Annotated in this window: 389 protein-coding genes, 1 tRNA gene, 3 pseudogenes and 2 riboswitches (1 of these 395 cut by a window edge); of the genes and pseudogenes, 178 read left to right on the top strand and 215 right to left on the bottom strand. The window is 66.6% G+C overall.

Annotated features, from left to right (window positions below; translation table 11 throughout):
• Positions 1-386: 386 nt before the first annotated feature.
• From gshB to KW830_RS10835, 7 genes are all read right to left on the bottom strand, one after another.
• On the bottom strand, positions 387-1,340 hold the full coding sequence (gene gshB, locus KW830_RS10805; RefSeq protein ID WP_218333179.1) for a glutathione synthase: 954 nt from the start codon (positions 1,338-1,340) through the stop codon (positions 387-389).
• A gap of 51 nt (positions 1,341-1,391) precedes the next feature.
• A complete protein-coding gene (locus tag KW830_RS10810) occupies positions 1,392-2,570 on the bottom strand; it encodes a benzoate/H(+) symporter BenE family transporter (protein WP_218333180.1) in 1,179 nt (392 codons plus the stop codon).
• Positions 2,571-2,712: 142 nt separating this feature from the next.
• Positions 2,713-4,590 carry a potassium transporter Kup gene (locus tag KW830_RS10815; protein WP_066537867.1) on the bottom strand — a complete coding sequence of 626 codons (1,878 nt, stop codon included), beginning with the start codon at positions 4,588-4,590 and terminating at the stop codon, positions 2,713-2,715.
• 132 nt (positions 4,591-4,722) lie between these two features.
• Complete coding sequence (gshA, locus tag KW830_RS10820; RefSeq protein ID WP_066537869.1) at positions 4,723-6,024, bottom strand: glutamate--cysteine ligase; 1,302 nt, start codon at positions 6,022-6,024, stop codon at positions 4,723-4,725.
• A 93-nt stretch (positions 6,025-6,117) separates the two neighbouring features.
• On the bottom strand, positions 6,118-7,584 hold the full coding sequence (locus tag KW830_RS10825; RefSeq protein WP_066537870.1) for a TrkH family potassium uptake protein: 1,467 nt from the start codon (positions 7,582-7,584) through the stop codon (positions 6,118-6,120).
• A 16-nt stretch (positions 7,585-7,600) separates the two neighbouring features.
• A complete protein-coding gene (gene trkA / locus KW830_RS10830; protein ID WP_066537871.1) occupies positions 7,601-9,067 on the bottom strand; it encodes a Trk system potassium transporter TrkA in 1,467 nt (488 codons plus the stop codon).
• Positions 9,068-9,126: 59 nt separating this feature from the next.
• The gene (locus tag KW830_RS10835; RefSeq protein ID WP_218333181.1) at positions 9,127-10,407 is read right to left on the bottom strand and encodes a glutamate-5-semialdehyde dehydrogenase; all 1,281 of its coding nucleotides are present in this window, start codon (positions 10,405-10,407) and stop codon (positions 9,127-9,129) included.
• A gap of 115 nt (positions 10,408-10,522) precedes the next feature.
• Between KW830_RS10835 and KW830_RS10840 the strand changes: the two genes are divergently transcribed.
• The gene (locus tag KW830_RS10840; RefSeq protein WP_066537876.1) at positions 10,523-10,828 is read left to right on the top strand and encodes a hypothetical protein; all 306 of its coding nucleotides are present in this window, start codon (positions 10,523-10,525) and stop codon (positions 10,826-10,828) included.
• Between the two features lie 75 nt (positions 10,829-10,903).
• Here the strand turns inward: KW830_RS10840 and holA are convergent, their stop codons facing one another.
• From holA to leuS, 3 genes are read right to left on the bottom strand one after another with little or no spacing between them, the layout of a single operon-like run.
• Complete coding sequence (holA, locus tag KW830_RS10845; RefSeq protein WP_218333182.1) at positions 10,904-11,971, bottom strand: DNA polymerase III subunit delta; 1,068 nt, start codon at positions 11,969-11,971, stop codon at positions 10,904-10,906.
• A gap of 10 nt (positions 11,972-11,981) precedes the next feature.
• Positions 11,982-12,494, bottom strand: a complete 513-nt coding sequence (gene lptE, locus KW830_RS10850) for an LPS assembly lipoprotein LptE (protein WP_066537881.1) — start codon at positions 12,492-12,494, stop codon at positions 11,982-11,984.
• Between the two features lie 27 nt (positions 12,495-12,521).
• Complete coding sequence (leuS, locus tag KW830_RS10855; RefSeq protein WP_218333183.1) at positions 12,522-15,230, bottom strand: leucine--tRNA ligase; 2,709 nt, start codon at positions 15,228-15,230, stop codon at positions 12,522-12,524.
• A 191-nt stretch (positions 15,231-15,421) separates the two neighbouring features.
• Between leuS and KW830_RS10860 the strand changes: the two genes are divergently transcribed.
• Positions 15,422-16,675: a mechanosensitive ion channel family protein gene (locus KW830_RS10860; protein ID WP_370626116.1), complete on the top strand. Its 1,254-nt coding sequence runs from the start codon at positions 15,422-15,424 to the stop codon at positions 16,673-16,675.
• A gap of 39 nt (positions 16,676-16,714) precedes the next feature.
• Here the strand turns inward: KW830_RS10860 and KW830_RS10865 are convergent, their stop codons facing one another.
• From KW830_RS10865 to KW830_RS10880, 4 genes are all read right to left on the bottom strand, one after another.
• Entirely contained in the window at positions 16,715-17,149 is a 435-nt protein-coding gene (locus KW830_RS10865; RefSeq protein ID WP_218333184.1) for a biopolymer transporter ExbD, read from the bottom strand.
• 125 nt (positions 17,150-17,274) lie between these two features.
• Positions 17,275-17,928, bottom strand: a complete 654-nt coding sequence (locus tag KW830_RS10870; protein WP_218333185.1) for a MotA/TolQ/ExbB proton channel family protein — start codon at positions 17,926-17,928, stop codon at positions 17,275-17,277.
• Between the two features lie 38 nt (positions 17,929-17,966).
• Positions 17,967-18,791, bottom strand: coding sequence for a 4-hydroxy-tetrahydrodipicolinate reductase (dapB, locus tag KW830_RS10875; RefSeq protein WP_066537900.1), 825 nt, complete (start codon positions 18,789-18,791; stop codon positions 17,967-17,969).
• A gap of 146 nt (positions 18,792-18,937) precedes the next feature.
• A complete protein-coding gene (locus tag KW830_RS10880; RefSeq protein ID WP_218333186.1) occupies positions 18,938-19,495 on the bottom strand; it encodes an outer membrane protein assembly factor BamE in 558 nt (185 codons plus the stop codon).
• Positions 19,496-19,645: 150 nt separating this feature from the next.
• On the opposite strand from KW830_RS10880, the gene fur reads away from it, so the two are divergent.
• The gene (gene fur / locus KW830_RS10885) at positions 19,646-20,074 is read left to right on the top strand and encodes a ferric iron uptake transcriptional regulator (RefSeq protein ID WP_066537912.1); all 429 of its coding nucleotides are present in this window, start codon (positions 19,646-19,648) and stop codon (positions 20,072-20,074) included.
• 98 nt (positions 20,075-20,172) lie between these two features.
• Here fur and hprK read toward each other — a convergent pair whose 3' ends face one another.
• From hprK to hpf, 3 genes are all read right to left on the bottom strand, one after another.
• Complete coding sequence (gene hprK / locus KW830_RS10890; RefSeq protein WP_066537922.1) at positions 20,173-21,126, bottom strand: HPr(Ser) kinase/phosphatase; 954 nt, start codon at positions 21,124-21,126, stop codon at positions 20,173-20,175.
• A 4-nt stretch (positions 21,127-21,130) separates the two neighbouring features.
• On the bottom strand, positions 21,131-21,607 hold the full coding sequence (locus KW830_RS10895; protein WP_066537931.1) for a PTS sugar transporter subunit IIA: 477 nt from the start codon (positions 21,605-21,607) through the stop codon (positions 21,131-21,133).
• A gap of 102 nt (positions 21,608-21,709) precedes the next feature.
• Positions 21,710-22,057 carry a ribosome hibernation-promoting factor, HPF/YfiA family gene (gene hpf, locus KW830_RS10900; RefSeq protein ID WP_218333187.1) on the bottom strand — a complete coding sequence of 116 codons (348 nt, stop codon included), beginning with the start codon at positions 22,055-22,057 and terminating at the stop codon, positions 21,710-21,712.
• Positions 22,058-22,458: 401 nt separating this feature from the next.
• On the opposite strand from hpf, the gene KW830_RS10905 reads away from it, so the two are divergent.
• The 5 genes from KW830_RS10905 to KW830_RS10925 all read left to right on the top strand — a co-directional run bounded on the left by KW830_RS10905 (position 22,459) and on the right by KW830_RS10925 (position 26,535).
• Positions 22,459-23,382, top strand: coding sequence for a phosphoribosylaminoimidazolesuccinocarboxamide synthase (locus KW830_RS10905; RefSeq protein ID WP_218333188.1), 924 nt, complete (start codon positions 22,459-22,461; stop codon positions 23,380-23,382).
• 273 nt (positions 23,383-23,655) lie between these two features.
• Entirely contained in the window at positions 23,656-24,237 is a 582-nt protein-coding gene (locus tag KW830_RS10910) for a DJ-1/PfpI family protein (protein ID WP_218333189.1), read from the top strand.
• 163 nt (positions 24,238-24,400) lie between these two features.
• Positions 24,401-24,763: a ribbon-helix-helix domain-containing protein gene (locus KW830_RS10915; RefSeq protein ID WP_218333190.1), complete on the top strand. Its 363-nt coding sequence runs from the start codon at positions 24,401-24,403 to the stop codon at positions 24,761-24,763.
• Between the two features lie 245 nt (positions 24,764-25,008).
• Positions 25,009-25,494, top strand: coding sequence for a hypothetical protein (locus KW830_RS10920; RefSeq protein WP_218333191.1), 486 nt, complete (start codon positions 25,009-25,011; stop codon positions 25,492-25,494).
• Between the two features lie 15 nt (positions 25,495-25,509).
• Positions 25,510-26,535, top strand: coding sequence for a tripartite tricarboxylate transporter substrate binding protein (locus KW830_RS10925; protein ID WP_218333192.1), 1,026 nt, complete (start codon positions 25,510-25,512; stop codon positions 26,533-26,535).
• Between the two features lie 76 nt (positions 26,536-26,611).
• On the opposite strand, the gene trxA is transcribed toward KW830_RS10925, so the two are convergent.
• Complete coding sequence (trxA, locus tag KW830_RS10930) at positions 26,612-27,568, bottom strand: thioredoxin (RefSeq protein WP_066537950.1); 957 nt, start codon at positions 27,566-27,568, stop codon at positions 26,612-26,614.
• Between the two features lie 481 nt (positions 27,569-28,049).
• Between trxA and purE the strand changes: the two genes are divergently transcribed.
• Genes purE through KW830_RS10945 form a run of 3 tightly spaced genes read left to right on the top strand, consistent with a single transcriptional unit; the run spans position 28,050 to position 30,721 of the window.
• Positions 28,050-28,544: a 5-(carboxyamino)imidazole ribonucleotide mutase gene (purE, locus tag KW830_RS10935; protein ID WP_066537955.1), complete on the top strand. Its 495-nt coding sequence runs from the start codon at positions 28,050-28,052 to the stop codon at positions 28,542-28,544.
• Positions 28,541-29,713, top strand: coding sequence for a 5-(carboxyamino)imidazole ribonucleotide synthase (locus tag KW830_RS10940; RefSeq protein ID WP_218333193.1), 1,173 nt, complete (start codon positions 28,541-28,543; stop codon positions 29,711-29,713). Before purE ends, KW830_RS10940 begins: the two co-directional genes overlap by 4 nt.
• Before the next feature lie 9 nt (positions 29,714-29,722).
• Entirely contained in the window at positions 29,723-30,721 is a 999-nt protein-coding gene (locus KW830_RS10945) for an L-threonylcarbamoyladenylate synthase (RefSeq protein ID WP_218333194.1), read from the top strand.
• Positions 30,722-30,785: 64 nt separating this feature from the next.
• Here KW830_RS10945 and dacB read toward each other — a convergent pair whose 3' ends face one another.
• Positions 30,786-32,300, bottom strand: coding sequence for a D-alanyl-D-alanine carboxypeptidase/D-alanyl-D-alanine-endopeptidase (dacB, locus tag KW830_RS10950; RefSeq protein WP_370626117.1), 1,515 nt, complete (start codon positions 32,298-32,300; stop codon positions 30,786-30,788).
• Positions 32,301-32,469: 169 nt separating this feature from the next.
• On the opposite strand from dacB, the gene tsaB reads away from it, so the two are divergent.
• The 4 genes from tsaB (at position 32,470) to corA (ending at position 35,676) form a co-directional block, all read left to right on the top strand.
• Positions 32,470-33,174: a tRNA (adenosine(37)-N6)-threonylcarbamoyltransferase complex dimerization subunit type 1 TsaB gene (gene tsaB / locus KW830_RS10955; RefSeq protein ID WP_218333195.1), complete on the top strand. Its 705-nt coding sequence runs from the start codon at positions 32,470-32,472 to the stop codon at positions 33,172-33,174.
• Positions 33,171-33,650 carry a ribosomal protein S18-alanine N-acetyltransferase gene (gene rimI / locus KW830_RS10960; protein WP_218333196.1) on the top strand — a complete coding sequence of 160 codons (480 nt, stop codon included), beginning with the start codon at positions 33,171-33,173 and terminating at the stop codon, positions 33,648-33,650. The genes tsaB and rimI overlap by 4 nt, the downstream gene beginning before the upstream one ends.
• Positions 33,634-34,491, top strand: a complete 858-nt coding sequence (locus KW830_RS10965; protein WP_218333197.1) for a uracil-DNA glycosylase family protein — start codon at positions 33,634-33,636, stop codon at positions 34,489-34,491. The genes rimI and KW830_RS10965 overlap by 17 nt, the downstream gene beginning before the upstream one ends.
• 198 nt (positions 34,492-34,689) lie before the next feature.
• Positions 34,690-35,676, top strand: coding sequence for a magnesium/cobalt transporter CorA (corA, locus tag KW830_RS10970; RefSeq protein ID WP_066537970.1), 987 nt, complete (start codon positions 34,690-34,692; stop codon positions 35,674-35,676).
• A gap of 140 nt (positions 35,677-35,816) precedes the next feature.
• Here the strand turns inward: corA and KW830_RS10975 are convergent, their stop codons facing one another.
• From KW830_RS10975 to KW830_RS11015, 9 genes are all read right to left on the bottom strand, one after another.
• Positions 35,817-36,566 (bottom strand): 5'-methylthioadenosine/adenosylhomocysteine nucleosidase, encoded by a 750-nt coding sequence (locus KW830_RS10975; RefSeq protein ID WP_218333198.1) that lies wholly within the window; start codon positions 36,564-36,566, stop codon positions 35,817-35,819.
• Between the two features lie 149 nt (positions 36,567-36,715).
• The gene (locus KW830_RS10980; RefSeq protein ID WP_218333199.1) at positions 36,716-37,522 is read right to left on the bottom strand and encodes an aspartate dehydrogenase; all 807 of its coding nucleotides are present in this window, start codon (positions 37,520-37,522) and stop codon (positions 36,716-36,718) included.
• Between the two features lie 169 nt (positions 37,523-37,691).
• Positions 37,692-39,395 carry a long-chain-fatty-acid--CoA ligase gene (locus KW830_RS10985; RefSeq protein WP_066538383.1) on the bottom strand — a complete coding sequence of 568 codons (1,704 nt, stop codon included), beginning with the start codon at positions 39,393-39,395 and terminating at the stop codon, positions 37,692-37,694.
• Positions 39,396-39,626: 231 nt separating this feature from the next.
• Positions 39,627-40,691, bottom strand: coding sequence for a class II fructose-bisphosphate aldolase (gene fba / locus KW830_RS10990; protein WP_218333200.1), 1,065 nt, complete (start codon positions 40,689-40,691; stop codon positions 39,627-39,629).
• Between the two features lie 208 nt (positions 40,692-40,899).
• On the bottom strand, positions 40,900-42,336 hold the full coding sequence (pyk, locus tag KW830_RS10995) for a pyruvate kinase (RefSeq protein WP_218333465.1): 1,437 nt from the start codon (positions 42,334-42,336) through the stop codon (positions 40,900-40,902).
• Between the two features lie 68 nt (positions 42,337-42,404).
• Positions 42,405-43,187 carry a type II CAAX prenyl endopeptidase Rce1 family protein gene (locus KW830_RS11000; protein ID WP_218333201.1) on the bottom strand — a complete coding sequence of 261 codons (783 nt, stop codon included), beginning with the start codon at positions 43,185-43,187 and terminating at the stop codon, positions 42,405-42,407.
• Positions 43,188-43,234: 47 nt separating this feature from the next.
• Entirely contained in the window at positions 43,235-44,617 is a 1,383-nt protein-coding gene (locus tag KW830_RS11005; RefSeq protein ID WP_218333202.1) for an aminopeptidase P N-terminal domain-containing protein, read from the bottom strand.
• A 162-nt stretch (positions 44,618-44,779) separates the two neighbouring features.
• Positions 44,780-45,526: a sulfite exporter TauE/SafE family protein gene (locus KW830_RS11010; RefSeq protein ID WP_066537994.1), complete on the bottom strand. Its 747-nt coding sequence runs from the start codon at positions 45,524-45,526 to the stop codon at positions 44,780-44,782.
• A 142-nt stretch (positions 45,527-45,668) separates the two neighbouring features.
• Complete coding sequence (locus tag KW830_RS11015; protein WP_066537999.1) at positions 45,669-46,463, bottom strand: nucleotidyltransferase family protein; 795 nt, start codon at positions 46,461-46,463, stop codon at positions 45,669-45,671.
• Between the two features lie 210 nt (positions 46,464-46,673).
• On the opposite strand from KW830_RS11015, the gene tkt reads away from it, so the two are divergent.
• Together tkt and gap are read left to right on the top strand one after the other, a co-directional pair.
• On the top strand, positions 46,674-48,719 hold the full coding sequence (tkt, locus tag KW830_RS11020) for a transketolase (RefSeq protein WP_066538001.1): 2,046 nt from the start codon (positions 46,674-46,676) through the stop codon (positions 48,717-48,719).
• Between the two features lie 96 nt (positions 48,720-48,815).
• Entirely contained in the window at positions 48,816-49,814 is a 999-nt protein-coding gene (gene gap / locus KW830_RS11025) for a type I glyceraldehyde-3-phosphate dehydrogenase (protein WP_066538004.1), read from the top strand.
• A 136-nt stretch (positions 49,815-49,950) separates the two neighbouring features.
• Here gap and KW830_RS11030 read toward each other — a convergent pair whose 3' ends face one another.
• Positions 49,951-50,916: a tripartite tricarboxylate transporter substrate-binding protein gene (locus tag KW830_RS11030; RefSeq protein ID WP_255578314.1), complete on the bottom strand. Its 966-nt coding sequence runs from the start codon at positions 50,914-50,916 to the stop codon at positions 49,951-49,953.
• Positions 50,917-51,162: 246 nt separating this feature from the next.
• Here KW830_RS11030 and KW830_RS11035 point away from each other — a divergent pair, with 246 nt between their 5' ends.
• A complete protein-coding gene (locus KW830_RS11035) occupies positions 51,163-51,522 on the top strand; it encodes a tRNA-binding protein (RefSeq protein ID WP_066538386.1) in 360 nt (119 codons plus the stop codon).
• A gap of 21 nt (positions 51,523-51,543) precedes the next feature.
• Here KW830_RS11035 and KW830_RS11040 read toward each other — a convergent pair whose 3' ends face one another.
• On the bottom strand, positions 51,544-52,467 hold the full coding sequence (locus KW830_RS11040; protein WP_218333204.1) for a LysR family transcriptional regulator: 924 nt from the start codon (positions 52,465-52,467) through the stop codon (positions 51,544-51,546).
• Positions 52,468-52,690: 223 nt separating this feature from the next.
• Between KW830_RS11040 and dkgB the strand changes: the two genes are divergently transcribed.
• Positions 52,691-53,527: a 2,5-didehydrogluconate reductase DkgB gene (gene dkgB, locus KW830_RS11045; RefSeq protein WP_218333205.1), complete on the top strand. Its 837-nt coding sequence runs from the start codon at positions 52,691-52,693 to the stop codon at positions 53,525-53,527.
• A 123-nt stretch (positions 53,528-53,650) separates the two neighbouring features.
• Here dkgB and KW830_RS11050 read toward each other — a convergent pair whose 3' ends face one another.
• Positions 53,651-53,926 carry a hypothetical protein gene (locus KW830_RS11050; protein ID WP_218333206.1) on the bottom strand — a complete coding sequence of 92 codons (276 nt, stop codon included), beginning with the start codon at positions 53,924-53,926 and terminating at the stop codon, positions 53,651-53,653.
• Between the two features lie 273 nt (positions 53,927-54,199).
• Positions 54,200-54,562 (bottom strand): HPF/RaiA family ribosome-associated protein, encoded by a 363-nt coding sequence (locus tag KW830_RS11055; protein ID WP_218333207.1) that lies wholly within the window; start codon positions 54,560-54,562, stop codon positions 54,200-54,202.
• A 413-nt stretch (positions 54,563-54,975) separates the two neighbouring features.
• Here KW830_RS11055 and KW830_RS11060 point away from each other — a divergent pair, with 413 nt between their 5' ends.
• Positions 54,976-55,848 carry a gamma-glutamyl-gamma-aminobutyrate hydrolase family protein gene (locus KW830_RS11060; protein ID WP_066538019.1) on the top strand — a complete coding sequence of 291 codons (873 nt, stop codon included), beginning with the start codon at positions 54,976-54,978 and terminating at the stop codon, positions 55,846-55,848.
• Positions 55,849-55,937: 89 nt separating this feature from the next.
• Here the strand turns inward: KW830_RS11060 and KW830_RS11065 are convergent, their stop codons facing one another.
• From KW830_RS11065 to KW830_RS11095, 7 genes are all read right to left on the bottom strand, one after another.
• Positions 55,938-57,200 (bottom strand): PepSY domain-containing protein, encoded by a 1,263-nt coding sequence (locus KW830_RS11065; RefSeq protein ID WP_218333208.1) that lies wholly within the window; start codon positions 57,198-57,200, stop codon positions 55,938-55,940.
• A 12-nt stretch (positions 57,201-57,212) separates the two neighbouring features.
• Positions 57,213-59,441 (bottom strand): TonB-dependent siderophore receptor, encoded by a 2,229-nt coding sequence (locus KW830_RS11070; protein WP_218333209.1) that lies wholly within the window; start codon positions 59,439-59,441, stop codon positions 57,213-57,215.
• Positions 59,442-59,732: 291 nt separating this feature from the next.
• Positions 59,733-60,218 (bottom strand): peptidylprolyl isomerase, encoded by a 486-nt coding sequence (locus KW830_RS11075; RefSeq protein WP_066538025.1) that lies wholly within the window; start codon positions 60,216-60,218, stop codon positions 59,733-59,735.
• 100 nt (positions 60,219-60,318) lie between these two features.
• Positions 60,319-62,517, bottom strand: coding sequence for a methyl-accepting chemotaxis protein (locus tag KW830_RS11080; RefSeq protein WP_218333210.1), 2,199 nt, complete (start codon positions 62,515-62,517; stop codon positions 60,319-60,321).
• 265 nt (positions 62,518-62,782) lie between these two features.
• Positions 62,783-63,829: a pirin family protein gene (locus tag KW830_RS11085; protein ID WP_066538032.1), complete on the bottom strand. Its 1,047-nt coding sequence runs from the start codon at positions 63,827-63,829 to the stop codon at positions 62,783-62,785.
• 178 nt (positions 63,830-64,007) lie between these two features.
• The gene (locus KW830_RS11090; RefSeq protein WP_066538033.1) at positions 64,008-64,709 is read right to left on the bottom strand and encodes a glutathione S-transferase N-terminal domain-containing protein; all 702 of its coding nucleotides are present in this window, start codon (positions 64,707-64,709) and stop codon (positions 64,008-64,010) included.
• Between the two features lie 171 nt (positions 64,710-64,880).
• Positions 64,881-65,441, bottom strand: a complete 561-nt coding sequence (locus KW830_RS11095; RefSeq protein WP_066538039.1) for a hypothetical protein — start codon at positions 65,439-65,441, stop codon at positions 64,881-64,883.
• Positions 65,442-65,722: 281 nt separating this feature from the next.
• Between KW830_RS11095 and KW830_RS11100 the strand changes: the two genes are divergently transcribed.
• The gene (locus KW830_RS11100; RefSeq protein WP_218333211.1) at positions 65,723-68,290 is read left to right on the top strand and encodes a penicillin-binding protein 1A; all 2,568 of its coding nucleotides are present in this window, start codon (positions 65,723-65,725) and stop codon (positions 68,288-68,290) included.
• 326 nt (positions 68,291-68,616) lie between these two features.
• On the opposite strand, the gene KW830_RS11105 is transcribed toward KW830_RS11100, so the two are convergent.
• The 3 genes from KW830_RS11105 to KW830_RS11115 form a co-directional block, all read right to left on the bottom strand.
• Positions 68,617-69,438: a glucose 1-dehydrogenase gene (locus KW830_RS11105; protein ID WP_218333212.1), complete on the bottom strand. Its 822-nt coding sequence runs from the start codon at positions 69,436-69,438 to the stop codon at positions 68,617-68,619.
• Positions 69,439-69,651: 213 nt separating this feature from the next.
• Positions 69,652-70,449, bottom strand: a complete 798-nt coding sequence (locus KW830_RS11110; RefSeq protein WP_218333213.1) for a tyrosine-protein phosphatase — start codon at positions 70,447-70,449, stop codon at positions 69,652-69,654.
• A gap of 146 nt (positions 70,450-70,595) precedes the next feature.
• Complete coding sequence (locus tag KW830_RS11115) at positions 70,596-73,508, bottom strand: DNA topoisomerase III (protein WP_218333214.1); 2,913 nt, start codon at positions 73,506-73,508, stop codon at positions 70,596-70,598.
• 121 nt (positions 73,509-73,629) lie between these two features.
• On the opposite strand from KW830_RS11115, the gene KW830_RS11120 reads away from it, so the two are divergent.
• The 3 genes from KW830_RS11120 to KW830_RS11130 all read left to right on the top strand — a co-directional run bounded on the left by KW830_RS11120 (position 73,630) and on the right by KW830_RS11130 (position 75,746).
• On the top strand, positions 73,630-74,133 hold the full coding sequence (locus KW830_RS11120; RefSeq protein ID WP_218333215.1) for an SET domain-containing protein: 504 nt from the start codon (positions 73,630-73,632) through the stop codon (positions 74,131-74,133).
• 70 nt (positions 74,134-74,203) lie between these two features.
• Complete coding sequence (locus KW830_RS11125) at positions 74,204-75,019, top strand: biotin--[acetyl-CoA-carboxylase] ligase (protein ID WP_218333216.1); 816 nt, start codon at positions 74,204-74,206, stop codon at positions 75,017-75,019.
• 13 nt (positions 75,020-75,032) lie between these two features.
• Entirely contained in the window at positions 75,033-75,746 is a 714-nt protein-coding gene (locus KW830_RS11130; protein ID WP_218333217.1) for an SPOR domain-containing protein, read from the top strand.
• Positions 75,747-75,874: 128 nt separating this feature from the next.
• Here the strand turns inward: KW830_RS11130 and KW830_RS11135 are convergent, their stop codons facing one another.
• Positions 75,875-76,849 carry a tripartite tricarboxylate transporter substrate binding protein BugE gene (locus KW830_RS11135; RefSeq protein ID WP_066538068.1) on the bottom strand — a complete coding sequence of 325 codons (975 nt, stop codon included), beginning with the start codon at positions 76,847-76,849 and terminating at the stop codon, positions 75,875-75,877.
• A gap of 105 nt (positions 76,850-76,954) precedes the next feature.
• On the opposite strand from KW830_RS11135, the gene KW830_RS11140 reads away from it, so the two are divergent.
• Positions 76,955-77,929 (top strand): LysR substrate-binding domain-containing protein, encoded by a 975-nt coding sequence (locus tag KW830_RS11140; protein ID WP_279999628.1) that lies wholly within the window; start codon positions 76,955-76,957, stop codon positions 77,927-77,929.
• A 58-nt stretch (positions 77,930-77,987) separates the two neighbouring features.
• Here the strand turns inward: KW830_RS11140 and KW830_RS11145 are convergent, their stop codons facing one another.
• From KW830_RS11145 to KW830_RS11155, 3 genes are all read right to left on the bottom strand, one after another.
• Positions 77,988-79,439, bottom strand: a complete 1,452-nt coding sequence (locus KW830_RS11145) for a sensor histidine kinase (protein WP_218333218.1) — start codon at positions 79,437-79,439, stop codon at positions 77,988-77,990.
• Between the two features lie 103 nt (positions 79,440-79,542).
• Positions 79,543-80,217 carry a response regulator transcription factor gene (locus KW830_RS11150; RefSeq protein ID WP_066538078.1) on the bottom strand — a complete coding sequence of 225 codons (675 nt, stop codon included), beginning with the start codon at positions 80,215-80,217 and terminating at the stop codon, positions 79,543-79,545.
• A gap of 292 nt (positions 80,218-80,509) precedes the next feature.
• On the bottom strand, positions 80,510-81,013 hold the full coding sequence (locus KW830_RS11155; protein ID WP_066538081.1) for a MarR family winged helix-turn-helix transcriptional regulator: 504 nt from the start codon (positions 81,011-81,013) through the stop codon (positions 80,510-80,512).
• A 148-nt stretch (positions 81,014-81,161) separates the two neighbouring features.
• Between KW830_RS11155 and recA the strand changes: the two genes are divergently transcribed.
• Both recA and recX read left to right on the top strand, forming a co-directional pair.
• Positions 81,162-82,280, top strand: a complete 1,119-nt coding sequence (gene recA, locus KW830_RS11160) for a recombinase RecA (protein WP_192334444.1) — start codon at positions 81,162-81,164, stop codon at positions 82,278-82,280.
• Between the two features lie 185 nt (positions 82,281-82,465).
• Positions 82,466-82,927 (top strand): recombination regulator RecX, encoded by a 462-nt coding sequence (recX, locus tag KW830_RS11165; protein WP_218333219.1) that lies wholly within the window; start codon positions 82,466-82,468, stop codon positions 82,925-82,927.
• A 36-nt stretch (positions 82,928-82,963) separates the two neighbouring features.
• Here recX and KW830_RS11170 read toward each other — a convergent pair whose 3' ends face one another.
• From KW830_RS11170 to argC, 4 genes are all read right to left on the bottom strand, one after another.
• The gene (locus tag KW830_RS11170) at positions 82,964-84,190 is read right to left on the bottom strand and encodes a DUF4010 domain-containing protein (RefSeq protein WP_218333220.1); all 1,227 of its coding nucleotides are present in this window, start codon (positions 84,188-84,190) and stop codon (positions 82,964-82,966) included.
• 66 nt (positions 84,191-84,256) lie between these two features.
• The gene (gene yddG, locus KW830_RS11175) at positions 84,257-85,195 is read right to left on the bottom strand and encodes an aromatic amino acid DMT transporter YddG (protein WP_218333221.1); all 939 of its coding nucleotides are present in this window, start codon (positions 85,193-85,195) and stop codon (positions 84,257-84,259) included.
• Between the two features lie 216 nt (positions 85,196-85,411).
• Positions 85,412-86,854 (bottom strand): D-serine/D-alanine/glycine transporter, encoded by a 1,443-nt coding sequence (gene cycA, locus KW830_RS11180; protein ID WP_218333222.1) that lies wholly within the window; start codon positions 86,852-86,854, stop codon positions 85,412-85,414.
• A 253-nt stretch (positions 86,855-87,107) separates the two neighbouring features.
• Entirely contained in the window at positions 87,108-88,040 is a 933-nt protein-coding gene (gene argC / locus KW830_RS11185; RefSeq protein WP_192334457.1) for an N-acetyl-gamma-glutamyl-phosphate reductase, read from the bottom strand.
• Between the two features lie 305 nt (positions 88,041-88,345).
• Here argC and sucC point away from each other — a divergent pair, with 305 nt between their 5' ends.
• From sucC to KW830_RS11205, 4 genes are all read left to right on the top strand, one after another.
• Positions 88,346-89,506 (top strand): ADP-forming succinate--CoA ligase subunit beta, encoded by a 1,161-nt coding sequence (gene sucC / locus KW830_RS11190; RefSeq protein WP_192334460.1) that lies wholly within the window; start codon positions 88,346-88,348, stop codon positions 89,504-89,506.
• Between the two features lie 21 nt (positions 89,507-89,527).
• Positions 89,528-90,421, top strand: a complete 894-nt coding sequence (gene sucD, locus KW830_RS11195; RefSeq protein ID WP_066538099.1) for a succinate--CoA ligase subunit alpha — start codon at positions 89,528-89,530, stop codon at positions 90,419-90,421.
• Positions 90,422-90,575: 154 nt separating this feature from the next.
• Positions 90,576-91,259 (top strand): TerC family protein, encoded by a 684-nt coding sequence (locus KW830_RS11200; protein ID WP_218333223.1) that lies wholly within the window; start codon positions 90,576-90,578, stop codon positions 91,257-91,259.
• Between the two features lie 240 nt (positions 91,260-91,499).
• On the top strand, positions 91,500-92,201 hold the full coding sequence (locus KW830_RS11205; protein WP_218333224.1) for a TerC family protein: 702 nt from the start codon (positions 91,500-91,502) through the stop codon (positions 92,199-92,201).
• A 12-nt stretch (positions 92,202-92,213) separates the two neighbouring features.
• On the opposite strand, the gene moaC is transcribed toward KW830_RS11205, so the two are convergent.
• On the bottom strand, positions 92,214-92,684 hold the full coding sequence (gene moaC / locus KW830_RS11210; RefSeq protein WP_066538104.1) for a cyclic pyranopterin monophosphate synthase MoaC: 471 nt from the start codon (positions 92,682-92,684) through the stop codon (positions 92,214-92,216).
• A 282-nt stretch (positions 92,685-92,966) separates the two neighbouring features.
• Between moaC and KW830_RS11215 the strand changes: the two genes are divergently transcribed.
• A complete protein-coding gene (locus tag KW830_RS11215; protein ID WP_370626118.1) occupies positions 92,967-94,538 on the top strand; it encodes a M48 family metalloprotease in 1,572 nt (523 codons plus the stop codon).
• Here the strand turns inward: KW830_RS11215 and KW830_RS11220 are convergent.
• The 3 genes from KW830_RS11220 to KW830_RS11230 all read right to left on the bottom strand — a co-directional run bounded on the left by KW830_RS11220 (position 94,512) and on the right by KW830_RS11230 (position 96,418).
• Complete coding sequence (locus KW830_RS11220; protein WP_218333225.1) at positions 94,512-94,859, bottom strand: phage holin family protein; 348 nt, start codon at positions 94,857-94,859, stop codon at positions 94,512-94,514. The two genes, KW830_RS11215 and KW830_RS11220, sit on opposite strands and share 27 nt — an antisense overlap.
• A 150-nt stretch (positions 94,860-95,009) precedes the next feature.
• The gene (locus KW830_RS11225) at positions 95,010-95,492 is read right to left on the bottom strand and encodes a hypothetical protein (protein ID WP_218333226.1); all 483 of its coding nucleotides are present in this window, start codon (positions 95,490-95,492) and stop codon (positions 95,010-95,012) included.
• A gap of 161 nt (positions 95,493-95,653) precedes the next feature.
• The gene (locus KW830_RS11230; RefSeq protein WP_066538106.1) at positions 95,654-96,418 is read right to left on the bottom strand and encodes a TerC family protein; all 765 of its coding nucleotides are present in this window, start codon (positions 96,416-96,418) and stop codon (positions 95,654-95,656) included.
• Positions 96,419-96,845: 427 nt separating this feature from the next.
• Between KW830_RS11230 and KW830_RS11235 the strand changes: the two genes are divergently transcribed.
• Positions 96,846-97,247: a DUF3717 domain-containing protein gene (locus tag KW830_RS11235; RefSeq protein ID WP_218333467.1), complete on the top strand. Its 402-nt coding sequence runs from the start codon at positions 96,846-96,848 to the stop codon at positions 97,245-97,247.
• 115 nt (positions 97,248-97,362) lie between these two features.
• Here KW830_RS11235 and KW830_RS11240 read toward each other — a convergent pair whose 3' ends face one another.
• The 5 genes from KW830_RS11240 to def form a co-directional block, all read right to left on the bottom strand.
• On the bottom strand, positions 97,363-97,704 hold the full coding sequence (locus tag KW830_RS11240) for an AzlD domain-containing protein (RefSeq protein ID WP_066538108.1): 342 nt from the start codon (positions 97,702-97,704) through the stop codon (positions 97,363-97,365).
• Positions 97,701-98,591 (bottom strand): AzlC family ABC transporter permease, encoded by an 891-nt coding sequence (locus KW830_RS11245; protein ID WP_218333227.1) that lies wholly within the window; start codon positions 98,589-98,591, stop codon positions 97,701-97,703. Before KW830_RS11245 ends, KW830_RS11240 begins: the two co-directional genes overlap by 4 nt.
• On the bottom strand, positions 98,588-99,565 hold the full coding sequence (fmt, locus tag KW830_RS11250) for a methionyl-tRNA formyltransferase (RefSeq protein WP_218333228.1): 978 nt from the start codon (positions 99,563-99,565) through the stop codon (positions 98,588-98,590). Before fmt ends, KW830_RS11245 begins: the two co-directional genes overlap by 4 nt.
• A gap of 78 nt (positions 99,566-99,643) precedes the next feature.
• Positions 99,644-100,162, bottom strand: coding sequence for an outer membrane protein assembly factor BamE (locus tag KW830_RS11255; RefSeq protein WP_172591884.1), 519 nt, complete (start codon positions 100,160-100,162; stop codon positions 99,644-99,646).
• Positions 100,159-100,671, bottom strand: coding sequence for a peptide deformylase (gene def, locus KW830_RS11260; RefSeq protein WP_066538116.1), 513 nt, complete (start codon positions 100,669-100,671; stop codon positions 100,159-100,161). Before def ends, KW830_RS11255 begins: the two co-directional genes overlap by 4 nt.
• A 226-nt stretch (positions 100,672-100,897) precedes the next feature.
• Between def and dprA the strand changes: the two genes are divergently transcribed.
• On the top strand, positions 100,898-102,133 hold the full coding sequence (gene dprA / locus KW830_RS11265; protein WP_218333468.1) for a DNA-processing protein DprA: 1,236 nt from the start codon (positions 100,898-100,900) through the stop codon (positions 102,131-102,133).
• Between the two features lie 136 nt (positions 102,134-102,269).
• Here the strand turns inward: dprA and secF are convergent, their stop codons facing one another.
• From secF to KW830_RS11285, 4 genes are all read right to left on the bottom strand, one after another.
• On the bottom strand, positions 102,270-103,223 hold the full coding sequence (gene secF / locus KW830_RS11270; protein WP_066538119.1) for a protein translocase subunit SecF: 954 nt from the start codon (positions 103,221-103,223) through the stop codon (positions 102,270-102,272).
• 11 nt (positions 103,224-103,234) lie between these two features.
• Complete coding sequence (secD, locus tag KW830_RS11275; protein WP_218333229.1) at positions 103,235-105,136, bottom strand: protein translocase subunit SecD; 1,902 nt, start codon at positions 105,134-105,136, stop codon at positions 103,235-103,237.
• 77 nt (positions 105,137-105,213) lie between these two features.
• On the bottom strand, positions 105,214-105,555 hold the full coding sequence (gene yajC, locus KW830_RS11280) for a preprotein translocase subunit YajC (protein ID WP_066538126.1): 342 nt from the start codon (positions 105,553-105,555) through the stop codon (positions 105,214-105,216).
• Positions 105,556-105,854: 299 nt separating this feature from the next.
• Entirely contained in the window at positions 105,855-109,454 is a 3,600-nt protein-coding gene (locus KW830_RS11285) for an indolepyruvate ferredoxin oxidoreductase family protein (protein ID WP_218333230.1), read from the bottom strand.
• Positions 109,455-109,746: 292 nt separating this feature from the next.
• Between KW830_RS11285 and KW830_RS11290 the strand changes: the two genes are divergently transcribed.
• Positions 109,747-110,241, top strand: a complete 495-nt coding sequence (locus KW830_RS11290; protein ID WP_066538402.1) for an Lrp/AsnC family transcriptional regulator — start codon at positions 109,747-109,749, stop codon at positions 110,239-110,241.
• A 125-nt stretch (positions 110,242-110,366) separates the two neighbouring features.
• Positions 110,367-112,085: an MFS transporter gene (locus KW830_RS11295; RefSeq protein WP_218333231.1), complete on the top strand. Its 1,719-nt coding sequence runs from the start codon at positions 110,367-110,369 to the stop codon at positions 112,083-112,085.
• A gap of 188 nt (positions 112,086-112,273) precedes the next feature.
• On the opposite strand, the gene KW830_RS11300 is transcribed toward KW830_RS11295, so the two are convergent.
• Complete coding sequence (locus tag KW830_RS11300; RefSeq protein ID WP_066538135.1) at positions 112,274-113,446, bottom strand: murein transglycosylase A; 1,173 nt, start codon at positions 113,444-113,446, stop codon at positions 112,274-112,276.
• Between KW830_RS11300 and KW830_RS21330 the strand changes: the two genes are divergently transcribed.
• Together KW830_RS21330 and KW830_RS11305 are read left to right on the top strand one after the other, a co-directional pair.
• A complete protein-coding gene (locus tag KW830_RS21330) occupies positions 113,445-113,570 on the top strand; it encodes a hypothetical protein (protein WP_255503409.1) in 126 nt (41 codons plus the stop codon). The two genes, KW830_RS11300 and KW830_RS21330, sit on opposite strands and share 2 nt — an antisense overlap.
• A gap of 325 nt (positions 113,571-113,895) precedes the next feature.
• Positions 113,896-114,552 (top strand): OmpA family protein, encoded by a 657-nt coding sequence (locus KW830_RS11305; protein WP_066538137.1) that lies wholly within the window; start codon positions 113,896-113,898, stop codon positions 114,550-114,552.
• A 101-nt stretch (positions 114,553-114,653) separates the two neighbouring features.
• Here the strand turns inward: KW830_RS11305 and KW830_RS11310 are convergent, their stop codons facing one another.
• From KW830_RS11310 to KW830_RS11325, 4 genes are all read right to left on the bottom strand, one after another.
• The gene (locus KW830_RS11310; protein ID WP_066538139.1) at positions 114,654-115,298 is read right to left on the bottom strand and encodes a response regulator transcription factor; all 645 of its coding nucleotides are present in this window, start codon (positions 115,296-115,298) and stop codon (positions 114,654-114,656) included.
• A 25-nt stretch (positions 115,299-115,323) separates the two neighbouring features.
• A complete protein-coding gene (locus KW830_RS11315) occupies positions 115,324-117,279 on the bottom strand; it encodes a nitrogen regulation protein NR(II) (RefSeq protein WP_218333469.1) in 1,956 nt (651 codons plus the stop codon).
• Positions 117,280-117,368: 89 nt separating this feature from the next.
• Entirely contained in the window at positions 117,369-118,187 is an 819-nt protein-coding gene (locus tag KW830_RS11320; protein WP_218333232.1) for a carbon-nitrogen hydrolase family protein, read from the bottom strand.
• Positions 118,184-122,287, bottom strand: coding sequence for a YhdP family protein (locus tag KW830_RS11325; protein ID WP_218333233.1), 4,104 nt, complete (start codon positions 122,285-122,287; stop codon positions 118,184-118,186). The genes KW830_RS11320 and KW830_RS11325 overlap by 4 nt, the downstream gene beginning before the upstream one ends.
• A gap of 106 nt (positions 122,288-122,393) precedes the next feature.
• On the opposite strand from KW830_RS11325, the gene glnE reads away from it, so the two are divergent.
• Together glnE and KW830_RS11335 are read left to right on the top strand one after the other, a co-directional pair.
• Positions 122,394-125,150 (top strand): bifunctional [glutamate--ammonia ligase]-adenylyl-L-tyrosine phosphorylase/[glutamate--ammonia-ligase] adenylyltransferase, encoded by a 2,757-nt coding sequence (glnE, locus tag KW830_RS11330; RefSeq protein ID WP_218333234.1) that lies wholly within the window; start codon positions 122,394-122,396, stop codon positions 125,148-125,150.
• Between the two features lie 86 nt (positions 125,151-125,236).
• Positions 125,237-126,445 carry an HD-GYP domain-containing protein gene (locus KW830_RS11335; protein WP_066538150.1) on the top strand — a complete coding sequence of 403 codons (1,209 nt, stop codon included), beginning with the start codon at positions 125,237-125,239 and terminating at the stop codon, positions 126,443-126,445.
• 286 nt (positions 126,446-126,731) lie between these two features.
• Here the strand turns inward: KW830_RS11335 and KW830_RS11340 are convergent, their stop codons facing one another.
• A complete protein-coding gene (locus KW830_RS11340) occupies positions 126,732-127,352 on the bottom strand; it encodes a glutathione S-transferase N-terminal domain-containing protein (RefSeq protein WP_066538408.1) in 621 nt (206 codons plus the stop codon).
• A 150-nt stretch (positions 127,353-127,502) separates the two neighbouring features.
• On the opposite strand from KW830_RS11340, the gene purB reads away from it, so the two are divergent.
• Positions 127,503-128,882 carry an adenylosuccinate lyase gene (gene purB, locus KW830_RS11345; protein ID WP_066538153.1) on the top strand — a complete coding sequence of 460 codons (1,380 nt, stop codon included), beginning with the start codon at positions 127,503-127,505 and terminating at the stop codon, positions 128,880-128,882.
• Positions 128,883-129,030: 148 nt separating this feature from the next.
• Positions 129,031-129,591, top strand: a complete 561-nt coding sequence (locus KW830_RS11350; RefSeq protein WP_066538155.1) for a YaeQ family protein — start codon at positions 129,031-129,033, stop codon at positions 129,589-129,591.
• A 29-nt stretch (positions 129,592-129,620) separates the two neighbouring features.
• Here the strand turns inward: KW830_RS11350 and KW830_RS11355 are convergent, their stop codons facing one another.
• Both KW830_RS11355 and KW830_RS11360 read right to left on the bottom strand, forming a co-directional pair.
• Complete coding sequence (locus tag KW830_RS11355) at positions 129,621-130,298, bottom strand: N-acetyltransferase (RefSeq protein ID WP_370510825.1); 678 nt, start codon at positions 130,296-130,298, stop codon at positions 129,621-129,623.
• A 104-nt stretch (positions 130,299-130,402) separates the two neighbouring features.
• The gene (locus KW830_RS11360) at positions 130,403-130,660 is read right to left on the bottom strand and encodes a hypothetical protein (RefSeq protein WP_066538156.1); all 258 of its coding nucleotides are present in this window, start codon (positions 130,658-130,660) and stop codon (positions 130,403-130,405) included.
• Between the two features lie 273 nt (positions 130,661-130,933).
• Here KW830_RS11360 and KW830_RS11365 point away from each other — a divergent pair, with 273 nt between their 5' ends.
• Complete coding sequence (locus KW830_RS11365; RefSeq protein ID WP_218333235.1) at positions 130,934-132,127, top strand: phosphoglycerate kinase; 1,194 nt, start codon at positions 130,934-130,936, stop codon at positions 132,125-132,127.
• Between the two features lie 124 nt (positions 132,128-132,251).
• Here KW830_RS11365 and KW830_RS11370 read toward each other — a convergent pair whose 3' ends face one another.
• From KW830_RS11370 to KW830_RS11380, 3 genes are all read right to left on the bottom strand, one after another.
• Positions 132,252-132,845: an exopolysaccharide biosynthesis protein gene (locus tag KW830_RS11370; protein WP_218333236.1), complete on the bottom strand. Its 594-nt coding sequence runs from the start codon at positions 132,843-132,845 to the stop codon at positions 132,252-132,254.
• 239 nt (positions 132,846-133,084) lie between these two features.
• On the bottom strand, positions 133,085-133,501 hold the full coding sequence (locus KW830_RS11375; RefSeq protein ID WP_218333237.1) for an RcnB family protein: 417 nt from the start codon (positions 133,499-133,501) through the stop codon (positions 133,085-133,087).
• 128 nt (positions 133,502-133,629) lie between these two features.
• Positions 133,630-134,511 carry a DMT family transporter gene (locus KW830_RS11380; protein ID WP_066538164.1) on the bottom strand — a complete coding sequence of 294 codons (882 nt, stop codon included), beginning with the start codon at positions 134,509-134,511 and terminating at the stop codon, positions 133,630-133,632.
• A gap of 93 nt (positions 134,512-134,604) precedes the next feature.
• Between KW830_RS11380 and pyrF the strand changes: the two genes are divergently transcribed.
• The 3 genes from pyrF (at position 134,605) to KW830_RS11395 (ending at position 137,456) form a co-directional block, all read left to right on the top strand.
• Complete coding sequence (gene pyrF / locus KW830_RS11385) at positions 134,605-135,432, top strand: orotidine-5'-phosphate decarboxylase (RefSeq protein WP_192334466.1); 828 nt, start codon at positions 134,605-134,607, stop codon at positions 135,430-135,432.
• Positions 135,433-135,458: 26 nt separating this feature from the next.
• A complete protein-coding gene (locus KW830_RS11390) occupies positions 135,459-136,352 on the top strand; it encodes a LysR substrate-binding domain-containing protein (RefSeq protein WP_066538170.1) in 894 nt (297 codons plus the stop codon).
• A 132-nt stretch (positions 136,353-136,484) separates the two neighbouring features.
• Positions 136,485-137,456: a tripartite tricarboxylate transporter substrate binding protein gene (locus tag KW830_RS11395; RefSeq protein WP_192334469.1), complete on the top strand. Its 972-nt coding sequence runs from the start codon at positions 136,485-136,487 to the stop codon at positions 137,454-137,456.
• 154 nt (positions 137,457-137,610) lie between these two features.
• Here the strand turns inward: KW830_RS11395 and KW830_RS11400 are convergent, their stop codons facing one another.
• Positions 137,611-138,759, bottom strand: coding sequence for an FAD-binding oxidoreductase (locus KW830_RS11400; RefSeq protein WP_218333238.1), 1,149 nt, complete (start codon positions 138,757-138,759; stop codon positions 137,611-137,613).
• Positions 138,760-139,097: 338 nt separating this feature from the next.
• Here KW830_RS11400 and KW830_RS11405 point away from each other — a divergent pair, with 338 nt between their 5' ends.
• Positions 139,098-141,116 (top strand): methyl-accepting chemotaxis protein, encoded by a 2,019-nt coding sequence (locus tag KW830_RS11405; protein WP_255578323.1) that lies wholly within the window; start codon positions 139,098-139,100, stop codon positions 141,114-141,116.
• A gap of 117 nt (positions 141,117-141,233) precedes the next feature.
• On the opposite strand, the gene uvrA is transcribed toward KW830_RS11405, so the two are convergent.
• Entirely contained in the window at positions 141,234-144,242 is a 3,009-nt protein-coding gene (gene uvrA, locus KW830_RS11410) for an excinuclease ABC subunit UvrA (RefSeq protein WP_370626131.1), read from the bottom strand.
• Positions 144,243-144,496: 254 nt separating this feature from the next.
• Between uvrA and KW830_RS11415 the strand changes: the two genes are divergently transcribed.
• The 5 genes from KW830_RS11415 to KW830_RS11435 all read left to right on the top strand — a co-directional run bounded on the left by KW830_RS11415 (position 144,497) and on the right by KW830_RS11435 (position 150,790).
• A complete protein-coding gene (locus KW830_RS11415) occupies positions 144,497-145,675 on the top strand; it encodes an MFS transporter (protein WP_218333473.1) in 1,179 nt (392 codons plus the stop codon).
• Positions 145,676-145,975: 300 nt separating this feature from the next.
• Positions 145,976-146,539, top strand: a complete 564-nt coding sequence (ssb, locus tag KW830_RS11420; RefSeq protein WP_066538180.1) for a single-stranded DNA-binding protein — start codon at positions 145,976-145,978, stop codon at positions 146,537-146,539.
• A gap of 130 nt (positions 146,540-146,669) precedes the next feature.
• Complete coding sequence (locus KW830_RS11425) at positions 146,670-148,031, top strand: diguanylate cyclase (RefSeq protein ID WP_218333239.1); 1,362 nt, start codon at positions 146,670-146,672, stop codon at positions 148,029-148,031.
• Between the two features lie 108 nt (positions 148,032-148,139).
• The gene (locus KW830_RS11430) at positions 148,140-148,832 is read left to right on the top strand and encodes a response regulator (protein WP_370626120.1); all 693 of its coding nucleotides are present in this window, start codon (positions 148,140-148,142) and stop codon (positions 148,830-148,832) included.
• A 131-nt stretch (positions 148,833-148,963) separates the two neighbouring features.
• Positions 148,964-150,790 (top strand): ATP-binding protein, encoded by a 1,827-nt coding sequence (locus KW830_RS11435; RefSeq protein WP_279998855.1) that lies wholly within the window; start codon positions 148,964-148,966, stop codon positions 150,788-150,790.
• Here KW830_RS11435 and mnmA read toward each other — a convergent pair.
• Entirely contained in the window at positions 150,765-151,883 is a 1,119-nt protein-coding gene (gene mnmA, locus KW830_RS11440) for a tRNA 2-thiouridine(34) synthase MnmA (protein ID WP_218333241.1), read from the bottom strand. The genes KW830_RS11435 and mnmA overlap by 26 nt on opposite strands.
• A gap of 63 nt (positions 151,884-151,946) precedes the next feature.
• On the opposite strand from mnmA, the gene KW830_RS11445 reads away from it, so the two are divergent.
• From KW830_RS11445 to KW830_RS11465, 5 genes are all read left to right on the top strand, one after another.
• Positions 151,947-152,885 (top strand): LysR substrate-binding domain-containing protein, encoded by a 939-nt coding sequence (locus KW830_RS11445; RefSeq protein WP_066538196.1) that lies wholly within the window; start codon positions 151,947-151,949, stop codon positions 152,883-152,885.
• Between the two features lie 276 nt (positions 152,886-153,161).
• Complete coding sequence (locus tag KW830_RS11450) at positions 153,162-154,547, top strand: GntP family permease (RefSeq protein ID WP_218333242.1); 1,386 nt, start codon at positions 153,162-153,164, stop codon at positions 154,545-154,547.
• Between the two features lie 232 nt (positions 154,548-154,779).
• Positions 154,780-156,219 carry an FAD-dependent tricarballylate dehydrogenase TcuA gene (tcuA, locus tag KW830_RS11455; protein ID WP_218333243.1) on the top strand — a complete coding sequence of 480 codons (1,440 nt, stop codon included), beginning with the start codon at positions 154,780-154,782 and terminating at the stop codon, positions 156,217-156,219.
• Between the two features lie 9 nt (positions 156,220-156,228).
• Positions 156,229-157,425, top strand: a complete 1,197-nt coding sequence (gene tcuB / locus KW830_RS11460; RefSeq protein ID WP_066538416.1) for a tricarballylate utilization 4Fe-4S protein TcuB — start codon at positions 156,229-156,231, stop codon at positions 157,423-157,425.
• Between the two features lie 80 nt (positions 157,426-157,505).
• Positions 157,506-158,486: a tripartite tricarboxylate transporter substrate binding protein gene (locus KW830_RS11465; RefSeq protein ID WP_066538208.1), complete on the top strand. Its 981-nt coding sequence runs from the start codon at positions 157,506-157,508 to the stop codon at positions 158,484-158,486.
• A gap of 211 nt (positions 158,487-158,697) precedes the next feature.
• Here KW830_RS11465 and KW830_RS11470 read toward each other — a convergent pair whose 3' ends face one another.
• From KW830_RS11470 to KW830_RS11485, 4 genes are all read right to left on the bottom strand, one after another.
• On the bottom strand, positions 158,698-159,219 hold the full coding sequence (locus tag KW830_RS11470) for an NUDIX hydrolase (protein WP_066538211.1): 522 nt from the start codon (positions 159,217-159,219) through the stop codon (positions 158,698-158,700).
• Positions 159,220-159,310: 91 nt separating this feature from the next.
• Positions 159,311-159,853 carry a GNAT family N-acetyltransferase gene (locus KW830_RS11475; RefSeq protein WP_218333244.1) on the bottom strand — a complete coding sequence of 181 codons (543 nt, stop codon included), beginning with the start codon at positions 159,851-159,853 and terminating at the stop codon, positions 159,311-159,313.
• Positions 159,854-159,942: 89 nt separating this feature from the next.
• Positions 159,943-160,965, bottom strand: a complete 1,023-nt coding sequence (locus tag KW830_RS11480) for a two-component system response regulator (protein ID WP_066538217.1) — start codon at positions 160,963-160,965, stop codon at positions 159,943-159,945.
• The gene (locus tag KW830_RS11485; protein WP_279998853.1) at positions 160,950-164,642 is read right to left on the bottom strand and encodes a PAS domain S-box protein; all 3,693 of its coding nucleotides are present in this window, start codon (positions 164,640-164,642) and stop codon (positions 160,950-160,952) included. Before KW830_RS11485 ends, KW830_RS11480 begins: the two co-directional genes overlap by 16 nt.
• A gap of 302 nt (positions 164,643-164,944) precedes the next feature.
• Here KW830_RS11485 and KW830_RS21335 point away from each other — a divergent pair.
• Together KW830_RS21335 and KW830_RS11490 are read left to right on the top strand one after the other, a co-directional pair.
• Positions 164,945-165,154, top strand: a pseudogene (locus tag KW830_RS21335) (DUF2061 domain-containing protein); the annotation flags it as partial.
• Positions 165,155-165,229: 75 nt separating this feature from the next.
• Positions 165,230-165,367: pseudogene (locus KW830_RS11490) on the top strand (DUF2061 domain-containing protein); the annotation flags it as partial.
• Positions 165,368-165,547: 180 nt separating this feature from the next.
• Here KW830_RS11490 and KW830_RS11495 read toward each other — a convergent pair.
• Complete coding sequence (locus tag KW830_RS11495; RefSeq protein ID WP_218333245.1) at positions 165,548-165,844, bottom strand: flagellar basal body protein; 297 nt, start codon at positions 165,842-165,844, stop codon at positions 165,548-165,550.
• 627 nt (positions 165,845-166,471) lie between these two features.
• Positions 166,472-167,407: a LysR family transcriptional regulator gene (locus tag KW830_RS11500; RefSeq protein ID WP_066538223.1), complete on the bottom strand. Its 936-nt coding sequence runs from the start codon at positions 167,405-167,407 to the stop codon at positions 166,472-166,474.
• Between the two features lie 251 nt (positions 167,408-167,658).
• On the opposite strand from KW830_RS11500, the gene KW830_RS11505 reads away from it, so the two are divergent.
• From KW830_RS11505 to KW830_RS11525, 5 genes are all read left to right on the top strand, one after another.
• Positions 167,659-168,294: a LysE family translocator gene (locus KW830_RS11505; protein WP_218333247.1), complete on the top strand. Its 636-nt coding sequence runs from the start codon at positions 167,659-167,661 to the stop codon at positions 168,292-168,294.
• 158 nt (positions 168,295-168,452) lie between these two features.
• Positions 168,453-169,811: an aspartate aminotransferase family protein gene (locus tag KW830_RS11510; protein ID WP_218333248.1), complete on the top strand. Its 1,359-nt coding sequence runs from the start codon at positions 168,453-168,455 to the stop codon at positions 169,809-169,811.
• Positions 169,812-169,947: 136 nt separating this feature from the next.
• Positions 169,948-171,465 (top strand): CoA-acylating methylmalonate-semialdehyde dehydrogenase, encoded by a 1,518-nt coding sequence (locus KW830_RS11515; RefSeq protein WP_218333249.1) that lies wholly within the window; start codon positions 169,948-169,950, stop codon positions 171,463-171,465.
• 167 nt (positions 171,466-171,632) lie between these two features.
• Positions 171,633-172,424 (top strand): IclR family transcriptional regulator, encoded by a 792-nt coding sequence (locus tag KW830_RS11520; RefSeq protein ID WP_218333477.1) that lies wholly within the window; start codon positions 171,633-171,635, stop codon positions 172,422-172,424.
• A 145-nt stretch (positions 172,425-172,569) separates the two neighbouring features.
• Entirely contained in the window at positions 172,570-173,529 is a 960-nt protein-coding gene (locus KW830_RS11525) for a tripartite tricarboxylate transporter substrate binding protein (protein WP_218333478.1), read from the top strand.
• A gap of 18 nt (positions 173,530-173,547) precedes the next feature.
• Here KW830_RS11525 and KW830_RS11530 read toward each other — a convergent pair whose 3' ends face one another.
• Both KW830_RS11530 and KW830_RS11535 read right to left on the bottom strand, forming a co-directional pair.
• Positions 173,548-174,231: an aspartate/glutamate racemase family protein gene (locus KW830_RS11530; protein ID WP_218333250.1), complete on the bottom strand. Its 684-nt coding sequence runs from the start codon at positions 174,229-174,231 to the stop codon at positions 173,548-173,550.
• Positions 174,232-174,308: 77 nt separating this feature from the next.
• Complete coding sequence (locus KW830_RS11535; protein ID WP_218333251.1) at positions 174,309-175,565, bottom strand: Zn-dependent hydrolase; 1,257 nt, start codon at positions 175,563-175,565, stop codon at positions 174,309-174,311.
• Positions 175,566-175,718: 153 nt separating this feature from the next.
• Between KW830_RS11535 and KW830_RS11540 the strand changes: the two genes are divergently transcribed.
• The 6 genes from KW830_RS11540 (at position 175,719) to KW830_RS11565 (ending at position 182,840) form a co-directional block, all read left to right on the top strand.
• Positions 175,719-177,398 carry an ABC transporter substrate-binding protein gene (locus KW830_RS11540; RefSeq protein ID WP_218333252.1) on the top strand — a complete coding sequence of 560 codons (1,680 nt, stop codon included), beginning with the start codon at positions 175,719-175,721 and terminating at the stop codon, positions 177,396-177,398.
• Positions 177,399-177,559: 161 nt separating this feature from the next.
• Positions 177,560-178,510 (top strand): ABC transporter permease, encoded by a 951-nt coding sequence (locus tag KW830_RS11545; protein WP_218333253.1) that lies wholly within the window; start codon positions 177,560-177,562, stop codon positions 178,508-178,510.
• Between the two features lie 24 nt (positions 178,511-178,534).
• Positions 178,535-179,437 carry an ABC transporter permease gene (locus KW830_RS11550; protein ID WP_066538253.1) on the top strand — a complete coding sequence of 301 codons (903 nt, stop codon included), beginning with the start codon at positions 178,535-178,537 and terminating at the stop codon, positions 179,435-179,437.
• A gap of 3 nt (positions 179,438-179,440) precedes the next feature.
• Positions 179,441-180,478, top strand: a complete 1,038-nt coding sequence (locus tag KW830_RS11555; protein WP_066538257.1) for an ABC transporter ATP-binding protein — start codon at positions 179,441-179,443, stop codon at positions 180,476-180,478.
• Between the two features lie 14 nt (positions 180,479-180,492).
• Positions 180,493-181,518: an ABC transporter ATP-binding protein gene (locus KW830_RS11560; RefSeq protein ID WP_218333254.1), complete on the top strand. Its 1,026-nt coding sequence runs from the start codon at positions 180,493-180,495 to the stop codon at positions 181,516-181,518.
• 140 nt (positions 181,519-181,658) lie between these two features.
• The gene (locus tag KW830_RS11565) at positions 181,659-182,840 is read left to right on the top strand and encodes an amidase (protein ID WP_218333255.1); all 1,182 of its coding nucleotides are present in this window, start codon (positions 181,659-181,661) and stop codon (positions 182,838-182,840) included.
• 189 nt (positions 182,841-183,029) lie between these two features.
• On the opposite strand, the gene KW830_RS11570 is transcribed toward KW830_RS11565, so the two are convergent.
• The 3 genes from KW830_RS11570 to KW830_RS11580 form a co-directional block, all read right to left on the bottom strand.
• A complete protein-coding gene (locus tag KW830_RS11570) occupies positions 183,030-183,590 on the bottom strand; it encodes an ureidoglycolate lyase (RefSeq protein ID WP_218333256.1) in 561 nt (186 codons plus the stop codon).
• Between the two features lie 220 nt (positions 183,591-183,810).
• Positions 183,811-184,191, bottom strand: coding sequence for a hypothetical protein (locus KW830_RS11575; protein WP_218333257.1), 381 nt, complete (start codon positions 184,189-184,191; stop codon positions 183,811-183,813).
• A 274-nt stretch (positions 184,192-184,465) separates the two neighbouring features.
• On the bottom strand, positions 184,466-185,470 hold the full coding sequence (locus KW830_RS11580) for a tripartite tricarboxylate transporter substrate binding protein (RefSeq protein ID WP_218333258.1): 1,005 nt from the start codon (positions 185,468-185,470) through the stop codon (positions 184,466-184,468).
• Between the two features lie 303 nt (positions 185,471-185,773).
• Between KW830_RS11580 and KW830_RS11585 the strand changes: the two genes are divergently transcribed.
• The 3 genes from KW830_RS11585 (at position 185,774) to KW830_RS11595 (ending at position 189,218) form a co-directional block, all read left to right on the top strand.
• Positions 185,774-188,086 (top strand): NADP-dependent malic enzyme, encoded by a 2,313-nt coding sequence (locus KW830_RS11585; RefSeq protein WP_192334540.1) that lies wholly within the window; start codon positions 185,774-185,776, stop codon positions 188,084-188,086.
• Positions 188,087-188,247: 161 nt separating this feature from the next.
• A complete protein-coding gene (locus KW830_RS11590) occupies positions 188,248-188,658 on the top strand; it encodes a ribonuclease domain-containing protein (protein WP_218333259.1) in 411 nt (136 codons plus the stop codon).
• 131 nt (positions 188,659-188,789) lie between these two features.
• Positions 188,790-189,218 carry a barstar family protein gene (locus KW830_RS11595; RefSeq protein ID WP_066538426.1) on the top strand — a complete coding sequence of 143 codons (429 nt, stop codon included), beginning with the start codon at positions 188,790-188,792 and terminating at the stop codon, positions 189,216-189,218.
• Between the two features lie 117 nt (positions 189,219-189,335).
• Here the strand turns inward: KW830_RS11595 and rsmA are convergent, their stop codons facing one another.
• The 3 genes from rsmA to KW830_RS11610 all read right to left on the bottom strand — a co-directional run bounded on the left by rsmA (position 189,336) and on the right by KW830_RS11610 (position 194,068).
• Entirely contained in the window at positions 189,336-190,097 is a 762-nt protein-coding gene (rsmA, locus tag KW830_RS11600; protein ID WP_218333260.1) for a 16S rRNA (adenine(1518)-N(6)/adenine(1519)-N(6))-dimethyltransferase RsmA, read from the bottom strand.
• Positions 190,098-190,229: 132 nt separating this feature from the next.
• The gene (locus KW830_RS11605) at positions 190,230-191,633 is read right to left on the bottom strand and encodes a peptidylprolyl isomerase (RefSeq protein WP_218333261.1); all 1,404 of its coding nucleotides are present in this window, start codon (positions 191,631-191,633) and stop codon (positions 190,230-190,232) included.
• 17 nt (positions 191,634-191,650) lie between these two features.
• A complete protein-coding gene (locus tag KW830_RS11610; RefSeq protein ID WP_098066313.1) occupies positions 191,651-194,068 on the bottom strand; it encodes an LPS-assembly protein LptD in 2,418 nt (805 codons plus the stop codon).
• Positions 194,069-194,140: 72 nt separating this feature from the next.
• Here KW830_RS11610 and KW830_RS11615 point away from each other — a divergent pair, with 72 nt between their 5' ends.
• From KW830_RS11615 to KW830_RS11630, 4 genes are all read left to right on the top strand, one after another.
• Complete coding sequence (locus KW830_RS11615; RefSeq protein ID WP_218333262.1) at positions 194,141-195,238, top strand: aminoglycoside phosphotransferase family protein; 1,098 nt, start codon at positions 194,141-194,143, stop codon at positions 195,236-195,238.
• A gap of 112 nt (positions 195,239-195,350) precedes the next feature.
• Positions 195,351-196,082 (top strand): 16S rRNA (uracil(1498)-N(3))-methyltransferase, encoded by a 732-nt coding sequence (locus tag KW830_RS11620; RefSeq protein WP_066538294.1) that lies wholly within the window; start codon positions 195,351-195,353, stop codon positions 196,080-196,082.
• 151 nt (positions 196,083-196,233) lie between these two features.
• Complete coding sequence (locus KW830_RS11625) at positions 196,234-197,460, top strand: GGDEF domain-containing protein (RefSeq protein WP_272970280.1); 1,227 nt, start codon at positions 196,234-196,236, stop codon at positions 197,458-197,460.
• Between the two features lie 142 nt (positions 197,461-197,602).
• Positions 197,603-197,980 carry a RidA family protein gene (locus tag KW830_RS11630; RefSeq protein WP_066538300.1) on the top strand — a complete coding sequence of 126 codons (378 nt, stop codon included), beginning with the start codon at positions 197,603-197,605 and terminating at the stop codon, positions 197,978-197,980.
• Positions 197,981-197,986: 6 nt separating this feature from the next.
• Here the strand turns inward: KW830_RS11630 and KW830_RS11635 are convergent, their stop codons facing one another.
• From KW830_RS11635 to KW830_RS11670, 8 genes are all read right to left on the bottom strand, one after another.
• A complete protein-coding gene (locus KW830_RS11635; protein ID WP_218333263.1) occupies positions 197,987-198,841 on the bottom strand; it encodes an alpha/beta hydrolase in 855 nt (284 codons plus the stop codon).
• Positions 198,842-198,955: 114 nt separating this feature from the next.
• Positions 198,956-200,455 carry a M20 family metallopeptidase gene (locus KW830_RS11640; RefSeq protein WP_218333264.1) on the bottom strand — a complete coding sequence of 500 codons (1,500 nt, stop codon included), beginning with the start codon at positions 200,453-200,455 and terminating at the stop codon, positions 198,956-198,958.
• A gap of 122 nt (positions 200,456-200,577) precedes the next feature.
• Positions 200,578-202,581, bottom strand: a complete 2,004-nt coding sequence (locus KW830_RS11645) for a Cache 3/Cache 2 fusion domain-containing protein (RefSeq protein ID WP_218333265.1) — start codon at positions 202,579-202,581, stop codon at positions 200,578-200,580.
• Positions 202,582-202,805: 224 nt separating this feature from the next.
• Entirely contained in the window at positions 202,806-203,978 is a 1,173-nt protein-coding gene (locus KW830_RS11650) for a glycerophosphodiester phosphodiesterase (RefSeq protein WP_218333266.1), read from the bottom strand.
• A gap of 122 nt (positions 203,979-204,100) precedes the next feature.
• Positions 204,101-204,931, bottom strand: a complete 831-nt coding sequence (gene otnI / locus KW830_RS11655) for a 2-oxo-tetronate isomerase (RefSeq protein ID WP_218333267.1) — start codon at positions 204,929-204,931, stop codon at positions 204,101-204,103.
• Between the two features lie 84 nt (positions 204,932-205,015).
• Positions 205,016-205,600 (bottom strand): methionine biosynthesis protein MetW, encoded by a 585-nt coding sequence (gene metW, locus KW830_RS11660; protein WP_066538321.1) that lies wholly within the window; start codon positions 205,598-205,600, stop codon positions 205,016-205,018.
• Positions 205,597-206,727 (bottom strand): homoserine O-acetyltransferase, encoded by a 1,131-nt coding sequence (locus tag KW830_RS11665; protein WP_218333268.1) that lies wholly within the window; start codon positions 206,725-206,727, stop codon positions 205,597-205,599. Before KW830_RS11665 ends, metW begins: the two co-directional genes overlap by 4 nt.
• Positions 206,728-206,842: 115 nt before the next feature.
• A complete protein-coding gene (locus tag KW830_RS11670) occupies positions 206,843-207,424 on the bottom strand; it encodes a TMEM165/GDT1 family protein (RefSeq protein WP_066538324.1) in 582 nt (193 codons plus the stop codon).
• Positions 207,425-207,527: 103 nt separating this feature from the next.
• Positions 207,528-207,634: riboswitch (yybP-ykoY riboswitch) on the bottom strand.
• Between the two features lie 238 nt (positions 207,635-207,872).
• Between KW830_RS11670 and KW830_RS11675 the strand changes: the two genes are divergently transcribed.
• Positions 207,873-208,208, top strand: a complete 336-nt coding sequence (locus KW830_RS11675) for an RNA-binding protein (RefSeq protein WP_066538329.1) — start codon at positions 207,873-207,875, stop codon at positions 208,206-208,208.
• A gap of 233 nt (positions 208,209-208,441) precedes the next feature.
• Complete coding sequence (locus KW830_RS11680; protein WP_218333269.1) at positions 208,442-208,921, top strand: RNA-binding protein; 480 nt, start codon at positions 208,442-208,444, stop codon at positions 208,919-208,921.
• A 114-nt stretch (positions 208,922-209,035) separates the two neighbouring features.
• On the opposite strand, the gene lptC is transcribed toward KW830_RS11680, so the two are convergent.
• The 4 genes from lptC to KW830_RS11700 are packed head-to-tail and all read right to left on the bottom strand — an operon-like array spanning position 209,036 to position 213,715.
• Complete coding sequence (gene lptC / locus KW830_RS11685; protein WP_066538337.1) at positions 209,036-209,632, bottom strand: LPS export ABC transporter periplasmic protein LptC; 597 nt, start codon at positions 209,630-209,632, stop codon at positions 209,036-209,038.
• Entirely contained in the window at positions 209,629-210,177 is a 549-nt protein-coding gene (locus tag KW830_RS11690) for an HAD family hydrolase (RefSeq protein ID WP_066538345.1), read from the bottom strand. The genes lptC and KW830_RS11690 overlap by 4 nt, the downstream gene beginning before the upstream one ends.
• Entirely contained in the window at positions 210,177-211,184 is a 1,008-nt protein-coding gene (locus KW830_RS11695) for an SIS domain-containing protein (protein ID WP_066538347.1), read from the bottom strand. The genes KW830_RS11690 and KW830_RS11695 overlap by 1 nt, the downstream gene beginning before the upstream one ends.
• Before the next feature lie 59 nt (positions 211,185-211,243).
• Positions 211,244-213,715, bottom strand: a complete 2,472-nt coding sequence (locus tag KW830_RS11700) for an EAL domain-containing protein (protein ID WP_083520471.1) — start codon at positions 213,713-213,715, stop codon at positions 211,244-211,246.
• Positions 213,716-213,930: 215 nt separating this feature from the next.
• Here KW830_RS11700 and KW830_RS11705 point away from each other — a divergent pair, with 215 nt between their 5' ends.
• From KW830_RS11705 to KW830_RS11715, 3 genes are all read left to right on the top strand, one after another.
• Positions 213,931-214,488, top strand: coding sequence for an adenine phosphoribosyltransferase (locus tag KW830_RS11705; RefSeq protein ID WP_066538348.1), 558 nt, complete (start codon positions 213,931-213,933; stop codon positions 214,486-214,488).
• 69 nt (positions 214,489-214,557) lie between these two features.
• Complete coding sequence (locus tag KW830_RS11710) at positions 214,558-215,646, top strand: DUF4105 domain-containing protein (protein WP_255578330.1); 1,089 nt, start codon at positions 214,558-214,560, stop codon at positions 215,644-215,646.
• A 128-nt stretch (positions 215,647-215,774) separates the two neighbouring features.
• Complete coding sequence (locus tag KW830_RS11715; protein WP_272971165.1) at positions 215,775-217,718, top strand: triacylglycerol lipase; 1,944 nt, start codon at positions 215,775-215,777, stop codon at positions 217,716-217,718.
• Positions 217,719-217,840: 122 nt separating this feature from the next.
• On the opposite strand, the gene KW830_RS11720 is transcribed toward KW830_RS11715, so the two are convergent.
• From KW830_RS11720 to rpmH, 7 genes are all read right to left on the bottom strand, one after another.
• The gene (locus KW830_RS11720) at positions 217,841-219,439 is read right to left on the bottom strand and encodes a gamma-glutamyltransferase family protein (RefSeq protein WP_218333270.1); all 1,599 of its coding nucleotides are present in this window, start codon (positions 219,437-219,439) and stop codon (positions 217,841-217,843) included.
• 44 nt (positions 219,440-219,483) lie between these two features.
• Positions 219,484-220,500: a tripartite tricarboxylate transporter substrate binding protein gene (locus KW830_RS11725; protein WP_218333271.1), complete on the bottom strand. Its 1,017-nt coding sequence runs from the start codon at positions 220,498-220,500 to the stop codon at positions 219,484-219,486.
• A 316-nt stretch (positions 220,501-220,816) separates the two neighbouring features.
• Positions 220,817-222,259 carry a tRNA uridine-5-carboxymethylaminomethyl(34) synthesis GTPase MnmE gene (gene mnmE / locus KW830_RS11730; protein ID WP_218333272.1) on the bottom strand — a complete coding sequence of 481 codons (1,443 nt, stop codon included), beginning with the start codon at positions 222,257-222,259 and terminating at the stop codon, positions 220,817-220,819.
• A 148-nt stretch (positions 222,260-222,407) separates the two neighbouring features.
• Positions 222,408-224,120 carry a membrane protein insertase YidC gene (gene yidC, locus KW830_RS11735; RefSeq protein WP_218333273.1) on the bottom strand — a complete coding sequence of 571 codons (1,713 nt, stop codon included), beginning with the start codon at positions 224,118-224,120 and terminating at the stop codon, positions 222,408-222,410.
• Entirely contained in the window at positions 224,117-224,389 is a 273-nt protein-coding gene (gene yidD / locus KW830_RS11740) for a membrane protein insertion efficiency factor YidD (RefSeq protein WP_083520472.1), read from the bottom strand. Before yidD ends, yidC begins: the two co-directional genes overlap by 4 nt.
• 1 nt (position 224,390) lies before the next feature.
• On the bottom strand, positions 224,391-224,909 hold the full coding sequence (locus KW830_RS11745) for a ribonuclease P protein component (protein ID WP_218333481.1): 519 nt from the start codon (positions 224,907-224,909) through the stop codon (positions 224,391-224,393).
• A 58-nt stretch (positions 224,910-224,967) separates the two neighbouring features.
• Entirely contained in the window at positions 224,968-225,102 is a 135-nt protein-coding gene (gene rpmH / locus KW830_RS11750; protein WP_012207856.1) for a 50S ribosomal protein L34, read from the bottom strand.
• A 380-nt stretch (positions 225,103-225,482) separates the two neighbouring features.
• Here rpmH and dnaA point away from each other — a divergent pair, with 380 nt between their 5' ends.
• The 3 genes from dnaA (at position 225,483) to gyrB (ending at position 230,881) form a co-directional block, all read left to right on the top strand.
• Positions 225,483-226,892, top strand: coding sequence for a chromosomal replication initiator protein DnaA (gene dnaA / locus KW830_RS11755; RefSeq protein ID WP_218333274.1), 1,410 nt, complete (start codon positions 225,483-225,485; stop codon positions 226,890-226,892).
• Positions 226,893-227,029: 137 nt separating this feature from the next.
• Positions 227,030-228,151 (top strand): DNA polymerase III subunit beta, encoded by a 1,122-nt coding sequence (gene dnaN, locus KW830_RS11760; RefSeq protein ID WP_066538367.1) that lies wholly within the window; start codon positions 227,030-227,032, stop codon positions 228,149-228,151.
• 150 nt (positions 228,152-228,301) lie between these two features.
• On the top strand, positions 228,302-230,881 hold the full coding sequence (gene gyrB / locus KW830_RS11765; protein WP_218333275.1) for a DNA topoisomerase (ATP-hydrolyzing) subunit B: 2,580 nt from the start codon (positions 228,302-228,304) through the stop codon (positions 230,879-230,881).
• Between the two features lie 234 nt (positions 230,882-231,115).
• On the opposite strand, the gene KW830_RS11770 is transcribed toward gyrB, so the two are convergent.
• Positions 231,116-242,239, bottom strand: coding sequence for a retention module-containing protein (locus KW830_RS11770; protein WP_218333276.1), 11,124 nt, complete (start codon positions 242,237-242,239; stop codon positions 231,116-231,118).
• A gap of 596 nt (positions 242,240-242,835) precedes the next feature.
• Here KW830_RS11770 and KW830_RS11775 point away from each other — a divergent pair.
• Positions 242,836-243,240 carry a YkgJ family cysteine cluster protein gene (locus KW830_RS11775; RefSeq protein WP_066538451.1) on the top strand — a complete coding sequence of 135 codons (405 nt, stop codon included), beginning with the start codon at positions 242,836-242,838 and terminating at the stop codon, positions 243,238-243,240.
• A gap of 66 nt (positions 243,241-243,306) precedes the next feature.
• On the top strand, positions 243,307-243,720 hold the full coding sequence (locus KW830_RS11780) for an NUDIX domain-containing protein (RefSeq protein ID WP_218333277.1): 414 nt from the start codon (positions 243,307-243,309) through the stop codon (positions 243,718-243,720).
• 97 nt (positions 243,721-243,817) lie between these two features.
• Here KW830_RS11780 and KW830_RS11785 read toward each other — a convergent pair whose 3' ends face one another.
• The 3 genes from KW830_RS11785 to KW830_RS11795 all read right to left on the bottom strand — a co-directional run bounded on the left by KW830_RS11785 (position 243,818) and on the right by KW830_RS11795 (position 247,407).
• The gene (locus KW830_RS11785; RefSeq protein WP_218333278.1) at positions 243,818-245,134 is read right to left on the bottom strand and encodes a hemolysin family protein; all 1,317 of its coding nucleotides are present in this window, start codon (positions 245,132-245,134) and stop codon (positions 243,818-243,820) included.
• Between the two features lie 56 nt (positions 245,135-245,190).
• Positions 245,191-246,039, bottom strand: a complete 849-nt coding sequence (locus KW830_RS11790; protein ID WP_218333279.1) for an undecaprenyl-diphosphate phosphatase — start codon at positions 246,037-246,039, stop codon at positions 245,191-245,193.
• A gap of 99 nt (positions 246,040-246,138) precedes the next feature.
• Positions 246,139-247,407 carry a diguanylate cyclase gene (locus KW830_RS11795; protein WP_218333280.1) on the bottom strand — a complete coding sequence of 423 codons (1,269 nt, stop codon included), beginning with the start codon at positions 247,405-247,407 and terminating at the stop codon, positions 246,139-246,141.
• A gap of 337 nt (positions 247,408-247,744) precedes the next feature.
• Between KW830_RS11795 and KW830_RS11800 the strand changes: the two genes are divergently transcribed.
• From KW830_RS11800 to KW830_RS11810, 3 genes are all read left to right on the top strand, one after another.
• A complete protein-coding gene (locus KW830_RS11800; RefSeq protein ID WP_066538470.1) occupies positions 247,745-248,326 on the top strand; it encodes a carboxymuconolactone decarboxylase family protein in 582 nt (193 codons plus the stop codon).
• An 898-nt stretch (positions 248,327-249,224) separates the two neighbouring features.
• A complete protein-coding gene (gene dinG, locus KW830_RS11805; RefSeq protein ID WP_218333281.1) occupies positions 249,225-251,402 on the top strand; it encodes an ATP-dependent DNA helicase DinG in 2,178 nt (725 codons plus the stop codon).
• A gap of 414 nt (positions 251,403-251,816) precedes the next feature.
• Positions 251,817-252,005: a hypothetical protein gene (locus tag KW830_RS11810; protein ID WP_218333282.1), complete on the top strand. Its 189-nt coding sequence runs from the start codon at positions 251,817-251,819 to the stop codon at positions 252,003-252,005.
• A 1,168-nt stretch (positions 252,006-253,173) separates the two neighbouring features.
• On the opposite strand, the gene KW830_RS11815 is transcribed toward KW830_RS11810, so the two are convergent.
• Entirely contained in the window at positions 253,174-253,770 is a 597-nt protein-coding gene (locus tag KW830_RS11815) for a Spy/CpxP family protein refolding chaperone (protein ID WP_218333283.1), read from the bottom strand.
• A 288-nt stretch (positions 253,771-254,058) separates the two neighbouring features.
• Here KW830_RS11815 and KW830_RS11820 point away from each other — a divergent pair, with 288 nt between their 5' ends.
• Entirely contained in the window at positions 254,059-255,105 is a 1,047-nt protein-coding gene (locus KW830_RS11820) for a recombination-associated protein RdgC (RefSeq protein WP_066538478.1), read from the top strand.
• Positions 255,106-255,133: 28 nt separating this feature from the next.
• On the opposite strand, the gene KW830_RS11825 is transcribed toward KW830_RS11820, so the two are convergent.
• The 5 genes from KW830_RS11825 to KW830_RS11845 form a co-directional block, all read right to left on the bottom strand.
• A complete protein-coding gene (locus tag KW830_RS11825) occupies positions 255,134-256,366 on the bottom strand; it encodes a diguanylate cyclase (RefSeq protein WP_218333284.1) in 1,233 nt (410 codons plus the stop codon).
• Between the two features lie 124 nt (positions 256,367-256,490).
• Positions 256,491-257,510, bottom strand: a complete 1,020-nt coding sequence (locus KW830_RS11830) for a sensor domain-containing diguanylate cyclase (protein WP_066538486.1) — start codon at positions 257,508-257,510, stop codon at positions 256,491-256,493.
• Between the two features lie 196 nt (positions 257,511-257,706).
• Positions 257,707-258,897: an acetyl-CoA C-acyltransferase family protein gene (locus KW830_RS11835; RefSeq protein ID WP_218333285.1), complete on the bottom strand. Its 1,191-nt coding sequence runs from the start codon at positions 258,895-258,897 to the stop codon at positions 257,707-257,709.
• Between the two features lie 155 nt (positions 258,898-259,052).
• Positions 259,053-259,523 (bottom strand): Cu(I)-responsive transcriptional regulator, encoded by a 471-nt coding sequence (cueR, locus tag KW830_RS11840; protein ID WP_066538492.1) that lies wholly within the window; start codon positions 259,521-259,523, stop codon positions 259,053-259,055.
• Positions 259,486-259,683, bottom strand: a complete 198-nt coding sequence (locus tag KW830_RS11845) for a heavy-metal-associated domain-containing protein (RefSeq protein ID WP_066538495.1) — start codon at positions 259,681-259,683, stop codon at positions 259,486-259,488. Before KW830_RS11845 ends, cueR begins: the two co-directional genes overlap by 38 nt.
• 386 nt (positions 259,684-260,069) lie before the next feature.
• Between KW830_RS11845 and KW830_RS11850 the strand changes: the two genes are divergently transcribed.
• Positions 260,070-261,776 carry a methyl-accepting chemotaxis protein gene (locus KW830_RS11850; RefSeq protein WP_218333286.1) on the top strand — a complete coding sequence of 569 codons (1,707 nt, stop codon included), beginning with the start codon at positions 260,070-260,072 and terminating at the stop codon, positions 261,774-261,776.
• A gap of 102 nt (positions 261,777-261,878) precedes the next feature.
• On the opposite strand, the gene gstA is transcribed toward KW830_RS11850, so the two are convergent.
• Positions 261,879-262,487 carry a glutathione transferase GstA gene (gstA, locus tag KW830_RS11855; RefSeq protein WP_066538889.1) on the bottom strand — a complete coding sequence of 203 codons (609 nt, stop codon included), beginning with the start codon at positions 262,485-262,487 and terminating at the stop codon, positions 261,879-261,881.
• Between the two features lie 387 nt (positions 262,488-262,874).
• On the opposite strand from gstA, the gene mnmG reads away from it, so the two are divergent.
• The 6 genes from mnmG to KW830_RS11885 all read left to right on the top strand — a co-directional run bounded on the left by mnmG (position 262,875) and on the right by KW830_RS11885 (position 268,543).
• Positions 262,875-264,848, top strand: a complete 1,974-nt coding sequence (gene mnmG, locus KW830_RS11860) for a tRNA uridine-5-carboxymethylaminomethyl(34) synthesis enzyme MnmG (protein ID WP_218333287.1) — start codon at positions 262,875-262,877, stop codon at positions 264,846-264,848.
• Positions 264,845-265,507 carry a 16S rRNA (guanine(527)-N(7))-methyltransferase RsmG gene (gene rsmG / locus KW830_RS11865; RefSeq protein WP_218333288.1) on the top strand — a complete coding sequence of 221 codons (663 nt, stop codon included), beginning with the start codon at positions 264,845-264,847 and terminating at the stop codon, positions 265,505-265,507. The genes mnmG and rsmG overlap by 4 nt, the downstream gene beginning before the upstream one ends.
• An 87-nt stretch (positions 265,508-265,594) precedes the next feature.
• On the top strand, positions 265,595-266,209 hold the full coding sequence (locus tag KW830_RS11870) for a LysE family transporter (protein WP_218333289.1): 615 nt from the start codon (positions 265,595-265,597) through the stop codon (positions 266,207-266,209).
• An 11-nt stretch (positions 266,210-266,220) separates the two neighbouring features.
• Positions 266,221-266,997 (top strand): ParA family protein, encoded by a 777-nt coding sequence (locus tag KW830_RS11875; RefSeq protein WP_066538506.1) that lies wholly within the window; start codon positions 266,221-266,223, stop codon positions 266,995-266,997.
• A gap of 49 nt (positions 266,998-267,046) precedes the next feature.
• Positions 267,047-267,616, top strand: coding sequence for an alpha/beta hydrolase (locus tag KW830_RS11880; RefSeq protein ID WP_218333290.1), 570 nt, complete (start codon positions 267,047-267,049; stop codon positions 267,614-267,616).
• Between the two features lie 3 nt (positions 267,617-267,619).
• Positions 267,620-268,543: a ParB/RepB/Spo0J family partition protein gene (locus tag KW830_RS11885; RefSeq protein WP_066538511.1), complete on the top strand. Its 924-nt coding sequence runs from the start codon at positions 267,620-267,622 to the stop codon at positions 268,541-268,543.
• Positions 268,544-268,624: 81 nt separating this feature from the next.
• Here KW830_RS11885 and KW830_RS11890 read toward each other — a convergent pair whose 3' ends face one another.
• Complete coding sequence (locus tag KW830_RS11890) at positions 268,625-269,455, bottom strand: hypothetical protein (protein ID WP_066538514.1); 831 nt, start codon at positions 269,453-269,455, stop codon at positions 268,625-268,627.
• Positions 269,456-269,518: 63 nt separating this feature from the next.
• The gene (locus KW830_RS11895; RefSeq protein ID WP_066538517.1) at positions 269,519-270,118 is read right to left on the bottom strand and encodes a tetratricopeptide repeat protein; all 600 of its coding nucleotides are present in this window, start codon (positions 270,116-270,118) and stop codon (positions 269,519-269,521) included.
• 286 nt (positions 270,119-270,404) lie between these two features.
• Here KW830_RS11895 and KW830_RS11900 point away from each other — a divergent pair.
• Positions 270,405-271,154: pseudogene (locus KW830_RS11900) on the top strand (class I SAM-dependent methyltransferase); the annotation flags it as partial.
• Between the two features lie 189 nt (positions 271,155-271,343).
• On the opposite strand, the gene KW830_RS11905 reads toward KW830_RS11900, so the two are convergent.
• A complete protein-coding gene (locus KW830_RS11905) occupies positions 271,344-272,237 on the bottom strand; it encodes a helix-turn-helix domain-containing protein (protein ID WP_218333291.1) in 894 nt (297 codons plus the stop codon).
• A gap of 65 nt (positions 272,238-272,302) precedes the next feature.
• Between KW830_RS11905 and KW830_RS11910 the strand changes: the two genes are divergently transcribed.
• On the top strand, positions 272,303-273,592 hold the full coding sequence (locus KW830_RS11910; protein ID WP_218333292.1) for an MFS transporter: 1,290 nt from the start codon (positions 272,303-272,305) through the stop codon (positions 273,590-273,592).
• Between the two features lie 95 nt (positions 273,593-273,687).
• Here KW830_RS11910 and KW830_RS11915 read toward each other — a convergent pair whose 3' ends face one another.
• Positions 273,688-274,704: a tripartite tricarboxylate transporter substrate binding protein gene (locus tag KW830_RS11915; RefSeq protein WP_218333293.1), complete on the bottom strand. Its 1,017-nt coding sequence runs from the start codon at positions 274,702-274,704 to the stop codon at positions 273,688-273,690.
• Positions 274,705-274,770: 66 nt separating this feature from the next.
• Positions 274,771-275,979, bottom strand: coding sequence for a CaiB/BaiF CoA-transferase family protein (locus KW830_RS11920; RefSeq protein WP_218333294.1), 1,209 nt, complete (start codon positions 275,977-275,979; stop codon positions 274,771-274,773).
• Between the two features lie 122 nt (positions 275,980-276,101).
• On the opposite strand from KW830_RS11920, the gene KW830_RS11925 reads away from it, so the two are divergent.
• Together KW830_RS11925 and KW830_RS11930 are read left to right on the top strand one after the other, a co-directional pair.
• Positions 276,102-277,001 carry a LysR family transcriptional regulator gene (locus tag KW830_RS11925; RefSeq protein WP_218333295.1) on the top strand — a complete coding sequence of 300 codons (900 nt, stop codon included), beginning with the start codon at positions 276,102-276,104 and terminating at the stop codon, positions 276,999-277,001.
• A gap of 114 nt (positions 277,002-277,115) precedes the next feature.
• The gene (locus tag KW830_RS11930) at positions 277,116-277,898 is read left to right on the top strand and encodes a class II aldolase/adducin family protein (RefSeq protein ID WP_066538533.1); all 783 of its coding nucleotides are present in this window, start codon (positions 277,116-277,118) and stop codon (positions 277,896-277,898) included.
• Positions 277,899-278,017: 119 nt separating this feature from the next.
• Here the strand turns inward: KW830_RS11930 and KW830_RS11935 are convergent, their stop codons facing one another.
• Positions 278,018-279,430: an FAD-binding oxidoreductase gene (locus KW830_RS11935; RefSeq protein WP_218333296.1), complete on the bottom strand. Its 1,413-nt coding sequence runs from the start codon at positions 279,428-279,430 to the stop codon at positions 278,018-278,020.
• Between the two features lie 160 nt (positions 279,431-279,590).
• Positions 279,591-279,962: a hypothetical protein gene (locus KW830_RS11940; protein ID WP_066538539.1), complete on the bottom strand. Its 372-nt coding sequence runs from the start codon at positions 279,960-279,962 to the stop codon at positions 279,591-279,593.
• Between the two features lie 165 nt (positions 279,963-280,127).
• Here KW830_RS11940 and KW830_RS11945 point away from each other — a divergent pair, with 165 nt between their 5' ends.
• Both KW830_RS11945 and KW830_RS11950 read left to right on the top strand, forming a co-directional pair.
• Positions 280,128-280,697 carry a cob(I)yrinic acid a,c-diamide adenosyltransferase gene (locus tag KW830_RS11945; protein WP_066538893.1) on the top strand — a complete coding sequence of 190 codons (570 nt, stop codon included), beginning with the start codon at positions 280,128-280,130 and terminating at the stop codon, positions 280,695-280,697.
• 138 nt (positions 280,698-280,835) lie between these two features.
• On the top strand, positions 280,836-281,741 hold the full coding sequence (locus KW830_RS11950; protein WP_192334590.1) for a LysR substrate-binding domain-containing protein: 906 nt from the start codon (positions 280,836-280,838) through the stop codon (positions 281,739-281,741).
• A 38-nt stretch (positions 281,742-281,779) separates the two neighbouring features.
• On the opposite strand, the gene KW830_RS11955 is transcribed toward KW830_RS11950, so the two are convergent.
• The gene (locus KW830_RS11955) at positions 281,780-283,000 is read right to left on the bottom strand and encodes a D-amino acid dehydrogenase (RefSeq protein WP_218333482.1); all 1,221 of its coding nucleotides are present in this window, start codon (positions 282,998-283,000) and stop codon (positions 281,780-281,782) included.
• A gap of 289 nt (positions 283,001-283,289) precedes the next feature.
• Here KW830_RS11955 and KW830_RS11960 point away from each other — a divergent pair, with 289 nt between their 5' ends.
• Positions 283,290-284,171: an amino acid ABC transporter substrate-binding protein gene (locus tag KW830_RS11960; protein ID WP_218333297.1), complete on the top strand. Its 882-nt coding sequence runs from the start codon at positions 283,290-283,292 to the stop codon at positions 284,169-284,171.
• A 17-nt stretch (positions 284,172-284,188) separates the two neighbouring features.
• Positions 284,189-284,929, top strand: a complete 741-nt coding sequence (locus KW830_RS11965) for an aspartate/glutamate racemase family protein (protein WP_218333298.1) — start codon at positions 284,189-284,191, stop codon at positions 284,927-284,929.
• An 80-nt stretch (positions 284,930-285,009) separates the two neighbouring features.
• Here the strand turns inward: KW830_RS11965 and KW830_RS11970 are convergent, their stop codons facing one another.
• The 9 genes from KW830_RS11970 to ubiM all read right to left on the bottom strand — a co-directional run bounded on the left by KW830_RS11970 (position 285,010) and on the right by ubiM (position 298,181).
• Positions 285,010-285,435: a hotdog fold thioesterase gene (locus KW830_RS11970; RefSeq protein ID WP_218333299.1), complete on the bottom strand. Its 426-nt coding sequence runs from the start codon at positions 285,433-285,435 to the stop codon at positions 285,010-285,012.
• A gap of 97 nt (positions 285,436-285,532) precedes the next feature.
• The gene (locus tag KW830_RS11975; RefSeq protein WP_218333300.1) at positions 285,533-286,912 is read right to left on the bottom strand and encodes a HAMP domain-containing sensor histidine kinase; all 1,380 of its coding nucleotides are present in this window, start codon (positions 286,910-286,912) and stop codon (positions 285,533-285,535) included.
• Entirely contained in the window at positions 286,909-287,601 is a 693-nt protein-coding gene (locus tag KW830_RS11980; RefSeq protein WP_192334593.1) for a response regulator transcription factor, read from the bottom strand. The genes KW830_RS11975 and KW830_RS11980 overlap by 4 nt, the downstream gene beginning before the upstream one ends.
• An 86-nt stretch (positions 287,602-287,687) precedes the next feature.
• A complete protein-coding gene (locus KW830_RS11985) occupies positions 287,688-288,998 on the bottom strand; it encodes a TolC family protein (RefSeq protein WP_218333301.1) in 1,311 nt (436 codons plus the stop codon).
• On the bottom strand, positions 288,985-292,089 hold the full coding sequence (locus KW830_RS11990) for an efflux RND transporter permease subunit (RefSeq protein ID WP_218333302.1): 3,105 nt from the start codon (positions 292,087-292,089) through the stop codon (positions 288,985-288,987). The genes KW830_RS11985 and KW830_RS11990 overlap by 14 nt, the downstream gene beginning before the upstream one ends.
• A gap of 18 nt (positions 292,090-292,107) precedes the next feature.
• A complete protein-coding gene (locus KW830_RS11995) occupies positions 292,108-293,229 on the bottom strand; it encodes an efflux RND transporter periplasmic adaptor subunit (protein WP_218333303.1) in 1,122 nt (373 codons plus the stop codon).
• A gap of 228 nt (positions 293,230-293,457) precedes the next feature.
• Positions 293,458-294,972, bottom strand: coding sequence for an acetyl-CoA hydrolase/transferase family protein (locus KW830_RS12000; protein WP_218333304.1), 1,515 nt, complete (start codon positions 294,970-294,972; stop codon positions 293,458-293,460).
• A 322-nt stretch (positions 294,973-295,294) separates the two neighbouring features.
• The gene (locus KW830_RS12005) at positions 295,295-296,587 is read right to left on the bottom strand and encodes a solute carrier family 23 protein (protein WP_066538573.1); all 1,293 of its coding nucleotides are present in this window, start codon (positions 296,585-296,587) and stop codon (positions 295,295-295,297) included.
• 313 nt (positions 296,588-296,900) lie between these two features.
• On the bottom strand, positions 296,901-298,181 hold the full coding sequence (gene ubiM / locus KW830_RS12010) for a 5-demethoxyubiquinol-8 5-hydroxylase UbiM (RefSeq protein ID WP_218333305.1): 1,281 nt from the start codon (positions 298,179-298,181) through the stop codon (positions 296,901-296,903).
• 200 nt (positions 298,182-298,381) lie between these two features.
• Between ubiM and KW830_RS12015 the strand changes: the two genes are divergently transcribed.
• From KW830_RS12015 to minE, 4 genes are all read left to right on the top strand, one after another.
• Entirely contained in the window at positions 298,382-300,472 is a 2,091-nt protein-coding gene (locus KW830_RS12015; protein ID WP_218333306.1) for an acetoacetate--CoA ligase, read from the top strand.
• A gap of 174 nt (positions 300,473-300,646) precedes the next feature.
• A complete protein-coding gene (minC, locus tag KW830_RS12020; RefSeq protein ID WP_066538578.1) occupies positions 300,647-301,387 on the top strand; it encodes a septum site-determining protein MinC in 741 nt (246 codons plus the stop codon).
• Between the two features lie 74 nt (positions 301,388-301,461).
• On the top strand, positions 301,462-302,274 hold the full coding sequence (minD, locus tag KW830_RS12025) for a septum site-determining protein MinD (RefSeq protein WP_218333307.1): 813 nt from the start codon (positions 301,462-301,464) through the stop codon (positions 302,272-302,274).
• 6 nt (positions 302,275-302,280) lie between these two features.
• Positions 302,281-302,544, top strand: a complete 264-nt coding sequence (minE, locus tag KW830_RS12030; protein ID WP_066538587.1) for a cell division topological specificity factor MinE — start codon at positions 302,281-302,283, stop codon at positions 302,542-302,544.
• A 120-nt stretch (positions 302,545-302,664) separates the two neighbouring features.
• Here the strand turns inward: minE and KW830_RS12035 are convergent, their stop codons facing one another.
• The 3 genes from KW830_RS12035 to KW830_RS12045 form a co-directional block, all read right to left on the bottom strand.
• Positions 302,665-303,180 (bottom strand): flavin reductase family protein, encoded by a 516-nt coding sequence (locus tag KW830_RS12035; protein WP_370510822.1) that lies wholly within the window; start codon positions 303,178-303,180, stop codon positions 302,665-302,667.
• Between the two features lie 125 nt (positions 303,181-303,305).
• The gene (locus KW830_RS12040) at positions 303,306-303,863 is read right to left on the bottom strand and encodes a flavodoxin family protein (RefSeq protein WP_218333308.1); all 558 of its coding nucleotides are present in this window, start codon (positions 303,861-303,863) and stop codon (positions 303,306-303,308) included.
• Between the two features lie 155 nt (positions 303,864-304,018).
• Positions 304,019-305,359, bottom strand: coding sequence for a D-amino acid dehydrogenase (locus tag KW830_RS12045; protein WP_066538590.1), 1,341 nt, complete (start codon positions 305,357-305,359; stop codon positions 304,019-304,021).
• 96 nt (positions 305,360-305,455) lie between these two features.
• Here KW830_RS12045 and KW830_RS12050 point away from each other — a divergent pair, with 96 nt between their 5' ends.
• Together KW830_RS12050 and KW830_RS12055 are read left to right on the top strand one after the other, a co-directional pair.
• The gene (locus KW830_RS12050; RefSeq protein WP_066538592.1) at positions 305,456-306,379 is read left to right on the top strand and encodes a LysR family transcriptional regulator ArgP; all 924 of its coding nucleotides are present in this window, start codon (positions 305,456-305,458) and stop codon (positions 306,377-306,379) included.
• Positions 306,380-306,451: 72 nt separating this feature from the next.
• Positions 306,452-307,135, top strand: a complete 684-nt coding sequence (locus KW830_RS12055) for a TetR/AcrR family transcriptional regulator (protein ID WP_172591881.1) — start codon at positions 306,452-306,454, stop codon at positions 307,133-307,135.
• A 130-nt stretch (positions 307,136-307,265) separates the two neighbouring features.
• Here KW830_RS12055 and KW830_RS12060 read toward each other — a convergent pair whose 3' ends face one another.
• The 3 genes from KW830_RS12060 to KW830_RS12070 form a co-directional block, all read right to left on the bottom strand.
• Positions 307,266-307,688 carry a universal stress protein gene (locus KW830_RS12060; protein WP_218333309.1) on the bottom strand — a complete coding sequence of 141 codons (423 nt, stop codon included), beginning with the start codon at positions 307,686-307,688 and terminating at the stop codon, positions 307,266-307,268.
• A 107-nt stretch (positions 307,689-307,795) separates the two neighbouring features.
• Positions 307,796-308,650, bottom strand: coding sequence for a metallophosphoesterase (locus tag KW830_RS12065; RefSeq protein ID WP_218333310.1), 855 nt, complete (start codon positions 308,648-308,650; stop codon positions 307,796-307,798).
• A gap of 45 nt (positions 308,651-308,695) precedes the next feature.
• A complete protein-coding gene (locus tag KW830_RS12070) occupies positions 308,696-309,664 on the bottom strand; it encodes a LysR family transcriptional regulator (protein ID WP_066538601.1) in 969 nt (322 codons plus the stop codon).
• Positions 309,665-309,793: 129 nt separating this feature from the next.
• On the opposite strand from KW830_RS12070, the gene KW830_RS12075 reads away from it, so the two are divergent.
• Complete coding sequence (locus KW830_RS12075) at positions 309,794-310,207, top strand: hypothetical protein (protein ID WP_066538602.1); 414 nt, start codon at positions 309,794-309,796, stop codon at positions 310,205-310,207.
• A gap of 197 nt (positions 310,208-310,404) precedes the next feature.
• Here the strand turns inward: KW830_RS12075 and KW830_RS12080 are convergent, their stop codons facing one another.
• The 8 genes from KW830_RS12080 to recQ form a co-directional block, all read right to left on the bottom strand.
• A complete protein-coding gene (locus KW830_RS12080; protein ID WP_066538603.1) occupies positions 310,405-312,273 on the bottom strand; it encodes a phosphoenolpyruvate carboxykinase (GTP) in 1,869 nt (622 codons plus the stop codon).
• Between the two features lie 286 nt (positions 312,274-312,559).
• The gene (locus KW830_RS12085) at positions 312,560-312,712 is read right to left on the bottom strand and encodes a hypothetical protein (protein ID WP_172591880.1); all 153 of its coding nucleotides are present in this window, start codon (positions 312,710-312,712) and stop codon (positions 312,560-312,562) included.
• A 208-nt stretch (positions 312,713-312,920) separates the two neighbouring features.
• Positions 312,921-314,120 carry a threonine ammonia-lyase gene (locus KW830_RS12090; protein WP_218333311.1) on the bottom strand — a complete coding sequence of 400 codons (1,200 nt, stop codon included), beginning with the start codon at positions 314,118-314,120 and terminating at the stop codon, positions 312,921-312,923.
• Positions 314,121-314,312: 192 nt separating this feature from the next.
• Positions 314,313-316,772 carry a TonB-dependent siderophore receptor gene (locus tag KW830_RS12095; protein ID WP_218333312.1) on the bottom strand — a complete coding sequence of 820 codons (2,460 nt, stop codon included), beginning with the start codon at positions 316,770-316,772 and terminating at the stop codon, positions 314,313-314,315.
• Between the two features lie 183 nt (positions 316,773-316,955).
• Entirely contained in the window at positions 316,956-317,984 is a 1,029-nt protein-coding gene (locus KW830_RS12100; protein ID WP_218333313.1) for a FecR domain-containing protein, read from the bottom strand.
• A gap of 1 nt (position 317,985) precedes the next feature.
• Complete coding sequence (locus KW830_RS12105) at positions 317,986-318,501, bottom strand: sigma-70 family RNA polymerase sigma factor (protein WP_066538609.1); 516 nt, start codon at positions 318,499-318,501, stop codon at positions 317,986-317,988.
• A gap of 166 nt (positions 318,502-318,667) precedes the next feature.
• Positions 318,668-320,332 (bottom strand): acyl-CoA dehydrogenase family protein, encoded by a 1,665-nt coding sequence (locus tag KW830_RS12110; protein ID WP_218333314.1) that lies wholly within the window; start codon positions 320,330-320,332, stop codon positions 318,668-318,670.
• A 117-nt stretch (positions 320,333-320,449) separates the two neighbouring features.
• Positions 320,450-322,318 carry a DNA helicase RecQ gene (recQ, locus tag KW830_RS12115; RefSeq protein WP_066538612.1) on the bottom strand — a complete coding sequence of 623 codons (1,869 nt, stop codon included), beginning with the start codon at positions 322,316-322,318 and terminating at the stop codon, positions 320,450-320,452.
• A 286-nt stretch (positions 322,319-322,604) separates the two neighbouring features.
• Here recQ and KW830_RS12120 point away from each other — a divergent pair, with 286 nt between their 5' ends.
• From KW830_RS12120 to KW830_RS12160, 9 genes are all read left to right on the top strand, one after another.
• Positions 322,605-323,165 carry an acyloxyacyl hydrolase gene (locus KW830_RS12120; protein WP_192334596.1) on the top strand — a complete coding sequence of 187 codons (561 nt, stop codon included), beginning with the start codon at positions 322,605-322,607 and terminating at the stop codon, positions 323,163-323,165.
• Between the two features lie 148 nt (positions 323,166-323,313).
• Positions 323,314-324,711: an FAD-binding oxidoreductase gene (locus tag KW830_RS12125; RefSeq protein ID WP_083520486.1), complete on the top strand. Its 1,398-nt coding sequence runs from the start codon at positions 323,314-323,316 to the stop codon at positions 324,709-324,711.
• A 41-nt stretch (positions 324,712-324,752) separates the two neighbouring features.
• Positions 324,753-325,568: an N-formylglutamate deformylase gene (gene hutG / locus KW830_RS12130; RefSeq protein ID WP_218333315.1), complete on the top strand. Its 816-nt coding sequence runs from the start codon at positions 324,753-324,755 to the stop codon at positions 325,566-325,568.
• Positions 325,569-325,615: 47 nt separating this feature from the next.
• A complete protein-coding gene (locus KW830_RS12135; RefSeq protein ID WP_218333316.1) occupies positions 325,616-326,737 on the top strand; it encodes a histidinol-phosphate transaminase in 1,122 nt (373 codons plus the stop codon).
• Positions 326,738-326,754: 17 nt separating this feature from the next.
• Positions 326,755-327,423 carry a DNA oxidative demethylase AlkB gene (alkB, locus tag KW830_RS12140; protein ID WP_066538625.1) on the top strand — a complete coding sequence of 223 codons (669 nt, stop codon included), beginning with the start codon at positions 326,755-326,757 and terminating at the stop codon, positions 327,421-327,423.
• A gap of 83 nt (positions 327,424-327,506) precedes the next feature.
• Positions 327,507-328,571 carry a homocysteine S-methyltransferase family protein gene (locus KW830_RS12145; protein WP_066538626.1) on the top strand — a complete coding sequence of 355 codons (1,065 nt, stop codon included), beginning with the start codon at positions 327,507-327,509 and terminating at the stop codon, positions 328,569-328,571.
• 149 nt (positions 328,572-328,720) lie between these two features.
• Complete coding sequence (locus tag KW830_RS12150) at positions 328,721-329,944, top strand: hypothetical protein (protein ID WP_066538627.1); 1,224 nt, start codon at positions 328,721-328,723, stop codon at positions 329,942-329,944.
• A 271-nt stretch (positions 329,945-330,215) separates the two neighbouring features.
• The gene (locus KW830_RS12155) at positions 330,216-332,513 is read left to right on the top strand and encodes a nitric-oxide reductase large subunit (RefSeq protein WP_218333317.1); all 2,298 of its coding nucleotides are present in this window, start codon (positions 330,216-330,218) and stop codon (positions 332,511-332,513) included.
• Positions 332,513-332,941 (top strand): hemerythrin domain-containing protein, encoded by a 429-nt coding sequence (locus tag KW830_RS12160; protein ID WP_218333318.1) that lies wholly within the window; start codon positions 332,513-332,515, stop codon positions 332,939-332,941. The genes KW830_RS12155 and KW830_RS12160 overlap by 1 nt, the downstream gene beginning before the upstream one ends.
• 68 nt (positions 332,942-333,009) lie before the next feature.
• Here the strand turns inward: KW830_RS12160 and KW830_RS12165 are convergent, their stop codons facing one another.
• Positions 333,010-333,939 carry a LysR substrate-binding domain-containing protein gene (locus KW830_RS12165; protein ID WP_218333319.1) on the bottom strand — a complete coding sequence of 310 codons (930 nt, stop codon included), beginning with the start codon at positions 333,937-333,939 and terminating at the stop codon, positions 333,010-333,012.
• Between the two features lie 147 nt (positions 333,940-334,086).
• Here KW830_RS12165 and KW830_RS12170 point away from each other — a divergent pair, with 147 nt between their 5' ends.
• The 7 genes from KW830_RS12170 to KW830_RS12200 all read left to right on the top strand — a co-directional run bounded on the left by KW830_RS12170 (position 334,087) and on the right by KW830_RS12200 (position 341,311).
• Positions 334,087-334,977, top strand: coding sequence for a MaoC family dehydratase N-terminal domain-containing protein (locus tag KW830_RS12170; protein WP_218333320.1), 891 nt, complete (start codon positions 334,087-334,089; stop codon positions 334,975-334,977).
• 84 nt (positions 334,978-335,061) lie between these two features.
• Positions 335,062-336,228, top strand: coding sequence for an acyl-CoA dehydrogenase family protein (locus KW830_RS12175; RefSeq protein ID WP_218333321.1), 1,167 nt, complete (start codon positions 335,062-335,064; stop codon positions 336,226-336,228).
• A 19-nt stretch (positions 336,229-336,247) separates the two neighbouring features.
• Positions 336,248-337,444, top strand: coding sequence for a CaiB/BaiF CoA-transferase family protein (locus KW830_RS12180; RefSeq protein WP_218333322.1), 1,197 nt, complete (start codon positions 336,248-336,250; stop codon positions 337,442-337,444).
• 54 nt (positions 337,445-337,498) lie between these two features.
• Entirely contained in the window at positions 337,499-338,863 is a 1,365-nt protein-coding gene (locus KW830_RS12185; protein ID WP_218333323.1) for an MmgE/PrpD family protein, read from the top strand.
• A 106-nt stretch (positions 338,864-338,969) separates the two neighbouring features.
• Complete coding sequence (locus KW830_RS12190; protein WP_066538649.1) at positions 338,970-339,971, top strand: tripartite tricarboxylate transporter substrate binding protein BugD; 1,002 nt, start codon at positions 338,970-338,972, stop codon at positions 339,969-339,971.
• A gap of 66 nt (positions 339,972-340,037) precedes the next feature.
• Entirely contained in the window at positions 340,038-340,415 is a 378-nt protein-coding gene (locus KW830_RS12195; RefSeq protein WP_066538653.1) for a VOC family protein, read from the top strand.
• A 29-nt stretch (positions 340,416-340,444) separates the two neighbouring features.
• On the top strand, positions 340,445-341,311 hold the full coding sequence (locus KW830_RS12200; RefSeq protein ID WP_218333324.1) for a CoA ester lyase: 867 nt from the start codon (positions 340,445-340,447) through the stop codon (positions 341,309-341,311).
• 70 nt (positions 341,312-341,381) lie between these two features.
• On the opposite strand, the gene KW830_RS12205 is transcribed toward KW830_RS12200, so the two are convergent.
• A complete protein-coding gene (locus tag KW830_RS12205) occupies positions 341,382-342,689 on the bottom strand; it encodes a Glu/Leu/Phe/Val dehydrogenase (RefSeq protein ID WP_066538656.1) in 1,308 nt (435 codons plus the stop codon).
• Positions 342,690-343,028: 339 nt separating this feature from the next.
• Here KW830_RS12205 and KW830_RS12210 point away from each other — a divergent pair, with 339 nt between their 5' ends.
• On the top strand, positions 343,029-343,958 hold the full coding sequence (locus tag KW830_RS12210; RefSeq protein WP_083520498.1) for a fumarylacetoacetate hydrolase family protein: 930 nt from the start codon (positions 343,029-343,031) through the stop codon (positions 343,956-343,958).
• A 42-nt stretch (positions 343,959-344,000) separates the two neighbouring features.
• On the opposite strand, the gene KW830_RS12215 is transcribed toward KW830_RS12210, so the two are convergent.
• The 3 genes from KW830_RS12215 to KW830_RS12225 all read right to left on the bottom strand — a co-directional run bounded on the left by KW830_RS12215 (position 344,001) and on the right by KW830_RS12225 (position 347,037).
• Positions 344,001-344,975 carry a tripartite tricarboxylate transporter substrate binding protein gene (locus KW830_RS12215; protein ID WP_218333325.1) on the bottom strand — a complete coding sequence of 325 codons (975 nt, stop codon included), beginning with the start codon at positions 344,973-344,975 and terminating at the stop codon, positions 344,001-344,003.
• A gap of 103 nt (positions 344,976-345,078) precedes the next feature.
• Complete coding sequence (locus tag KW830_RS12220) at positions 345,079-345,981, bottom strand: PPK2 family polyphosphate kinase (RefSeq protein ID WP_218333326.1); 903 nt, start codon at positions 345,979-345,981, stop codon at positions 345,079-345,081.
• A 138-nt stretch (positions 345,982-346,119) separates the two neighbouring features.
• Complete coding sequence (locus KW830_RS12225; RefSeq protein ID WP_218333327.1) at positions 346,120-347,037, bottom strand: LysR family transcriptional regulator; 918 nt, start codon at positions 347,035-347,037, stop codon at positions 346,120-346,122.
• Between the two features lie 94 nt (positions 347,038-347,131).
• On the opposite strand from KW830_RS12225, the gene KW830_RS12230 reads away from it, so the two are divergent.
• The 3 genes from KW830_RS12230 to metH all read left to right on the top strand — a co-directional run bounded on the left by KW830_RS12230 (position 347,132) and on the right by metH (position 351,576).
• Entirely contained in the window at positions 347,132-347,653 is a 522-nt protein-coding gene (locus KW830_RS12230) for a PACE efflux transporter (protein WP_066538661.1), read from the top strand.
• Between the two features lie 221 nt (positions 347,654-347,874).
• Positions 347,875-348,642, top strand: a complete 768-nt coding sequence (locus tag KW830_RS12235) for a VIT family protein (protein ID WP_280047107.1) — start codon at positions 347,875-347,877, stop codon at positions 348,640-348,642.
• A 44-nt stretch (positions 348,643-348,686) separates the two neighbouring features.
• A riboswitch (S-adenosyl-L-homocysteine riboswitch) is annotated at positions 348,687-348,790 on the top strand.
• 35 nt (positions 348,791-348,825) lie between these two features.
• Positions 348,826-351,576, top strand: coding sequence for a methionine synthase (gene metH / locus KW830_RS12240; RefSeq protein ID WP_083520488.1), 2,751 nt, complete (start codon positions 348,826-348,828; stop codon positions 351,574-351,576).
• A gap of 85 nt (positions 351,577-351,661) precedes the next feature.
• On the opposite strand, the gene KW830_RS12245 is transcribed toward metH, so the two are convergent.
• The 6 genes from KW830_RS12245 to KW830_RS12270 all read right to left on the bottom strand — a co-directional run bounded on the left by KW830_RS12245 (position 351,662) and on the right by KW830_RS12270 (position 356,456).
• Positions 351,662-351,862, bottom strand: coding sequence for a hypothetical protein (locus KW830_RS12245; protein WP_066538664.1), 201 nt, complete (start codon positions 351,860-351,862; stop codon positions 351,662-351,664).
• Positions 351,863-352,033: 171 nt separating this feature from the next.
• Positions 352,034-352,417: a hypothetical protein gene (locus KW830_RS12250; RefSeq protein ID WP_066538665.1), complete on the bottom strand. Its 384-nt coding sequence runs from the start codon at positions 352,415-352,417 to the stop codon at positions 352,034-352,036.
• Positions 352,418-352,765: 348 nt separating this feature from the next.
• Entirely contained in the window at positions 352,766-353,449 is a 684-nt protein-coding gene (locus KW830_RS12255; protein ID WP_066538666.1) for an ankyrin repeat domain-containing protein, read from the bottom strand.
• Between the two features lie 89 nt (positions 353,450-353,538).
• Entirely contained in the window at positions 353,539-354,297 is a 759-nt protein-coding gene (locus tag KW830_RS12260; RefSeq protein ID WP_066538668.1) for an SDR family NAD(P)-dependent oxidoreductase, read from the bottom strand.
• Between the two features lie 83 nt (positions 354,298-354,380).
• A complete protein-coding gene (locus KW830_RS12265; protein WP_218333328.1) occupies positions 354,381-355,349 on the bottom strand; it encodes a tripartite tricarboxylate transporter substrate binding protein in 969 nt (322 codons plus the stop codon).
• Between the two features lie 189 nt (positions 355,350-355,538).
• Complete coding sequence (locus KW830_RS12270; RefSeq protein ID WP_218333329.1) at positions 355,539-356,456, bottom strand: LysR family transcriptional regulator; 918 nt, start codon at positions 356,454-356,456, stop codon at positions 355,539-355,541.
• Positions 356,457-356,533: 77 nt separating this feature from the next.
• On the opposite strand from KW830_RS12270, the gene KW830_RS12275 reads away from it, so the two are divergent.
• Together KW830_RS12275 and KW830_RS12280 are read left to right on the top strand one after the other, a co-directional pair.
• Positions 356,534-357,007, top strand: coding sequence for a CidA/LrgA family protein (locus KW830_RS12275; protein WP_218333330.1), 474 nt, complete (start codon positions 356,534-356,536; stop codon positions 357,005-357,007).
• Between the two features lie 2 nt (positions 357,008-357,009).
• Entirely contained in the window at positions 357,010-357,705 is a 696-nt protein-coding gene (locus KW830_RS12280) for an LrgB family protein (RefSeq protein WP_218333331.1), read from the top strand.
• Positions 357,706-357,883: 178 nt separating this feature from the next.
• On the opposite strand, the gene KW830_RS12285 is transcribed toward KW830_RS12280, so the two are convergent.
• On the bottom strand, positions 357,884-359,452 hold the full coding sequence (locus tag KW830_RS12285) for an acetyl-CoA hydrolase/transferase family protein (RefSeq protein WP_218333332.1): 1,569 nt from the start codon (positions 359,450-359,452) through the stop codon (positions 357,884-357,886).
• Between the two features lie 386 nt (positions 359,453-359,838).
• On the opposite strand from KW830_RS12285, the gene KW830_RS12290 reads away from it, so the two are divergent.
• From KW830_RS12290 to KW830_RS12315, 6 genes are all read left to right on the top strand, one after another.
• Positions 359,839-360,852 (top strand): YihY/virulence factor BrkB family protein, encoded by a 1,014-nt coding sequence (locus tag KW830_RS12290; protein ID WP_083520499.1) that lies wholly within the window; start codon positions 359,839-359,841, stop codon positions 360,850-360,852.
• 480 nt (positions 360,853-361,332) lie between these two features.
• Positions 361,333-362,196: a branched-chain amino acid ABC transporter permease gene (locus tag KW830_RS12295; RefSeq protein ID WP_066538678.1), complete on the top strand. Its 864-nt coding sequence runs from the start codon at positions 361,333-361,335 to the stop codon at positions 362,194-362,196.
• A gap of 2 nt (positions 362,197-362,198) precedes the next feature.
• A complete protein-coding gene (locus tag KW830_RS12300; RefSeq protein ID WP_192334608.1) occupies positions 362,199-363,173 on the top strand; it encodes a branched-chain amino acid ABC transporter permease in 975 nt (324 codons plus the stop codon).
• Positions 363,160-363,924: an ABC transporter ATP-binding protein gene (locus tag KW830_RS12305; RefSeq protein WP_066538681.1), complete on the top strand. Its 765-nt coding sequence runs from the start codon at positions 363,160-363,162 to the stop codon at positions 363,922-363,924. The genes KW830_RS12300 and KW830_RS12305 overlap by 14 nt, the downstream gene beginning before the upstream one ends.
• Entirely contained in the window at positions 363,911-364,618 is a 708-nt protein-coding gene (locus KW830_RS12310) for an ABC transporter ATP-binding protein (protein ID WP_066538682.1), read from the top strand. Before KW830_RS12305 ends, KW830_RS12310 begins: the two co-directional genes overlap by 14 nt.
• 100 nt (positions 364,619-364,718) lie before the next feature.
• Entirely contained in the window at positions 364,719-365,885 is a 1,167-nt protein-coding gene (locus KW830_RS12315) for an ABC transporter substrate-binding protein (protein WP_192334611.1), read from the top strand.
• A 245-nt stretch (positions 365,886-366,130) separates the two neighbouring features.
• Here KW830_RS12315 and KW830_RS12320 read toward each other — a convergent pair whose 3' ends face one another.
• From KW830_RS12320 to badH, 7 genes are all read right to left on the bottom strand, one after another.
• Complete coding sequence (locus KW830_RS12320; protein ID WP_066538686.1) at positions 366,131-366,904, bottom strand: SDR family oxidoreductase; 774 nt, start codon at positions 366,902-366,904, stop codon at positions 366,131-366,133.
• 142 nt (positions 366,905-367,046) lie between these two features.
• The gene (locus tag KW830_RS12325; protein ID WP_066538691.1) at positions 367,047-367,850 is read right to left on the bottom strand and encodes an IclR family transcriptional regulator; all 804 of its coding nucleotides are present in this window, start codon (positions 367,848-367,850) and stop codon (positions 367,047-367,049) included.
• A 79-nt stretch (positions 367,851-367,929) separates the two neighbouring features.
• The gene (locus KW830_RS12330) at positions 367,930-368,946 is read right to left on the bottom strand and encodes a tripartite tricarboxylate transporter substrate binding protein (RefSeq protein ID WP_218333333.1); all 1,017 of its coding nucleotides are present in this window, start codon (positions 368,944-368,946) and stop codon (positions 367,930-367,932) included.
• A gap of 116 nt (positions 368,947-369,062) precedes the next feature.
• Positions 369,063-370,715, bottom strand: a complete 1,653-nt coding sequence (gene aliA, locus KW830_RS12335) for a cyclohexanecarboxylate-CoA ligase (protein ID WP_218333334.1) — start codon at positions 370,713-370,715, stop codon at positions 369,063-369,065.
• Between the two features lie 84 nt (positions 370,716-370,799).
• Positions 370,800-371,951: a cyclohexanecarboxyl-CoA dehydrogenase gene (gene aliB, locus KW830_RS12340; protein WP_218333335.1), complete on the bottom strand. Its 1,152-nt coding sequence runs from the start codon at positions 371,949-371,951 to the stop codon at positions 370,800-370,802.
• Positions 371,952-371,972: 21 nt separating this feature from the next.
• A complete protein-coding gene (gene badI, locus KW830_RS12345) occupies positions 371,973-372,755 on the bottom strand; it encodes a 2-ketocyclohexanecarboxyl-CoA hydrolase (protein WP_066538694.1) in 783 nt (260 codons plus the stop codon).
• Positions 372,756-372,771: 16 nt separating this feature from the next.
• Positions 372,772-373,539 carry a 2-hydroxycyclohexanecarboxyl-CoA dehydrogenase gene (gene badH, locus KW830_RS12350; RefSeq protein ID WP_218333336.1) on the bottom strand — a complete coding sequence of 256 codons (768 nt, stop codon included), beginning with the start codon at positions 373,537-373,539 and terminating at the stop codon, positions 372,772-372,774.
• 163 nt (positions 373,540-373,702) lie between these two features.
• Between badH and KW830_RS12355 the strand changes: the two genes are divergently transcribed.
• On the top strand, positions 373,703-374,191 hold the full coding sequence (locus KW830_RS12355; protein WP_218333483.1) for a MarR family winged helix-turn-helix transcriptional regulator: 489 nt from the start codon (positions 373,703-373,705) through the stop codon (positions 374,189-374,191).
• A gap of 69 nt (positions 374,192-374,260) precedes the next feature.
• Here the strand turns inward: KW830_RS12355 and KW830_RS12360 are convergent, their stop codons facing one another.
• A complete protein-coding gene (locus KW830_RS12360; protein ID WP_066538910.1) occupies positions 374,261-375,034 on the bottom strand; it encodes a ferredoxin--NADP reductase in 774 nt (257 codons plus the stop codon).
• A gap of 266 nt (positions 375,035-375,300) precedes the next feature.
• Here KW830_RS12360 and KW830_RS12365 point away from each other — a divergent pair, with 266 nt between their 5' ends.
• The 4 genes from KW830_RS12365 to KW830_RS12380 all read left to right on the top strand — a co-directional run bounded on the left by KW830_RS12365 (position 375,301) and on the right by KW830_RS12380 (position 380,049).
• The gene (locus tag KW830_RS12365; RefSeq protein WP_192334655.1) at positions 375,301-376,494 is read left to right on the top strand and encodes an ABC transporter substrate-binding protein; all 1,194 of its coding nucleotides are present in this window, start codon (positions 375,301-375,303) and stop codon (positions 376,492-376,494) included.
• Positions 376,495-376,601: 107 nt separating this feature from the next.
• Positions 376,602-378,509, top strand: coding sequence for an ABC transporter permease (locus KW830_RS12370; protein WP_218333337.1), 1,908 nt, complete (start codon positions 376,602-376,604; stop codon positions 378,507-378,509).
• The gene (locus KW830_RS12375; protein ID WP_218333338.1) at positions 378,506-379,267 is read left to right on the top strand and encodes an ABC transporter ATP-binding protein; all 762 of its coding nucleotides are present in this window, start codon (positions 378,506-378,508) and stop codon (positions 379,265-379,267) included. Before KW830_RS12370 ends, KW830_RS12375 begins: the two co-directional genes overlap by 4 nt.
• A gap of 5 nt (positions 379,268-379,272) precedes the next feature.
• Positions 379,273-380,049, top strand: a complete 777-nt coding sequence (locus tag KW830_RS12380; RefSeq protein WP_218333484.1) for an ABC transporter ATP-binding protein — start codon at positions 379,273-379,275, stop codon at positions 380,047-380,049.
• On the opposite strand, the gene KW830_RS12385 is transcribed toward KW830_RS12380, so the two are convergent.
• Positions 380,046-380,984 carry a LysR family transcriptional regulator gene (locus KW830_RS12385; protein ID WP_218333339.1) on the bottom strand — a complete coding sequence of 313 codons (939 nt, stop codon included), beginning with the start codon at positions 380,982-380,984 and terminating at the stop codon, positions 380,046-380,048. The two genes, KW830_RS12380 and KW830_RS12385, sit on opposite strands and share 4 nt — an antisense overlap.
• Positions 380,985-381,087: 103 nt before the next feature.
• Here KW830_RS12385 and KW830_RS12390 point away from each other — a divergent pair, with 103 nt between their 5' ends.
• Complete coding sequence (locus KW830_RS12390) at positions 381,088-381,873, top strand: SDR family NAD(P)-dependent oxidoreductase (RefSeq protein WP_218333340.1); 786 nt, start codon at positions 381,088-381,090, stop codon at positions 381,871-381,873.
• A 46-nt stretch (positions 381,874-381,919) separates the two neighbouring features.
• On the opposite strand, the gene KW830_RS12395 is transcribed toward KW830_RS12390, so the two are convergent.
• The 4 genes from KW830_RS12395 to KW830_RS12410 form a co-directional block, all read right to left on the bottom strand.
• On the bottom strand, positions 381,920-382,552 hold the full coding sequence (locus tag KW830_RS12395; protein WP_370626124.1) for a YiiX/YebB-like N1pC/P60 family cysteine hydrolase: 633 nt from the start codon (positions 382,550-382,552) through the stop codon (positions 381,920-381,922).
• Entirely contained in the window at positions 382,549-382,932 is a 384-nt protein-coding gene (locus KW830_RS12400) for a DUF4878 domain-containing protein (RefSeq protein WP_227657845.1), read from the bottom strand. Before KW830_RS12400 ends, KW830_RS12395 begins: the two co-directional genes overlap by 4 nt.
• Before the next feature lie 228 nt (positions 382,933-383,160).
• Entirely contained in the window at positions 383,161-384,231 is a 1,071-nt protein-coding gene (locus KW830_RS12405) for a nitronate monooxygenase family protein (RefSeq protein ID WP_255578342.1), read from the bottom strand.
• A 36-nt stretch (positions 384,232-384,267) separates the two neighbouring features.
• The gene (locus KW830_RS12410; protein ID WP_218333341.1) at positions 384,268-385,458 is read right to left on the bottom strand and encodes a YbfB/YjiJ family MFS transporter; all 1,191 of its coding nucleotides are present in this window, start codon (positions 385,456-385,458) and stop codon (positions 384,268-384,270) included.
• A gap of 135 nt (positions 385,459-385,593) precedes the next feature.
• Here KW830_RS12410 and KW830_RS12415 point away from each other — a divergent pair, with 135 nt between their 5' ends.
• Positions 385,594-386,529: a LysR family transcriptional regulator gene (locus tag KW830_RS12415; RefSeq protein WP_218333342.1), complete on the top strand. Its 936-nt coding sequence runs from the start codon at positions 385,594-385,596 to the stop codon at positions 386,527-386,529.
• Positions 386,530-386,682: 153 nt separating this feature from the next.
• Here KW830_RS12415 and KW830_RS12420 read toward each other — a convergent pair whose 3' ends face one another.
• Positions 386,683-388,215: a YifB family Mg chelatase-like AAA ATPase gene (locus tag KW830_RS12420; RefSeq protein WP_218333343.1), complete on the bottom strand. Its 1,533-nt coding sequence runs from the start codon at positions 388,213-388,215 to the stop codon at positions 386,683-386,685.
• A gap of 267 nt (positions 388,216-388,482) precedes the next feature.
• On the opposite strand from KW830_RS12420, the gene KW830_RS12425 reads away from it, so the two are divergent.
• From KW830_RS12425 to KW830_RS12445, 5 genes are all read left to right on the top strand, one after another.
• Complete coding sequence (locus KW830_RS12425; RefSeq protein WP_066538759.1) at positions 388,483-388,821, top strand: P-II family nitrogen regulator; 339 nt, start codon at positions 388,483-388,485, stop codon at positions 388,819-388,821.
• Positions 388,822-388,847: 26 nt separating this feature from the next.
• Positions 388,848-390,212 (top strand): ammonium transporter, encoded by a 1,365-nt coding sequence (locus KW830_RS12430; RefSeq protein WP_218333344.1) that lies wholly within the window; start codon positions 388,848-388,850, stop codon positions 390,210-390,212.
• A 374-nt stretch (positions 390,213-390,586) separates the two neighbouring features.
• Complete coding sequence (gene glcE / locus KW830_RS12435) at positions 390,587-391,714, top strand: glycolate oxidase subunit GlcE (protein ID WP_218333345.1); 1,128 nt, start codon at positions 390,587-390,589, stop codon at positions 391,712-391,714.
• Between the two features lie 34 nt (positions 391,715-391,748).
• Positions 391,749-392,996, top strand: a complete 1,248-nt coding sequence (gene glcF / locus KW830_RS12440; protein ID WP_218333346.1) for a glycolate oxidase subunit GlcF — start codon at positions 391,749-391,751, stop codon at positions 392,994-392,996.
• Positions 392,997-393,147: 151 nt separating this feature from the next.
• Entirely contained in the window at positions 393,148-393,915 is a 768-nt protein-coding gene (locus tag KW830_RS12445; RefSeq protein ID WP_218333347.1) for a ProQ/FINO family protein, read from the top strand.
• Positions 393,916-394,011: 96 nt separating this feature from the next.
• Here the strand turns inward: KW830_RS12445 and KW830_RS12450 are convergent, their stop codons facing one another.
• The 3 genes from KW830_RS12450 to lplT all read right to left on the bottom strand — a co-directional run bounded on the left by KW830_RS12450 (position 394,012) and on the right by lplT (position 396,810).
• On the bottom strand, positions 394,012-394,512 hold the full coding sequence (locus KW830_RS12450) for a glutathione peroxidase (RefSeq protein WP_066538769.1): 501 nt from the start codon (positions 394,510-394,512) through the stop codon (positions 394,012-394,014).
• Positions 394,513-394,559: 47 nt separating this feature from the next.
• Positions 394,560-395,447 carry a DMT family transporter gene (locus KW830_RS12455; protein WP_066538771.1) on the bottom strand — a complete coding sequence of 296 codons (888 nt, stop codon included), beginning with the start codon at positions 395,445-395,447 and terminating at the stop codon, positions 394,560-394,562.
• Between the two features lie 70 nt (positions 395,448-395,517).
• A complete protein-coding gene (lplT, locus tag KW830_RS12460; RefSeq protein ID WP_218333348.1) occupies positions 395,518-396,810 on the bottom strand; it encodes a lysophospholipid transporter LplT in 1,293 nt (430 codons plus the stop codon).
• Between the two features lie 140 nt (positions 396,811-396,950).
• Between lplT and alr the strand changes: the two genes are divergently transcribed.
• The gene (gene alr, locus KW830_RS12465; RefSeq protein WP_218333349.1) at positions 396,951-398,054 is read left to right on the top strand and encodes an alanine racemase; all 1,104 of its coding nucleotides are present in this window, start codon (positions 396,951-396,953) and stop codon (positions 398,052-398,054) included.
• A 66-nt stretch (positions 398,055-398,120) separates the two neighbouring features.
• Here alr and KW830_RS12470 read toward each other — a convergent pair whose 3' ends face one another.
• Positions 398,121-398,630, bottom strand: a complete 510-nt coding sequence (locus KW830_RS12470) for a MarR family winged helix-turn-helix transcriptional regulator (protein WP_066538776.1) — start codon at positions 398,628-398,630, stop codon at positions 398,121-398,123.
• 105 nt (positions 398,631-398,735) lie between these two features.
• Here KW830_RS12470 and KW830_RS12475 point away from each other — a divergent pair, with 105 nt between their 5' ends.
• Positions 398,736-399,548 (top strand): siderophore-interacting protein, encoded by an 813-nt coding sequence (locus KW830_RS12475; RefSeq protein ID WP_218333350.1) that lies wholly within the window; start codon positions 398,736-398,738, stop codon positions 399,546-399,548.
• 25 nt (positions 399,549-399,573) lie between these two features.
• Here KW830_RS12475 and KW830_RS12480 read toward each other — a convergent pair whose 3' ends face one another.
• Entirely contained in the window at positions 399,574-400,197 is a 624-nt protein-coding gene (locus KW830_RS12480) for a glutathione S-transferase family protein (RefSeq protein WP_218333351.1), read from the bottom strand.
• A gap of 151 nt (positions 400,198-400,348) precedes the next feature.
• On the opposite strand from KW830_RS12480, the gene radA reads away from it, so the two are divergent.
• The 8 genes from radA (at position 400,349) to KW830_RS12520 (ending at position 407,354) form a co-directional block, all read left to right on the top strand.
• A complete protein-coding gene (gene radA, locus KW830_RS12485) occupies positions 400,349-401,734 on the top strand; it encodes a DNA repair protein RadA (protein WP_066538779.1) in 1,386 nt (461 codons plus the stop codon).
• Positions 401,735-401,922: 188 nt separating this feature from the next.
• Positions 401,923-402,375, top strand: coding sequence for a glycerate kinase (locus KW830_RS12490; RefSeq protein ID WP_218333352.1), 453 nt, complete (start codon positions 401,923-401,925; stop codon positions 402,373-402,375).
• Between the two features lie 177 nt (positions 402,376-402,552).
• The gene (locus KW830_RS12495; RefSeq protein WP_066538784.1) at positions 402,553-403,491 is read left to right on the top strand and encodes a branched-chain amino acid transaminase; all 939 of its coding nucleotides are present in this window, start codon (positions 402,553-402,555) and stop codon (positions 403,489-403,491) included.
• Positions 403,492-403,522: 31 nt separating this feature from the next.
• A complete protein-coding gene (locus KW830_RS12500; RefSeq protein ID WP_066538786.1) occupies positions 403,523-403,732 on the top strand; it encodes a zinc-finger domain-containing protein in 210 nt (69 codons plus the stop codon).
• Positions 403,722-404,630, top strand: a complete 909-nt coding sequence (locus tag KW830_RS12505) for a glycosyltransferase family 2 protein (RefSeq protein ID WP_370626125.1) — start codon at positions 403,722-403,724, stop codon at positions 404,628-404,630. Before KW830_RS12500 ends, KW830_RS12505 begins: the two co-directional genes overlap by 11 nt.
• A 15-nt stretch (positions 404,631-404,645) precedes the next feature.
• Positions 404,646-405,419, top strand: coding sequence for a glycosyltransferase family 2 protein (locus KW830_RS12510; protein ID WP_255578344.1), 774 nt, complete (start codon positions 404,646-404,648; stop codon positions 405,417-405,419).
• A 136-nt stretch (positions 405,420-405,555) separates the two neighbouring features.
• Entirely contained in the window at positions 405,556-406,713 is a 1,158-nt protein-coding gene (locus tag KW830_RS12515) for an O-antigen ligase (RefSeq protein WP_193761056.1), read from the top strand.
• Positions 406,710-407,354: a YrbL family protein gene (locus KW830_RS12520; RefSeq protein ID WP_066538793.1), complete on the top strand. Its 645-nt coding sequence runs from the start codon at positions 406,710-406,712 to the stop codon at positions 407,352-407,354. Before KW830_RS12515 ends, KW830_RS12520 begins: the two co-directional genes overlap by 4 nt.
• 47 nt (positions 407,355-407,401) lie before the next feature.
• Here the strand turns inward: KW830_RS12520 and KW830_RS12525 are convergent, their stop codons facing one another.
• From KW830_RS12525 to KW830_RS12535, 3 genes are all read right to left on the bottom strand, one after another.
• Positions 407,402-408,649, bottom strand: a complete 1,248-nt coding sequence (locus KW830_RS12525) for an ATP-binding protein (protein WP_066538795.1) — start codon at positions 408,647-408,649, stop codon at positions 407,402-407,404.
• A gap of 13 nt (positions 408,650-408,662) precedes the next feature.
• Complete coding sequence (locus KW830_RS12530; protein WP_218333354.1) at positions 408,663-409,391, bottom strand: response regulator; 729 nt, start codon at positions 409,389-409,391, stop codon at positions 408,663-408,665.
• Positions 409,392-409,626: 235 nt separating this feature from the next.
• Positions 409,627-410,997 (bottom strand): MFS transporter, encoded by a 1,371-nt coding sequence (locus KW830_RS12535; RefSeq protein WP_066538798.1) that lies wholly within the window; start codon positions 410,995-410,997, stop codon positions 409,627-409,629.
• A gap of 107 nt (positions 410,998-411,104) precedes the next feature.
• Here KW830_RS12535 and KW830_RS12540 point away from each other — a divergent pair, with 107 nt between their 5' ends.
• The 3 genes from KW830_RS12540 (at position 411,105) to KW830_RS12550 (ending at position 413,918) form a co-directional block, all read left to right on the top strand.
• The gene (locus KW830_RS12540; protein WP_218333355.1) at positions 411,105-411,848 is read left to right on the top strand and encodes an AraC family transcriptional regulator; all 744 of its coding nucleotides are present in this window, start codon (positions 411,105-411,107) and stop codon (positions 411,846-411,848) included.
• 153 nt (positions 411,849-412,001) lie between these two features.
• A complete protein-coding gene (locus tag KW830_RS12545; protein WP_218333356.1) occupies positions 412,002-412,946 on the top strand; it encodes a DMT family transporter in 945 nt (314 codons plus the stop codon).
• A gap of 108 nt (positions 412,947-413,054) precedes the next feature.
• On the top strand, positions 413,055-413,918 hold the full coding sequence (locus KW830_RS12550) for a M48 family metallopeptidase (protein ID WP_218333488.1): 864 nt from the start codon (positions 413,055-413,057) through the stop codon (positions 413,916-413,918).
• A 125-nt stretch (positions 413,919-414,043) separates the two neighbouring features.
• Here KW830_RS12550 and KW830_RS12555 read toward each other — a convergent pair whose 3' ends face one another.
• The 6 genes from KW830_RS12555 to KW830_RS12580 form a co-directional block, all read right to left on the bottom strand.
• Positions 414,044-414,997, bottom strand: a complete 954-nt coding sequence (locus KW830_RS12555; protein WP_066538802.1) for an L-lactate dehydrogenase — start codon at positions 414,995-414,997, stop codon at positions 414,044-414,046.
• On the bottom strand, positions 414,998-416,506 hold the full coding sequence (locus tag KW830_RS12560; RefSeq protein WP_066538804.1) for a DASS family sodium-coupled anion symporter: 1,509 nt from the start codon (positions 416,504-416,506) through the stop codon (positions 414,998-415,000).
• A gap of 343 nt (positions 416,507-416,849) precedes the next feature.
• The gene (locus tag KW830_RS12565) at positions 416,850-417,083 is read right to left on the bottom strand and encodes a hypothetical protein (RefSeq protein WP_218333357.1); all 234 of its coding nucleotides are present in this window, start codon (positions 417,081-417,083) and stop codon (positions 416,850-416,852) included.
• The gene (locus tag KW830_RS12570) at positions 417,083-417,721 is read right to left on the bottom strand and encodes an MBL fold metallo-hydrolase (RefSeq protein ID WP_066538808.1); all 639 of its coding nucleotides are present in this window, start codon (positions 417,719-417,721) and stop codon (positions 417,083-417,085) included. The genes KW830_RS12565 and KW830_RS12570 overlap by 1 nt, the downstream gene beginning before the upstream one ends.
• 307 nt (positions 417,722-418,028) lie before the next feature.
• Complete coding sequence (gene azu, locus KW830_RS12575) at positions 418,029-418,481, bottom strand: azurin (protein ID WP_066538922.1); 453 nt, start codon at positions 418,479-418,481, stop codon at positions 418,029-418,031.
• Between the two features lie 403 nt (positions 418,482-418,884).
• Positions 418,885-419,703: an exodeoxyribonuclease III gene (locus KW830_RS12580; RefSeq protein ID WP_066538814.1), complete on the bottom strand. Its 819-nt coding sequence runs from the start codon at positions 419,701-419,703 to the stop codon at positions 418,885-418,887.
• Here KW830_RS12580 and pyrE point away from each other — a divergent pair.
• A complete protein-coding gene (pyrE, locus tag KW830_RS12585) occupies positions 419,702-420,406 on the top strand; it encodes an orotate phosphoribosyltransferase (protein ID WP_066538817.1) in 705 nt (234 codons plus the stop codon). The two genes, KW830_RS12580 and pyrE, sit on opposite strands and share 2 nt — an antisense overlap.
• Positions 420,407-420,544: 138 nt before the next feature.
• Here pyrE and KW830_RS12590 read toward each other — a convergent pair whose 3' ends face one another.
• From KW830_RS12590 to KW830_RS12600, 3 genes are all read right to left on the bottom strand, one after another.
• Positions 420,545-420,922: a hypothetical protein gene (locus KW830_RS12590; protein WP_218333358.1), complete on the bottom strand. Its 378-nt coding sequence runs from the start codon at positions 420,920-420,922 to the stop codon at positions 420,545-420,547.
• Positions 420,923-421,151: 229 nt separating this feature from the next.
• Positions 421,152-422,099 carry an exopolyphosphatase gene (locus KW830_RS12595; protein ID WP_066538819.1) on the bottom strand — a complete coding sequence of 316 codons (948 nt, stop codon included), beginning with the start codon at positions 422,097-422,099 and terminating at the stop codon, positions 421,152-421,154.
• Positions 422,100-422,365: 266 nt separating this feature from the next.
• Entirely contained in the window at positions 422,366-422,596 is a 231-nt protein-coding gene (locus tag KW830_RS12600) for a hypothetical protein (RefSeq protein WP_066538924.1), read from the bottom strand.
• A gap of 522 nt (positions 422,597-423,118) precedes the next feature.
• On the opposite strand from KW830_RS12600, the gene KW830_RS12605 reads away from it, so the two are divergent.
• A complete protein-coding gene (locus KW830_RS12605; RefSeq protein ID WP_218333359.1) occupies positions 423,119-424,507 on the top strand; it encodes an APC family permease in 1,389 nt (462 codons plus the stop codon).
• Between the two features lie 148 nt (positions 424,508-424,655).
• Here the strand turns inward: KW830_RS12605 and KW830_RS12610 are convergent, their stop codons facing one another.
• The 3 genes from KW830_RS12610 to KW830_RS12620 all read right to left on the bottom strand — a co-directional run bounded on the left by KW830_RS12610 (position 424,656) and on the right by KW830_RS12620 (position 426,872).
• Complete coding sequence (locus KW830_RS12610; RefSeq protein WP_218333360.1) at positions 424,656-425,108, bottom strand: IrmA family protein; 453 nt, start codon at positions 425,106-425,108, stop codon at positions 424,656-424,658.
• Positions 425,109-425,127: 19 nt separating this feature from the next.
• A complete protein-coding gene (locus KW830_RS12615; protein WP_192334639.1) occupies positions 425,128-425,691 on the bottom strand; it encodes a nitroreductase family protein in 564 nt (187 codons plus the stop codon).
• Between the two features lie 218 nt (positions 425,692-425,909).
• On the bottom strand, positions 425,910-426,872 hold the full coding sequence (locus tag KW830_RS12620) for a hypothetical protein (protein ID WP_255578347.1): 963 nt from the start codon (positions 426,870-426,872) through the stop codon (positions 425,910-425,912).
• 276 nt (positions 426,873-427,148) lie between these two features.
• Between KW830_RS12620 and serA the strand changes: the two genes are divergently transcribed.
• A complete protein-coding gene (gene serA / locus KW830_RS12625; RefSeq protein WP_066538825.1) occupies positions 427,149-428,378 on the top strand; it encodes a phosphoglycerate dehydrogenase in 1,230 nt (409 codons plus the stop codon).
• Positions 428,379-428,556: 178 nt separating this feature from the next.
• Here serA and KW830_RS12630 read toward each other — a convergent pair.
• From KW830_RS12630 to gatC, 9 genes are all read right to left on the bottom strand, one after another.
• Positions 428,557-428,631: transfer RNA gene (locus KW830_RS12630), tRNA-Thr, on the bottom strand.
• 121 nt (positions 428,632-428,752) lie between these two features.
• Entirely contained in the window at positions 428,753-430,183 is a 1,431-nt protein-coding gene (locus KW830_RS12635; protein WP_083520495.1) for a sulfatase-like hydrolase/transferase, read from the bottom strand.
• A gap of 167 nt (positions 430,184-430,350) precedes the next feature.
• Entirely contained in the window at positions 430,351-431,616 is a 1,266-nt protein-coding gene (locus KW830_RS12640; RefSeq protein ID WP_066538827.1) for a serine hydrolase, read from the bottom strand.
• Between the two features lie 101 nt (positions 431,617-431,717).
• Complete coding sequence (locus KW830_RS12645; protein ID WP_218333362.1) at positions 431,718-433,259, bottom strand: sulfatase-like hydrolase/transferase; 1,542 nt, start codon at positions 433,257-433,259, stop codon at positions 431,718-431,720.
• A 152-nt stretch (positions 433,260-433,411) separates the two neighbouring features.
• A complete protein-coding gene (locus tag KW830_RS12650) occupies positions 433,412-434,227 on the bottom strand; it encodes a DUF817 domain-containing protein (RefSeq protein WP_066538926.1) in 816 nt (271 codons plus the stop codon).
• Positions 434,228-434,584: 357 nt separating this feature from the next.
• Positions 434,585-435,448, bottom strand: coding sequence for a pyridoxal kinase PdxY (gene pdxY / locus KW830_RS12655; protein ID WP_066538831.1), 864 nt, complete (start codon positions 435,446-435,448; stop codon positions 434,585-434,587).
• 259 nt (positions 435,449-435,707) lie between these two features.
• Entirely contained in the window at positions 435,708-437,165 is a 1,458-nt protein-coding gene (gene gatB / locus KW830_RS12660; protein ID WP_218333363.1) for an Asp-tRNA(Asn)/Glu-tRNA(Gln) amidotransferase subunit GatB, read from the bottom strand.
• 25 nt (positions 437,166-437,190) lie between these two features.
• The gene (gatA, locus tag KW830_RS12665) at positions 437,191-438,681 is read right to left on the bottom strand and encodes an Asp-tRNA(Asn)/Glu-tRNA(Gln) amidotransferase subunit GatA (protein ID WP_218333364.1); all 1,491 of its coding nucleotides are present in this window, start codon (positions 438,679-438,681) and stop codon (positions 437,191-437,193) included.
• 20 nt (positions 438,682-438,701) lie between these two features.
• Positions 438,702-439,001 (bottom strand): Asp-tRNA(Asn)/Glu-tRNA(Gln) amidotransferase subunit GatC, encoded by a 300-nt coding sequence (gene gatC / locus KW830_RS12670; protein WP_066538837.1) that lies wholly within the window; start codon positions 438,999-439,001, stop codon positions 438,702-438,704.
• Between the two features lie 216 nt (positions 439,002-439,217).
• Here gatC and KW830_RS12675 point away from each other — a divergent pair, with 216 nt between their 5' ends.
• The 4 genes from KW830_RS12675 to mrdA all read left to right on the top strand — a co-directional run bounded on the left by KW830_RS12675 (position 439,218) and on the right by mrdA (position 443,995).
• A complete protein-coding gene (locus KW830_RS12675; protein ID WP_066538840.1) occupies positions 439,218-440,261 on the top strand; it encodes a rod shape-determining protein in 1,044 nt (347 codons plus the stop codon).
• 137 nt (positions 440,262-440,398) lie between these two features.
• Entirely contained in the window at positions 440,399-441,373 is a 975-nt protein-coding gene (gene mreC, locus KW830_RS12680; RefSeq protein ID WP_083520497.1) for a rod shape-determining protein MreC, read from the top strand.
• Positions 441,370-441,888 carry a rod shape-determining protein MreD gene (gene mreD / locus KW830_RS12685; protein ID WP_218333365.1) on the top strand — a complete coding sequence of 173 codons (519 nt, stop codon included), beginning with the start codon at positions 441,370-441,372 and terminating at the stop codon, positions 441,886-441,888. The genes mreC and mreD overlap by 4 nt, the downstream gene beginning before the upstream one ends.
• Positions 441,889-441,946: 58 nt before the next feature.
• Positions 441,947-443,995 carry a penicillin-binding protein 2 gene (gene mrdA, locus KW830_RS12690; RefSeq protein ID WP_218333366.1) on the top strand — a complete coding sequence of 683 codons (2,049 nt, stop codon included), beginning with the start codon at positions 441,947-441,949 and terminating at the stop codon, positions 443,993-443,995.
• A gap of 103 nt (positions 443,996-444,098) precedes the next feature.
• Here mrdA and KW830_RS12695 read toward each other — a convergent pair whose 3' ends face one another.
• The 7 genes from KW830_RS12695 to KW830_RS12725 all read right to left on the bottom strand — a co-directional run bounded on the left by KW830_RS12695 (position 444,099) and on the right by KW830_RS12725 (position 452,031).
• Positions 444,099-445,022, bottom strand: coding sequence for a DMT family transporter (locus KW830_RS12695; protein WP_218333367.1), 924 nt, complete (start codon positions 445,020-445,022; stop codon positions 444,099-444,101).
• Positions 445,023-445,178: 156 nt separating this feature from the next.
• On the bottom strand, positions 445,179-445,931 hold the full coding sequence (locus tag KW830_RS12700) for an amino acid ABC transporter ATP-binding protein (protein WP_218333368.1): 753 nt from the start codon (positions 445,929-445,931) through the stop codon (positions 445,179-445,181).
• Positions 445,928-446,710, bottom strand: a complete 783-nt coding sequence (locus KW830_RS12705) for an amino acid ABC transporter permease (RefSeq protein ID WP_066538845.1) — start codon at positions 446,708-446,710, stop codon at positions 445,928-445,930. The genes KW830_RS12700 and KW830_RS12705 overlap by 4 nt, the downstream gene beginning before the upstream one ends.
• A 57-nt stretch (positions 446,711-446,767) precedes the next feature.
• Positions 446,768-447,529, bottom strand: coding sequence for an ABC transporter substrate-binding protein (locus KW830_RS12710; protein ID WP_066538847.1), 762 nt, complete (start codon positions 447,527-447,529; stop codon positions 446,768-446,770).
• Between the two features lie 347 nt (positions 447,530-447,876).
• Complete coding sequence (locus tag KW830_RS12715; protein WP_066538849.1) at positions 447,877-448,647, bottom strand: ABC transporter substrate-binding protein; 771 nt, start codon at positions 448,645-448,647, stop codon at positions 447,877-447,879.
• A 298-nt stretch (positions 448,648-448,945) separates the two neighbouring features.
• Positions 448,946-449,707: a TSUP family transporter gene (locus KW830_RS12720; protein WP_066538851.1), complete on the bottom strand. Its 762-nt coding sequence runs from the start codon at positions 449,705-449,707 to the stop codon at positions 448,946-448,948.
• Positions 449,708-450,294: 587 nt separating this feature from the next.
• Complete coding sequence (locus KW830_RS12725) at positions 450,295-452,031, bottom strand: GMC family oxidoreductase (RefSeq protein ID WP_218333369.1); 1,737 nt, start codon at positions 452,029-452,031, stop codon at positions 450,295-450,297.
• A 293-nt stretch (positions 452,032-452,324) separates the two neighbouring features.
• On the opposite strand from KW830_RS12725, the gene KW830_RS12730 reads away from it, so the two are divergent.
• From KW830_RS12730 to KW830_RS12750, 5 genes are all read left to right on the top strand, one after another.
• Entirely contained in the window at positions 452,325-453,452 is a 1,128-nt protein-coding gene (locus KW830_RS12730; RefSeq protein ID WP_218333370.1) for an ABC transporter permease, read from the top strand.
• Positions 453,449-454,300 carry an ABC transporter ATP-binding protein gene (locus KW830_RS12735; protein WP_370626133.1) on the top strand — a complete coding sequence of 284 codons (852 nt, stop codon included), beginning with the start codon at positions 453,449-453,451 and terminating at the stop codon, positions 454,298-454,300. The genes KW830_RS12730 and KW830_RS12735 overlap by 4 nt, the downstream gene beginning before the upstream one ends.
• Positions 454,300-455,283: an MlaD family protein gene (locus KW830_RS12740; protein ID WP_066538928.1), complete on the top strand. Its 984-nt coding sequence runs from the start codon at positions 454,300-454,302 to the stop codon at positions 455,281-455,283. The genes KW830_RS12735 and KW830_RS12740 overlap by 1 nt, the downstream gene beginning before the upstream one ends.
• A 16-nt stretch (positions 455,284-455,299) precedes the next feature.
• The gene (locus KW830_RS12745; protein WP_127446176.1) at positions 455,300-455,947 is read left to right on the top strand and encodes an ABC-type transport auxiliary lipoprotein family protein; all 648 of its coding nucleotides are present in this window, start codon (positions 455,300-455,302) and stop codon (positions 455,945-455,947) included.
• Between the two features lie 154 nt (positions 455,948-456,101).
• The gene (locus KW830_RS12750; protein WP_218333372.1) at positions 456,102-456,626 is read left to right on the top strand and encodes a hemerythrin domain-containing protein; all 525 of its coding nucleotides are present in this window, start codon (positions 456,102-456,104) and stop codon (positions 456,624-456,626) included.
• A 121-nt stretch (positions 456,627-456,747) separates the two neighbouring features.
• Here the strand turns inward: KW830_RS12750 and KW830_RS12755 are convergent, their stop codons facing one another.
• A protein-coding gene (locus tag KW830_RS12755; protein WP_218333373.1) for a MarC family protein crosses the window boundary here: on the bottom strand, positions 456,748-456,877 show its 3' portion. The gene runs 509 nt beyond the window's last position; the window shows 130 of its 639 coding nt (coding positions 510-639); its start codon lies beyond the right edge, outside the window; the stop codon is at positions 456,748-456,750.

A 456,877-nucleotide genomic window follows, 5' to 3' on the forward strand; every position in this document is an offset into this window, starting at 1 on the left:
AAAGATTTCTCTTTCCTCATTACTGTTTTTGTGAGCGTTTGTTTAGTTCCGAAGAACATTTGGCAATCGCCTTCAAACGCCCACGCTTATCGGCTGTACATTTTTAATGATGCGATTCAAACCAGAATTTCTGTTTTGAATTCAGTCCGCTGTGATCAGCGAAGCCTTGTATTGTAGCACAACTTTCATCGTGCAGATCAAAGAATTTTTTGATCTTCCTGACCGCCGGAGCCGGTAGCTCTCAGCAGCGAAGCCTTGCATTGTACACCGAAATTTGAAGCTTTCCGGCGTCTCGCTGAAGACTCCACTTAGCAGCACTGCAAGGCAGTGCTGCTAAGCAAGGGAGCGAACTGTAGCAGGCTTTGATTGCCCTGCTGGCAAAAGGCTCAGCTTTTTTGCGCAATGGCCGCTTCCAGCGCATCCACAAAGAGCGCAGCGACATCACAGCCCATCTGGTCGGCGATCTCCTGGAAGCAGGTGGGGCTGGTGACATTGATCTCGGTGACACTGTCGCCGATCACGTCGACGCCCACCAGCAGCAGGCCCCGTTCCACCAGCACCGGCCCCAGGATGTCGGCGATCTGGCGGTCCCGTGCGGTCAGCGGACGGGCCACGCCCTTGCCGCCAGCCGCCAGGTTGCCACGCACCTCGTTGCCCTGGGGAATGCGGGCCAGGCAGTACGGCACCGGCTTGCCACCGATGATCAGCACCCGCTTGTCCCCATCGGCAATGGCGGGCAGGAAGCGCTGCACCATCACGCTGGTAGCGCCCTGGTGGTTCAGCGTCTCGATGATGCTGCCCAGGTTCATGCCGTCCTTACCGACACGGAAGATGCCCATGCCACCCATGCCATCCAGCGGCTTCAGGATGATGTCGCCATGCTCGGCATGGAAGGCGCGGATCTGGGCCGGATCGCGGGTCACCAGCGTGGGGCCCAGCAGCTGCGGGAACTCCATGATGGAGAGCTTTTCCGGGTGGTCCCGCAGTGCGGAGGGCTTGTTGAAGACCTTGGCGCCTTCCCGCTCGGCCTGGCTGAGCATGTGGGTGGCGTAGAAGAACTCACTGTCGAAGGGCGGATCCTTGCGCATCACAATGCCGTCAAAGTCGGCCAGCACCACCACGGACTCCTGCTCCACGGTGAACCAGCCGGGCTTTTCGCCGGTCAGGCGGATCTGGCGCACCATGGCCTGCACTTTGCCGCCGGTTTGCCAGGAGACATGCTGTGGCTCGCAGGCATAAATCACATGGCCGCGGGACTGGGCCTCACGCATCATGACGAAGGTGGAATCCTTCTTGATGTTGAAGGATTTCAGCGGATCGGCGATGAACAGCAGTTTCATGGGTATGCGGGCCTGGCCGGCCCGTGGTCAGCGATGAAAAAAGCAGCAGCCTCAGCTGCCACGACGCCCATACTTTTGCACAAACAGCGCCACCACGCCGGCAGCCACCCCCCAAAACGCCGAGCCCACTCCGGCTATCACCACGCCGCTGAGGGTGACGAGAAAGGTGATCAGTGCCGCTTCACGGTGGGTTTCGTCCCGCAGCGCACCGGCCAGCCCGCCGCCGATGCTGCCCAGCAGCGCCAGCCCGGCGATGGCCAGCACCAGCTCCTGCGGGAAGGCGATCAGCAGACCGGTGACCACGGCACCAAAGATGCCGATGACCATGTACATGGCGCCGCAGGCCACGGCCGCGGTGTAGCGCTTGTCCTTGTCTTCGTGCGCCTCCGGCCCCATGCAGATGGCCGCGGTGATGGCCGAGAAATTCAGCGCATAGCCACCGAACGGCGCCAGCAGCAGGCTGGCGATGCCGGTCATGCTGACCAGGCGCGAGACCGGCAGCTCATAGCCTGTGGCACGGATCACCGCCACGCCCGGCATGTTCTGCGAGGCCATGGTGACGACAAACAGCGGCAGCGCCAGGCTGACAAAGGCCTGCCAGGTGAATTGCGGTGCGGTGAACACCGGCAGCGCCAGCTCCCACTGCACACGGGACCATTCCATCTTGCCGCTGGCAGCCGCCCAGGCCACGCCCACCAGCAGTGTCAGCACTACGGCATAACGGGGCAGCAGGCGCCGCCCCAGCAGATAGGCTGCCAACATGGCCAGCACCATGCCCAGGGCGGTTTGTGCAGCACCAAAGGCCTGCAGGCCGAACCGGGCCAGCACCCCCGCCAGCAGGGCGGAGGCAATTTCCATGGGAATGCGGTCCATCAGCTTTTCGAACCAGCCGGTCACGCCGCACAGGGTGATCAGCGCGGCGCACACCAGGAATGCACCCACGGCCTCGGGCATGGTGAAGCTGCCGGCCATGCCCGCCGAGGCCAGCACCGCTGCTCCCGGCGTGGACCAGGCCACCATCACCGGCTTGCGCAGCCACAGCGAAGGCACTAGGCAGCACAGACCCACGCCCAGGCCCAGTGCCCACATCCACGAGGTGATTTGCGCCGGTGTGGCGCCAAAGGCCTGGGCCGCCTGGAACACCAGCGCCACAGAGCTGGTGAAGCCCACCAGCACGGCCACGAAACCTGCCGTGAAGGCAGACAAGCTCAGATCACGAAAGAAGCGCATGGCCGCAGATTCTGGCACCCGCCGGGACGCCAGGCTGACACCTGTGCGGCCGGCGATCACCGATTCATCAAAATCCATAGCTGCTCATGCGCTTGCAGATTGCATGGGCAGCGAACCGACCTGTGACAGCTTTTTTTCGGCCTCAGATGTGGACCTTGGTCCCCAGCTCCACCACCGCATTGGCCGGCAGGTGGAAGAAGCCCGCTACGCCACTGGCCCCGGCGTGCATCTGGGCGAACAGCTTCTCGCGCCACAGCGCCATGCGCCCCCCCATGCGGGGCACCACCACTTCCCGCGACAGGAAATAGCTGGTGCGCATGGGATCCAGCTTCCAGCCCGGCAGCTCGGCCGAGCGCAGCGCCTCGGGCACATTGGGGTCGTTCTTGAAACCGAAGTGCAGCACCACCTGCCAGCAGCCGGCGCCCAGCGCCTGCACCTGGGCACGCTGCTCCAGGCCGATCCACGGCACCTCGTGGTGGCGCAGCACCACAAACAGGTTTTGCGTGTGCAGCACCTTGTTGTGCTTCAGGTTGTGCAGCAGCGCCGGGGGTACCAGCCCTTCCTCGCTGGTGATGAAAACGGCCGTGCCATCCACCCGCTGCAACGGGTTGCCTTGCTGCAGACTCTCCAGAAAGCTTCCCAGGTCCACGGCTTCCGCGCGGTGCTGTTCGGACAGCAGGGTGCGGCCCAGGCGCCAGGTGCGCATCAGCAGGAAGACGCAGCCGGCGATCAGCAGCGGGAACCAGCCGCCGGCCGCCAGTTTGAGCGCATTGGAAGCGAAGAACAGCACATCCACCACAAAGAAGCAGCTGGTCGCCGCGACACACAGCCACAGCGGGTAGCGCCACAGGTAGCGGATGACGAAGAAGGTCAGCGTGGTGGTGATCAGCATGTCCAGCGTCACGGCCAGGCCATAGGCGGCGGCCAGGTTGTCGCTGGAGCGGAACATGATCACGGCCATAGCGATGGCAATGAACAGCGACCAGTTCACGAACGGCATGTAGATCTGGCCAGTGTCCTTGGTGCTGGTGTGCAGCACCGTCATGCGCGGCAGGTAGCCCAGCTGCATCACCTGCTTGGTGATGCTGAAGGCGCCGGAGATCAGCGCCTGCGAGGCGATCACCGTGGCCAGGGTGGCCAGCACCACCAGCGGCAGGGTGGCCCAGGACGGCGCCATCAGGAAGAAAGGGTTGCGCACGGCTTCCGGCTGGTCCAGCAGCAGCGCGCCCTGGCCCAGGTAGTTCAGCGTCAGCGCCGGCATCACCACCGAGAACCAGGCCAGCCGGATCGGTTTCTTGCCGAAGTGGCCCAGGTCGGCATACAGCGCCTCGGCCCCGGTCACGCACAGCACCACGGCCCCCAGCAGGATGAAGGCCGTGCCCGGCTGCGCCCGCACAAACTGCAGCGCATGCGTGGGCCACAGGGCACTCAGAATTTCGGGGTGGTGCACGATCTGGCCCAGGCCCAGCGCCGCCAGCACGCCAAACCACAGCAGCGTGATGGGGCCGAACCAGCGGCCGATGCTGGCCGTGCCTCGCTTTTGCAGCGTGAACAGCACCAGCAGCACCGCCAGTGTCAGCGGAATCACCACCGGGTGCAGACCGGGCGCCACCACCTCCAGGCCTTCCACGGCCGACAGCACCGAGATTGCGGGGGTGATCACCCCGTCGCCATAGAACAGGCTGGCGCCAAACAGGCCCACGGCCATCAGCACCGCATGCAGCCGCGGCTTGTCCTGCACCGCCTCGGACGCCAGGGCCAGCATGGCCACCAGACCGCCTTCGCCGCGGTTGTCGGCGCGCAGCACCAGCACCACGTACTTGAGGGAGACGATGACGGTCAGGGTCCAGAACAGCAGCGACAGCACGCCGTAGACATTGGCCGGGGTGTAGGCCACATGGCCGCTGCGGAAGACTTCTTTGACGGCATACAGCACGCTGGTGCCGATGTCGCCATAAACCACCCCAATGGCCCCCAGCGTCAGCGCGGCCAATGAAGATCGGGATGAGGTGTGCTGCATCCAATGCAAACCGGGCCCCACGGGCCCGGTCCTATCTGTGGAAATGCCGCCATTGTGCGCGAGGTGCTGGCAGTCTGCCAGCCACCCCATGGCGCCGTTCGATCAGCGAACAACGCCAACGCTCCCCGACGGTCAGTCGTAGATTTCGGCGTCCGGGTTGGTGGCTTCCAGCTCGTAGCTGGCAGCCAGCATGGCCAGGCGGGCGATCACGCCGTACATGTAGAAGCGGTTGGGCGCGCTGGCGCCGGCGCGGGCACCGATCTGCGGCAGCTGGGTGCTCTGCGGCGGGAAAGCCAGCGGCACAAAGCCCGAACCGGGGGCATTCAGGTTCTCGTCGATGCCGCGCTCCGGGTGCATGCGGTAGAAGCCGCCCACCACGTAGCGGTCCATCATGTAGACCACGGGCTCGGCCACGGCATTGTTCATGCGCTCGTAGGTCAGCACGCCTTCCTGCACCAGCACATCGTGCACCGGCTGGCCGTCCTTGATGACGCCCATCTTGTTGCGGGTGCGCTTGTCCTTCAGGGCTTCCAGCTCCTTGGCGTCGCGCACGGTCATCACGCCCATGCCGTAGGTGCCGTTGTCGGCCTTGACCACGACGAACGGCTTTTCCTTGATCCCGTACTCCTTGTACTTGCGGCGCACCTTGGTGATGGTGGCATCCACCTGCACCGCCAGCTGGTCCAGGCCTGTGCCCTCGACAAAGTCGATGTTCTCGCATTTGCTGAACACCGGATTGATCAGCCAGGGGTCGATCCCCAGCAGCTTGCCGAAGCGCTTGGAGACTTCTTCGTAGCTCTGGAAATGGCGGCTCTTGCGGCGCACGCTCCAGCCCGCATGCAGCGGCGGCAGCAGGAACTGCTCGTACAGCTCTTCCAGAATGCCTGGGGCGCCGGCCGACAGGTCGTTGTTCAGCAAGATGGTGCAGGGGTCGAAATTCTTCAGCCCCAGGCGGCGCTTGGTGCGCAGCGCCGGCTCCAGCGTGATGGTGTCGCCATGCGGCAGCTTGATTTCGGTGAGCTTCTTGATGTCGGGACTGACCGAGCCGATGCGCACATTCAGACCCGCCATGCGGAAAATGCGTTGCAACTGCAGAATGTTGCTCAGATACGACGGATTCTTCTGCTGATTTTCCGGAATGATCAACAGATTGCGCGCTTCCGGACAGATTTTCTCGATCGCGGCCATCGCTGCCTGCACGGCCAAGGGCAGCATTTCGTCGGTCAGATTGTTCCAGCCACCGGGGAACAGGTTGGTGTCCACCGGCGCCAGCTTGAAGCCCGCATTGCGGATGTCCACCGAGCAATAGAACGGCGGCGTGTGCTCCATCCACTCGAGGCGGAACCAGCGCTCGATGGCTGGCATGGAGTCGATGATGCGCTGCTCGAGCTCGTTGATCGGGCCGGTCAAAGCTGTGATGAGATGTGGAACCATGAAACCCTCAAGAGACGGTAGTGACCCAGATTTTAGGGACTTGCGAAACGAATAGGGGTAAACCCTCAACCTTTGCCACAACCAAGTACGTACTCACCTTCTCCAGAAAGAAGGTGTTAGCAGCGCCAGAAAACTCAGTATTTCCAGCCGCCCCAGCAGCATGCCCAGGGTACAGACCCAGACCTGGAAGTCATTGAGCACCGCATAGGTGGACGAGGGCCCAATGCTACCGAGTCCCGGGCCCGTGCAGTGCACACTGGCGACCACGGCAGAGAATGCGGTGATTGGATCCAGATCGCTGAGCATCAGCAGCATGCTCAGCACAATGATGGTGCCGCCATACACCAGCATAAAGGCCAGCACCGAAAAAATCATGCGGTGGTCCACCACGCTGCGCCCCAGCAACACCGGCTGGACGGCACGCGGGTGCACCAGGCGCGTCAGCTCCAGCCGCGCCTGCTTCACCAGGATCAGCATGCGCACCATCTTGATGCCGCCGCCGGTCGACCCGGCGCTGGTGGCCACGCCGGACAGGAAGAGCATGAACACCGGCGCGAACACCGGCCAGGTCAGGTAGTCGGCCGTGGCAAAGCCGGTGGTGGTGGCCACCGATATCGTGTTGAACACCCCGTAGCGCAATGCATCCACCGGGCCATACACGCCCTTGACCCACAGCAGCAGCGCCACCAGCAGGCCGCTGCCCAGCAGCACGCCGAGGGTGGCACGCATTTCCGGGTCCTGCCAAAAGCCGCGCCAGTGCCCTTTGCGCAGGGCCACGAAGTACAGCGCGAAATTGCAGCTGGCCATCAGCATGAACACCAGCGTGATGCCTTCGATCACCGGCGAGTTGTAAAAACCCAGGCTCGCATCGTGCGAGGACAGCCCGCCCAGGCTGACCGTGGTGAACATGTGCATCACCGCATCCAGCGGTGTCATGCCCGCCAGCCAGAACGCCAACGCGCAGCTGATAGAGAACACGGCATACACGCCCCACAGCCCTTTGGCCGTCCCTGTGATGCGCGGCGTGAGCTTGGTGTCCTTGACCGGGCCCGCGGCCTCGGCACGGAACAGCTGGCTCCCCCCCACGCCGAGCAGCGGCAAGATGGCCACGGCCAGAATCAGAATCCCCATGCCGCCCAGCCATTGCAGAAACGTGCGCCAGATGTTCAGGGACACGGGCAGCGCATCCAGCCCGGACAGGACGGTGGCACCCGACGTGGTCAACCCGGATACGGCCTCGAAATAGGCATGGGTGAAGGACAGCGACCGCCCCAGCTCCGCATAGGCCAGCTGCAGCGGCACGCTGGCGCACAGTGGTAGAAAGACCCAGACCAAAGTCACCAGAATCACGCCATGGCGCGGCTGCAGCTCTCTGCGGTAACGCTCCATGCAGGCCCACAGCAGGGCGCCTGCCAGCACCGTGCCGCCCAGCGACCACAGCCAGACCAGCCACATGCCATCGCGCAGAAACCAGGACACTGCCAGCGGCAGCCCCATGGACAGGCCGAACATCACCATCAAAGCGCCCAGCAGGCGCAGAACGGGTAACAGGTCACGCATGGCGGCCTCGGTCCGATCAGAAGAAGGTGGCGCTCACGCGGAACAACTTCTCCACGTCTTGCACCAGGCGCTTGTTGGGCAGGAAGAAGACCACGTGGTCATTGCTCTCGATCACCGTGTGGCTGCGCGGAATGATGACCTGGGGCTCGCCTGCCACGGTCTCGGACGGGTCCGCGGCATGTTCGCCCTGCTCCGGCAGGCCGCGCACGATCAGGCCGATGTGCACCTCCGGCGGCAGCTTCAGCTCCTCCACCCGGCGGCCCACCACGCGCGAGCTCTTGCGGTCACCGCGGGCCACAATCTCCAGCGCCTCGGCCACCCCCCGGCGCAGGCTGTGCACGGCCTGCACATCGCCCCGGCGCACGTGGGCCAGCAGCTCGCCCAGCATGGCCTGTGCGGGGGACAGTGCAATATCGATCTGCGTGCCGTGCATCAGATCCGCATAGGTGCGGCGGTTGATCAGCGCCAGCACCCGCGTGGCCCCCAGCCGCTTGGCCAGCAGACAGGCCATGATGTTGTTTTCATCGTCGTTGGTCAGCGCCAGGAACAGGTCCACATCTTCGATGCTTTCATCGTCGAGCAGATCCTCGTCGGTGGCATCCCCCTGCAGCACCAGCACGTCCTCGGGCAGCGATGCGGCCAGCTCCATGCAGCGCTGGGGGTTCATTTCAAGGATCTTGATGTGAAAGCGTCCTGGCTCCTGGGCCAGCTGCGCCGCCAGCCGCTGGCTCACGCGCCCGCCGCCGGCCATCATGATGCGCCGCACCGGCCGCGCCGGCTGGCCGGCGGGGCGGTGCATGGCCGCCAGGATTTCCGGCAGGTTTTCCCTGGCAGACAGTATGAAGACTTCATCACCCGGCTCGATCAGCGTGCTGCCATCGCAGCGCACAAAGCGATCGGGTTCGTCGGCAAAGCGCCGGTAGATGGCCACGATGCGCAGCCCCATTTCGGGGTTGTGCAGCCGCAGCTCACCAATACGCAGACCCACGGCCGCAGCCCCCATGCGGGCCCGCACCGATGCCAGACAGGCACGGCCGCCGGCAAATTCGCGCACCTGCAGCGCCTCCGGGTATTCGGTGAGCTTGCCGATGTAGCGGGTCAGCGAGGCTTCGGGGCAGATGATGGCGTCCGCGCCCAGGCCATCCTTGCCTAGCACCACATCGTCGGCGCCAAAGCTGGACGAGCGCACCCGCGCAATGCGCGTGGGGATGTTGAACAGCAACTGCCCCAGCTTGCAGCACACCAGATTGGTCTCATCCAGCGCGGCGCAGGCAATCAGGAGGTCGGTGTCGGCCGCACCGGCCTCGGCCAGCACCTGCGGGTCGATCCCGCTGCCCACCACGCCGCGCAGGTCGAACCGACCTTCCAGATCGCGCAGCCGCGTGGCATCCGTGTCGATCACGGTGATGTCGTTGCGCTCCGAGACCAGGCTTTCGGCCACGCTGTACCCCACGCGGCCGGCTCCCAGGATGATGATTTTCATGCTGCGCTGTTGATGGTTGTGACGGTGTGTGCCAGGCCGCCCCGGCACGGGAGGCGACTTTAGCCGCGCACCTGGCCTTCGCCCAGCACGATGTATTTGAGCGAGGTCAGGCCTTCGATGCCCACCGGCCCACGCGCATGGAACTTGTCGGTGCTGATGCCGATTTCGGCACCCAGCCCGTACTCGAACCCGTCGGCAAAGCGCGTGCTGGCATTGACCATCACGCTGGCGGAATCCACCTCGCGCAGGAACTGCTGGGCGTGCATATGGTCCCGCGTCAGAATGGCTTCGGTGTGACCGCTGGAGTAGCGGTTGATGTGGGCAATGGCCTCGTCCACACCGGCCACCACCTTCACGCTGATGATGGGAGCCAGGTATTCCTCGCTCCAGTCCTGCTCGGTCGCCGCCACCAGCTTGGCGCCGGGCACCTGCTGCAAAATGGCCAGCGCTTCGGCATCGCCGCGCATCTCCACCCCCTTGGCCGCGTAGATGGCGCCGATCTGCGGCAGAAAGTCCGCCGCCACGCCACGCGCCACCACCAGGCTTTCGCTGGCGTTGCAGGGGCTGTACTTCTGGGTCTTGGCATTGTCGGCCACGGTCACGGCCATGGCGATGTCGCAAGGGTCGTCCACGTAGGTGTGGCAATTGCCGTCCAGGTGCTTGATGACCGGCACCTTGGCCTCGCGGCTGATGCGCTCGATCAGGCTCTTGCCGCCGCGCGGGATGATCACGTCCACATACGCGGGCATGGCGATCAGATGGCCCACGGCCTCCCGGTCGGTGGTCTGCACCAGTTGCACGGCGTTTTCCGGCAGGCCGGCTTCGAGCAGGGCCTGGGCCACCAGCCGGGCCAAAGCCTTGTTGGATTCGATCGCTTCCGAGCCGCCCCGCAAGATGCAGGCATTGCCGCTCTTGATCGACAGGCTGGCCGCTTCAATGGTCACGTTCGGGCGGCTTTCGTAGATCATGCCGAACACGCCGATGGGCACGCGCATCTGGCCCACCCGGATGCCGCTGGGCATCTGCTTCATGCCGAGGATCTCGCCAATCACATCCGGCATGGCTGCCAGCTGTTCGCAGCCCTGGGCGCAGGTCTCCAGCACCTTGGGGGTCAGGCGCAGGCGGTCCACCATCGGGGCCGACAGGCCGTTGGCCACAGCACGCTCCAGGTCCTTGGCGTTGTCGACCTGCAGCGGCTCCACCTGCTCCCGCAGCAGACGGGCCAGGGCCAGCAAGGCCTTGTTTTTCACAGCAGCGTTCGCCCGTGCCATCTGGGCGGAAGCCACTTTTGCTTGCAGACCCAGGGTCTGCATGGTTTCGGCAATATTCAGCGCGTTCATGCCCCGATTCTCGCCGAGTTGCCCGCCCAGGGGGTGGAATGCACGGCCATGCCCTGGGGGCGCAGTGCAGGACCTACACTGCTGCGACCATTGACCCCGCCTTGCGGCGCCTGCCATGCACTCTGCTCCCCCCGACACCCTTCTGGCTGCCCAGCAACTGGCGCAGCTACGCACCGGCTTTGCCCAGCTGGCGCAGCAACAGCTGTCCGCCGCGGCACTGGGTGCCCAGGCCCGAGCCAGCGGTGCCCTGCTGACCACCCTGCCCCCGCGCTATGCCGAGGTACTGCTGAACCTGCTGGACCGGCTGGAGGCCAGCGCACTGTTTTCCGAGGAAAGCTGCTCCTTCAGCCAGAAAGATCTGTTCGACACACTGGAACAATGGGCCGACAAGGCCCAGGCACGGCTGGCAGCGGGGACCTGAGCCAGCGCCTGCAGCTTCTGCTCCGAAAACCTGGACCCTGGCCGCCGCCTTACGCGCACCGGAGGCAGCGCGCCGTCAACGGGCCGCCGAGCGCTGTCCTTGCGCGGTCTGCACCAGGTCCATCGCCAGCCTGCGCAGCGCCTGCCAGCCATCCTGCGGCCAACCGGGTGCCGGCAGGCCTTTGATGATGCCGTCCACCACATGGGCGGAATGCAGCAGCCGGGCAGCGGCAGCATCGCTCAGGCGCGGCAGGATGCGCTCGAACAGGCGCTCCTTCACGCCCCAGATGCGCTGCGCCCGCAGTGCCATTGGCAGCGGCTGGCCGTTTGCCATGGCATCGCGCACGCGCTTGAGGGCCCGGATATCTTCGGCCAGCGTCCAGTGCACCAGCACCTCGGCCGCGCCTTCGGCCTGCAGACCGTCGAGCATGCGCACCACGCGCGCCAGCTGTCCGGAGAGCACCGCCTCGGACAGCTTGAAGACGTCGTAACGCGCCACATTCAGCACCGCCTGTTCGACCTGGGCCAGGCTCAGCTCCCCCTGGGGGTAGAGCAGACCCAGCTTCTGGATCTCCTGGTGGGCCGCCAGCAGATTGCCTTCCACCCGGTCGGCAAAGAACTGCAGCGTGCGCTGCCCTTCCTCGCCCGACACCACGCGCTGACCCTGCTGGGCCAGGCGCTGGGCAATCCACGGCGGCAGCGTGCCCCGTTCGATGGTGTCGATCTGCACCGTCACCCCATGGGCTTCCAGCGCGGCGAACCAGGCACCGCTCTTGGTCTGCTTGTCCAGGCGCGGCAGGGTGACGATGGTCAGGGTGTTGTCGTCCTGCGCCGCCTGGGCAGCCAGTTGCTGGATGGCAGCGCTGCCGTCCTTGCCCGGTTTGCCGGACGGGATGCGGATTTCCACCATCTGCTTGTCGGCAAACAGGCTCAGCGAACCGCCTGCCGCCAGGACCGCACTCCAGTCGAAATGCGCACCCGCCACGGTGTAGACGCTGCGTTCGGTGTGCCCCTGCGCGCGCGCCGCCGCCCGAATCGCATCGGCCGCCTCCTGCTGCTGCAGCGGCTCGTCCCCATGCAGGGTATAGAGCGGACGCAGCCCTTTTTGCAGGTGCGCCCCCAGCTGGTTGAACGCCAGTTGCATGGACCGCCGATCAGGATGCGGCCGTCGGCTGGGCCGAGGACAGACGCCGCATCACCTGCTGCACCAGGTCAGACTGCATGGTTTTGTACAGCACGGCGGCTTCTTGCTCCTTGGCCAGCGCCAGGTTTTCGTCGTAGCTCAGGTCGCGCTCCAGCTCCAGCTCGGTGGGTGGAATCCACTCCACACCATCTGCGCCGGTCAGGCTGAACGTCATGCGGTAGCGCAGCGTCAGCTCGCGCACCTGGCCGGCCGCGTTCTTGCTGATGATGATGCGGTCATTGCGCTCGCCCAGCAGCTTCCAGACCACCTGGGCCTCGTCCGGGCGCCGCGGTGCCCGCAGCACCTTGAGCTTGTCTCCGGCCGTGGCCAGGTTGCGTTCCAGCTCGCGTGCAAATGCGGAACGGCCGTCCGCCTGCAGATAGATGGAGGTGAATTGGAATTCCGGCACCCCGCGCAGGCGGAAGCCGCAGGCCGACACCAGCGGTGCCAGTGCCATCAGGGAAAGCAGCGTGCGCTTGCGCATGGGGGCTCCTTCTCGCTTTGTATCGCGTCAGACGACGACGTTGACCAGACGGCCCGGCACCACGATCACCTTCTTGGGTGTCGCACCCAGGATGAATTTCTGTGCCTCCTCGTTGGCCAGGGCCACCGCTTCGATCTGCGCCTTGTCGGCTGCCGCCGGCACCAGGATGGAGCCGCGCAGCTTGCCGTTGACCTGCAGCATCAGCTCCAGCTCATCCTGCACCAGGGCCGATGCATCCACCTGGGGCCAGGCGGCATCCAGCAGATCGCCCTGCTTGTTGGCGTAGCCCAGCTCGCTCCACATCACATGGGTCAGGTGCGGAGTGGCGGGGTAGAGCACGCGCAGCAGGATGCCAAAGCTTTCAATCACGGCGATCTGGCCGTCGGCCGTGTCCGTGGCCTTGAAGCTTTCCAGCGCGTTGATCATCTTCATCGCGCCCGACACCACGGTGTTGTACTGCATGCGGCTGTAGTCGTATTCCACCTGCTTGAGCACGGTGTGGATCTCCAGGCGCAGGGCCTTGGCATCCTTGCCGAACTGCACCTGCGACAGATCCGTCAGGCCGCTGGTGGCCTCCTGCGCGGCCGCGTAGTCCAGCTCGAGCAGCTTGTGGCCGAAGTTGTAGACGCGGCGCAGGAAGCGGTAGCTGCCTTCCACACCGGCATCGTTCCACTCCAGCGTCAGCTCGGGCGGGGCCGTGAACATGGTGTACAGGCGGGCCGTGTCGGCGCCGTACTTCTCGATCAGCTCCTGCGGATCGATACCGTTGTTCTTGGACTTGGACATGGTGCCCACGCCCTCGTAGTCGATGGCCGTACCCACAGGCAGCATGCCGTCGGCACTGTCCACCGCGTTCTTGAGCTTGGCGCCGATGACCTTGCCGCCTTCGTCCAGCACATGCTCCACATCCTTGGGCCAGAAGTATTCCTTGGCGCCCTTGGCGGTGCGGCGGCTGTAGATGTGGTTGAGCACCATGCCTTGCGTGAGCAGCTTGGTGAAGGGCTCGTCGATCTTGAGCAGGCCCAGATCGCGCATGACCTTGGTCCAGAAGCGTGCGTACAGCAAGTGCAGGATGGCGTGCTCCACGCCACCGATGTACTGGTCCATGGGCATCCAGTAGTCGGCGCCGCCGGCCACCATCTGCTCGCTGTTCTTCGCGTCGCAATAGCGCATGAAGTACCACGAACTGTCCACAAAGGTGTCCATGGTGTCGGTTTCGCGGCGGGCAGGCTTGCCGCAGCAGGGGCAGACCACACCGGCGTGGAAGGCTTCGCTCTTGACCAGCGGGTTGCCGGAACCGTCGGGCACCAGATCCTGCGGCAGCACCACAGGCAGGTCTTTTTCCGGCACCGGCTGGGCACCGCAGTCTTCGCAGTGGATGATGGGGATGGGGGTGCCCCAGTAACGCTGGCGGCTGATACCCCAGTCGCGCAGACGCCAGGTGGTCTTGAGCTCGCCCAGGCCCTTGTCGGCCAGCACCTTGGCCACGGCCTGCACGCCGTCCTGGTAGTTCAGACCATCGAACGCGCCGGAATGGATGAGTACGCCGCGTTCCTTGTCGCCGTACCAGTCGTGCCAGGTCTTGCTGTCGTACGCATCCTGGCCCGCCACGGTCACCACCTGCTGGATGGGCAGGTTGTACTTGTTGGCAAAGGCGAAATCCCGCTCGTCATGGGCAGGCACGCCCATCACGGCACCATCGCCATAGCTCATCAGCACATAGTTGCCGATCCACACCTCGACTTGCGCGCCAGTGATGGGGTGGGTGACGAACAGGCCGGTGGGCTTGCCTTCCTTTTCCTTGACGGCCAGTTCCGCCTCGGTCGTGCCGCCCTTCTTGCATTCTTCAATGAAGGCAGCCAGTTCGGGCTTGGACGCCGCGGCATGCTGGGCCAGCGGGTGTTCGGGCGCCACCGCGCAGAAGGTCACGCCCATGACGGTGTCGGCACGGGTGGTGAAGACGAACATCTTGCCGTCCTGGATCAGCTGGCCGTCCGCGCCCTGGATGGTGTGGGTGAACGCAAAGCGCACACCGGCCGACTTGCCGATCCAGTTTTCCTGCATCAGGCGCACCTTGTCGGGCCATCCGGTCAGGGTGGCCTTGTCGTTGCCCATCTGCACATGGTCCAGCAGCTCTTGCGCGTAGTTGGTGATGGCCAGGTAGTAGCCCGGGATCTCGCGCTTTTCCACCAGCGCGCCGGTGCGCCAGCCGCGGCCGTCGATCACCTGCTCATTGGCCAGCACGGTCTGGTCCACCGGGTCCCAGTTCACGGTCTGGGTCTTGCGGTAGGCCACGCCCTTTTCCAGCATCTTCAGGAACAACCACTGGTTCCACTTGTAGTAGTCGGGGTCGCAGGTGGCGATCTCGCGGCTCCAGTCGATGGCCAGCCCCATGGCCTGCATCTGCTTTTTCATGTACGCGATGTTCTCGTACGTCCACTTGGCAGGCGGCACCTTGTTCTTCAGCGCAGCGTTCTCGGCAGGCAGACCGAATGCATCCCAGCCCATGGGCATCAAGACGTTGTAGCCCTTCATGCGCAGCTGGCGCGAGAGCATGTCGTTGATGGTGTAGTTGCGCACGTGGCCCATGTGCAGCTTGCCGCTGGGGTAGGGCAGCATGGAGCAGGCGTAGTACTTGGGCTTGCTGTCGTCTTCGGTGACGCGGTAGGCGTCCTGTGCGGTCCAATGGGCGTGCGCGGCGCGCTCCACCTCGATGTGGTTGTATTTGTCTTGCATGGAACTGGGGGTTGGTGCTGCAGTCACAATACTGCCTTCGCCCGGATTTTAGGCTGTGGGCGCATCCCCCTTGCTGCACTGGGCGACAGGCCCTGCCGCCGGCACTGCCCGGCACCGCGCCCCTCCCCCCGTTTTTGACCCTGCAGGCCCCGCCGTCACCGGCCCCGGGCCGATTCTGGCTTTTCGTGACCTTGACCGATTTTTCCTTCTACACCGAGCTCGCACCGCGCTACCAGGCCGCCGTGGGCCTGTGCCTGCTGGCCGTGCTGGCCTTCGCCCTGCGCCTGGTGATCCAGGGCGTGCTGCTGCATTTTGTGCGCCTATGGCGCAAGACCCTGCCCGCCACCAGCTGGACCCAGATCCTGCTGCACGACCATGTGCTGGTCCGGCTGGCCAAGATCGTCCCGTCGGTGGTGATCCAGATCGGCATCGACGCCGTGGCGCAGTTGCCCGCTCCGCTCAGCCAGACCATCGGCAACTTCGCCACCGCCTTCACGGTCTACCACCTGGTGCGTGCCGTGGCGGAGCTGCTCAACGAGATCAATGCCGCCCACGACCGGCATGACGGCCCCAAGGCCACGCACACCCATTCCATCAAAAGCTATGTGCAGCTGGGCAAGCTGGTGGCCTACATCCTCGGCGCGCTGCTGATTGCGGCCGCCATCCTGAACCGCTCGCCGCTGCTGCTGCTGTCCGGCCTGGGCGCCATGTCGGCCGTGTTGATGCTGGTGTTCAAGGACACCATCATGTCCTTTGTGGCGGGCGTGCAGATCGGCACCAACGACATGCTGCGCGTGGGCGACTGGATCGAAATGCCCCAGGTGGGGGCCGACGGCTTCGTGGTGGACATTGCACTGAACACCGTCAAGGTGCAGAACTTCGACAAGACCATCACCACCATCCCCACCTGGAAACTGATGAGCGACAGCTTCAAGAACTGGCGCGGCATGGCCAATTCGGGGGCGCGCCGCATCATGCGCGCCCTGCCCCTTGACGCCAGCACCGTGCACCTGCTGACCCCGTCGGAGCGCAGCCAGCTGGAGCACATCCCGCTGCTGCAGGACTACTGGCATGCCGAACGCGGCCTGTTGCCCATTCCCAGCGGCATGGAGACCAGCCTGCCGCTGGCCCCGGTGCCCCCCGACCAGGTGACCAATCTGGCTGCCTTCAAAGCCTATGCCTATGCCTACTTGGTGGCCCATCCCGGCATTGCCAAAGGCCCGGGCATGTTCCTGCTGGCCCGCACGCTGGAGCCGACCCCTACCGGCCTGCCGCTGCAGCTGTACTGCTACACCGCCACCACCGTGTGGCTGGAGTACGAAACCATCCAGGGCGCCATCTTCGACCACCTGATCGGCATGCTGCCGCAGTTCGGCCTGCAGCTGTACCAGCGCTCTTCGGACTTCGGCAGCCGCCAGCTGGCCAGTGCGCTCAACGCGCACTGAGCGGAGCCAGAGCACCGCGCACGCTGCGTTCCGGGCGGTCTACGGCGCCGCAGCCGGTACCGGTTGCGCCACAAAGCCGATGCGGCCCAGCCCTGCCGCGTGGGCCCAGCCCATGACCTGCACCACACGGCCATAGGGCACGGCGGTGTCGGCTTTGAGCTGCAGCTCGGCCTGCGGGTCCTGCGCGGCCAGTGCCGCCAGCCGCTGGCGCACCGCCGCTTCGTCCACCGCCTCGGTGCCGATATGCAGCGCGCCCTGCGCGTCCAGCTCCAGCGCCAGCGACGGGGTCTGCGCCGGTGGCGCGGCCTTCACCCCCTCGGCCTGGGGCAGTTGCACCCGCAGCGTGGCCGCCAGAATGGGGGCAGCCAGAATGAAGATCACCACCAGCACCAGCATCACATCCACCAGCGGCGTGACATTGATGCCGGCCACCGGCTGCGCCTGGGTCCGGGAAACAAAGCGTCCGAATGCCATGGCCGCCCTTCAGTGCGCCCAGGGACGCAGCCCGTAGGCCCGCGCCACCCCTGCCGTCATGCCGGTGCCTGCATCAGGCGCTGCACCAGCCGAGGGAAGGCGCCTCAGGCCGTTCACAAAAGCGCTCATCGCCGGCCCGCAAAATGCGCATGCAAATCGTGTGCAAAGCCGTCCAGTGCTTCGTCCAGCAGGGCGATGCTGCGGCCAAACAGGTTGTAGGCCAGCGCGGCAGGGATGGCCACCGCCAGACCGGCAGCGGTCATCACCAGGGCCTCGCCCACCGGCCCGGCCAGCTGGTCCAGCGACACCTGCTGCACGCCGGTCAGCGCCGCCAGCGCATGGTGAATGCCCCAGACCGTGCCCAACAGGCCCACAAAGGGCGCCAGCGCGCTGATGGAAGCCAGCATGGTCTGGCCCCATTGCAGACGCGCGCCCACCTGCTGCAACGCGACACGCAGATGGCGCATCAGCCGGTCCCCCTGCGCGGACTGGCCCGCCAGGGTAGCCTCTGCCGATGCTTCGGTCCGTGCCGTCTGCACCGCCTGCACCAGGGGCAGCAGCCAGGGTCCCTGCTTTTCCAGCAGCCCCCGGGCAAAGGGCAGATCGGCAGCCTGCCAGAACGCATCCATGGCCTGCGGTGCCTGGCGACGGCGGCGCACCAGCCCCACCAGCTGCACCAGAATCACCACCCAGCTGGCCACGGACATGGCCAGCAGCAGCACCGCCGTGCCCCGGGTGACCGCGTCACCTTGCGCCAGCCATTGCCAACGTGCGTCCATAAGCAGCTCCTGGAAGAGTGAAGGTGGGGCCTGGGTGCTCAGCGCAGGCTGAGCACGTCGAACATGTCGAACTGGCCGCTGGTCTTGCCGGCCAGAAAACGTGCTGCACGCAGGCTGCCCTGGGCATAGCCGGCGCGGCTACTGGACTTGTGCGAGATTTCCACGCGCTCGCCCGTGCCGGCAAACAGCACGGTATGGTCACCCACGATGTCGCCACCGCGCACGGTGGCAAAGCCGATGGTGTCGGGCTTGCGCTCGCCGGTGTGGCCAAAGCGCTCGTACACGGCGCGGTCGGCCAGCTGGGTACCCTGGGCTTCGGCAATCACCTCGCCCATTTTCAGCGCCGTACCGGAGGGTGCATCCACCTTGTGCTTGTGGTGGGCTTCGATGATTTCGATGTCATAGCCACCTTCCTGCAGCGCCTTGGCCGCCATTTCGAGCAGCTTGAACGTGACATTGACGCCCACGCTCATGTTCGGCGACAGGATGACCGCCGTCTTCTGGGCATGGACGGCGATTTCGGCCTTCTGCGCATCGCTGAAGCCGGTGGTGCCGATCACCAGCTTCACCCCCAGCTCGGCCGCCACGGCCAGGTGGGCCAGCGTGCCTTCGGGGCGGGTGAAGTCGATCAGCACATCGGCCTTGGCCAGAGCGGTGCGCACATCGCTCTCGATCAGCACGCCAGTGGCCTTGCCCAGGAAGGCGGCGGCGTCCTGGCCCAGGCCGGGGCTGCCGGGCTGGTCGAGTGCGGCGGCCAGCTGGCAGTCACCGCTGGCCAGCACGGCCTCGATCAGCATATGGCCCATGCGGCCGGATGCGCCGGCAATGGCCACGCGCAGCGAAGAAGGGGAAGAAGCGGTCATGGTGAAACAGCGGGATTCAGGGCGGGGCCGCGTACGGCCGGGGGTTCCTATGGCAAAAGGGCCGCTGGTGCGCATGGCTGCGCGGCGACCCTTTTCAATTCATGGCACGGCAGTGCCGGCGTGAGCCGGTGGCCGCCCCGTGGGCATCAGCGGGCCGGCGCATCCAGGCGCGGGTAGGCCGTGGTGCTGGCGGGCGTTGCCGGCGCAGCATCGGCCACCGCGGTGTCGGCCGTCTTCTTGACCGGGTAGCGGGCCAGCTGGGCCTCGGTGGCTTCGAGCTGGGGCACCTTGATGTTGCTCATCTTCTTGCCCAGCGAGGCCACGAATTCGTCTTCGGAGGGCATCTCATCGCCTTCGGCGCGGTCAAACTGGTCACCGTTGAAGAACACGGTCAGCTTGCGCGTCTGGGGATCGACCTTGGCGCGCTTGAGCGTGAACACGTATTCCCAGCGGTCGGCGTGGAACACGCTGGTCACCAGCGGCGTACCCAGGATTTCCCGCACCTGCTGGCGGCTCATGCCGGGCTGCAGGGCAGCGACCTGCTCCTTGGAAACGAAGTTGCCCTGCACCACGTCCACCTTGTAGGGGGTGATGACGCTGGCAACACTGCGCGAGGCACTGTCGAAGCTGCCGCAAGCGGCAAGCAGTCCGCCCAGCGACAGGGTCATGAGCACAGAAACACAACGGCGGGCTTTGGCATGCATGGGTAATGGCTACGGGATATGATCCGAACCATTGTAGCGGCAGGTTCCGGGAGGAGCCCCAGGTGCACCGCCACCCCGCTGCAAGGGCCATTCCTGCCGCCGCTGGCGCACCGTCCGTCCACGGTCGCCAGGCCAACCAGAGACCCAGACATGAAAAACATCGACGAGCTCAAAAGCACGGGCCTGAAAGCCACCCTGCCCCGCCTGAAGATTCTGGAGATCTTCCAAACCGGCAAGCAGCGCCACATGACGGCCGAAGACGTGTTCCGCGTGCTGCTGGACGAACGTTCGGACATCGGTCTGGCCACGGTCTACCGCGTGCTGACCCAGTTCGAACAGGCCGGCATCCTGCTGCGCAGCAACTTCGAAAGCGGCAAGGCCGTCTACGAGCTGAACGAGGGCCAGCACCACGACCACTTTGTCTGCACCAGCTGCGGCAAGGTCGAAGAGTTCTATGACCCCGAAATCGAAAAGCGCCAGCAGCTGATCGCCAACCAGATGGGCTGGTCCATCCAGGACCACTCCATGTCGCTGTACGGCCAGTGCGCCGACTGCTCCAAGAAAGGTGCACAGCGCTGAGGTCTGACGCGATCTTTACCTGCTGATGCAAAAAGGCGCTCCACGGAGCGCCTTTTTTTATGTCCCAGAGCTGAGACACCCTGCGGATCTGGCCCGGCTTACTCGATGCCGCGCTCCATGGCACGGCGGTGGCGGTCCACGAACTCCTGGTAGGTGTCAATGCCCCGCAGCTGCAGGATGGTGTTGCGCACGGCGGCTTCCACCAGCACGGCGATATTGCGACCGGCCACCACCTGGATGATCACCTTGAGCACCGGCACGCCCAGCACATCCTGTGTCAGCGGCTCCTGGGGCAGGCGCTCGTAGTCGCGCTCCATGGTTTCCTTGCGCACCAGGTGCACGATCAGCTTGAGGCGCATCTTGCGCCGCACCGCCGTCTCGCCAAAGATGGCACGGATGTCCAGCAGGCCGATGCCGCGCACTTCCAGCAGGTTCTGCAGCAGATCGGGGCACTTGCCTTCGATCGTGGTCTGGTTGATGCGAAACAGGTCCACCGCATCGTCGGCCACCAGCCCGTTGCCACGGGTGACCAGTTCCAGTCCCAGCTCGCTCTTGCCCAGGCCGGATTCGCCGGTGATCAGCACGCCCATGCCCAGAATGTCCATGAACACGCCGTGCATGGTGGTGCGGTCGGCAAAGTGCTTGGACAGGTAAGCGCGCAGCACGTCGATCACAAAGGCCGCAGCCTCGTGCGTGGCGAACATGGGGATCTGCGCGCGCTCGCACATCGAGATCAGCGCCTGCGGGGCCTGCTGGCCATCGGCCAGCACCAGCACCGGCGGCTCCAGCGTGACGATGCGCGACACCCGCCGAGCACAGTCCTCGGGCGTGGCATTGGTCAGGTAGGCGACTTCGCGCTCACCGATCACCTGCACCCGGTAGGGATGGATGTAATTCAGGTAGCCAACCAGATCGGCGCCGGAGCGGGCCGAGCGCACGGCCATTTCATCGAAACGGCGCTCGGAAGCTCCCAGGCCTGCCAGCCATTCCCAGCGCAGGCTTTCGCGGAAAGCCTCGAACAGGCGGTCGGCGTTGACGGCAGTGGGCTTCACAGGCTCAGGCGGCGGGGGAAGAGGCGGCCGACTTCCAGTCGGCAATCAGGCCGTACAGCTCTGCGGCGTCGGTGCAGGCCACCAGGCGCTGGCGCAGGGCCGAATCGCTGAGCAGCTCGGCGATCTCGGACAGGATTTCCAGATGCTGCTGCGTGGCCGCTTCCGGCACCAGCAGGAAGATCAGCAGGCTGACAGGTTGCTCGTCGGGCGCATCGAAACCGATGGCGCGCGCCATCTGGAACACGGCCGCCATCGGCGACTTCAGACCCTTGATGCGGCCATGGGGAATGGCCACGCCATGGCCCAGACCGGTAGAGCCCAGGCGCTCGCGGGCGAACAGGCTGTCGGTGATGAGCGCGCGGGACAGACCGTGCAGGCTTTCAAACAAAAGCCCTGCTTCTTCGAAAGCGCGCTTCTTGCTGGTGGCGTCCACGCTCACAAGGACTTGTGCGGACGGCAGGATGGAGGCTAGACGGTTCATGTAGGAAGAATTATGCACCGGGTGGCCCGATCACGGCACATGCCCCCCAGTCGCGCAAAAAGAGCCGCGCGGGGCGGCTCCTCTGTGGTGAAAAGGTCGGTGTCAGGCTGTTGCAAGCGCACTGAGGTCACGTTTCGCCGCTTCCCCTCGCCGCTCCTGCAGGCGGGTCTTGTGTTTGACGACCTTGCGGTCCAGCTTGTCGATCAGCTCATCCACGGCCGCATACAGGTCGAAGTGGGAACTGCCGGCATACAGATCATTGCCTTTGACGCGCACATTGCATACGGCGCGCTGGCGCTTGTCCTTTTCGCTCTCGTTGTGTACCGAAAGCAAGACCTTCACGTCGATCACTTGGTCAAAGTGGCGCAGCACGCGCTGCAGTTTTTCCATGACGTAATTGCGCAGTGCGGGGGTGACATCCAGATGGTGCCCGCTGATGGTCAGGTTCATAAACCAGCCTCCTGTGGTCTCAAAGTCCAGATTGCCTTCCGACAGGCTGAAGAACCTGCCGGAGGCGTTCGGCGGTGAATGCGCATTCGTCTCGCTTGGAGCCCACTGTGCGCGATCTGCACCGGGAAATCAACGGCATACCGCCACATCCCGCTGGGGAATGGGGGTGGTGCTGACCGACCGCCGGAATGGGCGCACAATAAGTCGTTTTGATGAAAATCCCGACAGACGGCAGCACGCGCTGCTGTCCACCGACCCTGCCCAGGAAGGCATCCGACACGCCCGGTGTGGATGTGGTCTTCCACCCGGCACAGCCCGGCGTCGGCACGTAGAATTCCGCCCTGGCACCGCCTTGCTCCCAGGGCAGCGTCCCGAGCCCGCCCCTATTCCCAGTGACCCCCATGACCACCCAGTCCAGCCCTTCCGCCCTGCACACCTCCAATATCCGCTCGCTGCCCCTGCTGGCACGCGGCAAGGTCCGTGACAACTATGCCGTGGGCGATGACCGCATCCTGATGGTGGCTTCCGACCGTCTGTCGGCTTTCGACGTGATCATGGGCGAACCCATCCCCGGCAAGGGCGTGCTGCTGACGCAGATGGCGCTGTACTGGTTCGACAAGCTGGGCCATATCTGCCCCAACCACCTGACCGGCGACCGTCCCGAATCCGTGGTCACCGCCGATGAAGTCAAGCAGGTCGAGGGCCGCTCCATGCTGGTCAAGCGCCTCAAGCCCGTGCTGATCGAAGCCGTGGTGCGTGGCTACCTGGCCGGCAGCGGCTGGAAAGAGTATCAAGAGTCGCAATCGGTCTGCGGCGTGAAGCTGCCCGCCGGTCTGGTCAACTCGGCCAAGCTGCCCGAACCCATCTACACCCCCGCCGCCAAGGCCGAAATGGGTGACCACGACGAAAACATCACCTACGAGCGCACCGTCGAGATGGTGGGCGAGCCGCTGGCAGCGCAAATCCGCGATACCGCCATCCGCATCTACAAGGAAGCGGCCGAGATCGCCCTGACCAAGGGCATGATCATTGCCGACACCAAGTTCGAATTCGGCCTGACCGAAGACGGCACCCTGGTGCTGATGGACGAGGTGCTGACCCCCGACAGCTCGCGCTACTGGCCCGTGGAAGGCTATGCCGACGCCCTGGCGGCCGGCGCCAACCCCCCCAGCTACGACAAGCAGTTCGTGCGCGACTGGCTGGAACAGGCCCAGGTCAACGGCAAGCCCTGGGACAAGACCGCTCCCGCACCCCGCTTGCCCCAGGATGTGATCGCCAAGACCGCCGCCAAATACCATGAAGCGCTGGAACGCCTGACGGCCTGATCGCTGTGCCTGCGGCGCCCCCCCGGTGCGCGCAGTCCCTCCTCACAGAACGCCTGGAGTGCGTCTGCGTGCAGTGTCAGAGATCGCCCTCTCTGAACGCCTGCCCCGGATGCGCCAGGCGTTTTGCTTGCGGCAGCGGCCTGGAAAGCCCCGCCTCCAGGCACAGCCCACCCTGCCACGTAGTAAGCGGTTAACACCCGCCACCCGGCCCGTCTGCCTACCATGGACGCCGCCCCCACAGCAGGGGCGCACCACCACACACAGGAGACAGACATGGCAGGCAAGAAGATTCTGATGATTTGCGGCGACTACTGCGAGGACTACGAAACCATGGTCCCCTTCCAGACGCTGCAGGCGGTGGGCCACACCGTGCATGCCGTCTGCCCCGACAAAAAGGCCGGCGACCACATCAAGACCGCCATCCACGACTTCGAAGGGGCCCAGACCTACAGCGAAAAGCCCGGTCACAACTTCACCCTGAACGCCAGCTTCGCCGAGGTGAAAGCCGAGCAGTACGACGCCCTGGTCATCCCCGGGGGCCGCGGTCCCGAATACCTGCGCAACCACCCTGACGTGCTGGCCGCCGTGCGCCACTTCTTTGATGCCGGCAAGCCCGTAGCCGCCGTCTGCCATGGTGCCCAGCTGCTGGCCGGCGCGGGCGTGCTCAAGGGCCGCACCTGTTCGGCTTACCCGGCCTGCAGGGCCGAGGTGGAACTGGCCGGTGGCCGCTACGCCGACATCGCGGTGGACCAGGCCCATACCGAAGGCAATCTGGTCAGCGCCCCCGCCTGGCCAGCCCATCCCGCGTGGATGGCGCAGTTCCTGGCGCTGCTGGGCACCCGCATCAGCCACTGAGGCGATTTCCGGGCCGGTTGCCCCTCACCGCTCCAGCGCGGCCGGCGCCGGGGCGCCGCCGTGTCGCTCCGGCCCCCAGCCCTCCTCCCCGCAACCCCGGATGGACGCCTGCCCTGTCGCCACCTAGGATGGCCCGGCCACCTGCATTTCCGGGAACCTTGCCATGTGCCAAGTCTTTGTCAGCGCCGACCCGCAGCTCTATGCCCACCGCGCCCGCTCCATCCGGTTGCATGGTGTGGCCACCAGCATCCGGCTGGAGAACCTGTTCTGGCAGGTACTGGACGACATTGCCACGCGCGACGGCTTCACCGTTCCCCAGCTGTGCACCAGGCTGTACGACGAACTGGTTGCCGAGCGCGGGACGGTGGACAACTTCACCTCGTTTCTGCGCGTGTGCTGCACCCGCTACCTGGCGCTGCAGCTGTCCGGCGAGATTCCGCAGGATGTGCACATCCCCATCCGCTCGCTGACCGTGGGTCCCAGCGGCCTGGAACGCCATCCGGGCCCCACCGTGCTGCACCACTGAGCGCGTCCCCCTTCCGCTGCGGCGCGGCATGGGGCCGTTGGTGCACACGCGGTCTGGCGTTGGCGACGCGTACGGACACTGCCAGCCCTTCTGCGCCCGCCCCCGCCATCCGGCACGGTGGGCACCGCATGGCCCAGGCTAAAACAGATGTTTTACTCATTAACAAAATAGAAAACATTATTTTTAGAAATATCAAATGATTTCTACAGTGGCGTCCATTGACATTCCAAGCCGAAAGACGCCCCATGACTGCCCGCGAAGCCCCGCTGTTCACCCCCGACACCCTGCCCCTGCTGCTGGCCGGCCAAGGCATTGACGCCCCCGCGGCCCAGGCCGCCGTGCAAGCCGGTCTGCAGGTGCTGCAGGACTTCATGCGCACTTTCAACGCCCGCGATGCCCTGGCCTGGGCCCAGGTGATGAACTACCCCCATGTGCGCCTGGCGGGCGACCAGGTCATCGTCTGGCACAACGCCGCCGACTACGCTGCCGCCAACGACCTGACACCGCTGGCCGACACCGGCTGGGCCTACAGCCGCTGGGACTTCATCCGTCCCGTGCAGGCCGATGCCACCAAGGTGCACTTTGCGCTGCAATTCACCCGCTATGACGCCCAGGACCGTGCCCAGCAATCGTTCCAAGCCCTGTACGTCGTCACCTTGCAGGATGGCCACTGGGGCGTGCAGTCGCGCTCCAGCTATGCCGGCGTGCTGACACCCGGCGCAGCCTTCTGAAAAAAGGAGCACGCCATGCCCATTTCCACTGCCGTGTCCCGCCGCAGCTGGCTGCACAGCGCCCTGGCCGCCACCACCGCCTTCACCACGGCCGGCCTGGGCCTGCCGCTGCCGGCCCAGGCCGCCCAGGCCAAGGCCGCTGCGGCCTACCCGGTCCGCCCCGTCAAGGTGGTAGTGCCCTATCCGGCCGGCGGCGTGATCGATGTCACGGCCCGCGCCGTCACCGACGCCCTGGCCCAGCGCTGGGGCCAGCCCGTGATCGTGGAAAACCGCCCCGGTGCCAACGGCAACCTGGGCGCCCAGGCGGTGCACCAGGCAGCCGCCGATGGCTACACCCTGCTGATCGGCTCCACCTTCACCGTCATCAACCCGCTGACGGACAAGACCACCCGCTACCGCACCAGCGACTTTGTGCCCGTGGCCAGCATCGGCAGCACGCCCAATGTCTGGGTCGTGCCCGCCAGCGCGCCCTGGCGCACGCTGCAGGACTTCATCACCCAGGCCCGCCAGCAGCCCGGGGCCTTCAATGTGGCCAACCCGGGCCAGGGCAGCTCCAACCACCTGGGGCTGGAGCGTCTGGCCGCCAGCGCCGGCATCCAGATCACCCAGGTCAACTACCAGGGCCAGCCCCCCTTCATCACCGACCTGGCCAATGGCCAGATCCACATCGCCCCGCTGACCGCCACCCTGGCACTGCCCCATATCCAGAGCGGCAAGCTGCGCGCCCTGGCCGTGAGTGCCCCCACCCGCCTGCCGGCGCTGGCCCAGGTGCCCACGCTGGCCGAACTGGGCCTGGGGGACGCCACCGTGGTGCCGTGGAGCGGCTTCATGGCCCCGGCCGGCACGCCAGCGGCACTGGTCGCCCAGCTGCAGGCGGCGATTGCCGAAGTGCAGGCCCAGCCCGCCGTGCTGCAGCGTTACGCCACCTTGCAGGCCCAGGCACCCGAGCGCCCGCAGGACTTTGCCCAGCTGGTCCAGCGCGAGCAGCAGCGCTGGACCGCGCTGCTGGGTGCAGCGGTCAAGACCGCCAGCGCCCCGTGATCGTGGCGCGGGCCGCGTACCCAACAAAAAGGCCACCCGAAGGTGGCCTTTTGCACAGGGCCAGGGCCCACAAACGTCAGTTCAGCGCCATGCTCAGACGGCGGCGGTAGCTGTTGACCAGGGCCGTGGCCTCGTCCTGCTCCGCGCCGCCCTTGCCCACCAGCTCGATGCCGCCGGCGGTCTTGCCGGGCACGGCGTCCTGTTTCTTGGGCTTGGGCGGAGTCAGCAGCTCCAGAATGCCCACGTACAGCTTGCGCGCGGCCTGGCCGTTCCAGTCCTTGTCGCGCATGATGATTTCCAGCAGCTCGTCCATGGACGCCGTCCACTGGCCTTCGGCGGCCAGGATGCGGGCCTTGGCAAATCGGGTGTCAAAGTCACGCTTGTTCTGGGCAATGGCGGCGTCGAACTGCTCCACCGGCCAGTTGCCGCGCTCGTCCTGCTGCACAAACACCATGCACTGCAGCCACTGGTTCAGCGCTTCGAAGCGCAGGACCTGGGGAATGCGCTTGAGCGGCTCCATCATCAGGCTGGCGGCCTCTTCATAGCCACCGGTGGCGATCAGCAGGCGCACATAGTCAAAACGGGCATCGTCGTTGGTGGGGTCGGCGGCCAGGGCATCGGCCAGCTTGCCCAGCGCGGCCTGCGTGTCTCCGGCTTCCAGCATCTGCTGGGCCTCGTCCACCTCGGCCTCGGCCTGCAGCTCGCCCTCGCTGGGCAGGTGCTTGTCCAGGAAATCGCGCACCTGGCCTTCGGTCTGTGCCCCCATGAAGCCGTCCACCGGGCGACCGCCGATCATCAGGATGCAGGTCGGCACGCTGCGGATGCCGAACATGCCGGCGATCTGCTGGTTGGCGTCCACATCCACCTTGGCCAGGGTGAAGCGGCCGGCGTATTCCACCTCCAGCTTCTCCAGCGTGGGCACCAGCGTCTTGCATGGGCCGCACCAGGTGGCCCAGAAATCCACCAGCACCGGCGTCTGCATGGAGGCGGCGACCACCTCGGTTTCAAAATTTTCAATGGTGACGTCAATCATGTGGTTCCCAATGTCCGAATGCGGGGTACGGCGTGCGTACGGTGTGTCTCTACGGGTGCGGCCTGCAAGGCAGGCCACGGGGTCTCCGGCTGCGGTGCGCACCGCCTGCACAGCGCGCAGCACACCATGCAGCGATTCTCTCCGCAAACGCGGCACACGCCTGCGAAGGCCTGCCGCCCAAGCAGTGCACCGCTGCACGGCAACTGCACACATGGGAGCGGTTGCGGCCTTCTTCAAGGGGTGCAGTGTGCGCCGCCACCCGTTCGCGCTTGCCACGCCGGGCACCGATAGCTCCGCTTTTCAGAGCACCGTGCTCCGCGCCAGACACCACGCCCCGTGCCGGACGCGGTGACCCAGGCGGTGCACACGCGGCCGGCGGGGACCGTCCCTACGCCCGGCTATGCCCCGTGCAGGGCCACAGCTATGGCGAAACCGTAAAATCAGGGGTTCCACTAGGCCGGGCGGCAGTGCCCCGAAGAACATGAACCCCATCCAAGTTGGCGTGGTCATGGGTTCCAGCAGCGACTGGGACACCATGCAACACGCAGTTGCCATCCTCCAGCAATTCGGTATCGCGTTTGAAGCGCAGGTCGTCTCGGCCCACCGCATGCCGGACGACATGTTCCGCTTCGCCGAAGCCGCTGCCGACCGCGGCCTCAAGGCCATCATCGCCGGTGCCGGCGGCGCAGCCCACCTGCCCGGCATGATTGCCGCCAAGACCACGGTGCCCGTGCTGGGCGTGCCCGTGGCCAGCCGCCACCTGCAAGGCGTGGATTCGCTGCACTCCATCGTCCAGATGCCCAAGGGCGTGCCCGTGGCTACCTTTGCCATCGGCAACGCCGGCGCTGCCAACGCGGCCCTGTTCGCCGTGGCGCTGCTGGCCAACGAGGATGCGGCACTGCGCAAGCAGCTCGACGCCTTCCGCGCCGAGCAGACCGAAGCGGCCCGCAACATGACCCTGCCGGTGAACGCATGAGCGCCAGCGACACGCACGTGATCCTGCCCGGCGCCACGCTGGGCGTGCTGGGCGGCGGCCAGTTGGGCCGCATGTTTGCCCACGCGGCCCAGGCCATGGGCTATTTCACCGCCGTGCTGGACCCGGATGCCACCAGCCCTGCCGGCCGGGTCAGCCACCACCATGTGCGCACCGGTTACGAGGACGCACAGGGCCTGGCCGAGCTGGCCACGCTGTGCGCGGCCGTGACCACCGAATTCGAGAACGTGCCCGCAGCGGCCCTGAACCGGCTGGCCGAAAGCCTGCCCGTCTCGCCGGCCGGCGCCTCGGTCGCGATTGCCCAGGACCGCGCGGCCGAAAAAGCCCACTTCGTGAAGTGCGGCGTGCCCTGCGCCCCCTATGCCGTGATCGAAACGGCCGCCCAGCTGGCGGCCGTCAACGACGCGCTGCTGCCCGGCATCCTGAAGACGGCCCGCATGGGCTACGACGGCAAGGGCCAGATCCGGGTCAAGACCCGGGCCGAACTGGCCGCCGGCTGGGACGAGCTGGGCCAGGTGGCCTGCGTGCTGGAAAAAATGCTGCCGCTGGCGCACGAATGCTCGGTCATCGTCGCGCGCGGCCGCAATGGCGACATCGTCAACCTGCCGGTGCAGCGCAATCTGCACCGCGACGGCATTCTGGCCGTGACCGAGGTGTATGCCGGCAACCTGCCCGCCGCGCAGGCAGAGCAGGCGATCGCAGCGGCCAAGTCGGTGGCCATCGGTCTCGACTACGTGGGCGTGCTCTGCGTGGAATTCTTTGTGCTGGACAACGGCCAGCTCGTGGTCAACGAGATCGCACCGCGCCCGCACAACAGCGGCCACTACAGCCAGAACGCCATGGATGTGTCGCAGTTCGAGCTGCAGGTGCGCTGCATGACCAACCTGCCCCTGGTGCAGCCGCGCCAGCACAGCGCCACCGTGATGCTGAACCTGCTGGGCGATCTGTGGTTCACGCAGGGCGACACCGCCCGGTCCCCCGCCTGGGGCCAGGTGCTGGCACTGCCCGGCACCCATCTGCACCTGTACGGCAAGGTCGATGCCAAGCGCGCCCGCAAGATGGGCCACCTGAACATCACCGCGGCCACGCCCGACCAGGCGCGTGACACCGCGCTGCAGGCGGCCGCCATCCTCGGCATTGCGCCTTTTTAAGGAACACACGTGATTCTGGATGGAACGCTGGACGCCTCGGTCCAGGCTGCGGCTGCGGCACTGCAACGCGGTGAACTGCTGGGCCTGCCCACCGAGACGGTCTATGGTCTAGCCGCCGACAGCGACAACGACGCCGCCGTGGCCCAGATCTTCACCGCCAAGGGCCGTCCGGCCAACCATCCGCTGATCGTGCATGTGGCAGACAGCGCGGCCATCACCCGCTATGCAAAGGAAGTGCCGGTCTTTGCACAGCAACTGATCGACGCGTTCTGGCCCGGCCCGCTCACCCTGATCCTGCCGCGCCTGCCGGGCGCCGCCAAGGCCTCGACCGGCGGACAGGACAGCGTGGGCCTGCGCTGCCCGTCGCACCCCGTGGCCCATGCCGTGCTGGCGGCCTGCCAGCAGCTGAGCCCGCCGGTCTGGGGCGTTTCCGCCCCCAGCGCCAACAAGTTCGGCCGCGTCAGCCCCACCACGGCCGACCATGTCGCCGCCGAATTCGGGGATGCGCTGCTGGTGCTCGATGGCGGCGCCTGCGAAGTCGGCATCGAGTCAACCATCGTGGACTGCACGCGCGGCGTGCCCGTGCTGCTGCGCCCCGGCGCCATCACCCGCGACGATATCGAGCGCGCCTGCGGGCAGCGCCCACTCTCGAAAGAGGAGCTGACGGCGGACACCCCGCGCGCCTCAGGCACGCTGCTGGCCCATTACGCCCCCAATGCCAAGGTGCGACTGATGGATGCAGCTGCGCTGCAGCAGGCCCTGAATGCCCTGGGGCCGGAGGCACGCCAGCTCTGCGTCTACCACCGCAGCGCGCTGCATTCGCCGGCACCCGGCGTCACGCTGCACGCCATGCCCCGGCAGGCGCTGGCCGCTGCCCAGGAGCTGTTCGGCACGCTGCGTGACTTTGACGCACTGGGGGCCCAGTTCATCTGGATCGAAACCCCACCCGACAGCGCCGACTGGGAAGGCGTGCGCGACCGGCTGCAGCGCGCGGCCGCAGCTGGCTGATCCACCGCATCCCGGGTCCTGGGCGGCCCGGTGCCGGTGTCAGCCGTCCTGCCTGCCTCGGGTGTCAGCGCGGCGCGGCCGCCGTGACGGCGCCACTGTCCCGTGCCACCCAGTCCACCAGCGCGTCCAGCGCCGGGCGGGCGGCACCGGCATTGGCGTGGTTGACGAAGGCCACCAGCACATAGCGCTTGCCGCTGACCCCATCCACATAGCCGGCCAGCGCATTGCTGTCGCGCAGCGAACCGGTCTTCAGGTGGGCGGAGGCCTGGGCCTTGCTGCGGCGCAGCGTCCCGTCCACGCCGGCAATGGGCAGCGAGGCCACGAACTCCGGCATCACCGGCGACAGCCAGGCACTCTGCAGCATGCGGCCCAGCGCGTGGGCGCTGATGCGCGACTCCCGGCTCAGGCCGGCACCGTTGTCCACCACCGGCCGCTCGGCCACACCCCAGCGGCTGCTCCACCAGCGGGCCACGGCCTCGTTGGCGGTCTGCATGCTGCCCACGCCGGCCTGCTCCAGCCCCAGCGTCAGGAACACCTGCTGAGTCATCACGTTGTTGCTGTATTTGTTGATGTCGCGCACCACCTCGCCCAGCGCGGGCGATTCGGCCACAAAGGCCGGGCTGAGACCGGCGGGCACACGGCCTTCGCGCACCACGCCGCCGAGCTTGCCGCCCAACTCGCGCCACATGCCTTCCACCGCCCGGGCCGCAAACTGCTGCGGATCGGCCGGGGCAATGGACCACACCTTGTCGCCGCAACTGGCCGGGTACTGGCCCGCAAAGCCCATGCGCACCGGATCGGCCCAGTCGCCTTGCAGCGCGCTGCGCCAATCCCCGCAGTCGGTGCCCGCCGGCGCCAGCGGCACCGTGGCCTGCTGCTGCACGCCCGCCAGCGGCGGCTCCCACTGCACGCGGGCCACACCAGCCCGGGCATCGGGCACCAGCGTCATCACAGCGGATTTGTAGTTCAGCAGCAGCGCATCGGGCGCCACGTTGTAGGGCCGGAACGGTTCGCCGTCGAAGGCGGCCGCATCGTGGGCCGGCAGGGCAAAGGCGCTGCGGTCCAGAACGATGTCCCCCGCAATCGTCTTCACCCCCATGCCCTGCAGGCGGCGCAGCAGCAGCCACAGCCGCTCCATCACCAGCTTGGGGTCGCCCCGGCCCTGCAGGTAGAGATGGCCCTGCAGGCTGCCGTTGCTGATGCTGCCGTCCAGATAGACCGGGGTGCGCCAGACATAGGCCGGCCCCAGCATGTCCAGTGCCGCATAGGTGGTGACCAGCTTCATCACGGACGCCGGGTTCATGGCTTCGCGCTCGCGCCAGACCAGGCGCGGGCTGCTGCGGCCTTCGGCCTCGGCCACATAGAAGGACACCGCCTCGCGCGGGATCTTGGCGCGCTGCAGCGCCGCTTCGACCACGACCGGCAGGGCCATGACGCGGGCAGAAGTGGCCGGCGGTGCGGCCACCGGGGAGGCCGGCGCCGCCTGTGCCACGGCCAGCACCGGCAGGACGGCCAGCGCACCGGCGGCGGTCAGCCGGCACATGGCGCGGACACCGCGCCCAGGGTCAGAAATTCGCATGGCCCGCAGTCTAGTGCCTGCGCACCGACCCGGACAGCACCGGGGACGGCAGGTGCCAAGGCCATGCCTGCCCCTGGGAAAGCGCGCGCGCCCGATAATCCATGGTTGCCCTGGCGGCACTGCCCTTGTTTGTTGTGTGGCAGACCGCCCCCTCGAAAGTCGCCCCTCCATGAAACTGCTTGCCTTTGATACCAGCACGGACCAGCTGTCCATCGCCATCCAGCATGGCGAGCGCATCTGGCAGCACCAGGGTGCGGGTGGCGCACAGTCGTCGTCCACGCTGATTCCCGCCGTCCAGCAAGGCATGCAGGCCCTGGGCCTGCGCTATGACGAGCTGGACGCCATTGCCTTCGGCCGCGGTCCTGGCTCGTTCACCGGCCTGCGCACCTCCTGCGCCATCGCCCAGGGCCTGGCCCTGGGGGCCGGGCTGCGGCTGCTGCCCATCGACACCCTGCTGGCCATGGCCGAAGAGGCACGCCTGCAGCACGGCTGCACCGACCTGCTGGCCGTGCTGGACGCGCGCATGCACGAGGTCTACCACGCCGGCTACCACTACGCCGACGGCCGCTGGAGCGAAACCCGGGAACTGGGCCTGTGCGCGCCCGAGGCGCTGTCCGTGCCTGCGGGCCTGCCGGTGGTGGGCAATGCCCACGCCGCCTACCCCGAACAGCTGGCACCCGGCGCCCCCCATCTGCACGCCCTGCCCACGGCCGCCGCCCTGCTGCGCCTGGCCCCCCAGTGCATGGCCGACGGCGGGCTGGTGGATGCCATCGATGCGCTGCCGCGCTATATCCGCGATAAAGTGGCCAAAACCACGGCCGAACGCGAAGCCGAAAAGCTGGCCGCCGCCCAGCCCTCCGCGCCTGCTGCATGAGCTCCACGCTGTCTCCCGCACCGCTGCTGATCCCGCTCCAGCCTGAATGGCTGGACCGCGTCGTGGCCGTGGAGGCAGCGGCCTACACCCACCCCTGGACGCCGGGCAACTTCCGCGACGCACTGGCCTCGGGCTACCAGGCCCAGATGCTGGTACAGGGCGATCGGCTGCTGGGCTATTACGTGGCCATGCAGGTGCTCGACGAGGTGCATCTGCTGAACATCGCCGTCGCCCCCGACGCCCAGGGCCAGGGCTGCGCCCGGCTGCTGCTGGAGACACTGGACCACTGGTCCCGCCTGCAAAGCGCCAAATGGCTCTGGCTGGAGGTGCGCGCCAGCAACGCCCGCGCCCGCGCCATCTACGAACGCCATGGCTACCGCCAGGTGGGCGAGCGCAAGCGTTACTATCCCGTGCACCACGGCGAGCGCGAGACCGCCATCATCATGAGCATGCCCCTCTATGGCCCTGAACCTTGACGCCCGCCAGCGCGCCATGTTGCAAGACATGGGCATCACCTTCTGGGGCCCCAGTGCGCCGCCGGCCGCCGTGCCTGCGGTCGCAGCAGCAGCCCCAGCCGAAGCCTCTGCCCTCCCGGCTGCCGTAGCGACGCCAGCGGCCCCTGCGGCGGAGGCAGCTCCGCAGCCGCCCACCGCAGTCATCGCAACGGCAACGGCCACTGCGCCCGATCCGCAGCCCGAGCGCGCCGCACCGATCCCGCCCGCGATGGATGCGGCCCCCACTGCACCGCAGGCGGCATCAGCCGACGCAGCACCCGCCCATGCCACGCCGGTCTACCGCGCCCCGTCTGCGGCCAGTGCACCCTGGTTCATGGCCCGGCTGGTGCATGCCTATGCCGAATCGGCCGCCCCCGATGCGCCCGACGCCGGCTGGCTGGTGCTGGTCGAATGTGCCGATCCAGCCGACCCCTGGGCCGGCGATGCCGGCGCACTGCTGAACAACATGCTGCGCGCACTGCGCCTGCAGCAGCACCCCCAGGTGCGCATTGCGCCCCTGACGCGCCAGGCGCCGGGCAGCGCCGCCGGCCACCCCGGGCTGGAGCCGCTGGCCCCGGCGCTGCAGGCAGCACTTGCCACCCACCGCCCGGCGCGCGTACTGGTGCTGGGCCTGCATGCGGCCCGCGCCGTGCTGCAGCGCAGCGAAGCCCTGGGCCCGCTGCGTGCCGAACTGCACCAGCTGCACGGCGTACCCGCCGTGGTCAGCTACGACCCCGCCTACCTGCTGCGCGCCCCGCACGCCAAACCCGGGGCCTGGGCCGACCTGTGCCGCGCCCACGCGCTGCAACCGCCCGCGCACTGAAAACTGCCCATCCGGCGATGTCCGTCGCACTGCACAAAAGCGGTGCCAGAGGCATAATCGCCGGCTTGTCACATTGAGGAGATATCTCCGTGGAAACCTACCCGAGTTGGTAGCTTCCGCCTCCCTGGCCAGTGCCGTGGAGCCGGAAGCGCACCCCGCACCGCACACTGCAAGAACAAGCCATGGGAGTGAGCCATCATGCTCAACATCTTTACGCTGTCCAATGGACGGCTGGTTCAAGTCGAAATCGAATCGCTGGAAGAACTCACGCAGTTCCAGCCGATCTGGGTGGACCTGGAGTCGCCCACGGTCGATGAAAAGCGCTGGGTCAAGCAGCACTACGGCCTGTCAATCCCCGAAGACGCAACCGACGAAGACATCGAAGAATCCGCCCGCTTCTACGAAGAAGACAACGGCGAACTGCACATCCGCAGCGACTTTCTGGTGGACGACGAGGATGACCCACGCAGCGTGCGCGTGGCCTTCATCCTGAACCAGCACAACACCGAGCTCAACAGCTGCGGCGTGCTGTTCTCCATCCATGAGGAAGACATCCCCGTCTTCCGCCTGCTGCGCCTGCGCGCGCGCCGCGCGCCGGGGCTGATCGAAGAGGCCAAGGAAGTGCTGCTCAAGCTCTTCGATGCCGATGCCGAATACTCCGCCGACACGCTGGAAGGCATTTACGACGACCTCAAGCAGGTCAGCGCCCAGGTGCTGGAAGGCAATATGACCGACGACCACGCCCAGGGCGTGCTGTCCGACATTGCCCGCCAGGAAGACCTGAACGGCCGCATCCGCCGCAACATGCTGGACACGCGCCGTGCGGTGAGCTTCATGATGCGCTCCAAGATGCTCAATGCCGAGCAGTTCGAAGACGCGCGCCAGATCCTGCGCGACATTGAATCGCTGGACAGCCACACCGCCTTCCTGTTCGACAAGATCAACTTCCTGATGGACGCCACGGTCGGTTTCCTGAACATCAACCAGAACAAGATCATCAAGATCTTCTCGGTGGCCAGCGTGGCCCTGCTGCCTCCCACGCTGATTGCCAGCGTGTACGGCATGAACTTCAAGTTCATGCCCGAGCTGGAGTGGGAGTTCGGCTATGGCTATGTGGTGGGGCTGATGATCCTCAGCGCCGTCGGGCCCATGCTGTACTTCCGCAAGCGCGGCTGGCTCAAGTAAAGCGCCCCTGGCACCACCTGTGGCGCCCTGCCCCTCCCTCATGGGAGGGCACGCCCAGCGTGCGGCGCGGCACGGCGTGTGATCCGCGCACCCGCACCGGGATTCGCGGTGCCAGCACCGCTCCCGCGGCGCACGGCGCATCACCCCAGCTGCACCCAGTGCTGCACGATCTGCAGCGCGTAGCGGCTGGCCACGGCCTGCACAAAGGCGGGGAAGTCCACATGGGCGCTGTCGTCCGCACGGTCGGAGATCGTGCGGACGGCGGCAAACGGCACGCCATAGTCGGCGCAGACCTGGGCAATGGCCGCACCTTCCATCTCCACCGCCAGGGGGACATGGCCGGCGGCCTGCAGATCGGCCGTGATCTGGCCGGAGACCGCAGCCGAGACGATGAACTGGTCACCGCTGGCCACCAGCCCCGCATGGGCGCGCGGCACGTTGCCGGCCAGCAAGGGCTCGTTCCATGCCGCTGCCTGCGCCACACAGGCCTGTGCGGCCGCCAGCAAACCGGCGCTCAGCACCGCATCACAGGCCAGCGTGGGGGCCGCATAGCCGGGCACCTGCCAGCGGGGGAACAGCGGGCGCACGTCCATGTCGTGCTGCAGAAACTGCTGGGCCACCACCACATCGCCCACCTGCACGCCCGCCCCCACCCCACCGGCCACGCCGGTGAACAGCAGCTGCTGGGCGCCAAAGCCTTCCATCACGGCCGTGGCCGTGGTGGCTGCGGCCACCTTGCCGATGCCGGTCAGCCCCAGCACCACGCTGCGGCCGTGCAACCGGCCCAGGGTGAAATCCCGTCCGGCGCGGCGCACGGTCCGGGCATCCGTCAGCAGGTGCTGCAGACCATATTGTTCTTCGGGCAGGGCGCTGAGGATGGCAAGGGACATGGCAGTTCTTCACAGGTCAAGTCGGCGGCGCCTGCGCAGCAGGGGCGCAGGCGCCGCCGGAGTTTCGGGCGCGGCGCACCGGCAGAACCCCGGCGCGGCACAGCCCGCCATTCTCGCCCAGCGGGGGCGCGGCTGCCGGGCGGCTGGTTTCAGATCGCCAGTGGTGCCACGGCGTTGCGCAAAGCCCGCAGCACGCTGAACACCGTCAGCGCCGAGGTCTTGGGATTGGCCGCCAGCGGCTGGCCCGCCAGTTCCAGCGAAAGCCGCCCGAACGCCCCCTGGGCGGCAATCTGGTGCCGGTTCTCGCTGCACTGCGGATCGGCCACCAGCCGGACCTCGGTGGCGTCCAGCCCCAAGCCGGCCAGGGCCACGGTGGCGGCCACATTGGCATTGCGCGGGTACTGCTGCGCGGCCTCGCGCGCGCTGCCCTGGAAAAAACAGAACGGTGCCGTCAGCGCCGCCAGATCGCACACCGTCTCGGCCGGCGTGCCCTTCCAGGCCGCTGCCGGTTTGGTGCCGGTGTAGGTCACCTGCGCCAGCCCCCCTTCGCGGGCCGCGGCCAGTGCGTCGATGGCACCGATGGACCCAGGCAGCAGCTGCACACGTGTACCCCCCTGCCGGGCTGCATCGGCCAGTTCCTCCACCAGACCGGGTGCCGCCAGCGCGCCGACCGACACCACCAGACAGGGAATGCCGCGCCGCAGCGCGGGCAGCACATGGGTGGCAATGGCGCTGTGGCCGGCACACTCCACCAGCAGATCGGGCCGGGCATCCTCCGGCAGCGCCTGCAGCAGCTGTGCGCCGGGCACATGCTGCGCCAGCCAGGCCGCTACGTCAGGACGTGGCTGGCGGGCCAGCACCCAGTCCACCCGCAGGCCCTGCAAGCCGGACAGCTGCGGCAGGCGCTGCAGCACTTCACTGCCGATGGCGCCGCAGCCCACCAGGGCAATGCGCATGAAAGACGGAGGGGGAGGCTGCCGGGGTGCAGCAGCAAGGGGTGTGGAGGTCTGCATGGCGCTCAAGCGTACGCGATGGGACAGCACCTGACCGCCAGCGCCATGAAAAAAGGGAGCGCGAACGCTCCCCGGGTGGTGTGACCGCCCGCGTGGTGCGGGCAGATGGCCGTCAGGCCGCGACGGCAGCCGCCGGCGTGCTGTCGCGCAGCTCGCGGCGCAGGATCTTGCCCACCGGGGTCTTGGGCAGCTCGGTGCGGAACTCGATCACCTTGGGGCGCTTGTAGCCGGTCAGGTTCTCCTTGCAGAACTCGCGCAGCCGGGCCTCGGTCAGGCTGTCGTCCTTGCGCACCACCACCAGCTTCACGGCTTCGCCGGAGCTGGCATCGGGCACGCCCACCACCGCGCACTCCAGCACGCCGGGGCAGGTGGCCACCACATCTTCCACCTCGTTGGGATAGACGTTGAAGCCGCTGACCAGCACCATGTCCTTTTTGCGGTCCACGATCTTGAAGTAGCCGCGTGCGTCCATCACACCGATGTCACCGGTCAGGAAATAGCCATCGGCCGTGGTGACCTTGGCGGTTTCATCCGGGCGCTGCCAGTAGCCGGCCATGACCTGCGGGCCCTTGACGGCGATCTCGCCGGTCTTGCCCAGCTCGGTGACGGTCTGGCCGCCTTCGTCCACCAGCTTCACATAGGTGCTGGGCTTGGGCACGCCGATGCTGCCGGTGAACTCCTTGGCCGTGACCGGGTTGCAGCTGACCACGGGGCTGGTTTCCGACAGGCCATAGCCCTCGACGATGGGGCAGCCGGTCTTTTCCAGCCACAGCTTGGCCACGGCGCCCTGCACGGCCATGCCGCCACCCACCGAGACCTTCAGGTGGCTCCAGTCCACGCTGTTGAAGTCCGGGTGGTGGGCCAGCCCGTTGAACAAGGTGTTCACCGCCGGGAAGTTGTGGAAGACCTCGCCCTGCAGGTCCTTGAACACCGCTTTCAGATCGCGCGGATTGGCGATCAGGATGTTGCGCCCGCCGGTGTGCATGGCCAGCATCATGTTCACCGTGAACGCGAAGATATGGTAGAGCGGCAGCGCGCAGATGCTGGTGACCTGCTCGCCCGTCTTGCGGATGTCCTGCAGCACCGGGTTGAACCAGGCTTCGCACTGCAGCGTATTGGCGATGATGTTGCGATGCAGCAGCACCGCACCCTTGCTGACGCCGGTGGTGCCGCCGGTGTACTGCAGCACGGCAATGTCCTCGGACCCCACCGCCACCGGCACAAAGCGGCGGCTGCGGCCCTGGGCCACGGCGGTCTTGTAGCCCACGGCGCCGGGCAGCTGGAACGGGGGCACCAGCTTCTTGACCTTGCGCACCACATAGTTGACCAGCAAGCCCTTGAGGCCCAGCTCATCGCCCATGCTGCACAGCACCACATGTTGCACCGGCGTCTGGGCGATGCACTGCTGCAGCGTGTGGGCGAAGTTTTCGATGATGACGATGGCCTTGGCGCCGGAGTCCTTGAGCTGGTGCTCCAGCTCGCGGGCGGTGTAGAGCGGGTTGACGTTCACCACCACATAGCCAGCGCGCAAAATGGCGGCCACGGCCACCGGGTACTGCGGCACATTGGGCATCATGATGGCCACGCGGTCGCCCTTTTCCAGGCCCAGCGACTGCAGGTAGGCGGCAAACGCCTGGCTTTGCCGGTCCACATGGCCGAACGGAATGTTCTTGCCCATATAGGTGTAGGCCGTGCGATCGGCATAGGCCTTGAAGGCCTGTTCCATCAGCGCCACCAGCGAGGTGTAGCGCGAAGGGTCGATATCTGTTGGCACGCCTTCGGGATAGGCTGCCAGCCATGGACGCTCTGTCGTCATGCCCGGGGTCTCCACTCTGTATTGTTCTAACGCGATCCCCCATTCTGATAAAAAGCACGGCCGTTCGGTACTTGTGGTTACCCTAGGGTGCAACCCTAGGCGCTGCACGCCGTCGCCGGCAGCTCCCGCTGCAGGCACAAAAAAACCCGCAGGCTTGCGCACTGCGGGTGGGTGGGTGCCGGACTTGCCGCGCTACAGCCTGTAGCGCCGGCAGCCATCACCAGGGCCGGTTTACTTGACCAGCTGGGCCAGATCGCCTGCGGCGTACTTCTTGGCCATCTGTTCCAGGCTGTAGCCCTTGATCTTGGCGCCTTGGCCTTCGCAGCCGAACTCGATGTAACGGGCCTTGCAGACCTGCTTGGCGGCTTCGCGGGCCGGCTTGAGCCATTCGCGGGCATCGAACTTGTCGGGGTTCTCGGCCAGGAACTTGCGCACCGCGCCGGTCATGGCCAGACGGATGTCGGTGTCGATGTTGATCTTGCGCACGCCGTACTTGATGGCTTCCTGGATTTCCTCGACGGGCACGCCGTAGGTTTCCTTCATCTTGCCGCCGTACTGGTTGATGATGGCCAGCAGTTCCTGGGGCACCGACGACGAGCCGTGCATCACCAGATGGGTGTTGGGGATGCGGGCGTGGATTTCCTTGACGCGGCTGATGGCCAGGATGTCGCCTGTGGGCTTGCGGCTGAACTTGTAGGCGCCGTGGCTGGTGCCGATGGCGATCGCCAGCGCATCCAGCTGGGTGGCCTTCACGAACACGGCTGCTTCCTCGGGGTCGGTCAGCATCTGGCTGTGGTCCAGCTTGCCGACGGCGCCGATGCCGTCTTCCTCACCGGCGTCGCCGGTTTCCAGGTTGCCCAGGCAGCCCAGCTCGCCTTCCACGGTGGCGCCGATCTGGTGGGCCATGGCCACCACCTTCTGGGTCACGTCAACGTTGTAGTCGAAGGACGAGGGTGTCTTGCCGTCGCTCATCAGCGAGCCGTCCATCATCACCGAGCCGAAGCCCAGGTTCAGCGCGCCATGGCAGATTTCGGGGGTGGTGCCGTGGTCCTGGTGCATCACCAGGGGAATGTGGGGGTACTGCTCGGCAGCGGCCTGGATCAGGTGCTTGATGAAGGGCTCACCGGCGTACTTGCGGGCGCCAGCGCTGGCTTGCAGGATCACGGGCGCGCCGACTTCGTCAGCCGCCGACATCACGGCCTGGACCTGTTCCAGGTTGTTCACGTTGAAGGCGGGGATGCCATAGCCGTTTTCAGCGGCATGGTCGAGCATTTCGCGCATCGAGATCAAAGGCATGGTCGTGGTTCCGTTAAAAGTGGATCAAGGGCACGGTGGCCGCAAGGAAACGTGGCCGTAACCACGTGGTAACCGGCCGATTTTAACGATTTGCCCGCACAGTGGCACCGGCAGGGGAAAGGCCGCGCGGGGTCTCCCTGTCGGACGGTGCCGCCTCCAGACCCGGAGCGCGGCCCGCAGCCGGACCGCCCGGCGCCTGCGCCCCGACTCACTCCACCTGGCAGATCTTCAGCATATTGCTGCCGCCGGGCTGGCCCATGGGCTCGCCGCAGGTGATGGCGTAGACATCCCCGCTTTGCACGATGTTGCGCATGCGCAAATGGTTTTCCGCCTGCTCCAGTGCGGTGTCCCGGTCGGCGCTGGTATCCATCAGCAGCGGGCGCACATTGCGGAACAGCGCCATCTTGCGCTGCGTGGCCACCTTGGGGGTGAGGGCGTAGATGGGAATGTGGATGCGGTGGCGGCTCATCCACAGCGCGGTGGAGCCGCTTTCCGTCATCGCCACGATGGCCTTGGCGCCCAGGTGGTGGGCGGTGAACAACGCGCCGATGGCGATCGCCTGGTCGATGCGGCGGAACTGGCGGTCCATGAAGTCCGAATCCTTGCGCGGCTCCTCGGCGGCCTCGGCGGCGGCACAGATCTCGGCCATGGCCCGCACGGTCTCCAGCGGATACTTGCCGGCAGCGGTCTCGGCGCTGAGCATCACCGCATCGGTGCCGTCCAGCACGGCGTTGGCCACATCGCTGACCTCGGCGCGCGTGGGCACCGGGTTGGTGATCATGCTCTCCATCATCTGGGTTGCCGTGATCACCACCTTGTCCATCTCGCGCGCCATGCGAATCATTTTCTTCTGCAGCGCCGGCACGGCGGCATTGCCCACTTCCACGGCCAGATCGCCACGCGCCACCATGATGCCGTCGGACACGCGCAGGATGGCCTCCAGCTGGGGAATGGCTTCGGCGCGCTCGATCTTGGCGATCAGCCCGGGGCGGTGGCCGCTGCCTGCCGCCGCCACGCTGCACAGCTGGCGCGCCATTTCCATGTCGGTGGCGTTCTTGGGAAAGCTCACCGCCACATAGTCCGCGCCCAGGCCCATGGCGGTCTTGATGTCCTCCATGTCCTTGGCCGTCAGCGCAGGGGCCGTCAGCCCGCCGCCCTGCTTGTTGATGCCCTTGTTGTTGGACAGCTCGCCACCGATGGTGACCGTGGTGTAGACCGCATCGCCCAGCACGCGGTCCACGGTCAGCACGATCAGCCCGTCGTTGAGCAGCAGCACATCGCCCGACTTCACATCGCGCGGCAGCTCCTTGTAGTCCAGGCCCACGCCGCCGAGATCGCCGGGCTCGGTGCGCGCCGCGTCCAGCACAAAGGGCTGGCCGGCTTCCAGCATCACCTTGCCGGCCGCAAACTTGCCCACGCGGATCTTGGGGCCCTGCAGGTCGGCCATGATGGCCACTTCCCGGCCCACACGCTGGGCGGCAGCGCGCACCATGGTGGCGCGGTCGATGTGGTCCTGGGCCGAGCCGTGGCTGAAGTTCAGGCGCACCACATTGACGCCGGTGGCAATCATCTGGGCCAGCAGTTCCGGCTCACTGGAAGCGGGGCCCAGGGTGGCAACAATCTTGGTGGCGCGGCGCACCTGCAGGTGGGTGTAGGAGACGGGGATGCTCATGGATTCCAGCTATCAAAGAGAAAGGGCCTGGGCCCGGGGGATCAGGTCAGACCATGGGACAGTGCCAGTGCCAGGGTATGGGCCACTATGGCCGCTCCCAGCCCGTGGCGCCAGTAGATGTAACCCGCCAGCAGGCCGAAGACGGTGTGGTTCAGCAGCACATAGGCCAGCAGCTCCGGGGAGAGCCCGCCCATCAGCGCCATGGCCGCCGGCAGATTGGACGCGGCACCCAGCAGGGCCGCCAGCGCGATCACCATCCACACCAGCCCGCTGCGGGGCGCACCGCCGCGCGGCTGCAGCATGCGCCACAGCCCGAACAGCATCACGCTCATCATGCCCCAGCGCACCAGCAGCTCTTCGGCCACGCCGCTGTACAGCAGCTTGATCCACAGCGGCAAGGCCTGCACCGGGTCGCCCGGCGCCAGCGCATCCGGGGTGAGCTGGGCCAGCGTGACCATCCAGGCCGCCCCCATCACGCCGCCGGCCACGCCGGGCAACCACATCTGCTGCAGCGCCGTCACCGGCCGGCCGCGCCGCTGCACCAGGGATCCCAGCATGGGCGCGCCCAGACCGACCCGCGGGGACAGCCAGGCACCAAAGAACACGGCCGCCGCCAGCAGCAGCAGGCTCTGCACGCTGCCCATCACCGGCAGGGCCCAGCCCGGCAGGTGGCCGCTGGGCAGGCGCTGGCCCACCTGCCAGGCCATGCCGACCACACCGGGCAGGCCCAGCAGCCACAGCAGCAGGCTCAGCCGCAGCGGCTGGCGCAGTTCCTCGGCGGGCAGGGACACAGGGGCGTCGTCGTCGGAGGCGGGGTCCATCATGGCGACTGGCAGGGCAGGCGGGTGGGAGGAGGGAACACGGAACGGTCTCAGGCGCGCATCAGCGCTTCGATGTCATCGGGCTCGACCGGCACGCCGCGCGTCAGCAGCTCGCAGTCACCGTCGGTGACCACGGCATCGTCTTCGATCCGGATGCCGATGTGGTGGAACTGCTCTGGCACGCCGGGCGCCGGGCGCACATAGATACCGGGCTCGATGGTGGTCACCATGCCGGGGTGCAGGATGCGGCTGGGGCGGTTGGTGATGGTCTCGCCCGACAGCGGATCCTTGCGTTGGCTGGACTGCCCCAGCTCGCTGGCCTCCACATAGCTGCCGCAGTCGTGCACATCCATGCCCAGCCAGTGGCCGGTGCGGTGCATGTAGAACTGGAAATAAGCGCGCGCATCGATCACATCCTGGGCCGTACCGTAGGTGGACTTGTCCAGCAGCCCCAGATCCAGCATGCCCTGGGCCAGCACGGCCACGGTGGCATCGTGCGGATCGTTGAAGCGCCGGCCGGCACGGGTCACGGCAATGGCGGCTTTCTGGCTTTCCAGCACCAGCTCGTACAGCGCGCGCTGGGGACCGGTGAAGCGGCCATCGGCCGGGAAGGTGCGGGTGATGTCGCTGGCATAGCTGTCCAGCTCGCAACCGGCATCGATCAGCACCAGCTCGCCGGCACGCACCGGCGTATTGCCGGCGCGGTAGTGCAGCACACAGGCATTGGCACCTGCCGCGACGATGGAGTCGTACGCCACGCCCTGGGCGCCGCTCTGGCGGAATTCGTGCAGCAGCTCGGCATCCAGGTGGTATTCGCGGCAGTCCTCGCCGGCACGCAGCATGCGGGCCGAACGCTGCATGGCACGCACATGGGCGCCAGCGCTGATCACGCCGGCGCGGCGCATCACGTCCAGCTCATAGGCATCCTTGACCAGGCGCATGTCATCCAGCAACGCACAGACATCGCCCTGCGCCGTGGGGCACAGCGCACCATAGCGGGAGCGGGCGCGCACGGCGGTGAGCCAGCCTTCCACCTGGGCGGCCAGGCCCTCGTGCGTGGCAAACGGGTACCAGACGCGCTCCTGGTTCTCCAGCAGGCGCGGCAGGCGGCTGCCCAGCTCCGTGACGGGATAGGCGGCATCCACTCCCAGGCTGGCCACGGCGGCTTCCGGGCCCAGGCGGTAGCCGTCCCAGATCTCGCGCTCCAGGTCCTTGGGCTGGCAGAACAGCGTGCTGCTGCCGTCGGCCGCCAGCACCAGCGTGGCCTGGGGTTCGGTGAAGCCGGTCAGGTAGTAGAAATAGCTGTCGTGCCGATAGAGGTAGCTGTTGTCGCGGTTGCGCCCCCGCTCCGGCGCAGTGGGAATGATGGCAATGCCACCGGCGCCCAGTTGGGCAGCCAGGCGCGCGCGGCGTTGGGCGTAAACAGAGGTCATGGCAGCTATCGTAGCGCTGCCGCGACCCGCTGCACGCCAGATGGCCGCCCGGAGGCCGCCAGGGGCCGAAATTTGTGGCGCCGCCCCCACCCGCCACCCGCACAACGGATGCCCGCCGGGATCAGCAGGTGCCGGAAGCGGCCCTCGAAAGCCCGCCGGGGCTCACGCCAGCAGCATGCTCACCCCGGCCACCAGCAGCAGGCTGCAGACCATCCATTGCAGCACCCGGGTGGACAGCGGTGGCGGGTATTTGGCCAGCAGCCAGGTGACGCCGGCGACCACCGGCACGGCCACGGCCGCCGTGAACAGCGACGACCAGCGCAATCCGCCCGAAGGAATGACGATGCCCAGACGCAGCACGGTGTTGGCCAGGAACATTACCAGCAGGCACTGGCGCACCAGGGCCGCCGGCAGCGGCTGGCGGTACAGGTGGTAGACCATGGGCGGCCCGGAGGTGGAAAACAGCCCGCCCAGCAGGCCGGACAGACCGCCCGCCACCCACATGGAGCCCGGCCCTGACAGCGTGGCGCGCTGGCTTTTCTGCAACAGCAGCACGATGGCGCAGGCAATGATGGTCACACCCAGCAGCATGCGCAGCACATTCACCAGATCGCCGCTGAGCCAGTGCAGCAGCGCCAGCCCGCCCACCACGCCGATCAGGCTGCTGGCCAGAATCGGTTTGAGCATGTCCCAGCGCGGCTGGAACGGGTGGCTGCGCAGGTACACCACGCCGTTGACCAGGGACAGCAGCCCTGCGACGTTGGCCGCATCGGCAATCGGCATCAGGTGCAGGGCACCGGCCATGCCGACAAAAATCAGCCCGAAGGCGAAACCGGTGAGGTTCTGGCAGGCCGACGCCACGACCACCACCGCTATCAACCACCCGTAGGTGCTCCAATCCACATCCATATGCCTGTCCGTTGGCGGCGCTTGCCCCGGCCACCCATGGGGAATTCAACAAAAACAGCAGCTGCCTGCGATACCAGGCCGGCACATTGCACCACTTTTATTACGCCAACGTTTGCGGCGTCAGCGACAGGAGCTCTGCCTTTCAGGCTGCTGCATTCAGCTGGGCCAGCCGCTCGGGCGTGCCCACATCCACCCAGAGGCCGCGGTAGACGCTGGCCCCCACGCGCCCGGCATCCATGGCACGGCGCAGCAGCGGCGCCAGCGGCGCGGCCCCACCCTGTGGGTTGCCTGCGGGAAGGTCGCACCAGGGCGCGCCAAACAGTTCGGCCTTGAGCAATGCGATGGTGCTGTAGGTATAGCGCGGCAAGGCCGCCAGCGCAGCGCTGGCCTGCGTTTTCGGCACGTTCACGGCGCGGCCCGTGCCGCTGCCCGGCGCACTTTCCGCCAGACCGAAGTCGCCTTGCGGGTTGTGCGCCGGATTGGGCACCAGCCAGAGATGGGCCAGATCGTTGCTGACAGCAAACGCGTCGTGTGCCGCAGCATCGAACACGAAATCCGGCGCAAACACATCGCCCGCCGCCAGCCAGAACACGGGCGGCAGTTGCGGCAGGGCGCGGGCAATGCCGCCGGCCGTTTCCAGCGCATGGCCGAAATCCGCGCCTTCGTGCGAATAGCGCAGGCCACCGGCCGCCGCCAGCGCGGGCCAGGCCGCGTTCAGGTGCACGGGAATCTGCGTTCCCAGCCAGGCGGTGTTCACCACCATGTGGTCCACGCCGTCGCGCTGCAGCGCCGCCACATGCCAGTCCAGCAGCGCGCGGCCCCGCACGGCCAGCAGCGGCTTGGGAGTGGTGTCGGTCAGCGGGCGCATGCGCTCGCCACGGCCTGCGGCCAGCAGCATCGCAGCGCGGGAGTGGGGTTCTGCCGGTAAAGAGCTCATGTCCTGTCCTGTCTTGCGCGGTGTCAGGCCTGCACCGCAGCCGCTACTGTAGGGCTTGTGGCGCTCACATTTCCATGCCGAAGCGTGATTTCCGACTGCGCAGCCCCCGCGCTGCACAGGGGGCTCTGTAACCCGTATGAAACTCGCCGCAGCCACATCGGTAAAATCCCGCCCATCTCTTTGCACACTCACCCCTCGGAGCTGCCCTCCATGGCAAACACCCAAATGATGGCCAACGCAATCCGCGCGCTGGCTATGGACGCTGTTCAACAAGCTAATTCCGGCCACCCCGGAGCCCCCATGGGCATGGCCGACATGGCCGTGGCGCTGTGGAGCCGCCACCTCCAGCACAACCCTGTGAACCCGCACTGGGCCAACCGCGACCGGTTCATCCTGTCCAACGGCCACGGCTCCATGCTGATCTACGCCCTGCTGCACCTGACCGGCTACGAGCTGCCTCTGCAGGAGCTGAAGAACTTCCGCCAGCTGCACAGCAAGACCGCCGGCCACCCCGAAGTGGGCGTGACACCGGGCGTGGAAACCACTACCGGCCCGCTGGGCCAGGGCATCACCAATGCCGTGGGCTTTGCCCTGGCTGAAAAGCTGCTGGCCGCCGAATTCAACCAGGACAAGCACACGATCGTGGACCACCACACCTTCGTGTTCCTGGGCGATGGCTGCCTGATGGAAGGCATCTCGCATGAAGCCGCCTCCCTGGCCGGCGCCTGGAAACTGAACAAGCTGATCGCGCTGTACGACGACAACGGCATCTCCATCGACGGCAAGGTCACGCCCTGGTTCATCGACAACACGCCCGAGCGTTTCGAGGCCTACGGCTGGAACGTGATCCGCGCCGTGGACGGCCACAATGTGGACGCCGTGGACGCCGCCATTGCCGAAGCCAAGAAGAGCGCCACCAAGCCCACGCTGATCTGCTGCAAGACCAGCATCGGCAAGGGTTCGCCCAACCGCCAGGACACCGCCAAGGCCCACGGCGAGCCGCTGGGTGCCGAAGAAATCGCGCTGACCCGCGCCGCACTGGGCTGGACCTACGGCCCCTTCGAAATCCCCGCCGATGTCTATACCGACTGGGACGCCAAGGACCAGGGTGCCAAGGCCGAAGCTGCCTGGGACAAGAAGTTCGCCGCCTACGCCAAGGACTACCCCGAGCTGGCAGCTGCCTTCACCCGCCGCATGGCCGGCAACCTGCCCGACAACTTCGTCGAAGTGGCCGCGCAGATCGCCTCCGACGCGCATGACGCCGGCGCCACCGTGGCCAGCCGCAAGGCCAGCCAGCTGGCCCTGGAAGGCCTGACCGCTGCGCTGCCCGAACTGCTGGGCGGCTCCGCCGACCTGACCGGCTCCAACCTGACCAACACCAAGTCCACCCCCGCTTTCCGAGTGGACGACAACGGTGCCGTGGTCAAGACCGAAGAAGGCAAGATCGGCCGCCACATCAACTACGGTGTGCGCGAGTTCGGCATGGCCGCCATCCTGAACGGTGTGGCGCTGCATGGTGGTTACATCCCCTACGCAGGCACCTTCCTGACCTTCTCCGACTACAGCCGCAACGCCATCCGCATGGCCGCGCTGATGAAGCAGCGCGTGATCCACGTGTTCACCCACGACTCCATCGGTCTGGGCGAAGACGGCCCCACCCACCAGTCCATCGAACATGCGGCCAGCCTGCGTCTGATCCCCGGTCTGGATGTGTGGCGCCCCGCGGACACCACCGAAACCGCCATGGCCTGGGCCGTGGCCATCAGCCAGAAGAACCGGCCCACAGCCATGCTGCTGTCGCGCCAGAACCTGGCCTACGCTCCCAAGAGCGAAGACGCGCTGGACAACATCGCATGCGGCGGCTACGTGCTCTCCGAGCCCAAGGACGTGGGCCTGAAGGGCAAGAAGGCCCAGGCCGTGATCATCGCCACCGGCTCCGAAGTGCAGCTGGCCCTCGCGGCCCAGAAGCAGCTGGCCGAGAAGAAGATTGCCGTGCGCGTGGTCTCCATGCCCAGCACCACCACCTTCGACCGCCAGGACATGGCCTACAAGCAGTCCGTGCTGCCCGCCGGCCTGCCCCGCATCGCGGTGGAAATGGGCGTGACCGACTTCTGGTGGAAGTACGGCTGCGCTGCCGTGGTCGGTATCGACAGCTATGGCGAATCGGCTCCCGCACCGGTGCTGTTCAAGCACTTCGGCTTCACCGCCGAGAACGTGGCCGACACCGTGCGCGAGGCTTTGCGCCGCAACAAGTAATCACGATCAAGACGCCCACCCTGGCTTGGCTTTGGTGGGCGTTTTGCCTAGAGTGATCCGGTTTTTGTTTTCACCATCCCTAGAGACGAGGCAACCATGACCATCAAGGTAGGTATCAACGGTTTTGGCCGCATTGGCCGCAACGTGCTGCGCTCCGCAGTGCAGAACTTCAGCGACATCGAAATCGTTGGCATCAACGACCTGCTCGAGCCCGACTACCTGGCTTACATGCTGAAGTACGACAGCGTGCATGGCCGCTTTGACGGTGAAGTCTCCGTCGAAGGCAACACCCTGGTCGTCAACGGCAAGAAGATCCGCCTGACCCAGGAACGCGATCCCGCCAACCTGAAGTGGAACGAAGTCGGCGCCGACGTGGTGATCGAATCCACCGGCCTGTTCCTGACCAAGGAAACCGCCCAGAAGCACATCGACGCGGGCGCAAAGAAGGTGATCCTGTCCGCTCCTTCCAAGGACGACACCCCCATGTTCGTGTTCGGCGTGAACCACGCCACCTACAAGGGCGAAGCCATCATCTCCAACGCCTCGTGCACCACCAACTGCCTGGCCCCCGTGGCCAAGGTGCTGAACGACAAGTGGGGCATCAAGCGCGGCCTGATGACCACCGTGCACGCTGCCACCGCCACGCAAAAGACCGTGGACGGCCCTTCCAACAAGGACTGGCGCGGCGGCCGTGGCATTCTGGAAAACATCATTCCCTCCAGCACCGGCGCTGCCAAGGCGGTGGGCGTGGTGATTCCCGAGCTGAACAAGAAGCTGACCGGCATGTCCTTCCGCGTGCCCACTTCCGACGTGTCCGTGGTCGACCTGACCGTGGAACTGAACACCGAAGCTTCCTACGAAGAAATCTGCGCCGAAATGAAGGCCCAGTCCCAAGGCGCGCTGAAGGGCGTGCTGGGCTACACCGAAGACAAGGTGGTGGCCACCGACTTCCGCGGTGAGACCTGCACCTCCGTGTTCGACGCCGAAGCCGGCATCGCCCTGGACAAGACCTTCGTCAAGGTCGTTTCCTGGTACGACAACGAGTGGGGCTACTCCAACAAGTGCCTGGAAATGGTGCGCGTGGTGGCCAAGTAAGCCCTGCGGCTTCACTGCCCGGATCGCTGTTCAGGCCTTTGGGTGCTGCAGCGATCCGCCACAAAAAAAGCCAGCCCGGCAACGCGGCTGGCTTTTTTGCATCCTGTGGATGGCGGATGCGGCTTTCGAGGGCGGCTTATTCGATGCGACCACCTGCTGCCTTGACGATCTGGCCGGCCGCCACCCAGTCGTCCTTCAACAGCTGCTGGAACGCCGGCACCGGCAAGGTACCGGCTTCCACGCCCACGCGAGCCAGGCGTTCCTGCACCACCGGCTCGGCCAGCACCTTGCGCACCGCGGCATTGATGCGCTCCACCTCGGCAGCGGGCGTGCCGGCCGGTGCCAGCAGACCCAGCCAGGAATCGAAGGCATAGCCGGGTACGCCGGCTTCGGCCACCGTGGGCACATCGGGCAGGAAGCGCGAGCGCTGCTGGCCCGAATACGCCAGCAGCTTGATGCGCGGATCATGCTGGAAGGCCAGCATGCCGATGGTGGCGCCCGTGACCAGCTGTACGCGGCCCGCCAGCAGCTCGGTGGTGGCGTCACCGGTGGACTTCATCGGGATATGCTGCAACTGCACACCGCTTTGCGCCGCCAGCAGGGCACTGGCCAGGTGGGACGCGCTGCCATTGCCCGCCGAGGCGTAGTTGAACTGGCCCGGCTGGGCCTTGGCGCGCTGCAGCAATGCAGCCAGCGAGCTGATGCCGCTGCTGGCGGGAACACCCACCACATAGCCGGTGCGGCCCAGGAAGGAGACGCCGACAAAGTCCTTCTGCGCGTCATACGGCAGCTTGGCGTACAGGTGGCTGGCCAGGTTGTGGCTGGCAGCCGCCAGCACCAGGGTATTGCCATCCGGCGCGGCCTTGGCCACCTGGGATGTGCCCACGCTGCCGCCCGCGCCCGCGCGGTTTTCCACCACCACGGTAGCGCCCAGGGCCTGGCCCAGTTCGTTGCTGAAGGTGCGGGCCACGGTGTCTTGCGTGGCACCGGCACCGAACGGCACCACGATGCGGATCAGGCGCTCGGCCTGTGCGGCGGACGCAAAGGAAACGGCCACGGCAGCAGCCAGCAGGGAACGGCGGGCGAGGGGGGAGAAGATCATCGCGACAGTCATGCAGGGGGAAGAAAAAAAGCACCCACCTGCGCAGCACGACAGCGGCAAGGCGCCTGTGTATCGCAGGGAGTGCGAGCCCCCGATTCTGGCCAGCCCCCCCCCCGAAACCCAACCAATCATTTGCCATGTGCAAACTACCAAATCAACCGAAGGCCCGGGGGCTGTCCAGGCTTGGACTGCCACCACCAGGGTTGCACGACAGTTGCCACGCCCGGGGGCCGCATGATGGACGCCATGACTGCACCCTCTTCCCTGCACGCGCCGATTGGCTTTGACGATTTTCTGCAAGTGGAACTGCGCGTAGGCCGCATCGTGGCGGCCGAAGTATTCCCCCAGGCGCGCAAGCCCGCCTACCTCCTCCAGGTGGACTTTGGCCCGGCCCTGGGTCTGCGCAAGTCCAGCGCCCAGATCACCCAGCTCTACCAGCCCGAGGACCTGGTGGGCCGGCAGGTGGTGGCGGTGCTGAACTTTCCCAAAAAGCAGATCGGTCCCATCCAGTCCGAATGCCTGGTGACCGGCTTTCACAATGCAGACGGCCATGTGGCGCTGTGTGTACCGGACCGGGAGGTGCCACTCGGCACCAAGCTGCTCTGACGGGGGCCGGAGGCGCCAGCTTCAGGCGTGCTCGCGGACTCCGGCGCTGTCCGTGGGCGGCACCATCGCTGGCGCCAGAAAATCCAGAAACGCCGTGATGCGTGCCGCCAGCACGGTGTTGCGGTAGTACACGGCGTGGATGGCCTGGCGCTGCAGCACGGTGGCCTGCGGCAGCACCTGCACCAGCGTCCCCTGGGCGCGGTCGCGCACGGTCATGAAGTCGGCCAGACAGACCACGCCCTGACCGGCCAGCGCCAGCTGGCGCATGGTCTCCCCGCTGGAGGCCGTGAGCTGGGGCGCCGCATCCCAGCGTTCGCCACCATCGCTGGTGCGCAGCGGCCACTGGTTCAAGCCCGGCACCTGGCTGTTGCCTATGCGCTGGTGCTGGGCCAGATCGGCCACGCTGCGGATGCGCGCATGCCCTTCCAGATAGGCCGGGCTGGCCAGCACCCGCAGCGGGCTGTGGCACAGCAGGCGCGCGTGCAGCGTGGAGTCACGCAGCGCACCAATGCGGATGGCAATGTCGGTGCGCTTTTCCAGCAGGTCGATGTGCAGGTCATCGGTGTTCAGCTCCAGCGTGATCAGCGGGTAGCGCGCACGAAACGCCGCCACCAGCGGCACCACCACATGCAGCATGAAAGGCGAAGCGGCGTTGACACGCAGCGGCCCCGCCGGGGCCTGGCGCCGCACGGCCAGGTCCTCCTCGGCGGCATCCAGGGCCTCCAGCACGGCACGGGCCTGGGCCAGAAAGCGCGCGCCTTCCTCGGTCAGCTCCAGCTTGCGCGTGGTGCGGCGCAGCAAGGTGGTGGCCAGTTTCTTCTCCAGCCGTGACAGGCTGCGGCTGATGCCGGACGTGGTCTGGTCCAGTTGCAGGGCCGCTGCCGTGATGCTGCCGGTGTCGACCACCGTCCGAAAGGCAAGCAGTTCTTCCAAAGTGGATTGCATGGGCCCGAGCTTGGCGCAATTGTTGATTTTCAGTCAATTATTTTCTGTGGATTCAGGGCTTTTTCTGCAGGTATGGCTGCGCCACACTGGCGCCATGCTTCGTGATGGCCTCGCAACGCCTTGCCACCGCGGTGTTCCCCGGTGCGGGCGGCAGCACCTGCCATTGCCTTCTCCCCTGGCGGTGTCCGGCCACCGGCACCGCCCCTGTTTTGAAAGCCTTCCCATGACCGATACCCTGGCACACCCCGCTGCCGCTGCCCTTTCCGTGGTCCCCCCGCTGGGCCTGGGCACTTTCCGCCTGAAGGGCGATGTGGTGCAACAGTCCGTGCGCACCGCCCTGGAGCTGGGCTACCGCGCCATCGACACCGCGCAGATTTACGAGAACGAGGCCGATGTGGGCAGCGCCATCGCCGCCAGCGGCGTGCCGCGCCAGGACCTGTTCCTGACCACCAAGATCTGGGTCGCCCACCTGGGGGCCGATGCCCTGATCCCCAGCCTGCAGCAAAGCCTGGAGCACCTGCGCACCGACCATGTGGACCTGACGCTGATCCACTGGCCCTCGCGCGACGTGCCGCTGCAGGAGAGCCTGCGGGCCCTGCAGCGTGCCAGGGAACTGGGCCTGACGCGCCACATCGGTGTCTCCAACTTCAACACCGCGCTGCTGCAGCAGGCCATCGACACCGTGGGTGCCGACCAGATTGCCACCCACCAGATCGAGCTCAGCCCCTATCTGCAAAACCGCGCTGTCGTGGACTTCGCGCGCCAGCACGGCATCCACACCACGTCCTACATGACCCTGGGCTACGGCAAGCTGCTGGGCGAGCCGGTGCTGGCCGAGATCGCTACCGCCCACGGCGCCAGCCACGCCCAGGTGGCACTGGCCTGGGCCATGCAGCACGGGATCGCCGTGATCCCCTCGTCCACCCAGCGCGCCCACCTGCAGAGCAACTTGGCCAGCCGCACGCTGCGCCTGAGCGCGGATGACATGGCCCGCATCGATGCGCTGGAGCGCGGCGACCGCCAGGTCAGCCCCGAAGGCCTGGCACCGGTGTGGGACTGAGACCGGCCTCCTGCGGTCCGCACGCCACAGCGCACAGGCCACAAAAAAAGCTCCTGTCGGAGCTTTTTTTTGACGGCAAGGCCGTCCCTGTGAGACGACCTGAGGCCCCATGGGGCCCGTACTTCAGGCCGTGATCTGGATGGCGCCCAGATCGACGTATTCCAGAAACTCTTCGCGCGACAAGGTCACGGTGACGGGCTGGCCCTCGCTGGTCCAGGACACCACCATGCTGGCGATGGCCAAGTCCACCACGACGTCCTGGCCCCGGGGAATCGGCTCCAGCGGGCCGTCTCCCACACGGTGCTGGACCAGGCCCGCAATCCGGGCAGAGAAGCGTGCTGGCAGGCCATCGGTGTCGCTGTCGTCGGCTGGGTCGGGAATGGGGGGATGGGTGCTCATGCGCAAGTTCCTTTCCTTGTGATGGGCCGTGCAATCCGGCCGCGTGCTGTCATGCAGCAACGGGACACCTACTGTAGCTGCCGCCGGTCCCACCGTCTGTCAGCCAAGGCGCTGTATCCGGCCCAGGCCCGTCGGCCCAGCCTCGACCCTCTGCCACAGGGCCCGGCCGGTCACCCACCGCAGCGGCGGGCACAAAAAAAGGCCGCCTGTCCGGCGGCCTGTGCGCACAGGAGAGGAGCCCTGCACGGGCTCCGGGCCTGTGGCCCTCCAACCCTAGCCCACGGCGGGGTCTTCCACACCGCGCACGCTCTCGCGACCGTTCTTGTCCTTGAGCTTGCCCAGATCGGTGTCCACCGCACGCAGCAGCTTGTCCACGGCCACGACAAAGGCTTCATGCACCTTTTCGGCCTCGGCATTCACCGCAATCGGGGGTCGGCCATTGGCACGGGTTTCCAGCACGCAGCGCTTGCCGGGGCCACCGGTGCTTTTGAGGGCATCGACGCCGGTGAGGTAGACCTCCACGCGCTGCACGTAATCCTTGAGTCGTGCCAGACGGGTGTTGATTTCTTCCTGGGCCCACTGCGCGAGCGAATCGCCGCCCTGGATGGAGTCGTCGGCATGAACTTGAACTTGCATCAGCTTCCTCCTTGTTGCCTTGCTGCCGCGCATGGCCTGCGCAGCGGTGAAACGGCTTCACCCGCCACGGCCCGCTCGGGTCGACCTGGTGGTACTTGCCCGGCTTCGGCCTGCCATGCACGGTTTCATGATGCCCCAGTTCGGCCTGCGGCGCAGCCTTTCGTCGCCACGAGAAGGACGCCTGTTGATGTCCGTCAAGTCCTACTTCGTGGCCCGGCAGCCACAGCTGATAGCACACCAGTGCGCATGCAGGCTGCCTCAAACACTTCCAAATTCATAGCAAACGACACAAAGTAGCCCGAAGTTGCAGGCGTCGCCAGATGTACATGCCGTTCTGCCGTACGACTGCGCCTACATGTAAAACCCGGATCGACTGCGCACAAAGGGGCGCATGCGCACTAGCATGGATGCTCATGACCGCGCCCGCCTCCCGCCGCCTGAAGATTGGCCTCTCGGCCTGCTTCTCCCATGCCGACCCTTACCGGCCGCTGTTCACCGGCAAGACACTGCAGTATGTCGAGCAGTCGATCGCCCACTGGATCATGTCCAGCGGTGCCATGGTGGTCATGGTGCCTTGCCCCACCGGCGAAACCGCGCGCGGCGACGTGACGCTGGCGCATTACGCCGAATGGCTGGATGGCGTGGTGATGCACGGCGGTGCCGACGTGTGGCCCGGCAGCTATGGCGAGGAACCGCTGCAGCCCGAATGGCTGGGCGACCGGGTGCGTGACCTGTACGACATGGCGGTGGTGGAGGCCTTCAGCCAGGCCGGCAAGCCCATCTTCGGGGTCTGCCGCGGCCTGCAGCTGATCAATGTGGCCTTTGGCGGCACGCTCTACCAGGACATCGAAACCCAGGTGCCCGGCGCACAGCAGCACCGCAACCCCATCACCTACGACAAGCACCAGCACGACATCGCCATCGTGCCCGGCAGCCGCCTGGACCGGCTCTACCCCAACCAGCCGCGCGCACGGGTCAACAGCATCCACCACCAGGGCATCAAGAACGTGGCGCCGGGCTTTGACATCGAGGCCTGGAGCATTCCGGACCGCATTCCCGAAGCCATCCACCGCCGCATCGGTGGCAAAAGCTATATCGCGGCCACGCAGTGGCATCCCGAGTTCCGCGACCCCGAAGGCCGCACCCTGGACGACCGCGTCATTCTGGAAGATTTTCTGGCCGCCTGCGAACGCGCCCAGGTGCGTCCGGCACTGAGCCACAGCCCGTTCCAGATCCGCGACCGCGCGGCCCGCATGCTGCGGCGCGCCCTGCTGCGCAAGCGCTGAGCACCGGCGCCGCCGGTGCACCAGAAACGACACAGCCGCCCGCAGGCGGCTGTGTGCAAGGGGTTGGCAAAGGGCTGCCCGCCGGAGTCTCAGCGCACCAGCACCGCCCGCTCCGCCACCCGCACCGCACGGCGTGCGCGGCGCTTGCGTTCCCAGATGACGATGCCGGTGACCGAGAGCATCACCACCATCAGCCCCATGAGCGACATCAGGATGCGCCCCGGCATGCCCAGGATGCGCCCGGAATGCAGCGGCAACTGCAGTTGCACGAACACATCGGCCGCCGTGCCGTGCCATGGGCGGTGCATGCCCAGCACCGTGCCGTCTTCCGCACTGACGTAGATATTGGACATCTCCATGCCCATGGCCCCCATTTCGTCCGTGGGATCAAAGAACGAGACGTTGTAGAACGGGAAGTCCCCGCCGTACCAGATGCCGCCGGGACTGTGGGCAAAGCCCAGGCGCTGGCCCTCGGCACGCGCAATGTCGATGGCCTGGGCGAACGAGATCTTGGGCTGGATGAAGCTGCCGTAGGGCGCAGGCTTGATCGTCTCGTACGGACCGGGCGTCGTCGTGGAGATCTGGCGCATCACCGGGTAGAACACCTCGCGGTACAGGTTCAGCGAGAACGAGGTGAAGGCCACCACGATGATGATGCCCCACACCCACAGGCCGCCGGCACGGTGCAGGTCGAAGTTGAGCTTGTAGCCTCCGGCACGCCAGCGCACCACCCAGGACGGCTGCCAGCGCCCCCACCAGGAACGCGCCGGTGCCGCCGTGCACTGGGTCGAACCACGGGCCGCCAGGCGCCGCGGCAGCGTCAGGTACAGGGCCACAAAGCTGTCGATCAGCCACATCAGCGCCACGCCCCCCATCAGCCAGAAGCCCCAGCGGTCGCTGCCCCAGAAGGCCGGCATGTGCAGGCTTTCGTGCAGGTGGCGCAGCCAGGGCATCAGGTTGCGGGTGCTCAGCGCAATGCTCTTGGAATCACGGTGGCCGGTGACCTGCGCGGTCACCGGGTCCACGAACACATTGTTGTAGCCCAGCACATAGGGACGGCCGGTGGCCGGGTCCTGGCGCGGGCGCACCAGGAAGGAGGCGGCATGCCCCTCCTCCAGTCCCAGGGTCATATAGGCCACTTCGGCACGCGGATCGCTGGCCTCGACGGCGGCGGCCAGCGCCACCGGGTCCTGCAGCGCGCCGCGGCCCGGCGTGTGCATGATGTCGGCGTTGAGCCACTCATCGAGTTCGTGGTCCCAGGAGATCACCGCCCCTGTGGCGCCCGCCACCATCAGGAACAGGGCCACGGTCAGCCCGATCCAGCGGTGGACCACGGTCCAGAATTCACGCATGCAGTGTCACCTTCAGAAGTCCATGCTGGCGCTCAGTGTGAAGGTGCGCGGGGCACCCAGCACCAGATAGCCAGAGCCGGGGTAGCCGCCCACCGATGCCCAGTAGTTGCGATCCGCCACATTGTCCACGCGGGCACGCAGTGTCAGCAGCTTGCCCTGCACTTCGGTCATGTAGCGTACGCCCAGATCCAGGCGGTTCCAGCCGCTGACACGCAGGGTGTTGGTGGCATTGGCGTAGGTGGCGCCGGTATGGACCACGCGTGCATCCAGCGTCAGGCCTTGCACAGCGGGCACATCCCATTCAGCGCCTGCCGTGGCCTGGAACTGCGGCACACCGATCACACGCTTGCCGTCGGTGGTGCTGCTGCCGGTGCTGCGCTGCTTGGCATCCAGCCAGGTGGCACCACCCAACAGACGCAGGCCGCGCACGGGCTCGCCGAACACGTTCAGCTCCACCCCCTGGTGGCGGTCTTCGCCCGAAGAACCGAAGATGCGGGTGACCGGGTCAAAGGCCGAGCGGGGCTTGTCGGTCGAGAAGAAGGCCAGTCCACCGCCAATCTTGCCACCGTCGTACTTGACACCGACTTCCTTTTGCTTGGCGACGTAGGGCGCGTGCTGCTCGCCGACATTCGCAACGGCAATCCCGCCGGAAGTCGCCGGCGCGGTGTCACCCTGCACCAGACCTTCGATGTAATTGCCGTACAGCGACACCTGCGGCGTCAGCTTGAACACCGCACCCACCACCGGGCTGGTGCGGCTCTTGTCATAGGCGGAAGCACGCGCACCGCCGGCACTGGTCTGCACGCCGTTGTTGACAACGCGGTAGGTCAGCGAATCGGATTCGAGCGTCTGGTGGCGCACCCCCAGGGTCAGCAGCGCCTTGCCATCCAGCAGGGACAGGGTGTCGCCCAGCGCGTAGCTTTGCAGCGTGACGCCGCGGTTGTAGGCCGGGTTGTTGAGATCGTTGCCCAGGAACGTCAGTCCGGTAATGGCGTAGGACGTCGGGTTGTAGATGTTGGTGTTGAGCGTATTGCCTGCCCCAGTGCTCATGCCGTAGGCGTTGTACACCTTGAGGTCGAAGTGCGAGTAGCTGGCCACCAGCTCATGGCCCACGCTGCCAGTCGTGAACTTGCCGCGAATACCCAGCTCTCCCGTGCTCACATGGTCTTCCCGGGCGTTGTCGAAGCGGCTGGTCGTGGCAGCGCCATTGCCGGCCGCCGTGAGCGTGACATTGGCCAGCGCGTTGCGTTCCTTGCTGCGGCGCAGGCCATAGGCGGCCCAGGCGGTCACATCGTCGTTGATGTCCCATTCCCCACGGAAGGTGCCGAACAGATCACGCTCGTTGGAGTACGACCAGGGCTGGGCCCAGTTGGACGATGCGTCGGGCGCGCTGGGGATCACTGTCACACCGGTGCCGGGCGTGACATTGGTGCGGGTCTCTTTCAGGCGGTTGTTCTGCCAGCCGATGTCGCCCGACAGCCGCACATTGCGGCTGCGCCAGTCGACGCCCAGGGACAGCAGATCCAGCTTGGCGCTTTCCTGGTCGGTGGCCGTATCACCGCCGCGGTGCGCGGCGTTCAAACGCAGGCCCGTGCTTTGGTCCGGGCCGAAACGGCGGCTGATGTCTGCCGAGACCGTGGCCTGGCCACCGCTGGAAACGCCCACGCCCACGCGGTTCAGGGGCTCGTTGCCGGCACGTTTGGGCAACAGGTTGATGTTGCCACCCAGGCCCCCGCCGTTGGGGCTGGCACCGGTCAGGAAGGCCGAGGCGCCCCGCAGCACTTCCACGCGCTCGAACAGCTCGGTGGCGATGTACTGGCGCGGCAGCAGGCTGTACAGGCCGTTGTAGGCCACATCGTCCGAGCTCAGGGTGAAGCCGCGGATGAAATACGCTTCCTGGAAGTTGCCGAAGCCACGCGCCACCCGCACCGTCGGATCGTTCTGCAGCACATCGCCCACGCTCTTGGCCTGGCGGTCCTGGATCAGCTCATTGGTGTAGCTGGTGATGGAAAACGGCGTGTCCATGTTGTCGCGCGTGCCCAGAATGCCGGCACGCCCGCCGCGTGCCACCTGGCCTCCGGCATAGGGCTTGGACAGGCCTTCGGCCGAGGCATCGGCGCTGGCTTCGACGGTGACGGTTTCCAGCTCAGTGGCGGCGGCCTGCGCCCAGACACTGGCGCCAGAGGCCCACAAAGACAAAGCGACCGCAATCGGTCGCAGGGGGAATGCTGGATGGCTCATAGACACAGGGATGTTGAAGATTGTCAACGTAATTTTATTGACAATCATTCTCACTCGTATATCCACATTCCTGACAAGGACGCCGTCTGTCGCTCCTTGCACACAGCACCGCATTCAATGTAAGCACTTGCTTTTGTTGCACGACCCTGGTGAAAGGCGAAGCAGAGAGCAGCGATTCGGCACAAAAAAGCCGCCCGAAGGCGGCTGCTCTCACCGGGCCGGAAGCGGTGCAGACCCTGCGTGCCCTGGCAGTGCCACGGCACGCGGCGGCCCCACCGCCACCCTTGCCTCTCAGTGGTGGTGGCCGTGGCCGCCATGCACATGGCGGTGGGCAATTTCCTCTTCGGAAGCCGCACGCACTTCGCTCACGGTGCAGGCAAAGCGCAGGGCCTGGCCGGCCAGCGGATGGTTGCCGTCCAGCTGGACCACCGGGCCCTTGATCTTCACCACGTTGTAGATCTGGGGCAGACCCTGGTCGTTGGTGCCGCGCAGCTGGCCGCCCACCTTCACGCCGGGGGGGAACTCGCCCTTGGGGATGGTGCGCAGCAGGCTTTCGTCGCGTTCGCCAAAGGCGTCTTCGATCGCCAGGTCCACGGTCAGTGCATCGCCGGTCTGCTTGCCTTCCAGGGCCGCTTCCACCTTGGCAAAGATGTTGTCGTAACCGCCATGCAGATAGGCCACGTCGCCCTTGTCCAGCAACGGACCGGCCAGACCGCCTTGCAGCAGCGCGTGGATCTTGTAGTGGATGGTGACGGCGGTGTCTTTGGTGATGTTCATGCTCTGCAATCAAAAGCGGGGCGGCTGCCTGCGCAGCCACCCCGTTGGTTGGGATGGGAACCATTGTCCCCGATCTGCCGCGGCCCCCCGGGGGCAGGGGTCAGAAGCTGGTCCATTCCTCGGTGTCGGCCGTGGTGGCCGCTGCCGACCCTGTGGATGCCACTGGAGCCTGCGGCGCAGGGGCCAGTGCCGGGGCGGTGGCCGGGGATGCTGCCTTCACGGCGGCAGGCTTGCTGAAAGTGCTGCCAGCCTTGGCTCCATGGGCGACGGTGTGGAGCACCTGGGCCGTGGCGGCCGCCGCCTGCTTGCGTGCCGCCGTGTGGGCCGCAGCACGGCGGGTCAGACCGGTCTGACCGCCGCCTTGCACACGGAACACGGCCACGGCATGCAGCAGTTCTTCGGACTGGTGGCGCAGGCTGTCGGCAGCGCCCGCCATTTCCTCCACCAGCGCAGCGTTCTTCTGTGTGGTCTGGTCCATGTGGGTCACGGCCTCGCCCACCTGGGCCACGCCGGTGCTTTGTTCGGCGCTGGCCAGGCTGATGCTGGAGATCAGCTGGGTGACCTTCTGGATCTCGCTGACCGCCTGCTCCATGGTTTCCCCGGCGCGCGCGGCGCGGGCATTGCCCTGGTGCACTTCGGCCACGCTGGTGCTGATCAGCTGCTGGATTTCCTTGGCGGCTTCGGCACTGCGGCTGGCCAGGGCCCGCACCTCGCCGGCCACCACGGCAAAGCCGCGGCCATGCTCGCCGGCACGCGCGGCTTCCACGGCGGCATTCAGCGCCAGGATGTTGGTCTGGAAGGCGATGGAGTTGATCACCCCGGTGATGTCGGCAATCTTCTGGCTGCCGGCATCAATGCCCTGCATGGCCTGCACCACCTGGCGCACGGCGTGGCCGCCTTCGGTCACCACCTGCTGGGCGCTGCGCGCCAGCTGGTCGGCGGTCTTGGAGTGGTCGGCGTTATGGGCCACGGTGCTTCCCAGCTCTTCCATGGCGGCGGCGGTTTCTTCCAGCGCACTGGCTTCGTTTTCGGTGCGGCTGGCCAGGTCCAGATTGCCCTGGGCGATCTGTGCGCTGGCAGCGGCCACGCTTTCAGCCTGGGCCTGGACCGTGCGCACCACATCCGACAGGCCATCCACCGTGTGGTTCATGGCGTCCAGCAGCTGGCCTATTTCGTCCTTGCGCTCATGCGGGATCTTCACCGTCAGGTCCCCGGCGGCGATGGTGCGGGCCAGCTGGCTGGCTTCGTTCAGCGGGCGCACGATCATGCGGCGCAGCAGCAGGAACCACACCCCGGCCAGCACCAGCACGGCACACAGGCCCATGGCGGCAAACAGGGCGATCATGCGGCGGGTTTCAGCCACGAACTCGTCCACATAGGCGCTGGAGACGATGGTCCAGTTCCAGGGCGCATATTCGCCAAACACCGCCAGCTTGGCGCGCGGCGCAGACTCCCCCGCATTCGCCCAGGGATAGCTGATGGCGCCCTGCTTGCGCTCCAGGATCTCGCGGATGAAGGCACGGCCGTCGCTGTCCCTGGATTCCAGAATGCTCTGCCCCTCCTGGGACGGGTGTACCACCAGCGTGCCCGGGGCGGCAGCGTCGTTGCGCAGCACGTAGTAATAGCCGCCTTCGCCCACTTTCAGCGCGCGGATGGAGGCCTTGAGGTTGTTCAGCAGCTCCGAGAAGTCCTGCCCCACGAAGGCCATGCCCACGATGGCGCCCGAGGCATCTTTCAGCGGACGGTACTGCGTCATGTACTGGCGGCCGAACAGCATGGCCAGGCCCATGTAGCTGCGTCCGGCCTGGACTTCGGCATAGGCCGGGTGCTGGCGGTCCAGCTGGGTGCCGGTGGCGGGTTCGCCCTTGTCGGTCTTCAGCGACGAGGCCACACGCAGGTAGTCATCCCCCTGGCGCATGAACACCGTGGCCACCGCACCGGTGGCACGGGTGAAGCGATCGATGCGGGCGTTGTCGCCATTCAGCGCCACCCCGTCCAGGCGCAGCAGCGGCTCGGCGCTGCGGTCCAGTTCCAGCGTGCCGTTCAGGCTGGCCGCGAAGCTGTCGGCCAGGAACTGGGTGCGCTGGCGCAGGTCACGGTCATTGGCCTCGATGAAACGGCCCAGCATCGAGACGCCCTGCTCCAGCTCGTTCTGCACCTTGTGCTCCATCACGCGGGTCACGCTCCAGGCAATGCCCAGCAGCAGCGCCGCCAGAATGGCTGCCACCCAGACGAAGTTGGTGATGGCCAGCTTGGTTCCCAGACCCTGGCGGCGCCAGTAACGTTGCCCAATGTGCATAGTGCCTCTTGATGGTGGGGGAGCGGCGCGTGCACCTGCGGTGCCGGACCCTGCCTCAGGGCCACGGCGGTGTCCACTCCCAAAATCACAAGGCTAACGATCACCGCCGAAAAGCACTTGACCCACATCAACGCGTAACAATCAAGTAACAAATCCGGCGATTCCCTGCGCTATGCAAGGCGCTTTTGCGCCGCCAGCAACCCACAGGCTCCTGCCCGGCGTGGGCCAGGCAGGCCTGTGCAGTCTCACCCGCAGCCGCCGGGCATCAGGCCGTGGGCCGCTCTTCCACCTGCTGGCCCGGGTGGCGGGCGAAGCGGCGGATCTCCGGGCCATGCACCGGATCCTGGCTGTCCCAGGGCCAGCCGCCAAACTGGGTGCGGCGGTAGTCCATCATGGTCTGCATGATTTCCTGCTGCGTGTTCATCACGAACGGTCCGTACTGCACCACGGGTTCGGCAATCGGCCGGCCTTGCAGCATCAGCAGCTCCGCCACATCGCTGCCGGTGTTCTCCAGCACCCAGTCCTGGCCGGCGGCCATTTCCAGCGCCGCATGTTCGCGCAGCGTGTCACCAGCCACCTGCAGCTGCTGGCCCACAAACCAGTACAGCATGCGCCGGGTCTGCGCGCCCTGGGCGGCGGGCAGCGACCAGCGGGCGCCGGGTTCCAGCCGCAGCGTCCAGATCGCCACATCCGCATCCGCCTGACCGGCCCAGGACTCGGGCGGCGGCGGCAGCGGCGCACCCGCACCCGGCAGCGCACCGGCCACCACGGTGACCGTGGTCCGGGCGCCGCCGTCGCTGGTGTGCACCAGGCGCGGGATGCGCTCGCTCCACAGCATGGTGAAGTGCGGCGCCACCATCTTGCGGGCCGCGGGCAGGTTCAGCCAGATCTGGAACAGCTCCAGCGGATTGGCCTGGTCGCGGTGCAGCAGCGGGAACATCTCCGAATGCTGGATGCCCTGGCCGGCGGTGAGCCACTGCACATCCCCTTCACCGAAGCGTGCGGCAGCGCCCAGCGAATCGGCATGGTCGATCAGGCCTTTGCGCACCAGGGTCACGGTTTCGAACCCCCGGTGCGGGTGGCCGGGGAAGCCGGGCACATGCTCGCCGTGGTACATCGAAAAGCCGTCCTTGCCGCTGAAATCGCTGCCGAGCTCGCGCTCGTCCAGCGCCACGGCCTGCAGGCCCATCTGCCCGTCCCCTGCCGGGTAGGCATCGTCGTGGTGGGCGCAGAACAGAAACGGATCCAGCACCGGCCAGCGCAGCCCGTCGATGGGCTGGCGGCTGAGAATCGCGTGCGGGGTGTGGGGCATCTGGGTCTCCGGTGGCGACGGGTGGGGCGGCAACCAACCGTGCCGCAGATCCTGCCTCGCCATGGTGCAGATGATGGGGCCGGCGCACCTTTTCCCAATGCCATGCTCGCGGAACGCAGCATCTCACCCACAGAACAATGCCTGCATGAAAGCAGGCATTGTTCTGTAGCTTGAAGTCTCAGCGCGGCGGCATCTGCAGCCCGCGCTGCACGGCCGGGCGCTTTTCCCAGGCCGCCAGCACGCGCAGCACATTGGGGAATTTGCCCAGGCCCACCAGCTCGCCCGCATCGTAAAACTCGATCAGGCAGCGCACCCAGGGCAGGATGGCCATGTCGGCAATGGTGTAGGTGTCGCCCATGATCCAGGACTTGCCCTTGAGCTGCTGGTCCAGCACCTTGAGCAGGCGCTGGGCTTCGGTGACATAGCGCTGCAGCGGGCGCTTGTCCTCATAGTCCTTGCCGCCGTAGCGGTGGAAGAAGCCGATCTGGCCGAACATGGGGCCGATGCCCCCCATCTGGAACATCAGCCATTGCAGCGTCTGGTAGCGCGCCACGGCGTCGGGGGGCAGGAACTGGCCCGACTTTTCCGCCAGATAGACGAGGATGGCACCACTTTCGGCCAGCACCAGCGGGCTGCCGCCGGGGCCCTGCGGGTCCAGGATGGCCGGAATCTTGTTGTTGGGATTGACGCTCAGGAACTCAGGGGTGAACTGGTCCCCGGTCTGGATGTCCACCCGGTGTGCTTCATAGGGGATGCCGCATTCCTCGAGCATCACGGACACCTTCACCCCGTTGGGTGTGGGCAGGGAGTACAGCTGCAGCCAGTCCGGAAACTGGGGAGGCCATTTGCGGGTGACAGGGTAAGGACTCAGATCGATCATGCAGGGCCTTGTGCAGGAGTCAACAGCCGCTGGCGCATGCGCCAGCGTGTCTGCATGTTAACGGCCTTGTAGGACAAAAGGCCAGCGACAAACGGTAAAAAACGACAGCCTGCTAAATAAAACCATAGCAACCTACTACCGTCATATATACGCCTGAGCGCATTTAGGTACTCAGGACGTCTTTTTGTCCAGGCTCATGGTCAAGCCCTGTGCCGTGACCGTGATGACGCCGGGCTGCAGGCCGATGGTGTCGGCCAGCGCCAGATCCTTGTCCTCGAACTGGTGCAGCACCAGGTTGTCCAGCACCTGTTCGCCCAGGCGCGGCCCGTAGGTGGTCAGCATGTCCGCCAGCGCGGGCGGGGCATCGGCGATCTGCAGGCTGTTGACCAGCACGCGCTGGGCACGCAGCGTGCGGTCGCTGGGCTCGTAGCGCAGGCCAAAGCTCACATCCAGCTGGCCCTGGAAAGTCTGCTTGAGCACCGGGCCCGACAGCAGCACCGGCAGCACGGCCCGGATCTGGTTGCTGTCCGGCAGCATGGACAGCACCGGCGCCTGCAGCTGCAGTTGCAGCAGGCCGGCCACGGGATAGGGTTTGGGGAATTTGCGCGCCACCGTGGCTTGCAGCTGCTGCGTGCTCATGCTGAGCTGGCGTGGCAGGGAGCGGCCCGAGCAGGCGGTGGTCAGAAGAGGGACCGCACAGGCGGCACTGAGCAGAAAACGGCGGCGTTGCATGGGCTGCGAATCCGGGAAAGCACAAAAGCGGTACGGTGTTGGAACCGTGCGGGCGATACAGGTTCCCTGTACCTCGCCGAAAAACCTGGGATTGTGCGGCAATCCGCCGCCTTCTGCCGGGGCGTACGCTAGGGCCCCAAGCGCCAGAGGCAGCAATTCCCCACACCCCGTGTGTTTTCTGCCCGGCTGCGGCACACTGACCGGGTCAACTCGCCGGTGCTGGCAGGCGTTGGATGCGCAAGCGCCCCGCACGCCGCCCCACCCGGCCTTTCTCGCAGACCATGCCCTTGCCACCTTCTTTCACCGCTGCCATCGCGCAGCTGCAGTCCCTGCTGCGCCAAGGCTGGCAAGCCCTGCGCCAGTTTCTCGCCACCCGTACCCGCCGCCAGTGGTGGCAGGCCGCCGCCTGCGTGCCGGTGTTCCTGGTGCTGCTGCTGGGCGTACTGGTGCTGCTCACGCCCAGCCTGTCGGACATCCGCAAGGCCAAGGAAGACAACCCGGCCCAGATCCTGAGCGCCGACGGCAAGGAACTGGCCCTGTTCACCCGCAGCAACCGCCGCTGGATCCCGCTGGCCCAGATTTCGCCCAATGTGGTCAAGGCACTGATCGCCACCGAAGACCACCGTTTCTACGAACACCACGGGCTGGACTGGCGCCGCACCGCCGCCTCGGTCGTCTACACCCTGTCGGGGGACCGCCAGGGCGGCTCCACCATCACCCAGCAGCTGGCGCGCAACCTCTACCCGGAAAAAGTGGGGCGCGACGCCACGCTCAGCCGCAAGCTCAAGGAAGCCGTGACCGCCTACAAGATCGAGGCGCTCTACACCAAGGACGAGATCCTGGAGACCTATCTGAATACGGTCCCGTTTCTCTACAACGCCTTCGGCATCGAGATGGCGGCACGCACCTATTTCGACAAAGGCGCCGACAAGCTCACGGTGCTGGAAGCCGCCACCCTGGTGGGCATGCTCAAGGGCACCAGCTACTACAACCCGGTGCGCAACCCCGAGCGCGCCGTGCAGCGCCGCAACACCGTACTGAGCCAGATGGTCAAGCGCGAGGTGCTGGCCGAAGCCGAGTTCGACCGGCTCAAGACCCGCCCGCTGCGCCTGGATTTCGAGCGCCAGGAAATCGCCGAAGGCCCGGCACCGCACTTTGTGCGGGCACTGCGCGGCTGGCTGGTGGACTGGGCCGACAGCCATGGCTATGACATCCACAGCGACGGCCTGGTGGTCCACACCACCGTCGATTCGCGCATGCAGGCCTGGGCCAACCAGGCCGTGGCCCGCCATGGCCGCACCTTGCAGGCGGTGGCCCAGCGCAACTGGTCGCAGGCCAGCGCCTGGGGCGCCCAGCAGCCGCTGGTGCAGACCCTGGTCAAGGAAAGCAGCGCCTACCGCAGCGCCGTGGCCAGCGGCGAAGCCCCGGCCGAGGCCCTGAAGCGCCTGCTGATCGACCGCGCCTTCATGGCCGCGCTGCGCGAAGAGAAAACCCGCATCCAGGCCGGCTTCCTTGCCATGGACCCGCGCAACGGCCATATCCTGGCCTGGGTGGGCAGCCGCGACTACAAGCAGGACCCGTTCGACCACGTGCAGCAGGCACGCCGCCAGCCCGGCTCCACCTTCAAGCCCTTTGTCTATGGCGCGGCCCTGCTCAACGGCAGCCGCCCCAGCGACACGCTGGAGGACAAGGCCGTGGAGATTCCGCTGTCCGGCGGCCAGATCTGGCGCCCCACCGACGCACAGCCGCCCAGCAACCAGGCCATGACCCTGGCCGACGGCCTGGCCTATTCCAAGAACACCATCACCGCCCAGGTGATGCAGCAGGTCGGCCCCGCCAAGGTGGTGCGCCTGGCCCGCAGCCTGGGTGTGCGCGACAGCGCACTCGACGCGGTGCCGGCCCTGGCCCTGGGCAGCAGCCCGGTCAGCTTGCAGGAAATGGTCACCGCCTACGCCAGCCTGGCGCGCAGCGGCCAGTACCTGCCGCCGGTCATGGTCACCCGCATCACCAACCGCGACGGCGATGTGCTGGCCGAATTTGCCCCCGCCCGCGCCGAAGCCGCCATGGACACCAACGCCGCCAACGCCCTGGTGGACATGCTGCGCGGCGTGATCGACAAAGGTACGGGCCGCGCCATCCGCAGCACCTACGGCATCCACGCCGATGTGGCCGGCAAGACCGGCACCACCCAGGGCAATGCCGATGGCTGGTTCATTCTGATGCACCCGCAGCTGGTGACCGGCGCCTGGGCCGGCTTCAACGACGGCCGCATCACCCTGCGCAGCGACTACTGGGGCCAGGGTGCGCGCAGCGCCCTGCCCATGGTGGGCGACTTCACCAACCGCGTGCTGGGCACCCGCCGCATCGACGCCCAGGCCCGCTTCGCCGAACCCGAGCACAGCGACTGGTGGGGCAATCTGGTGGATGGTCTGCGCGAACGCATTCAAGGCTGGTGGGGCAGCACCCCCGAGGACGAAGGCGCCGTGCAGGACCATGCCCCGTCCGCCCCCCGCCGCCCGGCGCCCGCGCCGGACGCCAGCCCGCCGGCCACACCGTCCACGCCTGCGGCGCCCCCCATGCCCGGCGGCGGCTGGCCCGGGCGGGAGCAGCGCCCCGGCGGCCCGGCCCCGGTCACCCGCGACCCCGACACCAGCCACGACGGCCCGGTGGAAGAACGCACGCCCACCTTGCAGGAACAGGGCCTGCCCGCCCCGGCACCGGCACCGGTGCAACCGCCCCCTGCCGGCCAGGACGGTGCCTACAACCCGTACAACCTGCCGCCCCTGCCCGGCCAGCTGCCCCGCCCGCAGGACCGCGAGGCCTACCCGATGCCGCCATTGGGCGGGTGATGCCGGGTGATGGCGTTCGCCGCCCAGCCGGGTGAGGTACGCACGCGCCACAACCGGCACCTTGCCGGTGGCCGGGCTGTGGACAAGCGCCACAGCATGCAGTGTGCAAAATCTTTTCCAGGGATGGCGCAGGCAGCGCGGCCGCACGGGCTGCTGCACCGACGCATCCGCGTGCCGGAGCGCTATCGAACTTGAGGTGCACAACTTGTTGTGCGCCGCGCTGCAAAACAGTTTTCAGGACGCAGGCGGGCCGCCGGTGACGCCCCGGACAGGGCTCTGCCCCATGGCCTGGGCCCATGGACACGCGGCCTGGGCCCTCGGAGGCACTAGGCGTCTGCGCCCCCCACCACGGCCGGGGTCACCGCCGTTCCGGCCAGCAGGCCTCCGTCGACATGGAACTCGCTGCCGGTGATGTACGTGGCCTCGTCCGACGCCAGCAGCACGGCCACGGACGCCACCTCTGACGGCAGCCCGAATCGGCGCAGCGGCGTGTCCCGCACCAGTGCCGCCATGCGCGCCTCCCGGTCCGCGCCGGTGCCCAGCATGGGCTCCCACATGGGCGTGAGGACGGCAGCCGGGTGGATGGAATTGCACCGGATGCGGAGCCCCTGTTCGGCGCAGTACAGCGCCACGGTCTTGCTGTGGTTGCGCACCGCCGCCTTGGACGAGGCATAGGCTGCCGCCCCGGGAATGCCCACCAGGCCCGAGCGGGAGGAGATGTTGATGATGGAGCCGGTCTGCTGCGGCCGCATCGCCCGGATGGCGTGCTTGCAGCCCAGGAACACCCCGTCGAGATTGGTCCGGTGCACGGCATGCCAGTCGGCCAGATCGGCATGCTCCGGGTCATGGGCCACCACCCCACCCTCGAACCCGGTCACGCCCGCGTTGTTCACCACCACGTCCAGGCGCCCGCGCTCGGCCAGGGCCTGCGCGGTGACGCGGCGCCAATCGTCTTCCTGCCGCACATCGAGCGGGGCATAGCAGGCCTGCGCGCCCAGCGCATCGGCCACGGCGCGGCCCCGTTCATGCTGGATGTCGGTGACATAGACGAAGCAGCCCTGCTGGGCGAACATGCGGGCAATCGCTTCGCCGATGCCTTGGGCCGCCCCGGTGACGATGGCCACTTTGGAATCAAGTCGTTGGTCCATACCTGAAGCCGTGCGCCGCCCTCTCGGGCGGCGCATGGAATGAGCAAAAGGCCAGTCTACCCGGCACATGCTTGCGTGCAGCGCCCCATCCGCCCTGCGCACCAGGTGCGCAGACTGCCGCAGCCAGCATGAAAAAGGCCGCTGGCACACAGCATGTGCCAGCGGCCGTTCTCTTTTTTAAGCTCGGCCGACCCTCCTGCGGTGCGGCGGCCATCAGCCTTCCAGGTACATCCGCGCCAGCTGCGCGCGTTCGGCAGCCCCCACGCCCAGGGCTTCGGCCAGATAGCGGTCCATGGTGCCGTAGCGTTCTTCGGCCAGGGCAAAGGCGCTGTCCAGGAACGGCATCTGCACACGCCACAGCACATCCAGAATCTCCTGCGGCACCGTCTGCGCGGCCCTGGCGGCCAGCTCGAGCGGGCGACGGTAGAGCTGGTTGGTCAGCAGGTAGTCGTCATGCACCACCTCGCGGGACACGCCCAGCGCCAGCAGGATCAGCGCCGCCGCCCAGCCGGTGCGGTCCTTGCCGGCGGTGCAGTGGAAGACCAGGGGACGGTCGCTTTCCAGCAGCATGCGGAACAGCGTGGCAAAGCGCTCGGCATTGTCGATGACAAAGCCGCGGTAGGTGTCCTGCATCAGGCCCACGGTATCGGCCGGCGTGAGCCGGTGGCCCTGGTGGATCATGGCGAACGCGCGCTGCACCACGGTGGGTTCGATGGTCAGCGCATGCTGGGTCAGAAACGGCCAGTCATAGCCCTGGGCCACGCGCTCTTCCACGCCGCGAAAGTCCACTGCCCGGCCCACATTCAGCTCCTGCAGGGCCTGCAGGTCGGTCTGGCTCAGGCCTGCCAGGTGGTCGGAGCGGAACAGGTGGCGCCAGCGCACCGTGCGGCCATCGGCCCCGGTGTAGCCGCCCAGATCGCGGAAATTGGTCGTGCCCTGCAGCGCCACGCTGCGGGGGAACGGCGTGGCAACAGGGGCAGTGGTGGGGGCGGCATCGAGGGCCAGGTCCATGGTCGCTCCTTCAAGGGTCAATCACCGGGCACAGCACCCGGGGCGGCACAGCGTGCAGACCCCATGGTGCCTGCACTCCGTGACCAACGCATGTACCCGTGCGACACCCGGCCCGCAGCAGCAGGCCGCCGGTCGCACGGACGGGGTCAGTCGTTGCTGACCAGGTGCTTGCCGACGATGCCGGTCAGCTCGAACATGCCGATGCGGTCCTTGCCGAACACCGGCAGCAGCTTGGCGTCCGCCACGATGATGCGCTTGTCCTTGGGGTCCTGCAGGTTGTGGGCCTTCACATAGTCCCAGACCTTTTTCACCACCTCGGTGCGGGCCACGGCACCGTCACCGATGACGGCGGCCAGTGCCGCATCCGGGCGGTAGTTGGCGGCGGCGGGTTTGCGGGCCGTGGTCTTGGCGGCGGCCTTCTTGGCGGCAGGCGCCTTCTTGGCTGCCGCAGTCTTGGCCGGGGTCTTGGCGGCAGCACCCGCCGCCGTCTTGCGCGGCGGGTACTTGGATTCGCGCTGCTCGAACTCGAAGTTCACCTTGCCCGCTTCCGCATCCCAGACCAGGAAGGCCTTGAAATTGCGGCGCGTGCGGTTGGAGACGAACTTCTCCAGCAGGTCGGTCTTGCCGGCAGACAGCAGCTTGGTCATCTGCTCGCGCTCGATCGGCTGCTGCAGAATGATCTGGCCGCTCTTGAAATCGCAGCTGGGCGTGGGCTGCTGCTGTGTGGGCACGGCCTTGGAGCAGACGTAGTTGGCGCCATGCTCGAACACCGGTGCACCGCACTTGGGGCAGTTGCCCAGAGACTGCTGGGCGCTGAAATCCACGATTTCGCCGGACTCTTCTTCCTTGTCGTCGCCAAAGTCGAATTCCAGCTTGTAGTTCTGTGCCTCTTCGTCGCGCACGATGGCCACTTCGGCGGTGAAGGGCCAGCCGGCCTTGGAGCGGAAGCCTTCCAGCGGGCCGATGCGTCGGTCGCGCAGCAGGGCTTCGGCCTCGGCCGTTTCAAAGGTGCGGCCGGCCGGCGACTTGGTGAACGAGAAGCCGCAGCCTTCGCCCGCCCCGTTGGCGCCCGTGCAGGCGTAGCGGCGGTAGTTCTCCTTGACCACGCCCTGGCAGTTGGGGCATGGTGTGGACAGGGTGGCGTAGTCGCCGGGCACGGTGTCGCGGTCGTATTCCTTGGCCTTCTTGACCAGCTTTTCGGTCATGGCGGCAATCTGCTGCATGAAGGCGGCGCGCGACAGCTCGCCCTTTTCCATCTGCGACAGCTTGTATTCCCACTCGCCGGTCAGGTCGGCGCGGGAGAGTTCTTCCACCTGCAGGCCGCGCAGCAGCGTCATCAGCTGGAAGGCCTTGGCCGTGGGGATCAGCTCGCGGCCTTCGCGCAGCATGTACTTCTCGGTCAGCAGGCCTTCGATGATGGCCGCTCGGGTGGCTGGCGTACCCAGTCCCTTCTCCTGCATCGCGGAGCGCAGCTCTTCGTCGTCAATCTGCTTGCCGGCGCTTTCCATGGCGCCCAGCAGCGTGGCTTCCGAATAGCGCGCGGGCGGCTTGGTTTTCAGGCCTTTCACATCGGCATGGTCGGTGCGGGGCTGCTCGCCCGGTTGCACCGCCACCAGCGGCTGGCCCTTGTCGCCTTCCTTGGCGTCTTCCACCTCGTTGGCGGCTTCCTTGCCGTAGATGGCCAGCCAGCCCGGCTTGACCAGCACCTTGCCTTCGGTCTTGAAGGAATGCTGCTCCACCTTGCTGATGCGGGTGGTCACCTGGTGCTCGGCGCTGGGGAAGAACACGGCCATGAAGCGGCGCACCACCAGGTCGTACAGCTTCTGCTCCGCCTCGCTCAGGCCGCTGGGCGCCTGGGTGGTGGGGATGATGGCAAAGTGGTCCGAGATCTTGCTGTTGTCGAAGATGCGCTTGGACGGGCGGATGTAGTTGTCGTTGATGGCCTGCTGCGCAAACGGCGCCAGATGGCGCATGCCGCTGGTGGCCAGCATCTCGAAGGTCTGGCGTGCCACGGGCAGATAGTCTTCGGGCAGGGCACGTGCGTCGGTACGCGGGTAGGTCAGGGCCTTGTGGCGTTCGTACAGGCTTTGCGCCAGCGCCAGCGTGGTCTTGGCGGAGAAGCCGAACTTGCCGTTGGCCTCGCGCTGCAGGCTGGTCAGGTCGAACAGCAGCGGCGATGCCTGGGTGGTCGGCTTGCTCTCTTCGGTCACCGTGGCGGGCTTGCCCCGCACCGCCGCGGCAATGGCGTCGGCCTCGTGCTTGTTCCACAGGCGGTCGGCCTTGGCTTCAGCGTCTTCGCTCTTCTTCCACTGGGGGTTGAACCACTTGCCCAGGTACTGGCCGGCCTGGGCGTTGAACGCGCCATGCACTTCCCAGTAGTCGCGGCTGACGAACTTGCGGATCTTTTCCTCGCGCTCCACCACCAGCGACAGCGTGGGGGTCTGCACCCGGCCCACCGTGGTCAGGAAGAAGCCGCCATCGCGCGAATTGAACGCCGTCATGGCGCGCGTGCCGTTGATGCCCACCAGCCAGTCGGCTTCGGAGCGGCTGCGGGCGGCATCGGCCAGGCCCTGCATCTGCTGCTCGCTGCGCAGCTTGTCAAAGCCGTCGCGGATGGCCTGGGGTGTCATGGACTGCAGCCACAGGCGCTTGATGGGCTTGCCCAGCCCGCCCTTGGCGCCGCCGGCGTACTGCTCGATCAGGCGGAAGATCAGCTCCCCTTCACGGCCCGCGTCACATGCGTTGATGAGTTCGGTCACATCCTTGCGCTTGGCCTGCTTGACCACCGCGTTCAGACGGCTCTTGGTCTTGTCCACCGGCTTCAGGTCGAAGCGCGGGGGGATCACCGGCAGGTTGGCAAAGCTCCACTTGCCGCGCTTGACGTCGAACTCCTCGGGCGCCTGGATTTCCACCAGATGGCCGACGGCGCTGGTCACCACATAACGCTCGTTCTCGAAATGGTCTTCGTGCTTGTCGAACTTGCCGTAGGCAGGCGTCAGCGCGCGCACGATGTCCTGGGCCACGGAGGGCTTTTCTGCAATCACCAGGGTCTTTGTCATGGGTGGTTCTCGTTCATTACCACGGCGGCTTCACCAGCGAAGCCGCCGCTTCTACAATGCGTCTCGCACGCGTGCGCACATGCGCGCACGTGTGTGCACATTCAAGTTATCAGAGATTGCCATGCCCCGCACCGCCGAATCCCTTTCCAGCCATCGCCGCATTCAAACCAGACGGTCCGGCGTACACGGCAAAGGCGTGTTCGCCGTGCAGGACATTGCGGAAGGCGAAACCCTGATCGAGTACACCGGCGAGGTGATCGGCTGGCAGGAAGCCCAGGACCGCCACCCGCACGACCCCAGCCAGCCCAACCACACCTTCTACTTCCATGTGGACGAAGACCGGGTGATCGACGCCAACTACGGCGGCAACTCGGCCCGCTGGATCAACCACAGCTGCTCCCCCAACTGCTACACCGACGAACGCGAGGGCCGCATCTACATCGTGGCGCTGCGCAATATCGCGGCGGGTGAAGAGCTGAACTACGACTACGGCCTGATGGTGGAAGAGCGCTACACACCCAAGCTCAAGGCCGAATACGCCTGCTACTGCGGCGCGGCGCGCTGCCGGGGCACCATGCTGGCGCCCAAGAAGGGCTGGCGCCCGCCGATGCCGGGCGACCAATGAGGCCCGCCGCGCTGCGGGGCGACCCCGGCACCGTACGGCGCACGGCAAGCAACAAAAAGAAAGAACCACGATGACCTCACCCATTCACTGGAACGCCGAAGCCCTGTGGGAAGCCGTGGCCCCGCGCCTGCCGGGCTTCACCATCGACATCCTGCCCAGTGTGGACTCCAGCAACACCGAGCTGATGCGCCGCGCCCGCACCGGCGACACCGCACCCACACTGCTGGTGGCCGAACAGCAGACAGCCGGCCGGGGCCGCATGGGCAAGCCCTGGGCCAGCAGCCTGGGCGATTCGCTGATGTTCTCGCTGGGCCTGCCGCTGACCCCCCAGGACTGGTCCGGCCTGTCGCTGGCCGTGGGCCAGGTCCTGGCCGAGGCGCTGCAGCCCGGCGGCGGCACCAGCGACCAGCCGCGCATCGGCATCAAATGGCCCAATGACCTGTGGCTGGAAGGCGACCGCAAGCTGGCCGGCATCCTGATCGAGACCGCGCATTTCGGCCCCGGCCCGCGCCAGGTGATCGTGGGGGTGGGCATCAACATCCGCCCCCGGCCTGAACAGAATCTGTCCACCCCGCCGGCCTGCCTGCAGGACCTGGATCCGCGCTGGGAAGCGCCGACGGCACTGGCCACGGTGATTCCCGCGCTGGTGGACTGCCTGCAGCGCTTTGAGGCCGAAGGCTTTGCCCCGTTCCGCACCGCATTTGCCGCCCGGGATCTGCTGCGCGGCCGCCCGGTCCGCCTGAGTGACGGCACCCACGGCATGGCCGAGGGCGTGGGCGCCGAGGGCGCCCTGCTGGTGCGCACGGCCGGCGGCCTGGAGCAGATCACCAGCTCCGAGGTCAGCGTCCGCCCGGCACCAGCCGCCCCTGCGGCCCCGGCCCGCTAAACTGCGTTCCACGATGTTGCGACACACCCTGCTTGCCCTGCTGTTGGCCAATGCCGGCTACCTGGCCTGGAGCCAAGGCTGGATGGCCTCCCTGGGCTGGCAGCCCGAAACCCAGTCCGAAGCCTTCCGGCTCAAGCAGCAGATGCGCCCGGAAGCCATCCAGGTCGGCCCCGTCACGCCACCGGCACGCGCCACCCCGGCTGCGGCCCCGGCGACCGACGCGGCGGCACCCGCCGCTCCGGACACCGCCACCCTCACCGCCGCCAGCGGCCCCGGCCGCTGCTGGCAGGCCGGCACCTTCGACGACAAACAGGTCGTGGCCGTGCGCACCGCGCTGCGCGACCTGGAGATCCCGGCCGAACAATGGGAGCTGCAGACCTCGGCCGTCAACGGCCGCTGGATGGTCTACCTGGGCAAGTTCCCGAGCGCCGAGGCGCTGGATGCGCGCCGGGCCGAGCTGCGCCAGCAGGGCGTGGGCTTTGACCGTGCCACCGGCGCGCTGGAACCCGGCCTGTCGCTGGGCCGCTTCCCCAGTGAAGAGGCCGCCACGCGCGAGCTGACCACCTTCCTGCGCAAGGGGGTGCGCGGCGCCCGTGTGGTGCAGGAACGGGCCGAAACCACGCTCTACACCCTGCGCCTGCCCCATGTGCCCCCGGAGCTGCACGCACGCATGGAACGCCTCAAACCCGCGCTGGCCGGCAAACCGCTGCGCCTGTGCGAAGGCTGAACCCCGCCACCACCGCCCCTGCTGCGACCCAGGCGCCCACAAAAAAGCCCACTGCCTGACGGCCGTGGGCTTTCTTTTTGCCATGTCCTGGGCATGCCGGCAGCGCCGGCGTGCCTCTGGGGAAAGACTCAGTCGATCTGGATCTTGGCGTCCACAGCCACCTTCTTCATGGTGGCCACGGCGGTCTGGATCTGCTTGGTGAAATCCGCAGTGGACGAACCCGAGGGGTACAGACCCTGGGAAGACATGCGCTTTTGCACAGCGGGGTCCTTCAGTGCGGCCACCACGGCCTTTTGCACGCGTTCCACCTGGGCGGCAGGCATGCTCTTGGGCGCCACCAGACCGAACCACGAAGGGTTGTTCAGGTCGGGGTGACCGGCTTCGGCGTAGGTCGGCACGTCGGGCAGCACGTCCAGGCGCTGGGGCCAGGACACGGCGATGGCGCGCAGCTTGCCTGCCTTCACGTGCGGCAGGGACGCTGCCACCTGGTCAAAGTAGACCGGCACCTGGCCGCCCAGCACGTCGTTGATGGCCGGGCCTGCACCACGGTAGGGAATGTGCAGCATGTCGGTACCGGTGCTGCGCTTGAACTGTTCGCCCCACATGTGGCCGATGGTGCCGTTGCCGGGAGTGGCGTAGGACACCTTGCCGGGGTTGGCCTTCAGGTAGGCCACCAGTTCGGCAAAGTTCTTCACCGGCAGGATGGCGGGGTTCACCATGATCACGCCCGGGGCCTTGACGATTTCGGTCACGCCCACGAAGTCCTTGATGGCGTCATAGGGCAGCTTGCTCAGCACGGCGGGGTTCACGCCGTGGGTGGACAGCGTGGCGATACCGAAGGTCACGCCGTCGTTGGCACGGGCCACTTCGGCCATGCCGATGGAGCCGCCGGCACCGGCCTTGTTCTCGATCACCACGGTCTGGCTCAGCAGCTTGCCCAGCACGTCCTGCAGGTTGCGCGGCACCATGTCGGTGGCGCCTCCGGGCGGGAAGGGCACGATGATGCGGATGGGACGGCTGGTGTCCTGGGCCAGGGCCATACCGGGCGCAGCTGCCACGGCAGTGGCGGCGGCCACGGAGGAGAGGAAGTGACGACGTTGCATCTGAGGATTCCGATAGTGAGAGGAGAGAAAAGAAGGGTAAGGGATTTGTCCAGCTGACAAAAGCAATAGCTGTGCCTGTTATCATTCCCAAAAGGAATCAAATCAGTGTCTTCCAGCCTGTTACCTCTGCGGCGCCTGACGCCCCCTGTCCACCTGTTGCGGGCCTTCTCCACCGTAGCCCGGTTTGGCGGTGTGTCACGCGCTGCCGAAGCCTTGCACCTGACCCAGAGCGCCGTGAGCAAACAGGTGCAGGAGCTGGAAAAATGGGTGGGCGTGCCACTGTTCGAGCGTAACCGCAAACGTTTGACCCTCAGCTCTGCGGGCGAACGCTATGAGAAATCGGTGCGCGCTCTGCTGTCGCAACTGGAGTCGGCCACGCTGGAATTGATCACCAGCAGCGATGGCGGCGGAGCCCTGCACCTGTCCACCCTGCCGACCTTTGGCGCCAAGTGGCTCATTCCAAAGCTTCCTGATTTCCAGACCCGCCACCCGCAGGTGACCTTGCATTTCGTGCCCTATGTGCAAGGCTATGACTTTGGCAGCCCCACGCTGGACTGCGCCATCCTGTTCGGCGACGGCCACTGGCCCAACACCCGTGCCCACTACCTGACCGGGCGCGAAGTGGTGCTGATCGCCCCGCGCAACCCGGAGCAGAGCATCCGCACCCCGGCCGACGTGGCGCACTGCACGCGGCTGCGCCATGTGACCGTGCCCCAGGCCTGGTCGCGCTGGAGCGAGACCTATGGCGTGGAGGACATGGACCCGCTCAGCGGGCCGCAGTTTGACCAGTTCCAGACCATCATCCGCGCGGTGCAGGCCGGCATGGGCGTGGCCCTGGTGCCCCGCTGCCTGGTGCAGGATGAGATCAACGCTGGCCTGGTGAGCGAACCCCTGCCGCAGCACAGCGTGCTCAGCGACCAGGGCTACTGGCTGTGCTACCCCGAGACGCGCGCCAACCTGACCCCGCTGCAGCAGTTCCGCGACTGGCTGCTGACCAGGGCCGAAGCGGCGGCCGAAGCCGAGGCCAGCCTGACCGCATCTCCCCGCCGCCCGGCCCTGACGTCCAACGACCTGGAATAAGACGCACCGGGCGGTTGGCAGGCCACGGTGCCGCCGGCCGCACGCTTCGACGCCGCGCCTATTCCGCCACCTGGGCAGGAAAGCGCACCGTGAAGCGGGCCCCGGGCATGGGCTGGCCCGGGTGCACATCTTCCAGCGCCACCTGGGCGCCATGCTGGCGGGCAATCTCCAGCACGATGGGCAGCCCCAGGCCGGAGCCGTCGGCCTCCGTGCCCAGCGCACGGTAGAAGGGCTGGAAGACCAGGTCGCGCTCCGCCTCGGGCACGCCGGGACCGGTGTCCTCCACCTGAAGCACCACCACGCGGCCGAACGGATCGGGCAGCACGCGCACCGTCACCAGACCGGGCTGGGCATTGCTGGACGGGGTGTAGTTGATGGCGTTGTCCACCAGGTTGCGCACCAGCTCCTGCAGCAGCGTGGCATTGCCCCAGACCTGCAGGGCCATGGTCCCGGGTTCGGCGCCGTCATAGCCCAGGTCGATGTGCTTGTCCATGGCCCGGGGCAGGCAGTCCTGCACCACCTCGATCACCAGCTCGGCCATGTCGCAGGGGGTGCGCTGCAGCGCCGTGCTGGCGCCTTCGGCCCGGGCCAGCGACAGCAGCTGGTTGACGGTGTGCGTGGCGCGGATGGAGCTGCGCCCGATCTGCTGCAGCGAGCGTTTCAGGTCTTCGGTGCTGGTCCCCGGACGCTGGGCCAGATCGGCCTGCATGCGCAAGCCGGCCAGCGGGGTCTTGAGCTGGTGGGCCGCGTCCGCCAGAAAGCGTTTCTGCGTGGCAATGGAATCGTTCAGCCGCCGCAGCAGATCGTTCACCGCATCCACCAGGGGCGCCACTTCCATGGGCACGGCCTTGTGGTTCAGCGGCGACAGGTCGTCGGGCTTGCGCGCGCGGATGCGCTCTTCCAGCCGGTGCAGCGGCTTGATGCCGCGCGCCAGCGCCAGCCACACCAGCAGCACCGACAGCGGCAGGATGACGAACTGCGGCAGCATCACCCCCTTGATGATTTCCGCCGCCAGCACGCTGCGCTTTTCACGCGTTTCCGCCACCTGCACCAGGGCCAGCACCTCCTGGTCCAGCGGCACGCGCACCCAGATCGAGGCCACACGAATGTCCACGCCGCGCAGATCGTCATCGCGCAGCTGCACCTGGCCGATGCTGGCTTCGAAGCCACCGCCGGTTTCCGGCGGCATGGGGAACTCACGCTCGCCCGACAGCAGCACGCCTTTGACGCCCAGCACCTGGTAGTACACCATGTCGGAATCGTCGGCACGCAGCAGCTCGCTGGCGAGGCGCGGCATGTAGAACTGCAGCTGCCCGTCGCTGACCACCAGCAGCTGCGCCAGCGCCTGGGCGTTGTACTCCAGCGCGCGGTCGAACGGCTTGTTAGCCAGCTCCTGCGCCACCAGCCAGGTCAAGGCCAGCGACACCGGCCACAGCAGCAGCAGCGGCGTGAGCATCCAGTCGAGGATCTCGCCAAACAGGGACCGCTGCTCACGCTGGAAAATGTTCAAGGTGCAGGTTCAGGCCAGGGGCCAGAAAAAGTGGCCCGGAACACAAACGCCACGGCGAACACCGTGGCGCAGGACATGCCGCGCGCACCGGGCGCGCAGCCGCTCAGTGGTTGATCTTCTCCAGACAATACCCCAGGCCGCGCACGGTGGCGATGCGGATGGGACCGCGCTCGATCTTCTTGCGCAGGCGGTGGATGTAGACCTCGATGGCATTGTTGCTGACCTCTTCGCCCCACTCGCACAGGCGCTCCACCAGCTGGTCCTTGCTGACCAGGCGGCCCGCGCGCTGCAGCAGCACTTCCAGCAGGCCCAGCTCGCGGGCGGACAGCTCCACCATCTTGCCGTCGATGGTGGCTACGCGCCCGGCCTGGTCGTACACCAGCGGGCCGTGCTTGACGGTGCTGCTGGTGCCTCCCATGCCCCGGCGCGTCAGCGCACGCACGCGGGCTTCGAGTTCCTGCAGGCTGAAGGGCTTGGCCATGTAGTCGTCGGCGCCGAAATCCAGCCCCTGCACGCGCTCCTCCACGCTGTCGGCGGCGGTGAGGATCAGCACCGGCAGCGCATCGCCCCGGCTGCGCATCTTCTTGAGCACTTCCAGCCCGTGCATCTTGGGCAGACCCAGGTCCAGGATCAGCAGGTCGAACTGGTCGTTGGTCATCAGCGCGGCATCGGCCTCGCTGCCACTGGACACATGGTCCACCACGGCACCCGCGCCGCGCAGGCTGCGCAGCAATCCATCGGCCAGCACCTGATCATCTTCGGCGATGAGTATGCGCATGGGGGTCTCCTGAAGGCGCCGCAGTCGGGCCGCGGTCGTTTATGTCTTGATGCTTCGGATGGCACTGTGAAGTGCGCCGCGCCAACCTGTCGGCCAGCCGGACCATTCTAGAAGCCGCCCATCCCCTGCACCAGCGGACTTCCCCCGGGAAAACACCCGGTTCGCCTGTACGGAAGCTGACATTCACGCCGGTCTTGATGCAAGTCATTTCCGCGCACATCCGACAGTCCCCGGCCGCTGGCGCCGACAGCCGGTGCCGCGCCGTCCCGCACGCCTGCCTGCCCACAGGCACTCAGGCCAGCGTGCCGCTGTCGCCCGCGTAGGCCTCCAGGCCGATCTGGACAACGGTGGCCACATCCTGGCCCACCGATTCCACAAACTCCGCCTCAGCCTGGGCCACGGCGTCATGGAAGGCCTGCAGCCAGTCCAGCCCGGTGGGCGTGAAGCACACACGCCGCGCGCGCCGGTCGTGCGGATCGGACTCCCGCGTGACCAGACCCCAGGCCACGCACTGGTCCACCAGGTCGGCCATCGCCTGCTTGCTCATGCCCGCGCGCTCGGCCAGATCGGTGATGCGGTCGCCCGCCAGCGACAGGTGGCGGGTGATGTGGATGTGCGCCGCACTCACCTGGTCGCGCGCCGCCAGGTTGGACAGCGCCAGCGGCACGGCCACATCGCGCGCCATCAGCTGCAGCACGCGGGCATCGAACTGGCGCATGGCATGGCCCAGCAGCCGGCCCAAGTGGGTCTGGCGCCAGGCATCGCTGGGGGGAATGGCGTGGGGAAGTTCGCTCATGGCCCCATGGTAATTTAGTCAGGCAAACTGACTAAATATTGGTGGAATTGGCTGAACAGCGCCCCTAAACTACTGTTCAAGCATCCAGCCTGTTATTCATTCCAGTGGCTGCACCCCATCCCGCCAAACCCTTCCAAGGAGAGTTTTCATGAACGCCATTGCCGCCAAGTCCGCCGACGCCAACAGCGAAAAAGCCAAGGCACTCGCTGCCGCCCTCGCCCAGATCGAAAAGCAGTTCGGCAAGGGCACCATCATGAAGCTGGGCGAAGGGGAAGCGGCGCAGGACATCCAGGTGGTGTCCACCGGCTCCCTGGGCCTGGACATCGCCCTGGGCGTGGGCGGCCTGCCCCGTGGCCGCGTGATCGAGATCTACGGCCCGGAATCCTCGGGCAAGACCACGCTGACGCTGCAGGTCATCGCCGAAATGCAGAAGCAAGGCGGCACCTGCGCCTTCATCGACGCCGAACATGCGCTGGACACCAGCTACGCCCAGAAGCTGGGTGTGAACCTGAGCGAAGTGCTGATCAGCCAGCCCGACACCGGCGAACAGGCCCTGGAAATCTGCGACAGCCTGGTGCGCTCCGGCGCCGTGGACCTGATCGTGGTCGATTCGGTGGCCGCGCTGACCCCCAAGGCCGAAATCGAAGGCGAAATGGGCGACCAGCTGCCCGGCCTGCAGGCCCGTCTGATGAGCCAGGCACTGCGCAAGTTGACCGCCACCATCAAGAAGACCAACTGCATGGTCATCTTCATCAACCAGATCCGCATGAAGATCGGTGTGATGTTCGGCTCGCCCGAAACCACCACCGGCGGCAACGCGCTGAAGTTCTACGCCTCGGTGCGCCTGGACATCCGCCGCACCGGCACCATCAAGAAGGGTGACGAAGCCATTGGCAACGAAACCAAGGTCAAGGTCGTCAAGAACAAGGTCTCGCCTCCGTTCAAGACCGCCGAGTTCGACATCCTGTTCGGCGAAGGCATCAGCCGCGAAGGCGAGATCCTGGACATGGGCGTGAACGCCAAGATCCTGGAAAAGTCCGGCGCCTGGTATGCCTACAACGGCGAGAAGATCGGCCAGGGCCGCGACAACTCGCGTGAATTCCTGCGCGAGAACCCCGCACTGGCCGTGGAAATCGAGAACAAGGTGCGCGACAGCCTGGGCATTGCCCTGCTGCCCGTGGCCGCCGGCGAAGACGCCGCCAAGCCCGCCAAGGGCAAGAAAGGCGACAAGAACGCCACGGTGGACGAAGACGGCGTGATCGGCTAAAGCCCCCGAGCGGTCGCCCCCTGGCCACGCTGCGCCAGGGGGACAGCCGCCCGGCCAGGGCAGCGCCCGCCAGCGGCCTGCGGCGCACAGGCCCCAGGGCACTGCCCGCCGCCCCGTCGCCACACAGGTTTGCCATCTTTGCGCAGGGTTCCCTGCGCCTTTTTTGTTTCTGGAGCGTGCACCGCATGGGCTTTGCCAAACTCTCCCTCACCGGCCGCGCGCTGCGGCTGCTGGCCCAGCGCGAACACTCGCGGCTGGAACTGGAGCGCAAGCTGGCCGCCCATGTGGAAGAAGGCGAGGATCTGGCCGCCGTGCTGGATGCGCTGGAGGCCAAGAACTTCATCAACCCCGAGCGGGTGGCCCAGTCCGTGGTCTACACCCGCAGCAAGAAGCTGGGCACGGCCCGCGTGGTGCAGGAACTGCGCAACAAGGGCCTGGACGATGACACCGTGCGTGCGGCCACTGCACAGCTGCGCGCCACCGAACACGCCCGCGCCTGGGCCGTGTGGCAGCAGAAGTTCGGCCAGCCCCCCGCCACCTTACAGGAACGCATGAAGCAGATGCGTTTCCTGGCCAGCCGGGGCTTTGGCGGCGAGGTGGTGAGCAAGGTGGTCAAAGGCCAGCCTCCCGAATCCGAGCACGGCTGATGCCGCAGCAGCCCGGTGCAGGGCCGCTGCCCCACCTCACCACAGCTGGCCCAGGACCCCGCCGGCCACCAGGGCCAGCAAACCGCCCGTGACCAGGACGCCGTAACGGGCGCCCCCGCTGGCAAAGGCCAGCGCGCTTTTGGCCAGACTGCTGCTGGCCAGCACACCCAGCACCCCCCAGTGCGCCACCTCCAGCGGCACCACCCCATTGGCCGCCATCTGGGCCACGCCAGCGGCGGCGGCGTGCACCTCGGCCAGCGCCACCAGCATGGTGCTGGCCAGCACCCCGGCACTGCCATAGCGCGCGCCCAGCCAGGCCGCCAGCAGTGACACCCCGGCAATCAGTGCCGCAATCCACAGCGCCTGCGACAGCTGGAAGGCCCGGCCGGTCGCCGCAGCCGCCTGGGTCTGCACACCTTGTGCGCGCCGCCACAGCAGCGCCACCACCCCCAGCAAGGCCAGCCCAGCCCCCACCAGGCTCCCCGCAGCCGTCTGCAGCAGGGCCGGCGACACGGCGCCCACCACGGCCACGAACAGCAGCAGGGACGCCAGATTGGCCAGCAACGCCGCCGCAGCGCAGGCACTGGTGTGGGCCGGCTCGGCCCGCGCACGCTGCCCCATGCCGGAGACCGCAGCAGTGGAGGAGGCAAAACCGGCAAAGAAACCCGCAATCGACAAGCCCCAGCGCGCGCCGAACAGGCGTTGCGCCACATGACCGAGCATGCCCACCGCCATGACCAGCACCACAATGCGCCACACCATCAGGGGACTCACCGCCCCCCAGGGATCGATGGGACTGCGGGAGAGCAGCGGCATGACCACCAGGGCCGCGGCCCCCAGCATCAGCGCGTCCTGCAGCTCTTTTTCGCTGATCCACTCGCGGCTGAGCTTTTGCATCGGCACCTTGGCCTGCAGCAATATGGCCATCAACACCCCCAGGGCGGCCGCCAGCGCCGGGTCCCGGGCGGCCAGCCCTCCCAGCAGCGCGGTGAGCAGCAGGGCGATTTCACCCGTCAGCCCCGGGTCCTCACGGGCGGTGAAACCATAGGCCAGCGCCGTCAGCCCGGCAACGGCCAGCAGGGCCGCAATGAACACGCCGCTGCCCAGCATCCAGGCCACACACCCCAGCAGCCCCACCAGGGCATGGGTGCGCGTGCCCGCCATCAGTGCAGGGCCGACATGCATGCGCTCGCGGACCACCCCCACCAGCAGGCCCACGCCCAGAGCGGCCAGCAGCGCGCGAAAAATCGCTTCCCCTTCCATAAGCCTCCGGCCCAGGTTGCAGATGGGGGAATTATCACCAGCGCGGCGGCGCGCCGGAAGGCGACGTCAGCGCACGCGCGTGGCGCCCCAGCAGACCAGCGAACCCACGGTCACCAGCAGCACGCCCTGCCAGAACGGCCAGCCCGGCTGCACCGACAGCCACAGACTGGCCCACAGCGCCGACAGCACCGGTGCGAAATACGAGCCTGCCGCCATCACTGCCAGATTGCCGCGCTGGATGCCATGCTCCCAGCAGCTGTAGCCGATGGCCGTGGACGCGCCGATGGCCAGCAGCTCCAGCGCCACGCCCCAGGACCAGCGCAGGGGCACGGTGTCCACCGCCAGCCACTGCCCCCACAGCACCACAGCCGTCAGCAGCACGAACAGGCCCACGCCGTTGAACCCGCCGCCGTGGATGCGTGACAGCACCGAATACACCGGCCACAGGACGGCAGCCGCGAACGCCAGCGCATAGGCCAGCGGGTTGCTGCGCATATGGGCCAGCAGGTCCTGCCACCAGGGCAGGTCGCTGCCCGCACCATCCCCGCTCAGCACCCGCACCAGTCCCCAGATGCACAGCGCCACGCCCGGCCACAGCCACCAGCGCGCCCCCTGCTGGCGGCACAGCACGGCAAGCACGATGGTCAGGCTGGGCCACAGGTAGTTGATCATGCCCAGCTCCATGGACTGGGCACGGTCCTGCGCCAGGCCGATGGCCACGGACAGGCAGATTTCGTAGAGCACGAACAGCAGGCCGCAGCCCAGCAGATACACCTTGGAGACGCTGCGCAGCTGCGCCACGCGCGGCACGCCCTGCACCGCCAACAGCAGTGCGGCGCTGACGCTGTAGAGCATGGCCGCGCCGCCCAGCGCGCCCAACGCTTCGGACACCGAACGGATCAGGCCCACAGTGCTGCTCCAGCACAGCACGGCCACCAGGCCGATCAGGGTGGCGCGGCGCACGCTGGCGGCATCGTGCGAAACAGGGGAAGCAGGAGAGGACATGCGGCGAAGAAACGGTGGATGACAAAGGGGGCGGCGGGCAGCGCACGCCGGAAAGCCGTGTCGGATGCGCTCACAGCCCCGGTGCAACCGGACAGCACCTGCCGTTCCCGCCGGTCTGCGCCAGCCGTGCGCTGGGCATTGTGCATGGCCGCAGGAAGGCTGCGGCGCAAAAAAGGCCCTCGCAAGGGCCTGGATGGGAAGCGCACACGGAGCCGCTCAGGACTGCGTCTTGGCGGCCAGCGGGGCGGCCGGCTCGGACGCGGCAGCGGCCAGCTGGCGCTTGCGCAGGAACCGGTAGGCCACGCCCAGCAGCACAAACCACGCGGGCGTGGCGATCAGCGCCTGGCGGGTGTCGGCTTCCAGCGTCAGCAGCACCAGGATGCCGGCGAAGAAGGCCAGGCAGGCCACGCACATGGCCACGCCGCCGGGCATCTTGTAGCGGGATGCGGCATGCAGGGCCGCCCGCTGGCGGCGGTAGACGATGTACGACAGCAGGATCAGCGACCAGACGAACATGAACAGAATCGCCGACACCGTGGTCACCAGGGTGAAGGCCTCCACCAGATTCGGCACCACCCACATCAGGAAGGCACCGCCCAGCAGGCAGATGCAGGAGAACAGCAGGCCGCGGGCCGGCACGCCGCCGCGCGACAGGCGGTGGAAGGATTGGGGGGCATCGCCCTTGAGCGCCAGACCGTACAGCATGCGGCTGGTGGAAAACACGCCGCTGTTGGCCGACGACGCGGCCGAGGTCAGCACCACGAAGTTGATGATGCCGGCGGCCGCAGGCAGACCCGCCAGCACGAACAGCTCCACAAACGGGCTCTTGCCCGGCACCACATCGCGCCAGGGGGTGACGGCCATGATGGCGATCAGTGCCAGCACATAGAACACGATGATGCGCACGGGGATGGAGTTGATGGCGCGCGGCAGCGTGCGTTCGGGGTCTTTGGCTTCGGCGGCCGTGGTACCCACCAGCTCGATGCCCACAAAGGCAAACACGGCGATCTGGAAGCCCGCGAAAAAGCCCAGGGCCCCGTGCGGGAACATGCCGCCGTCGTTCCACAGATTGGCCAGGCTGGCCCCGCGCCCGGCGGGCGAGGTGAAGCCGCTGGCCACCATATACAGGCCCGTGCCCACCAGCGCCACGATGGCGACGATCTTGATCATCGCGAACCAGAACTCGATCTCGCCGAACAGCTTCACCGTCAGCAGATTCAGGCCCAGCAGCACGGCCACGCAGGCGATGGCCGGCGCCCACTGCGGCAGATCGGGCCACCAGAACTGCGCATAGGCGGAGATGGCGATCACGTCGGCAATACCGGTGACGATCCAGCAGAACCAGTAGGTCCAGCCGGTGAAGAAGCCGGCCCAGGGGCCTAGCAGATCGGCCGAGAAGTCGATGAAGGAGCGGTACTGCAGGTTGGACAGTAGCAGCTCGCCCATGGCCCGCATCACAAAGAACAGCATCACGCCGATGATGGCGTAGACAAAGACGATGGACGGGCCGGCCAGGCTGATGGTCTTGCCCGACCCCATGAACAGGCCGGTACCGATGGCGCCGCCAATGGCAATCAGCTGGATGTGGCGGTTGGTGAGGTTGCGCTGCAGGTTGCCCGAACCTTCGGGGCCGGCCGTGCCGGGTGCTTTGCGAGTCATCTGGGGAAACCTTTGAAAAGCTGCCACCCGCACACCCGCAACGCCGCAGCCGCGGCACCCGACTGCCGCTGGCAGGAAACCGGAAATCCGAAAAGGGAAAACCCTAGGATAAACCGCCGCAGCACGCCATGGCGCGCGGCAGGGTCCATGTCCCCTGGGAGCACCAGGGGCGGAACCAGGGCCTGAGCCCTGGCCCGATGCGCCGCACGCCCTGTGGGCGCGCGCGGCATGCTATGGAAGGAGAAGCGCCGGCTTACAGGCCCAGCATCAGCTGCAGGTTCTGCACGGCCGCGCCGCTGGCGCCCTTGCCCAGGTTGTCCAGTCGGGCAATCAGCACGGCCTGGCGGTATTGCTCGTTGGCAAACACGCGCAGCTCCAGCTGGTTGGTGTCGGCCAGGGTGTCGGCCGCCAGCTTGTTGTCGTCCGTGGGCGGCAGCACGCTGACCCAGTTGGCAGGCGTGTTGGTGCGGGCGTAGTGGCTGGCCAGCGCGTCGTGCAGATCGGCCGCCTTGGGGGCGCCGGGCAAGGTGTCCAGATGCAGGGGCAGCTGCACCAGCATGCCCTGGCGGAAATTGCCCACGGCGGGGATGAACACCGGACGGCGCGTCAGACCCGTGTAGTGCAGGATTTCCGGGATGTGCTTGTGGCCCAGGCCCAGGGCATAGGCCTCGTAAGGCGCAGCGGTGCCCGCCTCGTAGGCTTCGATCATGGGACGGCCGCCGCCGGAGTAGCCGGACACCGAAGGCAGGCTCAGCGGGAAATCGGTCGGGATCAGGCCCGCAGCCACCAGCGGGTGCAGCAGGGCGATGGCGCCCGTGGCGTAGCAGCCGGGGTTGGTCACGCGGGTGGCGGTCTTCACCAGCTCCAGCTGACCGGCGCGCAGCTCGGGGAAGCCATAGACCCAGTCCGGCGCCACGCGGTGGGCGGTGGAGGCGTCAATGATCTTGATGGCGCGGCCGGTCTCGGCGGTGATGGCGTCCACCATGGCGGTGGTTTCGCGCGCCGCATCGTCGTGCAGGCACAGGATGACCAGGTCCACGCCGGCGATCAAATCGCGCTTGGCAGCAGGGTCTTTTCGCAGCTCGGGGGCAATGCTGACCAGCTCGACGCCAGCCATTCCCTGCAGGCGTTCGCGGATCTGCAGACCCGTGGTTCCGGCCTCGCCATCGATAAAGACTTTGGACATTCACTCACTCCCGCGCCCTCTGGCGCACACCCACACACTCCGCCAAGCGGCACGTTTCATTCCAAGGAATTAAGGGCCGCATTGTCACTGAAATCATGGCCGCTGCAGCGCCCCGATGCAAATGACAGGCTGGCGACAATGTCGCACAACCACGTATGTATATACGTATATGCCACTTGACAAAGCTCTTTTTCGTTGCGATGCAGCATGGTACATTCTTCGATTGCCATGTCATACGAGCCCGGCCGCCTGACCACGCGTCCATGGCAAACGGGTATTTCCCCTCCGTTCAAAGAGACAAACTCATGAAGATTCATGAATACCAAGGCAAGGAAATCTTGCGCCAATTTGGTGTGCCCGTTCCCCGCGGCATTCCAGCGTTCACCGTCCAGGAAGCTGTAGAGGCAGCACAAAAGCTGGGTGGCCCCGTGTGGGTGGTGAAGGCGCAGATCCACGCCGGTGGCCGCGGTAAAGGCGGCGGCGTCAAGGTGGCTAAGACCATCGATGACGTGAAGAAGCTGTCCGAGCAAATCCTCGGCATGCAGCTGGTGACCCACCAGACCGGCCCCGAAGGCCAGAAGGTCCGTCGTCTGTACATCGAGGACGGTGCCGACATCAAGAATGAGCTGTACGTGTCCCTGGTGACCGACCGCGCAACGCAGAAGGTGGCCCTGATCGCCTCCAGCGAAGGCGGCATGGACATCGAGGAAGTGGCCCATTCCACGCCCGAGAAGATCGTCACCGAAATGATCGACCCGCTGACCGGCATCACCGAAGCGCAATCGCGCAAGGTGGCTGCTGCCATCGGTCTGACCGGCGCTTCCGTGGACCAGGCCGTAGACATCTTCGCCAAGATCTACAAGTGCTACATGGACACCGACGCATCGCTGGTGGAAATCAACCCGCTGAACTGCGATTCCAAGGGCAATCTGATCGCCCTGGACGCCAAGTTCAACTTTGACTCCAACGCGCTGTTCCGCCACCCCGAAATCGTGGCCTTCCGCGATCTGGACGAAGAAGATCCTGCCGAAGTCGAAGCTTCCAAGTTCGACCTGGCCTACATCTCCCTGGACGGCAACATCGGCTGCCTGGTGAACGGCGCCGGTCTGGCCATGGCCACCATGGACACCATCAAGCTGTTCGGCGGCGAGCCTGCCAACTTCCTGGACGTGGGCGGCGGTGCCACCCCCGAGAAGGTCACCGAAGCCTTCAAGATCATGCTCAAGAACCCCAAGGTCAAGGGCATCCTGGTCAACATCTTCGGCGGCATCATGAAGTGCGACACCATCGCCACCGGCGTGATCACTGCCTGCAAGGCCGTGAACCTGCAAGTGCCTCTGGTGGTCCGCATGAAGGGCACCAACGAAGAGCTGGGCAAGAAGATGCTGGCCGAATCCGGCCTGCCCATCATCAGCGCCGACACCATGGCCGAAGCGGCCACCAAGATCGTCGAAGCCGTCAAGTAAGAAGCCCTCGGAGATAAACACATGTCGATCTTTATCAACAAAGACACCAAAGTCATCACCCAGGGCATCACCGGCAAGACCGGCCAGTTCCACACGGAAAAGTGCCAGGAATACGCGAACGGCAAGAACTGCTTCGTGGCAGGCGTGAACCCCAAGAAGGCCGGCGAGTCGATCTTCAACATCCCTATCTACGCCTCCGTCAAGGAAGCTGCACACAACACCGGCGCCACCGTGTCGGTGATCTATGTGCCGCCCGCAGGCGCTGCTGCAGCGATCTGGGAAGCCGTGGAAGCCGATCTGGACCTGGCCATCTGCATCACCGAAGGCATTCCCGTCCGTGACATGCTGGAAGTGCGCAACAAGATGAAGGCCAAGGAAGCGGCCGGCGGCAAGAAGACCCTGCTGCTGGGCCCCAACTGCCCCGGTCTGATCACGCCCGACGAGATCAAGATCGGCATCATGCCCGGTCACATCCACAAGAAGGGCCGCATCGGCGTGGTGAGCCGTTCCGGCACGCTGACCTATGAAGCCGTGGCACAGCTGTCCGAACTGGGCATTGGCCAGTCTTCCGCTGTCGGCATCGGTGGCGACCCCATCAACGGTCTGAAGCACATCGACGTGATGCGCGCTTTCAACGACGATCCCGACACCGACGCCGTGATCATGATCGGTGAAATCGGCGGTCCCGACGAAGCCGAAGCCGCACAATGGTGCAAGGCCAACATGAAGAAGCCTATCGTGGGCTTCATCGCTGGCGTGACCGCCCCTCCCGGCAAGCGCATGGGCCACGCTGGCGCGCTGATCTCCGGCGGTGCCGACACGGCCGACGCCAAGCTGGCCATCATGGAAGAGTGCGGTTTCACCATCACCCGCAATCCTTCCGAAATGGGCCGCCTGCTCAAGGGCCTGCTGTAATCACTCCATCTCCCGGGCGACTTTTTTGCCCGGGTTACGCAGAATTACGCATCGGCAAGGGTGCCCAGCCCTACTACACTGGGCGCTCCCATAAAAGAAAACGCCAGTCTGCTCATGCAGGCTGGCGTTTTCCATTCATAACAGCGGAGTAAAAATGGAGTTCCTGAGCAATGCCGATTTCTGGATCGGCCTGGTGAAGATCGTCTGGATCAACATCATCCTGTCTGGCGACAACGCAGTCGTCATCGCCCTCGCAGCCCGTTCGCTGCCCCCTGAACAACAGAAGAAGGCCATCATGTTCGGCTCCGGCGCTGCCGTAGTGCTGCGCATTGTGCTGACCGTCGTGGCGGCCAAGCTGCTGGAGCTGTCGTTCCTGCAGGTCATCGGCGGCGTGCTGCTGCTGTGGATCGGCTACCAGCTGCTCAGCGGCGGTGAAGACGAAGAAGGCGAAGCCAAGGGCACGGGCTCCATGGTCGCTGCCATCCGTACCATCCTGATCGCCGACCTGGTGATGAGCCTGGACAACGTGATCGCCGTGGCTGCTACCGCCCAGGGCAATATGGTCCTGCTGATCCTGGGCCTGGCCATCTCCATCCCTCTGGTGATCTTCGGCTCCACGCTGATGATCCGACTGATGGAACGCTGGCCCGTGATCATCACCTTCGGCGCGGCCCTGATCGGCTGGGTCGGCGGTGAGACCATCGTCAACGACAACCTGCTGCACGCTTACACCGAAGCCCACCCCTGGCTGCACTACACCGCCGCTGCGGCGGGCGCCATCCTGGTGGTGGCCGTGGGCAAGTACATGCAGTCCCGCACGGCCAAGGCCAGCGACTGACCACTGCCTCCGCGTGCGCGCCCTGCGCACGCCTCCATGCTCAAGGCGCCTGCGGGCGCCTTGTTGCATTCTGGGGCCGGGGAACGCGGCCTTCCGCGGCTGTGGCCTCGCAGCATGCAGGCCCGCGCGCGATACGCCTGTGCTGCGGGCTTGGCAAGCCGCACGCCCCAAGTCCATGCCGCAGCCGTTGCTGCCTGCCAGTCTACAGCCGCAGTGTCAGCCCATGCCTACACTGCCTGCATGGAAGCCTTGCTGGAAACCGCCTTCTGGATCGGTCTCTTCAAAATCATCTGGATCGACGTCATCCTCTCGGGTGACAACGCCGTGGTCATCGCACTGGCCGCCCGCAGCCTGCCGGCGCACCAGCAGCGCAAAGCCATTCTGTGGGGCGCGGGCTTTGCCATCGCCATGCGGGTGTGCCTCACCGTCGTGGCGGCCAGGCTGCTGCAGTTCCCGCTCCTGGAAATCGTCGGCGGCCTGCTGCTGCTGTGGATCGGCGTGGGTCTGCTCCAGGGGGACGATTCCCACAGCGGCGACAGCGGTACCCCGGGCAGCACCTCGATGTTCGCGGCCATCCGCACCATCCTGTTGGCCGATATGGTGATGTGCCTGGACAACGTGATCGCCGTGGCCGCCACCGCCCAGGGCAACTTCACGCTGCTGATGCTGGGCCTGGCCATCAGCATCCCGCTGGTGGTCTTCGGCTCCACGCTGATGATCCGGCTGATGGAGCGCTGGCCCGCCATCGTCACCCTGGGCGCCGCGCTGATCGGCTGGGTGGCCGGCGAAACCATCGCCAACGACCATGTGCTGGCCGACTTCACCGGCACCCGCCCCTGGGTCCACTACGCCGCAGCCGCCACGGGGGCCGCCCTGGTGCTGCTGGTGGGCACGGCCCTGCAACGCCGCAAGGCCGCCTCCGCCGGCCCCGGCCAGCGCTGAACCCGGACCGGTCTAGCGGAAATCGCTTTTTCCACCCTGCTTGGCGGTCACCTGGATGCCCTCCATACACATGCGCTTGTCCACCGCCTTGCACATGTCGTACACGGTCAGCAGGGCCACCTGCACCGCCGTCAGGGCTTCCATTTCCACACCGGTCTGGCCATGGGTCTCCACCGTCGCCGTGCACTGCACTGCGTGTTCGGCATCGAGCAGCTCGAAATCCACGGCCACCCGGGTCAGGGCCAGGGGATGGCACAGGGGAATCAGGTCGCTGGTTTTCTTAGCGGCCATGATGCCGGCAATGCGGGCAATGCCCAGCACATCGCCTTTCTTGGCCGTGCCGCTGGCGATGATGGCCAGGGTGGCCGGCGCCATCACGATGCGGCCTTCGGCCACGGCGATGCGGTGGGTGTCGGGCTTGCCGCCGACATCCACCATATGGGCCTGTCCGTGTGCGTCGAAATGGGTGAGTTGGTCTGCCATAGAAATACCGTGAAATGCGAGAAAAAGCCGGGCACTGCGCCGGGCCGCACCGGGGTCGGCCGGTCCAGACCGGAAGCTGCCCAGGAACATTGAGCGATTGCAGGCATCATACGGGGGTGATTCCGCCGCGCCTGCACCGGCCGCCAAGGGTATAGCGCCTGCAATACCCGCTGCGGCCCGGTACACAAGCCACCGCTGGGAGCGGCGCCTTGGCTGCTGCAGCACCTGGCGCCCCGGGCGTTGCGGCGGGCCCTGCCTGTGATTTCTGCCGATTTCTCTGCCATGCAACTTTCTGTGCGAAAAATGCCTGTGGCGCGCATCCTGTCTGCGCTGGGCGCTACGGTTCTGTTCAGTTTCATTCCGGCCAACCTGCCTCCGGCCCAGGCCCAGAACGTGGCCTTGCCCCGCATGGGCGACGGTGCGGAGCTGACCGCCAACGACGAGCGGCGTCTGGGTGACAGCATCATCCGCCAGCTCTACCGCGACCCGGACTACATCGACGACCCGGTGGTCCACAGCTATGTGATGGGCATCTGGTCCCCGCTGAAGGAGGCCGCCGCCCAGCGTGGCGAGCTGTCGCCCGAGCTGGACGAACGCTTTGCCTGGGAGGTGCTGCTGGGCCGTGACCGCAGCATCAACGCCTTTGCCCTGCCCGGCGGCTTTCTGGGCGTGCACCTGGGACTGGTGGGCGCCGTCGCCACACGCGACGAACTCGCCTCGGTGCTGGCGCACGAACTCAGCCACGTCACCCAGCGCCACATTGCCCGGCTGATCGCCCAGGACAAGCGCAGCACACCGCTGATGGTGGCCAGCATGATCCTGGGGGCGCTGGCCGCCAGCCGCAGCCCGGACGCCGGCATGGCCATGATGATGGGCGGCCAGGCCCTGGCGGTGCAGAACCAGCTGAACTTCTCCCGCGACATGGAGCGCGAGGCCGACCGGGTGGGCTACGGCCTGATGGCACCGGCCGGCTTTGCCCCGGCCGGCTTTGCCAGCATGTTCGAGCGCCTGCAGCAGGCCAACCGCATCAACGACAACGGCAGCTGGCCCTATCTGCGCAGCCACCCGCTGACCACGGAGCGCATGGCTGACATGCAGGCCCGCACCCAGATGCTGGGCCAGGCCGCCCAGGCCCAGCATCCCACGCTGGAGCACGCCATGGTCAGCGCCCGCGCCCGCGTGCTGACCCGCCCCGGACCCGATGCGCTGCGCCAGTGGGCCGCCCTGCCGGCCCAGCACAGCTTCACCCAGCAGACCCCTGCCCAGCAGGCCGGCACGCTGTATGCCGCCATCCACGGCCTGCTGCAGCTGCGCGATCTGGCCGGCGCCGAGGCGCTGCTGCCCCGTCTGCAGGCCCTGACCCAGGGGGACGCCGCCGCCCAGCGCCAGACCCTGTGGCTGGCCGCCGAGCTGGCCCTGGCCGCAGAACGGCCACAACAGGCTTTGCAAAGACTGGAGCAGCTTCCGCCCGCACCTCCAGCACAGCACCGCAATCCGGAGGCGGAACGCACGACGCTGCTGCAGCGGGCCCAGGCCATGTCGATGCTGCACCGCAGCGGGGAGGTGGCCGGCGCACTGCAGACCTGGGTCAGCGACCATCCCCAGGATGCGGCTGCCTGGCAGGCCCTGGCCCGCGCCTCGCGCGAATCCGGACAGCCACTGCGTGCGCTGCGGGCCGAAGCCGAAGCATCCGTCGCCCAGTACGACTACGCGGCAGCCGTGGACCGCTTCAAGGCCGGCCAGCAACTGGGCCAGCGCAGCGGTGCCCAGGCCGACCACTTCGAAGCCTCCATCATCGACACGCGGCTGCGTGCCGTGCAGGCCCTGCTACGGGAACAGACGGCCCAGCGCTGAGTCGATGACCATGCCCAGCAGCGAGTACAGGAAGGCGGCCCACACCGCCGCCCAGAAGCCGCTGACGCTCAGGCCCGACAGCAGGTTGGCGGCGGCCCAGAACATCAGGCCGTTGATGATGAACAGGAACAGCCCCACGGTGAGCAGCGTGACCGGCAGCGTCAGCACCACCAGAATGGGGCGCACCAGCAGGTTCAGCAGGCTGATGACCACCACCGCCCACAGGGCCGAACCAAAACTGTGCACCTGCAGTCCGCTGTAGACCGAGGCCACCAGCAGCAGTGCGCACGCACTGAGAATCCAGTTGAGCAGCAATTTCATGCCAGCCAGCATAGCGCAGCAGGCCGGCCTGCGGTGTGCCGCCCCCCCGCAAGCGCCCAAAAGAAAGGCTGCGGGGGGTACCGCAGCCTCGGATACAGCGACCGGTGTGCAGTGCCTCAGCGGCACCGCACCGGGACACGCGTCAGACCGTCAGATCAGTGCTTCTTCCAGAAACACGCCCAGGCAGGTGGCCATGGCCGCCAGCACGGCGGGCAGGGCCCGTCCGGTCTGCAGCTTGCCCTTGCCCAGCGGCAGGACCGCCGGGGCATGCGCAGGAGCGACCTGGGATTCCAGCTTGGGACGACGCAGGTCAATGATCTGGGGCGAAGTGCCCAGTTCCTGGCGCAGCTGGTCCACCACTTCGGCCAGCGGGCCACGGGCCAGCAGCGAAGTGACTTGACCCGCACTGCCCTGCAGCACCGGCAGCGAGGCTGCAAACAGCTTGTCCGCCCACTTGGTGCGCCAGTTCTCGCGGGCGCGGTTGCTCACCCATTTGCTCACGCGGTGGGTGATGCGCGGCGCACAGGCAACCACCACCCAGTGGGTGTGGGCAGCACGGGGGGCCTGGGCCATGGACTGCAGCAGCGGCTGGGCATATTCCGCATCGTCCAGATACACGATGATGGTTTCCACGCGGTAGGTTCCTGTTGGTTGTCGGCGCAAAAAAGGGGCAGATCGGCGGTGTGAGCCTGCATGTTGCGGTTTGGTTCCCGCATTTTTGCAGCACTTTCCTGCGATTGCCCCTGTGGAGACCGCGGGCCGCCCGCATGCAGGCGGCCCGGGCTGTTCAGCGCTTAGGCGTGTTCCGCCTTGCCCTTCTTGGAAGCAGCCATCTTGCCGATGGCCAGCACCAGCAGTGCGCCGCCGATGTGGGCGATCCAGTAGATGGGCATGGAGGAGTTGAACACCGCCATCTTGGTCTCAGCGTTGTACTCCAGCAGCTTGGGAGCCCATGTCCACTGGTCAGGCACCACGAACAGCGGGTCGGTGACCAGCATGCCGCCGGCAATCCAGCCCAGCAGCATGCCGCCGGCCACGATGATCGAGGGGTAGCGTTCCATCAGCTTGATGACCAGCTGCGAGCCCCAGACGATGATGGGGATGGAGATCAGCAGGCCCAGCACGATCAGCAGGAACTGGTGCTCGCCCGAGCTTTGGGCGGCGCCGGCAATAGCGATCACGTTGTCCACCGACATCACCAGGTCGGCCACGATGATGGTCTTGATGGCGGCAAACAGCTTGTCGCTGCCTTCAATGTTGTCATGGCCTTCTTCTTCCGGCGCAATCAGCTTCATGCCGATCCACACCAGCAGCAGGGCGCCCACCACCTTCAGGAAAGGCAGCTGCAGCAGCACCATGGCGAAGGCGATCAGGATGATGCGCAACACGATGGCACCGGCCGTGCCGTAGATGATGCCCTTGCGGCGCTGCTCGGGCGGCAGCTTGCGGCAGGCCAGCGCGATCACGACCGCGTTGTCGCCACCCAACAGGATGTCGATGATGATGATCTGGCCGAGCGCGATCCAGAACGGGGTATGGGTGAGAAAGTCCAAATCCATGGTGAGAAGTCCTCGTTATCGAAAGACAGCCAGTTCCAAACCGACTGCGCCTTTATACCGGGCACCATGGAGAAAAGGGGCAACAAGCTGCCGGCAAGCGGTGCTTGCTGACAGGAAGTGACACTTTGAGCCTACCATGGAAGCCACGGGCCCAAAGGTCTTGTTCGACAGCGGTATGACCGTGCCTGGCAGGCCGGGAGTGCAAGACTCCGTATTGACGACCTGGCATCCGTCTGCAGTCCGCCCTGGTGACAGCGCGGTGCAAACGGGGAACTACTCCCCTTTGAATTTCGCTATTGGAACACAGAATGCGGTGTTGCAGCAAAAAGTCGTCATTTGCACGCAAAACACCACAGCGGCTGCGGATGCCGGGGGCGCACTATCATGCCGCCTGCCTTTTGCTTCCTTGCTGCGTCCCTTTCTGCCCATGCACGGCATCCACATCACCGACATCGAAGCCGCCATCAACCACTGGCGGCAGCGGCATCCCAGTCCGGACGGCGTGCGCCTGTCGCCCGAGGTGCGGGCGCTGGCCCCGGTGTATGCGCGGCTGATCCATGCCGGCGCCCAGGAAGTGAACCCCGCCAGCCTGTCCTCCGCCGCCATGCAGGCCTGGCTGGGCTGGTACGAGACGCAGCCGGACACGCCGTGCATCGCGATCTGCTCCACCAGCCAGGGTGATGCGCAATGCAAGGGCTGCGGGCGCAGCTTTGGCGAGGTGCAGCAGTGGCTGGAGCTGAGCCCGGTGCAAAAACGTGCCGTGTGGCGGCGCATCGTGGCCGAAGGCACGGCGCTGCGCTTCACCCGCTACGCCGAACGCGCAAAGTAAGCGCACCCTCACCATCCACATCCACCAGGACATGAAAAAGGGCGCGACCTGCGCGCCCTCCTGGGGTGTTCCGCCGCACCGGGCCGGCAAGGCCGGCGCTGCAGCTGCCCGGGCCCTACCAGCCCAGGCCGATGTGCAGCGGCAGGTACACCGCCATCCCCACCACGATGGTTCCCAGGATGCCGCGCTTCCACCAGAAGTAGGCGGTGGCGCAGACCAGGGCCGGCAGGCGCGCATCCACCAGGGTGTGGATCAGTTGACCGTTGCTCATCACGATCTCCGGCGCCACCACCGCGGCCAGCGCCGCCAGCGGCGCGTAGCGCAGACCGCGCTTGAGCCATTCGGGCATGGGCAGCTCGCGCTCGGGCACCATGAAGAAGGCCCGCGTGACCAGGGTGATCACCGCCAGCCCCAGGCTGGCCACATAGCCCCAGATCCAGTGTTCGCCGCCGCTCATGCACGCTCCTTGCTGGCCGCCGCATTCGCGGCCGGGTTGGCTGCAGCGGCATGCGACCGTGCAGATGCGGTGTCGCTGCCCTCATCCAGCGGCAGCACCGGATGGTGTTCGCCCTTGGCCGGGTCCGGTGGGCGCACCGCAGGCAGCGGGCGCAGACGGACGGCGCGGCGCTCGGCCTGCTCCATCAGCAGGCCCACGCTCACGGCGGCGGCAATCGCCGTCAGGATATTGAGCTTGAGCGGCAGCGCAAACGCCGCCACCGCCGCCAGCGAGGCCACGGCACAGGCCACCCAGGTGGCGCGGTCGTTGAGCATAGAGTACAGCACGCCCAGCAGCGCCAGCACGCCGGCAAAGCCCAGGCCCCAGGACAGCGGAATCACATTGGCCAGGTAGATGCCGGCAATGGACGGAATCTGCCAGCCCAGCCAGTTGGACAGGGCAGCCCCCCAGAAGTACGGCACCTGCTCGGGACGCTTCACCGCCTCGGGATAGCGCTTGGTGAAGGCCACAAAGATTACGTCGCCGCTGAAGTAGCCGATCGCCAGCCGGTGGCGCAGCCGCAGGTGCGAGAAGAAGCCCCGCCACATGGTGCTCAGGATCACAAAGCGCAGGTTCACGCAGAACGCGGTGAACCACAGCACCCACAGCGGTGCCCCCACGGCCATCAGCGGCAGCACGGCCAGCTGGGCACTGCCGGCGTAGATGGTCAGCGTCATGAACACCGCCAGCGGCAGCGACATGCCGCTTTTGACCATGGCCACGCCGGTGACCAGGCCCCAGGCCGCAATGCCGGGCATGGTGCCCAGCATGTCGCGCACCCCTTGCATGAAGGCCGGCTGGCGTGCAATGCCTGTGGCCCGCTGCCACAGGACGTTCACTTCGCTCATGGCTGCTCCGGCAGGTGTGGCAGTTGCAACTGGCTGCCCACGGGCAGCTCGAAACCGCGCAGAAAGTTCGCCGCGGCCAGCTTCTTGCCCCCGGCGCGCTGCAGCTGCGTCAAGCGCAGCGCTCCTTCGCCGCAGGCCACCAGCACGCCCTGGGCGTCGGCGGCCAGCACCTGGCCCGGCTGGGCGCTGCCGTCGAAGGGCTCGGGCACGGCAGCCCACAGCTTGATGGTTTCCTCGCCCAGCTGGGTGCTGCCCCCGGGGAACGGGGTGAAGGCGCGCAGGCGGCGGTCCAGCACCGTGGCGCTTAAACGCCAGTCCATGGCGCTTTCGGCTTTCTCGATCTTATGGGCGTAGGTCACGCCCTCGGCCGGCTGGGGCGTGCGGTGCAGGCCACCGCAGGCGCTCATCTCCAGCGCTTCCACGATCAGGCGGCCGCCCAGCGTGGCCAGCTTGTCGTGCAGGCTGCCGGTGGTGTCATCTGGTGCAATCGGCAGGCGCTCCAGCACGCACATATCGCCGGTGTCCAGGCCGATATCCATCTGCATGATGGTCACGCCGGTTTCCGCATCCCCCGCCTCGATGGCGCGGTGGATCGGTGCCGCACCGCGCCAGCGCGGCAGCAGGGAGGCATGGATGTTCAGGCAGCCCCGGGGCGGCAGGTCCAGCACCCACTGCGGCAGGATCAGGCCGTAGGCGGCCACCACCATCACGTCGGCGCCCGCGTCCAGCAGAGCCTGGCGCGCAGCGGCCGCGTCCTCGGGGTATTTGCCGTCCAGGCGCAGGCTGCGCGGCTGCTCGACGCGGATGCCGTGCTCCGCCGCGCACTGTTTGACAGGGGAGGCCTGCAGCTTCATGCCGCGGCCGGCGGGGCGGTCGGGCTGGGTCAGCACCAGCGGCACGTCAAAGCCTGCAGCCAGCAGGCGTTCCAAGGCCACGCGCGCGAAATCGGGCGTGCCGGCAAAAATAACTTTCATGGGTTCAACCAGTCTGCGGACCAGCCCCGGTCCGGAAAAAACGATGCACCGCCGCCAAGCCGTGTGCGGGCGACGCTGTCAGCGACGGTCGTCGTCGTTGCGCCACTCGTCGGTAAACATGATGCGCTGCACCACGCGCTGCGGATCCAGGAACACATGGGCCAGGCGGTCTCCGCCATTTTCGCGGAAACGGTAGGTCCAGATGTCGCCTTTGAAATTGGCCACCCCCTCCACCAGCGCCGGCTTGCCGAAGTAGCGGTAGACGCTGTCCTGCGTGTCCACGCCAGGGCGCAGCTGGTGGAAATCGGAAGGGTTGAGCACCTGGCGCACAGACAACAGGCGCTGTCCGCTATCAAAATCAAAGTGATAGATTTGCTGCCCCATGGGCTGGCGGCTGTAGACCCAGCGCTCGCCGCCATCCGGCAGCGGGTTGCGCACCTGGGGCTGCCCCATGTCCTGCAGGATCTGGCTGGCCGGCGTGCCGGGCTTTTGCCATTCGGGCACGGCGCAGGCGGTGAGTGCCAGCGCCACCACGGCCATGCCGGCCGCTGCACACACCCAGCGCGCCAGTCGGTGGAGCACTGGGTGGGCGATCATCCGCGTTCTGCCTCGCGCTGCTGCTTGACCATCTTGGTCTTGATGCGGTTGCGCTTCAGGGGGGACAGGTATTCGACGAAGACCTTGCCCATCAGGTGGTCCATCTCGTGCTGGATGCAGATCGCCAGCAGACCGTCGGCTTCGATCTCGCGGCTCTGGCCCTGTTCGTCCAGCGCCTTGATCTTCACGGCGATGGAGCGCTCCACGCCGTCGTAAATGCCGGGCACCGACAGGCAGCCTTCTTCGCCCAGCTGCTTTTCCTCGCTGGCCCACAGGATTTCCGGGTTGATCAGCACCAGGGGCTGGTCACGGTCCTGCGACACGTCGATCACGATCAGACGCTCGTGAAAATCCACCTGCGTCGCTGCCAGTCCGATGCCATTGGCGTCGTACATGGTCTCAAACATGTGCGCCACCTGGGTGCGGATGCGGTCATCCACCTGGGCCACAGGCTGCGCCACCTTGTGCAGGCGTGGATCGGGATAGCAGAGGATAGGAAGAAGTGCCATGGCAGATGCAAGAACAGATGTCGCTATTTTCGCCACTTTTGCCGCTGGCCGCCATGCAGCCGACCGATAGGCATTGCCCACTCCGGGGCATGGGCTGAAAATTTCCGCTATGGCCCGGTCGTGCGCGGCCCCATTCCACAGTTCTACCGTTCCGCCATGCCCCCCATGGCACGGCCGCCCGCCCACCGCCCTCCCTCACCCAGCACCCATGCCCTCTGCCCTGACCCTGTCGCAAGACGAACTGGCCGCCTGGCTGCGGCTGGCCCTGACCCCAGGCGTCGGCAACGGCGCCGCCCGGCGCCTGCTGGCACGCTTTGGCCAGCCCGGAGCCATCTTCAGCCAGAGCACAGCAGCGCTGCAGAGCTGCGTGCATGCCAGCCAGGCCGCGCAGCTGCACCAGCACCCGCCCGGCTGGGACACCGCCCTGGACACCGCATGGACCTGGCTGCAGAACGCGGGGGCAGCGGAGGCAGAAGGCTGTGGCCGCGCCCTGATCCCACTGGGCGACCCCCGCTATCCCCCGGCCCTGCTGCAGATCGAAGACCCGCCGCTGATGCTCTACGCCCTGGGCCCCGCGGCCTGGCTGGCGCAGCCCGTGCCGCTGCTGGACAGCCGCTGCGCGCTGGCCATCGTCGGCTCGCGCAACCCCACGGCCCAGGGGAGCGAAAACGCCCGCAGCTTTGCCCAGACGCTGGCCCGGCAAGGCTGGTGCGTGGTGTCCGGGCTGGCGCTGGGCGTCGATGGCGCGGCCCACCAGGGCGCACTGGAATCCGCACCGCAGGCGCTGCCGAGCGCCGTGCGCCCCTGCACCGTGGCCGTGGTGGGCACCGGCATCGACCGGGTCTACCCGCGCAGCCACCAGGCGCTGGCCCATGCCATCGTGCGCCAGGGCTTCATCCTCAGCGAATACCCGCTGGGCACGCCGCCGCTGGCCGCCAACTTTCCCAAGCGCAACCGGCTGATCGCCGGCCTGTCGGCCGGCACCTTGGTGGTGGAAGCGGCCGTGGCCTCGGGCTCGCTGATCACGGCACGGCTGGCGGCCGAGCAAGGCCGCGAGGTGTTTGCCATTCCCGGCTCCATCCACGCCCCACAGGCCAAGGGCTGCCACACGCTGCTGCGCGAGGGCGCCAAGCTGGTGGAATCGGTGCAGGACATTCTGGAAGAGCTGCCCGCCGCCCGGCAGGCGCTGGACCGGCTGACGCAGGCGGCCTCCACCCCAACCCCGACCTCCGCGTCCCCCGCCGCTGCGTCGGCCGCCGCAACAGTGCCCCCCAGCCCCAGCACCGCGGCCGAACACCCGGTGCTGGCCGCGCTGGGCTTTGACCCCATGGGCCTGGACCAACTGCAGGGCCGCACCGGCTGGAACACGGCCGCGCTGCAAGGCTGGCTGCTGGAGCAGGAACTGGACGGCCAGGTGGCCCGCCTGCCCGGCGGACTGTTCCAGCGCCTGGTGCGCAGCTGAGCGGCCCGCTGGTGCCGCGCCGGCGTGTGCAGAGCCAGGGCGACCACTGCGGCAATCGGCATCACTGCCCAGGCGCCGCCAGGCCATAGAAAAAGGCACCCGAAGGTGCCTTGGCATCGCGTACGCAGCGAGGGGGTCAGACCACCGCGCCCGAATTCGGGTCGTTGGGGTCGCCTTCCTTGCGCACCGGCGCCTTCACCAGGTCTTCGCGCTTGACGCCCAGCCACATAGCAATGGCGGCGGCCACGAACACCGAGGAGTAGATGCCGAACAGAATGCCGATGGTCAGCGCCAGCGCAAAGTAATGCAGGCTGGGGCCGCCGAAGAAGAACATGGACAGCACCATGGCTTCGGTCGACGCGTGGGTGATGATGGTGCGGCTCATCGTCGAGGTGATGGCGTGGTCGATCACCTCGTGGGTGCTGAGCTTGCGGAATTTGCGGAAGGCTTCGCGGATCCGGTCAAAGATCACCACCGACTCGTTGACCGAGTAGCCCAGCACCGCCAGCACGCCGGCCAGCACCGCCAGCGAGAACTCCCACTGGAAGAAGGCGAAGAAGCCCAGAATGATCACCACGTCGTGCAGGTTGGCGATCACCGCCGCCACGCCGAACTTCCACTCGAAGCGGAACGCCAGGTAGATCACGATGCCCAGCACCACCATGCCCAGCGCCATCAGGCCGCCGTGCACCAGTTCCTCGCCAACCTGCGGGCCGACGAACTCGGTGCGGCGCAAGGTGACCTCCGGATCTTCTGCCTGCAGCGCACCCAGCACCTGCTCGCTTTGCTGGGCCGAGGTGACGCCCTTTTGCACCGGCAGGCGGATCATCACGTCGCGCGAGGTGCCGAAGTTCTGCACCACCACGTCGCTGTAGCCCAGGCTGGCGACCTTGTCGCGCACCTTGCCGATGTCGGCGGTCTGCTGGTAGGCCACTTCCATGACCGTGCCGCCGGTGAATTCCACCGACAGGTGCAGGCCCCGGGTGAACAGGAAGAACACTGCCAGGGCAAAGGTGATGAAGGACACCGCGTTGAGGACCAACGCGTACTTCATGAAGGGAATGTCTTTTCTGATGCGGAAGAACTCCATGGTCTTCCTCCTTAATTGCTGTTGCCGCGGGAGGCCACGGAACGGTGGTCATCGCCCTCGGGCTTCCACACCTGGCCAATGGACACGCTCTTGAGCTTCTTGCGGCGGCCATACCAGAGGTTGACCAGGCCACGCGAGAAGAACACGGCCGAGAACATGCTGGTGACGATGCCGATGCAGTGCACCACGGCAAAGCCGCGCACCACACCGGTACCGAAGGCCAGCAAGGCCAGACCGGCGATCAGCGTGGTCACGTTCGAGTCCAGGATGGTGTGCCAGGCGTTTTCGTAGCCGGCCTGGATGGCCGCCTGCGGCGAAGCGCCGGCACGCAGTTCTTCCCGGATGCGCTCGTTGATCAGCACGTTCGAGTCGATGGCCACACCGATGGCCAGGGCCATGGCGGCAATACCGGGCAGGGTCAGCGTGGCCTGCAGCATGGACAGAATGGCCAGCAGCAGCAGCACGTTCACGCCCAGGGCGATGGTGGAGATCACACCGAACACCATGTAGTACAGGCACATGAAGACGGCAATCGCCACCATGCCCCAGACCACGGAATGGATGCCGCGGTTGATGTTGTCGGCACCCAGGCTGGGGCCGATGGTGTATTCCTCGATGATTTCCATCGGCGCGGCCAGCGAACCGGCGCGCAGCAGCAGCGAGGTGTCGTTGGCTTCCACCGTGGTCATGCGGCCGGAAATCTGCACGCGACCGCCACCGATTTCGGAACGGATCACGGGCGCGGTCACGACCTCGCCCTTGCCCTTTTCGAACAGGATGATGGCCATGCGCTTGCCCACGTTCTCGCGGGTCACGTCCTTGAAGATGCGCGAACCCTTGGCATCCAGCGTCAGATTGACGGTGGGCTCCTGGGTCTGGCTGTCAAAGCCGGGCTGGGCATCGGTCAGGTTCTCGCCGGTCAGCACCACCTGCTTCTTGACGATCAGCGACTGGCCGTTGCGGTCGTTGTACTTCTCGGTGCCGAAGGGCACGGGGCCGGAGCCCATTTCCGCAGAGCGCGCTTCGGAGGATTCGTCCACCATGCGCACTTCCAGCGTGGCGGTGCGGCCCAGGATGTCCTTGGCCTTGGCGGTGTCCTGCACGCCGGGCAGCTGCACCACGATGCGGTCCAGGCCTTGCTGCTGGATCACCGGCTCGGCCACGCCCAGCTCGTTGATCCGGTTGTGCAGCGTGGTCATGTTCTGCTTGAGCGCCTGCTCCTGCACCTTGCGCAGGGCTTCAGGCTTGATGGTGGCGCGCAGCATAAAGCCGTCGCTGCCATCGGGCACATCGCTGGCCTGCAGATCGGGGAACTGGTCGGCAATCAGGTTGCGCGCGGCCGTCAGCGTCGCCTGGTCGCGCACGCGCACTTCGACGGTCTGACCGTCGCGCGAGATGCCGCCATGGCGGATGTTCTTGTCGCGCAGCATGGTGCGCAGGTCGCCGGCCAGGGACTCGGCCTTCTTGGTCAGCGCGGCCTGCATGTCCACCTGCAGCATGAAGTGCACGCCACCGCGCAGGTCCAGACCCAGGTACATGGGCTTGGCGCCCAGGGCGGTGAGCCAGTCGGGCGAACGCGAGACGAGGTTCAGCGCCACGATGTAGGCGGGGTCGGTCGCATCGGTGATCAGCGCACGCTGGATCACGTCCTTGGCCTTGAGCTGGTCGTCCGGCGTATCAAACCGGGCACGGACCGAAGTGCCCTCCAGGGCCAGGTGATCGGTCGGCAGGCTGGCGGCCTGCAAGGCGGTCTGCACTTTCTGCAGCACCGCATCGTCCACCTTGACGGTGGACTTGGCCGACGACACCTGCACCGCAGGCGCCTCACCAAAGAAATTCGGCAGGGTGTAGACCACCCCCACCAGTAGCGCGATCACAATGATCGCGTACTTCCAGACCGGGTATCGGTTCATGCTCGCGCTCTTCTCTCACACAGGGCGTGAGAGGGCAGGGCGCGCCATCGGCCGTCCGGCCCGCTCACAAAAGGGGCTTACTTGGTACCGACGGTGCCCTTGGGCAGCACCTGGACCACGGCGCTGCGCTGCACTTGCACAACGACACCATTGGCGATTTCGATGAACAGGAACTGCTCGTTCAGGTCATTCACCTTGCCCAGCAGACCACCGCCGGTGGCCACTTCGTCGCCCTTGGCCAGGGCTTCCACCATGCTGCGGTGTTCCTTCTGGCGCTTCATCTGGGGGCGGATCATCACGAAGTACATCACCGCGAAGATCGCCACCATCGGCAGCACGTTGGTGGTGAGCGAGGACATCATGTCGCCACCGGCAGCAGCGGCAGGAGCGGTCTGGGCGAAAGCGGAAGAAATAAACACGGAGGAGCTCCAGTTTGGAATGTTCTAGATAAAACGGCTGCCTGCAACCGCAAAAAGTCCCAGGCGAACGGGACATTGTATGCGGCCCTCTCTGGCGGCGCAGGGGCTATTCCAAGCTGGCGGCGGGTTTTTGCCTCCACCGCCGCCGACAGCGGTCCGCAGGCAGGGTAGCCAGAAAAAACTGGCGCAACCGCTCCATGCCGTTGCGCCAGCCACCACCCCACCTTCCCCTCGCAAGCCCTGGCCCGGAGGCCATCGCAGCGCCCTGCCGGCCAGCGGCAGGGCATTTCCTCAGGCGATCAGGCCTGGCGCCACTGCTGCATCAGCTGCGCCCACTTGGGACGGGCGGCCTGCAGATGGCGCTCCTTCACATGGCCGTAACCCCGGATGTCTTCCGGAATGCGGGCGATCTGCACGGCCAGCGGCAGCTTCTCGGCCGTCAGGCCGGCCAGCAGCTCGTCCACGCTGGCCCGGTACTCGGCAATCAGCGCGCGCTCGGTCCTGCGCTCCTCGGTCTTGCCGAACGGATCCAGCGCCGTGCCGCGCAGGCCCTTGAGCTTGGCCAGCACGCCGAACGCACTGCGGATCCAGGGCTGGTAGGACTGCTTGACCAGGTGGCCCTGCGCATCCTTGGCGGCCGACAGCGGCGGCGCCAGGTGGTGCACCAGCTTGTAGTCGCCTTCGAACATGTCCGCGATCCGGGCGGTAAAGGCCGGATCGGTGTGCAGGCGGGCCACCTCGTACTCGTCCTTGTAGGCCATCAGCTTGAACAGATAGCGCGCCACGGCCTCGCTCAGCGCCGTGCTCTTGCCCAGCGCGCTTTCGGCCGCATGCACGCGCTCCACCAGCGCCTGGTACTCGGCGGCATAGGCGGCGTTCTGGTACCCGCCGAGGAATTCCACCCGCTTGGCCACCAGTTCCTGCAGCGAGGGCTTCTTGACGATGCGGATCACCTGCGCCGCCTGGTAAAGCGCCTGCACCTCGGCCAGGTTGTGGGCGCAGCGGCGGCCCCATTCGAAGGCGGCCTTGTTGTTGTCCACCTGCACGCCATTGAGCTCCATGGCGCGCATCAGCGCAGCGTGGGCCAGTGGCACGCGCCCCTTCTGCCAGGCGTAGCCCAGCATCAGCGGGTTGGTGTAGATGCTGTCACCCAGCAGCTGCACGGCCGCCTGTTCGGCGTCGAAGCTGCCGACCAGCCCGGCGCCCACCGCCCCGGCAATCGCGGCTTCGCAGCTGCCGCCAGGGAACTGCCAGTCCGGGTTGTGCACGAAGGCTGCCGTGGGCGTGCCGTGGCTGTTGAGCGCGACAAACGTGCGCCCGCTTTGCATCACCGCCAGCGAGGCCTTGTTGGCCGCCACGATGGGGTCGCACCCGATCACCAGATCGGCCTTGGCCATGTCCACCTTGGTGGTGTAGATGGCATCGGGGCGGTTGGCAATCTGGATGTGGCTCCAGGTGGCACCGCCCTTCTGGGCCAGACCGCCGGCATCCTGCGTGACCACGCCCTTGCCTTCCAGGTGGGCCGCCATGCCCAGCAGCGAGCCGATGGTGATCACGCCGGTACCGCCCACACCGCCCACCACGATGCCCCAGGCCGTCTCGGCCACGGGCAGCACCGGTTCGGGAATGGGGGGCAATGCCGACAGATCGCCCTTCTTCTCCTTCTTGGGCTTTTTCAGCGTGCCGCCTTCGACGGTGACAAAGCTGGGGCAGAAGCCTTTGACGCAGGAGTAGTCCTTGTTGCAGGTGTTCTGGTTGATGCGGCGCTTGCGGCCGAAATCGGTCTCCACCGGCTCCACCGACAGGCAGTTGGACTGCACCGAGCAATCGCCACAGCCCTCACACACCAGCTCGTTGATGACCACGGTCTTGTCCGGCGTGGCCAAGGTGCCGCGTTTGCGGCGGCGGCGCTTTTCGGTGGCGCAGGTCTGGTCGTAGATGATGGCCGTGCAGCCGGGGATCTCACGGAACTCGCGCTGGATGCGGTTCAGCTCGTCGCGGTGGAATACCTCGATGCCCGGTGGCAGGTCGTTCAGCAGCTCCAGGTGCTTGGCGCGCGCCGGGTTGGCGTCCACATGGTGGGTGCGGCCATGGTATTTGCTGGGGTCGTCCGTCACCACCACCAGCTTGACCACGCCTTCGGCCCGCAGGCTGTGGGCAATCTGTGCCACGGAATGGCCCTCGGGCCGCTCGCCGACGGTCTGGCCGCCGGTCATGGCGACCGCATCGTTGTAGAGCAGCTTGTAGGTGATATTGGCGCCCGAGGCGATGCTCTGGCGGATGGCCAGCAGACCGCTGTGGAAGTAGGTGCCGTCGCCCAGGTTGGCAAAGACATGCTTGTCCGTGGTGAACGGGGCCTGCCCCACCCAGGTCACGCCCTCACCGCCCATCTGCGTGAAGGTGCTGGTGTTGCGGTCCGGCATCCAGGTGGTCATGTAGTGGCAACCAATGCCCGCCACCGCGCGCGAGCCTTCGGGCACGCGGGTGCTGGTGTTGTGCGGGCAGCCGCTGCAGAACCAGGGCGTGCGGTCGGCCGTGCCGGCCGGAATCTCGGCCAGCGATCGTTCGCGGGCCGCAATCACCGCCAGGCGCTGCTCCATGCGGGCCTCGATGTCGGCGGGGACGCCCAGCTTCTTCAGGCGCTTGGCAATCGCCTGCGCGATGATGGCGGGCGTCAGGTCGGCCTTGGGGCGCAGCAGCCAGTTCTGGCTGGGGTTGGGCATGCTCCATTCGCCGCCGGAATTGTCGCCTTCCTGCTCGTCGAACTTGCCCAGCACGTTCGGGCGCACATCGTTGCGCCAGTTGTACAGCTCTTCCTTGAGCTGGTATTCAATGACCTGGCGCTTTTCCTCGACCACCAGGATTTCCTGCAGGCCCTGGGCGAAATCGCGGGTGATCGACGCTTCCAGTGGCCAGACCACATTCACCTTGTGCACCCGGATGCCCAACTGGCGGCAGACCGCGTCGTCCAGGCCCAGGTCCACCAGGGCCTGGCGCATGTCGTTGTAGGCCTTGCCGCTGGCAATCAGGCCAAAGCGGTCGTTCTGCCCCTGCACCACGTTGTAGTTCAGCTTGTTGGCCCGTACATAGGCCAGCGCGGCGTACCACTTGTAGTCCATCAGGCGCGCTTCCTGCTCCAGCGGCGCATCGGGCCAACGGATATGCAGCCCGCCCGGCGGCATGACAAAGTCTTCGGGCAGCACGATGTTCACCCGGTCCGGATCGACCGAGATGCTGGCCGAGGACTCCACCACTTCCTGGATGGTCTTCAGCCCGGACCACAGGCCCGAAAACCGGCTCATCGCGAAGGCGTGCAGCCCCATGTCCAGGATGTCCTGCACATTGCTGGGAAAGAACACCGGCGTGCCGCAGGCCTTGAAAATATGGTCGCTCTGGTGGGCGGCGGTGGAGGACTTGCTGATATGGTCATCGCCCGCAATAGCAATCACGCCGCCGTGTTTGGCGGTGCCCGCCATGTTGGCGTGCTTGAACACATCGGAGCAGCGGTCCACACCCGGGCCCTTGCCGTACCAGATGCCGAACACGCCGTCGAACTTCTTGGAGTCAGGGTATAGATCCAGCTGCTGCGTACCCCAGACGGCCGTGGCGGCCAGTTCCTCGTTCACGCCCGGCTGAAAGACGATGTTATTGGCCTGCAAATGCTTTTTGGCGGCCCACAGCGACTGGTCGTAGGTGCCCAGCGGGGAGCCCCGGTAGCCGCTGATGAAACCGGCCGTGTTCAGGCCGGCCTGGGCATCGCGCTGGCGCTGCAGCATGGGCAGGCGCACCAGCGCCTGCACCCCGCTCATGAAGGCACGTCCATGCTGCAGGTCGTACTTGTCATCCAGCGTGACGGTTTCCAGTGCGCGGCGCACGCTTTCGGGCAAGGGGGCGTTCATAGGCCACCTCCACGCACTGCAGCGGCAGTTCCTGCGCCCTGGGCCGGAAGGCGGGGCTCGGCGGGGGCGCGCACGCTGGCGCACCCGGCTTCGGAATAGGCTTTCATCGCTTGTCTCCATGGGCGGCGCAGTGGTCCCGTCTGGAGCGAATCCCGCAGACATGGCCCCGCACCTTTTGTATGTAATTTCGATGATGCGGGTCAAGTGTAGGTTCCACCGCCCGGAAGGTGATTGCTTTCTTTGCCGACTTCCTGCAGTCTTGCGCAAGGATTTTTCTCAGATCTACCAAAAAGTGAACAATCTCGACAAATTCGACCTGGGCATACTTGCCGCCCTGCAGGCCGACGGCCGCCTGACCAATGCCGAGCTGGCCCAGCGCGTGGGACTGTCGGCTGCGCCCTGCTGGCGGCGCGTGCGGGCGCTGGAAGAGGCGGGCTTCATCCGCGGCTACCACGCCGAGATCGACCGCCACAAGATCGGCCTGGGCGTGCTGGCCTTTGTGCGCATCGATGCCGAAATCAGCACCGGCGTGCGCACCCGCGAGATGGAGGAAGCCATCCGCGCCATTCCCGAAGTCGTGTCCTGCCACTACATCAGCGGCAAAGGCATGTTCGAGCTGCAGGTGGTGGCCAAGGACCTGGAAAGCTTTTCGCACTTCACCCGCACCGTGCTGCTGAACCTGCCAAATGTGAAAGACATGCACACCAGCTTTTCGCTGGGCGAGGTCAAGTCCAGCAGCGCCTGGCCGCTGGGCCATCTGCAGCCCAAGGCGCCTGCCAGGGGCTAGCCGCAACCCGCGGACAACGCTGCACTGCAGCACGCCCCGGCCGCGCGGCAAGACCGCCAACTGACTGTCACCAAGGCGTCCGACCGCCTGCACGGCGCGCGGCTTCCAAGCACAATGGCCCGGCCATGTCCGAAGCCTCTCCTCCCCCCTCTTCCGATTCTTCTGGCGCGCACGGCCCTACTGCGCCCGTTCCGCCTGCACCGGCGCCGGCGCCCGCCGGCCAGGTGCTGGAAGACCCGGCCAGCCCGCACAGCCGCTCGCCCCAGGCCAGCAAGCCGGTGTCCACCTGGGCACCGCTGGTGGCTTCCCCCAGCTTCCGCATGCTCTGGGGGGTCACGCTGGCGGCCAATATCTGCATGTGGATGAACGACGTAGCCGCAGCCTGGATGATGACCTCGCTGACCACCTCGCCGGTGCTGGTCGCTCTGGTGCAGACCGCCTCCACCTTGCCGGTCTTTCTGCTGGGCCTGCCCAGCGGAGCGCTGGCCGACATCCTGGACCGCCGCCGCTATGTGATTGCCACCCAGTTCCTGGTGGCCACGGTGGCGGTGCTGCTGTGCATCACCGTGGCCATGGGCTGGATGACGGCACCGCTGCTGCTGGCCCTCACCTTTGCCAACGGCATCGGCACGGCCATGCGCTGGCCGGTGTTTTCCGCCCTGTTGCCGGAGATGGTTAGCAAGGCCCACCTGCCATCGGCCATGGCGCTCAACGGCGTGGCCATGAATGCCTCGCGCATCGTCGGCCCGCTGGTGGCGGGCGCCATCATCGCCAGCCTGGGCAGCGCCTGGGTGTTTGTGCTGAATGCCGTGCTGTCCATCCTCTCCGGCATCGTGCTGGTGCGCTGGAAGCGCCACCAGCCGGAAAACCCGCTGGGCCGCGAACGCCTGCACAGCGCGATGCGCGTGGGCCTGCAGTTCGTCAAGGAGTCGCCGCGCATGCGCGCCGTGATTGCGCGCACCGTGGCGTTTTTCTTCATGTCCACCGCCATCATGGCGCTGCTGCCGCTGACGGCCCAGCGTTTCGAGGGGCACTTTGTCGGCGGCGCCGGCACCTTCACCATCCTGCTGGCCTCCATGGGTGCAGGCGCCATCATCAGCGCCATGTTTCTGCCGCGCCTGCGCCAGGCGCTGGGCGAAAAGCTGGTGATTGTCGGCACCTGCGTGATGGCACTGGCCACGGTGGGCGTGGCCCTGGTGCCGCACCTGCTGCTGGCCATTGCCTGCATGATGGTGGCAGGCATGGCGCTGATCTCCACCGCCAACAGCCTGGGCGTGAAGGCCCAGATGGCCCTGCCCAACTGGGTGCGTGCCCGCGGCATGGCGGCCTACCAGATGTCCATCATGGGCGGCACGGCCATCGGTGCGGCACTGTGGGGCAAGGTGGCCTCGCTGACCAGCGTGCCCACCAGCCTGATGGCCGCGGCCGTCACCGGCGTGCTGGTGATGCTGCTGGTGCAGCGCCTGGTGACCGAGCGCCAGGCGCTGGAAGACCTGAGCCCCTCCAAGGCCTGGATACCGCCTACGCACGACCGCCCCGAAGGCGGCCGCGTGGTGGTACAGATCGAATACCGCATCAACCCCGCCAAGGCCCGGCGCTTTCGCACGCTGATGCAGGAAAGCCGCCGCAGCCGCCTGCGCCAGGGGGCGGTGGGCTGGAGCCTGCTGCACAGCATGGAGCAGCCCGAGCGCTATGTGGAGCAGATCGTGGATGAATCCTGGACCGAGCACCTGCGCCGCTTTGAACGCGTGACGGCCGCCGATGTGGCGCTGCGCGAACGCAAGCTGGCCTTCCATGTGCACGACACCCCGCCGACCGTGCGCCGCTACTTCGAGACGGATTGACCCGGCGGCCCGGCCGCACCGGGTGGCCGATGCCCACAAAAAAGGATGCCCGGGGCATCCTTTTTTATTGCAGCGCAGCATGCTGCCCGAAATGTCTGCACTGGCGAGGGCCTGCCGGATCTGCGGCCCGGGAAGACCTGCGCCAGAGCAAGCGCCCATCGCCTGCGCAGCACCGGCGGCAGCGGAGACTAGCCTCCGCGCACCGGCACGCCCTTGGGCCACAGCACCCAGAGACGCAGGTTCTGCTTGATGCGCCCGGCCAGCTCCCCGGCTTCATGCCCCCAGCCCATGAAATAGTCGGCACGCACGGCACCCACAATGGCGCTGCCCGTGTCCTGCGCCAGCACCAGCCGGCTCAGGCTGACCTGCGGGCCGGTGGAATGCAGCCATACCGGCGTGCCATAGGGAATGCTGCCGCGGTCCACGGCAATGCTGCGCCCGGGCGTCAACGCCACGCCCTGCGCGCCCTTGGGCCCGAAGTTGATGTCCACTCCTTCCAGGGCTTCCTCGCGGAAGAAGACATAGCGCGGATTGCTCCACATCAGCTCCTGGGTACGGCCGGGGTTCTGCGCGATCCAGGCCTTGATGCCCGGCCAGGTGGCATCGCGCACCAGGCCCTGGTCCAGCAGCCATCTGCCGATGCTCTTGTACGGCTGGTCGTTGGTGCCGGCGTAGGCCACGCGCACCTGGCGCACACGGCCGTCGGGCTCGGTGATCTGCAGGCGTCCCGAACCCTGGATGTGCAGCACCATGGCCTCGACCGGATCGTTCATCCAGGCAATGACCTTGCCCTGCAGCGCGGCCTGGGCGGCGGGCAGGGTTTCGATCTGCTGGCGGGTGTACCAGGGGCCGCCCTTGGCGGTGCGGCCGGCCGGCAGAGCGTACAGCGGAATGTTGAATTCGGCCGTGGGCTGGCGGCTGGCGATGATCTGCGGCTCGTAATAGCTGGTCAGCATGCCGTCCACGCGGCCGTCATGGCCTTCCACGCGGTAAGGCTGCAGGCGGGAGCGCAGCCACAGCTGCTGCTCGGCCTCGCTGGACAGGCTCATGCGCCGCACCTCGCCGCACAGCGGCGAAAACGCCGGACTGGGGCGCTCGCAGCTCTTGAGCATGGCGTTCCAGGCTTCGTGCAGGGCGTCCTGCTGCACGCCGGGCAGCTCGGCCCAGCGCACCGGCACCCAGCGGCTCTTGGGCTGCAGGGCCGTGGGCGGCAGCGGCTCGGCGTCGCTGCCATCGCCCAGGGCGATCGAAGGCTCGGAAGGCAATGGGCCGGAACCCGTAGGCTTGGGGGGGCTGGAGCAGGCCACCAGGCTTCCTACAATGACAGCCAACGATGCTCGCAGCAGGAGAGAGAGATTCATGACCCTGATTTTGCTTGAAGCGCTACTGGCTTTGTTGGTATTGGTGTTGATTGTCTGGTGGACCATGTTCTCCGGTCGCCCCAAGGGCGAACGACCGCCGCCGGACGAGCCACCGCAGCACTAGCCTCCGGCGCGGCGACCGCGGCGTGGCACCGGGTGTTGCGCACGGGCATGGTGCATCGCTGCGGCGCAGCATGGCGCTGGCCGCCGGACCGGCCCGCCTGGCCGTGCGGGCGTCCGAGGTGGCTGCGCACACTATGAAAAATCTTCATTGCCCGCAGTGCCAGCGCACACTCCCCCTACCAACGGCCTACACTGCCTCTGGTGTCCTACGTGAACCGGCCCGAGACGCTGATAGCCTCGAGGCATCACGTCACCACAATTTCAGGTCCGCGACGTGGCGATTGCCGCGCCGCCTACTCCACGCAACCTGACTAGGAGTGTTTTTTATGCGTAACAAGATCATCCTTGCAGCCGCCACGGCCGCCGTCCTCACCATCACCGGCTGCGCCAACACTGGCATGAGCGACACCACCCGCCGCACCGCCACCGGTGCCGGCGTGGGCGCCCTGGCCGGCGCCGCCATCAGCGCGGCCACCGGCGGCAAAGCCGGTGTGGGTGCGGTTGCAGGCGCTGCCGTGGGCGGCCTGGGCACCTACATCTGGTCGCAGCACATGGAAAAGCAAAAGCGCGAGATGGAAGCCGCCACCCAGGGCACCGGCGTGGCCGTGACCCAGACGGCAGACAACCAGCTGAAGCTGGACATCCCCAGCGACATCTCGTTTGCCACCGGCAAGTCCGACATCCAGAGCAACTTCGCCCCCATCCTGGACCGCTTTGCCGAAGGCCTGCGCAACAACCCCAACACCGATGTGCGCATCGTGGGCCACACCGACAGCACCGGCACCGACGCCATCAACAATCCGCTGTCGCTGCACCGCGCCGAATCCACCCGCAACTACCTCACTGCCCGCGGTGTGAACGGCAACCGCATCCGTGTGGAAGGCCGTGGCTCCATGCAGCCCGTGGCCACCAACGACACGGCCGAAGGCCGTGGCCGCAACCGCCGCGTGGAAATCTTCGTGGGCGAACGTTCGGCCCAGTAAAACCGTCGGCGCCAGACCACAAAAAGGCCGCAGTCGCGGCCTTTTTGCATAGGGAAACACCTGGGTCGTGGCGGCCATGCGTCCCACCACCCTGGCGGGGCTCAGGCCGCCGGCAACTGGCCGTGGGCACGCAGCAGATTGGCCAGCTCCACCGCCGACTTGACCTGCATCTTGTCAAACACACGGGCGCGGTGCACCTCCACCGTGCGCACGCTGATGTCCAGCTGATCCGCAATCAGCTTGTTGGGCACACCTTCCACCACCAGGCCCATCACGGCGCGCTCGCGCTCGGTCAGCTCGGACAGGCGGGTGCGCACCGTCTCCTGCTGGGCCGCCGCCTCCAGCCACTGAGCCGACACGGCCAGCGCCTGCTCGATGCGGTCCACCAGTCCGTTGTCGGAAAACGGTTTTTCGCAGAAATCAAAGGCACCGCGCTTGACGGTGTCCACCGCCGTGGGCACATCGGCGTGGCCGGTCAGGAAGATCACCGGCATGCGGCCGATCTGGTCCTGGGCCTTGAGGTCGTCAAACAGCGTCAGACCGCTTTTGCCGCCCATGCGGACGTCCAGCAGCAGGCAGCAAGGGGTGCGCGAAGGGCTGTGCGAGGCCAGCATGGCTTCAAAGGCCTCGGCACTGTCATAGGATTCGCTCAGCAGCCGCCGCGAGCGCAGCAGCCAGGCAAGAGCCTCGCGCACATCGGCGTCATCGTCGACGATGTAGACGGTAGCGTTGGGGACTGGTTCCATGGTATCTGTCAGGGGGAGAGTGGCTTCACTGCGGTACCGCAACGGGCAGCGTGAAAGTGAATACCGTACCACGTGGCTGGTGCTGACGGTGCTGCAATTGTCCGCCATGCTGCTCCACCACCGTGCGGCACAGGCTCAAACCCAGGCCCATGCCCTCCGGGCGGGTGGTGAAAAAGGCCCCGAACAGCTGTTCAGCCACCTCGTCCGGAATCCCCGTGCCCCAATCGCTGACAGAGAACACCAGCCGGTCGGCAGGCTGTCCGGCTTCCGGTGCCTGGACCCGCACTTCCAGCCGACGCTCCACGATCTGCGCCGCCTCCATGGCCTGCATGCCGTTGCGCGTCAGGTTCAGCAGCACCTGCTCCACCATGGTCACATCGCACCACACCGGCGGCAGGCCGGGGGCCACATAGGTCTCCACGTCCACGCCCAGCTTGCGCGCCTGCATGCGCACCAGCGGCAGCACGGCATCCAGCAGCTCCTGCGGAAACACGGCTTCGCGCGACTGGTCGCGGCGGCGCACGAAGTCGCGCACGCTCTTGATCACCCGCCCGGCACGGTCGGCCTGGAAGCCGATCTTGCGCATCACGGCCACCAGCTCCTGCAGCTGCTCCCGCGCCTGCTCGCCGGTCAGCTGCGCCACCGGCGTATTGCCCGAGCCTTCCAGCAGGTGCAGCGAGCCCGAGGCGTAGCTGGCAATGGCCATCAGCGGCTGGGTCAGCTCGTGGCTCAGCAGCGAGGCCATCTCGCCCACCGTGGCCAGGCGGGCCGTGGCCTGCAGACGCTCCTGCGAGGCGCGGGAGATTTCCTCGATGCGGCGCTGCTCGCTGATGTCGATGAAAGCGCTCATCCAGCCCGTGTGCTGGCCCTGGGCATTGATCAGCGGCGCTTCGAAGATCAGCACCGGGAAACGCATGCCGTCTTTGCGCATGAACACCGACTCATGGCCCTCGCGCGCCGTGGGAATGGCGCCGGACAGCCGGCGCCCCTGGCGCTGGCGGTATTCCTGCGCCAGCTCCGGCGGCCAGTAGGGTGCGATGTCCAGCCCCAGCAGTTCCTCGGAGCTGAAGCCCACCATGGCGCAGAACGCCGGGTTCACATAGCTGATGCGGCCCTGCAGGTCCCGCGCGCGCAGGCCGGTGATCAGCGAATCCTCCATGGCCTTGCGAAAGGCCAGCGCATCGCCCAGGTCGCGTTCGGCACGCAGGCGGCGCCGGTTGTCGCGCACCAGCACCACCAGTACGCTCACCAGCGCAATCGACATGGCCGTCACCAGCGCGGTCAGCACGTTCGGGAACACGCTGGGAGCCCGGTGCCAGCTGTCCATGCGCAATACCAGCGTGTGGCCCGGCAGGTCCAGCAGCTGCTGGGCCGAGAACACGCGCGTGCCACGCCAGGCCGCCCCCACCAGGGCCAGGCGCGTGCCATCGGGCTCGGTGAACGAGACCTCCTGGTTGCGCGTCAGGTTCTTGCTGACCTGGCTGCTCAGGATATTGGGCAGCGAATAGGTGGCCACCACATAGCCCACGAAATGGCCCTGGTGCTGCAGTGGCTGGCAGGCCTCCATCAGCTCCATGCCCAGGCCCTCGCCCAGCAGCTGGAAGTAGCTGGGCGAATAGGTCGCCGCATTGGTGCGCCGGGCGTTGGAACAGGCCGCCACAGCATGGGTTTCGCTTTCCTCGCGGAAGTTGTCGCTCCAGTATTCGCCGCGGTACGGGGTCTCGGCGTGGGCCACCAGCCGCATGGCGGCGTTGCGCCATTCCACGCGCACGATCTCGCGGCGCACCTGCAGCAGCTCGGCGGCACGCACGCGCCAGTCTTCCAGCGCCACATCCCCGGCATTCAGGGCCTGCAGATCCTGCATGTTGCGGGCCAGCGCGGAGCGGATTTCGGACACCGCGCCCACGGTGTCGCGTTCCAGCTTGTCCTGGACCTGGCTGGCCTCGTAGCGGCCGGCCAGCCACACCATGGTGACCAGCATGCTGACCACCAGCACCACCAGCAGGGTCCACAACGACCAGCGCCGCCAGGCACTGTGCCAACGGCGCCAAGGCCAAGTTTGCAGGGAATTCACAGGACGCGATGCTCCAAAGCAGGCAGTTGCTGCCGCACCTGCCGTAGATAGGTGCGGTCCATCTGGCCCAGCACCACGCCAGCACCTTCGGCGGCCTGGAGGGCCTGCACCTGCCCCCAGGGGTCGACCAGCATGCTGTGCCCCCAGGTGTGGCGCCCATTGTCGTGGATACCGCCCTGGGCCGGCGCCAGCACATAGCACTGGTTTTCCACCGCCCGGGCGCGCAGCAGCAGCTCCCAGTGCGCCCGGCCCGTGGTGTGCGTGAAGGCACTGGGTACCAGCACCAGGTCCACGCCCGCGGCGGCATGCGCGCGGTACAGCTCGGGAAAGCGCAGGTCGTAGCACACGCTCAGGCCCAGGGTCCAGGTCTGGCCGCTGCGGTCGGTCAGGGTTGCCGTCACCGGCCGGTCACCGGGTTCCACCACCCGGGATTCGTCGTACTGCTCCTGTCCCGTGGCAAAGCGGAACAGATGCACCTTGTCGTAGCGCGCCACGCATTGCCCTTGCGGGCTGAAGAGCAGACTGGTGTTGCGCACATGGTCCGGGGCCCGGGCCACCAGCGGCAGCGTGCCTGCGGCCAGCCACACCCCGGCTTCCCGCGCCCAGTCCGCCAGAGCGGACTGGATGGGACCATCGCCCCACCGCTCGGCATAGGCCAGCTTGTCGGTATCGCTGCGGCCCATGGCACAGAAGTATTCGGGCAGGGCCACCAGCTCCGCCCCCCGCTCGGCGGCCTGCAGCAGCAGCGTTCGGGCGATGCACAGATTCTCTTCCACCACCGGGGTGGACACCATTTGCAGGGCGGCGATCTTCATGGCTGGGGCTCCTTGGTCGATGGTGCGGCAGCCGATGGCGCGCCAGCCGCTGCCGGGGGCACCGTGCCTCCGGCAGTGGGCGGTGTGGCGGCCGGTGCGGTGCGCCGGGGCACGGCGCGCACCTCGGGCTCGGACCAGTTGCCGGTGATGTCGAACTCCCGTGTCGCCACCGCCACCAGCGGACCACGCAGCACGGCCTGGGCCAGGAAACTGCCCAGACCGATCACCGGGTTGATGGCCGTGGCCACCAGCGAAGCCGTCATGGCATTGATTTCCGGCACCACCACCACGCGCAGCTGCTGGGTCTCGTCGGCCAGATTGGCTTGGCCTTCCATCAGCACGGCGGCGTTCACGCCCTTCATCTGCAGGTTGTTGGTGCGGGCCACGCCCTGGGCCACGGTCACATCGCCGCGGACAAAGTCAAAGGCAAAACCGCTGCTGAACACATCGCGGAAGTCCAGCCCGATGCGCCGCGGCAGGGATTGCAGGCTGAGCACGCTCAGCAGCTTGGCCAGCCCGGGTTCTGCCTTCAGGAACTGGCCCTGGCCCACATCCAGGTGCAGCTTGCCGGCCATGCTGTGCCAGTCCGGCGCAATCGGTGCGCCGCGCCAGCCCAGCTCGCCTTCCAGACTGCCCTTGCCGCCGCGCACCACGCCGGGCATGGCAAAACGTTCCAGCAGCGCGCCGGAATCCTTGAGGGCCAGCGTAAAGCGCAACTGGGTGCGGCGGCGCAGGGCATCCGGGCCACCCCAGGTGCCCTGTGCGGTGAGCGTGGCCTCGGGCAGGCTCACATCGAAGCGGTCCAGCACCCACTGCGGCTGGCCATCGCGGCGCTGGTTCTGGGCCTGCACCGCCAGGCTGCCCAGTGCCCGGCCGGCCAGGGCGAATTCCTTGACCGAAATGTCCAGCGCCGGCATCTGCTGGGGCTGGGACTGCAGCAGGCTGTCGGCCTGGTCGGCCGCCCCTTCGGGCAGCAGCAGGTGGGACAGACGGGCAAACACCAGGCCCTGTGGGTGGGTCTTACCCGGCGGGTGGTATTCCACATAGCCGCCCAGCTGCCGCGCCTGGATGTTGCCGCGCCAGACGGCATCGGACTGGGTCAGCCCGGCCACCACGTCGTACAGCACGCGGCCATGCAGGTGCAACTGGTCCACGCGCAGCCCCAGGCGCTGGGGCAGATAGGGCAGCACGTCCGCCGGCACCGGGGCCGCAGCGGGGGCCACTCCGGCTTCCGCCGCCGGAGTGGCCAGCGCCCGCCAGGCGTCGATGTCCAGGGTGTCCAGCTGGGCCTGCGCCTGCACGCCAGGGCCCCCGTTCCAGCCTGCGGGCCAGGCCCCGGCGGGTCCGATGTCGCGGCCCAGCTGGATCCAGCCCCCGGTCACCCTGGCCTGCGGGCCCGTCTGGTCGTAGACATAGGTCAGCGACGCGCGGTCCTGCACATGGATCTGCAACATGTCCTGCAACGGGGACTTGCTGTCGGCTGCCGCAGCCGGTGTCAGCCGCTGGGCCACCTGCAGCGGGGCCGCCACCTCGGCCGCCTTGCCCAGCGGGGCCGGCAGATTCAGCGCCATGCCCTGCAGGCTGCTGCGCACCACGATCTGCGCCAGCTCCCGCTGCAAGCCCACCTGCACCTCGTACTCGGTGGCACCCGTGGCATGCCGGGCCAGGTCCGCCACCGGCGCCAGAAAGGCGTCGCTGCGCAGCCCCTCGGCCGTGGCGCGGCCTCGGGCGCGGATGTCCAGCGCCGGCGCGCCCTTGCCCACCTGCAGCCCGCCGGCCAGCGACACATTGCCGCCCAGCGACTGGGCCTGCACGCTCTGCAGGGTAAAGCCCTTCTCGCTGAAATGCACCATGCCCCGGGCCTCCTGCAGCTCGGGCACATCGGGACGCAGGCGCAGCCGGTTGCCCTGCAGGCCCACCGTGCCGGTCACCCGGGCATGCTCCAACTGCTCGATCGGCAGATGCAGCGCCAGCTTCAGCGTGGCGGGACCGGCCGCCGCAGCACGGTCCAGCGCATGCTCGGTGATCCCGGCCAACGGGGAGCGTGCCACCACATCCAGCCAGGCCGGCAGCGCCGCCTTGCCATGGCCAGAGACGTCCAGCACCGGGGTGGACAGGTCCGGAATCGCGGCCTGGATGGCTTCAAGCGGCACCTTGCTGTGCTCGCCAAACCAGCCTTGGGCGTTGCGCACCTGCATGCCGGCCCGGTCGAACACCAGCTCCCCGGCCAGCTGGGTGATCAGCGGCCAGGGGGCTTCGCCCTCCGCACGCAGGCGCGGCGGCACATAGTCATAGACCACGTCCCGCACCGGTGCGACGATGTGGAACACACCTTTGCTTCCATGGGTGTCGAAGGGGAACTGTTCCAGCGGCCCCGCCACCTTGAAGCGCACATTGCTGGCGCTGCCGCTGCGCACGCTGTCGCGCACATAGTGGCGCGCGTCATGCGGCACCTCCAGCGGCAGATAACGGTGCACGCGTGCGCCATTGGCGCGGCTGAGCACGCCTTCCAGCTCCAGATCGCCCGGCAGGCGCCGGGCCGCATCGGCCCCCATCTGCCAGCGCAGCTGCAGCTGGCCTTGCGCATCGGCATTGGCAAACTGGGCCTGCGGCACCTGGACCGACCAGCGCCCGTGGGCATCCTGGCTCCAGCGCAGGCTGGCCTGCAGCCGGTCTACCGGGATGTGGGGATCTTCAAAAATACCGGGAAATTCCAGCGCCCCCTGGCGCATCTCCACATCGGCCGAGCCCCCTTGCTGGTCGAAGGTGAAGCGCAGGTTGGCGTTGTGCAGACCCGGCGTGTGGCTGTCAGCCTGCAGGTCGCGCAAGCTCACCCCCTGCAGCTGGCCTTGGGCCCGGTAGCGCAGCGGGTGGCCGGCCATGGCCGGCTGCCAGCGCAGCTGCAATTTTTCCGCCCGGCCTTGCAGCTCCCAGCGCGCCAGCTGCGCCTGGGCATCCTCCGGCAGGGGCAGCCGCTGGGCCACGGCCCGGGCCAGCGCCAGATCCAGGTAGCTGGCTTCCAGCGCATGGGGTGTATCGCTACCGGCCTGGGGCCAGCGCAGCGTCACATCGCTGGCCGGCCAGTGGGCGCCGTCGGCCAGGGTGAAGGTCCAGCCCGTTCCCCGGGCTTGCCAGCCCCCGTCCAGGGCCTGCAGGTCCAGCCGACCGGCCACCTGCTGCAGGTCCAGCGCGGGCTGTCCGTTGCGCCAGTCCACCCGCGCCTGGGGCAGGCGCAGGTCGGCCGTGACACCGGCCAGCGCGCCTTTACGCACATCGGCCCAGGCACGAAAGTCGCCCCGTGCCTGCACCTGGTCCACTCCCCATTCGGCCGGCCAGGGCAGGTGCGGCACCTGCTGCAAGGCTCCCTGGGCAAACCACTGTCCCTGCCAGCGTTCCCAGGGACGGCCGCTGACGGCCAGCACCGGCTCCTTGAAGTTGCCCATCACCTGCAGTGCACCGCCCCCCTGCGCCTGGGGAAGCCGGGCATCCATGCGCAGCGCATGCTGCCAGTGCCCGTTGCGCAGCACCAGGTTCACGCCTTCGAGCTGTTGTTCGGGGGTGTCCCGCAGGGCATCGTTCCAGCGCAGCACGCCGTTGCGGATGGCGATTTCGGGCTGGTCCAGCACCCATTCCAGGGGGCTGCTGTCCGGCGTGGCGTCGTCCTGCTGCAGCAGGCCCGCCACTTCCCAGCGCCCGTCGGCCCGGCGCCGGACATCCAGCTGCGGAGACTCCACGACGATCTGCTCCACCCCCCGGCGCCAGAGGGAACGGGCCGAGACGGCCACCACCACCTGCGGCAGCTGCAGCGCAGGCCGGCCCTGGGCGTCCTGCAGCTCCACATCCGTCAGCTCCAGGCTGGGCACCAGACCGTCGGAATAGGCGGTCACGGCACCGATGCGCACCGGTACCCCCAAGGCCTGAGCGGCCAGCTGTTCCAGCTTGCCGCGGTAGTCCCCGATTCGCGGCACAATGAATCCATGGAGCACCCCGGCCGTGGCCGCGAGCAGCAACCAGAAGGCCAGCAGCCCTGCCAGCGCCCACCGCGCCACCACTGCTGCCCTGTGGAGCAGGCGGGAGGGGTGCGGTTTCGGATCGATCATTGGCAAGGTGAAGAGTGGCCAAATTATGACCCGCGGCTCCCGGCACAGGGAGCATGTAGGGGCATGGTGCTGGCAGACGCTTCCCAGGCCCTATCCCTTGGTGAACATGCAGAGCGCAGACATTTCCCCGGCCGAACACGCAACCCCCGCCTTGCCGCCTGCGGCCTATTCACGCTTCTGGCAGCGTCTGCACCGGCGCTACGACGCCCTGTTCCCGCTGCTGCCGGCCGGCGTGCCCACCCGTGCCACGATGGAGCAGGCACTCGACGCCCTGCTGGCCCAGCCCTATGAATTGGGGGCCGCGTTGCGCATCCTGCGCCAGCTGGTGCTGGAGCGCACCATGGTCCTGGACTGCGATGGCACGGCCGACCTGGGCGCCGTCACCGGCAGCATGACCGCGCTGGGCGAGCTGGCCCTGGACCGGGCCTGTCAGGCCGCCCGCGCCGATCTGGACAGCCGCCATGGAGCCCCGCAGGGCCCCGACGGCCAGCCGGTCCAGCTGTGGATCATCGGCATGGGCAAGTTCGGCGCGCGGGAGCTGAACGTCTCCAGCGACATCGACCTGATCTATGTCTACGAACACGATGGCGACACCGCCGGCCTGCCCGACGGGCGCGGCAAGCTCTCCAACCATGAATACTTTGGCCGCGTGGTCAAAGCCATCTACGCGCTGATCGGCGACACCACCGAGCACGGCTTTGTCTTCCGCGTCGACCTGGCGCTGCGCCCCAATGGCAATTCCGGCCCGGCCGCCGTGTCCCTGGGGTCGCTGGAAGAGTATCTGCTGGTGCAGGGCCGCGAATGGGAGCGCTTTGCCTGGCTCAAGAGCCGCATCGTCGCGCCCACGGCCTGCATTGGCACGCCCAATGTGCAGGGCCTACGGGGCGTGGTGCTGCCTTTTGTGTTCCGCCGTTATCTGGACTACAGCGTGTTCGATGCGCTGCGCAGCCTGCACCGCCAGATCCGCGAACATGCCACCCGCCGCAGCGCCGGCCACCCCGAACGCGCCAACGATGTGAAGCTGTCCCGCGGCGGCATCCGCGAGATCGAATTCACCGTGCAGCTGCTGCAGGTGGTGCGCGGCGGCCAGTTCCCCGAACTGCGCTGCCGCCCCACGCTGGAAGCGCTGCAGCGCCTGGCCCGTGCCAATCTGATGCCGCAGGAGACGGCCCAGCAACTGGCGGAGGCCTACACCTTTCTGCGCGGCGTGGAGCACCGCATCCAGTACCTGGACGACCAGCAGACCCATGTGCTGCCCACGCGCGACGACGATCTGGAATGGATTGCCCGGACCATGGGCTTTGCCCGCTGCCAGGATTTCCTGCACCAGCTCGATGCCCACCGCGAACTGGTGGCCCAGGAATTCGACACCCTGCTGGGCGGCGACAAGGCCCAGGACTGCGCCAGCGGCAACTGCGCCGGGCCGCGCGCCATCACCGGGGGGCCGGCCATTCCCGATCTGGAAGCGCTGCTGGAACAGCTGCCGCCGGCCCTGTCCAGCCGCGTGGCCGAGTGGCGCGACCTGCCACGGGTGCAGGGCCTGCGCGACGAGGCCCGCACCCGCCTGTTCCGCCTGGTGCTGCGCACCGCGCAATGGGTGCAGCAGGGCAAGGTGGGCGAGGAAGCTGCCGTGCGCATGATCAACTGGCTGGAGCCGCTGCTGCGCCGCGAAAGCTATCTGGCCCTGCTGCTGGAGCGCCCGTCCGTGCACGAACGCCTGCTGCACATGCTGGGAGCCGCCAAATGGCCGGCCCGCTACCTGCAGCAGCACCCGGGGGTGATCGACGAGCTGGCGGGTGAAGCCCTGTTCCAGGAACGCTTTTCCGCCGCCGACTTCGAGCACGAGATGGCGCTGCGCCTGCAGGCGCTGGAATCCACCGGCGAGGACGACGACGAAACCCTGCTGAACCTGCTGCGCCGGGCCCACCATGCCGAAACCTTCCGCACCCTGGCCCGCGACGTGGAAGGCGCCATCACCGTGGAACAGGTCGCCGACGACCTGAGCGCCCTGGCCGACACCGTGCTGCGCGTGACCGCGTCCTGGTGCTGGCAGCGCCTGAAGAACCGCCACCGCGAGGTCCCGCAGTTCGCCATCATTGGCTACGGCAAGCTGGGCGGCAAGGAGCTGGGCTATGGCAGCGACCTGGACATCGTCTTCGTCTTCGACGACGCCGACGACAACGCCCCGGAGGTCTATGCCGCCTTTGTGCGCAAGCTGATCAACTGGCTCACGGTGAAGACCGGCGAAGGCGATCTGTTCGAGATCGACACCGCCCTGCGCCCCAACGGCAATTCCGGCCTGCTGGTCACCAGCTTCAAGGCCTACGCCGACTACCAGCAGCAACGCGGCAGCAACACCGCCTGGACCTGGGAACACCAGGCCATGACCCGCGCGCGCTTCGTGCTGGGCAGCGACGATCTGGCCGCCCGCTTCGATGCCGTGCGCGAAACCGTGATCACCGCCCCCCGCGACGCCGCAGCGCTGCGCGAGGAGATTGTCTCCATGCGTGCCCGTGTGCGCGCCGCCCATCCGGTGCGCGGTGCGGCCTTTGATGTGAAGCACAGCGAAGGCGGCATGGTGGACGCGGAGTTCGCGGTGCAGTACCTGGTACTGTCCCAGTCCGCACAGCACCGTGAACTCATCGACAATGTGGGCAATATCGCGCTGCTGCAACGGGCCGAAGCCGCCGGGCTGCTGCCCGCAGGCCAGGGCCAGGCAGCGGCGGCGGCCTACCGCGAACTGCGCCGGGTACAGCACCAGTCGCGCCTGAACGAGGGCAACGGCCAGGTAGATCCGGCCAGCGTCCAGGTCCAGTCCGATGCCATCCGGCAGCTGTGGCAGACCGTTTTTGGCGATGCGTAAGCAATTACTTCCAGTTCCAACGGAAATTTCCGTGGAGCAGTCCTCCATAAGATGTAAAAATATGTCACATCTTCCATGTGGCCGCCATGAACCTTGTTGAACTGAATATTGACACCATTCCTTTGGGTCAGCCCCTGCCTTTCGCCTTGCGCGGGGTGGCCGGTGCCTTGCTGGCCCAGAAGGGCTATGTGATCCGTACGCCCAAGGAACTGGAAATCCTGCTGGCCCGTGGACAGACCCTGTGCGTGGACACCGACGAGTCGGGCGACAGCTTCCGCGCCTTCAAGGCCCACCTGCAGAACATGCTGATGTCGGACAAGCCGCTGGGCATGATTTCCAGCATGACCATGCATGCCACCCTGGCCCAGGAAGATGCCGCCGACCGGGAACGCAAGACCCCACACTGGCCCACCTGGCAGGCCCGCCTGACCCAGCTGATGCGCACCCCCGACCCGGATAGCTTTCTGCCCCGGTTCGAGAACATGCACCAGGGTCTGGCCCGCCACTGCGCCGAAGCCCCGGACGCCACCCTGCTGGCCCTGGTGCAGATGTCCGCCGAGGAAACCCGCCACTACTGCGCCACCCACGCCATGCTGGTGGCGGCGGTGTGCATGATTTCCGCCCGGGAAACCCTGCGCTGGCCGGAAGAGCGCATCCACCAGATCGGCCGCGCCGGTCTGAGCATGAACCTGGGCATGGGCCATCTGCAGGACGACCTGGCCCAGCAGATCACCCCGCTGAGTGCCACCCAGGCCCAGGCCGTGGAAGACCACGCCCTGCGCTCGGAGCAGATGCTGCGCGACCTGGGTGTCACCGACGAGGTCTGGCTGCAGGGCGTGCGGGGTCACCACCTGCGCGCACCCGGCCGCCTGGCCGAGAAGACGGCGGGTGACCAGCTGGCCCGGATGATCCAGCGCGCCGACATCTTTGGCGCCCGGATCGCACCCCGCGCCAACCGCCACCCCATGTCGGTCACCTCGGCCATGCAGGCCAGCTACTACGACGAGACCAAGTCGGTGGACGAAGCCGGCGCCGCGCTGATCAAGTCGCTGGGCATCTACCCGCCCGGCGCCTGGGTCAAGCTGGCCAGCGGCGAAACCGCCGTGGTCGTGCGCCGCGGCACCACGGCCGCCACCCCCAAGGTGGCGGTGCTGGTGAACAAGGAAGGCATGCCCACGGGCGAGCCCATTCCGCGCGACACGGCCCACCCGAACTGGAAGATTTCCGCCCCGGTGGCGCAGCGCGACGTGCGCGTGCGCCTGCCGCTGGACCGCCTGCTGGAGATCAATTGCTGAGCCTGCGGGCCGCCTGGATGCAAGCCGTTACATAAAAATTCCCCGGGCCCTCTGGAACTTTTGTCCAATGAGCCCATCTAGCAAGTAGTGGATTGGCGAGAGTGATCGCTTCCACCGTAACGGTTTATTGTTGTGAAGCCTGCATGCTTGGCATCTGTCCATCCTGGAGCGCTTCTCCTCCCTCCCTCTCTTAATTCGTTTCGGGACGCTTCACAACGTTTTTATGCAAAGCAAAAAGCCACCTGCGGGTGGCTTTTTTGCGGGCGGTCGGGGCTGGCGGGGCGGTTCAGAGCCGCGGCGCCGTGTCGGCAAAGCTGGCGCGCGGGGCCAGGCGCTCGCGCAGGGCCGCCAGGGCCGGGCGTCCCTGCAGCCAGTCCTGCTGGGGAAAGCGGAAGGCCAGCCAGTCCACGGCCGTGACGACGGCGATATCGGCCAGGCTCAGATGCTGGCCGGTCAGGAACGGCTGTGCGCCGGGCGCCTGGGCCTGCATGGCATCCAGGCCGCGCTGCACCTTGTCCAGGGAGCGGTCCACCCAGGCCTGGCAGCGCTGGGCGTCGCTGCGGCCGGCCCAGGTCTGTTCCAGGCGCATGGCCACACCGGCGTCCAGCACGCCGTCGGCCAGGGCTTCCCAGGTCTTGACATGGGCGCGCTCTCGCCCGCCCGCCGGAATCAGCCGGCCCACCGGCGACAGCGTGTCCAGGTACTCGACGATCACGCGCGAGTCGTACAGCACCTCCTTGCCGTCTAGCACCAGGGCCGGCACCTTGCCCAGCGGGTTGGTCTGGGGCAGCTGCGTGTCCGCTGCCCAGGGGTTGTCTTCCTGGAAACGGTAGTCCAGCTTTTTTTCGGCCAGCACGATGCGCACCTTGCGCACATAGGGGCTGGCGAGGGAACCAATCAGCAACAAAGACATGGCGGAAGCTTTCGCGGAAGGCAGCGGGGAGACGGCGTGGCAGCGGGCCGGCATGCGCCGGCACTGGAATCTGGGCCAAATTCTATCGGGGCTGTCGGGGGCAGGCTCTGCGCATTGCAGCCGTCCCACCTACAATCGCCCCCCATGAGCCTGTCCCACATCTCCGCCCTCTCCCCGCTCGACGGCCGCTACGCCGCCAAACTGACCGACCTGCGCCCCATCATGAGCGAGCAGGGTTATATGCACCGCCGCGTGCAGGTGGAAATCACCTGGTTCATCGCGCTGTCGGATGCCGGTTTTGCCGAGTTCCCCCCGCTGTCCGAAGGTGCCCGCACCTATCTGCACGGTCTGGTGAGCAACTTCTCGGAAGCCGATGCCGCCGCCATCAAGGAGATCGAGAAGACCACCAACCACGACGTGAAGGCCGTGGAATACTGGATCAAGGCCAAGTTCGACGCCCGTCCCGAACTGCTCAAGGCCGCCGAATTCGTGCACTTTGCCTGCACCAGCGAAGACATCAACAACACCAGCCACGCGCTGCAGATCCGCGTCGGCCGCGACATGGTGGTGCTGCCCGCCCTGGACCGCATCATCCTGAAGCTGCGCGAAATGGCCCGCCTGTACGCCGCGGTGCCCATGCTCAGCCGCACCCACGGCCAGACCGCCAGCCCCACCACCGTGGGCAAGGAAATCGCCAACGTCGTGATGCGCCTGCAAAAGGCCTCGGACAACATCGCCAACGTCAAGACGCTGGCCAAGATGAATGGCGCCGTGGGCAACTACAACGCCCACCTGTCCGCCTGGCCCGACTTCGACTGGGAAGCCTTCAGCCAGAAGGTCATCGAGACCCCCGAACCCCAGGGCCTGGGCCTGACCTTCCAGCCCTACTCGATCCAGATCGAGCCGCACGACTACATGGCCGAGATCTTCGACGCCGTGGCCCGCGCCAACACCATCCTGATCGACCTGTCGCGCGACATCTGGGGCTATGTGTCCCTGGGCTACTTCAAGCAGCGCCTGAAGGCCGGCGAAATCGGTTCCTCGACCATGCCGCACAAGGTCAACCCCATCGACTTCGAGAACGCCGAAGGCAATCTGGGTCTGGCCAACGCCATCCTCAAGCACCTGTCCGAAAAGCTGCCGGTGTCCCGCTGGCAGCGTGACCTGACCGACTCCACCGTGCTGCGCAACATCGGTGTCGCTTTCGGTTATGCCACCCTGGCGTACACCTCGCTGATGACCGGTCTGAACAAGCTGGAACTGAACGAAGAGCGGCTGCAGCAGGACCTGGACAATGCCTGGGAAGTGCTGGCCGAGCCCATCCAGACCGTGATGCGCCGCTATGGCGTGCAAGGCGCGTACGAAAAGCTCAAGGAAGTCACCCGCGGCAAGACCGTGCTGGCCGAAGACCTGCACCGCCTGATCAATGGCCTGGAAATTCCCCAGGCCGACAAGGACCGTCTGCTGGCCATGACACCGGCCTCCTACATCGGCAAGGCGGCCGAGCTGGCCCGCCGCGTCTGAGCCGGGCCCTGCGCCTTCCTGCGGGTGGCCACACCCGCAAGGCTCCCCTGTAGAGCTGCCTCAGCGCCACTGCCGGCGCGCGGGCGGCTCTTGTTTTTGACAGTTTCCCAAGGACTGCCTGCGGGCAGCACCGCCACCACGTCCCGCCATGGCCATCAAGTCCACCATCTTCAAAGCCAATCTGTCGATTGCCGACATCGACCACGGCTACTACGCCGACCACAACCTGACCCTGGCACGCCACCCCAGCGAGACCGACGAACGCATGATGGTGCGCCTGGTCGCCCTGGCGCTGAACGCCTGGCAGCTGCAGGCCCTGTGCAACGGCGACGGCACGCTGGGCTTTGGTATTGGCCTGAGCGACCCGGACGATCCCGATGTCCACATCACCGACTACACCGGCCAGAAACGCCTGTGGATCGAAGTGGGCCAGCCCGAGGAAAAGCCCATCACCAAGGCCTGCAACAAGTCCGACCATGTGCTGGTCTACCCCTTCAACCACGCGGCGCATGTGTGGTGGAAAGGCATCGAGGGCAAGGTCAACCGCCAGGACAAGCTGGAGGTGCTGTACATCGACTCCGAGGTCGCCCAGCAACTGGGCAGCCTGGCCGAACGCAGCATGCAGTTGCAGGCCACCATCCAGGAAGGGCAGCTGACGCTGTCCAGCAACCAGGGCATGGTCGTCGTCGAACCCACCCGCTGGAAGTAAGACCCGCCCGGCGGGACGCTGCTTGCGGGCTAGGCGCAGTCCATCTGCACGGCCTGTGCAAAGGCCTCCAGCTCCCACCCCGTGCCCAGCAGCAGGCGGCGGGTGGCACGCTGGTCCAGCACCGCACCGTCGGGCACACGCCGGCCCAGGTGCTGCAGCGATTTGTCACCGGCAATCGCCACGTAATGGCTGTCGTAGCTGCGCGCCAGCCGGTTCCACAGACCGTGGGCCCCTGGCGACTGGCGCGCGCCGCTGAGCAAGCAGACGCCCCGGTCCAGCACCTGCTGGTACACCGCGCTGGCAATGCCGCGGCGCTGGTAGGCCGGCGCCAGGCGGGAATGGGGCGAGCGCACGCGGCGGTCGGTGCGCCGGTCCACTTCCACCAGGCGGTTGAACACGGTGTAGCCGGCCAGGCAGGCGTTGGCCACATCTTCCACATAGGCAAACCATTCACCGTCGGCCTCGCGCCAGTGCAGCACGAACTGCGGGTCGTGCAGGGGGCGGCGCTCCAGCCCGTAGAGCTTGTTGCCCGGCTGATACAGCCGCTCGTACAGCGCTTCCAGCTCGCCGTCGACCAGGGGCAGCATCACGTCGATGCGCAGCTCGGTGTGCAGCTGCGGCCGCAACGGCCGCAGGCGCCGCCACCAGGCGGACACCGCAGGCACGGCAAAATTGCAAGCAAAAGTAGGCAGGGACAGCATCCCCATGGCAGGCAGGTACACCGCATGCTCCTTGGCAGGCCAGCGGGAGGCGCGGCGTGACGGCTGGGCGCGCGCATCCGGTCTGCGGGCACCGGCGTGCCCGCAAGGATTCAGCTGTGCCTGTCCGTCGGCATGCGCCCGCGCGGGCTGACCGGCTCCGGGGGCACTGGGCTCACCGCCACACGCTGGCCTGCGACACCCAGGCCAGCGCGTACAGGCCGTGCGGCCTGGCGGGGGCCGATTTCACGGCGCACCACGGCACGCTCGCTCAGGCGCGCCATCACCGGCAGCAGCAGGTTTTGCGCGCGCACGGGCAGCCCCAGGCCACGGGGGCAGGCAGACACATGGGGCAGGCAGCAGGCGGGCATGGAGGCAACATGCCGGGTCCGGGGGACCACGGCATACACACTGTCGGTGGAAAGCGGCCATCCTAGGCGCCCCGGCCATGGCCGGCCAGCACCGGCGCCATATCGCACCAAATGGGTGCGATATGGGCGGAATGCCGCGGCCAGCACCGGCCCAATGTCCAGGGATTGCCCAAGAGCTCCGCCCGCCTTCTCAGCACGGCGCAAGCCCCGACCTCTACAATGCGACCCGATTTCGTCTCCCACACTTCTATAAGACCTGCCGGTTTCACCGCCATGAACATCATTCGCTTTTCCGACCTGTGCGCCCAGGGCAAAGCCCAGGGCCAGCGCGTTTTCATCCGTGCTGACCTGAACGTTCCGCTGAACGACGCCGGCCGCATCACCGAAGACACGCGCGTGCGCGCTTCCGTGCCCGCCATCGAGATGGCGCTGAAGGCCGGCGCTGCCGTGATGGTCACCAGCCACCTGGGCCGCCCCACGGAAGGTGAATTCAAGCCCGAAGACTCGCTGGCCCCCGTGGCACAGCGTCTGTCCGAGCTGCTGGGCCGCGAGGTGCCCCTGGTCGCCAACTGGGTGGACGGCGTGCAAGTTGCCCCCGGCCAGGTCGTGCTGCTGGAAAACTGCCGCGTGAATGTGGGCGAAAAGAAGAACAAGTCCGAACTGGCCCAGAAGCTGGCCAAGCTGTGCGACATCTTTGTGAACGACGCTTTCGGCACCGCCCACCGCGCCGAAGGCACCACCTACGGCATCGCCGAGTACGCGCCCATCGCCTGCGCCGGCCCGCTGCTGTCGGCCGAGATCGACGCGCTGAACAAGGCCCTGGCTGCACCGGCGCGCCCCCTGGCCGCCATCGTGGCCGGCTCCAAGGTGTCCACCAAGCTGACCATCCTCAAGAGCCTGGCCGACAAGGTGGACCAGCTCATAGTGGGCGGCGGCATTGCCAACACCTTCATGCTGGCGGCCGGTCTGAAGATCGGCAAGTCCCTGGCCGAGCCCGATCTGGTGGCCGATGCCAAGGCCGTGATCGATGCCATGGCCGCCCGCGGCGCCAATGTGCCCGTGCCCACCGATGTGGTCACCGCCAAGACCTTTGCGGCCGACGCCGTGGCCACCGTCAAGAAAGCCACCGACGTGGCGGACGACGACATGATTCTGGACATCGGCCCCGAGACCGCAGCCCTGCTGGCGGCACAGCTGAAGAAGGCGGGCACCATCGTCTGGAACGGCCCGGTGGGCGTGTTCGAGTTCGACCAGTTCGCCCATGGCACCCAGGTGATTGCCCAGGCCATCGCCGAATCCCCCGCCTTCAGCATTGCCGGCGGTGGCGACACCCTGGCCGCCATTGCCAAGTACGGCATCGAGAAGGACGTGGGCTACATCTCCACCGGCGGCGGCGCCTTCCTGGAAGTGCTGGAAGGCAAGAAGCTGCCCGCCTTCGAGATCCTGGAAAAGCGCGCCAACGGCTGAGGATCACCCCTCCACGGCAGCCCGTGCGCTGCCGACCCCGAGGGGACTCCTCAAAAAAAGCCCGCAGTGCACACTGCGGGCTTTTTCCTTTTGGGGGCATCAGGCCTCTGCACCGGCTGGACGTTCACCCCCACAGCATGCTGCCACCGGTCCAGGCCAGATAGCCCAGCACGCTGAAATACGCCACGCTCAGCACCAGCCCCAGGTAGCCCAGCAGCACGAACAGCCCATCGCGCTGCACCAGGCCCACGGTCAGCAACAGAATGCCCACGGCGGGGGCGGTGTTGGAAAACGGAATCGGCCCCAGCGGTGCCATCAGCAGCAGGCCGCCAAATGCCAACACGGCACTGTTCACGCGCAGCATGGTCCAGCCGGTCAGCGCCGGCCAGCGCGGCTGCACCCAGCGGTCTATCCTGCGCACCACGGCCACGCCCTTGTGCAGCACGGGCTTGAGCTTGGCGGCATCCAGCGGCTTGTCCAGAATGCGCTGCGGCAGCCAGGGCAGGCGGTTGAGGAACAGCGCGCAGGCCAGCAGCACGATCGCGGCGCCAAACACGGTGGACACGCCGGGGATGGACACCGGAATCAGAAACGGCAGCGACGACAGCGCGCAGATCAGCAGCATGCCCTGGCGGCCACTGGCCTCCAGCAGCGCGCGCAGGGTGACGGTGTCACCGTCGATATCGTCAATCAGGGTGGTGAGCAGATGGCTCAGCATGGCATCCTTGGGTGGCGGGCGGTACAGGGCTGCGGACGCAGCCGGATGCGGTCTGAGTGCGCACAGCGCCCAAAGTTGCAGCGGCGTAGCGGCCTGGGCCCGGATGTTCCCATGGAACACTGCTTTTTCCGCAATACCCGTGCGCGCACGCAGCTATCAAAAACAAAGCCCGCCAGGCTGCTGGCGGGCTTGCAGAACGTGGTGGTCAGGGCGGCCGCAGCGGTCGGGCCTGCCGGTACTCAGTGGCCGAAGACGATCTGGGCAATCACGCCGGTCGCCACGGCCACCAGCAGATAGTCCTGCCCGTTCTGCACCCATTGCTGTCCGCGCCCAGGCCGCTTCAGGCCATGGTGCTGCCAGTCCTGCACCACATAGTGCGGGCCCCGGTACTGCTGCGGCACGCGCGAACCCGGCACCCAGCGGTGGTCCGGACCGGCGCCATGGCGCTGGGCCTGGCCGTGCGCAGGCTGATGGGGTGCAGCGTGGGCTGCGGGGGCGGCCGGCTTGCCCGGATGGGGCTGCGCGGCGGGCGCCTTGCGCGGTGCGTCGTGGCGCTCCGCTCCCGGTCCGCCCTGCGGGCCGGGTTGGGCCACGGCCGACAGGCTGGCAGCGCCCAGGATCACAGCGGCGAGCACGGCGGAAAATTTCGTTTGCATGGCGGTCCCCTCCTCAGGAAATATCGATGGAGCCATCGTAGGCAGCGCATGCAACGCCCAGCCAACGCCAAGGTAAAGCGCAGGCAAAGTTGCGTGACGGGGCGTACCGCCACCGCGCCGTCAGGCCATCACCGCGACCGCGCCGGCCACAGCACCGAAGCGATGGCCACCACCATCAGGCCCACGGCCGTCCAGTCCTGCCAATGCAGCACCTCGCCCAGCCACCAGGCTCCGCTGAACACGCCGATCACCGGGATCAGCATCACGCTCAGCGTGGAGGCCACGGGCGGTAGCGTGCGCGCCAGAAAGAACCAGGTCACCTGGGCAAAGCCGATGGCCAGCGGACCGTTGTAGAGGATGGTGGCCAGGGCCGTGGAGTCCGGCCACACCCAGCGCTCCCGCTCCAGCAGCACAGACAGCACGGTCAGCACGACGGCCGTGATCAGCACCATCCAGAACGACAGCGTCATCAGCGGCACCGGCATGCTGGTGCGGCGCAGCAGCTGCGTGCCCAGGGCCCAGCCGGCGGCGGCGGCCAGCATCAGGCCCACGCCCACGGGGCGGCTGCCCATGGCGGCGGTTTCGTGCCACAGCAGCAACACCACGCCCAGGGCCGCAGCGACCACACCGCCCCAGGCCCGGCCGGCCAGCCGGTCGCCAAAGCAGAACGCGCCCAGCACGGCCGAAAAAATGGGCATGGTGTAGCCCAGGATGGCGGCACGCCCGCTGGACAGCAGCGGGATGGCCAGAATCATCAGGCAGTGCCAGAACAGCATATTGGTCAGCGTCAGCGCCGCCAGCCGGCCCCAGGCGGAGCGCGGCACGGTCCAGGGCGCTTTCTGCTGCCACAGCACCGCGGCCAGCACCGGCACGGCCAGCCACATGGCCACCATGCGGAAGGTGAGCGGGGGGAAATGCGCCACCCCGACTTTCATGATGGGCCAGTTCAGCCCCCAGACGACGGTGAGCAAAACCAGCAGGACAAGTTGGCGAGGCGTGAAGCGGGGCATAGGCGGCCGATTGTGCAGGCAAGAACCGGGCCACCGAGGGACACAGGTGACAGCCTGGGCGCCGATGGGCCGCCCCCTCTAAAATCGCGCTTTATGACTTTTCTCGACATGCTGCGCGACGCGTCCACGCGCAATGACTCCATGCTGTGCGTGGGTCTGGACCCCGAACCCAGCCGCTTTCCCGGCGCCATGCAGGGCGATGCGTCCAAGATCTACGACTTCTGTGCAGCCATCGTCGATGCCACCTACGATCTGGTCAACAGCTTCAAGCCCCAGATCGCCTACTTCGCGGCCCACCGCGCCGAAGACCAGCTGGAAAAGCTGATGGCGCACATGCGCCGCGTCGCCCCCCATGTGCCAGTGATCCTGGACGCCAAGCGCGGCGACATCGGCTCCACCGCCGAGCAGTACGCCAAGGAAGCCTTCGAACGCTACGGTGCGGACGCCGTGACGCTCTCGCCCTTCATGGGCTTCGACTCCATCACGCCCTACCTCAAGTACGAGGGCAAGGGTGCCTTCCTGCTCTGCCGCACCTCCAACCCCGGCGGTGACGATCTGCAGGCACAGACCCTGGCCGACCTCCCCGGCCAGCCGCACATGTTCGAACATGTGGCCAAGCTGGCCCAGGGCCCCTGGAACACCAACGGCCAGCTGGGTCTGGTGGTGGGCGCCACCCGCCCGCAGGAGATCGAACGCGTGCGCGCCGTGGCCCCCACGCTGCCGCTGCTGATCCCCGGCGTCGGCGCCCAGGGCGGTGATGCCGTGGCCACGGTGAAGGCGGCACGCATCGGTGGCGGCCCCATCATCATCAACTCGTCGCGCGCCATCCTCTACGCATCCCAGGGCGAAGACTTTGCCCAGGCCGCACGCGCTGCAGCCATCGCCACCCGCGCCACGCTGCAGGCCGCCGCCCGCAGCTGACCCCCCACCCCCGCGCAGCGCCTGTTATGCAGCTCAAGTGGCTGGAAGACTTTGTGGCCCTGGCGCAGGAGCGCAGCTTTACCCGTGCGGCGGAGCTGCGGCATGTGACCCACCCGGCCTTCGGGCGGCGCATCCGTGCGCTGGAGGCCTGGGCCGGCACCCCTCTGGTGGAGCGCGAAGGCAGCCCGGTGCGGCTGACACCGGCGGGCGAGGTGTTCCTGGATTCCGCCGAGCAGATCGTGCGTACGCTGGAGCAGTCGCAGGAAGAATTGCGCGCCGCGGCCGGCCGCCAGGCGCACACCATCACCCTGGCCACGGGCCGCACGCTGGCGCGCACCGTGGTCGCCGACTGGCTGATGCAGCTGCAACCGGTGCTGAACCAGCACGAACTGGTGGTGCGCACCACCTCCATGCAGCAGGCGGCGTTGATGCTGGAGCAGGGCCAGGCCGATTTTTCGCTGCTCTACCACCACCCCACGCTGGCGCCCGGGCTGGACACGCGCCAGTTCCACTATCTGCATGTGGCGTCGGACAAGCTGGTGCCGGTGGCCCGTGCCGATGCCACCGGCACCGCCCGCTACCGCTTTGAAAGGGGCACACCAGTGCCCTACCTGGCCTATGCACGCGCCCTGGCGCTGGGCCGGCTGGTGGAAGACCACCTGGCCAACCACCGCCAAGCCCCGCGCCTGCAGCGCCTAGTGGAGTGCGACAGTGCCGACGCGGTGCACGAATACGCGCTCAAAGGCCTGGGGGTGGCCTGGCTGCCCTGGTCCATGGTGCATGCCGACTGCCGTGACGGGCGACTGGCCGTGGCCGGGGGGGCCGCGCTGGAAATCCGCTTCGATGTGCGCATCTACCGCCCGAAAAGGCGACTGAGCCCCTCGGCCGAGGATTTCTGGCAAGCTCTGCAACCTGCTTGATGCGTTTTTTGCATACCCTGATAACAGCACGGGCATGTGCCGTTTTGGCACCAAACTTGCTGGTGAAGATCGCACAATTCGCAACAACCTCGTTTCGAACACTCCCCCCTCCTCCCTGAAGGACAGAAATTCATGACCCGCACTATCCTGCGCCGCACCGTGCTGGCCTGCGGCGTGGCCCTGGTGGCCGCTCCCGCCCTGGCTGATGCTTCCTACCCCAACAAGCCCGTGACCATCGTCGTGGGCTACCCCGCCGGCGGCTCGACCGACCTGGTGGGCCGCCTGGTGGCCAACGAGATCGAAAAGCACCTGGGCCAGACCGTGGTGGTGGAAAACCTGGGCGGCGCCGGCGGCGCCATCGGTGCCCAGAAGGTGGCCAATGCCAAGCCCGATGGCTACACCCTGCTGGTGGGCGCCAACAACGAGCTGGCCATTGCGAACCTGGTGAACAAGGCCGTGAAGTACAAGATCAGCGACTTCACCCCGATCGGCATGGTGGCGTCCCAGCCCATGGTGCTGGTCGCCTCGCAAAAATCCGGTGTGAAGAACGCCCGCGAATTCATCGACCTGGTGAAGGCCAAGCCCGACGCCACCAGCTACGGCTCGTCCGGCGTGGGCACGGCCCTGCACCTGGCTGGCGAAATGATGAAGGACCAGGGCAAGATCAAGATGCAGCACGTGCCCTACCGCGGCGTGCCGGCTCTGACCAATGACGTGCTGGGCAACAACATCGAGTTCGGCGTGTTCGTGCTGTCCTCGGGCCTGCCGCTGATCAAGTCCGGCAAGGTTGTGGCCCTGGGCACCACCGAAGCCAAGCGCTACCCTGCCACGCCGGACATCCCGGCCCTGGCCGAGCAGCCCGAGTTCAAGAACGTGAACATCAACAGCTGGTTCTCGCTGATGGGCCCGGCCCACATGCCCGCCCCCGTGGTCGCCAAGATCAAGGCCGCACTGGACAAGACCATGGCCGCCCCCGAATTCCGCAAGAAGATGGAAGACGCTGGCGCCCAGGTCATGGACCCCAAGCTGGACCCCAGCAAGTACATCAACACCGAAATCGGCAAGTACAAGAAGATCGTGGACGTGGCCAAGATCGAAATGTGATCGCCCCGCGGGCAGCGCCTGGCACAGCCCGGGCGCCTGCCGCACATGCAAAGCCCCTGCTGCCCTGGCACAGGGGCTTTTCTACGTCTGCACCATGGTGGTGCAGCCCGCTTTCCTCCTCGGTGCCACAGGCTTCGGCGCCGGAGCCTGGATGTCAGACCCGCTGTACCCGGGCGGGCGACAGCACGGCCGCATCCACGCCCTGGGCCCGCAGCGTGGCATCCACCGCCTCGCCCAGGATCAGATTGCGTGCCAGCAGGCTGTAGCCGGCGGCGCTCTGGATGCCGTAACCGCCTTGCGCCGCCAGCCAGAAGAAGCCGGGCAGCGGCGTGGGCGACGCGTCCCAGCCCACCACCAGCTCGCCGTCGGCCACAAAGCTGCGCAGCCCGGCCCAGGTGTGGCTGGGACGGCGTATCTGCAGCGTGGTGGCCTCTTCGATGCGCCAGATGCCGGTGGCCACATCCAGCTCCTCGGGCTGCACATCGTGCGGGGTGGTGGCGTCGGCATTGGCCGGCGAGCCCAGCAACTGGCCGGCGTCGGGCTTGATGTAGAAGCTTTCGTCGGCGCTGATCACCGCCGGCCAATGCGTGGCATCCACCCCTTCCGGCACGCCGAAGGTGAAGGCGCTGCGGCGCCTGGGCGTCAGGCCGATCGGTGCCGCCCCGGCCAGGCCGCCCAGCACATCGGCCCAGGCACCGGCGGCATTCACCACCACGGGGGCCTGCACGCTGCGGCCGTCGGCCAGCGTGACCGTCCACAGTCCTGCCGCCCGCGCCAGCGCCGTCACCTCGGCACTGCACCACAGTGCGCCGCCGGCCTGGCGCAGGCCGCGCAGAAAGCCCTGGTGCAGGCCATGCACGTCGATATCGCGCGCGCCCTCGTCCAGAAATCCGTCGACGATGCCGTCCTGGAGCACCGGCACCAGTGCCCGCAGAGCGGCCGCGTCCAGGCGGCGGGCCGCAGGCGCATGCCGCAGCGCTTCGGCGTAGGCCGCGTCGAGCAGCGCACGCTGCGCGGCCGTGGCGATGTAGAGCACGCCGCGCGGGCTCAGGATGGGCGCGTCGGCAAAGCCGGCGGGCGGCGTGTCATAGAACGCCCGGCTGGCACGGGTCAGCGCCTGCACCTGGGCCGGTCCGTAATGCTCTTCAAACAGCGCCGCAGAGCGGCCGGTCGTGTGGTAGCCCGGCTGGGATTCGCGCTCCAGCACCAGCACCCGCTGGCCGGCCTGCGCCAGTTGCCATCCCGCGGCTGCACCGGCCATGCCCGCACCCACCACCACCACATCCCAACCCACTGTCTGCATTGCCTGTTCTTCCTGCGGTCGGCGACCGCGCTGGGCGGTGGTGCCCTGCCCCCCCGCCGCTGGTTCAAGACGCCCACCATACACCGGCGATGTGCTTGCCGCATGCTGCGCCGCCGGTCTGGTAGCAATCAAAGGGTTAACCCTTGGTTTTGTGGCGCAATCGTCCATCGGTGGACGCTCGCACGGCCACTGGTCGCCGCACCGCAGCAAAGATGCGGGTCCGCTGCCCATACTGGGAACATGGGCGCTTGCGGTCGTGCCCCGGGGGCCTTGGGGCCCTGGGGCGCGGCCCACCTGACCTGGCGCCCCATGGACTCCACCCACGCAAAGGACCCCCCATGCCGCGTTGGCTTTCACAGTTGCGCCTGTCGCAGAAATTTCTGATCCTGGGAGTGCTGGCGTTGGTGATGGTGGCCATCCCCACGGGGCTGTACATCAAGGACGTGCTGGGCAATCTGCGCCACGCCGACCAGGAAGCCGCGGGCATGGCACCGCTGATGGCCATCAACCAGGCGGTGCAGCAGATCCAGCTGCACCGCGGCACCACGGCCGGCATGCTGGGCGGCGACACCGGCATGGCCAACCGCCGCCCCGCCGTGCGCGACGCCGTGAACCAGGCGCTGCGCCAAGCCCAGGATGCCCTGCAACAGGCCCAGGCCCCGGAACCGTTGCGCAGCAGCCTGCAGCAGTTGGCGCAAGCCTGGCAGGGCCTGGAGCAGAAAGTGGCCGCCCAAGCCATCCCCCCTCCGCAGAGCATGGCCGAGCACACCCAGTTGGTCACCAGCCTGCACCAGCTGAGCGAGGAACTGCTGAACGCCTACGGCCTGACCCTGACGTCCCACGCCGACATCCAGGCCCTGATCCAGTCCGCCCTGGTGCAGGCCCCCCTGCTGAGCGAAAGCCTGGGCATGGTGCGGGCCCAGGGCACGGCGGCACTGGTGCAAAAGCAGCTCTCGCCCGAAACCCGGGGCCATCTGCGCGCCCTGGTGCGCCGCATCACGGAAATCCGCGGCACCGGCAGCCGCGCCACCGAGCGCGCCATGCAGCTCAATCCCGAGTTCCGCAGCACGCTGGGCGGCGTGGTCGACACCATGCGCGCCCTCACCAGCGCCAGCCTGACGCTGGTGAACGACCAGGTGATCGAGGCCCAGGCACTGGCCCTGCCGCCCGCCGCCTACTTTGACAAACTGACCCAGGCCATCGACGCGGTGAACGCACTGGGCACCGGTGGTGCCCAGGCACTGAGCCAGCGCCTGGAAGACGCCGCCCGTAGCCAGCGCCGGCAACTGGTGGTGGTGGTGGCACTGCAGGCGCTGTGCCTGGTGGGTGCCGTGCTGCTGGCCTTGACCTTTGTGCGCTCCATCACCCGCCCGCTGTCGCAGGCCGTGCAGCTGGCCCAGGCCGTGGCCGACGGCAACCTGGCCGGTCACGACGCGCCCGTGGACCGCAACGAAGTGGGCGAGCTGATCGGTGCCCAGCAGCAGATGCGCGCCAGGCTGCTGCCCATCGTGCAGCAGGTGCGCCGCGGCGCGGACAGCGTGGCCCTGGCCAGCGCGGAAATCGCCCAGGGCAACCAGGATCTGTCGTCACGCACCGAAAGCCAGGCCAGCGCGCTGGAAGAGACCGCCGCGTCCATGGAAGAGCTCAGCGCCACCGTGCGCCACAACGCCGACAACGCCCGCGAAGCCAGCCGCCTGGCCGAATCCGCCCGCGATGTGGCGGTACAGGGCGGCGACGCGGTGGCGCGCGTGGTGGGCACCATGCAGGGCATCAACGACAGCAGCCGCCGGATTGCCGACATCATCAGCGTGATCGACGGCATCGCCTTCCAGACCAACATCCTGGCACTGAACGCCGCCGTGGAAGCCGCCCGCGCCGGAGACCAGGGCCGGGGCTTTGCCGTGGTGGCCAGCGAAGTGCGGGCCCTGGCGCAGCGCAGTGCCGAAGCGGCCAAGGAGATCAAGCAGCTGATCGAAGCCAGCGTCTCCCGCGTGGGCGAAGGCAATGTGCTGGCCCAGCAGGCCGGTGCCACCATGGGCGATGTGGTGCTGGCCATCCAGAAGGTGACCGAGATCGTCAACGCCATCAGCAGCGCCAGCCAGGAGCAGGCTTCCGGCGTGGCCCAGGTGGGGGAAGCCGTGACGCAGATGGACCAGGTCACCCAGCAGAACGCCGCCCTGGTGGAGCAAATGGCCGCCGCCGCCACCAGCCTGCACACCCAGGGTCAGGAGCTGGTGCGCGCCGTCTCGGCCTTCCGCTGGAATGGCGGGCAAGCCAGCAGCACTCCGCAGATACCGGCCCTGGCCGGTGGCACCGTCGAGCGCCCGGCCCTGCTGCATACGCTGACCTCCGCCTGAAGCCAGGCCGCCTCCGGCCTGGTCTGCTGCGGCTCTATCGGTGGCTACGGCAAGGGCCTCAGCCCATCCCGGGTCCGGAAGCCCCACTGCGCCGGCGCAGGCGCCGACCCCGGCCGCTCACTGTTGCAGATACGGCTGCAGATAGCGCCCGGTGTGGCTGGCCGGGTTCTGCGACACCTGTTCGGGCGTGCCCACGGCCACCACCTGGCCGCCTCCGGCGCCGCCTTCCGGCCCCATGTCGATCAGCCAGTCTGCGGTCTTGATCACGTCCAGGTTGTGCTCGATGACGACGATGGTGTTGCCCGCATCACGCAGCTGGTGCAGCACCTTGAGCAGCAGATCCACATCGGCAAAGTGCAGGCCGGTGGTCGGCTCGTCCAGCACGTAGAGCGTGCGGCCGGTGTCGCGCTTGGACAGCTCCTGCGCCAGCTTCACGCGCTGCGCCTCACCGCCGGACAGGGTGGTGGCGCTCTGCCCCAGGCGGATATAGGACAGGCCCACATCCAGCAGCGTCTGCAGCTTGCGCGCAATGGTCGGCACATCCTGGAAGAAGGCGTGCGCGTCTTCCACCGTCATCTCCAGCACGCTGGCGATGTCGCGGCCCTTCCACTGCACTTCCAGCGTTTCGCGGTTGTAGCGGCGGCCATGGCAGATGTCGCAGGGCACATAGACATCGGGCAGAAAGTGCATTTCCACCTTGACCACGCCGTCGCCCTGGCAGGCTTCGCAGCGGCCGCCGGCCACATTGAAGCTGAAGCGCCCCGGGCCGTAGCCTCGTTCCCTGGCGGTATTGGTTTCGGCAAACAGGTCGCGGATGGGGGCGAACAGGCCGGTGTAGGTGGCCGGGTTGCTGCGCGGCGTGCGGCCGATGGGTGCCTGGTCGACGTTGATGACCTTGTCGAAATGCTCCAGCCCTTCCAGCGCCTCGTGCGCCGCCGGCTCGGTGCTGGCGCGGTGCAGCTGGCGCGCCACTTCGGCGTACAGCGTGTCGTTGACCAGGGTGGATTTGCCCGAACCCGAAACACCGGTCACGCAGGTGAACAGGCCTACGGGGAAGTCCACCGTCACCTGCTGCAGGTTGTGGCCGCTGGCCCCCACCACGCGCAGGGCCTGCAGCGCGTGGTGCTGGGGCGCCGTCGCCCGGTCCGCGCCCGGCACCTGCGGAAAACCGCCGGCCGGTGGTGCCGCCGCAGGGGCCGCGCCTGCTTCCTGCCGCAGCGGCAGCCAGGGCGTGCGCCGGCGGGGCACCTCGATGCGGCGCTCCCCGCGCAGGTACTGGCCGGTGGGGGAGGCGGGCGTGGCCGCCACTTCATCGAACGTGCCCTGGGCCATCACCTGGCCGCCGTGCACGCCGGCGCCCGGCCCCATGTCGATCAGCTGGTCGGCGGCGCGCATCATGTCTTCGTCGTGCTCGACCACGATCACGGTGTTGCCGATGTCCCGCAGATGCTGCAGGGTCGCAATCAGCCGGTCGTTGTCCCGCTGGTGCAGGCCGATGCTGGGCTCATCCAGCACATACATCACGCCGGTGAGGCCGCTGCCGATCTGGCTGGCCAGGCGGATGCGCTGGGCCTCGCCGCCGCTCAGGGTGTCGGCGCTGCGGTTCAGGCTCAGATAGCCCAGGCCCACATCGTTCAGAAAGCGCAGGCGCGCGGCGATCTCGCCCACCACCTTGGCGGCGATATCGGCCTTGGCCCCCTGCAGCTGCAGCGTCTCGGACCAGGTCTGGGCGCTGGCCAGGGTGTCACCACCGATCTCGTAGATGGCCTTGCGCTGCGCGCCTTCGCCCACGCGCACAAAGCGCGCCTCGCGGCGCAGACGCGTGCCGTGGCAGTCCGGGCACACGGCCGTGCTGCGCAACTTGGCCAGGTCGTCGCGCACCACCTGGGAATCGGTTTCGCGCCAGCGGCGCTGGATGTTGGGAATGATGCCTTCGAAGGGGTGGCTTTTGACCAGCGTCTCGCCCTTGCGCGCACCGCTGTCAAACTGGTAGGTGAAGGCAATGTCTTCCTCGCCTGAGCCCCACAGGATGACCTGCTGCACGGCCTCTGGCAGCTCGTCAAACGGCGTCTCCACGCTCACCTCGTGGTGCAGCGCCACGCTCTCCAGCATCGAGAAGTAGTAGCCATTGCGCCGGTCCCAGCCTTTGATGGCACCGCTGGCCAGGCTGAGCGTGGGAAAGGCCACCACCCGCTCCACATCGAACGTCTCGCTCATGCCCAGACCGTCGCAGCTGGGGCAGGCCCCCTGGGGCGAGTTGAAGGAGAACAGGCGCGGCTCCAGCTCCGGCAGCGAGTAGGTGCACCGGGGGCAGGCAAAGCGGCTGCTGAACAGGTGTTCCTGCCCCCCATCCATTTCCAGCACCACGATGCGGCCGTTGGCCGCCGCACCGCCGATGCGCAGCGCCGCCTCGATGCTTTCCGCCAGGCGCTGCTGCACATCGGCACGCACCTTGAGGCGGTCCACCACCACATCCACATCGTGGCGGGCGTTCTTGTCCAGCTGCGGCAGATTGGCCGCGTCCACCACCGCACCGTCGATGCGAAAGCGGATATAGCCCTGGGCCTGCATCTGTGTGAACAGCTCGGCGAACTCCCCTTTTTTGCCCCGGGCCACCGGCGTCAGCACCATGATGCGGGTCTCTTCCGGCAGGGCCAGCACGCTGTCCACCATCTGGCTGACGGTCTGGGACTGCAGCGGCAGGTCGTGGTCCGGGCAGTAGGGCGTACCGGCGCGGGCATAGAGCAGACGCAGGTAGTCGTTGATCTCGGTCACCGTGCCCACGGTGGAGCGCGGATTGTGGCTGGCCGCCTTCTGCTCGATGGCAATCGCCGGCGACAGGCCTTCGATCAAATCGACATCGGGCTTGTCCAGCCGGCCCAGGAACTGGCGCGCATAGGCCGACAGGCTCTCCACATAGCGGCGCTGGCCCTCGGCGTACAGCGTGTCGAACGCCAGGCTGGACTTGCCCGAGCCGGACAGCCCCGTCAGCACCACCAGCTGGTTGCGCGGGATGTCCAGATCGATGTTCTTCAGATTGTGCGTGCGCGCACCGCGCACGCTGATGCAGGCATGGCCGGCCACGGCGCCCAGATAGCGGCCATGGTCCTGCGGTGCCGCAGGCACCGGACGGGAAGAAGAGGATTTCGGGTTCACGCAAACAGCTTTCTTGACGCGGCCCCCGCCACGGGGAAACCCACCATGATAGAGATTCACTCACAGCCCTGCCTGGCGCCCTCGTGCCGGATGACCGACAATGGCACGCTGCAAGGGGGGCATCTCCCTGCCCGTGTCTCGTCTTTTCCACACCTGCCTGTTTTCGCGTGTCCGCATCTTCCGCATCTTCTTCCACCGCATCCACACCGGCGCCATCGACCCGGATGACCAGCCTGGAGCGCCGCTCCAGCGCCAGCCTGGCCCTGATCTTTGCGCTGCGCATGCTGGGCCTGTTCCTGGTGCTGCCGGTGTTTGCGCTGGAAGCGGCGCGCTACCCCGGAGGCGATGATCCGGCCCTGGTGGGCCTGGCCATCGGCATGTACGGTCTCACGCAGGCGGTGTTCCAGCTGCCGCTGGGCCTGGCCTCGGACCGCTGGGGACGCAAGCGCGTGATCGTCGCCGGCCTGCTGGTGTTTGCGGCAGGCAGCCTGCTGGCCGCCCTGGCCGATTCGGTCACCGGTCTGCTGGCCGGCCGCGCGCTGCAGGGTGCGGGCGCGGTCTCGGCCGCGGTGACGGCCCTGCTGTCCGACCTGACGCGCGACAGCGTGCGCACCAAGGCCATGGCCATGGTGGGCGGCAGCATCGGCCTGACGTTTGCCCTGGCCCTGGTGCTCAGCCCGCTGCTGGCTGCCTGGGGCGGTCTGCCCGGCATCTTCAGCCTGACCTGCGCCCTGGCGCTGGCCGGCGTCTGCGCCGTGCTGTGGGTGGTACCACCCGAGCCCCGTGCCCATGCCGACGCACCGCGCGCCGCCCCCTCCGAGCTGCTGCGCCATACCGATCTGCTGCGCCTGAACCTGGGCGTGTTCGTGCTGCACACCGTGCAGATGTCCATGTGGGTGGCCGTGCCCGCCATGCTGGTGCAGGCCGGGCTGGCCAAGGCCGTGCACTGGCAGGTCTACCTGCCTGCCGTGGTGCTGTCGTTCGCGGCCATGGGGCTGCTGTTCTCCATGGAACGCAAAGGCCGGCTGCGCGCCGCCCTGCTGGGCGCCATCGGCCTGGTGCTGGTGGTTCAGATCGGCCTGGGCATGCTGGCCGCCAGCGGCACCATCCCCACCGTGTGGTGCATGGCCCTGCTGATGTTCGTGTTCTTCTGCGGCTTCAACGCACTGGAAGCCAGCCAGCCCAGCCTGGTCTCGCGCATGGCGCCGGCACCGCTGCGCGGCACAGCCCTGGGCGCGTACAACACGCTGCAGTCGCTGGGCCTGTTTGCCGGCGGCGCCCTGGGCGGTGCCCTGGCCAAATGGGCAGGCACGCCCGCTCTGTTTGCCTCCACCGCCGCGCTGTGTGCGCTGTGGCTGCTGGTCAGCTGGCCACTGCGCCCGGTGGGCCGCGCCGGACACTGAGCCGGGAGCGGCGCCCGGCAGCGCCGCATCAAAAACCATAGCTTACTTGGCTTACATACTCATGCTTTCATGGCTTAAATAATTTGAAAGCATTGATAAATATGCGTAGCCCGCTCACTTTTTTCATTTAGCCGACACCCTGTCGCAACAGGCTTGCGGGTCTGTCCCGATCACGCTGCACGACAGGGCCGACCTGCGTTATGCTGCGTCCCTGCAGTCCGCCGGAGGGGGACTGCACCTACCGATTTGGCCGGGGACCCTCCCCACTTTCTCCGGCTAGCTGCACAGGATTTTTTACCCATGGCATCCGTCAACAAAGTCATCATCGTCGGCAATCTCGGCCGCGATCCCGAAATGCGCACCTTCCCCAGCGGGGACCAGGTGGCCAACGTGACCATCGCCACCACCGACCGCTGGCGCGACAAGAACACCGGTGAAAACAAGGAATCCACCGAGTGGCACCGCGTGGTCTTCAACGGCCGTCTGGCCGAGATCGTCGGCCAGTACCTGCGCAAGGGCTCGCAGGTGTATGTGGAAGGCTCCATCCGCACCCGCAAGTGGACCGACCAGAGCGGCCAGGAACGCTACAGCACCGAAATCCGTGCCGACACCATGCAGATGCTGGGTGCCCGCCAGGGCATGGGCGGCGGCCAGAACCAGGGCTATGGTGACGACGCCGGCTACGGCGACAACGGCGGTGGCGGCTACGACGCCGCTCCCCGCCGCCAGGCCGCCCCCGCCGCGCCACGCCAGGCACCGGCTCCACGCATGGCGCCTCCCGCTGCGGCACCGGCCCCCATGGCCCCGCCCCCGCAGCGCGCTGCCTCGGGCTTTGACGACATGGACGACGACATCCCGTTCTAAGCCGTTCCCCCACTGTGCCGCAGCCGCTGTCTGCGGCATTTTCATTCCTGCGCTCCTGTTTGCAGAGCGCACCCGACAGGGCCGACCTAGTGCGGCCCTGTTTTTTCGGCCTTTGTGGCCTGTGCCTTCCATGTCTACGTACCCGGATGAACATTACGCGGCCGACTGGCAGCGTATCCTCCAAGCGGCCCCCCCTGCGGCACGGGCCCAGATCCAGCAGCTGGCCACCACCCACCAGCAGGCGCTGGCCCAGCACTTCTACCGCGAGATGCTGCAGGACAGTGTGGCCGCCACCATGTTGGACCATGAGCAGGTGCAGCAGCGCCTGCATGCGTCCATGCAGGCCTGGGTCGCATCGGTGTTCAGCGCCGCGGCAGACGGCGATCTGCTGCCCCTGGTGACACAGCAAAAGCGCGTTGGCGAGGTGCACGCCCGGATCGACATTCCCATGCATGTGGTGCTGCGCGGGGCACGCGCCCTCAAGGACCGCATGTACGCCCTGCTACAGGCCCAGCCGCAGGACGGTGCGGTCGCCCTGGTCTGCAGCGTGATCGATCTGACCATGGAAATCATGGGCCAAGCCTATGCCGTCTCGCACGACCGCCAGTCCCAGGCCAAGGAGGCCTACCGGCATTTCGAGCTGGCACAGAACGTCTCCACTGAGCGCGAGCGCCGCCGTGCCAACCTGCTGGATTGGGAAAACCAGCTGATGTTTGCCCATGCCGTCGGCACGGCGCAGGAGCAGCTGCCGCTGCTCGGACAGTCCGAGTTCGGCCTGTGGTTCCGCCACAAGGGCGCCCATGTATTCCAGGGCACGCACGAGTGCACCACCATCCTGGGCACCATGGACGCCATCGATGGCGAGCACCTGCCCGCCATCCACCGCGCCGGCAGCACCCCCGCCGACCGGCTGGCCCTGCTGCACACGCTGCGCGACCACACCCGGCGCATTGCCTTCCTGCTGGACTCGCTGTTCGAACAATCCAGCGCCCTGGAAGCCGGTCGCGATGTGCTGACCCGCCTGCTCAACCGCAAGTTCCTGCCGGTGGTGCTGGACAAGGAGGTGCACTATGCACGCGAGGGCGGACACAGCTTTTCGGTGCTGTCCATCGACCTAGACCATTTCAAGCAGGTCAACGACACCCACGGCCATGAAGCCGGCGACATGGTGCTGCAGCAGGTGGCATCGCTGCTGAGCCAGCACAGCCGCGGCGGTGACTACCTGTTCCGCCTGGGCGGCGAAGAGTTCATCCTGGTGCTGGTGGACACCACGGTCGATGCGGCCCGGCGCACGGCCGAGCGCATGCGCCAGCACATCGCCAGGGAAATGCTGCACCTGCCGCGCAACCAGACCTTGCAGGTGACGGTGAGCATTGGCGTGGCCACCTTCAACGGCCATCCCGACTACCAGGTGCTGCTGCGCCGTGCCGATGCGGCGCTCTACCAGGCCAAGCACCAGGGGCGCAACCGGGTGGAGCTGGCCGGCGAGTGACGCACCAGGGCAAGAAATCGCGCGCAGGGTGGCAAATTACCTGATTCCAGGGATGGGCAGCGCGCACGAGCTGCCCCATATTCCCAAGGCAATTTCAGATCACTTTTTATGCTGCCCCTGCCTCCTCTTCCGCCGGAATTGCTCCTCCCCGCACCGGTGCTCGTCGTCGAAGACGACCCGCTGATCCGGCAGCGCCTGTTGGGCATCCTGGCACACCTGGGATACCAGGCCGATGCACTGCTGTTTGCCGAGACCCTGGCCCAGGCACGCCATCTGGTGCAGGAATCCCCCATCGCCCTGGCACTGGTCGACCTGGGATTGCCGGACGGCAACGGGATTGACCTGATCACCGAACTGCGCAACAGTGACCCGGCTCTGGGCATTCTGGTGATTTCGGCATGGAGCACGGAAGATGTGCTGCTGGGAGCCTTGCGTGCCGGTGCCACCGGCTATGTGCTGAAAGAGCGGGACGATCTGGAAGTCTCTCTCTCGATCCGCAGCGTGTTGCGTGGCGGTGCGCCGATCGACCCGTTCATTGCCCGCCGCATCATTGCCGAATTGCAGCCTGCGCCCTCCCCCTCCACGGAGACTGCGGCCTCCGACGAGGTCAAGCTCAGCATGCGCGAGGGCCAGATCCTGGAACTGGTCGCCGAAGGCCTTGCCAACCGTGAAATCGCCGAAAAGCTGTTTCTCTCCCGATATACGGTCGAATGCCATATCAAGCATATCTATCGAAAGCTGGCAGTCTCCTCCCGCGTCAAGGCGGTGAGGGAAGCACGCTCGCGCGGACTGCTGTTGTAAGCCAACCTTCACGCTGGCTGGTCTTTGGCTTTTTCCTGCTGCTGGCCTGGTGTGCCGCCGCCCGCCCAGCCCATGCCGCCAGCCCCCCCGCTGCGCCAGAGCTCCGGCAGTGCCTGCCCCAGGTGCTGCAGGTGCAGGCGACACGCGACAGCAGCGCGGCGGCAGCCCCGCCTGCCGATGCCGCGCTGGACTGGACGCCGGTCACACTGCCCGACCAGTGGCAGCACCGCTGGCCGGGCCACGACGGCGCCGTGTGGTATCGCCTGGACTGGGAGCTCGACTGCATCGACCCCGCCCAGCCCATTGCCCTGTCGCTGTACTCCATGGTGCTGGCCGGCGAGGTCTACCTCAACCAGGACCTGCTGTGGCGTGACCAGCACCTGCAGGAGCCGCTGTCGCGCAGCTGGAACCTGCCGCGCTACACCTTGCTGCCAGCGTCCGCGCTGCGGCCCGGGCTGAACCACCTCTGGATCCGTGTGCACGGCCTGGCGGCCCAGACCCCCGGCCTGGGGGAAGTGCGCCTGGGCGCCCCAGTCACCATCCGCGCCTGGTATGAGGCACAGCAGTGGAGTCAGCGCACCCTGATCACCGTGAACCTGGTGGTCTCCGCAGTGCTGGGGACCTTGTTCCTGTGCGCCTGGCTGCTGCGCCGCCGCCACACGGTGTACGGCTGGTATGCCTTCAACTGTGCCTGCTGGGTGCTGTTCACCGCCAATATGCTGCTGACCGAGGCCTGGCCCTTCCCCGACACCATGACCATGGCCCGGGCCAATCTGCTGCTGTTTGTGCTGTTCTGCGGCAGCTACTGCATCTTCACCTGGCGTTTTGGCGAGCAGCAGCTTCCCCGGCTGGAGCGGGCGCTGTGGGCGCTGACCGGCCTGGGCTGCGCCTACGCCCTGCTGGCCCCGGTCGCCTGGTTGTACAACTCGTCACCCGTGACGCTGCTGTTCTTGCTGATCGCCCTGGCCAACACCCTGCAGTTCCCGTTCCATGCCTGGCGTACGCGCAAGCTCATGCACGGCATCTATGCAGGGTGCCTGCTGCTGTTCATGCTGGCAGGCCTGCACGACATGGGACTGCTGTACCAATGGTGGTCAGGCTCCCCGCTGACCCCCTATTCCGCGCTGCTGACCATGGTGGCCCTGTCCGTGACCCTGGGACGGGAAGTGACGCGCAACATGCAGCGCATCGAGAACTTCAACCACGAGCTGACGGACACCGTGGCCCGGGCCTGCGACGAGCTGGCCCAGACACTGGAGCGCGAACATGCGCTGGCGCTGCGCCATTCGCGGCTGGAGGAGCGTCTGCAGCTCAGCCATGACCTGCACGACAGCCTGGGCGGCTCGCTGGTCCGCTCCATCGCCTATGTGGAGCAGGCCAGCCAGCCGCTGGCCAACGCCCAGATGCTATCCATGCTCAAGCTGATGCGCGACGACCTGCGCCAGCTCATCGACCACAGCGGTCACACCGAAATGCCGGCGACGCCCGGCGCCTGGGCCGCCCCGTTGCGCCACCGCTTCACGGGGCTGTTCGATGCGCTGGACATCCGCTCCGACTGGCTGATCCCAGCCCACTGGCAGCAGCGCCCCAGTGCCCTGCAATGCCTGGGCCTGACCCGGGTGGTGGAAGAGGCGCTGACCAATGTGCTCAAGCACAGCCGCGCCACCCAGGTGCGCGTGGAACTGCTGCAGCCCCAGCCACAGCTGCTGCAGCTGCGGGTGCGCGACAACGGGGTGGGCTTTGACGTGCCCGGCGTGCAGCAGCACGGGCTGGGGGTGGGCATGCGCAGCATGCGCGCCCGCCTGGAGCGTTTTCACGGCGCCCTGCAGATCCAGAGCGAACCCGGCGCAACGCTGCTGGAAGCCACCTTGTGGTTGCCAGCCGAGGCCGCAGCGGCCGGCACGGCCTCCGGGCCGGCGCCTCAGGCCCTGGTCAGCGTGGATCCACCGCGGCAATGATGCCGCCGCCCAGGCACACATCGCCGTCGTACAGCACGGCCGACTGGCCGGGCGTGACGGCCCATTGCGCCTCGGGGAAGTCCAGGCGGAAGCCTTCGGGCGTGGCCTGGGAAATCAGCGCCGGCGAATCCGGCTGGCGGTAGCGGGTCTTGGAGCCATATTCCCGGCCGGGCACGGGCGCGTGACCAGCCACCCAGCTGACCTGATCCGCCAGCAGCGCGTGCGACTGCAGCAGCGGATGGTCATGACCCTGCACCACGCGCAGGATGTTCTTGTCCAGCTCCTTGGCCGCCACAAACCAGGGCGCATGGTCGCCCGCACCGCGGGCCGCGCCTTTTTCCTTGACGCCGCCGATGCCCAGGCCGGAGCGCTGGCCCAGGGTGTAGAAGCTCAGGCCCACGTGCTTGCCCAGCTTGCGGCCGCGATCGTCCAGGATGGGACCCGGTTCCTTGCTGATGTAGCGGTTCAGGAAATCGCGGAAAGGCCGCTCGCCGATGAAGCAGATACCGGTGGAATCCTTCTTCTTGGCGTTGGGCAGCGCAATTTCGGCGGCAATGCGGCGCACCTCGGTCTTGCACAGCTCGCCCACCGGGAACATGGCCTTGGACAGCTGGGCCTGGTTCAGGCGGTGCAGAAAGTAGCTCTGGTCTTTGCTGGCGTCCACACCCTTGAGCAGCTCGAACAGGCCGCTGTCCGGGTTCTGGCGCACGCGCGCATAGTGGCCGGTGGCGATCTTCTCGGCCCCCAGGCGCATGGCGTGGTCCAGGAAGGCCTTGAACTTGATCTCGGCATTGCACAGCACGTCCGGGTTCGGCGTGCGGCCGGCCTGGTACTCGCGCAGGAACTCGGCGAACACGCGGTCCTTGTATTCGGACGCGAAGTTCACATGCTCGATCTCGATGCCCAACACGTCGGCCACGGCGGCCGCGTCCAGAAAGTCCTGGCGGCTGGAGCAGAACTCGCTGTCGTCGTCATCTTCCCAGTTCTTCATGAAGATGCCGACCACGTCATGGCCTTGCTTTTTGAGAAGGTAGGCCGTCACCGCGGAATCCACGCCGCCAGAAAGTCCCACCACAACCCGATGTTTCGTCATAGGTGTGCGATTATCCCAGTCAGGCGGCAGACCGCAGTTTGCGGGGATAAAGACGAGACGACGATGGAACTGAGGCAGTTGCGCTATTTCGTGCGCATTGTGGAACTGGGCTCGATGAGCCGCGCCGCCGTGGACCTGGACATGGTGCAGTCAGCACTGAGCCAGCAGATCAGCCGCCTGGAAGGCGAGCTGAGCACCCGCCTGCTGCAGCGCACCAGCAAGGGCACCGTGCCCACGGAAGCGGGTGTGGCCTTCTTCCACGAGGCCCAGCTGACGCTGCGCCATGCCGACCAGGCCATCCGGGCAGCCCAGCAGGCCCGGCTGTCGGGGGCGGTGAGCATCGGCCTGTCGCCCACGATTGCCAATGTGCTGGGCCTACCGCTGGTGCGGGCCATGCGCGAACGCTATCCCGATGTGCGCCTGCACATGGTCTCGGCGCTGTCCGGGCACCTGACCAGCCTGCTGAATGCCAGGCACCTGGATCTGGCCATCCTGTTCGATACCCACAATGCCCGCCGCTGGAGCGTGATGCCGCTGCTGGAAGAGCAGCTGTTCCTGATCCAGTCCCGCCAGCAGCCGGTGGCGCCCTACATCCCGCACGACACGCCCATCCCGCTGGCACAGCTGCAGCAGGTGCCGCTGATCCTGCCCTCGGGCAGCCACGGCCTGCGCAGTTCGGTGATGGCCTCGTTCAACCATGCCGGCTTCCAGTCGCAGATGGCCATGGAAATCGATTCGCTGCCGCTGCTGATGGAGGCCGTGGCCGAAGGCCTGGGCGCCACCGTCCAGCCCTGGTCGGCCGTGGGCATGTACCGCGATGCGGCCGAGCGCTTCCAGTGGTCGCAGATTGCGGACGAGTCCGTGCGCCGCAAAGCCGCGCTGTGCAGCCTGTCGGACGATGAACTCTCTCCCGCCGCGCTGGCCGCGCGCGTGGTGCTGATGGACTGCGCACGCCAACTGGTGCACTGCGGCAACTGGGTCGGCGCCACCCTGAGCACCTGACCCCCGGTCGCAACGCAGATTTTCTGCCCATGGCCGGGCACAAATCACTATGCTGGACAGCCTGGAGGGTTGCGGCTGCCATGGGGCGATGCACAGCACCCGCCCCCCGCTGGAGTCGTATCTGCAACCACCGCTGCCGCGACCCCGGGACCGATTGCCATGTCGCCAGCTTGCGGCGCTTACGCTGCAGCATGGAGGAGAAGCTGCCATGGGGCAGGCTCTCTGGCGGTGCATGGTGACCGGCTCCGGACCGTCAGCCCAAGCCAAGTCTCATCCATGACCCCTCTCGATACCCAACTGCTGCTGACCGCCCTGGTCAGCGTGTTGCTGCTGGTCGCGCTCATCGTCTCGCGCATCAAGATGCACCCCCTGCTGGCCCTGCTGGTGGTCTCCATCGGCGTGGGCTTCGCCACCGGCATGGCGCCCGCCCAGATCGTCAAGGAGCTCGGCAATGGCGCGGGCAAGACGCTGGGCTCCGTGGGCGTGGTGATTGCGCTGGGGGCCATGCTGGGCAAGATCCTGGCCGACGCGGGCATCACCGAGCAGATTGCCGCAGCCATACTGAAACACGCCTCGACCCGCATGGTCCCCTGGGCCATGACGCTGGTGGCCTTCATCGTCGGCATTCCCATGTTCTTTGAAGTCGGCCTGGTCGTGATGCTGCCGCTGATCTTCAGCGTGGCGCAGAAGCTGGAGGGCCAGGCCCGCTTCAAGGGCTCGGCCTATGTCTATGTGGGGGTTCCGGTGATCTCTGCCCTGGCCGCCATGCACGGCATGGTGCCGCCCCATCCCGGTCCGTTGACGGCGATTGCCACCCTCAAGACCACGGTCGGCCCCACCATGCTGTACGGCTTTCTGGCTGCTATCCCGGCCATGGTGCTGGGGGGCCCGCTCTACGGCGCCTTCATCGCGCCGCGCATGACCACCAAGCCCGATCAGGGCCTGCTGGACCAGTTCACCATCGCCGCACCCGCCACCGGCCACAGCCGCCCCAGCGTGGCCCTGGGGGTGCTGGCCGCGCTGCTGCCCGCCATTCTGATGCTGGTGCATGCCGTCGCGGAGATGCTGCTGCCCAAGGACTCCGCCGCCCTGCATGCGGCCAGCTTCCTGGGCAATCCGCTGATCGCCATGCTGCTGGGGGTGCTGTTTGCCATCGTGGCGCTGGTGCTGGTGCGCGGCGGGGACATGGAAAAGCTGCGCGATGCACTGGGCGCCAGCCTCAAGCCCATTGCCTCCATCATCATGATCATTGCCGGTGGCGGCGCTTTCCAGCAGATGCTCACCAGCGCCAAGGTGGGCGACGCCATCGTCCACCTGACCCAGCAGTTCGCCCTGCCGCCGCTGATCCTGGGCTGGCTGATCGCCATGCTGCTGTCGGTGTCCACCGGCTCGGCCACCGTGGGCATTGTGGGGGCGGCCGGACTGCTGGCGCCGCTGGCCGGCGCCGACCCCAGCCTGAACCTGCCGCTGCTGGCGCTGTCCATCGGCTGCGGTTCGCTGTTCTTCAACTATGCCAACCACGCAGGCTTCTGGATGGTCAAGGAATCCTTTGGCATGACCATGGGCGAGGCCACCAAGACCATCTCGGTGGTGCAGTCCATCGTGGCCGTGGTGGGGCTGGTCATGGTCCTGGTCTTCAACGCCGTGGCCCCACTGGCCTGAGCCACCACCGCGGCCATCGCCCGGGCCGGCCATGGCGCCGGGCCTGGGTCACAGCCACATCACGAATCGTGATACCCCCATCCCTTCCCCCTGCTGCACGGGAAGGGTGGTACTTACTACAGTCGCGTTCAACACTTGGCGGCCTTGCATTTTCCCGGTGATCCGGGCGCCGGCCAGCACAAGACTTTCCCCACGTTGAACCGCCACAGGCCCAGGCCTGCGGCAGCCCATCATGAAAACTGAAGCCTTTGACACCGATGTGCTCATCATCGGTGGCGGCAATGCTGCGCTGTGCGCCGCCCTCATGGCCCGCGAAGCCGGCAGCCGTGTGCTGCTGCTGGAGTCCGCGCCCCGCGCCTGGCGTGGCGGCAACTCCAGCCACACCCGCAATCTGCGCTGCATGCACGACGCACCGCAGGATGTGCTGGTGGAAGCCTACCCCGAAGAAGAGTACTGGCAGGACCTGCTGAAAGTCACTGGCGGCATCACCAACGAGCACCTGGCGCGCATGGTGATCCGCGCGTCGAGCACCTGCCGCAGCTGGATGCGCAAGCATGGCGTGCACTTTCAGCCGCCGCTGTCGGGTGCACTGCATGTGGCCCGCACCAACGCCTTCTTCATGGGTGGCGGCAAGGCGCTGGTGAATGCGTATTTCCGCAGTGCCGAGAAGCTGGGCGTGGAGATCCGCTACGAATCGCCGGTCGACCGGCTCGACATCGAAAACGGCCAGTTCCAGGCCGCCTGGAGCAAGGGCCAGCGCATCACCGCCAAGAGCTGCGTGCTGGCCGCGGGCGGCTTCGAGTCCAACCGCGAATGGCTGCGCGAAGCCTGGGGCCAGAACGAACGCGGCGAATGGCCTGCGGACAACTTCATCATCCGCGGCACCGCCTTCAACAAGGGGGTGCTGCTCAAGCATATGCTGGAGGAGCATCAGGCCGACGGCCTGGGCGACCCGACCCAGGCACACATGGTGGCCATCGACGCACGCGCTCCGCTGTACGACGGTGGCATATGCACCCGCATCGACTGCGTGTCGCTGGGCGTGGTGGTCAACCGCGAGGCCCAGCGCTTCTACGACGAGGGCGAAGACTTCTGGCCCAAGCGCTATGCGATCTGGGGCCGCCTTGTGGCGCAGCAACCCGGCCAGATTGCCTACTCCATCATCGACAGCAAAGCCATCGGCCGCTTCATGCCGCCGGTTTTCCCCGGCATCAAGGCAGATACCCTGCCCGAGCTGGCGGAAAAACTGGGACTGGATGGGGAGCACTTCATGCAGACCCTGAATGCCTACAACGGCAGCTGCAAGGTCGGCCAGTTCGACCACACCGCGCTCGACGACTGCCACACCGAACACCTGGCACCGGCCAAGACGCACTGGGCCCGCCCCATCGACACCGGTCCGTTCTACGGCTATGCGCTGCGCCCCGGCATCACCTTCACCTACCTGGGCCTCAAGGTGGACGATACCGCCGCCGTGCGCTTCGGCGACCAGCCCAGCCCCAATCTGTTTGTGGCCGGCGAAATGATGGCCGGCAATGTGCTGGGCAAGGGCTACACCGCCGGCGTGGGCATGTCGATCGGCACCGCCTTCGGCCGCATCGCCGGTCGCAATGCCGCACGGGCTGCCACCGGCCAACCTGCCGTGCACGGCGCTGTGAAAGACGAGGCCTGAGCCATGAGCATGCAATCCCTCCACGACCTGGGCCAGGAAGCCCGCCAGCTGGCGACCGGCAAGGTCATCCCCATCGTGCCCATGAGCGCCGCCGAAGACGAAGTGGCGCGCGTGATGCAGATCTGCAATGCCTGCCGCTACTGCGAAGGCTTCTGCGCCGTGTTTCCGGCCATGACGCGCCGCCTGGAATTCGCCAAGGCCGATGTGAACTTCCTGGCCAATCTGTGCCACAACTGCGGGGCCTGCCTGCACGCCTGCCAGTACGCGCCGCCGCATGAATTCGGCATCAACATCCCCAAGGCCATGGCCGAGGTGCGTGGCCAGACCTATGTGGACTACGCCTGGCCGCCCGCGCTGGGTCAGCTGTACAAACGCAACGGCCTGACACTGTCGCTGGCCCTGGTGGCGGCGCTGACGCTGTTCCTGGTGCTGGGCGCGACGCTGCAGGGCGGCGGTCTGGGCGCGCTGTGGGGTGCCGATCTGGGCCGCAACTTCTACCAGCTGTTCCCGCACAACCTGCTGGTGGGCATGTTCGCACCGGTGTTTCTGTTCGTGGTGTTCGCACTGTCCATGGGCGTGCGCCGCTTCTGGCGCGACATCAAGCCCGCCACCAGCGGTGCCGATGTGAGCGGCGCCGCCGCCTCGGAGGCCACCAGCGATGTGCTGCGCCTGAAATACCTGGACGGCGGCCATGGCGACGGCTGCCACAACGAGGACGACGCCTACACGCTGAAGCGCCGCCGCGCCCACCACCTGACGTTCTACGGCTTCCTGCTGTGCTTTGCCGCCACGGCCGTGGCCACGCTCTACCACTACCTGTTCGACCTGCCTGCGCCCTACGATTTTCCCAGCCTGCCCAAGCTGCTGGGCGCAGTCGGCGGCGTGATGCTGATGCTGGGCACGGCCGGGCTGTGGGTGCTGAACCGCCAACGCCATCCGCTGCATGGCGATGTGCAGCAAAAGCCCATGGACCTGGGCTTCATCGCACTGCTGTTCCTGGTGAGCAGCAGCGGCCTGGCGCTGTGGCTGGGCCGCGGCACGCCGGCCCTGGCGCTGCTGCTGTGCCTGCACCTGGGCGCGGTGATGGCCTTGTTTGCCACCCTGCCCTACGGCAAGTTTGCCCACGGCGTGTTCCGCACCGCAGCCCTGCTGCGCCACAACACGGAAAAGCGCCAACCCAACCCCATCGGCCTGGGGGCCGATTGAGCCGCACGGGGCCACAAGCCCCGTGCCGAGCCCAGCTTTCCCCCACCTCAAAAACGAAAACATTCCACTCAGGAGACCCCGTGAAACGTCGCACCCTCATCCAATCCTCTGCCCTGCTGGCCAGCGCCAGCCTGCTGTGCGGTCTGCCCGCCCAGGCCCAGGACTTTCCCCCCAAGAAGCCCGTGACCCTGGTGGTGGGCTTTGCCGCCGGTGGCGCGGCCGATGCCGCGGCCCGCCTGATCGCCAAGAAGCTGGGCGAGAACATCGGCCAGAGCGTGGTGGTGGAAAACAAGGGCGGTGCGGGCGGCAATATCGCCCACGGCCAGGTGGCCAACAGCGCTGCCGATGGCTCGGTGCTGCTGTTCGGCTCCGTGGGCCCGCTGACCATTGCGCCCCACCTGATGAAGCTGAACTACGACCCGTTCAAGGACCTGGCGCCAGTGTCGGGCGGCGTGAACTTCCCCAATGTGCTGGTGGCGCACAAGGGCCTGGGCGTGAAGAACCTGCAGGAGTTCGTGGCCAAGGCCAAAGCCAAGGCCGGCGGCATCGACTTTGCCTCCACCGGCGCGGGCTCGGCCTCGCACCTGGCGGGCGAGCTGTTCAACCAGCGCGCCGGCGTGGACATGGTGCACGTGCCCTACAAGGGCGGTGCCCCGGCACTGCAGGACCTGCTGGGCGAGCGCGTGGCCAGCTACTTTGCCGCCCCGCCCACGGCCCTGCCGCACGTGGAAAGCGGCAAGCTGATTCCGTTGGCCACCACCGGCCTGACCCGCCCGGCCTATATGCCCAACATCCCCACGGTGGCCGAAGCCGGTTTCCCCGGCTTTGAAGCCTTGAACTGGTACGCCTTTGTGGCCCCGGGCAAGACCCCCGCCCCCATCCTGGACCGCTGGAATGCCGAAATCGTCAAGGTGCTGAACGACGACGAGGTGAAGAAGGCCCTGCTGGCCCACGGCCTGACGCCCCAGCCCACCACGCGCCAGGGTCTGGCCGACTTCATGAAAAAGGAATACGCCCAGTGGGGCAAGGTGGTCAAGGAGCGCAAGCTGACCGCCAACTGATGCCGCATCCTGCCGGGCATGCAACCTGCCCGGCCGCCCCGTTTCCAACACGGGGAGCATCCGGCGGCCACCGCCGGATTCCTTCTTTGACAGGCCGCCGCGTGCGGCCTTTTTTTATGGCGTCAGCCCAAGGATCGGCCTGTGTCAGCGGCCTGCAGCAGGCACGGCTTGGCACAGGCCTTCACCTCGACGCCCCTCAGGAAGCCTGGCTTCAGGCGGCTGCCGCCAGCACCGAGGTGGGCTGCGGCTTGGTGAACAGGCTGGGGTCGGCATGGAACATGTCCAGACCGAAACGCTGGCCCGCCAGGTAGTCGCGCACGCTTTGCAGCACCATGGGGCTGCGGTGGCGCTCGGCACTGGCTTCCAGCTCTTCCAGCGTCATCCACAGGGTGCGCAGCACGCCGTGGTCCAGCGGACGGCCGGCGTGGAAGGCGCCCAGGTCTCCGGTGAAGGAAAAGCGCAGGTAGGTGATGTCGGAGCCGGTGCGGGTGCGCACAAAGCGGTTCATGTAGACGCCCACCAGGGCCGTGGGCGTGAAGCTGTGGGCCGTTTCCTCCAGCACCTCGCGCACGCAGGCCTGCGCCGGCGTTTCCGCCGGGTCCAGATGGCCGGCCGGCGTGTTCAGGCGCAGGCCGTCGGCCGTATCTTCTTCCACCAGCAAAAAACGGCCGTCACGTTCGATGACTGCGGCCACGGTGACATTGGGTTTCCATCGATTGGGCATGGCGGGCATTATCACCAGCGGGCTGTGACAGGCTTGTCGCAGCTTTCTGACAACTTGTGACAGGTGGTAGGAAGTGAGCGCCCGCCGCCCCGTGGCACCTTCAGACCTGGGGTGGGGCCCAGTGCTGTTCCATGTACAGGGCGTCATCGCCATAGCTGGCCAAATGGGTTTTCTGCACCGTATCCCTGGGCCGGCTGGGGACAAAACCGCGCCGCTGCCAGTAGCTGGCTGCCCCTTGCACGGCCACCAGGGCCGCGCGCTGCACCCCGCGCGCCCGGGCCTGGGCCCGGGCTGCGGCCAGCAGCCGGGCGGCAATGCCCTGGCCGGCCAGGGCCGGGTCCACGGCCATATCGTGCAGGTAGAGCACACTGGCCTGAGGCTGGGCATCGAATTCGCCCTGCAGCGGCGTGATCTTGCCGGGGTGCGACCAGTACGCCGCCAGATAGGCCACCACCTGCCCCCCCAGCTCGGCCGCCCAGGAACACTGGTGCGGCGCCTGCAGGCGCCGGGTGAACACGGCAGCACCTTCGACATAGTCCGCGCCATAGCACAGCGCCTGGATGCGCAGCACCGCCGCTACGTCGGCCACAGACAGGCCGCGCACATGCAGGGAATCGGTCGGAGAAGAAGCCGCGGAAGCCATGTCCCCATTATCGGCAGACCGCTGCCGGCGTGCCGGTACGTGGCACAGAGCCCTTCACCGCGCCCTGGCGCGGGCGGCCGGCCCCCTGCTCAATCGCCCCACTGGATGCGCACTTCCTCGATCACGGGGCGCAGCGTCATGAACTGCGCCACCAGCGCCGGGTCGAAATGGCGGCCTGACTGTTCCTGCAGATAGGCCAGGGCATCGTCCACGCTCCAGGCCGCCTTGTAGGGGCGCACCGTGGTCAGCGCATCGAACACATCGGCCACCGCCACAATGCGCGCCTCCAGCGGAATCGCCAGGCCCGCCAGCCCCTGCGGGTAGCCGGAACCGTCCCATTTTTCGTGGTGGGTCAGGGCGATGGTGCGTGCCATCTGCAGCATGGGAAACGCATGCTCGCCAATGATTTCGGCGCCCACCTGCGGGTGGGTGCGCATGATGGCCCATTCCCGTTCGTCCAGCGCGCCGGGCTTGAGCAGCACCGCATCGGGAATGCCGATCTTGCCCACATCGTGCATGGGCGCCGCGTTGAACAGATCGTCCACCCAGTCCGGCCCGCAGCCCAGCGCCTGGGCCAGGGCCCTGGCATACAGGCTCATGCGGATCACATGCTTGCCGGTCTCGTTGTCCTTGTACTCGGCCGCACGACCCAGACGCTGCACGATCTGCAGCCGCGAGGCGTGCAGCTCTTCCGCCCGCACCAGGGACAGATGGGTGCGCACCCGGGCGCGCACCACGGGCGCACGCACCGGCTTGACAATGTAGTCCACCGCGCCCAGCGCAAAGCCACGCTCCTCGTCCGCACTGTCGGACAGGGCACTGACAAAGATCACCGGGATGGCCGCCGTGCGCGCATCGGCCTTGAGCTGCTCGCAGACGGTGTAGCCATCCATGCCCGGCATCATCACGTCCAGCAGGATCAGATCGGGCTTTTGCTGCGCCAGTTGCAGCGCCTTGGCGCCATCGGTGGCAAACAGCAGCCGGTACTCGTCCTGCAGCACCTGGCGCAGCACATGCAGATTGGTGGGTTCATCGTCCACCACCAGCAGGCGCTTGCGCTGGTCGGTGGGGGCCTGCGGGGCCGCAGGCCGGGGGGCTACGCGAGTGTCCATTGTTTTTTCAGGGCATGGGCGCATTCCAGCGCACGGTCAAAATCAAACGCGTCCACGGCTTCCTGCAGCGGCTGGATGTCGAGGGACGACGCATGCTGCTGCAGCGCATCCAGCGCATCCGAGGCCAGCTCGCCGCCTTGCAGCGCGGCAATGGTTTCATCCAGCCAGTACTGCAGCTGCGCGGCCGGCACGTCGGCAGCGGCTTGCACCGGGGCCGCGGGTGCGGCCGCGGTGTCCTGCTGCGCCAGCAGGCCGTCCAGGTGCGCCAGCGCCGGTGGCAGATCGCGCAGCTGACGGTCTGCCAGGGCCACATCGCGGCTGCGGGCCGCGCCTTCCAGCGTGGCGGCCATGGTGTAGAGCGTGTTCAGCGCCAGATTGCCCGCAGCGCCACGCATACGGTGGGCGGCGGCGGCCAGCTCGACCCAGTCTTCGGCATCGCGCAGCGACTGCAGGCGCAGCGCCTGGCCCGGCTGGTCCTTGGCAAAACGGCGCAGGGCACGCAGCAGGCTGTCCATGCTGCCCCAGCGCTGCAAGCCGGCTGGCCAGTCGATCACATGGGTGTTGGCCATGGCTTCGCGCTGCTGGCTGCTGGTGGCAGGGACGGCCGCCTTCAGCTGGGCATCGAGCTTCAGCACCCGGGTCATTTCGGCATACAGCTTGGGCAGCTCCAGCGGCTTGGCGGCAAAGCCGTCCATGCCGGCCGCCGCAGCGGCGCGGCGGTCTTCTTCCAGCACGCTGGCCGACAGCGCCACGATGGGCACCGGAGTGCGCTGCTGCGCCACCTCCCAGGCACGGATGGCGCGCGCGGCCTCCAGCCCGTCCATGCCCGGCATCTGCAGGTCCATCAGCACCAGGTCGTAAGCGTTCTGCTGGAACAGCGCCACGGCTTCGCGGCCATCACCGGCCAGCGTCACCCGGTGGTGGGACTTGCGCAGGTGGATGTCCAGCAGCTCCAGGTTTTCCGGCACATCATCGGCCGCCAGCACCCGCAGCGAAGGCAGTTCGCCATAGCTGCGTGCACTTTGCACATCCACATGCTGGCCCGGCGGCAACGGAAGGATCACACGGAAGCTGCTGCCCTGGCTCAGGGTACTTTCGACTTCGATGCGGCCGCCCATCAGTTCTGCCAGCTGGCGCGAGATGGTGGTGCCCAGCCCGGTGCCGCCGTACTGGCGGGTGGTCGAGGCATCCGCCTGGGCGAAAGGGTCAAAGATGCGGCGGATCTGCTCCGGCGCAATACCGATGCCGGTGTCCTGCACCGCCATGCACAACCGGCCGTCCAGATAGTCCACCAGCACGGTCACGCCGCCGCTTTCCGTGAACTTGATGGCATTGCCCACCAGGTTCACCAGGATCTGCTGCACACGCAGCGCGTCGCCCACCAGATAGTGCGGTACCTCGCGGTCGAAATCGAGCCGCAGGAACAGCTTCTTCCTGTCGGCATTGATGCGCAGCGACGCCAGGATCTGCTCGCACAGTTCGCGCGGGCTGAAAGACGCCTGCTCCAGCAGCACCGCCCCCTTGTCCAGCTTGGCTGTGTCCAGAATGTCGTTGAGCAGCCGCAGCATGGAGCGCGCCGAGTAGTGCACCGTGCTCAGATAGCGCGACTGCTGGGGTTGCAGCGGCGTGTCCAGCAGCGCCTCGGTAAAGCCGATGATGGCATTCATGGGCGTGCGGATCTCATGGCTCATATTGGCCAGGAAGGTGCTGCGCGCCGCGGCCGCGGCTTCGGCATGCTCCTTGGCCAGCAGCAGCTCCTGCTCCATCTTGCGCCGCCCCGTCAGGTCGGTGATCAGCTGCACGATCTTGGACGGCTGCCCCCCTGCATCGAGGATGGGGTTGTAGCTGCTCTGCACCCACAGCAGGCGCCCGCCCTGGCCCACATGCTGGTACTCGCCGGCATCCGGCTTGCCGCTGCGCAGCTGGCCCCACAGCTGCATGTAGCTGGCGTCGGCCACATGCTCAGGCGGGCACAGCAGGCGGTGGAACTTGCCCACCACCTCCTCGGCGCTGTAGCCAAACAGCTGGCAGAAGTTGTCGTTGACGGCCGTGATGCGGCCCGCCAGGTCATACTCCACCACGGCCAACGCGCTGTTGATGGCATTCATCGTGCCTTCGAACTCGGCATTGCGGGTCTTGAGCGCGGTGTTGTCCATCAGCACGCCGTCGACATACTGCAGCACGCCATCGGCGCCATAGATGCCACGCGCGCTCTCGGTCACCCAGCGCACGCCGCCATCGCGGTGCAGGATGCGGTACTCCACCGTGTAGGGCTCGCTGCGCGCCAGCGCATCGTTCACCTGGTGCCAGAACGCCTGGGCATCGTCAGGGTGCACGATGTCGGTGAAGCGGATGCGCTGGTCCAGAAAATCTTCGGCCGGCCAGCCCGTCAGGGACTCCACTGCACCGCCCAGAAACAGCGGTGAGCCGGCCTCGCCCAGCTGGCGGCGGAAGGTCACCCCCGGCAGATTGCTGATCAGCGTGCGGTGCTGCTTTTCGCTGCGGCGCACGGCTTCCTCCATCTGCTTGCGGCTGCGGATATCGGTCAGAAAACCCACGAACAGCGGCATGCCAGGCAGCGGGACGCGCCCCAGGGCCAGGCGCACGTCGACCAGAGAGCCGTCCTTGTGCAGGGCCGTCACCTCGCGGCCCACGCCAATGATGCTGGAGTGGCCGGTATCGATGTGGCGGCGCAGGTAGTTGTCGTGCTCGCGCTGCATGGGCTGGGGCATCAGCATGCTGACGTTCTTGCCGATCACCTCCTGCGCCGTCCAGCCCAGCAGGCGCTCTGCCGCCCCGTTGAAGGAGCTGATCAGGCCATTGCCTTCGATCATGATGATGGCGTCTACCGCCGTATCCACCACGGCGCGCAGGCGGGATTCGCTGCGTTTGATGTCATGGAAGAACTGGCGGTAGCGCAGGCCCACATTCAGCGCGATGACCAGCAGGCTGAGCAGCAGCACAAAGCCGCTCAGTCCGGCCACCAGGCCCAGATGGGTGCCGGAGTCGGCCGTGGCCTGCGCCGGCAGCGGATCGGTGTAGCGAATGGCCCCCATGGCCGTGTAGTGCATGCCGGCAATGGCACAGCCCATGATGGAGCCGCCCAGCAGCGTGGGCCACAGACGCCGGCCGCTGTATGCCAGGCGAAAGCGCACGGCCAGCGCGGCTGCAGCCAGCAGCACGCTCACCGCCACCGCCAGGAACACACCCAGGGGCGCGTAGCGCATGATGTCGCGCAGGCTGGACGCGGCCATGCCGATGAAATGCATGCTGCCGATGGCCACGCCCATCAGCACGGCCGACAGCCACAGCCGGCGTACGGAGATCGCTTCGCGCATCATCACGCGCAGCGCCAGCCATGAGGCCAGCAGCGCCGGCAAGGTGGACAGCAGCGTGATCCAGGGATCGAAGTCATTCTGGGCACAGGGCAGATAGGCCAGCATGCCGACGAAATGCATGCTCCAGATGCCGCCCCCCATGGCCAGGGCACCGGTACTCAGCGCGGTGGTGCGCGCCCAGCGGTGCTGGCTGCGGCGCGCCATGACGGCCATCTGCAGCGCCATCATGGACGACAGCACCGCAATCGCCACCGAAACCGCCACCAGCAGCGGGTCCATCCAGGTCCACAGCGGAGGGGCAAAGCCCTCGCCGTGCATGAAAAACAGGTCCAAGATCACGATGAAGGCAGCAGAGGCTGTGGTTCGTCCAGAAAACGGTGGCGATGGCCGGCGAAGATGGCCAGAGGCCATTGCACTGCAAGCAGGCCCATGCTGACATGCCCGGACCGGTTGCTGCACAAAGTTTCACAAATTTCCGCACACCCCATTCGGTCCAAGGCCATGCCGGCGGGCAATTGATAGTTTCAATCAATCATTTATAGCATTTTGATTGGATTTATATTTGATGGTGCCCTACCATGACCACACGGTTCGCTGGTGATGCGGACCGCGTGCCTTTTCCCCTCTTTGCCGACACCGCCATGACCTGTATCCACCATTTGATCGACCACCACCAGACCAGCTTGCGCAAGACCGCCAGCTACTATCTGGTGCACATCGTGGTGGCCGCAGCGGTCGCCTATGCCGTCACCGGCAGCCTGCACACCGCGCTGGCGCTGAGCCTGCTGGAGCCCACGCTACAGGCGGTGGCCTTCTTTTTTCATGACAAGGCCTGGGAACGGACCACGGCGTTCCGGGCACGCACCCTGGTCAAGACCGGCAGCTACTACCTACTGCACATCGGCGTGGCGTCGATGGTGGCCTACACCGTCACCGGCAGCTGGATCCAGGCCCTGACGCTGAGCCTGCTGGAGCCCACCGTACAGATGATCTTCTTCTACCTGCACGAAAAGCTGTGGGAACGCCGCGCCCTGCGCCTGCAGCAGACCGTTTCCGCCGCCTGAACCCGCTGTCCACGATCGGAGTCGCCATGTCCCACGCCATCCGCACCCAGTTTCGCCATTGGCTGACACAGCGCCTGGCGCACTGGGCCTGCGCGCTGTGACGCAGGCGGCCTGCGGGCAGGCATGCAAAAGCCCGCCGGGCAGGAACACCGGGCGGGCTTGCCGTGCCTTAAACGCCGCTCAGGCGCGTTCGTCCAGCAGGGAACCTTGCATGCGGTCGTTGGTGCGCAGCACCTGCAGATTGGCCAGATAGGCGTAACTGGCGCTGATCTGTTCGACGGCTTCCTGCTCCAGCGCCACGCCTTGCTGGCCGCGCACAGTCTGCGCCGCCACACCGCCTTCGGGCACGGCCTGCTGCGCCACCTGCTGGCGGCGGAAACCTTCCGTCTGCTGGTTGGCCACGTTGTGGGCCGAGGCGTTCAAGCGCTGCTGTGCTGCCTGCAAGCCGGACTGGGCAATGGATGCGATGGCGCTCATGCCGCTCTCCTACCGAAGTGATGAAGCAAGATCAAGATGGCGAAAGCATGCCACGGCGGCGCCATTTCGGCCAGCCCGGCGGCACCGGCCTGCGGCAGACTACACCTCGGGACAAACTGTGGACAAGCACCATGAAACCCGCCTGATGGTGTGCACAAGCTGTGGCAGAGCGGTGGATGCCCCCCTGTACCATGGGATTTCTCCGTTGGTTTCCGGCCATTTCGGTCATTTCTGCCGTTTGCGCGAAAAAACCGCCTCCGCAGGGAATTTTTTCCGCCGTGCAGGGTCTACCGTTCGTCACACCGCTGTCATGGCGGGCCGCCACACTGGCGGCGTCCGCACGGTTTTTCCGTTGGCTGGCAGTTTTGTTTCCTTGTGGCTCTTTCAGGGCTACTTTATGGCCGCCCCCTGGGGCGGCTTTTTTTTGCTTCGCTGGTGGCCAGCCTGCTGGATGCTGCACCACCGCCCAGGTGATCTCGGACACCCCTGCCCAGGGTGAACGAAGGCATGGCGCCGCCCCCTGCAGCCTGTGGATAAAGCTGGGCACAAGCCTGTGCGCAGACCTGTAGAAACTGTGTCCTTCTGTGGACAAGCCTTCCGCTGCCGCGCAGACAGGGTGCAGCAGCGCTATGCCGCGCCCTCCCCACCATGGGCGGCCACCAGACAGTCGATGAAGGCCTGGGCCGCACGGCTGGGCTGGGGCGAAAGCCGCCACATCGCCACAAACTGGCAGTCGTAGTGAAAGCGCGCCGGCGCCACCGCCTGCAGGCGGCCTGCCGCTTCCAGCGCCTGGGCGTAATGGTCGGGTAGAAAGCCCAGGTAGCAGCCCGACAGGATCAGCGTGGCAATTGCCTCCTGGTCAAAGCCTGTGGCCTTGCGCGGCAGGTGCGCACGGTGGCTCAGCTCCATGTTCGGGGAATGCTCGCCCAGCCCCGCAAACGGGTAGTGGCGCAGCCCCTCCCAGTCCAGATCGCCATGGTGGGCGCCATACAGCGGGTGGCCGGCGGCGCAGTACAGCTGCATGTGTTCGGCAAACAGGTCGCGGTAGACCAGGCTGGCCGAGGCCCGGTGCGCCGGAATGATGCCCACCTGAAAGCGCCCGTCCATCAGCCCGCGTTCGATGGTGTTGATGCTGCTGACATGCAGCTGCAGATTCACTTCGGGCGCCTGGCGGTGGAAGGCACGGATGGCCGCGTCCAGGTGGGCCGCCGGGTTGGTGACGGTCTTGTCGAACACCGCCACCTCCAGGTTGCCACCCATGCGGTCGTGGATGTCGTCGATCTGGCTGCGGAACAGGTCCACGCCGCCCAGCAACTGCAGCGTGGCCTCATACACCTTCAGCCCTTCAGCGGTGGTGGCGAACCCGGCACGCCCGCGCCGGCACAACACCAGGCCCAGCCGTTCTTCCAGGTCTTTCATGTGGCGGCTGAGGGTGGAGGCGCTGATGTTCAGCTCCAGTTCGGCGGCCGACATGCCGCCGCACTCCACCACACTCTTGAAAATGCGCAGCAGGCGCAGGTCCATATCGCTGAGCTGGCCCAGCACCGCGCGGGCACGGGCCATGGGCGCGGGCACGGGAGCGCCCGTGGGGGCGGCAGCGGAAACGGGTGCAGAAATGCGAGCAGGCCGTGACGTCATGGCAAGCATTAGAGCAAGTTTTGCACCAGCGGCCTAGACGGCGACCTCCCCCCGCCACCAGGGCATGTGCTCTCGCCCTGGGGCAGGCCTTGCGCATCCGTTACAGCAGGGCCGCCGCAGCGCTGGTGTAATCGGCTCCAGCGCACGCCGTGCGCCCTGCCCTCCTGCTGCCCGCCATGATTCCTGTCCACGATCTGCTGGTGTTTGCCGGCGCCTCCCTGCTGCTGGTGCTCACGCCCGGCCCGAACATGCTGTACCTGATCTCGCGCTCCATCTGCCAGGGGCGCACGGCCGGCGTGACGTCGCTGGCCGGTGTGGTGCTGGGCTTTTTTGTGCACATGCTGGCCGCCAGCCTGGGGGTCACCGCCCTGTTCATGGCCGTGCCCATGGCGTTCGAGGCACTGAAGTGGGCCGGCGCCGCCTACCTGCTGTGGATGGCCTGGCAGGCGCTGCGCCCGGGCGGCGCCTCGCCCTTCGAGCAGACCACCACGCTGCCGCCCGAGTCGCCGCGCAGGCTGTTTGCCATGGGCCTGTTCACCAGCATCCTCAACCCCAAGGTGGCAATCTTCTATCTGTCCATCTTCCCGCAGTTCGTCAGCGCCGAGCATGGCTCGGTGTTCTGGCAGAGCGTGACGCTGGGCATGGTCCAGATCACCACCAGCTTCAGCGTCAACCTGTTGATCACGCTGTTTGCCGCACGCATTGCGATCTGGTTCAAGGACAACCCGCACTGGCTGCGCACCCAGAAATGGGTCATGGGTACGGTGCTGGCCGGGCTGGCGGTGCGCCTGGCCATGGAACAGCGCCGCTAGGCGCTGCAGACAGACACCTGGCCACCCCGCTGCCTGCGGAATGCGCAGGCCCATTACTTGCGCTATTTCACAAGTAAACATGGGTTTACGGCTATTCAAGAAAACGTGGACCGCTCCAACAATGGATTGCATACCGATCCCCCTGCCTGGAGCCTCCCATGGACTTTGCCGACATCACCCAACCCGCTGCCACCGCCACCCGCATGGATGCCGCCTGGCTGGACGCGCACTGGATGCCGTTCACCGGCAACCGCAACTTCAAGGCCAATCCGCGCATGGTCGTGGGTGCACAGGGCACCTACCTGCACGACAGCGCCGGCCGCAAGATCTTTGACGGCCTGTCGGGCCTGTGGTGTTCGGGCCTGGGCCATGGCCGCAAGGAAATCGCCGAAGCCGTGGGCAAGGCCGCGCTGAATCTGGATTACGCGCCTGCCTTCCAGTTCGGCCACCCCGCCGCCTTCGCGCTGGCCAACAAGATCAAGGAACTGACACCCGACGGCCTGGACTATGTGTTCTTCACCGGCTCGGGCTCGGAAGCCGCGGACACCTCGCTGAAGATGGCGCGCGCCTACTGGCGCACCAAGGGCCAGGCCGGCAAGACCCGCCTGATCGGGCGCGAAAAGGGCTACCACGGCGTGAACTACGGCGGCATCTCGGTGGGCGGCCTGCCGGGCAACCGCAAGATGTTCGGCCAGGGCATCGAAGCCGACCACCTGCCCCACACCCAGCCGGCCACCGGCTCGTTCTGCAAAGGCATGCCCGACATCGACGGCCGCGCGCTGGCCGACCGCCTGCTGGACGTGATCGCCCTGCACGACGCCAGCACCATTGCCGCCGTGATCGTCGAGCCCTTCTCCGGCTCGGCCGGCGTGGTGATTCCGCCCGCAGGCTATCTGCAGCGCCTGCGTGAAATCTGCACGCAGAACAACATCCTGCTGATCTTCGACGAAGTCATCACCGGCTTCGGCCGCTGCGGCGGCTGGACGGGTTCGGAAGTGTTCGGCGTCACCCCCGACATCCTCAACTTCGCCAAGCAGGTCACCAACGGCGCCCAGCCCCTGGGCGGCTGCGTGGCCAGCAAGGACATCTACGACACCTTCATGGCCGCCGGCGGCCCCGAGTACATGCTGGAGTTTGCCCACGGCTACACCTACTCGGCCCACCCCGTGGCCTGTGCCGCCGGCCTGGCCGCGCTGGACATCCTGCAAAAAGAAGACCTGCCCGCCCGCGTCAAGGCACTGGCCCCCACGTTCGAAGCGGCCGTGCACAGCCTGAAGGGCACCAAGCATGTGGCCGATATCCGCAACTTCGGTCTGGCGGCCGGCTTCACCATTGCCCCGCTGCCGGGCGAGCCCGCCAAGCGCCCCTACGAGATCGCGATGGCCATGTGGGAAAAAGGCTTTTACGTGCGCTATGGCGCGGACACCATCCAGCTGGCCCCGCCCTTCATCAGCACCGAGGCCGAGATCGACCGCCTGGTCAGCGCCCTGGGCGACACCTTGCAGGCCACGGCCTAAGTCCGGCCGTGACAGCGCCTGTGTCCCGCAGGCGCTGGCCTCCGTTGACGTGCGTGCAGATACTGCCGCACATTCCTGAAACCATAGCTGCTGCAGCGCACCCAGATTGCGCTGCAGCCCATTGAGCACCAAGCCCATGCACAAGGACTCCGCCATCACCGCCACCGTCGGCCACCTGATCGACGGCCAGATCGTCCCCGACACCGAACGCACTCAGCCGGTGTTCAACCCCGCCACCGGCCAAAGCACGCTGAACGTGGCGCTGGCCAGCAAGACCACGGTGGAAGCGGCCATTGCCTCGGCCGAAAAAGCCTTCCCGGCCTGGCGCAACACCCCGCCACTCAAGCGCGCCCGCGTGATGGCCAAGCTCAAGGTGCTGCTGGAGCAGAACGCCGACCAGATTGCCGCGCTGATCACCGCCGAACACGGCAAGGTGCTGGCCGACGCGCATGGCGAGCTGCAACGCGGCATCGAGAACGTGGAATACGCCAGCTACGCCCCCGAGCTGCTCAAGGGCGAACACAGCCGCAACGTGGGCCCCGGCATCGACAGCTGGAGCGAATTCCAGGCCCTGGGCGTGACGGCCGGCATCACCCCCTTCAACTTCCCCGCCATGGTGCCGCTGTGGATGTGGCCCATGGCCGTGGCCTGCGGCAACACCTTTGTGCTCAAGCCCTCCGAGCGCGATCCCAGCAGCACCTTGTTCATCGCCCAGCTGGCACTGGAAGCCGGCCTGCCCCCCGGCGTGCTGAACGTGGTCAACGGCGACAAGACCGCCGTGGACACGCTGCTGCAGGACCCGCGCGTCAAGGCCGTGAGCTTTGTGGGCTCCACCCCCATTGCGGAATACATCTACGCCGAAGGCTGCAAGCACGGCAAGCGCGTGCAGGCCCTGGGCGGCGCCAAGAACCACGCCATCCTGATGCCCGACGCCGACGTGGACAACGCCGTCAGCGCGCTGATGGGTGCGGCCTACGGCAGCTGCGGCGAGCGCTGCATGGCCATCCCGCTGCTGGTGGCCGTGGGTGATACAGTGGGCGACGCGGTGATCGCCGGCCTGAAGACCGAAATCGCCAAGATGAAGGTCGGCCCCGGCACCGACAACAGCAACGACATGGGCCCGCTGGTGACCAAGCCCCATTTCGAGAAGGTGAAAGCCTATGTCGACAGCGGCGTGGCCGAAGGGGCTACGCTGGTGGTCGACGGCCGCAGCGTGAAGGTGGCCGGCCATGAGGAAGGCTATTTCCTGGGCGCCTGCCTGTTCGACCATGTGCAGCCCGGCATGAAGATCTACCAGGAAGAAATCTTCGGCCCAGTGCTGGGGGTTGTGCGCGTGCAGACGCTGCAGCAAGCCATGCATCTGATCGACAACCACGAATACGGCAACGGCACCTGCATCTTCACCCGCGATGGGGAAGCAGCCCGCTATTTCACCGACCACATCCAGGTCGGCATGGTGGGCGTGAACGTGCCCCTGCCCGTGCCCGTGGCCTACCACTCGTTCGGCGGCTGGAAGCGCTCGCTGTTCGGCGACCTGCACGCCTACGGTCCCGATGCCGTGCGCTTCTACACCAAGCGCAAGACCATTACCCAGCGCTGGCCCAGCGCCGGCGTGCGCGAAGGGGCGGTATTCAGCTTCCCCAGCAGCCGCTGAAAAGGCTTTTGCGTCTGTCTCCACATGCCCCGCTTCGGCGGGGCTTTTTTGTGTGCAGCATTCGCCGCACTGCACAGCGTCTTGCAAGCACCCGCGCCGTGAACGACCGCAGCCCGGATTGGTGCAGTTCTTGCGAGGCCTCCGGCATTGCCACCACCGCCCTGACCATGCCACCCCGCGATGCTGCCCCTTCCTCCGACGGCCTGTTCAACCAGTCGCTTGCCAAGGGCCTGCAGGTGCTGTGCGCCTTCAATGGCGCGCACCGCAGCCTGACACTGGCCGAGGTGGCACAGCGCACCGGCATGAGCAAGGCCTCGGCCCAGCGCTCGGTGCATACGCTGCAGACTCTGGGCTACATCGGCAAGCACCCCAGTACCCGGCGCTTTCTGCTGCTGCCCCGCGTGGTGGAGCTCGGCTTCAACTACCTGGACGCCCACCCCATGATCAACGCCGCCCACACCTACCTGGCGCAGCTGGCACGCGCCAGCGGCGAGACCGCCACGCTGACCGAACCGACCGACACCCACATGGTCTACCTGGCCCAGGTGCTGACCACCCAGCACATCCCGGTGCTGACGCCGGTGGGTACGCAGATCCCCATGTACGCCAGCAGCTGCGGCCGTGCCTACCTGAGCCAGCTGCCGACGGCCCAGGCCCGCACCCTGCTGGAGCAGGCTGCACGGCCCGCGCGCACGCGCACCACCCTGACGCAGGTGGAGCCCTTGATGGCCCAGCTGCAGCGCTGCGTCGAGACCGGCTACGCCACCAACTGCGAAGAGCTCTTCATCGGCGACATGGGCATTGCCGCGCCGGTCTTCAACACCCGGGGGGAGGCGGTGGGTGCCGTGCATGTGGCGCCTCCCACCAGCCGCTGGAGCATGGCCGATGCGGAACGCCAACTCGCCCCGCTGGTGATCGAGTGCGCACGGGCCATTTCCCGCCTGGTGCCGCCCACCTGAGCCCTGCCATGGCACTGCGGTGCCAGCGTCGCCTAGGCAACAGCAGCACGGTAGAAACATCCATGCACCGCACGCAACGCCTGTGAAGAATACCTGCAACACCCCGCGTGTTCTTGCCGGATTCATCCACAGGAGACCTACCGTGATGCACCGCACAACGACTTCCTCCCTGGCACTGCTGCCCCTGCTCTGCACCCTGAATCTGGGCGCTGGCGCGGCCGAATACCCTGCCAGCCCGATCACGCTGGTGGTGGGTTATGGCGCCGGCGGCGGCACCGATGTCTGCAACCGCGTACTGGCCATGAATGTGGGCAAACAGCTGGGCCAGACGGTGATCGTGGACAACAAGCCCGGCGCCGGCACCACGTTGTCGCTGAGCCACGGCGCGCGCCAGAAGCCCGACGGCTATGTGCTCACCGCCCTGTCCTCAGCCGGTGTGCTGAACCAGGTGCTGATGCCCAAGGTGGCGTATGACGTGGTGCGCGATTTCACGCCCGTGGCCATGGTGGCGCAGTACCAGGCCGGCATTCTGGTACGTGCCGACTCGCCGCACAAAACCCTGGCCGATCTGATCAAGGCCTCCAAGTCCAGCGCCAAGACGCTGAGCTACAGCACCGCCGGCATTGGCACGCCCCAACACCTGACGGCCGAGCGCCTGGCCAAGCAGGTGGCGGTGGACTGGGTGCATGCACCGTACAAGAGCGGGCCAGAAGCCATCACCGCACTGATGCGGGGCGATGTGGATTTCATGGCCCAGACGGCCGAATGGGTGCCTTATGTGCGCGACGGCCGCCTGCGCCTGCTGGCCGTGTTCACCGAAGACCGCGTCAAGGGCTTCGATGCGCCCTCACTCAAGGAGCTGGGGTACAACCTGGTCGCACCCAGCACCCTGGGCGTGCTGGGCCCGGCCAGGATGCAGCCGGCCACCGTGAAGAAGCTGCAGGATGCCTTCCACGTCGCCGGCCAGTCGCCAGAGTTTGAGAACTGTGCCGACCAGTTCGGCCTCAAGCTCGACTACAAAGACGCGCCCACCTACAGCGCCTACATCCAGGACATGCTCAAGAATTGGACCCCGGTGCTCAAGCAGTTTGCGGCCGCGGAATAGCGCCGCAGCGCGGGCCGCCTAGGCGCTTTGCAGTGCCCAGGCGTCGCGCACCAATTCCACACAGTCCCACACCGGTGCGCCGCCCAAGGCCCGCACCCGCGCACCCATGCCGGCCAGGCCCGCGCCACCGATCAGCACGGCATCGGTCCCGGGCACATCCAGAGCCTGGGTGCAGGCCGCAGCCAGGGCCTGCGCAGCCTGCTCCGGCGACTGCATCAGCTGCGCACCGGAGGCCGGCAGCACATGGATGTCGGTGATGCCGACCCCATGGGCGTCCGGCGCCAGGGCATGGCCTTGGGCACGGCTCCAGCGCTGCAGCATGGGCTTCCATGCCGCCCCGCCGGTGACGATGGCAACGCGCTGCGGCCCTTGCGCCCAGAGCGCCTGCAGCGAAGCTTCCGCCAGCCCGCGCACCGGCACCGGAGTGGTGGACCGCAGCGCCTCCAGCCCCGGGTCGCCAAAGCACCCCACCAGCACCCCCGCATAGCCCTGCGGCGGGGCCGCGGCCTGGGCACGTTCCCAGGCATCCAGCACGGCATGGCCGGCAATGCAGTAGCTGCGCTCATCGGCGATATAGGGCGCACCAAACGCCGCCGTCACCCCATGCCAGCGCCGTCGCGGCGTGTCCACCGACAGGTGATGGACCAGGGCCTGCGTGACCGTTTCCGAGGTATTGGGGTTGACCACCAGCCACTGCGGCATGCGCACTCCTTTGCACGGGCCAGCGGCCCTGTGCACACGCCGTGTGCAAATTGGGTGCCAACCCCTGCACACACCCGTCAGGCGATGCCGGCACGCTCCAGCATGGCGTGCAGCAGCACATTGCAGCCAGCTGCCAGATGCTCGGCCTTGGCGTCTTCGATCTCGTTGTGGCTGATGCCGTCCTTGCAGGGCACGAAGATCATGCCGGTGGGCGATACGCCGTGCACATACACGGCGTCGTGGCCGGCTCCGCTGACCACATCCATGTGTGCATAGCCCAACTGCTCGGCGGCATGGCGCACGCTGGCCACGCAGTCGGCGTGGAACACGCAGGGTTCGAACTTCACCACCTGCTCCAGCGCCACCGAGCACTGGCATTGCGCCGCCAGCTGTGCAAACTGCGTGCGCATGCCCAGGTCCATGCGATCCAGACCGTCCTGCGACAGGTTGCGAAAGTCCACCGTGAACTTCACCTGGCCGGGAATCACATTGCGGGAGTTGGGCAGCACCTGCACATGGCCCACGGTGCCCCGGCCATGCGGGGCTTCGTCCAGTGCAATGCGGTTCACGGCGTCCATCATGCGGGCGGCGGCCAGCATGGCGTCATGGCGCAGATCCATGGGCGTGGGGCCGGCGTGTGCGTCCATGCCGGTCACCGTCACGTCGTACCACTGCTGGCCCAGGGCGCCGCTGACCACGCCAATCGGTTTGTCGTAGGCCTCCAGCACCGGACCTTGTTCGATGTGCGCTTCAAAGTAGGCGGCAAACGGGCCTCCGGGCACATCGCCGCAGGCCACTGTGCCGCGGTAGCCGATGCGTTCCAGCTCGGCCCCCACGGTGATGCCTGCACCATCTTGTTGCGAGCGGATGTCTTCCGCACCAAAAACACCGGCAAATGCACCGGAACCCATCATCACCGGGGTGAAGCGCGTGCCTTCCTCATTGGTCCAGAACGCTACTTCCAGCGGTGCCACGGTCTGGATGCCCTGGGCATTCAAGGTGCGCACCACTTCCAGGCCGGCCATCACCCCGTAGTTGCCGTCGAACTTGCCACCGGTCGGCTGGGTGTCGATGTGGCTGCCCGTGGCCACGGCACGGGCCTGCGGATCGGTGCCGGCACGGCGGCCGAAGACATTGCCCACTTCATCGATGCGCACCGCCAGGCCGGCCTCCTGAAACCACTGCACCACCTGGTCACGGCCGGCCTTGTCTTCGTCGGTCAGGGCGATGCGGCACACCCCTCCTTTGGGGGTGGCTCCGATCCGGGCCAGATCCATCAGTGACTGCCACAGGCGGTCGGCATCAATACGCAGGGGATTTGCAGGCGTGCTCATTCGCAGGACTCCTCGATAGAAAGCCTGAAATTCGCATAAACCGTGCCAACACGCATCGAACACACCACATCACGTATCGATATTCGATAGCTGCGTGATGGCACGGCACTTGCATTGCAGGCCTTGTCTCCCACCAATTTGGAAAGGTCTCCGATGCGCTCGTCTTCCGGTTTCTCCGTTTCCCGCCCCGCGCTCAAAACCATGGCCCTCGCTGTCGCCATGACCCTGGGCGGTGCCGCTGCCACCACCGCCATGGCGCAAGAAAAAGTCTTGCGCATTGCCATGACGGCGGGGGACATACCCCGCACCTCCGGCCAGCCCGACCAGGGTTTCGAAGGCAACCGCTTCACCGGCATTCCGCTGTACGACGCGCTGACCCAGTGGGATCTGACCAAGACCGACAAGCCCAGCGAAATGATCCCCGGCCTGGCCCTGTCCTGGGAAGTGGATGCCAAGGACAAGACCAAGTGGGTCTTCAAGCTGCGCCCCGGCGTCAAATTCCACGACGGCAGCTCCTTCAACGCCGATGCGGTGGTGTGGAACGTCAAGAAAGTGCTGGACAAGGAGGCCGAGCAGTTCGACCCCGCCCAGGTGGGTGTGACGGCATCGCGCATGCCCACGCTGCGCAGCGCCCGCAAGATCGACGACCTGACCGTGGAACTGACCACGTCCGAACCCGATGCCTTCCTGCCCATCAACCTGACCAATCTGTTCATGGCCTCGCCCGCACACTGGGCCAAGAAGCTGGCAGCAGTGCCCGCCTCGGTCACCGGCAAGGCCGAGCGCAGCAAGGCCGCATGGACCGCGTTTGCGGCCGATCCTTCCGGTTCCGGCCCATTCAAGGGCGCGCGCTTTGTGCCGCGCGAACGCTTTGAAATGGTGAAGAACACCGCCTACTGGGACCCCAAGCGCACGCCCACCATCGACAAGGTGGTGCTGCTGCCCCTGCCCGAGGCCAACTCCCGCACCGCCGCCCTGATGAGCGGCCAGGTGGACTGGATCGAAGCCCCCGCTCCCGATGCGCTGGATGCCATCAAGGGCCGCGGCTTCAAGGTCTATTCCAACCTGCAGCCGCACATCTGGCCCTGGCAGTTCTCGTTCGTGGAAGGCTCGCCCTGGCTGGACAAGCGCGTGCGCCATGCCGCCAATCTGTGCGTGGACCGCACCAGCATGAAGCAGCTGCTCAATGGCCAGATGGAACCGGCCACCGGCATGTTCGAGCCCGGCCACCCCTGGCGCGGCAAGCCCGGCTTCCAGATCAAGTACGACGTGAAGGCGGCACAGGCCTTGATGCAGCAGGCGGGCTACAGCGCCAGCAAGCCCATCAAGGTGAAGATCCAGACCTCCGCCTCCGGTTCGGGCCAGATGCAGCCGCTGCCGATGAACGAATTCATCCAGCAGAACCTCAAGCAGTGCTTCTTTGACGTGGAATTCGACGTGGTCGAGTGGAACACGCTGTTCTCCAGCTGGCGCATCGGCGCCAAGGACGCCAGCGCCAACAAGAGCAACGCCACCAACATCACCGCCGCCACCATGGACCCGTTCTTCGCCATGGTGCGTTTCGTCAGCACCAAGGCCTTCCCGCCGCTGTCCAACAACTGGGGCTTCTACAGCAACAAGCAGGTGGATGCCGTGGTGGACAAGGCGCGCACCACCTTCGATGCCAAGGAACGTGACAAGGCCCTGGCCGAGCTGCACACCCTGGTGGTCGATGAGGCACCGTTCCTGTTCGTGGCCCACGACGTCGGCCCGCGCGCCATGTCGGCCAAGGTGGGCAATGTGGTCCAGCCCCAAAGCTGGTTCATCGACATCGCCACCATGACGATGAAGTAAGCCCGTTCTGCGCGTGCGAGCGGGCGCGCAGACGCCGCCGCACGCTGTTGGTGGCAGGGCCGCAGGCCCTGGCCACGCCGGTGGCGGGCGGGTGCCAAACCCACCCACCCGCCAGTGCGAACCCGCATGGTCCGCTTCCTCCCACGAACCTCTCTCCCACCATGCTTGCCTACCTGCTGCGACGCATTCTCTACACCCTCCCCATCATGCTGGGCGTGGCCCTGCTGTGCTTTGCGCTGGTGCACCTGGCGCCCGGCGATCCGCTGGTCTCGGTGCTGCCGGCCGATGCCTCGGCCGAACTGCAGGCGCAGATGCGCGAGCTGTACGGCTTCAACCGCCCGCTGCCCGAGCAGTTTGCCCGCTGGGTGTGGCGTGCGCTGCAGGGCGATCTGGGCCAGTCCATCGCCACCAGCCGCCCCGTGGCCAGCGAGGTGATGACGGCCGTGGTCAACACCCTGCGCCTGGCCGTGGTGGCCACGCTGATCGGCTTTGTGCTGGGCAGCCTGTTCGGCTTTGTGGCCGGCTACTTCCGCAATTCCTGGGTGGACCGCGCCTGCTCCATGCTGTCGGTGCTGGGCGTGAGCGTGCCCCACTACTGGCTGGGCATGGTGATGGTCATCATCTTCTCGTCCCAGCTGATGTGGCTGCCGGCCACCGGCGCCGGACCGGGCGGTTCGGGTGACTGGGCCTGGGACTGGGAGCATGTGCAGTTCATGATCCTGCCGGCCATCACCATGTCGGTGATTCCGCTGGGCATCATCGCCCGCACCGTGCGTGCGCTGGTGGCGGAATTGCTGGACCAGGAATTCATCCTCGGCCTCAAGGCCAAGGGTCTGACGCACGTCGGCATCTTCCGCCATGTGCTGAAGAACGCCGCCCCCACCGCCCTGGCCGTGATGGGCCTGCAGCTGGGCTATCTGCTGGGCGGCTCCATCCTGATCGAGACCGTGTTCTCCTGGCCAGGTACCGGCTTTCTGCTGAACCAGGCCATCTTCCAGCGGGACCTGCCACTGCTGCAGGGCTCCATCCTGGTGCTGGCCGTGTTCTTCGTGCTGCTGAACCTCATCGTCGACGTGGTGCAGACCCTGCTCGACCCCCGCATCGCCCGCTGACCGCCACCTCGAGGAGTCCGTTCCATGACCAGCCTTTCCCTCCCCAACGACGCAGCGGCCCAGGTCCAGCCGCTGCCCGCGCAGCGCTCGCGCGGCTATTGGTCTTCGGTGCTGCAGCGCCTGTTGCACGACCCGGTCGCCATGGGTGCGGCCGCCGTCATCCTGCTGCTGGTGATCGTGGCCATTCTGTCGCCGTGGATCGTCCCTTCCGATCCCTATGCCGCCTCCATGCTCAAGCGCCTCAAGCCCATCGGCACCGAAGGCCTGCCGCTGGGCAGCGATGAGCTGGGCCGCGACCTGCTGTCGCGCCTGATGGTGGGTGCACGCCTGTCGCTGTTCATGGGCATCACCCCAGTGCTGATGGCCTTTGTGATCGGCGCCGGCATCGGCATCCTGGCGGGCTACGCCGGGGGCCGCACCAACACCGTGATCATGCGCACCATCGATGTGTTCTACGCCTTCCCCTCGGTGCTGCTGGCGATTGCACTGTCCGGGGCGCTGGGCGCCGGCATCTTCAACTCGCTGGTGTCGCTGACCATCGTGTTCATTCCGCAGATTGCCCGGGTGGCCGAAAGCGTCACCGCCCAGGCGCGCAACCGCGACTACGTGGAAGCCGCCCGCGCCACCGGCGCCCACCCGTTCACCATCGTGCGCGTGCATGTGCTGGGCAATGTGCTGGGGCCGATCTTTGTCTATTCCACCAGCCTGATTGCGGTGTCGATGATCCTGGCCTCCGGCCTGTCGTTCCTGGGCCTGGGCGTGAAGCCGCCGGAGCCGGAATGGGGGCTGATGCTCAATACGCTGCGCACCGCCATCTACACCCAGCCCTGGGTGGCGGCCCTGCCCGGTCTGATGATCTTCATCACCTCGATCTCGTTCAATCTTCTGTCCGACGGCCTGCGTTCCGCCATGGACAACAAGGGGTAAGCCATGCCTTTGACCCAAGCAATGCCCGATGTGGGCGGCCCCGCCCAGCCCCTGCTCACCGTGCGTGGCCTGACCAAGCATTTCCCACTGAAGAATGGTGCCACCGTGCGCGCCGTGGACGGGGTGGATTTTGAGGTGCTCAAGGGCGAGACCCTGGGCGTGGTCGGTGAATCCGGCTGCGGCAAATCCACCACGGCACGCCTGCTGATGCACCTGATGGATCCCACCAAGGGCGAACTGATTTTTGACGGCCGCACCGTGGGCTCCCGCGACCTGCCGCTGAAGGAGTTCCGCCGCCAGGTGCAGATGGTGTTCCAGGACAGCTATGCCTCGCTGAACCCGCGGCTGACCATCGAAGACTCCATCGCCTTCGGCCCCCAGGTGCACGGGGTGTCGCGCAAGGAGGCCGTGGCCCGCGCCCACCACCTGATGGACCGCGTGGGCCTGGCGCCGGCCCGCTTTGCCGAGCGCTACCCGCACGAGCTGTCCGGCGGACAGCGCCAGCGCATCAACATCGCCCGTGCGCTGGCACTGCAGCCGCGCATGGTGATCCTGGACGAGGCCGTCTCCGCCCTGGACAAATCGGTGGAAGCACAGGTGCTGAACCTGCTGGCCGAGCTGAAGCGCGAATTCGGCCTGACCTATGTCTTCATCAGCCACGACCTGGGCGTGGTGCACTACATCAGCGACCGCGTGATGGTGATGTACCTGGGCCAGGTGGCGGAGATCGGCCCGTCCGATGCGCTGTTTGCCGAACCTGCCCACCCCTACACCAAGGCGCTACTGTCGTCCGTGCCCAGCATGGACCCCGCCCACCGCACCCAGCAGGCGCCGCTGGCAGGCGATCCGCCCAATCCCATCAACCCACCCAGCGGCTGCCGCTTTCACCCCCGCTGCCCCAAGGCCGATGCGGTGTGCGCGCAGCTGGTGCCCGGCATCACCCAGGTGCAGCTGCACCACAGCGCGCGCTGCCTGGTGCACGAGCCCGGCAGCGGCCATCCGCTGGCCCCGGCGGCCGGCTGCATTCCTTTGGCTGCTTGATGGAAAGGCACGCAATGAGCACCCCCACCCCCTCCACCGCCCCTGTGGTGGCGATTGAAGACCTGAACATCCAGTTCACCGGCGGCAAGAAACCGGTGCAGGCCGTCAGCGGCGTGAGCCTGTCCGTTCGCCCGGGCGAAGCCGTGGCGCTGATCGGCGAATCGGGCTCCGGCAAGAGCGTGACCTTGCGCACCCTGCTGCGCCTGCATCCCGAGCGCAAGACCACCATGAAGGGCAAGGTGCAGGTGGCCGGCCACGATGTGCTGGCCCTGCAGGGCAAGGCGCTGAACGACTTTCGCGGCAAGACCTGCGCCATGATTTTTCAGGACCCGCTGCTGGCCCTGGACCCGGTCTATCCGGTGGGCGCACAGATTGTGGAAGCCATCCGCCGCCACGAACCCGGCGTGCGCAAGGCCGAAGCGGAGCAACGCGCGCTGCAGTTGTTCCAGCGCGTGAGCATTCCCAGCCCGGAACAACGCCTGAAGGCCTACCCGCACGAGATGTCGGGCGGCATGCGCCAGCGCGCCATGATTGCCCTGGCCCTGGCCTGCAATCCGCAGGTGCTGCTCGCGGACGAACCCACCACCGCACTGGACGCCACGGTGCAGATCCAGGTACTGCTGCTGCTGCGCGAGCTGCAACGCGAGCTGGGCCTGGGTGTGATCTTTGTGACGCACGACATCGGCGCCGCCGTGGAAGTGGCCGACCGCATTGCCGTGATGTATGCCGGCCGCATCGTGGAAGAAGGCACGGCCGAACAGCTGATCCGCAGCCCGCGCCACCCCTACACCATGGCACTGCTGCAAAGCCGCTCGCACGGGGCCATGGAACGTGGCCAGCCCCTGCAGACCATTGGCGGCGCACCGCCCGACCTGACCGCCATTCCACCCGGATGCGCTTTTGCACCACGCTGCCGCCTGGCACAGGATGCCTGCCTGCAGGCCGTACCCAGCCCGGTCACGCTGGCGCCCGGTCACATCGCCCGCTGCATCCGCACCGATGCCTCGGCCGCGCTGGCGCCCCAACTGCTGGCGGCCTGACGCGCGTTGACGCCGCAGGTGCTGCCCCGTGCGTGTCCCTATGGGCTCTGCATGCGCCATGCAGGTGAATCCCTGGAGACCCTGGCCCGCAGCGCCTGCTCGCACGCACCACTCCCCCCTGTCCTTCCACGAGACTTGCCATGCCCTTGAACGACCCTGCACACGCTTTTGTTCCCTACCCCGATGTGCCCGTGCCCCACGCCGGCACCGGCCCCCTGAGCGGTCTGTATTTCGGTGTCAAAGACCTGTTTGATGTGGCCGGCTACCCCACCGGTGGCGGCAACCCGCTGGTGCTGGCCATGTCGGGCACCAAGACCGCCAACGCCCCCACGGTGCAGAAGCTGCTGGATGCCGGCGCCGCACTGGCCGGCAAGACGGTGACGGACGAGCTGGCGTTCTCCATGAACGGCAACAACGCCCATTTTGGCGCCCCGCTGAACGGCGCAGCACCCGATCGCATCACCGGCGGCTCGTCGTCCGGTTCGGCCTCGGCCGTGTCCAGCAGGCTGTGCGACTTTGCGCTGGGCACCGACACCGGCGGCTCCGTGCGCGCACCGGCCAGCCACTGCGGCCTGTACGGCATCCGCCCCACGCACGGCCGCGTCAGCCTGGCGTCGGCCCTGGCCCTGTGCCACAGCCTGGACACCTGCGGCTGGTTCGCCCGCGACGCCCACAGCTTTGCCCGCGTGGCCGATGTGCTGCTGGAGGCGGACACCGCCCCGCTGCCGGCCGCGCCCCGCCTGCTGTCGCCCACCGATGTCTGGGGCCTGATCGCCCCCGCCGTGCGCCCGGCCTGGGACGGCGCGCTGCAGCAGATCGCACGCACCTTCGGCCCCAGCGCCGACACCGGCGTGGTGCTGGAATCGTTCGATGCCATGTACTGGGCCTTCCGCTACGTGCAGGGCCGCGAAGCCTGGATGACCGATGGTGCTTTCATTGAGCGCTACGCCCCCGTGCTGGGTCCCGGCGTGAAGGAGCGCTTTGCATGGTCCAAAGACGTGACCGATGCCCAGTTCGTCCAGGCCAGCCAGTTCCGCGAACGCTTCCGTCAGCACCTGGCCGCTCTGCTGGGCGATGACGGCGTGCTGGTGCTGCCCACCATGCCCGACATTGCTCCGCTGCGCTCCGCCGATGAGGCGTCGCTGGAGGCCTACCGCAACAACGCCGTGCAGATGCTGTGCATTGCCGGCCTGTCCGGCTTCCCCCAGATCTCGCTGCCGCTGGCCGGGCGCGAGGGGGCGCCGCTGGGCATCTCGCTGCTGGGACCGAAGGGTAGCGACCGCAGCCTGATCGCGATGGCGGAAAAGCTGGCGCAGGCCTGAATCCGGCGCAACGGAGCAGCTCCCGACACCATCGCGGGATGTGAAGCAGACCGGCTCTGGCTGGTCTGCTGCGGGACCTGCCCGCAAGGCCCTTTCGGGCTCACTCACCGCTGTTGTGGGCCGCTGGGCGCCCATCTCTGCGGCATCCGCATGCGCGCCAGCCCGGCGCGCTGCGGGCCGGCGGCGGCCTTATTGCAGCAGAGCCACCGTCAGCGCGGGGTCCACCCCGCAGACATCGCAATCCACCTGCGCAGCGCGCCGCTCCACCACCGCAAAATCCCCGCCTTCCACGGCCAGCAGCGCGTGGTGCCATGTACCCGGTGCCAGCACCACCCCCTGGCGGCCATCGGTGATGAAAGCATGTAGATCGGCTGCCTGCGGTGCCGGGCCCGGACGGGCCACGACCACCACAAAGCGCTGCGTGCCCAGCGGAACAAAGGTCTGGCTGCCCAGGGCATGGCGCTCCATCTCCACCACCTGCAGCGGAAACTGCCGCGCCTGGGCACGGAACAGGGCCAGTGTGGGCACGCCGCCATCGGCGGTGAGCTGCAGATCGGCCAGCAGGTCATAGCGCCGGGCATTGCCGCTGTTGATGCTGCGCTGCGGCAGCGTTGCGGCTTGGCCGTCCACCGCCACGACCTGGCCAAAAGGGGCAAAGGCGGCAGGGGTCAGCGGCTGCGCCGCCAGCACCAGATCGGAGTTGATGGAAACAGCGGCAGAGGCCGTGGAAGAAAAGGAAGGGCTGTACATGCTGTTCCCCAAGCAATTGCAATGCCGGGTACCACTTGTCCACAAGCGCGGGGCGCCATGGCGCGTGGTCGCGCGTGAAAAGACTTTTTCACCCTGCACCGTCGCCACCACAAGGCCCAGGTACGCCGCAGCGAATGGTGGGTTCCAGCGCGCCGCCGTTGCAAAACGCTTTTCAGCCGTGGCCACCTCGACCATCGGCGTGGCCTTGCTGCGGCAAGGCTTACTTGGGCGCACCCAGGCGCTGCTTGTCACCTTCGCCCTGTCCATCCGAGATGGCCGCCGCCTGGCCCGCAGCAGGGTTCACGGCACCCCCTTCATCCCTGGGGCCTTCGCTCTTGGGCGCCGCTTCGGTGGCCGTGGCCTGGGGCAAGGCTGCCAACGGCGGCAGCGGGGCACGCAAGGCATCGGGTTTGGAGGGCGGCAACACGCTGTGGTCGGTGACGATGGGGTCACCAAACAGCGGTTTGCTGGGGATGGGCTGGTCAAAGTGCGTGGGGGCGGCCATGGGAAAGGCGTTGCCGGCATGCGCGTCCGGCTGGGGGCTGCAGGCGGCCAGCAGGGCGGCGGCGCAGACGGTAGTCATCACGAAGCGGGTGGACATAGAGGGCTTTCCTTTCCGGCCCCGGCAGGAGCCTGATCCGCCAGCATGCGCGCCTAGGCCGCTGCGGTCTGTAGGTCCAGGCCCTCAGGTGCGGCCTCCTGGCCATCCCGTGCTGTCTGCCGGGGGCCTCTGCGGATGGAGGCCCTGCGGCGCATACGCCACCGGCGCAGATGTAAAAAAGGAGCGGCCCGTACGGGCCGCACCGATATCGGAAGCGAGAACAGTGCGCCCACGAGGCCGCCGGCACCCATGCGGTACCCGGCCTGGGAGGGGCTTACTCCAGCGTGATCTTGGCGGTCTTGATCACTTCGCGCCACTTGCCCACTTCGCTGTTCAGGAACGCGGTGGAAGCCTTGGGATCCAGGCCCGAGGGCAGCACGCCACCGGCGTCCAGCTTGGCCTTCACGTCGGCATCGCTCAGGGCCTTGGCGATTTCCTTGTACAGGCGGTCGATGATGGGCTGGGGCGTGCCGGCAGGCACAGCGGCCATGAACCAGGCGTCGGCCGTGAAGCCCTTCAGGCCGGCCTCGGTGGTGGTGGGCACATCGGGCATGGAAGGCAGGCGCGTATCGTGGGCCACAGCCAGGGCGCGCACATTGCCGGCCTTGAGCTGCGAATTGATGGTGACGGCGGTCAGGAAGCCAAAGTCTGTCTCGCCCGCCACCAGCGACACCACGGACGGGGCGCTGCCCTTGTACGGCACATGCGTGACCTTGACCTTGGACTGGATGGCGTAGAGCTCGCCGCCCATGTGGTTGGGGCCGCCGGTGCCCGACGAGGGGTAGTTCAGCTTGCCGGGGTTGGCCTTGGCGGCGGCCGTCAGGTCGGCCAGGGATTTCAGCGGGCTGTTGGCCCCCACCGTCAGCACCAGCGGGCTGCGGCCCACCAGGCTGACCGGGGCAAGGTCCTTGAGCGGGTTGTAGGGCAGCTTGGGGTACAGGCCGGGGGCCATGGACATGCCGCCCACATCACCCAGCACCAGGGTGTAGCCGTCGGCCGGCGACTTGGCGACGCGGTCCACGCCGATGGTGCCGTTGGCACCCGGCTTGTTTTCCACCACCACCGAGACGTTCATGCTCTCGCTCATCTTCTGGGCCAGCAGACGGCCCACGATGTCGGTGGAGCCGCCGGCCGAGAACGGGATCACCAGCGTGATGGGCTTGCTGGGGTAGTCCGCAGCGTGCACGGCAGGCGATGCCAGGGCGGCCACAGCGGCGGCCAGCCCGCACAGGGCGCGGACCGGGGAAATGGCGGCAAGACGGGAGAGCGATGTCGTCATCAGAACCTCTAATGCTGGTTTAGTGAAATTGAATTGCGCGCAGCATAGCCGCAAAAAGTGCCGGCCTGGACAAGGCGCAGTCAGGTTATGCGTTTTATTTATTCAAACCACCTGTTTTTTGCATTGATTTACTGCATGGTAGGTGAAGTAGTTTCTCTTTTCAGAGGGAGATGGCCCTGATATTTTTGATAGCGCCCAGCCTACAATGCCTCTTCAATTCCACTATTCGCCCCGATTGCACAGTGCCGCCATGGCGGCGGCCTGCCGAGGGCGAGAGATACCTCTGAAGTTTGGAGACGCTCGATGTCTGACGCCAAGGCCCCGACCCTGACCGATAAACGCGCCCTGCTGCGCCAGGCCGCCCTCGAATACCACGAGTTTCCCAAGCCCGGCAAGCTGCAGATTGCAGCCACCAAGCCCATGGCCAACCAGCGCGACCTGGCGCTGGCCTATTCGCCCGGCGTGGCGGCGCCCTGCGAGGAAATCGTCAAGGACCCTTCCACGGCCTTCAAGTACACCGGCCGCGGCAACCTGGTGGGTGTGATCTCCAACGGCACGGCCGTGCTGGGCCTGGGTGACATTGGCGCGCTGGCGTCCAAGCCGGTGATGGAAGGCAAGGCCGTCCTGTTCAAGAAGTTCGCCGGCGTCGATGTGTTCGACATCGAAATCAACGAAAAAGACCCGCAAAAGCTGGTCGAAGTGATCGCGGCCCTGGAGCCCACGTTCGGCGCGCTGAACCTGGAAGACATCAAGGCGCCCGAATGCTTCTACGTGGAGCGCGAGCTGCGCAAGCGCATGAACATTCCCGTCTTCCACGACGACCAGCACGGCACGGCCATCACGGTGGCCGCCGCCATGGTCAATGCGCTGAAGGTGGCGGGCAAGAAGATCGAAGAGATCAAGCTGGTGGCATCGGGCGCCGGTGCTGCTGCCCTGGCCTGCCTGAACCTGCTGCTGGAAGTGGGCCTCAAGCGCGAGAACGTGTTCGTCACCGACATCGCCGGCGTGGTCTACGAAGGCCGCACCGAGCTGATGGACGAGGACAAGGCCCTGTTCGCCCAGAAGACCGATCTGCGCACCCTGGGCCAGGTGATCGAAGGCGCGGACGCCTTCCTGGGCCTGTCCGCCGGCGGCGTGCTCAAGCAGGACATGGTGCAGAAGATGGCGGCCAAGCCCATCATCTTCGCGCTGGCCAACCCCAACCCCGAAATCATTCCCGAAGATGTGAAGGCGGTGCGCGACGACGCCATCATCGCCACCGGCCGCACGGACTACCCCAACCAGGTGAACAACGTCCTGTGCTTCCCGTACATCTTCCGCGGCGCGCTAGACTGCGGCGCCACCACCATCACCACCGAGATGGAAATTGCGGCCGTGCACGCCATCGCCGCACTGGCCGAGGCCGAGCAGTCCGAAGAAGTGGCCGCCGCCTATGTGGGCCAGGAGCTCACCTTCGGTCCGGAATACCTGATTCCCAAGCCTTTCGATCCGCGCCTGATGCTGATCGTGGCGCCCGCCGTGGCCCAGGCTGCCGCCGACTGCGGCGTGGCCCAGCGCCCCATCCAGGACATGGATGCCTACCGTGAGCACCTGAAGACCTTTGTCTATGCCTCGGGCTCGGTGATGAAGCCCATCTTCACCGTCGCCAAGAAGGCTGCCAAGAAGCGCGTGGCCTACGCCGAGGGCGAGGACGAACGCATCCTGCGCGCATGCCAGATCGTGGTGGACGAGCGCATCGCCCGCCCCACGCTGATCGGCCGCCCGGCCATCATTGCCCAGCGCGTCGAGAAGTTCGGCCTGCGCCTGAAGGAAGGCCTTGACTACGACGTGGTCAACGTGGAGCACGACGACCGCTACCGGGACTTCTGGCAGACCTACCACCGCATGACCGAGCGCAAAGGCGTGACCGAAGCCATTGCCAAGATCGAGATGCGCCGCCGCCTGACGCTGATCGGCTCCATGATGCTGGAAAAAGGCCAGGTCGACGGCCTGATCTGCGGCACCTGGAACAACACCGCCATCCACCTGCACTACATCGACCAGGTGATCGGCAAGCGTGCCGGCGCCACCACCTACGCCTGCATGAACGGCCTGCTGCTGCCGGACCGCCAGGTGTTCCTGGTGGACACCCACGTCAACTACGACCCCTCGGCCGAGCAACTGGCCGAGATCACCATCATGGCGGCCGAAGAAATGAAGCGCTTCGGCATCCACCCCAAGGTGGCGCTGCTGAGCCATTCCAACTTCGGCTCCAGCAACCAGCCCAGCGCGCTCAAGATGCGCGAGACGCTGGAGCTGCTGCGCATCCAGGCGCCCTGGCTGGAAGTGGACGGTGAGATGCACGGCGACGTGGCCATCGACAGCGAAGCCCGCAAGAAGCTGATGCCCCACAGCACGCTGACCGGCGATGCCAACCTGCTGGTGCTGCCGAATATCGATGCGGCCAACATCTCCTACAACCTGCTCAAGCAGGTGGCAGGCGGCGGCATTGCCATCGGCCCGGTGCTGCTGGGCGCAGCCCAGCCGGTGCATGTGCTGACCCCCAGCACCACGGTGCGCCGCATCGTCAACATGACCGCCCTGACGGTGGCCGACGCCAACGCCGCACGCGGCTGAACGGCACGGCCCCATGGGGGCTGTGCTACACAAACTTTACATTGATACGGCGCAAGCGCCGGCCGGGGACGACCCGGCCGGCGCTTGCTTTTTGGGGGGCGCTGCGTCACACTTACGGGTCGAAATTTCGGGCAAACCCGGGTTTTGGAAGGTGTTTATCGATGTTCCAGGCGGTTGCCAATCACGCGTTGCGCACAGGTATGGCCGTGCTGCTGGGTGCAGCTTGCGCCCTGCCGGGCACGTCTGCATTCGCGCGCGGCACATGGGATGCGGCTGTGGATGCGCCTGGCATCGCGCTGCAGGAATTGCCCCCGCAGGGCCGCACCACCTACGCACTGATCCTGGAAGGCGGGCCGTTCCCGTATGACAAGGATGGCGCGGTGTTCGGCAACCGGGAGCGCGCCCTGCCTGCGAACCGGCGCGGCTATTACCGCGAATACACCGTCAAAACGCCCCGTTCCCGCGACCGAGGTGCACGCCGCATCGTCTGCGGCGGCCAGCAGCCGCAGCGACCCGATGCGTGCTACTACACCAGCGACCACTACAGCAGTTTCCGGAAGATCACGCCATGAGCTACCAGGACTTGGATTGGGACCGCCAGAGCAACGCCATGGGGAACTTCCTGGCCAGCCCGCCGTCCACCCCTGCATTGCAAAACCCCGCTTTCCTGGGGTTTGCACGAACAACAGAAAGTACCACGGAGATGGAAAAGCGCCCACTTCGTCCCGAGAACGATACCCCGCTGCGCGGGGTGCGCAGCAACATCGTGCAGTCGATCCGGGCCTTCCACATCCCCGATCTGCAGAAAGCTGCGGCCACGCTGGGCCAGCATTTCCTGTACGCCAATCTGGCCCACGCCCAGAACAAGCCCGACATCCTGGAGCTGATTTCCACCCAGTTCCACTTCCCTGCGCATTTCGGCAAGAACTTCGATGCGCTGTACGACTGCCTGACCGACCCCATCCACAAGGCCGGCCCGCAGCCGGGCTTCATCCTGGTGCTGGACCAGATCCCCACCACCACCAAGTTCGACAAGGAAGCGCGCGAGCAGTTTCTGGACTGCTTCCGCGATGCGGCCGAGTACTGGGCCGAGCGCAAGATCGCCTTCCGCTGCTTCTACTCCTTCCTGTAAGCGCCGCAGCACCAGCCCCCATGCAAAACGCCCGGTCACACCGGGCGTTTTCATGTCGTGCCTCTGCCGGGCTCTATGCGCGGGGCATGCCGCCGGCCCACAGGGGCCGCCGTGCTGTCAGGACAGGGCGGCCGACAGGGCTTCGTACTCCCGCACCGGCACTTCCTCGGCGCGGCGCTGCAGGTCGAAGTCGCCCGCAAAGCCTTTTTCCTCCAGCCACTTGCCCAGGGTGTTGCGCAGGATCTTGCGGCGCTGGCTGAAGGCCACACGCACCAGTTCCTCCAGCAGCTGCGGGTTCAGCGCCGCAGGCTCGGCCTTGGGCACCATGCGCACCACGGCGCTGTTGACCTTGGGCGGCGGGTCAAAGCTCTCCGGCGGCACGAACAGCACGTTTTCCATGGCGTAACGCCACTGCAGCATCACGGACAGGCGCCCGTAGTCGGACGAACCGGCATCGGCCACCATGCGGTCGATCACCTCTTTCTGCAGCATGAAATGCTGGTCCTGCACCACGTCCACGCAGTCCATCAGGTGGAACAGGATGGGCGACGAGATGTTGTAGGGCAGATTGCCCACCACGCGCAGCCTGGGCACGCCCAGGCGCTGGGCCAGCGCCCGGAAATCCACCTTCAGCACATCGCTCTCGACCACGTCCAGCTCGGGCCGCAGACGCAGGCGCACGGCCAGGTCACGGTCCAGCTCGATGACGGTGATCTTGCCCAGGCGCTCCACCAGGGGCTGGGTCAGCGCCATCAGGCCGGGGCCGATCTCCACCACCGGCTCGCCGGCCTGGGGGTGGATGGCATCCACGATGGCGTCGATGATGCCGTGGTCGGTCAGAAAGTTCTGGCCAAAGCGCTTGCGGGGAATATGTTTCATGCCAAGCAAAAGCGGTGCCTCAGCACCGCTCGGTAAGAAAAAGAAAGGGGCACAGCCGGAATGATGGCACTCCCGCTGTGCCGACGGGGGCACAGGGGCATACCGCCACCCGTGCACCCCTGTCCGCCGCGCTTACTGCGGCGGCTCGCGGTATTCCACATAGGTGCGGCCACGCAGCTCCTGCAGCCAGGTGTCGTAGTCTTTTTCGGTCTTCTGGGCCTTGACCACATCGCGCAGCATCTCGCGCTGCTCACGCTGGCTCAGCGCGGCCTGGCGGCGTTCCACCAGCTGGATCAGGTGCACGCCAAAGCGCGAGACCACGGGGGGGCTGATTTCGCCGGGCTGCAGACGCTCCAGCACCTGCTCGAACTCGGGCACATAGCGGCCCGGGCCGGCCCAGCCCAGATCGCCGCCCTGGGCGGCACTGCCGTCCTGCGAATACTGGCGCGCCAACGCCTCGAAACTGGCGTTGCCCTGGAGGATGCGGTTGCGCAGCTCGGCCAGGCGCTCGGCCGCTTCCCGCTCGTCCATCTGTGCGGAGGTGCGCAGCAGAATGTGGCGGGCATGGTTCTGCGCCACCACCATGGGGACGCCATCGGAGCTCTTGTCGATCACCTTCAGCACGTGGAAACCGGCTGGAGAGCGCACCGGCCCCACCACGCTGCCCACCGCCGCGCTGCGCACGGACTGCACAAACAGTTCGGGATAGCGGTCGGCCGGACGCAGGCCCAGGATGGGCGTTGTCTTGACATCGGAGAAGCGCTGGGCGGCTGCCTCGAAATCGCCGCTGCGGGCCGCCTGTGCGGCTTCCTCGGCACGTGCCTTGAGCTGCGCCACCTGCGCTTCGGAGGCGCCTTCGGGCACGGCCACCAGGATGTGGCCCAGGTTCAGTGCCGCCACGGTGGCATCCGTCTGCCCGGTCTTGCTGCGCTGCTCGCGCAGGTAGCGGTCGATGTCCTGCTCGCTGACCTTGACCCGGTTGTCCACTTCCCGCTCCCGCAGGCGCTGCAGCGTCATCTGGTTGCGCAGCTCGTCGCGGAACTTGGCTTCGGCGATGCCTTCCTTCTTCAGCTCGCGCAGCAGCTGGGCCTTGCTGATGCTGTTGTTGCGGGCCACGGCCTCCATGCCCTGGTCCACCGCGTAGTCATCGACCTTGATGCCGATTTCCTTGGCGTACTGGATCTGGGCTTTTTCCAGAATCAGACGCTCCAGCACCTCGCGGGCCAGCTGTGCCTGGGGCGGACGCTGACCGCCTTCCTTGGCCAGGCTGTCCTCGACCCGTGCCATGCGGGCACGCACCTCGTTGTTGGTCACCGGCTCGGAATTGACCACCGCCACGATGTAATCCGCCGAGCGCAGCCCCTGCGCAGCCGCTTCACGGCGCAATTCGGGCGTCTGGGTTTGCTCCAGTGCGCGGGACATGCCCGGCGCACCGCTGGCACGCAGTCCCTGGGCCGAAGCACCCATGCCGGCCAAGGCCGACAGACACAGAACACTGGCGGACACCGCATGGCGCGGCAATGCAGAAAATCGCATGGAACGGATCATGGAAATCAATCGTAATTGCTGAAGCGGCTGGCAACAGAGTCGGTTCCGTCACGCAGGCCGCGGTAACGCGGAATCTGGTCTTTGAGGCTTTGCAGGGGATCGTTGCCCAGGCTCAGGCGCGAGAAGCCCACGAACTCGACCTGGAACATCAGCTTGGTCGCCGAGGAGCGGATGCTGTTCTGGTGGCGTTCCACCAGCACACGGCCAATCCAGCAGCAGCTGTCGTACTCGAAGCCGACCACGGTGTCGATCATCTTGTTGTCCTGCATGCTGTAGTTCATCCGGCCCACGGTGTACCAGCGGCCCTCGCCCGGCAGGTTGCGGCGTGCTGGCGGGGTGAAGTCCCCCCCCAGCAGCGCGGCCACCGGCCACTGCCAGCCCACATCCACCTGTTCGCTGGAGCCCCGCTGCATGCGGTATGCCATGCTGATGGTCCGGTAGGGTCCCGGGCTGTAGCGGGCGCTGACCGTGGAGCGGGTGCTGCGGTTGGTGTCCTGGTTGTACTGCACCGTGCTGTCGAACGCCCAGCGCTGGTTCCAGTTGAAACCGGCTCCCAGCAGCAGGTCCGACAGGCTTTCGGTGCCCTGCACCTCGCCTGGCAGGGTCACGCGCTGGTCCTTGAAGCGCATGCGCTGGGCAATCCCCAGGCGCACCGCTTCCGCACCGGTCTGGCGGTCCAGCCAGCGGGTAGTGAGACCCATAGTCAGCACATTGTTGTCGGCAATGCGGTCCTGGCCCACATAGCTGTTCTCCATGAAGATGGAGGCGAAGTTGAAGTCCGAACGCGCCGTGTCATAGACCGGCAGCATGGACTGGTCGCGGTACGGCGTGTAGGCATAGAAGGCCCGCGGCTCCAGCGTCTGCACGTAATCCTTGCCGAAGAACGTGGTGTCGCGCTCGAACACCAGCCCGCTGTCCAGGCTGAAAGTGGGCAGGGTGCGCTGGAAGCTGGTCTGGCCATTGATGACCGTGTTGTCCAGCTGGTAGCTGGCGGTGTGGATCTGCACCTTGGGCTTGATGAACCAGCCCGGCGCCAGGAAGGAGCGGCTCAGCTGGGCCAGGGCATAGCTGCGCTGGCCATTCCAGATGTGGTTGCTGCCATCGAGGTTGTGGGCGCGAAAACGCGTGGTGTCGGCTTCCCAGCTGAAATCCAGCCCGCCGGGCAGATCGTAGGGGGTGTAGCGCCACACCAGCTGCGGCATGCGGTCAAAGGGCGGCACGATGGGCGAATCCACCTGCTGCTGCACCTGCCACTGCTGCATCACCAGCGTCACGCTGTGGTCGTTGCGCCCCCAGCTCAGGACGCCGGTGCTGGGCACCAGCCGCTCGCGCAGCAGCTTGCTGGCCCGGGTGAAATCGCGCCAGTAATTGCCATCGCTGACGCGGTTCACGTCAAAGCTCAGACCCAGGCCGCCGATCGGGGAATCGAAGGACTGGCGGTGCTTCCAGGAATAGCCCCAGCGGTCCCGGTCGCGCAGCTTGTCCTCGGGCATGGCTTCCAGCGTCAGCTCGCCACTGTATTTCGGCTCCAGATAGCGGAATTCCCCGGCCAGCCCCAGGCCGCGCTTGCTCATCACTGTAGGGGTGAGGATGGCATCGCGGTTGGGCGCCAGATTCCAGTAATACGGCTGGGCATATTCCATGCCGTTGACGCTGTCGATGCCGATGCTGGGCGGCAGCAGACCGGATTTGCGCTTGTCCGACAACGGAAAGCTCACCGCAGGCACCGGCAGCACCGGCACCCCCTTGAACTCCAGCACTGCGTCCTTGGCATAGCCCACTTCTTCCGCGCGGTCTAGCTGGATGGTCTTGGCACGCAGCACCCAGTCGGGCTCCCAGCTGGCGGAATCGTCGCGCAGGCAGGTGGTGTAGGTGGCATCGTGCACGACAGAGCGGTCACGGTCGATGAAGTCCACCCGCGAGGCATCGCCATGCGCCTGGGTCTGCAGAAACTGGTAGCTGGCGTCGTTGAACTGGCCCTGGAAGGCGTCCACATGCAGCTTGAGCGCCGTGCCCTGGTACACATCCCCGCCCTTGTTGATGTGCACACTGCCTTCGGCGTCGACCAGATCCTCGGCCACGGAGTAGTCCACGCGGTCGGCGCGCACCACCATATCGCCCTTGCGCAGCTCGGCATTGCCACTGACCTGGGCCCGCACGTCGGCCTGGCCGGTCACATGGTCACCGCGCACATAGGAGGGCAGCTGGTCCTCGACGGTCGAGGGCAGCTTTTCCAGTAGCTGGCTACTGGGCTTGAGCTGCAGCGGCGGCAGATCACCGCCGCCGTCCGGGGGCGCGGTCTGCGCCCAGGCGCCGGAACAGGCCAGCAGGGCAGCGGCCGCCAGCGGACGCACAACGGCACCACGCGGTGGGGCGCACCGGGATGTCACGGAGAGGGCTGGGGGCAGCAAACGGGCAGACACGTTCAATGGTGGGCGAAGAAAAATCCGGAGGCACCCGGCTGGTGCCGGACGGTTTGTAGAATCCGATTATCCATGAGCGATTCCATCTCCCCCATTTCCAGCGTGGTATGGGCCGATCCGGCCCGCGAACACGCCTTCCAGACCTGGCTGACGCCATTGGCTGTCCAGCATGGGCTGGAGCTGTCCACCCTGCGCCCGGCTTCGGCCGATGCAAGCTTTCGCCGCTATCTGCGCCTTGACCGCAGCGCAGGCGGCAGCCTGATCGTCATGGACGCACCGCCGGACAAGGAGAACTGTACCCCTTTCGTCCAGGTGCAAGGCCTGATGCAGCAATCCGGCCTGAACGTGCCGACCATCCTGGACTGGAACCAGCCCGACGGCTTCATGCTGCTCTCCGACATGGGCAGCCGCACGCTGATCGAGGTGCTGGACCCCGCCCGGCCCCAGGATGCCGAACTCTGGTACCGCCACGCCGTGGACCTGCTGCTGCAGTGGCAGCAGGCCTCCCGGCCCGGCGTGCTGCCGGCGTACGACGAGGCCCTTCTGCGCCGCGAGCTGCAGCTCTTCCCCGACTGGTATATCGCCCAGCACCGCCAGGTCACGCTGGACGACAAGCAGCAGGCCGTGCTGGCCAAGGCGTTCGACCAGATCGTGGCGCACAATCTGCAGGCACCCAGTGTCTATGTGCACCGGGACTTCATGGCACGCAATCTGATGCTGCCCAGCGACCCCACCCAGGCGCTGGCCGTGCTCGACTTCCAGGACGCGGTCTACGGCCCCGTCACCTATGACATTGCCAGCCTGCTGCGCGATGCCTTCCTGACCTGGGAAGAGGACTTTGTCATCGACATTACCGTGCGTTACTGGGAAAAAGCGCGCCGCTCGGGATTGATCGGCGCCAGGAGCGCCTCCGGCTGGGGCGATGACTTCGGCGAGTTCTACCGCGCCGTCGAATGGATGGGCCTGCAGCGCCACCTGAAGGTGGCTGGCATCTTTGCCCGGCTCACATTGCGCGACGGCAAGCCCAAGTACCTGGCGGATACGCCGCGCTTCATCCACTACATCCGCACCACCTGCAGCCGCTACCGCGAGCTGGCGCCGCTGCTGCGTCTGGTCGACCAGATCGAAGGCATCCAGGCCCAGGTCGGCTATGCCTACGGCCGGATGTGATCCCCGGCTTGCACCGCGCCCTCTGCACCTGCAGCGCCAGTTTCCGTGGCCCCCCATCTGACACTGGCCGCACCTCCTCTTCACCCGTTTCCTTCTTGCCAGCACCCACCGCATGCCGCGCTTTCACTGCCCCCTGCCGCTGACCGCCGGCGCCGAACTGGACCTGCCCGCCGGCGCCGCCCGCCATGTGCAGGTGCTGCGCATGCAGCCCGGCCACACCATCACCCTGTTCGACGGCAGCGGCGACGGCGAATGGAGCGCCACCATCCTGCAGATGGGCCGCAGCACGGTGCAGGTGCGTGTGGAGGCCTTCCACGCCACGGCGCGCGAAGCATCCCGCCCGGTGCACCTGCTGGCCGGGATCACCGCCAACGAGCGCATGGACTGGCTGGTGGAAAAAGCCACCGAAATCGGCGTGGTCAGCATCACCCCGCTGCTGGCCGAACGCAGCGTGCTCAAGCTCAAGGGCGAGCGCGGTGATAAAAAACGCAGTCACTGGCAGGCCGTGGCCGTGGCCGCCTGCGAGCAATGCGGTGGCAACCGCGTGCCCGCCATTCACCCGGCGATGACCCTGGCCGAATGGACCGCCGCCCACCCGCAGGCAGACTCCGCAGACACGCAGCGCGTGCTGCTCTCGCTGGCCGACGGCACACGCCCGCTGCTGCAGGCCGTGGCGGCCGGCCAGACACCGGTCCTGTTCCTGTCCGGCCCCGAAGGCGGCCTGTCTCCGGCCGAAGAGGCCCTGGCCCGCGCCCAGGGCTTTGCCCCGGTCACGCTGGGCCCGCGTGTGCTGCGCGCCGAAACCGCCCCCATCATGGCGCTGTCCGCACTGGTATTGGGTTGAACCCGCAAACGACCGTTCGTCGTGTCAACGTGGTAATTTTTGCCTGCGGCTCTGTCCAAGAGACGACATTTTCCTAGAATCCGGAAACATTTATTTACAACCGGACCCCTGCGCAGGTTACCCTCCGGCGCAGCCCAGAAGGAAAGCTGCCGTGACATCCGCCACCGAGCCGCCTTCGCAGACGGCCCGCATACGGCGCTGGCTGCTGTCGGACGATCCGCACATCCGCACCCACACGGCCATGTCCGGCCTGGCCCTGGTGCTGATGGCGTGCTGCGTTGGCTTGCTGCTCTGGCTGGCCCTGAACAGCCACACCCCCCTGTCCTGGGTCGTCAGCTGGAGCCTGGTGTCGCTGGGGGGCCTGCTGGCAGCCACCCTGGCCATCCGCCTGGGCTGGACACGCCGCCTGAACGACCCCTCCCTGACCCTGCCGCAGATGCTCTGGGCCATCACCAGCGCTGCTGTGGCCTATCTGGTGGTGGCCGATGCCCGCGACATGCTGCCCTGCATGGTGGCCATGGTGCTGCTGTTCGGTTCGCTGGGCCTGCGCATGCGCCAGATCGTGGGCATCACCGTGTACGCCTTTGTGGCCACCAGCACCGCCATGGTGCTGGCCCCCCGGCTGCTGAACCAGCCGGTGTCGGTGGTCGACGCCGCCCACGCCGTCATGCTGGCTGTGGTGCTGCTGGCCTGCATGGGGGTCAGCCTGCGTCTGCATTCCCTGCGCAGCCGGCTCCAGCAGCAGCGGCTTGCCTTGTCGCGGGCCCTGGAGGAACACCGGGCCCTGGCCTCGCGCGATGCGCTGACGGGCCTGCTCAACCGCCGCTCCATGCTGGAGCTGCTGGAGCTGGAACAGCGCCGCTGCGTGCGGGGCCAGCGCAGCATGGCCTTGGCCGTGCTGGACATTGACCACTTCAAACGCATCAACGACAACTACGGCCACGCCGTCGGCGACCGTGCGCTGCAGGCCTTTGCCCACACCGTGCGCCACACCGTGCGCGGCGGCGATGTGCTGGCCCGCTGGGGCGGCGAAGAATTCGTGCTGCTGCTGGGGGATGTGAACGACAACGCCGCCCTCAGCCTGCTGCAGCGCATTGGCCAGGCCGTTTCCCAGGCCGTGGTGGCCGATGCGCCCGAAGGCCTGCGCATGACCGTCTCGACCGGCCTGACCGTGCACCTGCCCGGCGAATCGGTCGAAGCCACGCTGGAGCGCGCCGACCAGGCCCTCTACCGTGCCAAGCACCAGGGGCGCAACTGCGTGGTGCTGGCCGACCTGCAGGCACCGCCGCCGCCCCCTCATCCGCCACCGCCGCTGGCCCCGGCCGGATTGACGGCCGGCCCCGCGGTGCCACCGCAGACAGCGGCCTCCCTCCACTGACCCCTACCCCCGTGAAGAGCGCGCAGGTCTGCTCCAGGCCACGGAACGCCGGCACATCCCGCGCGCGGTGGCCATCCTGCGCTACGCTGTGCGGTTTGGACGGCCCCGTATCCCGGGCCGTCCGCCACCTTGGAGTTTCTGCATGACTGTTTCCACCTCCGGCCCCATCACCCGCCACCATGTGGGCGCCCGCCTGTCCGAGACCGCGGTCCACCACGGCACCGTCTACCTGGCCGGCCAGATCCCTGAAAACCACCCGGATGGCGACATGCGCGTGCAGACCCAGGAGGTGCTGGGCCATGTGGAACGCCTGCTGAATGAAGCGGGCAGCAGCAAGGCCCACATCCTGTCGTGCAACATCTTCATCCGCAACGCGGCCGACATCACGGTGATGAACGAGGTCTGGGATGCCTGGATCGTGCCCGGCCACACCCCGCCCCGCTGCACCGTGATCGCCCCAGCCATCAACCCCCAGTACCTGATCGAGGTGGTGGTCATCGGCGCACAGATCGCGGCCTGATACGGCCTAACGCGGCGGAAACTGCTGGTCCAGCCACTGCTGCAGCCGGGTGAACACCGGCGCCGCCAGGGCCTCGCTTTCGTTGAAGATCTCGTGGAACGCCGGCCCAAAACACTGGGCCTGCAGCACCGCTGGCGGCGCCAGGCGGGCCAGGGCGGCACTGCCCGCCGGGTCCACCACCCGGTCCTGCCCGGCCCACAGCAGCAAGGTGGGAGTGCGCCAGGCCGGCGCCCGGGCCACGACCCGCGCGCCGCCTTCGGCCATGTAGCGCGCCATCCGGCCGCTGATGCGCGGGCGCTGTAAGGGATCGCGGTCATAGGCCTGCACCACCGCCGGGTCGTGCGACAGATGGCGCGAATCCACGCCATTGTGGACGCGCAGATTCGGCAGCAGCCGGGGCAGACTGGCCAGCAAGGCTTTCTGCAACCCCGACAAATGCAGCGCCAGCGCGGGAGAGGACAGCACCAGGCCCTCCACCTGGCATGCACCAGATGCCACCGCGTCCGCCGCCACCAGCCCGCCCATGCTGTGTCCCAGCAGCACCAGGGGCCGGGAGGCCGGCATGCCGGCACGGGTGGCATCCAGCACCTGCGCCAGATCGTCCAGCAGCCGGCCGTCGCTGCTCAGGCCGCCCCGGGGGCCGCCCGACCGGCCGTGGCCATACTGGTCATAGGCCCGCACGGCCATGCCCCAGCCGTTCAATCGCTGCGCCAGCGCGGCATAGCGGCCGGCGTGCTCGCCCATGCCGTGCACGATCAGCACCGTGGCGCGCACCGCCGCCGCAGGCGCCAGCGGCCAGTCGTAGACCGCCAGGGGCGTGCCGTCAGCGGCGGGCAGGAAAGTGGACTCTGTCGGATGCATACCGCGGGGCTCTCCTTGCAGTACCCGGCGCGGTCGGCCGGGAATACCAAAAAATAGCTGCCTGCGCCCTTTGCGTGGGCTTTGGCAGCTATTTTGGGGAATTCCCTCAGCGACTCAAGCTGTCGCTTCCTCGGATTGCGCCACCGGCATGGCGGCAATCACCTGTGCCACGGCGGCGGTGAGCTTCTTGGCATAGGGCACATGCAGGAACTCATTGGGGCCGTGGGCGTTGCTCTTGGGGCCCAGCACGCCGCAGACCATCATCTGTGCGGTGGGGAAGCCCTGGCTCAGCAGGTTCATCAGCGGGATGGTCCCGCCCTGGCCGATGTAGCCGCAGTCCGCGCCAAAGTGGGCCTGGCTGGCCGCATTCAGGGCGGTTTCAAACCAGGGGCTCATGCCCGGGGCGTTCCAGCCGCTGGAGCTGGACAGGCCTTCCCAGGTCACCTTGGCCTGGTACGGCGCATTGTCTTCCAGCAGCCGCTTCATCTCCTGCACGCAGGTGGCGGCGTCCACCAGCGGCGGCAGGCGCAGGCTGAGCTTGAAGGCCGTGTAAGGCCGCAGCACATTGCCCGCGTTCTGCAACGTGGGAAAGCCTTCGGCGCCGGTGACGGACAGCGTGGGCTCCCAGGTGCGCTTGAGCAGGGCTTCCACCGGGTCGGTGGTGGTGGGCAGGGCCACCAGCGTGCTGCCGCCGCAGTCATGGTGGGCCCAGGGAAAGCGCTTGTAGGTTTCCTCGCCCAGGATGGCCGCCGTGGCCTTGGCCTGGGCCAGACGCTCGGGCGGCACCTGGCAGTGGAAGCTGGCGGGCAGCATGCGACCGGTTGCGCTGTCCTCCAGCCGGTCCAGCACCTGGCGCATGATGCGGAACGACGAGGGCACCACGCCCGAGGCATCGCCTGAGTGCACCCCTTCGGTCAGGATTTCCACCTTCAGCGTGCCGCTGGCCATGCCGCGCAGGCTGGTGGTCAGCCACAGCTGGTCGTAATTGCCGGCACCGCTGTCCAGGCAGATCACCAGTTCCACCGCACCCAGGCGAGGACGCAGTGCATCCACATAGGGCAGCAGATCGCGGGAGCCGCTTTCTTCGGCCGTCTCGATGATGCCCACGATGCGCGGGTGGGCCACGTTCTGGCGCTTGAGTTCCTGCACCGCCGCCACGCTGGCGTAGACGGCATAGCCATCGTCTGCGCCGCCACGGCCGTAGAGCTTGCCGTCCTGGTACACCGGGGTCCAGGGGCCCAGGTCGCTGCGCCAGCCTTCGAATTCGGGTTGCTTGTCCAGGTGGCCGTACATCAGCACCGTGGGGGCGCCGCTGGCATTGGCTCCGGGCTGGGTGCCTTCCACCTCGAAGAACAGCACCGGTGTGCGGCCTTCCAGGCGCACGATTTCCAGCCTCAGGCCGGGCACTTTCTGCGCTTCCACCCAGGTGGCGGCGTTGCGCAGCACCGTGTCCAGCAGGCCCTGGGCCGCCCAGTCGGGGGCGAACATGGGTGATTTGGCGGGAATGGCGATGTAGTCCTTGAGCTGGGCCACGATGTCGCGGTCCCATTGCTGGCTGACATGCTCCAGCGCCTGTGTGGTGTCCAGCGCGGTGGACGGAATGCGTGCGTTCATGGCGAAGCTCCTGGTCACTGCGGCCCGCACAGGGCGGACGCGAAGCAACCATTGTGCGCCATGCCGGAGCCCCCACAGCGCAGGGGGGCCAACCCGCCCCGGCCGGCCCGCCGCAGCCGGCGTCAGCGGGGCAATGCCGGCAGTGCTGCGGCCGCTGCCGGCGCCGCCAGATCCAAGGTCAGGGCACCGGCGGGCTGCAGCTTGAACACGCTGACCGCCGCCTCCAGGCCGCTGGCCTGGTCGCGCATGCTGGACGAAGCCGCGGCCGACTCCTCGACCAGCGAAGCGTTCTGCTGGGTCAGCTGGTCCAGCTCGGCCACATCGTGGTTGACCTGGGCCATGCGCTCGGCCTGCTCCGAGGCGCTGGCCGAGATCTCGCCCACGATGTCGCCCATGCGCTGCACGGAGCTGACGATCTCGTCCATGGTCTGGCCGGCGGCCTGGACCAGCTGGGCACCGGACTCCACCTGGTGGACCGAGCTGCCGATCAGCGCCTTGATCTGCTTGGCCGCTTCGGCGCTGCGTCCGGCCAGCGAACGCACCTCGCTGGCCACCACGGCGAAGCCCCGGCCCTGCTCCCCGGCACGGGCGGCTTCCACGGCGGCGTTCAAGGCCAGGATGTTGGTCTGGAACGCGATGCCATCGATCACACCGATGATGTCGGCAATCTGGCGGCTGCTGTCGTTGATCGCCCCCATGGTGCGCACCACCTGGCCCACCACCTCACCGCCGCGCGAAGCCACTTCCACGGCCGAGGCCGACAGCTGGTGTGCCTGGCGCGCCGCATCGGCGGCCTGGTGCACGCCCTGGGCCGTGTCCACCATGCGCTGGGCGGTGCGCGCCAGCCGGTCTGCGGTGTTGTCGGTGCGCTCGGCCAGATCGGCATTGCCCAGGGCAATCTGGCTGCTGGCGCTGGCAATGTTGTGCGCCGCCAGACTGACCTGCTGCAGCATGGCCACGTAGCGCTGGCGCATGTCTTCCACTTCGCGCACCAGATCGCCAATCTCGTCGCGACGCGGGCTGTGGAAGGGCTGGGTCAGATCGCCCTGGGCCACCAGGGTCAGCGCCTGCGTCAGCCCGCGCAGCGGCTGGCTCACGCCCCGGCGCAGCACCCAGAACAGGCCGGCGGCCAGCAGGGCCAGCGCCACCGCCATGGCACCCCATACGGCAAACAGCGCACGGCGCTGGCCGGCCATGGCTTCGCGGTCCGAGACTTCGGTCACCACCCACCAGCCGGACTGGGTCTTGCGCACTACGGCCCAGGGGTCGGCCCCTTGCTCCGGCAGCAGCGCGACCGCGTCGCGCACCCAGCCGTCCGGGCTGTCGGCCAGCGCCTGCAATGCGGCCTGGGCCTGGGGAAGGGCCTCCAGCACCTTCTGGCCGGCATGGCTGGGATGGGCCACAAACCGGGCCTGCGCCAGGCTGGTACCCGGGTCGATCACCATGGCACCGCCATGCTCGTACAGGCGCAACCCGGACACCTGACGCAGCAGGCCTTCCTGGAAGGCGCTGAGGTCGGTGCCCACAAACAGAATCCCCACCACCTGGTTCTGCGCATCGCGCAGCGGCGCGTAGTGCGTCATATACGGCTTGCCGAACAGCGTGGCGCGGCCGATGAAGCTCTGGCCTTCGCGCACCCGGGTATAGGCCGCATGCTGACGGTCCAGCATGGTGCCGATCACGCGCTCGCCCTGCGGGTTGCGCAGCGAGGTGGTGATGCGCACAAAGTCATCGCCCTGGCGGGCAAACACCGTGGCCACGCCACCGGTGTCGGCGCTGAACTTGTCCGGCAACGCAAAGTTGCCGTTCAACACCTCGCCGTCCACCGACAGCTGACCGCTGGCGCTGTCCAGCGCCACATGGCCCGCAAAGTGGCGGGCAAATCCTTCAGAGGCCTTGACCACCATGTCGCGGTTGGCGTGCTCCACCGCGTCGACCGAAGCCACCAGCGCCTGGGTGGCATGGCCCACGCTGGCTATCAGCTGCGTGCGCGAAGCCTGGTTGGTGATGGACGCGGTCACCAGGCTCAGCGCCAGCAACACCAGCGCCACCATCGCGATGGCGATGGCGGTGACCCGGCGGGCCACGGAACGGCGGCCTGCAGCCGCAGAAGAAGAGGACAACATGGAATATCCGCACCTGGACACAAAACGGGCGGATTCTCACATTGCGTTACTGAGTAAGTCCTGACGAACGGCAAAGCCCTGCAATCCGTCCGCTTTTTACGGCAACCGCAGGGCTTTTTGCACCAATACAGGGAATTTTGCCTCTATCGCCACTGGCTGACGGCTCCGGCCCGCCATCGGCCGCCGGCCGTCCACAGCAGGCACCCTCTGCCGTGCGGCGCCGCTCAGCGTGCGTGGTAGGCGGCAATGGCCTTGCGCCCCTCGGCCGGGTCATCGGTAAAGATGCCATCGATACCGGTGCGCAAAAAGGCTTCGAAGTCCGCCGCCACATTGCCGCGCGTGGCACCGTTCTCCACCGGGTGGGCTTTCAGGGCGGCGGGCAGAAAAGCGTTCTCGGGGCGCAGCGTCCACACATGCACCAGCAGCCCGGCGCGGTGGGCCGCCCCCACCAGGCCGGTGGGCGCAGCGTTCTTGCCCTCCTTGACCGGCACGACCATGGATTTGCTCGGACCAATGCCGTTGGCGTAGGTGGCCACCTGGGCCAGGCCTTCGGGCGTGGTCAGGTCGGCATAACTGGGGCCCCTACCCCGGGCCACGCTGTCGTAGGGCTGACCCTTGGGGCTGAGCAGCTGCACCAGGCGCACGGTGCTGCGCGCGCGGATCCAGCGCAGGTTCTCCACCTCGAACGACTGCACCAGCACCGGCGCCTGGGCGTCGTTCCAGCCGTTGGCGGCCAGCACCTGCAGCAGCACCGGCTCCAGCGGCTTGCCGATCGACTGGAAATAGCTGGGGTGCTTGGTTTCCGGGTAGATGCCCACGGTGCGGCCGGTGCGCGCGGTCTCGGCCTTGGCCAGGTCGATGATCTCCTGCAGCGTAGGCACCTCGAACTGGCCGTCAAAGCGCACATTCGCCGGGCGCACGGCGGGAATGCGTTCGCGCGCGCGCAGCGTCTTCAGCTCGGCCAGCGTGAAATCCTCCACAAACCAGCCGGTGATGCGCTCGCCGTCGATGGTCTTGGTGGTCTTGCGCGCCGCAAATTCGCGGCGGTCGGCCACATCGGTGGACGCCTCCTTCAGGCTGCCGTCGGCGTGGAGCATGGCGATGGCGTTTTCGTGCCGCGCCACCAGCACGCCATCCCGGGTGATGACCAGATCGGGCTCGATGAAGTCCGCTCCGGCGGCAATGGCCACCCGGTAGGCTTCCAGCGTGTGCTCGGGACGCAGGGCCGAGGCCCCCCGGTGGGCAATCAAGGCCGGCTTGGGCGGCCAGGCGCCGGCACGGGGCGCGGTGGGGGCGGCCCCCTGTGCCGCTGGGCTGCTGCAGCCGGTCAGCCCCCACGGGCCCACCAGTGCAGCAGCGGTGGCGGTCAGGCAGTGGCGGCGGGTGATGGCGGGCATGGCAGTCTCCGGTTGCAAAGGTTTTTTCCATCCGCGCAGCGGCGCGGCGCTTTCTGCCCCTGATTTCACCACCAAACAGGCAGTGGTCCTTGCGGCGCCGCGCACCGCTTGCAAAGGGTTTTTCAGATTTCTGCCGCGTCCGTGCGGGCATAGGCCTGCAGCCAGCCCAGTCCCTGCGAGGTACCGGCACGCGGGCGGTATTCGCAGCCGACCCACCCGGTGTAGCCCAGCTGGTCCAGCAGATCGAACAGATAGGGGTAGTGCAGCTCGCCGCTGTCCGGCTCATGCCGGTCGGGCACGCCCGCAATCTGGATATGGCCCACGCGCCCGGTGGGCAGGTAGTGGCGCAGCTTCATGGCCACATCGCCTTCGACGATCTGGCAGTGGTACAGGTCCATCTGCACCTGCAGCCGGGGTGAATCCACGGCCTGCACCAGCGCATGCGCCTGGTCCTGGCGCTGCAGGTAGTAGCCGGGCATGTCGCGGCCGTTGATGGGCTCGATCAGCAGCGCCACCCCCGCATCCTGCGCCTGCTGGGCGGCCCAGTGCAGGCGCTCCGTCACCAGGGTCTGCACGCCGGCATGGCTTTGACCCGCAGGCAGCAGGCCGCCCATCACATGCACGCGCGGGCATTGCAGGACGCTGGCGTACTCCAGTGCCTGCTGCAGGCCCGCACGGAAGGCCGCGTCCTGCCCGGCCAGGCACAGCGTGCCGCGGGCACCGGCGTCCCAGGCGGTGGCCATGGCGTCCCGCGTCGTGCCGCCCGGCGGCGCGTTGAACAGCACCTGCTGCAGGCCATGGGCACGCAGCTGCTGCGCCAGCTGTGCCGGCGCATGGGCATAGGGAAACAGGTATTCCACCGCCCGGAAACCATCGCGCGCCGCAGCGGCAAAGCGTTCCAGAAACGGCAGCTCGGTGTACATCAACGACAGGTTGGCAGCGAACTGGGGCATGGGCCCATTATCGGAAGCGCCCTGCCCTGCTGTCTGTCACCGGTCTGTCGCAGGCGACGACATTGCGCCCGCCTGTGCGCCAGATCAACCTCTTTCGAGGCAGAACACCGCCGTGCTGGCGCGCAGATTGGGCAGGGTGCGAATCACCTGGCCCTCCCGCAGGCCGAAGGAGTCGACCACGTTCAAGCGGTTCTTATGCGCCAGCACCTCGAAGTCCTTGTACGTGCCCACGCGGATATTGGGCGTGTCATACCACTGGTACGGCAGGTGGCGCGTGACCGGCATGCGCCCGCGCAGCACCGAAAAGCGGTTGGGCCAGTGGGCGAAATTGGGGAAGGTGACCACGCTCATCCGGCCCACGCGCGCGGTTTCGCGCAACATCGTTTCGGTATTGCGCAAGTGTTGCAAAGTGTTTATCTGCAGCACCATGTCGAAGCTGTTGTCATCGAAGATGGCCAGACCTTCATCCAGGTTCAGCTGCAGCACATTGACGCCGCGCTGCAGGCAGGCCAGCACGTTGTCGTCGCTGATCTCCACGCCGTAGCCGGTACAGCCGCGTTCACGCTGCAGATACTGCAGAAAGGCGCCATCGCCGCAGCCCAGGTCGAGCACGCGGGCGCCCTGGGGCACCAGCTGGGCCAGTGCTTGCATGGTGGGGGTGGCGGTCATGCGCGGAACTCCTTGGCAATGCCTTCGAAATAGGCGCGCATCGCGGCCAGGTAGCGGGGGTCGTCCAGCAGAAAGGCGTCATGGCCGTGCGGAGCGTCGATCTCGGCATAGCCCACATCGCGCTGGTTCTGCAGCAGGGCATGCACGATCTCGCGGCTGCGCCCCGGTGCAAAGCGCCAGTCGGTGGTGAAGCTCACCAGGAAGAACTTGGCCAGCGTCTTGGACAGCGCGGCCTTCAGATTGCCGCCGTGCTGCTTGGCAGGGTCGAAGTAGTCCAGCGCCCGGGTGATCAGCAGGTAGGTGTTGGCGTCAAAGTAGCCGCTGAACTTGTCGCCCTGGTAGCGCAGATAGCTCTCGATCTCGAACTCGATGTCCTGGGTGGTGAACTGGATGTCCGGGCCGTTGCGCAGCGCACGGCCGAACTTCTGGTTCATCACATCGTCGCTCAGGTAGGTGATGTGGCCGATCATGCGGGCGATGCGCAGGCCGCGCTGCGGCACCACGCCATGGGCGTAGAAGTCGCCGCCGTGGAAATCCGGATCGGTGACGATGGCACGGCGTGCCACCTCGTTGAAGGCAATGTTCTCGGCGTTCAGATTGGGCGCACTGGCCACCACCACGGCGTGGCGCATGCGCTCCGGATACTGCAGCGTCCAGCTCAGTGCCTGCATGCCGCCCAGGCTGCCGCCCAGCACGGCCGCCATCTGCCGGATGCCCAGCCGGTCCAGCAGCAGCGCCTGGGCGTTGACCCAGTCCTCCACCGTCAGCACCGGAAAGCTGGAGCCGTACACCACACCCGTGTCCGGGTTGGTGTGCATGGGGCCGGTGGAGCCGAAACAGGAGCCCAGGTTGTTGACCCCGATGACGAAGAACTTGTCGGTATCGACCGACTTGCCCGGGCCGATCATGTTGTCCCACCAGCCTTCGCTCTTGGGCTGGCCTTCGTAGACACCCGCCACATGGTGCGAGGCGTTGAGCGCGTGGCACACCAGGATGGCGTTGGACTTGTCGGCGTTCAGCGTTCCGTAGGTTTCGAACGCAAGGGTGTAGTCGCGGATGCTGTGGCCGCTTTGCAGCGGCAGCGCATCCGGAAAATGCATGGATTGCGGTGTGGCGATGAAGGACATGAAAAAACCCGGCATCGCTAAAAACGAGGCCGGGTCGATAGATGTCGTCGGACGGGTCTTTAGCAGGATTTATAAAGCGCCCGCAAGCTGTAGCAAATCGGCGCGTGAGCGGCAATTATGCCAAATCCTTGAGCATGGGCGCAAAAAGCGCCAGCAAGCCCAGCACCAGGAAAATAACCGCCGACACCAGGTGCACCATGCGGATGGGCACCTTCTTGACCAGCTTGTCGCCCAGCCACACCACCGGGGCATTGGCCAGCATCATGCCGAAAGTGGTGCCCGCCACCACCCAGACATAGGCTCCGCTGTACTGGGCCGCCAGCATTACCGTGGCGATCTGGGTCTTGTCGCCCATCTCGGCCAGGAAGAAGGCAATCAGCGTGGTGCCGAACACGCCCCAGCGGGAATGCTGGGACGTGCCGTCATCGTCCAGCTTGTCGGGAATCAGCATCCACACCGCCATGGCGATGAAGGACAGGCCCAGGATCCAGCGCATGGCGTCCGGGCCGACCATCTGGGTCACCCAGGCGCCCACTGCGCCGGCCAGGGCATGGTTGACCAGCGTGGCCACCAGAATGCCCAGCACGATGGGCCAGGGCTTGCGAAAGCGCGCCGCCAGTACGAGGGAGAGCAGTTGGGTTTTGTCGCCCATCTCGGCCAGGGCGACGATGGCGGTAGAAACAAGGAAAGCGTCCATGGTGGGGTTATCTTGTGTAAATCACGGCCGGATGATTGCGAGCGCGCATTGACCACACCCCGACTCCGGCACGTGGATCGGTGTGTAGTCAATGGTCTCGCCCAGCTCCAACAAGAGAACCGCGTACGCCATAGGGCAAAGCCCCAAGTCTGTTGACGCACGCTTTTGGCACCTTGCGTACCAAACGGGCTACTCCCCAAAGACAAACGGCATTCTACCGCCCCGCCGTGGTGCACTGCGTTTAAATGGGGTTTCCGGGTTTTCTCGGATGACATGTTGTAAGCAGCACAAAGTTGTCTATACCCTGTGAAACTCGCATTCTTATGATTGATAATGCCTTGAGCTTTTGTGCTTATCGCAGAGGCCAGTGCGTTAGCGTCTCTACCGTCGTCACGTTTGCGGACACCTAGGGCTCCATCGCGTTTTCACTTTTTTCCTGGAGTCTTCCATGGGTAACAAACTTTACGTCGGCAACCTGCCGTACTCTTTCCGCGACAACGATCTGCAACAAGCTTTCAGCGAATTTGGCAATGTCAGCAGCGCCAAGGTCATGATGGAGCGTGACACCGGCCGTTCCAAGGGCTTCGGCTTTGTGGAAATGGGCAGCGATGCTGAAGCCCAAGCCGCCATCCAAGGCCTGCACGGTCAAAACCACGGCGGCCGTGACCTGGTGGTCAACGAAGCCCGTCCGATGGCTCCCCGCCCTCCCCGCAGCGGCGGCTTCGGCGGCGGCAACTACGGTGGTGGTGGCGATTTCGGCGGTGGCCGTCGCAACAGCTACTAAATAGCCCGCGCTTTTACGCTTCAACGTCAAAGCGAAAAAAAAGGAACCTTCGGGTTCCTTTTTTGTTTAGAAATGTCACAAATTTGCCCGCCCAACGGTAATGCTTCTTTTGCGCCCCCATTAATAATGTTTTACGGGAATACTCCCGCGGTGATCTGCAGGTCCGGTTTCCAGCGCACAGTGCGATGCAGGCTTGTATAGGTCGAACAAAGAAGGATATTGAGGAGCGATTGATGGGAAATAAGTTGTACGTAGGAAACCTGCCCTACGGCGTGCGTGACAATGATCTGGAACAGGCCTTCTCCCAGTTTGGCACCGTGACAAGCGCCAAGGTCATGATGGAGCGTGACACGGGTCGCTCCAAAGGTTTTGGATTTGTGGAAATGGGTAGCGATGCCGAAGCCAGTGCCGCCGTCCAGGGCATGAATGGCCAGCCACTGGGCGGGCGCAGCCTGGTGGTCAATGAGGCCCGCCCCATGGAACCCCGTCCGCCCCGCAGCTTCGGCGGTGGTGGTGGCGGCTATGGCGACGGCGGTGGCCGCCGCGACAGCTACGGCGGTGGCGGTGGCGGCGGCTACAACCGCGACCGCGAAGGCGGTGGTGGCTACGGTGGCGGCCGCCAGGACGGCGGCTTCCGCAGCCCCTATGGCTCGGGCCCGCGTGGCCGGGGCGGCTATGGCGGCGGCGGTGGTGGCGGCTACAACGGCGAATAAGCCCGCCGCATTACCTCTGCTGCAAAAAAAAGGCCTCTGACAGAGGCCTTTTTTATGGAAACTTTCCCGTGGATCTTTGCGCAGCCATGCCGGCCACATATTCGGTCCGCGGTATTAACGCCCGGGCTCTAGCACCCCCCGCACGCGCCCCTGCATTTGCACCACCCGCGACACATTGTCGTAATCCAGCTGGTCGGCCGTAAACCGGTCCTTGCCCTGGGTCAGCACCACCGGCAAATGCGATTTCACCCGTTCTTCCTGGGTCCAGGCATGCAGAAACTCGCCTTCAAACTGCATGGCGGACTTGGGCGGCAGAGGCTGCCGAACCACCACCGCATTGCCCCACAGCTGGACTTCCGAGGCATCCGAATTGCTGATGCCTTTCTTGGCCGTGGCCGTGGTCTTGGCACCGTCCGGGGCATAGCCGCGCATATCCACATTCTGGATTTCCAGGGTATCGGTATCTGGGTAATGGTCTGCCTGGTCCCCCCGGATTTCGCTTTGCATACGCCCCTGCACATCGAAATCCTTCACCATGAAGTGGACCATGGTGTAGTCCGGGTCGTGGCCCACGGACCGCTCCTGCGCCGCTTTGGGCGCAGACGGCGCATTGCGCACCAGCCACCACGAACCCAGCGCCAGCAAGGCCATCAGCAGCACCGGCAGGTACAGGGACAGGCTTTCCCAGGAGCGGCGGACAGCTTGGATCATGGCAGATAGGCTTCCAGCAACCGGCGGTAGGCCCCCGTGGCGGTCAACAGCAGGTCACAGACCGCGCGCACCGCCCCGTGTCCACCGGCCAAAGGCGTCACAAAATCCGCAAGCGCCAGGCATTCGGCATGCGCATTGGCCGGCGCGCAGGCCAGCGCACTGCGGCTGAGCATGGGCAGATCAGGCCAGTCGTCGCCCATGGCCGCGGCCTGGTGCCAGTCCAGCCCCAGCGCATCGAGGATGGCCTGGGCGGCGGGCAGCTTGTCTTCCGTGCCGTAGCGCACATGGGTGACCCCCAGTTGCTGCAGGCGCAGACGCAGCGGCGCCGAATCCCGCCCGGTCACCACCGCCGGCGTGATGCCGGCCTTTTGCAGCAGCTTGATGCCGTGGCCATCCAGGGTATTAAAGCGCTTGAGCGTTTCACCCTGCTCCGAAAACAGCAGGCCGCCGTCAGTCAACACCCCGTCCACATCCAGGAAGAGCACGCGCACGTTCTGCGCCTTCAGCAGCAGGTCGGGGGGAAATTGCAAAGCAGCGTGGGCCATCAGATCACCTTGGCACGCATCAGATCACGGATGTGCACGATCCCGGCCAGCCGGCCTGCGGCATCCACCGCCATCACCGAGGTGATGCCATGCTGCTCCATCAACTGGGCCGCGTCCACCGCCAGCGCTTCCGTGCTGACGGTCTTGGGGCGGGCATGCATCAGCTGGCCGGCCGTGGCCGTGCGCAGCTCGGTGCCCGCTTCGATGCAGCGGCGCAGATCGCCGTCGGTGAAGATGCCCTGCACCTGCTGCTGTGCATCGACCACCACCGCACACCCCAGGCCCTTGGCACCCATTTCGCGCATCAGCGTGCTGAAGTCGGCATCCGGCTGCACCGCAGGCACATCGCTGCCGGAACGCATCACATCCGCCACATGGGTCAGCAGCTTGCGGCCCAGCGATCCGCCGGGGTGCGAACGGGCAAAGTCCTCGGCCCGGAAACCGCGCGCATCCAGCAGCGCCATGGCCAGCGCATCTCCCAGAGCCAGCTGGGCCGTGGTGCTGGCGGTGGGGGCCAGGTTCAGCGGACAGGCTTCGCGCTCGACACTGGTGTCCAGCACCCAGTCGGCATGGCGTGCCAGCGTGGACTGCAGCCCGCCGGTCATGGCCACAATGCCCACGCCCTGGCGCTTGAGGGCGCTCAGCAGCGAGGTGATCTCGTCAGATTCACCACTGTTGGACAGGGCCAGCACCAGATCCTTGTCGGTGACCATGCCCAGGTCGCCGTGGCTGGCTTCGGCCGGGTGCACAAAGAACGCCGGGGTGCCGGTGGACGCCAGCGTGGCGGCCAGCTTGCGGCCCACATGGCCGCTCTTGCCCATGCCCATCACCACCACGCGGCCGGGCAGGCGCAGGATCTGCTGCACCACCTGGGCAAACACCTGGTTCAGGCGGTCCGCCATGGACTGCAGGGCCTGCACTTCAATGGCCAATGTGCTGCGCGCCAGGTCCAGGGCGCGCTGATCTTCTGGCGCAACAGGGCGCACAGCAACTTGCGAAGCATTCATGGCGAAATTCTATCGGCCCGCCCCATCCCCTGCAGGGCAGCAGCGAGCACCGCCCATGGTTATCCCGCCGGCACCACCAGCCCGGCATGCGCCAGCAGCATCTGCGCCTCGGCCGGCCGCCCGAACAGATAGCCCTGGAACCGCCGGCAGCCATGGGCCACCAGGAAATCCAGCTGACCGCGGGTCTCCACCCCTTCGGCCACCACCTCCAGCCCCAGGCTCTGGCCCAGTGCGATCACGGTGCGCACGATGGCGGCATCGTTCGCGTCCAGCAGCACATCGCGCACAAAGCTCTGATCGATCTTCAGCTGCGACAGCGGCAGGCGCTTCAGATAGCCCAGCGAGGAGTAGCCGGTGCCGAAGTCGTCCAGCGAGAACTGGATGCCCCAGCCGCGCAAGGTCTGCATCTTGGCGATGCTGTCCTCCACCTCGTCCAGCATCAGGCTTTCGGTCAGCTCCAGCTTCAGCCGGTCGGCACGCGCCCCGGTGTCGCGCAGAATGTCCTGCATGCGGGACACAAAGTCGGCATGGCGGAACTCCTGGGCGCTCAGGTTCACCGCCAGGGTCCAGTCGGCGGTGGCCGCATCCTGGGCCCACAGCGCCAGCTGCTGGCAGGCCAGGCGCAGCACCCAGCGGTCCAGCGCGAAAATCAGCCCCATCTGCTCGGCGGCGGGAATGAAGGCCCCGGGCGGAATCAGTCCGCGCTCCGGGTGCTTCCAGCGCACCAGGGCTTCCGCCCCCTGCACCCGGCCCTCGGCATCTACCACCGGCTGGTAATGCAATAAGAAATGGCCCTGTTCCAGGGCCATGCGGATATCCACCTCCAATGCCGCACGTTCGCGCACGGTGCGCTGCAGCTGCGGGTCGAACACGCTCCAGGCATTGCGTCCCCGGGTCTTGGCTTCGCCCAGTGCCAGTTCCACGCACTGGCGCATTTCGTCCACCGAGCGCTCCAGCCCCTGGAAACCCGCCACCCCGATGCAGAACGAGGGCTGGACTGCCCGCCCCTGCAGCTCGAAAGCCTGCCCCAGGATACCGATCAGGCTCAGGGCCATGGCGCCAGCACGCGCGTGGGCCTGTTCCAGGTCCGGCGCCAGGCTTTCGATCATGATCAGGAACTCATCGCCCCCCACGCGCCCCACCACATCGCCGGGCCGGCACCACAGCTCCAGGCGGCGCGCCACTTCCTTGAGCAGCACATCGCCCCAGCTGTGGCCCATGGCGTCGTTGATGTCCTTGAAACGGTCCACGTCCAGCATCAGCAGGGCGCCGGCACCTTGGTGCTGGCTGCGGTGCAGCGCCGCCGTGAGCTGCTGCAGCATGGCGGCCCGGTTGGGCAGCTCGGTCAAATCGTCGGTATAGGCCAGACGGCGGATCTGGACCTCGTTCTGCTTGCGTTCCGTGATGTCACGCGCCACCCCGCAATAGCCCCGGAACTGGCCCTGGGCGTCGATCCTCGGCGTGCCGCTGAGGGACAACCAGACGGTGCTGCCGTCTTCGGCACGGTGGCACATCTCCCAGTCCTGGAAAGGCTGGCGCGCCTCCAGCACCACGCGGCTGCCAGACAGGGCCACGGCCATGTTCGGCTGGTGGCACCACAGCGCCGGCGCATCCACCGGCTGCCCTTGCAGCACCGCCTTCAGGCCCTCGGGGCAGCCATCCAGCAGCACAAAGCGCAGTTGCGCATCCAGCTCCCAGAACCAATCGGACGACAGCGCCGTCATGCTGCGCCAGCGCTGTTCGCTGTGGCGCAGCTGTTCCTGGATGTGCACATAGTCCGTCACATCCGTATAGGTGCGCACCCGGCGCCCGTTGCGCTCCGGATGCGTGCGCACTTCCAGATAGCGCCCTTCCAGGGTACGGCGGATGTAGACCGCAGGGCAGGTGCCGTTGCCGTAGGAGCCCAGCTTGGCGCCGGTCGGCCAGTACACGCTGCCATCCTCCCCGAATTCGCCCCGCGCACGCTGGAACTCGACGAGGTCGCTCAGGAACGGCTCGCCCTGCATCAGGCTGTGGGGCAGACCCACCAGCTCCTGGGCCCGCTCGTTGAAGACATGGATGCGGCCCTCGCCATCCAGGCTGATGATGCCCTGCGAGATGCTGGCCAGCGTGGCCGACAACTCCCGGCTCTGGGCTTCCAGCGCATCCTGGGTGGCCCGCTGCCGGGCCAGCCCTTCGATCTGTTCCGGCAAGGTGTGCAGGTGGCTGGTGCTGCCCGGCAGCTCGGAGCGCACCACGAAATCGGCAAAGCCGGCGCGCATGGCCAGCGCCGCCATGGCCTCCTGGCCTGCGCACACCACCACCATGGCCATGGTCCGCCCCAGCCAGCGCAGGGACTGCAGGGCGTCGCCATCGGCCTGCTCCAGCGCCACCACGGCCACACTGGGAGCATGCCGGGCATGCAGGGCCTGGCCCTGGGCCAGGTCGGCGGCCTGCAATACCTGCCAGCCGGGCCGGGTGCGCTGCAAAAACTGCCTCACCTGGTCCGCATGGGCAGCATCTCCATCGATCAGCAGAACGGTCAATTCCATACAGTTGTGAGGCTCAGGCTGCATCAAAGGCCACAATACCGACACGCGGTATGCACATTCGAGGGCATTATGCGCGGCGCCAGCGACCTGCCTACACTCGCGCACTGCAGTTTTCCCAGCGCGGCTGCGCTGCGCCGGACCGCTTGTCCCTCTCCCACCCCTACGGCACACTCTGCCGAATCTTGAGCGCCTTCGCGCTATTTTTTCCTGACACCATGCCCAGCCTCAGCGTCACCGACTACCTTCGCGCCCACATCCGCACCGTGCCCGACTGGCCGGCCCCCGGCGTGCAGTTCCGCGACATCACCCCGCTGCTGCAGGACCCCAAGGTGTTCCGCGTGCTGATCGACGCCTTTGTGCACCGCTACATGGACAAGGACATGCGCCCCGATGTGGTGGCCGGCCTGGACGCGCGCGGCTTCATCCTGGGCGCCGTGATCGCCTACGAACTGGGCGTGGGGTTTGTACCCATCCGCAAAAAGGGCAAGCTGCCCTTTACCACCGTGGAAGAAACCTACGAACTGGAATACGGCAGCGCCACCGTGGAGCTGCACACCGATGCCGTGAAAGCCGGTGACCGGGTGCTGCTGATCGACGACCTGATCGCCACCGGCGGCACCATGATGGCCGGCAAGAAGCTGCTGGAAAAGCTGGGCGCCACCGTGGTGGAAGGCGCCGCGATTGTCGATCTGCCCGAGCTGGGCGGCTCCGACCGCCTGCGTGGCGAAGGCCAGTTGCCGCTGTTCACGCTGGTGGACTTCGCCGGTCACTGAAGCGACACCACGCCCCGGCACCCGGCATGTGCCGAGCCGCTGCAGCACTTCCCCCACACCTCACCGACCATGGCCTCTGATTCCGCCTCGTCCCTGGCTGCCGCCATGCCCGCGTGGCTGCAGGCTCTGCGCGCCCTGGCCTGGGCCGGCGGCGGCCTGTGCGCCCTGCTGGCGCTGCTGTGGGGTGCCGGCGCGCTCTGGTACCAGTGGGAAGCACGCCCGGCCCTGCTCTGGCCGTTGCTGGTGCTGTGGGGCCTGGCCTGGCTGGCGCTGGCCCTGCTGGCCTGGCACCACCAGCACCTGGGGCTGCTGTGGGGCGGCGGCGCCCTGCTGATGGCGCTGCTGCTGGCCTGGTGGGCCACCATCACGCCGCGTGCGGACCGCGACTGGGCCGACGACGTGGCGCGCATCACCCGCATGCAAGCGGCCGGCTCCGGCGCCGACATCGTCGCGCTGCAGGATGTGCGCAACTTTGCCTGGCGCAGCGAAACCGACTACACCGCCCGCTGGGAAGACCGCCGCTACGACCTGAACCAGCTGCGCAGCGTGGACATGGCCGTTTCCTACTGGATGGGCCCGGCCATCGCCCACACCCTGGTGTCCTTCGGCTTCGAGAACGGCGAACAACTGGTGTTTTCTTTCGAGATTCGCAAGGAAAAAGGCGAAGCCTTTGGCGCCCTGGCCGGTTTCTTCAAACGCTATGAATTGGCACTGATCGCGGCAGATGAGCGCGACATCCTGGCGGTTCGCACCAATGTGCGCGGAGAACAGGTGTTCTTGTACCGCGTGGACATGCCCCAGCCGGCCATGCGCGCGCTGCTGCGTTCCTATGCCGAACAGGCCGCCGCGCTGCACCACCAGCCGCGCTGGTACCACACGCTGACCGCCAACTGCACCACCATCGTCTGGGACATGGCCCAGCGCCTGGTGGGCGGCCTGCCGTTGGACTGGCGGCTGCTGGCCTCGGGCTATCTGCCCGAATACCTGGCATCGGTGGGCGGTCTCACGCCCGGGCTGCCGTTGGAGCAGCTGCGCGCTGCCGGCGACATCACCCAGCGTGCGCAGCAATGGCAGGCCCCTGCGGGAAGCGACGACCGCACGGCCAGCATCGACTTCTCCCGCGCCATCCGCGCCGGCATCCCGCCGCTACAGCCCTGACGTCGCCTGGCCTGGTAGCGCCCTTCACCGCCATTGCAGCACACCGGGCCCGGTCCTCAGCCCCCTGTCATGCAGGGGCGCGCAGGCCTGCCTACACTGGCACACCATCCCGCTTACCCCTGTCTGCCGTGATCCGTTTCCGCCGTCCCTGCCGCCCCCTGCTGTGGCTGCTGCCCGCCTGCCTGGCCCTGCTCACTGGTTGCGCGGGCGTCAAAGTCAGCTCCATCCAGCCTTCGGACTACCTGGCCCAGCGCCGCGCCGATGTGCTGACCAGCGGCCAGCTCAGTCCCGCCACGCGCGAATCGCTGCGGGTCATGGGCAGTGAAGCCAAACCCTGCCTGGCCGATGCCGCGGCCTGCCGCACCGCGCTGCGCAGCAGCGCCGGCCTGACGGACGAGCAACGCCTGTCCGCTCTGTCCGAGCTCTGGGCCCGGGAGGCCATGGACCAGGAACGCGCCCCGGCCACGCAGCCCGGACAGGCCGTGGATGCCTGGCTGGAATCGGCCCGCTACGCCTGGGCCTACCTGTTCTTCACCGAACGCGACCCCACGGCGCGGGCCTTCGAAGACCGCCAGACCCAGGTGCGCGACTACTACAACTACGCCGTGCAGCAGGCCATCACCGGCATGTTCCGCTACCGCAGCACGCTGTCCGAGCCCCTGCCCGCCGACCTGGACGCGCTGCAGGGCGACCGCACGCAGTGGCAGCAATGGCTGCTGACCATGGACCTGTCCGGCCTGCGCCAGCCCGCCCACCGGGTGATGCCGCAGGAGCTGCTGGCGGCCACCTCGCTGACCTTCTCCGGCCTGCGCAACATCTACCGGCGCGACGGCTTTGGCGCCGAACTGGTGGCGGTGTTTCCGCCGCCGCCCGAGGCCGTCGGCCCGGATCCGCGCTGGGGCAGCATGCAAGGCCCGCCCTACCAGGAGGCGCTGTTCCCCGCCATCACCGCCTTGCTGCAGTTTGACGGCGGCACGCTGGCCGAGGTGCTGTCCACCCAGAGCCTGACCGTGCGCCTGCTGGACCCCTACCGCCAGCGCGAGGTGCAGCTGGCCGACAGCCGCGTGCCGCTGGCGGGCAACTTCACCTCGGGCTATGGCCTGTGGCTGGCCCGCTCGGGCTTTTCCACCCAGGCGCTGCGCAGCCTGCTGGGCGTGGGCAACGGCATCGTGCGACCGCAGATCTATCTGATGCAGCCCTACGACCCCAGCCGCCGCGTGGTGGTCATGCTGCACGGCCTGGCCAGCAGCCCCGAGGCCTGGATCAATGTGGCCAACGAGGTGCTGGGCGACGAGCTGCTGCGCAGCAACTACCAGATCTGGCAGGTCTACTACCCCACCAATGCCCCGCTGGCGCTGAACCACCACGCCATCCGCGCCGCGCTGCAGGAAACGCTGGAGCACTTCGACCCCAGCGGCCAGGCGCCGGCCTCGCAGAACCTGACCCTGGTGGGCCACAGCATGGGGGGCGTGCTGTCGCGGCTGATGGTCAGCAGCACCCAGGGCAATATCCTGGATGCCATGACCATGGCGCTGGAGATGCCCGCCCGCACCCAGCGCCAGCTGCGCGGCCAGCTGGCCGAATACCTGGAATTCGAGCCCCTGCCCCAGGTGCGCAACGCCATTTTTGTGGCCGCGCCGCACCGCGGCACCAGCTTTGCCAACCACCGGCTGGCACGCTGGGCCGCCAACCTGATCACGCTGCCGTTTTCCATGGTCGAACAGTTTGCCGATGTGACCCTGGCCATTGCCAACGCCGCACCACGCACCGGCAAGCAGGGGCTGTTCCGCATTCCCAACAGCATCGACAACCTCAGCGACCAGGACCCGTTCATCCGCGCCACGGCCGACCTGCCGATTTCCAGCTTCGTGCGTTATCACTCCATCATCGGAAACGATACACCCAAGTTACCGCTGGAAGAGAGCAGCGACGGCATCGTGCCCTATGCCAGCGCCCACCTGGCCGGAGCGGAGTCGGAGCGCGTCATCCCATCGGGCCACAGCGTGCAGGAGCAGCCCCAGGCAATTGTCGAAATCCGGCGCATTCTGCGCAGCCAGCTGACGGGGCCCTGAACCGATTCCACCATGGTGTCCGGGTGACCGCCCATGCAAAAGGGAGGGCGTCACCGCCCTCCCTGCTACTTTGTCATCTTGTCACCCGGTAATGCCGCGCAGCGCCACCACCGCAGCACCGTTCAGAAGCCGACCGCCAGACCGTCGCGGCGGTGGTCGGACCCAGCCACATAGGCGCTGGGCTCGCCCGGCGCCGTGTCCAGCTTGCGGATCAGCTGGGCGGAACCGAAGTCCAGGCTGTTAGGCGGCGCAATCTCGGGCGCATGGCCCAGGGCGCGCAGCCCTTCCACCACGGCGGCGGGCACGGTGTGTTCCAGGGTCAGCGCTCCCACATCGTTGATGCGCCAGCGCGGCGCATCGCTGCAGGCCTGGGGGTTGAGCCCCTCCACCGCCTCGCGCAAAGTCATCTGCAGATGGCCCTGGGCCTGCATATTGCCGCCCATCACGCCAAACGCCACATGGGGCTGGCCGTTGCGCAGCATGAAGGCCGGGATGATGCTGTGCATGGGCCGCTTGCCGCCCGCCACCTGGTTGGGATGGCCCGGCGTGGTGACAAAGCCCATGCCGCGGTTGTGCAGCGCAATGCCGGTGCCCGGTACCACCACGCCCGAACCGAAGCCCTTGAAGTTGGACTGGATGAACGAGACCATGCGCCCCTGCGCATCGGCCGCGCACAGGTAGACCGTGCCGCCGCTGCTGGGCTGGCCCGGCGGGTAGCTGCCGGCGCGCTGCGGGTCGATCAGCGCCGCGCGGCGCTGGAGGTAGGCCGGCGCCAGCAACTGGGCAGCGGTGACCTCCATGTGCGCCGGGTCGGCGATGTGGGCGTACAGGTCGGCGAAGGCCAGGCGCATGGCCTCGATCTCCAGGTGCATGCGCGCGGCCGAACCCGGTGCCGTGTCCCGGTATGGCAGCTGCTCCAGGATGCCCAGCGCGATCAGCGCGGCAATGCCCTGGCCGTTGGGGGGAATCTCGTGCACCGTGCGGTCGCCGAACGGGGTGGAAATGGGCTCCACCCACTCCACCTGGTGGGCGGCCAGGTCATCGGCCGTCAGCGCCGCACCGCAGGTCTGGGAAAACGCGGCCATGCGCTGCGCCAGCGCGCCGCGGTAGAAGGATTCGGTCCGGGTGCGGGCAATCTCCTGCAGCGTGTCGGCCTGGGCCGGGAAGCGCCAGATCTCGCCGGTCTGCGGAGCGCTGCCATCGGGCTTCAGAAACTCGGTAAAGCCGGGCTGCGCGCCCAGATCGATGGCGGCCTGCGCCCACTGGCGGGCAATCACCGGACTGACCGGAAAGCCATCGCGCGCATGGCGGATGGCGTCGGTGAACAGGTCTTCGAACGGCAAGGCGCCAAAGCGTTCGGACAGGGCTTTCCAGGCCGCCACCCCGCCCGGGGTGGTGACGGAGTCCCAGCCCACCTTGGGCATGTGCTCCAGGCCCGCAAAGCGCTCGGGCGACCAGGCCTGGGGCGCGCGCCCGCAGGCATTCAGGCCATGCAACTGGCTGCCATCCCACACCAGGGCAAAGGCATCGCCGCCAATGCCGTTCATCGTGGGCTCCACCACCGTCAAGGTGATGGCGGCGGCCAGCGCCGCGTCGATGGCATTGCCACCGCGCGCCATCGCCGCCAAACCGGCCTGGGCGGCCAGCGGCTGGCTGGTGGACACCACATTGCGCGCCAACACAGGCTGGCGGCCAGAGGGAAAGGGAAGGCTCCAATTCATACGCACTTGTTCTCGCAATTCGTCATTTCCATGCAGGCCAGCCGTCACAGCGACACCTTGGCCGTCTTGATCACCTCACCCCAGCGCCGGTGGTCGGCCTGGGTCAGCGCCGCCAGCTTGGCACCGTCGCCCGGCGTCACCACATAGCCCTTGGCAATCAGTTCGTCGATGGTGGACTTCTCCTTCAGCACCTCGGCCGTGGCCTTGGCCAGCAGATCGACCGCCGCCTGCGGCGTGCCCTTGGGGGCGTAGATGCCGAACCAGTTGTCCACGTCATAGCCTGACACACCGGCCTGTGTCACCGTCGGCAGATTGGGCACGGCAGGCACCGCCGTCGACGATGCCACGGCCAGCGCACGCACCTTGCCGGCCTGGATCAGCGGCAGCGAAGCCGCCACGCTGTCGAACATGAAGGACACGGCGCCCGACAGCATATCGGTCACCGCCATGGCGCTGCCCTTGTAGGGCACATGCACGGCCTGGGTGCCGGTGCGCTGCAGCAGCAGCTCGGACTCCAGGTGCGACAGCGTGCCCGTGCCCTGGGAGGCAAAGTTCACCGTGCCGCTCTTGCTGCGCAGCCAGGCCACGAATTCCGCCATGGTCTTGGCCGGCACCTCGTTGTTGACGATCAGCAGGTGGGGGGCATTGGCGATCAGGGCCACGGGCACAAAGTCGCGCTGCAGATCGGCCTTGGTGGGATAGAGGTGGCCGGCAATCATCTGGTTGGTGACGGCCGCCAGGTACAGGCTGTAGCCATCGGCCGGCGCACGCGCCACGGCATCCAGCCCCAGCGTCCCGCCGGCGCCAGGACGGTTCTCCACCATGATGGACTGCCCGATCTTCTCTCCCACCTTGTGTGCGACCAGGCGCGCCAGGATGTCGGTCGCACCTGCGGGCGGAAAGGAGATCACCGTCTTCAGCGGGCGGGCCGGGTAGGCGTTGGCCCAGGCCGGCAGGCCCGCAGCCGCCAGGGCTCCGGCCGCCACCGGGGCCAGCAGGCTGCGCAAGGCGCCGCGGCGCGTGGTGGAATTGGAGGAAGCAGACGCAGAAGGGGAAACCAAGAAACCGAGGGAATGCATGGGAGCCTTTCAGGGGTCGGACAACCCGGCCGCCACACGACACGGCGGCGGATCCGAGGGAGGGAGACCCCCGCTGCCGCGCAAGAACAGTGCCAACGGGCCCAACGCACGGCATCCACCCTGCTTCTTGCAGCATTCCCTCTGCCATACCCACTCCCACGCCACGCTCACCCCACCCTGGTGCACGGCGGCCGCACCAGCAGGCAGCAGGATTCACCGGGCTGCGCACAGCAAAAAGCCCCGGCAGGCGGGGCTCAGCGGGGTGCTGCCATACGGCGGCACGCAGGGTTCGGCAGGCTTACTTGCCGATGCAGAAGCTGGAGAAGATCACGCCCAGCAAATCGTCCGAGGTGAACTCCCCGGTGATGCTGTTCAGTGCCTGCTGCGCCAGACGCAGTTCCTCGGCCAGGATGTCCAGTGCCGGCCCGGGCACGTTCAGCTGGTCATGGGCCTCCTGCAAATGCGCCCCCACGGCCTGCAGCGCCTCCACATGCCGCGCACGGGCGATGTACAGGCCTTCGGCGGCGGACTGCCAGCCGGCCACCTGCAGCAGGCGCTGGCGCACGACATCCAGCCCGGCGCCGGTGCGGGCGGACAGGCTCAGGCGCTGGTCGCTGCCCGCGCGGCCGGCCAGGGGTGCCAGCGGTTCCATCTGCGCACCGGGCGCGGCCAGATCGGTCTTGTTCCACAGATCGATCACCGGCACGCTGGGCAGGATGCGTTCCGCCAGCGTCTGGGCGATCTCCAGGTCGGCGGCCGCATAGTCGGCCTCCGTGGTGCGCGAGAGGTCGTGCAGGAACAGCACGGCATCGGCGGCGGCGATCTCGTCCCAGGCACGGGCAATGCCGATGCGTTCCACCTCGTCGTCGCTGTCGCGCAGGCCGGCGGTGTCGATCACATGTAGCGGCACGCCATCGATCTGGATGGTCTGCTGCACCTTGTCGCGCGTGGTGCCGGCAATCGGGGTGACGATGGCCAGCTCGGCCCCCGCCAGTGCATTGAGCAGCGAGCTCTTGCCTGCATTGGGCTGGCCGGCAATCACCACCTTGATGCCTTCGCGCAGCAGCGCCCCCTGCTGGGTCCGGGCCAGCACCAGGCCCAGCTGCGCCTGCAGGCGGTCGAGCTGGCCGTAGGCGTCGGCTTTCTGCAGGAAATCGATTTCTTCCTCGGGGAAATCCAGCGTGGCTTCCACCAGCATGCGCAGATGCACCAGGGCATCGCGCAGCTCGCGGATTTCGCGCGAGAAGTCGCCCGACAGCGACCGGCTGGCGCTGCGGGCCGCCGCTTCGGTGCTGGCGTCGATCAGGTCCGCAATCGCCTCGGCCTGGGCCAGGTCGATCTTGTCGTTCAGGAACGCACGTTCGGTGAACTCGCCGGGCTGGGCCAGGCGCAGGCCGGGCAGCACCGGCGCCCCTGCTTCGCCCAGGCTGGCCGCCGCCTCCAGGCAGCGCGCCAGCAGCAGCTGCAGCACCACCGGCCCGCCGTGGGCCTGCAGCTCCAGCACGTCTTCCCCGGTGTAGCTGTGCGGCCCGGGGAAGTACAGCGCCAGGCCGTGGTCTATGGGAGCCCCCTTGGCATCTTTGAACGGTAGGTAGCTGGCCTCGCGGGGCTTGAGATTCTTGCCGCACAGCACACGCACCAGGGGCGCGATCTGCTTGCCCGAGATGCGCACGATGCCCACCGCCCCCCGGCCGGGTGCGGTGGCGATGGCGGCAATGGGATCGGTATGGCGGGCAAGCATGGGCAAGGCTTTCGAGAAGGAAATCGGTGGGGGTACCGGGTCAGCGGCCGATCATAGCCAGGGCCGCCGTCTTTGCCGTGCCGGAAGTCCCGGCACCAAAGACAACGGCCGCTTGCGGCGGCCGTTGGGGGGTCAGCGCAGGCGCTGCTTACTTCTTCTTGCCCGCATCAGCCACAGGGGCCGACTTGAAGTTGGGCAGATTGAACTGGGGCGGCACACCCATGCGGGTGTTGATGACCCACTGCTGTGCGATGGACAGGATGTTGTTGGTCAGCCAGTACAGCACCAGGCCGGCGGGGAACATGAAGAACATCACGCTGAAGATCAGCGGCATGAACCACATCATCTTGGCCTGCATCGGATCGGGTGGCACGGGGTTCAGTGCGGTCTGCAGCAGCGACGACAGCATCATCAGCAGCGGCAGGATGAACCAGGGGTCCTTGGCCGACAGGTCGGTGATCCAGCCGATCCAGGGCGCCTGGCGCATTTCCACCGACGACAGCAGCACCCAGTACAGGGTCATGAACACGGGGATCTGGATCATGATGGGCAGGCAGCCGCCCATGGGATTGACCTTTTCCTCCCGGTAGATGCGCATCATCTCTTGCTGCATCTGCTGGGGCTTGTCCTTCAGGCGCTCGCGCATTTCCTGAATCTTGGGGTTGATGGCCTTCATCTTGGCCATGCTGGAGTAGGCCTTGGCGTTGAACCAGTAGAAGATGATCTTCAGGATCAGCACCAGACCGATGATGGCCCAGCCCCAGTTGCCCAGCACGCTGTGGATCTGGTCCAGCAGCCAGTACATGGGCTTGGCCAGGATGGTGAACATGCCGTAGTCCTTCACCAGCTCCAGGCCGGGGTAGATGGACTCCAGCATCTTTTCCAGCTGCGGGCCGGCGAACAGGCGCGCATCGACGGCCTTGGTTTCGCCGGGTTGCAGCGTGCCCAGGGTGGTGATGGTGCCGGCGGCATACAGGTTGTCGCCCACCTTGCGGGCGAAGTTGTCGCGCTGCACGCCATCACCCAGCAGCCAGGCGCTGGCGAAGTAATGCTGCACCATGGCCACATAGCCATCGGGCGTGGACTTCACGAATTCGGTCTTGCCCTTTTCGATGTCCTTGAACTCGACCTTCTGGAACTTCTTCTCGTGCGAGTACACGGCCGGACCGGTGAAGGTCGAGTACATGGCCGACTTTTCGCCTTCGGGCGCATTGCCGTCACGCAGCAGCTGCAGGTACAGCTGGGGGCTCACGGCGGCCGTACCGGTGTTCACCACCTCGTGCTTGACGGCGATGTCGTAGGCGCCGCGCTTCAGGGTGTAGGTCTTGACCAGCTTCACGCCGTCCATGGCGGGCGACTCGAAACGCACTTGCAGCTCGTTGGCACCATCGGCCAGCTCGCGCGCACCGGGCATCAGCTGCATGGTGGTCTTGTGCGTGGGGAAGTTGCCGCCGATCAGGCCAGTCTGGGCCAGGTAGACGCGGTTGGCGCTGTCGTCGAACAGCACAAAGGGCTTGCTCTTGTCCACGGAGTCCATGTACTTGAGCAGTTCGGCGTGCTCGATGCCGCCGCCCTGGCCGTCAAACGTCAGACGCAGCACATCGGTGCTGACGGTGATCTTTTCGCGGGCAATGGCGTCGGCCGCCGGTGCAGCGGCACCGCCGGGCACATCGCTGGCCGTGGCGGTCGGAGCGGCAACCGCAGGCACGTCCGAAGGCTTGGCCGCGGCCGGTGCGGGCGCGGTGGCAGCCGAGGGGAAGAGCATGGCTGGCTTGCCGTTGTGGATTTGCCACTTGTCCCACAGCAGAACCAGGGAAAAGGCAAATATCACCCACAGGATGGTGCGGCGAATGTCGTTCATGAAGACTTCTTTGCAGAGGAAGAGGAGGTCAAACCGGAAAACAGCCCTGGCGCGCGCTCGGGCACGGGGTCATGGCCGCCAGCGCACCAGGGGTGGCAGCGGGCCAGACGGCGCAGGGTCAGGTAGGACCCGGCGGCGGCACCATGCCGCTCCAGCGCTTGCAGGGAATAGGCCGAGCAGGTGGGCTCGAACCGGCAGGCCGAGCCCAGCCATGGACTGAGCGTGAGGCGATAGCCCCGTACCAATGCCATGAGCAAGGCCCGCACCATGTCAGACCACCCCTTCGGAAACCGGCGGCGCAGACGCGGGTTGCGCCTTGGCGGGCTGTTGGGCCCGGCGTATGGCCGAGGCGAACAGCTGCTGCAGCTCGGCCCGCACGGCCGCCTTGAGTGTATCGGAGCAGGCACTGATGAAGTGCTTGCGATCAAAGCCCGCCCGCAGGCGCACCACATACGCCGCCTGGGCAGGCAGGGCCTGCAGCTGCGGGGCGCAGGCCTCGGCCACGGCATAGACCTGGCGCTTGATGGCATGGCGGGTCACGGAACGCTTGGCCCAACGCTTGGGCACCAGCGGGCCCATCCACACCTGTGGATAAGCCTGTCCGGGAACGGCAAACAGGGCCTGCGGCCCTTGCACTGGAGGCAAGGAGCCGGGCCCCGAAGGAATGGTGTCGGCGGCAACCTGGGCGGATTCGAGCACCAGGCGGTGCAAGGCGAAATGCGCCGACCGGGCGATGACGCCCCCGGACATTGCCGCCTGGAACTGCGCGCGCGTCTTCAGCCGCTGCATATCCATCAGCCCCGACCTGCAGGGCGTGAGATGGGACAGGCTGCCAAACGGACTGGCCTTAGACGGCCAGGCGCTTGCGACCCTTGGCGCGGCGTGCGTTGATCACGGCACGGCCACCCTTGGTCTTCATGCGCACCAGGAAACCATGGGTACGGGCGCGGCGGGTCTTGGAAGGTTGGTAAGTACGTTTCATGTTGATTCCTTGGAAGGTTCAGTTTTGCAGTGGCTGCGCTGCTTCGAATAAGCCGCGCCCGCCTGCACCGCCCGGCTGTCGCACACCCTCTTCCATTGCGCGGCAATCGCTGCCGCACCCCGGAAACAGGCGTGCACCACTACCGAAAAATTTCCAGTATTGTGCGCCGCGCGGGACATATCACCCTGAACACATTCAGGGAAACCCGAAATTATCTCAGCGTTGTCCCCTTGTTGCAATGCCCCTGCAAAACTTCCGTCAAAATACCTCGCCTATAGGAAGACAGGGTCGGGTGGGCCTTTCATTGTGGATAACCGTTTGAAAAGCTACAATCACCACCCCGTAACCGTTCCTCCTATCCACAAGAAAACCAGCAAGAAATGACCGAGGAACCCACCAACGACGCTGGCCAGGGCCTGTGGCAGGCCTGCGTCGAGCAGCTCAGCCAAGACCTGCCGGAGCAGCAGTTCAACACCTGGATCAAGCCCCTGACCGCCTCGGTGGCGGAAGACTTCTCCAAGGTCACGGTCTACGTGGCCAACCGTTTCAAGCTCGACTGGATCCGTGCCCAGTACGCGGGCCGCATTGCCGCGCTGCTGGAAGCCCTGTACGGCCAGGCCGTCACCCTGGAGTTGGCACTTGCTCACCGCGAAAGCGTGACCCGGACCTATGTGCGTCCGGTGCAGGTCGCTGCCAGCGCCGCTGCTCCGGAAGCCGGCGCCCCGACCACCACCCTATCGGCCAGCGAAGAAGCGGCCGCCCCGGTGTTCCGCACCCGCCTGAACCCGGCCCTGACCTTTGACACCCTGGTCGAAGGTACGGCCAACCGCATGGCCCGCTCGGCCGCGATGCATGTGGCGGGCTCGCCCGGCCACCTGTACAACCCCTTGTTCATCTACGGCGGCGTCGGCCTGGGTAAGACCCACCTGGTGCATGCCGTGGGCAACCAGCTGCTCAAGGACAAGCCGGACGCCAAGGTGCTCTACATCCACGCCGAACAGTTTGTGTCCGACGTGGTCAAGGCCTACCAGCGCCGCACCTTCGACGAATTCAAGGAACGCTACCACTCGCTCGATCTGCTGCTGATCGACGATGTGCAGTTCTTCGCCAACAAGGACCGCACGCAGGAGGAGTTCTTCAACGCCTTCGAAGCGCTGCTGGCCAAGAAGAGCCACATCGTGATGACGTCGGACACCTACCCCAAGGGGCTGGCCAACATCCATGAACGTCTGGTCTCGCGCTTCGACTCCGGCCTGACCGTGGCCATCGAACCGCCCGAGCTGGAAATGCGTGTCGCGATCCTGATCAACAAGGCCCGCGCTGAGAACGCCGAGATGCCCGAGGAAGTCGCCTTCTTCGTGGCCAAGAACGTGCGCTCCAACGTGCGTGAACTGGAAGGCGCGCTGCGCAAGATCCTGGCTTACTCGCGCTTCAACCAGAAGGAAGTGTCGATCCAGCTGGCGCGTGAGGCGCTGCGCGATCTGCTGTCGATCCAGAACCGCCAGATCTCGGTGGAAAACATCCAGAAGACGGTGGCCGACTACTACAAGATCAAGGTGGCGGACATGTACAGCAAGAAGCGCCCGGCCAGCATTGCGCGGCCGCGCCAGATTGCCATGTACCTGGCCAAGGAGCTGACGCAAAAGAGCCTGCCGGAAATCGGCGAGCTATTTGGCGGCCGCGACCACACCACCGTGTTGCACGCCGTCCGCAAGATTGCGGGTGAGCGCCAGCAACTGACCGAACTGAACCAGCAGCTCCATGTGCTGGAACAGACACTCAAAGGCTAATTTCCCGCCTGCGGGCCGGACTGCGGACCTGTGTCCGGGCCGGCAGGGGCACAATGGGGGTTTGGGCAGCAAGAGGGGGTACGCCACCATGTGCCGCTGGCCCAAACGCAGTCCCCGCATCACCATCAGAGGTTGACATGATCGTCCTGAAAGCCACACAAGACAAAGTTCTCGCGGTCCTGCAATCGGTGTCCGGCATTGTTGAACGCCGTCACACCCTGCCCATCCTGGCCAATGTGCTGATTCGCAAGACGGGCAACGCCTTGCAGCTGACCACCAGCGACCTGGAAATCCAGATCCGCACCACGGCCGAGCTCGGCGGTGACACCGGCGACTTCACCACCACGGTGGGCGCCCGCAAGCTGATCGACATTCTGAAGACCATGCCCGGCGACCAGACCGTGAGCCTGGAGACGCAGCAGTCCAAGATGATCCTCAAGGGTGGCAAGAGCCGCTTCACGCTGCAGACCCTGCCGGCCGAGGACTTCCCGCTGGTGCAGGAAGCCGCCGCCTTCGGCCCGGCCTTCAGCGTGCCGCAGAAGGTGCTCAAGGAGCTGCTGGGCCAGGTCTCGTTCGCCATGGCCGTGCAGGACATCCGCTACTACCTCAACGGCATCCTGTTCGTGGCCGAAGGCAACACGCTGAGCCTGGTCGCCACCGACGGCCACCGCCTGGCTTTTGCCAGCGCCGAGCTGGATGTGGACGTGGGCATCAAGCAGGAAGTCATCCTGCCGCGCAAGACCGTGCTGGAACTGCAGCGCCTGCTGAGCGATGTGGGTGGCGAAAACCAGCCCCGCATCGAGATGCAGTTCGCCAACAACCAGGCCAAGTTCACCTTTGGCGGCATGGAGTTCGTCACCAAGCTGGTGGAAGGCAAGTTCCCCGACTACAACCGCGTCATCCCGCGCAACCACAGCAACAGCATCACCCTGGGTCGTGCGCCGCTGCTGGCCTCGCTGCAGCGCACCGCCATCATGACCAGCGACAAGTTCAAGGGCGTGCGCCTGAACCTGGAACCGGGCACGCTGCGCGTGGCCTCCACCAATGCCGAGCAGGAAGAGGCAGTGGACGAGCTGGACATCGACTACGGCGGCGACACCATCGAAATCGGTTTCAACGTGACCTATCTGATCGATGTGCTGGCCAATATGGGCCAGGACATGGTGCAGGTCCAGCTGGCCGACGGCAACAGCTCCGCCTTGGTCACCATCCCCGAGAACGAGCGCTTCAAGTACGTGGTGATGCCCATGCGCATTTGATGCCACCGGGGTGCCCGGCCCGGCTGGACGCCCCCTCAAAAGAGCGGCCGATCCTGCGTGGATCCCGCTCTTTTCCACCGTTAGTTCATTGAATTCAAGGCAGGGCAGGTGCAGACAGCGCCTGCTCTTGCAGCACAAGGCATTTCATCCATGACCGCAGAGAACCAGCCAGATCCCCAGAACCAAGCCCCTGCAGGGGCCGACGCAAGCGGCTATGGCGAAGGCGCGATCCAGATCCTGGAAGGCCTGGAGGCCGTGCGCAAGCGCCCCGGCATGTACATCGGCGACACCTCCGACGGCACCGGTCTGCACCACCTGGTCTTTGAAGTGGTGGACAACTCCATCGACGAAGCCCTGGCTGGCCACTGCGACGACATTCTGGTCACCATCCACGCCGACGGCTCGCTGTCCGTCATCGACAACGGCCGCGGCATCCCCACCGGCGTGAAGATGGACGACAAGCACGAGCCCAAGCGCTCGGCCGCGGAAATTGCCCTGACCGAGCTGCACGCCGGCGGCAAGTTCAACCAGAACAGCTACAAGGTCTCCGGCGGTCTGCACGGCGTGGGCGTGTCCTGCGTGAACGCGCTGTCCGTCAAGCTCAAGCTGACGGTGCGCCGCGACGGCAAGACCCACGAGATCGACTTCTCGCGCGGCTTTGTGCAAAACCGCCTGATCGAAGTGGTGGATGGCGTGGAAATCTCGCCCATGCGCATCATCGGCGATACCGACAAGCGCGGCACCAAGGTGCACTTTCTGCCGGACACCGAGATCTTCAAGGAAAACAACGAGTTCCATTACGAGATCCTGGCCAAGCGCCTGCGCGAACTGTCCTTCCTGAACAACGGGGTGCGCATCCGTCTGAAGGACGAACGCGACGGCAAGGAAGACGACTTCTCGGGCGCCGGCGGCGTGCAGGGCTTTGTGAAGTTCATCAACGGCAACAAGAAGGACCTGGACATCACGCCCTTCTACGCCACGGGCAGCCGCCCCGCCGAAAGCTATGGCGGCATTCCCGGCACCGAGATCGGTGTCGAGGTGGCCATGCAGTGGAACGATGGCTACACCGAGCAGGTCCTGTGCTTCACCAACAACATTCCCCAGCGTGACGGCGGCACCCACCTGACGGGTCTGCGCGCCGCCATGACGCGCGTGATCGGCAAGTACATCACCGACAACGACCTGGCCAAGAAGGCCAAGGTCGAAATCTCGGGTGACGACATGCGCGAAGGCCTGTGCGCGGTGCTGAGCGTGAAGGTGCCCGAACCCAAGTTCAGCAGTCAGACCAAGGACAAGCTGGTGTCCAGCGAAGTGCGTGCGCCGGTGGAAGACATCGTCGCCAAGACACTGACCGAATACCTGGAAGAAAAGCCCAACGACGCCAAGAAGCTGTGCGGCAAGATCATCGATGCCGCCCGCGCCCGTGAAGCCGCGCGCCGTGCCCGCGAAATGACGCGCCGCAAGGGCGTGCTCGACGGCATGGGCCTGCCCGGCAAGCTGGCCGACTGCCAGGAAAAAGACCCGGCGCTGTGCGAAATCTACATCGTCGAGGGTGACTCCGCCGGCGGCTCCGCCAAGCAAGGCCGCGACCGCAAGTTCCAGGCCATCCTGCCGCTGCGCGGCAAGATCCTGAACGTGGAAAAAGCCCGTGCCGAGAAACTGCTGTCCAGCCAGGAAATCGTCACCCTGATCACCGCCCTGGGCACCGGCATCGGCAAGGCCAGCGCGGACAGCGGCAAGAGCAACGCCGACGACTACGACCTGGCCAAGCTGCGCTACCACCGCATCATCATCATGACCGACGCGGACGTGGACGGCGCCCACATCCGCACCCTGCTGCTGACCTTCTTCTACCGCCAGATGCCCGATCTGGTGGAAGCTGGCCACATCTACATTGCCCAGCCACCGCTGTACAAGGTCAAGAACGGCAAGGAAGAGCTGTACCTGAAGGACGGCCCGGCCCTGGACCAGTACCTGATGCGCATCGCCCTGCAGAACGCCAGCGTCACCACCGGCGGCGCTGCGGCGCGCGGCATCGAAGGCGAGGAGCTGGAGAAGCTGGCCCACATGCATCTGGCCGCCGAAAGCGTGATCGAGCGCCTGTCGGCCTTCATGGATGCCGAAGCCCTGCGCGCCATCGCCGACGGCGTGCAGATCAAGCTCGACACCCTGGCCGATGCCCAGGCCTGCGCCCCGGTGCTAGAAGCCAAGCTGCGCGAACTGACCACCACCGGCGTGCCCGCTGCCGTGACGGCCGAGATCGATCCGCACTCGCAGAACCCCATCCTGCGCATCAGCCGCCACCACCACGGCAACATCAAGAGCTCCATCCTGACGCAAGAGTTCGTGGCCAGCCACGACTACGCCGCGCTGGCCGATGAGGCGCAGAACTTCGTCGGCCTGTTGAACGAAGGTGCCAAGGTCACCCGCGGTGAAGGCGAAAAAGCCAAGACCGAAAAGGTGAGCGACTTCCGCCAGGCCATGCGCTGGCTGATCTCCGAAGCCGAACGTACCACCGGCCGCCAGCGCTACAAGGGTCTGGGTGAAATGAATCCCGAACAGCTGTGGGAGACCACCATGGACCCCGCGGTGCGCAGCCTGCTGCAGGTCAAGGTGGGTGATGCCATCGAAGCCGACCGCGTGTTCACCATGCTGATGGGCGACGAGGTGGAACCCCGCCGCAACTTCATCGAAGACAACGCTTTGCGCGCCGGTAATATCGACGCGTAAGCTCTCTGCCGCACGGCAATCCGGCCCCCCGGATTGCACCCATGAAAAAGCCCGGCACTGCCGGGCTTTTTTGATGGAAATGGATTAGTGGCCATGGAAGGCCTCCAGCTCCGGCAGGGTCCGCTGTGGCCCACAGGATTGGCCGTCAGCGGGACAGCGCCGCCGATGCCCCAGGCAGCAGCAAGCGCCACCCCCTTGCCGCGTGCCCATGGCAACGGCAAGGTTCTCCGTCGATCAGGTCTGATCCACCTTCAGGCGGCCATCGCTGAGCATCTGCTTGACCAGCTCTTCGGACGAGCTGCCCTGCAGCAGGTCCACACCTTGCAGCGTGATCTGCTGGTCCACCTTGGAGATCAGCGAACCGGCATCGTCGCTGAATGCACCGGTGCTCGAGATGCGCAGCACGGTGTCCTCGCCCTCCTTGCTGAAGCTCAGGTACTTGCCCAGGTTGTCGGCGTTCTCGTTCTGCAGCAGATCGGCCAGATCCAGTACATCGTGGCCGTTGCCGAAGTCGGCCACGACGTCCTTGGCCGCCAGTGCCAGGCCCTCGCCACCGGCGTCGCCCTGCTTCCAGACAAAGATGTCATCGCCGTCGCCGCCGATCAGGGTGTCGTTGCCGGCCCCACCGATCAGCACGTCATTGCCGCTGCCGCCTTCCAGGTGGTCGTTGCCTGCACCGCCGTGGAGGCTGTCGTTGCCAGCCCCACCGCGCAGCACATCGTCGCCCGCACCACCCAGCAGGGTGTCGCTGCCGGCCCCGCCGATCAGGTTGCCATGGCTGCTGCCCGAACCGTCCAGCACCACGCCCGAGCCGCTCTGGCTGCTCAGGGTCAGGTCAAAGCTGCCGGAGATGCTCGACGACACATCGCTGCCATCCACGGTATGGGCCGTGAAACCGATCTGCAGGCCGTTGGCCGATGCGTTCTGGTCCGTCAGCGCATCCTTGGCCTGGACAAAGCCCAGCTGGTCCATATCCGTCTGGGACAGACCGGTCAGCGTGTAGGTGTCCGTGGCCTGGTCGTAGCTGGCGGTGTGCAGGGTGCTGCCCACATAGAAGCTGGCGTGCTCACCCAGACCGGTCAGGGTCAGGGTCACCGTCTCGAGCGAGCTGTCGCCCGTGCCGGCGGACTGGCGGTCCTTCATGGCCAGGTTCAGGTTCAGCGCGATGATGTCGCCCTCGCGGCCGAAGGACTGTTCCACCACCGGCGTGTCGGTCTCAAAACCATCGGCCCGGGCAGCCACTTCCAGCTGGAAGGTCGCGGAGCTGACCTGTTGGTGCGCGGCATCACTGCCCTCACCGCTCAGCACACGCAGTGCCAGGTTTTCCACCGTGCCGCTCCAGTTCTGGGGCGCCTGGATGCTGATGACCGGCAGCTTGCCACCATCGACCGGGATGCTCCAGCTGGAGCCGGTGTTGACGGCCTGCACCAGCGCACCGTTGGCGTCCGTGTAGTACACCAGGAAGCCATTGGGCAGGTTTTCCAGGATGGCGGTGTGGATCTGCTCGGAGCCGTCGGCGTCCAGCAGCTTGCCCGCGATATCCAGCGTGATGAGGCTGGTACCGGTCTGGTTTTCGCTGCCCTGGATGGTGCCGATGTCACCGTCCTTGTAGGGGGTGTTGGAGCCCACGTTGGTGAACTCGAAGCCGTTGTTGATCTGCTCCACCACCACGGTGCCGCTGTCACCATTGCTGTCGGCCCAGCCTTGCGAGCTGGTCCAGTCCGGCGCATTTTGCTCCTTGCTCTGGACGATCACTTCCACTTCCAGGCTGCCGTTGACGTACTTCTGCGCCGTATCGGGCTGGTAGTGCAGGCCCACGATGCTGGTGCTGGTGCCCGTCAGCAGCGCTTGCTGGGTCGCGGCATCCAGCGGCAGCTGGTAGCTGCCGTCCGCCTGCTGGACCAGCTCGGTCGAGCCGTAGAACAGCTTGCCGCCGCTGAAGCCATCGCCCTCGGTCAGCTTGATGGTCAGCGTGCCGTTCAGCAGGGACGGACCGTCCACGCCGCGTGCGATGTCGATCTGGATCGCAATGTCGCTGCCTTCCTTCGGGCGGTCACCGGTCGGGCTGCCATCGGCATCGGCTGCCGACAGCACCACCGCGGTGCTGACCCCGTCGGTCTCAGGCGCCAGGGGCAGCGTGTCGTGGACCTTGACCACGGTCTGCTCACCGGTGGACACCACATGCCCGGCCATGGTGGCGTCGATCTGCATGCCACCGAAGTGGTCGTTCAGATCGGCCGGCGGTGTGACCACCACCTCGCTCAGCAGGGCCTGCAGTTCTTCGGTGGTCTTGGCGGTACCGGAGATCAGCCACAGTTCCTCGGCGCCATCGCCGCCCACCTTGGTGGCAGTCAGCGTGTGGCCGTCCTGGACGATGGTCGCGCCCGCCGGCAGCTTGAGGCTGAGCGTGAACGCCACATCCTGGCCGCTGGGGTTGTCGCTGATCGTCGCCTGGAACAGCTGGTCCAGGGTGAAGGCCGTGTCTTCCTTGCCGGTGAAGTCCGGATTGCGTTCAAAGTCCAGCTGGACCGGTTGGCCCGGCTGCCCGCCACCGGTGAAGTCGGCCTGCAGTTCGTACTGCACGGAAGCATGCGAGACATTGCTGGCTCCTGCATCCTGGCTGAAGACTTCGATGCCGATCGTGGCATGGGCCTGGCCGGACATTGCGGAACCGGCCGTGAAGGACAGCTGCGCCTGGACGTCACCGCCATGGACGCTCGCCTGGAACTGGGCCAGCTGCGACTGCGTCACCTCGATCACCCACTTGCCGCTGTCCAGCTGGTGGGCCACACCCAGCTGCGTGCCACCGATGCTCAGCCCATCGACCGTCAGGCCGTTGGGCACGCCGGTCACCAGCACCTGGATCAGGGATTCGCTGCCATCCTGGTCGGCCGAGCTCAGCACAATGCCCACCTGGAAGTTGCCTGTGCTTTCCAAGGTCACCAGGGGAACGGTGCCGGAGGTGTCGGTGTTCAGGTCGGCGCCACCGGTGGTGATGCCTCCCAGCTCCAGGCTCACCTGGTCGGTGACCGGGGTCACGTGCAGGTGGTAGTCCTGGGGCTCGCCCAGCGTGGTGACCGGGGCCACGGAACCGTCGCTGGAGGCATCGGTCACCTCGTACTTGACGGTGAGCTTGAGCTCCGGTGCATCGGCCTGGTTGTCGGCCTTGTTCTCGGTGATCGGCAGCGCCGTCACCTGACTCGCCTGGGTGGCATCCAGCACGTACCAGTCGTTGCCCTGGGCATCGGTGACGATCTTCACGGATGCGCTGTCGATGGGTTCACCGTTCAGGAACAGCTGGAAGCCCTGGGATTCGAAGTCCTCGACCTTGATGTGCACATGGGTCAGGCTTTCGTTCTCGCCCTGCGGTGTCTGGATCGAGAAATCGAGCGCAGATTCACGGTCCTCGTACAAGGTGGCGTGCTGGTTGCCCACCGACTCGGGCGAAGGCGTGATGGTAGCCACCAGGGTTTCCGTGGCGTGGCTCTTCCAGTCGCCGTCGTTCTCGGTGGTGACCGGGGTCACCTGCACCGACACCGTGCCGCTGAAATTCTCAGGACCGGTGATGGTGATGGCCTTGAGGGCGGCTTCGGAATCCACGGCCCAGACGCGGTCCGCACCCGTGCCACCCAGATAGCGCGCGCCTTCCAGGGTGAAGCCTTCGGGCAGGCCGGTGATGCGGAAGCTCAGCTTTTCCGAACCATCGGTGTCCGCCTGCTGCACGCTCTGGATCAGATCGCCCAGCTGGATCTTGGCAGCGCCGCCGTCCAGGTCCGCTTCCGTGTAGGTGTGCGGCTTGGCCGCCACGCTGGCTTCGTCGGCCACACCCACGACCTTGACCGGCAGGTTCTGCGTCTGGCTCCAGGCACCGGTGCTGGTGTCGAAGCCCTGCAGGGCGTCGACCGCCTGGGTCTTCACCTCCAGCGCAAAGTCGACATTGCTGTTGACCGGGGGGGTCACGCTCAGGCTGGCGCTGGTCTGGTAGTCGGTGATCACCACCGACCAGGATCCACCCTGCGACGTGACGGTGATGCCCGGCACGCCCGTGGTGCTGCTGGTGATTTCCAGCCCGCCGTAGTGCAGGCTGGCGCCGGCAGGAATCTGGGCAATGCTGACGTTGAAGGTTTCCGAGCCGTCCGTGCTGGACGGACGGATCGTCAATGCAATCGCCGTGTCTTCCAGGCCTTGTGCCGGTTGCACCGACAGGGCAGCCAGGTCGGCGTCCGGCGCGACATGGATGGTCAGGCTGCCCGCATCGGAGATGGCGGTATCGGCCACACCGGTCTCGGTGTCGTCGTCGTAGTCGTAGGTCTTGGCCTGGAACTGGACCTGGAAGATGCCCGCATCGTTCAGCGGGGCCTGGAACGTGAGGCTGGACAAGGCCGACAGCGGCACCTCGATCGGGGTGCCCTGGTAGGTGGCGCTGCCGCCATTCCAGGTGAAGACGGTGCCGATGGCCGGGCTGCTGCCCAGACCGTCTTCCGACAGCTTCACCGGCGTCAGCAGCACGGTGGTGGTTTCGTCCTGGTCCTCATTCTTCCAGCCAGCCTGGTTCAGCAGGTCCGTGGCTTCGATGTTCAGGTTGAACACCGTGTCTTCCTTGCCCAGGGCCGCATAGGTGTGGTCCGTGGTGGGCACGGTCAGGTCGGCCTGGCCGTTATGGTCCGTATCGCCAGCGGCGGTGCTTTCGGCCACCGGGGTCACGGTGATCTGCACCGGCTTCTGCACCGTCACCTCATCGCTGGTGTCTGCACCACCCGTGACGTCGGCATTGCTGTCCACCGTGGTGATGGACAGCTGCACCGTGGCGTCCTTGCTGCTGTGTGCCGGCGGGGTGAGCGTGAACTGGCCCAGCGCCAACTCGCGATTGGCTTCGGAACCTGCCGTGAACTCGATCACATAGGGGTCGGCCGTGGTGCCGGAGCCCGTGACCGTCCAGACCGCATCGCCGACCGAACCCGCAGCCGGTTGGCCGCTGAGCGTCCAGTCCTGCGGCAGCTCGAACTGCACCTTGGTGATGACTTCGGTGCCACCGGCCGTGCCGCTGTCGGTCACCCGCACGCCGGCGAGGAACGCGACTTCGGTGTCTTCTGCAATCGCTTGCGGATGGGTCACGACCACATCCCCGGCGACCGGCTCGACGTGCAGATTCAGGGTGACGGAATCGCTCAGCACCACGCCATTTTCCTGCGCCCCATTCGGGTCCAGGTCCTGGGCCTTGAGCGTCACCGTGATGCCGGTGATGTCGCCGCTGAAGTCCTTGGGCGGTGTCACGATGATGTCCGGCAGGCTGCTGGCATCCTTGCTGGTGATCTCCACCTTCACCACCTGGGTGGTGCTGGTGATCAGCGTGCCGTTGACCGTGCTGCCCACGGGCAGGCCCGTGACTTCCAGCCAGCGGTGTTCGCTGCCATCCACATCGGCCTGGGTGTTGCCATCGGCGCCGGTATCCAGGCTGACCTTCAACAGCGGTGTCAGGTTGTAGCTGCTGTCTTCCTTGACCGTCAGGTCGTGACTGTCCTTGCCGTCGATCTTCAGCTCGATCGGGTCGGTCACCGCATGCACCTTCACATCCACCGTGGTGGAACCCGTCTTTCCGTCTACGCTGCTGAGCTTGTTGCCGCTTTCGTCCACCTCATAGCTGGTCACTTTGACCGTGACCTTGAAGTTGGCGGCATTTTCCGCCGGCGGCAGCACCTGCAGAGCCTCGAATTCGGCGGTGGTCATCTGCAAGACGCCACTGGCGCTGGCGGTGTGGTTGCCATCCGTGAGCACAATGCTGACCGCGTTGCCGCTGGTGAAGGTGTAGACCACGTTGCCATTGGCATCCAGCAACTGTGCGCCTGCCGGGAAGCCGCTGAGCGTGATGGGACCCAGGCGCTCGGGGTTGTCCCCCGCGCCCGTACCATTCTGGTCGCTCGCATCGCTGGTCGTCGGGGCCTTCAGGCCCAGGTGCACAGCGGTGTCTTCATTGGTGGTCGCAGCGGCCAGTTTGTCCAGTACCGGCGCATCGGCCACGGCCTTGACCTGTACCGTCACCGTCCCAGGGACCGGCGAACCATCGTCCCTGACGATCGAGTACTTCAGTTCATCGGCGGCATACTGGCCGTTGCCTTGCAGCTGGTTGCTGTAGTTCGCGCTGGGCACATAGGTGATGCTGCCGTCCTTGTTGACGGTGACCGTACCTTGCAGGCCATGGCCTGTGGCGTACACCGTGCTGCCATTGGCACCCGGTGTGCCCTGCAGCTCCGTGACGCCATCGGCCGCCAGAATGCGGATTTCGCTGGCCGCCACGTCAGCCCCCAGGCTGAACTTGTTGTCTGCCGTACCGGCGCCGCTGTCTTCGGTCACGGTAATGGTCTGGGAGGCGCGCTCCACATCGTCCACCACGCTGACCTGGAAGTTGCCGCTGGCGGTGTCGCCATCGCTGTCACGGGCCTCGAAGCTGATGGGCAGATCCAGCACATTGACCTGCTGGCCGTTGCCATCCACATGGTCCAGCGCACCCGTCAGGGTGAACTTGTAGCCGGCCTGGTTGGTGCCGGCGTTGGTGATTTCCAGGCGGAAGACCTCCGCGCCGCCCACACCGGCCGTGGCGATGATCTTGCCGTCCGCACCTAGGGTGATGACCAGGGCGGTGCCGTTGGAGCTCAGTCCCAGGGCCTGCAACTGGTCGGCCGTGGCCTGGGTGAAGTAGGCCTTGGCGCCGCTGGCGTTGTCGGCACCAAAATCCACCGCCAGGCTGCCCGTGAACACGGTCAGGGCGCTGTTGGCCTCAGTACCGGTGGCCAGGTTCTTTTCTGCCACTTCGGCATTGGTCGGGCTGCCGATGGTGGGGCCGTCATCGGTGAAGACCAGGTTGGCCCCGATATTGACGGTGGTGGTGTGGCTGGCCTTGTCACCATCCTTGTCGGTGATGGTGGCTGTGCCCGACAACTTCACCAGGCCGTCCAGCAGGCTTTGCGTGTCGCTGCTGTAATCGCTGCTGTCCTTGCTGTCATGGTCGATGGCACCAGTCTGCACCAAGGTGACCTTGCCCGTGGCATCCACCGTCACACTGAACACCACCTTGCCGGTGGTTGCATTCCCGCCCGTGACGCCGACGATCTCGCCATTGCCCTTTTGGTACAGCAGAATGCTCTGGCCGCCGCTCTTCAGGCCCGAGTCCGCGCCGTTGTCCACGGCGAGCTGGTAGTTCCAGGCCACCGCACCCTTGGCGCCATCGGCGCCGTAGTCCGCGCTCTTGACGACAAAGACCGCAGCGAAATCCATGCTGGCCTTGTCCGGTGTTCCCGCTTGCAGATCGGCGTCATCGGTGGTCAGTGTGGGTTCGGCCGCGCCCACTTCCGTCACGATGGTCGGCACATCGTCAATCACCTGCACGCCCAGCGTGCCCGCGGTGGACACCGTGCCCGTGCCATCGGCGCCCTTGGCAATCACTTCGAGCGCAATGTTCTTGAGCGCATCGTTGGTGCCCTGGACTGATGCATGGGTCTGGGCCTGCGTCAGCGTGTAGGTGTACTGCACATCCCAGGCCACCTCCATGCCATCGGCCGTGGCCGTTGGCGTGAAGCCGGTGATCGTCAGCACGCCATGGCCGGCCACCGTGATGGCAATGCCATCCGTGCCCAGGTCTTGCAGATCGGCCAGCGAAATGGTGGTGCCGTTGATCTTGATGCTGTCCAGTCCCGAGCCAGCCGTCACCTTGAGCGTGCCGTGCGCGCTTTCGCTGTCGTCGGTGGTGCTGGTCAGGCCCTTTTCATTGACCGTGACCTGGCCCTTGATGGCGGCACCGTTGCTATCCACGACCGTGAGGGTGGGCTTGTCCACCACCGTGCTGCTGACGCTGGACTGGGTCGCGCTGATCTGCAGGTCTTCGAAGCCCTTGTTGCTGCCGCCATTGTCTTGCACGGCCGCGATGGTCGCAGTCAGCGGCTCGCGGTATTCCACCTGGGTGTCCACCAGCGTCGTCACCGTGAAAGACGGTGCGGCAGTTTGCCCGCCGGCAATGGTCACGGTGGGGGGCAGGTTGTTGACATCGGCGCCGTTGGCGGCCGCACCGCTCCAGTCCAATGTCACGGTCACGTTCTTGCCTGCGGCCACGCTGACCGGATCGCCGTTGCCGTCGACCAGGCGCACGGTGTAGACCAGGGCGCCGCCCTCGAACACGGCCGATTGGTCCACGCTGATCTGCACATAGACAGGATCGCTGTCGTCCAGGATAGTGGTCTTCACCGGGGTGTCGTCTGCCACCAGGTGCTCCAGCGCACCGATGGCACCAGCATTGGCTTCGCTGACCGATGCGATGTGGTTGCTGATGCTGTCGTTCTCCGCGTACACGTCATCGCGGTTCACTGCCACCGGGTCCGAGGCTGCCGAGGCGCTGCCTGCGGCGATGGTGATCACCTCGCCATTGGCCAGGGTCACGGTGATGTCGTTGTTCGTGGTCACCGGCTTGCCGGCGGCGTCCACCAGGCTGGCCGTGTAGGTGATGGAGCCACCGTCTTCGCCGGTCGACTGAGTCGCTTCCAGCTTCACGGTCACCGTGTCGGCGTCGTCGGTGATGGTGGTCTGCACCGGCGTGGCATCGAATTCCAGATGCTCCAGCGCACCGGTGGTGCCGGCATTGGCTTCGCTGATGGAGGTGATGTGGTTGCTGATGCTGTCCGCTTCCAGGAACACGTCATCGCGGTTCACCGCCACGGGGTCCGATACGCCCGAGGCGCTGCCAGCGGCAATGGTGATCACCTCGCCATTGGCCAGGGTCACGGTGATGGCGTTGTTCGTGGTCACCGGCTTGCCGGCGGCATCCACCAGGCTGGCCGTGTAGGTGATGGAGCCGCCGTCTTCGCTGGTCGACTGAGTCGCTTCCAGCTTCACGGTCACCGTGTCGACGTCGTCGGTGATGGTGGTCTGCACCGGCGTGGCATCGAATTCCAGATGCTCCAGCGCACCGGTGGTGCCGGCATTGGCTTCGCTGATGGAGGTGATGTGGTTGCTGATGCTGTCCGCTTCCAGGAACACGTCATCGCGGTTCACCGCCACCGGGTCGGAGACGCCCGAGGCGCTGCCAGCGGCGATGGTGATCACCTCGCCATTGGCCAGTGTCACGGTGATGTCGTTGCGGGTGGTCACCGGGTTGCCGGCGGCATCCACCAGGCTGGCCGTGTAGGTGATGGAGCCACCGTCTTCGGTGGTCGACGTGGTGGCTGTCAGTTGCACGGTCACCGTGTCGGCATCGTCGGTGATGGTGGTCTGCACCGGCGTGGCATCGAATTCCAGATGTTCCAGCGCACCGGTGGTGCCGGCATTGGCTTCGCTGATGGATTCGATGTGGTTGCTGATGCTGTCCGCTTCCAGGAACACATCGTCGCGGTCCACCGCCACCGGGTCGGAGACGCCCGAGGCACTGCCGGCGGCGATGGTGATCACCTCGCCATTGGCCAGGGTCACGGTGATGTCGTTGCGGGTGGTCACCGGGTTGCCGGCGGCATCGACCAGGCTGGCCGTGTAGGTGATGGAGCCACCGTCTTCGGTGGTCGACGTGGTGGCTGTCAGTTGCACGGTCACCGTGTCGGCGTCGTCGGTGATGGTGGTCTGCACCGGGGTCTTGTCTGCCACCAGGTGCTCCAGCGCACCGGTGGTGCCGGCATTGGCTTCGCTGATGGATTCGATGTGGTTGCTGATGCTGTCCGCTTCCAGGAACACGTCATCCCGGTTCACCGCCACGGGGTCCGATACGCCCGAGGCGCTGCCAGCGGCGATGGTGATCACCTCGCCATTGGCCAGGGTCACGGTGATGGCGTTGTTCGTGGTCACCGGCTTGCCGGCGGCATCCACCAGGCTGGCTGTGTAGGTGATGGAGCCACCGTCTTCGGTGGTCGACTGAGTCGCTTCCAGCTTCACGGTGACCGTGTCGACGTCGTCGGTGATGACTGTGCTCACCGGCGTGGTGTCGGCCACCAGCTTCTCGAACGCACCATCCTTGCCTTCGTTGGCTTCGCTGATGGATTCGATGTGGTTGCTGATGCTGTCCGCTTCCAGGAACACGTCATCGCGGTCCACCGCCACCGGGGCCGAGACGCCCGAGGCGCTGCCGGCGGCGATGGTGATCACCTCGCCATTGGCCAGGGTCACCGTGATGGCGTTGTTCGTGGTCACCGGCTTGCCGGCGGCATCCACCAGGCTGGCCGTGTAGGTGATGGAGCCGCCGTCTTCAGTGGTCGACGTGGTGGCTGTCAGTTGCACGGTCACCGTGTCGGCGTCGTCCTGCACCTGGGTCGAGGTGGTGCTGCTGGTGTCCAGCGCCTCGTAATTGCCGCCTTCGGCCTGGGCAATTTCAAACTGCTGGCCCTGTGTGCCTTGCAGGTAGCCATCGTCAGGGCGGGAGTCGGCGAGCACCGAGCCTGTGAGCTCGCCCACCTTGATGGTGATGGTTTCGCCGGTCTTGAGCGTGATGACCAGATCCGAGCCCTGGGGCGCCTTGTCCACCGTGGCGGTGACCGTGATCTTACCGCCTTCGGTCACCTGGGTATCGGCGCTGAGCACGATCTCGGTGGGGTCCTGGTCGTCCACCACATTGGTGCTGGTGGTGCTGGTGGTATCCAGGCGGTCGTAGCCGCCACCCGTGGTGGAGCCGACTTCAAAGAGATGCTGGTCCGTACCCTGCACATAGGCATCGTCCGTACGGGTGGGAATCTCCACCGAGCCCGAGGTTTCGCCGACCCGGATGACGATGACTTCGCCGGTCCTGAGCGTGATGACCAGATCGCTCCCGCGGGGTGCACGGTCCACGGTGGCGGTCACGATGATCATGCCGCCTTCCGTCACCTGCTGCTGTGCGCTCAGGGTCAGTGTGCCTTCGTACAGCGGCGGCAGCGTGGTGCCGGCCGCACCGCCCAGGCGGTCTTCCACCACGTCGCTTGCGGGACGGGGGTAGGCCAGCGCCAGCGGCGTTGTGGCTTCCAGCACGCTGGCCAGACGCACAAAGGTGTGGTCACCACCACCACCACCGGCATTGGTTGCGGCAGTGGGATCCAGCTCGGCCAAGGGATCCTGGCCGTTGTTGATGGCGGCAATCAGGTTCTCCACCAGCGGATCGACCGCAGTGGGCACGGCGGCCTCCGCGGCCGGAATGTCTTCGAACACATCCGGGCTCAAGGCCACATCCTGGTTCTCGCCCAGGACCAGCGGTGGCTGCCCGTCGGCCTGCAGCACCACGGTGCTGCCTGAAGCGGTCACGACCTCCGCATCGGCGGGAATGCGCATACCTTGGCGCAACGGCGTGAGATTGCCATCCGCATCACGAACCCAGGCCTGGCCTGTCAGCTGTGTCACCAGCACGGGAGTACTTGCCATCTATCACTTTCAATAAGCTCGAGGAACTGCCGCGAATACCTGGTCCGCTGGCGACTTAATATGCGCAATCCTAGGGAAATCCCCTTGCAGTCACTATTGGCGCCGACGCCAATGCCGCACCTTTTATGCAGCAGCAAATGTCAATCATTGTGTGGAATGCATGTAAAAGGCATAGCAGCCAAGATTCAGTGGGCGCATGAAATAGCCCGTCGCATTCAAAAGCGCCACAACCCACCCCGCGCCCTTGTAAGCAAGGGTTGCGCTCAACGCCGTCGGAGTGGCCCGGCGCACTTGACAAACATCAACGGCAGTGCGGTCAACCAGCGCAGTGAACGCTTGCCAGCAGTCGCAAAGTACGGTTCCGTGGTGGCACCAGCGCAGCGGTAACCCTGCGCCCGGCCCCTTCGGCCAATCCCGGTACCATGCCGCCTCCGGCATGCACGGCCCGGTGACGACGGAAAACACCGTTCGTTCCCTGTGGGCTGCTTGCATCGGCCCCAGAAAAATATCCCCATCAATTGATACGGAGTTGCAAGCCATGCGCGCACCGCATGCTCACTTTTTCGTGAGCACCCGGGCGCTGGCTGCCAAGCCCTATGAAATCCTCCATCCGCATCGTGGACGTGGACCGTCTGGAAACCTGGAGCAAGTACAAGCCCGGCATGTGCGATACCTGTGCCGCCAACTGCTGCACCATGCCGCTGGAGGTGCGCCTGCCCGACCTGGTGCGCCTGGGCCTGGTCGACCCGTTCGAGGTCGAGCACATCGAACCCAAGCAGATCGCCAAGCGCCTGACCAAGATGCGACTGATCGACCACTTCAATCCCAAACACGAGATCTTCACCATGGCGCGGCGCGCCAGCGGAGACTGCAACTTTCTGGATGCCACCACACGCCGCTGCACGGTGTACGAGCAGCGCCCGGAGACCTGCCGCCTGCACCCCAAGAAAGGCCCCAAACCGGGTTTTTGCGCCTACGGCAACAAGAACGCCCGCCTCTGAGGCCTGTGGGACCTTTCCAGCCTTTCCGACCTTTCGTCCCGTTCCGCACCCACCAACCCGCCCCCCATGCACCACCTGCACATCGCCGCCGCCTGCCTGTTCAACGCCCAGGGCCAGTTGCTGACCGTGCGCAAGCGCGGCACCCAGGCCTGGATGCTGCCCGGCGGCAAGCGCGATGGAGAGGAAACGCCGCTGCAGGCCCTGGTGCGCGAGCTGCAGGAGGAGTTGCAGATCACCATGGCGGCCGCAGACTTTGCGCCCCTGGGCCAGTTCAGCGCCATCGCCGCCAACGAGGCAGGCACCCAGGTGCACGCCCATGTGCTGGTGGCACACGCCCCCCTGCAGCAGACCGTGCAGGCCGCGGCCGAGATTGCGGGTGTGCAGTGGCTGGCACTGGACCAGCCGCTGCCGGACACCCTGGCGCCGCTGCTGCGCAGCCAGGTGATTCCGGCGCTGCGGGCGCGCAACGCGACGGCCTGAACGCCGCCTGTGGCGCGCTGCGCCAGCCGCTGCCAGGACCACGCCCCATGAAAAAAGGCTGCCCGAGGGCAGCCTTTTTGCGGGGGATGCGGGACGGTTATTCGTCCTGCAAGGTCTCGATCACATTGTCCTGCAGCCGGGTGGCCAGGATCTTGTCGATGATCTTGCCGTCCATGTCGACCACTTCGAACTGCCAGGATTCCCAGACCACCTTGTCCGCCTCGGTGGGCAGCTTGCCGGTCAGCAGCATGACCATGCCGCTGAGCGTCTGGTAGCGGCCCTTTTCCTCTTCCGGCACGCTCTTCAGGTTCAGTCGGTCCTTGAGCTCCACGATGGGGATGTGGCCGTCCAGCAACCAGCTGCCGTCGTCGCGCTGCACCGCCCAGGCGTCGCTGGGGTCTTCGGTGACGAACTCGCCGGTGATGGCTTCCATCAGGTCGTGCACGGTCACGATTCCCTGCACCACGCCGTACTCGTCGACCACAAAGGCCATGGGCGCGCCGGAATTCTTGAAGTTCTCCAGCAGTTCCATGCCGGTGATGGTTTCCGGAATGTAGAGCGGTTTTTCCAGGAAGACGCTGGTGGGCGTCAGTTCGCGGTCGCCCTTGAGCGCATGGGCCATCCACTGGCGGGCATTGAGCACGCCCAGCAGGTCTTCAAAGCTGCCGCTGGTGACGGGAAAGCGCGCGTGGTCGTGCTCTTCGATCAGTGCCAGGTTCTCTTCAAAGCTGGCAGAGATGTCCAGGCACACCACATCGGAGCGCGGCACCATCAGCGAGGAGATCTGGCGATCGTCCAGGCGGAACAGGTTGCGCACCATGGCGTGTTCGTTCTGTTCGATGGCACCCGACGAGGTGCCTTCGGCCAACATGGCATGGATTTCATCCTCGGTCACCGAGGATTCATTGCTCTGGCGCACGCCCAGCAACTTGAGCAGACCCAGGGTGGAGCTGGTGAGCATCCACACGAAAGGCTTGGTCAGCTTGGCCAGCAGGTTGATGGGGCGGGCCACCAGACGGGCAATGGACTCGGGGTTGGTCTGGCCCAGGCGCTTGGGTACCAGTTCGCCCAGGACGATGGACACATAGGTGATCAGGACCACCACCACGGCCGTGGAGACCGTGCCGGCGTACTTGACCGGCATGCCCCATTGCTCCAGCCACACGGACAGCGGCTGGGCCAGTGCGGCTTCACCGAAGATACCGTTGAGCACACCGATGGAGGTGATGCCGATCTGGATGGTGGAGAGAAAGCGGGTGGGGTCTTCCCCCAGCTTGAGTGCAGCAGCCGCAGCGCTGTCGCCCTCATCAATCAGCTTTTGCAGTCTTGCCTTGCGTGCCGTGACCAGCGCGATCTCGGACATGGCAAACACGCCGTTGAGCAGGATGAGGGCGATAAGTATCGGAATTTCCATGATGGTGGGTCGCAGCGGTGGCCTTCCGCAGCTTTAAGCTTTCCTAGGGTGAAAGGTTATTGAATCAGGCCAAAGTACAGGCCCGCCAGAATCAGCAGACCCAGCACAACACGGTACACAACGAAGAATGTAAAGCCCTTGTGTGAAATCAGGCGCATAAACCACACGATCACCGCATAACCAACGACAAAAGCGACAAACGTGGCGGCCAGCGTCATGCCCCACTGGTCGGGTGTCATGGGTTCGCGCTTGAACAGCAGCATGTAAAAGCCCGACAGCAGCACGGCCGGAATCGCCAGCAGGAAGGAAAAGCGGGCGGCCGCCTCACGCGTCAGGCCCAGCAGCAGGGCCACGGTGATGGTGCCGCCCGAGCGCGAAACGCCCGGAATCAGCGCCATGGCCTGGGCCAGGCCCAGCAACACCCCGTCCTTGACACCCAGCTGCGCAATCGTGCGGGTCTGGCTGCCGCGGCGCTCGGCCCAGCCCAGCAGCAGGCCGAAGACGATCAGCATCACCGCTGTCAGCGCCAGCGTGCGGAAGGTGGTTTCAATGAAATCGCGCAGCAGCAGGCCCAGCACACAGATGGGGATGGTGCCCAGAATCACCAGCCAGGCCAGCTTGGCGTCCGCATGCAGCGGTTCGCCCGCGCGGCGGCTGCCGATCACGGGCAGCGAAGCCAGCCAGGCCGTCAGCATGCGCCACACGTCCTTGCGGAAATAGATCAGCACCGCCAGCTCGGTTCCCAGCTGGGTGATGGCCGTGAAGGCAGCGCCTGGGTCGGCATGGCCGGGCAGCAAAGGGCCCAGGATGCGCAGGTGGGCGCTGGAGGAGATGGGGAGGAATTCGGTCAGGCCCTGGACCAGGCCCAGGATCAGGGCATCCAGCCAGCCAAAGTTGGCGTGCATAGCGAAAAAAGCAGTTCAGCGAAGTGGGATGGCCGGCGCTCGCACAAAGTTCCCAAAGCGAACACGCAGCAAAAGTCGCCCAGTGTAGCGCGCCGCTGTTTAACTGGCTGGCCCTACGGCCGCTGCCTGCTGTGCCCAGCTGGGACGGCGCGGGTTGATCACCGGCATGGCAATCGAGGCCACACCGCAGACCTGGTTGCGCCCCTGTTCCTTGGCCTGGAACAGCAGGCTGTCGGCCAGCTTGAACACCGTGTCCACCGTGTCCTCGTCGCGCACCTGGGCCAAGCCCACGCTCACGGTGACATAGGGCGCGGTGGGCGAGGCGTCGTGGGCCAGGTTCAGGCCATGTAGGTCGATCAGCAGCTTTTCCATGCGCTTGCGCAGCGACTGCACATCTTCGTCATAGGCCACCAGGGCAAATTCCTCCCCGCCCAACCGCACGGCCAGATCCAGCGGACGGCGTGCATAGTCCGCCAGCAGATTGCCCACCAGCCGCAGCACCTCATCGCCGGCCTGGTGACCGTAGAGGTCGTTGTAGAGCTTGAAGTGGTCGATATCGATCACGGCCAGGAACAGGGATTCCTTCTCCCGCTTGGCGTGCAGCATGTTGCGCTGGAACTGCTCGCGAAAGATCCGGCGGTTGGCCAGTCCCGTCAACGGATCGTGGCAGGCCTCCCAGTCCAGCAGCTTGCGCAGCACGAACTGCTGGCGCAGTGCACGTTCGCGGAAATACGCCGTCACGCCGGACAGCACCAGCGTGACCCACATCATGATCACCACCAGCCAGTGCTCCGCCAGTTGCTGGGGTTGCGGCAGCAGCCAAGGTCCTGCAAAGGTAGTGACCACACACACCGATACCGCGGCCAGCAGGGCCTGGCGCAGCCGGATGCCCAGCGGATAGAGCGCCACCACCACGGTCAGCAGCATGACGATGCTGGCCTCGGGCAGGCCCAGCGATTTGGCCGTGTAGGAAGAAATCACCACCCCGCAGCCACAGGCCACCACCGACACCACGATCCAGAACTCATGGGTGGCGGACCGGGTTCCGGGGTGCAGCAAGACATACAGGGTGCACAGAAAGCAGGCCAGCACCACCCAGCGCTGCAGCATCACGCCCAGCACAAACTGCAGTTCCCGGCCGGTGCCCAGCACCGCCTGCATGCGCCACCAGTCAAAGGCCGCAAAGAAGATCCACACTAGGCCCAGAAAGCCCAGCGTGAACAGCGTGCTGCGGCGCTGCTGCACGCGCAGCTCCTGCGTGAATTCCTGTTCCAGCACCGGCGAGGCAAAACGCAGCATCTCCAGCGACTGCCCCATTTCCTGGCGCAGTGTCACTGCTTCGTTTTCTGGGCTGACGGGGATGGCCATGGATGCAGGACTTTCAAATGCCTCGGACTGCCCTGGCGTGCAACATGACGCCCAGGACGTGGGGGAGAGCTAGCGGTATTGTGGACAGGGGCTGTTACACGCGGGCTCCGCCAATACATTTGGTAACTGTAGGACAACATCTATTTGTCGATCTTGCGGCCCCGGCAGCCGGGGCTGCCACATGCCGGACATTCCAGGTTGGCAGGCAAGGACCTGCCGGCGTCCGCTGGGTGACCGCAGTGCAAGGCCACTGCGCCTATCGTTGGCTTTTTCCTGTCCGAGCAGATCCGCACCGCGGCCCCGCGGCAGTCACGGGTCTGCGCGATCGAAAGCCGCCATGTCTACCCCCTCTGCCGACCGCCTGCCCCCGATTCCCGAAAGTGACTGGACGCCCGAACAGCGGCGCCTGGCCCAACCCATCATCGATGGACCGCGCGGCGCACTGATTTCGCCCTTTGTGCCGCTGCTGCGCAGCCCGGAGCTGATGGACCATGCCCAGCGCATGGGCGAGTACCTGCGCTTTCGTAGCAGCATCGGCCTGCGGCTGTCGGAGCTGGCCATCTGCATCACGGCCCGCCACTGGTCGCAGCAGGTGGAGTGGGCCATTCACGCGCCCATTGCAGAACGTGAAGGGATTGCACCTGCGGCCCTGGCCGATATCGCCCTGGGCCGCACTCCCGGCGCCTTGCAGCCGGATGAAGCCGTGCTCTACGCCTTCTGTACCGAGTTGCACCGCCACCAGGGCATCAGCGACGCCACCTGGGCCCAGGCCGTTGCCCTGTGGGGCGAGCAAGGGGTGGTCGACCTGATCGGCGTCAACGGCTACTACACCTTGCTGTCGATGGTGATGAACAGCGCCCGCACCACGGTGCCGGCCTCCAGCGCCAGCCCCTTGCCGCCCTTGGGAAAAGGCGGCTGACCCCTCCCTGGGTCACGGATCCTCCACGCGCGCAGACCGGCAGACCGCATGGCCGGTGCGACCGCAGGCCACTTCGCGCGGGCAGGACCGCGCTGGTCCAGCCATATCCCGCCACCAATGCAGACCGTTTTGTATGGTTTCATATGAAATCATACAAACTGAAAACTCTGGTCCTGCCGCAGCTGAAACATTTTTTTCAGCCACTTCCGCATCAAATCCTTATTAAATCTATCTCAGACGCTATCTTTTTTGATAAGAGCGCTGTTACATGCCCTCCCGACTGCCTTTTTGGCAGGCAAATTGCACGGTGGGCATGACCTGCCGTTGCCGGAAACTGAAAACGCATTGAAAACCGCTTTTCAGCGCCCCGTCCCTGCGGATTTTCACCCCACTGGGCCGCACCAGCACGGCAGCTTTTCCACACAAGATGTGAACACCCGCTCGCACCATTTTGTGGATAATTTTTTGGCCTGAATGGGCTGGGCATACGCCCCGCATGTGGATAACCATGTTCCCCCGACCTGTGCACAACATCTGTTTGATATGAAAAGATATTTTCAACACCCTGCGAATGTTGTTCCCAGGTATCAAGCGGCTATTCACAAACTTGTCCCAAGCCGCTAGGCTCTGCAATACCCCTCCCCACAGGCTGGCAGGCAGCGGTGCGGCAGGGATTTAGAGAGCGCTTGTCCACATGTGCCGCGAGGCTGCGACAATCGGTGAACGCAGCCGGATACCGGCTGCGTTGTATGGCATGCGGGGCTCCCTTGCATACAGCCTGCAATACGAGATTTGTAGTGTTTATTCATAAGATTTCACATCTTATCCACTACATATCAATGTATTTATTCATATAAAACACCGGTTTTCCCACGCAAGACCGCTCTCCACACCCTCCATGAGCCAGGAAAAATGGGCCGCGCTGGCCCTTGAATCGTTCGATTCCGTTGTCGCATCCATCCCCGGGTTCCGCAGCCGTGACGGCCAACGGCGCATGGCCGATCAGGTGGCGCGCACATTCGCCCAGACCCAGCTGGGCAAAATCGAGGAAGGCGCTCCGGAGCCGAAAAAATCGATCGCCGTGGTCCAGGCCGGAACCGGGGTGGGCAAGTCGCTGGCGTATTCGGTGCCCGCCATCAGCACCGCCCTGGCACGTGGCACGCGGGTGCTGATTTCCACCGCCACGGTGGCACTGCAGGAACAGCTGGTGAACAAGGATTTGCCGGCCCTGGCGCAGAAAATGCCGGTCCCTTTCAAATTTGCGCTGGCCAAGGGGCGTGGTCGTTTTGTCTGCAAACTCAAGCTCGAGCGGCTGTCCAGCACCGGTGAGCACAGCGAGGAGGCCGATGACCTCTTTGCCGAAGAAGAAGCTGCCCAGCGCAAGGCCCGGCCGCCGGCCGAAAAAGAGGCGCGCATGCAGTTCTATGCCAGCATGGCCGACGCCCTGGCCACCGGCGAATGGAATGGCGACCGCGACAGCCTGAAAACCCCGCCCGAGCCCGAGGCCTGGAGCCCCGTGGCCGCCGAAGGCAGCAGTTGCACCGGCAAGCACTGCCCGGTATTCAGCAGCTGCACCTACTACGAACGGCGCAAGGACATGGTGGCCGCCCAGGTCATCGTTGCCAACCACGATCTGCTGCTGTCCTCACTGGGCGCCCGCCTGCTGCCCGAGCTGGACAACTGCCTGCTGGTGCTGGACGAGGCCCACCACCTGCCGCAGACCGCCCTCTCCCAGTTCGCCTGCGAGATGGATTTGAGCCGCCTGCAGTGGATCGACAAGCTCACCAGCCGGGCCCTGCGCGTGGGCCAGCTGATGGAAGTGGAGGACATCGCCGAGCTGCCCGGCCACAGTGCCGGCCTGCGCCAGCACCTGACGGATCTGGCCCGCCTGGTGATGGACATCTACGGCGACGCACTGAAGGGCCAGAAAGACAGCTGGGGACCGGCCCGTGTACGGGCTCCACGCGGCGTTTTGCCGGAACCCCTGATCAACCCCCTGGCACAGGTCATGCACCACGCCAGCGGCTTTCTGGACGCCTTGCGGGCCATTTCCAAGGCCTTGCGCGCCGAGATCAAGGACAAGCCCGAGGAAGCCCAGCGCCTGTCCGCCCTGTATGCCCAGGTGGGCACCCTGGCACCGCGCCTGGAATCGGTGCACGACACGGCCCAGCTGTTGAGCCAGCAACCCGAGATGCAGGCCGACGGCAGCGCCCAGGTGCCCAATGCCGTACCCAATGCCAAGTGGTTCACCCTGGAGATCGATGGCGACTACATCGTCGTCAAGGCCCATGCCAGCCCCATCCTGCCGGGCGCCACGCTGCGCCACCACCTGTGGAGCCAGGTGCGGGGCGCTGTGCTGACCTCGGCCACCCTGACCAGCTGCGGCGGCTTCGACTTCTTTCTGCGGGAAGCCGGCCTGCACGGCGACGCCAGCGTGCAGACGCTGGAGGTGGCCAGCCCTTTCGACTATGCCGCCCAGGGCACGCTGGTGGCCCACCAGACCCAGGCCGACCCGCGGGAGGCCCAGGCCTTCACCGCCGAGATGGTGGACGCCCTGCTGAACGACCTGGCGCTGGTGCAGGCCGGCGCCCTGGTGCTGTTCACTTCCCGCGAGCAGATGCGCCAGGCCGTGGACGCCCTGCCCTCCCACATGCGCAGCTACGTGCTGGTGCAGAACGCCATGCCACGCACCATGCTGCTGGCCGACCACCGCAACCGGGTGGAGTCGGGCCTGCCCTCCATCATCTTCGGCATGCAGTCGTTTGGCGAGGGACTGGATCTGCCCGGCGCACTGTGCGAGTCGCTGTTCATCACCAAGCTGCCGTTTGCACCCCCCGATGACCCGGTGGGCGAATCCCGTGCCGAGTGGCTGCGTACCAGCGGCCGCAACCCCTTCAACGAGCTGGTGGTGCCAGCCACCGCCATCCGCCTGGCGCAATGGGTGGGCCGTGCCATCCGCACCGAAGAAGACCAGGCCCATGTCTACTGCTACGACAAGCGCCTGGTTGCCACCAGCTATGGCGCCCAACTGCTCAAGGGCCTGCCACCGTTCACCCTGGCCAAGCGCACAGCCTAGCGCCGTCTGGCGGCCTCCTGCGCCCCTCACAGAAGGGGCAGCCGCTGTGCGGCACCGCATGGGTGGCATGGCCACACCATGTGCAGACCGGTTCAGCGCCTCGGAGAGCGGCTGTGCCCGGTGCGTGCACCTGGATCAACCCCTGCCTGTTTTTTCAGCAGGAAAACGCACGCGCCTCCCGCCATCCTCACCATGCACATGCCCGCCATGGGCTGTGCACAACTGCTTTTTCAACGCGCCCTGCCTCCGCATCCCAGCCGTGTCCCTGCAGCCACGGATCGGCCGACAGTGCTGCGCCAGCGTCATTGAATTTTTTTGAACATTCCGGTTTTCAGAGGCAAGTTGTCCAGTTATCCCATGCCTTGCATAACTTTCTGTGGATAAAAACCGCTGAATGTCCAAAGAAACGGCGGCATGGTCACGCCGATTCGGCTGAAAAACGCTTTTCAACCCCAAGCAGTGCTTGCAGCGAAGTATGCCGCTTTTCAGCGCAAGGCCGTCTGCCGTTCCTCGAAAACCGGGGCTTTCCGTGCGGTCATGCCCTTTGTGGAGCCACGATCTGGGAGTTCTCTCTATGACTTCTTCTTTATTTCAATGAAATAAATTAGTCGTAGTAGTAATGCACCGGTTTTTTTGTGGATAACCCACTGAGTCCATGCTTTTTCAAGGGCTTGCATGGTGGAAAAACATGTGGGTCATGCACAAGTTCTGCTGTCCTCGCAACGGGGACAACTGCGCACATCCCTGGATTTTTGTGGAAAACCTATTTTTTCAAGGCAACTTGTCCACAGAGGGATCTTCCCTCTGATGTAACGTAGTTTTAAGAGATTTTTATTGAAAACAAAAGGTATACAGCTATCAATTTTGATGTGAATAACTGAAAAGCCGAGGTTTACCAACAATCTGCCACCTCGGTGTTGGCAATCTGCTGGGCTCCAGAAACGACGGAAAAGTGGATTGAAAAAAACGCAACCGGAGTGGAAGGCATGAAAAACCGCGCAAACTTTGCGCGCAGATGTTGTTCTTATATTTAATTTTTTAAATTAGTAGTCATAGTAAGCACCGCCAGATTCTGTGGACAAGTCTTCTTTTTCGTTGTATTTCAATGGTTTGGAGATTGTTAAAGCATGTGGTTGGCACCGGGCTGCCGCTGTCACCCGATTGGGTACAAGCTGAAAAAAACTTTCCAGACAGTGGATAAGTGCCGAGTTGCTCTTTTTTTCTGCCCATGCTTGTCCACAGGCCTGGAAAGCACTCGAACAGGCTTCAACCAGCCGGAACAGGCCTCCTGGTGCGGTGGAGGAGGGCTTCCGACTGGATGTAACTCGGTTACGAAGGTTTGAAATGTCGCCAAACTAGGTAACTGAGTTACTTTTTTGTCTAAGTTGTTGTTTTATATAGAATCTCTGCCCCGGGAGGATGCCGGACACGGAGCCTGCAGCTGCATTGGCCGTGGCAGAGCTGGCCCGAGCGTCCTGGCGGTGCATCGCTGCCACCAAGGGGGTGGACCCGTGGTGGCGGCAAGCGGGTCCGTAGAGGGTCCGTGCCAGGGGCTGGAAGGTGAAAAGAATTTTTCGCGCTGTGTGGGGGGGCTGCGCGGGAAAAAACCGGAATGTGCTGCATGGGCGGCACATGCGGCCATGTGGCACATGTATGGCGGGCCTGCGGCTTCCGGGTCAAAACTGCAGGCATAAAAAAAGCAGGCACAAGACCTGCTGAAGAGGGTGGTGTCCCGGCTGGGCAACCGGGATGGCGCACGACCGAAACCGATTCAGGCGCCGGGCGCCGCAGCGGGGGCTGCCTGACCAGGCTGACCCATGCCGGGGTGGCCGCCACGCATGCCGGGATGGCCTTCGCCACGGGGACTGCCGCGGTGCATGCCAGGACCTTTGCCATGGCCGTGGCCGTGCATGGGCATGGCCACATCGAATGCTTTTTGCTGCGCCGGATTCAGGCTGGCGTAGAAGGCCTTGGTGGCGTTTTCACGCTGCTCGATGGCGGCGTTGCGTTCCTTGCGCAGGCTCTGGGCCTGGTCAATGCGCTGGGGCGTGGTCAGCTTGTTGAAGGCCTCACGGTCCATGCGAGGCGCTTTGCGCTCTGCAGGGCGGGTGGCTTCCACGTACTTTTTCCAGGCACCTTCCTGGGCGGCGGTCAGCTGCAGCAAGGGCTTGACGCGTTCCATGTGCTGGGCATGCATGGCGGCAGGGTCCAGGGCAGGGCGGCCCGCCTGGTGGGGGTGGGCAGGGGCGGTCTGGGCCGTGGGGGCTGCCGGTGCGGCGGTGTTCTGTGCCCACACGGGCAGGGTGAAGGCGCCGGCCAGTGCAGCAGCGGTGGCGGTGGCGATCAGGGAGCGTTGCAAGAGGGCCATGGTGATGTCCTTTCCTTCAGGTTGAGGGGAACGCTGCAGCTTGGTTGCAGCGCTTGAATGCAAGTGTGGGGACTGTCTGTAAGCGTTCCATGTGGAAACCGTGATGCTGTGTAAAGTAGTGCGAAGCCTGGAGACCCTCTGCACCCCGTAGCTGGCAGGGCAGGGTGGTCCACAATGGGCAAATGAGGGATTACCACGCCACCAGGTCGGCGTGGATAGCCATGGTTTGGATAAGGCGCAGCGCCGACGGAGGCGCTGCGCTGCATGACACAGAAAAGAGGTTGCTGCGTGTTCAAGAACATGATCGTGTACCGCATTGCCGCGCAATGGCAGGGTGCACTGGAACAGATGGAAGAAGCGCTGCAAAAGACGCCTTTCACCCCCTGTGGAGCGACGCAGGAAAAGTCTTCCGGCTGGGTGCCACCGCGTGGCGAGGAGCATGGGCTGCTGGCCGAAAGCGTGGGTGGCCAATGGGTGATGCGCTATATGAGCGAGAGCAAGATGCTGCCCGCCAGCGTGCTCAACCGCAAGGTGGCGGAGAAGGCCGAAGCGATTGAAAAAGAGTTCGGCCGCAAACCGGGCAAAAAGGAAAAGCAGGAGCTCAAGGACGAAGCCAAGCTGGACCTGCTGCCCATGGCCTTCACCAAGCAGGGGGCCATGTGGGTCTGGCTGGATCCGCAGGCCAAGCTGCTGGTGCTGGACACCGGCGCCCAGGGCCGTGCCGACGAGGTGGTGACGCTGCTGGTTGAAAGCCTGCAGGGCTTTGGCGTGGCGCTGCTCGATACGCAGACCAGTCCCCAGGCAGCCATGGCGCACTGGCTGATCAGCCAGGAGCCGCCGGTGGGTTTTTCTGTGGACCGCGAATGCGAGCTCAAGGCCGCGGACGAATCCAAGGCGGTGGTGCGCTACGCACGCCACCCGCTCGATATCGACGAGGTCAAGCAGCATGTGGAGCAGGGCAAGCTGCCGACCAAGCTGGCCATGACCTGGGACGACCGCGTGAGCTTTGTGCTGAGCGACACCCTGCAGGTCAAGAAGATTGCCTTCCTGGACAGCGTGCTGGATGAGGCCGGCGATGAAGGCGGTTTTGACACCGATGTGGCGATTGCCACCGGTGAATTGAGCCGCCTGATTCCGGACCTGATCGACGCCCTGGGTGGTGAAGGCCGTACCGAGCTGGGCCAGGACCTGCCTGCAGCATTGCAGCCGTCGGGCTCGGGGACCGAAACCCTGGCGGTGCGCGTGGCCGGTGGCAGGCCGGCTGGGCAGGGCGGCAAGGTGACCGGGCCGGCCGAAGCCCCGGTGGACACCGATCCGCAGAGCATGCCGTTCTGAAGGCGGTGGAGGGGCCGCAGCGGCGCCTTCAGAACGGCGCGTCGCGGTGGCTGCGCTCAAAGAAACGCAGCGACTCTGCCGTGGGCTGTGCCAGCACCACCCGGTTGCGGCCGTTGCGCTTGGCTTCGTACATGGCGGCATCGGCGGCCGCCACCAGGGCCTCCCATGGGCTGGGCTGCTGGAGCTGGGCGGTGTAGACCCCCACACTGATGGTGAACTCCAGGCGGGGGCCGGTGCTCAGCTGCAACGGGCTCAGGCGCACGGCATCGCACAGGCGCTGGGCCAGGGGCAGGGCCTCGGCGGAATGGGTGTGGGGCAGCAGCAGCACGAACTCCTCCCCGCCATAGCGCGCCGCCAGATCGCCTTTGCGCAGCTGGCTCTGCAGCGTGTGGGCCACGCTCTGGATCACCCGGTCGCCCACCAGGTGGCCGTGGCTGTCGTTGATGCGCTTGAAGAAATCGATGTCCAGCACCACCACCGACAAGGGCATGCCGGTGTGCACGGCCTGGGCCATGGCGTCGAGCAGGCCTTGCACCAGGGCCGTGCGGTTGGGCAGCTGGGTCAGCGGATCGAGCCGGGCCTTGTCCTGGTCCAGCGCGGCCTGGCGGTCGTGCAGCATCAGCAGCAGACCGATGCTGGAGAGCACCAGGTTCACGAACAGCGTCAGGCAGACGCTCCACAGCGCCAACTGCTCATACACCGACAGGCGCTGGCGCGAAAACGGCAGGGGAGAGGTTTCCTGCACGATCAGCGGCAGCAGGGCCAGACTCTGCGCCAGCACCGCCACCACCACCAGCACCCAGCCGCTGCCAGGCGTGCTGCGGCGCATGCGTTGCAGCAGCCACAGCAGGTAGAGCAGCTGGCCCAGCAGCAGGGCGGCATGCAGGCGGTGAAACAGCCCCCAGTCCTGCGGCAGCAGCAGCGCTGCCAACGCCATGGTGATGGCCTGGGGCAGAAACAGGATCAGGCAGTCGCGCACCAGGCGGTCGCTCTGGCGAAAGCGCTGCAGCGCAATGGTGAAACAGGAGGTGGCCAGACAGACCAGCAGCAGGGAGGCCATCAGCAGCGCCAGGCTGGCGTTGCGGCTGACCAGGGCCAGCAGCAGATAGGCCATGCCGATCAGGGTGTTGCACCACAGCCCCTGGGACAGGCCCTGGTACCAGAACGGCCGCCCCAGCACCCAGATCACCCAGGCCAGCACCCAGGCAGCCAGGCCGATCATGCCCAGGGCTGTGAGGAAGTCTGGCGCTAACGAAGACATGGCTTGGCTAGGGATAGGCTATGAAGCCATCCTAGCCCAAGCTTTTGCCTGTGGTTCGCCATGCCCCGGTTTGGAGCAAAACGGCCCTGTAAGCCCTTTTAGAGGGTGGTGGTAGGGCAGGACCTCAGTGGATGCCGGAACGCGTGCGACGGCGCGTTTTGTTCTCGTACATGGCGGCGTCGGCCAGGGCCAGGGCCTGCTCGGTGCTGGTCTGCGCCGGGTGCACGGCCACCACGCCGACGCTGGCGCCGGGGTAGTGCAGCAGATCCTCCGCCACGGCCACATCGCACTGGGTGGCCAGCGCCAGGCGCTCCTCCAGCTCGTACAGCACCTGGGTCGCCGATTGCGAAATCTCCGGGCCGGTGCCCACCATGACGAACTCGTCGCCGCCGATGCGTGCGGCAAAGTCGCTGTCGCGCAGCGCATTCAGCAGCTGGCGCGCCACGGTCTGCAGCAGCTGGTCGCCCGCTTCGTGGCCGTGCTGGTCGTTGATCTGCTTGAAGCCGTCCAGGTCGATGAAGGCCAGCAGCACGCTGCGTCCGTCGCGCTCGGCCCGGGCCCACATGCGGGGCAGCTCCTCCATCAGGGCATGGCGGTTGGGCAGGCCGGTGAGGGCGTCGGTCAACGCATAGTTGGCCAGCTCCAGATTGCGTTGCTGCAGCTCTTGCAGCAGCAGCTCCCGCTCCACCTGCTGGCCGATCAGGCCGGCGAACAGCTCCAGCGTGGCCATGGCACCGTCGGGCATGGCCTGCTCGACGCCGCTGGCAGCGCACAGCGTGCCGTAGAGCTGGCCCTGGGGCAGGCGCACCGGGGCGCTGACATAGGTATGCAGGCCCAGGGCGCGGGCGGCCTCGGAATCGCCCCAGCTGGAGACCACATCCGCCGTATAGGGCTGGCGGTCCTCCAGCGCGCGGCGGCACAAGGTGTCCTGCCAGGGGACGACCAGGCCTTCGGGCATCTCCAGCCGACCGCGGTTGCAGGTGTACAGCACATGCTGCTGGCTGTGGGGCAGGTCGATGCGGGTGAGGTAGGTGGAATCCAGTTTGGTCACCTGCTGCAGCATGTCCAGCAGGGGGCGGGTCAGCTCCTCCAGGGACTTGGCATGAACGAGGGTGTGGCTCAGACGGGGCAGCAGGGATTCCATGGGAGGCACGGGAGCAGGGTGGTCAAGGCTCGGATGATAGGGCGCGCGCAGCGCAACAGACGATGGCGCGGCCCGGGATGTGTGACAGAGCTTGTCTTAGCGCAGCGGTCGTTGCGGATGCCGGGTTTCAGTTGCTCGGAAGGAGGCTGGAACCCGGCATCAACACGGGAGGGCCAGCCCCCGCGCCGGGCGGGCGTCAGACGCGCTCGAAGATGGCGGCAATGCCCTGGCCGCCGCCGATGCACATGGTCACCAGCGCATAGCGGCCACCGGTGCGGTGCAGCTCGTAGACCGCCTTGGTGGTGATGATGGCGCCGGTGGCGCCCACGGGGTGGCCCAGCGAGATGCCCGAGCCATTGGGGTTGACCTTGGCGGGGTCCAGCCCCAGTTCCTGGATCACGGCGCAGGCCTGGGCGGCAAAGGCTTCGTTGGCCTCGATCACGTCCATGTCCTGGATCTTCAGGCCTGTGCGGGCCAGCACCTTCTGGGTGGCGGGGACCGGGCCGATGCCCATATAGGCCGGCTCCACACCGGCGTGGGCATAGCCCACCAGGCGGGCCAGCGGCTTGACGCCCAGGGCCTGCACGCGGTCGCCGGCCACCAGGGTGACGGCGGCAGCACCGTCGTTGATGCCCGAGGCATTGCCGGCCGTGACCGAGCCGCCTTCCTTCTTGAATGCGGGCTTCATGCCCGCCAGGGTCTCCAGTGTGGTGGCCGCACGCACATGTTCGTCGGTGTCGAACAACACCGTGCCCTTGCGGCTGGCGATTTCCACCGGAACGATCTGCTCCTTGAAACGGCCGGCCTCGATGGCGGCCGCGGCGCGCTGCTGGCTCAGCACGGCCAGTTCGTCCTGCATGCTGCGGGAGATCCGGTAGCGCTCGGCCACGTTCTCGGCCGTGATGCCCATGTGCATCTTCTGCCAGGGGTCGTGCAGGATGCCCAGCATGTAGTCGATGCTCTTGGCGTCGCCCATGCGCTGGCCCCAGCGGGAGGCCTGGTCGAAATAGGGGCCGCGGCTCATGGATTCGGCGCCGCCGCCAATCGCCACATCGCAGTCGCCCAGGGCAATGGCCTGGGCGGCGGACACGATGGCCTGCAGGCCGGAGCCGCACAGGCGGTTCACATTGAAGGCCGGGGTTTCGATGGGGCAGCCGGCATCGATGGCCGCCACGCGCGACAGGTAGGCATCCTTGGTGTCGGTGGGGATGACGTTGCCCATGACCACATGGCCCACGGCATCAGGGGCGATGCCGGCGCGCGTGATGGCCGCCTTCACGGCGGTGGTGGCCAGCTGGGTGTTGGGCACATCCTTGAGGCTGCCGCCGAAAGTGCCGATGGCGGTGCGGGCTGCGCTGACGAGGAAAACCTCGCGGGTCTGGCTCATGCTTGTCTCCTGAGAAAGTGGTCGGGGTGCTGGCGCGGCCTCGCTGTGCCGGGTCCAGCCGCAAATTGTGCGTTTGCACATTGGAAATGCAAAGCCCCGCCGCCCGGGTCATCTGCGTGACCGGATGCGGCGGGGCCCTGGGTGTGGCGCTCGCTTCAGTGCGGGGGGGCGAGTTCCGGCGCGGCCAGATCGTCCAGGATGGGGCAGTCCGGGCGGTCGTCGCCCCGGCAGCAGGACACCAGCGATTGCAGGCTGCGCTGCATGGCCTGCATGGCGGCAATGCGCTCGCCCAGTTCGGCAATGTGCTGCTGGGCAATCTGCTTGACCTGGGCGCTGCTGCGCGCCTGGTCGCGCCACAGGCCCAGCAGCAGGCTGATCTCTTCCATGGAAAAGCCCAGATCGCGGGAGCGGCGGATGAAGCGCAGCGTGTGCACGTCGGCCGGACCATACTGGCGGTAGCCGCTGTCGGTGCGGGCCACTTCGGGCAGCAGGCCCAGCGATTCGTAATGCCGCACCATGCGTGCCGACACGCCGGCCAGGCGTGCGGCGTCGCCAATGGGCACCGGCCAGTGGGCCGGTGCCACCGCCTCAGGCGGCGACCTGGTAGCCTTCTTCGGCGATGGCATGGCGCAGGGCCTCGCGTTCGGCGGCGCTCTGCACCACCACTTTCTTCTGGGCCCGGTCGATCTGCACCTGGGCCGATGCATCGACTTCGTGCACCGCATTGGTGACGGCGCGCTCGCAATGGCCGCAGGTCATGCCTTCAACGTGAAATTCATGTTCCATGGTGGTTCTCCTGAGAAAAAAGAGGCGGACCCGGATGGGTGTGCTGCCTGGGATGGGTCCATGATGAACCTTCACATGATGGCAAAGTCAAGCCGGTTTTGCAGTCCCCCGCCATGGCGCAGATGGTTTCACGTGAAACCAAGAAGGCAGGCGATGGAGATGCTGCACTGCACAAAGAGCCGGAGGAAGTTGCCTGAGTGACTGAAACCCCGTATTCCCGGGGAATTCCCGTCAGTTTCCCCAGGCCACGAAGGGGCGATGTCTGGCAAACTTTGACACTTCTATCCAGAATTTGCATTTATTTGCAATATGACGCCGACGGACGTGGAAATCCTGTGTGTTCAGCTGGATCTGTCTGTTGCTCAGTGCTTTGGAGGTTTGCGGTCATGAATGTGTTTGCACTCATGCGGGGTTTCACGATCAGGTTGCGCATGTTGGGCGCCATCGCGGTGGTATTGGTGCTGCTGGGCCTGCTGGGAGGGGCCGGGATGTGGGGCATGTTCCGCATCCAGGACATGAGCCAGGATTTCCGTCAAACCTCGTACACCAAGGCCCAGCACCTGTCCCAGCTGCGCGCCAGCCTGGGCCTGGTGCGCCAGCACGAGAAGGACATGATCATCCAGTACGAAAACCCGGAGCGCGTGACCAAGGCCAAGGAGTCGTGGCTCAAGGGGCTGGAGCAGGTCAAGGCCGTGTCCCAGAAGTTCGTGGGGGAGGTCAGCGATGCCGACGATGCGCTCGTGCAGGAGCTGATGCAGCGCATGGACAATTACCAGAAGCAGTTCGAGCCGGTAGTGCGCCAGCTGGAAGCCAATGGCTATGACACTGCCACCATCGCCTACCGCATGGGCAACAAGGCCATGGCCGAGCTGGTGGAAGTGGACACCCTGGTGCAGAAGCTGGCCCAGGTGCTGCAGGACGAGGCGGATGCCGCCCAGCGCAACGAAAGCGAAGCCGCCACGCAGACCCAGTGGCTGTTCCTGCTGTCCGTGGTGATCACGGTGCTGGTGGTGGCTCCGCTGACGTTGCTGAACATGGTGTCCATCTGCCGCCCGCTGGAAATTGCCCGCCGCATGGCGCTGGCCATTTCCAAGGGCGATCTGTCCCAGCAAATGCAGGTGGAAGGCAAGGATGAAGTGGCCGACCTGCAAACCGCGCTGCAGGAAATGCGCCGCAGTCTGAACCAGATGGTGGGCCAGGTGCATGACGCCAGCGGCAACATTGCCACGGCCAGCCAGGAGATCGCCATGGGCAACACCGATCTGTCCAGCCGCACCGAGCAGACTGCCAGCAACCTGCAGCAGACCGTGGCGTCGCTGATGCAGCTGACCTCCACCGTGCAGCAGACCGCGAGTTCGGCCCAGCTGGCCAACCAGCTGGCAAGCTCGGCCAGCGACACCGCACTGCGCGGCGGCGCCATCGTCCAGCAGGCGGTGCAGAGCATGCAGGACATCTCCACCTCCAGCCGCAAGATCAGCGACATCATCGGCCTGATCGACTCGATTGCCTTCCAGACCAACATCCTGGCGCTGAATGCGGCCGTGGAAGCGGCCCGTGCCGGCGAGCAGGGCCGTGGCTTTGCCGTGGTGGCTGGGGAAGTGCGCCTGCTGGCAGGCCGCAGTGCCGAAGCCGCCAACGAGATCAAGCGCCTGATCCAGACCAGCGTCAGCGCCGTGGATGGCGGTGTACGCCATGTGGAAGAAGCGGGCCTGAACATGCAGGAAATCGTCGACAGCGTCCGCCGGGTGGGCGACATCATTGGCGAGATCACTGCGGCCTCGAACGAGCAGTCGTCGGGCATTGGCCAGGTGAACCAGGCCGTGGGCGATATCGACCGCATGACGCAGCAGAACGCCGCGCTGGTGGAAGAAGCCTCGGCCGCCGCCGATTCGCTGCGCGACCAGGCGGGTCGCCTGGCCCAGGTGGTCAACCAGTTCCACCTGGACCAGAGCCTGCAGGTGCAGCATGGCAGCCGTGCTCCGGCCGCTGCGGTCGGCAGTCTGCCGGGCGCCGGCCGGCCAGTGGCGGCGCCGCGCGCTCAGCCCAAGGTGGGGGCAGCCCCGCGCAAGGAAGAGCGTGCGCTGCTGAGCTGATCCGCTCCAGATCTGCTCCAGATATGAAAAGGCCTCCAGTTGGAGGCCTTTTTCGTTGGTGGCTGCGTTGCACGGTCTGTGCATCGGCCCTTCAGCGGCGGCTTATTTGGCCAGGCCTTCGGCGCGCAGGGCGGCCTGCACGGCCGGGCGGCTGCCCACACGCTGGCGGTAGGCCTGCAGCTGCGGCAGGTCGCCCAGTTCCAAGCCCACATGCTGGGCCCAGTTGGAGACGGTGAACAGATAGGCGTCGGCCACACAGAACTGGGCGCCGGTCAGGTAGTCCTTGCCGGTCAGCTCCTTTTCCACCCACGCGAAGCGCTTGCGCAACTGGGCCAGGATGGTGGGCTTGTAATCGGCGGGGGTGCTGGGGTTGAACAGTGGGCCAAAGCCCTTGTGCAGTTCGGTGCCGATGAAATTCAGCCATTCCTGCACGCGGTAGCGCTCCAGGGTGCCGCTGGCCGGAATCAGCTGCTTGGCTGGCACCTGGTCGGCGATGTACTGCACGATCACCGGGCCTTCGCGCAGGGTCTGTCCGTTGTCCAGCACCAGGAAGGGCACGTAGCCCAGCGGGTTGATGGTGTAGAAGTCCGTGCCGTCCTGCAGCGTGTGGGTCTTGGTGCTGGCCAGAATGGCTTCGTAGGGCAGGCCGGCTTCTTCCAGCACGATGTGGGGGGACAGGGAGCAGGCGCCGGGGCTGTAGTAAAGCTTCATGGTGTGTGGCATGCCCGCGCAGGGCAGGGGGTTGAACACAGTTGCACATGCTAAATCGCCGCACGCCCGGCTGCCAAATCCCTGCTGGACACAAGGCCGGACGGGCTGCAGTCCTGCGTGTTTCACGTGGAACACACCGGGAGGTGGCAGGGCCTGCGGTGTCCAGGCGTGGAGAAAACCGCGGTTCCAGCCTGGGCGAAAGACAAGGCGGGCAAAGGGTGGGAAAATCAAAGGTTTGCACGCGCCTGCACATTTGAACGCAGCGCGGGATGCCGGGGTGACAGCGCGTAAGGCCTGCACAGACGCCGGCGGCAGTGGCAGCCTGTTGCCTGCACTGCCAAGACCTCGGGTGGCATGGCGATGCCGCCCGCGACGGAGTTGAAGAACATGCTGTACCCCCAAGAATTTGATGTGATCGTCGTCGGCGGCGGTCACGCCGGCACCGAGGCCGCACTGGCTGCCGCCCGCATGGGCTGCAAGACGCTGCTGCTGTCCCACAATATCGAGACCCTCGGCCAGATGAGCTGCAATCCGTCCATCGGCGGCATCGGCAAGGGCCACCTGGTCAAGGAAGTGGACGCCATGGGCGGTGCCATGGCGCTGGCCACCGACCAGGGCGGCATCCAGTTCCGCATCCTGAACAGTTCCAAGGGCCCGGCCGTGCGCGCCACGCGGGCCCAGGCGGACCGCATCCTGTACAAGGCGGCGATCCGGGAGATGCTGGAGAACCAGCCCAATCTGTGGCTGTTCCAGCAGGCGGTGGACGACCTGATGGTGGAGGGCGACCGCGTGGTGGGGGCGGTCACCCAGGTGGGCATCCAGTTCAAGTCCAAGACCGTGGTGCTGACGGCCGGCACCTTCCTGGACGGCAAGATCCACGTGGGCCTGGACAACTATGCAGCCGGCCGCGCCGGCGATCCGCCCGCGGTCACGCTGTCGGCGCGCCTGAAGGAGCTGAAGCTGCCCCAGGGCCGCCTGAAGACCGGCACGCCGCCGCGCATCGATGGCCGCAGCATCGACTTCAGCCAGTGCACCGAGCAGCCCGGCGACGGCATGCCCGGCGGCATGAACGAAGGCCATGTGCCGGTGTTCAGCTTCCGCGGCAATGCCGCCATGCACCCGCAGCAGATGCCGTGCTGGATCACGCACACCAACGAACGCACGCACGAAATCATCCGCAGCGGGTTTGACCGCAGCCCGATGTTCACCGGCAAGATCGAAGGGGTGGGCCCGCGTTACTGCCCCAGCGTGGAAGACAAGATCAACCGCTTTGCGGACAAGGACAGCCACCAGATCTTTCTGGAGCCTGAAGGCCTGACCACACACGAGTACTACCCCAACGGCATCTCCACCTCGCTGCCCTTCGACATCCAGTACGCACTGGTGCGCAGCATGAAGGGGTTGGAGAACGCGCACATCCTGCGCCCCGGCTATGCCATCGAATACGACTACTTCGACCCCCGTGGCCTGAAGAGCAGTTTCGAGACCCGCCAGATCCAGGGCCTGTTCTTTGCGGGCCAGATCAACGGCACCACGGGCTACGAGGAAGCCGCGGCCCAGGGCCTGTTCGCCGGCATCAACGCCGGTCTGCAGGCGCGCGGCCAAGGTCCGTGGATGCCGCGCCGTGACGAAGCCTATCTGGGGGTGCTGGTCGACGACCTGATCACCAAGGGTGTGACCGAGCCCTACCGCATGTTCACCAGCCGCGCCGAGTTCCGTCTGCAGCTGCGTGAAGACAATGCCGATATGCGCCTGACCGAGGTCGGCCGTCAGCTCGGTGTGGTGGGCGATGCGCAGTGGGAGCTCTTCAACCGCAAGCGCGATGCTGTTTCACGTGAAACAGAACGCCTGAAGGCCACCTGGGTGAATCCGCGCAATCTGCCTGCAGCCGAGTCCGAGCGCGTGCTGGGCAAGAGCATCGAGCACGAATACAACCTGTTCGACCTGCTGCGTCGCCCCGGGGTGGGCTATGCCGCCCTGGTGGGCATGGACGGCGGCAAGTATGAAGCGGCCGAGGTGTCGCGCGAAACGCTGGGCGATCTGCACGACGATGTGCTGGAACAGGTGGAGATTGCCGCCAAGTATTCCGGCTACATCGACCGTCAGAAGGAAGAGGTGCAGCGCGCTGCCCACTACGAATCGCTGAAGCTGCCGGCCGAGCTGGACTACATGCAGGTGGCGGCCTTGTCGATCGAGGTGCGCCAGAAGCTGCAAAAGCACCGGCCCGAGACATTGGGCCAGGCCTCGCGCATTTCCGGCGTCACGCCGGCGGCGATCTCGTTGCTGATGATTCACCTGAAGAAGGGCGGCTTCAAGGGCTTTGCGCCTGCAGCCGCCACCGGCACGGAGCAACAGGCATGAGCGCGGCACTGCGGTCCCAGCTGGAGCAGGGTGCCCAGCAACTGAAGCTGGGCCTGGGGGTGGCGCAGATCGACACCCTGATGGCCTTCCTCGACCTGCTGCAGAAGTGGAACAAGGTCTACAACCTGACGGCCGTGCGCGACCCGCAGGAGATGATGACCCACCACCTGCTGGACAGTCTGGCCGCCGTGCCTGCGCTGCGCCGCCATGTGGCCAGCCTGGGGCGCCAGCCCGGCGAGCGGGTGGCGCAGCTGGATGTGGGCTCGGGCGGTGGTCTGCCGGGCGTGGTGTTTGCCGTGTGCTGCCCGGAGGTGGATGTGCACTGCGTGGACACCGTGGCCAAGAAGGCGGCTTTCCTGCAGCAGGCGGCGGTATCGCTGAAGCTGCCCAACCTCAAGGGCATCCACGCCCGGGTGGAAAGCCTGAAGGGACCGTACGACATCGTCAGCTGCCGGGCCTTCGCCTCGCTGATCGACTTCACCACCTGGTCGCGTGCCGCCATCGCGCCGCAAGGCATCTGGTTCGCCATGAAGGGCAAGAAGCCCGACGACGAGATGGCCGCGCTGGGCGCCGATGTGCAAGTGTTTCACGTGGAACACTTGCAGGTTCCCGGCCTGGATGCGGAGCGCTGCATCGTCTGGTTGCGGCCCATTGGCTGAGCGCGCTGGTTCAGTGGTTGCAGTTGGAAGCTGCACTGCAAGCTGCGGTCGCATAAACTCGGCGCTTTGATAGAGCAGGGTACATGCATGCTGGGCGTGGCTGATTACGGCGCTTTCGTTGTCGCCATTCTTCTTTTTCTCCTCATTCCCGGGCCAGGCAATCTGGCCTTGATCACCTCCACCGGCCAGGGCGGCATGCGCGCCGGCATGGTCACCGGGTTGGGCGTGATCGCCGCAGACCAGGTGCTGATGTGGCTGGCGGTGGCAGGTGTGTCGGCCTTGCTGGCTGCGCACCCGGCGCTGTTCCAGGCGGTGCAGTACCTGGGGGTGGCCTATCTGGGCTGGCTGGGCTGGCGCATGCTGCGGGCCCAGCCCGGCGATGCGCCGGTGCTGAAGATGGCACCACGCCAGTACTTCCGCCAGGGTGCCCTGATCACCTTGCTCAACCCCAAGGCCATCGTGTTCTACATGGCGTTCTTCCCGCTGTTTGTCGATCCTGCCCAGCACCGGGGCGTGCTGACCTTTGCGGTCATGGCCGCCACGGTGGCGCTGCTGACGGCGCTGTACAGCGTGGTGGTGGTGCTGCTGACGGCCCGCATGGCCCAGCGCCTGCGGGCCAATCCCGTGGTGGTGCGTGTGCTGAATAAGACAGCAGGTGTGTTTCTGATCGGTTTTGGCCTCAAGTTGGCCATCTCCAAGTAAGCTAAAAAACTATGGCCAAAATCTTCTGTGTCGCCAACCAAAAAGGTGGCGTCGGCAAAACCACTTCGGCAGTGAACCTGGCAGCCGGTCTGGCCAGCATCGGCCAGCGCGTGCTGCTGGTCGATCTGGATCCCCAGGGCAATGCCACCATGGGCTCGGGCGTGGACAAGCGCGCGCTGGAGCTGACGGTGTATGACGTGCTGCTGGAAAACGCCTCCGTCAAGGAAGCCGCCGTGCATTCCGAGCAGGTGGGCTACCACGTGCTGGGTGCCAACCGTGAGCTGTCGGGCGCAGAGATCGAGCTGGTGTCGCTGGAACGCCGCAACGAACGCCTCAAGGGCGCGCTGAGCACCGTCGATGGCGACTACGACTTCGTGCTGATCGACTGCCCGCCTTCGCTGTCCATGCTGACGCTGAACGGCCTGTGCTCGGCCCACGGCGTGATCGTGCCCATGCAGTGCGAGTACTTCGCGCTGGAAGGCCTGACCGATCTGGTGAACACCATCAAGCAGGTGCACGCCAACATGAACCCGGACCTGCAGATCATCGGCCTGCTGCGCGTGATGTTCGACCCCCGCACCACCCTGCAGCAGCAGGTCAGCGACCAGCTCAAGGACCACTTTGGCGACAAGGTGTTCGACACCGTCATCCCCCGCAATGTGCGCCTAGCCGAAGCCCCCAGCTACGGCCTGCCGGGCGTGGTGTTCGACCCGTCCGCCAAGGGCAGCAAGGCCTTCATCACCTTTGCCAAAGAGATGGTGGGCCGCATCAAGAAGATGCGCGTCTGAGCATGAAGACAACCAGCTGCCGCGGCCCTTACCGGGCGCACTGGAAGCTATGAAAAGCAAAGCAATGGCCTGTTTTACCCCTTCGGATGTGCTGCTGCTGCCCGGCTGGCAGAACTCCGACGCCGACCACTGGCAAAGCCGCTGGGAGCAGCGCTACGGTTACCAGCGCCTGGAGCAGCACGACTGGCAGCGCCCGCTGCGCGGGGACTGGTCGGCGCGGCTGCAGGAGCATTTGGTCGATGCCCCGGCGCCGGTGGTGCTGGTGGCACACAGCCTGGGCTGCATTCTGGCGGCCTGGTGGGCGGCCCATTCGCCGCTGGCGCGCACCCAGGTGCGGGCGGCCCTGCTGGTGGCTCCGGGCGACGTGGAACAGCCGGACCTGCGCGCGCAGCTGCCGGGCTGGTCGCCGGTGGTCCTGCAGGCCCTGCCTTTCCCCTCGGTGCTGGTGAGCGGCAGCAACGACCCGTATTGCGCCCAGGCGCGTGCGCGGCAGTTCGCCCAGGCCTGGGGCAGCCAGTGGGTGGATGCAGGCCCTGCGGGCCATATCAACACGGCCAGCGGGCTGGGCGACTGGGATGCCGGCCACGCGCTGCTGGAACAACTGATGAAAGACAACTGAACCATGGCAACCAAGAAACCCAAGGGACTGGGACGTGGCCTGGAAGCACTGCTCGGCCCCAAGGTGGATGACAAGGCGGCCCAGGCCGAAGCCGTGCAGACCGGCCAGCCCAGCACGCTGAACCTCGACCAGATGGTGGCCGGCCAGTACCAGCCGCGCACGCGCATGGACGAAGGCGCTCTGTACGAGCTGGCAGAAAGCATCAAGGCCCAGGGCATCATGCAGCCCATCCTGGTGCGCCTGCTGGGCCAGGGTGCGAACGCCGGCAAGTACGAAATCATCGCGGGCGAACGCCGTTTCCGCGCCTCCCGGCTGGCAGGCCTGGACAGCGTGCCGGTGCTGGTGCGGGATGTGCCGGACGAAGCCGCCGCCGCGATGGCGCTGATAGAGAACATCCAGCGCGAAGACCTGAACCCGCTGGAAGAAGCCCAGGGCCTGGCGCGCCTGGTGCAGGAGTTCGGCCTGACGCACGAACAGGCCGCCCAGGCCGTGGGCCGCAGCCGCTCGGCCGCCTCCAATCTGCTGCGGCTGCTGAACCTGGCAGATCCGGTGCAGACCATGCTGATGGCCGGCGATATCGACATGGGCCATGCCCGTGCACTGCTGGCGCTGGACAAGGCCGGCCAGATCACGGCCGGCAACCAGATTGCGGCACGCAAGCTGTCGGTGCGCGAGGCCGAAGGCCTGGTCAAGAAAATCACCGAAGAGAACGACGGTACGGCCGCAGCCAAGGCCAGGAAAGTGTCCAAATCGCGCGATGTGCAGCGCGTGGAAGAAGAACTTTCCGACCTGCTGATGGCCCAGGTGGAAGTGCGCGTCAAAAAGCGCGTGAAGCGCCACGGCAAGGTGCAGGACATGGGCGAGGTGGCCATCCAGTTCGGATCGCTGGACGAGCTCAACGGGCTGATCGAACGCCTGCGCGGCTGAGCCCGGTCCCGCCGGATACGGGGCAGCCGCCCATGAAAAAAGCCTCCATACGGAGGCTTTTTTTCGTGCAGCGCCGGGCGCTTACTTGCCGACCTTCAGCTGGCCGCCGCGGCCCAGGCCGCCCTTGACTTCCTGCGCCTTGTAGTTGCGCAGCGACACCACCATGTTGTTGTAGGCATCCATGAAGGCGGCCACGGTGGCCTTGCCTTCCGGCGAGCGCGAGAAGCCGCCCAGACCGGCCGCAGCGCCGCCGCCCAGGCCGCCCAGCGCGGCACCGAAATTGGTGGCGGTGGCATTGCCTTCGGAAATGGAGATCTGCACGCCCGAACGGATGTCGAACATGCTCAGCGTGACCACGGAAGCCTTGCTCTGCATGGCGCCACCCACCAGGGCGCCCACGCTGCCGAACAGGCCACCCACGCCCGCGGCGAGTTGACCGGTGGCGTCGTTGTCAATGATGATCGACGGCTCCATGTAGTAGTCGGCCGCTACGCGCTGGCCCTTTTGCTGCTTGGAGCCGGCGCGGAATTCACCGGAATTGCGTTGCTTGTCGGTGATGGACGAGATCTTGCTTTCGGTGCGGTTGTTGCCCACCGAGGTGATCACGAAGCAGTTGGACTGCTGCACGGCCAGGCGGATCAGCGGCTCGATGGTGGTGATCTTGGTGGCGGCGCCAAAGCTGGCATACCACTCCTTGTTGCGGCCATCATCCACGGCCAGGGTGCCCAGAGGGGCATCGCAACGCTCCAGCGTCGGGTTGGCGTTCACGCTGCTGGCGCCACCTGCCGCACCCGTGGCGGCCGTGGGGGCCGTGCCCGTGGAGATGGTGCCGCCGCCAGGGGTGACGCAACCTGCAAGGGTCAGCGATGTGGCGATGGCAACCCAGCGGAGGGCGGAAGTGGTCTTGGACATAAACAGAGGACTCGCTAAGAAAAAGAGTGGATGAAAAACGGAGGTCCGGCAGGCCGCTGCGCGTCAGCGCAGATTCCAGCCGGAAGAGCTCCAGACCCAGTAATACGGCGCGCTGTAGTACCAGCTGCCCCAGGATTTGCGGTAAGCGTCACGGATCTGGTAGAGGCGCTGCTCGTCCTGCTTGGCCGCCTGGGCTTCCTTGAGCAGCTTCTGGGATTCCCGGTCGCCTCGGGCGGCGGCGCGGCTGAGCCAGGACTCGGCTTCCGCCGGATCTGCGCCCATCTCTTCCACACCGGTCAGGTACATGCGCCCCAGTGCCACCTGGGCCGGCAGGTGGCCGCCATCGCCGGCCTTGCGCAGCCATTCGATGGCCTGGTAGCTGTTGCGCTCCACACCATCTCCGCGCAGCAGGCGCATGCCCAGGTCGTAGGCAGCCCGGGGGTCGCGCTCGGCCAGCTGGGTCAGGGCCTGCATGCGGCGTTCCGCTTCGGCATCCACCGGGGTGCCCTGGAAGGTGGTGGTGCTGCGGTGCTGGTCCGCGCAGACATTGCCCTGGCAGATGCGCACGGTTTCCGGCCTTGCCGTCTGCTCCGCAGGAGATTGTGCGGCGCAGCCCACCAGTGAAAGCGCTAGCAACGAGCCGGTCCACAACATTGGGTGCATGGTGTCTCCTGAAGGAAAAATCTGTCGGGTGGAAAGATCGAAACCGCTGATAGTAACAAACGCAATCAATTGCTATTCACGTTGTAAAACGTGAATATGCCGGAGAACGCCGCCGCTTGCCAAGGCTCCGCAAGGGGCGGTGCGGCAGCCGGAGCGGAGAGAATGCAACGGTCGCCGCGCCCGGAGGGCGCTGGAGCGCCTTGCACGGGAGGCGGCAGCCGATGCAAGGCGGCTGTCTGTTGCTATCCTGTGCTGTTACCAATTTCTACCTTTTGCTGTTGCATCCATGCCTGCTTTTCTTCCATTTCTCGCGCGGAGCTGGCCCTTGCCGGCCCTGCTGGCCTGGGCCGCAAGCTGGGCGGCCTTTGTGGCACTGGGGCGGGTGCTGCCGGTCTGGCTGGCGCTGTGCGTGGGCTGTGCAGTGGGCACGGCGGCCAGCCTGTGGGGTCACAGCTGGTGGCGCCGCTGCATGATTGCGCTGGGCTTTCCGCTGTCGCTGGCGGTGGTCGGCGTGGTGGGCCTGCCCGCCTGGGCCTGGCTGGTGCCGCTGGTGTTGCTGCTGCTGGTCTATCCGCTCAATGCTTGGCGGGATGCGCCGGTGTTCCCCACGCCGGCGGGCGCGCTCGATGCCTTGCCGCAGCATGTGCCGCTGCCCGATGGCGCCCTGGTGCTGGACGCTGGCTGCGGCATGGGCGACGGCCTGCAGGCACTGCGTGCCGCCTATCCCCGGGCGCAGCTGGAGGGGCTGGAGTGGAGCTGGCCGCTGCGCTGCGTGAGCGCGCTGCGCTGCCCCTGGGCCAAGGTGCGCCGTGGCGACATCTGGGCCGAGGACTGGGGCGCCTACGACATGGTCTACCTGTTTCAGCGGCCCGAAAGCATGTCCCGCGCCGCGCTCAAGGCCGAGGGCGAGATGTACTCGGGCAGCTGGCTGGTGAGCCTGGATTTCGCCGTGCCGGATGTGGAGGCGCGTGCCTCGCTGCCCGCCGCAGGCCATACGCTGCACATCTACCAGCTGCCGCTGTGGCCGGATGCGGCAGAGACCGTGCAGCAGGCGCTGGATGCACACCCGCCCTCACCGGAGGAGCAGGCCTGGAGCGCCATCTACCCGCACCGCCAGCCCCCGCGTATCAAGCACCGTCCGCCCCCACCACCCCCGCAGCGCAACCGCTGGGGCCTGCGCAAATAAGCGGGCTGGCCGGCCTCTGGCCGCCCGGCGGCCCCAGGGTCACAGTCCGCCGTCTTCTTGGCCGCTGTGCAGGCCGAAAAAGCGTGCCGGGGCCATGCCCATGGTGCGCTTGACCATGGCGCTGAAGGCACTGGGGCCATAGCCCAGCGAGGTGGCAATGTGCTGGATGGAATGCTGGCGTGCCGCCATGGCCACGGCCTTGGTCAGCACCACCTGCTGGCGCCACTGGGTGAAGGTGCATTCCAGTTCCTGCCGGAACAGCCGCGCCACGGTGCGCGGGCTGGCGCCGGTGTCGCGCGCCCAGTCTTCCAGCGTGGCGTAGCGCGTGGGGTCGGCCAGCACGGCCTCGCACAGACCGCGCAGGCGCTTGTCCTGCGGCAGGTTCACCCCCAGCTGCACGGCGCTGGCGCGGCGCAGCTCGTCCAGCAGCAGGGCGCTCAGATGGTGCTCGCGCGCACGGTCCTGCGGGCTGAGCTGCAGGCGGTCGTCGGGCAGGGTGGGCAGCTCGCGCACCACGGCGCGCAGCAGGTCCGAGGCATTGAGCACGCGGCACTGGCGCCAGGCGGCTTCCTCCTGGCGGCTGACGCCGGGGCCGCAGCGGCCGTCGGGCTGGTAGAAGTACAGCGTGCGCAGATCTGCATCACCCACCATGGTGACGGCATGCTCCATATCGGGCGGCACCCACAGCGCGCGGGAGGGCGGCACGATGTACGTGCCTTGCGCCACCGTCAGGCGGATGGTGCCGGTGGTGGAGATGGCCAGCTGCGCCCAGGGGTGGCGGTGGGGCTTGACCTGGGTGTCCCCCGCCAGCCAGCGGCACTTGGCGCGCACCGGCCGCTGCACCGTGGGCACATAGAGATGGGGCGTGAGCGTTTCCACATAGGCGGACGCTTTGCCGGCGCGCAGCGGCGCCGTGGGGGCAATGCTTGGCATGTTGGCGACAGAAGTTGGCTGGCTATCGTAATGCGGACGCGGCCCCTTTGCCTAAGATCACCCCCATGACTGCCACTGCCACCTCTTCCGCCACGCCGCCGGCCGCCGACCTGCGCCAGGATGCCCGCACCATCGGCCTGATCGGCCTGGCCCATGGGTCCTCGCACTTTTTCCACCTGCTGCTGCCGCCGCTGTTCCCCTGGCTGATTTCCGACTTCGGCTACAGCTATTCGGAGCTGGGGATGATGGTGTCGCTGTTCTTCATCGTCTCCGGCACCGGGCAGATGCTGTCCGGCTTCCTGGTGGACCGGGTGGGCGCACGCCCGGTGCTGTTTGCCGCGCTGGGCAGCTTTGTCGTCGCGGGGGTGGTCGCCAGCACGGCGCAGAACTACGCCATGCTGCTGCTGGCCTCGCTGTTCGCGGGCCTGGGCAATGCGCCTTTCCACCCGGTGGACTTCACCATCCTGAACAAGCGGGTCTCGCCCCAGCGCATCGGCCACGCGTTCTCCATGCACGGCCTGTCGGGCAACATCGGCTGGGCCACCGCGCCGGTGTTCATGGCCGGCATCACCACCGCCACCGGATCGTGGCGTGTGGCCTGCCTGTGCGGCGCGGCGCTGGCGGCCGTGGTGCTGGCCATCATGCTGATCAACCGCCGCTGGCTGGACGACCGCGATCCCGCGGCCATCGGCAACCAGGCCAAGCCCGCCGCCACCCAGGCCGCTGCGGCCGCCAAGCCGGAACACGCCATGGCCTTCCTGAAGCTGCCCTCGGTGTGGCTGTGCTTCTCGTTCTTCTTCTGGAGCACCTGCGCCATGAGCGCCATCCAGAACTTCGCCAGCCCCTCGCTGCGCGCCGTCTACGGCCTGCCGCTGAGCGTGACCGCATTGATTGTCACCGGCTACATGCTGTGCGGCGCCCTGGGCATGCTGATTGGCGGTTTTCTGGTGGGCCGCGTGCAGCGCCTGGAGAAGGTGATTTCGATCTGCATGCTGGGCTCGGCCCTGCTGCTGGCGCTGGTGGGCACGGGCTGGCTGCCGGGCATGGGCGCGGTGGTGGTGGCCTCGATTGCCGGCCTGGGCACGGGGCTGGCAGGCCCCTCGCGCGACATGCTGATCAAGCGTGCCGCCCCCGAAGGCGCCACCGGCCGGGTCTACGGCACCGTGTATTCGGGCCTGGACCTGGGCTTTTGCGTGGCCGCACCGGTGTTTGGCTGGATGCTGGACCACCACATGTACCTGGGCATCTTCTTCGGATCGGCCACGGCCCTGGCGCTGAGCGTGGTCTCGGCCCTGGTGGTGGGCGATGGCGTGCACAAGCGCAAGCAGGGCGCGGTGGCCGCGCGCGCGGCCTGAATGCACGGGGAACGTCCGGCACCATGAAAAAGGGAGCGCTTGCAGCGCTCCCTTTTTTTGTCGTAGGTGGCTGCCGAGGCAGCCTGTCCAGCGGCTTATTGCGCGCTGATGCCCTTGTCGTTGGCGATCTTGCTCCAACGCGCAAAGTCGTTGGCCAGGCGTGCCTTCATGGTGGCTCCGTCCTGGTAGCGGGCGATGGCGCCGGCGGCCTGCATCTTGTGCTGCAGCGCCGGGTCGGCGAGCACCACCTTCAGTTCCTTGTTCAGGCGGTCCACCACGGCCTGGGGCGTGCCCAGCGGGGCCACCAGGCCGCCCCAGGTGTCGGCGTCGAAGCCGGGGAAGCCTTGTTCGGCCACCGACTTCACGCCGGGCAGCAGCAGCTTGGCCTGGTTGGAGCTGACGGCGATCGCACGCAGCTTGCCGGCCTGGATATGGGGCAGGGCGGCGACCACGTCGGCAAACATCACCGGGATCTGGCCGCCGATCAGATCGGTCACCGCCGGGGCGCTGCCGCGGTAGGCCACGTGCTGCATGTCGAAGCCGCCCAGGTCCTTGAGCTGCTCCATCGACAGGTGGCCAAAGCTCCCGGTGCCCGAGCTGGTGTAGTTCAGCGAAGGCTGGGCCTTCTTGGCGTAGGCGATCAGGCTGGGCAGGTCCTTCACATCGGGCAGCACGCGCGGGTTGACGATGATGGCCATGGGCAGGTCGTACACCGTGGCCACGGGCAGGAAGTCCTTGCGCACGTCGTACAGATTGTTCTTGAACAGCACCGGCGCCAGCAGCGCGGGCATGCCGAACATGGACAGGGTGTAGCCGTCGGCGGGTGACTTGATGAAGCTGGCCGTGCCGATGGAGCCCGAGGCGCCGGCGCGGTTTTCAATGATCACGTTCTGGCCCAGGCGTTCGGACAGGCTCTGGGCCACCAGGCGGGCGGCCGTGTCGGTAGGGCCGCCGGGCGGGAAGGCCACGACCAGCTTGATCAGCTTGTCAGGCCAGGCGCCAGCGGCCTGTGCCGGGGCCATCAGGCCGCCGACCAGGGCTGCGCCGCAGGCCAGCAGGGCACTGCGGCGGGTGAAGGTGGAAGCAGGGGTGCGCGAAGGATTGCGTTGCATGGTTTGTCTCCAGAGGGCAAGCAGGGGGGATGTTGGTCTTATAGGGAAAAGAAAGCGGAACCGGTGTCAGAGCACCTGCTGTGCGCGCAGTGCGGCCACGGCCTCCGGGGCCATGCCCAGCAGCTCGTGCAGCACCTCGTCGGTGTGCTGACCCAGGTGGGGCGGGGGACGGCGCACCGGCAGGCGCTGGCCGTCCATGGCATAGGGGGGCGCCAGCACGGCCTGGGGGCCGGCTTCGCTGTCGTCGAAATGGTGCAGCAAGCCGGCTTCCTGGGTGCGATCGGACTGCAGCGCGTCCAGCAGGCCGAACACTTCGCCGCAGGGGATCTGCGCGGCGCGCAGCCTGTCCAGCAGCTCGGCACGGCTGAAGCGCAGCAGCGCGGCTTCGATCAAGGGCATCAAGGTGGTGCGGTGGGCCGAGCGGGCCACATTGGTGGCAAAGCGCTCGTCCGTGGCCCATTCGGGCTGGTTGATCACCTCGTGGCAGAAGCGCACGAACTGGCCGTTGTTGCCCACGGTGATGACCAGCGGGCCGTCGGCCGCCTCGAACACGCCATAGGGCACGATGGAGGGGTGGGCATTGCCGAACTTGGGGGGATCCCCGGCCTTGAGCAGCGCTTCCATGCCGTAGTAGCTGGTGATCATCAGCCCGCAGTCGTACAGTGCCATCTGCACATGGCGGCCGGTGCCGGTGCGTTCGCGCTCCAGCAGTGCGGCCAGAATGGCCTGGGCCGAGTACATGCCGGTGAACATGTCCACAGCGGCCACGCCAAATTTCAGCGGGCCCTGGCCGGCCTCGCCGTTCATGGCCATGATGCCGCTCTCGCCCTGCACCACCAGGTCATAGCCGGGGCGCTGGGCCTCGCCGCCGCTGCGGCTGTAGCCGGAAATCGAGCAGTACACCAGGCGCGGGTTCAGGGCCGACAGCTGTTCGTAGCCCAGGCCCAGTTTCTCGGCGCCACCGACCTTGAAGTTCTGCACCACCACGTCGCACTGCGCGGCCAGCTCGCGGGCCACCTGCAGGCCGGCTTCGGACTGCAGGTCCAGCGTGATGGAGCGCTTGTTGCGGTTGGCGCTGTTGAAGTACGAGGTGTTGCGCGTGCCCACGCGCACGCCCCAGTCGCGGGTGTCGTCGCCGCGGGCCGGGTGTTCGACCTTGATCACGTCGGCGCCGAAGTCGGCCAGGGCCATGGCGCACATCGGGCCGGCCAGCACGCGCGACAGGTCCAGCACGCGGATGCCAGCCAGCGGTTGGAGGGGGGAGGAGTTGTTCATGCCTGCTTGTCTCATCGCCCGGGGTGCGGGCGGCAGATGGTTCAAGCCGCTGATTTTCGATATGTTTAATTATTTTGACAATTGTGCTGATAATTGAAATGTATGTTGATTGAAAGTTGACAATGGACGTGAACGCCCTGGGCCTGCTGGTGGAAATCATCGATGCCGGCAACCTGAGCCGCGCAGCCGCCCGCCTGGGCATGAGCCGTGCCAATGTGAGCCACCGGCTGAGCCAGTTCGAACGCGATCTGGGGCAGCAGCTGCTGCGCCGCACCACCCGCCAGATCGAGCCCACGGAGCTGGGCCGGCGCCTGTACGAACACGGCCGTAGCATCCGCCATGAGCTGCTGTCGGCCGATGAATCGGTGGCCGCGCTGGGCCAGGCGCTGCAGGGCCGGGTGCGGCTGAGCGTGCCCAGCGGCTATGGCCAGCTGACCATGGCCGGCTGGCTGACCGACTTCATGCGCAGCTACCCCGGCATTGCGCTGGAGGTGATCTTCGACAACGCCATCGAGGACCTGATGGACGGCCGCGTGGACTGCGCCGTGCGGGTGATGAACGACCCGCCCGAGCACCTGGTGGCACGCCATCTGGGGCCGGTGCAGTACGTGGCCTGTGCCACGCCGGCCTGCATGGCGCAGTGGGGGCAGCCACAGACCTTGCAGGCGCTGCTGCGCCTGCCCCTGATCGCCTCGGGCCTGACGGAGCAGAAGCTGCGCATGGCCGGCCTGCAGACCCTGGGCCAGGGCGATGCCGCCCTGTCCATGCGCCTGGTTTCGCCCAACTTCTACTTTCTGCGCGAAGCCCTGCTGCAAGGCCTGGGCGTGGGCCTGGTGCCTGACTACATGGTGCGCGAATCCATTGCGCAGGGGGCGCTGCAGGCGCTGGCGCTGCCCGCCGGCAGCCTGGACTTCCTGGCCACGCACAAATACCTGCTGTACATGCCCACGCGCTTCCAGACCCGTGCCATCCAGACCTTGACCGAGTACCTGTACGAACGCGCGCTGGCCGAAGCGGTGTGAGCGGTGCAAGCGGCGTCGGTGGATTGGGACATGCCCGGATGTGTCCGCTGCGGCACAGACAGCGCTGGGCGCGCTGCCTAGAGTGGTGCGCACGATCACCAGGAGACACCCCCCATGAGCCAACCCCTCCCCGCAACCCCGGACATCCCCAGCGTGCAGCATCTGGTCAGCCCCGCAGAGTGGCAGCTGCGCGTCGATCTGGCCGCCTGCTACCGGCTGGTGGCGCTGTATGGCTGGAGCGATCTGGTCTTCACCCACATCAGCGCACGCCTGCCGGGGCCGGAGCACCACTTTCTGATCAACCCCTACGGGCTGATGTTCGACGAGATCACCGCCTCCTCGCTGGTGAAGGTGGACATGCAGTGCAACAAGCTGATGGATTCACCCTACCCGGTGAACCCGGCCGGCTTTGTGATCCACAGCGCCGTGCATGCCGCGCGCGACGACGTGCAGTGCGTGCTGCACACCCACACGCGTGCCGGCGTGGCGGTGAGTGCGCAGAAGCACGGCGTGCTGCCCATCAGCCAGCAAAGCACGTTCGTGCTGGCTTCGCTGGCTTACCACGACTACGAAGGCGTGGCCTTCCGCGACGACGAGAAGCCGCGCCTGCAGGCCGACATGGGCCGCGCCAACTTTCTGATGCTGCGCAACCACGGGCTGCTGACCTGCGGGCGCAGCATTGCCGATGCCTTTCTGTCGATGTACACCTTTGAAGCGGCGTGCAAGATCCAGGTCGATGCACTGGCCGGCGGCACGGAGCTGACACAGGTGAACCCGGCCATCGTGCAGGGCGTGTCCCAGGCCTCCCGGGTGCAGACCGGGGGCATGGGCGGGGCGTTTGTGTGGCCGTCGCTGCTGCGCAAGCTGGACCGTGAATCGCCCGGCTACCGCAGCTGAGGCCGGTGGCCGCACGGCCTTCCCCAGCAGGGTGAAGACCGGACGCAAAAAAGGCCTGCCATGCACGCCGGTGCAGGACAGGCCCTGGTGGCCCTTATGGAGCGGGCGCAGCGCCGGGCTTACAGCGTGAAGATCTTGCCCGGGTTCAGGATGTTCTTGGGGTCCAGCGCCTGCTTGATGGCCGCCATCATGGCAATGGCGCCGTCGCCGCATTCCTCGCGCAGAAAGTCCTGCTTGTGGATGCCGATGCCGTGCTCGCCGGTGCAGGTGCCTTCCATGGCAATGGCACGGCGCACCAGGGCATGGTTCAGCGCTTCGGCACGGTGGCGCTCGTCGGCGTTGTCGGGGTCAATCAGATAGCCGAAGTGGAAGTTGCCGTCACCCACGTGGCCCACCAGGAAGTAGGGGATGCTGCTGGCGTTGACTTCGTCGATGGACTCCAGCAGGCAGTCGGCCAGGCGGCTGATGGGCACACAGGTGTCGGTGGTGATGGAGCGGCAGCCCGGACGGCTCTGGATGCCGGCAAAGTAGGCGTTGTGGCGGGCGGTGAACAGGCGCGTGCGCTCCTCGGGCGTGTCGGCCCATTCAAAGCCCTTGGCGTCGAATTCGGCCGCAATGTCCTGCACCATCTCGGCCTGCTCCTTCACACCGTTGGGGGAGCCGTGGAACTCCATCAGCAGCATCGGTTCCTCGCGCAGCGTGAGGTTGCTGTGCTTGTTGACCATGGCCACGGTGGCGGCGTCCACCAGCTCCACGCGGGCAATCGGCACGCCCATCTGGATGGTCTGGATCACGGTGTGCACGGCGTCGGCAATCGTGGGGAAGGAACACACGGCGGCGCTCACCGCTTCCGGCAGCGGGAACAGGCGCAGCGTGATCTCGGTGAAGATGCCCAGCGTGCCTTCGCTGCCTACCATCAGACGGGTCAGGTCGTAGCCGGCGGCGCTTTTCTTGGCGCGGTTGCCGGTGCGGATGATCCGTCCCTGCGCGGTGACCACTTCCAGGGCCAGCACGTTTTCGCGCATGGTGCCGTAGCGCACGGCATTGGTGCCGCTGGCGCGTGTCGACGTCATGCCGCCAATGGAGGCATCGGCACCGGGGTCGATGGGGAAGAACAGGCCCTGGTCCTTGATGGCGTCGTTCAGCTGCTTGCGCAGGATGCCGGGCTGCACCGTGACGGTCATGTCTTCGGCATTGACGCGCAGTACCTGGTTCATGCGGCTCACGTCGATGCTGATGCCGCCCTGCACCGCCAGCAGATGACCTTCCAGCGAGGAACCGGCGCCATAGGCGATCACCGGCACCTCGTACTGGTCGGCCAGCTGCACGGCATCGGCCACGTCCTGGGTGCTCTCGGCATAGACCACGGCGGCGGGGGGCGGCGCCTGGATGGAGCCCTCATCACGGCCATGCTGTTCGCGCACCGCCTGGGCGGTGGAGCAGCGGCTGCCGAAACGTGCGGCCAGTGCATCTAGAAAGGCTTGCGGGATGGCACGGGGTTGCAGGTGGAGGGCGGCAGTGGGGGCGTTCATAAGGGATTCCAAGAGGGGCCAAAAGAATACCACTCGGGTGCGGCCCTGTCTGCCACTGCGTCATCGCCAGACCGCGTGTTGGACGGGGGCTGCCATGCCCGCTGGCGGAAGGCCGGAGCACCCGCGACAGGGCGCTGGCGTGGGCTGCGCGCACCGGCGCTCAGTGCTGCTTCAGGCCGTTGGAGAATTCTTCGCGGGACAGTGAGCCGTTGTGGTCCACATCGAATTGCTGAAAGCGTTCGGCCACGGCGGGAAAGCGCTCGGCTTCGCGCAGGGTGAGCTTGCCGTCGCCATTGGCATCGGCGCGGTCGAAAGCCTGGTCGGCGGTGGGTGCGGCACGCGGTGTTGCCGGCGCGGCCTGGGCCTGTTGCACCGCTTGGGACGGGGCCGCCTGCTGCGCGGGCGGAGAGGTGACGCTTTGCGCCATGATGGCCTGGGTGCCGCCCATGGTCAGACCGGCAAACAGCACCAGGCTGCGGGCATCGAAACCGTGCAGCACACGGATACGGGACAGGGAACGTGTGGGTTGCATGCGTGCCAACTCCTGTTATCAAAACAAGGAGCACATTGCACAGCACTGGCAGGCCGGAAGCCAGCTTTTTTTCCCCTTGTTTCCCGCGTACACATGGGGGTGCAAATGTGTAACGCACAATGCGTGCTGACTTTGTTTTTCCCGCCATTCACCAAGGAGCAGGCCATGGGCAACCGTTTGACACAGATCGCCACCCGTACCGGGGACGACGGCAGCACCGGCCTGGGCGACAACACCCGCGTGTCCAAGAACAGCCTGCGTCCGCACGCCATGGGCGATGTGGACGAGCTCAATTCCCACATCGGTCTGCTGCTGTGCGAGCCGCTGCCGCAGGACGTGCGCGAACTGCTGGGCGATGTGCAGCACCAGCTGTTCAACCTGGGCGGCGAGCTGTCCATGCCCGGCTACGAGCTGCTCAAGGACGACGGGCTGCTGCAGCTGGACAATGCGCTGGCGCAGTACAACGCCCAGCTGCCGCGCCTGGTGGAGTTCATCCTGCCTGCCGGCACGCGCGCCGCCGCCCAGGCCCATGTGTGCCGCACCGTGGCGCGCCGCGCCGAGCGCCAGGTGGTGGCGCTGCAGGAAGTGGAGACCATGCGCCCCGCCCCGCGCCAGTACCTCAACCGGCTGTCGGACCTGCTGTTCGTGTTGGCGCGTGTGCTCAACCGGATGGATGGCGGCGACGATGTGTACTGGAAGAGCGAACGCCTGGCGCGTCTGGCCGCCGGCGAATGAAGGTCTGCGGAGCGCTGCCGGCCCCTATCGGCACGCTCCCCAGCAACGACGGCCTTGCTGCGGGATGCCGGAGCCCCCCGCAGCCAGGCCACCATGGCTTTTGACCGGTGACAAGGCCGACCCAGGAGATCCAGCAGCATGCGTTTGCGGCATATCGAGGTATTCAACGCGGTCATGCAGACCGGCAGCGTCAGCGCCGCTGCGCGGCTGATCAATGTGACGCAGCCGGCGGTCAGCCGCACGCTGCAGCATGCCGAGCTGCAGCTGGGCTTTGCACTGTTCCAGCGGGCACGCGGGCGGCTCACGCCGACGAACGAGGCCCTGGCGCTGTTCCCGCACATCGAGAAACTGTTTGAGCAACTGGACGAGGTGCAGCGCCTGGCGGCCAATCTGCGCCACGGCCAGGCGGCCGACCGGCTGCAGGTGCTGACGGTGTTTGCACTCAGCCGCGAAGTGCTGCCGCGTGCCGTGGCCGGCTTCCGCCAGAAGTACCCGCAGGTGCAGGTGAATGTGCAGGCCTTGCACACGCCCCAGGTGGTGTCGGCCCTGCTGCTGCAGGAGGCCGACGTGGGCTTTGTCATCAGTTCGGTGGGCCAGCCGGCGCTGGAGCACGAGACCCTGGCCGAGGTGGACATGCACTGCATCCTGCCCAAAGGCCTGCTGCCCCCGCGCAAGGTGCGCGCCGAAGGCATGGAGCTGGCCGACCTGGCGGATCTGCCGGTGGTGGCGCTGGATGGCAAGGACCCGCTGGGCATGCGCATCAACCAAGCCTGCCGCGAACATGGCGTGGGCCTGTCCCCGGTGGTGACGGTGCAGACCTACCATGCGGCCCTGTCCATGGCCGAATACGGCCTGGGCGCCGCGATTGTGGATGGCTGTACCGCCTCGGCCGCCGACCGCCACAAGGTGCATGTGGTGCCGCTGCTGCCGCGCATCACCGTGGGCATCAACGCGCTGCATCTGGCGCAGCGCCCGGGCTCGGTGCTGGCGCGCGCCATGACCCAGGAAATGCGCAAGGCGCTGCGCGAGCTGCTGGGCGACTAGGCGCCGGGCGACTCCGCGAAAGCGGCGCAGCCAGGGCCTCAGGCCCGGGCCAGCTGCTGCACCAGGCGCTGGGCCGAGCCAAAGGCCAGCGTCAGCCCCAGCGCGCCATGGCCGGTCTGCAGCCACAGATTGGCCGGGCCGCCCCGGGCACGGCCGGTGACCGGCAGGCCCGTGGGGGTGGCCGGGCGCATGCCGGTCCAGGGCTGCACATCGCCGGTCTGCGCCAGCTGCGGAAATACCTCGCGGGTGGACTGCTGCAGGCTGGCAATCTTGCCGGCATCCAGCGTGGTGTCGCGGCCCACGATCTCCACCATGCCTGCCACGCGCACGCGATCGCCAATGCGGGCGAACACCACCTTGCGCGTGGTGTCGGTCACGCTGACCGTGGGACCGGTGTGCGGTGCCGCCGCGGCGTCGATGGTGATGCTGTAGCCCTTGAGCGGGTACACCGGAACGTGCACGCCCAGCTGGCGTGCCTGCACGGCACTTTCCCAGCCGCTGGCCAGCACAAACTGGTCGGCCGTGATGCGGCCGTTCGACGTGTCCAGTGCGGTGATGCGACCGCCCTGCACCGCATGGCGGTGGGCCTGGGTGCCGAAATGCAGGTCCGCGCCGCGCTGTGCCAGCAAGTGGGCCAGCTGTTCGCAGAGCTTGCGGCAGTCGGCCGCGCTTTCGCTGGGGGTGTAGATGGCGCCGGCCATGCGCGGGGCATAGCTGGCCAGCGCAGGTTCCAGGCGCGCCACTTCGGCAGCATCCACCACCTGCTGCAGCGGGCCCGCCAGCGTGGCCTGCAGGGCCACCTGCTGCGCCGCGCCGTCCAGCGCCTGCTGCGTGGGGTAGAGCACCAGCTTGCCCGGTTGGTGGTGGTCGCAGTCCAGGGCCTCGCGCGCCAGCATGGCTTCGAAGGCCAGGCGGCTTTCGGCGGCCAAGGTCAGCAGGGACCGGGTGCTGTCGGCCGAGGTCCGGGCGTTGCAGGCACCCAGGAACTGCAGGCCCCAGGACCACTGCCGGGGGTCGGCCTGCAGGCGGAATTTGAGCGGAGAGTCTGGCTCCAGCAACAGCTTGGGCAGCTGTCTCCAGATGCCGGGATCGGCCAGCGGCTGCACATAGGCATAGCTCAGCTGTGCGCCATTGCCACCGCTGGCCCCCATGGCCGGGCGCTCTGCGCGATCGACCACGGTGACACGGTGCCCTGCCTGTTGCAGGGCATAGGCTGTTGCGAGACCGACGACGCCGGCACCGATGACACACACATGCATTTGGGGCTTCTCCATGGTGGGGAGAACTGTAGGTCTGCCGGGGGGCTGCGTCGCATGGCGTTTTGCACACAGGGTATGCCCTAGTGTTATGGAGTTTGGTGCTTTTGAGGCCCCCGTGCTGCGCCAAAAAAGTGCCTCATGCACACACTCGATGCATGGCTGCACGGTCTTGGTGAAAACCCTTTGATCCCATAAACACAAGGCATGGATGGGCGTGCAATTGGCATCCCTCAAACGGCAGGACAGTTCCTACACTGACCTGCACATTTGCAGCCAACGAGGGAATCACATGCAATTTCGTACCACTTTGCTTTGCGCCGCTCTGGGTCTGGCCAGCCTCGCAACCGCCCACGCCGACACCCTGTCCAAGGCCAAGGAAAACGGTCAGATCACGCTGGCCTACCGCGAGTCTTCGGTGCCCTTCAGCTACCTCAATGGCGGCAAGCCCGTGGGCATCACAGTGGACATCTCCAACGCGATTGCCGACGCCGTGAAGAAGGCCGTGGGCAAGCCTGACCTGAAGGTGAACTGGCAGGCCGTGACCTCGCAGAACCGCATCCCGCTGCTGATGAACGGCACGATCGATGTGGAGTGCGGCTCGACCACCAACAACACCACGCGCGGCAAGGACGTGGACTTCGCCATCAACCACTTCTACACCGGCACGCGTCTGGTGGTGAAGAAGGATTCCGGCATCAAGAACTATGCGGACCTGAAGGGCAAGACCGTGGCCATTACCTCGGGCACGACCAATCTGCAGGTGGTGCGCAAGGCCAATGCCGAGAACAACTGGGGCGCCAACATCGTGATGCCCAAGGACCACGCCGACGCCTTCCTGCTGGTGGAAAGCGGCCGTGCTGCCGCGTTCGCGATGGACGACATCCTGCTGTACGGCCTGATCGCCAACGCCAAGAACGCCAAGGACTTTGAAGTGGTGGGCGATTCGTTGCAGGTCGAGCCCTATGCCTGCATGGTGCGCAAGGACGACCCCGCCTTCAAGAAGCTGGTTGATGGCGTGATCGGCGGCATGATGAAGTCCGGCGAATTCACCAAGCTGTATGACAAGTGGTTCCTGCAGCCCATTCCTCCCACCGGCACGGCCCTGGGCCTGGCCATGGGCGACGCGTTGAAGAAGAACCTGGTCGAACAGAGCGACAAGCCCGCATTCTGACCATGGTGCCCGGTGTGATGGCTCCGCCGCGCGCGGTGGGTATTCTGGGCGGCATGGGGCCAGCCGCCGGGGCCGATTTTGTGCGCCTGTTCGTGCAGGCGTGCACGGCCTATCTGCAGGACCATGGCCAGCCGGTGCGTGACCAGGCGTTTCCCGAGCACTGGCTGGTGCAGATGCCGATTCCGGACCGCACCCAGGCCCTGAGCGGCACGCCGCCAGGCCCGCAGGACCCGGCGCCCCACATGCTGCAAGGCATAGGGCGACTGGCCGCCCTGGGCGTGCGCAGCGTGGCCGTGGCCTGCAATACGGCACATGTCTGGCACAGCCAGTTGCAGGGGCTGTTTCCGCAGCTGGCCATCCTGCACATTGCACAGGAAACCGCGGCCCATCTGCAGCGCCAGAGGGCGACCCGGGCCGTGGTGCTGGCCACGGCGGGCACCTACCGCACGGGCCTGTATGACGAGGCCTTGCGGTCCTGCGGCATCGAGCCGCTGGTGCCGGATGCCGCAGGCATCGAGCAGCTCATGCAAGGCATCTACGATGGGGTGAAACAGGGCGATCTGGCGCTGGCCGCACAGCGCTTCGGCCACGTGCTGGAACGCATGCGCCAGCAGCATGGCGATGTGCCGGTGATCATGGGCTGCACGGAGATTCCGCTGGCCCTGCCGCAGGCCCCCGAAGCCCAGGGCGCGAGTCTGGTCGATCCCGCGTGGATCCTGGCCCAGGCACTGGTACGACAGGCCTACGAGGCTGCCTGAAAAACAGGCAGCAGTGCTGGAAAAACCGAAAAAAAGGCTCCGCACGCGGAGCCTTTTTTGTTGGGTGTCGACGGGCCGACTCAGTCCCGCGGCGGCAGGATGGCCATGGTGATGCGCGACACGCAGGTCAGCTCGCCGGCCTCGTTGACCATGTCGATCTGCCAGACCTGGGTGGTGCGGCCGATGTGCACCGGCCTGGCCGTCCCCGTGACCCAGCCGCTGGTGGCCGGGCGCAGGTGGTTGGCGTTGATGTCCAGCCCCACGGCCATATGGCCTTCCGGGCAGGCGTTGAAGGCACCGACCGAGCCCAGGGTTTCGGCCAGCACCACGCTGACCCCGCCGTGCAACAGGCCGAAGGGCTGCTTGGTGCGCGCATCCACGGGCACCCGGCCCACCAGGTAGTCGTCGCCTTTTTCGGTGATTTCGATGCCCAGATGGCCCACCGCACAACCGTCGTTGCGGGCGTTCATTTCTTCCAGGCTGGCTTGCTTCTTCCAGATCGCCATGGTGCGCTGTCTCCTTGTAGCTAGACCGGCATCATGCCGTGGCGCGGCGGGGCGGCGCAGCCTACTGCGTGACAACGGCGCGCCGCCGCGCAGAGCCTCATGCCGCAGGCGCGGCCGGCAGCGTCAGGCGCACTTCGAAGCCCGGGTGGAGGTTGGCAAAGCTCAGCTGTCCGTCGTGCAGGGCCACGATGGCCTGCACGCTGGACAGGCCCAGGCCGTGACCGGGCTGGCGTTCGTGGGCGCGGAAAAAGCGCTGGGTGAGCTGGTGCAGCCGCTCCGGCGGGACGCCCGGGCCATTGTCCTGGATGCGCAGTTCCACCACCGCAGCGTGCTGCTGTGCAGTGATGGTGATCTGGCCGCCGGGCTGCTGGCAGGCGTATTTCAGCGCGTTTTCCACCAGATTGGCCAAGGCGCTGGCCAGCAGATCGCCATCGCCCAGCGCCCGGGGCTGGTCCTGCAGTTCAACTGTCATGGTGCATTGCGCATCCTCGGCCACGGGGGCGTACAGATCGTCCACTTCGGCCAGCAGCGTGTACAGATCCACGGCGGTGAATTCCTGGCGGCGCATGCCGGATTCCAGCTCGGCAATCTGCAGCAGTTTCTCGAACACCGTGCCCAGGTCCTGCAGCTCCTGCTCGACGCGTTCGAGCTGGCGCCGCTGTTCCGGGCCGTCCAGGTAGCGGGCGCTGCGCAGCTGCAGCAGCACCCGGGTCAGCGGCGTGCGCAGATTGTGGGCGATGGTGTTGGAGACATGGCGCACGCCATCCATCAGCTGTTCGACCTGGTCTAGCATCCGGTTGATGTCGTGTGCCAGGCGGGTGAATTCATCGTCCCGCTCGGCCAGGGGAATGCGGGCACCCAGCTCACCGTTGGCCACCTGCTGCAGGGTGCGCCGTATGCTGGTGGCGCGTGCATCCACCAGGCGCCGGAAGCCCACGCTGCCGGACAGGGCCAGGATCACCACGATCACCACCGCAGACAGGCTGGCGCGCATGAAACGCTGTTCGATATCGCGCAGCGCTTCCATGTCGGAACCCACGACCAGCATGTTGCCGCTGGGCAGCAGCGCCACGGCCACGCGTCCGGTGATGGTGCGGCCGTGGCGCTGCAGCCGCAGCTCGCGCAGGCCTGCCGTCGTCAGGCTGCGCTCGGGCTGGATGCTGGCATTGCCCAGCAGCACGGCGCCGTGGGCATCGGTCAGGATCACGATCTCGGTCTGGCTGTCGACCCCGTCGTTGAGCAGGTTGCGGATCTCCAGCTCCAGCGAGGCCTCGCCGTAGTGGCGGGACAAGGTTTCCAGGCGCTTGAGATCCTGCTTGGCCTGCTGGTCCATGCGGTTGCTGAGCACCCCCACCATCTGCACGTAGAAGATGGCCAGCACGACCACCATGGTCAGCAGCAGCAGACCGCCGTAGTACAGCGCCAGGCGAAAGGCGATGGAGCTCCACGGGCGGCCGATGGAAGACGGCGCGGTCATGCGGTGGGTGCGGTGGTGGACAGGCAGTAGCCGACGCCGCGCACGGTGTGGATCAGGGGCGGGTTGAAGCCCTTGTCCACCTTGTTGCGCAGGCGGCTGATGTGCACGTCGATCACATTGGTCTGCGGGTCGAAGCGGTAGTCCCACACCGACTCCAGCAGCATGGTGCGGGTGACGGTCTGGTCCACATGGCGGGCCAGAAAGGCCAGCAGCCGGAATTCCCGGGGCTGCAGCTGCAAGGTGGTGCCGCCGCGTTCGGCATAGCGGCTGAGCAGATTGAGCCGCAGGTCTGCCACTTCCAGCATGGGGATGGGGGCTGGCGTGTGCACGCGGCGCAGCAGGGCTTCCAGGCGGGCGTGCAGTTCGGAAAAGGCAAAGGGTTTGGTCAGATAGTCGTCACAGCCGGCCTTGAGGCAGCGCACGCGTTCGTCCGTGGTGGACAGGGCGCTGAGCACCAGCACCGGCGTGGTGTTGCCCATGCCGCGCAGCGCCTGCAGGATTTTCAGGCCGTCGAAACCGTCGGGCAGCATGCGGTCCAGCACGATGGCATCCCAGTGGCCGGTGACCGCCTGGGTCAGCCCTTCCATGCCATCGTGGCACACACACACCTCGGCCTGCAGCTCGCGCATGCCTTCGGCCAGAAAGCGGGCGTTCTGGGTGTCGTCTTCAATGATCAGGAAACGGGGCATGGCAGTGGTGGAGTCGGCAGACCGCCTACTATAGACAGGGGTGGTTCACCCCTGTCTATGGGGGCATGTTGGCGCCGGTGGCCGTTTCACTGCGGTGGCAGCGGCAAACGGCCTTGTGCCGTCTGCAGTTCCCATTCGGCCTGCCAGACGCGCAGCGTCAGATCCAGGTACTGCTGCTGGTGCTCCGCCACCGACTCCATGGCGTCCAGCCATTCCAGGATGCTGCTTTGCCCCAGGCGGTAGGCATCCAGGGCCATGCGCCGCAGCGGGTCCAGCTGGGTCAGGCCGCGGCTCTCAAACGATTGCAGCGTCTTGCGTAGCAGGTTGCGTTGCGCCAGGGCCTGTTGCAGGCGCTGTCGCGCCAGTTGCTGTGCGGACTGCTCTTCCAGCATGGCCTGTTCGTACTCCAGGCGGGCACGGTCCACCGCACCCTGCTTGCGATCGAACAGCGGCAGCTCCATCGAGATGCCGACCTGGTTGTAGCTGCTGCCGTCGGGGCGGTTGCGCACCCGCGCCACGCCGATGCTGGGCGTGGGCAGGGCTTCGCGGGCCTGCTGGCTGATCAGCTGTTCGGCCTGCAGCACCTTGGCATGGACCGCCTGCAGCTGGGGAAGCTGGGGCGCAGCCTGTTCCCACAGGCGGTCGAACGACGCATCGGCTGCAGCCGGGACCGGCTTGGCCGGCAGCAGGCTGCCGATGGCGCGGGGTTGCCAATGGGGCTGAACCAGCAGTTCCGCCAGGGCCGCCTGGGCGGCCTGTGTCTCGGCCTGTTGCTGTTCCAGCTGGGCCTCGAGCTGGGCGCGCTGCAGTTCGACGCGGGCACCGTCGTACTTGCTGCGGGCCCCCAGTTCCACCTGGCCCTGGACTACTTTGACCGCCTGGTTCAGGTGTTCCATGGCCTGTTGCTTGGCGCTCAGCTTTTCCTGGGCTACCAGCAGCTCCGCAAAGCGCTGGGCCGCCTGGTTGAGGATGTCCTGCGCTTCGACGGAGCGCTCGGCCTGGGCCGTGGCTGCGGCCAGTTTGGCGGCCTCGGTGCGCATGGACACCTGGCCGAACACTGGCACCGGCTGCTCGATGCCCCATTCCTTTTCATCGGGCTTGCGGGCGTAGTGGATGCTGGGGTTGGCCCAGGTCCCGGCGGTGCGTACATCGGCACGGTCCATGCCCTGGCGCAGCGGCATGGCGCGCAGCACCGGATGGCGGCTGCGCACCAGGGACAGGAACTCCACCAGACCCAGGGACTGGGGCAGCGGGTCGGCAGAGGCGATGGTGGCGGTGGTGGCGGTGGTGGGCTCTCCCGCAGCGCGGGGGCCCGTGCCGGACACCGTTTCTGCGGCCAGGCAGGCACCTGCTGCCACCAGGGCAGCGGCCACGGCAATGGTTTTAATGGTCTTCATCCAACTCATCCGGTTTCTTCAGGGTCTTGGGGCCCAGCCATACGTACAGCACGGGCAGCAGCACCAGTGCAACCATCGGCAGCACCAACATGCCGCCCACGATCACCGAGGCAAAGGGGCGCTGGGTTTCGCTGCCCACGCCGGTGGACAAGGCCATGGGCAACAGGCCCAGCAAGGCCAGCATGGCGACCAGCAGCACCGAGCGCAGGCGCTCGACCGTGCCTTCCACGACCGCTTCCAGCAGTGGAGTGCCCTGGCGGCGCAGCGACTCGACCGAGGAAATCACCAGCAGACCCGCCAGCGCGACCTGGCCCAGCAGGGCGATGAAGCCGATGGCCGCGCTGATGGACAGCTCGATGCCGGTGAAATGCAGTGCGGCAATGCCGCCCACCATGGTGAAGGGGGTGCACAGCAGGATCACAAAGGAGCTGCGTGCCTGTCCCAGTGCGCCGAACAGCAGGGCGAACACGATCAGCAGCGACAGCGGCACCACCACCTGCAGGCGCTTGGCAGCACGCTGCTGGTTCTCCCACTCGCCGCCCCAGACAGCCTGGTAGCCATCGGGCACCTGCACCTTGTCCTTGAAGGTGGCCAGCGTTTCCTTGACGACCGAGCCGATGTCGCGGCCTTCGACATTGAACTTCAGCGCCATGTAGCGCAGGTTGTTCTCGCGGAAGATGGAGGCATTGCCGATCTTCACCGACACCGTGCCCACGGCATGCAGCGGCACGGAGCCTCCGGAGGCTGTGGGGATGGCGATGTCGCGGATGCTGGATTCATCCATGCGGTTCGCATAGGGCAGGCGCACGCGCACCGGTATGCCGCGTTCGCCTTCCCACAGCGTGGTGGCAATGTCGCCAGCCAGGGCCAGCTCCAGCGTCTTCTGCGCGGTGTCCATGGGGATGCCCTGGCGTGCCAGGGCTTCGCGGTTGAACTCCACGTGCAGCTGCGGTGCGGGAGCATCGCGATACAGGTCCAGGTCGACCACGCCCTCGATGTGGCGTACCTCTTCCATGGTCTTTTGCAGGATGGCGCGAAGCTGCGGAATCTCGGGGCCGAAGACCTTCAGCACGACCTGTCCGCGGGCGCCGGAGGTGGACTCCTCCACGCTGTCACGGATGGGCTGCGAGAAGTTGAATGCCACCCCGGGGATGGTGCCCAGCTGTGCGCGCATTTCCTCGATCAACGCGGACTTGTCCAGCCCGGCACGCCATTCCTTCAGCGGCTTGAGGCGGACCAGCACCTTGGCCATGTTCAGGGTCTCGTTGTCGGTGCCCGACTCCGGCCGGCCCTGTTCCGTGCTGACCGAAATCACCTCGGGGAACTGGCGGATGATCTGGCGCACATCGGCCAGCACTTCCTGGCCTTTTTCCAGCGAAATGGAAGCGGGCATCTGCACCAGCACATAGGCATCGCCTTCGTCCAGGGCCGGCAGGAATTCGGTGCCCAGCTTGGTGGCGGACAGACCTGCAATCGCCAGGATGGTCAGGGCCACCGCCGCGACCGTGGTGCGGCGACGCGGGTTGTGCAGCGTCGCGGCAATCCAGCGGTGGAAGCCATGGTCCATGCGCTCGAACACCGCCGGCTCGGGCGCCATCACATGCTTGGGCTTGAGGAACAGCGCGCACAGGGCGGGCACCAGTCCCATGGCGAACAGCAGGGCGCCCAGCAGCGCGAAGCTGTAGGTCATGGCCAGCGGACGGAAGATGCGGCCTTCGATGCTTTCCAGCGAGAACACCGGGATCAGCGCGGCAATCACGATGGCCATGGCAAACAGCGTGGGCTTGGCCACGGCGATGGCGGAATCGATGATGATGGCGCGCATCTCGCGCTGGGTGGTGGGCTTGCGCAGGCGGGCGTTGCGGATGATGTTCTCCGCCAGCACCACGGCACCGTCCACCATGATGCCGAAGTCGATGGCGCCCATGGAGATCAGGTTGGCCGGCATGCCCAGCCAGTGCAGGCCGATGAAGGCCACCAGCAGCGACAGCGGAATCACGGCCGCCACGATCAGCGAGCCGCGGATGCTGCGCAGCACCAGCCACAGGATGGCGATGATCAGGCAGGCGCCGAACAGCAGGTTGTGCTGCACCGTGGCCAGGGTGTGGCCCACGAGGTCGGAGCGGTCGTAGGTGACCTCCATGTGCATGCCTTCGGGCAGCAGGCCGCCATTGAGCTGCTCCACCTTTTCATGGATGCCTTCCAGCACCACAGAAGGGTTCTCGCCGCGCTTGAGCAGCACGATGCCTTGCACCACATCGTTCTCGTCGTCCATGCCCACCGAGCCCTGGCGAGGGGTGTGCGACTGGATGACCTGGGCCACATCGCCGATGGTGACAGGCGCACCGCCGCGCAGCTGCACCACCACGTCCTTGATCTCCTGCGGAGACTTCAGCAGGCCGATGCCGCGGATGATGAACGACTGTTCGCCCCGGCGCAGCAGGCCGCCGCCCACGTTGCGGTTGGACTTCTCCAGGGCCTCGGTCACATCGCCCAGCGACAGACCCAGGCGGTACAGCTTGTCGGGGTTCACCTCGACGTGGTATTCCTTGACGAAGCCGCCCACGCTCACCACGTCGGCCACACCCTGCACCTGCTTGAGCACGCGCACGATGTTCCATTCCTGCTCCGAGCGCAGCTGGTCCAGCGTATGGCGGTCGCTGCGCAGGCGGTAGTAGTAGATCTTGCCCAGAGGGGTGTAGTCGGGCGCCATCTCGGGCGTGACGCCCGGGGGCAGGTCGGCCTGGGGCAGGCGCTGCGCCACTTCGGCGCGGGCCTTGAAGCTGTTGGCGTCATCGTTGAACACCAGGTTCACCATGGACAGGCCGAAGTAGCTTTCCGAGCGCAGGGAGATCAGCCCGGGGGTGCCGTTGAGCTCACGCTCCAGCGGCTGGGTGATCTGGCGCTCCACCTCTTCCGGAGCCAGGCCAGGGGCCTGCGCAATGATGCCCACCTGCACATTGGTCACATCGGGGTAGGCCTCGATGGCGGTCTGCAGGTAGGCGTAGATGCCGTAGATGGCAATCGCGAGGGTGGCGCACAGGGCCACCAGCCGTCGGTGGACGACGAAGTCAATAAACGCACGCAGCATGCTGTAGTCCTGAATCCTTTACAGCATCTGGCTGGCAGCGCCATCCAGCAGCAGGGCGCCACGCACGACGATGCGCTCGCCGGGCTTGAGCCCGGAGATCACGGGCACCCAGCCGCGCACGGGCTGGCCCAGCTGGATGTCCCGCGCCGCGAACGCGTGTTCGCCGGTCTGCACAAACACCACGGTGCGGTTTTCGCCCTTGATCAGCACGGCGGCCAGCGGCACCATCATCTGGTCCCCGCGTTCCATGGCAATGCCGACGCGGGCCTGCATGCCGGCACGCAGGCCGGCCGGCACGGTCTTGTCCGCAAAGGCCAGCTGGACCGGTGCGCGGCGGGATTCGGCGTTCACCACGGCGCCGACCTGCAGCACCTTGGCGGGCACGGCGGCGGCCTGGGTCTGCAGCTCGACCTGGGCGGCACTGCCGGCCTTCAGGCCGGCCAGCTCGGCCTCGAACACGTCCGCCACAATGCCCAGCGACTGGGGATTGCCGATGGCGAACAGCACGGCGCCGGCCTCGGCCAGTGCGCCCATGGTCGCCTGGTGCTGTGCCACGACGCCGGCATGCGGCGCGCGCAACACGATGCGGTCACCACCATCCTGGCCCAGCAGGGCGGCCGTGCCTCTGGCACGTTCCAGTTCCTGGGCGGCTTCCTTGCTGCGGGCCTGGGCGGAGCGCAGCTCCATGTCGGTTCCCACGCCGCGCTCCACCAGGTTCTGCTGGCGCTGGAGTTCGGTTCTGGCGGTCTCGGAGGCCAGCTGTGCGGCCCGGACTTCGTGGCGCATCCGCAGGGCATCGGCGCTCACCAGGGTGGCCAGCGGGGCTCCGGCCTTGACGGTCTGGCCGGGCTGCACATGGATGGCGGTCACCCGTGCCTGCACCGGTGCCACGACGCTGTCGAGCTGGCCCGGCAGGTACTCCAGGTGGGCGGGGGCCCAGAACAGCTGGCCTGCCTGCGGCGCCTGCACCGTGGCGACCTGGACGGCGCGCAACGCGGCCGGGGCCACCTGCACGGCGGGTGGGGTTTCGCTCCAGGCCGGGAAGGCACACAGCGCGCCGGCCAGCAAGGCCGCTGTGCGGTGGCGCTGCAGCCGGGCTGACAGCGTGGAAAGGGGAAGGGACGGAATCAGATCGCGCATGCACAGTCTTTCGCAAAACGGTGCAGGTCGAGGGGCGTCCCGCACCCAGGTAGGCACAGGTCGTGGATGCTAGGAGCGGGCCGGCGCGTGCGGCATGAACTTCACATGACGGTTTGGTAAGGTTCCGCACCGCGCGGGGCGGGCACAAAAAAGCCCGGCATGCCGGGCGGGATGGTCCTGCCGCCTGCAGTGCGGCTGCAGGCGGTGGCGCGGGAGGCACAACGGGGCTCAGGCGCGCATGTCACCGGTGTCGACGAAGCGCTGGTGCCAGCTCAGGGCCTCGGTCAGCAGATGGGGCGTGTGCTGTGCACCTTGCTGGCGGGCCCGGTCGAAGTAGTCGTGCAGCATGGGGCGGTAGTCGGGGTGGGCGCACTGGTCGATGATGACCTTGGCGCGCTGCTTGGGCGACAGGCCGCGCAGGTCGGCCAGACCCTGTTCGGTGACGATGATCTGGGTGTCGTGTTCGGTGTGGTCGACGTGCGAGCACATGGGCACGATGCAGCTGATCTTGCCGTCCTTGGCCACGGACGGCGTGACAAAGAACGACAGATAACCGTTGCGCGCAAAGTCGCCGGAACCGCCGATGCCGTTCATCATGCCCGTGCCCATCACGTGGGTGGAGTTGATGTTGCCGTAGATGTCGGCCTCGATCATCGAGTTCATGGCAATGATGCCCAGGCGGCGCACCAGCTCGGGGTGGTTCGAGATCTCCTGCGGGCGCAGGATGATGCGCTCGCGGTAGAAGTCGATGTTGTCCTCGAAGTCCTTGCAGGCGGCGGCGCCCAGCGAGATGGAGGTGGCCGAGGCCTTGCTCATCTTGCCGGCGCGCAGCAGGTCCAGCATGCCGTCCTGCAGCACTTCGGTGAAGCCCAGCAGGTTCTCGAACGGGCCGTGCAGCAGGCCGGCCAGCACGGCATTGGCCACATTGCCCACGCCGGACTGGATGGGCAGCATTTCCTTGGGCAGGCGGCCCATCTTCATCTCGTGCGAGAGGAAATCGATGATGTAGCTGGCGATCTTGTTGGAGTTCTCGTCCGGCACGGCAAACACGTTGTCGCGGTCGCCCTTGTGGGTCTCCACCACGGCAATCACCTTGCTCGGATCCACCCGCAGATAAGGCTGGCCGATGCGGTCGTCCGCATGCGTCATGTTGATCGGCACGCGGCGCGGCGGAATGGCCGTGCCGTAGTAGATGTCGTGCATGCCTTCCATCTTGGCGGGCGGCTTGGTGTTGACCTCCAGGATCACCTTGTCGGCGATCTCCAGCCAGGTCTTGTTGTTGCCCACGGCGGTGGATGGGATCAGCAGGCCGTCGGGGGTGACGCCCAGCACTTCCACCACGGCGACGTGCATATGGCCCAGAAAGCCGAACCATGCGTGCTGCGCCACATGGGACAGGTGCATGTCGATGAAGTCGATGTCACCGGCATTGATGGCCTTGCGGGCCGTCGGGTCGGTATTGAAGGGCAGGCGCTGGCCCAGGGCCTGGGCTTCGGCCATCACGCCGTCGCATTCCGCTGCGGTGGAGGCGCCGGTCCACACATTGATCTTGTAAGGATTGCCGGCGGCATGTTCGGCCTTGGCACGGGCGGCAATCGCCTGCGGCAGGGCCTTGGGGTAGCCTGCACCGGTGAAGCCGCTCATGCCGACGTTCACGCCGTGGGGGATCAGGGCCGCTGCGGCCTCTGCCGACATGAAGCGCGTTTGGAATTCTGGGTAGCGGACGCGGTCTGCCAGGGTCATCGGGGTTTCTCCAACTTTGCAAAAACAAGCCGCCTTCATGGGCGGCTCTTATAGATCTCCGTGAGAAATGGTATCAGCGTTATCCCTTGTTTAAGGGTTTGCACTAAATAACCTGCCGGTCAAGGTAGGTCCTTTAACGGAAAGGTGTTTGTGGGAAGTGATTGCTTGCATCGAAGTGCAATTTGATGCTGCACTGCAATAAATCGGTGGCGCATCGGCGGGCTCGGGGCCGCCCGGGGTGGGCATGCAAAAAGCCCCGCAGGCGGGGCCTGCGGGGCTTGGGGACGCTTGAGACGCGGTGCCGCGCGACTGCGCCGCGCGGTCAGTTGCTGCGTTTGGTGTTCAGCAGCGCGTATAGGATGATGGCGCCGAAGGTGGCGGTACCGATGCCGCCCAGGGCGAATTCGCCGAACTTCAGCGTGAATTCACCGGTGCCCAGGATCAGGGTGATGGCGGCCACGATCAGGTTCTTGGTGTCCGAGAAGTCCACCTTGTTGTCCACCCAGATCTTGGCGCCGGCCACGGCAATCAGGCCGAACACGACGATGGACACGCCGCCCATCACCGGCAGCGGAATGGCCTGGATCAGCGCGCCGAACTTGGGGCTGAAGCCCAGCAGCACGGCCAGCAGGGCCGCGACGAAGAACACCGCCGTGGAGTAGATGCGGGTGGCCGCCATCACGCCGATGTTTTCGGCATAGGTGGTCACGCCCGTGCCGCCGGCGGCGCCGGAGACCATGGTGGCCACGCCGTCGCCGATGAAGGCCCGGCCCATGTACTGGTCCAGGTTCTTGCCGGTCATGGCCGTGACGGCCTTGATGTGGCCCAGGTTCTCGGCCACCAGGATGATGACCACGGGCACTATCAGCAGCATGGCATTGGCATTGAATACCGGGGCGTGGAAGGTAGGCAGGCCGAACCAGGCGGCATTGACCACGCCGCTCAGGTCGATGGGCTTGCCCCAGCCCAGCACATTGGTGAACACCCCGTACAGGATGCTGGCCACAATCAGGCCGATCAGGATCAGCAGGCGTTGCAGCATGCCCTTGGTGAACACGGCCACCAGGGCCACGGACACAAAGGTCAGCGCCTGCATCCAGGCCTCGAAGTTGTTGGCGGCCATGTTCTTGACGGGGATGGCCGCCAGATTCAGGCCGATGATGGCCACCACCGCACCGGTCACCACCGGGGGCATGAAGCGCTCGATCCAGCTTGTGCCGATGGCCTGCACCAGCAGGCCCACCAGAGTGTAGACCGCGCCGCAGGCAATGATGCCGCCCAGGGCGACGCCGATATTGGCATTGGCACCCTTGCCGGCGTAGGCCGTGGCGGCGATCACCACGCCGATGAACGCAAAGGACGAGCCCAGGTAGCTGGGCACTTTGCCGCCAGTGATCAGGAAGAAGATCAGGGTGCCGATACCGCTCATCAGCACGGCGAGGTTGGGATCAAAGCCCATCAGGATGGGGGCCAGCACGGTGGAGCCGAACATGGCGATCACGTGCTGGATGCCCATCAGTCCGGTCTGGGCCCAGGGCAGGCGCTCATCAGGCCCGATGACGCCGCCGCCCTGCAGGACGGCGGGGGACTTTTCAGTCCAGGAAAACATTCCCATGGTGGTGTACTCCGTAAAAAACTGGCGCGATGTTAGAGGCAATCGCCGTGCCACGGATGACGGATTGCTGGCGCATGACCGAGCCCCATGGGCTTGGCCGGCCGCCACAGCAGGGCAGTGCCATCCGTGCTGGACCGCACTGCTGCAATAGTGATAGCTGCACAGGCTCCAGCAAAAAGGCTTCACCGATCCGGAAATCGGTGAAGCCTTGGGGGGAGGGCTGGAAGCTGCCCCGCCATTTTCAGGAGGGGGCTGTCGCATGCGGGCCACGGTTGCGCTGTGGCCGGCGGACGCGGTATTTCGGGTGGTGGCTCTAGTGGCGGCCTGCCCAGGGCGGCTGCGGCAGGGTGGCGCGGATCAGCTGCCAGGGGCTGCGGCCGGTGAGCTGGGCCGCGATGGCGGCCTTGAGCGGCGGCAGATGGCGGGCGCCGGTCAGCACCACCTGGCGCAGCACGCGTGGCAGGGGACGGGCGTCGGTATAGAGCTTCACGATGCTGTTGGTGCCCGCAAAGATCGGGAAGGCATGGCGGTGCTGGCCCTGGGCATAGGCGTCCAGCACGGCGGCATCCCCCCAGTCCTGGCCGGCCTGGCGTGCAGCCGCCACGGCGGCGGTCAGGCGTTCCACGCCAGCCAGCCCCAGGTTGAAGCCATGGGCCGTCACCGGGTGCATGCCCACGGCGGCATCGCCCAGCAGCGCCCAGCGTGCGCCGCTGAAGCGGTGGGCATAGGTGGCCACCAGCGGGTAGCTGTGGCGTTCGCCCACCAGCTCCATCGGGCCCAGGCGGTCCTGGAAGTCGTGCTGCACATGGGCGGCGAAGTCTTCGGGCGAGAGCTGCAGCAGGCGCTGGGCATCGGCCGAATCGGTGGTGATCACGGCGGAGCACAGCAGCTCGCCGGTGTCGGGATCGGGCTGCAGCGGCAGGATGGCCAGCGTGCGCTCGTAGCCAAAGCATTCGTGGGCGATGTCCTCGTGCGGCAGCGTGTGGCGCATGCGGCAGACGATGACGCTGCGGCCGAAGTCCGTCATCTGCGCGCCGACGCCCAGCAGGCGGCGCATGCCGGAGAATCGGCTGTCGGCGGCCACCACCAGCGGGGCGGTCAGGGCCGGGGCCTCGCAGCGCACGCCCTGGTCGGTGCGGGTGTAGCGCACTTCGGCATGGTCGGGGTGCACGGACACTGCGGTCACCTGCGCCTCGGTGATGATTTCCACGCCCGGGGTGGTGCTGGCCACTTCCCAGGCCGTACGGCGCAGGGCGTGGTTGGGCACGATGCGGCCCAGCTGGTCCACCCCGCTGCCATCGGCGCTGATGGCCAGCATGGGGCGCTGACCGACCGGGCCGTCGTGGATCTGGGCTTCGCGGATCTGGCCTTGCTCATGCGGCTGCAGCAGCTCCCAGCTGCCCAGGCGCTGCAGGGTCTGCACGCTGGGGTGGGTCAGGGCAATTTCGCGCCCGTCGGGCTTGGGCTGCTGCAGGGCCAGGGCCGGCTGCTGCTCCAGCACCGTCACCTGGAGCCCGGCCTGGGCCAGAGAGATGGCAAGCGAGAGCCCGGCGGGCCCCGCGCCGACGATGAGGGCATCGGTATGCATGGACATTGGCGTAAACAACTGAGAAATCAACACAGGCAGGCCGTCGCACGGACGAAGGCGCTGGGTGCAGGGATTGTGCGCGCAGACAGCGGGCACAGGCTTGCACTGCCTCAAGTATGACAAGAACACGCAATGCGGGCGGACCGACTTTGTCAATTGGTGCACCTAGCATGGCGACAATTGGGGGCTGCGCCTACGCTGGCGGGATGCCGCTCTCTACCTCCCCCTCTGCGTCCCATCCCCCCCATATTCCCCAGATCCGCCTCTACCAGGAGTGGCTGGCGCAGCAGCACGGTCTGCGCTTTGACAGCTACGACGCGCTGTGGCGCTGGTCCACCACCGAGCTCGATGCCTTCTGGCAGAGCATCTGGGATTACTTCCACGTCGAGTCGCCCACGCCCCACACGGCCGTGCTGGCGCGCAATGTCATGCCCGGTGCGCAGTGGTTTCCCGGCGCCCAGGTGAACTATGCGCGCCAGGTGCTGCGCCATGTGCAGCCCGCGCACGCCGCCGGCATGCCGGCCGTGATCGCCGACAACGAACAGGGCCAGGTCAGCGAGCTGGGCTGGCCCGATCTGCAGCGCCAGGTGGCCGCGCTGGCCCTGCACCTGCGCGCCCAGGGCGTGGGCAAGGGCGACCGGGTGGCGGCCTACCTGCCCAATGTCCCCGAGGCCATCGTGGCCCTGCTGGCCGTGGCCAGCCTGGGCGCCGTCTGGAGCGTGTGCGCGCCCGACATGGGCACCGCCGCCGTGCTGGACCGTTTCCAGCAGATCGAGCCCAAGGCGCTGATTGCCGTGGACGGCGTGTACTACGCCGGCAAGCCGCTGGACCGCAGCGCCGTGCTGCAGGAGCTGCGCGCCCAGCTGCCCACGCTGGCGCATGTGGTGGTGCTGCGCAGCCCGCATGCGGCCCAGGTGGTGGCCGACAGCGCCGATCTGGCCCAGGTGCTGGCCCGCGACGATGCGGCCACCGCTGCTTTCGCGCCCGAATGGCTACCGTTCGACCACCCGTTGTGGATCGTCTATTCCAGCGGCACCACCGGCCTGCCCAAACCCATCGTCCACGGCCATGGCGGCATGGTGCTGGTGGCGCTGTGCCTCAAGGCCCTGCACAACGATGTGGGCCCCAGCTATGACGCCAACAGCTGGGGAGAGCGCTTCCACTGGTACAGCTCCACCGGCTGGGTGATGTGGAACTCCCAGGCGGGCGGCCTGCTGGGCGGGACCACCTGCGTGATCTATGACGGCAGCCCCAGCGGCAGCAAGGCCCAGCCCGACTGGGGCGTGCTGTGGCGCTTTGCCGCGCGCCACGGGGTGAGCAATTTCGGGGCCGGCGCGGCGTTCTACACCGGCTGCATGAAGGCCGGGCTGGATCTGGCGGACTGCGGCGATCTGTCGCGCGTGCGCAGCCTGGGTAGCACCGGCTCCCCTCTGTCCCCCGATGTGCAGCAATGGGGCACGGACCAGTTTGCGCGGCTGGGCACGCCCGGCATCTGGTGGAACAACATCTCGGGCGGCACCGATTTCTGCGGTGCCTTCATCGGCGGCAACCGCGAGCTGCCGCTGCTGGCCGGCGAGATGCAGTGCCGCCAGCTGGGCGCGGCCGTGGAGGCCTGGGACGAGCAGGGCCGTCCGGTGGTCGACGCCGTGGGCGAACTGGTCTGCACCCAGCCCATGCCCTCGATGCCGCTGTACTTCTGGGGCGACCGGGACGGCAGCCGCTACCTGTCCAGCTATTTCGACAGCTATGCCCCCGGCCATGGCCGCCAGCCCGGCGGCGGCGACCTGCCGGCTGCGGCAGGAGGGGTTTGGCGCCACGGCGACTGGCTGCGCATCGGCGCGCAGGGCGGCTGCACCATCTACGGCCGCAGCGACGCCACCATCAACCGCCACGGCCTGCGCATGGGCACCAGCGAGCTCTACAGCGCCATCGAAGCCCTGCCCGAGGTGCTGGACAGCATGGTGGTGGACCTGGAGTACCTGGGCAAGGAAAGCTGGATGCCGATGTTCGTGGTGCTGCGCGAGGGGCTGACGCTGGACGCCGCGCTGCGCGAGCGGCTGAACGCTGCCATCCGCACCGCGCTGTCGCCCCGCTTTGTGCCGGACGAGATCGTCCAGGTGGCCGAGATCCCCCGCACGCTGACCGGCAAGAAGCAGGAGCTGCCGATCAAGAAGCTGCTGCTGGGCCAGCCGCTGGCCAAGGTGGTCAACCCCGACACCATGGCCAATGCCGGCTGCCTGCCCTGGTACGAAGCCTTTGCCGCCCAGTACCTGGCGCGCCAGGCGCAGGCCGCCTGAACGGCGGGGCGCCGCACAGGCGGCGCCCCTGCCAAGTCTGCCAACTGGCCGCCCGCACAGGGTTACACGGTGTTGCGCGCCCGCGGCAGGCGCGTGGCCGACATTCCGCCCAGCCGGGTACACTTTCCAGCTTCGAGATGGCGTTTCCTTTCACCTACGCACCTATCGCATTCCATGGCCGTTGAATCGCAGGGCACAGCCCGCACCAGTTTTGACCTGAAAAGTGCCCAGTTGCCGGTGGTGGCCGTGGTGCTCAAGGACACAGACATCCATGTGCTGGCCCACGATCTGGCAGAACGCCTGGCCGCCGACCCCGACTTCTTCGACAACGATCCGGTGCTGATCGACCTCTCGCACATCCGCGAGGCGGTGGACCCCGTGGACTTTGCCGAGCTGCGCCGGGTGCTCTCCAGCCACCACACCCAGCCCGTGGCGGTGCGCGGCGGCTCGGCCGACCAGATGGCCGCCGCCCATGCCGCCGGTCTGATGGCTGCACCGGATGCACTGCCGGCGCGCTCCGCCCCGGTGGAAATCCGGGAAGTGATCCGTGAGGTGGAAGTGGTGCGCGAAATCCCGGCACCCCTGTCCGACGCCCTGATCATCGACCGCCCGCTGCGTTCCGGCCAGCAGGTCTACGCCCGCAACACCGATGTGGTGGTGCTGGGCATGGTCAGCTATGGTGCGGAAGTGATTGCCGACGGAAACGTCCATGTCTATGCCCCGCTGCGCGGCCGTGCCGTGGCTGGCGCCCGGGGCAACACCGAAGCCCGCATCTTCAGCACCTGCATGGAGCCGCAGCTGCTCTCCATTGCCGGCATCTACCGTGCGATCGATTCCCCCCTGCCAGCCGATGTGGCGGGCAAACCCGCCAAGGTACGCCTGGAGGGGGAAAAAATCATTATCGAATCCCTGTAAGCTTCGGGGCTGAACAGCCCCGACTGAACCGTACACAAGAACCACGCAATCAGTCTCTAAGGAAAACTGCAAACATGGCCAAAATCGTCGTTGTGACTTCCGGCAAAGGTGGTGTGGGCAAGACCACCACCAGTGCCAGCTTTGCTTCCGGCCTCGCTTTGCGTGGCCACAAGACTGCAGTGATCGACTTCGACGTCGGCCTGCGCAATCTGGACCTGATCATGGGCTGCGAACGCCGCGTGGTCTATGACCTGATCAATGTGATCCAGGGCGAAGCCAATCTGCACCAGGCCCTGATCAAGGACAAGCAGTGCGAGAACCTGTTCGTGCTGGCGGCTTCGCAGACGCGCGACAAGGAAGCGCTGACGCAGGACGGCGTCAAGAAGGTGCTGGACGATCTGGCGGCCATGGACTTTGAATACATCGTCTGCGACTCGCCCGCCGGCATCGAAAGCGGCGCGCTGATGGCCATGCACTACGCCGACGAGGCGCTGGTGGTGACCAACCCCGAAGTCTCGTCCGTGCGCGACTCGGACCGCATTCTGGGCATGCTCAGCTCCAAGACCGACCGCGCCACCAAGGGCGAGTCGGTCAAGGAGCACCTGCTGATCACCCGCTACAACCCCAACCGCGTGGAAGACGGCCAGATGCTGTCGCTGGAGGACATCCAGGACATTCTGCGCATCGAGCTGATCGGCGTGATTCCCGAGTCGGAAACCGTGCTGCAGGCCTCCAACCAGGGCGTGCCCGCCGTGCACATGCAGGGCACCGATGTGTCCGAGGCCTACAAGGACGTGGTGGACCGCTTCCTGGGCGAAGAAAAGCCCATGCGCTTCATCGACGCGCAAAGGCCCGGTTTCTTCAAGCGTATCTTTGGTGGGAGGTAAGTCGGCATGTCCCTGATCTCCATGCTTTTGGGCGAGAAGAAGAAAACCGCTTCGGTCGCCAAGGAACGCCTGCAAATCATTCTGGCGCGCGAGCGCGTGGGCAACTCCAATGCCCAACCCGACTACCTGCCTGCGCTGCAGCGCGAGCTGATGGCGGTGATCTCCAAGTACGTGTCGATCAACCCCAGCGACATCAAGGTGCAGCTGGAACGCCAGGACAACCTGGAAGTGCTGGAAGTGAAGATCGAGCTGCCCGACGCCCAGCGCTGAGCCGCTGGTGGTCTGCAAGAGCTATAAAAAAAGCCTGTCCCCACATGGGGACAGGCTTTTTGTCTTTCCGGGCTGCACCGGGCAGTGCGTGCAGTAGGTGCTGCCGGGTGGCGGGGCCGCTCAGTCGGTGTAGGGCGCCGGCGGCAGGCCGTGCTTGGCGTACATATGACCGCCGTGGTAGATCAGGGGCTGCACGCCCTGCAGGTGCTGGCAGCGCTCCACCAAGCCGACGAAGATGGTGTGGTCGCCCTCGTCATAGCGGCTGCGGTTGCTGCATTCGAACACGGCCGCCGCACCTTCGATCAGGGGCACGCCCTGCTCGTTGGCTTCCCAGGTCACACCGGCGAACTTGTCCACGCCGCGGGTGGCAAAGCGCTGGGCCAGTTCCTGCTGGCCGGCAGCCAGCACGTGGATGGCGTAGTGCCCGCCTTGCTGGAACACCGGCAGCGAGGCGGCGCGGTGGGCCATGCTCCACAGCACCAGTGGCGGCTCCAGCGACACCGAGTTGAACGAGCTGACCGTGAGCCCGATGGGGCGCCCCAGGGCATCGGCCGTGGTGACAATGGTCACACCCGTGGCGAACTGGCCCAGGGCGTGACGGAAATCACGGGTGGTAAAAGCGGCAGGAGCGAGCAAGGGCAGGGCGGATGGTGGTCAAAAAGGATTGATGCCGGTCAAGCGGGCAGCAGCGCCCGCCATTATGGCGTGCAGTGCTGCAGACCGGTTTTCCGGTCCGTGCAAGGCCCCGCCCCCGATGCGGATCAAGCGCGCTGCAGAAAGCCGGCAGCCGCCTGCACGGCCTCGGTGTCGGCCTGCACCGCATCGGGTGCGCCACCCTTGCCCCACAAGGCCCCGCCCCAGTGCATGGCCATGAATTCGGCGCACAGCTGGGCCGCGTCGATGGAGGGCTGGGCCTTGCGGCGTTCGCCCCCGGTGCTGACCAGGTACAGCGGCTTGCCCGCCATGCGGGCCTTGAAGTCCAGTCCCGGCACGCGCAGCCAGCCGCTCCAGTGGTCCAGATAGGCTTTCACGGCCGTGGGCAGGCTGAACCAGTACACCGGACAGACCAGCACCAGGTGGCTGGCATCCAGCGTGGCCTGCAGCAGATCGGCCATGCGGCCTTCGGGCGCCGGGTAGCTGCCGGCGCTGTGGCGCACATCGATAAAGGCGGGGATAGGCTCGTGGGCCAGGTGCACCCAGGTCTGCTGCACGTCGTCCGGCAGGTGGCGGGCGGCTTCGCGGGCCAGCCATTCGGTGTTGCCGATGACATGGGGCTCGCGGGCCGAGGCGGTCAGAAAAAGATAGTGGTCGTTGCGCATGCGCCGATGGTAGCGGCGCCGGCGGGGCGGGTGTGTCGCGCGGACACTGCGGAGCGCGCAGCGAAAGCCGATGTCAGATGGCCGTTCCCCACCGCCGCGGCGACAGTGGCTGCTGCCGCCGCGGAAAGCTGCCAGGCCCGGCCGAGTCAACCCGATCAGGCCTCGACCGGGCGCTGGTGCCAGGCGACAGGGTCGCGGCCCTGGCCCAGAAAACCGAAGTCCATGGCCGGGCGCTCGCCGGAGATCAGCGCCGCCAGGGCCTTGCCCGAGCCGGCGCCATGCGTCCAGCCCAGGGTGCCGTGGCCGGCGTTGACCCACAGCCTGCCCACGCCGGTATGGCCGATGAACGGGATGTTGGTGGGCGTGGCCGGGCGCAGGCCGCACCAGTAGTTGGGCTGGCCGCCTTCGGCTTCGGAGCGGGTATCGCACACACCGGGCAGGATTTCTTCGATGCGCTCGCTCAGCATGCGGCAGCGGGCCTGGGCCACGGGACTGTCCAGCGACAGGTCGAAGCCGCCCAGCTCGATGGTGCCGGCCACGCGCAGCTGGTCGCCGAAACGGCTCATGGCGATCTTGCGCGCGTCGTCAATGCACGACACAAACGGCGCGGCATCGGGCTGCAGGATGCGGAAGGTGGCGCTGTAGCCCTTGCCGGGGTAGATGGGCAGGTCCACGCCCACGGTACGCAGCAGCGGCGCGCTGTAGCTGCCGCAGGCCACGACAAAGCTGTCGGCCGTCAGCGTCTGTTCGCGGCCCGGGCCATCGTCCAGGCGCTGGCGCACGGTGATGGACTGCACCTCGCCGCCGGCCTGGTTCAGGCGCAGCACATCGTGGCCGTAGAGAAACTGCACGCCGCGCTGTGCGCACAACTGGGCCAGCTGCTGGGTGAAGGCACGGGCGTCGCCGCTTTCATCGGTGGGTGTGAAGGTGCCGCCAAAGATCTGGTCCTTGTATGGCGTGAAAGCCGGCTCGATGCGCAGCAGCTCGTCGCGGCTGACCAGCTGGCGCTGCACGCCGTGCTGGCGCATGATTTCCACCGCCTCGCCGGCCTCCTCGAAGGCCTGGGCGCTGGAGTAGAAGTGCGCAATGCCGCGCTCCAGCCGGTGGTAGCTGATGCCGGTCTCCGCCACCATCTGCTGCAGGGCGGTGTGGCTGTAGGCGCCCAGGGCCACGATCTGCTGCACATTGCGGGCGAAGGCGCGGTCGTTGCACTGGCCCAGGAATTGCAGCGCCCAACGCCACTGCTGCCAGTCCAGCTGGGGACGGAACAGCAGCGGCGCCTGCGCGTCGAACATCCACTTCAGCGCCTTCAACGGGGCTTCGCGGTTGGCCCAGGGTTCGCAGTAGCTGACCGAGATCTGGCCAGCGTTGGCGAAGCTGGTCTCCTGCGCTGCCTCGGCCTGGCGGTCGATGACGATCACGTCGTGGCCACGGGCACGCAGGTGCCATGCGGTGCTGATGCCGATGATGCCGGCGCCGAGGATGATGGTTTTCATGGAGCGCAGTGTGGTGTGCCACCCGCAGGACGCCAAGCCGGATTACATTCCTTGTGAATCCATAAGCGCAGCTAATACAACGCAGGAGAAGACGCGATGCAGCATTGGGACCCGGTGGCCTTGGAGTGCCTGGCCGCCATTGTGGAAACGGGTGGGTTCGAGAAGGCCGCGCAGCGCCTGCATGTCACGCAGTCGGCCGTCTCGCAGCGCCTGCGGGCGCTGGAGGAGCAGGCCGGATCGGTACTGGTGGTGCGCAGCCGGCCCCTTCGGCCCACGCGCGCCGGGCAGTTGCTGCTCAAGCATGCCCAGCAGTTGCGCCTGCTGCGGGCCGATCTGGCGCGCGACATGCAGACCCTGGCGCCCCACACGGCCGGCTCCGGCGCCGGGGTGGGCCTGGCCGTCGCGGTCAATGCCGACAGCATTGCCACCTGGGCCCTGGAGGCGCTGACGCCGCTGGTGCGCGCAGGGATTGCGCTGGAAGTGATCACGGACGACCAGGATTTCACCCAGGAATGGCTGCGTTCCGGCGAGGTGCTGGGCTGCGTGACCACCTTGCGCCAGCCGCTGCAGGGCTGCCGTGTGCAGCCGCTGGGCGCCATGCGCTATCTGGCCGTGGCAGCGCCGGAGTACGCGGCCGCCCACCTGCCGCAGGGGCTGAACGCCCACAACTTCCACCGTGTGCCGTTTCTGTGCTTCAACCGCAAGGACGATATGCAAAGCGAGTTCGTGGCGCGCCTGCTGGGCCTGTCCCAGGTGGTGCTGAACAGCCTTTACCTGCCCAATTCCGAAGCCCAGGTGCGGGCGGTGGAGGCCGGCTGGGGCGTGGGCGTGCTGCCGGAACTGCTGGTGCGCGACCGTCTGTCACATGGGCGGCTGGTCGACGTCGCGCCGGGTACGATGCTATCCATCGACCTGTACTGGCATTGCTGGAACCTGGACTCCAGCCTGCTGCGCCAATTGACGGACACCCTGCTCCAAGGCGCAAAAGTGAACCTCAAAGACAATTGTTCAGAAAGGTGAGCCGTTGTCTGACTGATGGCAAACAGGTCCGGTGTTAATTTCGATCCATATGTAACAAATATTAATCTGACCGTGTCCAATCGACCGTCCTTCAGCCACGTCTCCTTCCGGGACATGATGCACAGGGCCCGCAAGGAAGCCATCCTGGAAGAGTGCACCCGCTTGCTCAGCGAGCGGGGCTATGACGCCATGACGCTGGACCAGGTGGCCGAAGCCGCCGGTATGGCCAAGGCCGTGCTGTACAAACATTTCAAAGGCAAGGAAGACCTGTGCTGTGAAGTCATGGTGCGGGGTCTGGAACGTGCCCAGGGGTTCCTGGACGGCCTGCCCGCCCGCATGGTAGCCAGTCAGCGGCTGCAGGCCTTTGTGCGCTGGGTGCTGCAGGCCCAGCTGAACTCCGATGCACCGCTGCTGGCCGAGCGCAAGTCCGAAATCCGCCATGCGCTCAAGGCCTCGGAACCCTACCAGCTGGCGCTGCAGGGCCTGAGCACGCGCCTGGAAGAATGGATTGTGCAGGCGCAGGAAGCCGGTCATATCCACCCCGGCTGGCCCCTGCTGGTGGCCCGTCAGATGCTGATGACCCGCGCCGTCGATCCCATGGTGGACGCGCTGATGCACACCCAGGCCTACAGCCACGACGAAGTGGTGGAGTGGTGCGTCAAGACCTGCATGGCCACGCTGCATGCCTCACCGGAATACCTGCCGCTGTCCCAGAAGGCCAAACCGGCCAAGAAGAGCATGCTGGCCGTGGGCTGACTGCGCAGCGGCAGCCGCAGCTTTCGCCGCGGCAGGGGTTCCCGCCCACAAAAAAAACCGGCCTCCGAGGGACCGGTTTTTTTGTGGTGCACGGCCCGGAGGCAACTCCGGCCATGCAGGGGCAGGCGCCTCAGCGAATCAGCATCACCGGGACGTCGCAGTTGGCCAGCACCTGGGTGCTGACCGAACCCATCACCAACTTGCCCAGCGCGCCGTGGCCGTGGGTGCCCATGATGATCAGGTCGTACTTGCCTTCCACGGCTTCCTTGGCAATGGCCTCACCGGCGGGGCCCACCTTGGCGATGCGCGTGGGCTGGACGTTGTGGCGGGCCAGGAATTCACACACCGGATCCAGCACCTTGGCCGACTCTTCGGCGTAGTAGGCGTCCACGGTTTCCTTGCCCAGGGCAGCGCGGGCGCGGGGGGGCAGAGCCGACTGCACCGTGATCGCACTGTAGGCATGGGTGCCGACAGTGAGCTCTTCGTGCGTGGTCATGTAGGCCAGCATCTTCTTGGTGTAGGGGCTGCCATCGACAGCAAGCAGAATCTTCATGATGGTTTCTCCATGAGTGAACAGGCACAGGTTATTGCGGGTTGCTGCTTGTTGTCTTGACGCATGTCATGTTTTTTTGAAAGCGGAGGCCCTGCGCCTGCAATGCATCATAGAGCCAAGCTTTGCGCGGGGTGGAATTTGTCCTGCTCTCCCTTGCGCGCATAGCCCAGCGGGTTGGCGTGCACGCGGCACTGCCAGGCGCTGCCATCGGCCCGCAGGCCCTGGGCGGTGTAGTCCACCGGGGTGTGCAGATGCCCGTGCAGCCACAGCTGGGCACAGGGCAGCAGATCGTCCAGCGCATTGCAAAAGCCCGCCGTGCCGGGCACCATGCCATAGCGGGGGTCGCTGCTGCGCAGGCTGGGTGCGAAATGGGTCACGGCCACGGTGGGCCCGTCAAAAGGCTGGGCCAGGGCCGTGCGCAGCCATTCCTGGCACACCAGCGCCTGCTCGCGCATGGGTGCCGCCAGAAATGGTTCGCCGTGGCGGGTGCCACCGGTTTTCTGCAGGTAGAAGTTGGCCGCGCGAAAGGACTTGTCGCGCAGCTTCAGCAGCCGGCCCACGTCACCGGCCTGCACCTGGTCGTCCAGCAGGGCGATGGCGTCATAGTCGGTCCACAGCGTGGTGCCGACAAAGCGTACGCCGTCCAGCACGGCGGTGTCGCGCTCCAGCCAGATCAGCCCCAGCCGGTCGCAGATGCGGCGCAGCCGGGCGTGCGCCGCATCCCAGTCCTGGGCGTCGTACTCATGGTTGCCGGGTACAAACACCACCGGGCATGGCCAGCCGGCGTACTGCGGCAGCGGGGAAAAGCGTTCCAGGCCGAAACAGTCGTCCTGCAGCAGGCTGCCGTCCTGGTAGGAGCCGATATCGCCGGCCAGCACCAGCACATTGGCGTCGGCGGCGGGTTCCGGAACAAACTGCGGATGCACTTCCAAGTGCAGGTCGGACAAAAGCTGGATGCGCATGGAGCGCTATTGTCCCGGAATGTCGCACCGCGCCGTTGCGGCGGGTCACAGCGGATGCTGCAATGCCAGCGCCTGCTGTGCGGCCCGGCCCAGGGCCTGCACCATCCAGTCGTAGGCCGGTCGGTTGGGGCCGCGCTTGTGCCACAGCGCATCCACATGCACGGCCATCACGTCCAGCGGCAGCTTGGCAATGTGCAGCTCCTCGGCCATGTGGCTGATGGGCACGAAGTGGCGCGGCATCACCGTCACCAGATCGGTCTGCGCCACCACGCGGGCCGCGGTGCCGTACTGGTTCACCGTCAGCGCGATGTGGCGCTTCTTGCCCAGCGAGGCCAGGGCTTCGTCGATGAAGCCCCAGGCCCGGCCGGAGAAGCTGACCAGCGCATGGCGCGCGGCGCAGTAGCGCTCCAGCGTCAGCGGCTGGCGCGACAGCGGGTGGTCGCGGCGCATGGCGGCCACATACTGGCCGTCATACAGGCGCCGGCTTTCGTAGGCCACCAGGGCTCCGGACTGGGCGCGGGCCGTCAGATCGGCCAGTACGGCCGGAAAGTTGCCGATGGCCAGATCGGCGGTTTCCTCGTCCAGCAGGCTGCGCGGGTCGCGCGTGGTCAGCGGCAGGATGCGCACCGTCACGCCGGGCGCCTCCACCTCCAGGATCTCCAGCAGGTGCGGAATCAGCGTGCCCGCGGTGGCGTCGGCCATCACCAGCACCAGCGTGGTCTTGGCGGTGGCGGGGTCAAAGCGTTCAGGCGCCAGGTTGTCGGCCAGGCTGGCCAGCGCTTCGCGCACCACGGGCCACAGCGCCTGGGCGCGGGGCGTGGGCTGCACGCCCTGGCCGTGGCGTACCAGCAACTCGTCGCCCATGGCATCGCGCAGGCGGCGCATGGCGTTGCTGACGGCGGGTTGGGTGATGGCCAGGTTTTCGGCGGCGCGGGTCAGGCTGCGTTCGGACATGACCTCGTCGAACACGCGCAGCAGGTTCAGGTCCAGGGTGCGGAAGTTAAGCGGTGTCATGGCGTTGTCATCACTGATGTGAATACTGTAGATTCAAAATATAAATTTGAACAAGCATGGGGTAAACCCTATAGTTCTTCCATCGCCCAGCATTTCGCCACAAGCGATGTTCCCAGGGGTTTTACTGCCATGAGCAATTTCATCTACAACTCTTACTGTGTCGTGCACCCCGGTGCCGAGCAAATTTCCCTGACCGCCGAATACCGCCCGGTCCAGGAAGCGGCTGCCCCCGTGCGCCGTTCCGCACATTTTTCCTTTGTCTGGCCCCTGGTGGCCGTGATGGCCCTGCTGGCCGCATTTGCGTCGGCCGGTGAAGGCTCGGCCCTGCTGGTGGGCATGCTGCTGTGGGTGCTGGCGCTGGCCGGCTGGGCACTGAGCATGTCCTCCGTGCGCCGCAGCCTGGTGTCGCTGCGCCAGGGCCTGCGCGCCTGGCAACACAGCCGCCGCATGGCAGCAGAAGATGAACGCACCTGGAACATGGCCCTGCAGGACGCCCGTCTGATGGCAGACCTGGCCCGCGCCATGGACCGCCAGGAACGCTGATACGCGGATTCCCGTTCCGCGCCGGCTGCGGCACCCGCTGCAGCCCCTCTGTCGAAAGCCACCGCTCACCAGGCTGTGGCTTTTTTCATGCCATGAAAAAAGGAGCGTGCTGTGCACGCTCCTTTGGCTTTGCAGGCGCCTGTGGCAGGCAGACACCGGAAGCATCTGCATACGAGGCACCTGTTTGGAACAACGGCTTAGGCGGCCAGGCGGGCTTCCAGCGCTTTCTTGGTGGCCAGCAGTTCCTGCGGCAGGTTGTAGGCCAGCTGGTCGAAGTGGGCGGTGTGCAGCTGCATTTCCTCGTTCCAGGCGGCCTTGTCGATGCTGGTCACGCTGGCGAACTGGTCGGCGCTAAAGTCCAGGCCGGTCCAGTTGATTTCGCCATAGGTGGGGGCCACGCCGAACGCGGTCTGCTGGCCCTGGGCACGGCCTTCGATGCGGTCGATCATCCACTTCAGCACGCGCATGTTCTCACCGTAGCCGGGCCAGACGAACTTGCCGTCGGCGTCCTTGCGGAACCAGTTGGTGGTGAAGATCTTGGGCAGCGTGGCGCCCTGGGCTTCGATCTTGGCCCCCAGGTTCAGCCAGTGCTGGAAATAGTCGCTCATGTTGTAGCCGGCGAACGGCAGCATGGCGAACGGATCGCGGCGCACCACGCCTTGCGCGCCAAAGGCGGCGGCCGTGGTCTCGGAACCCATGGTGGCGGCCATGTAGACGCCTTCGGTCCAGTTGCGGGCTTCGGTCACCAGCGGCACGGTGGTGGAGCGGCGGCCGCCGAAGATCATGGCATCGATCTTCACGCCCTTGGGGTCGTCCCAGGCTTCGTCCAGCGCGGGGTTGTTGGTCGCGGCCACGGTAAAGCGGGCGTTGGGGTGGGCGGCCTTGGCGCCGGTTTCCTTGGCGATGGCTGGGGTCCAGTCCTGGCCCTTCCAGTCGATCAGATGGTCCGGCAGCTTGCCCTGGTCTTTTTCCAGGCCTTCCCACCACACATCGCCGTCATCGGTCAGCGCCACGTTGGTGAAGATGACGTTCTTGTCCAGGCTCTGCATGCAGTTCGGGTTGGTCAGCAGGTTGGTGCCCGGAGCCACACCGAAATACCCCGCTTCGGGGTTGATGGCGCGCAGCGAGCCATCGGCCTGGGGCTTGATCCAGGCGATGTCGTCACCGATGGTGGTGACCTTCCAGCCTTCGAAGCCGGTGGGCGGCACCAGCATGGAGAAGTTGGTCTTGCCGCAGGCGCTGGGGAAGGCCGCCGCCACGTGGTACTTCTGGCCTTCGGGGTTGGTCACGCCCAGGATCAGCATGTGTTCGGCCAGCCAGCCCTGGTCGCGGCCCATGGTGGAGGCAATGCGCAGTGCAAAGCACTTCTTGCCCAGCAAGGCATTGCCGCCGTAGCCCGAGCCGTAGGACCAGATTTCGCGCGTTTCGGGGTAGTGGACGATGTACTTGGTCGTGGGGTTGCAAGGCCAGCTGGTCTGGTCGGTTTCGCCAGCCGCCAGCGGCGCGCCCACGGTGTGCACGCAGGGCACGAACTCGCCGTCGGTGCCGAGCACGTCGTACACGGCCTTGCCCATGCGGGTCATGATCTGCATGTTGACGGCCACATAGGCACTGTCGGACAGCTCGATGCCGATGTGGGCAATGGGCGAACCCAGCGGGCCCATGGAGAACGGCACCACATACATGGTGCGGCCTGTCATACAGCCGTCAAACAGCGGCTGCAAAGTGGCACGCATCTCGGCGGGGGCCATCCAGTTGTTGGTGGGGCCGGCATCTTCCTTGCGGGCCGAGCAGATGTAGGTGCGGTCTTCGACACGGGCCACGTCCGACGGGTCGGACCAGGCCAGAAAGCTGCCGGGGCGCTTGGCGGGGTTGAGCTTCTTGAACGTGCCGGCGTCCACCAGCTGCTGGCAGAGGGCGTCGTACTCTTCCTGCGAGCCGTCGCACCAGTGGATCCGGGCGGGCTTGCACAGTGCGGCCATTTCGGCCACCCAGGCGATCAGCTTGGGGTTTTTCACGAAGGCGGGCGCCTGCAGCTGCAGGGCCTGGGGGGCGAGGGCGTTCATCGAAGGATCTCCTGATAGTGGGTAAACGGTTTTGCCGAACCGGGCACGCGCGGGGCGTACCAACAAGGGGCGGTTGGGCAAAGCAGCTCGTCCATAAGGGGCACTGCGGGCGCTATCAGGCAGCCGATGACCGGCGCCGGGAAAGCCATTCTAGGAAGGCGGCTGTAAAAAGCCAGTGGGACAACCCGGAAAACTATGTCTCATATGCATAGATATATGCATAAAGCAGAAATTCGCCGGCATGAAAAAAGCCCCTTGCGGGGCAGTTTTCGAGGGCGGGTGCCGTTCACGCCATGTTCACGGCGATGAAGGCCAGCAGGAACATCATCACGGCCCCCACCAGCGGCAGCACGATGGGAATCAGGGGCACCACCGCCTCGGCGGCGTCGTCGGGATTGATCTGGGGCTGCGCATCGTGGGCAGCGGGGTCATGGCTCATGCGTTCACTCCTTGCGGGCAGTCGGACAACCAGGTGGCGGGTGCGCCACGCAGACCTCGTTCGTGCTGCCATTGTGGAAGGGACGCCACGGCCCGGCTACAGGGTTATCCACGGCGCAGGTCCGGGGGCGTGGCAGGCCGGCTCCACCGCCGGGGGCCGTCACCCCGCCCCGCAACCAGGGGGCGGGGCGCCACGGTACCCAAGGATCTCAGGCGCGCGCGGCCTGCATGCCGGCAGCCCGCAGCGCTTCCAGCACCTGTTCCACATGCTGCTGGTTGCGGGTCTGCAGCACAAAGTCGATTTCCACGTTCTGCGCGGCCAGCAGCGTGAAGGCGCGCTGGTGGTGGACTTCCTCGATGTTGGCGCCGGCGGCGGCCACGGTGGCGGTGATCTGGGCCAGCACGCCGGGCACATCGCGTGCACTGACGCGCACGCGCGCCAGACGGCCGGAGCGCACCATGCCGCGCTCGATGATGGCGGCCAGCAGCAGCGGATCGATGTTGCCGCCGGACAGGATCAGGCCCACCTTCTGGCCGGCGAACTTCTCGCGGTGGCGGATCAGGGCGGCCAGACCGGCAGCGCCCGCGCCTTCGACCAGGGTCTTCTCGATCTCCAGCAGCATCAGCACGGCCTGCTCGATATCGCCTTCATCCACCAGCAGCAGCTCGTCCACCAGCCGTTTGACCACCTCGCGGGTGATGGTGCCGGCCGTGGCCACGGCAATCCCTTCCGCGATGGTGGACTGGCCCATGGGCAGGTCCGTGCCCTGCACGGCGTTGAGCATGGACGGAAAGCGCTGCGTCTGCACCCCCACCACGCGGATGCCGGGCTTGAGCGCCTTGGCGGCCGTGGCCACCCCGGCAATCAGGCCGCCGCCGCCGATGGCCACCACCAGGGTGTCCAGGTCGGGCTGGACGGCCAGCATTTCCAGGGCCAGCGTGCCCTGGCCGGCCGCCACGGCCTCGTCGTCGAAGGGGTGGACAAAGGTCAGGTTCTGTTCCTTGGCCAGCAGGAAGGCGTGCTGGCGCGCCTCCTCCAGGGTGTCGCCGTGCAGCACCACTTCGGCGCCAAAGCCACGGGTGCGCTCCACCTTCACGCCGGGGGTGAAGCGCGGCATCACGATCACGGCACGCAGGCCCATGCGCTGTGCGTGGTATGCCACACCCTGGGCGTGGTTGCCGGCGCTCATGGCAATCACGCCGCGCGCCTTTTCCTCGGCGCTCAGCAGCTGCAGCCGGTTGCTGGCACCACGTTCCTTGAAGGAGGCCGTGAACTGCAGGTTCTCGAACTTGAGGAACACCTGCGCGCCCACGATCTGCGAGAGCGTCTCGGATTCGACGCAGGGCGTTTGCAGCACCTGGTCACGCAGTCGGGTGGCGGCGGCTTGGATATCGGCGTAGGTCAGCATGGTCGGGGCGGGTGCGGAAAGTGCAGGCGGCAAAGTCTGACAGATTGCCATATCTGCCGCACTGCCGCTGCCATCGAGCCATGCACCGGTCGCCGGGAGGGCTCTGCGCGGCATCGGTGCCGGACAGGTTCCCCTCCAACGGCTTCTGTGCCGCTTGCTTGCGCCGCCTTCGGTCGCGCAGGCAGCGCTGCGTCAGAAGTCGTAGCGCGCGCTGAGGTTCAGGCTGCGCGGTGCGCCCCAGGTGTAGAACAGCCCCTGGGCGTTGAAGTTGGTCACACCCGCGAAGTAGCGTTTGTCCAGCGCGTTGTTCACATTGGCGGCCACGCTCCAGTGGCGGTCGACCTGGTAGCGGGCCATCAGATCCACCAGCCAGTAGGCATCCTGGCGCAGCGTGGTCGCCCCCCGGCTGGTGGAGATGTCGCTCTGCCAGCGGGTGGCCGCGCCCACGGTCAGCCCTTGCAGGGCCGAATCGCGGAACTGGTAGGTGGTGCCCAGCTTGAACTGGTATTTGGGCGTGGTGCTGGACGAGTCCAGCGTGCTGCTGTTCATCACAAAGCCGCCCTGCAGCTGCCAGCCGCGGGCCAGCTCGCCAGACAGCTCCAGCTCCCAGCCGCGGCGCGTGACGCCGCTGACCGCCCGCGAGATGGTATCGCCCGCGGGCGTCTGGCCCACGGTTTCGGCGGTGTTGTCGGTCTTCATCCAGAAGTAGGCGGCGCTGGCGTTCAGGCGCTTGTCAAAGAACTCGCCCTTGGCGCCGATCTCGTAGGTCTTGCCTTCTTCCGGCGGCAGCGTCTGTTCGCTGGCGTTCTTGGCGCTCTGGGCCTGGAAGATGCTGGCGTAGCTGGCATACAGCGACACATCGCGGGCCACATCCACCACCAGACCGGCATAGGGCGTCACCACGCCGCGTTCGTGCAGGTCGTAGTTGTACCAGCTGACGTCGGAGACATCCTTCTGGTCGTAATTGGTGGCGCGGGCGCCGACGATCAGCTTGACCGGGTCGGCCAGGCTGAAGCGGCCGGCCGCATAGACATAGTTGCGCTTGCGGCTGAACAGGTCGTCGGAGTAGGTCAGGCCGCTGAGGTTGACATTCGGCAGCGCGCCGCCCCCCTGGGCATAGTCCAGGCCCAGCGCGCCCAGCGTGGTGTTGTCGCCGCCGCCGCGCTGCAGATTGATGCGGCTCTTGGAAGCCCCGGCACCCAGCAGCAGATCGTGCTGGCGGCCGAACAGGGAGAAGGGCCCTTGCACGTCCACCTGGATGCTCTGGTTGCGCGTCGTGTTCTCGCCATAGCGGCCAAAGTTCACGGCGCCCGGCAGGGCGTTGTTCATATAGCCCAGCAGTTGCTCGGGCACGTCGATTTCCTCGTGCACCAGCTGCAGCTTGGCCTTCCAGCCCTGACCGAAGTTGTGTTCCAGCCGGGTGAACAGGTTCAGGCCTTTTTGGTCGTAGCCGGCCCAGCGCGCACCGTTGTTGTAGGAGCGCGGCATCCAGCCCACAAAGGCGCCAGTACCGGAATAGGCCTGGAGGGGCGTGGTGGCGCCCGAGCCGTGCAGCGAGCGTTCGCGGTAGGTGACGCCGGCGCTCAGCAGGGTGTCGGGCGAGAGGTCGTATTCCAGCGTGCCGTAGACCATGCGGCCGCTGGAGTCCTCGTAGTCGCGGAAGCCGCGGGCGCGCTTTTCCGACAGCACCAGCCGCCCGCGCAGGCTGCCTTCGGCATTCAGCGGGCCGGCAATGTCGGCATCGGCGCGGTAGCTGTCCCAGCTGCCGGCGCTGGCCTCCACATGGGCCTGGAATTCCTTGGTCGGGCGCTTGCGGATCAGGTTGATCGTGGCGCCGTAGTTGCCGTCACCATTCATCAGGCCGGACGAGCCCTTGAGCACCTCGACGCGGTCGATGTCGGCCAGGTCGTCCATGGTGTAGAGCGTGTGGGTGTTGAAGCCCCAGCCGCTGGAGAGCTGGCGCGAGCCGTCCACCTGCAGGTTGGCGGTGCTGCCCCGCACGTTGTAGGTGACCATCTGGTTCTGGCGGCTCACCGTCAGGCCGGGCGTCTGCTCCATCACATCGGTCAGCGTCTGCAGCTTGAAGTCTTCCATGCGCTGGCGGGTGAAGACGGTGACCGACTGCGGGGTCTCGCGCAGCGTCAGCGCCAGGCCGGTGGCGGCACCGCTGGGGCCTGCGGCCGTGTAGCGGCCCGTGCCTTCGGTGGTCCCGTCCGCCACCGTGGCGGCGGCCGTCACCTTCACTTCAGCCAGCGTGGCCGCGCCGCCGCTGCTGCGCTGGGCGGCTTCGGGGATGCGGCGCAGCGCGTAGGCGCCGCTGGCGTCGGGCACGGCTTCCAGGCCGGTGCCGGCCAGCAGGGCGGCCAGGGACTGGGCCACGCCCTGTGTGCCCTGGGCACCGCTGGTCTGCAGACCGGCCACCAGATCAGGGGCAAAGCTGATCAGTGCTCCGGATTCGCGGCCCAGGCGGTTCAGGGCCGAGGCCAGCGTGCCTGCGGGGATGGTGTAGCTGCGCTGTGCCTGGGCGGTGCTGGTTTGGGCCAGCGCCGGCAGGGCGGGCAGGGCCGTGGCGCAGGCGATCAGGCTGGCGCACAGCAACTGGGTGGCCCGCGCCGTGGCGGTGGGCTGGGGGTGAAGCGGTCGGCGGTTCATGCGGTGGAATCCCTCGGTGGATAGGCAAAAAGCAGGGCTGGCGCGTGGGCGCAGTCCGTCTGAGGGGCTTGACACGCAAGGGGCCGGAAATGGCCGGTTTTTTTGCCGATTTTTGAGAAGAAGGCCGCAGATGTTTTCCAGGAAAGCCTGGTCTGCTATGCAATTCGGAGTGAATTTCCGGTGTCAGCTGCGGCGTTCCACCGTGACCCACCAGCGGGTGCGCGCTTGCAGTTGCACCGGCAGGGCACGGGTGAGGGCGTTCAGCACCCGGTCCGTGTCGGCCAGGGGGTAGGCGCCCGAGACCCGCAGGCCGGCGGCATTGGGGGCACAGCGCAGCAGGCCGGAGCGGTAGCGCGACAGCTCGGCCAGGAAGTCGGGCAGGGGCATGTCGTTCACCACCAGCATGCCGTCGTGCCAGGCCCCCGCGCCTTCGGCCAAGGGGGTGGCAGGACCGGCCTGGCTGCGTCCGAGCGTGGCCTGCTCTCCGGCTTCCAGGCGCAGCGCGTCCTGCGGAGCCTGGACTGGGTGCAGCTCCACCGCGCCTTCCAGCACCGCCACGCTGGTGTGCTGTGCGTGCTGGCGCACCGTGAAGCGGGTGCCGATGGCGCGCACTAGGCCTTCGGCCGTGCGCACCCGCAGCGGACGTGGCTGGCCGGTGGTGGCATCCGGGGTGTTGTCAGGCGCGCTGTGCACCAGGATTTCACCGGCGCGCAGCACGATCAGGCGTTCGGTGGCGCTGTAGTGCAGGTCCACCGCCGTGGCGGTGTTGAGCCACAGCCGCGTGCCGTCGGCCAGCTCGCGGCTGCGTTGCTCCCCCGTGGCCGTGGCCAGGTCGGCCGCCAGGCGCTGCCAGTGGGGCTGGCCCAGGCCGCTCTGCTGCCAGGCCAGCAGGCCGCCGGTGCCGGCCGTCAGCAGCAGTGCCAGACGCAGGGCATGGCGCCGGCCGTGGCCGGACGCGGTCAAGGCCTGGCGCGCGACCGAGGCCGGCAGGCCGTGCAGCTGCTGCTGCCACTGTGCATCCAGGGTGGCGATGCGCTGCCAGGCCTGGGCATGCAGCGGGTCGGCCTGCAGCCAGCGCTGCCATTGCTGCCGGGTGCGTTCGGAGGGTGGGGCGCTGTCATCGTCCAGGGTCAGCAGCCAGTGCACGGCGGCACGGGCCACGGCAGGCGGGATGGTGGCCGTAGCCGGAGGAGGGGGAGCCGGTTGGTCCATCTCACTCCCCCATGCCGAAGTAGCAGCGCTCGGCGGCTGTGGCCAGGTGGCGGCGTACCGTGGTGCGGGAGAGACCGAGCTGCTGGGCAATTTCTTCCTGGGTCAGCTCTTCCAGCCGCCACAGCAAAAAGGCCTGGCGGGCCACGGCGGGTAGGCCGTCCAGCAGCTGGTCGATGGCGACCAGGGTTTCCAGCACCATCAGCTGGACATCGGGGGGCGGTGCGACGGGGTCGGGCAGGGCGCCGAGCGCCTCCAGGTAGGCGCGTTCGATCTGGCGCCGGCGCAGGTGGTTGGACAGCAGGCGCTGGGCAATGGTGGTCAGATAGGCGCGGGGCTCCGCCACCTGGTCCAGTGGCGGACCGGGCGCCGTCCAGGCGCGCAAAAACGTGCTTTGCGCCAGATCCGCCGCGTCCCAGGGGCAGCCGATCTTGCGGCGCAGCCGCGCCACCAGCCAGCCATGGTGCTGCAGGTAGAACGTCTGCAGGGTATGGGCTGCAGCGCTGAGGGAGGCGGACATGGAAAAGTCTGGAGTCTATGAATAAGAATTGTTCGTATTCTATGGACTCTGCAATTCCATGCGGGCGCATCGCCCCACAGAGGCTGCGCGGACCCCGCCCCGTGTCTGCCGGGCGCCACAGTGCGGTCCGGGCGGTGGGCGCACGGAACGGTTGGGTGGCGCGGGTTCAGGCCGGCAAGGCGCGTTCCAGCAGCGCCGCCACATCCAGCGTACGGGCGTCGATGGCGCCCACCACGCGGGCGCTGCCGTGCACGATGCGGGTGGCGATGAAGGCGTCGGCCACCCAGGACGGGGCATGGCGGCGCAGCAGGCAGGCCTGGGCTACCAGCACCAGCTTCTGGGCGATCAGGCGGGCCAGCAGCTCCTGCTCGGCAGGGGGGCGGTGCAGCAGGGCCTGCAGGGCATGGAGCTCGGTCAGCAGGTGGCTGTCTTCCCCGGCGGCATCCATCAGGTGGGCGAGCAGGGCCTGGCTGCCTTCGGGCTCCCGGCCCAGCGCACGCAGCATGTCCAGGCACATGATGTTGCCCGAGCCTTCCCAGATGCTGTTGACCGGCGCTTCGCGGAACAGCCGTGCCACCACGGCGGGCTCCACATAGCCGTTGCCGCCCAGCACCTCCATGGCTTCCCCTGCCACCTCGACCGCGCGCTTGCAGACCCAGAACTTGGCGGCCGGTGTCATCAGGCGTTTCCAGGCCCGCTCTGCCGGGGCCGGGTCGGCGCCTTCGCAGGCTTCGAAGGCGCGGGCCAGGCGCATGGCCAGCATGGTGGCGGCTTCGCTTTCCAGCGCCAGGTCGGCCAGCACGCTGCGCATCAGCGGCTGCTGCACCAGCGGCTTGCCAAAGGCCTGGCGGCGCTGGGCATGGTGCAGCGCCTGGACCAGCGCCTGGCGCAGGATGGCACTGCTGCCCAGCACGCAGCACAGGCGGGTGGTGGTGGCCATCTCGATGATGGTGGGAATGCCCCGGCCGGGCTCGCCCAGCAGCAGGCCGTAGGCGCCATGGAATTCCACCTCGCTGCTGGCGTTGCTGCGGTTGCCCACCTTGTCCTTGAGCTGCAGCAGGTGCACGGCGTTGCGCGTGCCGTCGGGCTGCCAGCGTGGCACCCAGAAGCAGGCGGGGCCGGCGTCGGGCGTTTGCGCCACCACCAGGTGGGCATCGCTCATCGGCGCCGAGAAAAACCATTTGTGCCCCGTGAGCCGGTAGGCCTGGCCGTGCCCTGATGCCTCGTCGGGCACGGCCTGCGTGGTGTTGGCGCGCACGTCGGAGCCGCCCTGTTTTTCCGTCATGCCCATGCCCACCCACAGCGCCTGCTTGTCGGGCCAGGGACGGTCCTGGGCATCGAAGTGGCGGGACAGCAGCCCGGCCTTGATGTGGGGCCACAGCGCGGTCTCGTGGCGCAGCACGCCGATGGCGGCGGTGGTCATGGTGGCGGGGCACAGCGAGCCCTGTTCCACCTGGCCGTGCAGATAGAAGCCCGCTGCCCAGGCGGTCCAGCGGCCGGCGCGGGTGTTCTCGTAGGGCAGCCCGACCAGGCCCTGTTCGCGGTACAGCGTGAGCAGGGCATGCCAGCAGGGGTGGTAGTGCACGGTGTTGGTGCGCCGCCCGCGGGCATCGAAGGCCTGGAGCCTGGGGGCATGGGTATTGGCCAGCTGGGCCCATTGCCAGGTGGCCGGCGAGGTGACGCGCTGGGCGTAGTCCTGCAGCGAGGGCAGGGCCCAGCTGGCGTGGTCCTGCTGCACGGCGTGGAGCAGGGCCGCATCATGCTGCAGCGGTGCCTGCTGGCACGGTTCATCGACCTGGTTGAAAACCTCGTGGGTGTCGTCAGAAGCCATCGTCATACCTCCCAGCAGCAGTAGCGGGGCAGTATGGCGGGTTTGCCGGTGTGCGGGTATTAGCAGGTTTCCCGATCGCCGCCTGCGGGGGCGGCGGGCGGTGCCCGCAGGGGGGCCTCAGACCGAGGGGCCGCCGATGACCCGCAGGACTTCCGCGCCGTAGGCATCCAGCTTTTTGCTGCCGATGCCGCTGATGCTGCCCAGGGCCTGCAGCGAGCCGGGGCATTGCTCGGCGATCGCGGCCAAGGTGGCATCCTGGAAGATCACATAGGCCGGCAGATTGTGCGATTTGGCCACTTCCGAACGCCAGGCCTTGAGGTTGATGAAGCGCGCCTGCGCATCCGGGCCCAGGTTGGCGGCGGCGGCATTGGGCTGCACGCCGCGCTTGGTGCTGCGGCTGCGGGCGGCGGCCACGGTTTCGCGCAGCTGCACCTGCACCTCGCCGCGCAGCACGTCGCGGGAGCCGCTGGTCAGGCACAGGGTGTCGAACACATGGCCGCTGTTTTCGCTGGTCACCTTGTGCAGGCCCAGAGCGCCGGTGGCCAGCAGCTGGCGCATCACGCCGCGCAGCTGGGTTTCGCTGTAGCCCTTGCCGATGCCGAAGGTGGAGACCTTGTCGTGCAGGAACTGGCGCACCTTGTCGGTGTCCTTGCCGCGCAGCACGTCCATGATGTGGCCGGCACCAAAGGTGAGGGCGCTCATCTCGTGCACGCGGTAGATGGTGGACAGCAGCTTGCGCGCGGCGTCCGTGCCGTCCCACACCGTGGGGGGATGCAGGCAGTTGTCGCAATTGCCGCAGGGGCTGGAAGTCTCCCCGAAGTACTGCAGCAGGCGCACGCGGCGGCAGTCGGTGGCTTCGGCCAGCGACAGCAGGGCATCGAGCTTGCTGCGCAGCACGGCCTTGAATTCTTCCTCGGCCCCGCCTTCGTCGATCATGCGCCGCTGGTTGACCACGTCACTCAGGCCATAGGCCATCCAGGCATGGGCGGGCAGTCCGTCGCGGCCGGCGCGGCCGGTTTCCTGGTAGTAGCCCTCGATGTTCTTGGGCATGTCCACGTGGGCCACAAAGCGCACATCGGGTTTGTCGATGCCCATGCCGAAGGCGATGGTGGCTACCATCACGATGCCTTCTTCGCGCAGGAAGCGGTCCTGGTGCTGCTGGCGCACTTCGGACGGGAAGCCCGCGTGGTAGGGCAGGGCGTTGATGCCGGCCTGCTGCAGGGTCTGGGCGATTTCCTCCACCCGGCGGCGCGACTGGCAGTACACCACGCCGGCTTCGTCCGCATGCTCGTTCTGGATGAAACGCAGCAGCTGCTGCGTCACATCCTTTTTCTCGACGATGGTGTAGCGGATGTTGGGCCGGTCGAAGCTGCTGACGAACTGCTGTGCCTGTTCCAGGTGCAGGCGCTCGACGATGTCGGCCCGCGTCAGCGCATCGGCCGTGGCGGTCAGCGCGATGCGCGGCACGCCGGCATAGCGCTCGTGCAGCACCGACAGGGCACGGTATTCGGGGCGGAAGTCATGGCCCCATTGGCTCACGCAGTGCGCTTCGTCGATGGCAAACAGGCTCAGCTGGCCCTGGGCGTGCAGGTCGTCCAGCAGGCCCAGAAAGCGCGGCGTCACCAGCCGCTCGGGGGCGGCGTAGAGCAGGGTCAGCTGGCCGCTTTGCAGCTGCCATTCCACCTGCTGGGCTTCGTCGTAGCTGAGCGACGAATTCAGGAACGCCGCACTCACCCCGGCTTCGTGCAGCGCGCCCACCTGGTCGTGCATCAGCGCGATCAGCGGCGACACCACAATGGCCACGCCCTGTCCGGCCTGCTGGCGCACGATGGCGGGCACCTGGTAGCACAGGCTTTTGCCGCCCCCGGTGGGCATCAGCACCAGCGCATCGCCGCCCGCCACCACCTGGTCCACGATGGCTGCCTGGGGGCCCCGGAAGGAGGCATAGCCAAAAACGTTCTGGAGGGTGGACAGGGCGGCAGACAAGGGGAATCTCGAAAAGTGAGCGCGCGGTGCAGGCAGGGCGGGCTGTAGAGGGAGTTTTTATCGGGAGGTCCACCGAAGGTGGCGGCCGCTATTGTGCGCCGGCCCGTCCGCGCAACGGCATTGCAGGGGCTTGGCGTGGCTCCCCGGGTGCCCCAGCCAATGCGGCATTGGCTGACAGCGTGCGGCCCGCCGGCCTACTCCGGGGCCGCGGTTTTCTCTGCAGACTGGACAGGCCACACACACAGGCCAGCCCCGACCGTCTGGCCATTCCACCGAGGAGCAGCCCATGCATGTCCACGCCCTGCGCGGGATCGCCACCGGCGTCACCGTCTTTGCCGCCCTGGCGGCCGGGAGCCCGGCCCGGGCCCAGGAAGCCCCCACCCTGTACCTGCAGGGCGGGGCGGGTGAGCGCGAAGCCTACGCCACCACCGTGGGCCTGACCTGGCCCTGGACCAGCTGGTCCTGGGCACTGGGCAGCGGTGTGGTGCGCGGGCAGTGGGACGGGTATCTGGGCAACTGGTCCAGCCGCCCGCAGGCATCGGCGCGGCGCAACACCCTGGTGCTGGGCCTGGGGCCCAGCCTGCGCTGGCGTGGTGCTGCGGGCCAATCCCCCTGGTTTGTGGAACTGGGAACCGGTGTGAGCTGGTTCAGCCGCCACTACCGCAATGGCAGCGATGCCTTCGGCAGCCGGGTCAACTTCTCCAGCCATCTGGGGCTGGGGCGCAACTTCGGCCCCCAGCGGGCGCATGAGCTGTCGCTGCGCATCCAGCACAGCTCCAATGCCGGCATCAAGGAGCCCAATCCGGGCGAGAACTTTCTGCTGCTGCGCTACGCCCACGTGTTCTGAGGGGGCGCACTTGCCCGATGGGCCACAGCGGAATTGCCGCAGGGCCTGACGGCACCGGGCGCATGGCACGACAATGCCGAGGTGCATCTCCCGCAGCCCCCGGCTCACCCCGGGGGCTGTGTGCCGTTTGAAAAGGTTTCCTGCTCCCATGTCCCTTCCCTCCATCGACTCTTTTCTCTCCGCGCTGCAGCAGCAGTTGGGCGACGCGGCCGTCCAGACGGGCGCCGCGGTGGAAGCGCGCTTCCACACCGACTGGAGCGGCCAGCCGCCCGTGGCCCCGCTGGCCCTGGTGCGCCCGCGCAGCACCGAGGAGGTGGCAGCCGTGCTGCGCCTGTGCCATGCCCACCGCATCGCCGTGGTGCCGCAGGGCGGTCTGACCGGCCTGGCCGGTGGTGCCGTGCCGGTGCAAGGCTGTGTGGCGCTGTCGCTGGAGCGCATGAATGCCATGGAAGCCGTGGACGCCCGCACCGGCCTGGTGACGGTGCAGGCCGGTGTCACGCTGCAGGCGGTGCAGGAAGCCGCCGTGGCGGCCGGCATGGTGTTCGGCGTGGACCTGGGCGCACGCGGCAGCTGCCAGATCGGCGGCAATGTCTCCACCAATGCCGGCGGCAACGGCGTGCTGCAGCACGGCATGATGCGCGAGCAGGTGCTGGGTCTGGAAGTGGTGCTGGCCGACGGCACGGTGCTGCCCATGCTGCGCCCCATGCTGAAGAACAACACCGGCTACGACCTCAAGCAGTTCTTCATCGGCGCCGAAGGGACGCTGGGTGTCATCACCCGCGTGCTGCTGCGCCTGCGCCCCATGCCCCAGGCCAAGGCCACGGCCCTGGTGGCGGTGCCGCATTTCGATGCCGCGCTGGCCGTGCTGCAGCGCATGCAAGGCCGTTTCGGCAACAGCGTGGCCGCGTTCGAGCTGATGTGGGACAGCTTTGTGCAGGCCTCCATCCAGTGGCAGAAACTGCAGGCCCCGCTGGCCGAGCGCCACCCGCTGCTGGCGCTGATCGACGTGGACGGCAAGGACGAAGCCAGTCTGCGCGATGCCGTGGAAGAGGCCCTGGGCGAAGCCATGGAAGCAGGTGAAGTGGCCGACGCCGTGATCGCCCAGTCGCACACCCAGGCCCGCACGCTGTGGAAGCTGCGCGAAGCGCCGGCCGAGCTGAACACCCAGATGCACCCCCCGATCAATTTCGATGTCAGCCTGCCGCAGGCCGACATCGGCCGTTTTGCGCAAGCCATCCAGGCGGACTTCGATGCGCGCTGGCCCGGCCACCACACGCTGTTCTTCGGCCATGTGGGCGATGGCAATCTGCATGTCTCCACCGACGGCGCCACCGTCCGCGGCGAATGCGACGCGGTGGAAGCCGCGCTGTACGCGCAGGTGGAACGGTTCCACGGCAGCGTCTCGGCCGAGCACGGCATCGGCCTGCACAAAAAGCCTTTCCTGCATGCCAGCCGCACGCCGCAGGAGTTGGCGGCCATGCGCGCCATCAAGGCCGCGCTGGACCCGCTGAATCTGATGAACCCCGGCAAGGTGTTCGACCTGTAAACCACCTGGCCTCCCAGGCCCGCATCTCTCCCATGCACGCTATGACCGATATCGCTCCCTTCCATTTCCACCAGGGCTCCCTGCCCTTGCTGGTGTCCATGCCGCACGCGGGCACGCATGTGCCGGCCGACATCGCGGCCCTGCTCACCGACGAAGCCAGCCAGGTGCCCGACACCGACTGGCATATGCCCGAGCTCTACGCCTTTGCCAAGGCCATGGGCGCCTCCATCCTGGCGGCCACCCATTCGCGCTATGTGGTAGACCTGAACCGCTCCCCCGATGGGGCCAGCCTCTACCCCGGCCAGAGCGTGACCGGCCTGTGCCCGGTGGACACCTTTGACGACACGCCCCTGTACCAGCGTGCCGAGGACCAGCCGGACGACGCCGAAGTGGCGCGCCGCCGCAGCACCTACTGGGCGCCCTACCATGCCCAGCTGCGTGCCGAGCTGGACCGCCTGCGTGCCGAGCATGGCCGTGTGCTGCTGTGGGATGCGCATTCCATCCGCTCGGTGCTGCCGCGTTTTTTCGACGGCAAGCTGCCCGATCTGAACCTGGGAACCGCCGATGGCGCCAGCTGCGCGCCGGAACTGGCGCAGCAGCTGCTGGCCATTGCCGAGCAGGCCCCCGGCGCCACGGCGGTGCTCAACGGCCGCTTCAAAGGCGGCTACATTACGCGCCATTACGGCCAGCCGGAGCAGGGCATCCACGCCGTGCAGCTGGAGCTGACGCAGTGCAGCTACATGCAGGAAACGCTGCCCTTTGCCTACCTGCCCGAACGTGCCGGCGCCCTCCAGCCCACGCTGCAGCAGCTGCTGCAGACGGCCCTGACCTGGGTGCAGCAGCCGGCACAACCCTGAGAGACAACGGCGGCGACGGCACCCCGCACCGCGCCGCCTTTTTTGCCATGAACGAGAACATTGCCCAACTGGCACGCCCCGAAGTGCCCACCTTGCCTGCCTACAACGCCGGTCTGTCGTCCGATGCCGTGCGCACCCGTTACGGCGTGCAGCACATCGCCCGCCTGGGCAGCAACGAGAACCCCCATGGTCCCAGCCCCCGCGTGGGCGCGGCCCTGGTGGATCTGGCACGCCAGATCCAGTACTACCCGGACGCCAGTGCCACCACGCTGCGCGATGCACTGGCCGCCCGCCACGCGGTGCAGCCAGGCCAGCTGGTGCTGGGCAACGGTTCGGAAGACATCCTCCAGATGCTGTGCCAGGCCTTCACCGGCGTGGGCGATGTGGTGCTGACCCAGCGCCCGTCCTTCGGCCTGCACGAGATCTACCCGCGCATGATGGGCGCCAGCGTGGAGCTGGTGGAGCTGACGGCCGATCTGGAATTCGATCTGGCCGCCTGGTGCGCCGCGCTGCAGCGTGCGCCCAAGCTGGCGTTCATTGCCAACCCGTCCAACCCGGTGGGCTGCATGTGGACGGCCGAGCAGTTCGCCCAGCTGCTGCAGGCCGCGTCGCCGCAGACCCTGCTGGTGGTGGACGAGGCCTATGTGGAATACGCCAGCCTCACGCCCGGCTACCCCGACACCCTGGCCCAGCTGCAGGACTGCGGCAAGCCCTGGATCGTGCTGCGCACCTTCTCCAAGGCCTGGGGCCTGGCCGGTCTGCGCGTGGGCTATGGCGTGGCGGGAGACGCCGCCACCATTGCCCTGCTGGACCGGGTGCGCACACCGTTCAACGTGAACCAGGCCGCCCAGGTGGCGGCCATGGCCGCGCTGAAGGACGAAGCCTATATGCGCCGCAGTGTGCAGGCCACGGTGCTGGAGCGCGAGGCGCTGGCCCAGCGCCTGCGCACTGCCGGGCTGCGCGTGGCGCCGTTGGCCACCAATTTCCTGTTTGTGGAAGTGGGGCGCGATGCAGCCGTGGTGGCCGAAGGCCTGCTGGCCAAGGGCGTCATCATCAAGCCATGGAAGGAGCCGGGCTTCACCCAGTTCCTGCGCGTGTCCGTGGGCCTGCAGGAAGACAACCAGCGCTTTGTGCAGGCGCTGTCGGCCGTGCTGGGACGGCCCATCTAAGCCGCCGGGCACGCACCATGACGGCCTCGCTGTTCGATGACCCGCCCCAGCCCGTGGAGCGCATGGCCATCGACGATGGGGCCTGGCTGCTGCGCGGCTGGGCGCTGGAGCAGCAGACGCAGTGGATAGCCGCCGTGCAGCAGGTGCTGGCCTTGCAGCCGCTGCGGGCCAGCTGCACGCCCAGCGGCAAGCCCATGTCGGTGCGCATGAGCAACTGCGGCGCCTACGGCTGGGTCACCGATGCGGCGGGCTACCGCTACAGCGCCACCAACCCGGACACCGGCGTGGCCTGGCCGGCGATGCCGGATTTCCTGCGTGACCAGGCCGTGGCCGCAGCAGCGGCGGCGGGCTACCCCGGCTATGCGCCGGATGTGTGCCTGGTCAACCAGTACCTGCCGGGGGCCCGCATGGGCCTGCACCGCGATGCGGACGAGCAGGACTGGGCCGCGCCCATCGTCTCGGTCTCGCTGGGGTTGCCCTGCCGCTTCCAGTGGGGCGGGCTGGAGCGCAGCAGCCCGGTGCGGCGTTTCACGCTGCTGCACGGTGATGTGCTGGTCTGGGGCGGCGCCACGCGCATGGCCTACCACGGGGTGCTGCCGCTGCAGGACGGCGCCCACCCGCTGCTGGGGCCCCGGCGCTGGAACCTGACCTTCCGCATGGCGCGCAGCCATTACCGGCCGCAGTGACGGCTGACGGGTTGCCGGCCCGCGCGGGCCGCGATGCACCCGCTGCTGCGCGGGGCGGGCCGCTCTTCCTACAATCGGGGGTTATGAGCCTGCCCACCTACACCCGCGCCCAAGAACTGCCCGCCACCCTGGCCCAACGCCTTGTCATCCTCGACGGGGCCATGGGCACCATGATCCAGCGCTTCAAGCTGGGTGAGGCCCAGTACCGGGGCGAAGGCTACAGCGGCGCCGATGGCGCAGGCGATCGCTTCACCGACTTTCCCCGCGACGTGAAGGGCAACAACGAGCTGCTGTCCATCACCCGCCCGGACGTGATCCGTGACATCCATGAAAAGTACCTGGCGGCCGGAGCGGACCTGATCGAAACCAACACCTTCGGCGCCACGACCGTGGCGCAGGAGGACTACGGCATGGCCGAGCTGGCGCGCGAGATGAACCTCAAGAGCGCCCAGCTGGCCCGCGCCGCCTGCGACAAGTACAGCGTCAACGGCCGCATCTGCTATGTGGCCGGCGCCCTGGGCCCCACGCCCAAGACCGCATCCATCAGCCCCGACGTGAACGACCCGGGGGCCCGCAACGTCACGTTCGAGCAGCTGCGCCAGGCCTATTTCGAGCAGACCGTGGCCCTGATCGAAGGCGGCGCGGACGTGATCCTGGTGGAAACCATTTTCGACACGCTCAACGCCAAGGCCGCGCTGTTCGCGGTCGAGGAAGCCTTCGATGCCACCGGCGAGCGACTGCCCATCATGATCAGCGGCACCGTCACCGATGCCTCGGGCCGCATTCTGAGCGGGCAGACGGTCACCGCCTTCTGGCACAGCGTGCGCCACAGCAACCCGCTGTCGGTGGGCCTGAACTGCGCGCTGGGTGCCACGCTGATGCGCCCCTACATCCAGGAGCTGGCCAAGGCTGCACCGGACACCTTCATCAGCTGCTACCCCAATGCCGGCCTGCCCAACCCCATGAGCGACACCGGCTTTGACGAGACCCCCGACATCACCGGCCGCCTGGTGCATGAATTTGCGGCCGAAGGCCTGGTGAATATCGTCGGCGGCTGCTGCGGCACCACGCCCGACCATATCGGCGCCATCGCCCGGGCCGTGCAGTCCACCACCACCCGCAAGCTGTTCTATCCTGCCCACGCCTGAAGGCGCGGTGCGCACCCTCAGCCAGGTGGAAACATGGCACGCCCTGCCACGGTGGCCTGCAGCGCCAGCGACCCTCACGGCAGCGCGTTCAGGGTGCCGCCGGGCATGCCCGTAGGGCCTGGCGGGCGCAACTGTTCTACAGTCGGGCCGTGACCACCTCCCTGCCTTCCTCGCTCACCCCGACCGCAGCCCCTGCCGCTGCGGCGCCCACGGCCGCCACCAGTGCGGCCGGTGCCGTGTTGCCAGTCTCGGGCGTGGCCTCTGCCGCCCAGGTGGCACCCATCCTGGCGGCGGCGCAGGCGGCCCTGGCCAAGACCGTCAACCTGTCACCCCAGGCGCAGCAGGCGATCAAGGCCGAGGCCTTTGCCCAGCTGGTGTCCCAACTGGTGCAGCAGATCCAGGGGGGCACGGTGCAGCTGCCCGCCAACTGGCCGGCGGGTGGGGTCACTCCCCAGTGGCAGGCCTTGCTGGCCGCCCTGGTGCAGCAGGCTTCGGCCGGCCAGCCGCTGCCGCAGCAACTGCTCAGCGTGCAGTCCTGGCCTGCGGCGCTGGCCCAGGCGGTGCTGCAAAGCGGGGCCGGCAGTACGGCGGGGGCACCGGTCCCGCCTTCAACCACCCCCGCGTCCGCTGCTCCTGCACCACAGGCGCCCGCAGGTGCCGGCGCGGCAGCGGCGTCGGCCGCATCGCCAGGTGCTTCCGGTGCTGCCGGGCAGACGGCTGGAGCCGGCACGCCAGCGGCCACCGTGCGGCCCGCCTTGCCGGCGTTGCAGAACTGGCTGGTACAGCAGGGCGTGCTGCAGGGCCCGGATGGCGAGCGGGCTTTCACCTTGACGCTGCGGGTTCCCGTGGCCTGGGCCCAGGCGCAAAGCGTGTTGGGCCAGGCGCTGGGGGCGCAGCTGGCAGGAGGCGGTCCGGCACTGTCCGGCAGTGCCCTGGGGGCCTTGCTGCTGCCCTACGGCAGCAGTGTGCAGCAGTTGGCCAATGCCACGTTCGGCCTGGTGCTGGCGCCGCAAGGACTGCCCGCGGCGCAGACCCAGGCCATGCGCACCAGTGCCGTGCTGCAGCTGGAGTTTCAGCCCATGCCGATGGCGGCCAGCCAGGTCGCACAGCAGGCGGTCACGGCGGGCCTGTTGCCCGCCGGCATGCTGCCGCAGGAGGCCTACCAGGCCCTGCTGGCGCGGGGCGGAGATCCCTGGCTGCACATGGCCCAGCAACAGGCCAGCGGCCAGCTGCCGCGCGAGCGCCAGCAGCATGGCAGCGACGGCCAATGCAACCGCGCTGGCTGCCAGTACCAGGGCCGCGCCGAATGCGCCCAGCCATTCTGTGCCGAGATGAACAGCCTGTGGGCCGCATCGCGCTCCAGCCGCCTCTGACCGCCCCGGTGTCCCTGCCGAAGTCCGTGTGTGTGGCCGTGGCCGGATGTCGTGGTGAGGTAGGGTGTTTATGACCCTGCGCCGGGTGATTTGCACCTCTTGAGATGGGGTGAAAAAAACCTGGTGGTGTCGCAAGTGTTTGATTTGATTGCCTGATAGGGCTGGCCCCGGCTTTGCTCACAGCCTGCCATCCATCGTTACAGGCAAGGCACTATGAACACTTCGTTGAACCACCACCCTGCAGCCGCCGTGGCGGCCCCGGAGGTGCACCATGGGTAGCTACCGCAAACACTGGCTGGCCTTGATCGCGGTGCTGATCGTCACCTTCAGCCTGCTGGGCTATTACGGCCGCGAGGTCTACCGCCAGGCGCCGCCGATTCCGGACCGCGTTGCCACGGCCGGCGGGGAGGTGCTCTACACGCAGGAAAGCATCCTCGACGGCCAGACGGCCTGGCAGTCGGTTGGTGGCATGCAGCTGGGCTCCATCTGGGGCCATGGCGCCTACCAGGCGCCGGACTGGACGGCCGACTGGCTGCACCGCGAACTGACGGCCTGGCTGGAGGTGGCGGCCGAGCGTGAGCAGGGTAAGCCCTTTGCCCAGCTGGATGCCGCCGCCCAGGCCGTGCTGCGCGACCGGCTCAAGACCGAATACCGCAGCAACACCTTCGATGCCGCCACGGGCACGGCCACGGTGTCGGACCTGCGGGCCGAGGCCATTGCGCGTACGGCGCGGTACTACGACGAGCTGTTCAGCGATGCCCCGGCGCTGCAAAAAAGCCGCGAGCATTTCGCCATGAAGGAAAACACCCTGCCCAGCGCGGAACGCCGCGCGCAGATGGCGGGTTTCTTCTTCTGGACGGCCTGGGCCGCCGCGACCGAACGCCCGGCCGATGTGGGCGGCAGCGGCGCGACCTACACCAACAACTGGCCGCACGAGCCGCTGATCGGCAACCAGCCCACGGGGGAGAACCTGGTCTGGTCGATCATGAGCGTGGTGGTGATGATGGCCGGCGTGGGCTTTCTGGTCTGGGGCTGGTCCTTCCTGCGCAAGCAGGAGGAAGACGATCCCACCCCGCCGGTGCACGATCCCCTCAGCCGCGTGCCACTGACCCCGTCGCAGCGCGCCCTGGGCAAGTACCTGTTCCTGGTGGTGGCGCTGTTCACCACCCAGGTGTTCCTGGGCGGCTTCACCGCCCACTACACGGTCGAAGGCCAGCAGTTCTACGGCGTGGATGTGTCGCAGTGGTTCCCGTATGCGCTGGTGCGCACCTGGCACATCCAGAGCGCCCTGTTCTGGATTGCCACCGGCTTTCTGGCGGCCGGCCTGTTCTTGGCACCGCTGATCCACGGCGGCAAGGACCCCAAGTACCAGAAGCTGGGCGTGGACATTCTGTTCTGGGCCCTGGTCGTGGTGTGCGTGGGCTCCTTCATCGGCAACTACTTCGCCATTGCCCAGGTGCTGCCGCCGGAATGGAACTTCTGGCTGGGCCACCAGGGCTATGAGTACGTTGACCTGGGTCGCCTGTGGCAGATCGGCAAGTTCGCCGGCATCGTCTTCTGGCTGGTGCTGATGGCGCGCGGCATCTTCCCTGCGCTGCTGGCACCCAGCGGGCAGGACAAGAACCTGCTGGCGCTGCTGACCTGCTCGGTGGTCTGCATCGGGCTGTTCTATGGCTCCGGCCTGTTCTACGGCGAACGCACCCACCTGTCGGTGATGGAGTACTGGCGCTGGTGGGTGGTGCACCTGTGGGTGGAAGGTTTCTTCGAGGTCTTTGCCACCACGGCGCTGGCCTTCATCTTCTCGACCCTGGGTCTGGTGTCCTACCGCATGGCCACGGCGGCCAGCCTGGCTTCGGCCTCGCTGTTCATGCTGGGCGGCGTACCCGGCACCTTCCACCACCTCTACTTCGCGGGTACCACCACCCCGGTGATGGCCGTGGGCGCATCGTTCAGCGCACTGGAAGTGGTGCCGCTGGTGGTGCTGGGCCATGAGGCCTGGGAACACTGGCGCCTGCAGCACCGCACGCCCTGGATGGCCCACCTCAAGTGGCCGCTGATGTGCTTTGTGGCCGTGGCGTTCTGGAACATGCTGGGGGCGGGGGTCTTCGGCTTCATGATCAACCCGCCCATCTCGCTGTACTACCTGCAAGGCCTGAACACCACGCCGGTGCATGCCCATGCCGCGCTGTTCGGCGTCTACGGTTTCCTGGCCCTGGGCTTCACGCTGATGGTGCTGCGCTATGTGCGCCCGCAGCTGGTGTTCAGCGACAGCCTGATGCGCACCGGCTTCTGGTGGCTCAACGCCGGTCTGGCGCTGATGATGTTCACCAGCCTGCTGCCCATCGGCCTGTTCCAGTTCCACGCCAGCGTCAGCGAAGGCCTGTGGTACGCCCGCAGCGAAGCCTTCCTGCAGCAGCCCTTCCTGCAGACCCTGCGCTGGGTGCGCACCTTCGGGGATGTGGTCTTCATCGTCGGCGCCCTGTGCGTGAGCTGGCAGGTGGTGCGTGGACTGTTTGACACCCCGGCGCCTGCGGCCCCGGCCGATGCCGTGCTGGTGAAAGGCGTGTGATGCAGATCGACAAGTTCAAGCACCAGCATGGCGACATCAAGCGCCGCATCGCCGAGCTGCGGGATCTGGCCCGCGCCGGCGCGGACACCCATGCCGAGGAAATTGCCCAGGGCATTGTGGCCATGAGCGCGCTGATCAAGCTGCACCTGGCGGTAGAGGACCAGGTGCTGTACCCGGCGCTGCAGGTCGACCACCAGAGCGATCTGGCCCGGCTGGCGCGCCACTACCAGAGCGACATGGTGCCGATCGCTGCGGCCTACGACGCGTTTGCGCGGCGCTGGAACACCAGCCAGCGCGTGCGCGAGGATGCCCAAGGCTTCCGCGACGACGCCAACCTGGTGCTGCGCAAGCTGCACGAACGCATGCTGCGCGAGGACCGGGAGTTCTATCCGCAGATCGAGGCGCAGGAGCTGGCAGACGCGCACTGAAACGGCTTGTGTGAGTGATCCATCGTTGCGGCCCCCTCGGGGCCGCTTTTTTGTGGCCTGGCGGTGGCTTATCCGGCGGGTGCACCGGCCCCTTGCGGCGCGGCCTGGGGCAGGTGGTAGGCCTGGATGGCATCCATCAAGGCCTGCACATGGGGGGAGGGCATCTGCCCTTCGCGCAGCAGCATGTAGCGCGGGCGCACGGCCCAGGCATCCTGCAGCTGCACGCGGTGCAGCGGGCTCTGGCTGCGATGGCGCAGCGCCGCACTTTCCGGCACCACGGCCACCCCCACGCCGGCGGCCACCATGCGGCACATGGCGTCGAAGTTGGACAGCTGGATGCGCAGCCGCAGCGTGTGGCCCAGCTGCTGGCCGATCTGGTCCAGAAAGGTCTGCAGCGTGCTGTGGCGGTGCATGCCGACAAAGTGCTCGTGCAGCACCTGGGCAAACGCGATCTGCTGGTGGCTGCGCCAGGCGGGTGTGTCCGGGGTGACCAGCACCAGGCGGTCGGTGCTGAAGTGCAGGCTGGTCAGGCCGTGGGTGTCCACCTCGCCGGCGATGATGCCCAGGTCCGCCCGGCCTTCGCGGATGTCGTGCGCAATGTGGGCATTGGGGCGCTCCTGCAGGTCCACGCTGATGTGCGGGTGCTGCATCAGGTAGGCGGCCAGGATGTCGGGCATGAACTCCGTCACCGCCGTGGTGTTGGCAAAGACGCGCACATGGCCGCGCAGGCCGGCGCCGTATTCCTGCAGATCGGCCTGCAGCTGGCGGGTCTGCTCCAGCATGGCGCGGGCATGGTGCAGAAAGGCCTCGCCTGGCGGCGACAGGCGCACCCCGCGAGCCTCTCGAATCAACAAAGGCATGCCGGCCTGCTCCTCCAGCGCCTTGATGCGCGCGCTGGTCGCCGCCAGCGACAGATGAGACTGCTCTGAAGCACGTGTCAGGCTTCCTGTCTGTGCTATCAAAAGAAATAGACGCAGGTCCTTGAGTTCCAGTTGCATGGCGGCAGAGGGTTTCTACTTAAAACGGAGAGCCTTCCAAAAAACGGAAGGATGGCTTGCAAACTGTGTGATTGTAGACAGGGGATGGCAGCGCCAAGATGCGCCATCGGCCCGGCTTGTGTGTCTGGGCTTTGGACTGCACGCACCATGAGCGATTTCTCCCCCCTGATCGACGCCGCCGCCCTGGCCCATCTGCAAACCTGGCAAGGCAAGTCCGAGACCACGCCCGACAGCATCACCACGGCGCCGCTGCGTGCGCTGTCGGCCACGCTGGACCGTGACGATGCCCCGCCCGTACCCGGCAGCGTGGTGCCGCCGCTGTGGCACTGGCTGTATTTCCTGCCGCATGCGCGCCAGAGCGAGATCGGCCTGGACGGCCACCCCCGGCGCGGCGGCTTTCTGCCGCCGGTGCCGCTGCCGCGCCGCATGTGGGCGGGCGGCCGCCTGCGCTGGGACAGCGGCAACGCGCTCCAGGTCGGGCAGGAGGTGGAACGCACCTCCACCATCCAGTCGGTCAAGCACAAGGCCGGCCGCTCGGGCGAGCTGCTGTTTGTGCAGGTGGAGCACCAGTTCCGCAACGCCCGGGGCGTGGCGCTGACGGAGGAGCACGACATCGTCTACCGCCCGCTGGCACAGCCTGGCGAAGCTGCACCGCCCCCGCAGACCCCGCCGCTGGCCGGCCAGGCCGCGTGGTCGCGCACCATCGTGCCGGACGATGTGCTGCTGTTCCGCTACTCCGCGCTGACCTTCAACGGCCACCGCATCCACTACGACCGCCAGTACGTCACCCAGGTGGAAGGCTATCCCGGCCTGATCGTGCACGGTCCGCTGATCGCCACCTTGCTGGTGGACCTGGTGCGCCGCAGCGTGCCTGGCGCGCAGCTGGCCAGTTTTGCCTTCAAGGCCGTGCGCCCCACGTTCGACCTGCATGCCTTCAGCGTGCACGGCACACCTTCGGCCGACGGCAAGACCATCGCGCTGTGGGCCCAGGACCACGAGGGCTGGCTGACCATGCAGGCCACCGCCACGCTGGCCTGAGCGGCCCCCGCATTCACCACACCCCGGCCGCCTGCACCGCCGCAGGCCAGCCCAGCAGCCGTTCCGGCTGGAAGAGACCACGCCATGATTGAACAGACCCAGAGCAACAACTACCCCGAGATCCGCGACGCCATCCGCGACCTGTGCAAAGGCTTTCCGGACGAGTATTTCCGCAAGGTGGACGAAGAGCGCGCCTACCCCGAAGCCTTTGTCAACGCACTGACCGAAGCCGGCTGGCTGGCCGCGCTGATCCCGCAGGAATATGGCGGCTCCGGCCTGGGCCTGACCGAAGCCTCGGTCATCATGGAAGAAATCAACCGCTGCGGCGGCAACTCCGGTGCCTGCCACGGCCAGATGTACAACATGGGCACGCTGCTGCGCCATGGCTCTGAAGCGCAGAAGCAGAAGTACCTGCCCAAGATCGCCAGCGGCGCCTGGCGCCTGCAGTCCATGGGCGTGACCGAGCCCACCACCGGCACCGACACCACCAAGATCAAGACCAGCGCCGTCAAGCGCGGCGACAAATACGTCATCAACGGCCAGAAGGTGTGGATCAGCCGCATCCAGCACAGCGACTTCATGATTCTGCTGGCGCGCACCACGCCGCTGACCGAGGTGAAGAAGAAGTCCGAAGGCATGTCCATCTTCATGGTCGACCTGCGCGAGGCCGAGAAGAAGGGCATGACCGTGCGCCCCATTCCCAACATGGTCAACCACGAGACCAACGAGCTGTTCTTCGAGAACCTGGAGCTGCCCGAAGACAGCCTCATCGGTGAAGAAGGCAAGGGCTTCAAGTACATCCTGGATGGCCTGAACGCCGAGCGCACGCTGATCGCCGCCGAGTGCATCGGCGACGGCTACTGGTTCATGGACCGCGTGACCCAGTACGTGAAGGACCGCACCGTGTTCGGTCGCCCCATCGGCCAGAACCAGGGCGTGCAGTTCCCGATTGCCGAAACCTTCATCGAGCTGGAAGCCGCCAACCTGATGCGCTGGAAAGCCTGCGAATTGTTCGACCGGCACGAAGCCATGGGCGCCCAGGCCAACATGGCCAAGTACCTGGCGGCCAAGGCCAGCTGGGAAGCGGCCAACGCCTGCCTGCAGTTCCACGGCGGCTTCGGCTTTGCCTGCGAATACGACGTGGAACGCAAATTCCGCGAGACGCGGCTCTACCAGGTGGCGCCCATCTCCACCAACCTGATCTATTCCTACGTGGCCGAGCACCTGTTGGGCTTGCCCCGTTCCTTCTGAGCACCGGGGGACATCCGACATGGCACTCTCTGAACGCCCCCGTCCGCTGGACGGCATCACCGTCGTCTCGCTGGAACATGCGGTGGCCGCACCGTTCTGCACGCGCCAGCTGGCCGATCTGGGCGCGCGCGTCATCAAGGTGGAACGCCCCGGCAGCGGGGACTTTGCACGCGGCTACGACCAGCGCGTGAACGGCCAGTCTTCGCACTTCACCTGGATCAACCGCAGCAAGCAAAGCCTGGCGCTGGACGTGAAGCAGCCCCAGGCCAAGCAGGCCTTGCTGGCCTTGCTGGCCAGCGCCGATGTGCTGGTGCAGAACCTGGCGCCCGGCGCGGCAGCACGCATGGGCCTGTCGTACGAGGCGCTGAAGGCGCACAACCCCCGGCTGATCGTCTGCGACATCAGCGGCTACGGCAGCGACGGCCCCTACCGCGACAAAAAGGCCTACGACCTGCTGATCCAGAGCGAGGCCGGCTTCCTGTCCGTCACCGGCACACCGGAGACGCCCAGCAAATCCGGCATTTCGGTGGCCGACATTGCGGCGGGCATGTACGCCTACACCAACATCCTCTCGGCCCTGCTGCTGCGCGGCAAGACGGGTGAGGGCAGCCACATCGATGTGTCCATGCTCGAAGCCATGGGCGAATGGATGGGCTACCCGCTGTACTACGCCTACGACGGCGCCACGCCGCCGCCGCGCACCGGCGCATCGCACGCCAGCATCTACCCCTATGGCCCGTTCCAGGCCGGGGATGGCGGCACCGTGATGCTGGGCCTGCAGAACGAGCGCGAATGGAAAGCCTTCTGCGACGCCGTGCTGCTGCGCCCCGAAGTGGCCACCGATGCACGCTTCAACAGCAATGCCAACCGCAACGCCCACCGCGCGGCGCTGCAGGAGCTGATCCTGCAGGAATTCCAGGTGCTCACCGCGGCCCAGCTGGTGGAGCGGCTGGAGACGGCGGGGATTGCCAACGCCCGCGTCAACGACATGGCCGGCCTGTGGGCCCACCCGCAGCTGGCGGCACGCCAGCGCTGGCGCACCGTGGACACGCCGGCGGGCGAGGTGCAGGCGCTGCTGCCGCCGGGCGTGAACAGCGCCTTCGACTACCGCATGGACCCGATTCCCGCCGTGGGCCAGCACAACGCCGCCATCCTGGCCGAGCTGGGCTGGAGCGCGGAGCAGGTGGCCGCGCTGCAGCAGGCACAGACGGCCTGAGCACGGCCCCACCACGCACATCGCAATGACATGCCAAGCGCCCAGGAGACCGCCATGAAAGCAGAAAACCAAGTCGCCATCCACCCGCTGGCCCAGTTCGCCGCCACCTTGCAATGGAGCCAGGTGCCGGCTGCCGTGCAGCGCAAGGCCGAAGACCTGTGGGTGGACTGGTTCGGCTCTGTGCTGGCCGGGCAGAACGCCCGCCCGGTGCACAGCATCGCGCGCTTCGCGCTGTCGCAAGGCCCGGCGCAAGGGCCGTGCGAAGTGATCGGCCAGAGCGCCACCACCTCGCCCATGATGGCGGCGCTGGCCAATGCCGCGGCCGCGCACGTGGCCGAACAGGACGATGTCCACAACGGCTCGGTGTTCCACCCGGCCGCCGTGGTGTTCCCGCCGGCCCTGGCCGTGGCGCAGAGCCTGGGCGCCAGCGGTGCGCAGCTGATGGCCGCCTGCGTGGCCGGCTATGAAGTGGGCATCCGCGTGGGGGAATTCCTGGGCCGCAGCCACTACAAGATCTTCCACACCACGGGCACCGCCGGCACGCTGGCGGCCGCTGCCGCGGTGGGCAATCTGCTGGGGCTGACGCCGGCACAGATGCAGCATGCGCTGGGTTCGGCCGGTACCCAGGCGGCCGGCCTGTGGGAGTTTCTGCGCACCGCGGCCGACAGCAAGCAGCTGCACACCGCGCACGCGGCATCGGCCGGGCTGATGGCGGCCTACCTCGCGCAGGACGGCTTCACCGGTGCGCAGGACATCTTCACCGGCCCGCAAGGGCTGGCCGCGGGCATGAGCACCGATGCCAACCCCGCCCGCCTCACCGATGGCCTGGGCACGCGCTGGGCCACGGCGGAGACCAGCTTCAAATGGCATGCCTCCTGCCGCCACACGCACCCGGCGGCCGACGCCCTGCTGCAGGTCATGCAACGTGACGGCGTGCAGATCGGCGACATCGCCCAGGTCATCTGCCATGTGCACCAGGGGGCCATTCATGTGCTGGGGCCGGTCACCTCGCCTGCCACGGTGCACCAGAGCAAGTTCTCCATGGGCACCGTGCTGGCCCTGGCCGCGCGCTTTGGTCATGCGGGTTTGACCGAATTCGACGAACAGTATCTGGCCGCTGACACTGTGGCCCTGCGCAACAAAGTCACGATGGCACTCGACCCCGAAGTCGACGCCGCCTATCCGCAACGCTGGATCGGCAAAGTGACGGTGCAGACCACCGATGGACGCACGCTGCACGGCCGCGTGGATGAGCCCAAGGGCGACCCGGGCAACACGCTGAGCCGCCAGGAAATCACCGACAAGGCCTTGCGCCTGGCCGCCTACGGCAGCCAGGTACCTGCTGCGCAGGTGCAGCAGGCGGTGCAGCAGCTGTGGCAGGTCGCGCAGTGGCCCCGCGTGGCGCGGCTGCTGGCCTGATCGGTACCCAATCTGGCATGTCTGCGGCGGGGGCTGCGGGCATGCTTTCCCCCGAGGGCAATGGCACCACAGAAATGCCTGCCCTGTGACCCTAAGGAGACACTCCATGACCCGTTCTTCCACTTCCCGCCGTTGGGCCCTGCGTGCCTGCGCTGCAGGCGCTGTGCTGGCCCTGGGTGCCGGCAGCGCCATGGCCAACAACTGGCCCGACAAGCCCATCACGCTGGTGGTGCCCTACACCGCCGGCGGCCCCACCGATGTGGTGGCACGCCTGATCGCCGTGCCCATGGGCCAGAGCCTGGGCCAGACCGTGCTGGTGGAGAACACCGTGGGCGCGGGCGGCACCATTGCCCCGGCCCGCGTGGCCAAGTCCAAGAACGATGGCTACACCATCCTGATCCACCACATGGGCATGGCCACTGCGCCGGCGCTGTACAAAAAGCTGCCGTACGACCCGCTGAAGGATTTTGAATACATCGGCCAGGTGCTGGATGTGCCCATGACGCTGCTGTCGCGCAAGGACTTCCCGGCCAGCAACTTCAAGGAACTGCAGGACTACGTCAAGAAGAACCAGGACAAGGTCTCGCTGGCCAATGCCGGCATCGGCGCCGTGTCGCAGCTGTGCGGCATGCTGTTCATGCACCAGATGGGCGTGAAGCTGACCACCGTGCCCTACAAGGGTGCCGGTCCCGCCATGAACGACCTGATGGGCGGCCAGGTGGACCTGCTGTGCGACCAGACCACGCAGACGGTGCCGGTGATCAAGGACGGCAAGCGCGCCAAGGTGTTCGGCGTGACCACGTCCGAGCGCCTGTCCTCGCTGCCCGAAATCCCGACCTTGAACGAACAGGGCCTGAAGGGCTTTGACGTGAAGGTCTGGCACGGCATGTACGCGCCCAAGGGCACGCCGAAGGACGTGGTCGATAAGATCAACAAGGCGCTGAACGTGGCCCTGAAGGACGACAACGTGAAAAAGCGCATTGCCGAACTCAGCTCCGACCTGGTCTCGCCCGAAAAAGCCACCCCCGAAGGCCTGCGCAAGCACCTGGAAGCCGAAGTCGCCCGCTGGGACAAGGTGATCAAGGCCGCTGGCGTCACCGCCGAATAATCCCCGCTGTGGCACGGCCGCCATCCTGACGGCCGTGCCAATGGAATAAAGCCCTGTATGACCGCATTGATCGACCGCCTGGACCACCTGGTCCTGACCACCGCACATGAGACCGCCTGCGTGCACTTTTACTGCACCGTGCTGGGCATGGAGCTGCAGACGTTTGGCGAAGGCCGCAAGGCCTTTGTCTGGAACGGGCAGAAGATCAACCTGCATCTCCAGGGCAAGGAGTTCGAACCCAAGGCCCAGCACCCCACACCGGGCTCGCTGGACCTGTGCTTCATTGCAGCCGTGCCGCTGGAACAGGTCCAGCAGCAGCTGGCCGCACACGGCATCGCCGTGGAATGCGGCCCGGTGCAACGCACCGGCGCACGCGGCCCCATACGCTCGGTGTATGTGCGCGACCCCGATCTGAACCTGATCGAAATTTCCGAATACCTCTGACCGCTTCCGGTCAGCTGGAGACCCCTGCCATGTCCGCACTGGTGCAGCACGCCTGCTCGTTTCTGTTTGTCCCTGCCAACCGCCCCGAGCGCCTGCCCAAGGCCCTGGCCAGCGGTGCCGACATGGTGATTGCCGACTGGGAGGACGCGGTGGCCCCGGCCGACAAGGACGGCGCCCGCGCCGCCCTGCTGGCCGCGTGCGCCGACCTTGCTCCGGCGCAGCGTGCCCGCCTGCTGGTGCGCATCAATGCCGCAGGCACGGCCTGGCACGCACCGGATCTGCGTGCGCTGGCGCAGCTGGTCGGGCAGGGCGTGGCCGGTGCCGTGGTGCCCAAGGCCGAGTCGGCCGATACGCTGCAGGGCGTGGCCACCGCGGCGGGCAGCGCCTGTGCGCTGGTGCCGCTGATCGAGTCGGTGGCCGGGCTGGATGCCGCGGATGCCCTGGCCCGCGCGCCGCAGGTGGCCCGGCTGGCCTTCGGCCATCTGGATTTTCAGGTGGATGCGGGCATGCAGTGTGCGCCGGACGAAGCCGAGCTGCTGCCGGTGCGCATGGCCCTGGTGCTGGCCTCGCGCCGGGGCGCCCTGGCGCAGCCCATCGACGGGGTGACCGTGGACACGCGTGATGCAGCCACCACCACCGCCGACACCCGGCGTGCCCAGCGCATGGGCTTTGGCGCCAAGCTGTGCATCCATCCGGCACAGGTGGCCTGCGTGCATGCGGTGTTTGCACCCACGCCCGAAGCCGTAGAGCGTGCCCGGCAGGTGGTGCAGGCCATGGAGGCCGCGCAGGGCGGGGTGTGCGTGCTGGACGGCCGCATGGTCGATGCCCCGGTGCTCCACCTGGCGCGCCAGACCCTGCAGCGCCACGCCTGGGCATTGCAACGCAGCGCACCCTGACGTCCGCGGTCGGCGGCCACGCAAAAAGGGCCGCTGACGCGGCCCCTGCAGACTGGATGCGGTCCAGGCTTTATGGGTACAGACCGCGCATTTCGCGGGCGTGCAGAATGCGCTTGCAGGCCACGATGAAGGTGGCGGTGCGCAGCGACACCTTGTTCTCCTGCGCCACCTGCCAGATGCCGGCAAAGGCCTCCTGCATGATGCGCACCAGGCGGGCGTTGATTTCGTCCTCGGTCCAGAAGAAGCTGGAGAAATCCTGCACCCATTCGAAGTAGGACACCGTCACGCCGCCGGCGTTGGCGATCACGTCGGGCAGCACCAGCACGCCCTTGTCGTTCAGGATGTCGTCGGCTTCCGGGGTGGTGGGGCCGTTGGCGCCTTCGATCACCATCTTCGCCTTGATCTTGCCGGCATTCTTGGCCGTGATCTGGCCTTCCAGTGCGGCGGGAATCAGGATGTCGCAGTCCACGCCCCAGAACTCCTCATTCTTGAGCTTGTCGCCGCCCTTGAAGCCGCCGACACCGCCGGTATTGCCCACATGCTCCAGCAGTGCGGGCACGTCAAAGCCCTTGGCGTTGTAGATGCTGCCGGTATGGTCCTGCACCGCCACCACGATGGCGCCGGCATCGGCAAACAACTTGCCGGCCGTACCACCCACATTGCCGAAGCCCTGCACCGCCACGCGGGCACCCTGGATGGCCAGGCCGGTGAGCTTGGCCGCTTCCACGCCCACGGTGAACACGCCGCGGCCCGTGGCTTCCACCCGGCCCAGCGAACCGCCCAGGTCCACCGGCTTGCCGGTGACCACGCCGGTGGAGGTGGCGCCGGTGTTCATGGAGTAGGTGTCCATCATCCAGGCCATGATCTGGCCGTTGGTGTTCACGTCCGGCGCTGGGATGTCCTTGGAGGGACCGATCATCATGCCGATTTCACTGGTGTAGCGGCGTGTCAGGCGCTCCAGCTCACCGCGGGTCAGCGTCTTGGGATCGACACGGATGCCGCCCTTGGCGCCGCCATAGGGCACGTTCACGGCCGCGTTCTTCACCGACATCCAGGCAGACAGTGCCATCACTTCGGACAGCGTCACATCCTGGTGGAAGCGCACGCCGCCCTTGCCGGGGCCGCGGCTCAGGTTGTGCTGCACGCGGTAGCCCTCGAAGTGGGCGATGGTGCCGTTGTCCAGTTCGATCGGTACATCCACGATCAGGATGCGCTTGGGACGCTTGAGCGTTTCCACCCAGCGCGCCAGCGAGCCCAGATAGGGCGTGACCCGGTCTACCTGCTGCAGGTAGTTGCCCCAGGGGCCGAGGTCATGGGCGTTGAGGTAGGAGGGCAGCGCATGTGCCGGTTTGGATGCGGAGGTACTGGAGGCTTGCATGGTAGGGCCTGGGTGGAGATGGAATGGATGCCGCCCGCTGCGCGAGTGGGCGGCATCCGCCTGCTTTTTTTCCAGAGTAGGCACAGCGGCGGATGCTGTCCAAGGCCAGTTGGTTGCGCTCTCATGCATTTTGCGCATGATCTTGGATCGGTGTCTAACTTTCGGACAAAGTGATTGCAACAGAAGCCTTCTGTTGCAGTGTTTCCCGCGCGAAAGCCGTGCGCCAGCGCGGAAAACCCTTGTCGCGGTGCATGCCCTGGCAGCGCCTAGGGTCACCTGGAGGTGGCGCAAAGCCTGCGGGCCGCACAGGCGGACGCGGAATTTGCCATCATCGGCACCATGCCTGAAAAGAACGATTGCCAGGACGGCTGGTGCGCCAGCGGTCCTGCCCCCTTTGCCAACACCCCCCCCATCGGCCTGGCCCCCGCGCTGCAGGACCAGCACGACGTGCTGCCGGACTGGAGCAAGCAGGCCCCCGACCTGCACGAAGACGCCTATGCCATGGCCGATGCGCTGTGGTGGTCGCGCAAGCTGGGCGCTTCCCAGGCCCTGGGGGCCGATGTCGCACCGTTGCTGCGCGGACCGGATGATGCCCGCGCCGTGCAGCGCGCACTGGCGCAGACCTATGGCTGGTGGCCTGCCGACCGTGCGCCGCGCTACTGGAAGAGCGGCGGCCCCGGCCGTGCCCAGCCCCTGGTGCATGTCCCTCTGCCGGAGCCGGGGGTGCTCAGCGGTCTGGCCGAAGCGCCGCCGCCCGGACCGGTGTTCCAGCTGCGCGGCGCCGAAGCGGAAATTGCGCTGCGCATCGGCAGCGCGGTCTCGGCCGAACAGGCCGCGGCGCTGGACCACGCCGCTGCGCTGGCGCTGGTGGATGCCTGGTGCGTGGCACTGGAGTGGGTGGACGTGCGCTGGCGCGATGGCCTGAAGGCCCCCGCGCTGGCCCAGCTGGCCGACGGCCAGTGCCACGGAGGCCTGCTGCTGGGCGACTGGCAGGGCATGGACGTGCTGCAGGGGCGGGACTGGAGTGCGCAGACCTGCGCCGTCACGCTCAACGGCGGCGCGCCGCAGGTCTTTACCGGCACGCACAGCCTGGGCGATCCGGCCTGGCTGCTGCGCGACTGGCTGCAGCATGTGGCGCAGGCCTACGGCAGTGTGCCGGCCGGGACGGTGGTCACCACCGGCACCTGGTGCGGCTGCATGCAACTGCAGGCCGGTGACCGTTTCCATGCCGAATTTGCCGGCCTGGGCGCATTGGCCTGGCAGTTCTGACGCAGGCCTGCCGCCGCGCAGGCGGCAAGGCCTGCGGAGGCCTTACAGCGTGATGCGGGCCTTGCGGATGATGTCCGCATTGGCGCGGCTTTCCTGCTGCAGCAGGTTGCCAAATTCCGCCGGGCTCATCTGCAGGCCCACGTTGTCGGTGCTGCGCAGTGCTTCCTGGATGGCGGGCGTGGCCAACTGGGCCTGGACTACGCTGCTCAGGCGCTGCACCACGTCGCTGGCGGTGCGCGCCGGCGCCACAAAGCCGAACAGCGAGGTGATGTTGGCCGCCGCCAGGCCTTTTTCTGCCAGCGTGGGTATCTGGGGCTGGTTGGGTGCGCGCTGCGGGCCGGTCGTGGCCAGCACGCGCAGCTTGCCCTGGGTGATCAGGCCGTTGATGGTGCCGTAGGGGTTGCCGGTCATGATCTCGAAATGCCCGCCCACGGCGTCGTTCACCGTCTGGCCCACGCCCTTGTAGGGCACATGCACAAACTGCGCACCTGTCTGGTGCTGGATCTGCTCCAGCATGATGTGGCCCACCGAGCCCACACCGGAGGTGGCAAAGCGGATGGTGCCCGGCTGGGCCTTGGCCTGGACGATCAGGTCTTCCCAGCTCTTGCCCTGGAAGGCCGGCGTGGCCAGCAGATAGACCGGCGAATACATCATCGGTGCCACGGCCACCACGTCCTTGGCGGGGTCGTAGGGCAGCTTCATCAGGTGGGGCGACAGCGTCAGCGGGCTGATGGCGGTCAGGGCCAGCGTATAGCCATCGGGCGCGGCCTTCAGCACCTCGGCCATGCCCACGGTGCCGCCGGCACCGCCCTTGTTTTCCACCACCATGGGCTGGCCCAGGGCCTGGGCCATCTGGTCGATCAGCCGGCGCCCCACGCTGTCGGTGACGCCGCCGGCGGCATAGGGAATCACCACCCGGATCGGCCGGGCGGGCCAGGGGCTCTGGGCCCAGGCGGGCAGGGCGGCCGCGGTGCAGAGAGCGGTGCTGCGGGACAGAAACAGGCGGCGGTCAATCATCGGTAGGGCTCCAGTACGGGAACGGTGTGGCAAGGCATCCATGCTCGGTGCCGCGGCGCAGGGCGTCCATAGACGCTGTCCCTAGGCCCAGGGGGACACGCACTCAGACCACGGTGATTTTTTCCAGTGCCGGGTCCCCGGGCGGGTAGCGCAGATCCAGGTTGTGCAGCAGCTCGCGCAGCAGCGTGGCCACCATCAGGTTGCGGTGGGTCTTGGAATCGGCCGGCACGATGGTCCACGGCGCCCAAGGCGTGTGCGTGGCGGCCAGCAGGTGGGCATAGGCCTGCTGGTAGTCGTGCCACTGGGCGCGCACCTGCAGGTCGTTCTGGTCGAACTTCCAGTGCTTGGCCGGGTCGTCCAGGCGCTCCTGCAGGCGCAGGCGCTGCTCGTCCTGGCTGATGTGCAGCATGAACTTGACAACGAGGGTGCCGGTCTCGCTGAGCATGCGCTCGAAGTCGTTGATCTGCGCGTAGCGCTGCTGCTGCTGTTCGGGCGTGAGCCAGCCGTTGACCACGGGTACCAGCACGTCTTCGTACTGGCTGCGGTTGAAGACCACCACCTCGCCCGCGCCCGGCACCTGCTGGTGGATGCGCCACAGATAGTCGTGGGCTTTCTCGGTTTCGGTGGGTGCTTTCCAGCCCACGGTGCGCACGCCCAGTGGCGACATCTGGCCGAACACGCCGCGCAAGGTGCCGTCCTTGCCGGCCGCATCCATGCCCTGCAGGATCACCAGCAGCTTGTAGCGCCGGTCGGCGTAGAAGATGTTCTGCAGCCCGTCCAGCTCCCCAGCCAGCTCCAGCACCCTGGCCTTGTCCTGCGACTTGCCTTTGCCGGTGGCAAACGGTTTTCCGGCCGGATCGAAGTGCGACAGGTCCACAAAGCGCCCGGTGCTGCCGGCCTGCGGGGTGCCCGGCTGGCAGCTTTGCCAGCGCTTGCGCAGCGCCGCATCGCGGCTGGTGAACGGGGAGGCGGGTGTGGAAGGGGGTGCGGCTTTCTTGGTGGCCATGGCAGGCGGCTCCTGGTGCAGAGGGAAATGCTGGCAAAACCGTAGCTGCTTGTGCCATCCACAAGCACTGCTGCAACTGTTGTGCCATAAATCCGCGGGCTGCGCCAGCAGGCATCTGCAGTGCTCAGTGTCCGGTGCTCAGTGCGCGGGGCGCTCGCGCAGCATGTGCACAAAGCGCTGCGCGGCCAGGCCCAGGGGCCGCTCCTTGGACCAGACCCAGTCCACGAACAAGGTGGTGCCGTTGCTCAGGTTCTGCACGGGAATCTCCAGCAGCGTGCCGGCGGCAATGTGGGCTTCCACCAGGCCCTTGGGCAGCCAGCCCCAGGCCAGGCCGGTGCTGATCAGCGACAGCGCCGCCTGGTGGCTGTCGGTGCGCCACTGCTGGTGGGCAAACACAAAGCGCGGATCGGTCTGCTGCGGGTCTCGGCTGGCCACCAGCACCTGGCGCGTGGCGGCCAGCTGGTCCACGTTCAGCTGGGGGGCGGGCCCCCCGGGTGCATGGGCGGCTAGCGCGGCGCGCCAGGGGGCGAACTGCGGGGCCATCACGGCCACCAGGGTTTCCTGGCCCATTTCCTGGAAGTCCTCGCGCCCGTCAATCGCCGGGCGCTCGAACACCAGGGCCAGCTGGGCGCGGCCGGCGTGCAGCAGCTCCAGCGCATCATCCTGTGGCGCGGCCAGCACCTCCACCGTCAGTGCGGGGAATTCCTGCACCAGCGGCACCAGGCCATCGGCCCAGCCGGTGGACAGCAGCTCGGGCGCAATGGCAAAGGTCAGCCGCTCTTCCAGCCCCTGGTGCAGGGCCTGGGCCTGCTGGTTGAGCTGCTGCAGCTGGGCGGCCAGCAGACGTGCCTGCGGCTCCAACGCACGGGCCGCGGCGGTGGGCCGGGGTTCGCGCCCGCTGCGGTCGAACAGCTGCAGGTCCAGCTCGGCCTCCAGCTGGGCAACGGCCATGCTGACGGCCGACGGCACGCGCCCCAGCCGGCGCGCGGCGGCGGAAAACGAGCCGCTGTCCAGCACGGCCAGAAACAGCGGGACCTGTTCGGGAGGAAAAGCCATGCCGGGCAATCTATCAGTAAATTTGAAAGAAGCTGACTTTCTTCTTCAGTTTTCAAAACATACACTGCGCAGCATGTCGAAACCCGTCTCTGCGATGGCATCCGCAAGTTCTCTCTCTGCCTCTTCCTCTGCTTCGTCTGTTTCTCCCGTAACCGCCACCCCTGCCCGTGCCACCGGCCTGCAAGGGGCCAGGCGCCGCGTGGTGTTTGTCGGCCTGTATGAGCTGATCGCCATCATTGTCTCCAGCCTGCTGTTCATGGCCACAGGCCAGGATTCGGGCGCCTCCGGGGTGATGGCCGTGGTGGCTTCCTCCATCGCCATCCTGTGGAACCTCACGTTCAACTGGCTGTTCGAGCGCTGGGAGTTGCGCCAGAGCCGCAAGGGCCGTTCCCTGCTGCGCCGCATCGTGCATGCCGTGGGCTTTGAAGGCGGTATCGCCGCCATGCTGATCCCGCTGATGGCCTGGTGGTTCGAGATCACGCTGTGGCAGGCTGTGGTGATGGAAGCCGGTCTGCTGGTGTTCTTCATGGTCTACACCTTTGTCTTCAACTGGTGCTTTGACCGCATTTTTGGCCTGCCGGCCTCGGCCCAGGCGCAGCCGGTCGCTGCCAGCTGACCGCCGCGCCTGCAGGGCGGCTACAGCCGCAGCCGCTGTACCCGGCGCGGCAAGCCCCTCTCCAAAATCCAAAAAAGCCCGCTACATGGCAGCGGGCTTTTTTTGCGACGCGCGTTGCGCATACACCCCTGCATCCCGGCATTCCGCGGCACGGCGCTGCACAATGTCAGGCAGGTGCGGCGTCACCGTCCGGGGGATGCCGCCTGTGCCAGGAGTCTGCCGTGCAGCCATCGCCTTCTTCGTCGCCATCGTCTTCCGCAACAGCCCACGCCTCTGCCAGTCCGCCACATACGGTGCAGGACCGCAGCCATGGTGCGGCCTTGTCCAGCCGGCTGAACTGGCTGCGCGCGGCCGTGCTGGGCGCCAATGACGGTGTACTGTCCACCGCCGGCCTGGTGCTCGGCGTGGCCGGTGCCGATGCCAGCTTTTCCGCCCTGCTGGCGGCCGGTGTGGCCGGGCTGGTGGCGGGCGCGTTGTCGATGGCGGCGGGCGAATACGTCTCCGTCAGCACCCAGCGTGATACCGAAAAGGCAGCCGTGCACCAGGAAAAAGCCGAGCTGGCGGCCCTGCCCGAGGCCGAGCTGCGCGAGCTGGCCGCCATGCTGCAGCGCAAGGGCCTGCAGCCCGCCACCGCCCACCAGGCTGCGCTGGAGATGACGCAGCACGACGCCCTGGCCGCCCATGCGGAGCTGGAGCTGGGCATACAGCCCGGCCAGTACACCAACCCCTGGCATGCGGCGTGGGCCTCGGCCGTGTCGTTTGCCGTGGGGGCGCTGGTGCCGTTGCTGACGGTGCTGCTGTCTCCCTCGACCTGGGCCGTGACCTGGACGGCCGTGGCCGTGCTGCTGGCGCTGGTAGCGACCGGCGTGGCATCGGCGCACCTGGGCGGAGCCCCCCGCCTGCCAGCTGCCCTGCGCAATGTGGCAGGCGGCCTGCTGGCCATGGGGGTGACCTATGCCATCGGCCGGGTGGTGGGCGCCCAGCTATAGCCCCGCAGGCACGGCGGCGCTGCACGCCGTAAAATCACAGGCTTCGCCCCAAGGAGCGCTGCAGCGGCCCGGTTGATGCCAACCCGCCCGTCAGGCTTGGGGCCCCGGCAGGCTGCGGCCCTGCCGCATGCAACGGCGCTCACCTGTTTTGTATCCCCAATTGTTTTCACACAGGTGAGTGCGATGTCTGCTGCTGTCCCCGTCTCTATTCCTCCCATGCGCCTGTCGGGCCTGGAGCCCGTGTTCATCGGCGAGGACACGCTGTTCGTCAACGTGGGTGAGCGCACCAACGTCACCGGCTCCAAGGCGTTTGCACGCCTGATCCTGAACGAGCAGTACGAAGAAGCCCTGGCCGTGGCCCGCCAGCAGGTGGAAAACGGCGCACAGGTGATCGACGTGAACATGGACGAGGCCATGCTGGACAGCAAGGCGGCCATGGTGCGCTTCCTGAACCTGATTGCCTCTGAGCCCGACATCGCCAAAGTACCGGTGATGGTGGACAGCTCCAAGTGGGAGGTGATCGAGGCCGGCCTGCGCTGCCTGCAGGGCAAGGGCATCGTCAACTCCATTTCCATGAAGGAAGGTGTGGAGGAATTCAAGAAGCACGCCAAGCTGGTCAAGCGCTATGGCGCGGCCGCCGTGGTGATGGCCTTTGACGAGAAAGGCCAGGCCGACACCTACGAACGCAAGATCGAAATCTGCGAGCGCGCCTACCGCCTGCTGGTCGATGAGGTCGGCTTCCCGCCCGAAGACATCATCTTCGACCCGAACATCTTTGCCGTGGCCACCGGCATCGAAGAGCACAACAACTACGGCGTCGATTTCATCGAAGCCACGCGCTGGATCAAGCAGAACCTGCCCGGTGCCAAGGTGTCCGGCGGCGTGTCCAACGTGTCGTTCTCGTTCCGCGGCAACGACCCGGTGCGCGAAGCCATCCACACCGTGTTCCTGTACCATGCGATTGCGGCCGGCATGGACATGGGCATCGTCAACGCCGGCATGGTCGGCGTGTACGACGACCTGGAACCCCAACTGCGCGAGCGCGTGGAAGATGTGGTGCTGAACCGCCGCCCCGATGCGGCCGAGCGTCTGCTGGAGATCGCAGACCAGGCCAAGGGCAACGCCAAGGACGACAGCAAGAAGCTGGAATGGCGCGGCACGGCCGAGCACCCCCGCACCGTCAGCGAACGCCTGTCGCACGCCCTGGTGCACGGCATCACCGACTTCATCACCGAAGACACGGAAGAGGCCTACCAGGCGATCGTGGTGCAGGGCGGCGGCCGCCCGCTGCACGTGATCGAAGGGCCGTTGATGGACGGCATGAACGTGGTGGGCGACCTGTTCGGCGCGGGCAAGATGTTCCTGCCCCAGGTCGTCAAGTCCGCCCGCGTGATGAAGCAGGCCGTGGCCCACCTGGTGCCCTACATCGAAGAGGAAAAGCGCCAGCAGGAAGCCGCAGGCCTGGATGTGTCGAGCAAGGGCAAGATCGTCATCGCCACCGTCAAGGGCGATGTGCACGACATCGGCAAGAACATCGTCACCGTGGTGCTCCAGTGCAACAACTTCGAAGTCATCAACATGGGCGTGATGGTGCCCTGCCATGAGATCCTGGCCCGTGCCAAGGCCGAAGGTGCGGACATCATCGGTCTGTCCGGCCTGATCACCCCCAGCCTGGAAGAGATGCAGTACGTCGCGGGCGAAATGCACAAGGACGACTACTTCCGCATCAAGAAGATTCCGCTGCTGATCGGCGGCGCCACCTGCTCGCGCGTGCACACGGCCGTGAAGATTGCGCCCAACTACGAAGGCCCGGTGGTCTATGTGCCCGATGCCTCGCGCTCGGTCAGCGTGGCGCAGAGCCTGCTGGGCGAAGGCAAGGACGCCTATGTCAGCGAGGTGATGGCCGACTACGACAAGGCCCGCAGCCAGCACGCCAACAAGAAGAAGACCCCGCTGTGGACGCTGGAGCAGGCCCGCGCCAATGCCACGCCGGTGGACTTTGCCCACCATGCCCCCGTGGTGCCCCGTGCGCTGGGGCGCAAGGTGTTCCAGAACTTCGATCTGGCCGAGATTGCCCGCTACATCGACTGGGGCCCGTTCTTCCAGACCTGGGACCTTGCTGGTCCCTATCCCGCCATCCTCGAGGACGAGGTCGTGGGCGAGCAGGCCCGCCAGGTGCTGGCCGACGCCCAGGCCATGCTCAAGAAGATCATCGAAGGCCGCTGGCTGCAGGCCAATGGCGTGATGGGCCTGTTCCCTGCCAACCGGGTGGGCGACGACGTCGTGTTCTACACCGATGAATCGCGCACCCAGGTGCTGAGTACCTGGTACGGCATGCGCCAGCAGACCGAAAAGCAGATAGTGGACGGCGTGATGCGCCCCAGCCGCTGCCTGGCCGACTTTGTGGCCACCAGGGACAGCGGCATTGCCGACTACGCCGGCATGTTCGCCGTCACCGCGGGCATTGGTGCCGAGAAGAAGGACCAGGAATTCGAAGCCGCGCTGGACGACTACAGCGGCATCATGTTCAAGGCCCTGGCCGATCGCCTGGCCGAAGCCTTTGCCGAGTGCCTGCACGAGCGCGTGCGCAAGGACCTGTGGGGCTATGCCGAAGACGAGCAGCTGAGCAACGAGCAGCTGATCAAGGAACAGTACAAAGGCATCCGTCCCGCGCCGGGCTACCCCGCCTGCCCCGACCACACGGCCAAGACCGATCTGTTCAAGGTGCTGAACGCCCAGGAGATCGGCATGACCCTGACCGAAAGCCTGGCCATGTTCCCGGCCTCCAGCGTCAGCGGCTTCTACCTGGGCCACACCGACGCCACCTACTTCAACGTAGGCCAGATCGGTGAAGACCAGCTGGAAGACATGGCCCAGCGTCGCGGCATCGATCTTGAGACGATGCGACGGGCACTGGCACCGAACCTGGGCTGATTTTTTTCACGCCATCTCCCAAGCAAAAAGCCAAGGCACTGCCTTGGCTTTTTGCTTGGGGCTGCGACCTTCCGGCCGCAGCCGTTCAGGCCTTCTTGACCATGTGCTGCGGGCGCTTTTTGGCCTTGGCGTGCTTGGTGGCCTTGGCCTTGTGGGGCGTGGCGTGCGCCGACGTCTTCTTGGCGGCGGAGACCTGGGTGTGCTGGCTGGCCGTCAGCGGGCTGCTGTAGGCGGCAGGGGCCAGAAAGGCGGCGGCAAGGCCGAGGGCGAGCAAGGTGCTTTTCATCTGTTATCTCCAGGTTATTGAAAAGACGGACAAGAGTTCCGCGCCCATTCTGGCGCCTGTGGACCAGGGCCGGCAATCACTGGGAAATACGTATTTCAGGCCTGGGGATTCGCTCATCTGGCGTTCAGGTGGTGCTGCTAGCGTGGGCGCCTGCGGACCGGTCGTGGCTGCTCAGTAGGTGATCTGGATATTCGCCATGTCGTCGTGGTTGCCGGTGGTGCTCAGCAGGCGGCGGCCCTGGTCGTCGACCACGATGAAATGCGTGGGGTTCTGGGGGTCGCGCTTGGCGGTGACCTGGATTTCCTTCACCCGCTGTCCGCTGATGATCACGGCCTTGGACGTGGGCCGGTTGGGCGGAAAGATCAGGCAGGAATGGCCGGCCAGTTCACCCTGGGCACAGGCTTCGGTGCCGTAGAGCTTGGCGGGCTTGCCGCCGTAGGTGATGGGGGTTCCGGGAGGGAAGTGCAGGGTTTCGGGAAGCATGGCTTCGTCGAACAGGCAGCCGCCCAAGGCAAGGGTGGCCGCCAGCAGCAGGCCGCGGCGGATGGTGAGCATGTGGTTTTCCTCCCTGAGCGCAATCTTTTTTATGGCTGCGGACGCAGGGCTGCCCCGGAACGAAAAGCGTTTTTCAGGGATGACCGTTGGTCGGCGCAGGCGCGAGGGTAGCGTGCTCTGGCGCGGCGGTGGATTGAAAAAATCTTTGCATTCCGCCGGGCAGTTCGAAGATTCCCTCAGTGCGGTGCATGAATGCGCCTTGCATGTGCGGCGACGTCGTACAAATTCTTCTGATGGAAATGGCAGTTCACGCATGCTGTGTGCGTGTGGGTTGCTCTTATCTTGATAGTTTTTGTGGTGGTGCACGCAGCACGCCCTGCGCCACGGCAACCCGGGGCGCGGGGCGGGTCAGCGCCCGCCTGCGGCGCGCAGCAGATCGGCGATGGCGGTGTAGCCGCGCTGCTGGGCATGCTGCAACGGGCGCACGCCGTCGCCATCGGCCAGGTTGGGGTTGGCGCCAGCGGCCAGCAGCAGTTGCACGATCTGCTGGTGGCGGGGGCCGCCGTCGCTCAGCAAGATGGCTTCCAGCAGCGCTGTCCAGCCCAGGCGGTTGATGTGGTCCACCTCCACGCCGGCGGTGATCAGTGTGCGTACGGCCTCCACATGGCCGCGCTCGGCGGCGGGAATCAAGGCGGTGCCGCCGTAGCGGTTGGTGCTGCGCAGGTCGGCGCCGTGGGCCAGGGTGAGCTGCAGGATCTCGAGCAGCCCACGTGCGCCGGCGTACAGATAGGGGCTGTCCTGGATAGCGTCCTTGGCATTCACATCGGCCCCGGCGGCCACCAGCAGGCGCGCGGCTTCCACCTGGTTGGCATGGGTGGCGGCCAGCAAGGCGGTGCGGCCCGCGCCGTCGCGCCCATCCACGGGTACGCCCTGTTGCAGCTGCTGGCGCAGCACGGCGGTGTCACCGCGTGTGGCGGCTTCGTGCAAGGCAGTGGCAGACATGGCGTGCAGCAGTGGCAAGCCGCCCAGTCCGAACAGCAGCGCAGCGGTACGGTACAGAGTGTGGCGGCGGGCGTGAAAGGATGGCGTCATGGCAATGCAACACGGCAGCGGAAGCGGCTGCCCAGGGCCGCAGCATAGCCGGCGCAGCGTGGGCGCGGTGTACGCAGTGGCACACCGGATCAGGCCGCCAGATAGCCACCATCCACATTCAGCACCGTGGCGGTGATGTAGCTGGCCAGCGGTGATGCCAGAAAGGCCACGGGCCCAGCGATCTCGGCGGGCTCGCCATAGCGCTTGAGCGGCACGCGGCGCAGGATGTATTCCACATGCCGGGGGTCCTTGCGGGTCTGCTCGGTCATGCCGGTCAGCATCACGCCAGGTGCCACCGCATTCACGCGGATGCCCTGGGGGGCCAGCTCCAGTGCCATCACCTTGGTCAGCATCTCGACGGCCGCCTTGGAGGTGGAATAGGCGATGGACCCCGGCGAGGCGCGCGAGGCCGAGATGGAGCCCACGTTCACCACATTGCCGCCGCTGGCCGCCAGCAGGGCCTGGAAGGCCAGGATGGTGTGGCGCGCGCCGTCCAGGTTGATGTCCATGGTGCGGCGCCACTGCGCATCGCGGTCCGGGCTGTCGAAAGCGTGCTTGGGGCGGATGCCGGCGTTGTTCACCAGCACCAGGCGGTGACCGGCAGGCAGTGACAGCGCCGCCGCCGCGGCCTGGCAGGCAGCGGCATCCGCCACATCCAGCGCCAGACTGGAAGCCACACCGCCGCGGCTGCGGATGTCTGCGGCGGTGGCCGCCGCCGCCTCACCATCGAGGTCGCTGACCACCAGATGGGCACCCATGGCGGCCAGACCCAGGGCCACGGCCTGGCCTATGCCCCGACCGGCGCCGGTGATGAAAACAGTGTGCTGGGCCAGAAAGGCATCGTGCATGGGCGGAGGTGAAAAGCGTTTTCAGAAAACGGCAGGGCCTGCGGCCCTGCCTGGGAGGGTGCGCAGCGCGGACGGCGGCGCGTTCAACCCACGGTGGCGCCGCTGATGCGCACCACCTGCTGGTAACGGGCCAGTTCCAGGCGCATGAAGGCGCCGAAGGCATCCGGCGTGCTGGTGACGGTTTCCATCATCATGTCGCGGTACAAGGCCATCACTTCGGCGCTGTACAAGGCTTTCACCGCCTGGGTGTTCAGGCGCTGCACCACCTCCGCGGGCGTGCCGGCCGGAGCCACCAGCCCCCACCAGGTGTCGATCTGGAAGCCTTTGAAACGTTCGGCCACAGCGGGCAGGTCGGGCAGCAGTTCGCTGCGCTGGGCGGTGGTCACGGCCAGGGCCTTGAGCTTGCCGGCGCGGATGTTGGCCGCTGCGCTGGCCAGGTTGTCGAAGGAGCAATCCACCTGGCCCGACAGCAAGGCCAGCTGGGACGGTGCACCGCCGTTGTAGGGCACGTGCACGATGTCCACCTGGGCCTCGCGCTTGAACATCTCGCCCGCCAGATGGCCGGCGCTGCCGTTGCCGCCGCTGGCGTAGGTCAGCTTGCCGGATTCGCGCCGCGCAAAGTCCACAAAATCGCCCAAGCTGGCGATGCCGCGCCGCTGTGCCACCTCGGCATTCACCACCAGCACGTTGGGGATGCGCGTCATCTGGGTGATGGGCGCAAAGTCCTTGATCGGGTCGTAGGCCAGGTTGGCGAACAGCCAGGGGTTGATGGCGTTGGTGGCCACAGCGGCAATGCCCAGGGTCATGCCGTCGGCCGGTGCGCGCGCTAGGGCCGCCATGCCGATGCCGCCTCCGCCGCCCGGGCGGTTCTCGATGATGACGGTGCCCAGGTCGGCCTCCAGCATCGTGGCCATGCGGCGCACGCTCAGGTCAATGGCGCCGCCGGCGGCATAGGGCACGACGATGCGCACGGGTTTGCCAGCCGCCCGGGCGGGCAGCGTGGGAATGGCACAGGAGGCCGCAGCAGCGGCAAGAAAATGTCGGCGTTGCATATGTCTCGGTGTCGTTGTGGTGAAGTGCCCTGCAGCGGTGGGGCTGCCCGATTACACCAGCAATGGCCCGGCGGCGGGCTGCACCTGCGCAGGGGCCGGCATCGGCTTTGGCAGGTACGAGGCGCAGCAGACGCCGGGGCGTTGGGGGCCGCACCACCTGTGACCCCTGGTCCGGGCATCCTCGGGAGACTAGGACTGCGGAAGCGGTGGCTGGTCCGCCCCCTGGAGCGGGCGGGGATAGACGGCCCGCACGCAGTCCAGCCAGGCCCGCGCGGCGCGGGACAGGTAGCCGGGCCGCCACATCAGGGCCACATCCCAGGTGATCGCCGGCTCGGTGAGCGGACGGCTGGCCACGCGCCGAGGGTCATAGCGGGCGATGACATGCTCGAACATCACGGCCACGCCCACGTCGGCGGCCACCAGATGGCCGATGAAGTCCCAGTAGCGCGTCTGCACCTTGACCTGGGGCGAGAAGCCCGCTGCCTCGCACTGCTGCAGTACATGCTCATGCAGCGCAAAGTCCGAGGTGTAGAGCACAAAGGGCAGGTCGCGCAGATCCTGCCAGCGCAGCGGCCGGTCGGGATCGCCCACACGGTGCACGGGCAGCACCACGCGGGTTTTCTGCCGTGCCACGGTGTAGCGTTCCAGCGCCGGATCGGGGGCCGAGAACAGGCCCAGTGCCATGTCCAGCTTGCCCTCCTGGATCAGCTGGTACTGGGCGCGTGCCCCCTGTTCGTTGACCTGCAGGTGCACGCCCGGAAAGCGCTGCTGGAACAGCGCAATCACCGGCGCCATGTAGTGGCCGGTGGTGGGCATGATGCCCACACTCAGCTCGCCGCGTGTGATGTTGTCCACCTCGGCCACCTGCTGGCGCAGCAGCCGGGCCTGGTCCAGCATCTCCTGCCCCCGGTCATAGACCACCTGGCCCGCATCAGTCAGCTGCACCCCGCGGCCCTCGCGCAGCAGCAGCGGGCCGCCCAGCTCGTCCTCCAGCGCCTTGACCATCTTGCTGATGGTGGGCTGGGTCACATGCAGGGCTTCGGCCGCGCGGGTGAAGCCGTTCTGGCGCACCACCTCGATGAAGTAGCGCAGGGCACGCAGGTCCATGGGAATTCCTTTAAAGCATGGCTTTTATGGAAATTATTCATTTTACGAATACAGGGGTAAACCCTAGACTTTGTCCCATGTCAAGAATTCCGACCCTGCCTGCGCGGCCCCTCACCCTCCGTGCGGCACAGTCCGTCTGGCCGCTGGCCAGGGTGGTGGTGCAGGTGGGCATGCTCAGTGCCATCTGGGCGGCCATGGAAGGCATGCGCCAGCACTTTGGCTGGAGCATGCCGGCCGGGCTGATCGGCTTCGGCCTGCTGGCCGTGGGCCTGTTCACGGGGCTGGTCAAGGCCCAGTGGCTGCAGGCCGGCACCAACTGGCTGATGGCTGAGATGCTGCTGTTCTTTGTCCCCGCCATGCTGGTGGTGACCGAGTACCCCGACCTGATCCGCCACCAGGGCCTGCGCATCCTGGCGGTGATCGTGATCAGCACCGCCTGCGTGATGGCGGTGACGGCCCTGGCCGTGGACCGGGTCTACCGCCTGGAGCTGTGGCTGGCGCGCCGTAAATCCACGGCCCGTGCGCGCCGTGCGGTGCGGGGTGAGGTGTGAACATGCTCTCGAACGAGGTGATCGGCCTGCTGTCCTTTGTCGCCACCGTGGCGTGCTATGCGGTCAACAAGCGCCTGTACGGCCGCCACCCGCATGTGCTGCTGATGCCCATCATCGCCACGCCCGTGGTGCTGGTCACGCTGGCCCTGCTCACGCAGGTGCGCTTTCCCCAGTACTACGCCCAGACGCACTGGCTGGTCTGGCTGCTGGGGCCGACCACCGTGGCCTTTGCGCTGCCGCTGCATGCCCACCGGGACCTGCTGCGCAAGCACTGGATGTCGATTGCCACCGGCGTGCTGGCGGCCACTGTGGTGTCCATTGGCACCTCGGTGACCTTTGCCCAGTGGTTCGGTCTGCCCGAGGAACTGGAAAAAGGCCTGGCCGTGCGCTCCATCACCACGCCATTCGCCATCGAGGCCGAGAAGGTGCTGGGCGGCCCCACCGATCTGGCCGCGCTGTTTGTGCTGCTGACCGGCGTCAGCGCCATGCTGCTGGGCCAGACCGTGCTGCGCCTGCTGCCCCGCATCCGCAGCAAGCTGGCCACCGGTGCCTGCTGGGGCGGTGCGGCACACGGCAGCGGTGTGGCGCGCGCCCGCCAGGCCGGCGAGGTGCAGGCGGTGATGGCATCGCTGGTGATGCTGATTGCCGGTGCGGTGAACGTGCTGGCGGCGCCCTTCATCAAGACGCTGCTGTTCTGACCGGGCGGCCGGGTGTGCGGGAGGGCCGCGTGCCCCCGGCCTTCAAAACAAGCCCACAACCCCCTAAAAAAACCAAAAAAAGGCGCTGCGATGCAGCGCCTTGGGGGCTGGTGCGGGCGGCGGTGGTGCAGCCTGCGTGTCGTTCCCGTGCCACCCGCCCACGACCCGTGCCGGGAGCCTATGCCGCCCGCACGCAGGGGACCGGTGCGGCCGCGTGCATGCTGCCGGTCTTCAGATAGCGCTGGTGCCAGGCATAGGCCTCTTCCAGCAGGTGGGGTGTGTGCTTGCCCGGGGCATCGCGCAGCGCGCGCTCCAGGTAGTCGGTCATTTCCGCCCGGTAGTCCGGGTGCACGCACTGCGCAATGATCAGCCGCGCGCGCTGCACCGGTGCCAGGCCGCGCAGATCGGCCAGGCCCTGTTCGGTGACGATGACCTGCACATCGTGCTCGGTGTGGTCCACATGGGACACCATGGGCACGATGCAACTGATGTTCCCGCCCTTGGCCATGGACGGTGTCATGAAGATGGACAGGTAGGCATTGCGCGCAAAGTCGCCGCTGCCGCCGATGCCGTTCATGATGGACGAGCCTATCACGTGCGTGCTGTTGACGTTGCCGTACATATCGGCCTCGATCAGCGCGTTCATGGAGATCAGACCCATGCGGCGGATCAGCTCCGGGTGGTTGGAGATCTCCTGCGGGCGCAGGATCACCCGTGAGCGGTAGCGGTCGATGTCGGCCAGAAAGCGTTCCATGGCCGCCGGGCTGAGCGCCAGCGAGGTGGTGGACGCCGTCGCGAGCTTGCCCGATTCCAGCATGTCCAGCATGCCGTCCTGCAGCACTTCGGTGTAGGCGTGCAGCTGCTCGAACGGGCCGTGGTTGAGACCGGCCAGCACCGCGTTGGCGATGTTGCCCACGCCGGACTGCAGGGGCAGCAGCTCGGGCGGCAGGCGGCCCACTTTCACCTCGTGCTGGAGGAAGTCGATGATGTGCTGGGCGATGCGCTGTGAATCGGCATCGGGCGCCGTGAAACCGGCCAGCCTGTCACGCTGCTGCGTGGGCACGACGGCGATCACCTTGTCCAGATCGCAATGCAGGTAGGGGTCGCCAATGCGGTCGTACGGGTGCACCATGGGAATGGGCTTGCGCAGTGGGGGCACAGCCGCGCCGTAGTAGATGTCGTGCATGCCTTCCAGCGCGGCGGGCTGGGCGCTGTTGACTTCCAGAATGATCTTGTCGGCCTGCTCCAGCCAGGTCTTGTTGTTGCCCACCGACGTCGACGGAATCAGGCGCCCGTCGGGCAGGATGCCGGCCACCTCGACCACCGCCACATCCAGGTGGCCCAGGAAGCCGAACCACACATACTGCGCCACATGCGAGAGGTGGATGTCCACGTACTGCATGCGCCCTTCATTGATTTCCTTGCGCACCGTGGGATCGGACTGGTAGGGCAGGCGGCGTTCGATGCCATGCACCTTGGCCAGTGCGCCATCCAGTTCGGCCGAGGTCGAGGCGCCGGTCCACAGGCTGATGCGGAACTGGCCGCCGTGGGCATTCTGTTCCTCGATGCGGCGGGCCAGCGCCTGGGGCACGGCCTTGGGGGCGCCCGCCGGGGTGAAGCCGCTCATGCCCAGCGTCATGCCGGACTGGATCAGGCTGGCGGCCTGGTCGGCCGTCATGATGCGTTCGCGCAATGCGGGGCACAGCACGCGGTCCGCAGGGGATGCGTGGGTGAAGGTGGTGTGCATGGGCTTGTCTCTTCCATGGCACTGTCACTGCGGCAGTGCTTCTGTGGTTTTTTCGGGTTGCACCTTAAGTGCTAACCCGCAGTGTTCCATACCGCCCGGACCGCACGCCAGCGTAGTTGACAAGGGGAAACCCTGATGATTTTTTCAGCAAACGGTAGATGTAATCTGGGCGACATTTCACGTATCCGGCGCAGTGGCGGAGCTTGCAGCAGGCCACTGACCGTGGCCGCAGCCGGGGGGCTGGGACGGCCTGCGCTGTCCCAGCCGCGCCTGGCTCAAGATCCCCCGGCATCCATGCGCCAGGCCGCCCGATGGCGGTGCTGCCGTAGCGCCCACGGCCCGGTGGAGGCTGGCGGTACAGCGCCTGTGCCGCCACAATGGGCCGCATGGCTTTCGACCTCACCCTTTGGAAGCACCGGGCCACACGCCTGCTGCGCCCCGTACAGCCCGTGATCGATTCGGTACAGCTGTGGCTGCAGGCCGATGGATTGCGCATGAGTGCCGCGCTGTCGTTCTACGGCATGCTCAGCCTGTCGCCGCTGCTGCTGCTGATCGTGGCGCTGCTGGGCTGGTGGCTGGATCGCTCGGTGATCGAAAGCGAGCTGCTGGACCAGGCCAGTGCGGTGATGGGCAACCAGGGCGCTTCGGTGCTCAAAGCCGCCATGGCCAGTGCCCAGACCAAGAAGGAAGGCCTGCTGGCATCGGCGCTGAGTCTGGTGCTGCTGGCCTCGGGCGCCACCGGGGTGTTTGCGGAACTGCAGAACTCATTGCGCAAGCTGTGGGTGGTGGGCCGCGATGTGCCGCCCGAGCCCGCCAAACCCTGGTGGAGCATGGCCACCATCCGCCTGCGCGGCCTGGGCTATGTGGTGGTGCTGGGGCTGATGCTGCTGGTGTCCATGGTGCTGTCCACCGGGCTCAAGCTGGCGTCGGACTGGGCCGGCACGGTGCTGCCGATTGCGCCGCTGGGCCAGGTGATGCTGGTGGTCAACGAGTTGGTGTCGTTCGCCGTGTCCGTGGCGCTGTTCTGGGGCGTGATGCGCCTGGGCAGCGGGCCCAAACCCCCGACGCGTTACCTGGTGTTCGGCGCCATGGTGGGCGCGGCGCTGTTCTCCGTGGGCAAACAGGCATTTGCCTGGTATCTGTCCACTGCTGCCGTGGTGTCGGCCTATGGTGCGGCCGGTTCGTTGGTGGTGCTGCTGATGTGGATTTACTTCACCTCGGCCATCCTGCTGTACGCAGCGGCCTGTGCGCGGGCTTTCGGTGCCACCCAGCCCCCGGTGTTCGGCATGCCGCGCAACTGGCAGGACCCGCTGGCGGTCGCGCCGCCGGCCACGGCGCAACCGCCCGTGCCAACCACACCCACCGCGCCGCAACCGGCGTACGGCGGGCTGCAGCACTAGTCCGCGCCTTCCACGCAGAACGCTGCGGCATTACGCCCCGCAGGGTGTGACCCATGGGGCTCCGCAGCGCTGCCGCCGTGCCGGTGGCAGCGGCCGAAGGCTTTGGTCTGGGCAGGCCGTTGTCGATGCGCTGCAGGGATGGATGCGCCGCTCGTCTGTTGTGCTCAGCGCCTTTCGATACGCATGTAGCAAACCGTTTCCGGGGCCTCAGGGTTGTCCCTGGGAACGCGAAAACCGCGGCGGCGCAGCTGTCATCTGCGTTACCCAAAACGGTTGGGGTTTGCCCTTGTGGTTCTGCATTGCAGAACACCCCTCTTGTTTGCAGCCCCTGGCTTGTTGAGCATGGAGACAGCGCGAGGCCCGTGCTGCATGGCAGCAGGGCCTGGTGATCCAGACTCAACAAGGAGCGAGACATGCGTGGTGACACATGGCGCGCCGCCGCCGGGCAACCGGATGGCGGCCGATGGAGGAGGTTCTGAGATGGACGTCTTCCTGCAGCAAGTACTCAACGGCCTGACGCTGGGCGGCATCTACGGCCTGGTGGCCCTGGGCCTGACGCTGGTGTACGGCATTTTGCATGTGCCCAATTTCGCGCACGGCGGTTTCTACATGATCGGTGCCTTTGTGGCACTGCACGCCATGGTGGCCTGGAGCTGGGGCTACTGGTCGGCCATGGTGATGGCGGCGGTGACCGTGGCGGTGCTGGGCATCGTCAGCGAACGGCTGGTGTTCCACCCGCTGCGCAAGGCTTCCCCACTGCACCCCAAGATCGCTTCCATCGGCCTGCTGCTGTTCCTGGAAGCAGGGGCGCAGGCCGTGTGGGGCGCGGACTTCCAGCGCCTGCCCACGCCCTACACCAGCGTGATCGAAATGGGCGGCCTGACGGCCCCGGCCCAGCGCCTGCTGATCATTGCCGCAGCGTTTGCGCTGATGGTGGCGCTGCACCTGTTCCTGACGCGCACCACCACCGGCTCCACCATCATTGCCATGGCGCAGAACCGCGAAGGCGCGTCGCTGGTGGGCATCGATGCCAACCGCGTGGCGATGATGACGTTTGCCATCTCCGGTGCGCTGGCTGCCGTGGCGGCCACGCTGTATGCGCCCATCAACCTGGTCTATCCGGCCATGGGGCAGCTGGTCATCACCAAGGCCTTTGTGATCATCATCCTGGGCGGCATGGGCAGCATCCCGGGGGCGGTGCTGGGCGGGCTGATCATCGGCTTCGCCGAGAGTTTCGGGGCCTACTACATCTCCACCGACTACAAGGACATCATCGCCTTCGTGCTGTTGGTGATCATCCTGTCGCTGCGCCCGCAGGGCCTGTTTGCCAAGAGGGGGCACTGAGCATGAGCGGATTGTTTGACAGCAAACTGGCCTGGGGCGCCCTGCTGCTGCTGGCCATCGCCTTTCCCTGGATCGCCGGCAACGACTACTTCCTGACGGTGATGAGCACGGCCTACATCTTTGCCATCGCCACCCTGGGGCTGAACCTGATCACCGGCTACACCGGTCAGCTGAACCTGGCGCATGCCGGCTTCATGGCGGTGGGGGCGTACACCGTGGGCATTCTGACCGTGGACCACGGCTGGACGTTCTGGGCCTCGCTGCTGATGTCCGGCGTGGTGTGCGTGGCGCTGGGCTATGTGATCGGCATCATCTCGCTGCGTCTCAAAGGCCATTACTTCTCGATCTTCACGCTGTGCGTGGGCTACATCATGTTCCTGGTGATCGAGAAGTGGGAAGGACTGACCCACGGCACGGTGGGCATCATGGGCATCCCCGAGCCCGAGGCCATTGGCGCGCTGACGTTCGACACGCCGCTGAGCCTGTACTACTTCGTGCTGTGCTTTCTGGTGCTGCTGGTGTGGGTGAAGCGCCGCATCGTGAAGTCGCTGCTGGGGCGCACATTCATCGCCATCCGCAACAGCGACGAGCTTGCCGAGGCGCTGGGCATCAACCTGATGCGCAACAAGGTACTGGCCTTCATGCTGAGCGTGTTCTATGCCGGCATTGCCGGGGGCCTGTATGCCGGCTTCGTGCGCTTCATCGGCCCCGACATGGCAGCCGTGCACCACACCTTCGACATGATGATCTTCGCCATGGTGGGCGGCATGGGCACGGTGCTGGGCCCGCTGCTGGGCGCCATCGGCATGCCGTGGATCACACAGTACCTGCAGTTCCTGCAGGAGTTCCGTTTCATCGTGTTCGGCCCCATTTTGGTGGCGCTGGTGATTTTCATGCCCTACGGTGTGGTGGGCAGTTTCATGGCCTGGCGCACACGCCGTGCCACCAAGGAAGGGAAGGCCCATGCTGCAGATTGAACACCTGACCAAGAAGTTCGGTGGGCTGGCCGCGGTCAACGACGTCACTACCACCATCGAGCAAGGCAAGATCAACGCCATCATCGGGCCCAACGGCGCAGGCAAGACCACGTTCTTCAACCTGATCAGCTCCATGCACAAGCCCACCAGCGGCACCATCACTTTCGACGGGCAGGACGTGACCTCGCTGCGCCCGGACCAGGTGGCCCGGCTGGGCGTGGCGCGCACCTTCCAGACCACGGCGCTGTTCGACCGCGCCACGGTGCTGGACAACCTGATCGTGGGCCACCGCCTGCGCACGCAATCCGGTCTCTGGGATGTGCTGCGCGGCTCCAGCCGCCTGCGCGAGGAGGAGCGCGTGTGCCGCGAGAAGGCGCGCGAGGCGCTGGACTTTGTGGGCCTGTCGCCCATCGCCAACCGCGTGGCGGGCGACATCTCGCAGGAAGAGCGCAAGCGCGTGGCGTTCGCGCTGGCGCTGGCCACCGACCCCAAGCTGATGCTGCTCGATGAACCTGCCGGCGGCGTGAACCCGGAGGAAACCGAAGGCCTGGCCGAGCTGATCCGCAAGATCGTGCGCCATGGCATCACGGTGGCGCTGATCGAACACAAGATGGGCATGATCATGAGCCTGGCCGACAAGATCCTGGTGCTGAGCTACGGCGAAAAAATCGCCGAAGGCACACCCGAAGAGATCCGCCGCAACCCTGCGGTGATCGATGCCTACCTGGGGAGCGAGCATGCTGAAATTTGAGAACGTCTCGCTGAAATACGGCAGCTTTCTGGCGCTGGACCAGGTCAGCCTGCATGCGGACAAAGGGGAGCTGGTGGTGCTGCTGGGCGCCAATGGCGCAGGCAAGAGTTCGCTGTTCCTCACGGCCAGCGGGATCCACAAGGCAGCCGGCGGCTCCATCACCTGGGAAGGCCAGGAACTGGTGGGGCAGAAGCCCTCGGCCATCGTGCAGGGCGGTCTGGTGCAGTGCCCCGAAGGGCGCAAGCTGTTCCCGCAGATGACGGTGCAGAAGAACCTGGAGCTGGGCGCCTATGTGCACCGCCGCGATCCGGGGCCCAGCCGCCAGACGCTGGAGGAAGTGCTGGAACTGTTCCCCATCCTGCGCCAGAAGAAGGACGATCCGGCCGGCTCGCTGTCCGGCGGCCAGCAGCAGATGGTGGCCATCGGCCGCGCCATGATGGGACGGCCCAAGGTGCTGCTGCTGGACGAGCCCTCGCTGGGCCTGGCGCCCCTGGTCATCAAGCAGATGTTCGAAGTCATCCAGCGCATCAACCAGGCGGGCACCACGGTGCTGCTGGCCGAGCAGAACGCCTATGCCGCGCTGAAGATTGCCCACCGCGCCTATGTGCTGGAGAACGGCCGCATCGTGCGCGAAGGCAAGCCGGCCGAGCTGCTGGCGGATGACTCCATCCGCAAGGCGTACATCGGGGCCTGACACCCCGCAAAGCATCCAACGCAGCGTGAAGGGGCAGTACTGCCTCTTCCGCGCCGCCACCGATTTTTGGCACGCGAAACCCATACACAAGGAGACAACCATGCGCGCATTTCCCCAATTCACCCGCCGCCAGCTGACGGGCCTGGCCCTGGCCTGCGCGGCCGTGGCCGCCGGTCCTGCGATGGCCCAGGAAGTGGTCAAGATCGGCTACTCCGGCCCGCTGTCGGGCGGCGCCGCGCAGTACGGCAAGAACGCGCTGGACGGCATGCAGATGGCCGTGGCCGAGATCAATGCGGCCAACCCCGAGATCGCCGGCAAGAAGGTCAAGTACGAGATCGTTCCGCTGGACGACAAGTACAACCCGTCCGAGACCGCCATCAACGCCCAGCGCCTGGTGCAGCAGCACAAGACGGCGGCCATTCTGGTGCCGCATTCGGGCGGCATCTACGCGCTGCAGACCACCAACGAACGCAGCAACTTCATCGTGCTGGCCTATAGCTCGGTGCCGCAGATCACGGCGCGCGGCAACAAGCTGACGCTGCGCATTCCGCCCGAGTTCACCAGCTACATAGACCCCTTCTCCAAGTACGTGATGAACCGCTTTGGCAAGAAGGTGGCCATGGTCGGTGCCGACCACGATTACGCCAAGGCCTGGGCGGCGGCGTTCAAGCCTGGCTGGGAAAAGCTGGGCGGCACCGTGGTGGCCGAAAACCCCATGAGCTACAACCGCGCCACCGACTTCTACAGCGGCGTGAGCAAGGCGCTGGCGGCCAAGCCCGACGTGCTGTTCGTGGGCGGTGCATCCGAGCCCACGGCCCTGGTGGTCAAGCAGGCGCGCGAGCTGGGCTTCAAGGGCGGCTTCATCATCATGGACCAGGCCAAGCTGGATGAAATGTCCCGCGTGGTCGGCGGCTATGCCACGCTGGAAGGTGCCATCGGCGTGATGCCGGTGTCCGAAGACACCAAGCCGGCCAACCAGGCCTTTGTCAAACGCTTTGGCCAGATGTTCCCGGGCCGCGTGCCGGGTTCGGAAGCGCAGTGGAACTACACCGCCGTGCACGCCACGGCCAAGGCCATGCAGCTGGCCGGCACCTACAGCGATGCCAAGGCCATCCACGCCAAGCTCAACGATGCCTACAAGGCACTGGCCCCCGATGTGAACCCCGGTGGCGTGATGGGCGTGGACGACAAGGGCGGCACCCTGACCACGGAACGCGGCGCGGCGGTGAAGGACGGCAAGATCGAAGCCGTTTCCACCGTCAAGTGAGCTGCACGCCGCAGCGGTACCGCCAGCCGGTCTGCGGACCGGCGGGGACTGTTCCCTGCGGCATCCGTGCCATCGAAAAAACGCACCTCCGGGTGCGTTTTTTCTTCCCTCGCGGACGGGGAAATGCACGAGGGGTAATGGGTGCGAGGAGGGCTTTGCACCCCGTGAAAACACAACAGCTCCCGATGAAGGAGCTGCTGCAAAGAGGGTGTGCAAGCGCCTGCGCGGTGCAGGCGCTGCGCGGATCAGAACAGGCTGGCGCCGCCGTCGATCACCAGGGCCTGGCCCGTCATGTGGCGCGAGGCATCGGAGGCTAGATAGGCCACGGCGCCCTTCAGGTCCTCTTCGTTGCCGATGCGGCGCAGCGGCGCGCGCGCGATGATGGCGTCGCCGATCTTGTCGATCAGGCCGTTGGCCAGCTTGCTGGGGAAGAAGCCCGGGCAGATCGAGTTGACGCGGATGCCATACGGTCCCCATTCCGATGCCAGCACCTTGGCCAGGTGCACGGCCGCGGCCTTGGAGGTGTTGTAGGCCACGGTGTTCATCCCGGGTGGCGTGCCCTTGAAGGCGGCGACCGAGGCGGTGATGATCACATTGCCGCGGCCCTTGGGAATCATCACGCGCTTGCCCACTTCGCGGGTCAGAAAGAACGGCGCGTTGACGTTCAGGTTCATCACCTTGTGCCAGGCTTCGTCGGGATAGTCCTCGGCCTTGGCACCCCAGGTGGCCCCGGCGTTGTTGACCAGGATGTCGATGTCCTTGCAGCGTGCCAGCACGTCGTCCACCAGACCGGGAATGCTGTCGAATTTCTGCAGGTCGTTGGTGAAGGTTTCCACCTCGTAGCCCAGCCCTTGCAGGTGCGCCTTGGCCTCGGCCAGTTCATCGGCCTTGCGGGCGGTGATGGCCAGTCTTGCCCCCATCTCGCCCAGGGCTTCGGCCATTTGCAGGCCCAGGCCGCGCGAGCCGCCGGTGATCAGGGCGGTCTTGCCCGTCAGGTCAAACAATGCTTTCACGCTCATGGACTGTCTCCTTCTAGGAATGGGGAAAAGGCGTTGAAATTCACGGCACATGCTAGGGCGTGCGCCGGTGCGGCGCTGTCCTCTAGGTAACTGTGCGTCCTGCGCGGGACAGGCGGCGACAGGAGGGGGAAAGAAGCGCGCCTCAGGCCTTGTAGATGGCCTGCTGCAGACGGCGCACCATGCGCTCCAGCTCGGGCTTGGCGCGCTGCATCAGGAATTCGGGCGAGACCAGCCGCGTGGGCCCGCCGCAGCTGATGACCATCAGCGGCAGCCCGCGCCCGGGCGAGAACGCCAGCGCGATGGCATTGACATGCTCCAGCCAGTCGCCGAAGGAGCAGGTCAGCCAGGGCTGGGCACGTTCCTTGGCTGCAGGCCACAGCGGCGCCTGGGCCTGCGCCGCTGCCCATTGTTCGGGGGCGTGGGCCTGCAGATAGTCCAGCGCTTCCTGCCGGTCGGCGGCCGAGCAGGCGGCCAGCCAGGCGCGGCCCATGGCCGTGGTGGCCAGCGGAATGCGCGAGCCCATATCCAGATCCGAGACGATGGGTTGCGGGCAGGGGCAGTGCTCGATGTAGAGCATGTTGTGCCGGTCGCGCGTACCCAGCGCGATCTCGGCCTGGGCAAAGTCGGCCAGGCGCTGCATCAGCGGCCGTGCAATCTGGCGCACATCCAGCCCGGTCAGCATGGCGCTGCCCAGGGCCAGCGTGGCCGTGCCCAGGCGGTATTTGCCGGCATCAGGCACATGGATCAGATAGCCCAGCATGGTGAGCGTGCGTGTGAGGCGCGACACCGTGGATTTGGGCAGACCGCAGCGCTGCGCGATCTCCTGGTTGCCCAGCAGCTTCTCGCCCGAGCGAAAGCAGGACAGCACCTCCAGCCCGCGCGCCAGCGCCGTCACAAAGTGGCGATCGTCTTCCGGTGCGGTAGTGGACAGCTGGGGGGCGGGCATGGCGCCACCTTAGGGCAAGCCGGTCGGCGGCGCTGTCACGTGGGTGCAGCGGGCCATGGGGACGGCTGCGGCCTGCGCTTCATTCCGCGCGGATCTTCTGCTGGGCAATCAAGGTGCCCAGCAACTGCGCTTCCTGCTGCAGCTTGGCCTTGAAAGCCAGGGTGGCCAGGGGCACAGTTTCCGCACCCAGATCCGCATACCGGCGCGCCACATCCGGGTGGGCCAGGGCCTGGGCCACGGCGGCATCCATGCGGCGTATAACGGCCTCGGGCGTGCCCTTGGGCGCCCACATGCCGAACCAGATGTCCAGGTCCGCACCCGGAAAGCCCTGCTCGGCCACGGTGGGCACATCGGGGAAGAAGGGCGAACGCTTGCTGCTGACAATGCCCAGCAGCCGGACCTTGCCGCTGCGGATATGCTGGAATGCGATTCCCGGGTCGCAGACGAAGTCGGCCTGGTTGGCCATCACGTCCTGCAAGGCCGGGGCAGCACCCCGGTAGGGGGCATGCACAAAGTCCACCTTGGTGGCCTGTTTGAACAGCTCGCAGGCCAGATGGGGCGCGGTGCCGGTGCCGGCCGAGGCGAACGACAGCTCCTTGCCCGGCGTGCTGCCCAGCCGGACCAGGGAGGGCACATCGGTGGCGGCCAAGCCCGGGCGGCTCACCAGGTACATCTGGGTTTTGCCCAGGCCGGCCACCGGCAGCAGGTCCCTGGCCGGCAGCACGGGAAATTTGAACAGCGAGGGGTTGGCCGTCTCCACCGTGGTGGGCGCCACCAGAAAGGTATGCCCGTCCGCCGGGGCACGGGCCACCTCTGCCACGGCAATATTGCCGCTGGCACCGGGCTTGTTGTCGATGACCACCGGCTGCCCCAACTGGTCCGACAGGGCTTTGCCCACCAGGCGGGCCATCACATCGGTGGTGCCACCCGGGGCGAAGCCGACCACGATGCGCAAGGGTTTGGCAGGCCACACCGGATCGGCGGCCAGCGCCGTTCCGGCCAGCCACAGCGCTGCACAGGCAGCGGCCGCCTGGGCGAGCGCATGGCGGCGCGGGGGCCGTGGCCTGTAGGCGAAAGGGCGCAGGGTGGTTGTCATCGCAGTCTCCTTGGCTCGGGTGAGGACGGCCCCCGGCCGTGGGTGTGCACGGCCCGGGGACAACGCAGGTGTGGGCCCCTTCCATACGGGGCCACCGGACGCGGGGGATGCTGTGGCTAGGCGGAAGGAGAGAGCAGGGCGACCAGTTGCTCGCGCAGGCGGAATTTCTGGATCTTTCCGGAGGGCGTGGCCGGCATGGCGGGCAGCACTTCCAGCCGCTCGGGGATGTACTGCGTGGTCAGCTGCTGGGCCTTGAAATACGCCACCATGTCGTCAAAGCCCAGCTGCTGCCCGGGGCGGGTGACCACAAAGGCGCAGGCCCGCTCGCCCAGGCGCGCATCGGGAAAGCCCACCACGGCGGCCTGCAGCACCGCAGGGTGCTTGTAGAGCAGGGTCTCCACTTCCAGCACGGGAATGTTTTCGCCGCCGCGGATGATCACATCCTTGCTGCGACCGGTGATGCGCAGATAGCCCTGGGCATCAATACGGGCCTGGTCGCCGGTGTCGAACCAGTCCTCGGCATCGGTGCCGTTCAGATGCGGGCGCTTCAGGTAGCCGCCAAAGTTGGAGCAGGCGCGCAACCACAGCTGGCCGGTGGTCCCGGCGGGCAGGCTGCGGCCGTCGATGTCCACCACCTTGATCTCCACGCCGGGCAGCGGCAGGCCGTCGGTGTGTACGGCGCGTTCGTCGGCATCCTCGGGGCGGATCAGGGTGACGGCGCCGTTCTCGGTCATGCCCCAGGCCGACACGATCTTGGCGCCCAGGGCGCTGCGCGCCTGTTCGACCAGCGGGCCGGGAATGGGCGCGCCGGCACACAGAAAGGTCTTCAGTGTGGGCACGGGCTGGCCGGACTCCGCCACCACGCGCGCCAGGTCGCTGAGGAAGGGGGTGGACGCCATGGTGAAGCTCACCCCTTCGTCGCGAATGATCTGCGCCGCCTTGGCGGGTTCCCACAGGTCCTGCAGCACCACGCGGGCACCCAGCATGACGGGCATCATCAGCCCGTATAGAAAACCGGTCTGGTGGGCCATGGGCGAAGCCATCAGCACCACATCATCGGCGCCCAGGTGCAAGCGTTCGGCATAGGCCCAGATGTTGGCGCTGACGGTGTTGGCGGTGTGCATCACGCCCTTGGGCTCGCCGGTGGTGCCGGAGGTGTACATCAGCTGCGTCACATCGTCGGCCGTGGGGCGTGTGGCGTGCAGGATGGCGGCGGCGTCTTCCGCTTCCTCCCAGGCCGGTTCAGTCAGCGCCGCTTCGAACGATTCGGCACCGGTGCCGCCCACCACCAGCAGATGCTGCAGCTGCGGCAGTTCCGGGCGCAGCTGGCGCAGCATGGCGGCATGGTCAAAGTTGCGAAAGCGCTGCGGCACCACCATGACCTTGGCCTCGCCATGCTGGAGCATGAAGCGCAGCTCCCGCTCCCGGAAAATGGGCATCAGCGGGTTCAGTACCGCCCCGATGCGCGCTGAGGCCAGGTACAGCAGCGTGAACTGCCACCAGTTCGGCAGCTGGCAGGCCACCATATCGTTGCGGCGCACGCCCAGGCGGTGCAGACCCACGGCCATGCGGTCAGCCATGCGCGCCAGCTCCGCGTAGCTGAAGCGGCGCACCGCGTCGTCTTCGGTGCGCCAGGCGGTCAGGGCCAGCTGCTGGGGGCGCTCGCGCACGGCCTGGTCCAGTGCGTCGTTGATGGTCTGGTCGCGCCAGTGCCCAGCTTGCAGGTTGCGGGCGCGGCGGGGGGGGATCAGGACGGCGTCAAATTCCATGGAAGCTCTCCACAGGCAAAGGGGATGGCGCGAGAACGGGGCGTGGTGCTGCGCGCCAGGAGGGAAGCTGGGTGCGCGCTGCCGTCAGATCGGCACCGCCTGGCGTCCGGCACGCGTGCGCGCAATGATGGTTTTCATGATCTGGGCGGTGCCGTCGCCGATCTGGAAGCCCAGCACATCGCGCAGGCGCTGCTCCATCAGACCGCGGTCATAGCCGCCATGCCCATGGGTCAGCAGGCACTGGTGAATGGCGTCGTAGGCCAGCTTCGGGGCCCACCATTTGCACATCGCGGCCTCGGCGCTGTGCGGCAGATGGCGGTCCTTGAGCCACAGCGCCTGCAGGCACAGCAGCCGCGCGGCGGTGACCTGGGTGTCGAAATCCGCCAGCGGGTGGCTGACACCCTGGAACGCCGTCAGCGGTGCGCCAAAGGCCTCGCGCTGTGCGGCATAGGCCCAGCTTTCGTCCAGCGCCGTGCGGGCCACGGACAGTACCTGCAGCCCGATCAGCGCGCGGGAAAAATCAAAGCCCTGCATCACCTGCACAAAGCCCTTGTTTTCCGCCCCCAGCCGGTGGTCGACGGGGACGCGCACATTCTCGAAGAACAGCGAACCCCGGCCGATGGCGCGCTGGCCATGGCAGTCGAAACGGCTGCGGGTGATGCCGGGCAGGTCCATAGGGACCAGCAGCGCGGTCACGCCATGGGCGCCGGATTCCACCGTGCCCGTACGCCCGAACACCACGGCAATGTCGCACTGGTCGGCGGCCGAGATCGATGTCTTCTCGCCATTCAGCAGATAGTGGTCGCCCTGGCGTTCCACCCGCAGGCGCAGGCTGGCAGCGTCCGATCCGCCGCGCGGCTCGGTCAGCGCAATCGCACACAGGGCCTCGCCGGCGATCAGCTTGTCCAGCCAGGGCTGCACCACGCTGCGCTCGCCGTGCTGGGACAGGATCTGTCCATTCAGCGAGGCCAGCAGATTGATGTAGCTCAGGGACAGATCCGCCGCCGCAATCGCTTCATGGATCACGCCGGCCGCCAGGCAGCCCATGCTCTGGCCGCCCACGGCTTCGGGCAGCTCGGGGGCGATGAAGCCCATCTGCCCCATCTCGCGCATCAGCGCACGGTCCAGCACGCGGGTCTGGTCCCGCTCCAGGAAACCCGGGGCCACACGGCCCTGGGCAAAGCGCTGGGCATGTTCAGCCAGCGTCAGCAGGTCATCGTCCAGATAGGGGTTCATGGTCATTCCTTGGAGTGCGGGCTACTTCGCGTATTTGCGGAAATCGGGCTGGCGCTTGTCCTTCAGGGCGTTCACCCCCTCGCGCGACTCCTCGGTGTCGTAGTACAGCTTCAGCGCATACATGCCCATGCCGGCAATGCCCGCCTGGTGGGCCGTGTCCATGTTGAAGCTGCGCTTGGCAATGGCAATGGCCGTGGGGCTGCGCTGGCAGATGGTCTCGGCCCACTCCTGCACCGTGGCGTCCAGCTGGTCGTGCGGCACGCAGATATTGGCCAGCCCCATGTCCACGGCCTCCTGGCCGGAATAGCGCTTGTTCAGGTACCAGATCTCGCGCGCCTTCTTCTCGCCCACCACACGGGCCAGAAAGGCCGTGCCGTAGCCGGGGTCGACCGAGCCCATCTTGGGCCCCACCTGGCCCAGGATGGCCTTGTCGGACACGATGGTCAGATCGCAGATGGTGGCCAGCACATTGCCGCCGCCGATGGCATAGCCCTGCACGCGGGCAATCACCGGCTTGGGCACATCGCGGATGGCGGTGTGCAGCTCTTCCATCGGCAGGCCGATGGTGCCGCGCCCGTCATAGTTGCCGTTGTGGGCCGACTGGTCGCCACCGGTGCAGAAGGCCTTGTCGCCCGCACCGGCCAGCACGATGCAGCCCACGTCGCGGTCATAGCCCGCCTTGTTCAGCGCCCGGATGATCTCGTCGCAGGTCTGGCCGCGAAACGCGTTCATCTTGTCGGGGCGGTTGATGGTGATCCAGGCCACACCGTTCCGGATCTCGTAGAGGATGTCTTCGAATTGCATAGCAGTCTCCCTGGCCTCAGCCGTTCATGGTCAATCCGCCGGACACGCTGAGCACCTGGCCGGTAATGAAGCCCGCGTCATCGCTGGCAAAGAAAGCAATGGCCGCAGCCAGGTCCTGGGGCTGGCCCAGGCGCCCCAGCGGAATGGCCTTGGTGAAGGCCTCGCGCAGCTTCTCCGGGTTGGGTGCGGCATCGGTCACCCCGGCCAGCAAGGCGGTGTCGGTGGGGCCGGGGCAGACCACGTTCACGGTGATGCCGTGGCGGGCATGCTCGCGTGCCAGGGTCTTGGAAAAAGCCACCAGCCCGCCCTTGCAGGCGGCGTAGACGGCTTCCCCCGAGGAGCCGACGCGGGCCGCATCGGAGGCCACGTTGACAATGCGGCCGCCGCGCCGCGCCACCATGTCCGGCAGCACGCTGTGGTGCATGTGCAGTGCCCCCACCAGGTTGATGGCAATCAGCCGCTCCCATTCGTCCGGGGCGGTCTGTGCAAAGGGCTTGAAGACATCCCAGCCCGCGTTGTTGACCAGCACATCCACCGGCCCGAAAGCGGTGTGCACGGCCTGGACGGCGGCATCCACCTCGCTGCGGCGGGTGATGTCTGCCGCCACGGCCAGCGCCTTGCCCCCTGCGGCGGTGATGCGCTGCGCCGTGGCCTGGGCTGCCGCCAGGTCGCGGTCCAGCACGGCGACCTGGGCGCCTTCCTGCGCCAGGCGCTCGCATGTCGCGTTGCCGATGCCGCCACCGCCCCCGGTGACAATGACGGTGTTGCCTGCCAAACCTTGCATAAAGCCTCCTGAGCTGCTTGCCGTGGCCGATGCATTTCGGCCACTTGATGGCAATTAGGTAAATATGTTGTCTTATTATTGAGTGGCGCATGCGCGCTTGGCAACCCAGGAGTGAAGGAGAATTCCCATGGATAACCCGAACAAAACACCGCAAGAAGCCGAGATGGAACTGGCGAATCGCATCTTCTTTCGCCTGTATCAATGTGCAAATATGTTGCATAAAACTGGCAGCCGTGCGGTGGAGCAGCAGGGCCTGACCACCCAGCAATGGGCGGTGCTGGGCGCGCTGTCGCGGCCGGATGCCAAGGCGGGCATGGGGGTGGGGGAGCTGGCGCGCTATCTGATGGTCAGCCGCCAGAACCTGTCCGGTCTGGTGGGGCGCATGGAGCGCGACGGGCATGTGGAGCTGGCGGCCGATCCGCAGGACCGGCGTGCGCGTCTGATCCGCATGACGGATCGGGGCCAGCATGTCTGGCAGCAGGAGGCGCAGGAACACATCCGCCGCTACTACGGGCAGGCGCTGGCGGATTTTTCGGTGGGGGACATGGCCCACCTGCTGCACTATCTGCTCAAGCTGCTGGGCAATATGCAGACCATTGACGCCGCCCATGGCGGCGACGATGCGGCCGCGCCCCAGGACGCAGCCGCATAAAAAAAGGCCTGCACGCGGCAGGCCTGGGGGAGCCGCACGCGGCTCCGGGCTCGGCGCAGGGCGCGGAGCTTACTTTTCCACGAAGGCGCGTTCGATCACGAAGTCGCCCGGGGTGGTGGTGTTGCCTTCCTTGAAGCCGCGCTCTTCCAGCATTTCCTTGAGCTCGGCCAGCATGGCGGGGCTGCCGCACAGCATGATGCGGTCGGTTTCGGGGTTCAGCGCCGGCAGGCCCAGGTTCTGCGGGAAGGTGCCGGCATTGATCTGGTCCGAAATACGGCCCTGGTTGCGGAAGGGCTCGCGCGTGACCGTGGGGTAGTAGTGCAACTTGCCCTGGACGATGTCGCCCAGGAATTCGTGCTCGGGCAGTTCCTTCTCGAACAGCTCCTGGTAGGCCAGCTCTTCCACCTGGCGCACGCCGTGCACCACGACCACGTTGTCGAAACGCTCATAGGTTTCGGGGTCGCGGGCCACGGCCAGCCAGGGCGCCAGGCCGGTGCCGGTGCCGATCAGGTACAGGTTCTTGCCGGGCAGCAGGTAGTCGATCAGCAGCGTGCCGGTGGGCTTCTTGCCGACGATGATGGTGTCGCCCACCTGGATGTTCTGCAGCTTCGAGGTCAGTGGGCCGTCCGGCACCTTGATGGACAGGAACTCCAGGTGTTCCTCGTAGTTCGGGCTGGCGATGGAATAGGCACGCAGCAGGGGCTTGCCGTTCACCTTCAGGCCGATCATCGTGAAATGGCCGTTGGAGAAACGCAGCGCGGTATCCCGCGTCGTGGTGAAGGAGAAAAGGCGGTCGGTCCAGTGGTGAACGGACAACACGCGTTCTTCGAGAAAAGCACTCATGATGGCAAAGATGGGTGGTGTCTGAAAAAGCGATGCCTGGGCGCTGCAGGGCAGCGAACAGACGCCGGGCCAGCGGACGGTGGCGGAAAGCTTCGGGGCTGGCGCATCGCAATGCGTGGCGTGGAGGCTTTGTGGCGGCCGGGCAGACCATCGGGTTAACGCGATATTGTCCGGCAAATGCTGGCAAAAGGGTACAGTTCGAGGCCTTGTCTTGATATGGATGCGTAATAAGGAGAATGACGATGTCCACATCCTATGGGTCGTGTATGCGCTGGAGCCTGCCGTTGCTGACCCTGGCCGCCGCGCCAGCCTGGGCACAGGCGGTGCTCAAGATCGGTGAAATCAATAGCTACAAAGCCATGCCAGCCTTCCTGGAACCCTATAAAAAGGGGATGGATCTGGCGGTGGAGCAGATCAATGCCTCGGGCGGCCTGCTGGGCAAGAAGGTGCAGCTGGTCATCCGCGACGACAATGGCAACCCCGGCGATGCCGTGCGTGCGGCCGAAGAGCTCTACACCCGCGAGAAGGTCGATGTGCTCACCGGCAGCTTTCTGTCGCATGTGGGCATGGCACTGACCGATTACGCAGGCCAGAAGAAGCGCTTCTTCCTGGCATCCGAGACGCTGACCGACAAGGTGGTCTGGGAAAACGGCAACCGCTACACCTACCGCCTGCGCGGCTCCACCTACATGCAGACCGCCATGCTGGTGAAGGAGGCCGTCAAGCTGAAGAAAAAGCGCTGGGCCATCGTCTACCCCAACTACGAATACGGCCAGTCGGCGGTGGCCACCTTCAAGAAGCTGATGAAGGAAGCCCAGCCGGACATCGAATTTGTGGCGGAACAGGCGCCCGCCCTGGGCAAGATCGACGCCGGCTCGGTGGTCCAGGCCCTGGCCGACGCCAAGCCCGATGCCATCTTCAACGTGCTGTTCTCGGTGGACCTGGGCAAGTTCGTGCGCGAAGGCAACACCCGTGGCCTGTTCAAGGACCGCGCCGTGGTGGGCCTGCTCTCGGGCGAGCCCGAATACCTGGACGCGCTGCGCCAGGAGGCCCCCGAAGGCTGGATCGTCACCGGCTACCCCTGGTACGGCATCCAGACCCCCGAGCACCAGGCCTTCCTGAAGGCTTATGAAGCCAAGTTCAAGGACTACCCGCGCCTGGGCTCCATCGTGGGCTACAACGCCATCCAGTCGCTGGCGGCCGGCATCAAGAAGGCCAACAGCACCGACACTGAAAAGCTGATCGCCGCCTTCAAGGGCCTGCCGGTGAACACCCCCTGGGGCACCATCACCTACCGGGCCCAGGACAACCAGTCCACCATGGGCGCGTTCGTGGGCAAGACCACCTACAGCCAGAAGATGCAGCGCGGCATCATGACCGACTTCTACTACGCCGACGGCAAGGACTACCAGCCGTCGGATGAAGCGGTCAAGAAGCTCCGCCCCGCCAGCGCGCAATAATTGCGTCTTTGGCTGACAGCCACCTTGGCGACCAGTGCGCATGCTGGCCCGCCCGGGTGGCTTTTTCACACCCGCAGGAAAGATATGTTGCGAACGAGGAGCTCGGCATGAGCGCATCCGGCCTGCTGGCCCAGTTGCTGAACGGGCTGGCCAGCGCATCGTCGCTGTTTCTGGTGTCGGTGGGACTGTCGCTGATCTTCGGCGTCACCCGCACCATCAATTTCGCCCACGGATCGTTCTTCATGCTGGGGGCCTTCATGGCCTTCAGCAGCGTCGAGCACCTGGCGCCGCACATCGGCTTCTGGCCCGCGCTGCTGCTGGCACCGCTGGCCTGCGGCCTGCTGGGCGCGCTCACCGAGATGCTGCTGCTGCGCCGCATCTACCAGGCGCCCGAGCTGTTCCAGCTGCTGGCCACGTTCGCGCTGGTGCTGGTCATCAAGGATGCCGTGCTGTGGCTGTGGGGGCCGGAAGAGTTGTTCGGGCCGCGCGCGGCGGGTTTCGAAGGCTCGGTGGAAATCCTGGGCCGCCAGTTCCCTGCCTATGACCTGCTGCTGATTGCCGTCGGCCCGCTGGTGCTGCTGGGCCTGACCCTGCTGCTGGCCAAAACCCGCTTCGGCATCCTGGTGCGGGCGGCCACGCAGGACCGGGAGATGGTGGGCGCCCTGGGCGTGAACCAGGCCTGGCTGTTCACGGCGGTGTTTGCCCTGGGCACGTTGCTGGCGGGCCTGGGCGGTGCGCTGCAGCTGCCGCGCGAGCCGGCCAGCCTGGAGATGGACATGCTGACCATCGGGGCGGCCTTTGTGGTGGTGGTGGTGGGTGGCATGGGCAGCATTCCCGGCGCCTTCATTGCCGCGCTGCTGGTGGCCGAACTCAAGGCCATTTGCATCTGGCTGGGCGTGCAGGAGATTGGCGGCGTGGAGGTGTCGTTCTCCAAGCTCACGCTGGTGGTCGAATTCCTGGTGATGGCCGTGGTGCTGGTCTGGCGCCCCTGGGGCCTGCTGGGCAAGCCCCAGGCCCTGGCCCGCAGCGGCGGGGAACCCGAACAGCCGCTGCGTGCCCCTGGCCGTGGGGCATCGGCCGCGTGGCTGGGCCTGGTCGCCGCCCTGGTGCTGTTGCCACTGGCCGCCGGAGACGCCGGCAGCTATGCCACCGTGCTGCTGACCGACATCTTCATCGCGGCCCTGCTGGCGGCCAGCCTGCACTTCATCGTGGGCCCGGGCGGCATGCATTCCTTCGGCCATGCGGCCTATTTCGGCCTGGGCGCCTACGGCGCGGCGCTGCTGGTGCGCCAGCTGGATCTGCCCATGGCGGCCGCACTGCTACTGGGCCCGCTGGTGGCGGCCGGCGGGGCGCTGCTCTACGGCTGGTTCTGCGTGCGGCTGTCGGGCGTGTACCTGACCATGCTGACGCTGGCGTTCGCACAGATCAGCTGGGCCATCGTTTTTCAGTGGGACCGCTTCACCGGCGGCAGCAACGGCCTCACGGGCGTGTGGCCGCCGGAATGGGCCTCGCAGGGTGCGGCCTTCTACTGGCTGGCGCTGGCGGTGTGCGCAGCCGGTCTGTATCTGCTGCGGCGCATGCTGTTTGCCCCGCTGGGCTATGCGCTGCGGGCCGCGCGCGATTCCGCGCTGCGCGCGGACGCCATCGGTATCGACGTGCGCCGCGTGCAGTGGACCGCGTTCGTCATTGCCGGGCTGCAGGCCGGCCTGGCCGGTGCGCTGTTTGCGTTCAGCAAGGGCGGCGTGGCGCCGGATGCCATGTCGGTCACCAAATCCGTCGATGCACTGGTGATGGTGCTGCTGGGCGGTGTGCAGACGCTGGCCGGCCCCCTGGTCGGGGCCGCGGCCTTCACCTGGCTGCATGACACCGTGGCGCGCAACACCGAATACTGGCGTGCGCTGCTGGGCGGCATCATGTTGGTGCTGGTGCTGCTGTTTCCCCAGGGCCTGTCGGGCTTTGTGCAGATGCTGTGGGCGCGGCTGGTGCCGCGCAAGGCGCAGGGAGCTGCCGCATGAACCTGCTGCAAGTGACGAATCTCAGCAAGGCCTTCGGCGGCGTACAGGCGGTGCAGAACGTGTCGCTGGCGCTGCAGGCCGGCGAGCTGCTGGCGCTGATCGGCCCCAACGGGGCGGGCAAGAGCACCACCTTCAACATGGTGGGCGGCCAGCTGGCACCCGACAGCGGCCAGGTGCTGCTCAACGGCCAGGACATCACCGGTCTGCCGCCGCGCGCCGTGTGGCGCCGGGGCGTGGGCCGCACCTTCCAGGTGGCCCAGACCTTTGCCACGCTGACGGTGGCCGAGAACGTGCAGATGGCGCTGCTGTCGGCCGACCGCCGCATCTTCCACTGGTGGCGCCGCGCCACCGCCCACCGCCGCAGCGATGCACTGGCGCTGCTGGCACAGGTGGGCATGGATGCCCAGGCCGACCGCCCCTGCAGCGAGCTGGCCTACGGCGATGTGAAGCGGGTGGAGCTGGCCATGGCGCTGGCCCACAACCCCCAGCTGCTGCTGATGGACGAGCCCACCGCCGGCATGGCGCCTGGCGAGCGCGTGGCGCTGATGCAGCTCACGCGCCAGATCGCCCGGCAGCGGCGCATGGGCGTGCTGTTCACCGAGCACAGCATGGACGTGGTGTTCGGCCAGGCCGACCGCGTGGCCGTGCTGGTGCGCGGCCAGCTGCTGGCCGAAGGTACGCCGCAGGCCATCCGGGCCGATGCCCGGGTGCAGCAGGCCTATCTGGGGACCGGATTGGTGCTGGAGAAACAGAAATGAGTGCGATGGACAGCGGTTCGGCCGCAACCCATGGGGCGGTGGGGACAGACCCCTCCACCCCGCTGTTGCTGCAGGTGGACGGCCTGCACGCCTGGTATGGCGCAGCCCACATCCTGCACGGCGTGGGCCTGAGCGTGGGGCGCGGGGAAGTGGTGGCCTTGATGGGGCGCAACGGTGCGGGCAAGTCCACCACGCTCAAAAGCATTGCCGCCCTGGTGCCGCGCCGGGAAGGAAAAATTCTTTTCAGGGGCGAGGCCATCGCGCACCAGGCATCGCACCAGATCGCCCAGCGCGGTTTGGGCTATGTGCCGGAAGACCGGCGCATCTTCACCGAGCTGACGGTGCGCGAGAACCTGGAAGTCGGCCGGCAGAAGCCGCGTTCCTGGCCCGACGGAACAGCCGTGCCGCACTGGACACCTGAAAAGCTTTTTGCACTGTTCCCGAACCTGGGCGAAATGCCCGATCGCCTGGGTGGCCGCATGAGCGGCGGTGAGCAGCAGATGCTGTCGGTCGCGCGCACGCTGATGGGCCAGCCCTGTCTGGTGCTGCTGGACGAGCCATCCGAAGGCGTGGCGCCGCTGATCGTCGAGCAGATGGCGCGCACCATCCTGGAGCTCAAGGCCCAGGGCATCGGCATTTTGCTGAGCGAGCAGAATCTGCCGTTTGCCGAAGTGGTGGCCGACCGGGCCTATGTGCTGGAAAAAGGCCAGATCGTGCACCACAGCTCCATGGCGGCCCTGGCCGGGGATGCGGCGGTGCGCCAGCAGTACCTGGGCGTCTAGTCCGCAGGCCGGACCGGTGCTTCGCCCGTGTCGGTGGCCAGGTGTGCAGCCACCACGGCGGCCAGCCAGTCCATGACCACCCGGACCCGGCGCGGCAGGTGGCGGCGCGTGGCGTACATCAGGGTCAGGGCCATGGGCGGGGCCTGGTGGTGGGGCAGCACCTCCAGCAGTTCGCCGCGTGCCAGCAGGTCTTCCACCCCCAGGCGCGGCACCTGGATGATGCCCAGTCCCGCCCGGCAGGCCGACACATAGGCCTCGGCATTGTTCACGGTGACCGCCCCCGCCATGGGGCGCTGCACCAGACGGCCGTCGACCAGGGCTTCGAACCCCGCAGAGGCGGCGCCCAGGGTGTTGACGAAGTGCACCAGCCGGTGGCGGTCCAGTTCGTGCAGGTGCCCGGGCCGGCCGTAGCGCTGCACATAGGCCGGGCTCACGCAGTTGGCCAGGCGGGCCATGCCCAGGGGGCGGGCCACCAGGCTCTGGTCGACCACGGCGCCGCTGCGCAGCACGCAGTCGAAACCTTCTCGCACCACGTCCACACGCCGTTCGGTGCTGCTCAGTTCCACGTTCAGGCCCGGGTGCTGGTCCAGCAGGGCCGGCAGGTGTGGCACGACCACGTTGCGCGCCATGCCCGTGGACATGTCGATGCGCACCCTGCCCTGCAGACCGCCGCGGTCGGCATGCTGGAACATGGACTGCAGCTCGTCCACATCGGCCAGCAGGTCCTTGCAGCGCTCGTAATAGGCCTGGCCGTCCTGGGTGAGCTGCACACGCCGCGTCGTGCGGTGCAGCAGCCGTGTACCCAGCTCGGCCTCGAGCTGCTGCACCGCCGTGGAGGTGCTGGCCTTCGGCAGGCCCAGGGTGGCGGCGGCCTGCGTGAAGCTGGCCAGCTCGGCCACCCGCGTGAAGATGTGCATGCGTTCCAGGGAGTTCATTGTTCGCCAGATTTGAACGATCTGATCAATTTTGCGTGATTTATTAAAGCGGGGCGATTCAATAAAGTCCAGCCATCGACCTTCCCTTTTGCAGGAGCCTGAGATGACCGCCTTGACAGCATTGACCACCACGACCACCCCCATTGCACTGATCACCGGCGGCAGCCGCGGACTGGGCCGCAATGCCGCCCTGCAGGTGGCGCGTTCGGGCATCGACGTGATCCTGACCTACCGCAGCCAGGCCGCCGAAGCCCATGCCGTGGTCGCGGACATCGAGGCCCTGGGCCGCCGCGCCGTGGCTCTGCCGCTGGATGTGTCCGACAGTCACAGCTTTGCCGCCTTTGCGCTGCAGGTGCAGGCCGCGCTGGCGGCGCACTGGCAGCGTGAACGTTTCGATTTCCTGGTGAACAACGCCGGCGTCGGCATCCACGCCAGCTTCATGGAGACGACGGAGGCGCAGTTCGACGAACTGGTCAACATCCACCTCAAAGGCACGTTCTTCCTGTCCCAGAAGTTGCTGCCGCTGATGAACGACGGGGGGCGCATCCTGAATGTGTCCACCGGGCTGGCGCGTTTCGCCCTGCCGGGCTACGCCGCCTATGCGGCCATGAAGGGCGGCATCGAGGTGCTGAGCCGCTACATGGCCAAGGAGCTGGGCGCACGCGGCATCGCCGTCAATGTGGTGGCCCCGGGCGCGATTGAGACCGACTTCGGCGGTGGCGCCGTGCGGGACAACGCCCAGCTCAACGCCATGGTCGCCAGCCAGACTGCCCTGGGCCGTGTGGGCCAGCCCGACGACATCGGCGGCGTCATTGCGGCCCTGCTGCAGCCGGGCTGCGGCTGGATCAATGCCCAGCGCATCGAGGCCTCGGGCGGCATGTTCCTCTGAACCTCGGCGCCCATGGCGGCAGACGCTGTGCGGTGCAGCGTCGCCGCTATGGAGCCGGCACCACCGGCAGCACGGGGGTCAGCGCCTGCAACTGGGGCGCGCGCCGCAGCCCGTCGGGCAGCAAATAGCGGCCGCTGAGCAAGGGCAGCATGACCTCGGTGAAGGTGGCCTCCAGCGCCACACCGCCGTGGCGCCAGGCCTGCCAGACCAGGGTGGTGCAGTACAGGCCGCGCTCGGCATCCAGCAGATCGAAGGCCCGACCCTGCTGGCCCAGTGCCCAGTCCACGGCCTGCTGGCGGGCCGTGGCGCTGGCGGCCACGCGGTACAGCTGGTAGCTGCGGGCGCGCTGCGGGTGCAGGTAGAAGTCCAGCGTGTCCAGCACCACGGCATCGGGCTGGCCCGGCTTTTCGGATGGCGTGGCATGGACCACCCGCCAGGGCCCGGAGGGCGAGGCGGGGGCCACCAGCAGGCCGACATGGCTGAAATCGCCCGCATCCACGCTGCGCACCAGCTGGCTGATGGCTTCGGTGCCGTGGCGGAACAGCAGATCACCGGCCTGCGCCTGCGCGCTAAGCTGCGCCAGGAACGGCTGCAGCGGTGCGGCACCGCCGAGGCGGCAGGCCGCCAGTCCGGCGCCGGCGATCAGCAGCAGGGCGGCGCAGCGCCGGCACAGCCTCACAGCAGGACTTTCCAGACGCCGTCTTCCTGGAACACATTCATGCGCTCGCGGCGGGTGTTGCCATCGCCATAGCGCACCAATACCCGCAGCTTGGTGAACTGCCCGTCTTCGGAGGGCACGCGTTCCACGATTTCCACCTGCTGCAAGCCGCCTTTGGAATCGATCTTGGCCTTGGCACCGGCCAGCATGCGGCGCAGCTTGTCTTCAAAGCCGGCCAGCGCTTCCTTGGAGATGTTGCGGGCTCCGACCAGGGGGATGCAGCGGTCGAAATCACCGTCCGCCACCAGCCGGTAAAAGCGCTGGATCAGCGCATCCTGGCTTTCGGCCTCAGTGGGCGCGGTGGCGCAGGCGGCCAGGTTCAGTGCAGAAAAAACAGCCACACCGGCCAACAGGCAGCGGCGGCGGGAAACCGGAACAGACACGGACACAGGCAAATACTTCACAAAATGACACAGAACGCCCGAGTGTAGTGGCGCACCGCAGGGGCGCGGGCCAACGGTCTGCCCGCCGCCATGGTGCGCTGCCGTGCAGGGCCGAGCGCGGGCCGCCACACCGCTGCATTGGTGCACCGGTGTGGGCCTGTGGGTGGGCCGGACGGTGGGGAGGACTCAGGCCGGGCGCGCCTGGGCCAGCTCCTGCGCCAGGGTCTGCACCAGCGTGGCCGCAGGCAGGGCCCGGGCCAGCGGGGCGCCCTGGCCGGCCCAGTGGGCCGCATAGTCGCTGTGGCCCTGGGCGCTGGCGGCCTGGTGCAGTGCCTTGCCGGCGTCGTACACCATGGGGTAGCCGGGCAGATCGCCGACGTAGTCGGCGCCCAGCAGGTGCAGGCGGTTGGCCATGCCGCGCGCCGGGCGGCCGGAGATGGCGGCGGTGATGGCCGTGTGGTGGGCCCGTTCGCTCTGCAGCTCGGCCCGGTAGGCGGGGCTGGCGGCCGATTCGGGGCACAGGATGAAGGCGGTGCCCATCTGCACGGCGCAGGCGCCCAACTCCAGCGCGGCCGCGATGCCGCTGCCGTCCATGATGCCGCCGGCCGCCACCACCGGCAGCCTGCAGTGGGCGGCCAGCACGCGGGTCAGGGCGAAGGTGCCCATCAGCCGGTCCTGCTCCGGCACAAAGGCGCCGCGGTGGCCGCCGGCTTCCATGCCCTGGGCCACCAGCACGTCCACGCCGGCCTGTTCGATCTGGCGGGCTTCGTCCAGCGTGGTGGCACAGGCCAAGGTGGTGATGCCGGCGGCGCGCAATGCGGCGATGAAAGCCTGCTCCGGCAGGCCGAAATGAAAGCTCACAACGGCGGGCTTGTGCGCCAGCAGCATGGACTGCAGCGGCGCGTTGCCCACGGCGGTGGCGTAGATGCTGCGCAGCTGGCTGGGCGGCTGCGCGCCAAAGCGGGCAAATTCCGGTGCCAGATAGCGGATCCAGGCGGCTTCACGCTCCGCATCGGCCGCCGCCTGCTGGTGGCAGAACAGGTTGACGTTGACCGGCCGCTGCGTCAGCGCCTGGGTCTGGGCAATGTGCTGCTGGGCCTGTTCCACGCTGTAGGCGCCAATGCCCACCGAGCCCAGCGCGCCGGCCTCGCTGACGGCGGCGGCCAGCTGCGGGGTGGAGGTGCCGGCCATGGGCGCCTGGATGAGGGGGTGCTGCAGGCCCAGGCGGGCCATCCAGTCGGGGAGGGAGGGGGTCATAGCCAATCCTTGTGATCCAAAAAAACCAAAGCGCGCTCAGGCCGCCACCGGGACCGGGCGGGCCCACCGGCTGGCCACCACCATCGCCGTGCCGGCCAGCAGCACGGCGCTGCCAATGGCAAACAGCGGCTGGTAGACACCGGTGGCTGCATACATCCAGGCCATGAAGTAGCCGGACACGGCCTGCATCAGTGCAAATGCGGCCGTGGCATAGCCCCACATCTTCTTGTGTTGCAGCGGGCCGATGAGTTGCATCAGGTAACCGGAGGTGATGGCCGCCATGCCCGGCGACAGCGCGCCCACCAGGAACGCCGAAGTGGCATGGCCGGCAAAGCTGGCCCACACCAGCGGCAGCGCAATCGCCGCCGCCTTGATGGCATAGGCGCTGGTGGTGGTGCCCCACCAGCCCCAGCGGCTGGCGCAGAACGCAGCCGCCAGCGGCCCGGCGATGGCGCCGAGACCAAAGAATGCCCATTGCGTGGATGCATAGGCCGCGCCCAGGTGCAGCTCGCGCGCCAGGTAGTCCACCCAGAACACCGTGTGAGGCACAAAACCGAAGGCATCGCAGGTGTAGGCCAGCATCACCAGCAGCACCGGCACCGTCCACAGCGGTGCGTTGCGCAGGGGGATGCCTGCCTGGGGCGACAGCGCCTGCGGTGCCGGGGCCGGCAGCCGCCTGGCCTGGCGCCAGCCTGCCCAGCCGGCCAGTGCGCTCACCGCCGCCAGCGCCCACCACACCAGGGACAGGCTGGTTGCGGCCAGGGCCGGCACAAGGGTAGCCGACAGCAGTGCGCCGCAGCCGATGCCGCAGAACATCAGCGGCCCCAGTGCCGCACGGCGCTGCACCGGGGTGGCCGCCATGGCCACCGACGGGCCCAGCACCATCAGCACCGCACCGGCAATCCCGGACACCAGCCGCCAGACAAAGAACAGCGCCATCGGCTGGGCCTGGCCGCAGGCGGCAAAGCTGAACGCCACGGCCAGCCAGCAGGCCACCAGCACGCGCAGCGTGCCAAAGCGCTCGGCCAGCGGCGCGGCGGCCAGCGCGCCCACCAGATAGCCCAGCAGATTGGCCGCACCCAGGTAGGCCACCTGTTCGCCGCTGAACCAGCCGGCGTGCACCATCTGCGGCATCAGCGCCGTATAGGCAAAACGGGCCAGGCCCACGCCGCTGAGCGTGGCGGCAAAGCCGGTGAAAAACAAAGGCAGTTCGTGGCGGTGGATCACGCGGGCGCTTTCAGGGAGAGAAGCCGGCACTGCGTGCCGGCCGGGAGCCAGTGGTGCAGAGCGTACGGGCACTGGAGTCATCATGTCCAATGATTCAAAATGATGGCTTGCATCTTTTTTTCAGATGGGGTCGCCATGCAACTCAAGTCCCTGCGCATGTTCGAAGCCGTGTGCGAATCCGGCAGCTTCGGTGCTGCTGCGCAGCTGCTGCACACCGTGCAGTCCAATGTGACGGCGCACATCAAGAAACTGGAAGACGAGGCCGGCGCCCAGCTGCTGGAGCGCAGCGCCCCCGTGCACCCCACGCCCGCCGGGCGGCTGCTGCGCCGCTATGCCCAGCAGATGCTGCAGGCGCACGACGAGGCCCTGGCCCTGCTGCAGGGCCGCCAGGCGGCGCCCGGTGTGCTGCGCATCGGCAGCATGGAGACCACGGCCGCACTGCGCCTGCCGCCGCTGCTGGCACAGCTGCACCAGCGGCACCCGGGCATGGCCCTGGAACTCCGCACCGGCCCCACGGCCAGCCAGCTGGCCGAGCTGCTGGCCGGCCAGATCGATTGTGCCTTCGTGGCCGGCCTGCCGCCGCAGGCGCGCCTGACGGGCTGGCCGGTGTTCCGCGAGACCCTGGTGCTGGTCAGCGTGGCACCGCTGGCGGCCTTTCCCACGCCGGAGCAGCTGGGCAGCACCCCTTTCCTGGCCTTCCGCCAGGGTTGCAGCTACCGCCAGCGCATCGAGCTGCTGCTGGCCAGCCAGGGCATCACGGCCGTGCAGATCATGGAACTGGGCACGCTGGATGCGATCCTGGGCTGCGTGGCCGCCGGCATGGGCTACGCCCTGCTGCCGCAGGCCGTGATCGCCGCCCAGCAGCAGCGCTTCGGCGTGCACTGGTGTCCGCTGCCGCCGGCACTGGCCGGGATCGCCCAGGTGGACACCTGCTTTGTCACCGGGCCGCAGGCGAGCTGGTCGCCGGCATTGCGAGCCATGGCGCAGCTGCTGCAGGAGGTGGTGGAGCCGGTGGCGGGGGCGAAGGAGGCGCTGGTGGCCGCGCCTGTGGCCGAGCCCCAGTGGGCATAGCGCGGCGCCAGCGGGAGACCGGAAGCGGCGGGTTCTGCCGCCAAATGGCGCTCTTTGACCGTTCATCGGCCCGCAGTGGGCGGCAATCTGCTGCACCGGCATGCCGTGCGGGCGCATTGCGCGGTGTCTTTGCACCAAACTGGTGCAATAAGCTCAGGGGTGCGGCCGGACGATGGCGCGCCGGTACTGCAGGGCTTCGGCCACGTGGGCGGCCTGGATGCCCGGGCTGCCGGCCAGGTCGGCGATGGTGCGTGCCACCTTGAGCGCGCGGTGGGTGGCGCGGGCCGACCAGCCCAGGCGTTCGGCGGCTTTGCGGGCCAGGGCCTGGGCGGCGTCGTCCAGTTGCAGGTGCTGCTGCAGCGTGGCGGCTTCCAGCCACTGGTTGGCGTGGCCCTGGCGCTGCAGCGCCAGGTGGCGGGCCTGGACCACGCGGGCTTGTACCTGGGCGCTGGACTCGGCGGGTGCAGCGGTGCTGCCAGGTTCGCTGCGCTGCAGCAGCTCGGCCGGCGCCAGGGCCGGGACTTCCACCTGCAGGTCGATGCGGTCCAGCAGCGGGCCGCTGAGCTTGGCGTGGTAGCGCGCCACCTGATCGGGCGTGCAGCGGCAGCGGGGGCTGCCCTGGAGGCCGCAGGGACAGGGGTTCATGGCGGCCACCAGCTGGAAGCGGGCGGGAAAGTCCGCCTGCTGGGCGGCGCGGGCGATCTGGATGCGCCCGGTCTCCAGCGGCTCGCGCAGTGCCTCCAGCGCCGGGCGGGCGAATTCCGGAAATTCATCCAGAAACAGCACCCCGTGGTGGGCGCGGGAGATGGCGCCGGGCCGAGGCGGTGACCCGCCCCCCACCAGCGCCACGGCGCTGGCCGTGTGGTGGGGTGCGGCAATCTGGCGCTGGCCCCAGGTGCCGGCGTCAAACGGGCCGGCCAGGCTGGCCATGGCTGCCGCTTCCAGGGCCTCCAGTGCGGTCAGCGGCGGCAGCAGGCCGGCAAAGCGCTGGGCCAGCATGGATTTGCCACTGCCCGGGGGCCCCACCAGCAGCACGCCGTGGCCGCCGGCGGCGGCAATCTCCAGCGCGCGTTTGGCACTGGCCTGGCCCTGCACATCGGCCAGGTCGGGTCCATCTGGGGCCGCAGCCGGCGGCGGCGCCTCGGCCAGCGGCAGACCCTCGGTGGCCTGGGGTTGCAGGGCCCGCACCACTTCGAGCAGATGGGCGGCGCCATAGACCGTGGTGCCCGGCACCAGCGCGGCTTCCCGGGCACTGTCCTGGGGCAGCACCAAAGGCGTGCCCTCGCGGTGCAGCTGCATGGCCAGGGCGGTGGCCAGGGCCCCGCGCACCGGGCGCAGTGCGCCGGACAGCGACAGTTCACCCGCAAATTCATAGCGCGCCAACTGCGCAGAGTCGATCTGTCCGCTCGCCGCCAGGATGCCCAGGGCGATGGGCAGGTCGAAGCGGCCGGAGTCCTTGGGCAGATCGGCCGGGGCCAGGTTGACGGTGATGCGCTTGCTGTGCGGGAACTCCAGCCCGGCGTTCAGGATGGCGCTGCGCACGCGTTCACGGGCCTCTTTCACCTCGGTATCGGCCAGGCCCACCAGGGTCAGGCAGGGCAGGCCGTTGGCCAGATGCACCTCCACTTCGATCGGCTGGGCGTGCATGCCCACCAGTGCGCGGCTGCGCACGCTTGCAAGGCCCATGGCGTGTTCTCCCCAGACGAGTGCGTGGCGGAAATCGGGATATGTGGCGATTGCACTGCTTTGGTGCATAGACGGGGTGATCGACCGCGTCCCCCTCGGTAACACTGTAGTGGGCCTCGGCCCCCGCTTGGGAGAACTGTGGCTGGCACGCTCCATGCTTTGTGACAGTCGGTACGCATCGAACAGACAGACGGCATGGCCGCCCCGCAGCCAGCCACCGAGTTACAACTCCGGGCGCCGAAGCACCCGATTCAGGAGGACGCAATCATGAAAATGGTCTCAGCCATCATCAAACCCTTCAAGCTGGACGAGGTGCGCGAAGCCCTCTCGCAAATCGGCGTGCAGGGCATCACCGTGACCGAGGTGAAGGGCTTTGGCCGCCAGAAGGGCCACACCGAGCTGTACCGCGGCGCCGAGTACGTGGTCGACTTCCTGCCCAAGGTGAAGCTGGAAGCCGCCGTGGACGACGCGGTGCTGGAGCAGGCGCTCGAAGCCATCGAATCCGCAGCCCGCACCGGCAAGATCGGTGACGGCAAGATCTTCGTCTATGACCTGGAACAGGTGGTGCGCATCCGCACCGGCGAAACCGGTAAAGAAGCCCTTTGATATCCACCCTTCAGCGAGAGACAGTCATGAAAAAAACGCTCCCTGCACTTTCACTGGGCCTGGGTCTGCTGACCGCAGCCGCCGGTGCACTGGCCCAAGAAGCCGCTCCTGCCGTGGCCGCTGTGGCCGAGGCCGCCGCTCCGGCAGCAGCCGCTGCTGCCGAAGCCGCTCCCCCCCTCAGCGCCGGTGATACCGCCTGGATGCTGACCTCCACCATGCTGGTGATCCTGATGACCATCCCCGGCCTGGCCCTGTTCTACGGCGGCCTGGTGCGCTCCAAGAACATGCTGTCCGTGCTGGCGCAGGTGTTCGTGATCTTCTCGGCCATCACCGTGCTGTGGGCCATCTACGGCTTCTCGCTGACATTCGGCGGTGAAGGCACGTTCTTTGGCGGCTTCGACAAGCTGTTCCTGGCCGGCATCACGCCGGACACGTTGTCCAGCGCGCTGAAGACCATCCCTGAATATGTGTTCGTGGCCTTCCAGTCCACCTTCGCCGCCATCACCGTGTCGCTGATCGTGGGTGCCTTCGCAGAACGCATCAAGTTCGCGGCAGTGATGCTGTTCTCCATCCTGTGGTTCACCTTCAGCTACATCCCCATGGCCCACATGGTCTGGGGCGGTGGTCTGCTGGCTGCGGACGGCGCACTGGACTTCGCCGGCGGCACCGTGGTGCACATCAACGCCGCTATCGCCGGCCTGGTGGGTTCCTACATGGTGGGCAAGCGCATCGGTTTCGGCCGTGAAGCCCTGCCTCCACACAGCCTGACGCTGACCATGGTCGGTGCCTCCCTGCTGTGGGTGGGCTGGTTCGGTTTCAACGCCGGCTCTGCAGGCGCCGCCAACGGCATCGCCGGTCTGGCCTTCATCAACACCATCCTGGCCACCGGCGCTGCCGCCGTGTCCTGGATCGTGGCCGAAGCGCTGCACAAGGGCAAGGCTTCCATGCTGGGCGCTGCCTCGGGCGCGGTGGCCGGTCTGGTGACCATCACCCCCGCCGCCGGTTTCGTGGGCCCCATGGGTTCCATCGTGATGGGTCTGATCGCCGGCCCTCTGTGCCTGTGGGGTGTGTCCGGTCTGAAGCGCATGCTCAAGGCCGATGACACCTGCGATGTGTTCGGCGTCCACGGCGTGGGCGGTATCCTGGGGGCCATCCTGACCGGTGTGTTCTGCGCTTCCAGCCTGGGTGGCGTGGAGCCCGAAGGCTTCAACATGGCCCACCAAGTGTGGGTGCAGTTCAAGAGCGTGGTCGTGACCCTGGTGTGGTCCGGTGTTGTGGCAGCGATCGCCTTCGCGATCTGCAAGGTCACGGTCGGTCTGCGTGTCTCGGAAGAAGCCGAGCGCGAAGGTCTGGACATCACCAGCCACGGCGAGTCCGCCTACCAGCGCTGAGCCGCTGGTTCCCGCCCGGGCACGGGGTGCCCGCCGCCCGGTCGGTGTTCCCATTGCGAGTGACGTGACGATTCATAGCCCGCCTCTGGCGGGCTTTTTTTACGGCTGCGGCGTTCGCACGGGCGGAGGCACGGAGCCCGTGCAAGCTGGATTTCATCCGCATGCTTCGATTTCAGGAGCTGCTCCAGATGCAGCAGCATGATTTTGGGATGGCTTGGCGGTCAGAGTTCAGTCCACGTAAACGCCACCAGCTATCCAAGATGTAGCGCCAGCGGTTGGCATGCCATCGGCCAGCACGCTTCACGCCGGCTGTTCAAAAAAATCACAAGGCCGGCATGCACGCGCCAGGGGGGCTGCCGCTACCATCGCTGCCCATGGAACCAGCACTGAGCCAGATCATCGAGCGCGTGCGCGCCGCCAGCCAAGCCGCTACCCCGCAAGCCCTGCGCATCCAGGGTGGGGGCAGCAAGGATTTCCTCGGCCTTGAACTGCGTGGCGAGGCGCTGGACGTGCGCCCCCTGCAGGGCATCGTCGAATACGAACCCAGCGAACTGGTGGTGACAGTGCGTGCCGGCACGCCGCTGGCAGCGCTGGAGCAGGTGCTGGCAGAACGCGGCCAGGCCCTGGCCTTCGAGCCGCCGCACTTTGCCCGCCAGGGCCGCCAGGCCACGGTGGGCGGCATGGTGGCGGCAGGGCTGTCCGGCCCGGCCCGTGCCAGCGTGGGCGCGGTGCGCGACTATGTGCTGGGCATCGAAATCCTGAATGGCAAGGCCGAGCTGCTGCGCTTTGGCGGCCAGGTCATGAAGAACGTGGCAGGTTACGACGTGTCCCGCCTGATGGCAGGAAGCTGGGGCACGCTGGGCGTGATCACCGAAGTCAGCCTGAAAGTGCTGCCGGTGGCGCCTGCCGAGGCCACGCTGCGCTTTGATGGCATCGGCCAGGCCGATGCCCTGAAGCAGCTGAACACCTGGGGCGGCCAGCCCCTGCCGTTGAACGCCAGCTGCTGGCTGCAGGACGGGGGCACGGGCACGCTGTACGTCCGCCTGCGCGGCGCCTCGGCGGCGGTGGATGCGGCCTGCCGCAGCATGGGCGGCACCCGCCTGGACGCCGCCAGCACGGCCGCAGACTGGGCGGCCTGCCGCGAGTTGAAATTGCCCTGGTTCACCGCGCGTGCGGCCGACCACTGCCTGTGGCGCCTGTCCGTGCCACAGACTGCGCCCGAGCTGGCGCTGCCGACCGGCACGGCCGCGCCGCTGGTCGAATGGCATGGTGGCCTGCGCTGGGTACAGGCCCCGCGCAGCGCGGGTGCCGCGCTGAAAGCCGCCGCCCGTGCGGTGGGCGGCGATGCGCTGCTGTTCAGCGCGGAAGCTGCGCAGCCCCTCAGCGGTGAACCGCTGTTCGATCCCCAGAATGCCGCGGTGCAGCGCATCCAGCAGCAGCTGAAGACCGCGTTCGATCCGGCCGGCATCTTCAACCCCGGACGCACCAGCGCTGCGCTCTGACGCCGTGCCCTGACAAGAATTACGAGACACCACGATGCAGACCAACCTCGCACCCGAATACCGCAGCACGCCCGAAGGCCAGGAGGCCGAGGCCATTCTGCGCAAATGCGTGCACTGTGGCTTTTGCACCGCCACCTGCCCCACCTACCAGACGCTGGGTGACGAGCTGGACGGCCCGCGCGGCCGCATCTACCTCATCAAGCAGGTGCTGGAAGGGGCCACGCCCACCCGTGCCACGCAGGAGCACCTGGACCGCTGCCTGACCTGCCGCAACTGCGAATCCACCTGCCCCAGCGGCGTGCAATACGGCCACCTGGTGGACATTGGCCGCAAGGTGGTGGACGAGAAGGTGCCGCGCCCGCTGGGCGAGCGCCTCAAGCGCTGGGCGCTGAAGGAAGGCATTCCCTCGCCGCTGTTTGCCCCGGCCATGAAGCTGGGCCAGGCCGTGCGCCCGCTGCTGCCGGAGGTCATCAAGGCCAAGGTGCCGCCCAAAACGGAGCACGGTGTCTGGCCGACGCGCGCACACGCCCGCAAGGTGCTGCTGCTGGCGGGCTGCGTGCAGCCTGCGATGCTGCCCAACATCAACTACGCCACGGCCCGCGTGCTGGATGCCGTGGGCATCCAGACCGTGATCGCCGACAAGGCCGGTTGCTGCGGCGCGGTGAAGTTCCACCTGAATGACCAGGACAGTGCGCGGGACCAGATGCGCGCCAACATCGACGCCTGGTGGCCCGCCGTGGAAGCCGGCGAAGTGGAAGCCATCATCAGCAATGCCTCGGGCTGCGGCGCCATGGTCAAGGACTATGCCCATGCCCTGCGCGACGACAGCGCCTATGCGGCCAAGGCCCAGCGCGTGAGCGCGCTGGCACGCGATCTGAGCGAGCTGCTGCCCGCCCTGCTGCCCGAGCTGGCCGACAAGCTGGCCGGCCGTGCCAAGGTGCCTGCGCAGCCCATGGCCTACCACCCGCCCTGCACCTTGCAGCATGCGCAAAAGCTCAAGGGCGTGGTCGAGGCCAACCTGGGCAAGCTGGGCTTCCAGCTGCGCACGGCGCGCACCGAATCGCACCTGTGCTGCGGTTCGGCTGGCACCTATTCCATCCTGCAGTCCGATATCTCCCAGCAGCTGCGCACCCGCAAGCTGGATGCGCTGGACGAGGCCTTTGAAGGCGGTGCGCCCGCGGCCATCCTGTCGGCCAACATCGGCTGCATCACCCACCTGCAAGCCGGCACGGCCGTGCCGGTGCGCCACTGGGTGGAAGTGCTGGACGAAGCCCTGGTCTGAGCGCTGCGCAGCGCCCCGCAAAGGCGCCGCAGCCTTGGCACGGCCACCGCATTCCCGTGCCGGCAGCAGCCTGCAAAGTCGCCCCTTGCCCGCAGGACTGCCAATGCTGGCATGATGGCGGCCTTGTTTTTTTGTCGCCATTGGCCTGCCCATGACCGAAATCGTGTCCTCCCTCCCCGAAACCCCGGCCTCCGACGCCGCAGCCGCACAGCCTGCCCAGGCCGACGGTGCCCGTCGCCGCAACCGGCGCGGTGGACGGGGACGTGCCGCTGCCGCCAAGGGAGCCGCACCGCAGTCCGCTGCCGCTTCCGCGCGCCCCGTGCGTGAAATCCACCCCGTGCTGCTGCAGCTGGCGCAGCTGTACCCGGCGCTGTTCGGTGACAGCCCCAAGCCGCTCAAGCGCGGCATCTTCCAGGACCTGCAGGTCGCCCAGGGCGAAGCGCTGGACAAGGACGGCCTCAAGCAGGCGCTGGCCCTGCACACCCGCTCCACCCGCTATCTGAATGTCGTGGCCATGGGCGCGGCACGCTGCGATCTGCAGGGCGTGGAAGTGGAAGCCATGGCGCCCGAGCATGTGCTGCACGCGCTGATCGAAGTCTTCCGCCGCAAGAAGCCGCGCGACGGCGAAGACCTGCAGGCCAAGCTGCAGCGCCGCATTGGCCAGGCCTTCATCGACAGCGGCCTGGGCCGCGATGCCTACCTGGAAAAAGTGCAGCTGCGCGAACCCAGTGCCCTGGCCAAGGTCGAAGCGGCACTGGCCGTGGTGGCCGAACAGGACGCCAAGGCCGAAGCCGTGCTGCGGGCCTTTGAAGGCAGCGGTGCGGAGACCGTGGACGCCTTTGCCGACATGTACGGCATGAACACCCAGCAGGTGCAGCGCCAGCTGCACCGCGCCCGCCAGCTGAAGGCCCAGGCCTGAGCACTGCGTGGTGAACCGCCGGCGGCGCCGTAGCCCCGCCGGCGGTGGTGGGCCGGTGCCTGACGGCATGCGGCCTGCAGCCCCTGCAGCCTTCGCTCAGGCGGCGGTGGGGGCCTGTGCCAGCGCCTGTTCGATATCGCCACCCAGCGTCACCGGGGCATCCTGGGGCGCATAGCGGCGGATCGCCCGGCCATCGCGACCGACCAGGAATTTGGTGAAGTTCCACTTGATGGCCTTGCTGCCCAGCAGGCCGGGGGCCTGTTCCTTGAGCCAGACGAACAGCGGCGCTGCGGCTTCGCCGTTGACTTCGATCTTGGCCATCATCGGAAACTCCACGCCGTAGTTCTTCTGGCAGAAGGCGGCGATGTCGCTGTTGTGGGCCGGGTCCTGGTGGCCGAACTGGTTGCAGGGGAAGCCCAGCACCACCAGCCCCTGGGGACCGAAGCGCTCATACAGCTGCTGCAGGCCGGCCAGCTGGGGCGTGAAGCCGCAGGCGCTGGCGGTGTTCACCACCAGCACCACCTTGCCGGCGTACTGGCCCAGGTCGTGTTCGTCGCCCTCGATGCTGCGCACCTGGAAATCATGGAGTGTGGTCATGGAGTCTCCTTGCATGGGCGCCATCTTGCCACGCCCATGGGCACACTTTATGCCTTGCGGCGGCGCCCCTGCAAGGCGGCCAGCAGCGCGCCGCCGATGATCAGCGCTCCGCCCAGCAGCATGCGCGGCGTCAGCTCGGTGGCGCCCAGCAGCCAGGCCGAGACGGTGGCAAACAGCACTTCGGACAGCATGATCAGCGAGGTGGTGGCCGTCGGCAGGCGCGCCGCGCCGTACTGCAGGGCCCAGTTGCCCACCGCCACCAGCACCGCCATGACCAGGGCGCACAGCACCCATTCGGTCTGCGGCGCCGGCAGGCCGGGCAGTGCACCCAGCCCGTAGCCCAGGCTGGCGGTGGTCAGGCCCGTGGCCATGCAGCCCACGAACATGGCCAGCATGCGCGAGGTGCCGGGCGCACTGTGGGTGCGGCGCAGGACCACATTGGTGATGGCAAAGCACAGGCCGCCGAACACGGCCAGGTAGTCGGGCAGCGCGATGCCGGCCGTCAGGCTGCTCCAGCTGGCCCCTGCCGGCACGATCACCAGGCCCATGCCGGCGAACGCCAGTGCCAGGCGCAGCAGGCCCTGGGGGGTGGGGCGCTCGCCCAGGAACTTCCAGGCCAGCAGCACGGCCCAGGCAGGCATCAGATAGAACAGCAGGATCACCCGCACCACATCCCCGGTGGAGCTGGCGGTGTTGAAGGCCACATTCGTCAGCCCGGAGGACAGGGCCAGCAGCCACAGCGCCGGGTGGGCCAGCAGCCCGGCCCAGCTGCGCGGCGCCAGCAGCGTGGTGCCCAGCACCAGGGCGGCGTAGATCAGCGAGGTGGCCCAGGGCGCAGCCAGGCCGGCGGCATGCATGGTCTTGAAGGGCCACCAGGACAGCCCCCAGACCACGGCGTTGAACAGCAGGGCGAAATACGGTGCAGGAGAGTGCATGGCTGAAAACGACTCCGGCGCAGGGGGTGCCTGCGCCGGAAACGATGAAAACGGGGGAAAGTGGCAGGCTTCAGTGGTGGTGGTCGTGGCGCGCGATATTGAGCAGGCGGCGCACTTCCCCACCGTGGTGGCGGCAGTTGTAGCGGTACCAGCGGCCGATCAGCCACATGGTGATGGCCACGATCAGGCCAAAGCCGGTGATGGCGCCATAGGCCGACACCCCCAGCTTGGTGGCCAGCGCATACAAGGCGCCCAGGCCCAGGATGCAGGCCTGTTCATTGAAGTTCTGCACCGCGATGGAGCGGCCCGCGCCCATCAGGTCATGGCCGCGGTGCTGCAGCAGCGCGTTCATGGGCACCACCAGGAAGCCGCCCAGGCCGCCCAGCAGGATCAGGAAGGGGATGGCAATCCACAGGTGGCTGATGAAATTCATGCACACCACCAGCAGGCCCATGGCAATGCCCAAGGGAATCACCCGCGTGGCGTGCTGCAGGCGCATGCGCATCGAGGCCAGCACCGCACCGGCGGCGGTACCGATGGCCACCACGCCCACCAGGGCCGAGGCCTGGGTGGTGCCGTAGCCCAGGGCCACGGCGGCCCAGGCCAGCACGATGTAGCGCAGATTGCCGGACACGCCCCAGAACAGGGTGGTGGTGGACAGCGAGATCTGGCCCAGCTTGTCGCGCCACAGGCGGCGGTTGCAGTCCCGGAAGTCGGGCAGCAGGGCCAGCGTGGCGGCCAGCAGGCCTTGCTCCGGGTGCTGGCGCATGGGCACCAGCGGGGTGCTGGTGCGGGGAATGCGCAGGTTGAAGGCTGCCGCCAGCGCGTAGACAAACACCAGCACGCCGATGGCGGCTTCGGCCGCGTTGTCGACAAACGGCACGTCCAGTGCCATCAGATGTGCCGCAACAGCCGGGCCCACCAGCTGGCCGCCCAGCAGCACGCCCAGGATGATGGAGGTGATGGTCAGCCCCTCGATCCAGCCATTGGCCTTGACCAGCTGGGAGGGCGGCAGCAGCTCGGTCAGGATGCCGTATTTGGCCGGCGAGTAGGCGGCGGCGCCCAGACCCACCACTGCATAGGCCAGCAGCGGGTGGTGGCCGATCAGCATCATCAGACAGCCCGCCACCTTGATGGCATTGCTGATGAACATCACCCGCCCCTTGGGCAAGGCGTCGGCAAAGGCGCCCACAAAAGGGGCCAGGATCACGTAGAACAGCGCAAACATGGGCACCAGGGCCGCACGCTGCCATTCCGGGGCACCGGAGGTGCGCAACAGTTCCACCGCGGTGACAAACAGGGCATTGTCGGCCAGCGAGCTGAAGAACTGCGCCGACATGATGGTGTAGAAACCGCGTTTCATGGATGGGGATGCGTACTATTAGCAGAGCTAATGCCCACGCTGATCTGGACCTGTTGGCAAAGTGACTGGCGGTTATATCACGCAGGTTTGTGCCGGGAGTGCCAGAATTCCGTACTTCTTTTCCCTAGCTCCCATCTGACATGCCACGTCCCATCCAGGCCACCATCCATCCCGAAGCATTGCGCCACAACCTGGAACGTGCACGCCAGGCGGCCCCGGATGCGCGGCTGTGGGCGGTGGTCAAGGCCAATGCCTACGGCCATGGCATCGAGCGCGTGTTCGATGCCATGCGGGCCACCGACGGCTTTGCACTGCTGGAATTGTCGGAAGCAGAACGCATCCGCCAGCTGGGATGGCGCGGCCCGATCCTGCTGCTGGAAGGGGTGTTCGATGCCCGCGACCTGGAGCTGTGCTCCCGCCTGGGGGTGTGGCATTCCGTCCACTGCGACCAGCAGATCGACTGGCTGGCCGCCCACAAGACCCAGCAGCCGCACCGCGTGTTCCTGAAGATGAACAGCGGCATGAACCGCCTGGGCTTCACGCCGGAGCGCTTTCGCAGTGCCTATGCGCGCCTGAATGCGCTCACCCAGGTAGAAGAGATTTCCTTCATCACCCATTTCAGCGATGCCGACGGGCCGCGCGGCATCGAGCACCAGCTCCAGGCCTTTCTCGGCGCCACGCAGGACCTGCCCGGCGAGCGCAGCGTGTGCAACAGTGCCGCCACCTTGCTGCATGGCATGGAGGCGCGCGTGCGCAACGACTGGGTGCGTCCCGGCATCGTGCTGTACGGCAGCGCACCCGATTACCCGCTGCACACGGCTGCCGACTGGGGGCTGCGGCCCGCCATGACGCTGTCGACCCAGGTCATCGGCGTGCAGCAGCTGCAGGCGGGGGACAGCGTGGGCTACGGCTCGACCTTTGTGGCCGACGGTCCCATGCGCACCGGCATCATTGCCTGCGGTTATGCCGACGGTTACCCGCGCCACTGCGGCACGGGCACGCCGGTGCTGGTGAACGGCGTGCGCACCCGTGTACTGGGCCGTGTCAGCATGGACATGCTCAATGTCGACCTGACGCCGGTGCCCGACGCCGGCATCGGCAGCGACGTCACGCTGTGGGGCACGGCGCGCAATGGCACCCAGCTGTCCATCGACGAGGTGGCCGCTGCGGCCGGCACCGTGGGCTACGAGCTGATGTGCGCCGTGGCGCCGCGTGTGCCGGTGGTGGTGGAAGGGGCGGCCTAAGAGGCAGGGAGCAGGGGCAGGGGGCCGAGGCTCCCGCCGTGCGCTGCGGGCGCTTCGGGACCGGGCTCAGTCGTGCAGATGGGGTGGGTTGTAGCTGGGGTCGTGTGCCAGCGAATCGCCTTCGCCTTGCGGCAGCGGCAGGGCGGCCAGCTGGCTGTGCATCTGGCGCAGCAGGTCCAGCAACTGCTGCTGTTCCGACATCGACCAGCCCGCCAGCATCTGCGCGCCCAGGCTGCTGCGGTGGTTGCGCAGACCGGTGAAGGCTTCAGCGCCCTGGGCGCTCAGGCGCAGGCAGCGGCTGCGCTTGTCCTGTGGATGGGGCACCCTCTCCAGCCAGCCATGGGTTTCCATCTGCTGCAGCAGGCGTGCCAGCTGGGCCTTGTCGGTGCCGGTATGCGCCACCAGGTCCTTGTGGGTGCACAGGGGATGGTGGCCCACGTACAGCAGCACTTTCAGCTCATTGGCCGTCAGCGGCAGCGCCTGGGCGTGCAGGGCCGCGCGCATCTGGCGGCGGTAGGCCAGCGTCAGGTTGTGCATGGCATCCAGCACGGCAGAGGGCAGGGCAGAGGTGTTCATCCAGGGATCTCGTCAGCAGAAGCAAATGGTGCACGCATTGGTTGACAAAGTCAATTAACAATGGTTATATTGTTGATAAAGTCAATATTCTACGCAGGAGCGTGCATGCCCACCACCGATATCGCAGCCACCGGCTCAACCATCCCCGACACCGCCCTGCGCGTGGAGCGTGTGCGCCACGTGTTTGCCGCGCACCACCTGCAGCTGCAATCGCGCGAAGTGGTCAGCCCCGGCTTTGTGCGCATCACGCTGGCGGGGGCCGATCTGACGGGTTTTCGCAGCGACGGCTTTGATGACCACATCAAGTTCCTGCTGCCCCAGCCCGGCCAGGACAAGCCCAACCTGCCGCAGATGGTGGACGGTCGCCCCCACTTTGACGGCGAGCGCCCTGTCGCGCGGGACTACACCCCGGTGCGCTGGGATGCCGCCAAAGGCCAGCTGGTGCTGGAGTTTGCCCTGCATGACCATGGCCCTGCCGCCGAATGGGCGCGCACCGCGCAGATCGGCCAATGGGCCGGGGTGGCCGGGCCGCGTGGCAGCATGGTGATTCCCGCCGGCTTTGCCTGGCACTGGCTGCTGGGCGATGACAGCGCGCTGCCTGCCGTGGAACGCCGCCTGGCGGAGCTGCCGGCCACGGCCCGTGTGACCGTGCGCCTGAAGGTGGCTGAGGCCGACCGCCGCCCGCTACCCAGCGCTGCCCAGGTGGATCTGCAGTGGGTGGACGATCTGGCCAAGGCCGCTGCCGCCCTGCCGCTGCCGTCCGAGGACGGCTACATCTGGGCCGCAGGCGAGCACAACGACATGGCCGCGCTGCGTACCGTCTTCAAGGACAAGGGCGCTTCGCTCAAGCGCATGCGCATTTCCGCCTACTGGAAGCGCGGTCAGGCGGACCACCACGAGGAACTGGTGCAGGAGTGAGCAGGCGCCCTGCCGGACGGCCGTTTCAGTCGTGCAGGGCGGCCCGCACGGCAGGCCGCAGTTGCATGCGCTGGTAGTGGTCGGCCAGGCGCGGGAAGTGGGCGATGTCCACGCCGTCGCCGTGCAGCCAGCCGGCGATGGTGAACAGATAGGCGTCGGCCACGGAGAAGGTCTCGCCCAGCACCCAGGGGCCGCGGTCCAGCCAATGGGCTTCGATCAGCGCACAGCACTCCGCCATGTTGGCGGCGACCTTGTCCTGCATGGAGGTGATGGCCGCGGGATCGTCGCTCCAGCGTGCGCCGCGCCGGCCGTGGGCGTGGGCCACATGCACGGTGCTGGCCAGGTAGCTGTGAAAGCCCTGCATGCGGGCGAACTGCACCGGGTCGGTGGGGGCCAGATGGGCGTCGGGAAAGCGCTGGGCCACATAGGCCAGCAGGGCCACGGTCTCGGTCAGCACGGTGCTGCCGTCTTCCAGCCGCAGCGCGGGCACACGGCCCAGCGGGTTCAGCGCCAGGTATTCGCCGCTGCGCTGGGCGTTCTGGCTGAAGTCGACGTACTGCAGCTGGTAGTCGGCACCGGCCTCGTTCAGGGCAATGCGGGTGGCCAGGGCGCAGGTGTGCGGGGCGTAGAACAGGGTCAGGTGGGGCATGCGGTCTCCAGAGGGTCCGGTGGGAGGGGAATGGCCTGCAGCATAGCGGCAGCAGGCGGCCGGCAGAAAACAGGCGCGGCAGCGCCCGTGGTGTGCGGGCATGCGGCAGTGGCGCCGCCAGGCCGGGCGCCCGCCGCTATAGTCGCTGCCCATGGCCAAGGACAAAACCATCTACACCTGCAACGCATGCGGCGGTACCACGCCGCGCTGGCTGGGCAAATGCCCGAACTGCGGGGCGTGGAACAGCCTGATCGAGACCGTGCCCGACAGCGCCTCCGGCGGCAAGAACCGCCTGAGCGCCCCCCAGGGCTATGCCGGTCTGGCCAATGCCCAGCCAGTGACGCCGCTGGCGGCCATCGAGGCGCAGGATGTGGCGCGCACGCCCAGCGGCATCGAGGAACTGGACCGCGTGCTGGGCGGCGGGGTGGTCGAAGGCGGGGTGGTGCTGATCGGCGGCGATCCGGGCATCGGCAAATCCACGCTGCTGCTGCAGGCCATGGACGCGCTGCAGCGCGCCGGTCTGCCCACCCTGTATGTGACCGGCGAGGAGAGCGGGGCCCAGGTGGCGATGCGTTCGCGCCGGCTGGGCATCGACGGAAGCCAGGTCAACCTGCTGGCCGAGATCCAGCTGGAGAAGATCCTGGCCACGGTGGAGGCCACGCAGCCGGCCGTGGTGGTGATCGACTCCATCCAGACCGTGTATTCCGACCAGCTTACCAGCGCCCCCGGCTCGGTGGCGCAGGTGCGCGAATGCGCGGCGCACCTGACGCGCATGGCCAAGAGCACCGGGGTGACCGTGATCCTGGTGGGCCATGTGACCAAGGAGGGCGCGCTGGCCGGCCCGCGTGTGCTGGAGCACATGGTGGACACGGTGCTGTACTTCGAGGGCGACACCCACAGTCCGCACCGCCTGGTCCGCGCCATCAAGAACCGCTTTGGTGCGGTGAACGAGATCGGCGTGTTCGCCATGACGGAAAAAGGCCTGAAGGGGGTGAGCAACCCCAGCGCCATCTTCCTGAGCCAGCACACCGAGCCCGTGCCCGGCAGCTGCGTGCTGGTCACGCTGGAAGGCACGCGCCCGCTGCTGGTGGAGATCCAGGCGCTGGTCGACGGCGGCGGCCCCTCGCCACGGCGCCTGTCGGTGGGCCTGGACAAGGACCGCCTGGCCATGCTGCTGGCCGTGCTCAACCGCCATGCCGGGGTGGCCTGCGCCGACCAGGATGTGTTTGTCAACGCCGTGGGCGGGGTGCGCATCGGCGAGCCGGCGGCCGATCTGGCGGTGATGCTGTCCATCACCAGCAGCCTGCGCGGCAAGGCCCTGCCCAAGGGCTTTATTGCCTTTGGCGAAGTCGGCCTGGCCGGTGAGGTGCGGCCGGCGCCGCGCGGTCAGGATCGGTTGAAGGAGGCCGCCAAGCTGGGCTTCACGGTGGCCGTGGTGCCCAAGGCGAACGCGCCCAAGAAGGCGATTGCCGGCCTGAAGATCCACACCGTGGAGCGCGTGGACGAGGCCATGCAGATCGTGCGCGGACTGGAATAAGCGCGGCGCATTGAAAAAACAGGAGCGGCTTGCGCTGAGAGGGCAAGCTGTTGCAGGCAAAAAGCCCCGAAATTTCGGGGTGCGATAGGCGGCTGTGTTGTGGCCGTCAACCCTGCAAGGCGGCATAACCCCACGGCTACGCACTGCCCGCAGCCAGGGGAAATGCCCCCTGTTGGACAATACGGCGCATGAATTTTCGCAAGTTTGTGGTGCCAGTGGGTCTGGCCATTCTGTTTTACGCGGCCCACCGCTCCTATGGCTGGATGGGCGTGGCGGCCGTGGGTGGCGGCACGGTGATGTGGCTGCTGCTGCACTTCACCCGGCTGATGACCATTGTGCGCCGTGCCTCCAACCAGCCCATCGGCTATGTGGGCAGCGCCATCATGCTGAACGTCAAGCTCAAGCCCAAGGTCAGCCTGATGCATGTGATCGCCATGACACGTTCGCTGGGCCAGCGCATGTCGGAGGAAGGTCAGGATCCGGAAATCTTCCGCTGGACCGACGGCACCAACTCCCATGTCACCTGTGAATTCGTCGGCGGCCGCCTGATGAAGTGGACGCTGCAGCGCCCGCCGCAGCCCGAAGCCACGGCCACCGATGCTGCGCAGGCTCCTGCTGCCCTGCCTCCTGTGGCTCACTGAGCCCTGGGCTTTACCCCTGTGCCGGCCTGAGGGCCTGCGCCGGGAGGGCGCTGCGTGGGCGGCATCTGGGGCCTTGCTTGGCGTACTGCACCGCGTACCGGGGCAAATGGCGCTTGCGGGCCTAAAATGGCGGTTTCGCCCGCAAACCCCTTTCCCTGAAGCACGCCAAGGAGTGGTATGAGCCCCGTAGTTCCCTCGATGTCCGACCGTGATGGCAAGATCTGGATGGATGGCCAGATGGTGGAGTGGCGTGACGCCAAGGTCCACGTACTGACCCACACGCTGCACTACGGCTGCGGCGCCTTCGAAGGCGTGCGTGCCTATGACACCGCCCAGGGCACGGCCATCTTCCGCCTGGAAGACCATACCAAGCGCCTGTTCAACAGCGCCAAGATCCTGCGCATGCAGATCCCGTTCACCCAGGAACAGGTGAACCAGGCCCAGGTGGACGTGGTCAAGGCCAACCAGCTCCAGTCCTGCTACCTGCGCCCGCTGACCTGGATTGGCGACCGCAAGCTGGGCGTGAGCCCCAAGGGCAACAGCATCCACCTGATGGTGGCGGCCTGGGCCTGGGGTGCCTACCTGGGCGAAGAAGGCATGCAGCGCGGCATCCGCGTGAAGGTGTCGAGCTTCACCCGCCACCATGTGAACATCACCATGAGCCAGGCCAAGGCGGTGAGCAACTACACCAACTCCATCCTGGCCAACACCGAAGCGCTGGACGATGGCTACGACGAAGCCATCTTGCTGGATGCGGCCGGCTTTGTGTCCGAAGGTTCGGGCGAGAACATCTTTGTGATCAAGGACGGCGTGGTCTATACGCCTGACCTGTCCGCCGGCGCCCTGAACGGCATCACCCGCAACACCGTGTTCCACATCTGCAAGGATCTGGGCCTGGAAGTGGTGCAAAAGCGCATCACCCGTGACGAGTTGTACATCGCCGACGAAGTCTTCTTCACCGGCACGGCCGCCGAAGTGACGCCCATCCGCGAAGTGGACCGCCTGCCCATCGGCGAAGGCCGCCGTGGCCCCCTCACTGAAAAGATTCAAAACGCGTTCTTTGACATCGTCAACGGACGCAATCCCAAATACACCCACTGGTTGACCCGGGTGTAAATTCCGCCCCACCGAGAGAGAGACACCGAATATGAGCACGACTGCCGTTGTAGAACTGGCTGCCAAGGATTTGAATGCCCAAGGCGGCGTCTACTGCCCCAGCCCCAAGGCTGACATGAAGCTGTGGAACAGCCACCCCAAGGTCTACCTGGATGTGGCCCATACCGGCCAGGCCAAGTGCCCCTACTGCGGCACGACCTACCGCCTGAAAGAGGGCGAGGTGTTTGCGGGTGGCCACTGATCACATCCTGGCGTCCGACGACAGCGCTCCCGCGGAGCGCTGTTTCGCTTTGGATGCCGTCACCGCCGTCATCGTGACCTTCAACAGCGCGCACTGTGCCGAGGCACTGGGCGCGCAGCTGGCGGATTGGCCGCATGTCATCGTGGTGGACAACGGCAGCGCCGACGACACGCCGGCCCGTATCCGTGCGGCCCTGCCGCAGGCCCAGGTGCTGGAGCTGGGGGAGAACCGGGGATTTGGTGCGGCCAACAATGCCGCCTTGCACCAGGTCCGGACCCCTTTTGCGCTGCTGATGAATCCGGACTGCGCGGTGATGGCCGCCGATGCACAGGCGCTGCTGGCATCCATGGCCGATTGGCCGCACGCGGCCATCATGGCACCGCAGCTGGTGGGTGGTGATGGTGGCAAACAGGTCAACTACGGCTGGGTACGCCACCTGTGGGCGTCCAAGGGCCCGGCTGCCGAGGGCGTGACCTGTGTCGGCAACGCCTGCGGTGCGGCCATGCTGCTGCGTTTGAACGCCATGCCCACGCGCGACTGGTTCGACACGCGCTTTTTCCTGTACTACGAAGACGAAGACCTGTGTCTGCGCCTGTTGCAGGCCGGCAAGCCTGTGCTGATCGAGCCGTCCGTGCACGTGGCCCATGCCAACCGCGGGTCGGTGCGCGGTCCACGTCCGCTGAGCGTGGAATACGGGCGTGGCTACCACCATGCCCGCTCCAAGGTGCTGTTCACGGCCAAGCACCAGGGGCATGCGGCGGCCATCGAGCACCGCCGCCGTGCCTTGTGGGGCTCCGTGGGCTTGCTGGCCCTGCGTGTCTTTGCACCGTCGCCCAAGCATGTGGCACGGGTGTGGGGACGTGTCGTGGGCCTGTGGTCTGCGCCGGTGCAATACTGAAGAATGGACGCGCGGATGAGCCGATTGAGCATTGTGGTGCTGACCTTGAACGAGGCGCACAACATCGAAGCCTGCCTGCGCAGCGCCCAGGGCGTGGCCGACCAGATTCTGGTGCTGGACAGCGGCAGCCAGGATGCGACCGTGTCCATGGCCCAGGGACTGGGCGCCGAGGTGGTGGCGTACCCGGACTGGCAAGGGTTTGGTGAGCAGCGCAGCCGCGCACTGCAGCATGTGCGGGCAGACTGGGTGTTCTTTCTGGATGCCGATGAGCGCCTGACCCCGGCACTGGCCGACGAAATCCGCCAGGTGGTGGCAGGCAACGCAGAAGCCGTCTGGGAAGTGGAGTGGGAGCAGATGGCCTACGGGCAGTCGCTGGGGCGCATGCGTGGCACCGGAGGCGTGGCACGGCTGTTTCCGATGCGGGTGCTCGAAGGCTTCAGCGGTGCGGTGCATGAAGGGGCGGTGCTGCGCACCCCAGTACCCACCCGGCATCTGCGCCAGCGCCTGCCGCATTTCTCGCGTGAAACCATTTATGGCAGCCTGGTGAAGCTGGCGCAGTATGTCCAATTGGGCGCGCTGAAACGGCACCAGGCGGGAAAGCGCGGTGGCGTTCTGCGCGGTCTGGGCTCCGGTATTGCCAATTTCACCCGCCTGTACGTCTTTCAGCGTGGTTTTCTGTGCGGTCGCGCAGGGTTTCTCTATAGTTTTTTTGTCGGGCTGGAATGTTTCTTCCGCTACGTGGCGCTGGAAGTGGACCGCGACCAACTGAAGAAGCCGGTGCGGCGTTGATATGTGTTCGGTGTGCAAAGCATGCGCCGCTGGAGCGCGTGCCTAAGGGTTTATGCAGCCAAAGTTGATTTCCTCGCGCCTGGAGACAGGTGCCCAGTGGATGCTGGTCGCCGCGTTTCTGTTTTTTCCTGCGGCCATGGCATTGGGCAATATCGCCATGCTGCTGACGGGCCTGTTGGCGCTGCTCAGCGGGGTGTTGTGGCGTGAACGCAGTACATGGCGCCGTGCGCCGTACCCCTGGCTGATGCTGGGCCTGTATGGCGTGGTGTTGCTGGGCGGCCTGTGGAGCAGTGCTCTTTGGGGCGACATTCAACTGAACTACACCAAGTACATCAAGCTGCTGCTGGGGGCGGTGTTCTTTGTCCTGCTGGCTCAGCCGCAGTGGCGCACACGGTGCCTGCAGGCGTTCAGTGCCTGCATGCTGTTCATTCTGGTGTCGGTCTACGCCAACATCTGGCTGCAGCTGCCATGGTCGAAGACCCAGAATCTGGGCTGGGGCGTGGACCACACGGTGATTGGCGACTACATCACGCAGAACATCATGATGTCGTTCTTTGTGGTGCTGGCGCTGTGGTACGGCAAGAATGCTCCCCGGTTGTCCCTGCGGCTGCTGGCCGCGGCAGTGGCCTTGCTGGCGGCCGTGGCCATCACCCAGTTATCGCTGGGGCGCACCGGCTATGTGCTGTTGATGCTGGGCGTGAGCAGCTTTGTGTTCTTTGCACTGAAAGGCTATCAGCGCTGGCTGGCACTGCTCACCATTGTGGTGGCAGCGGGCGGTGCCTACGCCGTGTCTCAGACGGCCCAGGATCGCGTGCATCTGGCGATTGCCGAAGCCCGCGACAGTGAGAAGATGGAGATCACCAGCATTGGTGGCCGCATCAATTTCTGGAAGCACACCTGGGAGCTGGTGCAGCAAAAGCCGCTGACCGGTTGGGGCACCGGCAGCTACCACGATGAATGGTGCCGTCATGTGACGGAACCCGGGTGGTGTGATTTCGGCGACCGCCACCCCCACAACCAGTATCTGTTGTTCTGGATGGAAAACGGCCTGATTGGCGTGTTGCTCTTCATCGGCATCCTGGCGGCCACGGCCCATTCCGTCTGGCGTGATGACCGCTGGCGTCCGGTGGTGCTGAGCTTCCTCGTGATCCTGGCAACCAACAGCCTGATCAATGTGTCGCTGTGGAGCTCGCGCGAGAGCCATTTCTTCACCATGATGCTGAGCTTGCTGGCAGCGCAGGCCTATTTTGGAACGCGGCAAACGTCTGTCGCCTTAGAGAAGGACCGAATGTGATTGTGGATGTGAGCCGCCTGTCCCTGCTGGGCGAAGGAACCGTGAAGCGTGTCTATGCCCTGCCCGATGATGACGGCAAGGTGCTCAAGCTGATCCGCCCCGAGCTGGTGGCGCCGGACGGGGGCTTCGCCAAACATGGCCGGCTCAAGCGTGCGTTTGCCCAGGGTGTGTACCGGCAGTTCCGGCGCGAGATCATCCAGTACCTGCAGCTGTCCAAGGCGGCGTACCACCAGCAGACCACCTTCTTTCCGATGGAAACGCCGTATGGGCTGGTGCCCACGACCCAGGGCCTGGGCCTGGTGACCGAAAAAATCCTCGGCCCGGACGGCCTGCCCCAGACGCTCGAAGCGCTCGCTGCCGCCGGCGCGCTGGAGGCCAAGCACTACACCGCGCTGGAGCAGTTCTTCGATGCCTGTGCAGACCTGCACCTGGTGTTTGGGGAAGTGAATGTGGCGGGCTTGATGTACACCGAATCGCGCTCGGGCGGGCCGGAGTTCGTGCTGGTGGACGGGATTGGCGAGAAGCTGCTGATTCCGGTGCGCAGCTGGTTCAAAAGCGTCAACACCAGCTATGTGCGCAAGGTGCAGCGCCGTCTGATGGGGCAGGTGCAGGCCCTGGTACAGGCGGCTGCGCAGGCCTGAAGAAAAGACACAGCCCTGCCGAGCAAGACTGTGCATGTGCAGGCGGCTTACAGCGGAAGCCGCAATTCAAAGCACGCGCCTGCTGCACCGTCGGTGCGGTCGGTGGCGCGCACCGTGCCGCCATGGCGTTCGGCAATCGATCGCACCAGCGACAGGCCCAGGCCCACGCCACCCGAGCGTTCGCTGGCCCCGGGCAGGCGGTAGAACTTCTCGAAAATGCGTTCGCGCTGCGCGGCCGGCACACCGGGGCCGTGGTCCTGCACCCGGATCAGAGCCATGTCGCCTTCCTGCGCCAGGGTCAGCGTGATATCGCCGTGGCTGTAGCGGCGGGCATTTTCCAGCAGATTGCGCACGGCACGGCGCAGCAGCTTGGCAATGCCCTGCACCTCCAGCGGGCTGGTGCCTTGCAGGTCCAGCTCGGCTTCCACGCGGGCGCATTCCTCGGCGGCCAGACCGATCAGGTCCACCGATTCGGGTGTGCCCACATCGGTTTCCTTGGATTCCAGGCGGCTGGCCAGCAGGATTTCGTCCACCAGCTGGTCCAGCTCTCCGATGTTGCGCAGGATCTCGGCCTTGGCACTGGCTGACGGCTGGCCATCGCCCATCAGCTCCAGGCCCATGCGGATGCGCGTCAACGGCGAGCGCAGCTCGTGCGAGGCATTGGCCAGCAAGGTCTTGTGCGAGGTCACCAGGGTTTCGATGCGCTCGGCGGCGGCATTGAACTGGCGGGCCAGGTCGGCCACTTCGTCATCGCCCTTGGTGGCCACGCGCACGGACAGATCGCCCTCGCCGAAGCGCTGCACGCCGCGCTGCAGGTTCTCCAGGCGTTGCAGCAGGCGGCGGATGATGGGGAACACCCCCACGGCCACCGCGACACCCACCAGGGCCAGCATCCACAGAAAGCCGAAAGGCGGGCTGAGCCAGAAAGCCGCGTAGCCGCCAGGGGGCGGGCGGCCGCCATGGGGGCCGCCGCCGCGCTCGTTGCGGTCACCCCGGTCGGGGCGGGGGGCCATGTGCAGCTGCAGCAAATCCCCGTCGGGCGTGACGATGTCGAACAGCACCCCTTCCTGTGGGGGTGTCGGCGCGCGCGTGGCACTGCCCTGGGCAATGACTTTGCCGTCCGGATCGGTCAGCACCAGCTCGCGGGCGATCTGGTTCACCTGGGTCTGGTTGCGGGCATTCTGTTCCGCGGCCTCTTTCCAGGCCCAGCCGACCAGCAGGGTCAGAATCGCCACGCCCAGCACCACGGCCAGCCAGATGCGCAGGTACAGGCGCTGGGAGAAAGCCTTGAACATGGTGGCAGCCCCTTCAGTCCTGCTGCTTGGCGAAGACGTAGCCCACGCCGCGCACGGTCAGGATGCGTTTGGGGTTCTTGGAATCCGCTTCAATGGCCGCACGGATGCGGCCCATGTGCACGTCGATGGAGCGGTCAAAGGCTTCCAGTTCGCGGCCACGCACGGCCTCCATGATCTGGTCGCGGGTCAGCACCCGGCCGGCGCGCTCGGCCAGGGCCACCAGCAGGTCGAACTGGTAGCTGGTCAGTTCGCAGGGCTGGCTGGCCACGGTGACGGTGCGGGCATCGCGGTCGATCTCCAGCGAACCAAAGCGCAGCGCTGGAATGGGCTGGCTGGCCGGGGCGCCTTCGCTGGCGCGGCGGCGCAGGATGGCGCGGATGCGGGCCAGCAGCTCGCGTGGCTCGAAAGGCTTGGGCAGGTAGTCGTCGGCGCCCATTTCCAGGCCGATCACCCGGTCCATGGGGTCACCCTTGGCGGTCAGCATCAGCACCGGTACCTTGGCGGCCACGCCGGGCAGGGCACGCAGGCGGCGGCAGACCTCCAGGCCGTCCATGTCGGGCAGCATCAGATCCAGGATCACCAGATCGGGCAGCTCGGACGGATCGCTGGGCTGCAGGCGTTCCAGTCCGCTGGTGGCGTCGGCGCAGTGGATGACGGCCAGGCTGTTCTGGCCCAGATACTCGCTGACCATCTGGGCCAGGCGGGCATCGTCTTCGATCATCAGCAGGGTGTGGGTGCTCATGGTGGGAGAGTGTAGGCAGTCGGGTGCTCATGGGGAGCGCGATGGCCCCAGCATGGCGGCTGCGCGTCACACGCGCTTGTCCTGTATGTAAAGCGCAGGTAAACCTGTGGCTGTGATCTGCCGATCGGTGGGGCCTGACAGCGTCGCTGGCCGTCCACCCGGCCCGCGCAGACGCGCACCGTGTCCTGTCAACGGCTTCCGTACGCCGCAGCCGGTGGCTGAAAGCCCGTCTGCGTCACGCCTTGGTGCGCAGGGTGACGCGGGATGCCAGCGCCACCAGCAGCAGCACCGGCAGGCCCAGGGCTGCCGTGCTGATGAAGAAGCTGCTGTAGCCATGGGCGTCGACAAACGCGCCGGAAAAGCCGGCCAGCCACTTGGGCGCCAGCATCATCATGGAGCTGAACAGCGCGTACTGCGTGGCCGAATACTGCACATTCGTCAGGCTCGACAGGTAGGCAATGAAGGCCGCCGAGGCAATGCCGCCGGCCAGGTTGTCGGCGCTGACCACCAGGGTCAGACCGGCCACATCGTGGCCCCGTGTGCTCAGCCAGGCAAACAGCAGGTTGCTGGCGGCCGACAGCACGGCACCCAGCATCAGCACCCGCATCACGCCGATGCGCATCGAGATCACCCCGCCGATGAAGGCGCCCAGCAGCGTCATGATGACGCCGAAGACTTTGCTCACCGTGGCCACCTCGGCCTCGCTGTAGCCCATGTCCACGTAAAAGGGGTTGGCCATGATGCCCATTACCACATCGCTGATGCGGTAGATGCCGATCAGCGCCAGGATCAGAATCGCCTGCCCGCCGTAGCGGCGCACAAAGTCGGCAAACGGGGCCACCAGGGCTTCACGCAGCCATTCGCCCAGGTTGCGCGCTGGTGTCAGCGCGCGCGCAGCGGGTTCGGGCGACAGCAGCACGGTGAACACGCCCACCAGCATGCTGGCCGCCATCACGCCATAGGCCAGCTGCCAGGCGGCATGCACATAGGCAGCCTGTTCCCCATGCAGGGCTGCGGCCACCAGCCACAGCGCGCCCGCGCCGGCCCAGATCATCGCCAGCCGGTAACCCGTCTGGTAGGTGGCGGCCAACGCCGCCTGGCGCTCGGCGTCGGCCGATTCAATGCGGTAGGCATCCAGCGCAATATCCTGGGTGGCCGAACCAAACGCCACAGCCAGTGCGCACCAGACCATGCGGTTCAGATCCTGCTGCGGATCGGTGAAGGCCATGCCCAGCAGCCCGCCCACCACCAGCATCTGGGCCAGCAGCAGCCAGCTGCGCCGGCGCCCCAGCCAGCCGTTCAGCACCGGCAGCGGCAGTCGGTCGACCAGCGGTGACCACACCCATTTGAAGGCATAGGCCAGGCCCACCCAGCTCATGTAGCCGATGGTGGAGCGGTCGATGCCGGCCTTGCGCAACCAGAAAGAGAGCGTGCCCAGCACCAGCAGCAGCGGCAGGCCAGCCGAAAACCCCAAGGCCAGCATGCGCAGGCTGGCCGGTTCGGCATAGACGCGCAGCGTCTGTCCCCAGCTACGGCGCGGGACAGCGGTCGAGGGGGGCGAAGGCGTGGCGGCGGTGGACGCAGGGGAGGTGGACGGTTCGGTCATGGGCAGGCGAAAAGGGCGCAGAGCCAGGAAGGGCTGAGAACCATTATCCCGCGATGGTGGCCGTCTGCCGTGCGCGCTACCATGGCAGTTCACACCTGCGCACTGCCATGGCCGATCCCAGCACCGTCTCCGCCCTTGTGGACTCCAGCGCCGCCCCGTTGCAAGACGGCGGCCGGCTGGATGCGCCCGCCTGGTCGGTGCGGCGCTACAGCGGGGAACACCAGTCCCATGCCCACGACCATGTGCAAATCCTCTATGCGCTGCAAGGCCGCATGGAGCTGGAGCTGAACGGCCACGCCGGCTATGTGGACGCTGCCAGCGGCATGCTCATTCCCGCTGGCGCCAGCCACGGCTATCTGGCCCAGGCCCACACCCAGGTGCAGGTGATCGATCTGCCCGCCGGCCCTGGCCTGGATCGCATCCGCCGGTTTGCGGTGCCGGCTCGGCTGCGCGCTCCGGCGCTGGCACGCCACCCGCTGTCTGCTGCCGCCCAGCTGGCGCTGGTGCTGGACGCGCCCAGCCTGTTGCACCGCCGTACGGTCGACTTGGCCTGGTTGACCCAGCAGGTGCAGGCCGCCCTGCATGCCGACTGGCCCACGGCCCGGCTGGCGGCGCTGTGCCATCTGAGCGTGCCCCAGTTCCACAGCCGCTTTGTGGAACTGGTCGGCCAGCCGCCGCAGTCCTGGCTGCGCGGCCTGCGGCTGGATGCGGCCGAGGCCCAGCTGGCCCGGGGCCAGCCCCTGGAGACCACGGCCCTGCGCTGCGGCTACCGCACGGCCAGTGCCCTGGCCTATGCCTTGCGGCGCGAACGCCAGGTGAGCGCGCGCAGTCTCCGGGCCGCTCAGCGCTGAGCGCAGCGGTGCGGGAGTGGCGTTGGCTGGTGGCGGCAGCGTGGGTCCTCTTGGTGACGGGACACAGTGCAGCATGGACATGTATACGCCCTGCACGGCAGAACCAGTGTTGCTCGACAGTTGCCGGGATGCTGCGGCGGCATCATTTGAAGCATGAGCTCTTCTTCTGCTTCTTCTTCGGTCTGGGGTGTGGCCCTGGTGTCGGTGGCGTCCATGCTGTGGGGCACCACCGGTACGGCGCAAAGCCTGGGTGCCCAGGGGCTGTCGCCGTTCTGGGTGGGAGCGGCACAGCTGGCCGTGGCCAGCACCTTCTTTGCGCTGGTGCTGTGGGTGACACGGCGCAGTGCGCCGACCGGACAACCGCTGCTGCCAAGGCCCTCTTTGCTGGGTATGCCGGCGCGCTGGTTCTGGCTGGCATCGGCCGGTACCGCCGGCTACAGCATCAGCTTCTATGCGGGCGTAAAGCTGGCCGGGGTCGGCGTAGGCACGGCTGTGGCCATTGGCAGTGCACCCATCTGGGCCGGCCTGATCCAGGCCGTGCTACTTCGCCAGCCCCTGTCGCTGCTGTGGTGGTTGGGCACGGGCGTGAGCGTGGCCGGCGGTGTGGCCATGGTGCTGAGCAAAGGGGGCGGCACGGGTGCGCTGTCGCTGCCCGGCCTGCTGCTGTGCCTGCTGGCCGGGCTGTCGTACGCGTCCTATGCCCTGGTCAATAAGCGCCTTGTCAGCAAAGTGCCTACCCGGCTGGTGAACCTGTATGTGTTCAGCGGCGCCGCGGTGCTGGCGGCGCCCGTGGCGCTGCTGCTGGCCGGGGTGCCGCGGTTTACCGCGTCGTCGTTGATGGTGGTGGTCTACCTCGGGCTGGTGGTCTCCGGCCTGGCCTATGTGCTGTTTTCCAATGGGCTGCGCCATATCTCCGGACCGACCGGTGTGACATTGACGCTGATCGAGCCGGTGGCCGCCTTTCTGCTGGCGGTGTGGATCGTGGGCGAACACCAGCCGCTGGCCTCCTGGCTGGGGCTGCTGGCGGTGCTGGCCGGACTGATGGTGGTGATCGGTGCCGAGGTGCGTGGCGCGCGGCGCAAGCTGGCGCTGGTCTGAGCCACCTCGCCGGCGCGCATTGGCGGCACAATCTGACGCTCAGGCACAGCACCGCTGTGCAGGCTGATTGGATTGCCCAGGAGAGACGCCCCCATGCCCCTATCGCCCATGCCACTGAACCATCTGTCCGATGGCGACCATCTGCCGCAGGCCTGCCGCTGCCACGCCGGGCGGCGTGGCTTTCTGCGCGCCCTGGTGGCGGGGACGGCGGCCACCGGTGCCGGGGCTGCGCTGGCGCAGGTCAATGTCGGGGGCTCCTCCGGTCTGCGCAAGCTGGTGCCGGCCGAAACCCTGGAAAGCGCCGCCACCGAGCAGTACCAGGAGCTGCTGCAGAAAGCCAAGGCGCAAGGCGCACTGGCCGGCAGCTCTCACCCCCAGCTGCAGCGCCTGCGCGGCATTGCGCAGCGCCTGATTCCCTATGCCAGCCAGTGGAACGCCCGCGCCAGCCAGTGGCGCTGGGAGGTCAACCTGATCGGCAGCAAGGAGATCAACGCATTCTGCATGCCGGGGGGCAAGATCGCCTTCTACACCGGCATCCTGGAAAAGCTGCAGCTCAGCGATGACGAAGTGGCCATGGTCATGGGCCATGAAATGGCCCATGCATTGCGCGAGCATTCGCGCGAGCAGATGGCCAAGAACTCGGCCACCAGCATCGGTCTGTCGCTGGGGGCGCAACTGCTGGGACTGGGCGACCTGGGCAATCTGGTGGCCAGGATGGGGACCCAGCTGCTGAGCCTGCGCTTCAGCCGCAGTGACGAAAGCGAGGCCGATCTGGTGGGGCTGGAAATGGCCGCACGTGCCGGCTACAGCCCCCAGGCTGCGGTGAGCCTGTGGCGCAAAATAGGGGAGGCCACGGGCGATGGCGGCATCGGCTTTCTGTCGACCCACCCCACAGGGCCGGATCGCATCCGCGAACTGGAGCGCAATATTCCGCGGGTGCAGGGCCTCTACGAGTCCGCCCGCCGGCGGTAACGCTGCCTGTGTGCCTGGGCAGGCCTGCGTTCCATAGAGAATGCCTGGCGATCGCCTTTCGGAAAGAATAAAAAAAGGCCCGCTCCATGGAGCGGGCCTTGTGCAGGAAGCCGTGTACCAGCCGCTCAGGCTTTCTGCAAGGACTGCAGCCCGTCGGCAATGGTGCTGGACAGCAGTGCGGCACTGGCACGCAGGGCCTCGGTTTCCTCGGCATTCAGCCGGGGCATGAAGGGGGCCGAGGCGCCGCGTGCACCGATCAGATGGGGCAGCGACACACAGGTGTCACGCACGCCCAGCAGTTCGGGCATGCAGGTGGACACGGCAAACACCGACTGCTCATCGGCCACGATGGCCTTCACCAGCCGTGCAATGCAGCCACCGATGCCAAAGTTGGACACGCCTTTGCCCGCCTTGATGCGGTACGCCGAAGTACGCACCTCTTCGGCAATCTGCGCCTGCATGGCCGCGTCGATGGGCCGGCCCAGCTGGGCGGCAAAATCCGTCACCGGCATGCCGGCGATCTGGGCGCTGCTCCAGTGGGGCACGGACGAGTCGCCGTGCTCGCCCAGCACATAGGCGTGGATGGCCGGTGCGGCCACGCCCAGGTAATCGGCCAGCCGGTCGCGAAAGCGGATCGAATCCAGCGAGCAGCCGGTGCCGATCGCTCTGCCCGGTGGCAGGCCGTAGCGGTGCACAGCAATGGAGGGCATCACGTCCACTGGGTTGGTAGCGAACAGCAGCACCGCATCCGGTGCGACCTTGAGCACCTGGCCGATGATGGTGTCCGTCATCTTCAGGTTCTGGTGCAGCAGCTCCAGCCGGGTCTGACCGGGCTTGAGGCTGGCGCCAGCGGTGATGACCACCACCGAGGCGCCGGCCAGATCGGCATAGTCGCCTTCGCTGACGCGGGCAGCGGTGCCAAAGGCGGCGGCGTGGCCGATGTCGGCGGCTTCACCCGCTGCGCGGGCCTCATTCTGGTCCACCAGCACGATCTGGCTGATGCCAGGGGTGGCCGACAACAGGTAGCCGGCGGCCGCGCCGACCTGGCCGGCGCCGATGATGCCAATGCGTGCCCCCATTTACAGCACCCCCATGGCGGGCCACAGCGTGGCGGACAGCAGCAGGATCAGGCCCAGGCCAGCCAGCGTGACCACGATGCCCACCTTGGCGAACTGGGGCGTGCTGAAGGCATTGGTGCCGTAGCACAGCATGTTCTGCGGCGCATTGGTCGGCAGGATGAAACCGAAGGACACCACGAAGCTCTGGATCATCACGATGCCGAAAGCCGTCTCGGGGCTGACGGGCAGCGTCTGTGTGAAGGCGATCATGATGGGGATCAGCGTGCTGGCCAGGCCGGTGGCCGAGGCAAAGCCCAGGTGCAGCACGATGCTGAACACTGACAGCGCACCGATCACGGCCACCACGGGCAGGGCCGACAGGCCCATCTGGCCCAGCGTCTGTTGCGCCAACCAGCCGGCAGCGCCGGTCTTGGACAGCAGATTGCCGAGCGAGATGGAGGCGGCAAACAGCACGATCGTGCCCCAGGGCACCAGCTTTTCGGCCTGCGACCAGTGCATCACGCCGATCTTGGGCATCAGCAGCAGTGCAATGCCGATCTGGGTGGTGGTGGTGGTGTCGAACGGGTGCAGCACGCCTTCGGTGGACCACATCACCAGCAGCAGTGCGGCCACGGCGATCAGACGCTTTTCAGAACTGCTGACCGGCCCCAGGTCGGCCAGTTGCTGGCGCAGCTTGGCCGGCATGTCCTCACCTTCCGGCACCTGGGGACGCAGAATCCACAGGGCCGCGAAGAACAGCACCACGCACATGCCGATGGTGAAAGGCAGGGCGGTGATGAACCATTGGCTCCAGGTGATGTTGTGGCCGAAAGCCTGCTGCATGAAATTCAGGCTGATGATGTTCTGTGCCGCGCCGGTCTTGACCGCCATGTTGAAGATGGAGCAGGCACTGGCAGTGACGATCATCAGCGTGGCACCCAGCGAGCTGTTCACCGCCAGACCCAGGGCGGCAGTGATGCCGATCATGATGGGGATCACCGCGCCCACGCGGGCGGTGGCAGAGGGGATGAACAAGGCCAGCACAAAGCCGACGATCATCGCCCCCAGCACCAGGCGGGCAGGCGAGACGCCGATCTTGCTCATGACCAGCAGCGCGATGCGCTTGTCCAGCCCTGTGTGCTTGAGTGCCACGGCCAGAAACAGTGCGGCCGCCACCAGCAGCACGGCGGTGGACGAGAAACCGCTGAGCATGGTGGTCAGCGCAGCGGCGGAATCCATGGGCTTGCCGCCTGCTGTCATCGAGGTGCCCATCAGCCCCAGCACCGCGGCACCGGTCAGCACCACGGCGCTGTTGGCGGGCGAGACGCATTCGCTGATCCACAGCACCACGACCAGCACCAGCAGGCCCAGGGCCACCTGCCCCGAGTCGGTGAGGCCGGCAGGCTGCGGCAGGGCCAGCACGATGCCGTAGAGCACCAGGGCCAGCAGCAAAAAGGCCAGCTTTTTGTTGGAATCGGGCTCCGGTTTGGAGGTGATGGGGCCGGTTTCGGTTGCGGGCGTAGACGCCATAAGTGCTCCTCGCAAAAATGAATCGTTACGTAACGGACCGATACTAGTTCCTACAGTCGCGCACCGATAGTCCGGTGGCCCTGGTTGGGATGAGTACTTCGTTACGCAATGAAACCATGCTACGGGCTGCGAAGCGGTTTGCGTGAAAACACGTAAGTGTTTTCCCTTGTGATTTGATTCGCATCAAGGGTGGCGCATTCGTCACATACCGGCCTGTCATCCTGGTTTTGTGTCGTCTGGTGCGTAGCAGTGCCAGATGGTGCAAGAAGTTTTTGCTATCAAAATGTGAGCAATTGATGCGACCGATACCGACAGCCCTTACGGCCCAGGCGTTGGCGCCGGCCTAGTAGCTGCGCAGCAGGGCGCGCAACAGCCAGTCGCCCCCGGCCAGCAGCAGGCGCAGGCCGCACAGCACGGCACTGGCCATGCCCCACCAGCGCAGATACCGCGCCCAATCGGCCGTCCACGGCTGGCCTTGCCACGCTGCGGCGCTGGCGGCCAGTGCGGGCCACGCCACCAAGAAGACGAGTGCCGCGGCCGCCAGCAGCACCAGGCAGTGCCGCGTTGCGGCACCCATCAGGTGTTGCCCACGTAGGGGTTGGTCTTGCGTTCACGCCCAAACGTGCTCTCCGGTCCATGGCCGGGAATGAACACCGTCTGGTCGCCCATGGGCCACAGGCGCTGGGTGATGGAGTCAATCAGTTGCTGGTGGTTGCCCTGGGGGAAATCGGTGCGGCCGATGCTGCCGGCAAACAGCACATCGCCCACAAAGCAGCGGTCGATTTGCGGGGCGTGGAACACCACATGGCCGGGCGTGTGACCCGGGCAGTGGCGCACCTGCACGGTTTCGTGGCCGATCTGCACGCTGTCGCCATCCGCCAGCCAGCGCGTGGGCGTGAACGGGCGCGACGGCGGAAAGCCGAACATGGCACCCTGCTGGGGCAGGCCATCGATCCAGAACTGGTCCCCGGGATGGGGGCCGATGATGGGTAGGTCCAGCTGCTCGGCCAGGTCCGCCGTGCCGCCCGCATGGTCGATGTGGGCGTGGGTCAGCCAGATGGCCTTGAGCTGTAGGCCCAGCCGCTCCACTTCCCACTGGATCGCTTCCAGATCGCCGCCGGGGTCGATGACGGCGGCATCCTGGGTCTGGTCGCACCACACCAGCGAGCAGTTCTGCTGGAAAGCGGTCACGGGAATGGTCTGGTAGTGCAGCATGGCAAGGCGAGAGGAAAGTGGCAGAAGGCAGGGGCCGTGCCGTGCGGCGTGGCGGCCAAATTATGGGGGCAGCGGCCCGTTCCGCTCCGCGCAGCCTGCGATGCCTGCCCGGTTGATGTCGCCGAAGTGCATTTCCACGCTGGCGGATCCCTTGCGCATCACCGTGTGGCAGGCGGCATTCCAGCCACCGCCGCAGGCTAGGCAGTGGTGGTGGCAAGGTGCGGCCCGCCGTGGCGTACGGCGGAGCGCACAGCAAAAAGCCCCGGTTCCTGGCGGAAGCGGGGCCACAGAGGTGCGAGTCCGAGGCTTAGATCAGCTTCAGGCTACCCTTCATGATGCTGTAGTGACCGGGGAAGGAGCAGAAGAAGGTGTAGTCGGTACCAGCCTTCAGCTTGGCCACATCGATGTCCAGGGTGGTGGATTCACCGCCGCCAATCACCTTGGAGTGGGCCAGCACGCGGGTGTCACCGGCCTTCACGTAGTCGGCAGCGGCGCCGGCCTTCATGCCGTCGGCAGCGGCAGCGGCCACGTCGGCGGTGGTGGTGACCACCATGTTGTGGCCCATCGAGGTCTTGGGCATCTTGCCCACATGCTTCAGGGTGACGCTGAACTTCTTGCAGGCCTTGGGCACGTCAATGTTCTTGACGTTGAACTGCATGGCGTCGTTGGATTCGACGGTCAGGGCGCAGTCAGCGGCCATGGCGGGAGCGGAAATGGCACCGGCAGCGCACAGGGCCACGGTCATCAGAATCTTCTTCATGCGCGGAAACTCCTTCACAGGGTCAAAAACAAATCGGGGAGCATCCGGAACCGGGGTCGGCGGCTGCTCTTTTCACGATTTTCTGAAAAATCAGCAGAATCAGAATAGGTACAGATGTCATTGACGCGGGCAATCCAGGCTGCTGCTTGTCAAAACGCTGCATCTGTGGCCGCTTTGCCGGGGCCTGCAGGCGCGCGCGCAGAGCAGATGAAGTCCTTTGTTTTCAATGGCTTGTGTGCAGACTGGAGTGCAGCGGCATGCCGGCGTGCGCCGCACATAGTCCCGGGTCAGGGCAGTGCAGCGCTGTTGCGGCAGTGCAAAAACTTGTCTTGCATCAAGCTCCGCGCACTTTGCGTGTGCGGACAAGGCCGGGCACGGGCGACCATGCCCGTGCCCGGCGGTTTCAGCCCAGCTTCAGGTCGTATCCGATGGTGATGGGCGCGTGGTCGCTGAACTTCTCGCCCTTGTAGATCGACTCCTGGCGCGCCAGTGCCGCCAGTGCGGGGGTGGCCAGGTGATAGTCCAGCCGCCACCCCACGTTGTTCGCGTAGGCCTGTCCCCGGTTGCTCCACCATGTGTAGCAGGCGTCGGTGGTGTCGGGTTGGAGCACGCGGTAGACGTCAACGATGCCTCCGGTAGGCGCCACCGGGTCCAGCAGCATGTCCATCCAGGCGCGTTCTTCGGGCGTGAAGCCGCTGTTCTTCTGGTTGCCGCGCCAGTTCTTCAGATCTTCCTTGCGGTGGGCGATGTTGATGTCGCCGCACAGGATGAATTCGCGCTCGCCCTTCATGCGCATCAGGTGGATGTGCATTTCGGCCAGGAAACGGAATTTGGCCTGCTGGCGGTCTTCGCCGGAGCTGCCGCTGGGAAAGTAGGCGCTGATGATGGACAGCTTGCGGCCTGCGGTGTCGAAACGCGCCTCCACGTAGCGGCCTTCGGCGTCGAACTCGGGCGAGCCCAAGCCGACGATCACATCCGATGGCGCATGGCGGGTGTAGACGCCCACACCGGAATAGCCCTTCTTTTCGGCAAAGTGGAAATAGCCATCCAGTCCGGCCAGCTGTTCGAAACGGTCTTGAATATCAGGCGCCTGTGCCTTGATTTCCTGTACGCAAATACAATCCGGACCGGTCGCAGCAACCCAGGCCTCCACCCCTTTGGACGTGGCGGAGCGGATGCCGTTGAGGTTGAGGCTGGTTAATTTGAATAAGGAAGAATCCATGGTAGTCAAAGGTGCGCAGCAACAGGATCAGGACCGTCTGGCGCAGGAGTTTGTGCAGTTTGCCGTGGATGCGGGTGTGCTGCGCTTTGGGGAGTTCAAGACCAAGGCCGGGCGCATGAGCCCGTACTTCTTCAATGCAGGTCTGTTCGACGACGGCGCCAAAATGGGACGCCTGGCGGAATTCTATGCAAAAGCCATCCTGGCCAGTGGCATGGAGTTCGATATGGTCTTTGGCCCTGCCTACAAGGGGATCCCGCTGGCTGCCACCGTGGCCGTGGAGCTGGCCCGCCTGGGCCGCAACGTGCCGTTTGCCTACAACCGCAAGGAGGCCAAGGACCATGGCGAAGGCGGTACCCTGGTGGGGGCTCCGCTGCAGGGCCGGGTGCTGGTCATCGACGACGTGATGTCGGCCGGCACTGCCGCTCGTGAATCCATTGCCCTGATCCGTGCGGCGGGTGCCACCCCCCATGCGGTCGCCATTGCCTTGGACCGCCAGGAAAAGGCCACCGAAAACGGACACGATGTCGACCACAGTGCGGTGCAGTACGTGCGCCACCAGCTGGGGCTGCAGGTGGCCACCATCGCCACCCTGGCGGACTTGCTGCAGTACCTGCAGACCCATGGGGGCGAAGGCGAGATGCAGGCCCACCATGCACGTGTGCTGGCCTACCGCCAGCGCTATGGGGTGGACACCCAGGCGTAATTCCTTTGCCTGCGGCCCGTACGGGCCGGTATCTGGAGGCGCGGTGCGTGGCGCGTGCTTCCAGGCCCGGAATTGGCCGCCGTGCCGTTTCCGTTCGGTGACGCAGCCAGTCTTGGCGGCGTCACCGTGCTGTGGACATCAGCGCGAACGGGCGCCGTCCTCTCCTTCGCGCTGCAGCAGGCGCATCACCCAGCCCATGGCAATGCTGGCCGCCCAGACGATGGCACTGATGAACAGCGGCACCGACCACAGGGCGCTGGCATGCACGGCCAGCTGCCAGGCGCGGTCGGCAGCCGGCAGAAAGCGGGCGTAGCCCGTGTACAGGCCATAGGCCAGCCACAGCACCGCCGCCAGGGCAAAGCCCTGGGCCAGATAACGTGCGGCGCGGGCATTGGGGTGCGGTGGTGCAATACGGCGCTGCATGGACCAGACACGGCCCACGGCCCAGCCCACACCCGCCACGGCCCCCGCCATGGAAAGGGCCAGGGGGCCCCATGAAGTCCAGTCGTTCAGCATAGGCCGTGACGATAGCGGGTTTGCAATGCCCTGGCGGCCGGTGACTGGCGTCAGCAGGAGCGCTGGTCCGCACCGCCCGGATCGCGCAGAGGGGGCCGCGGCGCTGGACGTCATACAAGGTCCAGGCGAGCCGCCACGGTGTGGTGGTGACCCATCCCCTGTCCGTGCAGGGGTTCGGGGAAAAAAAGAGGATGCCAGGGCATCCTCTCTGCGGGGCGGGCGCTTGCATTCAGGCCGGAACGGCTTGGCGGTGGTCGGCCGTGATGCGCGCCACCAGCTCCTGGAGCACCTGTTCGGCGCGGTCGTTGTCGATCTGGCAGGTGCCGGCAGCCCGGTGGCCGCCGCCGCCGTATTGCAGCATCAGTTCGCCCACATTGGTGGTGCAGCTGCGGTCCAGAATGGACTTGCCGGTGGCAAAGACCGAGTTTGCCTTGGCCTTGCCCCACATGGCGTGAATGGAGATGTTGCACTGTGGGAACAGCGCATAGACCATGAAGCGGTTGGTGGCCCAGATGGTCTCTTCACCGCGCAGATCCAGCACCACCAGGTTGTCGTGCACCGTGGCGCAGCGCTGGATCTGTTCGCAGGCGCGCGCGGTCTGCTCGAAATACAGTTCCACGCGCTCCTGCACATCGGGCAGCTGCAGCACCTGCTCCACGGACAGATCGCGGCAGTGCTGGATCAGCTCCATCATCAGCGCGTAATTGCTGATGCGGAATTCACGGAAGCGCCCCAGGCCGGTGCGCGCGTCCATCAGGTAGTTCATCAGCGTCCAGCCCGTGGGGTGCAGGACCTCGTCCAGGCTGTACTGGGCGGAATCGGCCTTGTCCACGGCCTCCATCAGCTCGTCGGTGATGGCTGGGAAGCGGGCCTTGCCGCCGTAGTGGTTGTAGACCACGCGGGCCGCTGAAGGAGCGTGCGGGTCGATGATGTAGTTGCCCAGGAAGGCGCGGTTGCGCACCACTTCCGAGGCATGGTGGTCGAACACCAGGTGCGCTCCGGGCACGAACGGCAGGTTGGTGGTGATGTCGTTGCGCGTGATGCGCACCTTGCCATCCTGCATGTCCTTGGGGTGGACGAAGGTGATCTCGTCGATCATGTCCAGCTCTTTGAAGAGCATGGCGCAGACAAGACCATCGAAATCGCTGCGGGTGACGAGGCGGTATTTCTGGCTCATGGCGGTCGGCGGTAAAAAAGTCAGTGGAACACTGCTTTGCAGGGCCGGCGCGCACAGGCCGGCGGGAAACATTCCGACACATGATACCTAGCTCTGTCGGATACAACCGCCGATTGGCCGAGGCGGGCCCCAGGGATTCCCGTATGTTAGCTATTGAAAATATAGCGTACTGCGGCGTACGGTTCAGCACGATCGTGCTTTTCCAACCATGAAAAACGCCGCACAAGGCGGCGTGCTCACACAGCCCACTGCGTGTGAGCCCAGGGTTACATGGCGCTCACCCAGACGGTGTCACCGCCGGCGCTGGAGGGTAGTGGCCGGATGGCCAGCAGCGCTGCGTGGCGCTTGAGCAGGTCCTCGAACTGGTGGGCTTCCAGCGCACTGGCGTTGTCGCCCTGCAGGTAGTCGGTGGCCACCTGGGACGTGGTGAAGCTGTGGCTGCCGAACTTCTGGACGATATTGCGCAGCTTGTCGAGGTTGATGTGGGCAGTGTTCATGGTCGCTTCTCCGGCAAGTTGGCAAAGGGAGCCCGCGCATGCGGCAGGCCATGCAGCCAATGTGCATGAGCACAGCAGCGGGCGCAATAGGCCCAACCGGCAATGGCGGCTTGGTGCCAGCGCAGGCCGTGGCAGAAGGCCCGCGCCGGCGGGCCCGGCCGGGTGTGCAGCAAATGCCATGCCCACGCATGGCTGTGGCCAAAGTGCAGCAGCGTGGCACTATTTCCACGATTGTGGGTCGTGCAAGTGCCTGTGGTGCATGCGGCAGGACCATCTGCACGTATCATCGGGCGCTTTTTTCGGCTTGCCCCAGGCTGGGGCGTTTTTCATGCCACCTATTTCACCCATCTGCGGCCAATTGCTGGCTGCTGTCGCCATTCCACCCTGTGCTGCAGCACGGCGGCCCGCTGCGCGCCTGCGCGTGGCGGTGGGATGGTCGCGCGCGGTGGTGTGACACGGCGTGGTGGATGCTGCTGCGGCAAGCCTTGGATATGGCTCTCTGTAAAAAGGACGGAAATTCAGATGCAGGCTGCTGACGCACAGAAGACGGCCCAGTTGCAAAAGACACTGGTGCTGTGGCAGGTCATCATCATCGGGCTGGCATACATCCAGCCCATGACGCTGCTGGACACCTTTGGCATGGTGTCGCGCGACAGCGTCCAGCATGTGCCCACCTCCTACCTGATCGCGCTGGTCGCGGTGCTGCTGACTTCCATCAGCTACGGTCACATGATCCGCAAGTACCCGTCTTCGGGATCGGCCTACACCTATGTGCAGAAGTCCGTGCACCCGAACGCGGGCTTCATGGTGGGCTGGTCTTCGCTGCTGGACTATCTGCTGTCGCCGATGGTCAACATCCTGCTGGCCAATATCTACCTGACCGACATGTTCCCCGAGGTGAACCACTGGGTGTGGATCATCGGTCTGTCGCTGATCATGGTGGCGGTCAATCTGCGCGGCGTGCGCTTTGTGGCCAATTTCAACAGCCTGATCGTGCTGCTGCAGATTCTGGTGATCGGCTTCTTCACCTACCTGATCTTCAGCAAGCTGTCGGCTGGCCAGAACGCCCTGGGTGCCATTTCTGTCCAGGACGGCCATGACGGCCTGTGGAGCTTCTCCCCTTTCTGGAGCCCGGATGCCGATCTGGGCAAGCTGATCACGGGCGCCACCATCCTGTGTTTCTCGTTCACCGGCTTTGATTCGCTGAGCTCGCTGGCCGAGGAAACCAAGGACACCAAGAAGACGTTGCCCCGCGCCATCTTCCTGACCGCGCTGATCTCCGGCCTGATCTTTGTGTTCGCCACCTATTTCATGCAGCTGTACTTCCCGGGCGACCCCACGCGGTACTTCCAGCTGGTGGACGAGACCCAGCCCGAAATCCTGCTGCTGGTCGGCGGCGCCTTTTTCCAGTCGGTGGTGCTGAGCTTTGCCATCGTCACCGTGATGGCCTCGGGCATCTCGGCCCACGCCGGTGTCTCGCGCCTGATGTATGTGATGGGCCGCGACGGTGTGCTGCCCAAGAAGTTCTTCGGCCACATCCATCCGCGCAGCCACACCCCGTCCTACAACATCTGGCTGGCGGGCGTGATCTGCCTGACCGCGGGCTTCCTGAGTCTGGAGTTCGTCGTGGCGCTGATCAGCTTCGGCGCGCTCACCGCCTTCAGCTTTGTGAATCTGTCGGTGATCTGCAGCTACGGTTTCCGTGACGGGCGCCTGAAGACGCCGCGCGACATCGCGCGCTTCTTTGTGCTGCCGCTGTGCGGTTTCATCTCCATCGGTGCGCTGTGGCTGGAGGTGGAGGACACCTCGCTCAAGGCCGGTGTGGCCTGGGCGGCCGTGGGCCTGATCTACCTGGCCTGGCTGACCAAGGGGTTCAGGCGTTCGGCCCCCCAGCTGCACGAGGAAATCTGAACTGCCACACGCGGCAGACGCCCGCAGGGCATGTCTGTGACCGATAGCCCGCTTCCTGGAAGCGGGCTTTTTTCTCTCCAGCGAAGCGGCCTCCAGCACCGGTGTCCGTACACACCCTGAACGCTGCTGCGTGCCAGGAGCTGGCAGATTACGGCCGCTCGCGCGACTGGGGCAGGCGCAGCTCCAGGGGCTCGTGGCGGCGCAGGCGCAGCTGCTGGGTGGCCAGCAGGTCGGTGGCCATGCCATCCACCTGGGCGGTGGCGGTCTTGAACAGCACCACCACCTCCGGATTGCAGGCGTGCGGGCTGATCCAGGTGGCGCTGGCAAAGCGGTTGCGGCCGTCCACACCCATGTCGTCGGGGGCCAGCGCAAAGCGGGCCAGGTGCTGGCCCTGGCGGTCCTTGGCGATGGCCTGTACGCGCACTTCGCGGTAGGTGGCGCGTCCGGCGTCGAACATGAAGGTGGCCTCGCAGCGCTGGGGGCTCAGGCGCAGCGTGCCGTAGTGCCACAACTCCAGCGCCTGGGCACTGCCGGCGCTGCACAGGCCGGCGATGGCCAGACAGCGCCAGGTGGAGGAAAGAGCGTGAAAAGACGCGCGCATGCTGCAGTCCAGGTGGATGTCAGGCGGTCCAGGGGCCCGCCGTCAGGATCTCGGCCAGAGGCTTGCGCGGGGAAGGCACTTCGCGCTCGGCCAGATCGGGGGGCAAGGTGGTGGCATCGCCACGCTGGCCAACGGCCACCAGGGCCTGGACTGTCCAGTGGTCGGGCAGCTGCAGCACGCGGCGGGCGGCTTCGGTGTCGATGCCGGCCATGGCATGGGTGGCCAGGCCCAGGGCCTGGGCCTGCAGGGCCATGAAGCCCCAGGCGCAGCCGGTGTCGAAGGCATGCTTGCCGGCCGAAGCTTCTGGATTGGACAGCAGCACGATCAGCGCGCCAGCGTTCAGGCACCAGCGGCGGTTGAATTCATTGGGGATGGTGCTGAATGCCTTCCAGTGCGCATCGCCATGCAGCGCATAGGCAAAGTGCCACGGCTGCAGATTGCTGGCCGAGGGCGCCCAGCGGGCGGCTTCCACGATCTGCTCCAGCTGGGTGCGGGTCACCGCCTTCCCAGTGAAGGCGCGCGGCGAGGTACGGGACAGAAACTGCGGTTCGATGGGGACGGTGGCGGTGCGGGTGTGGTTCATGGAGGGGGCACAAACAAAATTGCAAAGGCCAGATGAAAAAACCGTGCATGCCGGCGTGGGCATGCACGGTCTGTGTGCATTGTGGCGGAATGCGGCGCCCGCCACCACTGCCGAGGCAGGCAGAGGGCACAGGGCTGCTCATGCCATCCGGTCTGCCGGGAACAGATCGCAGCACGCACCGGCTTGGCGATAGCGTCCCCCGCAGGGCCTTGCGGTACTCAGCGCACGGCGCCTTCGCTGATCACGCGCAGGTGCCGTTCCATGCGGATGAAGACCACCACCATGACCACCAGCACCAGCAGGGACATCAGCATGCTCCAGAACGCGGTTTCGGCGGCCTTGCTGTACAGGTTCAGCAGGCTGTCGTCGCTGTCGGCCTCGGCATCGCCGCGCAGCGCGCGGGCGGCCTGGTCAAAGCTGATGGTGTAGTTGGTCAGCACCGTGCCCACCATGTGGCTGACGGCCTGTTGCTGCAGCCGAGGGCCCAGCTCGGCGTGGCCCAGCACCTGCTCCAGCGCAGTGGGCAGGCCTTGGACATAGGCTGCGTAGGAGCCTGCGCCATGTTCGGACTCGGCCATCTGCGCGCGTTCGTGGATGGCGCAGGGGATGTCAAAGGGCTCGCTGAACCAGCTGCTGTCTTCGTCCTCGGTGCTGCGGGCGGCGGCCGCAGCCTCCGTTTCGGCAGATTCCGCCGCAGCACTGGCGCCGGCGCAGCCGCTTTCCTGCTCCGCCTTCAGCAGGCGCTGCACCAGGGCTGCGTCGGGCGCACCGCTGCCTGCCAGCAGTGGGTGTACAGGGGCCAGGCCGCGGCTGCTGTTGTCCTTTTCCACGCGGGCACGTGCAGCCGGGTCCTGGTTGACAAAGGCGCGGATCAACTGGTCCGCCTTCTGAAAGCTGGGGCGCAGTTGCGCGTCGGCCAGGCGCTGGGTCAGCGGAACCTGATTGCCGGCCTGACCCAGGTCGCGCCCGGTTTCGCTCACCACATAGTCCAGGTCCAGTCTGGCGTCCTTCCAGTTCAACGCGGCGGGCTGTGCCCCATCGGGGCTGGACGGCTTGCTGCCGCGCCAGCTGTCCCATACCCACAGCGCCAGGGCCAGCAGCACGACCAGCGCAAACGCCAGCAACACCACCCGCACCACCTGCACCAGCACATCCTCCAGGCGTCGCAATACCGTCAGCATCATCCAAACCCTTCCCATTCATTGTTATTGCGGCGCAGGTTGCTACGAATATGAAAGCGCCGCAGGATCGCGCCGGATTTTAGGCAGTGCGGCTTGGCGTCATACACTTTTACAAGCATGGGAAATGGGTGAGGGTGCTCACTTCCGTTTTGCTGAAGAGCCTGTAAGGCATGGGGCTGCAATCGGCGCCCCTGGCGTTGGGCGGAGAGCACACACCCGGTGTGGCACTATGGGCAATCCGCTGTAATGGGGTATTCACGGATCGAAGGATGCCCTATGGCCAAAACATCGCTGGACAAGTCGAAGATCAAGTTTCTGCTGCTGGAGGGCATTCACCCATCCGCGCTGAAGGTGCTGCAGGACGCGGGTTACACCAACGTCGAATCGTTGGCCGGCGCGCTGGAAGGCGAGGAGCTGAAGGCCAAGATAGCCGACGCGCATTTTGTGGGCATCCGCTCGCGCACCCAGCTGACCGAAGACGTGTTTGCGGCAGCGCAAAAGCTGGTGGCCGTGGGCTGCTTTTGCATCGGTACCAACCAGGTCAATCTGAACGCAGCGCGCGAGCGCGGTATTGCTGTGTTCAACGCGCCGTTCTCCAACACCCGTTCGGTGGCCGAGCTGGTGCTGGCCGAGGCGATTCTGCTGCTGCGCGGCATCCCCGAAAAGAACGCCGTGTCCCACCGCGGCGGCTGGAAGAAGAGTGCTGACAACTCCTACGAGATCCGTGGCAAGACCCTGGGCATTGTGGGCTATGGTTCCATCGGCACCCAGCTGTCGGTGCTGGCCGAAGGCCTGGGCATGCAGGTCATCTTCCACGACGTGGTCACCAAGCTGCCGCTGGGCAATGCGCGCCAGGCCGCCAATCTGCAGGAACTGCTGGGCCAGGCCGATATCGTGACGTTGCATGTGCCCGAGCTGGCCTCCACCCACAGCATGCTCGGCGCCGAGCAGATCGCCGCCATGAAGCCGGGCAGCATCCTGATCAATGCCTCCCGCGGGACGGTGGTGGACATCGATGCGCTGGCAGCGGCGCTGCAGGCCCGCAAGCTGCTGGGTGCGGCGATTGACGTGTTCCCGGTCGAGCCCAAGAGCAACAAGGATGAGTTCCAGTCGCCGCTGCGTGGCATGGACAACGTGATCCTGACCCCGCACATCGGCGGCTCCACCATGGAGGCCCAGGCCAACATCGGCCTGGAAGTGGCGGAAAAGCTGGTCAAGTACAGCGACAACGGCACCACCACCTCGGCGGTGAACTTCCCCGAAGTGGCGCTGCCCGAGCACCCAGGCAAGAACCGCATCCTGCATGTGCACGAAAACCGCCCCGGCATTCTGTCGGCCATCAACCAGGTGTTTGCCGACAATGGGATCAACATCGCCGGCCAGTACCTGCGCACCGACGAGAAGGTGGGCTATGTGGTGATCGACATCGACGCCGAATCGTCGGCGCTGGCGCTGGCCAAGCTGTCGCAGATTCCGGGCACCATCCGCTGCCGCGTGCTGTTCTGAACGGCATCTGCTGGAATGCAAAAAAGGAGACCCCGGGTCTCCTTTTTTGATGGCGGCGTGCACCGCTGCGGCGTATGGGTTTCTGAAGCCTGGGTTCTGGGCCAAGGCTGGCAGCCGCAGTCAGACTGGCCGCAGGGAATGAAAAAGGCCCGCTACATGGCAGCGGGCCTTTGGTGTGTGGTGCCCATGGGCAGGATCGAACTGCCGACCTCTCCCTTACCAAGGGAGTGCTCTACCACTGAGCCACATGGGCGAAGCCTGAGATTCTAATACGTTTTTCTAGCCTGAGGTGAATCGGCGAAGTTGCTCATACGCCGGAGACCCCGCCGTCCTGGTGGTGGGCATTGGCTGGAGGAGCGTCATCGATGGCGAATTCACTGCTTCCCATCGGGAGGTGCATAGCCCATTGCCCGTACGGCCAGCTGTTGCAGCACGGCGTTGCTGCCAGACCCCATGGTGGGTAGGGAAGTGCGCAAGGCCCCGAGGGGGGAGGCGTCAGGCGCTCCGCTCCACAGCAGCAGCGGTACTTCATAGGTACTTGGCGCATCTCCCGTGCGGTAGGTCTGGCTCAGAGGCGGCATGACCAACCCGTGGTCGCTCGCATACAGCAGCAAAGACGAGGAGGGGTTGGATTGCTGGGCAATGGATATCCATTGTTCCAACAGATCACTGGTATAGAGAATCGAATTGTCGTAGGGGTCAGGCAGTTGATAGCGTGTCGCTGGATAGCGCTGATTGACGCCAGGGTGACTGCCATAGGTGTGCAAGACAATCAGCTTGTGTTCTGCGGTATCGCTGAGCGCCGTTTGCAGAAACGGCGTGAGCACCTCGTCAAAATCGCCATCGCCCACTTTTTTATAGACGTCCGTCGAACGCCTCAGGGCCAGGGAATAGAAATCCTCTTGCTGATTATTGAAGCGGGAGTTGGTGAAGACAAAAGTCTTGTACCCCGCATGATGGGCGAGATCAATGAACGATGCTGCTTGCCGTGCAACACTCTCGCTGGCAGAAAATCCGGTCAACATGAATGGCAAAGCGCTGGCCGTATTGGGCCCTTCCGCACGCACCTGAGTGGCCGCAACGCCGGCCTTGTTTCTGAGCGGGGCATTGGTGTCTGCATCCTGGTAGCCGAGCAGCGACCAGCGCTGCGCGGTTGCACTCTCGCCCAGGACCACGACGATGGTTTTGGCAAGCACATGCTCAGGTGGCTGGACGGGGATCAGCGGGTGATAGAACAAGCCCTGTTCCATTTCATGGTGGCGGAATGATGCCTGTACCAGGTGCATCGGGTACACGCGGTGCATTTTCTGGAAGAAGGTGGTGGAATCCATCTTTTTGCTGACCCCCCACGCTGCCAAGGCGGCCCATATGAGCATGGCACAGAGATAGCTGGTGCGAGGGGCTGTATAGGACCCATGGGAACGGGACCGAATGATGGTTTTGCTGGCGAAAAATGCCGCCATACACCAAGCCAATACCTGTGCGATTTGGAGAGCGGGGAGTGTCTGGACAAACTCCTTCATCTCGTTCTGATTGGAGCGCAGTGCGGTGGCGATGAAGAATTCATCGGCGAGATAGCCAAAAAAACCAATATGAAAGATGTTGATGGCGCCCAGCAGACTGAGCGTGATCAATGCAGGAATCAGAACGATTCTTGTCGCTGTCAATGGCCAGATGAGCAGCGCGGAAGCGGGCACCAGAATCCAGGCGATCCAGCTGCTGTCATGCAGCAATGCAGGGGTGAAGAGAAAAGACCAGGCAAGGAAAGCCGAGACCTGGGGCGTATTTATTCTTTTTGCCAGCAACTTTGATACTCATGGATACAAATGTGTCCAATGATATCAATTAGCACACGAAATATATATTTCGTGTGTGGGTTGCCAATCGCTGTGGCAAATCAAAGCAGCTAGCGATTGCAGACTTTCTTTGGGCTTCCCATGCGCTGCCGGACGTATCCAGTGCGCGGCGGCCACTACGTGGGTGTATCCACCAGCGCCTGGTACACGCCCTGACGCATCACCGTACGGTAGGGAATGCGCTGGGCCATGGACTGCATCATCAGGATGGCGAACAGGTCTTCCTGCGGGTCGATCCAGAAGAACGTGCCGTAGATGCCACTCCACGAGAAATCGCCCACGCTGCCGGGCAGCGGGTTCAGGCCGGATGCCGTGCGTACCGCAAAGCCCAGGCCGAAGCCCTGGCCCACATCGGGCGAGGGCAGCTGGGCGCCGAAGTAGGCCATGTCCGGGCCCATGCGCACGCCGGCGGGCAAGTGGTTGGCCGTCATCAGCGCCACGGTCTTGCGTGACAGCAGGCGCATGCCGTCCAGCTGGCCGCCGTTGCGCCAGAACAGGCACAGGCGGGCGTAGTCGCTGATGGTGGAGACCATGCCGCCGCCGCCCGACTGGAAGGCCATGGCCTGCGTGACCGGCGGCACGGGCGGCAGCTGCAGCTGCGGGCCTTCCGGCTGTGGCCAGGCCGCACGCTCGGCTGCGCTGTCGGGCGCGTGAAATGCCGTGTCGTGCAGCTGCAGCGGGGTGGTGATGTGCTGCCGCATGAATTCGGCCAGGGTCTGGCCGCTCACCACTTCCACCACGCGTCCCAGCACATCCGTGCTCATGCCGTATTCCCACACCGTGCCGGGCTGGTCCAGCAAGGCCAGTTGCGATAGTTTGGTGATGAACTGCGCGTTGTTGTCGTTCTTGTGGCCCAGCTTGGCGCTGATGTAGGCCTGCTTGAGTGGGTTGGGGCTGCCCGGTACGCCATAGGTGATGCCGGCGGTGTGGCGCAGCAGATCGTGCAGGGTGATGGGACGGGCCAAGGGCTCCAGCACCACCTGGGGCGCACTGCCATCGGTGGCGGGCTGCACGCGGCCCACTCTCAGCTGGGCCAGCTCGGGCAGGTATTTGGCCACCGGGTCCAGCAGGGCCAGCTGGCCTTGCTCCAGCAGCATCATGATGGCCAGAGAGGTGAGTGGCTTGGTCATGGAGGCAATGCGAAAAATCGCATCCGGTCGCATGGCCGTGCCCTTGGCGGGATTCAACTGCCCGAAGCTTTCCAGATAAGCCAGTTGTCCGTGCCGTGCCACCAGGGCCACCGCGCCGGGGATCTCGCCACGGTCCACGCCTTGCTGCAGGCGGGCAGACAGGCGTTGCAGCCGGTCGCTGCCCAGTCCCAGCGATTCGGGGGAATCCGCCCAGGGCAGGCCGGGAATATGGAAGCGGGGGGTAGCGGACATGGCGGCTCCTGCGCAAACAACGGTGAACGGTGCAGCCATTGTTGCCAGTGACCGCGCCGCAAGCTGTTGTTTGCGGGACAGCGGTGCAGGGGGCAGGGGCGTTAAGTGCCTTGGCCCTGGCACAGCTGTGCCTTGCTGTGCTCCCAGGGGTGGCCTTCGGCATCCAGCAACACCTGGCGGGGGCGGTGTGTCGGGCTCAAGGCCTGCAGGGAGTAGCCCAGTGCCTGGATGGCCATTTCCGGTATCACCGTATTGCTGATGTGCACCTGCGCCGGATCCTGCTGGCGCAGCGGTGTGAGCAGCTGGGCATTCTGTGCCAGGGACACCGGATTGGCCCAGGCCAGCGCGGGAATCTCGTAGCTGCTGAGACTGCCTCCGCTGCGCGAGGAGCCGCTGCAGGGGGGCACCACCACACCGTGGTCGCTGGCATAGAGCAGCAGGGCGGATTGCTGCGGGCTGCTGGCGTCCAGCATCCGGATCCATTGCGCCAGCAAATCACTGGTGTAGCGGATGGAGGTGTCGTAGCTGTCGGCCAACTGGTGGGCGGTCTTGGGATAGCGGCTGGCTGCGGTGACATGGCTGCCGTAGGTGTGCAGCACGATCAGTTTGCGGGGAGCGGGATCTTGCAATGCGGTCTGCAAAGCCGGTGTCAGTACCTCGTCGTAATCGCCATCACCCACCTTGAGGTAGACATTGGCGCTGCGGCGCAGTGCGTGGGTCAGGAAATCTTCCCCGGTGCGCAGATAGCGCGAGTTGTTGAGCACGATGGTTTTGTACCCTGCGTGCTGTGCCAGGTCGATAAAGCTGGGAGCCTGGTGCGTCACGCTGTCGAGCGCGGACAGCCCCGTCAAGACATAAGGCAAGGCGGCGGCGGTATTGAGTCCGTTGGCCAGCACGCGTGCCACCTGCAGCCCGGGGATGTCCTGCAGCGAAGCGTTGGTCGGAGCCTGCTGGTAACCCAGCAGCGACCAGCGATGGGCCGATGCGCTTTCGCCCAGCACCACGACCACGGTATCTACCTGGGATTGCGGGGACGGCGGTGTTGGCTCTGGCAGTAGCGGGGTGTACAGCAGTGCGTCGGTGATCTGGTATTGGCGCCAGCCGGCATTGGCGATGTGCAGGGGGTAAACGATGTGCAGCTTGCGCAGGGCGGTGGTGGTATTCAGGGGGCCTGTCCAGTGGCTGTAGCCCAAGAACCCGGCCCAGACCAGCAGCGCCGCTATCGCCAGGCGCTGGCTGGCACGCCCTTGCAGGTTGGGTTCATTGCCCTTGCGCAGCATGAAACGCACGATGCCCGCGCAGAGCAGCAGCCACACGGCACACCAGACCATGGTCCCCATGGGCAGAGAGGTCAGAAATTCCCGGGTTTCGCTGCTGGTGGTGCGCAAGGAAGAGGCAATGAAGAATTCATCGATCAGATAGCCGAAGAACCCGTCGTGCACGATGTTGGCGGCACCCAGAATGACCAGAAACAGGACACTCACGATCCGCAGCGGACGCCACACGGCCAAGGGCCAAAACAGCAGGGCAGACAGCAACAGCAGAAACACCGCACGGGGAGATGCTCCTGCCAACATGGAGGGCAGAAACAGGATGGTCCAGACTGCGAATGCAGCAAGGAGAGAGGCGGGGCGAGCAGGCATGGCGCAAAAAGCAAAGACGCCCGGTGGACGGGCGTCTTACAAAACGTTGCTCAATTGTAGGGGTGTTACAAAACGCTGACAAAGGCAGTCAGCGATGCGCTGCGGCGCAGCACATCGGCTGCGGGTGAACCGCTGCAACACGGTCTGTGCGTTCACGCCGGCACGTGGATGTGCCGCTTGATGTGCTTGAGGTTGGCAACGATGGTGAAAGTCATCACCACCAGCATCGACCAGGAGCTCCACTTGCCCACATGCACGGTGGACCAGGCGCCCAGCTGGTTCGGGTAGGCCCATACGCCGGCGAAGGTGCTGATGTTCTCGGCCAGCCAGATGAAAAAGCCGATCAGCACAAACGCCAGCAACAGCGGCATGCGGCGGTCCCGGTCCAGCGGGCGGTAGACCACCGTGGTGCGTGCATACAGGCCCAGGGCGCAGGCGGCCAGATACCAGCGGTAGTCGCCGATGTAGTGGTGGGTGAAGAAGTTGGCGTAGATCAGCACCGCCACCAGCGCTGCCATGGGGTAGAGCGGATGGTGCAGGATGCGCAGGTCAAACAGGCGCCAGGCCTGGATGATGTAGCTGCCCACGGCCGCGTACATAAAGCCGGAAAACAGCGGTACGCCCCAGAGCTTGGTATAGGCAAAGTCCGGGTAGGCCCAGGATTTGATGCCGCTGGAGGTCTTGAACACCTCCAGGGCAAAACCCACCACGTGGAACAGGCTGATGGCCTTGAGTTCATCCCAGCTCTCCAGCCGCGTCGCCACCATGGCGATCTGGATGGCCAGTGCGGCGATCAGGAGCAGATCGTAGCGCGGCACACCCCACAGCCCGGCCCGCGGGGTGACGAACACGGCGGCAAAGAACAGGCCCACAAACAGGCAGCTGCGCGCATTCTTCAGGCCGAAGAACCAGAACTCCCACACAAAACGTTTCAGCCCTGCAAGGCCATCGGGCACCGGACGGTGCATCAGCCATGCGTCCAGACGGTTCAGGCGTTGCAGGGACGAGCGGGAGGGCGGCACGGCGGCCGTCGTGGCAGAAGAAGCAGGCATGGGGTACGGAAAGCCGCGCCACCGCTGGCGCGCGCAAGGAGAGGGAATAGATACGCTGCGAGTATGCCTGGGCGCTGCAGCGGGGCCAGGCCAGTCACAGACATGTGCCTTGCTGGGTCTGTGCACTGCGTTGCGCGGGGCGGTCTGGCCAGTGCAGGTGCGAAACACAATGGGCAGGTTCCGTGGTCCTGCGCGTCGTCAGACAGACTTGCACAGCTCAGGCGTCCATGCCGGAAAATCCTTGCAGCCTGTATCCGCTGTAGACACAAGGCTTTAGCGCACCTGCTGCGCCGCAAATGCGGCGCGGGGCTGCACATAGCTGTCCTGTGCCTGAACCAGCTGCAGCTCGCGCTGGCCGCTGTCGTGGGTGCGCTGCAGCAGCTCGAACATGCTGGCGGTGGTCCGCTCCAGTGCCTGCAGGGCCGAGCCCGTCTCGCCGAACTGCTGGCTGTAGTGGGCGGCAAACAGCGCCGCCGTTACATCGCCCGAGCCATTGGCCTTGAACGGCAGGTGCGGCGTGGTCACCAGCCAGGCACCGGTGGCATCGGCCGCCAGCATCTCGATGCTGCCGGGCGCCGCATCGGGCCGGTGCACGCTCGTCACCAGCACTGCGCGCGGGCCCATGGCCATCACGGTATCCACGGCCGCCAGGGTGCTGTCCAGCGTGCTGGCCTCGGTGTCCGCCAGATAGCCCAGCTCGAATTGGTTGGGCGTCACCAGGTCGGCGGCCGGCACCACGCGTTCGCGCAGCAGCACCGGAATGGCCGGGTTCACAAAACAGCCCGACTTTGCATTGCCCATCACCGGGTCGCAGGTGTAGGTAGCCTGGGGGTTGAGTGCCTTCACCCGGGCCACGGTGGACAGGATGGCGTCGGCAATGTCGGCACCGCCCTGGTAGCCGCTGAGCACCACATCCACCTGCGCCAGAGCACCGCGCGCCTCCATGGCGTCCACGATGGCCGTCACCTCGCTGGCGGGAATGGCTGATCCGCCCCACTGGCCGTAGCCCGTGTGGTTGGAGAAGTTGACGGTGTAGACCGGCCACACCTCGTGCCCCAGGCGCTGCAACGGAAACACCGCTGCCGAGTTGCCGACATGGCCGTAGGAGACATGGGATTGGATGGAGAGGATGTTCATGGTGGATGGAAAGGGGGTGAGCGCAGCGCTGGATGGTGGAAATGTTAGCGCTGTGGCCTGGGTGTGGTGGAGCTGGATCAGGCTCTTTTGCGCAAAGGCGTGGTCTGCGTATGGTGTGGGGTGTTGGTGTGCATCAGAAGAACAGGAAGATGCCATCCCAACAGTCGGTATGGCAGTGGATGCGCGACTGATTCAGCCATGCAAAAAGCCTCCCTGGGGAGGCTTTTTGATTGCAGAGAGGGGTTCGGCGAGGGATGGCTTACGCCAGCTTCGCCTTCAACAGCTCATTCACCTGTCCCGGATTGGCCTTGCCCTTGGACGCCTTCATCACCTGGCCGACCAGGGCGTTGAATGCCTTGTCCTTGCCGGCGCGGTATTGCTCCACGTTGGCGGGGTTGGCAGCAATCACCTCGTCGATGATGGCTTCCAGCGCGCCGGTGTCGTTGGACTGCTTGAGGTCCTTGGCTTCGATGATGGCGTCCACGTCGCTGCCTTCACCGCTCCACAGCGCTTCAAACACCTGCTTGGCAGAGTTGTTGCTGATGGTGCTGTCCGAAATACGGCCGATCAGGGCGCCCAGTTGCTGGCTGCTGACCTTGACCGCGTCCATGCCGATTTCCTCGGTGTTCAGGCGGCGGGAGATTTCGCCCATCACCCAGTTGCTCACCAGCTTGGGCTGGCCGCAGGCCTGGGCAGCATCTTCAAAGTAGGCCGCCATGGCCTGGCTTTGGGTCAGCGTGGTGGCGTCGTACGCGGGCAGGCTGTACTGCTCGACGAAGCGGGCGGCCATGGCGCGGGGCAGCTCGGGCATGCCGGCCTTGACCTGTTCCACCCACTCGGGCGCGACCACCAACGGGGGCAGGTCGGGGTCGGGGAAGTAGCGGTAGTCGGCTGCGTCTTCCTTGGTGCGCATGGCGCGGGTCTCGCCCGTGTCGGGGTTGAACAGCACGGTGGCCTGCTGGATCTTGTGACCGTCTTCAATCTGCTCGATCTGCCAGAGGATTTCGTAATCGATGGCGATCTGCATGTTGCGAAACGAGTTCAGGTTCTTGATCTCGCGGCGGGTGCCCAGCGGCTGGCCGGGCTTGCGCACCGACACGTTGGCGTCGCAGCGGAACGAGCCTTCCTGCATGTTGCCGTCGCAGATGCCGATCCAGGTGACGATCTTGTGCAGCTCCTTGGCGTAGGCCACGGCCTCGGCGGTGCTGCGGATGTCAGGCTCGGTCACGATTTCCAGCAGCGGCGTGCCGGCGCGGTTCAGGTCGATGCCGGACTGGCCGATGAACTCGTCGTGCACAGACTTGCCGGCGTCTTCCTCCAGGTGGGCGCGCACCAGGCGCACGGTCTTGAGGACGTTTTCCTTGCCTTCTTCCAGATAGAAGCTGACTTCACCGCCTTGCACCACGGGAATCTCGAACTGCGAGATCTGGTAGCCCTTGGGCAGATCGGGGTAGAAGTAGTTCTTGCGGGCAAAGATGCTGCGCGGCGCAATGTGCGAACCCAGCGACAGACCGAGCTTGATGGCGCATTCCACGGCGGTGCGGTTCATGACCGGCAGGGTGCCGGGCAGGGCCAGATCGACCGGGCAGGCCTGTGTGTTGGGCTCGGCACCAAAGGCGGTGCTGGCGCGGCTGAAGATTTTGCTGTGGGTGGCCAGCTGGGTGTGGGTTTCGAAGCCGATGACGACCTCGTAGCCATTGATCAGTTTCACTGTCATATGTATCTCGTCCTTCCTGCGCTTCTCAAATACCGGCGGGCGTGCGCAGGTGGAAATCGGTGGCTTGCTGGAAGCGGTGGGCCGCGTTGAGCAGCCTGGCTTCGCTGAAGTAGTTGCCGATCAGCTGCAGGCCCACGGGCATGCCACCCGCGCCAAAGCCGGCGGGCAGGCTCATGCCGGGCAGGCCGGCCAGCGAGGCGGGCAGGGTGAAGATGTCGGCCAGGTAGTTGCTGACCGGGTCGGCCTTGCCGCCAATGGCCCAGGCCGTGGTGGGCGCAGCGGCGCCGGCGATCACGTCGCAGTCCTTGAAGGCGGTCTGGAAGTCGTCGGCAATCATGCGGCGGATCTTCTGGGCTTGCAGGTAGTAGGCGTCGTAATAGCCTTCGGACAGCACATAGGCGCCGATCATGATGCGGCGCTTGACCTCATCGCCAAAGCCTTCGGCGCGGGTCTTCTTGTACATATCGCTCAGGTCGGCGTAGTCCTTGGCGCGGTGGCCGAACTTCACACCGTCAAAACGCGACAGATTGGACGAGGCTTCGGCCGGTGCCAGGATGTAGTACACGGGCACGGACAGCTCGGTGCGCGGCAGGCTCACGGGCACCAGCTTGGCGCCCAGCTTTTCGTATTCCTTCAAGGCCGCATCGACGGCGGTGCGCACGTCGGCGCTCAGGCCTTCGCCAAAGAACTCGGCGGGAATGCCGATGCGCAGGCCTTCGATGCTGTCGCCCAGCTTGGCGCTGAAGTCTTCGGGCGGCACATCCAGGCTGGTCGAGTCACGGTCCAGATCGGGGCCGCACATCTCGCTCAGCAGCAGGGCGCAGTCTTCGGCGCTGCGGCCCATGGGGCCCGCCTGGTCGAGGCTGGAGGCAAACGCGATCATGCCGTAGCGGCTGGCGCGGCCATAGGTGGGCTTGATACCGGTGATGCCGCAGAACGATGCGGGCTGGCGGATGGAGCCGCCGGTGTCGGTGCCGGTCACGGCGGGCGCCAGGCGGGCGGCCACGGCCGCAGCCGAGCCGCCGGACGAGCCGCCGGGCACGCGGTTCGTGTCCCAGGGGTTGCGCACGGGCTGCGCGCTGTCGAAGCCGACCGGGGCAATGGCCGAGTTCTCATTGGCGCCGCCCATGGCGAATTCGTCGCAGTTCAGCTTGCCCAGGGTCACCACACCGGCGTCGGCCAGCTTGCGCACTACGGTGGCGTCAAACGGCGACCGGTAGCCTTCCAGCATCTTGCTGGCGGCGGTGGTGGGGAAGTCTTTGGTGACGAAGATGTCCTTGTGCGCAATGGGCACGCCGACCAGCTTGCCGCCCTTGCCTTCGGCAATCAGTGCGTCGGCCGCCTTGGCCTGGGCCAGGGTGGCGTCTTCATTCAGGGACATAAAGGCGCCCAGGTTCTGGTGGGCCTTGGCACGGGCCAGATAGTGCTGGGCGGCTTCGGTGGCGGAGACGTGCTTGGCGCGCAGCTGGGCGGCCAGCTCGGCCACGCCGAGGTGGTGCAGTTCGGTGTTGCTCATGGTTCTTTGGCTTTGCGCGTTCATTCGATGACCTTGGGCACCAGGAACATACCCTTGTCTGCTGCCGGGGCGTTTTGCATATTGGCTTCGCGGTTGTTGCACTCGCTCACCACATCGTCGCGCAGGCGCAGCACCACGTCCTGGATGGTCGCCACGGGGTGGGCCAGGGGCTGGACGCCGGAGGTATCCACAGCCTGCATTTTCTCGACGATGCCGAAAAATCCGTTCAATTGAGTGAGCATGCGCTCACTTTCAGGGGTCGAGAGCTCGAGCCGCGCCAGATTGGCGATGCGGTCGATGTCGTGCGAGGTGAGTGCCATAGAAAAAATGCCGATCAGAAACCCGATGCAATGCAGTGGTGCACTGCGTCCGGACATAAGTTATTCACAGGGGATACGGTATTATCTCGGCTTTGCCGTAATGACACCTGCAAAGACGTCATTGTGCAAAGATCCACCCCCGTTCTTCCCTGATTGCAAGTCACATATCCCGGCGATGGCAGGCCGAAGCGCATGCTGTGCCTGAGAGGAATTTGAATGTTCGGAGCCTTCCGTCGGTACTTCTCCACCGACCTCGCCATCGATCTTGGCACTGCCAATACGTTGATTTTCGCCCGCGACAAGGGCATTGTTCTGGACGAGCCTTCCGTCGTCGCCATCCGCCATGAAGGCGGTCCGCACGGCAAGAAAGTGATCCAGGCCGTCGGCGCCGAGGCCAAGGCCATGCTGGGCAAGGTGCCCGGCAATATCGAAGCCATCCGCCCCATGAAGGACGGCGTGATTGCCGACTTCGTGATCACCGAGCAGATGATCAAGCAGTTCATCAAGATGGTGCACCCCCGCTCGGTGCTGGCGCCCAACCCGCGCATCATCATCTGCGTGCCCTGCGGCTCCACCCAGGTCGAACGCCGCGCCATCAAGGATGCGGCCGAAGCGGCCGGTGCTGCCCAGGTCTATCTGATCGAAGAGCCGATGGCTGCCGGTATTGGCGCCGGTCTGCCGGTGTCCGAAGCGTCGGGTTCCATGGTGGTGGACATCGGCGGCGGCACGACCGAAGTGGGCGTGATCTCGCTGGGCGGCATGGTCTACAAGGGCTCGGTCCGCGTGGGCGGCGACAAGTTCGACGAAGCCATCATCAACTACATCCGCCGCAATTACGGCATGCTGATTGGCGAGCCCACGGCCGAACTGATCAAGAAGCAGATCGGCTCCGCTTTCCCTGGCTCCGAAGTCAAGGAAATCGAAGTCAAGGGCCGCAATCTGTCCGAAGGCGTGCCGCGCAGTTTCACCATCTCCTCGAACGAGGTGCTGGAAGCGCTGACCGATCCGCTCAACCAGATCGTCTCTGCCGTGAAGAACGCGCTGGAGCAGACCCCTCCCGAGCTGGGTGCCGACATTGCCGAGCGCGGCATGATGCTGACCGGTGGCGGCGCGCTGCTGCGTGACCTGGACCGCCTGCTGGCCGAAGAAACCGGTCTGCCCGTGCTGGTGGCCGAAGAGCCGCTGACCTGTGTGGTACGCGGTTGCGGCATGGCTCTGGAGTCCATGGACCGCCAGGGCAGCATCTTTACCAGCGAGTAATCTTTTCGCCATGGCCGGGGCCTCCGGTCCCGGCGTTGCCCTCACCCTGTCATGAACAGCACACGCGCTCTGGATTCCGCTGTGTGCGGCGTTGCCGACGCCGCGCAGGTGGCTGCTCGTCTGCCGGGAGGCCGCGCATGAGCATGGGCACGCTGGAGCGCAGCGCTCCTTCCATGTTCAAGCAGGGCCCTTCCGCCCTGTCGCAGCTGGTGGCCTACAGCGCTTTGGCGCTGTTTTTGATGGTGGCCGATGCCCGCTTCAAAGTGGTGGAGCCGGTGCGCCAGGTGGTGTCCACCGTGCTGTATCCGGTGCAGTGGGCCATGGTCCAGCCGATCCGCTTCTTCAGCGGGGGCGTGACGTACTTCGACGACCTGGAAACCGCGCAGCAAGAAGCCCAGGAGGCCCGCCAGGCCATGCTGGCCATGGCACAGCGCGCGACCCAGTCCGATCAGCTGCTGCAGGAAAACGAGCAGCTGCGCCAGCTGCTGGCATTGCGGGACCGCGTGACCGTGCCGGCCAAGGCGGCACAGGTGATCTACGACACCCCCGATCCGTACACGCGCCGCGTGGTCATCGACAAAGGCCAGGTGGCGGGCGTGCTGGCCGGCTCGCCGGTCATCGACGAGCGCGGCGTGCTGGGCCAGGTGACGCGTGTGCAGCCCTTCCTGAGCGAGGTGCGCCTACTGGTGGACCGCGACCAGGCCATTCCCGTGCTGAACCAGCGCACCGGCGAACGCAGCGTGGCCTATGGCGATCCGTCGTCGCTGCGCAGTGACGCCATGGAACTGCGCTTCATGCCCAGCAATGCCGATGTGAAGGAAGGCGACCTGCTGACCACCAGCGGTGTGGACGGGGTCTACCCTTCGGGCCTGCCGGTGGCCAAGGTCTCCAAGGTGGAGCGCCGCGCCGAATCGGCCTTTGCCCGCATCTATTGCGAACCCGTGGCCCGCCTGCAAGGCGCGCGCCACGTGATGATTCTGGAACCCATGGACAAGGTGCTGCCGGACACCCCGCATGCGCCCGAGCCACCCACCGCCAAGCGCGATGACAAGTCCGCCAGCCGCCGTTCCACGGACGTGCGCCTGCCGGGACAGAAGGAGGCCAAGCCATGATCATGCCCCGCGGCCAAGAGCTGATGATGCCGGTGAACCCGCTGTTCATCGCGCTGACCATCGTCGTGGCGCTGGCCCTGAACATGCTGCCCTGGGGCGGCTGGGTCTGGATGCCGGACTGGCTGCTGCTGGTGCTGGCCTTCTGGGGCGTGCACCAGTCCGGCAAAGTGGGCATGGGCATCGGCTTTTTCCTGGGCCTGAGCATGGACGTGCACCAGTCCGCGCTGCTGGGCCAGCATGCGCTGTCCTATGTGCTGCTGATGTTCGCCTGCCGCCAGGCCAGCCGCCGCGTGCTGTGGTTCAACGTGCTGATCCAGGCCATGTACATGGCGCCGCTCTTTGTGATGGCCCATGCCGTGGAAGTGGTGGTCCGCATGGTGGCCGGCGGCATCTTCCCCGGCCCCTGGGTGCTGATTGCTCCGCTGATCGAAGCCCTGCTGTGGCCGGTGGCCAGCTGGATTCTGCTGGCACCGCAACGCCGTCCCCCGGACCGGGACAGCAACCGCCCGCTGTGAGGAGCTGCGCCATGCACAGCCGCAGCCCGGTGCGGGCGCATGCGAGGACGAAACGACCATGGTGAACCTGGACGTACGCAACACCGAATCCGAGCTGATGGACTTCCGCGTCCGTGTCTGGGTGATCGGCGTGGTGGTCATGCTGTTGCTGGGGGTGGTCTGGGCACGCCTGGTGGTCCTGCAGGTGGTGCGCCATGACGCCTATGCCGAGCGTGCGGAAAGCAACCGCACGGCGGTGGTGCCCATCGTGCCCAACCGGGGCCAGATCCTGGACCGCAACGGCGTGGTGCTGGCCTCCAACTATTCCGCCTACACGCTGGAAATCACCCGCTCCAAGGTCGAGAACCTGGAAGAGACCATCGACCAGCTGGCCGAGGTGGTGGAGATCAGCCAGCGCGATCGCCGCAAGTTCAAACGGCTGATGGAGGACTCCAAGAGCTTCGAGTCCATTCCCATCCGCACCCGCCTGAGCGATGTGGAAGTGGCCAAGTTCGCCGCCCAGCGCTGGCGCTTTCCGGGGGTGGACATCCAGGCCCGTCTGTTTCGCTCCTATCCGCTGGAAAACGTGGGCAGCCATATCGTCGGCTATATCGGCCGGGTCAGCCAGAAGGACAAGGAAGCCATCGAGGAGTGGGAAGATGCCGCCAACTACCGTGGCACCGAAGTCATCGGCAAGCTGGGCATAGAGCAAAGCTACGAAAAGGAGCTGCACGGCCAGACGGGCTGGGAGCAGCTGGAAACTTCGGCCGGTGGCTATGCCGTGCGCCGCCTCAACAGCCGCCCCGCCACACCGGGGGATTCCATCGTGCTGTCGCTGGACATCCGTCTGCAGAAGATGGTGGAAGAGCTGTACGGCAACCGCCGCGGTGCGCTGGTGGCCATCGATCCGCGCAATGGCGAGGTGCTGGCCATGGTCAGTAAGCCCACCTATGACCTGAACCTGTTCGTGGGCGGCATCGACACGGAAAACTGGGCCATGCTCAATGAGTCCATCGACCGGCCGATGCTCAACCGTGCGCTGCGCGGCACCTATCCACCGGGCTCCACCTTCAAGCCTTTCATGGCGATTGCCGGTCTGGAAAGCGGCAAGCGCACGCCGGACACCACCATCATGGACAACGGCAGCTGGACGTTTGGCGGTCACACTTTTCGCTCCGGCCACCCGAACGGCCCGACCAATCTGCGCCGTTCCATCATCAAGTCATCCAATGTGTACTACTACATGCTGGCCAACGACATGGGCGTGGAGGCCATCCACGACTGGCTGGCGCCCATGGGCTTTGGCCAGCTGACGGGGGTGGACCTGAAGGGCGAGGTGCGTGGCGTGCTGCCCAACCAAGAATGGAAGCGCAACACCTACAAGCGCCCCGAGCAGAAGAAGTGGTTTGCCGGTGAAACCATCTCCCTGGGCATTGGCCAGGGCTATAACAACTTCACCATTCTGCAGCTCGCCAACGCCATGGCCATGCTGGCCAACCATGGCGTCAAGAACAAGCCGCAGCTGGGGCTGGGGCGGGTGGACGCGGTGACCCGTGAATACCAGCCTCTGCCGCGCGATGCCGCCCAGCCCATGGGTTACAAGGCCAGCAATGTGGAGGCGGTGCGCAGCGCGGTGGCCGCGGTGACGGTGGAAGGCACGGCACGTGGCGTGTTCATGGGCGCTTCCTACCAGTCGGCCGGCAAGACCGGTACCGCCCAGGCCGTGGGCGTGCGCCAGAATGAGAAGTACAACGCTTCCAGGCTGAGCGAATACCAGCGCGACCATTCGCTCTATATTGCCTATGCGCCGGTGGATAACCCCACCATCGCCCTGGCCGTGATCGTGGAGAACGCCGGCTTTGGTGCGGCGGCCGCAGCGCCTATCGCCCGCCGCGTGATGGACTACTGGCTGCTGGGTCGCTACCCCAGCGAGGACGACATGGCCGCCATGCGCAAGGGCCAGGCCTCCACGCCCATCGGCCCCTCGCGCAATGCCAACGACATCCCGCTGCCCGGTGAGACCCTGCCGCTGGCGGGCCTGCCGGTGCATCCGCTGCCCGACTACCGCACCGATGGGGCTGCCGCGGTAGCCGTACCGAGCGGCCCGGTGGAAGTCGAAGAGGATTGAGCGCTGCGGGCCTGGATCCGTGGATGGCCAGGCGGGAGTGGAGATGAAAAAAGGCGCCTCAGGGCGCCTTTTTGATGGGGGTGTGCCAAGAACCGGATGGGGTTCAGGGCTTGGCTGCTTCGGGAAGTGCGCCGCCATCGTCCTCCGGCCGGCCTGGCGAGGCCGGGGTCCACTGGCTGAAGATCAGCGCCACCACGATCAAAGCTGCGCCGGCCATGGCCACGGGGCCCATCTGCTCGCCAATCAGCACCCAGGCCGTCAGCGCCGCAAACACCGGCTCCAGCCCAAAGACGATGGCGCTGCGCATGGCATCCACGCGCTGCTGGCCCCAGGCCTGCAGCGTCACCACGATCACGCTGGCAATCAGGCCCAGGTAGGCCACGGCCATCCAGGCGGTGGAGTCCAGCGCGGCAGCGCCTTCCCGCAGGGCCCCAAAACCGCCTTGCAGGGCCAGCGCCGCCGTGGCGCAGCCCAGCATCACCGTGGCCTGTGCCGCGGCCATGCGTGTGGCGCGCAGCGGTGCGGCGGCCGTGCGGCGCGCGGCTTCTTCCAGTGTCAGGATGTAGATGGCGTAGAACAGCGTGCTGGCCAGGGTCAGGGTGTCCCCCCAGTTCCAGGGCGCGTCTTCAAAGAACATGAAAAACATGCCGGCCAGTGCCATGGCGCAGGCGACCCACAGCTGCCAGCCATAGCGCCGGCCCAGCACGGCCATGGCCAGGATGGGGACCACCAGCACATTCAGGCCGGTGACAAAGGCGTTGCGGTTGCTGCTGGTGTGGGCCAGGCCTTCCACCTGCAGCCAGAAGGCGATGAACATCATGCCCCCCAGCAGCAGGCCCCAACGGCGCTCGCTGCGGCGCATGCCGCGCCACAGCGGCAGCAGCACGGCGCTGGCAATGATGAAGCGCAGCCAGATGATTTCCAGCGCCGACAGGTGGCCGGACAGCAGCTTCATGGCCGGGAAGGTCGTGCCCCAGACTACGGTGACGGTCAGCAGGGCCGCCAGGCCCCAGCGTTCGGTGCGCATACGCAACCCACTTTCAGTGCCTGTGCGCAGGCAGCAGGCGGTCAAAACCACACAGCAGCAGCCTGTGGCCTTGCAGTGACTGTCTGGAACGCATTGCTGCGCAAGATGGCCACTACACGAACACCGCGTGCTCCTTTTTTCGATGTGCTCAGGCGTTCAGGCGCTCATGCGGCCGATGAAGGCGCGGATACGGTCATTGGCCGGGTTGTTGAAGAACTCGGCGGGCGGCGCATCGTGGGCAATGCAACCCTGGTCGAAGAACATCACGCGGTCGGCCACTTCACGGGCAAAGCCCATTTCGTGGGTCACGACGATCATGGTCATGCCGGCCTTGGCCAGCTGGCGCATCACGTCCAGCACTTCCTGCACCATCTCGGGGTCGAGTGCACTGGTGGGCTCGTCGAACAGCATCACCTTGGGCTCCATGGCCAGCGCACGGGCAATGGCCACGCGCTGCTGCTGGCCACCGGACAGCTGCCAGGGGTATTTGTGCGCATGGGCTTCCATGCCCACGCGCTTGAGCAGGGTCATGGCCTTCTCGTTGGCCTGGGCGCGTGGCAGCTTGTGGATGCGGCGGGGCGCCAGCGTCACGTTGTCCAGCACGCTCATGTGGCCGAACAGATTGAACTGCTGGAACACCATGCCGACTTCGCTGCGCTGCTTGAGCAGCGTGGCCTCGTCGTCGGTCACTTCTGTGCCGCCGATGGTGATGGAGCCGCTGTCATGTGGCTCCAGCCGGTTGATGGCGCGCAGCAGCGTGCTCTTGCCGGAGCCGGAGGCGCCGATGATCACGGTCACCTCGCCGGTGCGGAACACCGTGGACACGCCTTTGAGCACCTCGTGGTTGCCAAAGGATTTGCGCACATTCTGCGCAACGATATAGGGGGAGCCGGTTTGCGTGGTGCTCATTTGGCGCGTCCTTCCACGTCAAAGCGGTACTCGATGGCATGCGTCACCTGGGTCACCAGCGTGGTCAGAATCAGGTAGGTGATGGCCACCGTCACCAGCGTCTGCACGGGCTGGAAGGTGGCCGACTGGATGCGGTTGCCCACATTGGTCAGCTCCACCACGCCAATCGCATAGGCCAGCGAGGAATCCTTGAGCAGGGCCACAAAGTTGCTCACCAGCGGCGGCAGCGAAATCTTGAACGCCTGGGGGAACACCACATCCAGGAACACGCGGGTCTTGGGCAGGCCCAGGGCGCGGGCGGCTTCGGTCTGACCACGGGGCACGGCCAGCAGACCGGCACGGATGGCTTCTGCGTTGTAGGCGCCGGCATTCAGGCCCAGGGCGACCACGGCCGCGGCGAAGTCCGGCAGGTTCAGTCCGGGCACCAGCACGGGCAGGGCGAAGTAGACAAACAGGATCTGCACCAGCAGCGGCGTACCGCGGATGGCCCAGATATAGAAACTGGCAATCCAGCGCAACCAGGCCAGGCGGGAGGTGCGGGCCAGTGCGGCGCCGGTGCCCAGCACCAGGCCGGCGGCGCCGGATACCAGCGTCAGGTACAGCGTGGTGAGTGCGCCTTCTGCGAACAGTTCGGCATTGGATCCAATGGGTTCAGGGAAATACGAGAGGAACTGACCCAGCAGGGACAGCACCAGCACCATCAGCAGCAGGGCGGCGATCAGCGTGGCATTGCTGCGCTGGGTGCGGCTCCAGTGCGCGGGCCAGAGGGCGAGAAACATGGGCGAATGGAGAAAAAAGCAAACGGCCAGGCCGGGGAGGGCCTGGCCGCCAGGGGGTTACTTGCAGGTGACGTCTTCTTGGAAGTACTTCTTGGAGATGGTACCCACGGTGCCATCGGCAATCGCTTCCTTCAGGGCCTTGTTCCAGGCATCGGCCAGGCCCTGGTTGCCCTTGGAGACGGCGGCGGCAATGTGTTCGATGAACAGCATGTCTCCGGCCTTGAGCCCAGCCTTGGGGGCCTTGGCCAGCATTTCCTTGGCGACGAAGCGGTCGGTCACCCAGGCGTCGACGCGCTTGGAGCTCAGTGCGCTGCGTGCGGCTTCGTCGGTGGGGAAATTCTTCACTTCCTTGACGCCAGCCACCTTCTTCACGTTGTCCATGTAGCTGGTGCCGGTCTGCACGGCCACGACCTTGCCGGTCAGATCGCCGACCTTGGAGATGGAGGGTGTCAGCGACACGATCTGACCGCCCGAGCAGTAATGGGGATGGGTGAAGGTGACTGCCTTGGCGCGCTCTTCGGTGACGCCGTGCGAGGCGACCACCAGATCCCAGCGGTCCTGGGCCAGCCCAGTCAGCAGGGCGTCAAAGCCCACGGTCTTCCACTCGAACTTCAGGCCCATCTTCTTGGCCACGGCTTCGCCCACCTCGACTTCGTAGCCGGTCAGCTGCTTGCCCTTGTAGAAGTTGAAGGGTGCGTACTGGCCTTCGGTTGCCAGAACGATGGTGCCGCTCTTCTGGATCTCTTCCAGCGGGCGGGCTTGGGCAATAACGGCACCGCACAAAGCGGCAGCCACGGCAACGGCCTTCAACACTTGCATACGCACTCCTCGTTTCCTTGTGGAATGTTGTTCTGAACAAAAAACCGGCAGGCAGGACAGCCGGTCATTGATTATGGGGAGCAGGGGCGCCAGGGCGCAAAGTACCTAAACCCACATTAGCAAAATTATAGGGAGATATATGCTTATGCCCTATGGCCTCTATAGCGTGCGGAATATGGCTGTATGCGATCTACATGGAGTGTGGCTGCACACTTTTTGCGTGCCGCAAAATTCCTGACAGTTTGGCAACACCCGGGCACCGGGTGTGCGCAAGACCCCACAGAGGATAGCCCGGCGACCGGGCAAGCGTGCTGGCACGTTGCGTACCGGCAGCGCTTTGCCAAGGCTTATTCAGGGCAGCGGATATCTTCCTTGAACCACTTCTGCGAAATCTTGGCGTAGCTGCCGTCCTTCAGCGATTCGGCAAACGCCTTGTTCCAGGCGCCGACCAGGCTCTGGTTGCCCTTGGCCACGGCCGCGGCAATGCGCTCGACGAACAGCATTTCGCCCTGCTTGAACTGGATGCTGGGGTTTTTGGCCAGCATTTCCTTGGCCAGGAAGCGCTCGGTGACCCAGGCATCGGCGCGCTTGGACATCAGCGCATGCATGGCGGCTTCGTTGGTGGGGAAGTTCACCACGCGCTTCACACCGGGCACATGCTTTTGCACATAGTCCAGGTAGGTGGTGCCGGTCTGGGCCGAGACAGTCTTGCCGGCCAGGTCCTTGCCGCCCTTGATGCTGTCGGACAGCGAAATCACCTGGGCACCCGAGCAGTAATGGGGCAGGGTGAAGGTCACGGCCTTTTCGCGTTCGGGCGTGATGCCGTGCGATGAGATGACCAGATCCCAGCGGTCCTGGGACAGACCGGTCAGCAGGGAATCGAAGGGAATGGTTTTCCATTCGAACTTCACACCCATCTTCTGGGCCATCAGTTCGGCCAGGTCCACTTCAAAGCCCACCAGCTTCTTGCCTTCAAAGTAGGCAAACGGGGCGTAATAGCCCTCGGTGGCCAGGCGCAGCGTGCCGTCCTTCTGGATGGCGTCGAACGAACGGGCTTGGGCAGCGGTTGCGCCCAGCAGGGCCAGGGTGGCCGCAGCAATCAGGGAAATGCGTTTCATGGGAATGGGTTCCAGCAGCCGTCGCGCAGGACAAGTGCCCCGGCCCCGGATGGACGGAGCGCGCCTGCATGATCAGCAGGTTCACAGTGAGGGCCCACAGCCGCCGGACCGCGGGATGCCGCAAAGGGCGTCGTGCAAGGCGGTGGGCTGGGCTGTGTCGCGCGGCGGTGCGGTGGCACCGGCGTTGTGCGCGGCTTTAAGGCGAAAGCAGCAGCAATTATAGAAGCGAGGCCCCGTGGCCGCAGATGGCGGGCTTCGCAGCCCGCGTGCACGGCAGGGCTTGCAGGTGGCTGCGGGCTCAGAGCAGCTTGAAAGCGTCCCAGCCGGTCTTCAGGATCAGCAGGCTCACCACGCCGATGAAAATGGTGCGCACAAAGCCCGTGCCGTGGCGCAGGGCCATCCAGGTGCCCAGCATGCTGCCCAGCACATTGGCCACGGCCAGCGGGATGGCGAAATGCCACCACACATGGCCCTTGAGCGAGAACAGCAGCAGCGCTGCCGCGTTGGACGCCAGGTTCAGCAGCTTGGCGCTGGCCGAGGCGTTCAGGAAGTCATAGCCCAGCAGACGCACGAACAGAAAGACAAAGAAGCTGCCGGTGCCGGGGCCAAAGAACCCGTCATAAAAGCCGATCAGCAGGCCGATGGCGCTGGCCGCCCACATCTCGGTGCGGCCGGTCAGGCGCGGCGCATGGTCGCGGCCCAGCTCCTTCTTGGCCAGGGTATACAGCAGCACGCCCAGCAGGATGAAGGGCAGCAGGATGCGCAGAAAGTCGGGCTTGATCAGGGTGACCGCCCAGGCCCCCAGAAAGGCTCCGACCAGGGTGGCGCCAATGGCCGGCACCAGCGTGACCCAGGTGATGCGCACCCGGTGGCTGTACTGCCAGGCCGAAATCGCCGTGCCCCAGACGGCTGCGCTTTTGTTGGTGCCGAACAGCGTGGCGGGGGTGGTGGTGGGAAAGGCCGCAAACATGGCCGGCACCAGGATCAGACCGCCGCCCCCCACGATGGCATCCACAAAACCGGCCAGTGCCGAGGCGAGGGAGACGAGTATCCATTCCATAGTGGCGCGGATTGTCGCACCGCCAGGGGCCGCCGCCGTGCTGCAGGGGCTGAATTCGGCGGGCCATAAAAAAGCGCCGGTCAATGCCGGCGCTGGGAAAGCAATCTCGATGTCGGATGCTTTTTATGAATATTGGTCTGGTTGTGTCGAGTCGTCTCCTCGGCTCCTCCGTGTCGCACCGTGGTGCGCTCAGAAGTGGGACTACTGTAAGACTTGCACTGACGCGGTGCATCGGGGATTTCCCGCAGCGGGAAGACCGCTGGTTGTCACGACTGCAAGCAGGTGCAACCGTTTGGACAGCTACGACCTGCATGGTGCAGGAGGCAACGGCTTGTGCGCACTTACAAAATAGGAGCTTACAGCGTACATGCACCAGGCTTTGGCGGCTTGATGGAGATCAGGTTGGGCATGGAATAAGCCCTCGCTGCTCTGATTTTTGGATGCCCGCCGCACGCACCGTCCTGGTGCGCGTCCCGCGCTGTGTGAACCCGGGCAGACGGCAGCCCTGCATGGACCGCCAGCGACCAGGAGGGGCGCGCTGACGGTGACGCCTTCACCCTCGGGCCCAGGGGGCGGGCCGGGGCGGCTCAGGCGGTTGCCGTTTCCGGCACGGGCGCCACCGCTGCATGCTGGCGGCGTGCCTGCTGGTCGGCACGGATCCATTCGGCCGCCTTCTCGGCCATCATCAGCGTGGGGCTGTTGGTGTTGCCGCTGGTGATGGTGGGCATGGCGCCAGCGTCCACCACGCGCAGCCCGGCCACCAGGCCGCCGCGCCCGTCGCGCACGCGCAGGCGGCTGTCCAGCACGGCGTTCGGGTCGCCGTCCCGGCCCATGGCGGTGGTGCCCACGGGGTGGAAGATGGTGGTGGCAATGTCGCCCGCCAGGCGGGCCAGGTCTTCATCGCTCTGGTACTGGGGGCCGGGCTTCCATTCTTCGGGCTGGTAAGGCGCCAGCGCTGGCTGGGCGGCGATGCGGCGCGTCACGCGCAGGCTGTCGGCCGCCACCTGGCGGTCTTCGGGCGTGGACAGGTAGTTGGGGGCAATCGCCGGCGCGTCCTTGAAATGGGCGCTGGTGATCTGCACCGTGCCCCGGCTGGTGGGGTTGAGGTTGCAGACGCTGGCGGTGAAGGCCGGAAACGGGTGCAGCGGCTCGCCGAATGCATCCAGTGACAAGGGCTGCACGTGGTATTCCAGATTGGGATGGGGCTGGTGGGGGTCGCTGCGCGTGAACGCCCCCAGCTGTGAAGGCGCCATGCTCATCGGGCCGCTGCGCCTGAAGGCGTATTCCATGCCGATCTTGGCCTTGCCCCACAGGGAGCTGGCCATCACGTTCAGCGTGGGTGCCCCCCGCACCTTGTAGACGGCGCGGATCTGCAGATGGTCCTGCAAATTGGCGCCCACCCCGGGCAGATCGCACAGCGTGGGAATGCCATGCTGCTGCAGCAGGCTGCCGGGGCCGATGCCCGACAGCTGCAACAGCTGGGGCGAATTGACGGCGCCCGCGCTGAGCACCACTTCCTCGCTGGCATGGGCCACCAGGCGTTCATCGCCCGTCCACACTTCCACGCCGGTGCAGCGCAGGCTGCCGTCCGCCTGGCGCTGGGTGACCAGGCGCGTGGCCTGGGCGCAGGTCCACAGTTCGAAATTGGGCCGCCCGTAGCAGGTGGGGCGCAAAAAAGCCTTGGCCGTATTCCAGCGCAGCCCGGCTTTCTGGTTGACTTCGAAGTAGCCCACGCCTTCGTTGGTGCCGCGGTTGAAATCGTCGGTGGCCGGAATGCCGGCCTGTTGCGCCGCCTGGGCAAAGGCGTCCAGGATGTCCCAGCGCAGGCGCTGCTTTTCCACCCGCCATTCGCCGGTGCTGCCGGTGGCCTTGTTGCCGTGCAGGCGCTTGAAGTTTTCGTTCACGCCTTCGGGCTGGTCCAGGCGCCAGTGGTCTTCGTGGCGGCGGAAGGCGGGCAGCACGCTGTCCCAGGTCCAGGCATCGTCGCCGGTGATCTGCGCCCAGGCGTCGTAGTCGCGGGCCTGGCCGCGCATATAGATCATGCCGTTGATGCTGGAGCACCCTCCCAGCGTCTTGCCGCGCGGGTAGCGCAGGCGGCGGCCGTTCAGGCCGGCGTCGGGTTCGGTCTGGTAGAGCCAGTCGGTGCGCGGATTGCCGATGCAGTACAGGTAGCCGACGGGGATGTGGATCCAGTGGTAGTCGTCCTTGCGGCCCGCTTCGATCAGCAGCACGCGCAGGCTGCGGTCTGCGCTCAGGCGGTTGGCAAGCAGGGCGCCAGCGGTGCCACCGCCGATGATGATGTAGTCAAACTGGTTGTCGCTCATGGGGTGCACAGGCCGCAAAAAAGAGGTCCGGCTCGCTGGAAGCCGGGGTCAATGGGATGGCAACGATTGTGGGAAACGGCCTGTCACTGTCGAGAGGGAAAACGGCAGCTTGCTTGTAAAGATGTAGCTGCATAGGCACGCAGAACTTGATTTGCCGCGGGTTTTTGATAAATATTGCAGCGCCACATCCTGCGGATGCAGCGGATTGCGATGCAGGGCGGCCGTGCCAGGGCGCGGCGCTGCCGTTATCCTGTGGTCTTGTCTGTTGCCGGAGTAGCCGTATCACCTTGCCCATGACTTCCTTGCCGCCGCAGCTGCAACGCCAGAACACCCCGGAAGGGGTCTGGGCCGTGCTGCAGGGCCGATGGGGCGCCGCCGATTTCGGTGACCGCGCCCACTGGGCGCGCGTGCAGGCACAGCTCAAGGCGGTGCCGGCGCAGCCCGATCTGGGCTGGGATCTGCACGGTGTGGACTGGCTGGACCATGTGGGTGCCCAGCTGCTGTGGCAGCACTGGCAGGGCCAATGGCCTGCGCGCCTGCAGGCCACGCCGGGGCAAAAAGCCATGCTGCAGCGGGTGGAACGCTTCACCGCGCCCCCGGCGCCCACGCCCAAGCCCCATCCGGTGCGCGAGGCCGTGGAGTCTCTGGGGTGCATGGTCATCCACGGGCGCGAACATCTGCTGGCCATGGTGCAGCTGGTCGGCCAATTGCTGCTGGATGTGCTGCGCCTGTTGCGCGCACCGCTGCGCGGACCCTGGCGCGATGTGTCGGGCCACCTCTACAACATGGGGGCCATGGCGCTGCCCATCACGGCCCTGGTGGGTTTTCTGATCGGCGTGGTGCTGGCCTATCTGATGTCGCTGCAACTGCGCCAGTTCGGGGCAGAGGCCTTCATCGTCAACATCCTGGGCATTTCGCTGATCCGGGAGCTGGGGCCGCTGTTGGGCGCCATTCTGGTGGCGGGCCGCACCGGCTCGGCCATCACGGCCCAGATCGGCGTGATGCGGGTGACCGAGGAGCTTGACGCCATGCAGGTCATGGGCATTCCCCAGGGCTACCGCCTGGTGATGCCGCGTGCGCTGGCGCTGGCGCTGGCCATGCCCCTGATCAGCCTGTGGACCACGCTGGCCGCGCTGGCCGGCGGCATGCTGGCGGCGGACATGACCATGGGCATCTCGGCCGCGTACTTTCTGCAGTCGCTGCCGGACGCGGTCAATGTCGGCAATCTGTGGCTGGCCATGGGCAAGTCGGTGGTGTTTGGCGTGTTCATCGCGCTGATCGGCTGCCACTGGGGCCTGCGGGTGGAACCCAACACCCAGAGCCTGGGCCAGGGCACCACGGCCTCGGTGGTCACGGCCATCACCATGGTGATCGTGGTGGATGCGGTCTTCGCCATTCTGTTTCGCAACGTGGGTTTCTGATGGTCGATACCGCAGTCTCTCCCCCTTCCGCGGCCGCAGCCCCCTGGGCGCAGGGCGAGCGCGTGGTGCACATCGACAAGCTGTGGAGCATCTTTGGTGAAGGCGAGAGCCAGTTCGCCGTGCACCAGGACCTGGACCTGGACATCTACCGCGGCGAGATGCTGTCCATCGTCGGCGGCTCGGGGACCGGCAAGACGGTGCTGCTGCGCCAGATCCTGGGGCTGCTGCAGCCGGGCAAGGGCACGGTGGAGGTGCTGGGCCAGCCGGCGGCGGCCATGGGGGGCGAAGGCGCGGCCAGCCGCGTGGGCATGCTGTTCCAGCAGGGGGCGCTGTATTCGGCCTTCAACGTGCTGGACAACGTGGCATTTCCGCTGCGCGAGCTGGGGACGCTGCCGCGCGCGCTGGTGGATGCCGCCGCCCTGGTCAAGCTGCAGATGGTGGGCCTCAAGCCCGAGCACGCCATGCGCATGCCGGCCGACCTGTCGGGTGGCATGATCAAGCGGGTGGCGCTGGCGCGGGCGCTGATCATGGATCCGCCGTTGCTGCTGCTGGACGAGCCCACGGCAGGACTGGACCCGAATGGCTCGGACGATTTCTGTGCGCTGCTGCGCGAGCTGCATGCCGAGCTGGACCTGACCGTGGTCATGGTCACCCACGATCTGGATACGCTGTTCGCGCTGTCCAGCCGCGTGGCCGTGCTGGCCGAGAAAAAAGTGCTGGTCACCGGCACCCCGCAGGAGGTGGCGGTCTTTCCCCACCCCTTTGTTGCGCAATTCTTTCAGGGTGAGCGTGGCCGCAGGGCCATGGCACCCGCACCATCCGGGCCGGGCCCAGAGGGAGGTCAATGATGGAAAACAAGTCCCATGCCATGGCCGCAGGCCTGTTCGTGGTGGCGGTGGTCTGCCTGCTGGCAGGGCTGGCCATGTGGCTGACACGCGATCGCCACCAGTATGTGGAATACGAAATGTCCACCAAGGATGCCATCAGCGGCCTGCAGCCCCAGGCCACGGTGCGCTACAAGGGCGTGTCGGTGGGCAAGGTCACGCGCATCGGCTTTGATCCGCAAAGCAGCGGCAATGTGCTGATCCGCATTGCGGTCGACGCGGATGCCCCGGTCAGCCCCCAGACCACCTATGCCCAGCTGGGTTACCAGGGGGTGACCGGCATCGCCCACATCCAGCTGGACGACAGCGACACACCGCAAAGCGTGCTGACTACCGGTCCCAGCGGGCTGCCGCGTCTGCCCATGCGCTCCTCGCCGCTGACCGTGCTGGCCGACCAGGGCATGCTCATCATGGGGCGGGTGGACGAAGCCACGCGCCGCATCAACGAACTGCTGGGCACAGAGAACCAGCAGCGTTTCTCGGCCGCATTGGGTGACATTGCCGGCGCGGCCAAGGGGGTGAACGAGCTGACCCACAGCCTGAACCGCACCATCACCGAGCGCATCGACCCGGCGGCGGCCCAGCTGCCAGAGCTGTCGGAGAACGCCCGGCGCAGCATGCTGGCGCTGGAAAAGGCCGGGCAGGAGGCTGGTCAGCTGGCCACCGAGGTGCGCCAGCTGGCGCAGCGCTTGCAGAACCAGGGTGGGCCGATGGACCAGCTGGAGCGCGGCGCCGAGTCCATGGGGGCGGCGGCAGAGCAGCTGTCCCGCACCACCTTGCCGGCCGTGACCCAGGCGGCCAGCGATGTCTCGCGCGCTGCGCGCGGCATGGGGGCGGCGGCCTCGGGCATCACCAACAACCCCCAGTCCCTGATATTTGGCGAAGGCCGCGTCCAGCCAGGACCGGGTGAGCCGGGCTTTGCCGCACCTGCCGCGGCCGGCCGCTAAGGCCAAGGAGAACACCATGCGTGCAAGCACTTTGTGGGGAGCCGCCTTGCTGGCGACGGGGCTGAGCGCCTGCAGCAACCTGCCGTCGTCGCCCAACCAGCCGGCGCGTTTCGACCTCGGGCCACTGCCCGCGGTGGCCGCGGCGGCACCCGCCAGCGTCCACCCGGTGCTGGCGCTGGCCGATATCCAGGCGCGGGCCCAGAACGAGAACAGCACCTCCGTGCTCTACCGCCTGGCCTATGCCGATGCCAACGCCCAGCATGCCTATGCCTATGCGCGCTGGAGCCAGCCGCCAGCGGTGCTGGTGCAGCAGCGGCTGCGCGACATCCTGAGCCAGGACCGGATCGTGCTGTCCGCCGAGCGCGGGGCCCAGGCGCCGCGCGTGCAGGGCCAGACGCCGCCGGTGCTGCAGCTGGCGCTGGAAGAGTTTGAACAGGTGTTCACCGGCAGCACGGCCAGCGTAGGGGCGCTGCGCTTGCGTGCCACCTTGATCGACTCCCGGCGCGGCGGGGATGTGCTGCTGGGGCAGCGGCTGTTCGCCCTGCAGCAGCCGGCCAGTGCCGCCAATGCGGCCGCGGGCGCGCAGGCCCTGGCCCAGGCGGTGGACCAGGCCGGGCTGCAGCTGCAGCAATGGCTGACGCAGCTGCCCGCCAAAGCCCCCTGAACCCGTTTTCACACCGCCTGCGGCGGTGTGCCAGGGGCGCGCACCCGCTCCGCCCGGCGGCGGCCCCCGGACAGTGAATCCTTGATGTGGCTCAACCTGCAGGGCCACTGTGTCGCCGTAAGCTGCCCTGCATTGCAATTTGCGGAGCAGGCACATGGCCACACTGGAATGGAGCGACGAATTGGCGCTGGATATGGCGGCGATGGACGACACGCACCAGGAGTTCGTTGACCTGCTGGCCGTGGTGGAAGAAGCCCCCGATGCGGAGCTTCCCGCTGCCTGGCGGGCGCTGGTGGAGCATACCGATGGCCACTTCGGCCAGGAAGACAGCTGGATGGTCAGCACCGGCTTTGCGCCGGACAACTGCCACAGCCTGCAGCACCGCGTCGTGCTGCAGATCATGCGCGAGGGGGCGGAACGCGGTGCACAGGGGGAGCTGCATGTGATCCGCGGCATGGCGGCCGAGCTGGTGACCTGGTTCACCCACCATGCCCAGACCATGGATGCGGCGCTGGCCAAGCACCTCCAGGATGTGAATTTCGATCCCGCCTCGGGGGTAGTCTACCTCCCGCAATCGCTGCCGCAGGCCCCCATCCACGGCTGCGGTGGGGCCTGTTCCACGGGCGATGACCATGTGGAGCAGCAGACCCGCACGGAACAGGTGGCCAGCAGTCTCTAGGCTTCCGGACGGACAAGGGGGAGCGGGGAGGCAAGCAGCAAGAAGAAGCGGGCGCGGGAAGGGTAATGCTCCTTCCCGCAGCCATGCCATCACCGAGCGGCCCAGGAACGGGCCGCGGGCGTCAGTGGACGCCGGCCAGTGCCGGGAAGATTTTCACCAGGCCGCCGGCCATCACCTCGATGGCCAGGGCCGCGAGGATCAGGCCCATCAGGCGGGTCATCACATTGATGCCGGTCTTGCCCAGCACACGG

Origin of the sequence: Comamonas sp. CMM03, from assembly GCF_019218715.1 — a bacterium.
Classification (GTDB): domain Bacteria; phylum Pseudomonadota; class Gammaproteobacteria; order Burkholderiales; family Burkholderiaceae_C; genus Comamonas; species Comamonas terrigena.

What these genes read in the sequence shown, in the direction of transcription:
- gshB (WP_218333179.1), bottom strand. Translation starts at nt 1,340, where the DNA reads ATGAAACTGCTGTTCATCGCCGATCCGCTGAAATCCTTCAACATCAAG.
- KW830_RS10810 (WP_218333180.1), bottom strand. Translation starts at nt 2,570, where the DNA reads ATGCGCTTCTTTCGTGATCTGAGCTTGTCTGCCTTCACGGCAGGTTTC.
- KW830_RS10815 (WP_066537867.1), bottom strand. Translation starts at nt 4,590, where the DNA reads ATGCAGCACACCTCATCCCGATCTTCATTGGCCGCGCTGACGCTGGGG.
- gshA (WP_066537869.1), bottom strand. Translation starts at nt 6,024, where the DNA reads ATGGTTCCACATCTCATCACAGCTTTGACCGGCCCGATCAACGAGCTC.
- KW830_RS10825 (WP_066537870.1), bottom strand. Translation starts at nt 7,584, where the DNA reads ATGCGTGACCTGTTACCCGTTCTGCGCCTGCTGGGCGCTTTGATGGTG.
- trkA (WP_066537871.1), bottom strand. Translation starts at nt 9,067, where the DNA reads ATGAAAATCATCATCCTGGGAGCCGGCCGCGTGGGGTACAGCGTGGCC.
- KW830_RS10835 (WP_218333181.1), bottom strand. Translation starts at nt 10,407, where the DNA reads ATGAACGCGCTGAATATTGCCGAAACCATGCAGACCCTGGGTCTGCAA.
- KW830_RS10840 (WP_066537876.1), top strand. Translation starts at nt 10,523, where the DNA reads ATGCACTCTGCTCCCCCCGACACCCTTCTGGCTGCCCAGCAACTGGCG.
- holA (WP_218333182.1), bottom strand. Translation starts at nt 11,971, where the DNA reads ATGCAACTGGCGTTCAACCAGCTGGGGGCGCACCTGCAAAAAGGGCTG.
- lptE (WP_066537881.1), bottom strand. Translation starts at nt 12,494, where the DNA reads ATGCGCAAGCGCACGCTGCTTTCCCTGATGGCACTGGCACCGCTGGTG.
- leuS (WP_218333183.1), bottom strand. Translation starts at nt 15,230, where the DNA reads ATGCAAGACAAATACAACCACATCGAGGTGGAGCGCGCCGCGCACGCC.
- KW830_RS10865 (WP_218333184.1), bottom strand. Translation starts at nt 17,149, where the DNA reads ATGGCATTCGGACGCTTTGTTTCCCGGACCCAGGCGCAGCCGGTGGCC.
- KW830_RS10870 (WP_218333185.1), bottom strand. Translation starts at nt 17,928, where the DNA reads ATGGACGCACGTTGGCAATGGCTGGCGCAAGGTGACGCGGTCACCCGG.
- dapB (WP_066537900.1), bottom strand. Translation starts at nt 18,791, where the DNA reads ATGACCGCTTCTTCCCCTTCTTCGCTGCGCGTGGCCATTGCCGGCGCA.
- KW830_RS10880 (WP_218333186.1), bottom strand. Translation starts at nt 19,495, where the DNA reads ATGCATGCCAAAGCCCGCCGTTGTGTTTCTGTGCTCATGACCCTGTCG.
- fur (WP_066537912.1), top strand. Translation starts at nt 19,646, where the DNA reads ATGAAAAACATCGACGAGCTCAAAAGCACGGGCCTGAAAGCCACCCTG.
- KW830_RS10895 (WP_066537931.1), bottom strand. Translation starts at nt 21,607, where the DNA reads ATGAACCGTCTAGCCTCCATCCTGCCGTCCGCACAAGTCCTTGTGAGC.
- hpf (WP_218333187.1), bottom strand. Translation starts at nt 22,057, where the DNA reads ATGAACCTGACCATCAGCGGGCACCATCTGGATGTCACCCCCGCACTG.
- KW830_RS10905 (WP_218333188.1), top strand. Translation starts at nt 22,459, where the DNA reads ATGACCACCCAGTCCAGCCCTTCCGCCCTGCACACCTCCAATATCCGC.
- KW830_RS10910 (WP_218333189.1), top strand. Translation starts at nt 23,656, where the DNA reads ATGGCAGGCAAGAAGATTCTGATGATTTGCGGCGACTACTGCGAGGAC.
- KW830_RS10915 (WP_218333190.1), top strand. Translation starts at nt 24,401, where the DNA reads ATGTGCCAAGTCTTTGTCAGCGCCGACCCGCAGCTCTATGCCCACCGC.
- KW830_RS10920 (WP_218333191.1), top strand. Translation starts at nt 25,009, where the DNA reads ATGACTGCCCGCGAAGCCCCGCTGTTCACCCCCGACACCCTGCCCCTG.
- KW830_RS10925 (WP_218333192.1), top strand. Translation starts at nt 25,510, where the DNA reads ATGCCCATTTCCACTGCCGTGTCCCGCCGCAGCTGGCTGCACAGCGCC.
- trxA (WP_066537950.1), bottom strand. Translation starts at nt 27,568, where the DNA reads ATGATTGACGTCACCATTGAAAATTTTGAAACCGAGGTGGTCGCCGCC.
- purE (WP_066537955.1), top strand. Translation starts at nt 28,050, where the DNA reads ATGAACCCCATCCAAGTTGGCGTGGTCATGGGTTCCAGCAGCGACTGG.
- KW830_RS10940 (WP_218333193.1), top strand. Translation starts at nt 28,541, where the DNA reads ATGAGCGCCAGCGACACGCACGTGATCCTGCCCGGCGCCACGCTGGGC.
- dacB (WP_370626117.1), bottom strand. Translation starts at nt 32,300, where the DNA reads ATGCGAATTTCTGACCCTGGGCGCGGTGTCCGCGCCATGTGCCGGCTG.
- tsaB (WP_218333195.1), top strand. Translation starts at nt 32,470, where the DNA reads ATGAAACTGCTTGCCTTTGATACCAGCACGGACCAGCTGTCCATCGCC.
- rimI (WP_218333196.1), top strand. Translation starts at nt 33,171, where the DNA reads ATGAGCTCCACGCTGTCTCCCGCACCGCTGCTGATCCCGCTCCAGCCT.
- KW830_RS10965 (WP_218333197.1), top strand. Translation starts at nt 33,634, where the DNA reads ATGGCCCTGAACCTTGACGCCCGCCAGCGCGCCATGTTGCAAGACATG.
- corA (WP_066537970.1), top strand. Translation starts at nt 34,690, where the DNA reads ATGCTCAACATCTTTACGCTGTCCAATGGACGGCTGGTTCAAGTCGAA.
- KW830_RS10975 (WP_218333198.1), bottom strand. Translation starts at nt 36,566, where the DNA reads ATGTCCCTTGCCATCCTCAGCGCCCTGCCCGAAGAACAATATGGTCTG.
- KW830_RS10980 (WP_218333199.1), bottom strand. Translation starts at nt 37,522, where the DNA reads ATGCGCATTGCCCTGGTGGGCTGCGGCGCCATCGGCAGTGAAGTGCTG.
- KW830_RS10985 (WP_066538383.1), bottom strand. Translation starts at nt 39,395, where the DNA reads ATGACGACAGAGCGTCCATGGCTGGCAGCCTATCCCGAAGGCGTGCCA.
- fba (WP_218333200.1), bottom strand. Translation starts at nt 40,691, where the DNA reads ATGCCTTTGATCTCGATGCGCGAAATGCTCGACCATGCCGCTGAAAAC.
- KW830_RS11000 (WP_218333201.1), bottom strand. Translation starts at nt 43,187, where the DNA reads ATGATGGACCCCGCCTCCGACGACGACGCCCCTGTGTCCCTGCCCGCC.
- KW830_RS11005 (WP_218333202.1), bottom strand. Translation starts at nt 44,617, where the DNA reads ATGACCTCTGTTTACGCCCAACGCCGCGCGCGCCTGGCTGCCCAACTG.
- KW830_RS11010 (WP_066537994.1), bottom strand. Translation starts at nt 45,526, where the DNA reads ATGGATGTGGATTGGAGCACCTACGGGTGGTTGATAGCGGTGGTGGTC.
- KW830_RS11015 (WP_066537999.1), bottom strand. Translation starts at nt 46,463, where the DNA reads ATGAGCTCTTTACCGGCAGAACCCCACTCCCGCGCTGCGATGCTGCTG.
- tkt (WP_066538001.1), top strand. Translation starts at nt 46,674, where the DNA reads ATGGCAAACACCCAAATGATGGCCAACGCAATCCGCGCGCTGGCTATG.
- gap (WP_066538004.1), top strand. Translation starts at nt 48,816, where the DNA reads ATGACCATCAAGGTAGGTATCAACGGTTTTGGCCGCATTGGCCGCAAC.
- KW830_RS11030 (WP_255578314.1), bottom strand. Translation starts at nt 50,916, where the DNA reads ATGATCTTCTCCCCCCTCGCCCGCCGTTCCCTGCTGGCTGCTGCCGTG.
- KW830_RS11035 (WP_066538386.1), top strand. Translation starts at nt 51,163, where the DNA reads ATGACTGCACCCTCTTCCCTGCACGCGCCGATTGGCTTTGACGATTTT.
- KW830_RS11040 (WP_218333204.1), bottom strand. Translation starts at nt 52,467, where the DNA reads ATGCAATCCACTTTGGAAGAACTGCTTGCCTTTCGGACGGTGGTCGAC.
- dkgB (WP_218333205.1), top strand. Translation starts at nt 52,691, where the DNA reads ATGACCGATACCCTGGCACACCCCGCTGCCGCTGCCCTTTCCGTGGTC.
- KW830_RS11050 (WP_218333206.1), bottom strand. Translation starts at nt 53,926, where the DNA reads ATGAGCACCCATCCCCCCATTCCCGACCCAGCCGACGACAGCGACACC.
- KW830_RS11055 (WP_218333207.1), bottom strand. Translation starts at nt 54,562, where the DNA reads ATGCAAGTTCAAGTTCATGCCGACGACTCCATCCAGGGCGGCGATTCG.
- KW830_RS11060 (WP_066538019.1), top strand. Translation starts at nt 54,976, where the DNA reads ATGACCGCGCCCGCCTCCCGCCGCCTGAAGATTGGCCTCTCGGCCTGC.
- KW830_RS11065 (WP_218333208.1), bottom strand. Translation starts at nt 57,200, where the DNA reads ATGCGTGAATTCTGGACCGTGGTCCACCGCTGGATCGGGCTGACCGTG.
- KW830_RS11070 (WP_218333209.1), bottom strand. Translation starts at nt 59,441, where the DNA reads ATGAGCCATCCAGCATTCCCCCTGCGACCGATTGCGGTCGCTTTGTCT.
- KW830_RS11075 (WP_066538025.1), bottom strand. Translation starts at nt 60,218, where the DNA reads ATGAACATCACCAAAGACACCGCCGTCACCATCCACTACAAGATCCAC.
- KW830_RS11080 (WP_218333210.1), bottom strand. Translation starts at nt 62,517, where the DNA reads ATGCACATTGGGCAACGTTACTGGCGCCGCCAGGGTCTGGGAACCAAG.
- KW830_RS11085 (WP_066538032.1), bottom strand. Translation starts at nt 63,829, where the DNA reads ATGCCCCACACCCCGCACGCGATTCTCAGCCGCCAGCCCATCGACGGG.
- KW830_RS11090 (WP_066538033.1), bottom strand. Translation starts at nt 64,709, where the DNA reads ATGATCGATCTGAGTCCTTACCCTGTCACCCGCAAATGGCCTCCCCAG.
- KW830_RS11095 (WP_066538039.1), bottom strand. Translation starts at nt 65,441, where the DNA reads ATGCAACGCCGCCGTTTTCTGCTCAGTGCCGCCTGTGCGGTCCCTCTT.
- KW830_RS11100 (WP_218333211.1), top strand. Translation starts at nt 65,723, where the DNA reads ATGCCCTTGCCACCTTCTTTCACCGCTGCCATCGCGCAGCTGCAGTCC.
- KW830_RS11105 (WP_218333212.1), bottom strand. Translation starts at nt 69,438, where the DNA reads ATGGACCAACGACTTGATTCCAAAGTGGCCATCGTCACCGGGGCGGCC.
- KW830_RS11110 (WP_218333213.1), bottom strand. Translation starts at nt 70,449, where the DNA reads ATGGACCTGGCCCTCGATGCCGCCCCCACCACTGCCCCTGTTGCCACG.
- KW830_RS11115 (WP_218333214.1), bottom strand. Translation starts at nt 73,508, where the DNA reads ATGACAAAGACCCTGGTGATTGCAGAAAAGCCCTCCGTGGCCCAGGAC.
- KW830_RS11120 (WP_218333215.1), top strand. Translation starts at nt 73,630, where the DNA reads ATGCCCCGCACCGCCGAATCCCTTTCCAGCCATCGCCGCATTCAAACC.
- KW830_RS11125 (WP_218333216.1), top strand. Translation starts at nt 74,204, where the DNA reads ATGACCTCACCCATTCACTGGAACGCCGAAGCCCTGTGGGAAGCCGTG.
- KW830_RS11130 (WP_218333217.1), top strand. Translation starts at nt 75,033, where the DNA reads ATGTTGCGACACACCCTGCTTGCCCTGCTGTTGGCCAATGCCGGCTAC.
- KW830_RS11135 (WP_066538068.1), bottom strand. Translation starts at nt 76,849, where the DNA reads ATGCAACGTCGTCACTTCCTCTCCTCCGTGGCCGCCGCCACTGCCGTG.
- KW830_RS11150 (WP_066538078.1), bottom strand. Translation starts at nt 80,217, where the DNA reads ATGCGCATACTCATCGCCGAAGATGATCAGGTGCTGGCCGATGGATTG.
- KW830_RS11155 (WP_066538081.1), bottom strand. Translation starts at nt 81,013, where the DNA reads ATGAGCGAACTTCCCCACGCCATTCCCCCCAGCGATGCCTGGCGCCAG.
- recA (WP_192334444.1), top strand. Translation starts at nt 81,162, where the DNA reads ATGAACGCCATTGCCGCCAAGTCCGCCGACGCCAACAGCGAAAAAGCC.
- recX (WP_218333219.1), top strand. Translation starts at nt 82,466, where the DNA reads ATGGGCTTTGCCAAACTCTCCCTCACCGGCCGCGCGCTGCGGCTGCTG.
- KW830_RS11170 (WP_218333220.1), bottom strand. Translation starts at nt 84,190, where the DNA reads ATGGAAGGGGAAGCGATTTTTCGCGCGCTGCTGGCCGCTCTGGGCGTG.
- yddG (WP_218333221.1), bottom strand. Translation starts at nt 85,195, where the DNA reads ATGTCCTCTCCTGCTTCCCCTGTTTCGCACGATGCCGCCAGCGTGCGC.
- cycA (WP_218333222.1), bottom strand. Translation starts at nt 86,854, where the DNA reads ATGACTCGCAAAGCACCCGGCACGGCCGGCCCCGAAGGTTCGGGCAAC.
- argC (WP_192334457.1), bottom strand. Translation starts at nt 88,040, where the DNA reads ATGTCCAAAGTCTTTATCGATGGCGAGGCCGGAACCACGGGTCTGCAG.
- sucC (WP_192334460.1), top strand. Translation starts at nt 88,346, where the DNA reads ATGAAGATTCATGAATACCAAGGCAAGGAAATCTTGCGCCAATTTGGT.
- sucD (WP_066538099.1), top strand. Translation starts at nt 89,528, where the DNA reads ATGTCGATCTTTATCAACAAAGACACCAAAGTCATCACCCAGGGCATC.
- KW830_RS11200 (WP_218333223.1), top strand. Translation starts at nt 90,576, where the DNA reads ATGGAGTTCCTGAGCAATGCCGATTTCTGGATCGGCCTGGTGAAGATC.
- KW830_RS11205 (WP_218333224.1), top strand. Translation starts at nt 91,500, where the DNA reads ATGGAAGCCTTGCTGGAAACCGCCTTCTGGATCGGTCTCTTCAAAATC.
- moaC (WP_066538104.1), bottom strand. Translation starts at nt 92,684, where the DNA reads ATGGCAGACCAACTCACCCATTTCGACGCACACGGACAGGCCCATATG.
- KW830_RS11215 (WP_370626118.1), top strand. Translation starts at nt 92,967, where the DNA reads ATGCAACTTTCTGTGCGAAAAATGCCTGTGGCGCGCATCCTGTCTGCG.
- KW830_RS11220 (WP_218333225.1), bottom strand. Translation starts at nt 94,859, where the DNA reads ATGAAATTGCTGCTCAACTGGATTCTCAGTGCGTGCGCACTGCTGCTG.
- KW830_RS11230 (WP_066538106.1), bottom strand. Translation starts at nt 96,418, where the DNA reads ATGGATTTGGACTTTCTCACCCATACCCCGTTCTGGATCGCGCTCGGC.
- KW830_RS11235 (WP_218333467.1), top strand. Translation starts at nt 96,846, where the DNA reads ATGCACGGCATCCACATCACCGACATCGAAGCCGCCATCAACCACTGG.
- KW830_RS11240 (WP_066538108.1), bottom strand. Translation starts at nt 97,704, where the DNA reads ATGAGCGGCGGCGAACACTGGATCTGGGGCTATGTGGCCAGCCTGGGG.
- KW830_RS11245 (WP_218333227.1), bottom strand. Translation starts at nt 98,591, where the DNA reads ATGAGCGAAGTGAACGTCCTGTGGCAGCGGGCCACAGGCATTGCACGC.
- fmt (WP_218333228.1), bottom strand. Translation starts at nt 99,565, where the DNA reads ATGAAAGTTATTTTTGCCGGCACGCCCGATTTCGCGCGCGTGGCCTTG.
- KW830_RS11255 (WP_172591884.1), bottom strand. Translation starts at nt 100,162, where the DNA reads ATGATCGCCCACCCAGTGCTCCACCGACTGGCGCGCTGGGTGTGTGCA.
- def (WP_066538116.1), bottom strand. Translation starts at nt 100,671, where the DNA reads ATGGCACTTCTTCCTATCCTCTGCTATCCCGATCCACGCCTGCACAAG.
- secF (WP_066538119.1), bottom strand. Translation starts at nt 103,223, where the DNA reads ATGGAGTTCTTCCGCATCAGAAAAGACATTCCCTTCATGAAGTACGCG.
- secD (WP_218333229.1), bottom strand. Translation starts at nt 105,136, where the DNA reads ATGAACCGATACCCGGTCTGGAAGTACGCGATCATTGTGATCGCGCTA.
- KW830_RS11285 (WP_218333230.1), bottom strand. Translation starts at nt 109,454, where the DNA reads ATGAACGCCCCCTTGCCCGAAAGCGTGCGCCGCGCACTGGAAACCGTC.
- KW830_RS11295 (WP_218333231.1), top strand. Translation starts at nt 110,367, where the DNA reads ATGTCCGAAGCCTCTCCTCCCCCCTCTTCCGATTCTTCTGGCGCGCAC.
- KW830_RS21330 (WP_255503409.1), top strand. Translation starts at nt 113,445, where the DNA reads ATGACCCTGATTTTGCTTGAAGCGCTACTGGCTTTGTTGGTATTGGTG.
- KW830_RS11300 (WP_066538135.1), bottom strand. Translation starts at nt 113,446, where the DNA reads ATGAATCTCTCTCTCCTGCTGCGAGCATCGTTGGCTGTCATTGTAGGA.
- KW830_RS11305 (WP_066538137.1), top strand. Translation starts at nt 113,896, where the DNA reads ATGCGTAACAAGATCATCCTTGCAGCCGCCACGGCCGCCGTCCTCACC.
- KW830_RS11310 (WP_066538139.1), bottom strand. Translation starts at nt 115,298, where the DNA reads ATGGAACCAGTCCCCAACGCTACCGTCTACATCGTCGACGATGACGCC.
- KW830_RS11315 (WP_218333469.1), bottom strand. Translation starts at nt 117,279, where the DNA reads ATGCTGGTCACCATGGTGTGGCTGGCCGGCCGCTACGAGGCCAGCCAG.
- KW830_RS11320 (WP_218333232.1), bottom strand. Translation starts at nt 118,187, where the DNA reads ATGAAGATCGCCGCCCTGCAAATGGTGTCCACCCCGGTGGTGGAAGAG.
- KW830_RS11325 (WP_218333233.1), bottom strand. Translation starts at nt 122,287, where the DNA reads ATGATCGATCCGAAACCGCACCCCTCCCGCCTGCTCCACAGGGCAGCA.
- glnE (WP_218333234.1), top strand. Translation starts at nt 122,394, where the DNA reads ATGCAGAGCGCAGACATTTCCCCGGCCGAACACGCAACCCCCGCCTTG.
- KW830_RS11335 (WP_066538150.1), top strand. Translation starts at nt 125,237, where the DNA reads ATGAACCTTGTTGAACTGAATATTGACACCATTCCTTTGGGTCAGCCC.
- purB (WP_066538153.1), top strand. Translation starts at nt 127,503, where the DNA reads ATGAGCCTGTCCCACATCTCCGCCCTCTCCCCGCTCGACGGCCGCTAC.
- KW830_RS11350 (WP_066538155.1), top strand. Translation starts at nt 129,031, where the DNA reads ATGGCCATCAAGTCCACCATCTTCAAAGCCAATCTGTCGATTGCCGAC.
- KW830_RS11355 (WP_370510825.1), bottom strand. Translation starts at nt 130,298, where the DNA reads ATGGGGATGCTGTCCCTGCCTACTTTTGCTTGCAATTTTGCCGTGCCT.
- KW830_RS11360 (WP_066538156.1), bottom strand. Translation starts at nt 130,660, where the DNA reads ATGCCCGCCTGCTGCCTGCCCCATGTGTCTGCCTGCCCCCGTGGCCTG.
- KW830_RS11365 (WP_218333235.1), top strand. Translation starts at nt 130,934, where the DNA reads ATGAACATCATTCGCTTTTCCGACCTGTGCGCCCAGGGCAAAGCCCAG.
- KW830_RS11370 (WP_218333236.1), bottom strand. Translation starts at nt 132,845, where the DNA reads ATGCTGAGCCATCTGCTCACCACCCTGATTGACGATATCGACGGTGAC.
- KW830_RS11375 (WP_218333237.1), bottom strand. Translation starts at nt 133,501, where the DNA reads ATGCAAACGAAATTTTCCGCCGTGCTCGCCGCTGTGATCCTGGGCGCT.
- KW830_RS11380 (WP_066538164.1), bottom strand. Translation starts at nt 134,511, where the DNA reads ATGCCCCGCTTCACGCCTCGCCAACTTGTCCTGCTGGTTTTGCTCACC.
- pyrF (WP_192334466.1), top strand. Translation starts at nt 134,605, where the DNA reads ATGACTTTTCTCGACATGCTGCGCGACGCGTCCACGCGCAATGACTCC.
- KW830_RS11390 (WP_066538170.1), top strand. Translation starts at nt 135,459, where the DNA reads ATGCAGCTCAAGTGGCTGGAAGACTTTGTGGCCCTGGCGCAGGAGCGC.
- KW830_RS11395 (WP_192334469.1), top strand. Translation starts at nt 136,485, where the DNA reads ATGACCCGCACTATCCTGCGCCGCACCGTGCTGGCCTGCGGCGTGGCC.
- KW830_RS11400 (WP_218333238.1), bottom strand. Translation starts at nt 138,759, where the DNA reads ATGCAGACAGTGGGTTGGGATGTGGTGGTGGTGGGTGCGGGCATGGCC.
- KW830_RS11405 (WP_255578323.1), top strand. Translation starts at nt 139,098, where the DNA reads ATGCCGCGTTGGCTTTCACAGTTGCGCCTGTCGCAGAAATTTCTGATC.
- KW830_RS11415 (WP_218333473.1), top strand. Translation starts at nt 144,497, where the DNA reads ATGACCAGCCTGGAGCGCCGCTCCAGCGCCAGCCTGGCCCTGATCTTT.
- ssb (WP_066538180.1), top strand. Translation starts at nt 145,976, where the DNA reads ATGGCATCCGTCAACAAAGTCATCATCGTCGGCAATCTCGGCCGCGAT.
- KW830_RS11425 (WP_218333239.1), top strand. Translation starts at nt 146,670, where the DNA reads ATGTCTACGTACCCGGATGAACATTACGCGGCCGACTGGCAGCGTATC.
- KW830_RS11430 (WP_370626120.1), top strand. Translation starts at nt 148,140, where the DNA reads ATGCTGCCCCTGCCTCCTCTTCCGCCGGAATTGCTCCTCCCCGCACCG.
- mnmA (WP_218333241.1), bottom strand. Translation starts at nt 151,883, where the DNA reads ATGACGAAACATCGGGTTGTGGTGGGACTTTCTGGCGGCGTGGATTCC.
- KW830_RS11445 (WP_066538196.1), top strand. Translation starts at nt 151,947, where the DNA reads ATGGAACTGAGGCAGTTGCGCTATTTCGTGCGCATTGTGGAACTGGGC.
- KW830_RS11450 (WP_218333242.1), top strand. Translation starts at nt 153,162, where the DNA reads ATGACCCCTCTCGATACCCAACTGCTGCTGACCGCCCTGGTCAGCGTG.
- tcuA (WP_218333243.1), top strand. Translation starts at nt 154,780, where the DNA reads ATGAAAACTGAAGCCTTTGACACCGATGTGCTCATCATCGGTGGCGGC.
- tcuB (WP_066538416.1), top strand. Translation starts at nt 156,229, where the DNA reads ATGCAATCCCTCCACGACCTGGGCCAGGAAGCCCGCCAGCTGGCGACC.
- KW830_RS11470 (WP_066538211.1), bottom strand. Translation starts at nt 159,219, where the DNA reads ATGCCCGCCATGCCCAATCGATGGAAACCCAATGTCACCGTGGCCGCA.
- KW830_RS11475 (WP_218333244.1), bottom strand. Translation starts at nt 159,853, where the DNA reads ATGGCTTCCGCGGCTTCTTCTCCGACCGATTCCCTGCATGTGCGCGGC.
- KW830_RS11480 (WP_066538217.1), bottom strand. Translation starts at nt 160,965, where the DNA reads ATGGACACTCGCGTAGCCCCCCGGCCTGCGGCCCCGCAGGCCCCCACC.
- KW830_RS11495 (WP_218333245.1), bottom strand. Translation starts at nt 165,844, where the DNA reads ATGAGCGCCATCGCATCCATTGCCCAGTCCGGCTTGCAGGCAGCACAG.
- KW830_RS11500 (WP_066538223.1), bottom strand. Translation starts at nt 167,407, where the DNA reads ATGGCCCGTGCCCGCGCGGTGCTGGGCCAGCTCAGCGATATGGACCTG.
- KW830_RS11505 (WP_218333247.1), top strand. Translation starts at nt 167,659, where the DNA reads ATGATTCCTGTCCACGATCTGCTGGTGTTTGCCGGCGCCTCCCTGCTG.
- KW830_RS11510 (WP_218333248.1), top strand. Translation starts at nt 168,453, where the DNA reads ATGGACTTTGCCGACATCACCCAACCCGCTGCCACCGCCACCCGCATG.
- KW830_RS11515 (WP_218333249.1), top strand. Translation starts at nt 169,948, where the DNA reads ATGCACAAGGACTCCGCCATCACCGCCACCGTCGGCCACCTGATCGAC.
- KW830_RS11520 (WP_218333477.1), top strand. Translation starts at nt 171,633, where the DNA reads ATGCCACCCCGCGATGCTGCCCCTTCCTCCGACGGCCTGTTCAACCAG.
- KW830_RS11525 (WP_218333478.1), top strand. Translation starts at nt 172,570, where the DNA reads ATGCACCGCACAACGACTTCCTCCCTGGCACTGCTGCCCCTGCTCTGC.
- KW830_RS11530 (WP_218333250.1), bottom strand. Translation starts at nt 174,231, where the DNA reads ATGCCGCAGTGGCTGGTGGTCAACCCCAATACCTCGGAAACGGTCACG.
- KW830_RS11535 (WP_218333251.1), bottom strand. Translation starts at nt 175,565, where the DNA reads ATGAGCACGCCTGCAAATCCCCTGCGTATTGATGCCGACCGCCTGTGG.
- KW830_RS11540 (WP_218333252.1), top strand. Translation starts at nt 175,719, where the DNA reads ATGCGCTCGTCTTCCGGTTTCTCCGTTTCCCGCCCCGCGCTCAAAACC.
- KW830_RS11545 (WP_218333253.1), top strand. Translation starts at nt 177,560, where the DNA reads ATGCTTGCCTACCTGCTGCGACGCATTCTCTACACCCTCCCCATCATG.
- KW830_RS11550 (WP_066538253.1), top strand. Translation starts at nt 178,535, where the DNA reads ATGACCAGCCTTTCCCTCCCCAACGACGCAGCGGCCCAGGTCCAGCCG.
- KW830_RS11555 (WP_066538257.1), top strand. Translation starts at nt 179,441, where the DNA reads ATGCCTTTGACCCAAGCAATGCCCGATGTGGGCGGCCCCGCCCAGCCC.
- KW830_RS11560 (WP_218333254.1), top strand. Translation starts at nt 180,493, where the DNA reads ATGAGCACCCCCACCCCCTCCACCGCCCCTGTGGTGGCGATTGAAGAC.
- KW830_RS11565 (WP_218333255.1), top strand. Translation starts at nt 181,659, where the DNA reads ATGCCCTTGAACGACCCTGCACACGCTTTTGTTCCCTACCCCGATGTG.
- KW830_RS11570 (WP_218333256.1), bottom strand. Translation starts at nt 183,590, where the DNA reads ATGTACAGCCCTTCCTTTTCTTCCACGGCCTCTGCCGCTGTTTCCATC.
- KW830_RS11575 (WP_218333257.1), bottom strand. Translation starts at nt 184,191, where the DNA reads ATGTCCACCCGCTTCGTGATGACTACCGTCTGCGCCGCCGCCCTGCTG.
- KW830_RS11580 (WP_218333258.1), bottom strand. Translation starts at nt 185,470, where the DNA reads ATGACGACATCGCTCTCCCGTCTTGCCGCCATTTCCCCGGTCCGCGCC.
- KW830_RS11585 (WP_192334540.1), top strand. Translation starts at nt 185,774, where the DNA reads ATGTCTGACGCCAAGGCCCCGACCCTGACCGATAAACGCGCCCTGCTG.
- KW830_RS11590 (WP_218333259.1), top strand. Translation starts at nt 188,248, where the DNA reads ATGTTCCAGGCGGTTGCCAATCACGCGTTGCGCACAGGTATGGCCGTG.
- KW830_RS11595 (WP_066538426.1), top strand. Translation starts at nt 188,790, where the DNA reads ATGGAAAAGCGCCCACTTCGTCCCGAGAACGATACCCCGCTGCGCGGG.
- rsmA (WP_218333260.1), bottom strand. Translation starts at nt 190,097, where the DNA reads ATGAAACATATTCCCCGCAAGCGCTTTGGCCAGAACTTTCTGACCGAC.
- KW830_RS11605 (WP_218333261.1), bottom strand. Translation starts at nt 191,633, where the DNA reads ATGCGATTTTCTGCATTGCCGCGCCATGCGGTGTCCGCCAGTGTTCTG.
- KW830_RS11615 (WP_218333262.1), top strand. Translation starts at nt 194,141, where the DNA reads ATGAGCGATTCCATCTCCCCCATTTCCAGCGTGGTATGGGCCGATCCG.
- KW830_RS11620 (WP_066538294.1), top strand. Translation starts at nt 195,351, where the DNA reads ATGCCGCGCTTTCACTGCCCCCTGCCGCTGACCGCCGGCGCCGAACTG.
- KW830_RS11630 (WP_066538300.1), top strand. Translation starts at nt 197,603, where the DNA reads ATGACTGTTTCCACCTCCGGCCCCATCACCCGCCACCATGTGGGCGCC.
- KW830_RS11635 (WP_218333263.1), bottom strand. Translation starts at nt 198,841, where the DNA reads ATGCATCCGACAGAGTCCACTTTCCTGCCCGCCGCTGACGGCACGCCC.
- KW830_RS11640 (WP_218333264.1), bottom strand. Translation starts at nt 200,455, where the DNA reads ATGAACGCACGCATTCCGTCCACCGCGCTGGACACCACACAGGCGCTG.
- KW830_RS11645 (WP_218333265.1), bottom strand. Translation starts at nt 202,581, where the DNA reads ATGTTGTCCTCTTCTTCTGCGGCTGCAGGCCGCCGTTCCGTGGCCCGC.
- KW830_RS11650 (WP_218333266.1), bottom strand. Translation starts at nt 203,978, where the DNA reads ATGCCCGCCATCACCCGCCGCCACTGCCTGACCGCCACCGCTGCTGCA.
- otnI (WP_218333267.1), bottom strand. Translation starts at nt 204,931, where the DNA reads ATGCCCCAGTTCGCTGCCAACCTGTCGTTGATGTACACCGAGCTGCCG.
- metW (WP_066538321.1), bottom strand. Translation starts at nt 205,600, where the DNA reads ATGACCGCCACCCCCACCATGCAAGCACTGGCCCAGCTGGTGCCCCAG.
- KW830_RS11665 (WP_218333268.1), bottom strand. Translation starts at nt 206,727, where the DNA reads ATGTCCTTCATCGCCACACCGCAATCCATGCATTTTCCGGATGCGCTG.
- KW830_RS11670 (WP_066538324.1), bottom strand. Translation starts at nt 207,424, where the DNA reads ATGGACGCTTTCCTTGTTTCTACCGCCATCGTCGCCCTGGCCGAGATG.
- KW830_RS11675 (WP_066538329.1), top strand. Translation starts at nt 207,873, where the DNA reads ATGGGTAACAAACTTTACGTCGGCAACCTGCCGTACTCTTTCCGCGAC.
- KW830_RS11680 (WP_218333269.1), top strand. Translation starts at nt 208,442, where the DNA reads ATGGGAAATAAGTTGTACGTAGGAAACCTGCCCTACGGCGTGCGTGAC.
- lptC (WP_066538337.1), bottom strand. Translation starts at nt 209,632, where the DNA reads ATGATCCAAGCTGTCCGCCGCTCCTGGGAAAGCCTGTCCCTGTACCTG.
- KW830_RS11690 (WP_066538345.1), bottom strand. Translation starts at nt 210,177, where the DNA reads ATGGCCCACGCTGCTTTGCAATTTCCCCCCGACCTGCTGCTGAAGGCG.
- KW830_RS11695 (WP_066538347.1), bottom strand. Translation starts at nt 211,184, where the DNA reads ATGAATGCTTCGCAAGTTGCTGTGCGCCCTGTTGCGCCAGAAGATCAG.
- KW830_RS11700 (WP_083520471.1), bottom strand. Translation starts at nt 213,715, where the DNA reads ATGGAATTGACCGTTCTGCTGATCGATGGAGATGCTGCCCATGCGGAC.
- KW830_RS11705 (WP_066538348.1), top strand. Translation starts at nt 213,931, where the DNA reads ATGCCCAGCCTCAGCGTCACCGACTACCTTCGCGCCCACATCCGCACC.
- KW830_RS11710 (WP_255578330.1), top strand. Translation starts at nt 214,558, where the DNA reads ATGGCCTCTGATTCCGCCTCGTCCCTGGCTGCCGCCATGCCCGCGTGG.
- KW830_RS11720 (WP_218333270.1), bottom strand. Translation starts at nt 219,439, where the DNA reads ATGAATTGGAGCCTTCCCTTTCCCTCTGGCCGCCAGCCTGTGTTGGCG.
- mnmE (WP_218333272.1), bottom strand. Translation starts at nt 222,259, where the DNA reads ATGCTTGCCCGCCATACCGATCCCATTGCCGCCATCGCCACCGCACCC.
- yidC (WP_218333273.1), bottom strand. Translation starts at nt 224,120, where the DNA reads ATGAACGACATTCGCCGCACCATCCTGTGGGTGATATTTGCCTTTTCC.
- yidD (WP_083520472.1), bottom strand. Translation starts at nt 224,389, where the DNA reads ATGGTGCGGGCCTTGCTCATGGCATTGGTACGGGGCTATCGCCTCACG.
- KW830_RS11745 (WP_218333481.1), bottom strand. Translation starts at nt 224,909, where the DNA reads ATGCAGCGGCTGAAGACGCGCGCGCAGTTCCAGGCGGCAATGTCCGGG.
- rpmH (WP_012207856.1), bottom strand. Translation starts at nt 225,102, where the DNA reads ATGAAACGTACTTACCAACCTTCCAAGACCCGCCGCGCCCGTACCCAT.
- dnaA (WP_218333274.1), top strand. Translation starts at nt 225,483, where the DNA reads ATGACCGAGGAACCCACCAACGACGCTGGCCAGGGCCTGTGGCAGGCC.
- dnaN (WP_066538367.1), top strand. Translation starts at nt 227,030, where the DNA reads ATGATCGTCCTGAAAGCCACACAAGACAAAGTTCTCGCGGTCCTGCAA.
- gyrB (WP_218333275.1), top strand. Translation starts at nt 228,302, where the DNA reads ATGACCGCAGAGAACCAGCCAGATCCCCAGAACCAAGCCCCTGCAGGG.
- KW830_RS11770 (WP_218333276.1), bottom strand. Translation starts at nt 242,239, where the DNA reads ATGGCAAGTACTCCCGTGCTGGTGACACAGCTGACAGGCCAGGCCTGG.
- KW830_RS11775 (WP_066538451.1), top strand. Translation starts at nt 242,836, where the DNA reads ATGAAATCCTCCATCCGCATCGTGGACGTGGACCGTCTGGAAACCTGG.
- KW830_RS11780 (WP_218333277.1), top strand. Translation starts at nt 243,307, where the DNA reads ATGCACCACCTGCACATCGCCGCCGCCTGCCTGTTCAACGCCCAGGGC.
- KW830_RS11785 (WP_218333278.1), bottom strand. Translation starts at nt 245,134, where the DNA reads ATGGAAATTCCGATACTTATCGCCCTCATCCTGCTCAACGGCGTGTTT.
- KW830_RS11790 (WP_218333279.1), bottom strand. Translation starts at nt 246,039, where the DNA reads ATGCACGCCAACTTTGGCTGGCTGGATGCCCTGATCCTGGGCCTGGTC.
- KW830_RS11795 (WP_218333280.1), bottom strand. Translation starts at nt 247,407, where the DNA reads ATGGCCATCCCCGTCAGCCCAGAAAACGAAGCAGTGACACTGCGCCAG.
- KW830_RS11800 (WP_066538470.1), top strand. Translation starts at nt 247,745, where the DNA reads ATGTCTACCCCCTCTGCCGACCGCCTGCCCCCGATTCCCGAAAGTGAC.
- dinG (WP_218333281.1), top strand. Translation starts at nt 249,225, where the DNA reads ATGAGCCAGGAAAAATGGGCCGCGCTGGCCCTTGAATCGTTCGATTCC.
- KW830_RS11810 (WP_218333282.1), top strand. Translation starts at nt 251,817, where the DNA reads ATGGTCACGCCGATTCGGCTGAAAAACGCTTTTCAACCCCAAGCAGTG.
- KW830_RS11815 (WP_218333283.1), bottom strand. Translation starts at nt 253,770, where the DNA reads ATGGCCCTCTTGCAACGCTCCCTGATCGCCACCGCCACCGCTGCTGCA.
- KW830_RS11825 (WP_218333284.1), bottom strand. Translation starts at nt 256,366, where the DNA reads ATGTCTTCGTTAGCGCCAGACTTCCTCACAGCCCTGGGCATGATCGGC.
- KW830_RS11830 (WP_066538486.1), bottom strand. Translation starts at nt 257,510, where the DNA reads ATGGAATCCCTGCTGCCCCGTCTGAGCCACACCCTCGTTCATGCCAAG.
- KW830_RS11835 (WP_218333285.1), bottom strand. Translation starts at nt 258,897, where the DNA reads ATGAGCCAGACCCGCGAGGTTTTCCTCGTCAGCGCAGCCCGCACCGCC.
- cueR (WP_066538492.1), bottom strand. Translation starts at nt 259,523, where the DNA reads ATGCCATCGCCGAAGAAGGCTACCAGGTCGCCGCCTGAGGCGGTGGCA.
- KW830_RS11845 (WP_066538495.1), bottom strand. Translation starts at nt 259,683, where the DNA reads ATGGAACATGAATTTCACGTTGAAGGCATGACCTGCGGCCATTGCGAG.
- KW830_RS11850 (WP_218333286.1), top strand. Translation starts at nt 260,070, where the DNA reads ATGAATGTGTTTGCACTCATGCGGGGTTTCACGATCAGGTTGCGCATG.
- gstA (WP_066538889.1), bottom strand. Translation starts at nt 262,487, where the DNA reads ATGAAGCTTTACTACAGCCCCGGCGCCTGCTCCCTGTCCCCCCACATC.
- mnmG (WP_218333287.1), top strand. Translation starts at nt 262,875, where the DNA reads ATGCTGTACCCCCAAGAATTTGATGTGATCGTCGTCGGCGGCGGTCAC.
- rsmG (WP_218333288.1), top strand. Translation starts at nt 264,845, where the DNA reads ATGAGCGCGGCACTGCGGTCCCAGCTGGAGCAGGGTGCCCAGCAACTG.
- KW830_RS11870 (WP_218333289.1), top strand. Translation starts at nt 265,595, where the DNA reads ATGCTGGGCGTGGCTGATTACGGCGCTTTCGTTGTCGCCATTCTTCTT.
- KW830_RS11875 (WP_066538506.1), top strand. Translation starts at nt 266,221, where the DNA reads ATGGCCAAAATCTTCTGTGTCGCCAACCAAAAAGGTGGCGTCGGCAAA.
- KW830_RS11880 (WP_218333290.1), top strand. Translation starts at nt 267,047, where the DNA reads ATGAAAAGCAAAGCAATGGCCTGTTTTACCCCTTCGGATGTGCTGCTG.
- KW830_RS11885 (WP_066538511.1), top strand. Translation starts at nt 267,620, where the DNA reads ATGGCAACCAAGAAACCCAAGGGACTGGGACGTGGCCTGGAAGCACTG.
- KW830_RS11890 (WP_066538514.1), bottom strand. Translation starts at nt 269,455, where the DNA reads ATGTCCAAGACCACTTCCGCCCTCCGCTGGGTTGCCATCGCCACATCG.
- KW830_RS11895 (WP_066538517.1), bottom strand. Translation starts at nt 270,118, where the DNA reads ATGCACCCAATGTTGTGGACCGGCTCGTTGCTAGCGCTTTCACTGGTG.
- KW830_RS11905 (WP_218333291.1), bottom strand. Translation starts at nt 272,237, where the DNA reads ATGCCAAGCATTGCCCCCACGGCGCCGCTGCGCGCCGGCAAAGCGTCC.
- KW830_RS11910 (WP_218333292.1), top strand. Translation starts at nt 272,303, where the DNA reads ATGACTGCCACTGCCACCTCTTCCGCCACGCCGCCGGCCGCCGACCTG.
- KW830_RS11915 (WP_218333293.1), bottom strand. Translation starts at nt 274,704, where the DNA reads ATGCAACGCAATCCTTCGCGCACCCCTGCTTCCACCTTCACCCGCCGC.
- KW830_RS11920 (WP_218333294.1), bottom strand. Translation starts at nt 275,979, where the DNA reads ATGAACAACTCCTCCCCCCTCCAACCGCTGGCTGGCATCCGCGTGCTG.
- KW830_RS11925 (WP_218333295.1), top strand. Translation starts at nt 276,102, where the DNA reads ATGGACGTGAACGCCCTGGGCCTGCTGGTGGAAATCATCGATGCCGGC.
- KW830_RS11930 (WP_066538533.1), top strand. Translation starts at nt 277,116, where the DNA reads ATGAGCCAACCCCTCCCCGCAACCCCGGACATCCCCAGCGTGCAGCAT.
- KW830_RS11935 (WP_218333296.1), bottom strand. Translation starts at nt 279,430, where the DNA reads ATGAACGCCCCCACTGCCGCCCTCCACCTGCAACCCCGTGCCATCCCG.
- KW830_RS11940 (WP_066538539.1), bottom strand. Translation starts at nt 279,962, where the DNA reads ATGCAACCCACACGTTCCCTGTCCCGTATCCGTGTGCTGCACGGTTTC.
- KW830_RS11945 (WP_066538893.1), top strand. Translation starts at nt 280,128, where the DNA reads ATGGGCAACCGTTTGACACAGATCGCCACCCGTACCGGGGACGACGGC.
- KW830_RS11950 (WP_192334590.1), top strand. Translation starts at nt 280,836, where the DNA reads ATGCGTTTGCGGCATATCGAGGTATTCAACGCGGTCATGCAGACCGGC.
- KW830_RS11955 (WP_218333482.1), bottom strand. Translation starts at nt 283,000, where the DNA reads ATGCATGTGTGTGTCATCGGTGCCGGCGTCGTCGGTCTCGCAACAGCC.
- KW830_RS11960 (WP_218333297.1), top strand. Translation starts at nt 283,290, where the DNA reads ATGCAATTTCGTACCACTTTGCTTTGCGCCGCTCTGGGTCTGGCCAGC.
- KW830_RS11965 (WP_218333298.1), top strand. Translation starts at nt 284,189, where the DNA reads ATGGCTCCGCCGCGCGCGGTGGGTATTCTGGGCGGCATGGGGCCAGCC.
- KW830_RS11970 (WP_218333299.1), bottom strand. Translation starts at nt 285,435, where the DNA reads ATGGCGATCTGGAAGAAGCAAGCCAGCCTGGAAGAAATGAACGCCCGC.
- KW830_RS11975 (WP_218333300.1), bottom strand. Translation starts at nt 286,912, where the DNA reads ATGACCGCGCCGTCTTCCATCGGCCGCCCGTGGAGCTCCATCGCCTTT.
- KW830_RS11980 (WP_192334593.1), bottom strand. Translation starts at nt 287,601, where the DNA reads ATGCCCCGTTTCCTGATCATTGAAGACGACACCCAGAACGCCCGCTTT.
- KW830_RS11985 (WP_218333301.1), bottom strand. Translation starts at nt 288,998, where the DNA reads ATGAAGACCATTAAAACCATTGCCGTGGCCGCTGCCCTGGTGGCAGCA.
- KW830_RS11990 (WP_218333302.1), bottom strand. Translation starts at nt 292,089, where the DNA reads ATGCTGCGTGCGTTTATTGACTTCGTCGTCCACCGACGGCTGGTGGCC.
- KW830_RS11995 (WP_218333303.1), bottom strand. Translation starts at nt 293,229, where the DNA reads ATGCGCGATCTGATTCCGTCCCTTCCCCTTTCCACGCTGTCAGCCCGG.
- KW830_RS12000 (WP_218333304.1), bottom strand. Translation starts at nt 294,972, where the DNA reads ATGACCCTGGCAGACCGCGTCCGCTACCCAGAATTCCAAACGCGCTTC.
- KW830_RS12005 (WP_066538573.1), bottom strand. Translation starts at nt 296,587, where the DNA reads ATGGGAATGTTTTCCTGGACTGAAAAGTCCCCCGCCGTCCTGCAGGGC.
- ubiM (WP_218333305.1), bottom strand. Translation starts at nt 298,181, where the DNA reads ATGTCCATGCATACCGATGCCCTCATCGTCGGCGCGGGGCCCGCCGGG.
- KW830_RS12015 (WP_218333306.1), top strand. Translation starts at nt 298,382, where the DNA reads ATGCCGCTCTCTACCTCCCCCTCTGCGTCCCATCCCCCCCATATTCCC.
- minC (WP_066538578.1), top strand. Translation starts at nt 300,647, where the DNA reads ATGGCCGTTGAATCGCAGGGCACAGCCCGCACCAGTTTTGACCTGAAA.
- minD (WP_218333307.1), top strand. Translation starts at nt 301,462, where the DNA reads ATGGCCAAAATCGTCGTTGTGACTTCCGGCAAAGGTGGTGTGGGCAAG.
- minE (WP_066538587.1), top strand. Translation starts at nt 302,281, where the DNA reads ATGTCCCTGATCTCCATGCTTTTGGGCGAGAAGAAGAAAACCGCTTCG.
- KW830_RS12040 (WP_218333308.1), bottom strand. Translation starts at nt 303,863, where the DNA reads ATGCGCAACGACCACTATCTTTTTCTGACCGCCTCGGCCCGCGAGCCC.
- KW830_RS12045 (WP_066538590.1), bottom strand. Translation starts at nt 305,359, where the DNA reads ATGAAAACCATCATCCTCGGCGCCGGCATCATCGGCATCAGCACCGCA.
- KW830_RS12050 (WP_066538592.1), top strand. Translation starts at nt 305,456, where the DNA reads ATGCAGCATTGGGACCCGGTGGCCTTGGAGTGCCTGGCCGCCATTGTG.
- KW830_RS12060 (WP_218333309.1), bottom strand. Translation starts at nt 307,688, where the DNA reads ATGAAGATTCTGCTTGCTGTCGATGGCAGCCCCTACACCAAGAAGATG.
- KW830_RS12065 (WP_218333310.1), bottom strand. Translation starts at nt 308,650, where the DNA reads ATGCGCATCCAGCTTTTGTCCGACCTGCACTTGGAAGTGCATCCGCAG.
- KW830_RS12070 (WP_066538601.1), bottom strand. Translation starts at nt 309,664, where the DNA reads ATGACACCGCTTAACTTCCGCACCCTGGACCTGAACCTGCTGCGCGTG.
- KW830_RS12075 (WP_066538602.1), top strand. Translation starts at nt 309,794, where the DNA reads ATGAGCAATTTCATCTACAACTCTTACTGTGTCGTGCACCCCGGTGCC.
- KW830_RS12080 (WP_066538603.1), bottom strand. Translation starts at nt 312,273, where the DNA reads ATGAACGCCCTCGCCCCCCAGGCCCTGCAGCTGCAGGCGCCCGCCTTC.
- KW830_RS12085 (WP_172591880.1), bottom strand. Translation starts at nt 312,712, where the DNA reads ATGAGCCATGACCCCGCTGCCCACGATGCGCAGCCCCAGATCAATCCC.
- KW830_RS12090 (WP_218333311.1), bottom strand. Translation starts at nt 314,120, where the DNA reads ATGCTGACCTACGCCGATATCCAAGCCGCCGCCACCCGACTGCGTGAC.
- KW830_RS12095 (WP_218333312.1), bottom strand. Translation starts at nt 316,772, where the DNA reads ATGAACCGCCGACCGCTTCACCCCCAGCCCACCGCCACGGCGCGGGCC.
- KW830_RS12100 (WP_218333313.1), bottom strand. Translation starts at nt 317,984, where the DNA reads ATGGACCAACCGGCTCCCCCTCCTCCGGCTACGGCCACCATCCCGCCT.
- KW830_RS12105 (WP_066538609.1), bottom strand. Translation starts at nt 318,501, where the DNA reads ATGTCCGCCTCCCTCAGCGCTGCAGCCCATACCCTGCAGACGTTCTAC.
- KW830_RS12110 (WP_218333314.1), bottom strand. Translation starts at nt 320,332, where the DNA reads ATGGCTTCTGACGACACCCACGAGGTTTTCAACCAGGTCGATGAACCG.
- KW830_RS12120 (WP_192334596.1), top strand. Translation starts at nt 322,605, where the DNA reads ATGCATGTCCACGCCCTGCGCGGGATCGCCACCGGCGTCACCGTCTTT.
- KW830_RS12125 (WP_083520486.1), top strand. Translation starts at nt 323,314, where the DNA reads ATGTCCCTTCCCTCCATCGACTCTTTTCTCTCCGCGCTGCAGCAGCAG.
- hutG (WP_218333315.1), top strand. Translation starts at nt 324,753, where the DNA reads ATGACCGATATCGCTCCCTTCCATTTCCACCAGGGCTCCCTGCCCTTG.
- KW830_RS12135 (WP_218333316.1), top strand. Translation starts at nt 325,616, where the DNA reads ATGAACGAGAACATTGCCCAACTGGCACGCCCCGAAGTGCCCACCTTG.
- alkB (WP_066538625.1), top strand. Translation starts at nt 326,755, where the DNA reads ATGACGGCCTCGCTGTTCGATGACCCGCCCCAGCCCGTGGAGCGCATG.
- KW830_RS12145 (WP_066538626.1), top strand. Translation starts at nt 327,507, where the DNA reads ATGAGCCTGCCCACCTACACCCGCGCCCAAGAACTGCCCGCCACCCTG.
- KW830_RS12155 (WP_218333317.1), top strand. Translation starts at nt 330,216, where the DNA reads ATGGGTAGCTACCGCAAACACTGGCTGGCCTTGATCGCGGTGCTGATC.
- KW830_RS12160 (WP_218333318.1), top strand. Translation starts at nt 332,513, where the DNA reads ATGCAGATCGACAAGTTCAAGCACCAGCATGGCGACATCAAGCGCCGC.
- KW830_RS12165 (WP_218333319.1), bottom strand. Translation starts at nt 333,939, where the DNA reads ATGCAACTGGAACTCAAGGACCTGCGTCTATTTCTTTTGATAGCACAG.
- KW830_RS12170 (WP_218333320.1), top strand. Translation starts at nt 334,087, where the DNA reads ATGAGCGATTTCTCCCCCCTGATCGACGCCGCCGCCCTGGCCCATCTG.
- KW830_RS12175 (WP_218333321.1), top strand. Translation starts at nt 335,062, where the DNA reads ATGATTGAACAGACCCAGAGCAACAACTACCCCGAGATCCGCGACGCC.
- KW830_RS12180 (WP_218333322.1), top strand. Translation starts at nt 336,248, where the DNA reads ATGGCACTCTCTGAACGCCCCCGTCCGCTGGACGGCATCACCGTCGTC.
- KW830_RS12185 (WP_218333323.1), top strand. Translation starts at nt 337,499, where the DNA reads ATGAAAGCAGAAAACCAAGTCGCCATCCACCCGCTGGCCCAGTTCGCC.
- KW830_RS12190 (WP_066538649.1), top strand. Translation starts at nt 338,970, where the DNA reads ATGACCCGTTCTTCCACTTCCCGCCGTTGGGCCCTGCGTGCCTGCGCT.
- KW830_RS12200 (WP_218333324.1), top strand. Translation starts at nt 340,445, where the DNA reads ATGTCCGCACTGGTGCAGCACGCCTGCTCGTTTCTGTTTGTCCCTGCC.
- KW830_RS12205 (WP_066538656.1), bottom strand. Translation starts at nt 342,689, where the DNA reads ATGCAAGCCTCCAGTACCTCCGCATCCAAACCGGCACATGCGCTGCCC.
- KW830_RS12210 (WP_083520498.1), top strand. Translation starts at nt 343,029, where the DNA reads ATGCCTGAAAAGAACGATTGCCAGGACGGCTGGTGCGCCAGCGGTCCT.
- KW830_RS12215 (WP_218333325.1), bottom strand. Translation starts at nt 344,975, where the DNA reads ATGATTGACCGCCGCCTGTTTCTGTCCCGCAGCACCGCTCTCTGCACC.
- KW830_RS12220 (WP_218333326.1), bottom strand. Translation starts at nt 345,981, where the DNA reads ATGGCCACCAAGAAAGCCGCACCCCCTTCCACACCCGCCTCCCCGTTC.
- KW830_RS12225 (WP_218333327.1), bottom strand. Translation starts at nt 347,037, where the DNA reads ATGGCTTTTCCTCCCGAACAGGTCCCGCTGTTTCTGGCCGTGCTGGAC.
- KW830_RS12230 (WP_066538661.1), top strand. Translation starts at nt 347,132, where the DNA reads ATGGCATCCGCAAGTTCTCTCTCTGCCTCTTCCTCTGCTTCGTCTGTT.
- metH (WP_083520488.1), top strand. Translation starts at nt 348,826, where the DNA reads ATGTCTGCTGCTGTCCCCGTCTCTATTCCTCCCATGCGCCTGTCGGGC.
- KW830_RS12245 (WP_066538664.1), bottom strand. Translation starts at nt 351,862, where the DNA reads ATGAAAAGCACCTTGCTCGCCCTCGGCCTTGCCGCCGCCTTTCTGGCC.
- KW830_RS12250 (WP_066538665.1), bottom strand. Translation starts at nt 352,417, where the DNA reads ATGCTCACCATCCGCCGCGGCCTGCTGCTGGCGGCCACCCTTGCCTTG.
- KW830_RS12255 (WP_066538666.1), bottom strand. Translation starts at nt 353,449, where the DNA reads ATGACGCCATCCTTTCACGCCCGCCGCCACACTCTGTACCGTACCGCT.
- KW830_RS12260 (WP_066538668.1), bottom strand. Translation starts at nt 354,297, where the DNA reads ATGCACGATGCCTTTCTGGCCCAGCACACTGTTTTCATCACCGGCGCC.
- KW830_RS12265 (WP_218333328.1), bottom strand. Translation starts at nt 355,349, where the DNA reads ATGCAACGCCGACATTTTCTTGCCGCTGCTGCGGCCTCCTGTGCCATT.
- KW830_RS12270 (WP_218333329.1), bottom strand. Translation starts at nt 356,456, where the DNA reads ATGGACCTGCGTGCCCTGCGCTACTTCATCGAGGTGGTGCGCCAGAAC.
- KW830_RS12275 (WP_218333330.1), top strand. Translation starts at nt 356,534, where the DNA reads ATGTCAAGAATTCCGACCCTGCCTGCGCGGCCCCTCACCCTCCGTGCG.
- KW830_RS12280 (WP_218333331.1), top strand. Translation starts at nt 357,010, where the DNA reads ATGCTCTCGAACGAGGTGATCGGCCTGCTGTCCTTTGTCGCCACCGTG.
- KW830_RS12285 (WP_218333332.1), bottom strand. Translation starts at nt 359,452, where the DNA reads ATGCACACCACCTTCACCCACGCATCCCCTGCGGACCGCGTGCTGTGC.
- KW830_RS12290 (WP_083520499.1), top strand. Translation starts at nt 359,839, where the DNA reads ATGGCTTTCGACCTCACCCTTTGGAAGCACCGGGCCACACGCCTGCTG.
- KW830_RS12295 (WP_066538678.1), top strand. Translation starts at nt 361,333, where the DNA reads ATGGACGTCTTCCTGCAGCAAGTACTCAACGGCCTGACGCTGGGCGGC.
- KW830_RS12300 (WP_192334608.1), top strand. Translation starts at nt 362,199, where the DNA reads ATGAGCGGATTGTTTGACAGCAAACTGGCCTGGGGCGCCCTGCTGCTG.
- KW830_RS12305 (WP_066538681.1), top strand. Translation starts at nt 363,160, where the DNA reads ATGCTGCAGATTGAACACCTGACCAAGAAGTTCGGTGGGCTGGCCGCG.
- KW830_RS12310 (WP_066538682.1), top strand. Translation starts at nt 363,911, where the DNA reads ATGCTGAAATTTGAGAACGTCTCGCTGAAATACGGCAGCTTTCTGGCG.
- KW830_RS12315 (WP_192334611.1), top strand. Translation starts at nt 364,719, where the DNA reads ATGCGCGCATTTCCCCAATTCACCCGCCGCCAGCTGACGGGCCTGGCC.
- KW830_RS12320 (WP_066538686.1), bottom strand. Translation starts at nt 366,904, where the DNA reads ATGAGCGTGAAAGCATTGTTTGACCTGACGGGCAAGACCGCCCTGATC.
- KW830_RS12325 (WP_066538691.1), bottom strand. Translation starts at nt 367,850, where the DNA reads ATGCCCGCCCCCCAGCTGTCCACTACCGCACCGGAAGACGATCGCCAC.
- KW830_RS12330 (WP_218333333.1), bottom strand. Translation starts at nt 368,946, where the DNA reads ATGACAACCACCCTGCGCCCTTTCGCCTACAGGCCACGGCCCCCGCGC.
- aliA (WP_218333334.1), bottom strand. Translation starts at nt 370,715, where the DNA reads ATGGAATTTGACGCCGTCCTGATCCCCCCCCGCCGCGCCCGCAACCTG.
- aliB (WP_218333335.1), bottom strand. Translation starts at nt 371,951, where the DNA reads ATGAACCCCTATCTGGACGATGACCTGCTGACGCTGGCTGAACATGCC.
- badI (WP_066538694.1), bottom strand. Translation starts at nt 372,755, where the DNA reads ATGCAATTCGAAGACATCCTCTACGAGATCCGGAACGGTGTGGCCTGG.
- badH (WP_218333336.1), bottom strand. Translation starts at nt 373,539, where the DNA reads ATGCAAGGTTTGGCAGGCAACACCGTCATTGTCACCGGGGGCGGTGGC.
- KW830_RS12355 (WP_218333483.1), top strand. Translation starts at nt 373,703, where the DNA reads ATGGAACTGGCGAATCGCATCTTCTTTCGCCTGTATCAATGTGCAAAT.
- KW830_RS12360 (WP_066538910.1), bottom strand. Translation starts at nt 375,034, where the DNA reads ATGAGTGCTTTTCTCGAAGAACGCGTGTTGTCCGTTCACCACTGGACC.
- KW830_RS12365 (WP_192334655.1), top strand. Translation starts at nt 375,301, where the DNA reads ATGCGCTGGAGCCTGCCGTTGCTGACCCTGGCCGCCGCGCCAGCCTGG.
- KW830_RS12370 (WP_218333337.1), top strand. Translation starts at nt 376,602, where the DNA reads ATGAGCGCATCCGGCCTGCTGGCCCAGTTGCTGAACGGGCTGGCCAGC.
- KW830_RS12375 (WP_218333338.1), top strand. Translation starts at nt 378,506, where the DNA reads ATGAACCTGCTGCAAGTGACGAATCTCAGCAAGGCCTTCGGCGGCGTA.
- KW830_RS12380 (WP_218333484.1), top strand. Translation starts at nt 379,273, where the DNA reads ATGGACAGCGGTTCGGCCGCAACCCATGGGGCGGTGGGGACAGACCCC.
- KW830_RS12385 (WP_218333339.1), bottom strand. Translation starts at nt 380,984, where the DNA reads ATGAACTCCCTGGAACGCATGCACATCTTCACGCGGGTGGCCGAGCTG.
- KW830_RS12390 (WP_218333340.1), top strand. Translation starts at nt 381,088, where the DNA reads ATGACCGCCTTGACAGCATTGACCACCACGACCACCCCCATTGCACTG.
- KW830_RS12405 (WP_255578342.1), bottom strand. Translation starts at nt 384,231, where the DNA reads ATGACCCCCTCCCTCCCCGACTGGATGGCCCGCCTGGGCCTGCAGCAC.
- KW830_RS12415 (WP_218333342.1), top strand. Translation starts at nt 385,594, where the DNA reads ATGCAACTCAAGTCCCTGCGCATGTTCGAAGCCGTGTGCGAATCCGGC.
- KW830_RS12420 (WP_218333343.1), bottom strand. Translation starts at nt 388,215, where the DNA reads ATGGGCCTTGCAAGCGTGCGCAGCCGCGCACTGGTGGGCATGCACGCC.
- KW830_RS12425 (WP_066538759.1), top strand. Translation starts at nt 388,483, where the DNA reads ATGAAAATGGTCTCAGCCATCATCAAACCCTTCAAGCTGGACGAGGTG.
- KW830_RS12430 (WP_218333344.1), top strand. Translation starts at nt 388,848, where the DNA reads ATGAAAAAAACGCTCCCTGCACTTTCACTGGGCCTGGGTCTGCTGACC.
- glcE (WP_218333345.1), top strand. Translation starts at nt 390,587, where the DNA reads ATGGAACCAGCACTGAGCCAGATCATCGAGCGCGTGCGCGCCGCCAGC.
- glcF (WP_218333346.1), top strand. Translation starts at nt 391,749, where the DNA reads ATGCAGACCAACCTCGCACCCGAATACCGCAGCACGCCCGAAGGCCAG.
- KW830_RS12445 (WP_218333347.1), top strand. Translation starts at nt 393,148, where the DNA reads ATGACCGAAATCGTGTCCTCCCTCCCCGAAACCCCGGCCTCCGACGCC.
- KW830_RS12450 (WP_066538769.1), bottom strand. Translation starts at nt 394,512, where the DNA reads ATGACCACACTCCATGATTTCCAGGTGCGCAGCATCGAGGGCGACGAA.
- KW830_RS12455 (WP_066538771.1), bottom strand. Translation starts at nt 395,447, where the DNA reads ATGCACTCTCCTGCACCGTATTTCGCCCTGCTGTTCAACGCCGTGGTC.
- lplT (WP_218333348.1), bottom strand. Translation starts at nt 396,810, where the DNA reads ATGAAACGCGGTTTCTACACCATCATGTCGGCGCAGTTCTTCAGCTCG.
- alr (WP_218333349.1), top strand. Translation starts at nt 396,951, where the DNA reads ATGCCACGTCCCATCCAGGCCACCATCCATCCCGAAGCATTGCGCCAC.
- KW830_RS12470 (WP_066538776.1), bottom strand. Translation starts at nt 398,630, where the DNA reads ATGAACACCTCTGCCCTGCCCTCTGCCGTGCTGGATGCCATGCACAAC.
- KW830_RS12475 (WP_218333350.1), top strand. Translation starts at nt 398,736, where the DNA reads ATGCCCACCACCGATATCGCAGCCACCGGCTCAACCATCCCCGACACC.
- KW830_RS12480 (WP_218333351.1), bottom strand. Translation starts at nt 400,197, where the DNA reads ATGCCCCACCTGACCCTGTTCTACGCCCCGCACACCTGCGCCCTGGCC.
- radA (WP_066538779.1), top strand. Translation starts at nt 400,349, where the DNA reads ATGGCCAAGGACAAAACCATCTACACCTGCAACGCATGCGGCGGTACC.
- KW830_RS12490 (WP_218333352.1), top strand. Translation starts at nt 401,923, where the DNA reads ATGAATTTTCGCAAGTTTGTGGTGCCAGTGGGTCTGGCCATTCTGTTT.
- KW830_RS12495 (WP_066538784.1), top strand. Translation starts at nt 402,553, where the DNA reads ATGAGCCCCGTAGTTCCCTCGATGTCCGACCGTGATGGCAAGATCTGG.
- KW830_RS12500 (WP_066538786.1), top strand. Translation starts at nt 403,523, where the DNA reads ATGAGCACGACTGCCGTTGTAGAACTGGCTGCCAAGGATTTGAATGCC.
- KW830_RS12510 (WP_255578344.1), top strand. Translation starts at nt 404,646, where the DNA reads ATGAGCCGATTGAGCATTGTGGTGCTGACCTTGAACGAGGCGCACAAC.
- KW830_RS12515 (WP_193761056.1), top strand. Translation starts at nt 405,556, where the DNA reads ATGGCATTGGGCAATATCGCCATGCTGCTGACGGGCCTGTTGGCGCTG.
- KW830_RS12525 (WP_066538795.1), bottom strand. Translation starts at nt 408,649, where the DNA reads ATGTTCAAGGCTTTCTCCCAGCGCCTGTACCTGCGCATCTGGCTGGCC.
- KW830_RS12530 (WP_218333354.1), bottom strand. Translation starts at nt 409,391, where the DNA reads ATGAGCACCCACACCCTGCTGATGATCGAAGACGATGCCCGCCTGGCC.
- KW830_RS12535 (WP_066538798.1), bottom strand. Translation starts at nt 410,997, where the DNA reads ATGACCGAACCGTCCACCTCCCCTGCGTCCACCGCCGCCACGCCTTCG.
- KW830_RS12540 (WP_218333355.1), top strand. Translation starts at nt 411,105, where the DNA reads ATGGCCGATCCCAGCACCGTCTCCGCCCTTGTGGACTCCAGCGCCGCC.
- KW830_RS12545 (WP_218333356.1), top strand. Translation starts at nt 412,002, where the DNA reads ATGAGCTCTTCTTCTGCTTCTTCTTCGGTCTGGGGTGTGGCCCTGGTG.
- KW830_RS12550 (WP_218333488.1), top strand. Translation starts at nt 413,055, where the DNA reads ATGCCACTGAACCATCTGTCCGATGGCGACCATCTGCCGCAGGCCTGC.
- KW830_RS12555 (WP_066538802.1), bottom strand. Translation starts at nt 414,997, where the DNA reads ATGGGGGCACGCATTGGCATCATCGGCGCCGGCCAGGTCGGCGCGGCC.
- KW830_RS12560 (WP_066538804.1), bottom strand. Translation starts at nt 416,506, where the DNA reads ATGGCGTCTACGCCCGCAACCGAAACCGGCCCCATCACCTCCAAACCG.
- KW830_RS12565 (WP_218333357.1), bottom strand. Translation starts at nt 417,083, where the DNA reads ATGGGTGCCGCAACGCGGCACTGCCTGGTGCTGCTGGCGGCCGCGGCA.
- KW830_RS12570 (WP_066538808.1), bottom strand. Translation starts at nt 417,721, where the DNA reads ATGCTGCACTACCAGACCATTCCCGTGACCGCTTTCCAGCAGAACTGC.
- azu (WP_066538922.1), bottom strand. Translation starts at nt 418,481, where the DNA reads ATGAAGAAGATTCTGATGACCGTGGCCCTGTGCGCTGCCGGTGCCATT.
- pyrE (WP_066538817.1), top strand. Translation starts at nt 419,702, where the DNA reads ATGGTAGTCAAAGGTGCGCAGCAACAGGATCAGGACCGTCTGGCGCAG.
- KW830_RS12580 (WP_066538814.1), bottom strand. Translation starts at nt 419,703, where the DNA reads ATGGATTCTTCCTTATTCAAATTAACCAGCCTCAACCTCAACGGCATC.
- KW830_RS12590 (WP_218333358.1), bottom strand. Translation starts at nt 420,922, where the DNA reads ATGCTGAACGACTGGACTTCATGGGGCCCCCTGGCCCTTTCCATGGCG.
- KW830_RS12595 (WP_066538819.1), bottom strand. Translation starts at nt 422,099, where the DNA reads ATGAGCCAGAAATACCGCCTCGTCACCCGCAGCGATTTCGATGGTCTT.
- KW830_RS12600 (WP_066538924.1), bottom strand. Translation starts at nt 422,596, where the DNA reads ATGAACACTGCCCACATCAACCTCGACAAGCTGCGCAATATCGTCCAG.
- KW830_RS12605 (WP_218333359.1), top strand. Translation starts at nt 423,119, where the DNA reads ATGCAGGCTGCTGACGCACAGAAGACGGCCCAGTTGCAAAAGACACTG.
- KW830_RS12610 (WP_218333360.1), bottom strand. Translation starts at nt 425,108, where the DNA reads ATGCGCGCGTCTTTTCACGCTCTTTCCTCCACCTGGCGCTGTCTGGCC.
- KW830_RS12615 (WP_192334639.1), bottom strand. Translation starts at nt 425,691, where the DNA reads ATGAACCACACCCGCACCGCCACCGTCCCCATCGAACCGCAGTTTCTG.
- KW830_RS12620 (WP_255578347.1), bottom strand. Translation starts at nt 426,872, where the DNA reads ATGCTGACGGTATTGCGACGCCTGGAGGATGTGCTGGTGCAGGTGGTG.
- serA (WP_066538825.1), top strand. Translation starts at nt 427,149, where the DNA reads ATGGCCAAAACATCGCTGGACAAGTCGAAGATCAAGTTTCTGCTGCTG.
- KW830_RS12640 (WP_066538827.1), bottom strand. Translation starts at nt 431,616, where the DNA reads ATGTCCGCTACCCCCCGCTTCCATATTCCCGGCCTGCCCTGGGCGGAT.
- KW830_RS12645 (WP_218333362.1), bottom strand. Translation starts at nt 433,259, where the DNA reads ATGCCTGCTCGCCCCGCCTCTCTCCTTGCTGCATTCGCAGTCTGGACC.
- KW830_RS12650 (WP_066538926.1), bottom strand. Translation starts at nt 434,227, where the DNA reads ATGCACCGTCCGGTGCCCGATGGCCTTGCAGGGCTGAAACGTTTTGTG.
- pdxY (WP_066538831.1), bottom strand. Translation starts at nt 435,448, where the DNA reads ATGAACATCCTCTCCATCCAATCCCATGTCTCCTACGGCCATGTCGGC.
- gatB (WP_218333363.1), bottom strand. Translation starts at nt 437,165, where the DNA reads ATGACAGTGAAACTGATCAATGGCTACGAGGTCGTCATCGGCTTCGAA.
- gatA (WP_218333364.1), bottom strand. Translation starts at nt 438,681, where the DNA reads ATGAGCAACACCGAACTGCACCACCTCGGCGTGGCCGAGCTGGCCGCC.
- gatC (WP_066538837.1), bottom strand. Translation starts at nt 439,001, where the DNA reads ATGGCACTCACCTCGCACGACATCGACCGCATCGCCAATCTGGCGCGG.
- KW830_RS12675 (WP_066538840.1), top strand. Translation starts at nt 439,218, where the DNA reads ATGTTCGGAGCCTTCCGTCGGTACTTCTCCACCGACCTCGCCATCGAT.
- mreC (WP_083520497.1), top strand. Translation starts at nt 440,399, where the DNA reads ATGAGCATGGGCACGCTGGAGCGCAGCGCTCCTTCCATGTTCAAGCAG.
- mreD (WP_218333365.1), top strand. Translation starts at nt 441,370, where the DNA reads ATGATCATGCCCCGCGGCCAAGAGCTGATGATGCCGGTGAACCCGCTG.
- mrdA (WP_218333366.1), top strand. Translation starts at nt 441,947, where the DNA reads ATGGTGAACCTGGACGTACGCAACACCGAATCCGAGCTGATGGACTTC.
- KW830_RS12695 (WP_218333367.1), bottom strand. Translation starts at nt 445,022, where the DNA reads ATGCGCACCGAACGCTGGGGCCTGGCGGCCCTGCTGACCGTCACCGTA.
- KW830_RS12700 (WP_218333368.1), bottom strand. Translation starts at nt 445,931, where the DNA reads ATGAGCACCACGCAAACCGGCTCCCCCTATATCGTTGCGCAGAATGTG.
- KW830_RS12705 (WP_066538845.1), bottom strand. Translation starts at nt 446,710, where the DNA reads ATGTTTCTCGCCCTCTGGCCCGCGCACTGGAGCCGCACCCAGCGCAGC.
- KW830_RS12710 (WP_066538847.1), bottom strand. Translation starts at nt 447,529, where the DNA reads ATGCAAGTGTTGAAGGCCGTTGCCGTGGCTGCCGCTTTGTGCGGTGCC.
- KW830_RS12715 (WP_066538849.1), bottom strand. Translation starts at nt 448,647, where the DNA reads ATGAAACGCATTTCCCTGATTGCTGCGGCCACCCTGGCCCTGCTGGGC.
- KW830_RS12720 (WP_066538851.1), bottom strand. Translation starts at nt 449,707, where the DNA reads ATGGAATGGATACTCGTCTCCCTCGCCTCGGCACTGGCCGGTTTTGTG.
- KW830_RS12725 (WP_218333369.1), bottom strand. Translation starts at nt 452,031, where the DNA reads ATGAGCGACAACCAGTTTGACTACATCATCATCGGCGGTGGCACCGCT.
- KW830_RS12730 (WP_218333370.1), top strand. Translation starts at nt 452,325, where the DNA reads ATGACTTCCTTGCCGCCGCAGCTGCAACGCCAGAACACCCCGGAAGGG.
- KW830_RS12740 (WP_066538928.1), top strand. Translation starts at nt 454,300, where the DNA reads ATGGAAAACAAGTCCCATGCCATGGCCGCAGGCCTGTTCGTGGTGGCG.
- KW830_RS12745 (WP_127446176.1), top strand. Translation starts at nt 455,300, where the DNA reads ATGCGTGCAAGCACTTTGTGGGGAGCCGCCTTGCTGGCGACGGGGCTG.
- KW830_RS12750 (WP_218333372.1), top strand. Translation starts at nt 456,102, where the DNA reads ATGGCCACACTGGAATGGAGCGACGAATTGGCGCTGGATATGGCGGCG.